This window comes from Corynebacterium lizhenjunii (assembly GCF_011038655.2).
GTDB classification, from domain to species: Bacteria; Actinomycetota; Actinomycetes; order Mycobacteriales; family Mycobacteriaceae; genus Corynebacterium; species Corynebacterium lizhenjunii.
The window spans coordinates 287623-748995 of the sequence record NZ_CP064954.1 but is presented as its reverse complement, the minus strand read 5'-3'; the positions used below and the strand labels follow the sequence as shown (position 1 = coordinate 748995).

The window sequence follows — 461373 nt, the reverse complement described above, 5'->3', positions numbered from 1 at the left end:
CAAGACCTGGCGCGCTTCCCGGCGTATCTGCAGCAGCTAACCATGGAGTCTAACGGCAAGTCCGTCACGCACTCCGGCCAGCAGGTCTCCACGCAGACCGGGGAGATTTATTTTGGGGAGCCCGGCACCAACGGCCAGCACGCCTTCTTCCAGCTCTTACACCAGGGCACCCACCTGGTGCCCGCGGACTTCATTGGTTTTGCCAACCCGCGCCAGGATCTGGCCACCGCCAGCGGGGAGGGCTCCATGCATGATCTGCTCATGGGCAACTTCTTTGCCCAGACCAAGGTCTTGGCCTTTGGCAAGACTGCGGAAGAGATTGCCAATGAAGGCGTGGATCCCCAGCTGGTCAATCACAAGGTCATGCCGGGCAACCGCCCCACCACCACCTTGCTGGCCCCGGAGCTTTCCCCATATGCGCTGGGCGCGCTGATTGCCTTGTATGAGCACATCGTCTTTGTCCAGGGCGTGGTCTGGGACATCAACTCTTTCGATCAGTGGGGTGTGGAGCTGGGCAAGCAGCAGGCTAATGACCTAGCACCGGCGGTGTCTGGGGAGCAAGCAGTCAACTCTGGCGATACCTCAACGGACAGCCTGATTCGCTGGTACCGCACCCAGCGCGAAACGCCTGCATAATTCCAAGAGGTGCGTTATAATATGCACCTCATGAGCCCTCTCTCACGCCTCTTCCCTCTCTTCGCCATCTTGCTGGCGGCTGCAAATATGCGCACCGCCATCACGGGCTTGTCTCCCCTCCTGGCCCAAATCCAAACCGAATTGGGCATGAGTTCCACCATGGTGGGCCTCATTGGCACCGTGCCCACGGCCATGTTTGCCTTCGGCGCGTTTATACTGCCACGCATCCGCCAGCACTTAACGTTAAGCCAGCTGATGCTTGCCGCCCTGCTGCTCAGCGCCACCGGGCAGGCGTTGCGGGTGGTTTATCCTTCCCAATGGGTGCTACTGGCGGGGTCAGTGGCGGCACTGTGCGGTATCGGCGCACTCAATGCCGCCATGCCCCTGGCCGTGCGGGAGTACTTTCCGCAGCGGGTGCCGTCGGTAACCATGGCGTATCTGCTGGTGTGTCAGCTGGTGCTCACCGCCGCCCCGGTACTGGCGGTGCCCTTTGCCGCCCGGGCCGGCTGGCAGGTTGCCGTGGGCGCGTGGGCGGTCCTGGCCCTGGTGGCTGCCCTGGCCTGGGCACCGTTGCGCTCCCAACAGGCTGTGCTTGCCGATGCCCCCTCTTTCCGCCTGCCCGTCTGGCGGACCCCCGTGGGGTTGGGGCTAGCGTTCCTCTATGGCTCCAACTCCCTGGTGGCGTACACGGTGATGACGTTTTTGCCCAAGGTTTTTATTGAGGCCGGCCGCAGTGCGGAGTTCGGGGCCGGGATGCTGGGCATCTGGTCCGCAGTGGGGTTGCCGGTGGTATTGGCCGGCCCTTGGCTGGCGGGCCACCTGCCCCGACCTTTTCCCGTGGTGGTCACCGCAGGGGCGTTCTTTAGTGTTTCGCTGCTGGGGCTGGCCTTTGCCCCGCTGGCTGCGCCGGTGTTGTGGACGGTGCTGTCCGCGCTGGGGGCAATCGTGTTTTCCATGGCCACGGTGCTGGTCAACCTACGGGCGCGCACGGCACAGGGCGCTACGTCATTAACGTCGTTTGGCCAAGGGGTGGGATATACCATTGCTTGTGTAGGCCCCTTTGCTACTGGCGCGTTACGGCAGGTCTCGGGCTCTTTTGCCGCGCCTTTGGCGGTGCTCTCCGTCATCGGAGTGGTCACTGTGGTGGCAGGATTTTTTGCCACCCGGCCGGTGTATGTCGAAGACCAGCTTGCTAGGCGGGCTGGCACTGAGGGCACCACCAAATAATGCGCTCATAGTCTTCCCCCAAGCTGGCCTTAGCAATGGGGGTGCCGCAGCGCCTGCAGCGGGCGTTTTCGCGGCCGAAGACATAGGTGGTCTCCCCGGCGCGACGCACGCCAGTGCTCACCCGAACTGGGGCATTGCGGTTGGCCCACATGAGCCGCCGGGCAATATCGACTATGGCCGGGACATTGGTTTCCGCCACGGCCCGGCCGGGGTGCACCCCGGCGATGAAGCAGGTCTCTGCCCGGTATTCATTGCCTATGCCCGCCACGTTGCCCTGGTCCAATAATGCCACGCCGATGGCGCGCTGCGGTTGGGCCTCAATGCGGGCAATGGCCTCTTCCCGCAGCCCATTATGTTGCCACTGGGGATCCAGAATGTCGGGACCTAGGTGGCTAATACGCTGGGCATACTCACGCTGCGGGAAGACCTCCACCATGCCTAAGCGGTGCCCCACCACTTCTACCTCCCCCAGTCGCAGCACCACGCGCGCGGTGTGGGCGGGCTGGCGCCAGCGCTGCCCGGCGCGGTAAATGCCCCAGCGTCCATCCATCTTCAGGTGGGTATGCAGCACCAGCGGCGCGTGTTCGGGGTGGGCAAAGGACATAAAGAGGTGCTTTCCGTAGGGCCATACTCTGGTGCACCGCCAGCCTTGCACATTGACGGTGGCAAAGCGGGGTACCCGAATGGAGCACGCTGCCACCACCTGCTGTTCCATGAACTTAAGTTTCTGGGATAGCTGAAGGACGGAATCTCCCTCGGGCATGGCTCTCCTTACTCACTCCAGTATTCACTGCAGTATTCACGGCAGTATTCACTACGTTTTGAGAAACCCGCACTCCCTTTGGGGTAATCCCCAATCCGGCTGCGCGCAATTGCTTTGCCAACTCAGAGCCAAAGATTGGCTGGCCGTTGGCCTTTTCGATTACCAGCGGCGCCAAGCGGTCTGCGGTGACTGCCTGGCGCAGCCCGTCTACAATACCGGCGACTACTTCTTGCTGGTCAATTCCCGCCGGAAGCGCCGCAAAGAACGTGGTCAAGGTCTTGCCACCCCGGGTGAGGTGGGCCACGGGGAGTCCATCCATGAGCACCACCAGGGCGCCTGCGGCGCGGGAGGGGCGGGCGGCATCACCATCGCCTTCGGGCCACGGCAACGCCGCACCATAAGGGTTAGCGGGATCAGCCGCTGCCAACACATGAGTCTCGACGGTGGTAGCACCCGAGGGCCACCCGTGCACATCGGGGCTATCTGCCAGCCCCCGCAGGCGGTCGATAACCGCCGGGGTAGAAAACTGGGCTGCGCCTAGCCCCTCGATGACATAGCCGCGTATGGCCTTCCCGGACTCTTCAAACCCCGATAAGACTTTATACGCTAAGGCGAAGCCGCCCACCGTGTCTTCTGCGACCACGCTGCCGCGGGTAAGGACCCCGTAGCGCTCCAGCCATCTCTGCCCCAGAGTGACTGACCGCGAGGTGACATCGCCAGGCGCGACTGTAAGCCCCCAGCGCCCGGCCAGGTCCGGGGCCAGGCGCCCACTGCGCCCACGCCGCGAGCGCGTCGGCCGGCCAGTGGTGGCCAAGTGGGCGCGAATGGGGGCGAAAGAATCTGGACTGACCAGTCCCGCTTCCACCAGGCCCCACAGGGCCTCGCGCAGTTCCACACTGGTAGCAGCCACCCGGCCGGCCACCTCAGCAACTAAGAAGCTACCCCCACCGCGGAAGGCCTCCAGCAGCTGAGTTTGCACCACGGTTAGGCCCTCGGTATTCGCCTGGGGAGCCAGGTCCGGGGCATCCTCGGTGGGCAGCAACATGATCCAGGGATCATTAGCCGCCGCCTTTCCCGCGCCCACAATGAGCACCTCGCCATTAGCGGTGAGCTCATCCAACATCGTCGGATGGTAATTAGCCACGCGTGCTGGGAGCACTAGCGACTCCCACGCCGACGCCGGCAGGCGCACCCCAGCGAGCTGCTCTATCACCGCAAATACGCCATCAACCCCGGCAAGCTGCCCGCCCACCTGCTGCCACTGCGGCAAAAAGCGCCCGAACGTCGCGGCCGACACCGGTTCTGTGGCCGCCCTCGCCGCCGCCAAAGAACGGGAGCGAATAGTGCGCAGCACCTCCGCAGCCACGTACTCCTCCTCCGCCACACCTTGACGGTAGTGGCCCTGGACCAGCCCGTCTAGGCTGGCCAGGACGGTGTGTGCAGCCGAGGGGGACAGGCCGAGGGCATCGGCAAGCTCTGGCACCGTAAACGGACCGCGAGTTCGGGCCCACCGCGACACCAGCTGCGCCAAAGCGTCAGTAATGGTGGCCTGCTGCGCTGCAATGCCTGGCGGCACCGGCACGCCCAAGCCATCGCGCAACAACGGCGCGTCTAGAGCCTGCGCCAGGTGCTCCACCCCACCAATGCGCACCCGCATAATCCGCTTGCCCAGGCTCTCCACAGCGCTGAGCGGAACCTCTGCATGCTCGCCCAGCTGCGCCACCGGCACCGGGCCCACCACCCTTAACAAGTCAGCCACCTGCTCGGCGCTGCGGGCCCGCCGCTGGGGAGTCAGCCACTGCAACTGGGCGTGGACATCTGCGATGATGTCCGGATCCAACAGCTCCCGCAGCTCAACCGTGCCCAACAGCTTCGCCAGCAACGCCGGATCCAAAGCCAAGGCAGCAGCCCGCTTTTCCGCCAGCGGACTATCGCCTTCATACATAAACGCGCCGGTGTAATTGAACAGCAGCGAAGACGCAAAGGGTGAGGGCTGCTGCGTGGTTACCTCTGCAATGCGAATGCGGCGCTGCGCCAGATCGCGCATGGTCTCCTGCAGCGCGGGGAGATCGTAGACATCTTGCACACACTCCCGCACTGTTTCCAAAATGATGGGGAAAGACGGATACTTGCGCGCCACGTCTAGCAACTGCTCCGCGCGCTGGCGCTGCTGCCACAACGGCGCCCGCTTGCCTGGATTGTGCTGGGGCAGCAACAAGGCCCGCGCCGCGCACTCCCGGAAACGAGAAGCAAAGAGCGCAGAGTTACCCACCTGTTCTGTGACAATCTGCGCAATCTCGTCTGCGTCAAACAGAAAGAGGCCGGCGTCCGGGACGGACTCGCCCTCCGGAATGCGCAGCACAATGCCATCATCACCGGCCACCGCCTGCGGGTCCATGCCGGTGAGCGTGGCCACCCTGTGCCCCACTGCCAACGCCCACGCGGCATTGACCGGCCGGCCAAAGGGGGTGTGCAGCACTACCCGCCAATCCCCTAGCTCATCGGTAAATCGCTCTAGGAGCAGCGTCTTTTCATCCGGGACCAGGCCCGTGGCCTCCTGCTGCTCCTCTAAGTACGCCAGCAGATTACGGCGGGCGCGGGCGTCGAGCCCCTGCGGCACGCGCTGCGGCTGGGCGTGGGCTTCTCGGCGAAATGTCCCCAGCGCCTTTCCCAGTTCATAGGGCCGCCCGGGCTGATCCCCATTCCAAAACGGCAGCCGCCCCGTGTGCCCGGGCGCGGGGCTGACCAGCACCTGGTCCCGCGTGATGTCTTCAATTCGCCACGAAGAGGCCCCCAGGGTAAACACGTCCCCCACCCGGGATTCATAGACCATTTCCTCGTCTAGCTCACCTACCCGCCGTGGGGAGTCGGAGCCGCCAACCAGGAAGACCCCGAACATGCCGCGATCTGGGATAGTTCCGCCGTTAGTCACTGCGACGCGCTGCGCCCCCGGGCGGGCGGTCAACTGGCCAGACAACCGGTCAAAGACCACCCGTGGGCGCAATTCCGCAAAATCTGTGCTGGGGTACACCCCAGAGACTAAGTCAATGACGGCATCAAAGACCTCCCGCGCCAAGTCGCGGTAGGGCCACGCCCGGGTGACGGTGGCATACCACTGCTCCACGTCCAAAGTCTGCGCTACGGCCACCGCAGCAACGGTGTGCTGCGCCAACACATCCAGGGGGTTGGACGGTACCCGCAGTTGCTCAATCTGCCCGGCGCGCATGCGCTCCACCGTCACAGCGGTCTGCAGCAGGTCGGCGCGGTGCTTCGGGTAGAAAGACCCCTGGGAGACCGCCCCCACGGAGTGCCCGGCGCGGCCCACGCGCTGCAACCCGGAGGCCACCGCGGGCGGGGACTCTACCTGCACTACCAAGTCCACCGCCCCCATGTCAATGCCCAACTCCAAGGAGCTGGTGGCCACCACCGCACGCAAGGAGCCTTCCTTGAGCATCCTCTCCGTCAAGGCGCGCTCATCCTTAGACACCGAGCCGTGGTGGGCGCGGGCGATAAGCGCCGGGGCGGTTCCGGCCACATCAACTTGCTTCATCAGCTGCGCCGGGTCCCGGCGAGTGGTGGGAGAAAGAGCGTCCGGATCATGCTCTTGAGCATAGAGCTCATTGAGCCTGCTGGTCACACGCTCTGCCGTGCGCCGGGAGTTGACAAAGACCAGCGTAGAGGTGTGCGCCATGACTTCCGCATAGAGTTCCTGCTCGATGTGGGGCCAAATAGATTTGGCGGTGGGCAAGGCGGAGTCGCTGGCGGTGATGCCCGCCTGATCATCGATGGTGAGCTCCCCAATGGTCGAACCTGGCTCCGGCACGGGCAGGTCAGACATGTCCTCGACCGGCACGTGCACTCCTAGGTCCCAGTGTTTGTCTCCCGGGGGTGCGATGATCTCAACGGAGCGGGTGCCGCCCAGAAAATGCGCCACTGTTTCTACTGGGCGCACCGTGGCGGAAAGCCCGATGCGCTGGAACTCCCCGGCCACCTGCGTCAGGCGCTCCAGGGTCAACGCCAGGTGCACTCCCCGCTTGGTGCCGGCTACCGCATGAATCTCATCAATAATCACCGTATCGACCGTCTGCAATATGCCAGACGCTTTCGAGGTGAGCATAAGGTAGGCAGATTCCGGGGTGGTGATGAGCACATTCGGCGGGCGGCGCAGCTGACGGTTGCGCTCCGCCTGCGGGGTATCCCCAGAGCGCACGCCCACGCTAATGTTGGGCTCCTCCAACCCCAGGCGCTGCGCCACCCGGGCAATGCCCGCCAGCGGTGCGCGCAGATTATTCTCTACGTCTACTCCCAGGGCTTTTAGTGGGGAGATGTAGAGCACCTTCACGCCTGCCGATGCCCCCTGCCCCTGCGACTGGCCCTGTGTGTGCCCCTGTGCGCCAACGGGCAATGCCATTTGCCCCTCCCGCTCCACCAGGGCATTGAGTGCCCACAGGAAGGCCGCCAGGGTCTTGCCAGAGCCGGTGGGGGCTACCACCAGGGCGTGTTTGCCTGCGGAAATGGCCTCCCAGGCTTGTTGCTGCACCGGGGTGGGGGCGGCGAAGACATCTGCAAACCACCCCGCGACTTGGGGGCGGAATTTGCTCAAGATGTTTTCAGGCATGCCTTAGACTGTAGCGCGCAGGGTGGACATGGGAATGTACGCTAGTGGACATGACCCGCGAACTTTCTGACTCCCGCCTGACAAACCACATCGCCGAAGGCTGCGGCGAAATCCTCAAGGGGGTGCGCACCAGCGGATTGTTGCGTGGGCGGGCATTGGGCGACGCCGGGGATGTCCTGGCCCAGGAGTGGATCGCCCGCGTGCTGGCCCAGCACCGTCCTGAAGATGGCTTTTTGTCTGAGGAAGCCACGGATAACCCCGCGCGGCTAAAGAAGGACCGGGTGTGGATCGTCGATCCCCTCGATGGCACCAAGGAGTTCTCCACCGGCCGTCAAGACTGGGCCATTCACATCGCCTTGGTTATCAACGGCATCCCGGAACACGCTGCGGTAGGCATGCCGGACCTTGGCGTGACGTTTAAGTCTTCCGATGTCCGCGCGGTCACCGGCCCCTTGTCTAAGCGCTTTGTGGTGTCCCGCAATCGCCCGCCTGCGGTGGCGCAGTACATTGCCCAAGAGATGGGCTTTGAGACCAAGGGCATCGGCTCCGCAGGTGCAAAGGCCATGCACGTGTTGCTGGGTGACTTTGATGGTTACATTCACTCCGGGGGCCAGTACGAGTGGGATCAGGCCGCCCCTGTGGGCGTGGCGCGTGCTGCTGGTTTGCACTGCTCCCGCCTGGATGGCAGCCCCATTACCTTCAATAATGAGGACACCTTTGTCCCGGATCTGGTCATCTGCCGTCCGGAGATTAAAGACGAGGTCCTAGAGCATGCCGCCGCGTACGCCGCCGCCCATGGCGGCTACTAGAGCCGGTTTAGCCTAGACTGGTCACTTATGATTCCGACTCCGTATGAGGACCTGTTGCGCCGCGTCTTTGAGGAAGGTGCAGAGAAAACCGACCGTACTGGCACCGGCACCCGCTCCCTCTTCGGCGCGCAATTGCGCTACGATCTCTCGAAGTCTTTTCCCCTACTCACCACTAAGAAGGTCTACTTCCACGGTGTCATTGGGGAGCTACTGTGGTTCCTGCGTGGCGAGTCCAACGTGGCTTGGCTGCAAGAAAACAACGTCCGGATTTGGAACGAGTGGGCAGATGAGTCCGGGGAACTAGGCCCCGTCTACGGCGTGCAATGGCGTTCTTGGCCCACCCCGGATGGCCAGCACATTGATCAGATCCAGCGCGCCCTCGATACCCTGCGCGATAATCCTGATTCCCGTCGCAACCTGGTCTCTGCGTGGAATGTGGCAGAACTCGACCAGATGGCGTTGATGCCCTGCCACTTGCTCTTCCAGCTCTATGTCGCCGACGGAAAGCTGTCGTTGCAGGTCTACCAGCGCTCTGCAGACATGTTCCTGGGCGTGCCTTTCAACATCGCCTCTTATGCTGCCCTGGCCCACATGTTTGCCCAGCAAGCAGGCCTCGAGGTGGGCGAGCTGATTTGGACTGGCGGCGACTGCCACATCTACAACAATCACTTTGCCCAGGTAGAGCAGCAGCTAGCCCGCACCCCGCGGGAATACCCCCAGCTCAAACTGCATCCCGCTTCCTCGCTCTTTGACTACGACTTCGATAACTTTGAACTTATCGGGTACGACCCCCACCCGACTATCTCCGCGCAGGTCTCCGTCTAATGTTGGGGGCAATCTGGGCGCAGTCCCGCGACGGCATCATCGGCGATGGCACCTCCATGCCCTGGCACGTTCCAGAAGATCTCCAGTACTTCAAGAAGATGACCATGGGCGCGCCCGTCCTCATGGGCCGGCGCACTTGGGAGTCGCTCAACCCGCGCTTCCGTCCCCTGCCCGGTCGCGACAACCTTGTGCTCTCCCGCCAGGCCGCGGGCCCCTGGTCTGCTGGTGCCACCGTGGTGCGTGAGCTTTCCGATGCCCCCTCAACCAGCTGGGTCATCGGCGGCGGCCAGGTCTACGCCGCGGCACTGCCATACGTTGACCGGATCGAAGTCACCCTCATGGGCGCTGACATTGGCGGCGCCCTAGGAAGCGCCGCTGTCTACGCCCCCGCTATTCCCGCCGAGTTTTCTCTGATCCAGGAGTCGGACTGGCTCACCAGCTCCGAGGGCCACCTCACTTTACCCGGAATACCTCCCAGCGACTTGCCGTTGAAGTACAAGTTCCTCAGTTATGAAAGAAAGGAAGCCGCCTAAAATGAGCGTTGAAACTCCCCAGACTTCCGCCCACGTCACCATCTTTGCTGCGGACTGGTGCCCGTTTTGCAACAACCTGCGCAAGCGCCTCGACCGCACCGAAACGCCCTATGACCTGGTAGACGTGGAGGCCGAAGGCACCGAGGACATCAACGAGTGGATTGAATCTGTCAACGACGGCAACCGGATCGTGCCCACGGTTCTATATTCCGACGGCACCCACGCCACCAACCCGGAAGCCTCCGCCGTACGCGCCAAGCTGCGTGAACTCACTGGCGAGTCCGCCTAGCCCACCCGTTACCACTTGGTCCACCGGCCTGGTAACCTTGTACCCCGGCGGCCACGCCGCCCACGCCCCAGTAGCTCAGGGGATAGAGCACGGCTCTCCTAAAGCCGGTGTCGGAGGTTCGAATCCTCTCTGGGGCACTTTTCCTGCAGCTCACTGACGGGAGCTTTTGCCAGTCACGGGCTGTTTACCTTATAGCCGAAACAATCCCGCTATCCACCGAGACCGAATCCTCTTTCACACTCAAGTCTCAGATCGCGTAGGATCCAGGCATGACCACGCAGCGACCTTCATCCAACAGTGCCTTAGCGCTTATCACGCTCGAAGGCACCCGTTTTGATGGCGCAAAATTTCACGATGCCGCTTTCCAGACAAACCTCCACGACCCGTTCGTTCCTGCTGCTCGCAAACTCTCATCCCTAAACAAGCTGAGCGATGACTGGATGGGGAAAGGTAGTCGCCGCCCGCAGCCAAAAGCCCTTGTACAGGCCGGTCTGGTACTCACCACCATCAGCCAAGCCGGTTTGACACCTCCACCCGGAGTATTCCCCACAGAAGAAGGTGGCGTGCTGTTCGAATGGGCGTCCGGAACCTACGTGTTCTCCATCGAGGTGGAAGCTGATTCCAGCATCGTTGCCTACAGTCTGTACCCCGAACAGACCAACGGCGATTCCGACGAGGTTGATTCACCAGATCACCTCACCCCAATCATTAAAAACTGGGTGCCGGTAATCAATGGCTGACATCAGCTTAAGCGTCGGTGAGGTCGTCGTTGGGGGCGAACCTGGCGATTCTATGTACGAGCTCTTACTTAGACAGGTCACGCCCCACTGGTGGGTTAATTCCGACGGCTTGCCATCGTCCAAGGCGTTCGGCCCGAATAGTTTTGACAACGGCAAAGCCTCCTATTCCCGAGGAGCTAAAGTCACTGCACAGGAGGCGTTTGACTGGCATAACTCTCACGCGCATAGCCCATCTGTGGGTACCTGGGCCTGCACTGTCGATGAAATACGACAAGCGAACTTAAGGGCTATCGACGACAGCACCGTGATTACTGATACGCCGAAGGCGCCAGGTCATTGCTATGTCGATTTCCGAGGCCTCAAGAAAGCTGAAGAAAGAAACCGACGGGCAATCCTTCTTCGCTACGCACTAGCGCGTGGGATCGTGTACCCAGATACGCCTGTATTTCCAAACTCGAAGTAGGCTCGGCGGCTTTGTGAATCAGTCCTCGTAAGAAATCTCTTGCCCTCGTGCACTCATGGGCATCCTAATTGCAGATAGCCCATTCTCGCGAGTGGGGTTGCCCGCCTTGAATTCCTCCGAACACCAGCTAACTCCCGCGCTGCCGATTCCTAGCAGCCCTGTCCTAGCGTTGCAGCCACCAAACTAAAACATTACGGCCACCAAGCTAAAGCGTTACGGTCTCCAAACATAGTGACGCATTTTCTGCGCTTTAGACACTGCCCGCCCATACCGCAATGTCGTGTTTGTGGAGAAAACGCGTCACCTTTCAGCACTTGGGGGTGCAAAGCGTAGTCCCTATTCCCGTACCCATGCGCCGATAACGCCTGGGATTGCTGGTGGCAAGTCACCGATTAGGGCTCGTTTGTTGGCGTCTTGTTCAATCTTGGTTGTCACCGCTTTGACCCGACCCCGATTATTCGCCCCACCGCCGGCGCCTGCGCCCATCACCGGCATCACCGACCTACCACCTTGCGCAGCAGCCCCGGCTGGTGTGACACCCCCGCGGGCCATTGCGGCACCACCTGACCCGGCACCTGGGATACCACCGCCAACGCCTGGCACACCCCCACCGCCAATACCACCACCGCCACCGGCCCCGCCGAGACCACCAGCGGCTCCAATGCCACCAGCACCACCACCTGCGACTGGCACACCACCGGTCCGACCGGCGGCGTGGCGGCCAGTGTTTCCAGCAACCAGGCCTGGCATAGCACCACCCCAACCACCACCAAGAACCCCAGCACCAGCACCTGACGGGGTTGTGCCCGCTGCACCCATTTTCACCAAGCCACCACCGGGTACCGCTGCCCCAATGGGCGCACCACCCGGTACACCAGCACCAGCGCCTGCGCCATGGCCTGGACCGGATAGTGTCGCTGCTGTGGGACCAGTCAACGACTCCCCCACAGTAGCGGGCAACACGGAATTACCAAACATGCCCGCAACATCGCGGCCAAGGCCACGAACAAACTCTTCTACCCCAGTATCATGAGCCCCCATGCCAGCCACCGGGCGCAACAACCCGTCTGCCACCTCGAAAGATCCTGGGCCTAGTTGGCCTGCCATAGCAGCATCTACCATGGCCTTCGGGATAGATAGTGAATCAGTGCCGTAGCGCCCATCACTACCAGCAATCGCGTTCATACCAGCCTTAGCCAGGCCACCACCGGCAGCCATCTCAGGGCTAGCCAGATTACCGATCTGTGGCAGTGAGGCATCCACCATGAACTGCAACTGGCCCTGCAGGGAAGCAATTGCGGCGCGTTCTGCGACTTTTTGGGCTGCAAGGTCTGGGATTGCCCGGATCACGGCCTCTGCGGTAGCTGCGTGGAGTTTGGCCATAATCCCCAGTGAGTTCAACAAGGATGTGTGCGCCTGCATCAACAATGCGTTGGCAGCAAAATCCGTACCTGTGGCAGCGACTGTGCCTAAGGTTTCTACCGCACGGTCTACAGCTTCCCCGGAGTTATTACTCGCCAGCGCCCCAGCAATCGACTGTAATTGATCCACTGCCTCTGTAGCTGCGATATGCAGATCATTCCACCGGCTGCTGGACGCTACGACTGAGGCTAAGTCGATGGCGTTGATTTCGGCGGCCACCTGGCTAATGTCTAGCCCGGGCAGCATGACCACCGGCGGGACAAAGTGAAGGGTTTGGTAGTCTGCCGGGGGTTGGTCGACAAAGCGAACCTCCAGGAAATCCGGGTTAATCCCCACATGCAACATGTCCAGAGTCTTCGCCGCCAGCGAGTCCTGCCACGCAAACGCAGTAGCTTGATTCTTTAGTTGGCCGCCGATCCAGTCCAGCTGTCCCATGAACTTCCGCAACGTCTCCTGCGCAGACGCCGGATCCCCCTGCAAAAACCGACCATGAATCGCCCCCGCTTCACTGACACCCGGGATAGACGACAAAGCGGAGGACATGCCATTCGCACTTCTTGAGGAGACGCGGAAAAGTATCATTCGCAAATCCTGAAGGGCCTTGGATACCGTGGCGTGCGTATTCAGATTGATGTTAATCATTTGTAGCTCCATAAATTTCTCGTAGTATTTTGGTCGGTACCTCGCACAGCGTGACGCCGCTTGGGACTGACATACCGCTGACATACTCAACTGCGAAGAATCCACGCGGAGTTTCAACGCCCGACATACACACCCCTCGTAAGAGCGGGTCTTGTGAGACCAAAACGGCGCCACCTGGCAAGTCGGCGCTTGGTTCCTCAGCGATCACCAAGCCGCGGCCATCCAAAAGCTGCGACAGGCTATCCGGGTATGCGACAAGCGCTAAAGCCCCGCGCCCCTCGAGCTCTGGTAATTCAACGGGACAAGCATAAGGAAGATAGTGCTCCTGCTCTTCAGGGACAACCTTGAGTCCAAGTTCAGCGAATTGCTCCTGCGAAATGTCCTGACAAGGCTGAAACGGCGTATAGTCCGGCGCATTGGGGTCGAAGGGACCCGGTGCGGGCATTGCAAACCCGGCCGCGGTGGCATCGGCAGATTTGGCTTCGCTGGCCTGCTCCACAACAGGAACAGACTCCGGGCCTGGCGGGGATGGACGTGCGCACCCCGCCAGCGCGAAACAGCCTGTAGCGACCAAAGCAAAAGCAGTGATGAGGGACTGCGCCCGCATAATTGGCTCCTTTCAGTGTGTCTTTCTCTATTGGACTGCCGTAGAGGCGAAAAGGTTCCGGCGTCGGTTAAAAAAATTCCCGTCCACGGCCTGCGGCCTCCACCCCGGCAGGATCATTGCACAACACACGCCATCAACTCCGTTACTAATGTGACAATTGGGGCTAGTGTTGCAGTACCGGTTAACTTAAAGGAGTTCTTGCATGTCTACCCCACCCGCAGGCGGGCTCAGCCGCCGAAGCTTCCTCACCGCCACCGCGCTGGGTGCTGCCACGCTGGCCACAAGCGCAACCTTGGCGCCGAAGGCACACGCATACACCGGTGCTCCTGGCCCCGTGCTAGGCACCGTCATCGACTACTCGGCAGGAGTGCCCAGCGCTGCGGCAATCAAGGCAGCCGGCCACCTGGGCGCAGTTCGCTACGTGTCCCAACGTCGGCCGGACGCGCAGTGGATGAAAGGCAAACCAGTCACGCTGGCAGAAACCCGCGCCCAGGCAGCGGCGGGACTGGCCACGGCATCGGTCTACCAATTTGGCCGCGCGTCTACTGCAGACTGGCTCCAAGGAGCAGCAGGCGCCGCCACGCACGCCCCACAGGCCATCGCCTTGCACAAGGCCGCCGGCGGGCCCACCGGAAGGCCCATCTACATCGCTATTGATGACAACCCCACCCGCGCACAGTACGACAGCCTCATTCGCCCCTATCTACTAGCCTTTAGTGCGGCCCTGCGCGCCGCAGGCTACAGCACCGGTATCTATGGCAACTACAACGTCATCGAGTGGGCCAGCCGCGAGGGCATCGGCAGTTTCTACTGGATGCACGACTGGGGCTCCAATGGCAAAATCCACCCGCGCACCACCATCCACCAGCTGCCGCAAAACCGGCAAGCCACCATCGATGGAGTCGTTGTGGACATCAATAATGTTTATGCGCGCGACTGGGGCCAGTGGACACCCGGGCAGCGACCTGCACCCGCGCCTACCCCTGTAGACCCTGGCGCAGCGATTGCACCCCAGGACGTTCTGTCGCAGCTATCGTCACGCATGGGAGGTTCAAGCCTGACCCCGCAACAGCTACAAGGCGGGATCGACCTGCTCACCACTATTGGCAAGGCAGTTCGCTAGCCGTATTTCGCGCCGCCAGGAACTTCTCCGTGGCGGCCTTCAACGTTTTACCGTTAATCTCCTTGCGAACAAAAGACGTCAAGTCCTCCGCCGAGCCCGTAACCGCGGCCGCCGCCACAAAGTTCGGGCCAAAGGACACCGAGGAATGTAGGGTCCTATCATCGGACCACCCGAACTTGGTTCCCAGAACATTGTGCAACCGTGAAGTGCCAAAGTCCTGCTGGTAGCCGTCGGCAGCTAGCTCGTGAGCTTGGGACATGGCTACCAGCACCGGATGGGCGGGGTCGTCCTCCAATAGCGCCACAATAAAGCTGACCACGTCATAGGTAGAGGTCACCGAGTGCCCCCACTGCTCCCCCGCGCGGGTCGAGGCCAGCCGGTACTGCGCGGCAATAGCATCAATCGACTCCGGGTAGCGCTCAAACAAGTCACTGGCACTGACATCCGAAGAATCCGCCACCATAGACAGCGCCTCATATTTGTCGCTAATGCTCCCGTGCTCTACCACATAGGCAGCCAGGTAGAGCTTGATCAGGCTCAGCGCTGGGCGCGCATACTTGTCTCCGGGGCTACACATCCGCATGCCATCAGACAGCCGGATATAGGACATCTGGCGCGCAGAGGCATCGGGAAGAAAAGTGACTGCCCCTGACAGGCCTGCAGCGACGTCGGCCTGCGTGGGCGGTGCTTGGACGGTCAGGGTGGTGGAGGCCTGCGCGGCTGTGCGTGCGGCGGAGGCTGCGGCCGCGGCGGTATCGGCACGCAAGGCTTCTACTGCTGCCGATGCCTCCGTCGGTGCCGCCCCCACCGGCAAGTCCGGGGCGGGCGCCTGGGTGCACGAGCTTGCCGATACCGCCGTCACCGCCAGCAAGCACCCCACCACCGCGCACCCCAGCGGCCTAGACCAAGACCTAGACCAAGGCGCGGACATAGATGTCATTCTCACCGGAAACATGTTACCCACCGCACAGCACCAGCCGCCCCACAGGGGGAGAAACTGGGGCAGAAAACCAGAAGTACCCCGGTGCGCCTTGGTTCAGGAACACGGGGTACTAGCTGTTTCAAAGGTACTGGCTGGTCAAAGAGCGCTGAGTACCTAGAGGGGATTAGTGGTCAACCGGAGCTTCAACGCCAACACCGGTGAGCGAGCGCACTTCCATCTCAGCGGAGAGTTCTTCCAGGTTGTCCGGCTTGGTAACCAGGGGAACAATCCAACCAACCAGGAAGGCCAGCGGAATGGAGACGATACCCGGGGAGGACAGCGGGAACAGAGCCCAGTCTGCGTTGGGGAACATCGAGGTTTCCGTGCCAGAGACAGCCGGGGAGAAGAAGATGAGCACCAGGCAGGAGATGACGCCGGTGTACATGGAGGCCACGGCACCTGCGGTGTTGAAGCGGCGCCAGTACAGGGAGTACAAGATGGTGGGCAGGTTTGCCGATGCCGCGATAGCGAAGGCCAGGGAAACCAGGAAGGCCACGTTTTGGGTCATGGCGAGGATGCCCAGGATGATGGCGACGATACCGAGGATCACCACGGTGATCTGGGAGACGCGGACCTGCTCGGCCTCGGTGGACTCACCGTTGCGGATAACGGAGTGGTAGACGTCGTGGGCAATGGAGGCGGAGGCGGTAATGGCCAGGCCAGCGACCACGGCCAGCACGGTAGCGAAAGCCACAGCGGAGATAACTGCCATGAAGACGGAACCACCCAGCTCCAGTGCCAGCAGCGGTGCGGCAGCGTTTGCACCACCCGGGGCAGCAAGGATGCGGTCCGGGCCCACCAGGGCAGCAGCACCGAAGCCCAGGATGAGGGTCATCAGGTAGAAGGAACCAATGATAACGATGGCCCAGGTCACGGAGCGGCGAGCCTCAGTTGCGGTAGGCACGGTGTAGAAGCGCATGAGCACGTGCGGCAGACCACCGACGCCCAGCACCAGGGCAATACCCAGGGAGATGAAGTCAATCTTGGTGGTGAGGTTCTTGCCGTACTTCAGGCCCGGCTCCATGATCTGGGTTGCCTCGTAGCCCTTAGTCTGGATGTAGTCCGAGGTAGCGTGCATGTCCACTGCGGTGTCAAACAGCGCATTGAAGCCGCCCTTGAGGTGGACGAAGACCAGCAGGCACATAATTACCACACCGGTGACCAGGAGCACGGCCTTGATCATCTGGACGTAGGTGGTGCCCTTCATGCCGCCGACCAGCACGTAGACGATCATCAACACGCCCACAACGCCGACCACCACGGCCTGCCAGAAGAAGTCGTGGATGTCCAACAGAACGGACACTAGGGAGCCAGCGCCAGCCATCTGAGCAACCAGGTAGAACAGGGAGACAAACAGGGTGGCGATGGCTGCAGCCACGCGCACCGGCTTTTGCCGCAAGCGGAAAGACAACACGTCAGCCATGGTGAAGCGGCCTACGTTACGCAGTGGCTCAGCAACGAGCATCAGGGCTACCAGCCAGGCGACGAAGAAGCCCACGGAGTACAGGAAGCCGTCATAGCCGGTCAAAGCCACGGCGCCAACGATGCCCAGGAAGGACGCAGCCGAGAGGTAGTCACCGGAGATAGCCAAGCCATTTTGACGGCCAGAGAAGCTTCCGCCGCCGGTGTAGAAATCAGATGCTTCCTTGGTGGACTTGCCGGCGCGCAGCACGACCGCCATGGTGACGACAAGGAAGACGATGAAGACGGCAATGTTGAGGATCGGGTTGCCAGCGGTGGCTTCCGGGGCCTCTTGAGCCAAATAGAGAGGTGCAGTGTTATTCATGGCTTATCCCTCCAGCTCTGCACGGATAGCGGCCGCACGCGGCTCGATGTTCTTGTTGGCGTACTTCACGTAGATCCACGTGATGATGAAGGTGGTAGCGAACTGGGCGATACCGAAGAGGAAGCCCACATTCCAGCCACCGAAGAGCTCCTTGGCCATAAAGTCAGGAGCAAAAACAGCGGCGAGGACGTAGATCACGTACCACGTAAAGAAGGCCACGGTCATGGGGAAGGTGAAGTTACGGTAGGCACCGCGCAGTTCTCCGAACTGCGCGCTGTCCCGCATGGCAATAAACTCTTCCGCCGTGGGCTCACGGCGAGGGTTTGCCTGGCCGGCACCTACTGGTGTTGCAGACATCGATACTCCTTTTAAGTCAAGCAGGCCTCCACCTTGAGGTAGGGGTCACAATTTTTGCTTGTTGTGTAAGTTACATGCCCATCTATGCAAGGCTGTAGCTAGCGCAGGGAAATGTGCCTTAACAAGACTTCACTACCCCCATTGCCGCTTTTAACATTGACTTTCACAACTTGCCACACTACCCCCGTCTTGCATCTAAGCATTGTTTGCTAAGTTTGTTAACACTGCTGTGGCACGACTCTCACGGGAAATTCCCAGGTTTTTCCAACCCCTCGGCTTCGCAGACTTAGCCCGCCGCCACTCCCCCGGCCGCACAACAAGAACCCCCACAGCCCAATTCTGACCACCGCACCCGAAAACCCAGCAGCCCAACTCAGACTGCCGGGTACCCCACTTTCTTGTCCAGGCACAAAGCACCCGGTGAATTCACGGCCAGAAGCTATGCGTCCGCGCCCGGGAACTCCCGCGGATCCGCAAACATGCGCCCAACCCCCTCCTGCTGGCCCCCAACGCGCTCAATTGCATCCAGGGCAGCAATCTGCTCCGCGGACAGCTCCACCTGCGCGGCACGGAAATTTTCTTCCAGCCGCTCGCGTTGCGCGGACTTCGGGATAACTGAGATGCCCTGCCCAATCAGGTAAGCCAGCGTCACCTGCCCCGTACTTGCCCCGTGCGCGGCGGCAATCTCTTGCACCACTGGATGCTCCAATAAAGCCCCACGCGCCAAAGGCGACCAGGCTTCAGTGACAATGCCGTGCGTGCGGTGATACTCCCGCAACTGTGGCTGACTAAAACCGACATGAAGCTCCACTTGGTTCAGCACGGGGATTATCCCCGACTCCGCAATCAGAGTATCGAGAACTTCTTCATAGAAATTGGCCACGCCAATGGAGGCAATTTGGCCCATGCCCTGCAAGCGGGCAATCGCGTCAAAGGTCTCTACAAACTTGCCCCCCTGGGGCCATGGCCAGTGAATCAGGTAAAGGTCCAGATAGTCCAAACCCAGCTTGTCCATGGACTCCTGGAAGGCCTGCGGCGCGAGTTCCGCACCGTGATGATCATGCCACACCTTGGAGGTAACAAAGAGCTCATCGCGCGTCACATCGCCTGCTGCAATCGCGTCGCGCAGTGCCTTGCCCACAGCCTCTTCATTCTTATAAAGGGTGGCTGTATCAAATTTGCGGTAGCCAATCTCTATGGCTTCACGGATCACTCGCTCGCACTCTTGCCCCCGCAGCTTGTAGGTCCCCAAACCCAGCAGCGGCATTTCGCGGTCATCATTAAACAAGACGGTTGGAACACTCATGGTCTCTATTGTGCCCTAAACCAGCCTCCGGCGGGGCCACAGCACCTCTGCGGTACCCCGGTTCCACACGCGAAAACCGACCAGGGCATACGAAACCAGGGCATACGATCCCAGGACATACGAAAACAGCCCGCAATAGCACAAGGTGTGCCAGCGGGCTGTGGGTATACGGGATTAGGCCGCGCGGATCAGGTCAATAATAAAGACCAGGGTGCGCCCAGACAGCGGATGTCCGCCGCCCACAGGACCATAAGCTTTCTCCGGCGGAATAGTGAGCTGGCGGCGCCCACCTTCCTTCATTCCCGGGATGCCCTCCTGCCAGCCGGCAATCAGGCCAGTGAGCGGAAACTCGATGGACTGACCACGGTCCCAGGAGGAGTCAAACTCCTGGTTCGTTTCATAGTCGGCGCCAACGTAGTGCACCTCAACGACGCCCCCCGGTTGTGCCTCAGCACCATCACCAACCACAATATCTTCGATGACAACGTCGGTTGGGGCCGGGCCAGTCTGTGCTTCAATAAGCGGCTTTTCCATGGGGTAATTCTCCTTGAGCTATAGCGAAGTAGCTGAGCAAGTACACAGCGGTCGTACACATCGGCTGCACCACGCAGCGCGAAACAAACGCCCGCAGCGCGCAACAAACAACCGCACTGCTTGCCCAGTATAGGGGATCACAGTGCGGTTGCAGGTATTGCGCAGAATCCAGCGCTAGTGCGCAGAGTCGCGCGCTGGAGGCTTTACACTCCCGGGTGACTAGCGCTCAGAGCGCGGGGTGACCTTGCGCAGGGTCTCACCAGTGTAGATCTGGCGCGGGCGGTTGATCTTGGTGTTGAGCTCCAGCTGCTCGCGGTACTGAGCAATCCAACCCGGCAGGCGGCCGATGGCGAAGAGTACGGTGAAGAAGTCCGTGGGGAAGCCCATGGCACGGTAGATCAGGCCGGTGTAGAAGTCCACGTTCGGGTAGAGCTTGCGGGAGACGAAGTAGTCGTCGTTGAGCGCGATCTGCTCTAGCTCCATGGCCAGATCCAGCATCGGGTCACCACCCAGGTGCTCCAGAATCTCGTGGGCAGTTTCCTTGACAATGGCGGCACGCGGGTCGTAGTTCTTGTACACGCGGTGGCCAAAGCCCATCAGGCGGACGCCCTTTTCCTTGTTCTTCACGCGGTTCATGAAGTCGGTAGCGTCGCCGCCATTGTTGGCCTGAATGTCTTCCAGCATCTCCAACACGGCCTGGTTTGCGCCGCCGTGCAGCGGGCCGGATAGCGCGTTAATACCACCGGCAACGGCAACAAACATGTTGGCCTGTGCAGAGCCGATCATGCGCACGGTGGAGGTGGAGCAGTTCTGCTCGTGGTCAGCGTGCAGAATCAGCAGCTTGTCCAGAGCCTTAGCCACCACCGGGTCCACGTTGTACTCTTCAGTCGGGTAGCCGAACATCATGCGCAGGAAGTTCTCGCGAGCATTCAGCTTGTTGTCCGGGTACATGTAGGGCTTGCCCTGGGATGCGCGGTAGGCGTAGGCAGCCAACATGGGCACCTTAGCCAGCAGGCGCACGGTGGCCTTGTCCAGCTGCTTTTCGTCCAGCGGATCCAGTTGGTCCTGGTAGTAGGTGGACAAAATGTTAACGGAGGAAGCTAGCACGGCCATCGGGTGCGCGTCGCGCGGGAAGATGGAGAACTGTGCCTTGAAGTCCTCGTCCAGCAGGGTGTGGTGGCGGATCTCATCGTTGAAGGCGATCAGCTCTTCTTGAGTGGGGAGCTTGCCCTTGATAAGTAGGTAGGAAACCTCATTGAAGGTGGCGTTTTCCGCCAGGTCCGCGATGTCGTAGCCGCGGTGACGCAGGATGCCTTCCTCACCGTTGATGAAAGTGATCTTGGACTCGGTGGAGCCGGTAGCGGCGTAACCCGGGTCGAAGGTGACCAGTCCAGTGTCGTTGCGCAGCTTGCCGATGTCGAAACCAGAGTCACCTTCAGTGGACTGCTTGATATCCATTTCGTACTCGCCACCCGGGTAGTGCAGTACGACCTTGTTTGCTTCAGAAGCCACGTGAGGGTCCTTTCTTAAACTACGTGTTACCAGCGCGTATCCTCTTAACAGTACGCGCATCAGGTATTCCACTAATCCACAATACCAAAGAATGTGATACCTAATACATCCGCCTGGACCGGTGAACTTCTCCCCTTTTTCTACTAACTGACCGAAATTAGGAGGAGCATGCTCTATGATGTGCCCATGACTACTGCTGACTTTACCCTTCCCTCCGAGCTTTTGCCTGCCGATGGCCGCTTTGGCTGCGGCCCTTCCAAGGTTCGCCCCTCCCAGATTGAGGCCATCAGCGCCCACGCCGCAGACATCATCGGCACCTCCCACCGCCAGCCCGCCGTCAAGGATGTGGTGGGACGCGTTCGCGAGGGCCTGTCCTCCCTGTTCTCCCTCCCGGAAGGCTACGAGATTGTCCTTTCCCTAGGCGGCGCCACCGCCTTTTGGGACGCAGCCACTTTCGGGCTTATTCAGCAGCGTTCTTCACACCTGAGCTTTGGCGAGTTCTCCTCCAAGTTCGCTAAGGCCTCGGCGCAGGCCCCGTGGCTGGAAGCCCCCCACATCACCGAAGCCCCCGTGGGCACCGCCCCGTCCAGCTCGCAGCTCAACCTCGAGGGCGCGGACGTTGTGGCCTGGGCACATAATGAGACGTCGACTGGCGCGATGACCCAGATCTCTCGCCCGACAGCTGGAGATAGCGATGCCCTGGTGGTCATCGACGCGACCTCCGGGGCCGGCGGGCTTCCGGTGGACATCACCGAAACCGACGTCTACTATTTCTCCCCGCAGAAGTGCTTTGCCTCCGACGGTGGCCTATGGCTTGCCGCAATGTCCCCGGCGGCACTGGAGCGTATTGAGAAGATTTCCGCCTCAGACCGCTTCATCCCCGCGTTCCTGGATCTGCAGACCGCAGTGGATAACTCCCGCAAGAACCAGACCTACAACACCCCGGCGGTAGCCACCTTGCTCATGCTGGCGGACCAGGTGGAATGGATGAACCACAACGGTGGACTCACCGGCATGGTGGAGCGCACCAGCGCCAACGCGCAGGCCCTGTATTCTTGGGCAGATTCCCACGAACACGCTACCGCTTTTGTCAGCGATCCGGCCGCCCGTTCCCTGGTGGTTGGCACCATTGACTTTGCAGATGGGGTGGACGCAAGTGGCATCGCCAAGCTCCTGCGCTCCCAGGGCATTGTGGACATTGAGCCTTATCGCAAGCTGGGCCGCAACCAATTGCGCATTGGCATGTTCCCGGCCATTGATACCGCGGACATCACCACGCTTACCCGCGCCATTGATTACGCGATCGATTTTCTTGGCAATTAGCTAGTCCGCTGGGCGCGGCAGCCGCCCATTTGTCCCACAGGGTGCGTTAAGGTTGGAGGCCAGACCTATTCTTTCCGGCTAGGCACCGCTTCAGAAGAAGGAGGCTTCCCGCCCATGCGCGAACTTTTCGTGGTTGCCCACGAGTCCACTCCCACCTCCCTGGTGCTGCGCACCGATGAGGGGGAGGAATTCTTTGTGGACCTTGAGGCCCTAGAGGGTCCCGTTCGCTCGTTGCTGCTTCCCTCCGCTGCCGCGCCTACAGGTCCTGCAGACTCCGCAGGACCTGCTGCTCCTGCCGCCCCTGCAGGCACAACAGGGTCTGCCGATGCCCCCACCGAACCTGCCGATTCCCCCTCCCGCCCCCTGCGCGTGGCGGGTTCCGCCCCTGCGCGTCGCCCGGTATCCGACGCCCTGAGCATGCGCCCGGCAGAAATCCAGCAACGCATCCGTGCGGGTGCTTCCATAGCTGAGTTAGCAGAAGAAATGAACGTTGCGCACTCGCGCGTGGAACCGTTTGCACACCCCGTGCTGATGGAACGAGCCCGGATTGCCGAATTAGCCAAGCAGGCCCACCCCGTCCGCGAGGATGGCCCAGCCAAGCTCACCATTTTTGAGGTGCTGGCTACCGCTTTTGCCGCCCGCGGGCATTCACTTTCAGAAGCCACCTGGGACGCCTACCGGGCGAAGGGGGAACCATGGACTGTGCGCGTGACCTGGAAGGCAGGTTTGAGCGAGAACGAGGCCGAATGGACGCTGAAGCAATCTCGCGGTTCCGCTGATACCCTCGAGGCCCGCAACTCCGTTGCCGCAGACCTGACCGATCCGGACTTTGTCCAACCCGTGCGCTCTTTGACCTCCGTGGGGCGTGGCGCGCGCCGCGTGGAGGCCATTGATTCCCGTGATGACTTCTACGCGGCAGACTCCACCGCTGCAGAGACTGTGGACGAGGCGGCTACGGATGCCCCGGCCTTCCATGATCTTGATTCCCGTCGGCGCGACCGGAATAAGGCCAAAGGCAGGGATGCCTTAACGGATTTGACTGCCCCCACTACCCCGCCGGCGTCTGCGAAAGACTCCACTGCGAGCGAGGTTGTTGAGCCTGCAAGCAGCAGCGACGCAAGCAACAGCGCTGCAAGCAGCAGTGCCGCAAGCAGCAGCACTGCTGGCAAGGGAGCTGAAGACACGGAGTCGGGGGATGCAGAAGAGTTTTTCCAAAACCCCGATCCGCAGCCGCAGCCGTCGAAGCGGCGGCGCCGGGCCACCACCCCGAACTGGGAGGACGTATTGCTAGGCGTGCGTGGTAATACCAAACGCCCCCGCAATTAGTGTTTGTGACTATCATCGTCAGCAGCAACCAATCCCAGGAGTAGAAAACGCCTATGTCCATCTCACGCGCCGTGCTCACGCTCTGGTACGTCAACTGCTCTGATCCTGCCGCAGTTCTGCGCACGGAGCCCAAGGCGGACCGCGGTTTCGGGCGCAAGTACTTAAGCCAGCTCAACCCCGCTTTGCCGGTAACCCCCATTGGGCAATTTCCACTGAATCGCTCGGTGTCGGTGGATGTCGCGGAATTCTACATTGGCGGCTACCGTGACGTGACGGTGGTGCAAACCATCATCATGGAAGAAGCGCTCACGCTCTCCCAACTCTCCCCGCTGTTGCTGCGCGCGATAGACGCCACGGATATCTATGCCTTTGCCACTAATGAGGACGAAGGCTACGCCGGTTTTGCCCACTGGCATAGCTACGAACTCAAACGCTCGTTGTGCTGCACTGCGACTGCGTTTTTGGAAGACATTGGGCTCCCGGAGCCCTTCGAGGGTGAATATTGGGCCGGTGAGCACTCCCCGGAAAACTCCGGGGGAATCACTTTGCCCTTTGTTCCGCAACAGCTCATGGAACACGCCCAGAACTCCTGGTTGGGAGTAGAAATTGGCCCCAATGGCCCTGATCTGGACGTGGTGGGATATGCCGTAGACGGCCGTCCAGAGCCCAAGGTTGACCCCACCCCTTCCTCCCCAGTGTCTAAGGCCGCTGCAGGGGCTGCAGCCACTGCGGGATCTGCAGCCGCTGCGGGATTTGCGTCCACTGCGGCGAAGGTGGAAGGCGACATGGAAAACTCCACCCCAGAGGATGAGGACGCAGCTGGCTACGACGATTACGCGGCCGAGCTCAGCCCGGTGGCCACCGCCCCGGCACAACGCCTGCGTGGCGAAGACGCCGAGCCCTCCTTGGGCGAGGCCGCAATCGACGTCGCCCAGCGCGCTGGGCACCTCGGCGCGCGAGTGGGCAAGCGCGTAGCCCTACAGGTCAAGCAGGCTGCGCTGTCGCTCATAAAACGCAATCGCCGCTGAGGTAGCAACATTTAACGAATCCGTCCCCGGGGCCATCGGGATTCGGGCGCGCTCATGCGTTGCCCGCATGGCGTGTTCTGTAAGCCCCGGCCCCTCTGCTCCCACCAGGAGGGCCACCTTAGGCGCACCTGCCAGGGCCTGGGCAATGTGCACAGCCTCAGGGTGAGGGGTAAGGGAGACGAGCTTGAAGTCGGCATCGGCAAGCTGTGCCAAACTGCGCTGCCAGGTGGTAAACCCACCGGCAAGCCGAGCCCATGGCAACCGCAACACATGGCCCATGGACACCCGCACGCTGCGCCGATAAAGGGGATCCGCCACCCCGGAACCCAAGAGCACTCCGTCGACATCCATGCCCGCGGCGTTGCGAAAAATCGCCCCGATATTTTCATGGTCCCCCACCCCTTCCATGACCACCAAGGTGCGCGCCTGGGAGATGACACCCTCCACGCTCCACGGCTCAACCCGGTCAGCAGTGGCCACAAGGCCGCGGTGCATATCAAAGCCCGCCACCTGCGCCAGGGTCTCGCGGGAGACCTCATAGACGGCAATGCCCTCTTGCGCGGCACGCTGAGCGAAGGGTGCTAGTTTATGCGCAAAGCCCACCAGACAGCGCACTGGGTAGGGCGAGTCCAGCAGGCGTTCAACGCACAGGGGGCCCTCGGCAAACACCAGCCCGCGGCCTGCCTTATCCGCAGACTTTAAATCACGGATGTCATCCAAGCGGGGATCGGCGGGGTCGGTGATGCTAACGGCAGCGGGTGCGGGCGTTTGGAAGGACATGGTGTCCTAGCTTAGCTAGCCGCCCAGGGCTGCGGTGATGGGGTCCATGCCAAAGTAGACCACAAACAGACCGGCAATGACCCACATCAGCCAATGCACTTCCTTGCCCTTGCCGGAAAACGCTGCGCACAGGGCAAAGGCGATGAAGCCAACGCCGATACCGTTGGCGATGGAATAGGTAAACGGCATAACCACAATGGTCAGAAATGCCGGGATGGCTACCTCGAGCTTGGTCCAGTCGATTTCTGTGATTTGGGAGGCCATCATCACGCCCACGATGACCAGCACGGGAGCGGCGGCCTCAATCGGCACGATTTCATAGAGCGGGGTGAGGAACATGGCCAGCAGGAACAGCACGCCGGTGGTGATGTTGGCCAGGCCGGTGCGGGCGCCATCGCCCACGCCTGCGGAAGAGTCAGCAAAGACCGTATTGGAAGACACCGAGCCCAAGCCGCCGGCCACAGCACCGAAGCCCTCCACCACGAGGGCCTTCTTCATGTCCGGTAATACACCGTCCTCGTCGACCAGGTTCGCCTGCTTACCCAGGCCGGTCATGGTGCCCATGGCGTCGAAGAAGTTGGTCAGCAGCAAAGTGAAGATCAGCAGCACGGTGGCCACTACCCCCAGCTTGGTAAAGGCACCAAGCAGGCTCACGTCACCGACGATGGAAAGATCCGGGATTCCGCCCAGCGAGTCTGGGGAGCCCGGCGTGGCCATACCCCAATCCTCAGAACCCGTGAAAGCCTGGACGATGATCGCGATGATGGTGGTCACCACAATACCCAGGAACATTCCGCCGGGGATATTGCGGATCACGCAGAAGGCACAGATAAGCAGCCCCAGCACGAAGATAAGTGCCGGCCAGGTCGCAATGGAGCCGTTGATGCCCAACCCCACCGGGACCGTGGTCATGGCGGCGTCCGGAACGCGGGTGACAAAGCCACCATCGACGAAACCAATGATTGCCAGGAACATGCCAATGCCCACGCCCATGGCGGCCTTCATTGAGCGCGGAATGGCGTGGAATACTGCAGTGCGAAAGCCCGTGATGGCCAGCGCCACGATGATGAGACCCTCGATGACCACCAGGCCCATGGCCTCCGGCCAGGTCAGCCCATTGGTGGCAACCATGGTTACGGCCACAAACGTGTTCATGCCCAGACCGGCGGCCATAGCGAATGGGTAGCGGGCGATAGCACCAAAGGCTATGGTCATGATGCCCGCGATGAGGGCGGTGGCGGCCGCGACTTGGGGGATGCCAAGGACGCGGCCTTCAGCGTCCGGAGAGGTACCCAGGATGAGCGGGTTGAGCAGGATGATGTAGGCCATCGCGAAGAAGGACACCACGCCGGCGCGGACTTCCGTGCCGATGCTTGAGCCGCGCTCGGAGATATGGAAATAGCGGTCGAGAGTAGTTTTCATACGACGCTTAAACCCCTTGCCAGGTTTGAGAAATTGAGTTTTACCGGCATAGATTCCCGCAAAGTGGGCGAAAACGCAAAACCATCCGCTGGGGTGGGTGGCTAGAAGACCAGTTTTTCGTCATCGAAGACGGGTTTGGCCGCCTCTTCGCTGCGTCTGGCGGTGATTCCGGAGTGTGCACCGCAGCCATACGTGGCGTGCACCACGCGTCCGTCTGCGGAGTATTCATTGGCACATACCCCAAAGTTGGTCATCATCGGGAGCAAGAAAGCGCACGTGCGGCACTGCAGCGGCGAGGCCGTGGCCATCTCTGCCCGCGGCCCATAGTCCCCATTCATCCAGCGTTGCCGGGCGGACCGCATGGCGGCCTCGGTCAGGTTGCCGGAGTCATCCACACGCTCATCATCCGGCTCAAGGGGCATGAGGTCGCCGGGACCTAAATCTCCCGGTTGGACGCGCTCTGCATAGGGAACCCATTCCGGAGCTTGCAGCGCGTTTCCCCCGGGCACTAGCGCGACCTCATTGACAGTGACATCGCTGCTACCTGCAGCGCACGCTAATACTGCTTGCCATTCCCAGCCCGAATAGCCCGGCACGTAGGCTTCGAACCTGTGCGTGACCACATTCTTAGATATTCCCGCTACCCCCACATGCGCGCCGATGCCGCCCTCCCCCAGCTCTTCGAGGGCCTCCCGGGCCGTTGCTACCGCTTGGGCACCAAGGAGGACCTTTGGGGCGCTGATACGGGAGGCGTTGACGGTTTGCTTGCGACGTGAGTTCCTCTGTTTCGACACAACTACATACTATGTACCAACTCGGGCACAATAGACCACATGGGTATGCTTTCGTCCTTCCACCGTCCCCTGCTGCCACATTTCTTGCCCGCTGTAGCTGCGGCTGTGGCCCCTGCGTTGATCCTCGCCGCCTGCAGCGCTGACGCACCAGACGCTGCACAGTCTGCCTCGCCATCTGTGGAGCGCTTGACGGTGCGGGTGCACCAGCGCCTGGACTTTGATCCCGCTTCTTTTACCCAAGGTCTAGAGGCCACCACCGACGGCCAGCTGTGGGTGGGTACCGGCCAGCGCGGCCAGTCGCGCCTGTACCGCATGGACCCGGCCACCGGGGCGGAGCTAGCGTCGGTGGACCTGGACCAACGCTACTTTGGAGAAGGCATTACCCAATACGAGGACTCTATCTGGCAGCTGACCTGGCAGGCGGGCACAGCGTTGCGCTATGACCGCGACAGCCTGGAACTTACCGGGCAGGCTTCCTACCCTGGCGAGGGCTGGGGATTATGCGCCACCGATACAAGCCTTTACATGTCCGATGGCACCTCCCAGCTCCGCCGCCTCAACCCGGATACTTTCGCCGAAGAGCAACGCGTAAGCGTTACTCTTGAAGGCCGCGAGGTAGACCAACTCAATGAGCTGGAGTGCGTGGATGGGCAGGTCTACGCCAATGTGTGGTTTAGCACGGACATCCTGCGCATTGATCCCACCACGGGCCGGGTCACGGCCGTCATCGACGCCAGCGCGGTGCCCAATAATGCCGCTAAGGATCCGAATAACGTGCTCAACGGCATTGCCCATATCCCCGGCACCGATCACTTCTATCTCACCGGCAAGCGCTGGCCGGATCTCTACCGGGTGAGCTTTGAGCCGGAGGCGGAGTAGGATACATCCCCATGGCAACGCGCAAAGAGGCACAACGCAAGTCCCTGCTCCAGCTGCTGGCACTGGTCATCGCCGTCGTGGTCATCATCGTCGGCGCAGTACTGGTCCAGAATTGGTTAAACTCCCGCCCGGGCAAGGACCCTGCGGAGGTCTCTATCACCGCGCAGGTGGGCGATGAGTCCCTAGAGGTCTTTCCTTATTTAAGTTGCGAACCGGGAACGCAGTGCCCGGAGGGGACCGTGCCCCACTTGGAGGTGGGCGCCGATCAGACGTTGGTGCTGGAGTTGCCGGAAGACATTGCCCGCCATCAGTGGAAACTGTTGACTATTTATGATGACCCGGCTGCCAATGATGAGCAGCTCCACGGTGCGGGTGAGACCACCCGGGTAGAAATTCCCGGTTCCGTGGCGGCGATTGAGGCCTCCAGCGGCAAGCCTGCCCGTCTTGCGGTGGTGGAGGTGTCCACGGTGCTCATTGGCACCGATGCCGACGGCGAGGAAACCCCCAAGGCCACCGTGTGGTCGCTGTCCACTTTGGCCGAGTTTGCCGATGCCCCCTAAAGCACAGCCTCCCAGGGCTGCTGTCCCCCTAGAGGACCCCCTGGAGGACACAGTGTGCTTTTATGAATCGAGGTCCCGGGCGATGGCGCGCAGAATTTCGGCCACTTTGCGTCCGGTCTTGCGCTCTGGGTAGTGCCCATTGGCCAGCTGGGGCTGGATATGGGATTCGAGGACGGTCATTACATCTGCAATCATGCTGCCGAGTTCTTCCGGCTTGCGTGAAGGCGTGCGGCGGCGCGGAGTGTCCAACACCTTAACCCGCAGTGCCTGCGGGCCACGGCGTCCGGCAGCGAAGTCAAATTCGATACGCTGGCCTTGGACCAGTTCCTCCACGCCCTCGGGAAGTACGGAACGGCCGACGTAGACGTCCTCGTCGCCCGGGTTCGAGACAAAGCCGTAGCCCTTGTCCGCGTCATACCACTTCACCTTGCCAATTGGCACGGAGCTCACCACTTTCTTTACTCATAGGGGAATACACATCTTAACCCCGTCGCTAGCGCGAAATTCCCTACCATAGCGCACACACCCAACCCGCACGCATGTGACATACATAACAGTAACGCCAAACCCCGTCACGATAGCGCCTCTAACAGGGGTTTTGCCCTCGCATTCCTGCGGCACCACAGCCCAAAGTAGCCAACTAGAGCCCAAGGCGTGACTATTTCGTTATAAACCGGTAGCGTGTCCCGCAAGCGCTACTTCAGTAGTACCGGTGTGCCTAACCAGACTTGGGCACTACTTTGCTGGCGACAGCCGCCCGCTAACCCGAACCCAACCGTGCTGTTGCCAGGTTGAGCAAAGTAACCGGTACAAACATCTGAGGCAGCACCTGCACACCCTGTGCATACGACCATCAGCGGGAGACGAGAGGAACTTTCACGTATGGGACGCCACCGCGCTAAGAAGGCCACCACTGCACACAAGCTGGCTGCTACTACCGTTGCTTTTGGCACCGCCGCCACCCTGCTGGCCCCACAGGCTTCTGCTGCACCGGATTCTGACTGGGACCGCCTGGCTCAGTGCGAGTCCGGCGGCAACTGGGCCATCAACACCGGCAATGGCTATCACGGCGGCCTGCAGTTCTCCGCGTCTACCTGGCGCGCCTACGGCGGCGGACAGTACGCCCCCACCGCTAACCTGGCTACCCGCGAGCAGCAGATTGCTGTCGCAGAGCGCACCCTGGCCGCACAGGGCTGGGGCGCTTGGCCGGCGTGTTCTGCTCGCCTGGGCCTGAACTCCGCACCGACCCAGCGCAACGCTCCGGCAGCGGCTGTACCCGCCGCCGCTCCGCAGGCTGTGCAGGCTGCAGCATCTTCTGAGTCCGAAGAGCTAGCAGTTGACGCCATCTTCAACCTCCTCACGGAGACCGCTGCCAAGTACGGCGTGCAGATCCCGGCATCCATCCACGCCGCATACAAGGCTAACCGCCACGACTTCAACGCTTTCTACTCCGCTAACCGCGGCACCATCGACGCCATCGTTCGCTTGGCTGAGCGTTAATACCCTCACGAACGGCTTCCGCCCACGTGTCGGAAGCCGTTCGGCCTGAGCAACTCAGTGGCGCCACGGGTGCTACGAGTGCCCCGTTCCCGGCAAAACGTGGCCCGATCCTACAAGAAATCGGCGCAACGTTGCCGGGAACGGGGCACTTATGCATAGCCAGGGCCTCCCCTGCTTGCACAACGCAATGAGCACCCCGAAAAACGCAACAAGCACCCCGAAGGGTGCTTGTACGCTCCAAGGGGTGCCTGCAGTGCGGGCGTTCCTTAGCGGTTAACGCGCGTGTAGGGGTGAACGTAGTTCAGCTTCTCTGCGGGAAGCGGGAGAACCAGGTCATCCCCGTATGGGCTAGACGCGCCGGCGAACGGCGCGGTGATTTCGGTAATTGCGTGCTCGCGGGCGTCGTTCTTCGGCCAAGCCGGGGACACGTGGCCCTTCTTCTCTACTTTCGACATGACTCTTATTGTGCCAAACCCGGCGGAAAAATGTAACTCACTTCGGTTTAAACTGGTTTGTCATCATGAGCACAGCATCAAAGAGCACTCCCGCGGCCGCCGATTTCCGGGACTGGCTGGAAAAACGCAGCGATGCGGAGCTTTGCACTATTTTGCAGCATCGCCCTGATGTGGTGATGCCGCTACCCCCGAGCTTTGCCCCATTAGCCACGCGGCTGACCCTACGCGCATCCGTCACGGCAGCACTTGCCACCTGCACGGCGGGCCAGCTGCTGGTGTTGGAACACCTGGCTCAGGCTGGTGCTGAGCTTTCGCCCGTTAAGCCCGACGTTGTGCCCCACGAACTCCGGGCGCATCTGCCAGGCTTGCAGGCGCGCGCCTTAGTCTATGGCACTGCGCACTTGGCTATCCCCACCGGAGTGATGGCCGCCTTGCCCGCAGACTGGTCGCTGATGGAGCAAACGCCCGTTCCTGCCGCCACGATAGAGGACCTTCCCGCAGATCAGCGCCGTGTGCTCAACACTTTGGCCCAAACCGGCCTGGGTACTACCCGCGACGCCGCACCAGATGCTGATCCCACCCGGCCTATCCCCCAGCTCCTCGCTGCCGGTCTGATCCAGCGTGTGGACTCTTCTACCGTGCGATTGCCGCGTGCCACCCGCCTGGCACTGCGCGGTACCCCTGTGGAGCCGGTGCCCACGGAGGCATCGGGACGCATTGTGTTAAGCAGCACTGGGGACCTTCCCGCAGGGCCTCCCACCGCCACAGCTGACCAAGCCGCCAACGAGCAGGCCGCTGCCGCAGGCTTGGACGTGGTGCGCCTGATGGGCCGCCTGTTAGATCTCCTGGGCCGCCGGCCCGTGCCCTTGCTCAAGGATAAAACGGTGGGCGTGCGCCACCTAGCCCAGCTCAATAAAGAGTTGGATACCCAGCACGCCGCTAGGCTGATCACGTTGGCTCACCACGCGCGCTTGGTGGCCCGGGGCGAGCCCGCTGGCGGTCCGGAGGGAAACTTCCTGGCGCCCACGGAGGCTGCTAGCGAGTTTGCCGATGCCCCCTTAGCCCACCGCCTTGAGCACCTGGTGCAGGCCTGGCTGAGCTCACCGTGGGCCGCGTGGGAGTCGTCCCGGGGGCTGGATCCAGAGACCAGGCACGAGTATGTGCCGCGGCACCGGGAGCACATTTTGCGCGTCTACCAACACGCCCGGCAGCCCCTGAGCGACAAGGAGTTCGCTGCGGACCTACGCTACCTCTTTCCGCTTTTTGCCACGCATACCCAGCCAGAAACCATCGCGGCACTGCGAGAGGAAGCCGAATGGCTGGGGGTCATTGCCGCCGGTCGCTGGGTTTGGCAGCGTCCGGTGCCCAACGCGGTGGACACGTTTATCATGCAAGCCGATATGACGGTGATAACCCCGGGCCCGCTTGAGACCCCAGTGTTGCACACCCTGGAGCAGCTGGCGGATCTGGAATCTCCGGGCCTGGCCAGCGTCTACCGAGTCAGCGCTGCTTCCCTGCGCCGCGGCATGGACACGGGGCTGACCCCGGAGGCCATCGCTAGCTTCTTTGCCCGGCACGCCTACGGGGAGGTGCCGCAGGCGGTGTCTTTCCTCATTGAAGATGTCGCGCGCAGCCACGGCATGCTGCGCGCCGGCACTGCCCTGTGCTACGTGCGCTGCGAGGATACCGCGCTGTTGGCTCACGCTGTTGCCGCCGTCGAGGAGCTGCGTCTGCTGGCGCCCACCGTGGCAATTGCCGAGTCCCCTCTGGGAGGAATCCTGGAGAGACTTCGCGCCGCAGGCTTTGCCCCTGCCGCCGAGGATGCCACGGGGGCATCCATTGACGTCCGCCCGGCCCCGGCGGTGCTGCCCACACCCCGCCCGGCTCCGGCACGTCCGCAGCTTGCCGATGCCACCGCCATCCGCCGCGCCGTGGCCACCTTGCGGGGTTCCGGGGCATCGGCAAGCACAAGCGAAGGAAATACCCCAGCAGGCCCGGACGTTGACCTCATCGCAGCAGCAGTGCGCAGCAAACGGCCCATCATTATCGGCTATGCAGATAAGAACGGCCGGGACCGGCAGCTACAGGTCACGCCATTGAGCATGGCTGGCGGGCAAGTGGATGCCATTGATGGCGCGCAGCAACCGGTACGTTTTCCGGTCCATCGCATCACCTCCGTGCATCTGGCCTAAAAAGAACAGCTACATGCGCGGCCACATGGGCAGCTACTGGAATAAGGAAGCAAGGTTTTGAACGGTCCACTCATCGTCCAATCAGATAAGACAGTTTTATTAGAGGTTGACCACCCACAAGCTGGGGCAGCCCGCGCGGCGCTGGCTCCTTTTGCAGAGCTGGAGCGGGCCCCGGAGCACATCCATACCTACCGCATTACCCCTTTGGCGCTGTGGAATGCCCGCGCCGCCGGTTTTGATGCGGAGCAGGTAGTAGACGTTTTGGAGAGGTATTCGCGGTTTCCGGTGCCGCAAGCGCTGCTCATTGACGTTGCGGAGACCATGTCGCGATACGGGCGGGTGCGCATCCATGCCCATCCGGCCCACGGGTTGATTCTGGAGTCGGCGGAAATTCCCATCATTGAAGAACTCACCCGCCATAAGCAGGTGCGGGAGATGCTGGGGGCGCGCATAGACGAGCACAGCGTGGCGATTCCCCCGTCGGAGCGCGGCCGGCTCAAGCAACAGCTGCTTAAGGTCGGCTGGCCGGCGGAGGACTTGGCTGGCTACGTCGATGGCGAGTCGCACCCCATTGCGCTGAGCGAGGCCGCGGGCCCGTGGCAGCTGCGCGACTATCAGGCCTACGCGGCGGAGTCCTTCTGGGCCGGGGGCTCCGGCGTGGTGGTTTTGCCGTGTGGTGCTGGCAAGACCATTGTGGGGGCTGCGGCCATGGCTAAGGCGCAATCCACGACGCTCATCTTGGTCACCAACACCGTGGCCGGGCGCCAGTGGCGCGACGAGCTGCTGCGGCGGACCACGCTAACCCCCTCCGAAATTGGGGAGTACTCAGGCGAGAAGAAAGAAATCAAGCCCGTCACCATAGCTACCTACCAGGTGGTTACCCGCAAAACTAAGGGCGAATACCGGGCGCTAGAGCTGTTTGATTCCCGCGACTGGGGCCTGATTATTTACGACGAGGTCCACCTGTTGCCAGCCCCCGTGTTTCGCATGACCTCAGACTTACAGTCTCGGCGCCGCTTAGGGCTCACGGCAACATTGGTGCGCGAAGATGGGTTGGAGGGAGACGTATTCTCGCTGATTGGCCCCAAGCGCTATGACGCGCCTTGGAAGGAGCTGGAGGCCGCCGGATATATTGCCACCGCAGATTGCGTTGAGGTGCGCGTGGACTTTGCTGCGGAGGAGCGACTGCTCTACGCCACGGCAACAGCCCGGGATCGCTTCCGTATTGCCTCGACGGCGGCGGCCAAGCTGGATGTGGTGCGCAAGCTATTGGAGCGCCATGATGGCCAGCAGGCGCTAATTATTGGCGGGTATTTGGAGCAGCTGCATGACATTGGGCGTCTGCTAGACGCCCCAGTCATTGATGGCACCACGCCTACGGGCCGAAGGGAGAAGCTCTTCCAGGCTTTCCGCGAAGGCGAGCTGCGCTACCTGGTGGTCTCTAAGGTGGCCAATTTTTCCATTGATCTTCCCCAGGCCGCACTGGCCATCCAGATTTCCGGTACTTTTGGTTCCCGCCAGGAAGAGGCCCAGCGTTTGGGCCGGCTGCTGCGCCCTAAAACTGACGGTCGTGCCGCCCACTTCTATTCGGTAGTCACGCGCGATAGCGTCGATGCCGAATACGCCGTCCACCGCCAGCGCTTCCTCGCGGAGCAAGGCTACGCCTATCGCCTGCTAGACGCAGTAGACTTATAGCAATTATGAAGATTTTCAAGTTCGACGTTGATGAGTCCTTTGCCAAGGCCAATAACGAGTTGTTGCGCGACGCAAGGCGCCTGCTGTATTCGGGCCTGCTCCTAGGTGCCGTGCTGGTGGCTTCCGGCGTGGCGGTCTACTTTCTTGTCGATGCCGCCTGGGGCCTCACCCTAGCCTTGGGCCTGGGGTTGTTCGGTGTGGTGGTGGCCGTCGTGGGAGTGTTGTCCGCCCGCAAGGTGGGCACAGCGCAGCACCTCTATGACACCTACCCTCTAGCCCCGGCGGTGATAGCCGAGGTCAATGAGCGCGACATGGTGCTCATGGCTTTGGTCAATACCAATGTTGATCCCTCCCTCCCGCCGCGCTGGGGTGCCGCTTTGCGCACGGTCTCAAACATCCCGGGCTTGCCTAAGCGGGCTGTGGGGACCAAGATCCCAGTGGCAGCTGTCTCTGGCCACCGCTCCACCGGGGATCAAGCCCACTGGCAACAAATTAGCCCCATGCCAATTGCCTGGGGCACTCCTGACCAGGAGGTAGTCAAGATTGCACGCACCTCCATTCCGGAAGAGCAATGGCATCGCTTGGACCGTGCCCGGAAACGGCTAAGCGACGTCAAGAACACTAAGTACGATTTGTTGGTGCTCTAAATGACTGTTAACCGCCTTCGTCCCTTTGGGGAGACCATCTTCACCACTATGTCTGCACTGGCCGCGAAGCATGAGGCCATCAATTTGGGCCAGGGTTTCCCGGACACCGACGGCCCAGCCCGGATGTTGGAGATTGCTCGCGCCGAAATCGCTGCCGGCAATAATCAATACGCTCCTCTGCGCGGCCAGCAGGTCCTTCTCGATGCCATTACTTCCACCTTCGGTGTCCCCGAATCCCATGTCTTGGTCACCGTCGGCGCCACGGAGGCAATCACCGCCACCGTTTTGGGGTTAGTGGAACCCGGCAAGGAAGTCATTGTCCTCGAGCCCTACTATGATGCCTACGCAGCTGCCATCGCGCTTGCCGATGCCACCCGGGTCCCCGTCCCCCTGCAGCCTTGCGGTGCCAGCTGGGATCTTGACGTGGAAGCAATCGCAGCGGCTATTACTGAGCGCACCGCGATGATCATTATCAACTCCCCACACAACCCCACCGGGGCGGTATTCTCCCGTCCAGCTTTGGAGGAGCTTGCCCGGTTGTGCGAGAAGCACAACCTGCTGGTGCTGGCCGATGAAGTCTACGAAAACCTCGTCTTCAACGGCGCCGAACACACGCGTTTCTACAGCCTTCCGGGCATGTCCAAGCGCACAGTGTGGGTCAATTCCGCGGCAAAGTCCTACAATTGCACCGGCTGGAAGACCGGCTGGGCAATTGCCGCCCCCGAACTCCTCGACGGCATTATCAAAGCCAAGCAGTTCATGACCTTTGTGGGCTTTAGCCCCGTACAGCCTGCCGTAGCGCACGCCCTTCTTCACGAGGACGCCTGGGTACAAGACATGGTGGCCGGTTTGAAGGAATGCCACGACATTCTTGTCAGCGGCCTCCGCTACGCTGGGTTCCCCGTCCACGAAACCAAGGGAACCTATTACGTCGTTGCCGATGTCGAGCACACCGGCATGGATGGCATCGAGTTTTGCACTCAACTGCCCGCCACCCGTGGAGTAGCCGCAATTCCCCTAGCAGCCTTCTGTGATCAGCCCGAGCCGTGGAAGTACAAGGTCCGCTTCGCCTTCTGCAAGCGCCCCGAAGTCATCCACGCTGCCGTCGAACGTTTGCTCAATTAGCCCGCTTGCCCGACCGCGGGGCCGACTTCGCCATCGACCACAGGGACTTCAACCATACTGGTACAGCATCACTGAGCGCGGACCCACCCTGCGCCACGCATTTCTCCCCTCTGCACCGCCGTCTTGGTTCATAATCCTCGCGCGACCGGCGACTGCGAAAGCATCGCCTAGGGTGTTCTGCGTTGGTGGGTTGGTGGCCTACACGGTGGAAGTGTTGCGGGAACCAAACATAGTGACCCATTTTCTCCGCAAACACGACTTCGCGGCATGGGCGGGGGGCGTGTTTGCGCAGAAAGTGCAGCACGCTAGGGCACATTACCGCAATTGAAGTACAACACCCGGGGTGGGTGTGTTGCCAGTATTGGGATCTCTTGGTGTGTGATGCTGCGTGGTTACCTGCGCAAGCACCTGTGTGCGGTTCAGGCCGCGTCGTTGTGGTGTGGTGTCGGTGTTGGGGTGTCGGTGGTGTTGTGTTGTGGGAAAACGCTGTGCGGCCCGGTCCACGTGGTCCCCCTGTGTTGGGGGTGTGGGCCGGGCCGGTTGGGTTTTATTTTGTTGTTTGTGTGTTTGTAGTGTCGGCGGTAACTTACTCTCCCACACCCTCCCGGGTGCAGTACCATCAGCGCGGGCAGGCTTAGCTTCCGGGTTCGGAATGGGTCCGGGCGTTTCCCTGCCGCTATCAACCACCGACACATCTGCGGGGCACACCCACAGTGGGTGTGTTGCGGTGTTGTGTCAGATACTGCATAGTGGACGCGCACACAGGTGTGTGTTTGTTTGTTTGTGCTTGGTAGGACCATCCAACACTTTTGTGGTGTTGGGTGTGTTTGTTTTGGTCTATTAGTACCAGTAGCCTTCACATCTTGCGATGCTTCCAGGTCTGGCCTATCAACCCCATCGTCTTTAGGGGACCTCAAATGAAACCTCATCTTAAAACAGGCTTCCCGCTTAGATGCTTTCAGCGGTTATCCCTTCCGTACGTAGCCAACCAGCGGTGCTCCTGGCGGAACAACTGGCACACTAGAGGTACGTCCGTCCCGGTCCTCTCGTACTAGGGACAGCCTTCTTCAAGTTTCAACGCGCGCGGCGGATAGAGACCGAACTGTCTCACGACGTTCTGAACCCAGCTCGCGTGCCGCTTTAATGGGCGAACAGCCCAACCCTTGGGACCTACTCCAGCCCCAGGATGCGACGAGCCGACATCGAGGTGCCAAACCATCCCGTCGATATGAACTCTTGGGGAAGATCAGCCTGTTATCCCCGGGGTACCTTTTATCCGTTGAGCGACACCACATCCACAAGTAGGTGCCGGATCACTAGTCCCGACTTTCGTCCCTGCTCGAGCTGTCACTCTCACAGTCAAGCTCCCTTGTGCACTTACACTCACCACCTGATTGCCAACCAGGCTGAGGGAACCTTTGGGCGCCTCCGTTACATTTTGGGAGGCAACCGCCCCAGTTAAACTACCCACCAGGCACTGTCCCCAACCCAGATCATGGGCCAAGGTTAAGGTGCTCAATCCGATCAGAGTGGTATTTCAACAACGACTCCACCACCACTAGCGTGATAGCTTCACAGTCTCCCACCTATCCTACACAAACCGAACCAAACACCAATACCAAGCTATAGTGAAGGTCCCGGGGTCTTTTCGTCCTGCCGCGCGTAACGAGCATCTTTACTCGTAGTGCAATTTCACCGGGCCTGTGGTTGAGACAGCAGGGAAGTCGTTACGCCATTCGTGCAGGTCGGAACTTACCCGACAAGGAATTTCGCTACCTTAGGATGGTTATAGTTACCACCGCCGTTTACTGGGGCTTAAATTCTCAGCTTCGACACCACAAGGGTATCTAACCGGTCCTCTTAACCTTCCAGCACCGGGCAGGCGTCAGTCCATATACATCAACTTCACGTCTTCGCATGGACCTGTGTTTTTGATAAACAGTCGCTTCCCTCTATTCTCTGCGACCACACCACGCTTAACACCGCAAAGGGTGCTCACACGGTGCGGTCCCCCTTCTCCCGAAGTTACGGGGGCATTTTGCCGAGTTCCTTAACCACAGTTCACCCGAACGCCTTAGTATTTTCAACCTGACTACCTGTGTCGGTTTAGGGTACGGGCCATACATCCACATCGCTAGAGGCTTTTCTCGACAGCACGGGATCACCAACTTCACCCAACAAGGGCTACGCATCACGTCTTACCAACAAACGGTGGTACGGATTTACCTACACCACCCGGCTACACGCTTACACCAACAATCCACTAAGCGGCATGGCTACCCCACTGTGTCACCCCATCGCTTGAACCACACATCAGGCCCCACGACGCACACACCCAACCCGGCCAAAGACCAGAAAGAATGTGTTTGTGGTGGTTAGTATCAGTGCTTTATCATGGGCGCGGACATACGGGTACCAGAATATCAACTGGTTGTCCATCGACTACGCCTGTCGGCCTCGCCTTAGGTCCCGACTCACCCTGGGAAGACGAACTTGACCCAGGAACCCTTAGTCATCCGGCGGGAAGGATTCTCACCTTCCAATTCGTTACTCATGCCTGCATTCTCACTCGCACACACTCCACGCCGCCTTACGGTAACGCTTCACCACGTGCACGACGCTCCCCTACCCAACACACACCGAAAGGTGTGTCTTGCCGCGGCTTCGGCGGTGTGCTTGAGCCCCACTACATTGTCGGCGCGAAACCACTCGACCAGTGAGCTATTACGCACTCTTTCAAGGATGGCTGCTTCTAAGCCAACCTCCTGGCTGTCTTCGCGATCCCACATCCTTTTCCACTTAGCACACCCTTAGGGGCCTTAACCGGCGATCTGGGCTGTTTCCCTCTCGACTATGAAGCTTATCCCCCACAGTCTCACTGCCGTACACCACATTGCTGGCATTCGGAGTTTGGCTGACATTGCTAAGATTGTAGTCCCGCTCAACCAACCAGTAGCTCTACCTCCAACAAGCTAATACGACGCTGCACCTAAATGCATTTCGGGGAGAACCAGCTATCACGGAGTTTGATTGGCCTTTCACCCCTACCCACAGCTCATCCCCGCAGTTTTCAACCTACGTGGGTTCGCGCCTCCACAACCTCTTACAGCTGCTTCACACTGGCCATGGGTAGATCACCCCGCTTCGGGTCCAGGACATGCCACTAAACAAATCACCCTCATTAGGATTCGGTTTCCCTACGGCTACCCCACACGGGTTAACCTCGCGACATGCCGCTGACTCGCAGGCTCATTCTTCAAAAGGCACGCCATCACACACTTTCAGGTGCTCTGACGGATTGTAAGCACATGGTTTCAGGAACTATTTCACTCCCCTCCCGGGGTACTTTTCACCATTCCCTCACGGTACTATCCACTATCGGTCACACTGAGTATTTAGGCTTACCGGGTGGTCCCGGCAGATTCACAGCAGATTCCACGAGCCCGCTGCTACTCGGGGACACCAACAACCAACCACACACCATCTTCAGCTACAGGACTCTCACCTTCTCCGGTAGGCCATCCCAGACCACTTCACCTAACAACATGCGCATTGGCACGACAGTGGTAGCTGCCGCACATCAGGCCCCACAACACCGCACACACAACCCCTACCAAGTATCACATGCACACGGTTTAGCCTCATCCACGTTCGTTCGCCACTACTAGCAGAATCATTATTATTTTCTCTTCCTACGGGTACTAAGATGTTTCACTTCCCCGCGTTGCCCCCACAACAGCTATGAATTCACTGAAGGGTCACTACCCATAACGGCAGCCAGGTTTCCCCATTCGGACATCCTCGGATCAACGCTTAATTGACAACTCCCCGAGGCTTAACGCAGCCTTACACGTCCTTCATCGGCTCAGCATGCCAAGGCATCCACCATGCGCCCTTAATAACGAACACACAAACCACGTACCCGGGCCAAGCCCGGCTACGAGGCGTGAACTACACAAAACACAAAAAGAACAAAGAAATCACACACGCAACAACACCACCCACAAGCAGCATTGTCACGGATGCTCGCGTCCACTATACAGTTCTCACACAACACCCCACACCACCACGCAACACCACCACACGGTGGCACCACGCAACCAGCATGGGTTATGAGCAACACAATGATGCCCCAGACACCCAACAATGCACCAACATACCCACAAACACATTCTTGCCTGCCCACCACGACGACCACCACAACAAAAAAGTGTCATCAACTGGTGTGTCTCCACTCCGACTAAAAAACGTTGGCAGCATGACACTCGCACACTCAACCAACCGTCGCGCTCCTACAGAGCGCGACGTACAAATGATGTGGGATGTAACTACACCCCAACACTAAAAGCTCCTTAGAAAGGAGGTGATCCAGCCGCACCTTCCGGTACGGCTACCTTGTTACGACTTCGTCCCAATCGCCGATCCCACCTTCGACAGCTCCCTAACGAGTTTGAGCCACTGGCTTCGGGTGTTACCAACTTTCATGACGTGACGGGCGGTGTGTACAAGGCCCGGGAACGTATTCACCGCAGCATTGCTGATCTGCGATTACTAGCGACTCCAACTTCATGGGGTCGAGTTGCAGACCCCAATCCGAACTAAGACCAGCTTTAAGCGATTAGCTCCACCTCACAGTATCGCAACGCATTGTACCGGCCATTGTAGCACGTGTGAAGCCCTGGACATAAGGGGCATGATGATTTGACGTCATCCCCACCTTCCTCCGAGTTAACCCCGGCAGTCTCTCATGAGTCCCCACCACAACGTGCTGGCAACATAAGACAAGGGTTGCGCTCGTTGCGGGACTTAACCCAACATCTCACGACACGAGCTGACGACAACCATGCACCACCTGTATACAGACCACAAGGGAAAACACATCTCTGTGCCGATCCTGCATATGTCAAGCCCAGGTAAGGTTCTTCGCGTTGCATCGAATTAATCCACATGCTCCGCCGCTTGTGCGGGCCCCCGTCAATTCCTTTGAGTTTTAGCCTTGCGGCCGTACTCCCCAGGCGGGGCGCTTAATGCGTTAGCTACGGCACGAGAAACGTGGAAGTCCCTCACACCTAGCGCCCACCGTTTACGGCATGGACTACCAGGGTATCTAATCCTGTTCGCTACCCATGCTTTCGCTCCTCAGCGTCAGTTACTGCCCAGAGACCTGCCTTCGCCATCGGTGTTCCTCCTGATATCTGCGCATTTCACCGCTACACCAGGAATTCCAGTCTCCCCTACAGCACTCAAGTCAGCCCGTATCGCCTGCACGCCCGGAGTTAAGCCCCGGAATTTCACAGACGACGCGACAAACCACCTACGAGCTCTTTACGCCCAGTAATTCCGGACAACGCTCGCACCCTACGTATTACCGCGGCTGCTGGCACGTAGTTAGCCGGTGCTTCTTATACAGGTACCGTCACATACGCTTCGTCCCTGTCGAAAGGAGTTTACAACCCGAAGGCCGTCATCCCCCACGCGGCGTCGCTGCATCAGGCTTCCGCCCATTGTGCAATATTCCCCACTGCTGCCTCCCGTAGGAGTCTGGGCCGTATCTCAGTCCCAATGTGGCCGTACACCCTCTCAGGCCGGCTACCCGTCGACGCCTTGGTAGGCCATTACCCCACCAACAAGCTGATAGGCCGCGAGCTCATCCCTAACCGAAAAAACTTTCCACCACACACACTAAAGCATGGTCCTATCCGGTATTAGACCCAGTTTCCCAAGCTTATCCCGAAGTTAGGGGCAGATCACCCACGTGTTACTCACCCGTTCGCCACTCGAGTACCCCCCGCAAGCGGGAGGCCTTTCCGTTCGACTTGCATGTGTTAAGCACGCCGCCAGCGTTCGTCCTGAGCCAGGATCAAACTCTCCACAAAAAAGGCACCAGCACCCAAACAAAAAAGAGTGCCGGACCAGGGCGTGAAAAGCCCAAAACCTAGACAAAAAAGACAAACCAAACCACCACCACAAACAGCAGCAGCGGACTGGCAAATCCAAAAAATTACTACATAAAGAAAAAATCACCCGAACCACCCAACAACCGACGAGGAAGCCCAGACGGTCCGGTTACCACCATGACAACAAACGCCACCACAGCAAAAATGCGACTCTTTAACAGTATGCACCAAACCAAAAATTATCAGTTCTATTACAGTGACACCCCACATTCGGAACAGGGCACCACCCGGCACACACCAACCAACCACACCCACCAAACAGGCGCAGCCAGCACAACACACTTCCACCACAATGACCGCCACAGCAGACAAACAAAAATAAAAGTACATTGGCACACTATTGAGTTCTCAAACAACATCCCCACCCACATCCACACACCAGAAACACTCTAGCAAGCTTCAAAGGAGGAACATCAGCAACTGTTTTCTTACCGCCACACCGCAATCAACCAGACCCAACCAAAGGGGCTGTAAGCGGGGCGCTGTCGGTCGCGCTGACTTGAACTAATCTACACACACCCCACCACCAACACAAATCCCCAGCCCACACCCCATATCCACCCCACACCAACCACCACCCAAACAACCCCAACCACCAACAAACCCCCAACCCACAGCGGCATCGGCAAGCAACTGCAAAATTGGGGGGTCAGAGGTGTGGAATGGCTAGTGGTAGCAAGCCAGGGGGCCTTGGGGCCCCTCAATGACGGTGATGGGGGTGTTAAAGATTGGAGAGAGGACCTCATCACGCATGACCTCAAGGGCGGGTCCGAACTGGACAATCTGGCCGTCCTTGCAAGCGCAGATGTAGTCCGCATAGCGCGCTGCGAAGTTGATGTCATGCAAAACGATGATGATGGTGCGGCCAAGGTCTCGCGCTGCGGCCTGCAAGTGCTTCATCATGTCCACCGAATGAGCGATGTCAAGGTTGTTGAGGGGCTCGTCAAGCAGCACATAGTCCGTCTCCTGGCACAGGACCATCGCCACGTAGGCGCGTTGACGCTGGCCTCCAGAGAGTTCGTCTAGGTAGCGATGCTGCAAAGCATCCAGGTGGAAAAACTCAATGTACTTGGTGATGATGGCTTCGTCTTCTCTGGTCAGCCGCCCCTGGCTGTAGGGGAAGCGCCCGAACCCCACCAGCTGGCGCACCGTCAGCTTGGTCACGAAGTGGTTTTCCTGGCGCAGGATAGACAAGACCTTAGCCAAGTCCTTCGACTTCGTGGCATGCACATCAAACCCGGCCACCTCGATGGCACCTTCGTCCATATCGAGCAGGCGGCCAATCATGGTGAGCATAGTGGACTTGCCCGCACCATTAGGGCCAATCAGGGCCGTAATGCCCCCTGCGGGAATCTCCAGATTAAGGGGACCGATGTGGGTCTCCTCAGAGTAGTTCTTGACAACGTTGCGGAGCTGAATCACAGCCGCCCCTTTCGCAGAATGACGAACAGGAACACCGAGCCGCCAACCAGCTCGATAATGATGGAGACCACACCCTGGGCGTAGAACACGTGCTGCATAATGAAGTACGCGGACGTCAACACGAAGAACGCGACGCCGATCGCCATGGGGAAGATATACCGATGGTCGTAGGTATCGGTGAACTGATAAGCCAGGGTGGCCACCAGGAAGCCCAGGAAGGTCATCGGCCCCACCAGCGAGGTGGTAGTAGCCATCAGCAGTGAGACCAAGATCAGGGTGTAGATAGCGTGGAACTTGTGGTTAACGCCCAAATTCTTCGAGACGTCCGCACCCAAGGACAACACGTTAAGGCGGCGCGAGTTGGCAAAAAGCAACGCCGTGACTATCAGCACCAGGGGGATGGCTATGGGATAGTACTCAGTCTCTGCGTTATTAACCGAGCCAAAAAGACGCGCCGTGAGCACATCAAATTCCGACGGAGTAAGAACGCGACGCATAAACGCCGACAACGAACCCAGTCCCCCGCCAATGACCACGCCCACCAACAGCATGGCATGCATATTGTTGCGATTATTAGTCAGCAGCCAGCTGTAGAGCAGCAGCGACAGCGCAATCATCACGCCCATTTGCATGAGGAAGGTCCCCACGTTGCGGGTCTGCGTCAGCGTACTTGCCCCAAAGAAGAACACGGTCGCCGTGTTGATAGTGACGTAAAGGGACTCGAAACCCATAATCGACGGGGTAAGGATGCGATTATTGGTCACCGTATGGAAGGACACCGTTGCCATGGCCTGGCACACCGCCACGATGACCATGGCTACGACCGCGTCCGCGCGGCGCTGGGCAATGAGCCAAAACTTCTCCGTACCAAAAGGCATAGGGTTGCCGTATGCTAGCAGGCCAAAAGCAGACAGCACGCCCAACACCCACACGGATGTCAAAATGATCCAGTATTTCTTATCGACCACGGGTAGACCTCACGATCATCACCACAAAGACCACTGCGCCGATGACGCCGAGGATCAGCGAAACAGGCATTTCAAAGGGTGCAATAATAATGCGCCCCACCAGGTCACACGCTGCCACAATGCCCACGCCGAGCAAACACACCCAGGGTAGGTTAGAGCGAAGGTCATCCCCGCGGACCATCGAGACCACGTTGGGGACAATGAGCCCCAAAAAGGGCAGGGACCCCACCACTACGGTGACCACACCCGTTGCGATGGCAATGAGCCCGGTTCCGATCAGCAGCAGCCGGTTGTAGTTTAGGCCCAAGTTGGTAGCAGCCTCCTCCCCTAGCCCCACCACAGTGAGGCGGTCTGCAAAGAGGAACACCACAATCAAAACCACCAATACCAGCCACAGCACTTCATACTGCCCCGTGTAGACACTGGTAAAAGAACCCATGAACCAAATGCCCAATTGCTGGAGCATATTGGTGGTCAGGGCAAAGAAGCTGGAGACTGCAGAGACTACGGCACCGAGCATGATGCCAATAATCGGCACGATTAGTGAAGACCGCAGTGTCACCCGGCGCAAGAAGAGGAAAAACACCATTGTGCCCACGAAGGAAAAGAGCACCGCACCAATCATGCGTTCCAAAATGGTGGAGGCAGGAAAGAGGACCATGGTGGTCAACAGGCCCAGCCCTGCCCACTCGGTGGTGCCGGTGGTTGAGGGTTCAACGAAGCGATTTTGCGTCAACAACTGCATGACCAGGCCACTCATGGCCATTGCCGCACCGGCAAGCACCAAGGCGATGGTGCGCGGCACGCGGGTGGTCATAAACATCTCCCGGCCGTCTTCGCTGCCCAAGATGTCATACTGTCCAGTGGCCAAAGACGCCAGCAGTAGCGCAGCGACAACGGCAATTCCAATGGCCAGCTTAGCGTCCCAAAGTTTGGGGCGAGTGGAGGTTTGCATAAGAATGTAGCCTTATCACGACAGAAACCGGAAAGGCGCGACCAGCCAAATCAGGCTAGCTTTCGCAACCCTTCCGGTTGTGGAGACTAGCGCGGATTACTTCGCAGATTCAAAAGCATCCGCAATAGCGTTGAGAACCTCGGTGTAGGTGATGATGTTCTCATTGGTGTAGGTGTCTTCCGGCGCAGCGACAACGTTGCCTTGTTTAACGGCGGTGACGTTTTGCAGCGCGGCATTGTCCTTGATCAGGGCTTCACCGTGCAGGACGCCGTCCTTGGCACCGATGGCCCCATCGCGATCCATGATGAAGATCCAATCCGGGTTGGACTGGGCGATGGCCTCCACAGAGATGTCGTCACCCTCGTGGTTGTTGGTGCCACCAGCGACCTCCAGGGAAGGCTTCCAGCCCAGCATGTCGAAGAAGGGACCAAAGAAGCGGCCCTTACCCGGTGCGATGTAGCCAATCTCGCCACCAGAGGTGTTGACGGCCATGATGGTCTTGGACGGATCATAGGCGGCCTTCGCGCGCTCCAGAGCCTTGTTGAAGTCATCCACCAGCGCCTGGGCGTCATCCTCATGGTTGAAGATGGTGCCCAGTGCCAGGGTCTGGCGAATCAGCTCAGAGGGCAGGTCCTCACCATCGCGCGGCTCGAAATCAAGCACGGGGATGTCCTTACCCACCAGAGTCTGCATGTCCTCCTGGTAGCGCTCGAAACGCTGACCATTGATGACGATGTCCGGGTCCGCTGCCACCAGGGCCTCCAGGTCCGGCTCCTTGTGGGTGCCCAGGTTGGCCTCTACGGTGTCCTCATTGATCTTGTCCCGCAGCGTCTTCGGCACCAGCGGAACGGGAGCGGCAACGATGTTCACGCCCCACTGGGAGAGAATTTCGAAGGAACGGTTGTCGGTGACTGCCACGCGCTCAAACGGTGCATTGAGGGTGTGGGTGCCGTAGTTGTCCTCGACGGTGAGGGCAACAACCTCTGCGGTAGTGGTTGCTACAGCGGAGGAAGCGGCATCGGTAGCCGACGTAGCGGCATCCTCAGCCTGGGAGCAAGAGGTCAGCACGAGGGAGGCAGCAGCCAAGGCGGCCACGGAGCCAGCTACCTTACGGCCAGCGGTACGGCGCAAAATCATATTCTCAGTGTCCTTAGAGGTTAGGAGAGCTTCGACTTACCTAGCCCACCCTAACCTAGGTTAGGCCATCCACACAAACCCGCTAGTAAATACACCCTAAGCCACCTTCCAGAGCCCTCCAGTGCCCTACTGCAGGCGCGGATCTAGGCCATATTGCTTGCCGATGCCCAGGTGGCCCCGCGAAGTGTCCGCCTCATAGTCCGCATGGAACTGGCCCCGCTCCTGCAGCAAAGGCACCACCTGGTCCACAAAGATGTCTATATCTTCTTCGTACAAACTTGGGCTGACCCAAAAGCCGTCGCAGGCACCAAACTCGAACCACTCCTGCATATGGTCCGCCACTACTTCCGCCGGGCCGATGGGCGAGGGATGGAAGTCAATAATGCCATGGTAGAGAATGTCGCGCACCGTCCAGCCCTCCTGTGCCAGTTCGAGTGCTCGCTGCGAACGCGGATCAGAGGGATTGGCCCGCAGGTTCCGCCCCTCCAAGGTGCTATCCAGGTCCTGCTCGCTCAGCGTTGTACCCAACATCATGCCCAGGTAGCTAACCCGTTGACGAATGTGCGGCTCCACGAAGAAGCCCCGACGGTCCAGCGCTTGGCGCACCGTGGGCGCAACCGTCGGCATAAGCCCGGCGATGAACTTGATTTCATCTGGGTCGCGCCCCGCCTCTGCGGCAGCGTTGCGCAGGCGATCCCGCTGGGCCTTTGCATCCTCCTTTGTGAAGGCAGCACCAATAACCACATTCGCATGACGTGCCGCGACCTCTACTCCATTAGGAGATCCACCGGCTTGAAAAATCACCGGTTGCCCCTGCTTCGAAGGTGGAATGGGCAGCGGGCCCCGCGAAGCAACATGCTGACCGCGCAAGTTGATGGGCCGCACTTTGTTCAAGTCTGCAAACACCCCAGTTTCTCGCTGCGGCGGCCAAGCATCTTCCTCCCAGGAACCCCACAAGGCCTGGGTAATCTGCACAAACTCATGCAGCCGCTGGTAACGCTGCGCAGAATCCGCCACTTCCTGGCCAAAGTTCGCCGCTCCCATCGGATCAGAACCCGTCACCGCGTTCCACCCAATGCGTCCCCCAGACATCATGTCCAGGGTCTTGAGCTGGCGCGCCAGGTTATAGGGCTCATTCCAGGACGTCGACGCCGTAGTCGCCATGCCAATGTGGGTAGTCTCCCGGGCAATCGCCGCCATGGTGATGAGTGGATCGAGGGTCATTTGCGGGGCATCGGCAGGGTGTTTCTGGGTCTGATTGGGTGAGTCCGGGAAGAACAGGAACTGGAATTTTCCGCGCTCAGCCTTCTGCGCATAGCGCACGTGCGCGTCCAGCTTGGCGTAGTTTTCTACGTCAACGCTAGGGTGGCGCCATGCTGTCACCTGCGCGCCATAGCCGTTGCCCAGCTGCATGCCGATGAGCATCTTGCGGTTATCAGTGGTGGTCATGATTATCCTTTCAGTAACGTGTGATTGGTCAGGAGCGGCTAATTAGCGGGCGAACATGTGCCCGGCCACAAAGTGCAGTGGCGCCGCGAGCTCATCGCGGCGGTGGTCGAGAACCTCAAAGAGTGCAATGGTGTGGTCTCCAGCGGCAATTTCCTCATAGAGGCGCACCCTGAACTGCGCTGCCGCCCCTGGAAGCACCTGCGCCTGGCCGTCCCAGCCTTGCATGCCGATGCCCTCAAAACGCTGCCCCGCAGGCCTGCGCAACGCTTCAGCGTCCGCCAGGTTATCCGCGCTAAGCACGCTAATGGCCAGCTCCTGCGCCTCCCGCAGCACCGGCCAGGTGGTGGAGGTGTGCGCGAAACTAACCTGCACCAGCGGCGGATCTAGCGACACCGATCCAAATGAGTTGGCCAGCATTCCCACCGTCTTCGGCGCGGGTGTCCCGCCAGCCTTGCCCCCAAGCTCTGCCGCTATGAGCACTACCCCAGTTGGGAAGGCCCCCAGGCTGCGCCGCAGCTCGATCGGATCCATCGTCTTCTCCTTGTAGCTAGTTGTCATGGTTGCGCCTTTCAGCTATGATTTTTCTCAAATGTGGAGACGTTCTCCGCTTAACATCAAGCCACTATACGGAGAAGCTCTCCGGTTAGCAAATTTTAAGGACCCGCATGGACAACCAGGTAAAACACCCCCGGCGCGACGCCCAAGCCAACCGCGAGCGCATCCTTGACGTCGCCCGCTCCCAATTCGAGGCCCATGGCCTAGCGGCCTCCATGGACAAGATCGCCAAGGAGGCCGGCGTGGGCCCCGGCACCCTCTACCGCCACTTCCCCAACCGCGAGGCCCTCTTCGGTGCCATCCTCGAGGGGTGCGCCCCCAACGTAGCCACCGAAGGCAACGCTCTAGCCCAGTCTGCCGATGCCGCCGCAGCCCTCACCCAATGGCTGCTCATCATCGCCCAATGGTCCACCAGCTTCGAAGGCGCCACTACCCCCATGCTTGAGGCCATTACCACCAACACCGGCCCCCTAGCCGCAACGTGCTCGGATCTCCTCACCACCCTGGAGGTCCTGCTCCACAACGCCCAGCAAGCCGGCGTTGCCCGCCCTGAGGTCAGCGCCCGCGACCTTTACGCCGCCACCCTGGGGCTGGCTTGGGCTGCCGACGCCGACTCCCCCATCGAAACCCTCATCGACCTACTGAGCACCGGTTGGCGCCAAAGCTAAGGCAAGGAAAGTGGAGTCTGCTTGAGTCAATGGCAGAATTGTCGAAGGGTCTATGACTGCTAACCCAGTAGTCAAGATGGATGCGAGAGGCTTGAGGCGTGTTGAATGATATGGACGTGTATGAGTGGCTGGATTCAAGGGTTGATTCTTCGGTAAGTAGGGAGTCTGCCGAGAGTGATTTGGCTGCTGGCGAGGTGGATCGCGCTGTGTACTGCCTGGCTGATGAGGCTTTTGCTGCTGACGCTTTGACGTTGCCAATGCTTGAGACTCTTTTGAAGGAGTACCCGGATGGTTGGATGGCGGAGGTGTTTTCCTACATGAGAGACACCATTGAACTAGCGCAAAGTACCGTTTAGCTGGGAAGGTGGTTGTGGTGTATCAGACGTATTGGGAAGTACCCTAAAGCAATGGCGATAACATTCGATGAGGCTGTAGAGATTGCGCGTGCGGCCGCTGCGCCACATCACCTGATTCCTGACTTCATTCAGCATGGCGAAGGGGCGTACTGCTTCGAAACGGATAGGCATTTGGACCCGATGATTATCGGGCCCGGCAGCATGCTGATCGTCTTTGAGAGTGATGGTTCTGTGATCGGTGGCAGTAGCGCTCCTACGTACACTCCCCGCGAGTGTGAAGTTCTGGCTATTGATGGCAGGGTGTTACGGACTTTCGAGCAGGTTAGGGCTGCGCGTTTGACTCATGAAGCCGAGCAGGCCGCTTTGGAAGCTGAGAGTGATGGCGAGGAATTAGAGGACCCGGTTCCGGTTCCGGCGACGGGGCCATAGCGTACGTGCTGGAGGGGTGGCGGGATCCGCCCCGCAAGGGGTTCGCGCCCGTCCCCGATAAACACTCCGAGGATTCCCGCATAGGGCATACATGGGATAGCAAGCACGCAGGATCCCCCCCAAAAAATTCCCGAAATCTGGAGCAACCAGCAAATCGCTAATGCCGTGGTGGAGACCCTGGAAACCCCACCTACACACACGCCACGCTAACGGCAATCTGGGCGTGGCCCCGTAACCGGGACCGGAACCGGGTCCCCTAATTCCTCATACTCAGCTTCCAAAGCGGCCTGCCTAGCCTCTTCCTTTTCCCAATCGGCACGCACCGTGCCGATTGCGGGTATTTGGTCGGGGTAGTCTGCATAGGTGGTAGGGGTGTTTCTGGCTAGGTGGTCGGGTCATGATCTGTGTGGCGGTGTCGTCAATTCTGTGGCACCGTGACACGTTTTCATGACTAAGGAGGCCATGTTCATGGCTGAATTCAAAGAGATCATGGCGATGCGGTTGGAAGGCAAAAGCTACGATGCGATTGCTTCTGCCTTGGGGTGCTCCAATCGCGATATTGCTCGCGTGATCGATGTCATCAACGCCTATGACATCACTGCTGAGGCGTTTGCGGGATTGTCCCCGGAGTTCTTTGACGAGCATTTTCCGGATGGACGCAGGGCGAGGAAAGCAGCGTATGTCCAGCCGGATTATAAGGCTCTTGCGGATAAGCTGGCGAAGAACAAGCATCTGACCAGGTTCATGCTGTGGGAGAAGTATTACTCCTTGCCAGCCGAGCCAGGGATGGTGAAATACCAGTACGCCCAGTTTTGTAATGGGTTGGCAGCCTACATCAAAACCCACGGACTCACCGAGGTCATTGACCATGAACCCGGTGAGGAGCTGTATGTGGATTGGGCTGGCGATAAAGTCGCTATCGAAGATCCTGCGACGGGCAAGACGGCGTTTCGTGCATCAATTTTCGTGGCTGTCTGCCCGTATTCAGGAATGTTGTTTGCGAAGGCAGCCAGGAACGAAAAGATGGACAACTGGATCGACTGCCATGTCGCCACATTGGACTATCTTGGTGCTCTACCAGCAATTATTGTTCCTGACAACGCGTCGACAGCAACTTATCGGCCGAAGAAAAACTCTTCCTATCGGGCGATCACGGATCGCTATGCTGACTTCGCTGCGTACTACGACATTCTCATTGTGCCGACCAGGCCTGGAAAGCCACGCGATAAGGCTGCCGTTGAACGCGCAGTACAAACCGTGTACTCGCTGGTCCTGGGCTATTTCGATCAGCAAAGATTCTACAGTCTCGAAGAGCTCAACGAAGCGATCGCTGAACGTATTGACGACATTAATGAGGTCCGCCAGCGCAGCGATGGGCTAACCCGGCGAGAGCTTTTTGATGCTGACGAACGCCCACTGATGCGCGCTCTGCCTCAGGATCGGTTCACTGAAGTGTTGTGGCGCAGCCTAAAAGTAGACCGGTCCTGGCACGTCACCTGTGACTATCAGTACTACTCAGTGCCATTTACCCTGGTGGGCAAAACGGTACGAGCACGTCTGACCCACTCAACGGTTAGTATCTTCTACCTCGATCAGCTAGTGGCTGAGCATCCTCGGTTGCACGGATTTCGCTATCGGTACTCCTCCGACCCGACACACAGCCCCGATGGACATTCAACGTCGAAAGCCTACACCCGTGACGAGTTGCTCTCTTGGGCCTCATCCTACGGAACTGCGACGATAGCGGTAATCAAAAAGGTCCTCGACCGCTACGCCACAGCCGTACCGAAGGGGATGAAACAAGCCAGCCTAATCCTGGCATCGCTGGGTAAGCGCCACAATGGCACCACCCTGGAACCGGCATGCCAGTACATCCTGGACCACGAGCTAGCTCCAGCTCGATCAGTAATACAGCGCGTGCAATCCAGCATCAACCACAATCGTCCTGCCACCAAAGCACCGCAGACGCAACACAGTCCAGGGCCAATCGACATCACAGGATTGGAATCAGAGGTCTTCATCCGCTCAGCAGAGCACTTCACTAACAGAAAGGATGCCTAAACCATGGATCACCTGGATGACACCACCTGGGCACGACTGCGCGCCCTACGGCTATCGACCTTCGCCGAGGTTTACTTCGAGCTCATCGCCAACGACGACTACGCCAATGCGCTACCTGAAGATATCTTCATCGCAGCCACCGATATCCTCGCCCAGCGTCGAACCGAGCGTAACATCGCCAAAGCCATCGCACAGGCAAAGTTTCGGTACCCAGATGCCACCCTCGCTGAAATCATCAGCCCCGAACAACGAGGCATCAATACCCGAGCGCTAGAACGCATCGCGAGGACCAATTGGCGAGAAGACCCTACCAACTTGCACCTGCTGGCACCTGCAGGAACTGGGAAAACCTACATTGCCTGCGCCCTAGGAGTTGCAGCGTGCCAAGCAGGGTACTCGGTGTTGTACTACCGCCTTGACCAGCTGGTGTCCACGTTGGCGGCCTTCTTGCCCAACGAGGAATCATACGAAACGGTGATGAGAAAACTCGTGAATGTCGATGTCCTGATTATCGACGACTTTCTCACCCTTGGAATAGACTCCCGTGGTCAAGACGACCTAACCAAAATCCTAATTGAAAGAGACGGCCGACTCCCGACCATCATTTCATCACAATCGAGTGCAGGCTACTGGCTCAAAGCCCTGCCCAACCGAGTCGGAGCAGACTCACTCGTCAGCAGGATCAGCAGCGGGCGCCATATAGAAATTGGCGACTTTGACATGCGCAAGCATCTTGCAACCATCCGCGACAACACGAACACCTAACCCCAAACGCCAGCCCGGCTATGCAACGCCGGGCTGGCAGCCCTACCAACAACCCGGAATACCACCCCGACCACCTTCCCGGAACACCCCTACCAAATACGCGCACTTGGCAGCACCGCGTCTCTATCACGAATAACATTGCCAGCAAGGTCCAGGAGTACATAGTCATCTTCCGGGATATACGGGCACGAACCGCTGTGAGTCACTGCATCCTCACCAGTCTCTTCAACAATTCGGGCAACGTTAATCGCACCAGTCCCGCACCTTTCGGGAGGAAGCCGCCAGGTAAACTCAAACATCCGCATATGCCCAGGCGTGAGCGGACCATACTTTACAAACGGTTCTAGCGCGGTCCCCTCAGGGGGATATTTCTCCGCAACCTTTACCACTTGCTCAAATGTTAGAACCATTGTTTCAGCTCACCGCCAACAACATCAGGAACTCCATCCACTGGGTCACAGTCATCCACTCTCACCGCAGCTGCGAGGGAACCGGACTTAATCCGTGAATTTTTACTGGCCCCAAGATGGGATCATCCAAGTCCTCATCCTCAGCCAGATCTTCCTCGCGCGCCTCCTCCTCTGCCAACGCAACACGTACTTCTTCACGTGTCTGCACCAAAGAACCATCAAGCCGCCGAACTTCATAATCGTCGGGAAGATATACCGGAGCCACACTCCCTACAATGACGCTCCCACCGTCTTCGACAACGATGACGCTACTGTCTCCGAGCGTCATCAGGGAGGGCTTGTCCCGCGTGAAAAACCAAATGCGTCATCACCACACCACACGTAATCTTCCAAGCCTCCCTTAGTAGCCGCATACCTTTGGGCAATCGTCACTGCCTCGGCCATGGTTACTGCCATTGATCCAAGTCACCTCCACGAACAGCTCAACCCTCAAAAACAACAAAACCCCAGCTAAACCGTAGTCTAACTGGGGCCATTCAGTGGAGCCGCCGGGAATTGAACCCGGGTCCTTCGTCACCTCGCCAGGGCTTCTCCGTGCGCAGTCTGCGCCAGATCTCTGCTCGGCCCTCCGGCGCGGGCAAACACGTTCCGGATGATGGGCCCAGTTGCTCTAGAAGTCCCCTGCCGGCGGAACAACACGCCAGCAAAGCAAGTTCCTTAGTCGATGCCAGGAACCGGGCCAGGAACTAAACCCGGGCTGACAGACTCGCGTCGCTGAAATTAGGCAGCGAGGGCAAAGTCACGCTGAGAGTTCTTCTCTGCGTTTATTGGTTGCTACGACGCTTACGGTGGTCTCTAGCCTGCACCGGCACGCTTCCCCTGGCTCAATGTACGAAGTCGAAACCATGTCGACCCCTCACATTGCAGTAGAGCGGGTTGTGCGCTCTCTACAGTAGGGCCAACCCTAGCGCACCCACCCCGCCCCTCGCAACCCCCTCACTGTCTGTGACCTAGCCTGCCGACGCCTCCTGTCCCACTCTTTCCGCCAACCAGTCACGTAGCACCACCGCGTGGTTAATCTCCCGATCAGCTGCGGCAAACAGCAGCGTCACGGGGCCATCGGCAGCCAGGGTGCGCAAGCGCTCCACGTCGGGGTCATCATAGTTTTCTGCCAGCTCCGCTCGGTAGCGGCTAGCGAACTCCTCAAAGCGCTGCGGGTCATGGTCCCACCACTTGCGCAGCTGGGTGCTGGGGGCTACGCCCTTGAGCCAGTCCTGGGCGTCTAAGTCTTCCTTAGCAATTCCGCGCGGCCACAGCCGGTCCACCACAACCGTGTGGCCCTGGGCGGTGGCCTCTCCCTTGACTACGTCGTGGACTTTAAGGGCTTCGATCATGCGTTGATTCCCTTGATGCGCCGGCCTAGCTCGCGGGTGATTTCCCGGTCCTGGTCCCGGCGCTTGATGGACTCCCGCTTGTCATAGTCTTGCTTACCCTGCGCCAGACCGACCTCACACTTGGCCCGGCCGTCTTTGAGATAGACCCGAAGCGGGATCAGCGTCTTATTGCCGTCGCGCACCTGACCCATCAGCTTGTCAATCTCCCGGCGGTGCGCCAACAGTTTGCGCGTGCGCTTAGGAGAATGATTAGTCCAGGAGCCATTAGAGTACTCCGGGATGTGCAGGTTACGAATGTAGAGTTCCCCATCATCGATGGTGGCGAAGGAGTCCACCAGGGAGATCTTGCCCTCACGCAAAGACTTAATCTCTGTGCCCACCAGGACCATTCCGCACTCGAGAGTGTCCAGGATTTTGTAGTCATGGCGGGCACGCCGGTTAGTTGCCAGCGTCGAGTTGTTATCGACCTGCGCCTGCTTTTTCTTCTTCGCCATAATTCTGCCCAGCATAGTGCCCGAATGCCCTAGCTCACAACCCCAACCGGGCAGGGCTCGACCCCAGCCAAGCAGGACCTCGGCGGGGCTCGGCGGGCCCCGCCTAACGGACCCAACACACCCCGCCTATCCGACCCGGCTAGGCCTTGACGTATCCGGCCACCCCCACCAGGGCCGCCGCCACTGCCCCTGCCACGGAGCCACCTGCCACCCAGGGCAGGGCGTGCCACACGGTGGCATCGGCAAGCGGAACCAACAGACCGGAAGCATAAAGATCCTGCAGAGCCGGGTCGATAAGGAAGTGCTTGGCCGCCGCCACGGCACCGGCGGCCACAGCTACACCCGCCAGAACCGCCAGGGCTGCCTCCGCCACAAAGGGCGCGGCGCTAAACCATCGGCTCGCGCCCACCATGCGCATGATGGACAAATCGGTCGCGCGGTGGAATGCAGAAATCTGCACCAGATTGGCAATCAGAAACAGTGCCGCCACGGCCTGCAGAGCGGCGATGCCGAAGGCCACAGTGCGGGCTGCGTCCAAGTTGCGGGAGGCGGCGCGAGCCTCGGCGGCTTGGTCGCTAACGGTGGCTACACCGGGGGCATCGGCAAGCGCGGTAACAGCGGAAGCATCGGTAGGATCGGCCAGGCGCACCTGGAAGGCGGCGGGCAGGGCGTCCTCGGGAGTATCAGCAACTAGGTCGGGATCCTGGTCCTGGAAGAGCTCCACAAAGCGGGCGTAAGACTGCGCACGGTTGCGGAAGGTCACCTCCACCACCGCCGGGTCCTGCTCCAGGCGGGCGCGCAACTGGGCGCACAACCGCCCGCTGCAGTCGGCGTCCTCTGCAGAAATCTGCTCCTCCAACTGCACCAGCACTACTGCCTCATCCAAGTACGCCTGCTTAGCGGCGGTGGCCATCTGGGTAACCAACGCCCCCAACAGCACAAATGCCGCGGCGATAGCAGAGGTAATCACCAACGCCAAGGTCATGGTCAGATTGCGGCGCAGCCCGGAGGCCGTCGCCTTCGCGATATACACACCACGCATTAGACCGCCTCCCCATAGACGCCACGGGCCTCATCACGCACCAACACCCCGGCGCGCAATTCCAGCACCCGCTGGCGCATGTCGTTGACTGCCCGGGCGTTATGGGTGGACATCAGCACCGTGGTGCCGGTGCGTTGGATGCGTTCGAGAACGGCGATTACGTCCGCGGCGCTGCCCGGGTCCAGGTTGCCGGTGGGCTCGTCCGCCAGTACCACCGGGGGACGGTTGACAAAGGCGCGGGCTACGGCCACCCGCTGCTGCTCCCCGCCGGAGAGCTCCTGCGGGAAGCGGTGGGCTTTGGTCTCCAGGCCCACCAATTCGAGAGCTTCCGGGACCGCTTGGCGGACCCGGGAGCGCGGGGCCCCGATGACTTCCAGAGCGAAGGCCACGTTGTCATACACGCTTAGCCGCGGCAGCAGGCGAAAATCCTGGAAAACGTAGCCAATGTGGCGGCGCAGCCGGTTAACCCGGGAGCCGCGCAGCCGGTTGACGTGTAGGTCTTCGAGATAGATGTCGCCACTGTCCACGGTGGTTTCGCAAACCAAGAGTTTGAGAATGGACGTCTTGCCAGACCCGCTGGGGCCAATGAGGAAGGCAAACTCTCCGGGATCAATGTGGAAACTCACCTGGTCCAGTGCGGGGCGGGCGCTGCCGGGGTAAAGTTTGCTGACATTCTCAAACGTGATCACATCCGAAACTCTAGCAACTCTAGACCCCGGGATCCTGCAGGCACGGCGGTGGGCCTGTTAGGCTTAATGGTCCATAAGTGATGCCAGACACGTTGCCCGGGTTGCCGTGCGGCGTGCCGCTGGTAGCACCCCGTCCCTGATCAGACTGTCCGCACAGTAAGAGCAATAGAAGAGGAAAGCCCCCGTATATGTCCACCTCCACGGAGAACTCGACGGAGAACCCGGCAAAGAAAACCGCCAAGAACTCGCCAAAGAACCTCACCACAGAATCAACCGCAGGTACCAGTACCCAGGACTCCCCACACACCCCGCCGGGTGGATTCTTGGGCACCATCGAAAAGATTGGCAACAAGCTCCCCAACCCTTTCTGGCTGTTTGTGATCCTGGCCGGCCTGGTGGCTGTGACCTCCTGGATTGGCGCGCACATAGGTATGACGGCAACAGATCCCCAAAGTGGGGAGACCATCGCCGTGGAAAACCTCCTCACCGCCGAGGGCCTGTCCAAGATGGTCACGGAGGCCGTCGCTAACTTCACCTCCTTCCCGCCCTTGGGCGTCATCCTGGCCGTCATGCTGGGTGTGGCCGTGGCCGAGCAATCTGGGTTGCTTTCAGCCCTGGTGCGCGCGATGGTGGCCAAGGTCAGCCCCAAGATGCTCACCTTCGTCGTAGCCCTGACCGGCGTGACCGGTTCCGTGGCCTCCGACGCCATCTACGTCATTTTGATTCCGCTGGGAGCCATGGCTTTCCACGCGGTGGGCCGCTCCCCGATTGTAGGCGCCATGGTGGCCTTTGCGGCATCGTCGGCCGGTTTTAACGCCTCACTGATCCTCAACATCACCGATCTGCTGCTGGGCGGGATTTCCACCTCGGCTGCCCAGATTGTCGATGAAGCCTACGAGGTCTCCCCTCTGGCCAACATCTTCTTCGTCATCCCGTCGGCAGTGGTGCTTTCCCTCATCATCACGGTGGTCACGGAGTTCTTCATCGTCCGCAAGGCCCGCGAGCTGGTGGACCACGATGACCTGGACACCAGCGAGCTGGATTTCAGCGCCCACGCCCCTGCCCAGTCTGCCGATGCCCAGTCTGCTGATGGCCAGTCTGCCGATGCCCCCGCCGCCGAAGGCCAAGACGCCCTCTCCCTGGCACCAGCTGAGGCCCGCGGGCTGATGTGGTCTGGAGTGGCACTGCTGGTCTTCCTGGCAGCGTTCTTTGCACTGATCTTCATTCCGGGTTCGCCGTTTGCCAGCCCAGATGGGGAGTTTATGAACTCGCCCCTCATCCGCTCCATCGCAATCCCAATCTCCTTGGCTTTCTTCCTGGTCGGCGCGGTGTACGGCCTGGTGGTGGGCACCATCAAGGAAGCCGGCGACTTCCCAGAATTTATGGCCAAGGGCCTGCAAACGCTAGTACCGATGATTGTGCTGTTCTTTATGGTGGCGCAATTCCTGGCCTGGTTCAGCTGGTCTAACCTGGGCGTGTGGACGGCCATCAAGGGTTCAGAATTGCTCCAGGCCTGGGACCTGCCGCCGGTACTCATGTTCGCCGGTTTGGTGCTCATGGTGGCACTGCTGAACCTGTTTATCACCTCCGGTTCCGCGCAGTGGGCGCTGATGGCGCCGGTGGTCGTGCCGATGTTGATGTACGTTAACGTCTCCCCGGAAGTAGCCCAGATGCTCTTCCGTATTGGTGATAGCCCCACCAACATCATCACCCCGATGTCGCCCTACTTCGCCCTGGCGTTGACCTTCCTGCAGCGCTACTACAAGCGCGCTGGCGTGGGCACACTGATGTCGCTGGCCCTGCCCTACTCGATTGCCATGCTGGTGGGCTGGTTCATCTTCTTCGTCATCTGGTACCTCATCGGTATTCCGCTGGGACCGGGTTCCCCGATGACCTACCCGGCCTAACGCCTCTGCCCGGCCAGCACAATGAGCCCCGCCCAGGTTGGCCGAGCCTAGCTAGCCTGGCCTAGCTAGACTGGCCGCTCGGGGCGGCATCGGCAGACTGCTGCGCCATGCGCCAGCGGATACCAGCCTCCAAAAAGGCATCAATGTCACCATCAAGGACCTTCGCCGGATCCCCTACTTCGAGGTTCGTGCGCAGGTCCTTGACCATTTGATAAGGGTGCAGCACGTAGTTGCGCATCTGGTTTCCCCAGGAGGCGTTGCCGCCAGCGCCCAGGGCATCCATTTCCGCACGCTCCTCCTGGCGCTTGCGCTCCAATAGCTTAGCCTGGAGCACCCGCATGGCAGAGGCCTTGTTTTGAATCTGGGATTTCTCATTTTGGCAGGTCACCACAATCCCGGTGGGAAGGTGAGTCAGCCGCACGGCCGAGTCCGTGGTGTTGACCGACTGCCCGCCCGGCCCAGAAGAACGGTAGACGTCCACGCGCACATCCGAGTCGGCAACCTCAATGGAGTCGGTCTGCTCCACCACCGGCAACACCTCCACTTCCGCGAAGGAGGTTTGGCGCCGGGCCTGATTATCAAAGGGCGAAATACGCACCAGGCGGTGCGCGCCCTGTTCCACAGAAAGCTGGCCGTACATATACTCCCCGTGCACCACAAATGTCGCGGACTTAATTCCGGCCTCTTCTGCATAGGAGATGTCGTAAACATCTACCTTGTGGTCGTTCTTATCTGCCCAGCGGGTGTACATGCGCATGAGCATCTCCGCCCAATCCGCTGCATCCACCCCACCTGCGCCGGAGCGAATGTTAATCACAGCCTCACGTTGGTCATATTCCCCAGAGAGCATGGTGGTCACCTCCAGGGACTCAATGGCCCCGCGCAGGTCTGTCAGCTCCTCATCAGCCAGCGCCGTGTCGCCTTCTTCCTCCGCCAACTCATACATCACGGGCATGTCCTCTAAGCGCCCGCGCAAGTTCTCCAGCTTGCGTAGTTTGGCCTGCGCTGCCGACAACTGGGTAGTAATAGCCTGCGCATGGGCTGGATCATCCCACAAGGTGGGGTCCCCTGCGGTAGCTTCTAGCTCGCGCACGGTGGCCGCTAAAGCCTGCGGGTCCATGACCTTTTCTATGGAGTCCAACGTAGCATGGAGCTGGTCGAGCAGAGTAGAAGTTTCAGGGCGCATAGCGAGACAGTCTAGCCACCTAATTCGCACTTCCCTACTTTAAGGGCCACAATTGGAGCCATGACTACACAGCCCTCTTTATCAGAGATGACTGCCGCTTTAACAAAGACCTTCATCGTCGCCCATGCCGATGATACTGATGCGCACCTGGCCCAAGCCCTGGTCTATAACGCCGGCCGCTGGGCCTGGCGCCTGCGGGAGCAGGGGCTAAGCGTGGAGAAGAAGTCTTCGGTCTCCGATGTGGTCACGGATGCCGACCGCGCAGCTGAGCAATTTGTGGCCGATGTGCTCGCGGCGGTGCGCCCGGAAGACGGGATCGTGGGCGAAGAAGGCACAGCCCGGAAGTCCAGCTCGGGTCGCGTGTGGCACATTGACCCCGTTGATGGCACCTACAATTTTGCCTCGGGTTGCGATTATTGGTGCTGCGCCCTGTCGCTTTCCGATACCTCCGGGGTCCTCCTCGGTGCCGTCCACCGGCCCGCCATGGGCTATACCTGGTGCGGAGGGAAAGACTTGCCCACCACCCGCGATGGCCAGGAGGTGAGCATGCAATCCGGGACCAGCGCCCAGCTATCCTTGGCCACATACTTGCACCCCACCAGTGTTGCGGATGCCAACATTGCGGGTGCTTGGCAACGGGTAGCTTCCCGCTTTGCCACCGTGCGCATGTTAGGGGCGGGCTCCATTGACTTGGCCAGCGTTGCCGACGGCACCTGGGGTGCATGGATGCAACACAGCGTTGCGGAGTGGGATTGGCTGCCTGGCAAGGCGCTAATTGAAGCAAACGGCGGGGTTGCGCGTAGGGTAACGGCAGGCGGCGTGGAATGGTCCCTTGCTGGAAACGCCGCTGTAGTAGAAGAAATGGAGGAGGCCCTGCGTGGGTAAGCACAAAGAAGACCTCGGAGTAGCGCTGGAGTTAGCCGGTCTAGCAGACCAGCTGACCATGTCCCGCTTTGAGGCTGCAGACCTCAACGTCAAGGAAAAACCGGACATGACCCCGGTCTCAGATGCGGATTTAGCCTGCGAGAAGCTCCTGCGCGCCGAGCTAGCTAAGGCCCGCCCGCAGGATCAGATCCTGGGCGAGGAATTTGGCGGTGAGCTTTCCCTGCAGGGCCGCCAGTGGGTCATCGACCCCATTGACGGCACCAAGAACTTCGTCCGCGGCGTGCCGGTATGGGCCACCCTCATTGCCCTCCTCGAGGACGGCAAGCCCATCGTGTGCGTGATTTCTGCCCCCGCGCTGCGCCGCCGCTGGTTTGCCTGCGAGGGCTCCGGTGCCTTCCGCGTTTTTGGTGGGGAACGCCGCCGCCTGCGGGTTTCTGCAGTCTCCCAGCTTGCCGATGCCTCCGTGGCCATCAGCTCCCTGTCCGGCTGGGCGGAAGCCGGTGTGCGCGAGCAGCTCATTGCTCTTACAGACTCCGCCTGGCGCCTGCGCGGCTATGGTGACTTCTGGAACTACTGCTTGCTGGCTGAAGGCGCAGTAGACGTCGCCGTCGAACCTGAGGTCTCCCTGTGGGACCTCGCTGCTCCGTGCCTGCTGGTCCAAGAGGCCGGCGGTACCTTTACTAACCGGGCCGGTGAGCCGGGCCCCCACGGCGGTTCCGCCATTGCCACCAATGGTGCGTTGCACGCGAGCGTGCTCGAGCACCTTAAGTCCACCTCCTAGACCACCCCAGAGGGCGAACGCGGCAGGCTCGGGCTAGGGTGCCCCACCTGCGGGAGGGAAAAATGCTGCGGCCGCTGGTACCTGGGCACCAGCGGCATCGGCAGACTAGGAAGGGAGCAGTTAGGGCTGCAGGCGGAAACCTGCCCCCACCCCACCACGACGGTTCAAATCAGCCACGATGGAATCCATGGTGGTTGCCGTCGAAGGCACATGCAGGGCACCCTGCCAGGGGGTACGGCAGGAAATCGGGCCCACGCCGCCGGAAATAGCGCCAATGACGGCACCATTCTTCATCAGCGGCGCACCAGAGTCACCCATCATGGCGCAGACCTGGTTGAACTGCTTTTCAGAACCCTGGGTGTAAACCATGCCGCAGGTGGTGCCAGTAGCCACACCGTGCTTGCAGGCAACATCACCCGGGCGGGCGGTACCGCCCACGGCGTGCGCGGTAACCCCGTTGTAGGAGTTGCTGATCTCTGCCTTGTCGTTGAACTGAATAACGGCATAATCCAGGTAGGCGTTCTTATCCACCACGGTGCCCGTGGGGCCAACCTGCCAAGAGTCAGCAGAAAGTACCTGCTCGCCTGGCTCGGCGCAGTGGCCAGCAGTCAGTCCGACCTTATTGCCAGCATTATCATAGCCAGCCGCAGTCAGCGTGCACATGGAGTTTTGCCCCACATAGATCGGGGTACCCGGACCATACAGGGAGTTGCCGCGGCCCAATGCCTGATTGGATTCCTCCGGAATCCGCGGGGCATCAAAGTAGGATCCCGGCACCCGGTGCAGCACAAAATCTGCCATGGGCTTGCCCGCAGCAATCTTGGAGAACAGATCATTTTTGAACACGTAGTTCGGGTCTGCAACCTGCGGCTTGAAGTCCGGCTGCGTGGCCCGCTCCAGCTGGGCCAGACCCAACGGTTCCGGGTTGGTCAGCGGTTGGCCGGGGTGGCCCTGCTGGCCCGGTGCGGTCTGGTAGTCCGCCTGGGCAGCAGCCGGGGTGGCGGAGTTGGCCGGGGTGACGGAGTTGGCGGGGGCCGCTGGCTGTGCGGGAGTTATCGGCTCAGCAATTATGCCGGTGGCCTGAGCCACGCGGTGCGCGGCAGCGCCCAGAGCCTGGTCGATACCTTCGGTGACCGCCTGGTCCACCGGAGCAGTGGCCACGCCGAGCTTGGCCAAGTCTGCCCGCACCCCATTTAAAAACCCCGCGGAATCAATGACTGGCGCTGGGAGCTCATCAGCGCCTGCGGCCGGAGCCGCAAAAAGAAACGCACCTGCGAAGGCCGAACCCACTAAGACCTTCTTTAGGCGCGACATACGAAGCATATGTTGCCCTCTTTCACACTTCTTAATAGAAAAACCGGATAGGAACCCGTCTATCATCGCACGTTAGCCACCGTTTATAGGCATTACTTTGGCAATCGTGTCCAAGCCGTTATCTTTTGTCCAGACTCCGGGTACCCCCGTTGGCTGGCAACAGGCCTCTAGCGCCTGCGGGCGCTAGACTTATGCCGCTGTTATCCCTACTTTTTGGTTGTGAGGCCCTTTCGCGATGAGCACCGTAGCGGCTTACCTATCCGCCCAACCCATCTTGCTGGTCTGTCTCATCTTCGGCGCCGGCATGGCGCTGGGAAGTATCCGGGTGCGTTCCATCAGCATGGGGGCTGCCGCCGTCCTCTTCCTGGGCATAGCGGTCTCCGCCTGGGCTGCCGCCCTGGGGGTTGATGCCACCTTGCCGCCCCTGCTGGGCACTTTGGGCTTAGTACTTTTTGCCTTCGGTATTGGCAACAACTCTGGCGTGACCTTTTTCCAGTCACTACGCACCGCCACATGGCCAGTGCTTTCCATGCTGGGGGTGTTTGCGCTGGCCGCCGCAGCCGCGTGGGCGCTGGGGACTTGGGCCTTCGGGCTAGACATTGCCGTTATTGCCGGTACCTTTGCGGGTGCAGTAACCAATACTCCCGCTTTGGCTGCGGCTGCCGATGCCACCGGCCAGGCCGGCCCTGCCACCGTTGGCTATGCGGTGGCCTACCTTTTCGGGGTCATCGGCATGCTAGTGGCAACCACCTGGGTGCTGCGCAGCGCCGGTGAGGATGACGACACCACGGCCGAGGTGACCACGGTGCATATCCAGGTCACCCGTGCCGAAGGCATTTCCATTGCGCAACTGTTGAGTCTGGGCGATAGTGAAGTCCAAGTCACGCGGCTGCGGCGCGTAGGGCACAACGAGATTGTTATTCCGAAGTATCTGGACCACCTGGAGCCTGGGGATGTTATCACCGTGGTGGGTTCGCCAGAATATCTTAACCTCATTACGCGCACAGCCGGGCGGGAGTCCCCACAAATTTTGAGCGATGACCGGCATGAACTGGACTTTCGGCGCATTACGGTCTCTGAGCACGCGTTGGCGGGCATGACGGTAGCGCAGCTGAATAATGAGTTGTCCACGCGCTGGGGCGCGCGGATCTCGCGTATTCGCCGCGCGGACGAAGACCAGGTGGCCATGCCGGATTTGATGGTCGAGCTTGGCGATAGGGTCCGCGTGGTGGGCCCAGCGGCTGCCTTTGAGGAGATCTCGACCTACTTGGGGGACTCCGCCAAGGGGCTAACGGATATCAATCCCATCGGTCTGGGCCTGGGCCTGGCTCTGGGCTACTTCCTGGGCCATGTGCCAGTTCCCCTACCCGGCGGCAGCTCCTTTACTTTGGGTGCCGCCGCAGGCGTGCTGCTGGTAGCACTGGTCATGGGCCGGCTGGGCCGCGTGGGCTCGTTGATAACGGCCCTGCCGCATTCCGCTAATACTGTGCTGGCGGAGTTCGGCCTGCTGCTTTTCCTCGCCCAGGCCGGGACCAATGCCGGTGGCCAGATCGCCGGGGCGTTTACCGGCGGGGCCTGGGTGAAGATTCTGCTGCTGGGCGCAATTGTGACCACCATCGTGGCCGTTGGGGTTGCCGTGACCATGCGGCGTGCGCTGCGCATGGGTGCCACCAAAACCGCCGGGGTGCTCGCCGGCGCCCAGACCCAACCGGCCGTGTTGGCCTTCGCCAACACCCGCACCAATTCCGATCCGCGCGTGAGCCTGGGCTATGCCATGGTCTACCCCGCTGCCATGATTGCCAAAATCCTCATCACGCATGCCATAACCCTCCTGGGGTAGACCGGGCATACTCCTTTTTTACTCTTGAGTTTTCTCTCGAGCGCCCTTCGGCTACACTTGTACCTTGAGTAGATACAAGTAGGGAGTTGCATGGACACCAAGTTCGCCCAAGCCATCCACATGCTGGTCTTTATCGCAGAGACCGACCGCGTCGCCAGTTCACAGGCACTAGCTAGCAGCATTGGGACAAATGCCAGCCACACCCGCAAACTGGCTGGCTTACTCAAGCAAGCCAGACTCATCGACAGCCAACAAGGAAAAGCAGGGTTTATCCTGCTCAAACCCACCACCGCCATCACCTTGGCAGACATCTACTCAGCCGTTTACCCCGACAAGCAGCTCTTTGCTGCACACACCGACCCAAACCCCGAGTGTCCGGTGGGAAAGCACATCGGCCAGGTCCTCGCCCCCACCTTCACCCGCATAGAACAAGACTTAGAGCAAGCTTTGGGAAGCCGAACCCTCCGGGACTTCATTGCTGAGCTTTACGATGCCGCCCGCGGCTAACCACCAGGGCCAGGCCCCGCTGGCCACTACTCACCGTCCCCTCCATCGAAAGGACATATCCATGAAATCTGCACAATTACTTGCATACGACAAGAAGAACATCGAGCTGACACTGCGCGAGGCACCCCAGCCGGTTGCAGGTCCTGGCCAGGCTCTGGTGCGCGTGCACGCCGCTGGAGTCAATCCACTGGACAACATGATTTCTCGCGGCGAAGTCAAACTCATCACCCCATATTCACTCCCCCTTATCGCCGGTAATGAGGTAGTAGGCACCATCGAGGAACTACATTCCCCGTCTGCCCAATTCGAGGTTGGTGAGCGCGTATTTGCCCGCCTACCACTAGATAGCATTGGTGCCTTCGCTGAGTACATCGCAGTCGACCTCGACGCATTAGCCAAGGTTCCGGCCCGCTACAGCGACATCGAAGCCGCAGCCATACCGCTTACGGCACTAACTGCCGTACAGTCCCTAGCGCTAATGGCACCTGCTGCCGGGGAAACGATTTTTATCTCCGGCGGCAGTGGCGGTCTAGGAGCTATGGCGATCCCGCTAGCTAAAGCCCAGGGGCTTAATGTCATCACCAATGGCTCTGCCAGCAACCGGGAGCGCGTATTGGCCCTTGGAGCTGATCGCTACCTTGATTACCGCACCGAGGATTACGCCGAGCTATTGCACGGCGTGGACTATGTCCTAGACAGCCTGGGCGGTGAGGAAACAGTGCGCCAGATGGGCATCCTAAAGCCCGGTGGTCACATGGTGTCTCTACGTGCTTTGCCAAATGGTGCCTTTGCCAAGCGCATGGGCCTTTCCAAGTTCAAACAACTCCTCTTCAGCCTAGCCGGTAGGAAGCTAGACCGCTTAGCCGCCCGCCACAACGTCAGGTACGACTTCCTCTTTGTTGAGTCCAACGGTGCCCAACTCCAGCACGCTGCCGACCTACTGGTTAAGGACGGCATCACCCCCGCCATCGACGCCGTCTTTAGCCTCGACGAGGTAAACCAGGCCCTCGACAAGGTGGCCAATGGCCGCTCCAAAGGCAAGACCGTCTTGACCATTGCAAAGGAACTCTAAGTCCATGTCCTATATCGCACTACCGAATTCTTTTGTCACCGTCGACGGTCAGCGCATTGCCTACCGGGAACTAGGCGCCGAACATGCCGGCCCACCTTTAGTCATGCTTACCCACTTGGCCGCCACCTTGGACCAATGGGACCCCAAACTCATGGACCTGCTCGCTGCTACCCACCACGTGATCGTCATCGACCTGCCTGGCGTTGGAGCCAGCGAAGGATCCGTGGGGGCGACCATCCCCCTCATGGCCCGCCAAGCGATCACCATCATCCGCAAGCTTGGCCACACAAAAATCAACCTACTAGGGCTATCCATGGGTGGAATGGTCGCCCAGGAGATCGTGCGCGCCGACCCCGCCTTGGTACACCGACTGATCCTGGCGGGCACGGGACCCCGGGGCGGGCACGGTCTTGACCAGGTCACTCGTAAAACCTTCACGTTCATGGCCAAAGCAGCCCTGCACCGAGTAGACCCCAAGCGTTTTATCTTCTACAACCATGACCCCGCTGGTGGTCGCGCGGCAAAGGCGGTACTAGACCGCATGGCTCAGCGTGACCCCGCCCATGCTGACCGCCCGATGCGGGTATCACAGTTCATCACCCAACTTCGCGCTATCAAGCGCTGGTCACAACAACCCCAAGACAACCTCAGTCACATTTCTCACCCAACCCTGATCGTCAACGGTGACAATGACCTCCAGGTTCCGACAGAAAACTCCCACCGGATGCACGAGCTGATACCCGGTAGCATCCTGGTCATTTACCCAGACTCTGGACATGGGTCCATCTTCCAAAACGCTGAGCAGTTTGCCGCCGAGGCACACAAGTTCTTGGCCTCTTAACCCCGATCTACCGGTCTACCGGCCGAATAACTCTCGGGGCCTTGGGGCCTTGAGACCGGACACCGCGACGGGTGGTAACGCACAGAACCCGGTTCTTTCCTAGGAGAGAACCGGGTTCTGTTGGAAGTTGGTAGCGGGGGCAGGATTCGAACCTACGACCTCTGGGTTATGAGCCCAGCGAGCTACCGAGCTGCTCCACCCCGCGTCGAGATGACTTCCATCATCCTACGCTTCACAAGCCCTTGCGGCCTTGCTGGCGACTCGTATAACTATACATAGCGCGACAACTGAAGCAAAATCGCCAGGTCAGCAACATTAGTCGCCAACGAGAAAGGCCCTGCCCGGTGGGCAGGGCCGGATCGCAAGCCGGGGTGAGGCCCGCCTAGTTATTTAGGCGCTGGTATTCGGCAACGGCCTTGTCCAAGGCATCGAGCGCGCGACCGTACTCCTCATGGGAACCATCGCGGGCATCTTCCAGACCCTTGAGTGCATCATTGATGGCGCTAATCGCCTGGCCCGCATCAGTTGACGCCGGAGCGGAGGCAGGACGGGAATCCCGGGCGGCATCGGCAGGCTTGGCGTCATCCTTGGAGTCGGCGGACGCAGCGGCATCAGCAGACTGAGAGTCTGCCTTGGCACCATCGCCAGAAACTTCCTCAATATCCTGGGCTGCCTTCGGGTCAATGCCCACCTGCTCCAAAGCCTCCGAGATGGTTGGGGCATAGCCGATGGAGCCCTTGTAGGACACCAGCACGCGCAGCATCTTCGGGAACGCAGACTCCTGGCCCTTGCGCTTGGAGTAAATCGGCTCCAAGTAGAGAATCTCCCCGCCGCCTACCGGCAGCGCCAACAAATTGCCGTTTTGCAGCAAGTTGGTGGACTCCCAAAGAGAGCGGTCGCGAGCGACCTGGTCAGAAGACATCATGGCATCCTGCGCCTGCTTCGGGCCCAGGGTCTGGGTGTTGGTTGGAAGCACGCGGACGGTCATCTGGCCATAGGTCTCCGGATCAGAAGAGACCGACATGTGAGCGGAAAGATACTCGCGCTTGAGACCACGGAAGGTGGAAATCAGCTGGAAGGAAGGCTCCCCCGTCTCCGGGTCCGCAGCCATGACGTAGTACGGCGGCTGGTTGAGGGCCTGCGAGCCCTCCCTGGCGTTGGGGTCCTCCGGGACGGACCAGAAGGCGTCATTGTTAAAGAACACGCCCGGGTCATCGACATGATAGCGAGCCAGCATGTCGCGCTGGACCTTGAACATGTCCTCCGGGTAGCGCAGGTGACTGTGCAGTTCCTCAGAAATCTCAGAGCGTGGCTTGACCACGTCCGGGAACACGCCCTGCCATGCCTTGAGCACCGGGTCTTGCGTATCGAACTCGTAGAGGGTCACAGTGCCGTCGTAGGCGTCCACCGTCGCCTTCACGGAATTGCGGATGTAGCCCACGCGGTCATTGAACAGGCGCTGGTTGGTGCCATCTGGGTTCAGCGCGTCCTGGGTGGTCTCCCGCAAGAGGGCCTGCTGCGCATAAGGCAGGGCAGACAACGTGGTGTAGCCATCCACGATCCACTTGATGCGGCCATCGATTACCGCCGGGTAGGTCTTGGAGTCCGTGGTCAGCCACGGGGCCACCTGCTCCACGCGCTCGCGCGGGTCGCGGTCGTAGAGGATCTTCGATTCCGATCCCACGCGATCCGACAGCAGGAAGTTCATCTCCCGGTACTTCAGGGCGTAGGCAGCGCGATCCACATAGTTGCCAATGGACACGCCGCCCTCACCGTCATAGGTGTAGGTGGACTGGTCGGTGTCGTACTCCACCGGGCGGTCCCCGGTCTTGCCCACAATGGCGTAGTCGCGGCCATCGGTCGAAGAGGCGATCACCGGACCATAATAAGTGCGCGGCTGCTCCACCTTGATGCCCAGGGACTCCTCGGCATCTTGGGTCTCGCCTTCACCTTCGGTCTTGCCGGCCTGGGTCTGCAGATCGGAGACCGTAAAGACCGGGTAGCCACCGCGGGTGGAACCTGCGTCACGGGCAACCTCATCGACCTTATTGGCCTCTGCCGCAATAAACCCGTTGCCGTGGGTGTAGACCGTGTGGCGGTTAATCCAGTCACGCTGGTTCTCACTGAGGGCATTCGGGTCCAGCTCACGGGCGGCCACCACGAAGTCGCGGGTCTCCCCGTCGATTTCGTAGCGGTCCATGGCCAGCGTGTCCGGGAAGCCATAGAAGTTACGCAGCTGCTGCATCTGCGTGAAGGTCTCCCCCAGAATGTCCGGGTCCAGCAGGCGCAGGTTGGAAATCGTGGCAACATCGGCTGCCACATCGGCGTCCTTTGCGCCTCCGGCACCCCAGTTCTCTACGAAGGTGACCTTGTCATCACTGAGACCATAGGCGTAGCGGGTGGCGTCAATGTTGCGCGCAATGGATTCCGCTTCCTTTGCCTGCCGGTTGGGGTTGACGGAGAACTGCTCCATCAGCAACGGCCATGCCGTACCGATAACGATGGAAGACACCAACATCATCACCACGGCCAAGCCGGGGATACGCAGGTCCTTAACCACAACCGCCATGAAGAAGGCAATGGCCACCACCACGCCAATGACCATAAGGATAATCTTGGCAGGCAAGTAGGCGTTGAGATCCGTGTAGGAAGCACCCGTGAAGATGGAGTTCTGCTTGTAGAGCAGCTCATAGCGCTCCAGCCAATAGCCAGCTACCTGCAGCAACATCCACAGGCCACCGGTGATCGCCAGCTGCATGCGAGCGGCTGGGGTTACTGTCCCCCGCACCCCGGCCGCACGCGAACCAATACGAATCCCGCCCAGCATGTAGTGCCCGGCCAGCGCCAGCAAGAACGCCAACATCACCAATAGCGACAAGGTGGAGACCAGTAGCTTGAACACGGGCAGCTGGAACGCGTAAAAGCCCAGGTCCTGCCCAAATTGGGCGTCCTGGACGCCGAATTCCTGGGAGTTAATAAACAGCAAGAAAGCCCGCCAGTTTACCTGCATCAAGAAACCGGTGGCCAAGCCCACCAGCAGCGGCACGAAGGCCAGGAAGGAGCGCACCGACCTTTCAATCGCGCTGCGGTAGGCGTGAATGGGCGAGTCTAGGGCGCCCATGTCCAGCTCCTCTGGGCGGCCGCGCCACACAAAGAATGCGGCAGCCCAGGTGATAAGCCCACCCAGCAGCGCCCCGATGAGGAAGATAACTATGCGGGCCACGATGACGGTGGTAAATACCCCGCGATAGTCAATTGCACCGAACCACTTCCAGTCCGTATAAAAGCCCACGGCCATGGGGCCGAGGAAAAGCAGAACCGCAATGAGGGTAACGGCCCAGCTCAGTGCCCGCGGGGGGCGTTTCAAAGGGGCAGCGGGTTGGGGATATCCTGTGGCCAACGCCAGCTCCAATCGTTGCTCGTGATGTGATGGACTAATCCGATATAGACTTCCCGCTGACAGGAAGTACCACTCTTTGTAACGCATGAGGAGGCCCATGAGTTCCCCAGCCTTTACCCAGCCTGCTTTAAACCGCGCTATGCGCGAGGCTGTGGAGTTTGTCCACGCCGAAGGGTGGGATGCCGCCCCTACCCTTTTTGCGCTGGTGCCCACAGAGCTGCTGCTGGATTCCCTCCCGGACCCAGAGGCTGTGTCTGCCGATGCCCCCTTGTCCCTCGTGGTGCAAGACAATCTTCCTGAGCACCTGGAGCCCGGTTCTGAGGAGCTGGCGGACTATGTGGCCCGCCTCGCCTGGCCGCCGCAGGTAGCCGGGGTCATCTTGGCCCAAGAAATCCTGTTCCGGGATACCTCCGCTACTGGTCCGGAGGCCCAGCAGCCCCGCCCGGCACGGCTCTTTAGCGGCGTATTGCGCCCAGAGGACGTGGAGCAGACTTTGCTGCAGTTGCGGCCCACAGAGGCTGAACTGGAGGCCCGCGGCCCCTTTGCTCAGGATGATATTGAATTGCGCGGCGGCCCTGGCGTGGCGCCGGGGGTGCTGGCAGCACTGCGCTATGGCCTTGAGCAGGATCCGGACCAGCTGGTTTAAACTGGGAGCAGTTGCGCAACGTCGTTCACATTGCGGTACAAGAGCGCCATAAAAAGTTTGCTATCAAGTTTTTCAGGAGGCCCCGTGCGCCGTCATGCCCATCGCTTCAAAACTGCCCGCCACGGTGTGGCACTAGCTACCGTTGCTGTGGCCACAGTTGGTCTGGTTGCTTGCGGGAGTGACGAGTCTGCGCCCGAGTCTGCCGATACCGCCTCTTCCGCGCCTGTGACCACCACCTCCACCGTGGCAGCCACACAGACCTCTACTACTGAGGCCACCACGAGTGCGAGCGCAGAAAGCTCCGCGAGTGCTACGTCTAGCGAAAGCGAGCCGGCAGCGGCGGGGACATCGGCAGAGACGTCTGAGGGGGCATCGGCGCAGGCAAGCAGCAGCGAAGCACCCGGGGAGTTCATGGCGGAGTCCGTGGCAGATGCCTACGAAATCTTCAGCCCACTGGCCCCGCGTAGTTTGTTTGAGAAGTTCAGCTCCTGCGATTCTGCCGGGCTGAAGGGCTCCTACAACTGCTCCGGGCACAAGGTGGGCCAGTTCCAGTTCTTCGACTCTGAGTCCAAAGCCGCCCAGTCCACGCAGGTGCTAGAAGAACTAAGCTCTTCCCGGCTGCTCTACAACGACGGTGACCGCCTGGTGGGCTGGTCTACCTTGGGCACCACTGCCGTTTTGACCGTGGTGGATAACACCGAGGGTTTGGTGATGCAGCAGATGATCTCTACGGACCAAGAAGACCCGAAGGCGAAGATTACCGAGCTGGAGCTGCTGCCCTAGCAGCGCTTCCCGGCCTGGCGGGAGTGCGCAGGCCTGGAAGGGAGTTGCCGGGCTGGCGGAAGTCTAGGCTGAGCAGTTTAGGCTGAGCCGCAGGTGCGTACCTCTTCGCCTTTGGCAAAGGACTCGATGGCCGTGACGGCATCATCCAGCGTATCCACTGCGGCAACCACCATGTTGCCCGTGTCGCGGCTGAGCACCTCCGCGCAATTGTCGCTGGGGCTCAAAAAGAGCTCCGTACCGGCATCGCGAGCAGCGCGCGCCTTGTGGACAATGCCGCCGATGGGCCCCACAGTGCCGTCCGGATCGATGGTACCGGTGCCCGCCACCACGTGGCCGCCAGTAAGGTCCCCCGGCGTGAGCTTATCAATCACAGCCAGGGTAAACATCATGCCCGCAGAAGGTCCGCCGACGTCTTGGAGGTTATAGCTAACCTCAATGTCATCCACCGGGTGGGCCGCCATATAGACCCCCAGCAACGCTTTTCCGGGGTCGTGTTCGTTTTCACCAAGGGTGGGGCGCACGGTGATCTCTTTGCCGTCGCGCTCGAGCAGCAGCTCCACCTGGTCCCCCGGCGCGAGGGCCGCTATGAGTTCTTGAGCTTGCCCCGGCTTGGCCACGCGCTTGCCATCTACTTGCAGCAACACATCGTCTGGGCGGATATGCCCCTGGGCTGGGGAGTCCTTGATGACGTCAGCGATAACTGTCTTGACCGGAAGGTGCAGCCAGTCCATGGCGGCCACTGTTGCGGCTGACTCTGACTGTGAAAAAGCCGCCTTGTTGGCCTCTTCGATTTCTTCTCGGGTCGCGCCTTTAGGGAAGATCTGCTCCGCAGGGACAATGGTGTCATCCGTAGTCAGCCAGCGGCCGATAAGCTGCGGCAAGGTCATATTGGTGCGCACGGAGACCGTCGTCATGCGCAATTGACCAGCCGGGGTGTCAACCTCCGGGGCGCGCACGTCAACCACTGGGATGCCCTCTACCTCTCCCAAGGTGTCCACCGTGGGGCCAGGGCCTTCTGCGGCATAGGGCACCGTCAAAGGGACATCGGCAAGCGGAATGTGGTCTACAGACAGCGCCGCGGTGAGTAAGAGCAGTGGTAGCGCTCCCCAAGCCAGGGTGCGCGTGCGACGGTGGCGGGCTGTATTCACGGTTGCCTAGCCTACCCGTGATCGCTTTCAGCGTTGCACTTGGCGCCTAAACAGGGTGGTTGGGCTGGCGTGAGCCCAGGTACATTGGTTAAGCATGAGCAACGGATTCGGATTTAACTTTCCCAACAATGATGATGACGGCGAGGACCGCCGCAATAACAACCCCTTTGGAGCCTTTGGCTTTGGGCCTTTTGGGGCGTTTAACATTGGCGGGCCCGCCGGGGGATCCGGTGCATCCGGGTCTGGGTCCGGGCAAGGCGGCCCTGGCGGCTTAGGCGATATCCTCAATCAATTCGGACAAATGCTCTCCGGCATGGGCTCTTCCATGAACTCGCCGGAAAACGCAGGGCCGGTGAACTTTGACCTGGCTAAGCGCATAGCCATGCAGCAGCTGGGCAACGCCGGGGCTGTCAGCCCTGCGGACCGCAACGCGGTACAAGAGGCAACGCGTCTGGCGGAGCTGTGGTTGGATGACGCTACCTCGTTGCCCGCAGCTTCTACCGAGGTTCAGGCGTGGAATGCGGCTGACTGGCTAGAGGCCACGCTGCCCCAGTGGCAGCGACTGGTCACCCCCGTGGCTCAACATTTGAACGAGGCCCAGTTGGACTCGTTGCCGGAAGAGGCCCGGGAGATGATGGGCCCGATGTCGTCGATGATGCAACAGTTCTCCGGGATGAACACCGGCATGCAGGTAGGCGGCGCCCTTGCCCGCCTGGCACAGCAGGCACTTACCGGCGCCGACTTTGGCCTTCCAGTCTCCCCTGCTGGTACCACCGCGCTGCTGCCGCACAACATCACCGCCATAGCCAAAGACTTAGACGTTCCTGCACAAGAAGTGCTGGTTTATGTGGCTGCGCGGGAGGCGGCCCGGCAGCGGTTGTTTAGCCAGGTGCCGTGGCTGGTAGAGCGGATTGTCTCCTCCGTGGAGGAATACGCCCTGGGCGTGAGCATTGATACCTCCCATATTGAGGAAGCCGCCCGGGAGCTAGACCTACAGTCTGGAGATCCAGCAGCTATCCAGGAAGCGTTGAATAAGCTGCAGGGGATGGATTTGACCCCCCGCATTTCTTCTAATAATGCTGCCGCCACCGCTCGCCTAGAAACTCTGCTAGCCCTGGTGGAAGGGTGGGTGGACGTGGTGGTCTACAACGCACTATCGCAGCGCCTACCGTCCACTACCACGATGGCCGCTGCCTGGGCGCGGCGCACCGCCTCCGGTGGTTCCGCCGAGCACGCCCTAGCCCAAGTGGTTAGCGTAGAAATCTCCGCTCCGCAGGTTGGCCAAGCTGCCGAACTGTGGCGCCGCTCCACCAACGCGGTGGGTGCCACCCGCCGCGATAGCGTCTGGGAGCACCCGGACTTCCTGCCCACTGCTGAGCACCTAGATAATCCGGCCGCCTTCATTGACAGCCTTCTTGATGATGCCCCCACGGATGACTTCGAGGAGGAGTTTGCCAAGCTCGAGCAGATGCTGCTCCAGCAAGACGGCACCAGCAAGGAACAGGACCAGGCTCAGACTGCCGACGATAGCCGGGACGAAGACGACGAAGACCCAGACCCCAACGATAAGCAGGACTAACCACTTGCCCGCTGCAGCAAGTCTCTCCGGCCGCAGCAAGTCTCCCTGCCCTCCGGGATGATAACGCAGGCCAAGCTGCAGCGGGTAGCCCCACTGGGGCTAAAAAAGGAGTGACAACGCGCCTGTCTTGTGCTGAAATAGGAGCAACCGGCGGTATCGCGGCCCCGGATTGCCGGGGCTGGCCGCTTTAGTCACACTTCTTCGGGGGAGGCCACGCATGGAAGAGTTCTATACCCAAGCACCAGGGGTCGGGTTTTACCCGCGCGACTTCCACGCACTCCAATGTGGTGTGGATGCTACCCGGGCGGGCATCATTGAAATCACCCCTGCCCCGCTGGTGGCGCAGATTCTGCAGGGCTTGGTGGGTCCTCTGCGCGCCGAGGAGTTTAGCCACGCGCTGGAATCCGCCGGGTTGAGCAAAGCCGCAGCTGACAGTTTATTTGAAGAGCTCGTCCGCTTCGGGGTGTGGGTCCCCGTGACCCCCAGAGATCACATCTTCCTCGTGGGCTCCAGCCCATTGGCGTCTCTATTGGCCGGGGCATTGCGCGCAGATGACTTTCTCGTGCACCAGCCGCGCAGAGGCACGCAACTCCAGCCCTTTTTAGCTCTGGCGCGCAAGCAGATTCCTGTGGTGGTGGTGGATCAATGGAGCGAGGTAGAAGAACTATCCACCTTGCTGCACCGCACCACGCACACCTGGCTGCCGGTCGCCGCCTTCGACACCCGGGTGCTGCTGGGCCCGGCGCACATCAACGGACAAGGCCCTTGCCCATTGTGTTTTGGTCTCTACCGCACCGAATTAGACCCCCTGTGGGCCCAGGTCACCAACCAGATAAGCCCTGTCCCGGAGCCAGACATAGTCGTGGGAGCAGCCGCGATTGCCCATACCGTGGTCGCGGTGCGCTCCCTGGTGGGTCGGCCCTCACTTCCCGGTGCCTTACCGGTGCTGTGGAGTCCGGGGCGCACCGATGACGTTGACGTTCACGGGCGCACTCAGCAGCACTTCTTCGACCCCCACCCGCGCTGCCCTGCGTGCTTTAATGCTGACACTGCCGATGCCCCCGGCAACCTAACGCCCCTGTGACTCGCCCCTGCCAGTGGCATGCTCGCTGAACTGCGCCAGGACCTGCAGGACTTCCGCACCGTAGTTGGCTAGTTTGACCTCGCCAATGCCGCTGATGGATAGCAGCTCCGCTTGGTCTTGGGGCAGCTGCTCTGCAATGGCCATGAGAGTGGCATCAGTAAAGATGATGTACGGCGGGACCTGGTCATGGCGGGCGCGCTCAGACCGCCACACGCGTAGTGCGGAAAAAATGTCCTCGCTCATCCCGCCATCGCACTCCTCGTGCCTGCCCAAGGATCGTTGCCGGGGAGTTTCCAAGGGCAGGCGGCATACCCGGCAGCGCCGCGCCCGCTGCATGCGCGCTCCTGCCGCCGCCGGGGCCACGTCTGGAACTATGCCGTCCAAGAAGCGGGTGCGTTTGCGGCTGGGGTGAGAATCCGGGTTCTTTGCCAGGGTCCATGAGCAATAGAGGTGCTCCCGGGCGCGGGTTACTCCCACGTAGAACAGGCGGCGTTCTTCTTCAATCTGCTCATCCTCACCAGAGCGGATGGCGTGAGAAATCGGCACCGAACCCTCCTGCAGGCCCACCAAGAACACCGCGTCCCATTCCAAGCCCTTGGCCGCGTGCATGGAAGCCAGCGTGACGCCATCGACCGTGGGCGGCTGCTTATTGGCCTGGCGCAGCGCCAGTTCTGCGCACACCCCGGGGAGATCGATCCCCGGGATATCTGCCACAATCTGCTCCACCAGGCCAAGCAAGGCCTTGAGCGACTGCCAGCGCTCGCGCGCTTGCGCACCATCCGGTTCCTCGGAGCTTAGCCCCAAAGGCACAAAGGCGGCACGTGCGATGGCCACCGGGTCTTCTGGAAGATCAGTACGCCGGGAGGCTTTGACCAGCTCGCTCACGCCCTGGCGGATCTCCGTGCGCTCAAAGAAACCTTCCCCACCGCGAACTTGGTAAACCACCCCGGCGTTACTTAGGGCCTCTTCAAACGCCACCGACTGCGCATTCGTGCGGTACAAAATGGCTATCTCTGCAGCTCGCACGCCCTGGGACAACAGTTTCTGAATCTGCTCGGCCACTGCCTGGGCTTCCGCCGGTTCACTGTCATATGCCTGGTATTGCGGCTCGGGTCCTTTCTCCCGCATACCCACCAGCTCCAGGCGGGTCCCGGCTGCGCGGCCTACAGCTTGGGAAATGACCTCATTAGCCAACGCCGTAATCTGCGGGGTCGAGCGGTAGTCGCGCTGGAGTTTGACCACCGTGGCCTGAGGATACGTCCGGCTAAAGTCCAGCAGAAAGTCCGGGCTAGCACCAGTAAAGGAATAAATGGTCTGGTTGGCGTCCCCAACCACCGTCAAATCATCGCGCTGCCCCAACCACGCACTAAGCACTCGCTGCTGCAGCGGGGTAACGTCCTGGTACTCGTCTACCACAAACGTCCGGTACTGCGCCCGGAACTGGTCTGCGACACCCGCAGAGTTTTCAATAGCGCCAGCAACATGGATGAGCACGTCTGAAAAGTCCAGCAACATCCCTTCCGGCTGTGACTTCATCTCCTCATAGTGCCGGTAAGCCCGGGCCACCTTGGCCGGATCCGCCGGGGCCTTGCGCCCCCGCTTCTCCACTGCCTCCGGGTAGCCATCTGGTGAAAGGAGGTAGGACTTGGCCCAGTCAATCTCTGCCAGCACATCGCGCACCATGTCCGTAGAGTTATCCAAACCTGCCGAGCGCACCGCCCGCCCCACCAGCGGAAACCGCCTGGTCTCCAGCCGCCACGGCAAATCCCCCACCACCTGGGGCCAAAAGAACTTCAGCTGCCGCAGCGCCGCAGAGTGGAACGTTCGCGCCTGTACACCGCCGATGCCCATATGGTGCAAGCGATCCCGCATCTCCCCCGCTGCCCTGTTGGTATACGTCACCGCCAGTACCCGCTGCGGGCTGACCAAGCCTTGGTCCACCAGATTGGCAATCCGGTAGGTAATCGTTCGCGTCTTACCCGTGCCCGCCCCCGCAAGAATGCACACCGGCCCCCGCGGGGCCTGAGCCGCTGCCCGCTGGTCCGCATCCAACATGCTCAAATCAAGCGTCATTACTCAACCACTCCATAATCATCCTGTACGCAATAGACCCTGGTGCCGCCAGCGGCAAGTGACGGACTTCTTCCCTGCTAGCCCAGCGCACCTGCGCCAGCTCCCCATCGCACTCGCCTACCGCCTCCACATCTTGCGTGGTAGCCCACATGCCCAGCATCAGCGAGCCACTAGAGGGCCACGGCTGCGAACCCCAGTAGCGCACAGAGTCCACCCGGCGCCCAGTTTCCTCCCACACCTCACGGGCAAAGGCCTGCTCTAGGGTTTCCCCCACATCGACGTACCCGGCCGGCAAGGAGTAGTAATCAGGGCGCAAGCTATGCCGCCCCAGCAAAATGTGCTCACCATGGGTGACCACCCCAATCACAGCCGGATCCAAACGCGGAAAAATCTCCCGCCCATTGCTAGCGCGGCCCACGATATTTCCCTGGCTATACTCCAAAGCCTCACCCGTTTCGGGATGAAAGCGCGAAAGCCTGCGATTGCGCAGCAACCCCACTGCGCGGGCAGCCAACCGGTCACCGGCAATGGTGGGAGACGAGGAGGCATCGACAAACTCGCCTGGGGCCTGCGCCACCTCCACAGCCCAGCGCCCTGGAGCCACCTTGACCCGCAGCCCCGTCCCCTGGGCGGGCGCGGTGGCACGCCAGGCAGGCTGGCCAGCGGCATCCACCTGTACCCGGCCGGATTCAGTGACTGCCAAAAACACTAGTCATCATCCTCATCGTCATCCCGGCGGCGCTTATCCATGGCCTCAGACACCGGCGGCAAATCATGCTTGATATACAGCAAACGATCCCCCGGCTTCAGCGCGGCGGCATCCACCGTATCTACCCGGTGGACCTCATTGTTGCGGAGCACCGCCAGCACAATATCGGCCAAGTGACGCGGGTTGGAGCCCACCTCAAACTCGCGCACGGGGCGCTCAGCAACCGAAAAGCCCTCGTTCGGGGAGAGCAAGTCCTCCATCATTTCCACCACATTCGGCGTCACCGTAGCCAAGCCCAGCATGCGGCCTGCGGTCTCCGCCGAGGTCACCACGTTGTCCGCACCCGACTGCAGCAACAAATGGCGGTTTTCAGACTCGCGCACTGACGCCACCACGTTAGCCTTCGGCGCCAGCTCACGCACCGACAGCGTGCACAGCACCGCGGTGTCATCCGTCGAAGGCGTGACCACAATGGACCCGGCGTGCTGCACCCCGGCAATTTTGAGCACATCTTGCTTAGTGCCGGAGCCATAGATGGTGACCAAGCCGTGATGCTCCGCATTCGCCAATGCCGAGCGGTTATTATCAATGACCACAATCTGGTTGGCCGGAATCCCATCCGCCAGCAACGCAGCCACAGCACCTGCGCCCTTGGTGCCATAGCCAATGACTACGGTGTGGTTCTTCAAGTTCTTCCTCCAACGCTGAATTTCAACAGTCTTCCGGGTCTTTTCCGTCAGCACAGACAGTGCCGTGCCCACCAACAACACCAGGAAGATCAGACGGGCCGGGGTCACTACGATCAAGTTGACAAAGCGAGCCTCTGGGGTAACCGGCACAATGTCGCCATAGCCCACCGTAGTCAGAGAGACCGAGGCATAATACGCGGCATCGAGCAGCGACAGATCCTCCGAGTAGCCCTCCCGGTCGAAGTAAACCACCAAGGTAACGCCCACCAGCAGCATAAACGCCCAGAACAACCGCGTGAACAACGCCTTCCACGGGCTGGCCCCGTGATAGCGCGGGACCGTGATGACATCGAGCAAACCGTGGTCTGGCAGTGTGCCCAGATCTACGTTTGACTTGATGTGGCGCGCCAGGCGCGTGCTCATACGCTGTGCTTTGCTCACCGGCACGTCGCACACCTTCCTTCGATCGACTAGCCGACAATCCGACCTTTGAGTTTGTCCACTGGCTGCGGTGCGCGCACTGCCGCCTAGTGACGGAGCACATTACCTTAGTCCGCCAGCGGCACTTGCGCCACCAGTGCGGCCAATTCTGCACCATCTGGCAGGTGCTCCGGCTCATAAGTCTCATTACTCATCACATAGTGGAAAGCCGCGCGCACCCGTGGTGGCTGCCCCTCCGGGTGAAGGCGCTGTTGTACCCGCTTCCAGGCCTGGGCGTAGACCGCTAATTGGATCTGCGCTGCAGCCAGATCCTTCGGTGCAGGCTTCCGGCCGGTCTTCCAGTCCACCACCAGCCAGCTGCCATCCGCTTCCTCGAATACCGCGTCCATGCGTCCACGCACCACCACTCCACCGAGGGTGATCTCGAAGGGAGTCTCTACCGCATGCGGGGTGCGCTGCGCCCACGGCGAATCCAGGAAGCGGGCCTTCAACTCCTCCAGCGTGGCCTCTGGGAGAGGCTCGCCGCTGCCGGGAAGCTCATCTTCACCCAACAGTGCCGCGGCGCCAAAGCGCTGCTCCAACCATGCATGGAATGCTGTGCCGCGCTTGGCGTAGGCATTGGGCTTGAACGGCACCGGTCGACGTTGCCGGCGGGCAAACTCCACGGCGTCCGTGCGCAACGCAACCATGTCCGATGCCGTGAGCTCCCGGGGAAGCTCCACGTCCACCTGCGGGGCCTGCAAAGCCGCGTATTCCTCAATGAGCGCGGTGGCCTCTTGTTCCCACTGGGAGAAAACCTCTCCCGCGCGCAGTGGCGGCAGCTGAGACAAGGCTGTCTGGACTTGGGCAGCACCTGCCTGCGCGTCCGGGCGCTGCGGCAGCGCTGGGAAGGTGCCCACGCCGCCCCCAATAAAGACAGCGTCTTCCTCTACCGGCTCTTCGGGGACCTCCCAGTGCACCACGGCATCCGGGTATTTCGCGCGTAAGTGCTCCAAGTAGAAATAGGGCCCCTTCTTGTTCTTGCCGCGGCCTCGATTGGTGCCAGATCCGGTGATGGTTAGCGTGGTTTCTGTACGAGTAATGGCCACATAGAACAGGCGCGCCGCTTCCTCGGCCTCAGCCTGGGCATCGGCTGCCAGGAACTCCTTGCACGCCTTATCAAACTCGCCCCTGTGGGTGGCATCCCCGGCATCAATCACATCATCGTCGCCGGGGACCTTGTCCACATTGGTTAAGAAGGTATTCGCCTGCGCCTTATACGTGGAGGAATCTGCACGCACCACGCACACATGCTCAAACTCCAAGCCCTTGGCCTTATGCACCGTCATAATCTGTACGCGATCCGCGCGGGCGGGAACCTCGCCCATCTTCAAACCGCGCTCTTGCTCCCGGGCTAGCTCCACAAAGTCCACAAACGCACCCAGGTTGTGCCCGGGGAAGTTGGCAACTTCTTCTGCAAAGCGGTCCAGGTGCGCCGTGCCAGCACCATCACCGCGGGCGAGGACCTCTGTGCGCACCATAAACTGCGCCTCAATGTCTGCAAAAACGTCTTCGATGGATTTACCCAACGAGTAGGTGCGCAGGTGGCGCAAACGCGCGGCCAAGGACTCAATCCGCTTCAAGCCCTCCGGGCTATAGCGTTCCTTTTCAGCCAGGTCTGCCACAGCGTCCCCCAACCCCGGAACCTGATCCGGGCCTTCGAGAGTTACCGCTGCTAGTTGCTCCCGCAGATGCTCCACCGGGTCCTTACCCGGCTCCCACGCCACGCGCTGTGCCTGCGCCCCGGCCAGATTCTTCGCGCGCGCCAACAAGGCCTTTAAATCTGCTACCCCCAGCCCCACCAGAGGACCGGCCAGCACGCGCAGCGCTGCGGCGGGTTCTTGCGGGCGCACTAGCAGCGTGGCCAGGGCAATCAAGTCTTGGACTTCCGGTTGCCACAGCAAACCGTCAAGCCCCGCAATCTCATTAGGCACCCCGTAGTGAGTCAACGCAGCAGCAAATTCACGTGCATGCGCATTAGTGCGCACCAACACGGCGGCGGAAAACTTCAGCGCACGGCCCTCTGCCTGCGCCGTGGCTTCTTCTTTAAGGTAGAGCTCGCGCAGGTGCTGCGCTACGAACGCAGATTCCTGTGCCCCGGTAGCAAAATACCCTAACTGAATGTCGCCGGCCGGAGCATCCTTGCGCGGTTTCAATTCCTCCACCGGACGGTTTGCCTCACCAAAGACATCAGTAGCCACGGCATTAGCCATCTTCAGCACCCGCTCCGGGTTGCGCCACGAGGTAGTTAGCTGCTTCTTCGGAGCAGGCCCAGCCGCCGTGGGAAAATCCTCCACAAACGCCGCGAGGTTTTCTACCGTTGCCCCACGCCAGCCATAGATGGCCTGCATGGGATCCCCCACCGCAGTAACGGATAATTCTGGATAGTGCTGCTTGCCAAAGAGCTCTCGCAGCAAAACCCTCTGGGCATGCGAGGTGTCTTGATACTCGTCCAACAACACTGCGCGGTAGCGTGCCCGCTGCTGGCGGCCGACCACCGGATGCTGGGAAGCCACCTGGGCCGCTGCCGCCATTTGCTCCCCGAAGGTGGTTACCCGCAGCTGCTTCTTGTATTCCTTAAAGGCCGCCACTAGCGGCAGATACTGCACGCGCAGCCGCTGGGTGTAGAGGTACTTTTCTAAGTCCTTGGAGTACTCCCCTTTCGTCCGGGGGGATTTCTCCAGATTAGCTACCTCCATGCGGAAGTCCCGCTCATGCTCCACGACGTCTTGCGGATTACTCAGGACAGAATCCAAGGAATCTGACAGGCTCAGCAGACGCTGGACCACCGTGTCCACCGTCTCCTTAGCAATAAGCTCGCCTTCCCATTGGCTCACCACCTCATGCGCCAGCGCGTAATGCTCCGCGGCAGTAATCACCCGCGAATCTGGCTCAACGGGAACTAGGAGGCCGTACTCCCGCACCAATTCTCCCGCGTAGGAGTCATACGTCATCACCTTGACCGAAATGTTCTCCAACGACCGGGCAGCCGGGGAGTCGGGATCTAAAACCCCGCTGTCGCGCAAGGCGTAGAGCTGCGAGCGGATGCGTTGTTCAAGCTGCCGGGCCGCCTTGCGGGTAAACGTCAGGCCCAAGACTTCCTCCGGGCGCACTTGGCCATTGGCCACCAGGTACACCACCCGGGAGGCCATGGTCTCCGTCTTGCCTGCACCGGCGCCTGCCACCACCAGCGTAGGCTCTAGCCCACCGCTAATCACCCGTGCCTGTTCGCAGGTAGGTGGGAACGGCTTGCCCAGCGCCTGGGCCAAGGCCTCCGGGCTCAATTCGCCAGGAGTAGCCGGTTGCTGTGAGTGATTAAGAGACATCGGTAGTCATCCTTCCCTCGGGGCGAACGGGGCACACGGTAGAAATCCGGCAGCGCTGACAATCAGGATTCTCCCGCGCGGTAATATGCGCGGCTTGCAGTTCATGCACCAAACCCGGCAACTGCCCCGCAAACTCCGCAAGTTCGTCCTCCGGCCACGGGGCTTGCTCTCCCTGGGCAATACCCTGGCGGTCTGCTGCTGGGTAAACCATTACCGCTGAGCCAAACTCCTCCCCCGTCTGTCCAGCAGGGGCAGTAATCACCCGGGCGCTATCAGCACCAACCCGCAGCTTGCCGCCGCGCACCGCCAATTGATAGGCGGCCATCTGGGGGTTTTCTTGCACGCTTTGGGCACTGGGAACACTAGCGCCTGTTTTAAGGTCCACCACCACTAAGGCACCGTTCTCAGAGCCGCGCTCCCGCTCCAAGCGGTCAATATAGCCAAAGACCTTCACGCCAGGGGCCACCGTAACGTCCACCGGCACCTCCACGCCCACCAGCTCATAGACACCGCGGGTGGCCGCCACCCACTGCCGGGTACGTTCCACAAGGTTATCCCACTGCGACAGCTCATAATCGCGCTTCCACGCGGGGACGTCTAGCAGCTCCTTCATGGTGTGGCGGCTTAATTCTTCTGCCAACTCCGGGTCGACGCCGCGGCCCAGTGCTTCTAGGTATGCGTGGGCCACAGTACCGCGCACGGCTGCCAAGGGAGTGGCTTCTTCGGAGTCAATATCCCCCAGCACCGCCTGCAAGGGGCACTTGAGCAGCTTTTCTACCTTAGAGGGCGACACGCTGGGTAAACGCACGGTGCCCGGCTCTGCGGGGTCGGCCACGGGGACATCGGCAGACTCAGCAGAAGCTTCCGCCCCGGCCTCACCACCCGTGCTGACCGTCAGCGCCCACCACTGCGCGGGGTGGGCACCCGGCACCCCGGCCTGGGCCAAACGTGCCAGCTGGCGGGCCGCCTGCTCGCGCTGAACGCCATCGGCACTAACATCACTGACCACCCGGCGCAGCTGTGCAACAAACGCGGGAACCGACAGCACGGACACCTGCAGGGGGTCCAACTCACCTTCGTGATTGAGCCGCTGCGCAGAAATCACCGCTGGAACGTCAAGGCCAAGTTCGCGCGCCCAGGCGCTGCGGCGCAAGGCGGCAGCAGCCTCCCGGCGCGCCAGCGTTGCGGGCAGATCCACACCCCGGCCACAGAACTCCGCAATGAAGCGGGAGGGTTCATAGACTTCCTCCGCCTGAGGCGCATCCACAGCCACGATGTGAAGCCGGTTGCGGTGTCGGGTGGTAGCTACGTGGAACAGGCGGCGTTCCTCCGCCAGGCGATCGCTTAGGTGTGAGACGTGAGTGTCCGGATCAATACTGCGGTCTAGCAGATCAATGAGGTCTTCTTGGCCAAAGAGCGAGCCGGTCTCCCCCAAGGATGGCCAGCTGCCTTCCTGGGCGCCGGTGAGAATGACCGTGTCCCACTCCCGGCCCACCGCTCCGTGCGCGGAGATGATTTCTACCGCTTCCGGGGCTACTACCCGCCGGTCACGCACACCAGTGGGCAGGTCTTGGGAGAGGATTTCTTCTATGAAGGCCTCCATGGGCAATTGGGGGTAGCGCTCCGCGAAGTCACCGGCGGCGTCGAAGAGTGCCATGACGGCGTCCAAATCTCGGTCAGCCTGGGAACCGGTGGCGCCCCCGCGCAAGGCGGCAGCCTGCAGGCGCTCCGCTAGCCCGGTTGCTGACCACACTGCCCACAGGACTTCTTCCACGCTGCCGTCGCGTACCGCCCTCCCGGCATCCAGTACAGTGCGCACCCGTTCCAAAATGGCAAGCTCGCGGCCTGTGAGCAGCGTGCCAAAGTCTGGCAGTGGCCCATCCAGGACCTCACGCAGCGTATCCATACCGCGTTGTTGGGGTTGCCAGCGGCGCAGCCCGCGAATCAAGCGGCGCAGCGTTACCGGGTCTGCCCCACCAATGGGGCCGGTAATCAATTCCTCCAGCTCCGCTGTGCTGAGCTCGTGATAAAGCGCATGGATGGCCTGCAGCAGGGAAGCTACCAGGCGTTGTTCCCCCAGCACCACGTCTGTGGGTTGAATGTGCACCGGGACTCCTGCCGCCAGCAGTGCCCGCCGTGCTGCGCTAATATCCCCGCCGCCGCGGACCACCACGGCTATCTGCGACCACGGCACGCCATCTTCCAGGTGACGCCGCCGCACGCTATCTGCCACCACATCCTGGGCCGTGCGCGCGGAATCTACAATGCTCACGCACGCCGGGGCCGGGGTGCGCCGCGGGGTGGTCAGCTCTACGGTCTGCACGCCAGGAAGTTGTTCAGCAAAGCTGGTGAGGAAGCGCGAGTTCGCACCCCGGAACGCGAACACCGCCTGGTCCGGATCTCCGCCAATTATGGTTAGTTCCGCCGTCTCCGACAGCCGGGCAATCAACTCCCCCGCGTTGGGGTCTAGCAATTGGGCGTCATCTACCACCACCGTATGCCAGGGGCTGTTCTGCGTCATTTCCGGATGGTCACGCACCACCGAGACAATTTCTGCAGCCGATAAGGAGCGCCGCCCCGACAGCGACATCACCTGCTCATACTCCCGCATGAACTGCCCGGCGGCTTCCCACATAGTCTGCCGATGCCGGGCACCCAAGCTCTCCAGGTCTTCCGGGCCCAGCCCCCGTTCCCCAGCGCGCAGCAAGAAATCACGCAACTGCCGGGCAAATCCAACCAATTCGAGTGCGGGGCGCACCGGCTCCGGCCAATAGGCACCGCCTGCTTCCGCATGGGCGGCCAACAGCTGGCGAATAACCACATCCTGTTCCGCGCCCGTAATTAGCCGCAACCCTTCATCCACATGCGCGCGCACCAGGCTAAAAGCCAGCGAGTGCACAGAGCGCACCATGGTGGTCTGCGCGGCATAATCGTCTAGTCGGCCGCTGAGTTCCCGACGCAATTGCGCGCCGGACTCTTTGGAAGCCGCCACCACCAAAATTCCGGAAGGGTCCGCCCCGGAGCGCAGCTTGTCCAGCACGGTATCGACCAAGAAACTCGATACCCCGCTGCCAGCCGCGCCGGTTACCACCCAGCGTCCCGTGCGCGGTAAGTCCTGCTCCCATTGCCGCGGCTGCTCCAGGGCCTGCGGGGCTACCAGGCGCACCTGCGGGGTGGGTGGCAAAATCACGCCGCTGCGTACCGCACCATGCGGGTCATAGGGGCCTGAGCGGGCAGAAGGTGACATAGGGGCTCTCCTTAATTCCGACCTTTAAGTCCGGTATTCCTATCCGGTCTTAACGTCCAATCTCATTGTTGCTCTAGTGTGCCAGCCACCCTGGACACAAGCATATCCTCTACCCGCGCAATATCCGAACGCACGTTCGCCTTGGCTGCCGGGTGCAAGTCATTGACATGCCTGCGATAAGCCACCGCCCGCAACAACAGCTGATCAAAATCCGTCAAGTACCCAAAGCGATCACAAATACCCGGATCTACCAGCTCGTTAATCAACCCGTCCACCACCACCAGCGCGGCACTATACCCGCGCGGACGCGCCGCCGCAGTAGGCACCATGTCTACAATCGTGGGCGGGTTCACACCGTCATAAATAGTGCAGGCCAGCAAGTCCGCGTGCCCCACTACCAGCGGATTATCCGGGTCCAACGGCGAATAGCACTCTCCGGTCTCTTCCCAGGCTGCCCTCTCCGCCGCGGCAAAAACATCATCCCGGCCGGACAGAATATCCACGCCAGCCAGCTGCGCCAAACCTTCTTCTACCCGCAAGGCCAGCTGCGCGGTTTCATCCACCCGGCGCGACAGGCTCCCCGGCACAAACGTGGTGGCCTTCCATCCGGCCACCGTATGCCTGCCGTTGGTCGCTACCACCGGGCGGGCTACGCGCGCCCCCACCACGTGCAGCTTCTCGCGTACCTTAGCCGACCAGCTGGCATAACTTGCCGCCGGGGAGTAGACCACCCCACCAATAAGCCAGCCATGGTCCCAGGCATAGCCCACATGTTGCGCCGGGGTAGCGCCCGTGGGCGCTGCCCGAAATGCATGTAAAACTATCTCATCTGGTTGCGCCATGGGCACTCCTTCCTGCTACGCGCGAACTCCTAGCGCGGATTATGGGGGTCAGTACTGTCTGGACGTGGATACGGCCACGGGTTCGGCTTACAGGTCAGGTCATTATCCGGATAAACTTCCTCCGGATCCTTGGCATAGAGCTCTGCATTGTTCATGCTCAGCGTCTGCTGCATCATCACCGGCGCCAGCGCCCCCTGCGCCCCGCACGGTTGGTGTGCGGCGTACCCAATGGCGTGCCCAAACTCGTGATTAATCAGGTACTGCCGGTAACGCCCCAAATCACCCTCAAAGGGCTGCGCGCCCCGCACCCAGCGGGCCTCATTGACCACCACCGTCGATGGCCCCGTGATAGTCGTATGGCAAGAAGTCTCCGTCTCTAACTGCGCGCCGCACAGCTCGACCGTGGTTCCCAGGGAGGTCAGACGGATAATCGTATCTGGTTTATCGCCCACCGCCACGTGCTCAAAGCGAAAGGCCGGATCATTAGTCCACCCGCGCGGGTCCATCAGGGTGGCATCCACCATGGTGGCAAAGGCGTCATCCCCACCATAAGCCCGGGTATCTACCCCGTTTTCTACCTCGATGGCGTAGCGCACTGTTCGTTGGGTTACGCCTGCCGGAACATCAGCGCCAGCTTTGCCTGCCGATGCCCCCGCTACCCCAACTTCCCGGTACGTTCCTTCGCCGCGCTCCGCAATGGGGCCACCGGGCGGCAGGGCATCCTTAGCCAGCGCCACAGCCTCCATGCTGGCCGGATCTGGGCCCACCGGTAAGTCGGGATGGGCACCATCAGCACCGTGGGCACCGGGGTGGGACGAGGGGGAATCAGCAAGCTCCTGCTCCGAGTGCTGCCCCTGGGACTGGCCAGCCTGGGACGCACCTGCATCCCCTCCGCGAGCAATATCCACGCAGACCCAGACAGTAATAACCACCATGACGGGGATGGCAATTACCCGCCACCACCCATAACGGTGAGCAAAACGGACTATTGCCTGGCTCAGGCCCCCAGTTCCCGGGGTGGTGGAGGGATCGGTGCTCATGTGCAGTTAGTTTAGGCGTCTCTAGGCGCCAGCGAAACCAACGGTACGGGCCTTAGCTGGGCCCACGGCCACATACACCACCCGGTCGGTGCGAATCAGATACTTCTGCCCCTTGTCATCTTCCAATTCCAAGGTGGTGCCTTGGTCTACAGCGGCGTTAATGGTGCGGGTCAGTTCCTCCTGAGTTCCCGTAGCACGCAAGGTGAGCTCCCGGGCAGTGTCAGCGAAACCGATGCGAATATCCATGTGTTCTCAATGGCCTTTCTGCTAGCACACCTGCTAGCGCTTAATCGAGCTGTAACAGCAAACGAGCACCCTGTGCTCAGCGTGCCCCTCATTGTAGGCACGTCCGGCCCGCCCCGGCTACCGCCCAGCCCACAGCGGGGCTAAGCCCGGCTGACCAACGTTCGCCATCGGTCCCGGCCGGGGGTTAGTATCTAGGGGTGACGCAAAATAACCAGCAGCCCACGTTCGCCGCTTTGGGTGTCGCCGCCGAGATTGTCGACGCCCTACGCGAGCGCGACATTGTCCACACCTTTTCCATCCAGGAGCTCACCCTCCCCATTGCTCTGGCGGGTCACGACCTGATTGGCCAAGCCCGCACCGGTATGGGAAAGACTTATGGATTCGGCGTGCCGCTGCTGGACCGCATTTTTGATGATGCCGACGTAGCCGAACTCGACGGCACCCCGCGCGCCCTGGTGATAGTTCCCACCCGCGAGCTGGCCGTGCAGGTGAGCAAGGATTTGGACCTAGCCGCGCGCTACCTGCCGGTGCGGGTGGCTACTTTGTGCGGTGGGCACGATATGGCGCGACAAATCTCCCAGCTCCACCAGGGCGTGGACGTGGTGGTGGGCACGCCGGGGCGTCTGATAGATCTCCACCGCCAGCGCGAATTGAACTTAGAAAATGTCGCGGTACTAGTCCTGGACGAAGCCGATGAGATGTTGGATTTGGGCTTTTTGCCGGACATTGAAAAACTCCTCAAGGCCATCGAGGCCTCCCCGCACCAAACCATGCTGTTTTCAGCCACCATGCCGGGGCCCATTGTGGCGCTGGCCCGGAATTTTATGGACAAACCGGTGCATGTGCGCGCAGAAGAGGTGGATGCAGCCCCCACGCACGAGGCCATCAAGAAGGTCACCTTCCAGGCCCACCGTCTGGATAAGGAGGCCATCCTTTCCCGCGCCTTGCAGGCCCCGAACCGGGGTAAGACCATTATCTTTGCCCGCACCAAGCGCTCTGCGGCCATGTTGGCCCAAGACTTGGCGCAGCGGGGTTTCCGGGTGGGGGCCGTCCACGGGGATTTGGATCAAGCCGACCGGGAGAAGTCTCTGGATGCCTTCCGCAGCGGTGTCGTTGACCTACTGGTGGCAACGGACGTTGCCGCGCGCGGGATTGACATTGACGATGTCACGCACGTGTTCAACTACCAGGTTCCCGATGATCCCCAGACGTTTATCCACCGCATTGGGCGCACCGGGCGCGCCGGACATAGTGGAACGGCGGTGACGCTGGTGGGCTATGATGAGCTGCCCAAATGGCAGATTATCAATGATGAGCACGGTCTGGACCTGCCCGTGCCGCCCCAGTGGTTTAGCACCAGCCCTGAGCTTGCCGCTGCCCTCGACTTCCCTGCCGATGCCCCCGAGACCGTCGGCCCGCCCACCGCTGCCATCGGGGCTAAACCTGCCCGCGGCTCTGGGTCCCGCTCGCGCGGCGGACAAGCTCAGCACAGTGTGCCGCGACGTCCAGCGCCGCGGCGTGCAGGCACCCGTTCCGGCTCCAATTCCCGGGGCCGGCGCCGGTGAGCCGGGCCCCAATTTTGGCCACCGGCCGCAAGCACTGGCTAGCAGTGGGCGCGGTGAGCGTGGTGTGCGCCGTAGCAGTTGGCGGCGCGGTACTCACCGCCAATATCCACGCTGCGGACTTAGTCCAGGAACACCTTCCCACCAGTGATGAGGTCCAGGTGCTTGCACAAGCCCCAAACGCCTTGACCCCCACGCTTTCCCTGCCTAACCAACCGCTCCCCGGCGTGGTGCGCCCCGTGGTGGCTCACGGCTTGCTCATCACCTCCGATGGCGACACCGTGAGTGCTATACACCCCGACGGCACCCGCGCCTGGCACTACGAGCGTTCCGATGCCCCCTTGTGCTCCCTGGGCGTTGCCTGGGGCCGGGTGGTGGCAACGTATCGCACCGGGGTGGGCTGTGGTGATGTTGTGGCTATTGATGCCCAAACGGGCCAGTACGCCCACACGCGCAGTGCCATTAATTCCGCCGAAGTCAGTGCGATTAGCTCAAATGATCGTATAGGCACCGTCTCTGCTGAGCGTGCAGAGCTGTGGCGCTCCGATCTGGTGCGTACCGTCGAATACGGCTTTGTGGAGGCGAAACAAGAGCCTAATAAACAGCCCCATGAGGACTGTGTGCTGGGCTCAGCGCTGACTCGAAAGGAGACCTTCGCGATTACGGAAACCTGCGACGGCGACGACCAAACCACGTGGCTGCGACTGCTCGATGCCACCCCGGAGGACTCCCGTGCCCCTGAAGTCGATGCCGATGTAGAGATTTCTAGCCCCGGCGTGCGCCTAGTGGCGATTGGCCAGGAAGCCGCTGCTGTCTACGTCCCTGGCCCCCAACCACAAATCCGTTCCTTCAGCAAAACAGGCGCAGAACTTGCAGCCTCCAATGTGCCGGCCTCTCCTGCCGCTGAGCACCCGGCCAGCCCCTTTGTTCCCGCCACTGCAGATCTGCCACACCACATGACGTGGTTCGACGGGGAGCGCCTGCACTTGCTCTCCCCCACCCGCCTATCTGTCGAGCGCACCATTGAGCAAGCCATTGGCACCGGCGTAGCCGTAGGCGAGCGCCTGCTAGCTCCCACCCGCGACGGCATTGCCGTCATCGACTGGTCCACCGGCGATATTGAGCGCACCATCCCCGTGGATCGCCAGGGCTACACCGGCCCGGTTTATCTGGCCATGGCCGGCACCAGTATTGTCGAAGCCCGCGGCAACGAACTGGTGGTCTTAAGTGCTAGCTAGCCTCCATAGTGCGCTGCGGCCCACTGCGTGGATGCCGGAACAAACATCAGCAAAAACAGCGCTACCAGGGCGCTGGCCAGTGTGGCAACCCCGAGTGCTACGGCACCCGCCGACATCATCTGGAATGAGCATGCAGCCAGGATAAACTCCATCAGCACGATGGCCCCGCGGCCCCAGCGCTTGCCCTTGAGCATGGCAAACGTGCCAGCAATAACGAATCCAAAGCAGATGAACAGGAACACCGCCGTGCCGGTGCCCACTCGCGCGGGTGCGCTGCCTTCGTAGACCATGGAGTCATTGCTCGCGTGGGTAATGTCGCGGTAGATAAGGAAGCAGCCAAACCCGATGACCGCTAGCGATTGCACTATGGCAATGACTGCCGCTAGTCGCACCGGGGCCGGCGCGGAGGCCGCAGAACCCAACTTCGGTTCGCTTACCCCGGCAGGGGAAACTTGTCCAGACTTGTTTTTCACACCGTTAGCTTAGTGCTCCCCCAGGCCCTTGCCCAGACCAGGCGCGGAGAGTATCCAGCAGAGTATCCAGCGGGGGCAAGAGCAGACAACTGCAGATTTGACGTTACCGCCCTCACCCTACTCAATGACCGATTTCTAAACCCGCTGGTAGAAGAATTTTAGGGTACCCTTATCCAGAATTGTCACCCGGAAACACCGCCCACAACAGCCGCCGGTTCCAGTGAAGTTACTCACATTTTACCCCCGAACCCTAGCCAAGGGCCTCTAAACGTGGGAACATTCTCAGGTATCCCCCATTGAGCTAGTCCGCTAGCTCTTTACACAGAGGTCCTCGCCCGCGGCACCGCCGCAGGCTAGTACCTCGCGGTCCCTAGCACGGTGGCGGCGACGCAGCTGGATTCCCCTCCAGGCTCCACTGCCCGCCAGCCGGCAGCCCGCACCTATCTATAACCCAGGCCCACTGGCCCCACGCCAGTGCGCCACAGTCACGTGCTGTCACGATTTGTTAGGAGAGTTAACTTATGGATTGGCGTCATAAGGCAGTATGCCGCGATGAAGACCCCGAGCTATTCTTCCCGGTTGGCAATTCCGGCCCTGCGCTCACGCAGATTGCTAAGGCCAAGCTGGTCTGCAACCGTTGCCCGGTGGCAACCGCTTGCCTGAACTGGGCTCTTGAATCCGGCCAGGACGCCGGCGTGTGGGGCGGTTTGTCTGAGGAAGAGCGCCGCGCACTCAAGCGTCGCCGCAACCGCGGCCGTGGCCGCGCTCGCGTTACCGTATAATTCCTCCCAATTTCCCACCGGCGCAGTTCACGCACTACAGTGGGTAGGACCTTATCCACTGACCATCAAGCAAGGAGGCCGCTCATGTCGAAGCGTGGTCGTAAGCGCAAGGACCGCCGTAAGAAGGGTGCAAACCACGGCAAGCGTCCTAACGCTTAATTAGCAGCACTGCAGGGCCCGATCTTCAACTGGTCGGGCCCTGCCTTTGCCTTGCCGCCATCACAATTTGCTGCGCTTTATTGCCAGGAGTATGGTGGCAACCACTGGGGCATTAGCTCAATTGGTAGAGCGTCTGCTCCGCAAGCAGAAGGTCAGGAGTTCGATTCTCCTATGCTCCACAAATCCTCCCCTCCAGCGCCCCGCCTTGCTGGGCCTTGCGCGCCTCCCCGGGGGACATCCCCGCACCCTCACGCATAACCCGCGCTATCCAATCCACCCTTGACGCCACGTCCATGTGCCACATGGATGTACCCGTGACCTGCTTTAACTTACCTTCAGGAAAATTTTTTCCCGATTCTACTGCGAAATCCCCAGTCAGGATATATCGTAAGTACTCACAATGTCACTATCCTCACCTCCACTCAAGGAGTTCCCATGAAGCCCCACTCTCCCCGCTGGCTCTCCCTCATCTGCACCGCACTGCTATTTAGCTCCTTTACACAGCCTGCCACCGCGCAAGAACTTGCCGATGCCCCACCTCCCGATACCACCCCTTCCACCCCCGAGTCCCCTTCCTCCACCGAGACACCCTCCGGCACCATCGAAGGCCCCTTTGCCGAATGGGGCATGCGTACCCCAAACGGCGCAGAAAACTACGAGTAATTGGACCGGGGAGCCACGTTAGGATTCATCATGTTTTCACTTCGATCCTCGCTCACCATCGGCACAAGCTTTGGAGCATTGTTTTGCCTGTACGGTTGCATCGATCTGTCCGGATGGGACGAAATGGCCCACTTGTCCTCCGCGGGCGATGCTGCGATCTCATTGAGCGAAGACGGCACCATCGTCATGCACGTCATCGCCTGCAAAGCCCCACTGGAAAGAATTAAAGTATTCACCCGTGGTGACTACCCAGAAGCCCCATACAAAGAAGAATTCATCCGGCTCGACAGCCCACAGTACGGCTACATTGAAGTTCCGCTGGCCTACCCCACCAACAATGACCCAGACGTCATCAACACCATTATGAATGAGCCAGACCGCATGTTCTGGGCTTATCCATACGCCTACCATGATGGGACGGAAAAATATCCTCCCCATTTTCCGGAGCTAGACGGAGTGACGCTGCACATGTTGGAATCGTATCCTCGCGGTACCGTCCTCTACCAAACCATCAACCTCGAGCAAACTAGAGAAGAAGAAAGAGCCGGCACGAACTCCCTACGACTGGTGCCCACCACTGTGGAGAACTTCAAACACATCCCAAGTCACCACCGTGAGCCCGATTGCGTTGCGAACTAAGGATGTCCCATGCCTCGAATCCGAAACCTCACCGCTATCAGCACCTTGCTCCTCGCCTTGGGTCCGACCTCCGGGTGCATAGACCTTTCCGGCTGGGACGAAATGGCTAATTTATCCTCCGCAGGGGATACCGCAATCTCGCTCAGCGAAGACGGCACCATCGTCATGCATGTCATCGCCTGCAAAGCCCCTCTACAAGAGATCAACGTATCCATTCGCGGGGACTACCCAGAAGCCCCACGCAAAAAAGAGACCGTTCGGCTCGACAGCCCACAGTACGGCTACATCGAAGTACCCCTGACCTACCCCACCAGCAATGACCCGGACGTCATCAACACCATCATGAACGAACCAGACCGCCCGTTCTGGATCGAGCCATACATCTACGATGATGGTACGCAGAAATATCCCCCGCATTTCCCGTCAATCAGCGGAGTAACGCTGCGGGGATTACGCTCCCATCCACCCGGCACTATTCTCCACCAGACCTGGGACGAGCACTTAACGGACGAGGATTTCGTGAACGGGAAGGATCCTCTGCTCTGGAACTCCACCACCTCCGAAGAATTCAAGCATATCCCAAGTCACCACCGTGAGCCCGATTGCGTCGCCGACTAAGGAACACACCATGCCTCGAATCCGAAACCTCGCCACCATCAGCGCCGTGCTCCTCGCCATGGGGCTGACCTCCGGGTGCATTGACCTCTCCGGTTGGGACGAAATGGCCAATCTGTCCTCCGCTGGTGAAGCTGCAATTTCACTCAGCGAAGACGGCATAATCACCATCCACGTCATGGCCTGCTACGCACCGCTGCAGGAGGTCAGTGTATCCATTCTCGGTGACTATCCCGAAGCAGCACACAAACAAGAATCTGTCCGCCTAGACACCCCACAGTACGGCTACATCGAGGTACCCCTGACCTACCCCACCGGCAATGACCCAGACGTCATCAACACCATCATGAACGAACCAGACCGCATGTTCTGGGTATATCCCTATATCCATGATGACGGCACGGAGAAATACCCGCCAGGTTTCGCATCCATCGACGGGGTGACCCTTCAAAAACTAGAGTCTTATCCTCGCGGAACCGTTCTCTATCAGTCCTATAACGCCGGTCTGAGCCTGAAAGAACTAAACGAGGGAGCGAGCGTCCTACTTTGGAACACCACCACAGTAGAAGACTTCAAACATGTCCCCAATCCTGCCCATCGCGGCCCTGACTGCGTCGCCGACTAAGGAGAACCCCATGAAAAAAATACGACTAACACTAGCCGCGGGCGCAGCCGCCCTCACTGTGGCCATAGCTACCGGTTGTGGCGCCTTGCCCATGCTCGGCGCCTCGCTATACACAGGCATGGCGGGCGATATAGCCATGTCACTAGATGATGACGGCAACATGCGCGTCCACATCATCGCATGCGATATGGAAATTGAAGCACTCGAATTAAGCATTCCATGGATTAACCACGAAGGCCCCGAACCCGTCCAGATCCTGCCCATAGACCCACCACAAACAGGCTACTTCACCGTGTCCTTACCGTACCCTTCTCATCACGAACCACCAGTCATCGACCCCGTGATGGAAGACCCCTGGATGGGAATCTACGTCACCCCCATCACCAACCCAGAGGGACCGAACAGCCGCCATAAGGTTCCTTGGGTTTCCGGGGTCTCCCTCGCCGCTTACCAACACCACGCCCCTGGCAAGCTCTACTACAACCCGGTGCCCTACCCTGAAGACCCCGGCAGGCCGCCGCAGTTGGAGCTGCGGGAACTAACGGTGGAGGAGTTCAAGCACATGGAGTCAGAATTCCGTCCGGCAAACTGCACGGGCGACTAGACCGAGGCACCAGCAAGCACGGCATCGGCAAGCTCAAAGCCCTGACCCAGCCCACCTACTGGCGCCACTGAATTTCGGTGCGGGTAATCTGCACGCTGATACGCTGGCGCAACTCCTGCGGGGCCTGCGACTTGCCGCAACACGTGCGCACCATAGCGCGGACAACCTCTTCTGATTCCAACCGCCGCTGGCACTCATCGCACTGCGCAATGTGCTCGCGAATTTCCAGGGCGCGGGCGTAGCTGGTGCGCTGGTCCAGGAGCTCACAAAACAATGCCTGGACTTCTGGGGAGGTACACGCACCGCAGTTTTTTCCGTGGGCAGTTTCCATCTACTTCTCCTCCACATCCGGGTTCATGTCAGGGTGGTCCAACCCTATGCCTTGTTCTTTAGCCACGTCCTTCAACGCCTTGCGGAGGAGTTTTCTTCCCCGGTGCAACCGGCTCATCACGGTGCCCAGGGGCGTGCCCATGATCTCTGCAATCTCCTTGTAGGCCAAACCCACCACGTCGGAGTAGTAGACCACCATGCGGTAGTCCTCTGGAAGATCATTCATGGCCTCCGAAATCGCCCCGTCCGGCATGCCGCGCAGGGCTTCTACCTCCGCAGATGCCAAACCCGTGGAATCATGGCCCGCCGTGGTGTAGAGCTGGGAATCCGTCAGCTCATCCGCGGAAGACTCGAAGGGGCGCCGCTTTGCCTTGCGATAAGAGTTGATGTACGTGTTGGTCATAATCCGGTACATCCACGCCTTGAGGTTGGTGCCCTGGGTGAAGGAATCAAAGGAATTAAATGCCTTCAGGTAGGTCTCCTGCACCAGGTCCTCCGCGTCCTGGGGGTTGCGCGTCATGCGCAGCGCCCCGCCGTAGAGCTGGTCCAGCAGGGGCATGGCTTGGGCCGCAAAGTCCGGGGTGGACTGCGCAGATGGCAAAGTGTCAGCGGAAGTACCTGCGGAAGTGTCGATAGCCACGAACGGGTGCTCCTCCTTATGTGTGCGTTATTAGCTACTCATTTCCTGCCGCGGCGCCGGGAGCAGAACTCCGGCCGGCCAGCGGCAGACGTTGCTTCTACTCTACCGGCCCCGCGCGCACGGAGTCGGTGCCGGGTTTGCGGCGAAGGCGGGCGCTGGCTAGCAATGGCCTAGACTCGCTGTCATGGCGAAGAAATCCCCGCGCGCTGCTACCCCAGCGCTCAAAATCCTGGAGCAGGCCGGCATTGCCCACACCGTCCACACCTTTGCCTCCGGGCAGGATAATTTTGGTCAGCACGCAGTCGCCGCCCTGGGCGTGGAGCCCGAGCGCGTGTTTAAGACCCTGGTCATCGACTTGACCGCCGGTAAAGGCCCGCGCCGCGCCCTGGCGGTGTGCGTGGTGCCCATGACGCACCAGCTCAGTCTGAAGAAGGCCGCCGCCGCGCACGGCGTGGCTAAGGTGTGCATGGCAGAGTCTGCCGATGCCGCCAAATCCTCCGGCTATGTCCCCGGCGGCATCTCCCCGCTCGGCCACAAGCAGCCCCTGCCCACCGTGTGGGATGAGTCCGCTTTGCTGTGCGACAGCGTGTTTTTCTCCGGCGGCAAGCGCGGGCTGGATATTGAGATGGACCCGCAGTTGCTCCCGCAGGTCCTCGAGGTGACCTTCGCGGACGTGGTGGCGGACTAGGCCCACAGGCCAGGCGTCGTGAGCTGGGGCGCCGCAAACTACACAGTATGCGCTGGGAGCCGTATTAAGGCTGGGGTGCAATGAGCTCCGGGAAATCATTGCGCACATTCCCCACGGCTGTATCGGCCAGCCGCGCCTGGAGGGTATCTACCCCGCTGGGATCAAGGAGGTCCTCCCCCGCAAGCCAGGGGCGCAGCTCCTCCGGACGCAAAAACTTGGGCAGGCGTCCGTGCAGCCACTCCATGGCCGGCGTGGCAGCGGTGGTGACCATGGTGGCAGAGAGTATGTCCTGGCCCGTAGACCACAGTCCGGCGGCCCACAGGAGCCCACCGGTGCTATCGGTGACGTAGTGCGGCTTCTTGCCGCTGCCGTCATCGTGCCATTCGTAGTAGCCGTCCAGGGGGATAATGCACCGGTTGCGCGCATAGGCCTGCCGGAAGGAGGGCTTGGTGGCTACGGTTTCTGCTCGCGCGTTAAACAGCGGTGGGCCGTCCAGATCTTTCTTCCAGTGCGGGATCAACCCCCACCGCGCCGGCTCCACGGTGGCCTGCCCAGCATTGAGCCGCACAATGGCAATGGTGGTAGTCGGCGCGATGTTATACCGTGCCGGAGGCAGACCTGCCGGGGCCACCACTGTGTGCACGCCCTCCCACTGCCCCACTGCTTCGAGCAGGGGGATGGTGCCGAGGACGGCGGCAACATGGGAAGCGCCGGGGACGGCAGCATCGGGAGTACCGGGGACATAAGCGGCATCGGCGGCATCGGCGGCATCGGCGGCACTGCCAGGCTCAGGCTGGGTACTAAAAAGAACGAATCTTCCGCACATCCCTTCATTATGCCGCGCTATCTCTATGATGGTACCCATGTCGCATTTCTGGCCAGCACCTGTAGCCCACGCCCCGCTGTTCCACCAATTGTTGGTACCGGGGTCGAAGTCGATTACCAACCGCGCGCTGATTTTGGCCGCGTTGGCAGATGGCCCCTCGGTGCTGCGGGCTCCGCTGGTTTCGCGCGATACGGACTTGATGGCGCAGGCGCTGCGCACCATGGGTGTGGGGGTGGAGGCCCGTGACGGGGACCTCCACGTCACCCCCGGGCCGCTGCACGGCGGGCGCATTGATTGCGGGCTAGCGGGAACCGTCATGCGCTTCCTGCCGCCGTTGGCTGCACTGGCTTCTGGCGAGGTGTTTGTCGACGGGGACCCGCAAGCACGGTCGCGGCCCATGGGCACCATTTTGCAGGCACTACGCGACCTCGGCGTGGAGGTCGAAGGCGATAGCCTACCGTTTACCTTGCGCTCCGCAGACGTCCCGGCGGGAGGGCAGGTGACTATCGATGCCTCCGCGTCCTCCCAGTTTGTCTCCGGCCTACTGCTTTCCGGCGCGCGCTACCGCGAGGGCATTACGGTGCGCCACGAAGGCGGGACGCTGCCGTCGCTGCCGCACATTGAAATGACGTGTGACATGCTGCGCCAAGCCGGGGTGCGTGTCCACCAAGAACACCACACGTGGACCGTAGCACCAGGCCCGATTGCGGGGCGCACCTGGGCAATCGAGCCGGATCTGTCCAATGCCACCCCGTTCCTGGCCGCCGCAGCGGTAGCCGGGGGTTCGGTGACCATCAAAGACTGGCCGGCGCAGACCACGCAGCCGGGCGATGCCATCCGGCAGATCCTCATTGACATGGGGGTTACCGTCACCCAAGAGCCGGGCTTTGTTAAGGCTGCGCACCCGCGCGGTGGGAGTTTGCATGGCATCGACAAGGATATGAGCGCGATTGGGGAGCTCACCCCCACCGTGGCTGCCCTGTGCGCACTGGCCGATACCCCCTCGCGCCTGCACGGCATAGCCCACCTGCGCGGACATGAGACCGACCGGCTAGCTGCACTGGCCACCGAGATTAATAATCTGGGCGGCAACGTGGTGGAGCTCGACGACGGCCTCGAGATTCATCCCGCCCGCCTCCACGGCGGACAGTGGCGCTCCTATGCAGACCACCGCATGGCCACCGCCGGGGCCATTATTGGGCTGCGGGTGCCAGGCGTGGTAGTAGAGGACATCACCACCACGGCTAAGACCCTGCCGGGTTTTGAGCGCATGTGGGCACGCATGCTGGGAGGTGCCGCCGATGCCGCTGGTGGCACCGGTACCGCCGAGGCTGCCGATGCCGCCACCAACGCTGGCCAACCGGAGGACGGCCGCAATGGCTAGCTACCGCGCGCGCTCGGCCCAACAATGGGATGAGTCCGATGTCCGGGTGCGGCCCGGAAAGCGCTCCCGCCCGCGCACCAAGGACCGGCCACAACACCGGGATGCGAAATTCGGCATGGTGATCACTAAAGACCGTGGCCGCTGGGGCGTAGCCCTCGACGATGGCCCCGTAGTCGTTGCCATGCGCGCCCGTGAGCTCGGCCGCACCGCCATCGAGGTGGGCGACCGCGTAGGCGTGGTGGGCGATACCTCCGGCAGGCCGGACACCCTCACGCGGATAGTCAAACTGGCCGAACGCACCTCTGTTCTGCGCCGCACCGCCGATGACACGGACCCCTACGAGCGCATAGTAGTGGCCAACGCGGACCAGCTGCTGATTGTTTCTGCCGTAGCCGATCCTCCGCCGCGCGCCGGATTTGTCGAGCGCGCGCTCATCGCCGCCTTCGTGGGCAACCTCCACCCCATCGTGTGCCTGACCAAGACTGATTTGGGGAACCCGAGCACGTTCGCTGCGGAGTTCGCGGACCTGGATGTCACCGTGGTGGAGGCCGGGGTGGACGATAGTCTGGACGCGGTCCGTGCAGTGATAAACGGCCAGATTACCGCGCTCATCGGCCACTCCGGGGTGGGAAAGTCCACGCTGGTCAACCGCCTGGTGCCGGATGCGCACCGGGAGACCGGGGCGGTGTCTGCCATTGGTAAAGGCCGGCACACCTCCACCCAGTCAGTGGCGCTGCAGCTTCCCGATGCCGCCGGGTGGCTCATCGACACCCCCGGCATCCGCTCCTTCGGCTTGGCCCACGTGGATCCCGATACCGTCATTGGGGTCTTCGAGGACTTAGCCTCCGCCACGCAGGAATGCCCACGGGGCTGCACCCACGCCGGTCCGCCCGCGGACCCCGAATGCGGGCTGGACAACGTGGAGCCGGGCACCGCCACGGCACGCCGCGCGCACGCGGTGCGTGGCCTGCTCGCGGCCCTGCGCACCAACGTGGATTGGGAGAATTAGAACCTAGGGAGAATTAGAACGGCAGCTTGAAGTTCTTCAACAAGCCCTGCACCCCAGGACCGTTGAGCAGGAAGGCAGCCAGCACGGTCAGACCCGCAGTGGTCAACAAACCGTAGAGAATGTTCGCGGTAGCCTGGTTCATCTGCGAAGAGGTGTTGTGGGAATCCGTGGACGCGAAGTCCTTGTCCTTAGCCGAGTTATAGGTCTTGGACTGCGCGCAGGCCTTCAAGGCTTTCTTGTACTTCGGGGACAGCTTGTACACGGCCTCCACACCGGCAATGATGGCCTGGGCATTCTCCTTCACCTTGGCATCATCAGAGAACACATCCGAGTCTGCGAGCGACTTCTCAAAGTCCAACTGCACCAAATCCGCTTCGTGCTTCTCGAGTGCTTCATTGGCGTCCTTGATCTTGATCTTCAACGGCAGTGGATCGTGCTCCTTGACTTTCTCAGGCTTGTAAGCCTTGTCGCGGGTTTCTTTCTCACTATCAGTGAGCTCCACCGTGCACTGAGTCGAAGACAGCGAGGTCTCCAAGGCCTGAGCCGGGGCCACCACTGCGGAAGAGACAACTGCCACGCACACAACAGAGGCCACAAACTTAGAACGGTACATGCGGGTCCTTTCTTTAAAACATCCTCACTAACCCTAGCAAGGACACCGCCCGACAGCTACCCCCTTCACACCCATCGGCCCACCCTACCCCGGCACACGGGTGGGGTGCAGGGGGCATCGGCAAGCTAGAGCAATTCCACCAGAAACGGCAACTCATGCGGGGCGTAGTAGGCCATGAAGTTATCCAGGGCGTCACCTACCTGCAGCTCGGCATCCTCATCGCCTAAATCGGCGGCATCGATAGACTCGATAGCCTTGGCCGTCGCAGCCTCTGACTCCTCAATATCGACGTGAATGCACGCCAGCGCTTCCACCCCAAACTGCGCGGGCTCGAGGGCCACCACGGCCTCCCCCAGCTCCGGGCGCGGAGTCACCTGTTGCGCAGGCAAATCCACCGAGACAACTACGCGCCGGTGCGGGAAGGTGTCTTCATCACCAATAGCCAGCAGGCGCAAGGAGCTGGCGGCCGCCTCCTGGAACGCGGAGTAGGCCATCTCCTCCTCATCGCCTTGCGTATAGAACTCCTTGAGCGCCGGAGTCAGCGCAAAGCCCCAACCACTGCGCGCGGAAAGCGCCCCGGTCTCCTGCAACTCCACCAACATGCCAAAGGTAGCCGGAATGTAGACGCGCTCCTTGGCGGCCATTAGAACTCACCCTCAATGTCGAACACGGCCTGGACCTCCACCGAGGTGCGATCGAAGACCGTGTAGAGCATTCCCACCAGACCATTGTCCACCGCGCCGCGGACATTTTCGATGTTATCGTCTACCATCACACAGTCATTCATGGGCAAATCCAGCGCATCTGCGGCCGCCTGAAATGCCGCGCGCTGCGGCTTTTCGGCGCCAACTTCTCCGGAGAGCACCACAGCATCCACCACACCGCGGTATTCCCACTCGCGGATGTGCTCCGCGCCTGCCCCACCCGGATCATTAGACAAAATCGCCGTAGCTACGCCATTAGCCTTTATAGCTCCCAGCAACGCCGTCCAGCGCTTGACGTCCTCTTCCGCCCCGTCGAGCACACCTGCGTAATCAACGATCAATCCCCGCATGGGAAGTCCTTTCTCCTTTATCCTATTGCTTGGCCCTAGCGCTCGTTCGGCCCAAATTTGGCCCTAGCAATGTGGCACTAGCGCTGATAACTACACGGCAGTATAACCAATTAGTCCTCCCCCGCGCGCCCTCCCCTGACAGCTCGCACACAGCCAACTACCAGAATGCCTGCTTGTTGGCCAGGTTTGCGCACTGGCGGCGAACGTGTGACATAATGGCGGCAACGCTTTCGCGGATTCCTCCCCCACTTATCTGCGCGCGCCCCAAGGCCTGGCTGTGCTGCCGTGCTTGCCGCCAAGGCCCGTTGCGGTTGTGCGCGCTTGGGAGGAGCACATGTTGCTTGACGATGCCACCCCTACCGCCTCTGTACAGGCCACCGTGCTGTCTGCGGTGGGGGCTGCCCCAGAAGCAGCCGCAGCACCGTCCACGGTAGAGGCTGCTGCAGGGACTACGATCCCACCAAGGGTGCACACCGCTAGGGTCTCCACAGCCAGCCTGTATACACCTATCCCCGGTTATGCGCACCTGAAAGTACTGCGCCCGCCAGACCCCGTGCGCTATGAGCGCACCGATGGCGAACTCACCGAAGCCCTCCACACCGAGCTGCTAGACCCCATCAACTTCGTCCTCGAAGTGGCCGCCGGACGCAGGCCGGTACACCATCTGCGCTCCCCGCGCTTCCACCTTTCAGTCTCCCTCCATTTGGGCGCGTGGCGGCGCAACCGGGGCACCACAGCGGTCTGGCGCTTTGAGCTCATCAGCCTGCACGCCCAGCTCAGCGGAGAATTTCACGGCAGTGCCGTCATTGGACCGCACCACCACGCCTTCACCGGTCTCTACCGCAATGGCGTGGTGCGCAGCTTCCGGCTGCTTTGAGCAGCTTGCGGGCCCGGCCCACACACTTCAGTGGACCCAGGGGTGGTAGAGGATAAGCCCCTGCTTGGTCAGGCTACGCGGAGGGGTTGTCGGGGGCGGGGTCAGCGGAATCGGCTACGGAAGAGGCGGCATCGGCAGACGCGGCCTGTTGCGCGGCAAACTGCTTGCGCAACATAAACAGCTGGCGCACGGTCTCTTCCTTCACGGCATCATTCATGGCATGGAACATGTCGCCGCCTTCCTTCTGGTACTCCACCAGCGGATCGCGCTGCGCCATTGCACGCAGGCCAATACCCTCCTTGAGGTAGTCCATCTCATAGAGGTGCTCGCGCCACTTCTGGTCAATGACCGGCAAAATGATCATGCGCTCAGTGTTGCGCATCTGCGAATCTCCGCCGATGGCGGCCACGGCGTCCTCGAGCTCACTGTACTGATTCTGAGCGTCTTCCACCAGCGCGGTGCGCAGCTGATCCGCGGTGAGCTCCCCGGCGGAACCGTAGTCGCTGCCCTGGACCAGGGACTCGTGCGACATGGACGGACCATAAAGGGCTTCCAGGGCATTCCACAACTCGTCCAAGTTCCAATCCTCCACATAACCGGTGGCGGTTGCCCCGGCCACGTATGCAGAGATGGTCTCATCAATCATGTCGCGGATGTTGTCTTTGATGTCGCCCTTGTCCAGGATGCGGTAGCGCTCCCGGTAGACCACCTTGCGCTGCTCGTTGAGCACCTCGTCGTACTTGAGCACGTTCTTGCGCATTTCAAAGTTTTGGTTCTCCACCTGCGCCTGGGCAGTCTTGATGGAATTGGAGACCATCTTGGAGTCAATCGGCACGTCATCCGGCACGTTGAGGCGGTTCATCATGTTTTCCATGGACTGGCCCACGAAACGCACCATCAGTTCGTCGCGCATGGACAGGTAGAAGCGGGTCTCACCCGGATCGCCCTGGCGGCCGGAGCGACCGCGCAACTGGTTGTCAATACGGCGCGACTCGTGGCGCTCCGTACCCAACACGTACAGGCCGCCTGCCTCGCGCACCTGGTCGCCCAGGCGCTTGGAGCGCTCCTTTTCATCCTCAATCTCGGCGTCCCACGCCTCCTGGTAACGCTCTTCATCCTCGAAGGGGTCCAGCCCGCGCTCACGCAGCTTTTCATCCAGAATGACTTCCGGGTTGCCGCCCAGCACAATGTCCGTACCGCGGCCAGCCATGTTGGTAGCCACCGTCACGGTGCCCGGACGTCCGGCGCGGGCCACAATCTGGCCTTCTTCCTCATGGTGCTTCGCGTTGAGCACAGAGTGCTTGATGCCCCGCTTAGTCAACAACTGCGACAAGTACTCAGAACGCTCCACAGAAGTCGTACCCACCAGCACCGGCTGGCCGGTCTCTACATGCTCTGCAATATCATCAACCACCGCAGCAAACTTGGCTTCCTGCGTCTTATAAATGCGGTCCGGGTGGTCCTGGCGCTGGTTCGGCCGGTTGGTGGGAATGGGCACCACGTCCAGGCCGTAGATGGAGTGCAGCTCCGCGGCCTCGGTCTCCGCCGTACCGGTCATGCCGGAAATCTTGTCATAGAGACGGAAGTAGTTTTGCAGGGTTACCGTGGCCAGAGTCTGGTTCTCGTTTTTGATCTCCACGTTCTCTTTAGCCTCGATGGCCTGGTGCATGCCCTCGTTATAGCGGCGCCCGGCCAGCACGCGGCCGGTGAAGCCATCCACAATCATGACCTCGCCGTTGCGGACAATGTAGTCCTTATCGCGCTCGAAGAGCTCCTTGGCCTTGAGCGAGTTATTCAGGTAGGACACCAGCTGCGAGTGCTCTGGGGCATACAAGTTATCAATGCCCAACTGGTCCTCGACGTATTCCACGCCCTCTTCCAGCACGCCCACGGTGCGCTTCTTGTGGTCTACTTCGTAGTGGATACCCTCGCGCATGCGCGGAGCCAGCTGCGCGAAGACGCTATAGAACTGGGAGTTGCTATCCGTGGGGCCAGAGATAATCAGCGGCGTGCGGGCCTCGTCAATAAGGATGGAGTCCACCTCATCGACAATGCAGAAGTTGTGACCGCGCTGCACAATGTCCCCAATGGAGCGCACCATATTATCGCGCAGGTAGTCAAAACCCAGCTCATTATTGGTGCCGTAGGTGATGTCGCACGCATAAGCCTCCCGGCGTTCTGCCGGGCGCATCTCTGACAAAATCACGCCCACGCTAAGACCCAGCGCGCGGTGGACACGGCCCATCATCTCCGCGTCACGCTTAGCCAGGTAGTCATTCACCGTCACCACGTGCACGCCCTTGCCCTCCAAGGCGTTGAGGTAGGCGGGCAACAGCGAGGTCAAAGTCTTGCCCTCACCGGTGCGCATCTCCGCGACGTTGCCAAAGTGCAAGGCAGCGCCGCCCATAATCTGCACCTTGTAGTGCTTCTGGTCCAGCACACGCCAAGCGGCCTCACGCACAGTTGCAAACGCGTCATACAAAATATCGTCCAACTCCGCACCTTCGGCTAACTGACGCTTGAACTCATCAGTCTTGGCCCGCAGATCTTCATCAGAAAGCGCAGCGTATTGCTCCTCCAGCGCAATAATGTCATCAGCCATCTTGCCCAGACGCTTGACGGTGCGTCCTTCACCTGCGCGCAGCAGCTTGGAGAGTCCAAACACGTAAATGTTCCTTCTTGTCGCGGCTAAATTATCAACTCCGGGCGATTATACGCGCCCGCCCTTCAGCTTCCCTATAGCTGGTGGTTTAAGTTCCTTCTCAGCTTCACGCCGAGCTTCACGCCGAGCCAAGCTTCACGCCACCCCAAGCTTCGCGCGACACAGCACTTCCCTCAGTACACAATGCGTGGCTCACTACAAGACCGCCCTGACACAAAGCCGCCACCGCCTTCCCAACATAGCGTTGGGGGCGGTGGCGGGAGAAGAATCCACCTGGTGGGGTCGCGCTACTGCGCGTCCTCGCTCAGGGAGATAATGCCGTAGTCATACGCGTGACGGCGGTAGACCACGGATGGGCGGCCAGTGGCCTCATCAATAAAGAGGTAGAAGTCATGCCCCACCAGCTCCATCTCACTCAAGGCCTCATCCACCGTCATCGGAATAGCGGCGTGGACCTTGGTGCGCACCACCTGGCCCGGGCGCTGCTCCTCAATGGTCTCTGCGTAAGGATCAACGTAGCGGTCCTCCTTGGCAGCGGCGGCGGCAGCCTCCTGCTCAGCCACGAGCTCTGCGGCCAGTTCCCCGGTGCCCTTCTGCGCACGGTGCCCAGACTTGACGTTTTCCCGGCGGACCTTGACCTTGCGCAGGGAGCGCTCCATCTTGGCCAGGGCGGTTTCCAGTGCAGCGTAGAAGGAATCTTCCTTAGCTTCCGCGCGGGCCAGGTGACCCTTTCCGGTGGCGGTAATCTGGATGCGCTCTGCCTGAGCGTCGCGGCGTGGGTTGGGCTCATGCTTGAGCTCAACATGGAAGAAGGTCAAGGTGGGGTCAAGACGCTCAATTTTTGCTAGCTTGCTCTTGACCCGTTGTGCGAAGTGCTCCGGGACCTCGACGTTACGGCCGGTGATGGTCACCTGTGCATTGGATTCGACCGGTTGGTTGGTCATTGACTTCCTCCCTTATAGACTGAGGACAAACATATCTGACACTGCTGAACAACATCGCAGTTGAACAACATCGCAGTGTGACATCCACCAGTGTAGCAGTGGTTATAACGTATTGACCGCTGTTACGGCTTCCTACCCCCACCCTCTAGGCATCGGCCAGAGTAATCCCAGCTCGCACCAATCCCCCCGCTCCGCGCAAACACCGGGCAGAAGCCGCCAGCGTAGCCCCGGAAGTAACCACGTCATCCACCAACACCAGCTGACGGCCCCGCCACGGCTCTAAAGATTGTGCACCGCCGCGCAGCCGCACCGCTCCGCGCATATTGAACCAGCGCTGTTCCGCCCCCAGCTCCGATTGGTCCGCGACCCCGTGCTGCAGCTCCAGCAACGCGGCCACCTCCACTTGCTCCAATAAAGCCGCCGCGTGTTGGCACCAATGCAGCACCGGGTCCCCGCCGCGCTGGCGCGCCGAGCGCCGCCGCGTGGGCGCCGGAACCAACACCAGGTGATAAGGCAATTCCCCGCGCGCCTGCAGGTAACTCACCGCCGCGGCCAACACCGCACCTATATGCGCGCGCACGGGCAGGTTGTTGTATTCCTTCATGGCAATGACCAGACTGCGGCGCACGGCATCATAAGGCCCCAGCCCCCACACCGGCATGCCGATGTCCCGGCTGCGGCGCGCAATCGGCTGCGGCACCGCACGCAATCGCTCTTGGCACCGCGCGCACAGCACCTGCCCCGGCGCGCGGCAGCCCGCGCAGGATACCGGCAGCAGCAGCTCTCCCGCGCCGCGCAGTAGGTTTGCCCAATCCACCATGCTTGCCGATACCCCCTCCTCGGTTCTAATTTGCCACTATAGGTGCGGATCGCATGCCCTGCAGACCGGGGACCTCCCGCCAAAACGACGAGGTGGCATCGGTAGAAGACAGCTGGAGGGTGGCGTGGGCATCGGTGGCAAAGATTGTGGACTGGTTGGCCGCAATCGAGACCACGGGCGCCGTGATATTTCCAGAGGGCAAGGTGGTCAGCGAGGATCCATCCTGCTCCACGCGCCACACCGGCGAATCCGGGCTTGAGGTGCCCACCACCAAGGAGCCGTCCGGCTGCCAGTCCAGGGACAAGGCCATGCCGCCTAACTCGCTAGCAATCTCGCGCACGCTGACTACGCGGCGACTGCCGTTGTCCTCCCGCACGTTGACGCCGGTGTAGATTTTGCCGTCGATGATCATGGCTACGCGCGCGCCGTCGACAGATAGCCGCAGAACAGAAATCTCTCCGGAGAGATTCTCCAAAGCACTGGTATCCACTTCGGTCTCCACCACCTGCCCGGACGTTGCCGAGCGCACGTAGCGATTGACCTTTTGCCCGTCAACCACGGTCCACACGGCTTCCCCACCGCGTTCAAAGGTGGGCCGGGAAAGCGTCTTGGCCTCTATGGCCTGGACTGGGGTACCGCTGAGATCTCCCAAATACAGCCGGGAGCGCTCCCCCGTGCTACGCACCGCGGCGACCTTGTCTACGGCGGAAATCTCTGCGGACTCCACGTTGCCGCCATCGCCCAGGGGGCCGGAAATCGGCTCCACATGGGTGCCCGTGACCCGCAGAACATTGCCCTTGTTCAGGGCAAAGAGGCCCGGAACAGTATTGGTCGATGCCCGGGGGTTGTAATCCGCGAAATCATCCGGGGTCATCTCCTCTAACTCCGGAAGCAGCGGGGAACCATCCGCAATGGCCTCATAAGGCGCGGGCACCCCCGCAGTGGTCAAGGTCCACACCAACTGCGCGGCAAAGCGCATGCGGTCTTCCTCGTTCATCCCGGCCAGTCCATTGAAGCGATACGCGCCATCTTCGACACCCGCAAAGACTGCCCCGGGGGGAAGCACCGTGCGAATGGCAGGCTCTAGCGAAGGGGCGGGGCCCTCCATCAACAAGGTAATCAATTCGGTATCTAGGGTGTCCTTGCCTGCAAAGACCCAACGGCGGTCTGCAATCAGCGCCTGGCCTGAACCCGCATAGAAGTACAGGTTTTCCGGCTGGTACTGGTTACGCAACTCATTGCGTTCGATGACCACCCCTGCGGGCAAGTCCTTAATGCGCCACTGGCCATCAACCTTAGCCAGCTCGATGCTCGCCTCATAGCCGCCGTTCTGGGTGATGTAACTGCCACCTTCTTCCAGCGTGCCAATGACGTTGCCGCGCACCTCCAAGGTGCGGGCATCCCCGGAACTAGCGGAGCCTCGCGTGGTCAAATCAATGGCATCCACCAAAAGAATCTCTGCCTCTGGGTCCCATTCCCGTGCAGCCTCCGGTGTCAAGAAAGCCCGCGCGGCAGCATAATCCCCGCTGGGCAACGCCGATGCCCTGTAGAAATCCCGCACCAATAAGTCGGGCTCTTGCCCATCTTGCGGTCCCACCATCGGCTGGACCTGCGGGGCAGGGTCATAGCTGCGCAACACCTGGGGCGAGGTATTAGACGGCAACGTCGAACACCCCGCCGCCACAACTGCAGGCAAAGCCAACAACGCCACGATCCGGCGCAGCCGCCGGGAAGAATACTTAGGCATGGTCGTCGTCTCCTATCTGTGCGCGCCGGTGCTGGCTTTGCTCCCGCAAGGAATCCGGACGGCGCATAGCCCCCGGCTCCTCCGGGAGCACCTGCGGGGAGGAACCCGCCGGGCTGGCCGCAAAGGTATCGGGAGTGGGGGCATCGGCAAGCTGGGCATCGGCAAGCTGGGTGGCGTCCCCATGGGGCAATTCCAGAGCAATCGGGTCCGCAGCAATGTCTGCCAGGGGCTCACGCGGGAGGATAAAGCGGAAGCGGGAGCCGACGCCGAAGACACCGGTGGCATCCAGGGTGCCACCGTGGAGCACGGCATCCTCGCGGGCAATGGCCAAGCCCAAGCCGGTACCGCCGGAGTGGCGCACGCGGGAGGCATCGGCACGCCAAAAACGGTTAAAGACCAGCTCCTCCTGCCCATCCTTAAGACCCACGCCATGATCGGTCACGGCGATGCCCACGGCGTCGGCAGTCTGGGCGACCTCCACATCCACCGGCTTGCCCTCACTGTGATCAATGGCGTTCGCGATCAAGTTGCGCAAGACGCGCTCGATGCGCCGGGAATCCCCCTCCACCATCACCGGCTGCTCCGGCAGATGGAAACGAACCTCCACACCCAACTCCTCCGCCAGATGCTGGGTCTGCTCCCAAGCGGCATCCACACAGCTACGCACATCCAGACTCACCGCAGAAAGATCCGCCACGCCAGCATCATGGCGCGAAATCTCCAACAAGTCCGCCAACAGCTCCTCAAAGCGGTCCAGCTCGCGCACCATCAGCTCCGTGGCGCGGCGAGTATGCGGCTCCAAGGAATCCGGATCCGCAGCAATCAAATCCGCAGCCATGCGCACCGTGGTCAGCGGAGTGCGCAACTCATGCGACACATCAGAGGTAAATTGGCGCTGCAAATTACCGTACTCCTCCAGCTGGGTAATCTGCTTGGAGAGCTTTTCGGCCATGTCATTGAAGGACGCGGCCAGCCGGCCCATCTCGTCTTCACCATCAACCACCATGCGCTCGCGCAAATGGCCCGCAGCCAAACGCTGAGCAATACGCGATGCCGAACGGATAGGGGCCGTCACCTGCTGGGTAGCCAACCACGCAATACCCACCAGCAGCACCACCACCACCACGCCAGCGGCAGAAAGCAACCCACGCATAAGCGCCATGGTGGCTTCCTCGGCCTCCATCGACAACACCAGGTAAACCTGCACGCCCGGAATATCCGCATTCGTAGGCGTACCCATAACCAAGGCGTTATACGCCCCGCCCGAAGGCTGCTCAATGGTGGCGAATTGATAAGAAATCTGGTCCTGGCTAACCAGCTGGCGCAAATTATCCGGAATGCGATAGCCCTCCGGGGAGGTAGTCACCGTCCCATCCGCGTTCTCCACCGCCAACACCGGCTCAAACGCTGCGTGGGAGTCCCCCTCCGCCGAAAGCTGCGTCAGCGACGCACGGGCCGAGTTCAGCCGCACCTGCAGCGAATTAGCAGAACCCGTCGCAGAAATCTGCTGCTCCACCGTCAAACGCGCGCGATCAATCTCCTGCTCCGCCGCGTTGAGCTTCTGGTCCACCAACTGCTGGGTGAGCACCGAGACCAACACATAGGCCAAAATGATCATCACCACGGAGGAGGCGGCCAAAATCATCCCAATAAACCGCAGCTGCAAAGACGTGCGCCACGCCTCCGTAAACTGCACCCGCAGCTGCCTAATGCGCTCCGAAATGAGCTACTCCCCTGCCTCGATCTTGCCGGTCTTATAGCCCACGCCACGCACGGTCAGCACAATCTGCGGGTCCTCCGGATCATGTTCAATCTTGGCGCGCAGACGCTGCACGTGGACATTAACCAAGCGGGTATCCGACGCGTGGCGGTAGCCCCACACAGACTCCAACAGCTCCTCACGGGTATGGACCTGGCCGGGCCGGCGCGCCATCTCCAGCAGCAGATCAAACTCCAGCGGAGTCAGGGAAATCTCCTCCCCGCCCACGCGGGTGACCGTGTGCTCCGGGACATCGATAAGCAAATCGCCTACCTCCAGGACTTCCTGGGCCGCGGCATCCGTGCGGCGCAGGCGGGCACGAATACGCGCCACCAGCTCCTTAGGCTTGAAGGGCTTGGTGATGTAATCATCCGCCCCCGACTCCAACCCCAACACCACATCCACGGTGTCCGTCTTTGCGGTGAGCATGACGATGGGCACCGCCGAATCGCGGCGAATAGCGCGGCAAATGTCCACACCATTCATGCCCGGCAGCATCAAGTCCAGCAGCACCAGGTCCGGCTGGTGAGCCTCAAACTCCGGCACCGCCTGGGCACCATCAGTGACTGGGATGGGCTCCATGCCCTCCGCTTCCAGGACAATGGTCAGCATCTCCGAGATCGCTGGATCATCGTCCACTACTAGAATCTTCGGGGCCATTGCCCTGCTCCTTCCACGGGTTCTTTCCTCCGGCTCCTCAGGCGCCGGTACTGTGAGCACCGGATACCTTGGGCGGCCTGAATTTTGGGCGCCAGTGCTTTCGGTGCCGGTACTTTGAGTGCCGGTACTTTGAGTGCCGGTACTTTGGGTGCCTGCTACCGAAGCACCAGTTCCCTAAGACTGCGCCGCGTGCGGCGGCGCAGTCCTTTGCGCCACTAGTGCCACTACATCACGGGTAATCCTATCCACATCCGCGGACACTATCCACTGGCCGCCCCACTCGCGTGCGGCCAAGCGCCGGTAGGCCGCAGCGGTATCAGCCTGCAAGGAGGCGTTCTTTTCGTACTCGTCCTTCTTACGCGTAGCATCTTCGACCGCACGCTGGCTGGCGCGTTGGCCAGCCAGATCCACGGCGGTGTCCAAGAAGATCTGCAGGTCCGGCCGGGGCAGGCCCAGAGTAGAAAACTCCAGGTCCGCTACCCAATCACAAACGGAATCATCCCCCAGCCGCGCTGCGGAATACGCCGCATTAGAGGCCACATAGCGGTCACAGAGCAGCACCTCCTCGTCCGCAAAGCACAGCTCCTCGCGCGCCCCAAAGCGGTCGAGTGCAAACAGCGTGGCCATGCCGTGGACAGAGTCAATGAGGTCCCCCATCTTTCCAAACAGCGCCGCCTGCGCCAGCTGGGCATGAACCGAATCTGCATAACGCGGGAAAGCCAACACCCGCACCGGCACATCCAATTCCGCCCGTAACCGCCCCACCAGCGTGTTTTTGCCGGCGCCGTCTATGCCCTCAACCGCAATAATCACGTCGAACTCCTTAGCTCAGCGCCTCGATGTAGGCATCGACATCATGGTCTTCTTCCACCCGTTGCAAAATCTCCGCGGCCTGCTCATTGAGTTCCTCATCCCCTGAACCCGCCAGGTCCCGAATGAATGGATACGCCCGGACAATGTCGCTGGCGCTAAACGGTGCTCCCGCCCACAGTGCCGCGATGGTGGCGGCAGCCAACGCGTTTTCTTCTTCCGCCTCAGAAGCCTGCCCGCTCACGGCTGCCACAATGACGTCACGGACGGTCTCTACCACGTCTTCGTCTTCCAGGCTGAGCAACTCATCTAAAAAATCGCCGTTGACCTCAGAGCCGAACACTTCCCGGTCCCACGTTGTCATGCCTTGTACTCCTTGATGCTTGTAGGGATGCCATGTTTGTGAAGCATGGTAGTGTTGTTACCAACTTGTTACCACAGCTGCAGTTTCGGAAGGAAACCCCGGTGAAAGCAGATACGCGTCGTGTGCTTATCTTCATCGCCGTTGGCGTGCTCGTTGCATGTGCCGTTGGCACTGGGGTGTGGCGCCTGGGCACGCCGGGTTCTTCCACTTCTGATAGTGCCACGAATCAAGCTCATGGCGTAGTTGTCACCCACACCACCTCCCGGCCGGCCTCCGTTGGTGACTTCGTGCGCCCCACCGAGGACACAGACTCCCCCAAGTCCGGACGCACGGTGGCTCTGGCAAGCGATGATCCTTTCTTGCCTCCCAACGCGGCGTTCAATACCACCAAGGCGGACTCCCAGCCCACCACGTTCTACCGCCCACCCAACATCTCCGGCTCGCGCGAGGATGCCGTGTCTGCCGATGCCCCCGCAACCGCCGCCAACGCCCCTACCGCTGCTGCCGGCCCCGCCAATACCCCCGGCTCCCCGCAAGCACCACAAGCACCGCAGCGCCCAGGGCAGACCGGTCCTCGACCAGAATCACCTACTCCAGGCCAACCCGAACGTCCTGCCCCCGGCACTAAGACTTCTGCTGAGACTCCCCCGGACACCACGCGCCCCCAGCGCCCAGACGCCACCACCGAACCCGATACCAGCTCCGCGTCGACTCCCGGAAGCACCCAAGGTTCCTCAACCGGTCCTACCACGGAGGAACCTTCAACCACAGGACCGAGTACCACCTCCGAACCCACGGTCCCAGCCGAGCCAACCGAAGAGGAAAGCGACACTCCACTCCTGGAATCCGACGGCTCCCAAGACGACCAAGAATCCACCACCTCTACGCTGGCCACCACCATCGAGCCAGACCCCACTGAGCCCGAACCCGCCCCCTGACGTTCCCACATCGACTACACCCCGCCGCCTGCCGGCCCAGGTCCGGCTTGCCAAGACTGGTTGCCTAGCGGCCCATGCGTGCCCCGTCTCCACGGCCCGGGTGCCAACATCCTGGCTGCCATCGCTACCGCCGGCTGCCGACACCCCGACTGCCACCGCTACCGCCTGTCGTCTACGCGTGGCCCACTTCCGCGACCTGACACCGACAGCGCGACTCCCCTCGCTACCGCCTGCCGCCTACACGTGACCCGCATGCTGCCCGCCAACTCTCACCGCCGGGCGGCCCCACGCGGTCCGTTTCCGCGACCCGGGCGCCGACATCCTGACCGCAATCCCGTTTATGCGCCACAATCGAGCTACCCCCGTGTGGGTGCCCCCATTACCATCGGTAGATCGTCCCAAAGTTTACCCTCATTGCACACTCGAGTGGACAATTTTCCGATAACCCTTGCGAACGCCACGCAATAGTGTTTATTCTCGGTGGCATGAACTTCGAGACACTACTTGCGGGCCAAGGCCCCGTCATCGACGCACTAGCTGGTTTCGCCGGCCACAGCGTCGAAGACCTCACCGCAAATGGGCTGTGCCCGTTTGTCGCACGCAAGTACGTCACGCTGTATAACACCTACTACGGACAGACCTCGTTTACCGGCTTGCAATACAAAGCCCTAACCGCTGCCCGCACCCAAGGCCATTCCGCTGAAGCCTTAGACTTCATCGAGTCCAAAACCAAGCGAGTTGCCGACAAACTCGGCAAATGGAAACTGCGCGTCAAACTGTGCAAGACGCCTGCCGCACAGATTGAGGCCGTTGCGCGAGAGCAGTTAAAGAAACTTGCCAAGCCGCGTGAGGTTAAAGAAGGCGTAAGCCTTACCCATCACGCTAATGGGCTGGCCACGCTCAAAGCCACGGGCAAGTCTGTGGACATTATGGATGTCCACGCTGTGGTTGACCCTCAAGATCAAGTAGAAAGCTTCCTGGCAGCCTTCAGGGGCGGGGGCGCTGGCAAACAACGCTACATCCCGATCATCCCTATCTACCTGGATCAGATTTGTGAGTTCGTCGACCGGATGCACAACCCCGGCCGCTACCCCACCGATGCCGATATCCGCGTCCGCGCCTCCAACGGCGCCATCCTCACCGGTAAAGACCTCCTGGAACGACTGTGCCTGGACTACGGGTTTATCGCAGCGCTATCGCGTGAGCATGGTCCTCTGGATTTGTACCGTTATTCGCGTAGCGCTAACTCTAAGCAACGCTTATTGCTACTTGCCGAGGGTGCGGAATGCTCCTGGATAGACTGTCACTTGCCGTTTGATAAGTGCCAGATTCACCACATCCACCCTTGGAACCGGGGTGGCCAGACCAACATGTCAAACCTCACCCCATTGTGTCCGCACCATAACGGTGCCAATGAAGACCACCCGCCAGACGGTATCCCGATAGCCCGGGGTCGGATGGTACGCATGGGTACCGGGGTTGGGTGGCAAGCACCCGGTGGCGCACCACCAATACAAACCCGGCCCGCGCCCACACCACCATCAGCCACACCCACCACCTACCCACCCACCAACTCCCCACCGGAAGGCTAGCCGCCAGCAGACCAGCCAGAAGGGATGCGGCGGCATCGGAAAGCACACAGCCCCAACCGCGACGACAAAAAGCGCGCGGAAGGGGCTAGACGTGCGTGCATAGGCCCTTTCGGGCGCGGTAACGACGTCGCTGCGCGGCGGAGAGTCGGGGCCCAGAGCTCAGCGAGGAGGGGCCGGTTCCCGCCGTGGAAGCGGGGCTACGCGTAGGCCAGGAAAAATTGGGCGCCGCTGGGGGTGCTGAGGTGCGGGGCGGGGGTATCGGCGGGAATCCAGGCGGCATCGCCAGGGTTGAGGCGCAGCTGGCCAATCTGAAGCTCGCCGGAAGTGCACAGCGCAATCGCTGGGCCAGTAGCGAGCAGATCGCCTTGGGCCCCGGGGCTGCACTCGTAGCGGGTGACGTTGAACTCCTCCACCGGAACCTGGTATTCCCACGCTTCGACGCCGGCGGGGGTACCGGCAGTCTGCTGAGCGTGGACCTGCGGCTGCGCCAGCGCGCCGAAGGACAGGACCTTCACCAACTCGGGGACATCCACGTTCTTCGACGTCAGGCCACCGCGCAACACATTGTCCGAATTCGCCATGACCTCCACGCCCAGGCCCCGCACGTAAGCATGGAGCTGGCCGGCGGCCAAGAAAACGGCCTCGCCAGGCTGCAACTGCACATGGTTGAGCAGCAACGCCCCCAGCACGCCAATGTCCCCCGGGTACTGCTGGTGAATCTCCAGCACGGTATCCATCACCTGCGACATCCAGCCGCTGGGCACACGCGGTGCTGCGTCCACCACGGAGGAGATAAGCTCCCGGCGGGCAGCGGCCGGAATGGTAATCCAAGTAGTAAACAACGCCTGCAGGCTGGCTTCCTCATCATCGGTGCTGACCATCCCAAGGTAGCGGTCCAGCTCCGGGGAGCCCAATGCCGCAAAAAGCTCCAAGGTCTGCGCAAGCGGCCGGAAGCCCGCCATCGCGTAGAAAGGCGTCAGCGCAACGATCAACTCCGGCTTATGGGAAGCGTCCTTGTAATTGCGGGAGGCGGCATCCAAGTCAATTCCCAGGGAGTTTTCGCGCGCGAAGCCCTCCCGGGCCTGTTCCATGGAAGGGTGGGCCTGTAAAGAGAGGACCTCATCGGCTGCCAAGAGCTTGAGCAAAAACGGCAAACCAGTCTCCGCGTGCGGGCCCAGCTGCTGCGGGTGCTGCTGCAGGTAGGCATCCAGGCCCATGCTTGCGCCGTGGGCATCGCGCTGGCCACCCAACTGCGAAGGCGCCGCCGGGTGGGCGCCATACCACAGCTCTGCCACCGGTTGGCTGGACTCCGGCTGACCCAGCAGCTGTGGGATCAGGCTGCGCGACCCCCAAGAGTAATGGCGCACGGCAGGGACAAGCTGGTCCATGACAGGGAACTCCTTCATAAAATATGTGCATAAAATATGTGTCAGGTGGGGCGGATAACCTAGGCGGCATCCGGTGCAGTATCCGGGGAAGCATCCAGCGCTGCAGCGGCAAAAGCGCGCGTAATCAACTGCAAGGGGTGGGCGGTGTCACTAGCGGCCGACAGGATTAGAGTCTGGCCATCGTCTCCTGGGGCTTGCTCCTGGGCAACAGCCCCAGCCCAGACAATCACCTTTGGGCTAGCCCTAAACACGGTCCACCCAAAGTCAGCGTCCGGCCCGGAGCCGGGGCCATCCAGGAAGGGATCATAGAAAGGATCCGGCTGCGCCTGCGGGTAGCGCGCGCGAATCTGCGGCACATCCTCCGGCTCTACTACTCCAGCGCCCAGGCCGGCGCGGGCAAAAAGCGCCGCGGCGACCTCGGCCAGCGGGGCGCCGGTATGAAAGACCAGGCAGTCCTCCGCAAAGTCGCGCAACTGCCGGGCCGGATTGACGCTAACGTCACGGTCCGGGCCCAGGGCCTCGACCTCCGCATCCAGTTCCGAGGCAAGACCCGCCAGGTACGCTTGCGTCACCGCCGCAGGCTGGGAGGCAGCTGAGCAAATAGCCTCCAAGGCGCTGATATAGCGCGCAGGGGAACCCGCCGTAGCGGTTGGCAGGGCCCCGATGATGGTGGCACACGAGGTGGCATCGGCAAGCAGGGGCCCAACGCCGGGCACCACGGCCACGCATTGCGCACCGCGCCTAGCTGCCGTCAGCAGAGCCTGGCTGGTCTGGTCGCACTCAGCGCGCTCGCCCAGCACCACCACAACATCCAAGGCACCAACGAAAGTCGGCAGCTCATCTGCAACCACCAGCGGCACAGCGGCAAACGTGCGCGCCACAAACTGTGCGCACACCCGCGCCACATGGTCCGTGGGCAACACCACGATGGCGCGCGGCGTAGAGCCATAGAGCGCCGCCTCCAACGCCGGGACGGCAGCGGCCACGGCCCGCACCTGCGCGCCTTCATGCGCGACATCAAAAAAGCGGACCATCTCCGCGTCGTAGTGCTGCTGCCCAGACCAGTAGTCGGGCTCAGAATCGGTGCTCATGTTCAACCACCCTATACTGATCCGCTATGAATTATCCTGTGACTTTGGTAGGAGGTGGCCCAGGAGCCTGGGACCTCATCACCGTGCGTGGCCTGCGCGCCTTGGAGGCCGCGGACGTGATTTTGGCTGACCACCTGGGCCCCGCCGCGCAGCTGGAGCAGTTCCTGGACACCAGCGACAAGCTGGTCATTGACGTCTCTAAGCTGCCCTACACCGCGTCGATTTCGCAGGAAAAGATCAACGCGCTGCTCATCGAGCACGCGCGCGCCGGCCGGCGGGTGGTGCGGCTCAAAGGCGGCGATCCGTTCGTCTTTGGTCGCGGCTTTGAGGAGGTCCAGGCGTTGGCGGCTGCGGGAGTGGCGTGCACGGTGGTGCCGGGGGTGACCTCCGCGGTGGCGGTGCCGGGGTTGGCGGGCACTCCGATTACTCAGCGCGGGATGGTGCACGCCTTCACGGTGGTCTCCGGGCATCTGCCGCCGGGGCATCCGCGCAGTCTGGTGGATTGGTCGGCGCTGGCGGCCAGCGGGGCGACACTGAGTGTGATTATGGGGGTAAAAAACGCCGGCGCGATTGCGCAGGCGCTCATCGACGGCGGGTTGGCTGCGGAGACCCCGGTGGCTCTTATTCAAGAAGGAACCCTGCGCGGCGAGCGGCGCCTGCGCACCACGTTGGGGCGCTTGGGCGCAGACATCGCGGCGCAGGGTATTGCCCCGCCGGCGGTCTATGTTATTGGCCAGGTGGCGGGCTTGCAGGAGGGCTAGCTGGAGCGGTATGCCAGCTCGGGCGAGTTTGCCGATGCCCCCTGTGCCAGCTCTGCGTCCTCCTCCAGCTCGGCTTCCGCCGGGGTGGTCTTTGCGTTGTGGGCGACGTCGCCGGCAGCCTGCTCGTTCGCTGCGGCGGCATCGGCAGCTTGGTCAGCAGCCAGGGCGCGGCGGTAGCGGCGCACGCCAGTGATGGTGGCGGTGACACCGATGATGGCGATAATCAACTGGGCCCAGGCGGGGACATCGATAATCTTGGGCAGGTTGAGCACCACGATGGCAGTGCCCACCAGGCCGCCCAAGGCAACCGGGTTGACGCGGGAAACCAGCCAGGCTGCCACCGGGGCCGCCAACACGCCGCCGACAAGCAGCGCACCCACCGCAGCAGCGTGGGCAACGAGCTCTTCCCACAGGCCCACCACAAATCCCGCGGTGGCGCCGAAGGTCACCAGGAACTCCGCGGTGTTGACCGTACCGACAATGCGGCGCGGCTGCTCGCGCCCTACCGCCATCAGGGTGGAGGTAGACACCGGGCCCCAGCCGCCGCCACCGGAGGCATCGACAAATCCGCCCACTAGGCCCAGGCCCACCAGGAATCCCCGGGAGTGGTGTTTAGTGGATACAGCGCGGCGGGTACGGCCGCGGGAGAAGCGCCACACCAGGCTCACGCCGATGACTGTGAGGATGGCCGAGGTCCACGGGGTAGCGGCCTCCAGCGAGATGCTCGAGAGCAGCAGCGCACCCGCGCAGGCCGCAATACCGCCTGGCACGCCCAAAGCGAGCACGGTAGGCCAGTGCACGTTGCCAAAGCGCCAGTGAGATATGCCGGAGGCGAAGGTCGTACCCAGCTCAGCGGTGTGGACCACCGCAGAAGCTTGGGCGGGGCCCAAACCGGCCAGCAGCAAAATAGTCGTTGAGGTAACACCAAAGCCCATGCCGATGCCGCCATCGACCAATTGGGCCGCAAACCCGGCCAGGGCAATAAGAATAAGTGCACGCATTAGACACCAACTTTCGAATAAGCTCGGACCCGGCGCGCAATCAGCGGCGCCAGAGCCTCTTGAAGGGGTTGCAGGTCCTCCCCCACTGCGTCCAGGAGCAGGCCCTGGGTAACAAACAGCGGGAGGATTTCCAGGTGGGGATACACCTCGCGTTGCCGGGCGATAGCATTCACCCCACCGCGAGTAGCGAAGGCCACCGAGGTGGATTGACCGGTGATGTCCGCTAGGCGAACAGCCAGCCGCTCGACCTCGGTGTTCGGCATTCGATCAGTTGAGCCCACTGCATAGACCACCAGATGAGCCCGCGGGTCAGTGACTCTTTCTGCAAGCACCTGTGCCATATCCGGGCCAGTGCCCAGCCCGCGAGTTACCCGCAGGTTCAACCCGGAAGCCTCGGAGGCAGCTGCAACCTGGGCAGGAACGTCCCAGCGGGCGTGGAAACCTTGGGTAAACAGCAACGGCACCACCAGCACCTCGCTTTCCTGGGGGTAGTCCACGGCGATGGCGCGGGCGGCATCGGCAAGCGAAGGTGAACACAGCTCCAGGTGGGCTGGCACGGTGGGCAGCCCGGTCAGGGAGGCCACGGCATCGGCCAGGCGGTCAATGCCAGGCGCCGCACCCGGGTGGCGCGAGCCATGGGAGAGCAAAATAAGCACAGTCATCTCAGTTACCTCCCGGGGTGTGGCCGCGGCGGCGCAGAGAATCCGCCAGCGCCTGGGCCGACGACGGGGCCGGTGCCGCCGGAGCGGGGGCAGCATTTTGGCCGTGGAAGAGCACCGAAAACACCCGCAAGCACTCGCGGCAATTCCAGGCGAAGTCGCCCTCCGTGTCCGGAAACAGCGCGGTCGAGGCGCAATAGGGGCAATGAGTGGGGTGATTGCGATTGGGATTGGGTTCGCGGCGAAATTCCATTACTGCAACAACTCCTCGTCGGCGCGCACGGCCCACTGCTGGAAGGACTCGCCCGGCTGGCGGTCTTGCTGGAAGTTGCCCACCACGCGGATGACGTAGTCGCTGACCTCAGAGGCGAGAACCTTGTGGCCGCGCAGCTTGCGGCCGAAAGCTTCCTCACCCAAGCCCAGCGCACCGCCCAGGTGGACCTGGAAACCCTCCACGCGGTTGCCGTCGGCGTCGGTGACCGTCTGGCCCTTGAAGCCGATGTCGGAGACCTGCGAGCGGGCGCACGCGTTGGGGCAGCCGTTAAGGGAGATAGAGATGGGCACGTCGAGGTCGCCGAGGGCTTCTTCGACGTCATCGACCAACTCGATGGCACGGGACTTGGTGGTGGCGTGGGCCAGCTTGCAAAATTCCAGGCCGGTACAGGAGATGATGCCGCGGCGGAACTCCGAAGGGTTCGCATACAGCCCAGTGCGCTCGAGCGCAGCTTGCAGCGGGGCGACATCGGCTTCCTCCACGTCCAGGAAGAGCAATTCCTTCATGGGCGTGGTTCGGATGCGCTGGATGCCAAAGTCCTGGGCTACCTGGGCGATCTCAATGAGTTGTTCACCCGTGGCGTGGCCCACCGTGGGCTTAACGCCCACGTAGAAGCGGCCGTCTTGCTGCTCGTGGACACCAACGTGGTCACGATTGCCCAGATGTGGTTGGACAGGGGCGTTGCGAACTAACGGGGCATCGAGGTACTCGTCTTCAAGGACCTGCAAGAACTTTTCTGCACCCCACTCGGCCACCAGGAACTTCAGGCGGGCGCGGTTGCGCAGCCGACGGTAGCCGTAATCGCGGAAGATTTGCACCACGCCGTACCAGACTTCCGCCACGCGCTCCAGGGGAACAAAGACACCCAAGGAACGCGCCAGCATGGGGTTAGTGGACAACCCGCCGCCTACAAAGCAGTCAAAACCCGCGCCCAACTCCGGGTGGGTGGTGCCCACAAAGGACACATCCTGGATTTCGTGGGTCACGTCCTGGCGGACGTTGCCAGAAATCGCGGACTTAAACTTGCGGGGAAGATTATGGATATCCTCGCGCGGCAGGTAGTCGCGCACAATTTCCTCGATGGCCGGGGTGGCGTCGATAATCTCATCCTTGGCCACACCCGCCACCGGCGAGCCCAGAATAACGCGCGGCACGTCACCGCAGCCCATCATGGTATCCAGGCCCACCGCGTTGAGCTTTTCCCAAATAGTGGGCACGTCTTCGATGCGAATCCAGTGCAGCTGGATATTTTGCCGGTCCGTGAAGTCCGCGGTAGAGCGAGCATAGTCGCGAGAGATTTCGCCCACCACGCGCAGCTGCTCCGGGGTGGCGCGGCCGCCGTCGAAGCGCACGCGCATCATGAAGTACTCATCCTGCAGCTCCGGGTTAGACAGCTGCGCGGTGAGCTCCCCGCCCAGGTTCTGCTTGCGCTGGGTGTAGAGGCCGAGCCACTTAAAGCGCGGCGCCAGATCCTCCGGCGGGATGGAAGAAAAGCCCTGCTTCGAATAGATATCAATGACTCGTTGACGGGCGGAGAGTCCGCCGTCTTGCTGCTTGATCTCCTCGTCGGCATTCAACGGCGTAGTGCCGTCGACTTTCCATTGGCCTTCAGGCTTCTTGGCGCGAGGAGTACGGCTAGCACGGGTGGTGGTCGCAGTCATGGGGGTGGCGCTTCCTTTGCTGGTTAATCGTTGCTGGGTAATCGTTGCTGGGTAATGGATGCTGGTTAATCGTTGCCTGTTGTTCCATCACGCTAGCCATACCGCTAAGTTCATACAATCTAGACCGCTCTGTCTTTAAAATTCATACCCCACTACCTGGCACTTTGCAGCGAATGAAAATAGTGGACTTGCCGGGCCAGTCAAAAATGAGTTGAATGAAGGGCTGATATACCAACCTCCCCCAACGGAAAAGAGAGCTTGTATGACTTCCCCTTTGCGCGTCGCCGTCATCGGCGCAGGTCCAGCTGGCATTTACGCCTCCGACATCCTGGTAAAGAAGCTGGGCGGCAACGTCGCAATTGACCTAATTGAGCAGATGCCCGCCCCCTTCGGCCTCATCCGCTACGGCGTAGCCCCGGACCACCCGCGCATCAAGGGCATTATCAACTCCCTGCACCGCGTGCTTGAAACCCCGCAGATCCGCCTGCTGTCCAACATCCACATCGGCCGCGACCTGACCGTGGAGCAGCTCCAGGAGCACTACGACGCCATCATCTTCGCCACCGGTGCCGTGGGCGACCGCACCATGGACATCCCCGGCGCAGATCTAGAAGGCGTTCACGGCGCCGGCGAGTTTGTGGGCTTCTACGACGGCAACCCCCGCTTCGAGCGCAACTGGGATCTCTCCGCCCGCGAGGTCGCCGTGGTGGGCGTGGGCAACGTGGGCCTAGACGTCGCTCGCATTCTGGCCAAGACCGGCGACGAACTCAAGGTCACCGAAATCCCGGATAATGTCTACGAGTCTCTGGCCAAGAGCCAAGCCGAAACCGTGCGCGTCTTCGGCCGCCGCGGCCCCGCCCAAGCCAAGTTCACCCCGCTGGAGCTCAAGGAGCTGGACCACTCTGACACCATCAACGTGGTGGTTGACCCGGAGGACATCGACTACGACGAGGCCTCCTTGGAAGCCCGCGCCGCCTCCAAGTCCCAAGACCAGGTCTGCCAGATTCTGGAGCAGTACGCCATCCGCGAGCCCAAGGACGCCCCGCACACTCTGCAAATCCATCTCTTCGAGCAGCCAGTGGAGATTCTGGGCGAAAACGGCAAGGTCACGGGCATCAAGACGGAGCGCACGGAGCTGACCGGCGACGGCAGTGTTCGCGGCACTGGCAAGTTCACCGAGTGGCCCGTCCAGGCCGTCTACCTTGCGGTGGGCTACCGTTCCGATGCCGTCGAGGGCGTGCCCTTCAACGCCGCCAAGGACGTTATCAACAACGACGGCGGCCACGTTGTCGGCCTGGATGGCGAGATTGTTCCGGGCCTCTACGCCACGGGCTGGATTAAGCGAGGCCCCGTGGGCCTGATTGGCAACACCAAGTCGGATGCGACGGAGACCATCGGCATGCTGGTGGAGGACTACGAGGCTGGCAAGCTGACCCACTCCACCGATGCGGACATCACTGAGTTGTTGGAGGCCAAAGGCCACGAGTACCTGACCTGGGAGAGCTGGAAGAACCTCGATGCCGCTGAGCGCGCCCTAGGCGAGGCCGAGGGCCGTGAGCGCAAGAAGTACGTTGAATGGGAGGAAATGGTCACCCACTCCCGCGGCCAGGCCTAAACCAACCAGGCTCCAATCAACCAGGCCCAGTCTGCCGATGCCCCCTCCCCCACCCGCTAGCGCCTTTCTTCGTGGCCCATCCAGCCCCGCCGCCGCTGGGCTAGGGCACCGCTAGCGCAAACCCCACAGGCAGCCTAGGCACCGCCGAGGCTAAGCGTCGCTAGTGCGAAGGCACGAGCCGGAGCTAAGCTGCGACGCGGCTAGACGTCGCCGAGGCTAGGCCCGGATGATCCCCAGAATCTCGGCGACGAGTTCGTCCACCTCGGCCTTGGTGGGGGCCTCGACGTTGAGACGCAACAGCGGCTCTGTATTGGAAGCCCGCACGTTAAACCAGGCCTTGGTTCCCGCGAGCTGTACAGTGACACCGTCGAGTTCGTCCACAGACTCGGTGCGCTGGGCAAAGGCGTCGAGCACCGCCTGGGTGGTGGCTTGCTGGTCAGCAACGGTGGAGTTGATTTCCCCGGATGCCTCATAGCGGGAGTACTGGGCCATCAGTTTGCTCAGCGGCTGGTCAGACTCACCCAGCGCGGCCAAGACGTGCATGGCAGCCAACATGCCGGAATCTGCATTCCAGAATTCCTGGAAGTAGTAGTGAGCGGAGTGCTCGCCACCGAAGACAGCGTTTTCTGCAGCCATCTGCGCCTTGATAAAGGAGTGGCCCACGCGGGTGCGCACCGGCTTGCCACCGTTTTCTGCAATCAACTCCGGAACCGTTTTGGAGGTAATCAAGTTGTGGATGACGGTCGCACCCGGGAACTTCTCCAGGTAACGCTGCGCCACCAGTGCACAAATGGCGGAAGGCGAAACCGGCTGGCCCAGCTCATCTACCACAAAGCAGCGGTCCGCGTCCCCGTCAAACGCCAGGCCAATATCAGCCCCTTGCTCCACGGTGAACTTCTGCAAGTCCACCAGGTTCTTCGGGTCCAGCGGGTTGGCCTCATGGTTGGGGAAGGTGCCATCGAGCTCGAAGTACAGCTCCCGCACATCGAAGGGCAACCCCGCAAAGACGGCGGGGACGGTGTGGCCACCCATGCCATTGGCGGCATCGACAGACACAGTCAGCGGGCGCGAGTCCTCCAGCAGCACCAAGGAACGCAAGAACTTGGCGTAATCTTCCAGCACGTCGCGCTGGGCAACACTGCCCTGCGCGCCATCCCACTCCGGCACGCCCGCGACCAGCATGTCTTTAATGGCGTCCAGGCCCGTGGCCTGACCTACCGGCACCGCCCCCGCGCGACACAGCTTGATGCCGTTGTACTTCGCCGGATTGTGAGAAGCGGTAAACATGGCGCCTGCGCACCCCAGCTGGCCGGCGGCAAAATAGAGCTCATCGGTAGAAGCCAGGCCCACCATAATCACGTCCAGGCCCTGCGAGTTCACGCCTTCTGCAAAGGCCTGCGACAACTCCGGCGAAGACGGGCGCATGTCGTAGCCTACGGCCACGGTGGACTCGCCTTCGCCGCGCAGAATGTGCGCAAACGCGGCGCCGGTATCCCGCACAAACGCCGCGTCAATATCTTCGCCAACTACACCACGAACGTCATAGGCCTTAATTACAGCATCCAGCTGTTCACGAGTACGCATGGCTATTAAGCCTAGCAAGGTCGCAGCCGCGTCTAATCTTGCGGATCCTCGCCATGAGCGCTTGCCTCATCTGGCACCACCGACAGGTGGGAACGCCGCGCCGCCCGCACGTCGGCCACCCGCCGCATACGAAACACCGGGTGGTTAGAGTTCTGCGGGTCCGCCCCATCGAAGGTGGGGCTGTATTCGATGGGATCCCCGTCAGCGCCCAGATTCTCCGTCACGCGCTCCCCTGCGCCCACCAGCTCGGCCAGGCCCAGCAGGTCATCGTCATCTTCGTCGAGTTCAATGTGATCCACGCGCACCATCTCCCAGCCGTGCGGAGCGGTAATCCGCGACGAGTGATGTTCACACAAGTCCCAGCTATGCGGGTCCTTCTCCTGTGCCAAGGGGCCGACCACTGCGGTTTGTTCCGCATACGCGTAGGTCAGCGTGGCTACAGCCGGGCGGCGGCAGCCGGGGCGGGAGCATTGCCGTTGATCAGTCACGCTGCTAGAGTCTAGCCCTTCTGTCCTGGCCCGCGGGTCAAGTACTTCGCGCGGCGCGGCGTGGTGTAGCCCCGCCGGGCGCGTCCCGGTCTTAAGATTGCATGCATGACTCACATCCGCCCCGCCCGCAATCGCCACGGCCGGGGCGCGCGCGGTCCCCTAGTGGCACCGCAGACTCCCCGTTACCGCTCCCGGGCGCAGCTTTTTGATGCCGCCGTCCTCGAAGCCTACGCCCCCATCCACAATGCTTTCATCAACGAGCTCGCTGGCTTAGACGTGGCCGTAGATACCGTCCCGCGCATGCGTCTGCGCGCAGATATGACTGTGCTTCCCGATGAAATCGTGGCCGACGGACCCGTCCCCCTCGGCCGCCTGCTGCCCGCCGGCGTGGACGCCCAGGGACAGCCCACCCGCGCCCGCATGGTGCTCTTTCGCATGCCTATTGAGCAGCGCTGCGTGACCCACACTGAGCGCGCCGAGCTCATCAGCACCGTGTTAATTGCCCTGGTTGCGGTCTACCTCAACGTTGAGCCCCAAACGATAGACTCCCGCTTTGACTGGTAGACAAGGACCGCGCCTAGACTTTCACCTACTCCGCAGGGCCGTCAGCTTTCGAGTTCCTCGCACGGCTTTCAGGATTGAATAGCTCAACCATCCGCGGCTGGAAAAACATTGCCCCATAACCCGCGACGAATAAGACCGTTCCAACTACCGCAGGAACGGCAATTCCAGCCACTGCAAATGCCACAGAAATCACAAGGATTGCCCAGCATATCCACCTTAAATCGCGCTGCTGATTGAGCGCGAGTGTTGATGATGCACGAATAGAGTCTGCGGTAGCGCGCGCAACTTCTGCATTAGCCCGAGTGACGTCATTGGCTGCATCAACCGCATCTTGAGCCATCCGGATTATATCCCTCGAAATGCCGGGAACTGAGCGCTCGTATCGCTCCATTTCCCGCGCAGACGGGATCGGACCCGAATGCATCTCTGCAGATATTTGACGCAGCTCGCCGAGGAACTGACGAGCCTCGTCTGTATCCATCAACTCTCCTTCAATTGCCCAGTCGGGCCTTAGGTTAGCTGATTGATCGCCTTCCTCATCTCGTGTCCCACTTGCCCCCAGGCTTCGTTGAGAATCTGCTCCGGGCGTACTATTTCCGCCTCGTAGATTACCCTTCCCCGAGTGGAACGGGCGATTACTTTCCGCTTCTTTTGAGCGATCGGATGCTTCAAAGTCATCAGACATCACGCTTTCCTTTAAATACTCCAGATGTCCCAATGGCACGAAGGCCATATCTGAAGCTTCATCCTACCCGCTTCCCGCGGTGCCTGAGGGCGAAGTCCTCCCAAACGATAGACTCCCGCTTTGACTGGTAGGCAGGTTTAGCCGATTTGACGCTTGAGGCGGCGGCGCTCACGGTCGGAAAGACCGCCCCAGATCCCGAAGCGCTCATCATGCTCCAGGGCATACTCCAGGCACTCATCACGCACGGCGCAGGCCTGGCAAATTCGCTTCGCTTCGCGGGTAGAGCCGCCTTTTTCCGGGAAAAAGGCCTCCGGATCGGTCTGCGCACAGAGTGCCTGATCTTGCCACTCTTGCTCTACTGCCCCAAAGAGCTCATCCAGGGACAAGGCCGCGGAACCCCCGCCACGGAGATTGGCGTTATTAGCCATGTCGTCCACGCCTGTTGTCCTTTCTCCGTAGTTACACTTGACTCGCGGGGCCGCGCCCCGTCTTACACACAAGAGATTTAACCGGCGCTACTAAATATCGTCAAGCTCCAGGCGGATCTTTTTTAGCCGCAACCCACAATTGCCTGCTCGTTTTTCACACCAGTCACATCTGCACCGATAAAACCGCCCAGGGGGTAAACGACGGGGGTACTAGATATAGTGGTGCCGCGGTGAGCAGTTCACAAGGAGGGAGCGTGGCGGCATCGGCAAGCTAGGCGTCGGAGCTAAAACGAATGCCAGCGTCCGGGATGTTGACCCCAGGGAAGACGCGCATGCCGGACTGCAGCTCACAACGCGCGCCGATGGTCGCACCCTCGCCCACCACACAGTTCTCAATGTGGGCGTTGGCACCGATGTGCGCGCCAGAGGCAATGATGGAGTTGCTAATCACCGCGCCCGGCTCGATGGTCACACCATCAAAAATGACCGTGCCATCAATGCGGCAGCCAGCACCAATCTCCGTGCCGCGGCCCACCGATGTGCCAGAAAGCAGCAGCACTCCGCCAGCAACGCCAGCCGAAGGATCCACAATGGACTCCCCCGTGCGGCCAGTGAGCAACGGCGAGGGCGCAATCCCGCGCACAATATCCGAAGAGCCGCGCACAAAGTCCTCCGGCCGGCCCATGTCGCGCCAATACGAGTTATCCACATGGCCAAAAATGCGCGCGCCATCCTCCAGCAGACGCGGGAAGGTCTCGCGCTCCACAGACACCACCCGGTTTTCTGGAATAGTGGCGATGACCTCGCGCTTAAACACATAGCAACCGGCGTTGATCTGATTGGTGGGCGGGTCCTCGACCTTCTCCAAGAAAGCGCTGACACGGCCATCGCCGTCGGTGGGCACACAACCAAAAGCCCGCGGGTCCGCCACATTCAGCAAGTGCATGGTCACGTCGGCGTCCTTGGCTGCGTGGGCGTCCAAAATGCCGCCCAGGTCCATGCCGGAGAGCACATCGCCGTTAAAGACCATGGCGGTGTCGAAGCGCAGCTTGTCATAGACGTTGCGGATCCCGCCGCCGGTGCCCAGCGCGGTTTCTTCCACCACGTACTCGATCTCCAGGCCCAGGTCTGCGCCGTCGCCAAAGTACTCCTCAAAGACCTCTGCCTTGAAAGACGTAGACAGCACCACGTGGGTGATGCCAGCGGCTTGAATGCGGGCCAGCAGATGCTGCAGGAACGGCGCATTAGCCGTAGGCAGCATGGGCTTAGGTGTGCCGATGGTCAGCGGCCGCAGCCGAGTGCCGCGACCACCGACGAGGATAACGGCATCAGCCTGACGCTGGTCCTGGCGGGCAGAGACAACCATAAACCTGACATTCCTTTATCTGTAGCCGGTTGCGAACGTGAAAATCTTAGCCCCTTTGCGCCCGCCACACGGTGACGTACGCGCGCGCGTGCAGCCCAATTTTTAGCAGACCCCGCAGCGGTGCCTGCCACCAGTGCGGGTGCCGGTCCGCCTGGAAGCGGTACGCAGAGTCATGGTGTGCCCGCAACATCGCGCCCGCGTGTGCCCGGGTGGAATGGCCCTTGGCGTGCGTGATCACGGCCTGCGGGCAAAAGCGGTTGCGCCACCCGGCGCGGGTGAGCCTATCGCCCAGGTCGACGTCTTCCATGTACATGAAATAGCGCTCATCAAAACCGCCAATACCCCGAAAAGCCTCCCACCGCAGCAACACGCAAGACCCCGACAACCAACCGGTGTCGCGCTGGCGGGAAAGGTCTTGATCATTGCGGTAGGCCCGCGACCATGGGTTTGCAGGCCAGATGCCGCCGAGCAGAGCATGGCCGATGCCCGTTCCCAGCGTGGGCACCGCCCGCGCCGAAGGGTATGCGCTGCCGTCAGGTTCCACAATCTGCGGGCCCACCGCCCCGGCTTGCGGGTTCTCCTGCGCGCAGGCGATGAGCTGGTCCAGGCTGCCCGGACTGAACTCCACGTCGGGATTTACTATGAGGAGGTAGTCCCCGCGCACTTCGCCAGCCTGTACCCGCTCCCAAAGCCGGGCCGCCCCGGCATTCATCCCACCGCCGTAGCCCAGGTTGCCGCCGGTGTCTAGAAACTCCACGTCCGGGTAGCGGGCGGCGGCAGCCTGCGGAACGCCGTCGCGGGATCCATTATCCGCCAGCACCACATAGCTACCAGTGGCACAAGCGGCAGGCAGCGTGCCCAAGAAGCGCTCTAAGTACTCGCCGGGCGAATACGTCACGGTCACCACACCGAGCGGCAGGTTTGTCGGTGGGGTCGGTTCCGTCGCGGCAGCAGGGTTATTCACAGGGGCCATAGCCTACACAGCGTACACAGCAGCACTCCTCCAGACGGGCATCCCTGGCCGCGCCGCTGCGAGGCGGTGCGCGTCATGGGCGCACCCGTCATGGGCACGCCCGTCATGCGCACGCCCCGTCATGGGCACGCCCGTCATGCGCGCGCCCCGTCCGCGCGCGGCATCAACGTGTGTGCCTGCTAATGTGCATGCCCTTAATGTGTGCGCCTTTATGTTGCCCCATGGCTGCATTAAAGTGAATACATCTATCTGGAAGGAAGCAGACACCGTGCCCAACTCCCCACACCAGCGCCGTCCGCGCACCTCGGAGCCCGCAGCTGAGCAGGATTTTCCGCGCACCCGCCGCGTGCGGGACATCCAACCGGCCCCAACAAAGGCCAGGTCCCTGCGACAGTCTGGCCCGACGCCGCTGAAGGTGGCCCTGGCGGTCGCCTCCATCTTGGTGCTGTTGGTCTCTGGTACGGGCTACGCGTTCGTCGGCAGGCTTGGCGGGGAGCTGGGCTCTGTGGACAACCTCACGCTGGGCACGGGTGGGGCTGACAAGGGCGAGTCTGCCGATGGCGCCCTGGACATCCTCCTCGTCGGCTCCGACTCCCGCACGGACGCCCAGGGCAACACTCTCTCGCGCGAGGAGCTAGACGCCCTGCACGCCGGCGTGGACGACGGGGAGCACAACACGGACACCATCATGGTTATCCGCATTCCCAACGATGGCTCCCGCGCCAGCGCCGTGTCCATCCCGCGCGATACCTACGTCCATGACTCTGAGCACGGGAACATGAAAATCAACGGGGTCTTCTCCGCGCATGAGACCGCAAAAATTACCCAGCTCACGGAGGAAAACGAGGCGGCCGTCGCCCGCGGCGAGTCCCCGGTGCACACGGACAAAGACATCGCTGAGGCCGGCACTGCCGCCGGGCGCGCGGCCCTGCTCAACCAGGTGCGCGAGCTGTCCGGGGTGGACATTGACCACTACGCCGAGGTGGGCTTGCTGGGCTTTGTGTTGCTTACCGATGCCGTCGGGGGCGTCAACGTCTGCCTCAATGAGGCCGTGGATGATGAGATGTCCGGCGCCCGCTTCCCAGCCGGCGAGCAAACTCTCAACGGCGCCCAGGGCCTGGCCTTTGTCCGCCAACGCTACGGGCTGCCGCGCGGGGACTTGGACCGCATTGTTCGCCAGCAGTCCTACATGGCTTCCCTGGTGGCACAGGTACTCAACTCCGGCACGCTAACCAACCCCTCCAAGCTGTCGAAAATTTCCCGCGCCATTGAGCGCTCCGTGGTTTTTGACTCGGATTGGGACATCATGAGCATCGCCCAGCAGCTCTCCGGCCTGGCCGGCGGCAACGTCACCTTCAACACCATCCCGGTGACCTCCATTGATGGGGTGGGCGATTATGGCGAGTCCATCGTCACCATCGACCCCGAGGAGGTCCACCGCTTCTTCGAGGATCTGGCCAAGTCCCAGGAGCAGGTCGACGAAGAGCATGTCGGCGAAGGGCAGTCCGCCCCTGCCGGTTCCGCCCCGGAGCTTGACGGGGTGACTCTGCACGTGCTCAACGCGGGCGATACCCCGGGCCTGGCGGCGGGCATCGGCGCGTGGCTCACTGCCCAGGGCTACACCGTGGACCGCACCGCCAATGCCGAGGCTGGCGTGTACGCACAGTCGCAGGTGGTGGCGGCATCGGCAGACAATGCTCAGGCCCAGGCCCTGGCTGAGGCCTTGGGCGGGCTGCCCGTCACCGCCAACCCGAGCCTGGAGGAGGGCACCATCATCGTCGTGGCTGCCGCTGACTACGCAGGTCCCGCCGACCAAGACTCCGCCGACGCCGCCGAGTCTGCCGATGCCCCCGTGGGCACCCCAGGCGGTGACTTCGGCGCCGCAGAAGTCTCCCCTGAAATCGACGCCGGCGGCGACAGCCCGCGCTGCGTGAACTAGCCGCCGGACGTGTGGGCCGCGGGGTGCGCGTGACCCCGCCGCCGAACATGAGCGCCGCGCTGTGTGAGCATCCCGCTGGACGTGTGGGCCGCGGGGTGCGCGTGACCCTGCCAGGCGGCGGGTGCGCTGAGCCGCAAGGCGCAATCGATAACGTCGCTATGATGGGCGGGCATGGATATGCTTCGCCACTTGCTTGCTGCTGACTCCGCCTGCCCGCGTCTGACGGTGTATTCCGAGGGCTCGGGCGCGCGGATGGATTTTTCTGCGCAAACCATGGAGAACTGGGTGGCGAAGATTGCCAATTTCTTCGAAGAGGAACTGGACTTAACCGCCGGGGACCGCATTGCGATTGCACTGGAGCCGGGGTGGCCGGGCGCGATGGTTGCTTTGGGCGCGATTGCCACAGGCATCGAATGGCAGCTGTGCGGGGTGGATTCCCTCCCTACGGGCGCGCAAGCACTGTTTGTCGCGGCGGCGGATATTCCAGCCGTGCGCGACTACCCGGCAGACTTGGTGGCCGTGACTGATGATCCTTTTGGCCGCGGCGTAGTAGAAACCGGCGGCGAGCTTGAGGCAGGGGTGGTGGACTTTGGGCCCACCGTGCGCTTCTATGGGGACCACTATGCGGGCCAGACTCCCCAACTGACGCAGGTGCTGGAGCAGTGGCCGGGTGTGCCGCCCACGAGCGATCGGCTGTTATCCACAGGTTGGAGCGACAACGCTTCCTTTGCAGCGGCGGTGCTTGCACCCCTGGCTGGTGGGGGCTCGGCGGTAGTGGTCAGCGGGCTGGCCAGCAGCGAACGCCTGGATGACATCGCGGCCAACGAGAAAGTCACCGCCCGCGCCTGACCGCCCCGCACGGCAGGTTGCCGGGCGCGGGGGCAGAGGCTGCCGACAGAACTAGGCGGAAAGCTCAAAGAGTGCCTGGCCCAGGAGCAGTGCGGCAGCGCTGAGCGCGACAGTGGTAACAATCCGGTTGAGGATAATCGTATTGACGTAAGGGTTGAGGCGTCTGGCAATGAGCAACCCCACAACCACCAGCGGCAAATAAGCTGCCGCAGCGGTGAGCTGCAGCGCAGTCACGTGGCCGCTGCTGACCAAAATGCTCAAGGAAACCACGCAGCCGACTACGAACGTCGCGGACATCGTCCCGCGGATGGTGGCAGGCGGCAGACGTTTGAGGATGAGCGCCATCGGCGGGCCGCCAATCGACGTCGCAGTGCCCAGAAACCCGGAGGCCACCCCAGCAATCACGGTGTTGGCGGGGGTGCGGCGTGGGGACCAGCCCAGGCCAGAAAGCGACATGGCTATGAGCACCGCGCATGCGATAACCACCTGTAGCCCCGGCTCGGAAAGGTGCGCCAGCGCCCAGGCGGCGGCAAGCGATCCCGGGATGCGCGCCACGGTGGAAATGCCCACCACCGGCCAGTCCACTCCGGCCCGGCCGGTGCGTGCCAGCGTGGACGTCAAGGTGGTGGTGGCGATAATAAACGCCAGGCACAAAATGACCGTGGGCAATAGCTCGGGCTTAACCAGGGCGATAATCGGGGTGGCGATGGTACCTAGGCCAAACCCGATGGTCCCTTGCACCGTTGCGCCGCAGAGAATCAATAAGCCGATGAGGATATAGGTGAGCACCCGCATAGCCTAACAAGGCACCCACCACGGCACGCCTGCGCGGCTGGGCGCGGGGGCTAAGCGGTCTGCGCGGCGGGCCGCAGGGCATCGGCAAAGCGAAGCGGGGCGGGCGCTAAGCGGTCTGCGCGGCTGGCCGCAGGGGCATCGGAAAGCAAAGCGGGACGGGGGCTAAGCGGTCTGCGCGGCCGACGGTAGAGACTTCGAAAGGTTGCGGGAGCAGGAACTACGAATGGTGATTCGCCAAATGCAGATCTGTGACGTAGGCTACCTGATTAACTAATCGCCATTCGTATTCAGGAAAGGTTCCACCATGACCGATATTCACATTGTCTCTGCGGCTCGTTTGCCCATCGGTAAGTTCGGCGGCTCGCTGTCGCACCTGAGCCTGGAGGAGCTGGGCACCACCGCCGCCGCAGCAGCCATCGAGCGCTCCGGTATCCCCGCCGAAGACATCGACTCCTCCGTCGCCGCCAACGTCATCCCCGTGCACCCCAGCGACCTCTACATCTCCCGCAAAGTGGCCATGGGCGTGGGCATGAAGCACTCCTCCATTGCGTTTAACGTCAACCGCCTCTGCGGCTCCGGCATCCAGGCCATTGTCTCCGCCACCCAGCAGCTCCAAGCCGGCGATGCCACCATCGCCCTGGCCACCGGCGTCGAGTCCATGTCCCAGGCCCCCTACTCCGTCGAAGGCGCCCGCTTTGGCAAGCGCATGGGCGAAGGCAAGCTCTACGACTGGCTCACAGGCACCCTGGCGTGCCCCTTCGGCACCGGCCACATGGGCATTACCGCCGAAAACGTTGCCGCCGACCACGGCATTGACCGCCAGCGCCAAGACGAGTTCTCCGCCACCTCCCAGCAGCGCGCAGCCGCAGCCGCCGCAGCGGGCGTCCACGTGGAAGAAATCGTGCCGGTAGAAACCAAGCGTGGCACCTTCGCCCACGACGAGCACGTCCGCGAGACCGACGCCGCCGCCCTAAGCGAACTTAAGCCCGTCTTCCAGCGCGACGGCACCGTCACCGCCGGCAATTCTTCCGGCATCAACGACGGCGCCGCCGCAGTCGTGCTGACCACCGCCGCACAAGTCGCCGAGCGCGGCCTAGACTCCCTGGGCCGCGTGGTCAGCTGGGGTATCGCCGGCGTGGACCCCACCCGCATGGGAATCGGCCCCATCGAAGCAGTGCCCAAGGCACTGGCCGCAGCCGGGCTCAGCCTGGACGACATCGACCGCATCGAATCCAATGAGGCCTTCGCCGCCCAAGCCCTGGCCGTCCAAGACGCCCTGGGGTTTGACCCGGCCATCACCAACGTCGACGGCGGCGCCATCGCCCACGGCCACCCGGTGGGCGCCACCGGCATCATCTTGACCACCAAGCTGCTCTACGCCCTGCGCCGGGAGAACCTGCGCTACGGCCTGGTCACCATGTGTATCGGCGGCGGCCAGGGCATTGCCCTGATTGTGGAAAACACTCACGCCAAGGAGGCCTAACATGACCATCACCAACGTCGCCGTCATCGGGGCAGGGTCGATGGGGGCGGGCATTGCGGCGCTGGCGGCATCGGCAGGCTTAGATGTCATCCTCTTCGATGTCACCCGCGCCGGCGCCCAACGCGGCATAGACTTGCAGGTCAAGCGCAAGGGCTTCTACCACCCCAGCCACGTGGCTAACATCCGCGCCGCCTCCACGGAAGACGACCTGGAGCTCCTGGCGGACCGCGACTGGGTGGTCGAGGCCATCTTCGAGGACCTCGATGCCAAGCACACCCTGTATGCCAAGGTTGCGCCGCACTTGGCCCCACACGCCATTTTGAGCTCCAATACCTCTACCCTGCCGCTGGCGCGCCTGCGCGAGGGCGTGGCCGCGCCGGAGCGTTTTGCCATCACGCACTTCTTCAACCCGCCCAAGGTCATGCGCCTGGTGGAACTGGTGGCCCCGCACGCCCCCACCGAGCGCGCCCTGCGCGAGTGCCTGGAGCAAACCCTGGGCAAGGTGGCGCTGGCCTGCCGCGACACCCCCGGCTTTATTGCCAACCGCGTTGGCTGCTACTGGATGGCCGCAGGGGTGGCCGCCGCGCGCCGCCACCAGGTCAGCATTGAGCTTGCCGATGCCGCCGCCTCCCGCCCCTTCGGCATCCCCCGCACCGGTGTCTTCGGCTTACTGGATTACATCGGACTGCAGCTCGTTGAGCACGTGTGGGGCAGCTTGGAGGCGGCACTGCCCGAAGGCGACCGCCTTTTTGAGGTCCCGCTGGGTGGCGATGAGTTCATCGCCGGGCTAGTTTCGCGCGGCCTGACCGGACGTACCGGTGAGGGCGGTTTCTACCGCGGCCGGGACGAGACCGTGACGCAGGACTATTCGTATCGCCCGCGAGAGAACGTCTCTGTGCCGCAGGATGCCCGCGAGCTGATGGACTCCGACACCCCCGAAGGCCGCTTTGCCCGGGAGCTGTTTTTGTCCACCCTGCGCTATTGCTGCGAGGTCACCGAGGAGATCGCGGACCATGTGGGCCTTATCGACGCCGGTCTGCGCCTGGGCTTCGGCTGGAAGAAGGGCATTTTTGAGCTTGCCGATACCCTGGGCCGCCCCTGGTTGCTCTCCGCCTACGCTTCCACCGCTGAGGGAGCCCCCGCTTTGTTGGAGGCTGCCGATGACGGCTTCTACCCCCGCCCCGGCTATGCGGTAGACCACCGCGGCCAGCCCGTAGAAATTGCCCGGCCCGCCGGGGCGGTGACGCTGGCGGGACTGCTCGACGCCGGCGCAGAAACCCTGCTAGAGACCGACTCCGGCGCACTGCACGCAGTCGACGTCGATGGGGTACGCGTGGGCATTATCGACTTGCACACTCCACTAAATTCCCTGCCCACCCCGGCGTTGGCCTTCATGCGCCAGGTACTGGATGCGGTGAGGGACGGGGGCATCGGCAAGCTAGAAGCCCTGGTGATAGGCAACGACGAAGCTCGCGCCTTTTGTGCCGGGGCGCACCTGCCCACCATTGCTGCGGCGGCGCGTTCCGGCGATGCAGACGCTGTCCACCAGCTGATCCACGATGGTTCTGCGACGCTGCGCGCTGTGCGCCGCGCCCCAGTTCCGGTAGTCGGTGCCGTGCGGGGCGCGGCATTGGGCGGCGGCTGCGAACTTGCGCTCAGCTGCGATCGGCTCGTAGTGCACGCCGATGCCGCACTCGGCTTCCCCGAGCGCCACGTGGGCCTCTTCCCTGGCTGGACCGGAACAGTGTCCTACCTGGAACGAGTACTGTCTGCAGGCGGAAGCCACCAAGATGCCTTCGATGTCATTGCTGGCGCCTCACCCGCAGCCAATGCTTTCCACGCCCGCGATCTCCACCTGCTGCGCGCAGAAGATGAGATCTGCTTTTCCACGGATCATGTTCTAGGCACAGCGTTGTCTGTCGCGGCGGAGCTGGCTCGTGCTGGATACACCGCCCCTGCCGATCCGGTTCTTCCCTTGCACAGCGGTCCCGCACTGGACGCCGCCTGGCCAGTCGATGGCGCCACCGCCACCGATGCCGCCATCGTGGCCCAGCTAGCCCGCGTCTACACCGCGGCCGATGACGATCCCGCACAGCTCGACTTTGACCAGCTCTGCGAGCGCGAGGTGGACCTGGACGTGCCCACGCTGCTCATCCCCGCTTGCGTCGAGCGCGCCGAGCACATGGCCGCCACCCGCCGCCCCCTGGGCAACTAACCCCTCCAAGCGCTGCGCCGCTTCCTCCGCCCCGGTTCCCACCTGGTTCCGGGGCGCTTCTCTGTCTGCCCCCTCCCCACTCACCGCCGTCCCGCAGTGTTGCGCTGCTGTGTCGCTACGCTGCTGCGTTCGTGCCGCCTGGTCACCCTGCCCGCACGTCTAGCCCCTCCGGCTGCCTGTTTTCGGCTGCCGTGGGGCTGGGGTGTTGCGCTGCGCTTGCGGCGCTGCCTGCCGCGTTGCGCTGCGCCGGACTTGAGCACTGCGCTGTGCTGCTTGCCGCGTCGCGCTTGCCGCGCTGCCGGCGCTGCGGGCGCGGGGTTAGTTGGTGGGGCTGGTCGGCACCGGGACACCACCACCAGGTGACTGCCAAGCCACCTGCCCACCAACCCTTACCATCCGGCCGCGGTGGATGGGCACTCCTCCCGGAGGGTGGTCTTCATTGGCACCATTATGATGCGGGCATAACACCGTCAGATTCCTGATGTTGGTTTCCCCACCGTCAGCCCACGACGTAATGTGGTGAATCTGGCACTTATCAAACGGCACGTGACAGTCCAACCACGCACACTCCGGGCTCTCCGCGGCAAGCAGGAGGCGCTGCTTGTCGGTAGCAAAGCGCTCCATACGGTAGACATCCACCGGACCGTGCACCCGGCTTAGGATTGCTACAAACCCGTGCTTGAGCAAGATGCGCTCAGCTAGTTCTTTACCGGTCATCCGTGCCCCGTTGTTCGCCCGAACAATAATGTCGCCCGCAGACCCCACACCGCCTGCGTTAGCACCGCTAGTGTTGGCATTGCCTTCGTTGGCGCTGCTTGCGCTGGCACTGGTGCGGGTGTTGCCCGTGGGGTTGGCGCCTGCAGGGTCTGCACCGGCGGGGTTGGCTGCGCTGGCACCGGCAGCTTGATCACCGGTACCGGTGTGGTTGCAGTCGTTAACGGCGAGCAGTTTGGCGAAGGTGTCTAGCTGCAGGGTGATCATGGGGATGTAGTTCAACCGCCCGGCTCCACCTTCACCGCGTACTAGGTTAAGGAAGCTTTCTGCCGGGGCGGATTGGTCGATGGCATCGTAGACATCGGTCAGGTCCACATCGCGTGCGGTAATGGACATGGTGGCTGTGCCGTTGGCGTAGCGGCGTATAGAGACTTTTTCTACTGGGGTGTCATCTTTTGGGTTCCATTCCCGGCGTAGTTTACGCGCCACAGTCGTGAATTGGCCTGCGGGTGTGGCGCATAGGTGTTGGCGCATCCTCCATTGTTGGGTGGTCTTAGTCTTGGTGACTTCGCGTTCTATTTCTTGCATGGCGATAAGCCCGTGTCCGTGGCGCTGTGCCCCTTTAACAGCACTCCTTTGCCGCCGGGAAGGCTGGCCGGGCCCGCAGTACAGCCGGTAGAGGCGCGCCAGGAACTCTGCGGTATCTGGTGCAACGCCTAAGCCCACCAGGTCTGTGGTGGTGGCATGCTCTAGCTGTGGCAGTGCGTCGATGACGCTGCCTAGCAGGGCGGCGATGTTGATCTCTTTCATGGCTTTGACGCTAAGGCGATAGCGCAACCCTGCGCAAGGGGAATTTTGGGAAAACCCGAAATCTGTGGATAACTTGTCCCCACCCGTGGCAGAAATGGGGAGTTATCCACAGGCCGACTGCACATGCGGTTGCCGCCGCGTGAGATGTCAGAGTATTATGTCGCGCGCACGCGGGAAAGGGCTGCGTGTCGAGTCATGAGAAGCAAGAGCGGAGCGTGGCGCAGGTCGGACTGCGGCGCGCACTCGGGAAGAGTCCGCAAAATAGCTTGTGCGGCCAGGAGTGGACTGCGGCTCACAGACCGAAAAAGGGAGCGCCCGATTGGGGGGCGACGGCATCACACGGCAGAATGCTGCGGGGGTGCGGGAGAAGCGTCAGCGGACTGTTGGGCGACACAGAAGAGCACGCACGGGCCACAGCGAGACAGTGACCAGTGCGTGCGGGAAGCCCGCCGGGGGCTGGGGCGGGCGGGAGGAGGCATCGGAAAGCTACTTGTAAGCGCTAAAACCGGTGAGTTTCTTGCCGATGATCAAGGACTGGACGGTATCGGTGCCTTCGTAGGTGTGCATGGCCTCGACATCCGCGAAGTGGCGCGCGATGTCGTTTTCCAGCAAAATACCCACGCCGCCAAGCATGTCGCGGCAATCGGAGGCAATGCGGCGGGCAGCGCGCGTGTTGTGCAGCTTGGCCATGGAGGCTTGCTCGGGCGCCATGGTGCCATCGGCCTCACGCTGGGAGACTTCGCGGCAGATGAGCATCATCTGCGCCAGCTCCAGGGACATGTTGGACAGGCGCTGCTGGATAATCTGCGTGCGCGCCAGCTCGCGGCCAAACTGCTCGCGCTCCAATACGTAGTCGCGCGCCTTTTCAAAACACGCTACCGCCGAACCCAACGCCATCCACGCCACCCCCACGCGCGTGGCGGTAAGAACGCGGGCTACGTCTTTGAAACTTTGCGCACCCGGCAGCTGGTTTTCTACCGGCACGCGGCAGTCCTGCAGCTTAATGTGGGTCTGGTGAATGGAACGCAACGACAGCTTGCCGGTGATGACTTCTGCGGAATACCCCGGGGTGTCTTGCGGCACGATGAACCCGGAGACCTCCCCGTTTTCCAGGCGCGCGAAGACCTGCGTCATGCCGCCGGTGGCGCCGTTGCCGATCCACTTCTTTTCCCCGTTGAGCACAAAGTGGTCGCCATCGCGCACCGCGGTGGTTTCCAGGCCGATGGAGTCAGAGCCATGCGCGGGCTCCGTCAGCGCAAACGCGCCCAGCAGCTCGCAGGATGCCAGCGGCTCCAGGTAGGTCTTCTTGTGTTCTTCGCTGCCCAGCATGGCGATGCTGCGCAGGGCCAGCCCGGCCTGGACGGCAATGACGGTGCCCATGGAGGCATCGGCACGCGTGACCTCCATGAGCACCAGGCCCGCGCCGATGGGGCTGAGCTGCTCGTGGCCGGGCACGGCCACGCCGTCCGTCATCAGGTCGCGCTGGCCCAGCTCGCGCACGATGTCCAGGGGGTAGTGGGCGTTTTGCCAGTGCTCGTTGATGTCCCCGACGCATTCGGCGCCGAACTTGGCGGCGCGGGCCCAGGCGGCGGCATCGGCGGCAGAGATGCCATCAAAAACACCCAAAAAGTCCGTGGTAGGGGCAAAAAGATTGTGCGACATGAGTTCCTCCGTGTAAAAATACGAATAGGTATTAGTTTGACATTGTGACCGCACTCTCATCCGCTGTCAAGCCGTTCACCACCCCACACGCAAAAATCCTTTAGAAAGGCACCCCCATTGGCTAACCAGAAGCGCCGCGACCAGATCGCGAACGCCGCCCTGATCCTCTTCGACGCCCGCGGCTACCACGCCACCAGCATGGAGGACATCGCCAAGGCCGTGGGCATGCGCGCCTCCAGCCTGTACAACCATTTCCGCTCTAAGCAGGAGTTACTGGCGGAGGTGGCGATTAATGCCATGGAGGAGCTGCTGCGCTTTAACGCCACCGCGATTGCCGGGATTGACAATCCGGTGGATAAGCTCGCCGCCGCCATGCGCTCGCATGTGATTTTCCACACAACCCATGCGCGGGCGGCGCGCGTTATCAACACCGAGATTGGCTCCCTGGAGGAGCCCCACCATTCCGTGGTTATCGAGCTGCGCCGCGACTACGTCTCCCGCTGGATGAAGATTGTCCACGACGGCATGGCCACCGGCGTATTCCAGGCCAACGACGTCAAGATTTCCTGCTGGGCGCTCATTGACATGGGCATCGGCGTGTCCAAGTGGTACGCCGACGACGGCCAGTACTCCCCCGAGGAGCTCGGCAACATGTATGCCGGCTTTGCCCTGCAGCAATTGCTTGCCGATGCCCCCGCAGAGGCCAGCTAGATGTCTTCTGCTTCGTTGTGCGTAGTGGGTTCCATTAACGCAGATCTCATGGTTTCGGTGGCTCGCCACCCGCAGCCAGGCGAGACTGTGCTGGGCAGTGGTGGCGCGGTGCTCGCTGGAGGTAAGGGCGCCAATCAGGCGGTGGCCGCGGCCCTGCAAGGTGCGCACGTGACGTTTGTGGGCGCGGTTGGTGATGACGCCTACGCCGCTGCGGCCTTGGAGCACTTGAAAGCCACCGGGGTGGACCTGCAGGCGGTTGCCCGCCGCGCTGATACTTCCACTGGTTTGGCTGTCATTACGGTGGCTGCTGATGGCGAGAACTCCATTGTGGTAGTCCCCGGCGCGAATGCCGCGGTGGATGCGGAGTATGTGAGCTCACAGGCGGCCACGATTGAGGCCGCCGATATTGTTTTGCTTCAGGGCGAGATTCCGGCTGATGGTTTTCGCCGCGCCGTGGAGATTGCCCGCGCCGCAGGCGCACGCGTGGTGGTTAATCTGGCGCCGGTGATTCCGGTTGATCGCACTGCGCTCCTGGCTGCGGATCCGCTGCTAGCCAATGAGCATGAGGCTGGCCTTATCCTGGAGCAATTGGGTCACCCGCCCGACCCCGAGGCCACGCCACAACAGCTTGCCCAGGCACTACTTGATGCCGGTTGTGCCTCTGTGCTGCTTACCTTGGGCGCCCAGGGTGCTGTGCTTGCCGATGCCGCCGGGCTTACTCCCATCCCGACGCGGGTTGCTGCCGTGGATACTACCGGCGCTGGCGATGCCTTTGCCGGTGCCTTTGTCGCCAGCCTCCTCGCTGAGCCCTTCACTGACCCCTTCGCTGAAGCCGAACAGGAACCCGGCGATGGCCCACCCCTCGCTGGCCCGGCTGTTCATCATCGCGATCGTCACCGCGATGGTGCAGACATGGTGGCCGCAGCCCACCACGCGGCTCGCGTCGCTGCCTACGCTACGCTATCTCCCGGTGCGCAACCGTCCTACCCGCGCGCAGGCGATGAATTGCCTGAGCTTGAGGACTAGCTGTCCAGACTAAAGACCCCTAACGGCTTACCCGCTCCCCGGCCCGGCCATGCCGAAGGCCCCGCCTCCTCAGCTCAAGGAAGCGGGGCCTGCTGCTCAGGTGCACGCGGCGTTTAGGCGTGCACGCGGTGCATCAGGGTTTCGTCATCGGTACCGGGGGCGTTGCCTAGCTCGCCGGTGGTGTTGTCATCGCTGCGGGCAAGTAGCACGGCGGAGAGGCCAAGGCCGCCCCAGACGACCACGATGAACAGGACCAGTAGAAAGAGTGCACTGGTGGACATGGTGTTTCTCCTTAGGGTGTGGGGGACGGTTTAGCGCTGGGTAGCGCCCTGACCCAGGGGGTTGGGCTCACCGGCGGGGCGGCCGCGTACGGGGACGCCGTAGTCGGAGGTTGCTAGGCCGTCCAGGTGCTGGTTGCCGCGGAACTTCAGGGAGGCGAAGACGAAGGAGGCGACCAGGATGATGGCTACCGCCGCCCAGCCGTAGAGGCCGATTTGGGCTTGGGAGTAGCCCTCATAGGGCTCACCGATCAGGGTGATGATCTCGCTGACCAGGAAGTAAATGAGCAGCGCCGGGGTGGCCACGAAGGTCAGGAAAGTCCACACGGTGCCCACGCGCAGGCCGGAGACAGCGTTGATGTGCTGGGCCATTTCGCGGCGGCGGCCGGTGACCCAGCCAACGGCAATCACGGCGCACACGGCACCGAAGACAATGCCGATGTTGTTGGTGAACTTGTCCATGATGTCCAGGGTGACAAGGCCGGAAGTGGTGGAAAACAGCAGGCAGGACACCACGGCCATCACGGAGCCGGCCATGATGGCGGCCTTCTTGCGCGGCAGATCAAACTTGTCGGCCACGGCGGAGATGACCACTTCCAAAATGGAAATCAGAGAGGTCAGGCCGGCCAGGAACAAGGAGCCGAAGAAGAGCACGCCGAACAGCCCGCCCAAGGGCATGAGGTTAATGATGGTGGGGAAGGCGATGAATGCCAGGCCAATGCCGCCGGAGGCGACCTCATCCACAGCCACGCCTTGTTGTGCGGCCATGTAGCCCAGGGTGGCAAAGACGCCAATACCGGCCAGCACCTCAAAGGAGGAGTTAGCAAACGCGGTGACCAGACCGGTGTTGGTCAGGTTGGTGCGCGGCTTGAGGTAGGAGGCGTAGGTGATCATGATGCCGAAGCCGATGGACAGGGAGAAGAAGATTTGCCCGTAAGCAGCGATCCATACCGAGGGGTTGGACAGCACGGACCAGTCCGGGGTAAACAGGGCGTTGAGGCCGTCCACGGCGCCGTCCAGGAAGAGCGCGCGCACCACCAGGATGATGAACATCACCGTCAGCACCGGCAGGAACAGCGAGGTCAGCTTGCCGATGCCCTTGTTAATATCCGTCGCCAGCGTCACAATCGCGATGACCCACACGCCCACCATGACCAGCAGGATGGGCCAGACGAAGTTGGCGGAGTAGGTCGCGTCGGTGTCTGCCTGCAGGAAGTCGCCCATGAAGTAGTCGGCGGGGCTATCACCCCAGGCCTGGTTGATGGACTTGACCGTGTAGATGGCCGCCCAGGCGATAATTGCCGCGTAGTAGATGGCGATGAAGAAGTTCACGCCCGCCTTGAACCAGCCAATGGATTCCAAGGAGGGGGACACGCGCCTAAAGGCCAGCGGGGTGGAGCCGCGGAAGCGGTGGCCAACTGCCAAATCGAACCACAGCAGCGGGATACCAGCGGTCAGCAGCGCCACGATGTAGGGCACCAGGAAGGCGCCGCCGCCGTTTTCGTATGCCACATACGGAAAGCGCCAAATGTTGCCCAGGCCGACGGCGGAGCCGATGGCCGCCATAAGAAAGACAAAGCGCGTATTGAACGTATCCCGGTTTGACCGGGTCGTTTTAGTAGTCGCCATAGGAGTACACCTTTGTGTTAGTAGAGAGCTGACAGCGCCGGAGGCTGGTCCGGCGCTGTGTTAGACAAGCATCATAATCTACCTAGCGCCCAATAGGTAGTTTTCTGCGTCACTCCTCTGCCTACGGCAACCCCGTCGGGCAGCGCGCCGCGCGGGCTGTCCCGCAGCGCGCAAAATTTTGTCCGCGCGCCGCGCGGGCTGTCACGCAGCGCGCAAAATTTTGTCCGCGTGCCGCGTAGGCTGTCGCGCAGCGCGCAAAACTTCGTCCGCGCGCCGCGTAGGCTACCGCGCAGCGCGCAGAATGTCACGCACTATTTCGGCCACGTGCTGCGCGCGCGTGCCGGTGCCTTGCTCGATCTGGGTGCGGCAGGAAAAGCCGTCGGCGATGACCGCCTTGTCCGCCGCAGCGGCGGCGCGCACCTTGGGGAAGAGTTCGCGCTCACCTAAGGCCAGCGACATCTCCGCGTGGCCTTTTTCAAAGCCCCAGTTGCCGGCCAGGCCGCAGCACCCGGTGGCAATCTGCTCCTCATCCACGCCCAGCGCGGCCAGCAGTTGCGTCGAATGCGCCGGGTCTCCCAGGGATTTTTCGTGGCAGTGCACCTGGGTCAGCGCAGAGACATCCCCGGGCACTATCTCCCCGCGCTCTACCAGCTGCGCAATCCGCGGCGCGATAAATTCCGCGAAGGACACGGTCGCCTGGGCCAGGCGTTCCAGGTCGGGATTGGCGGAAAGTTCAGTGGCCTCGGAGCGCAGCATCACGGTGCATGAAGGCTCCACGCCAATGACGGGCAGCCCGCGGTCCAGGTAGGGCGCCATCACCTTCGCGGTGCGCTCAAGCACCTTCTGCGTCATGTCCAGCTGCCCGGTGGAGTGCCAGGTCAGTCCGCAGCAGACAAACTCCTGTGGGATTTCCACCCGGTAGCCCAGGGCCTCGAGCACCTCTACCGCCGCAGTGGCAGGCGAGGTGCCCAGCGAGGAATTAAAGGAGTCCGGCCACAACACCACCGTGCCAGCTTCCGTGCTTGCCGATGCCCCCTCCCCCGCAACGTTTGCCCGCCGCGCGTGCCACTTGCGCAGAGAGGTGTGCGCAAAACGGATCAGCGGCCGCCCGGTATCCAACCCGCCGGCTTTGGCAATCAGCGTGGACAGCCCCGGTGCGGACATGGCCTTATCAATCACCGTGGGAAGCAGCGGGATCTTATGCGCAATGTAGCCCAGCAGTGGCAGCCAACCCATCACATAGTGTGCCCCTGGGCGCAGCTTGCCGCGGTAGTGCTTGTGCAAGAACTCTGACTTATAGGTGGCCATGTCCACGTTCACTGGGCACTCAGAGGCACAAGCTTTACAGGACAGGCACAAATCCAGGGCGCTAGCGACCTCTTTTGATTCAAAGCCTTCCGGGATGGACTCTCCACGGAACATTTCGCTAAGTAGCCGGGCGCGCCCGCGGGTGGAATGGACTTCATCGCCGGTGATCTGGAAAGACGGGCACATGGATCCGGCCTCGGAGCGGCAGGCAGAAACGCCGACACACCGGTTAATGGCATTGACCATCGAGCCCTTATCGTGGCTAAAGGAGTGCACGGGGGTGAGCTCAAAGGTGCGTTGGCCGGGGGCCATGCGCAGGCCTTGGGTGGGGGCATCGGCAAGCACCAGCACACCTGGATTGAAGAAATAATCCGGGTCGAATAGCTCTTTGAACTGCTGGAACAAACCCAACATGGCTGGGGAATACATGCGGTTAAGCAAGGCAGAGCGGGCGCGTCCATCGCCGTGTTCACCGGATAGTGAACCGCCGTGGGCGCTAACCAGCTGCGCGGCATGGTCCATGAAAGACTCGAACTGCGCTATGCCCTCCGGGGTGCCAAAGTCAAAGGAGATGCGCACGTGCACGCAGCCCTCGCCGAAGTGGCCGAAGGGAATCCCGCGCAGGCCGTAGTCATCCATCAGCGCGTAAAGCCCGCGCAGGTAGTCAGCCAGGTTTTCCGGCGGCACGGCGGAGTCCTCCCAATTGGGCCAGGCCTCTCCCCCATCCGGCAGGCGGGTAACCACCCCGGCGGCGGACTCGCGGATGCGCCACAGCTCGCGCATATCGGCCGAGCCATCGACCACCACGTAATCAATGGTCTCCACGCTGCGCGCCACCTGCTGGGCGGCAGCAATGGCCTCTGCGGCGGTTTCACCTCCAGTCTCGCAGTAAAGCCAACCGCCCGCGGCCAGGCCCTTACGGTTGCCCGGAAGGTTCGCGCCCGCATTTTCCTGGCCCACCTTGGAGCGCAGGGCGCCTAGCAGGTCCCCGCCCATGCCCTCGATGGTGGCAACCCCCGGCAGGCGCAGGCGGGCTGCGGCTGCGGCTGCATCGAAGACGGTGTCAAAGGCCAGCACCGCCAAGGCCTTGACCTTGGGCACCGGCACTAGCTTGACGGTCAGGCGGGTGATAATGCCGATGGTGCCCTCGGATCCCGCCACCGCCTTCGCGGTATCAAACCCGTGGCGCTGCAGCAGGTAGTGCAGCCCATATCCGGAGACCTGGCGCGGGAAGCGCCCGAGTTCGGATTCGATCAGCTCCGCGTTATCTGCCACCAAGTCTCGTAATGCCTGGTCGAGCTGCGGGTCGGAGGCGCCGCCGCGGCTGAAGGTGACTTCGCGGCCATCGGCAAGCATGATCGTGACATCTACCAGGTTCTCCGCTGCGGTGCCATAGGCCACGGAGTGTGAACCGCAGGCGTTGTTGGCCACCATTCCGCCAATGGTGCAGCGCGAGTGCGTCGACGGGTCAGGGCCGTAGGTCAGTCCGTGAGGCGCCACGGCGTCGCGCAACGCGTCGCAGACCACCCCGGGCTCCACCGTGGCGGTGCGGGCCTCGACGTCAATGTCAAGAATCCGATTGAAGTAGCGGGAAGTATCAATAATCAACCCGTGGCCAATGGCATTTCCCGCCACCGAGGTGCCGCCGCCGCGGCCCACCACCGCCCACCCGCGCTCCCGGGCCACCGCCAGGGCCGCGCGAATGTCATCTACCGTGCGGGGTTCGGTGACGGCAGCGGGGATGCGGCGGAAGATGGAGGCATCAGAAGAGTAGGCCGCCCGGGAGGCCATGTCCGTGCGCAGGCCCGCCTGGGTCATGCGCTGGTAGACGCGGGAATCCAGGCGGTTAAATTTAATTGTGTTGGTCATACAGGCTCCACTCGCAATGACAACTTTGGGTAACATGTTACTCCACTCGTCGGTGGCTTTGACCAATGCACAACCAGTGCGCGGCTGCGGTCTACCGCTAAGGTTGAAAGAATGACTTCCCGCCGCGTTGTGCCCGACATTGCTCCGCGTGAGCTCACCATGGCCACCCAGGTGATGAACCACGTCCGGGACCGCATCCACTCCGGGGATATGCGCCCCGATACCTGGTATAGCGTCTACCAACTTTCTGAGGAGCTGGGCATTTCCCGCTCGCCGGTGCGCGATGGCCTGCTGCGCCTGGAAGAAGCCGGCATCATTGAGTTCGTCCGCAACCGGGGCTTTCGCGTAGTCGAGCCCAACCCTTCCGATGTCGCCGACATCTTCAGCATCCGCCTCTCCCTGGAGCCTGCCGCGGCCGCGCGCGCTGCAACCCACGCGGGGCCGGGGGACATCGGCAAGCTCCGCGAACTCCTGGCACACATGGCCGCCGCCATTGAGCGCCAGGATGAGGCTACCTTCTTCGACTGGGACCAACAGCTTCACGATGCCCTTGCAAGCCTCGGCCACTCCCACCGCAGCCGCGCCATTTTGGCCACCTTGCGCACCCATACTCGTCTGCTGACTGATTCCACTGTGCGCAAATACCGCTCTCTGGAGCAGGTGTACTCCGAGCACCTGCCAATTGTTGATGCCATCGCCACCCACGATGCCCCCGCGGCCGCCGCCGCCATGCGCGCTCATGTCAGTGCCACCGGGCGTTTGCTTTTAGCCCAGAACCTGCGCAAAGCCCACCCCGAATGGGACGCCCCCGAGCTGGACCGGCGCGTCGATGAAATCTGGGAGCGGCACACCGCACACCTATAGGGCTCCCGCGGGATCTCCCCGACGCAAACCGGAGCGTGACGCATTTTCAGCGCAAACACGACATCGCCGTCTAGGCGGAGAGGGCCCACCGCGGAGAAAACGCGTCACTGTTGCCCCACCTTAGAGACAAAGCACTACTTGTCCTTCCGGAACAAGATTCTCAACCCCTTTCCCTGTAGTTCTGGATGGGCCTCCATCCTCTTCGCCAAGCCAACTCCGTAGCCAGTAGCCATGCTTGCGACAACCAGGATTCCAATTATCCATGAGCTCATTGTTCACTCCTTAGCAGTGGGTAGACACCCACACCCAAAACGCCCCTTCACCGAGCGCAGCAAGAAAAGCAATTCCCGGGTTTACCAACGCGAGGGACAACACCCTGCCCCAGGCAAAGGCATGCCCTGTACCCACGAGTCCGACCAAATAGGGGCATACCTGCTCCTTAGATACCCGGTTTTCCATGGATAATTCGAAAGCTGCTATTTGCTCCGGACTTGCCCCTTCAAGAACCGACAGAAGAGCCTCAGCATTCTCCTCGGCTGTCATCTCCCGAATCGATCCATCCGGGTAGGTAGCACTCACCACTCCTGTGTCATTATCCATCGTGACAACGAATTCCCCATACCCTTCAACTGAAAGAGTTTGAGTAGTGGTCCCGCGCAGCTCTCCGCCCAAGTAGGCCGGAGTTTCAGGGCGCGGCAGTTCTACCGAGGCAGTATCCGCCTGAGCGTGCGACTGACGTGTAGTGGCCGTGGCTGACGTCTGAATAGAGGTGATAGGAGCAGCAATAACTACTGCTACTACACCCTTTGAGGGTTTATACATGTTCCGTCGCTTCCGGGTTTCTTCCACCCTCAGGAACTGAACGGGTGCCACAAGTTACAGCGACTCAAGAACTGTAACCTGCATAGATTTCATTACTCAAACTGAAGACTTCCCCTGTTGACTCCAACCTATCGCAGTGAACGCGGAGCGTAATTGAGGATGAAAGCGCACACCGCACAGAGGGTGGCGCAAGTGAAAGTGGCGGGCGCAAGCCAGGCCTTGACGCCGGTGACTATCGCACCGTTGAGAGTGATGACACCAAGGGCCTGGGTAGCCACGATGGCCACGCCACCAATAAGGAAGAGCGCCAAGAAGATGAAGAAGAGGACCTGGATGAAGGTGAAGAGTGCTTTCATGGGGTATCGCTTTCAGAGTTGGTCCCGGTGTCGAGGTCGATATCGGGGTCGACGTTGAATTCGAGTTGGGTTCGCGCCTGCGGTGGTGCCGGGGCTGGGCTCGCACCGGCGATAGCGCCGAGCCGGGCTAGGACGGGATGTAAACCGGTAGCCAGCCCATGCCCAGGATCCAGGCCAGGGCAATCATTGGCAGGACAAAGTAGAGGATGAGCGGGACGAACATCTTGGGTGGGTCCGCCTCAGCCATGGCGGCGGAGAGGTAGATGGGTGCGCCCACTGGCGGGGAGGCGCCCTCGGTGGAGGTGCACAGAAGGATGACCACGATGGCCAGGGTGGGATCCAAACCCACTGCAGTCAGGGCCGCAACCGCCGGGGCACCGATGGCTGCGGCGGTAGCCGTCGAGGACAACGGGGTGGCCACCAGGACGGCCAGGATGCCAACGGCCAGAAGCATCACGGCCTTACCCAGGCTCAAGGAGTCCAGTAAGCCGGAGAGCTGCTCGCCCACTCCCAGGTCCTCCATGATTTTCGCCGCAGCCAGGGCGGCGAAAAGGGAGATACCCACCGTGGCGAACTGGTTGGCGTCTTTCTTCAGCTGGGCGCGGAAGTGTGCGTTGTTTTGGCGGATACGGTGCGCACCCTCAATCAACGCAATCAGTGTGATCAGGATGGGCACCCACACGATGATCGAAATGGCCTTCACACCGTCTGCGCCGATGGCGGATTCCTTAGCCAGGTAGGTAGCCACGGGGCCAATGGTCAGCAGCACCGGGATGACAATGCCCATGAAGATGGATGGCGAGCGCCAGCCCTCCTTCATCGCCTGAGCAAAGGATTTGAGGTCATCGCGCGGGGTGGCTTGGATGCCGTCTTTGCGAGTCCACCAAAACACCACCACCAGGCGATAGAGGACGGCATAGGCACCGCCGCAGGCCAGGGCCACGTACACACTGGAGGCCGATGCCCCCGCCGCCGCCGGCATGGCCAAGATGATGAACATGGTGGAATTCGGCGGCAGGGCCACCCCCAGGCCAGAGTTGCCGGCCACCAGGGTGGCGGCGCGCTCAGAGGACCAGCCGGCTTTCTTCATCCACGGGATGGTCACCGACCCCACGGTGGCGGAGTTGCCGGCGGTGGAACCTGCGATGAGGCCAATCATGGCCGAGCCCAGAGTGGACACGTACGCCGCACCGCCGCGCAGGCGCCCAAAGATGGAGTTGAGAATTTCAATGAGCCTGTCAATAAGCCCCGTGGACTGCACCACAATACCCATGAACACGAATGCCATACCGGCGAAGGTGACCTCCGATTGCGCAGCGTCTACCAGCGCCGACCACAGCATGGTGGGTGCCTGCGTTCCGCCCAGCAACGCGGTGGCAATGAGTGCAGCAACCAGTGATTCTGAAATATCCCGCTTAGCCACGGTATTGAGAACCACCGTTACCGCAATAAAGACGGCTAGTGCAGCAATGCCCACTGTGCCCCTCCTTAAAGCGCGATTGTCGAGTGATGCCAGTCACCGTAGCATGTTACATGCTGCGCCCGGAAAGGCGCAGGCAGGCGGGCCATCCGTGTCCGCTGCCAGCATCGCGCGGCCGCCAAGGCCACCAATCGGTGCCCCGTCCACGCGGCACCGCCCGGGCCGGATGCCGGCTACAGGCGTGGCCGCGACGCTAGGCGCGGTCGTTGACGCCCAGGATCAACAACTCCGCTGCCACCAGCGGGTCTTTCAGGTCCAACTCCAGCAGACCCTCGAGCAGCGCAATGCGCTTGCGCACGGTATGACGGTGGGTGGACAGATTCTCGGCGGTACGCGAGACATGGCCGCCGCAGCGCAGGTAGGCCTCCAGGGTCTCGGCAAGCTGGGTGCCCTCTTCGGCGTCGCGGCGGCGAATCTTGCCCCAGGTCTCCCGGGCGCGGTGGCGCAGCAGGTCTTGAACCTGGGCGTCTTTAAGCCAGCCCAGCGTGCGCGACTCCGGCCCGGCCATCGCCCCGGGCTGTAGACCAAACGCAATAGCCTCCAGCTCGTGCACCACGCCCAGACTCAGCTCACCCCACGGCATAGGGATGCCCACCACTATGCGCTGGTTACCTCGAATACCGTGCAGCAAGTCCGCAATGTTCTTCATCGTCCGGCTGCCCCGAAACAGCAGCAAACTGCTCCCCTCCTCCAAACCCAAGGCAAACAGCAGCCTGCCGTTGTCTGCGAGGCGGGCATCGAGGGCATCGACAAACCGCTTATGCGCCCGGGCCGAGTCCGCCTTGACCAAAATGGGCCGCACCCTGCCCTGCGAGTCCGCCGCCGTGGCCAAGATGCGCGTCATGGGATTCTCGGCTTGGCCGATGCCCAGTTGGATAGCCATCGCCATCGAGTTCAGCTCCCCCTGGGTTCGGCGTAGCTCCTGAGGACGTTTGACTATCAGCTCCGCCAGGCCCGCAGCTTGGCGCAACAGGGCGCGCTCGTTGGCAGTGAAAATCCGCGTGCCCGCCACCACTAGACCAAAGGAATGCTCGCCGTGCTCAGCAAGTTTGTGGGCGATAATACTCCACTGCCCCACGCGTCTCGCCGCGGCAAAGGAGTGCGCGCGCAGCTCATCAATTACCGGCTCCAAGTCCAGGTGCGGCAGCCCGGCGCGCATATGCTGCGCCGCCGCCCGCCCATCCAAATCCACCAGGCACACGTGCGCGTCTAAAACCTGGGCAGTACGGGTGACCAGGGCGGAAAGGCCGGCTGAGGCGGCATCGTTAAGCGCTCCTTGAGCCTTAATGAACCCGGCCATCTCCTGCTCCCGCAGGCGCGCCACCTCCTCATGGACCGCAGCCAGCACGGAGATAAACGGCACCTGCAGCGGGATGGCGAACAGGGAGACGTCGTGCTTACGCGCCGCCGCCACCAGCTCCGCGGGCACTTCCGGGAAGGCCAGACCCACACCGAAACCGATCCCCGTCAGCCCGGCCGCCGCCATGCGCTCCACATAGGGCCCCAGCGCCTGGGGGCGGGACTCAAAAGCAATTCCGGTGAGCAAAATGACGGCGTCGCGGCCCACAAAGCGGCGCGGATCCTCCAGCTCACAGGGGTGCACCACGCAAAAATCCCGGCCGGAGTCATGCAGCACCTCCAGTCCCAGGGCCTCCACGCCGGCCAGCCAGCGCAGCGAGAGGTACGGAACCTCGCTGCTAGCAAATGCGCGAATCATTGCTGCTTTTCTGTCCACCGCCAACCTCCCGGCAATATCCACGTTGGATATTTTGTCGCTCATCTTTCGCCAACTTGGCAGTGTCCAACGGTACACGATACAAGCCACAATGACGTGCAACACATTCACTGAACCGTCGGGTGGCCACCCCACCCCGGATAGAAAGGACCCCGCATGCAGGACCTCCCCCACCGGCTTCCCCAGGAGCGCAAGGTTGTCACTGCCATCCCCGGACCCCGCAGCCAGGAGCTAGACGCCGCCCGCGAAACCGAGCTGGCCCGCGCGCTAGTTCCGGGGCTGCCGGCCTACATCACCGACGGCGACGGCGGCGTCTTGGTCGATGTCGACGGCAACTCCTTCATCGATTTTGCTTCCGGCATTGCCGTGACCTCCGTGGGCGCCTCCAACGCCCGGGTGTCTGCCGCCATTGCCGATGCCGCCTCCCACCTCACCCACACCTGCTTCCTCAACGCCCCTTACCAGGGATTTATTGACATCTCCCGCAAACTCAACCAGCTCACCCCCGGCACGCACGCGAAGAAGACCGCCCTGTTTTCCACCGGTGCGGAGGCCATTGAAAACGCCGTGAAGATCGCCCGGCGCTACACCGGAAAGAACCGCGTAGTGGTCTTTGATGGCGCCTTCCACGGGCGGACCAATCTGACCATGACCATGACGGCCAAGAACAAGCCCTATAAGGCCGGCTTTGGCACCCTGGCGGCAGACATCTACCGCGTGCCGGGCTCCTACCCGCTGCGCGATGGCCTAGACGGCAAGCAGGCGGCGGCAAAGACCCTTCGCTACATCGAGCAGACCGTGGGCGTAGACGAGTTGGCCGCCGTGGTAATCGAGCCCATCCAAGGCGAGGGCGGCTTTGTGGAGCCGGCCAAGGGCTTCCTGCCCGCACTGCAGGAATGGTGCCTGGATAACCAGGTGGTCTTCGTGGTCGATGAAATCCAGGCCGGCATCTGCCGCACCGGCGCGTGGTTCGCTTCGGAGGACGAGGGCATTATCCCCGACCTGATTACCACCGCCAAGGGCGTAGGAGGCGGCATGCCGCTATCCGCAGTCACTGGCCGGGCAGAGATCATGGACGCCCCCACCCCCGGCTCCCTAGGCGGCACCTACGCCGGCAACCCGGTGGCCTGCGCCGCCGCCCTGGCTGCGCTGGAAGAGATGGAAGAACACGACCTAGCAGGCCGGGCGCGCGAGATTGAGGCCATCATCCGCGAAGTCCTGGAGCCACTCACGGAGCTGGGCTCCGTGGCGGAAGTGCGCGGGCGCGGGGCCATGATTGGGATCGAATTCATCGACGCCAACGGCGCCCCCAACGCCGACCTCACCGCCAAAGTGGCCAAGACCTGCCGCGACGCCGGCGTCCTCGTGCTGACCTGCGGCCTGGATGGCAACGTCATCCGTCTACTGCCGCCGCTGGTCATCAACGAGTCCACCCTCCGCGACGGCCTCGACGTCCTGGCTTCCGCCATCCGCAACGCCTAGCGCCCGCCCGCGTGCCGCCGCGCCCGCGGAACTACCACCAACCCAACTTTTCACACAAGGAGACACCATGTCTGACAAGCACATCTACGACTGCATCATCCTCGGCACCGGCTACGGCGGACTCGGAATGGGCGCCCAGCTGACCAAGGACGGCGCGGACAACTTCCTCATCCTGGAAGCCGCCGACGAGGTGGGCGGCGTCTGGCGCGACAACACCTACCCGGGTGCTGCCTGCGATACCCAGGCCCTCATCTACTGCTACTCCTACTTCCTCAACCTGGGTGTCTCCCGCATGTTCGCCGGCCAGGACGAAATGCTGGGCTACCTCAAGGCCCTGGCAGAAGAGTTCGGCCTCTACGAGCACATCAAGTTCGGCCACCGTATCACCCGTTCCCAGTGGAATGAGAACCTCAAGGTCTGGGAAATCGAAGCAGGCGGCGAGGTCTACCTGGGCCGCGTCTTCGTGGGTGCTTGGGGCCAGCTGTCCAAGCCCAAGTTCCCCAACTTCCCCGGCCGCGAGGACTTTGCCGGGGTACAGTTCCACTCCGCGCAATGGGACCATTCGGTAGACCTGACGGGTAAGAAGGTTGCGACCATCGGCAATGCGGCATCGGCAGTGCAGTTGGTGCCAGAAGTGGCCAAGGTAGCGGACAAACTCGCGGTCTTTCAGCGCTCTGCCAACTACATCCTGCCGCGCAACCAGATCATCTTCACCGAGGAAGAGCTGCGCGAATTCCACGATAACCCGGACTCCTACCGCAAGATTCGCCAGGAAATCCACCAAGTGCGCGAGGAGGGCTTCGACCGCACCCGCAAGGGCACCGATGCCGCCCAAGAAGGCGTGGAGCAAGCCATGGAGCACCTGCGCTCCCAGGTCAACGACCCGGAGCTGGTGCGCCAGCTGACCCCCAACTTTGCCTTCGGCTGCAAGCGTATTCTGCGCTCGGATGAGTTCTACCCCACCTTCAACCGCGACAATGTGGAGCTGGTCACCACCGGTATTGAGGACATCACCCCGCGCGGCATCCGCACCATCGACGGTGTAGAGCACGAGTTTGACGTCATCATCTACGCCACCGGCTTCTACTCCCAGGAGTTCCAGGGCGACCTGCCGGTGATTGGCCGCGGCGGCACTGACCTGCGGCAGCGCTGGGGCAACTCCCCGGAGGCCTACCTGGGTATGAGCGTGGACGGCTTCCCCAACTTCTTCATGCTCTACGGGCCCAACACCAACCTCAACCACCACTCGGTGGTGGCCATGCTCGAGGCCCAGGATAAGTACATCTCCCAGGCTGTGACGTACCTGCGGGAGCACCCACAGGCCGCGCTGGACGTCAAGTCGGACGTGCTGGCCAGCTTCAATGAGCGCATCCAGAAGGAGCTGGAGGCCTCGGCGTTCTCCGCGGATTGTTCTTCGTGGTACAAGAACGAGGATGGCCGCGTGATTAACAACTGGTCCGGCAATGTGGCGGAGTACTACGAGCTCACGGACTCCTTGCAGCTCGAGGACTACCAGCTCGCCTAACCCCCAGGAGGTCCCATGTTTGTGTTGCGCGACGAGTATTCCGGCCGCCCCGTGGCTGCTGATGCATGGAAGGCGCTGGAGCCTTTCCGCGCGGCAGGCGCGAAGTCTTTCCACCACTTTCCTATCGAGCAGGTGCGGGCCAACTATGTGGCCTCCGCGCAGGCCAACCCCCTGCATGAGGAGGTCGAGCCCGCCACGGCCGACTGGCCAGTGGGCCCGTTCCAGGTGCGTGTCTACGACCCGCGGCAGGGCCCTGAGCTTGCCGATGCCACCCCCGTCATCCTCTTCATGCATGGTGGCGGTTGGCTGATGGGCAACCTGGAGACCCACAACAGTCTGTGCCGCCGGTTGGCGGTGCTGACGGGGCTGCCGGTGGTGGCGGTGGATTATCGCCTAGCTCCTGAACACCCCTACCCCGCGGCGATTGATGATTGCCGGGCCGCCTACCGATGGCTATCTGATCCTTGCGCGCCGCACGGGTTGACGGCCAGTTCGATTGCGGTGGTGGGTGACTCCGCCGGCGGGCAGTTGGCCGCGGTGTTGGCTAATGAGTTCACCGCTATCCATGCCGCTGACCCAGAGGCCGTGGCGCCGCTGAGCTGCCAGGCGTTGTTGTATCCCATCGTTGACTGCTCGCGGGCGCGCACCGAAGGGGGTGCGTCGTATCAGCGCTTGGAGCGCGGCTTCCCGCTGTCGGCTGACACCATGCGCTGGTTCATCGACACCTTCGTCACGGAGGAGTCCCAGCGCGAGGCCGCGGATCTTTCCCCGCTGCTGCATGAGTTGCCCGCTGGTTTGCCGCCCAGCCTGGTGCTGACGGTAGACAATGACCCCCTTGCCGACGAGGGCTCCGAGTACGCCGCCAAACTGGCCCAAGCCGGCGTGGATGTCACCTACCGGCACCTGGTGGGTTACCACCACGGGCTGTTTACCTCCGCCGCCATCATTGACCGGGGTCGGGCTGAAATCGCGGCGGTCGCCCGCTTCATCGCCGCCGCCGCCGCTGCGCCAAGCCCTGCCGCGTCTGAGAGCACCGCCAGCTCCCCCACCGCCGCCGCTGCTGCGCCAAGCCCTGCCGCGCACGATGGCACCGGCACTGACCCCACCGCCTAGGGATGTACTGAAAGGACAGGTACACACCATGTTGAAACGATCATTTGGCATCGCCATGGCCTTCATCGGCGTACTGGCCGGCGCCTCCTTCGCCTCTGGGCGTGAGGCACTACAGTACTTTGTGGCCTTCGGCAACTGGGGCATCGTGGGCGCGGTGTGTACCGCGCTGGCCATGATGGTCTCCGGCGTCACCATCTTGCAGATGGGCTCCTACCATCGGGCGAAGGAACACACCTCCGTCTTTGACGCGGTCTCCACCCCGCTGGTGTCCAAACTGCTCGACATCAGCACGCTAACCTGTCTTTTCTGTATCGGCTTTGCGATGTTCGCCGGGGCGGGCACTAACCTGAACCAACAGTGGGGTTGGCCCATCTGGGTTGGCGCCACCATCATGTTGGTGCTCACTCTCCTCACTGGCCTGTTGGATGTAGACAAGGTCACCATCGCTATCGGGGCCATTACGCCGTTCATCATTATCTTGCTGACCATCGGCACGCTCTACACGGTCTTTACCGCCACCCCGGACTGGACGCACCTTAACCAGCAGGCTCAGCAAATCCCCACCACCTTGCCCAACTGGTGGGTGGCAGCCATCAACGATGTCGGACTCAACGTCATCGTGGTGGTCTCGATGACCATTGTCATCGGGGGCAACTTCCTGGATACAAAGGAGGTCGGGTACGGCGGCATCATCGGCGGACTATGCTTCCTGTTCCTCCTGGCCATCCTGGTGGGCGGGCTCTACATCTCCGTGGGCCCCATCACGGAGGCCGACATGCCAACCCTGGAGATGATTTCCCAGATTCACCCCTGGCTGGGCACCGCCATGACCATCGCAATTTACGGCATGATTTATAACACCGCCATCGGCATGTTTTATGCCTTCGCTAAGCGCCTGACCAGCAAGCACCCGCAGAATTTCTATAAGGTGTACTGCATCTCCGTTCTCATTGGTTTTGTGCTCTCTTTCATCGGCTTTAGCAACCTCATCGGCTGGGTCTACCCCATCTTGGGCTACATGGGCATCGCCATCATGTTCATCATCGGCTACGCCTGGGTGAAGAACCGCAAGGACTTGGTCTCCGAGTCGGAGCTGCGCCGCCGCGCCCGCTTTCTGCTCAGGAAGCGTTTTGAAAACGACAATCACCTTTCCCAGGAAGAGATGGACGAACTCGTCGCCATCGCCCGCAATTCCTCCATCCCGGAATCGGACTTCATCGCAGAAATCATGTCAGAGGTCGATTACTCCGGTGAACTCCCTGTCCACCGCCAGGTTACCGATGGCAAACTCCACGCCCTGATCACCGGCAAGCCGCTGCGCCGCTAGCCTCTTCCCTGCTCCCGGGCCAGCAACCCTAAGCCCGCAAACCCGAATCCCTGTCTCTCTAGCGAGTCGGTCCCCACCGGCTCGCTTGCCCATTCTCATCCGGCCCCCTCTCTTCCCGCGCCGGCTCCGTTGCCGCTGACCTCCCCTCTTCCTCGCTGGGACCTGCGCGCACGTCTGGCCCCTTCCGCGCGCTTTGTGTCGTCGCGGTTGGGGCTGTGTGCTTTCCGATGCCGCCGCATCCCTTCTGGCTGGTCTTCTGGCGGCTAGCTTTCCGGTGGTGGTGTTGCCTGGTGGTGGGCTTGCGGTGGCGGCGTTGCCTGGTGGTGAGCCTCCGGTGGGTAGGTGGTGGGTGTGGCTGATGGCGGTGTGGGCGCGGGCCGGGTTTGTATTGGTGGGGCGCCACCGGGTGCTTGCCATCCGACCCCGGTACCCATGCGCACTATCCGACCCCGGGTTATTGGGATGCCGTCTGGTGGGTGGTCTTCGTTGGCACCGTTATGGTGCGGACACAATGGGGTCAGGTTTGACATGTTGGTCTGGCCACCCTGGTTCCAGGGCTGGATGTGGTGGATCTGGCACTTATCAAACGGCAAGTGGCAGCCTATCCAGGAGCATTCCGCACCCTCGGCAAGTAGCAATAAGCGTTGCTTAGAGTTAGCGCTACGCGAATAGCGGTACAAGTCCAACGGGCCGTGTTCACGGGAGAGGGCTGCGATAAACCCGTAGTCCAGGCACAACCGCTCCAACAAGTCCTTACCGGTGAGGATCGCGCCGTTGGAGGCGCGGACGCGGATATCGGCATCGGTGGGATACCGGCCGGGGTTGTGCATCCGGTCGACGAACTCACAGATCTGATCCAGGTAGATCGGGATGATTGGGATGTAGCGTTGTTTGCCAGCGCCCCCGCCCCTGAAGGCTGCCAGGAAGCTTTCTACTTGGTCTTTGGGGTCAACCACGGCGTGGACGTCCATGATGTCGACAGACTTGCCCGTAGCTTTCAGCGTGGCCAGCCCATTAGCGTGGTGGGTGAGTTTTACGCCTTCTTTAACCTCACGTGGCTTGGCTAGTTTCTTCAACTGCTCTCGGGCAACGGCCTCGATTTGTGCGGCAGGCGTTTTGCAGAGTTTGACGCGTAGTTTCCATTTGGCGAGCTTGTCGGCAACTCGCTTGGTTTTGGTCTCGATCAGGTCGAGGGCGAAGATGCTGTGTCCTTGGGTGCGGGCGGCGGTAAGGGCTTTGTATTGCAGGCCGGTGTAGGTGGTATCCCCGTAGTAGGTGGTGTGGAGGGTGATGGTTTTGGCTGCTGCTAGTGGGCACCAGCCTTGGGCGACGAGGCTTTCTACGGTCTCACCGGCTAGCTCGGCGAGACCGTCAATAAAGGCGCCAGGCGCTGTGGGCCCTGGTCCTATTAGCGTCGTCTCGAGGTTCATGGCATCGACACTAAACCGGCCGGTATTGCCTGCGCAAGGGTCAATTTTCACATTGTCTAATGGAGTGTGCAATGAGGGTAAACTTTGGGCGGATCTACCATGGCGGCGGGGGCACCCACACGGGGGTGGCGCAACCCAGACGGGGGTAGCCTGGTCGCGGCACACAAGCGGGATTGTGGTCGGGATGTCGGCGGCAGGGCATGGGCACAGGCCACGCGTAGGCGCCGGAAGGTGGAGCATGAGGAACAACGCAGGGTCCCGTCCAGCTCGCGGAGAAGTGGGGGCGAAAAGTTTTAAACCCCTGCGAAATCTGCGGCGGTGGGCTAGGGTTCAAACAAACACAGAGAGGCTGCCGCCATGACCACCTTCGCCGTGACCGGACCCCCGGCTTTCCTAGTCGCCACCGGCGTAGTCGTTGCCCTGATCGCCGTGCCGATGAGCTTTGCCGCGGTCAGAATTCGAGGCAGCTCCGCCAAGAAGGTAGTCGTCCTGTGCGCCGCGGGGTTTGCCTGGAGCTTCATACCTGCGCTGGTGTTCTTCGGCTGGCTTGCACCTCCAGCCGCAGCGTACTCTTTGTCCGGAAATCCACCTACGCTCTTTGAGGATCCGGAGCTTCGCTTTTTGCTCGTCGCCCTCCCGGTCTGGGTGTTTATCGTGTGGAAGTACATCGAAAACGCGCTGGAGCTCATACTCTTTACGCTGCTGTTGACGTGCGGGCTTGCATCGGCAGGCTTCATCACCACGGCAGGAAACGGACCACAGGACCCCCTCCAACAGGTACTTTTTGGGCTCGCCGCTGTCTCGTGGTGCGTTCCGGTCTCGTGCCTGCCACCGGTGCTTACGTGGTGGACCCGCGATGTGTTCCGCGCCGTGCGCAACCCGGACTCCAGACAGACCACGCGGAACCCGATAAACGCTCCTGCCGCCAGCGAAGCCGCGTGCAACCAGGCCGCGCACGCCCCGATGAATCCCGCGAAAAGGAGTTAAACACCATGCTCTACTTCCCCTTTACATACATCGGCTACTTTGCGGTGCCCATTCTCTTCGTGGCCTTGGCAACCTGGGCGCTGGTGCGTCATGCTGCCCGGCGCGGCGGAACCACAGCGGTCCGGTCTGCGATAGCGGTGGGCGCTGCGGGGCTTCCGTGTGGACTGGTCCCCGCGGTGACGTGGGTTTTGTGGCCGGCAAGCACAATTCCGGATGGCTTTGACACTGCCGAATTGCAACAAGACGCAGAAAGCGTTGAGCGGAGGCTGCTGGCTTGTATTGGCGGCATCATCGTGTTGTGCGCGGTGGTGATCTGGTTCTCCGTCGCCAACTTTCTGCAGCTTTGTCTCTTTGTCTTGTGGCTGAGCTTCGGCATTTCTCAACTAGCTTTGTTTATCGCCTCCGGCGGTCTCACCGGAGCCTTGCTGCCACCGCCCATCGTTGGCATGTGGTATTTCCTCATCCCATTCCTGTGTGCGCTTCCCGTGTGTCTAGTGTTATGGCTGGTCAAAGTAGCCTTCCGGGTCGTGCTGCCCCGCTTGCGCGCACCGGAAGAAACCGCCCGGACCCGCCGGTAGCATCCGCGGAGCCACATAGAAAAGTTTTAAACCTCTGCGAAATTGGCGGCAGTCCGCTAGGGTGGCAACAAGCACAGAAAGGCTGCTTCCATGACTATCCTCCCCCTATCCATGTTCCTCGGCTTCCTTGGAGTGCCATTCTTCACCGCGGTTGCGGTGTCAGCGGCGATTGTGTTCGGTGCAACGCGAGATCCCGCCACCCCAAACCGAGCGGCACCAAGCGGCGCAGCACCAGACAGTCCGGCGCCAGGCTATCCGTCACCAGGCCATGCAGCACCAAGCGGCGCAGCACCAGACAGTCCCCCACCAGGCCGCACGGCACGGGGTGGTGCCACGGGAGCATCGGCAAGCAAGGCATCGGCAGGCAAGGCTGCGGTGGCGGTGTGTGCCGCGGCGCTGGGGTGCGGGGTGGTCCCCCTGCTGTTGTGGCTTGCCTGGCCGGCGTCGGGGGAGTTCATCGCAGCCTGGCGCATCTGCGGCTTTATTGTCACCGCAGTCGGGCTCACAGCCGTGGCCATGTGGCGCTACGTGACAAACGCCGCGCAGCTCACGCTGTTCGTCTTCTGGCTTGGCTTCGCAGCGACGGCTGCGTTCCTAGTTGTCACCGCGGATGCGTGGCGGGATGCCCCGGTGCCGCTGTCTACCATCGGGGTCTTCTTTTTCATTGCGGCGCTGTTTTATGTGTTTCCCCTGGCCCTGTTCATATGGTTGGTGCGCTCGACCCACCGGGAAGCCGCGGCCCATTCCAGCACCATCGACGGGAGCTAAGCATCATGACCACTTTCCCCTTCTTCGTGTACGCCAGCTATGTGGTGGTGATTGCGCTCTATGTCGGTTGTATCGCCTGCGCTGCGGTGCGCCGCGCGGTCCGGCGGGAAGGCGCCGCGGTAATCAAGCCCGCGCTCGCGGTGTGCGCGGTGGCGTTCGTGTGCGGCTTGGTCCCCATGCTGGCCTGGCATTCGTTCATACCAACCCTGACCAAGGATAACTACGAGGAACTCATTGGCACCGTCCAGCGGCTCCATTGGGCCAACAACATCACCATCGCCCTGCTGTGTGCCGTGCTGGTGTGGCGCTTCGCCAGCGGATTTCTGCGGCTGATTCTCTTCGTCCTCTCCGTGAGCCTGGGCATTTACGCAGCGTATGTGGCTATTTATATCGAAGGGTTCCAGGAGGCCCTGCTGCCACCGTTTATAGTCGGCGCCGGGATTTACGCCTGCGCGTTTCTCTGCGCGGCTCCGGTGTGCGTGGCGGCGTGGTTCCTGCGCCGTGACAACCGGGCGGTGGCCGCCCAATGGTACGCGTCCAGGCGGCAGGGCCCACCCGGGCCTTTAAACTAGCCCGCACCGCCCTCCCGGGCCATTAAGCTAGCGGCCATTAAGCTAAAGGGCCATGGCCTCCCCCATCAGCAGTATCCTCAGCCATCTCACCAACGGCACCCGCGTACCGGATGAACTCGCCGCGCGCCTCGATGCCGCAGATGCCGCCGCCCTGCGCGCCCTGGAGCACACCATCGCCTCCCACCGCACGTGGCGGGTGATGTCCACCAAGTTGCTCGATGTCTCCCAGATGCTCAACGCAGGCCGCGATTCCGGGGAGGTTTGCGACGCGATTGTGCGCCACGCCCGTGCCATTATCGGTACGGATGTGGGCTACATCAGCCTCAATGATGCAGACTCCGGCTTTACTAATGTCTTGACCACCACTGGGGTGCAGACTAAGGAGTTTCGGGAGATCCGTATGCCCATCGGTTCCGGGGTGTTGGGCATAGTCGCTGCCACCAACCGTCCGGCTTGGACTTATGACCATGCGCAGGACCCGGACGTCACGCACGTCGATTATGTAGACGCCGCGGTGCGTGCGGAGGGCATCCGCGCCATTTTGGGCGCCCCCATTCGTATTGGTGGCACCACTATTGGCGCGCTGCTGGTGGGTGACCGCCACCCGCGCCATTATTCGCGCGAGGAAATCGCCGCACTGGAGCTGCTGGGCGCAATGGCGGGGGTGGCCCTGGAGACCGCCCAGGTTATTGAGACCCAAGGCGAGTCCGTTGCCCAGTTGACTCGCTCCCAGGTGGCGCTAAGCCGGCACATCCAGGACCTTGAGTGGCTCAATAGGGTGGATGCCCAATTGTTGCAGGTCCTAACCGGCAGCGCTGGCTTTGAGCAGCTGGCTGCCGTGCTCACCGAGGTCTTGGAGGCCGAGGTTGTGCTTTGGCTTGCCGATGCCCCCTCCCCCTCACCCTGGGCGCAGCTCATCGCTACTGCCTGCCGCACGCGCACGTTTACCACCGCTGCCCACGACGACGTCCGGGATAGCGGCGACGGCGATAGCCACCCGGCCAGGGCCGACGGCGAGGATAGCGGCCGCGACGGTTCCTCCGCTACAGGCGGGGCCGCCAGGTGCGTGTTACCGGTGGAGTTCAATAGCAGGCTGTTGGGGTGTATCTGCGTGGGCCGGGAGGTCACGCAAATGCAGGCGCGCATCCTCACCCATGCATCCTCGGCTTTTAGCGCCATTGCGTTATTTCATGAGGCGTTGGTGGATGCCACCGCTCGCAAGGTTGATGACTTGGTTTATTCGGTGGTGCTGGGTAATGCCGGCAAGGAGGAGGCCACGCGCTTGCGTCAGCTCACCGGGATAGACATCACCCGGCCGCAGGGGTTGTATTTCTTGGCCATTGCAGGTGATGCCTTGGCTAAGAACACGGCTAAGGCTCCGGCTAAGACCCCGGCTAAGGCTCCGGTGAACGTCCCGGCACCTGCCGTGGGGCTCTCACCCCGCACCGTCGAAGACAAGCTGCGTGGAGCTACCGCGATAACCCGGCATGACCAACACCTATGCGTGCTCTTTGCTCCTGACGGTGACCTCGATTCCGCAGTGGCACCGCTGTTGCAGGCCAGTGCAGGTACGGCAGTCGCGGCAGTAGAAGTTGGTGCGTCTAGAACCATTCCCCAGGCTCACGATGCCGCCTTGGCTTACCTAGATTCCGCCCTCGCCCTGGGGTTACGCGGACAGCTGGTCACGGAAGCCACGTTGGGCTCGGTGGGGCTCATCCTGGGGGCGGACCCGCACGCGTTAGAGATGCTGCGCACCCACACCATTGGCCGGCTGCTGGACTACGATGCCACCCACCACACCGCCTTGGCTCAGACCGCCTACCATTACCTGCTGCACGGTCACAGTGTGGCTGAGACTGCTAAGGCCGTGTTTGTCCACGTCAACACGGTGCGCCAGCGTTTGGAGCGCATAGATAACCTCCTGGGCAGCGATTGGGCCACCGGTCCACGCAGCTTGGATATTTACCTGGCCCTGCGCCTAGCCATGCTGGAGCGCAGCACACGCGCATAGCCGTACACGCTCATGGCCAGGCGCGCTCATGGCCGGGCGCGTTCATGGCCGGGCACGTTCATGGCCGGGCACGTTCATGGCCGGGCACGCTTATGGCCGTGCGCACTCACGACTTTGCGCGCTCATGGCCGTGCGCACACTTGCGGCTGCATATTATGGAGAAATCCACATAGCATTCCTCTTCCGCACCAGGCGGTGTAGCGGTAATCTACCTCACACCACGGTTCAATACCGTTACTTAATCGCTACTCAAGGAGGAACCTTGTCTGACTCCATCACCATCCAGGGCGCTGTGCTGGAGCGCTCGGACGCGCAGCGCCCCTACGCGCAATCCCAGCCGATAAGCATCAGCGAACTAGAGCTCAGCGCCCCCGGTGAGGGCGAAGTCCTGGTCAAAATCACTGCCGCGGGCGTGTGCCACTCGGATCTCTCCGTGGTCAACAACAACCGTCCGCGGCCGCTGCCCATGCTGCTGGGCCACGAGTCCGCCGGCGTGGTCGAAGCCGTGGGGCCCGGCGTGTCCAACGTCAAGGTGGGCGACCACGTGGTGATGACCTTCCTGCCTCGCTGCGGCGAATGCGCCGGCTGCAAGACCGACGGCAAGATGCCCTGCGAGGTCGGATCCAAGTCCAACGGCGAAGGCACCCTCATCCGCGGCACCCGCCACCTGACACGCGCGGGCGAGACCGTCCAGCACCACCTGGGCGTATCCGGCTTCGCCACCCACGCCGTGGTCTCAGAGTTGTCCGTGGTGCCCATCGGCGCGGATGTGCCCGCAGACATCGCCGCAATCTTTGGCTGCGCCATTCTCACCGGCGGCGGCGCGGTGCTCAATGAGGTTGACCCGCAGCCGGGCGATAGTATCGCCGTCGTGGGCCTGGGCGGGGTGGGCATGTCCGCCATCATCACCGCCGCGGCCCTGGGCGTGGAGGAGATCGTGGGCATCGACATGCAGGCCGATAAGTGCGCCAAGGCCCTCGAACTCGGCGCTACCGCCGCCATGACCCCTGCCGAGGCCGAAGAATCCGGCCGCCGTTTTACCGCCGTCATCGAAGCCGCCGGCCACCCCAAGGCACTAGAGACCGCCTACAAGATCACCGCCCCCGGCGGCCTAACCGTAACCGTGGGCCTGCCCGCCCCCGGATCCACCATCAGCATCGATCCGCTAGTGATGACCGCGGAAGCCCGCCGCGTCCACGGCTGCTACCTGGGCTCTTCCGTGCCCGCCAAGGACATCCCCCGCTACGAGGAACTCTGGCGCGCGGGCAAGCTCAACGCCGAAGGACTCATCTCCTCCCACATCACGCTAGATGAGATCAACCAGGCCATGGACAACCTCGCAGAAGGCACCGCCCTGCGCCAAATCATCGAGTTCAAGTAGGTGACATGTCTGACAGCAACCATCTGCAACCTGGAGCGGAAGAGGGCATCGGCAAGGTAGCACCCCACTGGAAAGCCGGACCCTTCGACATCCGCCTGCCCTTTGTGCACTACCGCATGGAATGGCCAGACTTTGGCCAAGGCCTGTTCATGTGCGTGGTGGACCTGGGCGCTATCCCCCTGATGACGGAGGCCCTGGGCATGCCTTATGAGGTAGCCCTGGCCGTGGTCATGCTCAATGGTCTACTGTATTTGACCCACCACCTGCTGGGCGACCCGGTGGTTCCCGGGTGGATTACCCCCGCCATTCCGCTGCTGACGGTCTACGTGCAGACCTTCCCCGAAGGCCCGGAGCGCGTCTGGGCGCTGATTAGTTTCCAGCTGCTGCTGGGCATCTTCTCACTGACCCTGGGCGTGACCGGGTGGGCGTCGAAAGTGGTGCGGCTAATACCGTCGAGTCTGCGCGCCGGAATTGTGCTGGGCGCAGGCGTGGCCGCGATTGTCTCCGTGTTCAAAGAAGGCGGCCGCTTCCACTCCTTCCCCATCACCATCACTATTTGCGTGGCGGTGGCGTTCTACCTGATGTACTCGCGCAGCTTTGCCAACCTGCGGCAGAAGGCAGCCGGGTGGCGCTTTGTGGCCTCGCTGGGCATTTTGCCGGCGATTTTCGTGGCGGTCTTTGTCGCGCCGCTGGCCGGCGAGGCCCCCTGGCCGGACATCGAGTGGGGCTTTTCCCGCCCAGACTTTGCCACCCTGTGGTCGGACTACACCATCTTTGGTCTAGGCCTGCCCCCGGCGCACATGTTCCTCACCGCCATCCCCACCGTGGTCGCGGCCTACATTGTGGTCTTTGGCGATGTCCTCCAAGCCAATGCCGTGCTCAAAGAAGCCGACCACGTGCGTACCGATGAAGCCGTGGTCTACAGCCCGTCGCGCGCCCACCTGCTCTTTGGCGGGCGCAACATGCTCATGTCCATCATCGGCCCCGACGTGGCCATGTGCGGCCCACTGTGGGCGGCCATGCACGTGGTGATTGTGGAGCGCTACAAGCAAGGCCAGCGCGCCATGCGCTCCATCTTCGGCGGCGCCGGCTCCTTCCGCTGGGGCACCAACACCGGCCTGCTCCTCCTTCCCATCACTTCCTTCGTCGCCCCCATCCTGCCGGTGGGGCTGGCCTTGACCCTGATTATCCAAGGCTTTGTGTCCGTGCGCGTGGGCGTGATGGAGGCCAAGAACCAAAAGGATCTGGGCATCGCCGGCGTAACCGCGGGCGTCTTGGCCACCCAGGGCGCTGCGTGGGGTTTTGCGGCGGGCATAATCATGGTGCTGGTTATCTACGGCCGCGACATGTTCAAAGACGAACGCGACGGCACCATCCGCTCCTTCGATGAAATCGACCCCTCCGAGGGCTTCGCCGACGCCCAAGCCGACTTCACCGAACTGGCCGAGCTCAACCACGTCGACGACGAGGGTGGCCGGCGCGAGGGTGGCCGACGCGAAGGCTAGCCTGCGGGGGCTCGGATTTGCCTTTAGCTTGCCGATGCCCCCGCCAGCGCGGCCCTGCCCGCCCGCGAGCTCTCTTAGTGCTGTAGTTGTTGCGTATCTCTTGCTTAGCCGTATAGAGTGGGTAGCGATAGATCCCCGGTCAGGCCTCTTACCCTTTACGGGTAATGCACAAATGACCGGGGCCTTTCATTTCGTGGAGGCAATTTCTCCCAACACCCTTGTTGGGTAATGTAACTGGCTAGTACTTATCCTCTCACTTCCACGGCAAGGGGTAGCAACGGTGGCTCGCCTGAATCTGAAAGCAATTGAAGAACGCATCAAGCCCCTGGCTGGGCGCGAAGCCTACGATAAGCAGTTCATTTTTGATCTTTTGCTGGCTTATGGCCGTTCCAAGAGCAGTATCACGCGCCTGCGTACTGGCTCGTTGAATGTGGCGGAGCATCCTGAGACCGAGGTTGCTCAGAAGAACATCGTATACTTCCGCTATACCCAGGGGGATCTGCTGGCGGAGCTGGAGGAGCTGCGACTCTCTCCCTTGGTCACTAAGTTCACCCCGCGCTTTGTCATTGTCAGCGATTATGTGCAGCTGATTGCCTATGACACCAAGACGGCAGAAAACCGCACCTTTAACCTGCGTGAGATTGATCAGCACTTCACGTTCTTCCTGCCCTGGGCCGGCATGGAAAAAGCCCAGTACACCGCAGAGTCCCACGCTGATGTGAAGGCCGCAGAGAAGATGGGCAAGCTCTTCGATGAGCTCGCCAGCGCCAACCCCGGTTTGTTGGATAACCCAGACAACCGCCACGGCCTCAACGTCTTCTTCACTCGCCTGCTGTTTTGCTACTTTGCTGAAGACACCGGCATTTTCACCCAGAACCAGTTCACCAATGCTGTCGGCTCTCACACCTTAGAGGATGGTTCGGATACAGCCGAGTTCATCCGTGACCTGTTCGCCGCGTTGGACGAGGCAGACCCGGCCCGCAAGCCTGCACACCTCGCCGACTTCCCTTATGTCAATGGTCGCCTCTTCCGCACGGATTCTGCACTGACGGTGCCACGCTTTTCTGCCAAGGCCCGCGAGATGCTCATTGAGCTGGGCCGCCAGATTTGGCTAGATATTAACCCCGATATTTTCGGCTCGATGTTCCAGGCGATTGTCACCCCCGGCAAGCGCTCCAACCTGGGCCAGCACTACACCTCGGTGCCGAATATCTTGAAGACCATCGAGCCACTGTTCTTGGATGGCCTACGCGAGGAGTTCGAGAACGCCTACGACAACCCCAAGAAGCTAGAGGCCTTGTTGGTTCGTATTGGGCGTATCAAGGTCTTCGATCCTGCCTGCGGCTCGGGTAACTTCCTGGTTATTGCCTATAAGGAACTGCGACGCCTGGAGCACTCCATCTTGCAGCGCCAGGCAGAGCTCGAAGGCACCGTCAAGCTTTTTGATAAGTCGCGCATTAATATCGAGAACTTCTTTGGCATTGAGATTGATGACTTCGCCGTGGAGGTCGCCATCCTCTCGCTGTGGATTGCCAAGCACCAGATGAACCAGGAGCTGAAGAAGCTCTTCGGAGTAGAGATCCCGCTAATTCCCCTGAAGGAAACCGGCCACATCCACGCCGGCAACGCCACCCGCATCGACTGGAACGACGTCTGCCCCAACAACGGTACCGATGAAATCTATCTGATTGGCAACCCACCGTACGTCGGATCCAGCATGCAAACCGCGGAGCAAAAAGAGGACTTCGTCCACGTTTTTAACGCCACGAAGTACCCCAAGAAGCTGGACTACATTGCACTGTGGTTCATCAAAGGCGCGGATTACATCACTGATAGTGCGGCTGAGCTTGCCTTTGTGAGCACCAACTCGATTACCCAAGGTGAGCAGGTTGGAATGCTGTGGCCTTCTATTTTTGCCCACGGTGTACACATTCACTTCGCTCATACCTCCTTCAAATGGGAGAACAACGCCAAGGGCGCTGCCGGCGTGACCGTGGTGGTTGTAGGCTTGAGCACCTCTACTAACACAGAGCGCTTCATCTTCAACGAGGACCTCAAGAACGCGGTAAACCATATCAATGGATACCTGACTGATGCCCCCGATGTCTTTATTGCAAGTCCATCCAAACCACTGGCGAAACAGCTGCCCCCGATGACATACGGCTCTAAGTCGACGGATGGTGGCGGGCTCTCATTCGATGTACACGAAAAAGAGCAATTTGTCACCTCCTGGCCGGACGGCGCTCCGTTCATTAAGAAGTACATGGGAGCTCAGGAGTTCATCAAAGGTATAGATCGCTTCTGTCTCTGGATCACCGACGAAAGTGTAGCGGATGCGAAGCAGGTCAAAGGCATCGTACAGCGTCTCAAGATCGTGGAAAGAATGCGCTTGGAAAGCAAGAAATTGGCAACCCAAGAACGTGCTAGAACCCCTTACCGTTTCGCTGAAGCGCGATACAAGCCCACCGATTCCATTATCGTTCCCAGTGTTTCTTCTGAGCGGCGTGAGTACATCCCGATGGGTTTCCTTGGGCCCGATACTGTCATCTCCAATCTGGCTTTTGCGGTTTATGATGCTGAGCCGTGGCTGTTTGGCCTGTTGACCTCGCGGATGCACATGGTGTGGACTCGCGCCGTGGCTGGACAGCTTGGAACTTCACTGCGTTATTCCAACACTATCGTTTACAACAACTTCCCCGTGCGCGAACTCACGGACACTGAGAAGCAGGAGCTCACCCAGAAGGCCCTGCGCATTTTGGACGTGCGCGAATATCACTGTGAGAAGACCCCGGCGCAGCTCTATGACCCGGACCTTATGCCGGATAACCTGCGGGAGGCCCACTGGGGCGTCGACAAGTTCGTAGATTCCCTCTATTCCGACCGTGGGTTCGAAACCGATGAGGACAGGTTGTCCACCCTGTTTGCTATGTATGAACGTATGACCGCTGCAGAAGATGCGGCACAGCCGAAGAAGCGCACACGAAAGAAGAAAAGCTAATGGGCAAGCACCGCCGCGAGAACATCGTCAACGTTGAATACGCACAAGCAGGCACCTCCGTCAGCACAGATGGCCTGGGCATGCGTGAGATGCAGCGTCGTGTCTACGAGCGCAGGGACTCCCAGTACCTGCTGATTAAGGCCCCGCCGGCGTCTGGTAAATCCCGCGCGCTGATGTTCGTCGGCCTGGATAAGCTCTACAACCAGGGGCTCAAGAAAGTCATCGTGGCCGTCCCGGAGCGCTCCATCGGGGGCTCTTTCGGCAACACCGAACTGGTCAAGCACGGCTTCTTTGCGAACTGGGAGGTAGACCCACGCAATAACCTCTGCCAACCCGGCAGCAGCGCCAGCAAGGTCGAAGCGTTCGTCCGCTTCATACGCAGCACCGACCCCATCCTGGTGTGCACTCACGCCACGCTGCGCTACGCCTTCGACAAACTATCGCCGGCGGACTTCGACGACACTGTGCTGGCCATTGACGAGTTCCACCACGTCTCCGCAGACCTGGACAATAACCGCCTGGGCTCCCTGCTCCGGGACGTGATGAACGGGTCTACCGCGCACATCATCGCCATGACCGGCTCCTACTTCCGCGGCGATGCGGTTCCCGTCCTTTTGCCTGGTGATGAGGCAAAGTTCACCCCGGTGACCTTCAACTATTACGACCAGCTCAACGGCTACGAGCACCTGAAGTCCCTGGGCATTGGGCATCACTTCTACCAAGGTCGCTACACCGACAGCGTGGCCGAAGTGTTGGACCTGGATAAAAAGACCATTCTGCACATCCCGAACGTCAACTCAGGCGAATCCACCAAAGACAAGCTGGAGGAAGTGGGGCTGATCCTGGATGTGATCGGTGAGAACATCGGCGTGGAGGAAGGCACCGGCGTTATCCTGATGCGCCGCCACGATAACGGACAGATCCTGCGTGTAGCGGACCTGGTGGACGATACCGACCAGAAGGCACGTGCCCACACCCTGGCGTACCTGACGGACGTTGCCTCTAAGAACCGGGACGCCATCGACATCATCATTGCACTCGGAATGGCTAAGGAAGGCTTTGACTGGCCCTTTGCCGAACACGCGCTAACCGTGGGCTACCGGGCGTCGCTGACTGAGGTTATCCAGATCATCGGGCGCGTCACCCGCGATAGCGAGGGTAAAACCCACGCACAGTTCACCAACCTGCTCGCGGAGCCAGACGCGGCACAAAGCGAAGTGACGGTCTCCGTGAACAACATGCTCAAAGCCATCACCGCTTCCCTGCTGATGGAGCAGGTCCTGGCACAAAACTTCAACTTCTCCGCCAAGCGCAGCGATGACGATAAGTCGGAACCCGGCGAGCTGAAGATCAAGGGACTCAAAGAACCCTCCACAGACCGCGTGAAGCAAATTGTGGCCTCGGATCTAAACGACTTGAAAGCCAGGATTCTGCAAGACGACACCTTCGCCCGCGCAGCCGTAGGCAGCGTGGACCCCGAAACCACCAACAAGGTCCTGATTCCGAAAATCATCCGCGAACAGTACCCAGAGCTCACCGACACCGAAGTAGAAGAAGTACGCCAGCGCGTGGTGGTGGACTCCGTGATTAAGACCGGTGAGGTGCGAGAGGTGGGCGATAAGCGCTTTATTCAGATGGCCCACCAGTTTGTCAATATCGACGAGCTCAACATCAACCTCATCGACAAAATCAACCCCTTCCAGAAGGCTTTTGAGATTTTGTCGAAGTCCGTCACCCCCACCGTGCTGCAGCTGATTGAGGACACCATCCACGCCACCCGTGTGGATATGTCACTGGAAGAAGCAATGCAGCTCTACCCCCGCGTGCAGGCCTGGGTGAAAACCCATAATCGCGAACCCAACCGCCGCTCCGAGGATGCGGACGAAAAGAAGCTCGCCGAGGCGTTACTGGTCGTGCGCAAAGCAGTTGCCGACCGTAAGGCAGAGCAGGCCGCCCAGAACCGCACCGAACAAGGAGAAGCCTGATGTCCCACGATCCATTGATGGATCAGCTCGATCAGCTCATGGCCGCGGACACCGATGGCCTGCTGGACATGCCCGAAGAGCCGCGCCCGGTCACCGAGCTTGATCGCCTAGTGCGTGCCTTTGGGGAAATCAACAACTTCTATGCTGAGCACGGCCACGAGCCTAGTCCCGATACCCTCTCCATCGCCGAGCGCAAACTAGGCGCACGGTTGACCGGTATCCGTGCCAGCGAGCAAAAAATTGCTGAGCTTCTTGAGCATGATGTCCATGGCCTACTCCAGCAACAGCCAGCGCCCCAGAGCCTGGATGAGCTAATGGCCTCCGATAGCCTGGGCCTTGTTGACGACCCCACCGGGCTGCTGGACACCTCCACCCTGCCCACGCGCAAGAGCCCCGAAGAGGATGGCGGCGAGCGTGCAGTGCGCGTCAAGGCCAAAGACTTCGAGGCCTATGCACAGCATTTCTCAGCGAAGCACGCGGGGCTTGCCGATGGCTCCTGGGCACTGACCAAATTCACCGGCGAGAGCAGCATCCGCGAAGGGCGCTTCTTCGTCATCAATGGCGTGATGTGCTTCGTTGCCGACGTGAAAGAACCCCAGATTTCGCGGGGCGAAACCAAGCCGCGCTTGCGCGTGGTCTTTGAAAATGGCACAGAATCCGCCATGTACAGGGAGTCGCTGTCCAACCGGCTGTACGAGACCGGCGGCCAGGCGCTGACCCGCACCACCATGAGCGGCGATGAAATTGGCGACGCTGACGAAGAAACCGGATACCTCTACATCCTCAAGTCCCTCTCGGAGCACCCGGATATTCGCTCTCTGGACAACCTCTACAAAATTGGGTTCACCCGCGGCACGGTTGATGCGCGTATTGCTGGCGCAGAAAAGAGCCCCACCTACCTCATGGCTCCCGTGGAGGTGGTGGCCAGCTATAAGGCCTACAACCTGCGGCCTTCTGCCTTGGAACACCTGCTCCACCGGGTTTTCGCCGCCGCGCGCCTGGACGCCACTGTGGTCAACCGCGCCGGCGGAAGCGTGAGCGCCACCGAGTGGTTTGTGGTTCCCCTGCCCATCATTGATAAAGCCATCGAGCTGATCCTGTCCGGCGAGATCGTGGACTACGTCTACAACCCCAGCGTGGGAGACCTAGTGAGGCGCTAGCTGCGTATTAGTAGGCATCTGAAAAGGTCACGCCCGAACGCCCAGTTAGCTCGCCTCGGGCCTTTGGACCACATCACCACCGGTTTGTCCTCCACGCAGATCATCAGTGCAGTGCCCTGCTTGACGGCTCGAAGGCAGCTTGCAAAACTCACGCTACGGGGATAGGATATGCCCCAACGCCCCTGGCCGTTGACCCTCCACATATCAGGAGTGCTGCCGATGACCGGGGCTTTAATCATAGGACCACTGTTGGTCTTTCCTTTTCGACATGGTGGGCCGAGCATGACAGCCATCAAGACAGCGCAGGCGCTCAATTTCTTCCTGCAGCGGGACGCGCGCGACGCCCACAGTGTTGATGGAAATAGCTGCCGCAAGCTCATCGCGCTGCTGTGGGCTGCGGACCGCTTGAGCTTACGCAGTTTCGGCCACTCAATGACAGAAGACCAATACGTGGCACTCCCCTCCGGCCCGGTTGCCAGCGGAGTCCGCGCTCTAATGGAAGCCTGTGAGCACGGGTCAAGTACTGCACCCGAAGGTTGTTCGGAGGCAGACGTCCGGTGGTGGCGGGAACACTTCGAGGCCCGTGGTGGTGTGCTCAAGTGCATCGCGGAGGTGGGCAGTGACTACCTCTCCCAGGCGGACGTCCTCATACTCGAAATGGCCTACGCCAAATTCCGGGGCATCGAAACCTCTGAGGTCAGCGAAATCAGCCGCATGTACCCGGAGTGGACGCGGAAGTTCATACCGGGTTCACTGGCGGAAGCACGCGGCATCGAATTGGCTGACTTCTTCGCCAACCCGGAGGATGGTGCGGACCCCTACTTCCAGGTGGAACAGGACACGCTGGAAGCGGCAAGCTACTTTTTCAACGAGCGCAGGGCGCTGCTTGCATCGTTAGGCCTGCAACACTGAGGAACGGCACACGCCTAGCTGCCCAGGGCATCGACAGACACGGCCAGGAAGACCATGGCCGCACCCAGGGCGGTGGTGTAGACAGCGTCGAAGCGGCGGGAGCGCACGGCAAGGATGCCCACGCGGGAGGAGTCGCAGCTCAGCCGCACAACGGCCAGCCACAGCATGGCGGCGCCCAGGACGAAGGTGGCCCGCCGCCAGTGCTCCAGGACGGCAAAGAGGCCAGACAACGCTACGGCGGCAAAAACACCGGAAATCATCGTCCACTGCAGCCAGGCAGGCAGGCGGGAAGGGGCGTTTCCCCGGTCGTGGGGGTTGTCCAGGCCGGGGGTCGCCTTGGGCGCCTGGGGGCGCAACGGCAGATTCATCAGTTAGGCGCAGTGGTTAGGCGGATTTCTCGGCAGCGAGCTTCTCAGCGCGTTCGACAATGTTGTGCACCAAGAAAGCGCGCGTCAGCGGACCCACGCCGCCGGGGTTCGGGGAGACATAACCGGCCACGTCCCAGACCTCCGGGGCAACATCGCCGGCCAGTTTGCCGTCTACACGCGATACGCCCACATCCAGGACAGCGGCTCCGGGCTTGACCATGTCCGCGGTGAGCATGTGCGCCTTGCCCGCGGCAGCGATGATCACGTCAGCAGCACGCGTCTCTGCCGCCAAGTCTTTAGTGCCGGTGTGGCACAAGGTCACGGTGGCGTTCTCGCTGCGGCGGGTGAGCATCAGGCCAATCGGCCGGCCCACGGTCACGCCGCGGCCAATGACCACCACCTTGGCGCCGTCAAGCTCCACGCCGAAACGACGCAGCAAAGAAATACAACCATTGGGTGTGCACGGCAGCGGGGCGTCCTCGTTGAGCACCAGCTTGCCCAGGTTGACCGGGTGCAGGCCATCGGCGTCCTTGTCCGGGTCAATCTTTTCTAGAATCTTGTTCTCATCCAAGTGCTTGGGCAGGGGCAGCTGCACAATGTAGCCCGTGCAGGCGGGATCATTATTCAGCTCCTCAATGACGGCCTCCAGCTCCTGCTGCGTAATATCCCCCGGGAGGTCGCGCCGGATAGAGTTGATACCCAACTGCTCGCAGTCGCGGTGCTTCATCTTCACATAAGAATGAGAACCCGGATCATCGCCCACCAGCACGGTTGCCAGCCCGGGGGTTATGCCTTGTTCTTTGAGGGCGGCCACGCGCTGGGCCAGGTCAGCGAAAATCTCATCGCGGTGCAATTGTCCGTCTAGTTTGGTAGCACTCATGCCCACCATCCTAGACCACCTTCCAAAGCGCACCTTCCTAAGAGCTAGGCCCTAGACTGTGGACCATGAGCCAGCTGCACATCGTCTTTGATAATCCGGTCATCCCCACCAATACTGGCAACGCCATTCGCACCGCCGCGGTCATGGGCGCCACGTTGCACCTGATTGAGCCGCTGGGCTTTAATTTTGATGATAAGCACCTCAAGCGCGCAGGTCTGGACTACCATGACCTGGCGGATCTGCGCATCCACCCCAATTTTGAGGCCTGCATGGCGGCCCTGCCGGACTCCCGGGTCTTTGCTTTTACTACCCAGGCCAAGCGCTGGTTTACCGATGTCGCCTACCGCGACGGCGATGTCCTCCTCTTTGGCACCGAACCCACCGGCTTGCCCGATGCCCACCGCACCCACCCCCGCATCACCAGCGAGGTCCGCATCCCGATGGTGCCCGCGCGGCGTTCCATGAATCTGTCCAACGCCGCGTCTACCGCGGCCTTTGAGGCGTGGCGCCAGCTGGGCTTCGACGGCGCTGTCTAAACCGGCGCCGTCTAGGGCTGCGCGATCTCGGGTTGGGTGGGCATGCCGGGCAGCCGGCGCTGGCGCAGGCGGGTGAGTAAAGCGGTGGCATCGGCAGGCGTGAGGTTCGCACCGGCCATGCGCACCGGGCCACCCACCAGATCAAAGCGCACGGTGGCAATGCCCAGCAGCTGGCTGAGCGGCCCGGCCTTATACGTCAGCTCTTGAATGTGGGAGGTCTCCACCACCATCACGCGGCGCGACAGCCTTCCCTTATGCACGATGGCCACGCCATTGTGCAACGTGACGGCCTGCTGGCGCAGGTCCACCGGGGAGACCAGCCACGCCTTCGACGGCGAGGTATACGTGGGCTGGGTGTGCCCCTCCGGGCGAGCATACTGCTCAATCTCTGCTGCCGAAAGCGCCGAGACCACCCGGAACAGCTCCATCGCCTGCTCGCGAGTACCCACCGGCAGAATCCGCGTAGTACCAGAAGCCTTGCCCGCGGCGGAACCATAACCCGCAACGGAGACATGCACCTGGTACCAGCCAAAAGCCCGCCACAACAACGGCTGCGCCACCCGCACGCCGTGAATCCGGTCCAAACGGATAGTCTGCCGGCGCCGGTCCGCCAGGCCATAGTGCAAGTTCAGTACCGTATTGCCCGCGGACTCATCGCAGACCAGCGTGAACTTCCAGGAAGAATCCACCAAATTCCACAGCGAAGGCACAATACCCACCACCATCGGCAACAGCACGGCCGCCGAAAGCGGAGTAAACCACGCCACCCCAGCCGCCACCAGCAGCACCAACGCCATTGGTCGCAGAGCCTCGGCCAGCAGTGTGCGTTGGATAGGCACCTGCTCAATCAGCGCAGGCGCCTGGTCGGCAGCGGCAGCAGGGTCACCGGCAGGCAGAGGGGCATCGGCAAGCAAGGGGGCACTGGCAGACACGGCAGGACCAGCGCCACGCACATGGCCCATAATCTCCTGACGCAGCGCCTCGGCCTCCTGCTTGCGCAGGTACGCAATCTGAATCACAGAAGAATTACCGCCGGCCGTCTCCACGCGCACCACCGCCAGGCCAAAAATACGCGCAATCACATCCTCCACCACATCCACAGCCTGGATGCGGTCATAGCGCGCACTGCGCAGCGCCGTGGTCAACAACCCGTGGCGCAACGAAATCTCCTCGCCATCCACCCGGTAGCCCATCCGGCGCCACCACACCCCCGAGACCAGCCACAACGCCGCACACAGCGCCGCAAAACCACCCAGACCAATCAACGTGCCGCGCAGCAGCGCACCCCAGTGGCCCTCGCTGAGGAAATGCGCAATATCGTTAAAGCCCTGCGCACCAATGTTGAGCAGCCCAATAGTCAGCACCGCCAAAATCGCCGACCAAAAACGCAGCAACGGCGTCAGCCTGTGCACCGGGCGAAAGCCCTGCTCAGCCAAAGAATCCATCACAGTCCGCTCATCCTCTCGCGTGCCTGGACCGCCAGGCGCTCCCGCAGCGCGTCCGCCTCCTGCGTCGGCAAGCCCCTGACCTTGGCATCCGTGCCTGCCGATGCCGTGTGCAACTCCACCGTCTTCATCCCCAACGCGCGCTCAATGGGCCCCGCAGTGACGTCAACGAATTGGATACGGCCATACGGCACCACCGTGAACGTGTGCCAGAGTTTGCCTTTGGTAATCAGCAGCTCGTCCTCAGTTTCCAGCCAGCCCATGTTCTTAACCTGTGCCGGAATGAGCCAGACCAGCCACACCAGCATGGCCACGCATACCCCGGCGGCCCAGTACAGCCACGAGTCCCAAAAGAAACCGCCCGCCGCCGCGGCCAAGGCCAACACCGCCCAGAAGGGCAGGTTGCTCAAGTAGCGCGCGGTGGTCAGCTTGGGCGACACCGGGTTCATGTACTCCGGCACGGGGGTATGCGGCTGGTGTGAAGTCATGCTGGCCACAGTAACAAACCCCGGTTGTGGGGCTGATGGGCGGCCGTGCGGCTAGCACCCGTACAGACCGGACGCGCGGATGTGGGGGCTCGTGGTCAGCCGTGCGGCTAGCACCCGTGCATGCCGGATGCGCGGATGTGTCGGTGTCTATTCTTCACGGGGCATTGGGTTTATGCAACACTTAGGGGCATGTGCCCAAAAAGAAAACCGACAAAACCGCTTTTTAACCGGGTCCGGGTACTCCGGGCGGAGCGGGACCTCTCGCGCGCCGAGCTTGCCAGTGCCATCGGGGTCAACCCCCAAACCATCGGCGCCCTCGAACGCGGAGACCACTCCCCCAGCCTGGACCTCGCGTTCAATATCTGCGAAGTCTTTGACCTGCCCGTAGAAGCCGTGTTCTCCCGCAACGAGTTCACCCCCATGTCCACCGAAATCTACCGCCCCACCTCCGAAGGAGAACGCCGTGCCTAAATCCACCCGCACCCACACCGACCTCGCCCACACTGGCCGCACCCGTACCAACCCGGGCTCCACGTCCGCCCGCACTCGCAACCTCTACATCTCGCTGGCTGCGCTTGTCCCCGCGCTGGCTGGCGTGGTGGCGATGCCATTGTCCTATCTGGTGGCCGTGCCGTTGTGGGCAATCGGCATTGTCACCGCGGGCGTATTTTTGGCCCGGCTCCAGGGGGCAATCGGCAAGCTGAACCTCGATCCGGCCCAGGCGGACGAATACCAGCGCGCCCGCATTGACCGCGCCCGCTCCAATTCCTGGCGTTTCGCATTCTTCGCCCTGCTGGGGTTAATGCTGGTCGCATTGTGCCTGCCCCTCCTCGACCTCGCCCCCGGCCAGGTCCCGTGGCCAGAAATCGTCCGCGCCCTGGGCATGCTGGCCGGCGTGTTGGCCCTCGGCACTTCCCAAACCTTGCTGGGCACCATCACCCTGGCCATGGATACCGATGAGCTTGCCGATGCCACCGACCCCACCACCTAACCCCCGTCCCCGCCTGCCAAATCTCGCGGCCTGGCGCTTCGCGCATTGCTCCCCATCCCCTACCTCCCGGCGCCTACGCGTGACCCGTTTCCACGACCGGGCCCTAGCACGCGGCCCCGTTTCCGCGGCTTGGCACCGACACCCCGACTGCCCTCACTACCGGCCGGCGCCTACGCGTGACCCGTTTCCACGACCCGGCGCCAATATCTCGACCACCATCGCTACCGCCTGCCGTCTACGCGTGGCCTGTGCCCATGCCCTGCCGCCGACATCCCGACCACAATCCCGCTTGTGCGCCGCGATTGGCCTACCCCCAATCTGGGTTGCTCCACCCCCATCCGGGTACACCCGTCGCCATGGTAGATCCGCCCAAAGTTTACCCTCATTGCACACTCCATTAGACACCTCACTAGTTAACCCTTGCGCAGGCAATACCGGCCGGTTTAGTGTCGATGCCATGAACCTCGAGACGACGCTAATAGGACCAGGGCCCACAGCGCCTGGCGCCTTTATTGACGGTCTCGCCGAGCTAGCCGGTGAGACCGTAGAAAGCCTCGTCGCCCAAGGCTGGTGCCCACTAGCAGCAGCCAAAACCATCACCCTCCACACCACCTACTACGGACCCACCACCTACACTGGCCTGCAATACAAAGCCATCACCGCCGCCCGCACCCAAGGACACAGCATCTTCGCCCTCGACCTCATCGAGACCAAAACCAGGCGAGTTGCCGACAAACTCGGCAAATGGAAACTACGCGTCAAACTCTGCAAGACGCCTGCCGCTGAGATCGAGGCCGTTGCGCGTGAGCAGCTAAAAGAACTAGCCAAGCCGCGTGAAGTTAAAGAAGGCGTAAGCCTTACCCATCACGCTAATGGGCTAGCCACGCTCAAAGCCACGGGCAAGTCTGTGGACATCATGGACGTCCACGCCGTGGTTGACCCTCAAGACCAAGTAGAAAGCTTCCTGGCAGCCTTCAGGGGCGGGGGCGCTGGCAAACAACGCTACATCCCAATCATCCCCATCTACATTGATCAGATTTGTGAGTTCGTCGACCGGATGCACAACCCCGGGCGGTATCCCACCGATGCCGATATCCGCGTCCGCGCCTCCAACGGCGCCATTTTGACCGGCAAGGACTTGTTGGAGCGGTTGTGTCTGGACTACGGGTTTATCGCAGCCCTCTCCCGTGAGCATGGTCCTCTGGATTTGTACCGTTATTCGCGGACCGCTAACTCTAAGCAACGCTTATTGCTACTCGCCGAGGGAGCAGAATGTTCCTGGATAGGCTGCCACTTGCCGTTTGATAAGTGCCAGATTCACCACATCCACCCCTGGAACCAGGGTGGCCAGACCAACATGTCGAATCTGACCCCATTGTGTCCGCACCATAACGGTGCTAACGAAGACCACCCGCCAGATGGCATCCCGATAGCCCGGGGTCGGATGGTGCGCATGGGTACCGGGGTTGGGTGGCAAGCACCCGGTGGCGCCCCACCAATACAAACCCGGCCCATAGCGGCACCGCCATCAGCCACACCCACCACCTCCCCACCACCCGCCCACCACCAGACAACACCACCACCGGAAGCCTACGGACAGGCAACACCGCCACCGGAAAGCTAACCGCTGGCCAACTGACCAGTTCGAAGCCTTCCGGCCAGGTGGCTGATCAGCCCGAAGGACTGCTGATGGTAGGGAGCGGGAGGCATCGGAAAGCACACAGCCCCAACCGCGACGACAAAAAGCGCGCGGAAGGGGCCAGACGTGCGTGCATCCAATTCCTGATGCAACAAGCACTAATGCCATGGGCGAAGATGAGCAGGCTTGGAGCTGGGCAAGTGCATTCCCGACGCAGAAAGCCGGGCTGGGCAAGTGCATTCCCGACGCAGAAAGCCGGGCTGGGTGAGTTAGCGAAGCCGGGCTGGGTGAGCTAGCGGAAGTCCCGGGAACCGCGGGAGAAACACTCGCCGATGTTGAGCGGCTCTAGTTTGTCCGCAGCGATGGTCACCGCGCCGGATGCGTTTTGCACGATACCCCGAATGAGCAAGACCTTCGCCGTGCGTGCCACTAGCCGATCCCGGGACCACAACCCTGGAGTGACCATGACGTTAATCAGCCCCGTCTCATCCTCCAGGCCAAAGAAGGTCACGCCGCCCGCTGTCTGTGGGCGCTGGCGGTGAGTAACGATACCCGCCGTCCACACCCGCGAGCCATCTTCCGCCGCAGGCAACTGTGCCGCGGTAAGCACGCCGCGTTGGTGGAGGTGGGTGCGCAGGTGTTGCATCGGCTGGCTATCGGGCGTCACTCCGGTAGCCGCAATATCGGTCGCCAGAAGCTCAAAGGCGGACATACCCGGCAGCGCGGGTGGAGTAATCGCGGAGACCCCTGGCAGCATGTCGGCACGTTCAGTGGCGGCCACGCCGGCCTGCCACAAGGCCTGACGGCGGTCCACGCCCAGGCAATCGAGGGCGCCGGCAGCGGCCAGGGCCTCGACGTGCTCGACGGATAAGTCCGCGCGGCGCGACAGGTCCGCAATCCCGGCAAACGGCGCACCAGGGTCGGCAGCGTTGGGCGAAGCGGCGCGGGCGGGACTGGCGGCAGCGTTGGGCGAAGCGGCGCGGGCGGGACTGGCGGCAGCGTTGGGCGAAGCGGCGCGGGCGGACTCGATGCGGGCGGCAGCCTTGCCGCCCAAGCCCTTGATCAGGTTCAGGCCCAGGCGAATAGCGAAGCTGCCATCAGTGGCGCGCACCACGCGAGCCTGTGAGCCGGAGTCATTCACACTTACCGGCAGAATCTTAATGCCGTGCCGGCGGGCGTCTTGAATCAGCGACTGCGGGGAGTAAAAGCCCATCGGCTGCGCCCGCAACAGGCCCACGCAAAACTGCGCGGGATAGTAGTACTTCATCCACGCAGAAAAATACACCAGCGACGCAAAAGACTGCGCGTGAGATTCCGGGAAGCCATACGCGGCGAAGGCCACGATTTTTTGCCACAGCCGGTCCGCGGTGGCGCCTTCAATGCCGTTGGTTTCCCGCAGCCCGTCGTAGAAACGCTGGCGCAGCGCGGCCATGCGCGCGGGGGAACGCTTGGAGCCCATGGCTCGGCGCAGGTCATCGGCTTCGGCGCCGGAGAACCCGGCGGCATCGACGGCAATTTGCATCAATTGCTCTTGAAACAGCGGAATACCCAAGGTCTTGCCCAGGGATTTCTCCAGCACCGGGTGGTCGTACTCCACCGGTTCCAGGCCGTCGCGGCGGCGCAGATAGGGGTGCACTGAACCGCCCTGAATGGGCCCGGGGCGAATCAGCGCCACCTCCACCACCAGGTCAAAGAACTTTTGCGGTTTCAGCCGCGGCAAGGTAGACAGCTGCGCGCGGGATTCCACCTGGAACACTCCCACGGCATCGGCACGGCTGAGCATGGCGTAGACCTGCGGGTCCGTCAGGTCCAGTTCCCACAGGTTGATGGTGCGCCCGGTGGTCTCTTCCACCAGGTCCAGCATGTGGTGCAGCGCCTCCAGCATGCCTAGCCCCAGCAGGTCGAACTTCACCAGCCCGGCGGCGGCGCAGTCGTCTTTGTCCCATTGCAGCACGGAGCGGCCTTCCATGCGCGCCCATTCGGTGGGCACGACATCGGCAAGCGGACGGTCGCACAGCACCATACCTCCGGAGTGAATGCCCAGGTGACGCGGCTGCCCCAGCAGTTGCTGCGCCAGGGATTCCACATCGGCGGGCGGAGTGTGGATGCCTTTGGCCCAGGCGTCGGCGGTGCCTTGCGGGTAGCCCAGCGCCCGGGCGGCGTCGCGCACCGCACCTTTGCGCCGGTAGCTAATCACGTTCGCTACCTGGGCGGCGCGCTCGCGCCCGTGCTGGCGGTAGACGTATTGAATCACTTCCTCGCGGCGTCCGGACTCAATATCAATGTCAATATCGGGCGGGCCGTCGCGGTCCGGGGACAGGAAACGCTCAAAGAGCAGCCCCGCAGACACCGGCTCCGCATTCGTGATGCCCAGGCTGAAGCACACCACGGAGTTCGCCGCCGAGCCGCGCCCTTGGCACAAGATGTTGTGGCTGCGGCAAAAGTCCACCAGGTCCGCCACGATGAGGAAGTAGCCCGGGAACCCTAGCTTGCCGATGACCCCCAGCTCATGGCCTATCTGCCGCCGCGCCTGTGTCCAGATTTCCTCAGGTCTGCTGGCATAGCGGTGGGCTGCGCGTTGCCAGGTCAGGTGCTCGAGCCAGGTTTGTTCGCTGTGCCCATCCGGTACGGTGAAGTCTGGCAGGCGCGGGGCAAGTGCGGACCAGGTGAAGGTGCATTCGCGGGCTAGATCTACTGTGGCTGCGATGAGGTCCTCGCGGCCGGGAAAGAGTTGAAGCATCTGCTGCCCGGAGCGCAGCCAGCCAGCCCCCATCGGGTGCAGGTGTGGGGCTGCTGCGGCTAGGTTGTCGCGGCGGGCCAGGGCGCGCTTGGCTGCGGCCAGGCGGGCTTGGCTGCGGGTTGCCGCCGCGGGGCAGGCGGTGGCGATAGCGCGCAGGCCGGAGAGCTTGTCCAGCTCAGCATGGTGGTCGGCGTCCTCTGGGGTTTGGGTGGACTCGTATTCGAGTACCAAGCAGTCTATTTTTATTCTCTCGATAAAGGTGTCGATCTTCTCTACCCACTGCCAGCCCAGCAGGTACACGCATTCTTCCCCCAAAGCCGTGAGCACGTCTGGCAGTGGCGGGTAGCTCACGCGACCTTTTTCACCCGCGTCCATGCGGGCGCGCGCCACCAGGCGGCTGAGCCTGCGGTAGCCCTCCGGCGAGCGCGCCAGCACCGTCAGTACACCTTCGTTAAGACTCAACTCCACGCCGTAGAGCGCGGGCAGTTGTGCACGCGCGGAGGCTTCCACGAACTTCATCAGCCCATAAAAGCCATCACGGTCCACCACCGCTAGCGCACAAAGACCCAGCTCCACGGCGCGATCTACCAATTCCTCCGGCTCACAAGCGCCATCAAGGAAGGAATAAGCAGACACCGCGTGCAGCTCGGCAAAAGGCACCGCCCCCTGGCCAACACCCACCGGCGCGGCACCAGCAGAGCTGGCGGCGGTAGAGGGGGCATCGGCAAGATGGTCCACCGGAACCGGGACCGGGCCGGGACGGCCGGAAAGAATGCGCTCCACACGGGACCACGGCAGGGCCTCGCCACCATTAAACCGCACCAGAAACCTCCTCACTTGACGCCACCACCCTAACACAGGGTAGAATTTCTGTTCTATCCGGGCTGTTCGCCGGCTTGACACACAAGTAGACAAAGCTGTTCAACCGTTGCTAGGTTGGGCAACTGTTAAAAACTGACCAATACCCCAATTAACGCAGAAAGAGAGTGCCACCCATGCACATCCGCCGCACCCTGGCCACTGCCGTCGCAGCCCTGGCCGCCACCACCCTGGTGGCCTGCTCCAGCTCTGACTCCTCCACCGAGGCAGGCTCCGCAGAATCCTCCAGCCCCATCCGTATCGGCACCACCGACTCCAACCTGGAAGAGTGGGCCATCTTCGAAGAGCTAGCAGAAGAAGCTGGCTACAACATCAAGATCCAAAACTTCGGCGACTACGCCACCCCCAACCAGGCACTGGCCGAAGACCAGCTGGACACCAACAAGTACCAGCACCTGAAGTACTTGGCCGAGTACAACAAGGGCAACAACACCAAGCTGGTGCCGCTGGCGTCCACCGAAATCTACCCGTTGGCCATCTTCTGGAAGGATCACAGCGACCTCAAGGGCATCGAGGGCCAGACCGTGGTGATCCCGAACGACTCCACCAACCAGGGCCGCGCCCTGCTAGTGCTCAAGCAGGCTGGCCTGGTCGAGTTCAAGGATTCCAACATCTTGACCCCCACCCCGGCAGACCTGGATGAGGCCAAGTCCAAGGTCACCGTCACCCCAGTCGATGCCGCCCAGACCCCCACCGGCTACAACGAGGGCCGCCCGGCAATTATCAACAACTCCTTCTGGGGCGACGCCAACGTGACCATCGAAGACGCCCTGTTCTACGATGACCCGAACAACGAGGAAGCCGAGCCCTACATCAACGTCTGGGCTGTGCGCGCCGACAGCGTCGATGACAAGGCCCTCAACGACCTGGCCAAGCTGTGGAAGGACCCGAAGGTTACGGCCGCCGTGCTGGAGTCCTCTGGCAACTCCGCCATCGCCGTGGACCGCCCGCGTGAGGAGCTGCAGGAGATCCTCGAGCGCCTGGAGAAGCAATCCTCCTAACCTCCGTTCCCGGAAGGGAAGCCTTCCGCATGGAACCGCCCGGACCGCGTGCCACCGGTCCGGGCTTTCGACTCTCCACATGGCGCCCGCGCGTCCGGCCGCGGTCCGCCACCGCCCACCCCGCAACAAGTAAGGAACCCTGCCCGTGACACACTCCCAGGGCACGCGAATCCAATTTCGCAACCTCTCCAAGGTCTTTAACAACAACAAGACTGAGACCTTGGCTCTCGATGACATCACCTTCGACATCGAGCCCGGTGAGATTGTTGGCATAATCGGCTACTCCGGTGCCGGCAAGTCCACCCTGGTGCGCATGATTAACGCACTGGATACGCCAACGTCCGGCGAGGTCCTCCTCGATGGCACCAACATCGTAGGCCTGCCGGAAGCTAAGCTGCGCGGCATCCGCCGCAACATCGGCATGATTTTCCAGCAGTTCAACCTCATGTCCTCACGCACTGCCGCCGGCAACGTGGCCTACCCGCTGCAGCTAGCTGGCGTACCCAAGGCGGAGCGCACCCGCCGCGTCCAAGAACTGCTGGACTTCGTGGGCCTGGGAGACAAGGGCAGCAACTACCCTGAGCAGCTCTCTGGCGGCCAGAAGCAGCGCGTGGGTATCGCGCGCGCCCTGGCCACCAACCCTTCCCTGCTGCTTGCCGATGAAGCCACCTCCGCCCTGGACCCCACCACCACCCAAGAGGTGCTGGACTTGCTGCGCAAGGTCAACAGGGAGCTGGGCATTACCATCGTGGTCATTACCCATGAGATGGAAGTGGTGCGCTCCATCGCGGATACCGTGGTGGTGATGGAAAACGGCCGGGTAGTCGAAAAGGGCTCCGTCTTTGAGGTCTTCTCCAACCCGCAGACCGACACGGCCGCAAAGTTCGTGGCCACCTCGCTGCGCAACACCCCGGACGTCGTAGAGGCTGATGATCTGCTGGCCCACGAAGGCCGCCTGTTTACCATCAACCTCACCGAGCACTCCGGCTTCTTTACCGCCGCGAGCCAACTGCAGGCCGATGGCGGATCCATCGCCATTGTCCACGGCGGCGTGACCACCTTGCAGCAGCGCTCCTTTGGCAAAGTCACCGTCCGCCTAGGCGGGCCGGCCGAGGCCATCGACCGTTTCTACACCACCTTGCAGGCCACCACCGACATTGAGGAGATCCAGCGATGACCGTAACCCACCTCGCAGAAGCCAACTGGGATCGCCTGGGCCCCACCCTGGGCGAAGCCATCGTCGACACCCTCATCATGGTCTCCGTGACCATGCTGGTCGCCGGCATCTTGGGCCTGGGCCTGGGTGTGCTGCTCTACACCACCCGCCCGGGCGGAATCCTGCAGAACAAGTTCATCTACTTGTTCATCAACCTGGCGGTCAACTTCGTCCGCCCCATCCCCTTCATTATCCTGCTCGCCTTCGTCCAGCCGCTGACCATGGCGGTCATGGGCGGCTCCATCGGCCGTAACCCCGCCACCTTCGTCATGATCATCGCCGCGACCTTCGCCGTGGCCCGCATTGTGGAACAAAACCTGGTGGCCATCGACCCGGGCGTCATTGAGGCCGCCCGCTCCATGGGCGCAAGTCCCTGGAAGATCATCACCTCCGTCATCGTGCCGGAGGCCCTCGGCCCGCTGGTGCTGGGCTACACCTTCCTCTTCATCGGCGTGGTGGACATGTCCGCCATGGCCGGCTATGTGGGCGGCGGCGGCCTGGGTGACTTCGCCATCGTCTACGGTTACCGCTCCTTCGAGTGGGAAGTCACCGTGGTGGCTACCCTCATCATCATCGTCCTGGTGCAGGCCGCCCAGTTCTTCGGCAACTGGCTCTCCGCCAAAATCATGCGCCGCTAGTCTGCCCGCTAATCTGCCGATGCCCCCTCCGGCACCCTCACCACCGCCCGGTCCCGCAGCGCCAGCCGAGCCCGCGGCGCCGCCCGGTCACGCAGCGCCAGCCGAGCCCGCGCCACCGGCGGCCAGGCGCCGCGCCCCAAAGCCAGCTAGGTGCCCAGCACCAGCACCGGCTCAGTGCGCGGCACCCACGCGCGGGCTGTCTTCGGCTCATCCCCGCACGAGGACACCACCCCGGCGACCTCCCGCTGCTCCAACGCCACATCCCAGGCCCGCCCGTCTGGGTGGGTGACCCGCACGGGGCTGGTGGATGAGGGGGCATCGGCAAGCTCAAGTGCCCCATAAGCCAGCTCCTCCCCCGCCTGGAGCAACAGCTGCGCCACCGCCAGCTCCGCCACCTGACAACGCGGCGACAACAGGCCAGAACCACGGTTGGCTGGCACAAAGAACTTCCCCTCAATCGCCCGAGCCAACAGCTGCGCACCGGCCTGCGCAGTGAGTCGGCCGAAGGAATACCCCCACGGCATCAGCAACACCGAAGGCGCAAAACGGTGCCCCTTAGTGTGCGACGTCTCCCACACCAACGACGCCGGAAACTGCCGGTCCAACTCCGCAGCCAAAGGACGGCCCTTGACCGCGCAGCACTGATCCCGCTTCGCGTGCGTGCACACCAGCATCAACGGCGCATCAATGACCCCACCCCCGTTGCGGCCAGGCCCAGTCAAATCCAGGTCCAGAATCTGCTCCGGGCCAGTCAGCAGCACCATCTCCATCACCGCTTCGCGCGCCCACACCAGGTAACAGCGGTGCATCTTGCCCACCTGGCGGCCCGCGCGCCCCGGGCGGCGAATTAGCTGCAGCCCCGCCACCCCCTTGAGCTTGGCGCGCAGCTTCCCGGTCAGTTCCGCCCCGAAGGTCTCCCCGTCGAGCACGTCGCGCGACCAGCCGCCGGGCCACTCAAACAGCACATAGACAGACTCTTGCTTGGCGGTGCCGGCCAGGGGCTCGGCCAGGTAGGATGAGCACACGTTCATGCTCGGCAATTGTACAAGCCTGCATAATTGGCCATTTCTGCACTAACGCTTATAGGTTGGAGGTTATGTTTTCTGCTTTCTCTGGCCGTCGGAAGCGCCAGCATTGCGTTCTTGCCTGCGCCCCCGCCCCCGCAGCCTGCGCAGTAGCTGCCGCCGGGTGCGCACTGGTGCTCGGTGCCTGCAGCGCCCCCGCCCCGGCGCCGTCCACGCAGACCGCAGCCCTGCGCACCGCGCCTGCCGCCGGACTAACCCCGCTGGGCGATGCCAACACGGAGCTCAAAACCCAACGCCCCGCCGCCCCTTCGCAACTGGTGGTCGCCGACGTGCGCACCGGCAAGCATGAAACCTTCGAGCGCGTGGTCTTTGACCTGGTGGGCACCGGGGAGCCCGGCTGGTTCATCGACTTCACCGACACCCCCACCCAACAGGGGTCCGGCAAGACTATCCAGGTCTCTGGCACCAGCGTGCTCAACGTCAATATCGACGGCACCGTCTTGCCCTTTGAGCTCAACGTCCCCGACCCGCGCCTGGGCACCGTGTCCGGCCAGGGCGGCTTTGTGACCGAGGTGGTTCCGGCGGGAACCTTCGAGGGGCGCTCGCAATTCTTTATCGGCCTCAAGGGACCGCACGCCTACTCCGTGCAGGTGCTCAAAGAGCCCACGCGGCTGGTCATCGACATCCTGGCCTAGGCGTGCCCGGCCCAGGCTTCGGCGCGGGGTGCACAGCCAGCCAGCTTCGGCAGCGTTCCGCCTAGCTGCTTCGGCGCGGGGTGCACAGCCAGCCAGCTTCGGCAGCGTTCCGCCTAGCTGGGGCGGCACCACGCCCGGCTTCGGCGCGGGCTAAAAGTAGGCCGCCTCTACCCGCCAAGCACCTTGGCTCCACTGCAGCAACCACGCCCGCTGCACGGCTTCGCCTTCACGCTGGCCCACCAGTTGCAGCCGCGCCACCCGCCCCGTGCTGCTGTGCGCGTCCCACCACGGCGCATCCACCGGCCAGGGCCCGGCCCACCCGGCGACATAGTAGTTCTGCGCACCCCACCGGGCGGCGTGCGGCGCGGCGGAGAGCAGGGCCTCGGCGGTAACGATGATGGGCTGGCCGGCGGCATCGACAAGCTGCATGCGGGCAGCCGGGTGCCCCACCCCGCCGCCCAGGCGCGCCGGCAGCGGGGCCGGAATGCGCCCGGGCCAACTGCCCTGCGGTGCCGGGTCCCGGGCCTCACCAAAGGGGGTCAGCTCGACGCGCTCTGCGACCCCGCGCCCGCCGCCCGCCCGGGGCTGCACCACCTTGTCGATGCCCAGCTGGGACTGCACCCGCGCCACCGCCCGGCGCATCTGCTCATCGCTAGCCCCAGCCGCCCACAGCTGCCCCGGCCCCGGGGCCGCGACCTCCGCCGGGGCAAGCTCTAGACCGACGATGCCCCCGCCGCCACCCTGCGTCAACCATCCATCCAGCTGCCAGCGCACGCGGTCTGCGGTGGCGGCTTCCTCCAGGGCCTGCGTGGTGCGCCACATCCGCTCCAGGTGCTGGCCAGTGGAAAGTTCCGCGCGCACGCGCAAGCGCACGCACACCAGTCCCGCAGCGGCCAGGCGGGCGTGAAGCTGCGCGGCAAGCTGGCGGGCGGCGAAGGCGGCGGCATCCACGCGCTCGATGGGCTCTTCGGGCTGGATGCTCACGCTCAGCTGCGCCGGAACCTCAGCGGGGGCCACCCGGCGGTCAGGCACCGCACTGGCGATACCCCACGCCCGCGCCCCGGCGCGCCCAAAGCGCGTGGCGACCTGCGCGGAAGGCAACGCGGCCAACTCGCCTAGCGTGCGCAACCCCAGCTTGTGCAGCTGCTCCACTAGGTCGGCGTCGCAGCCCAGCGCCACTTCGGCCGCCAAACTGGACACCGGTTGGGTGGCCAAGAACTCCCGCGATTGGCCGGGCGCCACCACCTTTCCGGCGCGTGCGGCAAGCAGTGCGGTGGGCAGCTCGTCGGCCGCCCCGGCTTGTGTGTCCAGCCCGGCGCGGGCGACAGCATCGAGAAGCATCTCCAGCACCGCGTCCTCGCCTCCGTGAAAGCGCGCCGCGGCAGTAATGTCTACCACCGCCATGCCGGGGCGCAGGACTTCCATGGAGGCGGTGACGTCATCGATGGACTCCACAATCTGGCTAAACACGGCCCCATCGCGCTGTGGGTTGGCGTCGAACACCTGCAGCTGCGGGCACAGCGCCTGGGCTTGACGCAGCCGCATGCCGCGACGCGCCCCAGCGGCCCGTGCCGCCGCATTGCACACGGCTATCCGGTGGCGGGAGACCACCGCCCCGGGAACGCTGAGCTGCGCTCCGGCGGCTTGCAGCGGCCAGTCCGGAAACCACAGCGCGGCGATCCGCATCCCCGCGCCCGCGCCGGTCTTCTCGGTCGCGCTCCGCTGCCGGCCACCCCTCGCGCCCGCGCTGGACGCCTTGCCCGCCGGCGCGGCTGCGGCAACATTCACGCCAGCTCCAGAGTCCGCGCCCGGCCGCATGTAACTACCCCGCGGCGGGTGGTACCGGCCGCACGCGCGCGCACCTCAACATCCAGGCCGGTGATTCGACCGCGCCCCCTGCCGATACCCCGATACGTCGTCACCTCCGCCTGCAACTCCACTGCTGGCCCCGGCAACCGCGGGCCCACCGCGAGCAACGCAGCACGCCCCGCCCGCACTTTGGCGGCAATCGGCCGCGCTTGGGTGGGACTGAGTTTGACCTGGGGGCCGTGGTGGATGACGAGGTCGCAGCCTTCGGCAAGCGTGCAACTGACCTGCCAGGGCTGCTCCCCCGGTTCGGGCACAGCGATGAGCCTGCCGGGTTCACCTTCTTCTACCACCCGCGCTAAGGACAGCTCTGGCCAGCCCACCACGGCCACATAGCCGCCCGCACTGGTTACCTGCGTGGCCAGCTCCACGGCTAGCGCCGGACAGTCATTGAGGCTGCTTACTCGCTGCCGCGCTAGTCCGCCGCCCGGCAGGATGCCCGCCAAGTCCCCGGGGACCACCAGCAGCTTGCCCGCGACACCCGCACCCACAGCACCAGCGCCCGCAGCGCCCGCGGCACCGGCAACGACCCCGGCGGAATCTGCAAGGCCCTGAGCGGCATCGAGCGCGGCATTAGGGGCAGTGGCCGCACCCAGATCCACCACGGCGGCGCTGCCCATCTGCGCCATCTGTGCGCGCAGCTGCGCGATGCGCGCCAACTTATCAGCACCCAGACTTCGAACGCTCATTTGATCCACCGGTCCATTATGAACCCCGAATCGAACACTTTCAAACACCCCTGCTCAGAGGTGCAAAACCGCCGCTATTTAACGAAGCACTGTTCTAATCCAAGTCGCGGTCCGCTGCCCAACGCGTGAGCTGGTAGCGGTTAGACTGCTGCGTCTTGCGCAAGATATTCGACGCATGCGTCTCCACCGTCTTAATCGAGATAAACAGCTCTTGCCCGATCTCCCGGTAGGTGTAGCCGCGCGCCAACAGTCGCAGCACTTCTAGTTCGCGCGGCGTGAGGGCATCCACCACCTCATCGTGCAGCGGCTCCGGCTCGCCAGCAGGTTCCGGGGCAGGCGCCCCCGAGGCGAAGGCGTCGAGCACGAACCCGGCCAGCCGTGGGGAGAAGTACGCGTCGCCGCCGTTGACGCGGCGGATGGCCTCGGCAAGCTCAGCGCCATCGATATTCTTGGTCACGTAGCCCCGGGCCCCGGCGCGGATGAGGGCAATAACGTCCTCGGCGGCATCAGACACGCTCAGCACCAGGTATGCCGGGCCGGTCGCGCCGCGCAGCACCGCCAGCCCGCCGCCGTCTGGCATGTGCACGTCCAGCAGCACCACATCGGGGCTCAGCCTGCCGATACCCTCCCGGGCCACCGCCACACTTCCTGCCTCCCCCACCACTTCAATGTCAGCTGCTGCGGCCAGCTCGCTGCGCACCCCGGCGCGGAAGACGGAGTGGTCATCGACCAAAAAGACTCTCACCATGGCTATAACGCTACCGTGACCTCAACCTCGGTCCCCTCCCCGGGGGCGGAGCGCACCCGGGCCCGCCCGCCCACGGACTCCATGCGTGCTTGGATGGAGTCCTTCAGCCCATGCCTGTCCGCCGGCACGGCCTGCGGGTCGAAGCCCACGCCGCGGTCGCGCACAAAGATGGACAGCTGCCCGCCCAGGTTCTCCGCATAGACGTCCAAGGTCTCTACTCCCGCGTGTTTGCCGGCGTTGACCATGGCCTCGCGCGCGGCTTGGACGGTGAGTTTGGTGGCATCGCTTAGCGCCGCGTCCTCGCCCACGCGCACGGGGCTAATCCGCACGCCAAATAGGTCCTCGACCTCCCCGCACGCAGCCTCCAGGGCAGAAAAGACGCTGGTGGGCCCAGAGGTGGTGGGCCCAGAGGTGGTGGGCCCATGGCTGCCACGTCCGGCGCTGGCAGGCCCGGCGACTGCGGGGGCATCGAAAAGCCACCCGCGCAACTCGCGTTCCTGGGCGCGCGCCAGGCGCACCACTTCCCCGGGGTCTTGGGCACGCTTTTGAATCAGCGCCAGGGTCTGCAGCACGGAGTCATGCAGGCGCGCGGCAATCTCTGCCCTTTCTTCCGATGCCGCCTTCCCCGCCTGCTCCTGCGCCAGCGAGCGCCACAGCTTGAGCAGCAGCGGCACCACCAGAGCACCTAATCCCACCACGGTCAGCGCCACCGCCAGCAGCGCCGGGCCAAAGTCCTGGCCGCCATTCCAGCGCAAGACGCTCAGCACCACGCCCGCGAGCACCAGCAGGCTTCCCAGGGTGATGCTCAACCCGCTCATGGCTGAGTCCAGGCCCCGGTCGTAGGCCAGCCAGGCTATCAGCGCGCCGAGGACCACCACCGCCACCGGTACCAGCACCGGCAGGCTCAGCCCGCTCATGGCCACCGTGCCCGCCAGCCCGGCCAGCACCCCTAGCACTGCCAGGCCGACATGTGCCCCGTGGGGCATCTCCCACCGCGAGCGCGGGGCCGGGCCCTGGGCCACCGGGATGAACATCCACAGCGCCGCGTAGAGCACCGCCCCGAATCCAGAGAACAAGCTCAGCACAATAAAGGTCCCGCGCACCACCAGCACGTCTACGCCCAAGTGCTGGGCCACGCCCCCGGCTACCCCGGCGATAACCCGCCCGGTCTGGGGGCGCACCATCTTCGGATAGGGCCGTGCTTTCTCCGGCGTCCTGTACGGGCCCAGTGCTGCTTTATCCATGCATTCCATAGTGGCACGCCCGCCCCCGCACGCAGATCGGGGATTACCCTGATCTGTGAAAATCAGGGCGTTCCCCTATAGCTTTTGCCCAGGCACGCGCCAATACTAAAAGTCATGAGCAACTCTTCTCCGCACGAATCTGCGCCCCAAGAACCCGGCGGGTCCGCGCCGCAAGACCCTGCCGCAGCTGATACCTTCGGCGCCACTCTGCGCGCCATGTGGGCCACCCGCCCGCCGCGCATCCCGTCTTCCCAGGGCTCCTCTGCCCGCCTGGCCGGGGTGTGCGAGGGCATTGGCGCGCGCTACCGCGTGGACCCCACGTTCATTCGCATCATCTTCGTTGTCACCACGCTGATGATGGGAACCGGTGTCGCCGCCTACCTGCTGGCCTGGATGTGTATGCCGCGCTACGGCAAGGCCTCCGCGCCCATCGACGATCTTCTGGGACGCCGCGATGGCCCCGAGAACGAGGCAGGCTTGGCCATCGGTCTGATCTTCTTCTTCCTGGCCGTTGCCGGGATGGGCCCCCTGATTGGCGAAGGCTTTAGCCTCAGCCCCCTGCTGGCCACCGCCCTGTGGCTGGGCGGGTGGTACCTGCTGCACCAGCGCCAGCCGCACCCGCCCGCAGGCTTGCTGGCCGCCCCTGCCCAGTCTGCTCAGTCTGCTCAGTCTGCCGATGCCCCCAGCAACTCCGATGACCTCGACTTCTCAGCCTTTACCCCCGTGCCTGGCTATCCCTTCCCGCCGGGGCGTCAGGCCCCGCCGCAGTGGGATCCGCTAGGGGTCGCCCCAGACCTGTGGGACCTGCCGGACACTGGCGGCGTAGATAGCGCCGCCAGTGACAAGCTCGATGGCGCCGCCAGTGGCAAAGCCGGCAGCACGGCTGGGGCTGGGCCGGGGGCATCGGCAAGCAAAGCACGGGGCAAGAAGTCCGGCTCGCGGGCGTCCGGAATCATTGCCATTGCCCTCACCGTCATTGCGCTGACGGTTTTTGTTGGGGTCGCCGGCCCGGAAAACAAGGGCATTGGCGAAATAGTGGAAGCACCTGAGAATGCCGCAGCCTTGCGCAGCGAATACGCCCTGAACACGGGCAGCATTGAGCTCGACCTGTCCAAGTTGAACAACGCTGAGGAGCTGCGCGCGCTGGCCGCCCAACGCGGCACACCCGGCCAGCCGGTGGCGATAGACATCAGCGTGAACGTGGGCTCGGTGGAGCTGACCTTGCCGCGCGAGCTGCCCTACCGGCTGGAGTGCACCACGCGGATCGGTAGCCGCAACTGCGGCGAAGGCGGCAGCATCACCTCTAGCGCAGCCGAACCGCTGCTAGACATTAACGTGCGCACCAAAATTGGCTCCATCGAGGTGAAGCGTCCCTAAACAGACTTCCTCAACAGTCCCCCTAAATAGGGCCCCGCGCCACCCCCGCAGACTGCAGTAATGGTGAGAAGTTGCTAAGACTCCCCCGTCAGGGCTGGGCCCAGCGGCGGGGGTGAAGTAACCTGCATCCATTGCCATTAAACAAACAATTGCATCTATAAGGATTTCTAGTCTATGTCGAAGAAGACCATTGCGGTTGCCGCCGGACTCGGCGTGCTGGCCCTCGCCGGTGCTGGCGGGGTGTTCGCCCTCACGCACAACAGCTCCGAGGCCATCCTCACTGCCGCGGACATCACCCACGTTGCCCCCGCGGACTTGTCCACGGAAATCTCCGCCTCCGGCACCGTGGCTGGCCAGCGCGAAGTAGCGCTGAGCACCACCCTGACCGGGCCCGTGCAGTCCCTGGATGCCAAAGTCGGCGACCGCGTGGAGGCCCAGCAACTGCTGGCGACTATCGACACCACCGCTACCCAGCGCGAGCTCGACACCCAGCGCGCCACCCAAGCAGTGGAGCAACAGCAGGCGTACAACAACATTGAATCCGCCCAGCTGCAACTGTCCCAGCTGCAAGACAGCGTGGCCGGCGGGCTGAACCCGGAAATCAACTCCGCCAAGGCGGCCGTGGACCAGGCGCGCAGTGCCTACGATGACGCCGTCCACCAGCGCGACGACGGCCCGGACTCCCCCGAGGTCGCCCAAGCCCGCACCGCAGTCAAAGAAGCCCGCTCCGCGCTGAGCACCGCGCACAACAGTGCCATCCAGGCCAGCTTGACGGCGCTGAGCCAAAACGCCTCCCCGGAGGCAGATGGGCCTTCCGTGGTGGGTTCGCTGATCAACTTGACCGAGGCCGATGACAAGGTCGTTGACGCCCGCCGCCACCTCACCGAGGCCGAAGAATCCCTGGCCCGCCAACTCGAAGCCCACGACGCCGAGGCCGCCCGCCACGCCCGCGCCGCCGCCACCGCCTACCGCGGGGTCTCCGAAGCCGAACTAGGCCTGCAAGCCGCTGAGATGGCCGTGCAGCACCAGATCGACACCCGCTCCCAGGCCGTTGACCACGCCCTCAAGGGTGCTGCCTCTGCCGGGGCCAGTGCGGAGATCGCCACCAAGTCCCTGCAACTTCAGCTTTCCGATGCCGCCGTGCGCACCCCCTTGGCTGGCGTCGTCACCGCCGTCAATGCCACCACCGGCCAGCCAGCCCAAGGCGCCTTGCTGACCGTGACCGATGACTCCGTCTTGCGCGTGCGCGTCAAGGTCAAGGAGGCAGACATCTCCGACATCAGCATCGGCGACAAAGTCACCTTCACCTCGCCCAGCGCCCCGGGAAAGACCTTCCGCGGCAAAGTCACCTTCATCTCGCCTACCAGCGAGGCCGCCAAGTCCGAGGCCGCAGGCAGCGAGTCCGGTTCTGCCCGCAACTCTGCGGAGTTCCCGGTAGAAATCCAGGTGGAAGGCTCCCGCGAGGGCCTGCGTCTGGGCTCTACCGCCAAGGTCAAGATCATTACTGATGAGCGCACAGGCGTTCTGAGCGTCCCCCTGTCCGCCGTTATACATGAGGGCGAGAAATCCTATGTGCTGCGCGTACGCGACGGCGTGGTCGAGCGCCAAGAAGTTACCGTGGGCACGGAGTCTTCGCTCAACGCGGCCATCGACAAGGGCCTGAGCAAGGGCGACGCCATCATCTCCCAGGCGGAGACCCACCTAGACCTCGTCGGCCAGCCGGTGCAGGTCCTCGGCGACGGCGGTGCGGCCGGCGGCGGCAGCGACGGGGACGCTGCCGCCGCAACTGGCGCCACAGCCAAGAACGCTGTTACCAAGGACGCTGGAACCACTGGCGAGGGTGGGGCAGCCGGGGCATCGGCAAGCAAGGGCCAAGCCTAATGCTCATTGACATGCGCGGCATAGTCCGCCGCTTCAACGAGGGCAAAGACAGCGAAATTACCGTACTGCCGGGGTGCGACCTGAGCGTCGAAGCCGGGGAGTTTGTCTCCATCGTGGGGCAATCCGGGTCCGGTAAATCGACCCTGATGAACATTATCGGGCTGCTGGACCACCCCACCGCCGGCAGCTACCACCTCGACGGCGTGGACGTGCTCAGCATTTCCGACAACGCGCTGGCCACCTTCCGCGCCCAAAAAATTGGCTTCGTGTTCCAGAACTTCAACCTCATCGGGCGCATGTCTGCGCTGTCCAATGTGGAAATGCCCATGGGCTACGCCGGGGTCTCCAAAAGGCAACGCACCACCCGCGCCAAAGAACTCCTGGAGATGGTGGACATGACCGACCGCATGCACCACGCCCCCAATGAACTCTCCGGCGGCCAGAAACAGCGCGTGGCCATCGCGCGCGCCCTGGCCAATGACCCAGACATCCTTTTAGCCGACGAGCCCACCGGCGCACTGGACTCCCACACCGGGCGCATGGTCATGGACCTGTTCCACCAGCTCAACCGAGAACTGGGCAAGACCATCATCTTTATTACCCACAACCCCGAGCTGGCGGCAGAAACCAGCCGGACCGTAACCATGATCGACGGGAGGCTGCAATGAGCGTAAGCGAATCCGTCCTCATTGCCCTGCGCAGCCTGCGGGCCAACAAGATGCGCTCCGCGCTGACCCTGCTGGGCGTTATCATCGGCATCGCCGCCGTGATCGCCATCTTGACCCTGGGCGCAGCACTCAAAACGCAGTTCACCAACGACCTGGATAAGTTCGGCGCCAATAACTTCACCGTCGCTGTGGAGGAGCGCCCCGAACCCGGCGAACCAGACATCTCCACCGACGCCAACCCCTTCGGCGGCGGCGAAGGCGCCCCAGCAGACGCCTACCTCACCGAAGACATGCTGGCCAGCATCCGCAGCGCCATGGGGGAAGAAATCTCCTCGCTGATCGTGGGCGAATACGCCACCTACCCCGGCACCCTGTCCGTCGATGACACCACCGACACCGAAGGCAGCATCCAGCCCACCAACCCGGACTACATCACGTCCTCCCAGTACCGCATCGAGGCCGGACGCTCCTTGAGCGAAGAAGACATTGCTTCTGCCCGCACCGTGGCGGTCATCTCCAACGAGCTGGCCACCGCGCTTTACGGTGCGGACTTTGCCAGTGCCATCGGCCAATCCCTGGACTTTGAAAGCAGCGACGGCAAGCTGCTGAGCCTCAACGTGGTGGGCGTGTACTCACCGCCGGATACCTCCGCGCTGTTTGGCGGCGCCCCCAACAACTACGCCCTGGTGCCTTACCCCCTAGAGGCCGACATCTCCGAACGCCCACTTGCCGGGGAGGCGTTTAGCAACATCAGCGTGCGCGCCGCCGCAGGCCAGGACAAAGAGGCCGTGGGCCACCACCTGCAGCAAGTCGTCGACGCGCTCTACGCCAACGATGAGGACTACCGCGCCAAGGTCTCCGACTTCAGCGAGGACCTGGCCAGCTTCAACAAAATGGTGACCGTGATGAGTATGGTCATCGCGGCCATTGGCGGCATCTCGCTGCTAGTCGGCGGCATTGGCGTGATGAACATTATGCTCATCACCGTCACTGAACGCACCCGCGAAATTGGCGTGCGCAAAGCCCTGGGCGCGCGCCGGCGTGACATCCGCGTCCAGTTCGTCATCGAGGCGATTATCGTCTGTCTGATTGGCGGGCTCATTGGCGTTGTGCTGGGGTCTATCGCCGGCATGGTGGGCGCCAACCTCATGGGCGCCTTCGTCTTCCCGCCACTCTCCGCCGTGCTGGTATCGCTGCTGTTCTCCCTGGCCATTGGCCTGTTCTTCGGCTTCTACCCCGCCAACCGCGCGGCCAAGCTGGATCCCATCGAAGCCCTGCGCCACGAATAGGCCGGCCCGCGCGCGGGCCCTGGTCGGCCCGAGGGGGTGCGCGGGCCCGCTGGCCTGCCACCGCACCCCCTATGCCACGCCTGAGCGGGCCCGCTGGTCCGCCTCTCGGTGCCCGGTGTCAGATTCTCGGCCGCTCGACCGTATTAATGGTGAGAGCGAAGGAGACACAATGGACAGACGCATTGCAGCGCGCCGCGCGGTCGATACCTATTCCGACACGCTGCTGCGCTTATGCATGACATATCTGCGCAACCCCCACGACGCCGAGGACATCACCCAAGAAGTCCTGCTCAAACTGCTCACGCACGGCCCCTTTGACAGCCCGGAGCATGAGAAAGCATGGGTGTTGCGCGTAGCCATCAACGCCTGCAGGGACGTACTGCGCAGTGCCGCGCACCGTCTACGCGCCGACACTCAGCCTGCCGATGCCCTGCTTGCCGATGCCCTCCCCGCCACCGGCTCCAGCCCTTACGCGAGAGCTTACGGCGGGCCCTACCCCGAGCCGGGGGCTAGCGCCGGCTCCGGCTCTTACGGCGAGTCCTACTCCGAGCCGGGAGCGAGCGCCGGGCCCGTTACCGAAGCGGTGGCGCAACTGCCCCACGCCCAACGGCTGGCTGTGTACTTGTACTACTACGAAGGCTATGACGCCGCAGAAATCGCCGAGCTCACCGGGGCATCGCGCGACGCCGTCTACCAGCACCTGCACCGCGCCCGGCGGGCATTGAAGAACACCCTCACCCAGAATGGAGCACGCCCATGAACACCGACTTTGACACCCGCTTTCGCGAAGATTTGCGCGCCGAGCTCGATTCCCAGCACGTGCCCCTGCCGCAGCGGCAGGCGCTGGTGGAGCGGCTGGTGGCGGCATCGGCAGACACGGCCAGGCCAAGCACAGGCGACGCCGACACGGCGGGGCTGAGTACAGCACGAGGCAGTGCGGCCGGGCCGGGGGCGGCATCGGCAAGCACGGGCCGGGGACGGCGCCACGTCGCGGCTGCCATCGCGGCGGCAATGCTCGCAGGCGGCGGGCTCAGCGCCGTGGCCGCCGGCAACCTCAACCTGGACCTGGTGCAGGACCTGTTTGGAACGGCGGCGGATACGGAGATTGTGGAGCGCATCGGCAGGCCGATTGGTGCTGTGGCCGAGGACCAGGGCGTGCGCGTGCGCGCGGAGCAAGTGCTTGGCGATGCCCACAATATCGCCGTGGTCTATAGCATCGAGCGCACTGATGGCCGCCCGCTAGACCTGCCGCCTACCGCCGGTGGCCTGCTGGGAGCGGGGTTTGCGGACGCCACGATCTCGGCCCGCGGCGGCACGCCGGCGAGCTACGCGGGCAGCTCCTATTTCTTTGATGCGGACCCCACTGAGCCATCTATCCAATACGTGGAGAAGCTCATGCTCAGCGGCGATGAGCTCATTGGCAAAAATCTCCACGTCACGCTCAAAGATTTGCAAGCCCTCCCGGGCCAAGACGCCGCGCCGGATGCCCACCCGCAGACAATTGCCCCCGGCAAGTGGACACTCAACTTCGCGCTGAACTACGAAGATGCCTCGCGTCCGTTTAACCCGGCTGGGAATGTCGCGGCGATGTCGCTGTCGCCGATTGCCCTCAACGTCGAGGTGCAGGGCGTGCCGGAGGGGCACAGCGTGGACGAGTACTTAAACAGCCTTGGCCCCGCGCGCGTGCATCTGGGCGGCGAGACGGTTACGGCGGCTTCTCCTGCTGCCGCCTGCGATGAGCACGTTTGCCACCTCAGCTTCCCGATGCCTCAGCTGCTCAACCCCGCCCACGCCACCAGCATCGAGCTGGGCGGGCAGGTTTTCCGCGACTAGCCGCCGCGCGCAGGGTACGGCCGCGGACGCCCGGCTTCGGGCGCGCGCCTCAGGCGCCCTGGCTTCGGGCGTGCGCCTGAGGTACCCGGAGGGGCTTACTCCCACTCGATGGTTCCCGGCGGCTTGGATGTCACGTCCAAGACCACCCGGTTGACGTCCTTGACTTCGTTGGTGATGCGCGTGGAGATCTTCTCCAGCACCTCATACGGGATGCGGGTCCAGTCGGCGGTCATGGCGTCCTCAGAAGACACCGGACGCAGCACAATCGGGTGGCCGTAGGTGCGGCCATCGCCCTGCACGCCCACAGAGCGCACGTCTGCCAGCAGCACCACCGGGCACTGCCAAATCTCTGCATCCAAACCGGCGTTGGTCAGCTCCGTGCGGGCAATCAGATCGGCTTCGCGCAGGATCTCCAGCCGCTCCGCGGTGACCTCACCGATAATGCGGATGCCCAGGCCCGGGCCCGGGAAAGGCTGGCGCGCCACGATCTCCTCCGGCAGCCCCAGCTCCCGGCCGACCGCGCGGACCTCATCCTTAAACAGCAAGCGCAGCGGCTCTACCAGCTCAAACTCCACGTCATCCGGCAAACCGCCAACGTTGTGGTGGGACTTGATATTCGCGGTGCCATCGCCGCCTCCGGACTCCACCACATCCGGGTACAAGGTGCCCTGGACCAAAAACGCGGTGTCCTCGCCATCCAAGGCCTGATCCACGGCGCGCTCAAAAGAGCGGATGAACTCCGCACCAATCGCCTTACGCTTGGCCTCCGGGTCCGTGACCCCAGCCAACTTGGACAAGAAAGCCTCACGCTCATCGGCCGTAATCAGCTTCGCGCCAGTCGAGGCCACGAAGTCCTTCTCCACCTGCTCGCGCTCGCCCGCGCGCAACAGCCCATGATCCACGAAGACGCACGTCAGGCGATCCCCAATCGCGCGCTGCACCAGCGCGGCCGCCACGGCGGAATCCACACCACCGGACAGGCCACAAATGGCGCGGCCGTCTTCCCCGATCTGCTCGCGCACCTGCGCAATCAACTGCTCCGCGATGTTATCTGCGGTCCAGTTCTGTTCCAGGCCAGCGACCTCGGTGAGGAAGCGCGTGAGCACCTCCTGGCCGTGCGGCGAATGCAGCACCTCCGGGTGGTACTGCACACCCGCCATACGCTTGGACAGACACTCAAACGCCGCCACCGGCGCGCCAGCCGAGGTAGCGGTAACCTCAAAGCCCTCCGGGGCCTGCGCCACGGCATCCCCGTGGGACATCCATACCTTATGGGTTTCCTCCAGGCCGGCGTGCAACACACCGCCAGTGACCTGTAGGTCCGTGCGGCCGTACTCGCGCTCTCCAGTGGAGGCCACCGTGCCCCCCAACGCGTGGTTCATAGCCTGGAAGCCGTAGCAAATGCCGAAGACCGGAATCCCCAGCTCCAGTAGCTCCGGTTTCAACGCCGGGGCACCGTCCTCATACACAGACGATGGCCCGCCGGAAAGAATTAGCGCAACCGGCTGCTTAGCCTTAATCTCTTCAACTGACGCGGAATTTGGCACGACCTCGGAGTAGATATTGGCCTCACGCACGCGCCGCGCAATCAGCTGCGCATACTGAGCACCAAAATCCACCACCAGGACGGGGCGAGGATTAGATGTAGTCACGCGCTACAGTCTAGCCCACCCCGCACAGCGCGCAGTCTTAAGCGCGCACCGCCAGGCCAACCTTCTGGAAGGACTTCAAATCGGTGTAGCCACACTTGGCCATCGCCCGGCGCAGGCCACCCACCAAATTCAACTCGCCAAAAGGCTGATTGGAGGGACCGTGGAGGACAACGGCGAGGGAGGGAGCGGGGGAATCGGCAAGCGGGGCGAAATTGGGGGCATCGACAGACTCAATGATACCACGCGGGAAACGGGGGTGACCTGCGGTAGACGGCCAGTACCAGCCCTTACCACCAGCTTCCGCCGCGCGCCCCAGCACAGAGCCGAGGACCACGCCATCGGCACCGCACGCAATGGCCTTGGCAATGTCCCCGGAGGTCTCCACGCCGCCATCTGCCAGCACGTGCACATAACGCCCGCCGGTCTCATCCAGATAGTCGCGACGCGCAGCTGCCACATCCGCAATAGTGGTGGCCATGGGCACATCAATCCCCACGGTCTCCGCGTTGGTATTGACCCCAGAGCCCACGATGATGCCGGCCGCACCCGCACGCATCAAGTGCAGCGCCGTAGTGTAATCCGCCACGCCACCAGCAATGACCGGGATGTCCAGCGAACCTATGAACTCCTTGAGGTTTAGCGGTTCCCCACCCGTTTGGACGTGCTCCGCCGAAATCAGGGTGCCCTGGATGAACAAAATCTCCGCACCGGCCTTGACCACCACCGGTGCGAGTTCACGGGCGCGCTGCGGGGAGACCCGCACCGCCACCGTCACACCAGAGTCACGGACCTGGGCAATGCGCTCCGCCAGCAACTCATGGTTAATCTCTGCTGCATGCAGCTCCTGCAGCGTGGACAAGTCCTGCGGGTTCTCGCTGACCTGCGCCAACGCGCCATCCAAGTCCGCGTGGCGGCCCAGTAGGCCTTCCGCGTTGAGCACACCCAGCCCACCTTGCTTACCCATCTCAATGGCGAACTCGGGCGTGGCCAGGGCATCAGTAGGGTGGGACACCAACGGAATATCGAAGGTGTAGGCGTCGATACTCCAGCTAGTATCTACGTCCTTCGACGTACGCGTCCGGCGGGTGGGGACCAAGGAAATCTGGTCCAAATCATAGGTGCGGCGGGCCTCGCGGCCCACGCCAATCTCTACATAGTCACGCATGTGGAGTCCTTCGCGGTTCTTAGCGGTAGTTCGGGGCTTCGACGATCTGCTGCAGGTGGTGCGGGTGGGATTCCTTCAAACCTGCTGCGGTGATCTGCACAAAGCGCTTGGTCTTAAGCTCCGCCAGGGTGGCCGAGCCGGTATAACCCATAGACGCCCGCAGGCCGCCGATAATCTGGTGGACAATGGCGTCAATGTCCCCACGGAAAGGCACGCGTCCCTCCACGCCTTCCGGCACCAGCTTGTCCTCGCTCTTGACGTCTGCCTGGAAGTAGCGGTCCTTGGAGTAGGAGCGCTTCTCCCCGGACAGGCCACGGCCCTGCATGGCCCCCATGGAGCCCATGCCGCGGTAACGCTTGTACTGTTTGCCCTGGACCACCACGATGTCCCCCGGGGCTTCCGTAGTACCTGCAAACATCGAGCCCAGCATGACCGTATCCGCGCCTGCGGCCAGGGCCTTGGCAACATCGCCGGAGTACTGCATGCCGCCGTCGCCGATAATCGGCACACCCGCCGGGCCGGCCACAGCAGCGGCCTCCATAATTGCGGTGATTTGCGGCGCACCCACGCCGGCCACCACGCGGGTAGTACAGATGGAGCCCGGGCCAATGCCCACCTTGATGCCGTCCGCACCGGCCTCAATCATGGCCTTTGCGGCCTCACGCGTGGCCAGGTTGCCGCCAATAACATCGACCTTGCTGCCAAAGTCTTGCTGCACGCGGGCCACCATCTCCAGCACGCGGTTGTTGTGGGCGTGAGCCGAGTCCACCACCAGGACATCCACCCCAGCGTCTACCAAAGCACCGGCGCGCTGGTAGGACTCCTCGCCCGTACCAATTCCGGCAGCTACCAGCAGACGGCCGGAGCCGTCCTTGGATGCATTCGGGAACTGCTCGGTCTTGACAAAATCCTTGACCGTAATCAGTCCCACCAGCTTATTCGCGCCATCGACAATGGGCAGCTTTTCTACCTTGTTAGTCGACAACAGAGACAGCGCCTGCTCCTTGGACACGCCCTCCTTGGCCACTACCAGCGGCATGGGCGTCATAATGTCGGAGACCTTGCGATCAAAGTCCGGTTCGAAACGCATATCGCGGTTGGTGCAAATGCCCAGCAGGGTGCCTTCGGAGTCCACGACCGGCAGGCCGGAAATGCGGTAGCGTGCGCACAGCTCATCTACCTCCGCAATGGTCATGTCCGGCGAGGCCGTAATCGGGTCCGTGACCATGCCAGACTCAGAGCGCTTGACAATTTCGACCTGCTCCGCCTGGCTTTCAATGGACAAGTTGCGGTGGAGCACGCCGATGCCGCCCTGGCGGGCCATCGCAATAGCCATCCGGGCTTCCGTGACGGTGTCCATGGCGGCAGACGCCAGCGGCACCCCCAGGCGGATGTTGCGAGTGAACTGCGCGGTGGTATCTACCTCGGAGGGCACGATGTTGGACTCTGCTGGCAGCAGCAGTACATCATCAAAAGTCAGGCCGTACAGGGCAACCTTGTTTGGGTCATCTCCACCAGTAGATACATGCGAATTTGTCATTGCGTCTCCTTAGCTAAACCGCGGCTCTTCGGCTGGATAATGTAGCTAACAACTGTAGTCTTTTTACCCCCTATTAGGGAATTGATTATCCCCAACTATCCCCCTAGGCTCGGGAGGGTGAACTTTTTCGCTAACATGCCGCGCGATCCTTTCGCCGATGACCCCAATGACCCGGCATCCTTCTTGGAAGACGATGAGCAGATGGCGCCGCTCACCCCGGAAGAGCGCGTGGCTATCAGCAACGACTTGCGCCTAGTGCAGGAATTTGCCCGTGTACTGCGGCCCCGCGGCGTAGAGGGGGTGTTCTTCATTTGCGAGGACTGCACTGAGGAGCATTACTACGAGTGGGAAATCATGGCGGCAAATATGCGCGCTACCCTCAACGATGAGCTAGCCCCCGTCCATGAGCCGGGCGCACGGCCCGACCCTTCGCGTTACGTGACCTGGGATTACGCCATGGGTTACCTGGACGGAGTGTCTCAGCGCTAGCCACCAGCCTCGCCGCCACAGGCTGCGCCAACACACCGTACGTCAGCGGCCACCGGGCGGCCCTTAGCCGCCGGACCCACCGGCGCAGGCCGCGCCGACACAGGTTTGGACTAGTACCCCGGCACGCCGGCAGGGGTGGGCTGGGCGGACACGGGGGACTCCTCAGCGCCGAGCTGGTGCGGGTCTGTTCCCTGCGCGACACCTGAGGGCTGCGCGGGCACCGGCTCAGAAGCCGGAGCGCTGCTGGGGGCTGGCGCAGGCGGGGCGGTGACCGTGACAGTCACATACTCGGTGGCATAAGCCGTGGTGGTCTCCGTGACCGGGGCGGGCTCCTCCGCGCGCTCTGCTGGTGGCTGGTCGGGGCGCTCCGTCACCGTCTTGGTGGGTGCGGGAGACTTTTCCAGCTCCTCCAACTGCGAAAGCGCGTGTCGCTCCTGGCGCGAAGCAGCCTCCACCCGGGCACGCAGCTGGTTAATCAACTCCCGGGCACCCTCGAAGTCCCCGGAAGCAGCCTTGTTTTCCGCCTGCTCCAACGTGGCAGCCAGCTCCACCACCGAAGATGCATCCTCCGAACCAAACAGGGCGGTGTGCGCGCCATACAGCGCGGAGCCCGGCTGCGCGTTGTATACCGCAGCACCAGAACCGGCCACCACCAACGTCGCGGCCGCAGCACCAATCAGCCCCGAGGCCCACGGGTGAGCTCCCCGACGGCGCGCACGGCGCTCCGGCAACGAAATCACTGCGGCCTCGTCCTGCGCACCCTCAATCTGCGGGGCGGCCGGCATGGGGGCGTCTACCTCTTCCTTCAGCGATAACAGCAGACCGGCCAGCGGGTCCTGGCCTTGAGTGGTATCCGTGCCCTGGGAAAGTGCGTCGAGAAAGTCATCATCTGCAACCAGCGGCGCAAGCTGTTTGGTGATGTCCGCGGTATCTTCGCGTTTGTTGCTCATCCGCGCTCTCCTTCAAATTCAAAACCTAGTCATGGTGGGGGTCACAACGCCTTGCGCAATTGATTCAACGCACGATGCTGCGCGACGCGTACCGCGCCCGGCGTTGAACCCACAATCTCCGCAGTCTCCTCAGCACTCAGCCCAACGAAAACCCGCAGGATAATGATGTCACGCGCCTTATCACTTAATGTATCGAGCAGCGCACGCACCTTGTTACTGCCGTCCAGCGCCAAAGCGTTCTCCTCCGGCGTGTTCTCCCCCACAACATCCGGCAACTCCTCCGTGGGAATGGAATGGTCCCGCCCAAAACTGCGATGTGCGTCGGTGACCTTGTTAAACGCAATGCCGTAGACAAACGCCATAAACGGTCGGCCCTTGTCCTCATATCTATCAATAGACGTAGCCACCGCCAAGCAAATCTCCTGGGTCACATCCTCCGCCGTGGGGTGGCGCCCACCCCCAATTCGCGCGCGGCAATACCGCAGGACCTGCGGGTAAATGATCTGGATTATCTCTTGCAGCGCCCGCCGGCTGCCGCTCGCAGCCAATGGCACCAAGCCATCAAGGTCGGTCTCGCTCACGGATAATTAATCCTTTACACGTCGTTGCTTCGGCACACAGCCAATCACTGGGAAACATTGTGTCACATTCCCGCGTCCAATGGTGCACTTGCCAAACTCTTCGGCATGCCCATGGCAGACCCGCAACCGTGCCGCGGCCGGCTAGCGGGGCTAGGGCTGTGCGGCCGGGGTTAGGACTGTGCAGCCGGAGCTAGGGTTGTGCAGCCGGGGTTAGGGCTGCGCGGGCGGGGCGTCGAGGTAGCGGGCCAGATACTGCGCTGTCAGAGAATGGGCGGGCTGCTGCTGCACCAGCTGGGCTGGGGTGCCTTCGGCCACCACCGTACCGCCAGCACTGCCGGCGCCAGGGCCGAGGTCAATGACGTAATCCACATGCGCAATCACCGCCAGATTATGCTCCACCACAATGACGGTATTGCCCTGGTCCACCAGTACGTCTAGTAGCTCGAGCAAAACGGTAACGTCGGCGGGGTGAAGACCCGTAGAGGGCTCATCGAGGACCAAAATATCTGCCGTAGATTTCTTATCGTGCAGGTGAGCGGCCAGCTTCAGTCGCTGCTGTTCCCCGCCGGACAAAGTGGTCAGCGGTTGGCCAAGAGTCACATAGCCCAGGCCCACCTGCACCAAGGTGCGGCAAATCTTAGCCGCAGGCCCAATGCGATTATCCGCGCAGAACTCCGCCGCACGCGCCGCGGGCAAATCCAGCACATCCGCAATGGACAACCCGCCCAGGCGGTAGTCGAGCACACCCTGGGCAAACCGGCGGCCCTCGCACACATCGCACGGCACGTCCACCCCAGACATCACTCCCAAGTCCACATAGACCACGCCCGCGCCGTTGCACGCCGGGCAGGCACCCTCGGAGTTGGCGCTAAACAACGCCGCGGAGACCCCATTGGCCTTCGCAAAAGCCTTGCGCAGCGAGTCCAACGCCCCGGTATACGTGGCCGGATTCGACCGACGCGAGCCCTTGACCGCGCCCTGGTCCACGCGCAGCACCCGCGCCGGATCCTCAATTAACTCCGGCAGGTGCGCCAGCAGCGACGTCTTTCCTGAACCAGCCACACCCGTTACCGCCGTAAGCACCCCCACTGGGATTTCCAGATCCACGTCGCGCAGGTTATTCGATGCCGCCCCCACAATCTGCAGTTGCCCGCGCGGCGAGCGCACAGAAGACTTGAGCTGCGCAGCATCTGCCAAATGCCGGCCCGTGACCGTATCCGCGCCGCGCAGCTGCTCCACGGTGCCAGCAAAGACCACTTCCCCACCCAGCGACCCCGCCGCCGGTCCCATATCCACCACATAATCTGCAATGGCAATCGTCTGCGGCTTGTGCTCGACCACCAGCACCGTGTTGCCCTTATCGCGCAGCGCCAGCAGCAGTCGGTTCACCCGGTCGATATCGTGGGGGTGGAGCCCCGAGGTGGGCTCGTCAAACACATACGTCACATCCGTAAGCGCCGATCCCATGTGCCGCACCATCCGGGTGCGCTGAGCCTCACCTCCCGATAAGCTGCCCGCCGGGCGCGACAGCGTCAGATAGCCCAACCCCAAGTCGATGGCCGCATCCAGGGCGGCGGTGAGGGAGGAAACTAGGGGAGCTACCGGGGCATCGGCAATCTCGCTTGCCCACGCACGCACCTGCGGCAACTCCAGCTCACACACCTCAGCCAAGGACAAACCATTCAGGAAAGAGTTGCGCACGTGCTCCGCCAAGCGAGTTCCCCCGCACGCCGGGCACGGCACAAAGCGCACCGCCCGCTGGACGAACTCGCGCACGTGCTTCTTCAAGGATTCCGGGTCCTTGCTCAGCATGGATTGGCGCATGCGCGGCACCACGCCCAGGTAGCTCATATTCACCCCCGCTACCTTCACCTTGACATCATCCAGGTAGTACAGCGCGTGCTTTTGCTCCGGAGTAAACTGCGCCACCGGCACATCTGCGGGGTAGAGCCCCGATTGCGCGTACGCCTTCCAGGACCACGAATCCACCTTGTGTCCGGGCAACAAAATGGCGCCCTCGTTGAGCGAAAGCGACTCATCCACCACCGCGGACAAATCAATGTCATTCGCGCGGCCCAGCCCCTCGCACTCCGGACACATGCCCCCGGTACGCTCGAAACGCACTACTTCTGTGGCCTTGCCATTGACAGACATCCCACCCTGGCTGGAGACCGAAGGCACGTTAAAGGAGTAGGCTGCCGGGCCACCTGCCGCCGGTTGCGCCGCGCGGGAGTACAGGATGCGCAATAGCCCGACGATGTCCGTTGCGGTACCGAACGTCGAGCGTGCATTCGCTGCCATGGGTTCTTGCCCCACGATGATTGCCGCAGTCAGTCCACCCAAATAGTCCACGTCCGGACGGGCCAAGGAGGGCATGAAGCCCTGGACAAAGCCCGGGTAAGTTTCATTAACCAGCCGCTGGGATTCCGCGGCAATGGTGTCGAAGACTAGGGAGGACTTACCGGAGCCGGAAACTCCCGTAAAGACCGTCAGGGCGTGCTTGGGGATGTCGATGGTGACGTCGCGCAGGTTGTTGGAGCGCGCGCCACGCACGCAGATGCAGTGGGGGAAATTCACCCAGCCAACAGTAACGAAAACGCCCACCCCTGGCGAACCCGGGATGGGCGTTGGATACAGCGCAGCGAAATTAGTGCTGGTGCCCGTGGCCTGCGGCCGCAGGTTCTTCCTCCGCTGGCTTTTCCACCACAGAAGCCTCGGTGGTCAGAACCATGCGGGCCACGGAGGTGGCGTTGACCACGGCGGAGTGGGTGACCTTGACCGGGTCAATGATGCCGGAGTCAATCAGGTTGCCGTACTCCAAGGTGGCGGCGTTGAAGCCCTCACCGTTGGGTAGATCGCGCACGCGCGCAACCACCACGGCGCCGTCCAGGCCAGCGTTTTGGGCAATCCAATACGCCGGGCGGGTCAGGGCGCGGGAGACGGACAGGACGCCGATCTTGGCCTCGCCCTCGAAATCCTCGGCGAACTTCTCCAGCTCAGCGGCGATCTGCACCAGCACGGAACCGCCGCCGGCAATAACGCCTTCTTCCACCGCCGCGCGGGCGGCATTGATGGCGTCCTCGACGCGCAGCTTGCGCTCGTTGACCTCGGTCTCCGTCGCGGCACCCACGCGGATGACCGCCACGCCGCCGGAGAGCTTGGCCAGGCGCTCCTCCAGCTTCTCGCGGTCCCAGGTGGAGTCCGTGCGCTCGATGTCGCGGCGCAGCTGGCCGCGGCGCTCCTCTACGGCTTCTGCCGTGCCGCCGCCATCAACGATGACGGTCTCTTCCTTCGTCACCGTCACGCGGCGAGCGGTGCCCAGCACTTCCAGGCCAGACTCGGAGAGGTTGATCCCCACCTCCGGGTCCACCACGGTAGCGCCGGTAACAACCGCCAGGTCATCCATGAAGCCTTTGCGGCGCTCGCCAAAGTACGGGGCCTTCACGGCCGCGACCTTGAGGATCTTGCGGATGGAATTAACCACCAACGCCTGCAGTGGCTCACCCTCGATGTCCTCAGCAACAATGAGCGTGGGCTTATTGGACTCCGCAATCTTTTCCAGCAGTGGCAGGAAGTCCGGCAGGGAGGAAATCTTGTTGCGTACCAGCAGAATCTGGGCATCATCCAGTACTGCGTGGTAGGTCTCCTCTTCCGTGGCGAAGTACGGGGAGAGGTAGCCCTTGTCAAAGGAGATGCCCTCAGTAACGTCCACAGCAGAGTCCATGGTCTGGGACTCTTCCACTGTGACCACGCCGTCCTTGCCCACCTTGTCCATGGCGCCAGCGACCATGTCGCCAACCTCCGGATCGCGGGAGGACACCGTGGCTACCTGGGCAATATCGCGCGAGGACGCAACCGGAGTGGCGCGAGCCTTGAGCTCTTCTACCACCTTTTCAGCAGCCGCCGCAATGCCGCGGTTGAGCTCAACCGGGTTGGCTCCAGCGGCCACGTTGCGCAGGCCCTCGTACACCAAGGCCTGCGCCAGCAAGGTGGCGGTAGTGGTGCCATCACCGGCGATGTCGTTGGTCTTGACCGCCACGGACTTCACCAGCTGGGCGCCCAAGTTCTCAAAAGGATCCTCAAGGTCAATATCGCGGGCGATGGTCACGCCATCGTTGGTCACGGTCGGGCCACCGAAGGCCTTAGACAGCACCACGTTGCGCCCGCGCGGGCCCAGGGTGACCTTGACGGCATCGGCAAGCGTATCTACGCCGCGCTGGATGCCTTCCCGAGCCTCCTGGTCAAATGCAATGAGCTTTGCCATTAGGTTAATCGCCTACTTTGTTTACTTCTCGATGACTGCGAGCAGGTCACGCGCGGACAGCAGCAGGTACTCCTGGCCGTCGTACTTGAGCTCGGTGCCGCCGTACTTGGAGAAGACCACGACGTCGCCTTCCTTCACACCGACCGGGATGATCTGGCCCTTGTCATCGGTGCGGCCCGGGCCGACAGCCACCACGGTGGCCTCCTGCGGCTTTTCCTTAGCGGAGTCCGGGATGACCAGACCGGATGCGGTGGTGGTTTCTGCCTCAACGATCTGGACCAGGACCTTGTCTTCCAGCGGCTTAATCTGTGCCATTGTGTATTCCTCCGAGGTGATTCTCAACGTTATATACGGGTATATGTGCCGGTTGTATGCTCTGCTAACACCTCGCCGCCGAGTGCTTTGGGCCCTGCCCGTGGGTGCACCCCAAAAGGCACGGTCCCAAAGGCACCGCCCAAAGGGCCCAAAGGGCCCAAAGGGCTCAGCCCCAATCAGTACTGTCAGCGGCCGCTAGCACAGCCAGCACAGCCGTCGTCGCGGGTGAACAACTGTGAGTGACAACAACCTTCCTAGCACTCTACCCCCGCGACTGCTAACTCTCAACCACGCACGCCGTCCACCAAAGGCGTTTCCACTTCCAGCTGGGTGTCCGTGCCGCAGGCCAGGCCGGAGGGCAGGGCGCCTTCATGAATCAGCTGCGCCGCCACGGCCGCAATCATCACGCCATTGTCCGTGCACAGCTCCAGCGGCGGCACCCGCAGCTCCACCCCGGCAGCCGCGCAACGCTGCTGCGCCAGGGTACGTAGGCGCCGGTTGGCGGCCACTCCCCCGCCCAACAGCAGCGTGCGCGCCCCGGTGTCCTCACACGCCATCACCGCCTTGGCCGTGAGCACATCCGCCACTGCCTCCTGGAAAGAGGCACACACGTCCTCCACGGAAACCACCACGCCCTCGCGCTCGGCTTTCTCCACATAGCGCGCCACCGCGGTCTTGAGCCCGGAGAACGAAAAATCATAGCGCCGCTCCCCCCGCAGGTCCTCAGCCCGCGACAGTCCGCGCGGCAGCGCAATGGTGACTTGTCCGCGCGCCGCCAGCCGGTCAATCACCGGCCCGCCCGGGTACCCCAGCCCCAGCAGGCGGGCGACTTTGTCGTAGGCCTCCCCGGCGGCATCGTCAAGCGTGGTGCCCAGCTCGCGCATGGGCTTGCCCACGGCATCGACCTCCAGCAGCTGCGTGTGCCCACCAGAGACCAGCAGCGCCACCGCGTGCGGCAGCTTTTGGCCCTCCAGATTGGCCACCGCCACGTGCCCGCCCAGGTGGTTGACGCCGTAGAATGGTACCCCCCAGGCCGCCGCCAGCGCCTTGGCTGCCGATGCCCCCACCAGCAGCGCCCCCGCCAGGCCGGGGCCCACGGTGGCAGCCACTGCATCTGGCTTGCCGATTCCCGCCGCGTCCAGCGCCGCCCGCACCACCTGCGGCAAGGCCTCCAGGTGGGCCCGGGACGCAATTTCGGGAACCACGCCGCCAAAACGGGCGTGCTGCTCCATCGAGGAGGCCACCTCATTGGCAAGGATGTCCATGTAGCCATCGCTATCTAGGCGAACGATGCCCACCCCGGTTTCATCGCAGGAAGATTCCAGGCCCAAGATGATCATGGTGGTTTACTGCCTTTCGCTACTGCGCGGGCGGACCATAGTGTGCGCGTCCGCGCCGGAGGGTTGGTAATAGTTGCGGCGTATGCCGGTGTATATGAAACCGTAGGCCTCGTAGAGGCGCAGGGCCGGGTCGTTGCCCACGCGCACCTCCAAAAAGACCGGAGAATCAGTGCGGTCCGCGATGTGGCAAATGTTGTCCATCATCGCCCGGGCCACGCCGCGGCGCTGAGCCGCCGGGTCCACGCCGATGGTCAAGATTTCCCACTCGGGATCCGCCACCGGGCCGAGCATGGCCAGGCCCGCGTAGCCCACCAGCACTGAGTCGGCCGTGGGCGCGTTCTCGTTGGCGGCCACGGTTTCTGCGGCTGCGGTTTCTGTGGCTGCTGCGGCTGCTGCAACCGCGGGCGCGTCTTCGACGCCGAAGTAGAAAGTGTGGGGCCGGGCAAAGTCGGCCCGGAAGATCTCCTCGCTCCAGGGGGTCTCGCCGGCAAAAAGGACTTTTTCTAGCTCCGCGCAGCGCGCGGCGTCCGCAGGGGTTAGTTCACGCAACCGCATGGGCTAAGCCTCGGATGTGGCGGAGGGGACGGGGGCATCGCCAAGCTGCAGGTGCTCCAGCGGCGGCAAAGCAGCAGAACGCGGGGCGGGCTGGGGTGGGACGGCATCGGGACGCCGCAAATACAGCGGTACCAGCGGCTCCGGAGTGGCCTGCAGATCGCCAGCCACGGCCACCAGCCCGGCCGCACGCGGAGTAGCCCACTGGCGCGGCAGAGACTGCAACTGCTGCGGCAAACGCGGGGCGATGGCTTCCGGAAAGACCAGCTGCTGCGCGGTGGCCTCCAGCTCCTCCGGCTTATGCACCTGCGGGCCGGACGTGCGCGCGGTGCCACGGTAGGTGGCCCAGTAGACCTCCTTACGGCGGGCATCGGTGGCCACCAACAAGTCTGCGGGAGCAGGGGCCGTCGCGGCGACGCGGTGCGCAATGGCGTCCAAAGAACACACCCCAAAGACCGGAATGTTCAGGGCCACTCCCAGGGCCGATGCCGTGGCCATCCCCACCCGTAGCCCGGTAAATGGGCCCGGGCCGGTGCCCACCACCACAGCGTCCAGGTCAGCGTAAGTCCAACCAACCTGTGCCAAGAGGGCCTCCACCGTGGGCATCAACTGCTCGTTGTGCGCGCGGGTGTCTTCTACCACCCGGTCCCACGACTGGCCCGTGGCGGTATCCACCGCACCGGTGACCAAGTCTGTAGTTGCTGTATCCAGTGCCAGAATGCGCATTAAGCCGCCAGGAACCAGGTGCCGTTCTCGGCCTTGACAAAAGGCACAATTGCCGCAGCGTCCGTCACCGGCAGCGGCTGTCCCGACGGGCACAGATCCACCTGGTTGCGGTTGAGCTCCTCGGCGTAGTACTGCTGCTTGTCGTTGATGGCCAGCAGGTAGTTCTTGTCCTCGCCCACAGTGCCGTCAATGCCCAAGTCTGCGGCGCGCACCTGGAACAGCTTTTCAATGTCGTCCGGGGTCATGCCCGAGCAAATGGTAGAAAAGCCGCGCCACTGCTCCCCGTAGATGTCCATGATGGCCAGCCCGGCAGTGTTCATATTGGAGCTATCAATAGATTCCAGCGCGCTGCCCAGACCGCGGGCCACCGGGGCGGCGGGACGGGTTGCAGCCACTGCGGCCATAGCGAACAGGGCGACGGCGAAGACGCCAATGACGACGGTGGTGATGAATTGACCCAGTTTGGTCATAAGAAAATGCGCTCCTTAGCGGCTTGGAGGTTGCGGATTGCTAACCCGTCCATCCTAGCGTGCCAGCGAGCGTAGCGGGCTACACCAACAGCAGGGCCAGCACCTGGCAGACCACAATCTTGCCGATCATCGCGGTGGGATAGACAGTGGCATAGCCACGCTCCGCCAGCGGGGTGCCGGTTTGCGGGTTGAGGTAGGCCATGACCGCGGGGTTGGTGGTCATACCGGCCACCACGCCCATGGCCTCGTCGAACTTCAACCGGAACACACTCATGCACACCACGGCGATCCCCAAGGCGGAAATCAGCGTCAACCCCAAACCCAGCGCGATAAAGATCAGCGAGGAAGGATCCGACAGCGCCGCCCGGAAGCTACCGCCAGCCGAGGTGCCCACCCCAGCCAGAAACAGCGTCAGGCCAAGGGTGGACAGGGTTTGCTTGGCGTGGAACGGCAGCTGCCAGTTCACCGGGCCGGTGCGCCCCACCGCACCCAGAATCAACCCGGCGACAATCGGCCCGCCACCAAAGCCCAAAGACAAGGTGATTCCGCCCGGCAGCGGCAGCGGGATAGCGCCCAGTGCCAGGCCCAGCAACAGCCCCAAGGCCGCCGGGAACAAATCCACATTGCCCAACGCAGACTCCGAGTCCCCCAAAAAGCGGCGCACCTTATCCAGCTGCCCCGGTGCGGTAATCACGCGCACGCGGTCGGAGTAGTTCAGCACGGTATCCGGGGTGGGCACCACGTCGGAGTCACCCTTGCGCACGCGGGCGACCAAAAATCCGTGCTCGTGCGTGTGCAGGTCGCGCAGTCTGCGGCCAGCAACCTGCGGGTTAGACACGGCAATTCGCCGGTAGACCAGGCCGTCTTCTTCGTGCAGGTTCACGTCAATGGCTGTGCCCAGCACCGCCACGGCCTGGTCCACGGCCTCTTGCGTGCCGTTGATAATCAGCTCCATGCCCTCGCACAGCTGCATTTCCGGCACCGCCAGATGGTGCGAGTCCGGATTATTAACCAACCGGGTGGCCACAATGCGCTGCCCCGTAATGCGCGGCAGGTCCCCGGCGGTACCCGCGAAGTCCCGGTCCAGGCGCACGCCCTGCCAGCGCAAGGGGGAAGGGACCATGCCTTCGGCGGCGGCATCGGCAAGGTGGTCCACCCGCAGCCACGCCGCACCCACCGCTGCGACCACAATGGTGCCCAGCACACTGCCGGGGTAGGTCAGCGAGTAGCCCACCACCGGGGTGGTGTCCCCGCCCAAAGCCTGGACAATCGCGGCCATGCCCGGCGTGGAGCTGATGGAACCAGCCAGCGCGCCCGCACCCACCGCAGGGTCCAGCCCAAGAGCGCGCACCGCAGCCGCCGTAAGCCCCGCCAGCAGCACCAGCATGGCCACAATCAGCAAGGAAAGCTTCCAGCCGCGGCGGGCGAAGTCCCGAAAGAAAGACTGGCCAAAGTTGAGACCAATAACGTAGACAAACACCGCCAAGCCAAATTGGTACACCAGCGGCGGGATGGCAATGTCCGGGTTGGCCGTGGACAGCCCCAGGGCCACGAACATGGCGGCTGCGGCACCCAGGGATATTCCCCAGAATTTAATCTTTCCTACCGCCAGCCCCACCGCCATGATGAGGAAGAGCGTGAGCAAGGGCTGTTGGGCAAGAAAGTCCAGCATCTAATGCACCATGTTCCAACTAAAGACTCGGGTGTCATCTTCCGCCTCCCGGTTGATGGTGACGAAGAGATAACTCTGCGCAATCTGCTCCACCAGTCCGCCGCCCCATTCGGCGACAACCACTGCCTGGTCGAGCTCCGTGTCCAAGTCTAGGGCGTCAAGCTCCCCCAGCGGATCCGTGGACTGGTCTAGCAGACGGTAGGCATCAACGTGCACCAGGGCCGGCCCGCCCACCTGCGAACGGTGCTCGCGGGCAATCACGAAGGTGGGCGAGGTAACCCGCCCCTTGACCCCCATGCCGCGGGCTATGCCCTGGGTAAAGGTGGTTTTCCCGGCGCCCAGGGGGCCGTCCAGGATGACCACGTCTCCGGCTTCAAGGGCGGCCCCTAGCCGTGCGCCGAGCTCTTGGGCTTGTTCCGCCGTGGCGGCGACTTCAGTTCCCGCGTGCGGAAAATCACTACGCAAAGGTGATCCCTCCCTCATAGATGCGGCGGGTGCGCCCGGTGGGCCGGCACACCACCTCATAGTTGATCGTGCCCGCGGCGGTGGCTAGCTCCGTCGCGGACATACCGCCGGTGCCAAAGATGATGGCCTCCTCCCCTGGGGACACCTTGAAGGGGTTATCCTCCAGGTAGACCACAATTTGGTCCATACACACTCGGCCTACCTGCGGGTAGCGTTTGCCGCCGATACCCACCTCCAGCGCCCCCTGGAATGCCCGCGGTAGGCCGTCGGCGTAACCGACCGGGATATTAGCCAAGTAGCCGGGTTGCTGCGCCGTCCAGGTCAGGCCGTAGCACGTCCCCTCCCCGGCCGCGATGGGCTTGACGTCCGCGACGGTTGCCGCCCACGTCATGGCTGGGCGCAGCCCATGGTCTAGCCCCGCGATGGGCTCTAGACCATAAAGCCCCACCCCCACGCGCACCTGCTGGTGATGCAGGTCAGGGCGGCTAAGCGTGCCGGGGGTATTACACAGGTGATTAACGGGGCAGTCCAGGCCGGCGGCGCGAGCGGCGGCCAGTGCCTGGGCAAAGGCCTGCGCCTGGGCATCGGTATGGGGGTGGTTGGCTTCATCAGCACACGCCAGGTGCGACATCAGACCCAGCACCGTGATGTGCGGGGCCTGCCCCAGCAGCGCAAACACCTGCGCCCACTGCTGCGGGTCCACCCCGGCGCGGTGCATCCCGGTCTCCACCTTGATATAAACGCGCGCTGGAATCCCCGCCTCCACCAGCACCTGTGCGTGCCGCAGGCTGGGCACCGCCAGGTCGATTCCTGCCGCCAGCGGCTCTGCCAGGTCCTGTTCCGGGTCCCAAATCCAGGCCAGAATTGGCTTGCCGATGCCGCTATCGCGCAACGCCACTGCCTCCCCCACCGTGGCCACCCCGAAGGCGTCAGCACCGGCGCGTTCCATAGTGGCGGCCACCCGCACGGCCCCGTGGCCATAGGCGTCTGCTTTGACCACGGCCATCAGCGCCACATCCGGGCCCACGAGGTTTTTGAAGTAGCCCACGTTGTGGGCGATGGCATCTAAGTCAATGCGGGTTTTGAGCATAGGCACCATTGTGCCACCCGGCGCGCAGCCTATTCCACCGTGACGGACTTGGCCAGGTTGCGCGGCTGGTCGACGTCGTAGTTCTTAGCCTGCGCCACGTGGCAGGCAAAGATCTGCAGGGGCACCGTGGCCAGCAGTGGCTGCATCAGCGTCGGGGCCTGCGGGATGCGAATGATGTGGTTAGCGTAGGCGTCTACGGCGCTATCGCCTTCCTCCGCGATAACGATGGTGATGGCCCCGCGGGCGCGCACCTCCTGAATGTTGGAGACCACCTTGGAGTGCAGGGAGTCGCGCCCGCGCGGGGAGGGCACGATGACAAAGACCGGCTGGCCTTCTTCAATCAGAGCAATCGGGCCGTGCTTAAGCTCCCCGGCGGCAAAGCCCTCCGCGTGCAGGTAGGCGATCTCTTTGAGCTTCAGCGCACCTTCCAGCGCGACCGGGAAGCCCACGTGACGGCCCAGGAAGAGCACGGACTTGGCGTCCTTCATCGACTGCGCCAGCTCAGCTACCTGGTCCCCGCCGTCGATCACGGTCTGGATTTTCTCCGGCATGGCGCGCAGTTCCTGGAGCACGGACTGAACTTCATCAGCAAACATATTGCCGCGCAGCTGTGCCAGGTACAGCCCCAGCAGATAAGTGGCGGTAATTTGGGCCAAGAAAGCCTTAGTGGAGGCAACGGCGATTTCGGGCCCTGCGTGGGTATACAAGGCGGCATCGGACTCGCGCGGAATGGAGGAGCCCTGGGTATTGCAGATAGCAATGACCTTGGCCCCCTGCTGGCGGGCGTGGCGCACAGCCATGAGGGTATCCATGGTCTCGCCCGACTGCGACAGTGCTACCACCAGTGTCTTTTCTGTCACGATGGGGTCACGGTAGCGGAACTCGTGGGCCAGCTCCACCTCGGTGGGGATCCGGCACCAGTGCTCAATGGCATAGCGCGCCACGTGTCCGGCATAGGCCGCCGTACCACAGGCGATGACAATGATCTTGTCAATAGACTTCAGCACCGATTCCTCAATGTGGAGCTCATCTAGCGCTAGTTTATTCTGCTCATCAAACCGGCCCATAAGGGTATCGCGCACCGCCGCTGGCTGATCATGGATCTCCTTTTCCATAAAGGAGTTGAAGCCGTCTTTCTTCGCGGAGGCAGCATCCCAGTCGATGTGGAAGGACTTGCCCTCAGCGGCGGCGCCCTGGTAGTCGGTAATCTGCACCTCATCGGCGGTGATGGTGACCACCTGGTCATTGTCCATTTCCACCGCCGACTTGGTGTAGTCAATAAACCCAGACACGTCCGAACCCAGGAAGTTCTCCCCTTCGCCCAGGCCAATGACCAACGGCGAATCCCGGCGCGCGGCCACAATGCGGTCCGGCTGCTGGGCGTGGATGGCCAAAATCGTAAAGGCGCCGTCTAGTTGCTGGCAGGTCAGCTGCATAGCCCGGGTGAGGTCTTGGCCGGCTTCATTGTGGAAAACTTCTCCCAACAGGGTGGCGGCTACTTCAGTATCTGTCTCCGAGACGAAGTTGTAGCCCTTGGCTACCAGCTGGGATTTGAGCTCAGCAAAGTTTTCAATAATGCCGTTGTGCACCACGGCCAGCTGGCCGCCGTCAACAACATGTGGGTGGGAGTTAAGGTCCGAGGGTCCACCGTGAGTAGCCCAGCGCGTGTGGCCAATGCCCAGTACGGACTCCGGCAACGGGCGCGCAGAAATCTCTTCTTCCAGCGCCGCTACCTTGCCGGCTTTCTTCCGCCAGCCAATTTCTCCGTCGGCATACACCGCCACGCCAGCGGAGTCATAGCCGCGATATTCCAGGCGCCGCAAACCCTCCAGTATCACGTCGAGGGCAAAGTATTCACGGCCTTGGTTCGGGTGGCCAACATATCCTACGATTCCACACATAGACTCAGACCTTACCCCATATGGGTAACCCCATGTTTTGGCCAGGTGCCACACGCCGCGTGCGCTTTGCTCTATCCTAAAGAGCGTGTCTGCGAATTTGAATAAGCACCTAGCAACCCTGTCCAAGCGTGGCCCGCACCGCGTGCTGGTGGGCGATCTCAACTACGCCGGTATCCAAGGCAGAATCTACGCTCCTGCTGAGGGCAAGGGCGTGCCCGCTGTCGCTTTTGGCCATGACTGGCGCAAGCGGGTCAAGGACTACCACGGCACGCTGCGCCATCTGGCTAGCTGGGGCATTGTGGTTGCCGCCCCGGATACGGAGACTGGGTTTATTCCCAACCATCGCAACTTGGTTTCTGACATGGAGTCCGCTTTGCAGATTGCCGCTGGCGTCAAGCTTGGCCAGGGCAATGTCACGGTCTCGCCCGCCAAGTTAGGCATGGTGGGCCACGGCATGGGTGGCGGTGCGGCCGTGCTCGGCGCGGTGGACAATGACAAGGTCCGCGCGGTGGCGGGCCTTTACCCCGCCAAGGTAGCCCCTTCTGCTGAGGAGGCCGCAAAGTCCGTGACTGTTCCCGGTCTGTTTATTGGCTCTGAGCGTGACGATATTTTTAGCGCCGGCAACCCCTCTCGCATTGTGCGCAACTGGGGCGGCGACGTCGCTTTCCGCGAGCTAGCCAAGGGCACCCAGTCCGGCTTCAGCGAGGACACCTGGCACAAGCTGCTCATTGGCACTGGAGCTTTCCAGACTGGTCCCCGGGAGACCGCCCGCGCTTTGCTCACGGGCTTTTTGCTTCATGTGCTCGACGGGGAGAAGAAGTACGCAGACTTCGCCGCCGCAGATGCCTCCGGCAGGGGCGTCAAGTCGCCCGATGCCCAGGACATCCGCAAGAAGGCCCTATTGGCCTACGACGGCTAACCGCGCCGGAACACGGACTTGACCTGCCGCGACTGCCCCACTTGCTGGCGCGGGTGGCAGGCCGCCTGCTGGCCGTAGCCCTCCTTGCCAGGGCTTGCCGATGCCCCCTGCGGCCCCACCTGGCTCCTCCCCTGCTGCGCCCGAGCTTCGCGCGCAGCTTTTTCTATGTCAGCCTGTGCTTTGGCCAGGCTGTGTTCGAACTCAATGAGCCGGCTAGCCGTTCGCTGGCGAAATGAGCGGGCAAATTCTTCAAAATCCATTACCACTGACCTGCCTTCCGGGCTCGTTGACTAGATCCACTCGATGTAGCTGACCCACTTGCTGTGGGCGTGCACTCCACCGCCGGTGCGGGCCCAGACGCTGCCGGTACAGGTCCCGCAGCAGAGGCTGCCGGCCCCGGAGCGGAGGGTGCCGGGCCCGGAGCGGACCCCTGCATAGCAACCTTTTGTGCTGGCGGTGGTGGCTCCTTGACCTTGCCCAGTTCCTCCGGAGGAGTGATGACCCCATCAGCGGGATGCGGCGCCGGGCCAGATTCTGGCGCCGCCGGTGCTGGCGGCGCCGGGGGTTCCGGTGCGCCCGGCGGGGTCAAGTCTGGCAACTCCAGGTGGCTAAAGAAGTCCACCGCTGCCGCGATCAGAGCGCCGATGCCCACTATGGCCACCCCAATGCCTACCGCACCCAAGATACCGCTGCAGCTCACCGCTGGTTCGCAGGCTACCGACGTGTGCGGCGTTGACGGACAGGAATCTGGCTTTGGCGTCGGCGTGGGGGTGGCTTCAGCCGGTGGGCATTCCACGGGGTGGCACACCTTCGGCGTGGGCTGATTCGACTTTGGCTCAGGATGAGGTTCCGGCTTCGGTTCCGGCTGTGGATGTGGTTCCGGTTTGGGTTGTGGCTGTACAGCGTGCGGCTTGGTGCAAGGCTCGCTCGGCGTGTGCGAGTGCGAACAACCGCAGGTGGCGGGCTGCTCCGGACGCACAGGGGTCGGGTGCACCGGCACCGAACTTCCAGGCACCGAACTTCCAGGCACCGAACTTCCAGGCACCGAACTTCCAGGCGTGGAGCTTCCCGGTGACGGGTGCACCGGCGCTGGGTTCGCCGCTGCCGGGGACACAGGCACCTGGGACACTGGTGCCGGCGAGGCGGGTGCCTGGGGTGACTGCGGGGGCATCGGCAAGCTAGAGCTGGAGCCAGCAGGCGCGGTGGCCGGGGGCGGGCACGCAGGAGTCTCCGGTGCAGGGCACGCAGCGGCTGGCGCCGTTGTAGCCTCCGGGGCAGGCGCGGTACAGGTAGCAGTGCAATCCGGCTGTGCGGGCTTGGCCACATCCTTGGGCACCTCAGTCGAACAGGCCTGCTCGCAGCACGCCTCCAGGGCGGTGTAGCACTGCTCCAGGGAATCATCCCGGTCGCGGCAGGTGCTCGAAATGGCGCGGTTGGCGGCCTCAATCAGGCGATCGCCCGCCAACGCTATCGCCGGCACCAGCGCCATTGCCACCGGGTGCATGCGGTAGAGAAACTGGGTGAGCAACGACAACATCGGAATGATGGCGGCGATGATTTCCAAGATGGCGGAGTCAGAAACATGCACAATGTCATCAATGGACCGGGCACAGCACTCGGTGTCCTTCACCAGCTTCTCGCGCGCATCTGCGTCCTCATCGCTATGGTCCTGCAGGCGCCGCAGGTGATCCAGGAAAGCGCCTGCACCGATTTCCACAGCGACGCTGAATAAGAAGTCCTTGAACCCCCGCGGTGCGTGCTTACTGCGCTGCTTCCCCGCCGCCACCGTGGCGCCACGGACGAGCTCTGCAGTGTCAATCCCATCCGCATTAGCCACCATTTGCTGCAATAACGGGAAAGGCAGCGATGGGCCTGCATAGGCCCCCTTGGCTGCGGCCTGGAAATGGGCTACGGCCTGCGCATACTCGTGCAAGCGGCTGCTAACCACGGTGCTCATGGCCTGCCCCCGCCACCAATATGGTCGCCCCCAGCTAGGGTCTGCGCGGAGAACTCATCGCCTTGGGCTACCGCATCCAACTGCGCGATGGCAGCCTGGGCAGTATCGCGGGCATGGACAAAGCGCTGACTGCCCCGCGAATGCACACGCTCAAACGCTGCCTGCAAGCGCTGCGCATGGCCCGCAAAGCCCTTCCCAGCCGCCTGGGCGGGGAAAGCCGGACGCTGCGCCTGGTGCCCATCCAAGGCACCCTCAATCTCTTTGACCACGCCCTGCAACGCGGTGGTTGCCTGCGGGACATCTACAAATACATCAGCCACGGGTATCGAAGCCTCCTACGTGATAAATAAGCCACAGTGGTGTACTTCCTCCCCGAGCCCCCTGCCCGGGAAATGACTTACACCTGTATTGGACTGCGACTGACCACCAAAGGTTCCCTCGAAACCCGAAAAACTTTTTTACAGGCCCCAGGAGGGGCGCTGTCGGCAACGCAGCGGACTACACCGAAGCGACTACTGCGGCCAGGCGGCCAGCCACCTTGCGCGCGTGCTCCTCGCTCTTGGCCTCCACCATCACGCGGAACAACTCCTCCGTGCCGGAGGGCCGCAACAGCACCCGGCCGGAGTCTCCCAGTTCAGCTTCGGCCTCGGCAATTGCTGCCTTGAGCTCTGAGTCTGCCATGATTGCGCCCTTATCCCGCACGGGGACATTAATCAGCACCTGCGGCAGCACCGTCATTACGGAAGCCAGCTCCGCCAGGGACTTCCCCGTTTTAGCCATGCGCGCCATGATGGACAAGCCCGTTAGGGTGCCGTCGCCAGTGGTGCAATCATCCGGCAACACCACGTGCCCGGACTGCTCCCCACCCAGGGAGAAATCGCCCTTTGCCAGTTCTTCCAACACGTAGCGGTCCCCCACATTGGCCTCAATGACGGTAATCCCCTGCTCCTCCATAGCCAGCTTGAGGCCCAGGTTGGACATCACCGTGGCCACCAGGGTGTTATAGCGCAAGGCGTTATCTTCCTTCATCCCCACGGCCAGCAGGGCCATGATTTGGTCCCCGTCCACAACATTTCCCTGGGCGTCTACCGCCAGGCAGCGGTCAGCATCACCGTCGTGCGCCAACCCCAAGTGAGCGCCATGCTCCACCACTGCCTGCTGGGTTTGTTCAATATGGGTAGAACCGCAATCCTCATTGATATTGAAAGCATTAGGCTTGTTGTGGATGGCAATAACCTCAGCGCCCGCGGCCTCATAGGCCTGCGGTGCCACCTTGGAAGCGGCGCCATTGGCAGCATCCACCACCACCTTGATGCCGCTTAAATCCGCAGAGACGACCTCAGCCAGATGGGCAAGGTAGCGACCGCGGGCATCGGGAGCCTCTGAAATGATGCGGCCCAGCTTGGTGCCAGTAGGACCATCTTCTGCCAGGTGCTCCATGGCTTTTTGAATCTCATCCTCCACACTATCCGGCAGCTTCTTGCCGCCCGAGGAGAAGAACTTGATGCCATTGTCCGGCATGGGGTTATGCGAGGCGGAAATCATCACGCCCAACTCCGCACCATAATCATCCGTTAGGAAAGCAATCGCCGGGGTGGGCAGCACCCCTACGCGCAGCACGTCCACCCCACGCGAAGCCAAACCGGAAGCGATGGCGGCATCAAGCATCTCCCCAGAAACACGCGGGTCCCGGCCAATGATGGCCAAGGGCCGCCGCTCAAAAGACTCCCGATGCGCGGTTAGTACCTCCGCCGCAGCCTGGCCCAGCTTCAAAGCCAAGATTGGAGTTAGTTTCTTATTTGCCAGTCCACGCACGCCGTCGGTTCCAAAGAGTCTAGTCATGCTTAACCATCATACGCACCGCCCTGGACAGGAGTGACAACTTTTTCGTAAGCAAGTGAAACCAGCGTTCCAGGCTCCCTGCTCCTGGGCAGCAATTGCCCGGCCGACCGTGACGCGTTTTCTGCGCGATAACGACTTCGCTGTATAGGAGGCGGGGTACTAAAGCGCACAAATGTGCCACGGAGCAGTCCGCATTGTCCCCCATGGGACCAGTGGGGTAACGAGGACTAACGCGCAGAGACACCGAATAGGGTCTGTGCAGTTGCAATAGAAACACCCCACAGAAACCCAACCTGAAAACGGGCAACCGCCGCCCTCCCCTTACGGGAAGAAGCGGCGGTAAAACCTGTACAGCGCGAAGATTAACGCTTGGAGTACTGCGGGGCACGGCGTGCCTTGTGCAGACCAGCCTTCTTGCGCTCCACGGCACGGGCGTCACGGGTAAGCAGGCCGGCCTTCTTCAGGGCAGCGCGGTCACCCGGGTTGTAAATGTTGAGTGCGCGGGCGATGGCCAGACGCAAAGCACCTGCCTGACCGGTGGGGCCGCCACCGGAGACGGTGACCTTGATGTCGAACTGGCCTTCACGCTCAAGCAGGGTCAGCGGCAGCAAGATGTCCTGCTGGTGGAGCTTGTTCGGGAAGTAGTTGTCGAACTCGCGGCCGTTGATGGTGATGACACCGGTGCCAGCAACCATGCGCACGCGGGCGATGGCGCGCTTACGGCGACCAACGGTCTGAATCGGACCTTCGTGGATGGCCGGGGCGGCAACCTCGGTTTCCTCGGAGGCGGCAGGAGCAATGGCGTCACCGATGGTGTTGGTGAACTCCTCAGTAGCGGCAGCAGCTGCAGCGAGGTCGGCAGCGTCGGCTACGTTGTTGTCGATGTTCTGCTCGGTCATTACTGTGCCACCTGCTTAAACTCGAAGGTCTCCGGCTTCTGACCGGCGTATGGGTGCTCCTCGCCAGCAAAGACATGCAGCTTGCGAACGGAAGCGTTGGACAGCTTGTTGTGCGGCATCATGCCACGGACTGCCTCTTCAATAACGCGAACCGGGTTTGCGTCCAGGGACTGACCAAGGGTCATGGACTTCAGACCACCCGGGTAGCCGGAGTGGCGGTAACGCATTTCGCGCTCGCGCTTGTTGGAGGACACGTGGATCTTCTCAGCGTTGATGATGACAACGTGGTCACCGCAGTCAACGTTGGGTGCGAACTGGGGCTTGTGCTTGCCGCGCAGCAGGTCTGCCACGGTGGAAGCAAGCTTGCCCAGCACCACATCGGTAGCGTCGATGACGTACCACTTACGGGTGATGTCACCGCTCTTCGGGTGGAAAGTAGACAAGATGACTCCTTGAAAGTCTCTCAAAGGCTGCCGGCCAACGCTGTGCCCCTGTACGCTCGACCTACAGCGGCCGGTGGGGACCTGCAGGAAGCGCGCCCGAACCCGGGCAGACACACAGGCATGCAATCATACCCCATCCGCGCGCCTGCCCCAAACGCTTAGAGTTCGCCCGCATCCCGCAGCACCTCCTGCGCCGCCCACCACCCAGCCATGCCATGTACCCCTGCTCCTGGCGCTGTGCTTGCCGATGCCACATATATCCCCCTACCCAGCCGGTGCGGCCGCAGTGCCAACCCAGGTCGCAGCAGAGCCTGTAATCCCGTCATCGCCCCACCCGCAATGTCCCCACCCACCAGATTAGGGTTCCATGCTTCCAGCTGCGCCGGGCTCATCTCATGCCAGTCCGCAATGACGTCCCTAAATCCCGGGGCAAAGCGTTCAATCTGGTCGATGATAAGCTCCCACACCTGCCCCTGATATGCCTCCACAAATCCATGGGGCACGTGCGCATACGTCCACAGCACCCGCCCCCGCGTGGGGTCTGCAACATACTGCTGGGACACCATCACGAAGGGCCGGCGCGGCAGTCTTCCCCGCGCAGCTTCCCGCTCTGCATGCACCATTTCTTCCACGGTGCCACCAACATGCACCGTGCCCGCCTGCCCCACTCGCGCATCACGCCAGGGCACGGGTTCTTTCAACAGGAAATCGACCTTGAAGGCGGCAGTCCCATAGCGCCACCGGCCCAGGCGCCGCGTCGCAGCCTGCGGAATGTCCAGGCCTTTGAGGGCGCGCATCTGCCGTAGAGTCAGGTTGAGGACCAGGGCATCGGCACCAGGTAGCTCGCGCACATCCTCCACCAGACACCCCGTATGGATACGTCCGCCATGGGCCCGGATCACCCGCACCAAGGCATCACTAATTGCCTGCGTCCCACCCCGGGCAACCGGCCAGCCATAACTCATCCCCAGCGCCCCAAAGAGCACCCCAAACGCCCCAGTCAGCGGGCGCGCTGGCGAAGAAATGGAGTGCACCGCATTGCCCGCCAACAGCGCCCGGGCTTGCGGCGAAGAAAAGGCCCACTGCCCCAATGTGCTGGCAGGCAGCACCGCCGCAGGCGCAAAACGCAGTAATGCAGCAGGATGCTGCGGAACCCGCAGGACGGGGGCCAGCAGGTTAGCCAGGTGGGCATCGGCAGACTCAGCCACATGGCGGTGCAACCGACACCAGGCGCTAGCATCCTTGCCCAGCAGCTGCGCCGTGGCCCCCACAGAGCGCGAAAGCAGCGCAGCCTCGGTACCCTCCAGCGGGTGCGCCACCTGATAAGGCGCCCACGCCCACTCCAGGCCGTAGCACTCCAGCCCCAGCGCCCGAAACGCCGGGCTGGCAACCCCAAAAGGGTGGCAGGCCGCACCACGGTCCACCGTGCAGCCAGCAAAGATGTCATCCGTCGAGCTTGCCGCCCCACCTAGGCTTGCCGATGCCTCGTAGACCTCGACGTCCCAGCCCTCTACTGCCAACCTTGCGGCAGCGCTAAGACCATTAGGGCCAGACCCCACAATGACCGCGCGACGGGATACCATGATGCCTCCTTATTTCAGCTACCGAGCTTACAGCTGCAGCTCGTCCGCCCAACCACCGCAGTGACCTCCGGACGGACCTCCCGTTGCAAAATCCCAGAAGTTGTTAGAAATCACACATTGACATGATTGGCATCACACGATATTATTCGGACTAGTGACTGAACCCTTCCCCCAAGTGGCGTTTAGAAATACGCCCCAAGCACAAGGAGTTTTGGGGGAAATATCGGGTCCTGCATCGGAAGGAACTGGAGGTAATATCATGACTGCTCGTTCACTAGGAATGGCTTGCCTGCTTCTTACCCCAGCACTTCTAATGCTCAGTCAAGTCATTACCGCCGGCTGGATTACTTTAGCGCTATGGGCAATGGTGGGAGCGCTATGGGCAATGGTGGGAGTGTGCTACTTGACGAGCATTGTGGCTTTCACAAAAGTGGCAAGTCAGCAGAAAAACTAGCCCATGAAGTCATTCTTTTGAACAGCATTGGTCACGGCTTGCGTGTTAGTAGAGCCGATGACCAATGCTGCCGGACCTCGGCCCGAGATTCACAACTTTTCAGCCTGCCCGCACAAAGGAGTCCAGTGATGTCGCTGTGGCACAATCGCGACTATCGGCTGCTAATGTCCGGGCAAACTGTTAGCGTCATTGGCAATCAGATCACCACCTTTGCGCTCTTCCTGGCCGTACTCAACGTGACCAATTCTCCGACTACGGCCAGTTTCGTTTCCGGGCTCTTTGTGCTGAGCATGGTGGTCTTTGGTTTGCCCATCGGGCGCTTAGTGGACCGCTTTCCACGGCTGCTGATTCTGCGTGTTGCTGTGACCATCGGGCTCGTGGGTTCGCTGCTGTGCGTGTGGGCGGCCATATCTGACAGCGCTGGTGCTGGCCCAGCCACGGAATCCTTACCTGAGGGATCGCCGTACTCCGAGCCGCTGGCCGGCGGGTCACTGACTGGCACATCGCCGGTCCTTCTCTTTGCTTTAGGGGCACTGGTCCTTGGTGCGGTGAATTCCGCCTTCGGCACTGCGGAGCGTGCCTTCCTCAAGGAGATAGTGCCCCCTGATTTGTTGGCCAAGGCCATGGCCGTCAATCAGGGCCGCTATTCAATCGGCGTTATCGCAGGCCCTCCAATCGCGGGCCTGTTGCTTGCGCATTCCAACCACGCCCCGTTTTGGGCCGATGCAGCCAGCTTCGTCTGGGTGTTGGGGTGCCTCCTGCTCATCCGTCCCCAGCCCAAAACTCAGCTCGATACACCCGCGCAAACCCCGCCTTTGCGTCCCGCCTGGGAGTGGCTCAAAAGCCAAAAACAGCTCTTTGCGATCGGCTGGTATAGTCCCCTGCTCAACTTTTCCTTCGCAGGGATAACCACGTTGTCTCTACTGAGTTTGAAGTACGCGGACCTTAGCACGACTGCGCTGGGTACGTACCAAGCGGGTATCGGCATAGCAGGCTTAGTTGGCGCCATCGTGGCCGGCAAACTAGTGGAGAGTACACCTGCAGGCCCCATGCTGCTGACATCAATGGTCCTTTTCTCAGTTTCTCTTGGGGCCACCGTAATAAATCCTCTGTTGCCCTCCCCGGCAGGCCTGTGGTTAATCATTGCCGGAATGGTGTTAGCTGGCCTCTTTTTGCCCAAGGGCCTGACCCCCTTGGAGTGGACATGGGCTAACCCCGGTTGCTAGCCGGAGAGAGGTACTGTGTGACCATGCCCCGTAAGACGTATTCTGAGCAGTTCAAGCGCGATGCTGTCGCGGTCTACGAGAACTCTATGGAAGGCTCCTTCAATTCCATTGCTGCAGATCTTGGTATTAACCGAAATTCCCTAGCGAACTGGGTCGACAAGTACGGCACCGGCAAGCGCGCTCGTCGTAGCCGTGAGCAGGCCCGTGCCCGGCAGGTTGGTGATGCTGAACGGATCCGGCAGCTTGAAAAGAAGCTGGCCATCGTCGAAGAAGAACGCGATATCTTGCGCAGGGCCACCTTATATTTCGCCAAGGAGATGAACTCGTAATCCGCTTCAAGTTCATCGATGACCATACCCACCGGTATTCGGTAAAGCGGATGTGTCAGGTGCTCGACGTACACCGGTCGTCGTATTACGCATGGAAGAAGGCCAAGCCGAAGCGTCTGGCTCGCAGGAGTGCTGATGAAGCACTTGGCAGGCAAATCCGTGAGGTCTTTGATGAGGAAAAAGGCCTCTACGGAGCCAAACGAATTGCAGCTGAGCTCTCCGAGCGCGACGACAGTAGCCCAGTCAACCACAAGCGCGTGGCCCGGGTGATGAAGAAATTAGGCCTGTACGGGTTTAGTAAGAAGCGCCGTGTGAAAACCACGGTGTCCGCTTCTTCCCGCCGGGTATTCCCGGACCTGGTCAAAAGGCGTTTCCGTGCTGATGAGACTAATCGTTTGCTTGTTGGCGATATCACTTACCTGCCTATCCAAGGAGGAACAAATCTGTATCTCGCGACCGTCATCGACTGCTATTCACGCAGGCTGGTCGGGTTTTCTATTGCTGATCACATGCGTAGCGAGTTGGCCATCGATGCCCTGGAGGAAGCACTCAGGCAGCGCGGAAGCCTTGCTGGGGCGATCTTCCACAGTGACCACGGCAGTGTCTATACCTCGAAAGAGTTTCAACAAAGCTGCCGCGACCTGGGAGTTATCCAGTCCATGGGTGCGGTGGGAACGAGTGCCGATAATGCTCTAGCGGAGTCGTTTAACGCCACCCTCAAGCGTGAAGTACTGCGTAATCGACGATGCTTCGCCTCAGTCGACCAGGCCCGCAGGCAAGTCTTTGCCTGGTGCGTCAGATACAACACCAAGCGACGACACTCCTGGTGCAAATACATGTCCCCCATACAATTCGAAGCAGCTACATGCGCTATCCTAAATGCTGTAGCTTAACCCATAATTCCGTGTCCACAATCCAGGGGTCGCGCCCCAACTTCAACGCCCCCTGCAGTGGCTTCTTTATCCAGTCGGTACCTCACGAGTTCCAAGGGCGCTGCACCGCCATCTTGTCGACTTCTGCCATGGTGATGATGCCCATCGGTAACGCCCTCGCAGGTTTCCTGTACGAATCCGCGGGTCCCCTTACAACCGGGATCTTCTTTATATGCGTTCTGGCTGCCGCTAGCGCGGCCTTTACCAAGGTTGGCGACATTGCATCGGTGCGTCTTTAAGGCGGATTGAACAGTTAAATGCGCATGGAACGCGGCTCCGCCGGCTCAGACCCTCATCCTCAAACTACCCAACCATCTGCTGCAAAGCCCGCAAAACCCTAGCCACCACTGCCACCCCTCATCGAGGTAACAGGCTTTATGCGCTGGACTCGGGCAACTGCGCCACGGCCACATTGGCCTTGCGCGTGGCTAAGAGCACGCCAACCAGCAACACCACAACCACGGGGATACTGATCCACCCAATGATGGAGTCATCCACCACTAGGCAAGCAATCGCAGCGATGACCAGCACAATACCAATTCCCGTGAAGTAACCAGCCGCAGCTTTATGTCCGACCACCCAGGCCTCATCGCTAGCCATCATGGTGGTGGTACGAATGCCCGCGAAGGCGTTGCGCGGCAACTGCCCCTTGGCGGATTTTGCTCCCATCCACAGCAGCAATACCCCGCCAATTCCCCACGCAGCTGCCATTATGGCCGAATACACTGTCATGCGATCCTCCTAATGTCGTGGGTGTCAGTGAAAAAGTTTCCACACAGGCTACCCGACCTTCCCACGCGGCGTTCACGTTTTCGCGCAGCCCCCCCACACAGGGGTACCTGAAGGCTAGCAAGCCACCAAAATCAGCCCCGACCTCCCAGTACTGCGTGGAACCCGCAGCCCTAGCGGACTGCGATCCTGCGCCATGTGGATGGCCGGGGCTCGGTTAGCTAGATCAGCTCAGTGGATGACCTTGGTGCCTGGCCTGCTACGTGGTGGGGTTTCTGCTTCGCGAACTCCCCCAGTCCTATAGGAACTCCACCACGTGCAGGCTCAGACGACTCTGCGACTATCCCCAGCTAGCAGCTGCCCGCCGGTTAACGTCCGACATGCGATCATTGCTATCGGCAACAGTGCGGGAAATGGTAGCCAAGACGGTGTTGAGCTCTGCTGCGGCACGGTCCCATTTATCTTGGGCCTGCTGGTACGCGGCAGCCGACTCGCCCTCCCACGTAGCGGCCATGGGGGCGATGACGGACTTGAGGTCCCCCAACAGCCCATTGATCCGCCCGGAGGTGGAGTTAATATCCGCTGCAGCGGTAGAGATTGCGCCAAATTCATATTTGATGGCAGACATACGGTTTCCCTTTCTATGGAGATGAGTAGATAGGAGCGGCTAGACCGGCGGAGTTACAAAGCCAGCCCAGCGCCGCCGACGTTGCTGAATGCCTGGGCGTTTTCAGACTCCGTGGAGTCGAAGTTGCGGGCATTTGAACGAATGTTGTCACTGATGGAGGTCAGAGCCTCCCGCAGCTGCTGAGCTGCGGTGTTGTAGCGCTGCATCAGGTTGTCAAAGGAGACCTGTGCGCTGCCGGCCCAGGAGCCCCGAACGGTATCGACCACTCCCTGCAAGCGGGTGAGTTCCCCCTGGACTTCATTATTTGTGGAATCCACCCGACCAGCGGTGGAAACCATGACATCGGCTTCAGTCCTAAACAATGCGGACATCTGTGTCTTCCTTCCCAAGTACCGGCTAGCCAGCACTTGTCCTAGTGTGTGAATCCCGGCCGCAGGGTGCGACCGGGGTGTGGAGGTGGAAGTGATACTCCCCCGAATCCCCCGGTGTGCGGTGGAAAGCTGTATTGCGCTTTCTCACCTATATTTGACTGCGCCAACCGCCAAAAGGTTCCCTGCCGTTCCCAAGTTTTTTCTTCCGCCACATAGCCGCAGCTCACGCGTGTTTTTCCTCTGGGGTTGCGGGCGCGGGATGGGCATCGGAAATCTTGCTCAGCGAGTTCGTGGCTATGCGGCATGCCGCCTTGTGCGCCACCGTGGCCTGCGTGCGGCTGTGGCAGCCCACGGAGAGTTGATAGCCTTCTTCTACCCAGGTGCTCCACACCACGATGGAGTCATCGCCCGGCTTTTCCACGTAGCTCAGCCCCTCCCGCCCGTGCTCGGTGCGCAGGTCCTCAAGGCCCGATAGCGCGGCATCGGCGTCGACTTGTTGGCGAATCTCCGCCATAATCGCCGCCCCCGGCACTGCATAAATTGGATCCGCTGCCAGGAGAATGCGCAGGTTAGGGTCCTGTCCACTCAGTGTCACCAGGCCATCATCCACGCGCCAATGAAACCCTGCCGGCAGGTCCACGCGCATACCTTCGACCTCCACCGTTTCTGCCTCACCTGCGCCGCCATTGCGCCCCGGCAGACTCATCACGCTCGGCAGCTCGCTGGGCTTCGGCGCCGAGCTATGCGCTGCCGCTGAGCTGCTAGCCGCCGGTTGTGCTTCCAATTCTGGGGTGTGCCGGTTCCCCAATGCCACCAGCGCTAGTCCGCCGATGCCCACTACCGCCACCCCTGCCACCAGGTACAGCGTGCGTGCGCGCTGGGGCTCACCCCGGCCCGTGCCGCCACTCCGGCCAATACCACCGCGCCGACCAGTACCACCGCCACTGCGCCAGCCGCGCTTGCCAGCCTCGCGCCTGCGCGGTGAATGCGAAGGGGGCGGGGACGGTGACTGCGACCACGCGCCCTGCTCGGGCGAGGATGCAGTAGGGGATGTCGCAGGGGCGGCATCGGCGAGGGCGGCATCAGCAGAGGTGGCAGGCGCAACCTCCGTCGGGGGCTGCGGGTCATGCGCAGGTGAATCAAGGACCCGCACCCCACTCATACGCAGGTGCCGGGCAATAATACTCGCAGCCTCTTGCCCCACGGCGGTAGACGAGGGATCAACAATCACCTCCACGGTGGACTTAGGCCAGGCAGGACCGGCCAATTTAGCGGCCTGGTCCACGCAACCAGCCAACGCCCACCCCTCCACCACCCCGGTGCCGGGAAGGTCATAGCGAAAGATGGATTCCGTGGCCTCGTAAATGGTGGCTGTATCTAAGACGGTTAAGACAACATCAGCGTCTGGGTTAAGCATGGGATTCTCCTTCCTCGGGTACGGGATCTTCACCACAGTGGGCTATTTGGACTACCCCGTGGTCTTCGCCGCGCAGTACCAGCCGCCCGCGGCCGACGGGTTGCGGGGTGGGCTTGATGCCAAAGATGGGGCCTTCGTCTTTATCGGCGTCCAGGATGATGGCGCTGGGTTGCTGGTCACGCACCGCCGCCAAGAATCCCCCATACAGGGCGCGGCCCACGCCGCCAGATTTGCGGGTGACCACCACGTGCATGCCGATGTCCCGCGCGTGCGGCAGCAGCTCAATCAGCGGGTGCAGCAGGTTTTCCCCCAGCAGGTCGACATCATCGATGCATACATAAATATCTGGGCCCTCCCACCAGTCCCGGCGCGCCAGCTGCTCCGGGGTGACCTCCGCGCCGGGCAAGCGCTGGCGCAAGGTGGCTACGGTGTTGCGGATAGCTTCTTCCGCCGCGCTGGTTTGAGCGGCGTAGGCTGCCAGCATGTCCGTGGGGAGTGCACCCAAGTGCGCGCGGCGCAGATCCACTAGCACTATCCGCCCAGCGGCGCGGCCGCGGGCGCAGATTCCGTGCATGAGGCTACGCAGAGTCGTGGACTTGCCGGCCCCGCTGGAACCGATGCACACCACATGCGCCGAGGTGGCCGGGTCCCAGATGATTGGGGCCAAACGCGGCCCGCCCAGGGCGAAGGGGATTCCGGCGGCACCGCAAGCGGCATGGAGCTCACGCAGGTCCAACCGCGCGGGCAGCATACGCAGTGCTGGAGCTGCGGGAAGGTGCGCCCAGGTATCAGCCACATGCGCCAGGTCCTGGTTAGAACTGCGGGCAATCAGCATGGGCTCGCCCTGAGGGTTGATCCCCCGGCCAGGCAAGACAGGCAGCGCAGCCTGCGCGTGACGATCAATTAATGAGTCCATCGGCTCCCCCAACCGCAACTCCAGCCGGTGGCTCATCAAATCCCGGATAGCCGGGCGCATGGTGGTCCACCTCGCTGTAGAAACCACCACGTGGATGCCCACGGAAGGACCATCGGCTGCCAACTGGGTGATCTTTTCACCTAAGTCTTCATACTCCGCACCTGCTGTGCCCACGTGGTGCCAACCATCAACGACAAGGAAGATCTCGGCAGCAGGCGCGGCGGGGGCGGTGGCACCGGCGGTGGCATCGGCAAGCTGTTGGTGCACCTCGTCGATGATGCGGCGGGCTTTCTCAGCCTCATGGCGGTTGGCCACCGCCCGCACGTGCGGCAGGCGCCCGCAGGTAGCCAGCTGCCCGCCGCCAAAGTCCAAGACGTAGAACTGCACGCGCTGCGGGCTATAGCGCGCGCACAGGGATGTCAGCACCGTGCGCAACGCCGTGGACTTGCCAGACTGCGGGCCGCCGCACACCGCCAGGTGCCCGCCGCCGGTGGACAAATCCAGCTCAAGCGGGTCCTGACGCTGATGGTAGGGACGGTCCACCACGCCGATGGTGGCCAGCAAAGTCGCGCTGGTGGCTGCCCCCGGAGGGCCAGCGGCGGGAGCACCGTCGGTACCCGGAGCCGCGCTGGGGCCGGTACTGGGAGCACCCGGGGCGCCCGGAACAGCGCCGGGGCCGGTACTGGGAGCACCGGGGGCATTGGCGGCACCGGCGGCATCGGCGAAAGCGAGGGCAGGGCCCAGGACCTCGGGCAGCTCGATGACCGCCGGCAAGGGCGGCAGCCACATACGGTGCGCCGATTGGCCGCGGGCGGTGGCCTCGGCACGCGCGATATCCACCACGCTATCTAGCAGCGTGGTGCTGTGATCCAGCTCAGTAAGCTCTCCGGGCTCTGCGGCAGGAAGCGCCGCTGCGGGGGCGGTATCACCATCCCAGCCCACAAAAAGCTCCACCCGCGGAGTGGTCTGCGTCGCCTGGGCCGCCTGGATCCGGCGCGCCAGCGGGCCAGAAACATAGCTGGCCTGCATCCGCACCGGATCATCCGGGCCCGTCTTCAGATAGCCCGCGCCCGGCTTGGCAGGAAGCGAATAGGCGTCCGTTACGCCCAGGACCTGCCGGGATTCCGCAGCGGAAAAAGTCTTGAGGCCCACCCGGTAGGACAGGTGGGAATCCAAGCCCCGCAGGCGGCCTTCCTCTAGCCGCTGCGAAGCCAACAATAGGTGCACGTGCAAGGAGCGGCCCAGGCGCCCGACGGCCACGAAGAGATCCGCAAAGTCGGGGTGCTGGCCAAGGAGCTCTGAGAACTCATCGACCACAATCACCAACGCGGGCAGCGGACCGTGGGCGGCCACCGCTTGGGCGTCCGCATTGTAGTCCCCCACGTTGGCAAAATTGCCGGCGGCGCGCAGCAGTTCCTGGCGGCGGTTCATCTCCCCCGAAATGGCGGCAAACATGCGGTCTACCAGGAAAGACTCCTCCTCCAAATTGGTAATAACCGCGGCAGTGTGCGGCAGCGTCTCGCAGCCTAAGAAGGTGGCACCGCCCTTGAAGTCCACCAGCACCAAGTTCAGCTCATCCGGGCTGTGGGTTGCCGCCAGGGAGGTCACGAAGGTGCGCAGCATCTCCGACTTCCCCGAACCCGTAGCCCCAATGCACAACCCGTGCGGCCCGGCGCCACCGTGTGCCGATTCCTTAATGTCCAAGGTCACGGCCGCACCATGCTTGTCGATGCCAATCGGCACCGCCAGCCGCTGCGCCCCCGTGCGCCCCGGCCACAGCTGGGCCGCCAAATGCTCCAAGTCGCGGTAACCCAACAGCCGCAGCAAATCCCCATCCGCAGAATGGGCGGTGGTGGTACCTGCGGGCCTGCGGTATGACGCCAGCACCCGCGCGATAGAAGCGGCGACGGCTTCGGAGAGGGCATCGGCAAGCCCAAGCACCTCATCGCCTTGCTCTGTGAGCACCCGCAACTGCTCATCTACCAGCAAAAACAGGCCCTCCTGCTCCGCGCGCACGCCCAATGCCGTGGTGCGCAGGGCGGCAACATCAATGATGGTGGTCAGGGTGTCATCGTGGAAGAAATCCTCCAAACCCGTAGTGGTCACCGAGTCCACCAACAGCACATGGAAGCGGGCCGCACGCGGGTCTTGCGTATGGGGCAGCCACTTGAGCCAATCCCAGCCTTCCCCCAGCACCGACAAGCCCAGGGTCTCCGGCCCATGATGGCAGGCCAACTGCAGCACCAAAGCGCGCGCCATCTCCCGAGCCTTCGTGCCAGAAAGCGCCACAAAGCGAAACGCCTGCAGCTGCACCACCACCGGCATATCCGGCAGCTGACCCACCGCGTGCAGCAGCTGGCGCAAACTCACCGCACACACCGGGTCCACGTCCTCCGGCGCCAGGGTCTCCGGGACCTCAATGGGGGTGCACAAACTCACCGTCCCGGTACCAATGCGCACCTCCAGGGCATCTTCATCCTCCCCAGCACGCTCCCACAGACGGTCACTGCGCACAAAGGATCGCAGCTGATCCGGCGCGGGGTGGCAGTGAGTCTCATGCGCGCGCTGGGCCGCCGCGTGTTCCTGAGCTTTGACCCGCAGGTGCCGCAAGTGGCGCAAGTAGGTGCGGCGGCGCTCGTTAGGGTCTTCGGCGTTGGTGCCGGACTGGAACATCATGGCCACGGAGGCCAACATCATCAGCGGAAACATCAACATGCCGGGGTTGAGCTGCCGGCCCCCACCAGCGCGCACCATCAGCACCACCATCCCCAGCACCGCCAACACCATGACCGTCGGCAGTAACAAACGCACCAGTGGGACCGGTTGCGGCTTGAAGGCATCCGGCACCGGGTCCGCCGCCAAATGCCCGGTGGGCAGAGGCGGCGCCGGTTGGCGCGTGGCCTTGGTTACCGGTGCCACGACCCTCGTGCGGGTGCTGCGCCTGGTATCGACTACAGAACTCATAGGATTCCTCCCCCTGACGCCACCAACTGGCCGCGGTGCGCACCCCTGCGCCCCCGGCAGCTAGCGACTGCAGTGAACTAACGTGCCTGTCCGGGGTTAGGGTATGCGGGCTCTGGCCGGTACCTAGGTTCGGTTACCAGGCCGGTCTCCCGGGTGGGATTCCCCCTACTGTGGCCACCCCCGGTGGACAAGCATGCATTAAGTAAGCCACAATATGGCTTGTTGGGCAAGGGGGACGCCCACAAAACTTTTTCACATCCCCGGGGGAAATTCCTATGACCACTGCTTCTATACCTACAAACGGCGCAAAATCTCACGGCGCGCACGCAACGCCTTCAGCCCACGGCGCGCACTCACCGCGCCAACGCGCCGGACACCACGTCCATTCCGCCTATTCCGCGCAGTCCGTCCGCGTGACCATCCGCGCCCTGGCCGGCCACTTCCGCAAAGAACTCGACGTCTCACTACCGGTGGACTCCACCTTGGATGAGGTCCTCGACGAGGTCACCGACCTGATGAACGCTCCCTTCCTCTCCACTCCTTGGCGGGCCTGCACGGCGGCGGGACGCCCGCTTGACCACACCATCCCGTTGGGCACCACCGCGCTAGTGGATGGTTCCCTGGTCCTGCTGCGCCCACAATCCCCCGTGCCCGCGCCCGTGGTACGCGATGGTGCGGAGGCTTTAGCCGCTCACGATGCCGCCCGGGCCACCAACGGCCTGCCCACCGCCTGGTCCCTGGTTGGCTTGGGTTTGCTGGCAATGCTGACGACGGCGCTGCTGCTGCGGCTTAGCCCCCTGCCGGGCCATGCCTGCCTGGCTATTGCGCTGGCCTGCACCGGAGTAATTGGCCTCAGCCTGCTACTGTTTAGCCCCACGCGTGGGTCCACCAGCCTGGCAGCTGCCACGGTACTGGCCCTGGCGGGGGCGGCCGGGTGCGCCGTGGGGGCAGCAAACCTGGGGCTGTGCGCTGCGGCAGCCTGCGCGGCAGTGGTGGTGACGGGGCTGGGGGTGCTCAAGGTGGCATCGGCAAGGTTGCTCGGAGCTAGCGCCACCGCGGTGGTCCTGGCATTATGCGCCGCAGGGGGCTCCTTCCTGTCGGGGATTGCCGCGTCGGGTCCGCTGCCCGGGCCGCTGGAGGGGTTGGAGTACCTGCAGGCTTCGGGCATAGCGGGCGCGGCCATCGCCATCCTGGGCGCAACCCTGGTAGTCATGTGGGGCCCCAGCCTATGCACCCAAGCTGCGGGAATTAGGGTGCCACAGCTGCCATCGGCGGGCGAGAAAGTCACCGAAACCACCGCAGACCTGCTCCAACCAGACGCACCCGCCCGCGCCGAGCGCGCCCGGGGCCTCTACGAAGGCGCGCTGCTCAGCGCCAGTATGGCCCTGCTTCCCGCCTGCGTGGCCGTGGCACAAGTAGACAGCCATGCCGGATATGCCACCGCGCTGTGCGCTACCGCAGGTGGGGCCGTGATCCTGCACGCCGCCCGGCAGGCCACCGCGTTGAGCACCTGGGCGCTTATGGCGGGCGCTGGCAGCGCAGTGCTGGGCTTGGTGCTTATTGCGCTGCGTCACGAACACTGGATCTTCAGCGCCATCGCGGGCGTGGCCCTGCTTCTTGCACTCACCGCATGTCTATGGGCCCCGCGCGTAGCCCGGCTTGAGCCCACCACCGTGGTCTGGCTAGAGCGCGCGGAGGCCATGAGCATCGTGGCACTGACCCCACTGGCCCTGCACCTAGCCGGGGTATTCATGCTCATTCGCGGACTGGGCTAGGGGTGGGCGCTATGTTTCCCACGCACGTGTGCCGGTCCGCCGCGCTGTGGCTAAGCTGCATACTCGCGGCAGGCGGCGGCGCGGTGCTTAGCGCTGCCCCAGTCCCCGCGAACGCCCAACAACCCTCCACCGCCTGCGCCTTCCCACTCGACCACCCCGGCCCGCAGCCCACCGCGCAACAACGCGAATACCGCCAGCGATTGCACTCCCTGGCCACCGGCGCCGGGGTGCGGGTGGCCGTCATTGATACCGGAATTGCCCGCCATCCCCAGCTGCCGCGGCTAGAAGGCGAAGTAGACCTGGTGGCTCCCGATAATCCAGACCCCTTCTTCGACTGCGACCTGCATGGCACCGTGGTTGCCGGGATAATCGCGGGCCAAGAGGTGGGCATTGCCCCCGGGGTCACCCTGATTTCTATTCGCCAGTCCAGCGCCCATTACCGCCAGCGCCAGCCTGCTGCGGACTCCGCAACGGATACCGGTGCCGCGCCTGCGGGAACCGGCTCTCTGGCCAGCTTGGCAGAGGCCATCAACGCCGCCGTCGATGCTCACGCAGACATCATCTCCATCTCCGTGGTCTCCTGCCTCAGCCCCGCCGTGGCCGCCCGCCTGGATACCGCCGAGCTAGATGCCGCGCTTAACCGTGCCGAAGACTCCAACGCCGTGGTGGTCGCTGCCTCCGGCAACCTCGGCTCCGGTCCGGGGTCCTGCCAGGAGGATTCTGTGGCCTACCCCGCCACCCATCCACACGTGCTGAGTGTTTCTGCCGTGGAAGACGTGCGCGACCGCGCCGGCTACGCCTTACCAGGCCAGCTTTCTGCCCCTGGTACCGTGCCGGTAGCGCTGAGTCCCACAGGTGGGTGGGCGCACGGGAAATCCGCCGACTCCCTGGCTGCCGCCGAGGGCGCCACGCAGCCCTTTACCGGCACGTCTTTTGCCGCCCCGCACGTCACCGGCACCGTGGCGCTACTGCGCGAGGCCCACCCGCAGGCCACCGCGGCCCAAGTGCGGGACTTCGTGCGCAGGGCCGCGGAGCCCGGCCTGGGCTACCTCGACCCGTTAACCGTGCTTGCCGATGCCTCCCTCACCCCACCCTCGCACCCCTCACCACCCGTACACACCCCGGCACCGATTGTTCCAGCCCAAGCGCACAAACCTCCCGCTCCCGCGCGTTTGGGGTGGTTGTTGGCCGGGCTGGCGGGCCTATGCGCGGTGGCGATAATCGGCGCGGGCCTGCGCCGGGTAGCCCGCGACTAGCCTAACGCGGCGTCGCGGCTAAGCTCTGGGCCTTGGGGCAGCAAGCGCACCACGTCCCAGGAGGCCTGCGCCGGAGTCTCAATGCCCAGAGCCTCCCAGTCCGCCGCAGATCCCACCACATGCGCGGTCCCCGTAGCGGAGACCACCAGTCGCGCATGCTCCGTCTCCACGGCTACCCCACCAGCCGATAACCCGCCGAAGAACCCCGCCTGCCCAGCCAGAGGAATCACATCCGATTGGGCTTCGGCTACCCCCACCCGCGTGCCGGTCGCACATAGCCACCCCGCCCGCAGCGCCCGCACCTGTCGTTGCGGCAAAACAACAGTCGGTTCCACCTGCGGAAGCTGCGCTACCTCCGGCGGACTCACCTCCCGGCGAGTCGCCCCCATAGACAAAAGAATCTCCGCTTGCACGTCGCTCAGCGCGAACACGCCGTCTCGCGAGCGCGCCCACACCCCCGCACCGGTATCCCACACCTGCGGCAGCTCACTACCGGAGGAATACACCGGCTGCACTGGGATGGCGCGCAGCACCTCCACCGGCAGTTCGCGGCGTACCAGCGGCTCCCCGCCGTGTTCCAGGGCGCGCACAATCGCCTCCCCCAGGGCGCCGGAGGGCAGGGGGTGCCTTCCGGCGGCATCGACAAGCCACTGCTGCTCACCCTGCGTAGCCAGCAGGGCCTCATCGGCCGCCACATCCTGCAATGTCAAACCGGCATAAACTACCGTGCGCCCGGAAGCCTGCTCGCCGCCGCCGACCTGCGTGGGGAAGCGCGCGGGCTCCGCGCGCAGCGGCTCGTGACACACCGCCCACTCACCCGCGGGAGGGGTGGCGGCGAGGTAACCGGGGGCATCGGCAATCCCGGCAGGTCGGCCCAACTGCAGCTGGGCCGCCGCCTGCTCCCCCACCCTCACCGGCTGCTGCGAGGTACCAGTAATCAGCTGCGCGGAGACCACATTCGGCACCGGGTGGTAGGTCTGCTCCACGCGGGCGAGCACCTGCCCGCCAGGTGTAACCAGCACCGGCGCTTCTCCCGGCTGCGGGTTTGGCGATACCCACGCCATCAACCCGGCCCCCGCGACAGCCACCACGCTCACTCCCAGCGAGACCCACCCCGCGCGCTGCCGCCTGCCGAGGGGATCATGAATCATGCGGATGTCGCCGAGCACCAGGCCATGCTCGACGCGGCGCTTGAGGAACTTATGCCCGCTAATCTGGGCTTTTGTGGTAGGACGAACTCGTGCCATGTGCACTCCCCCCGAAGTCGTATTAGTGCTGTAATTGTGCTGGGCGCGCGTGGAATCAGCGCGATGCCAGCGATTCTAATCCATGGGGGGCCGGGAGAAAAGGGGAAAATTTTTGCCGAAAACCCCTTGCGCGGGTGGTCGCTGCGGTTTAGACTGTGCGGCATGAACGCGGGGGATTTCTTTACCATCCAGTCTCGGGGCATCCACTTAGTCGCCGAGTGCGTCGGCATGAGCGCCGAGGATTTCCTGGCCATGGGCGCTGACGGTACTACTGCCGCAGAGTTTGCCCATTTGGTGCAGGTTTACTTCGAGTCTGCCGATGCCCCTTCCTCCCGCAACCGTTCCTCCAAAGCCCAGGCCCGCAACCGTGCCGCGGCCAAAGCTCAGGCCCAGGCCAAAAGCCTTGCTACCGCCCAAGCCGCTGCCCGCGACTTTGCCACCACCCAAGGCCACAGCCTACGCACCCTCACCCGCATCGAAGAACACGTCAGCCGCGTAAGCAAAGACCGCCGCTGGGAACTACGCCTCCTACTGTGCTCACTGCCCTGGCAAGAACACGACACCGCCGCCGCAGACTTCCGCGGGCCTTCTAAACAATCCAACCCCGAGCGCGGAGTACGCATGACACGCCGGGCCAACGGCAACCACACCATGTCCATTACAGACACCCCACAAGCTGTAGCCGACATGTACGGAGTCCTCACCGCCCAAGCCGCCGCCGAAGCTCATGCCGCAGCGGAAGCCCAGGTTGCCGCCGAAGCCCAAGCCGCCACGGCACAAGAATCCCTCCCCGGCCTCAACGGTGACACCAGCTCCAAGCGCGATGGCACCACTGCCAGCCCCGACCAGCACGGCAGCCACAACGCCGCAGCGGGTCCCCACGGCGACACAGCCGCCGACCCGAACACCGCTGGTGGCCAGACCAACGCTGACCTTAACGGCAGCAACACCGCCGATCAGAACGACGGCAGCAACAACGCTAACCACCTTGACGCTGACCACCACGACGGTGGTGACGGTGGCGACAGCGGTCAGGTTGCGGGCAGGCCTTATCGGCCGAGTCCGGTGGACTTGGTTGATGCTGCCCACACCATCTTCTTCGGCACAGACGACAACGACGAATCCGTCCCGCATGCCGCAAGGCCCCAAGTACGCACCAACGTCATCATCCGCCTCGAAGACCTCGACAAAATCATCCACGGCCACGGCGAAGAAATCACCGTAGAACTCACCAACGGCGCACGCATGACCGGCGCCCAACTCGTAGCCCGCAAACTAGCCGAAATAGGACTTATCACCCTCGTCCACCCCTTTACTGGCCCAGTCAATCTCTACACGGCTCGCTCTGCCTCCTACAAACAACGCCTTATGGCATGGGCAGAACACCCCACCTGCGCCTGGCCCGGATGCAACAAACCTGCCGAAGAATCCCAAATCCACCACATCCGCCGCCACAAAGACAACGGACTAACAGAACCGTCTAATTTAGTGCCACTGTGCAAGTACCACAACGGCACCAACGATGATGACCCCACCAAACCCACAGGCAGAGGCATCATCGACCGCATCAACGGCCGCATTGTCTGGTTCCCACCCTGGGGCGGGCCACCGTGGTATATCCCCAGCCCCGCACACCCCGACCCACCACCACACCCACCGCACTCACCGAACCCGCCGGACCCGCCGCAACGGGAATAAACCGACCCCAATCGGCCAGTCCGGCATGCCCGGGACCACCACAGCGGAAGTAAACGAACCTGCTTAACCGGCCAGTCCGGCATGCCCGGGATCACCACAGCGGGAATAAGCCGACCCCAGCGGCTAGTCCCGCACGCACACGGCCACCTTGGCAATAGGAAAAAGCACACCAGCTAGCTGGTCAATTCCGCACGCCCAACTCCACTGACAGACCGGACTGTCTCAGCCCGTTAGTTCGGCAAGCGCTGACGCATTTTCTCCGCAAACACGACATTGTTGTATGGGCGTGGAGGGGCTTCCGCGCCGAAAATGCGCCACTATTTAGGTCGGTGTAATGGCATACGATGCCGAAACGCTTTGCCGACAGCACACAGACGGTTAGCGGTTTACGGGAGAGTTCGGCGATCACGGGTGAGGTGGGCCCGGGCTGCTAAGTCTTCCGGGGCGGGGTAATCCACCTGGACCAAGGACAACCCGCAAGCCGGGGCGACGGGGATTGCGGAGCTGCGGGTGGATTGGCCCAGCAAAGTGCCAACAAAGTCGAGGTCCCGGCGTCCCTCCCCCACCGCAAGACAACAACCTACGAGGGAGCGGACCATGGACCAGCAGAAGGCATCGGCGGTCACGTGGGCTTCCAACACGTGGGGCTCGGTGGGGGTGGAGGCATCAACCCACTGGAAACTCTCTACGTCGCGGATGGTGGTGGCGTTAGGCTTCGCCTTGCAGAAAGCCGCGAAATCGTGAAGTCCAACCAAGATATTGGCGGCCTCTTGCATGGCGTGGATGTCCACTGGTTTGGGCCAGGCCGCGGTATCGCGCACGCGGGTTGGCAACACACCGGCCGGATCAGTGGACACACGGTAAACATAGTGGCGGCGCAACGCCGAGAAACGGGCATCGAAACCATCCGGCGCCCATTCACAGCGAGAGACACGAATATCAGGCGGCAAGAGTCGAGCCAAGCGGCGGACAAGATTGCCGGGTTCACCGGCGATGGAACGTTGGTCCAAACTCGCAACAGGGACGTCGAAATGGGCGACCTGCCCGGCGGCATGAACACCGGCATCGGTGCGCCCTGCTACCGTCAACTCCACCGGCACCCGGAGAATCAGTGAAAGCTTGTCCTCCAGTACCCCCTGGACTGTGCGCAATTCCTCACCCCCCTGTGGCTTCTGCCGGGCCCACCCATGAAAGTCCGTGCCGTCATAGGCGAGGTCGATGCGCAATCGCCAGACGCCTGCGCCTGCGGTGCAAACGGAACGACTCGCCCCGGATGCGGGGCCGGAGGCACGACTCGCTGCGGGTTCGGGAGAGGTTGGGCGGAGGCTAGCAGCGGGATCGAGGGGGGTTGGGCTGGCGCTAGCAGCGTCGGTGGCTTGCTCCCCGCGGATGGGTGCGCTGGGTTTGGAGGCGTGGGGGGTGGAGGGGGCATCGGCAAGCTTGGGTGCATAGTGCATGGTGCCTCGATGCTACCGCAGGCCGGGGCAGACATAGCAAAAGCCGCACCGAACGCGGGGCGTAGGGTGCGGCTTAGCGACAGAGACTACTTCTCTTCGGTGGTCTCCTCAGCGGCAGCCTCGGTGGCTTCCTCGGCCGGAGCCTCAGTGGTCTCCTCAGCCGGGGTTTCCTCCTCGGCGGCAGCCTCCTCAGCCTCAGCGGACTTGGAAGCAGCGGCGCGGGTAGCGCGGGTAGCCTCAGCGGAAACGGTCTCCTCCAGCACCAGAGAAATCTGGGACATCGGGGCGTTGTCGCCGCGACGGTTCTCCAGCTTGATGGTGCGGGTGTAGCCGCCATCGCGGTTGGCGAACTGCGGACCCAGATCCTCGAAGAGGTGGGCAACGACATCCTTGTGCGGGATGAGCTTCAGCACCTGGCGGCGATCGGCCAGAGTGCCGGACTTTGCCTTGGTGATGATCTTCTCAGCATAAGGACGAAGCATCTTCGCCTTCGCGTCGGTGGTCTTGATAGCGCCGTGCTCGAACAGGCTAGCTGCCAGGTTGCTCAGCAGGTGAGCCTGCTGTGCAGCGGAGCCGCCGAGGCGGGCACCCTTCTTAGGGGTAGGCATGTTGTACTCCTCGTGTGCGGTTTAGTGTTAAGCGCGTTTGATGAATTCTTACTCAGAATCGTCCGCGGACGGATCCTTGAAGTCACCGGTCTCAGCGTCGTAACCCTCAAGCTGCGTCGGGTCAAAGTCTGCCGGGGTGTCCTTGAGAGCCAGACCCAGGCTATTGAGCTTGATCTTCACCTCATTGATCGACTTCTGGCCGAAGTTACGGATATCCAGCAGGTCCGTCTCGGTGCACTCTGCGAGCTCACCAACGGTGTGGATCTCCTGACGCTTCAGGCAGTTGTAGGAGCGAACGGAGAAGTTGAGGTCCTCAATGGGCAGGGAGTAAGCAGCGATGTACTCGCTCTCGCGCGGAGAGGGGCCAATCTCAATGCCCTCGGCGGCCGTGTTCAACTCGCGAGCCAGACCGAAGAGCTCCACCAAAGTGCCGCCTGCGGATGCCAGGGCATCACGAGCAGCGATGGAGTTCTTGGTCTCCACGTCGATGATCAGCTTGTCGAAGTCAGTGCGCTGCTCAACACGAGTAGCTTCCACCTTGTACGACACCTTCAGCACCGGGGAATAGATCTGGTCCACCGGGATGCGGCCAACCTCGCCGGAAGTCGGAGCGGCCGGAACGTAGCCGCGGCCGCGCTCCACTACCAGCTCCATGTCCAGGCGAGCGGACTCATTCAGCGTGGCGATGTGCAGGTCCGGGTTGTGGATCTCCACACCAGCCGGCGGCTGGATGTCACCAGCAGTGACCACACCAGCGCCTTCCTTGCTGAGGTACATGACCACCGGCTCGTCAGAGTCGGAGGACAGCACCAGACCCTTGATGTTCAAGGTGATCTCGGAGACGTCTTCCTTCACACCATTGATAGTGGTGAACTCATGGAGGACACCGTCAATCTTGATGGAAGTCACCGCTGCGCCCGGAATGGACGACAGCAGGGTGCGACGCAGCGAGTTACCGAGGGTGTAGCCAAAACCCGGCTCGAGCGGCTCGATAGTGAACTTGGAGCGAGCGGAGTCGATGACTTCCTCGGTGAGCTGAGGACGCTGGGAAATGAGCATTGAGTTTCTCCTTGTCGACGCCCACTATTTGACGTCGGTAGAGGGTGAATATGTGGGTTAGACGAAGAACGATTACTTCGAGTAAAGCTCGACGATGAGCTGCTCCTGCAGCGGGATGTCGATCTGAGCGCGCTCGGGCAGCTGGTGCACGAGGATGCGCAGGGTATCCGGAACAACCTGCAGCCAGGCCGGGATGACGGCATCGGCAAGGCGGTCCTGGGCTTCTTCGAACCATTCCATCTTCTGGGAACGCTCGCGGACATCAATGATGTCGTACTGCGTCACCTTGAAGGAAGGAACGTTGATCTTCTTGCCGTTAACGGTGAAGTGACCGTGGGAGACAAGCTGACGTGCCTGACGGCGGGTGTTGGCCAGGCCAGCACGGTAGACGACGTTGTCCAGGCGGGTCTCCAGCAGGATGACCAGGTTGTCACCGGTCTTGCCCGGCAGACGGTTAGCCTCTGCGTAGTAGCGACGGAACTGACGCTCCAGCACACCGTAGGTGTACTTTGCCTTCTGCTTCTCCTGGAGCTGCAGCAGGTACTCAGATTCCTTGATGCGGTTGCGGCCTGCCTGCCCCGGTGGGTACGGGCGGCGCTCGAACGCCATGTCGCCGCCGACCAGGTCGACGCGCAGACGGCGGGACTTACGGGTTGCTGGGCCAGTATAACGAGCCATGAGTTTTTACCTCTATCCTTTCTGTCTGCTTAGACCTTGCGGCGCTTGGTCGGACGGCAGCCGTTGTGCGGCTGGGGGGTGGCATCCGTGATCGAGGAAACCTCAAGACCTGCGGCCTGCAGGGAACGGATGGCGGTCTCGCGGCCGGAGCCCGGACCCTTGACGAATACGTCGACCTTCTTCATGCCGTGCTCCATGGCCTTGCGCGCAGCAGACTCGGCAGCCATCTGGGCTGCGAAAGGAGTGGACTTACGGGAACCCTTGAAGCCGACGTGGCCGGAGGATGCCCAAGAGATAACCGCACCGGACGGGTCCGTGATGGACACGATGGTGTTGTTGAAGGTGGACTTGATGTATGCGTGGCCAGCGGCCACGTTCTTCTTTACGACGCGACGGCCAGTACGACGTGCGCCGGAGCGAGTCTTCGGAGGCATGTGTTACTTCTTCTTTCCTGCGATCGTCTTCTTCGGGCCCTTACGGGTACGAGCGTTGGTCTTGGTGCGCTGACCACGAACCGGCAGGCCACGACGGTGGCGCAGGCCCTGGTAGCAACCAATCTCAATCTTGCGGCGGATGTCGGCCTGCACCTGACGGCGGAGGTCACCCTCCACCTTCCAGGTAGCTTCAATCACGTCACGCAGCGCCGCAACCTGATCATCAGTCAGGTTGTCGGTGCGCAGGTCCGGAGAAATGCCAGTCTTTTCCAGCAGTTCCTTAGCACGGGTAGGACCGATGCCGTAGATGTAGGTGAGAGCGATCTCCATGCGCTTGTTGCGCGGCAGATCCACACCAGCTAGACGTGCCATGTGGCGTGTCCTTTCGGGTTGTTACGGTGGTTTTCTCCCTATCCGTCCCGCACCAAGATAACGCTTTGCCCGGGCCGTGCCGGAACGTGGGTTATTTTTAGCAGTGCGGGCTCTGGCCACCGTGGCCGGAGGTGAGCGGGCAGGCCACGACAAGGTGGCCCACCTTGGGGTAAGGAGGCTTAAAAGTCAGTGTTTACTTGTAGCGGTAGACAATGCGTCCGCGGGTTAGGTCATAAGGAGACAGCTCCACCACCACGCGATCCTCTGGGAGGATGCGGATGTAGTGCTGACGCATCTTGCCCGAGATGTGTGCAAGAACCTTGTGCCCGTTGTCGAGTTCGACACGGAACATTGCGTTGGGCAAGGGTTCAATAATGCGACCCTCGACCTCGATTGCGCCTTCCTTAGCCATAACCTCTACTTTTCTAGGCCAGGACTCAAGCAGCCTGACCTGCATTTTTGGTATCTACTGCGCGGCGGGTAGGCACTGTACCTACACACCAGCGGTCAACTTTACGCCACCTGCCAGCAAAAACCAAATAATCCCCTGCGTTATGCAGGGGATTGGGCCTGTTGGCGCCGTAGCTTGCCGACGCCGCAGCCGGCAGGCACCGTAGCTTGCCGACGCCGCTGGCATGCACCGCAGCTGGCCGATGCCGCAGCTGGCCGATGCCGCTGGCACGCACCGCAGCTAGCCGGCGCTGCGGTGCCTAGTAGATAACCACCTTGTCGCCGATGTTGACGTCGTTCCAGTACTTTACGGCATCCTGCTGCGGCAAACGCACGCAGCCAGCGGAGTCATATGCTGGGTTGCCCTGGTGGAAGGCGTGGCCGTTGTTGGTGAAGTACATCGCGTATGGCATAGGTGCGTTGCCGAACTCGCGGGAGACCTCGTCCCGAACCTTGCGGTTGATGTAGAACGTGCCGCGTGGGGTCTCCTGCCCCGGCTTGCCCGGCGCCATCGAGGTCGCCACGTGGGTCACGTTGCCCCGGCCATCTTGCAGCCAGGTGCGCCGTCCTGCCAGGTCCACGCACACCTTCGCATCGGCCGGGCAGGCGCCGCGGTTGAAGGAGTTACGACGGCGCTCTTCCTCAGCCTGCCGGGCAGCAGCTTCGCTAGCGGCGCGTTCGCGAGCCACCTGCTCTGCACGCTCGCGCGCCTTACGCTCCTGCTCTGCCCGGATTTCCGCGTTCTTGCGTGCGATCAGGCCCGGGAAGACGGCCTCCAGCGCGCCATCGACGGCATCGCCCAAAGGCCCGCCCACCACGGGGTTATTGAGGTTATCAATCTGCCGGCGCAGCTCGTTGCGGTGCGCCCACGCCTGGTCCGGGTTTAAGCCCAGGAACTCGCCCGGCGTAGTTGCAGAAGACAATTGGGGCAGCTGCGGGACCTGCGGCATAGAGGAGCCGAGGGACTGCGCGGACGCAGCCGGGGTGGCAGCTAAGGAAATAGTGGCCGCCAGCGCCGTGGCGCACGCTGCGGACTTCAAGCCGAAGTTCTTCATAAGGGGCCAGTATAACCGCACTTCAGCTCCAAAAGGAAAGCAGACCCGCCGGGGCCGGCCACGCCACGGCAGGACGGCTACGGCGTGAAGCCCAGTAACGGCCGGGCAGCGACGGTGCCCGGCCCAGGCACGGCAGGACGGCTACGGCGTGAAGCCCAGTAACGGCCGGGCAGCGACGGTGCCCGGCCCAGGCACGGCAGGGCTGTCACGGTGCGCGAGACGGGGCATCGGCAAGCTAAGCAATGACAGGCCCTAGTAACGCGTCGTCAAAATGCGCGGGCCCTGCGCGGTGGCGGCGACGGTGTGCTCCCAGTGCGCCGCCCAGCTGCCATCGGTGGTAACGACGGTCCATTCATCAGCAAGGGTCACGTTATCGGCGGTACCCAGCGCCAGCATGGGTTCAATCGCCAGCACGGAGCCCTCCTGAATCAGCGGCCCCCGCCCCGCCCGACCCTCGTTGGCCAGGAAAGGCTCCTGGTGCATCTCCCGGCCAATGCCGTGGCCCCCGAAGCCGTCCACAATGTGCAGCTCCACGCCGAACTTGGACTCGGCATCATACGTCGCCATCTCCAGCGCGTGCGAGACATCCGTCAGGCGATTGCCCGGCACCATGGCCCGCAACCCCTGCTCCAGGACGTACTCCGTGGCCAAGTTCAGGGCCTGCGCCTTGGGCCCTAGCTTGCCGATGCCGAAGCTCCACGCCGAGTCCCCCACCCAACCGTCCAAGGTGGCACCACAGTCAACTGACACCAAATCCCCCTCCTCCAAGATGTTTGCCGCAGAGGGGATGCCGTGGACGATAACGTCATTGACGGAGGAGCAAATCGACCCCGGAAATCCTCCGTAGCCCTTGAAGGTCGGCACTGCGCCGGCGTCGCGGATGACCTGCTCCGCAATCGCGTCGAGGTCTAGCGTGCTCATGCCCGCCTTGGCTTCCGCCTTGACTGCCTGCAGGGCGCGGCCAACGATTTCGCCCGCCGCCTGCATAGCGTCGAGTTCGCCAGGGGTTTTGGCGGGGATTATCTTACGGCGGCGAGACATGCGGGGGCTCCTTGCGGGGTGCAGTGGATAAAAGGCGTAGACGGGGCAGTGAAGGGACCGGAAAACAGCGAGGGCGCGGGGAAGGTCGCGCTGCTCGCAGCAGCTCTATCCCCGCGCCCGGCGTGTGTGAGGGCTACTTGCCTAGGGCGGCGAGGGTGCGCTGGTTAATATCTTCCACGGTACCCTCTGCCTTGATGGAGATGATCTCCTCCCCGTAGTGCTGGATCAGCGGGAAGGTCTCCTCGCGGTAGACACCCAGGCGGGTACGGATGGTCTCCTCGTTGTCATCGGCGCGGCCGCGAGCGAGCATGCGCTCGACCACCACGTCCTCAGAGACTTCGTAGTTAATCACGCCGTCTAGCTGCTGGCCCTTGTCTGCCAAGAGCTGGGCCAGAATGTCGGCCTGCTCCACGGTGCGGGGAAACCCGTCCAGCAGGAAGCCTGCGGCGGCATCGTCCTGGTTGAGGCGGTCGGCGACCATGCGGGCAGTGACATCGGTAGGCACTAGCTTGCCTGCATCAATGTAGGACTTTGCCTCCACACCCAGCGGGGTGCCTTCGCCAATGTTGGCACGGAAGAGGTCCCCGGTAGAGATGTGCGGGACCCCCAGCTTCTCGCTGAGGATTGCTGCCTGGGTGCCCTTGCCGGCACCGGGAGGGCCAAGAAGTACGTAACGCATTACTTTAGAAGTCCTTCGTAGTTGGATTGGAGAAGCTGGGACTCAATCTGCTTAACCGTAGTCAAAGCAACCGAGACCATAATCAGGATAGCCGTACCGCCGAACGCGGAGGCGCCACTGGCAGAGGAGCTACCCACGCCTAGGTCCAGGAGGATGTTGGGCAAAATGGCGATCAGCGCCAGGTAGAGCGAGCCCACGAAGAGCAGGCGGTTCATCACAAAACCCAGATACTCTGCAGTCGGCCGGCCCGGGCGGATGCCCGGAATGAATCCACCATAGCGCTTCATGTTGTCCGCCTGCTCCGCCGGGTCATACTGCACGGAAACGTAGAAATAGGCGAAGAAGATGGTCAGCACGAAGTAGAGCACAATGTACTGCCAGGAGCTCGGCGCCTGCAGGTGCACAATCACGTTTCGCATCCACCAGTTATCCGGGGTTTCTGCGGAACCAGAGTTGACAATCTGCGTAATCAGCACCGGCATGTAAATCAGCGAGGACGCAAAGATAACCGGGATAACGCCCGCCTGGTTGACCTTCAACGGCAGGTAGGTGGAGGACCCGCCATACTGGCGGCGGCCTACCATGCGCTTGGCGTACTGAACCGGGACGCGACGCTGGCCTTGCTCGATGAAGGTAATACCCACCACCAGCACCACCAGACCGGCCAGGATCATGGCAAAGACCAAGCCGCCATTGTTCTGGAAGATGTTCACGCCGTCAGTAGGCAGACGGGTGGCAATACCAGCAAAAATCAGCAAGGACATGCCGTTGCCAATGCCCTTTTCCGTAATCAGCTCGCCCATCCACATCACCAACATGGCGCCGGAGGTCATGGTGATCACCAAAACGATCAGGGTAAACAGATTGCGGTTCGGGTCCAGTACTTCCACGCCCTGACCCAGCAGCTGCTGACGGTCCGCCAGCGCCACAATGCCCGAGGACTGCAACAGCGCCAGCGCCAAAGTCAGATAACGCGTGTACTGCGTCATCTTTGCCTGCCCCGACTGGCCTTCCTTCTTCAGCTGCTCAAACCGCGGGATAACCACCGTCAGCAGCTGCACAATAATCGAGGCCGTAATGTAAGGCATGATGCCGATGGCGAAGATTGACAGCTGCAGCAGCGCTCCACCTGAGAACAGGTTGATCACCGAGTACAGGTTGCCCTGGTCTGCAGTTAGGGTGCGCAGACGGCCCGCGATGGACGCGTAATCAACACCCGGCGAAGGGATTTGGGCGCCGATACGATAAGCGATAATCATCACGATGGTGAAGACGATCTTCTTTCGCAGATCGGCGTCCTTAAAAGCCTGGATAATGGCGGACACTAAACAATCCTCCTGGCCTACCTGCACCCGCCAGGGCGCACGGAGGTGGTAACTCATTAGCCTCCAAGACAACGCGTTAAGCAATTTCTCAGAGACAGCTGAACATATATGACCTCACTACCCTACCAGCACCACCCCAATCAGCCACATTCCCCACCCCATCAGCCCTGGCAGCAGGAGCTTGCCGATGCCCCCGGCCCCGCCCGCAGGCAACCCCGCCCGGCGCACGGTGGGTGGCGGGGGCATCGGAAAGCAGGGTAAAGAAAGCACAAAGCACCCGCCAGCCTCACGCGGAGGCGACGGGTGCGAAGTGAGTGAGGGCTACTTGGTAGCGGTAGCGGAACCGCCAGCAGCCTCAATCTTCTCCACAGCGGACTTGGAGAACTTGTCGGCGGTGACGTTCAGCTTGACGCTGATCTCACCGTTGCCCAGAACCTTGACCGGCTGGTTCTTGCGAACCAGGCCTGCGGCTACCAGGTCAGCGACGGTGACGTCGCCGCCCTGTGCAAATGCCTTCTCCAGGTCAGAGACGTTGACTACCTGGAAGACGACGTGGTTCGGGTTCTTGAAGCCCTTGAGCTTCGGCAGACGCATGTGGATCGGCATCTGGCCACCCTCGAAAGCGGCCGAAACCTGCTTGCGAGCCTTGGTGCCCTTGGTACCGCGACCTGCGGTCTTACCCTTGGATGCCTCACCGCGGCCAACGCGGGTCTTCGGCTTGTTGGAACCTGCGGCGGGGCGCAGGTCGTGGAGCTTGATGATGTCAGCCATGGTTTACTCCCCTGCCACTTCTTCAACGGTGACCAGGTGACGCACCTTGTGAATCATGCCGCGGATGATCGGGGTGTCCTGCTTAACAACAGTGTGACCGATCTTCTTGAGGCCCAGGGCCTCAATGTTGGCGCGGTGGTTCGGCTTGGTGCCCACAAGGCCCTTTACCTGAGTAATCTTCAGAGCCATTGTTTATGCCTCCTGACCTGCGCGCTTGCGCAGCATACGGGCCGGGGTAACCTCTTCGACGGTCTTGCCGCGGCGGGCAGCGACCTCTTCGGGGCGAACCAGCTGCTTGAGGCCGTCCACGGTAGCGCGGACGACGTTGAGAGCATTGTCAGAACCCAGGGACTTAGCCAGGATGTCCTGCACGCCAGCGCATTCCAGCACCGGACGGGCAGCGCCACCAGCAATCACACCGGTACCGGGAGCAGCGGGCTTCATCATCACGATGCCAGCTGCGTCGCGGCCTTCGACCGGGTGGGTGATGGTGCCGGCAATCATCGGGACGCGGAAGAAGTTCTTGCGAGCCTCTTCGGAGCCCTTCTGGATGGCGGCGGGAACTTCCTTGGCCTTGCCATAGCCGATGCCGACCATGCCCTGGCCGTCGCCCACCACAACCAAAGCGGTAAACGACATGTTGCGGCCACCCTTAACGGTCTTGGAGACACGGTTGATGGTGACTACGCGCTCGATGTACTTGTCGCGCTCAGCGTCCTGCTGGTTGCGACGATCGTTGCGACGATCATTCTTGCGACCGTTGTTACGGTCCTTGTTGTCGGCGGAGCGTCCGCCGACACGCTGTTCACGGTCCGACATTAGGCGTTCCTTCCGTTGATGTTTCCGTTTGCAGTCATTAGAACTTCAGACCACCTTCGCGGGCAGCCTCAGCCAGTGCAGCGACACGGCCGTGGTACTTGTAGCCAGCGCGGTCAAAGACAACGCGCTCAATACCAGCGGCCTTGGCGCGCTGTGCTACCAGCTCGCCAACCTTAGCGGCCTTAGCCTTCTTGTCGCCTTCGATGCCACGCACGTCTGCTTCCATGGAAGAAGCGGAGACCAGGGTGTGGCCAGCCAGGTCATCGATAACCTGGACATGCATGTGGCGCGAGGAACGGTGAACAACCAAACGCGGTGCCTCAGCGGTGCCGCGCAGGGTCTTACGGATGCGGAAGTGGCGGCGGGCGCGTGCTTCACGACGACGCGTGGAGATGTCCTTGCCGACCGGGGTGCGCTTGGAATTCTCAGTGTTTGCCATTGCTTACTTACCCGTCTTTCCGACCTTGCGACGGATCTGCTCGCCTTCGTAGCGAATGCCCTTGCCTTTGTAAGGATCATCCTTACGCAGACGGCGAATGTACGCGGCGATCTGACCGACTTGTTGCTTGTCAATACCAGAAACGGACAGCTTGGTAGCGCCGTCTACTGCGAAGGTAATTCCCTCCGGAGCCTCCATGAGGATCGGGTGGGAGTAACCCAGGGCGAACTCCAGGTCCTTGCCCTTCTGCTGCACGCGGTAGCCCACACCGAAGATTTCCATCTTGATGGTGTAGCCCTCGGTCACGCCGACGACGGCGTTGTTGAGCAGAGAGCGGGACAGGCCGTGCAGGGCACGGTTCTTGCGGTGGTCGTCCGGACGGACGGCCTTGAGCTCGTTGTCCTCCAGAACAGCGGTAATGGGCTCCGGCAGAGCCACATTCAGCGTGCCCTTCGGGCCCTTGATGTCTACGGACTGGCCGTTGATGGAAATGTCAACGCCAGAAGGGACGGTGATGGGTGCGAGACCTACTCGTGACATGTGTCAATCCTCCCTTACCAGATGTAGGCGAGAACTTCTCCGCCTACACCCTTCTCCTGAGCCTCACGGTCGGTGAGCAGACCCTGGGACGTGGAGATGATGGCCACGCCCAGGCCGCCCAGGACCTTTGGCAAGTTGGTGGACTTAGCGTACACACGCAGACCCGGCTTGGACACGCGGCGCAGACCGGACAGGGAGCGCTCACGGTTGTTGTACTTCAGCTCGAGGGTAAGCTCGCGGCCTTCAACGGTGTAGTTTGCAATGTAGCCTTCCTTCTTCAGGATCTCGGCAATGTTCACCTTGATCTTGGAGGTCGGCATCGACACGGTGTCGTGGTGCGCGTGGTTTGCATTGCGCACGCGCGACAGCATGTCGGCGATAGGATCAGTCATGGTCATGGTTAAGTGACCGTTTACCTTTCTCGCTGCGGTTCCCGTGCCGGTTGTTCCGGTCGCTCGGCTGGCGTGCGGGCGTCTATGCGGCGCACACACGTGGCGCTAAAGCTCCACTCGCCTGAGCACCACCAAAGCGTTGTCCGTGTGATTTTGGGCCACTTCGCGCCCCAGGCGGTCAATACCGTTGGTGCTCGCTGCCCTTTGATGCATACACGGTCCGCAAACTGGCGGTGGGCCTACAACAAAGTAGATGTGAAATTCTTACCTGGCTTGTACCCGCCGTTTCCAGCAGGCACGAGTCCAAACGGCGACTTTACACCCCACCAGCTGCTTTGACAAGTCCTCCCGCCTGGCCCTGCCCCGCCGGCGCATCCCGTATTAGACTCGGGCGCCATGCACTCTTCCAGCGATGCCCCCCAGCTTGCCGATGCCCCTCAGCTTGCCGATGCCCCCTCCTCCTCTGCTGACCCCATGCTCAGCGCACACCAGTGGCTGGCCGAGGCCGCACAACTGCTGGATTTGCCGCCCGAGGCCGCCCGCGAATTAACACGGGAGCTGCTCGACCTCACGCGGAAAGTCGCCCATAATCGCTCGCGCCCAGCCGCACCGCTGACGGCCTTCTTGGTCGGCCTGGCCTCCAACGACTTAAGCCAGGCACGGGCGCACATCGCTACATTGTCTGCGAGGTTGTCCTAGTGGCGGGCAGGGTCAATTCCACCTATGCAGTAACTAAGATCCGGAGGGGCTCCCACGGACAGCTTGTAGCGGATACGCGCGCGGATGTAGTGGCTGGTGAGGAACCTTTGGAGATCCGGGTCGGCGGCCAGACGCTAACTACCACCATGCGCACTCCGGGCCATGACATTGAGCTGGCTCACGGATTCTTGCATTCCGAAGGCCACATTGTCTCTAGCAGCGATGTGCTTGAGGCCCGCTACTGCGCGGGTTCGGTGACCAGCGGCCCGTCTGGCATGGCCGAAAACACCTACAACTTGCTCGATGTCGAGCTACGCGACCCCCACGCGCTCAACCTGACCGACCTGCGGCTAACCCTAACCAGCTCCGCGTGCGGGGTGTGCGGCACGGCGTCAATTGAGCAACTGCACAAGCGCACCCGCTACCCGCTGCCGGACGTCCCGGTGGATCCGGAGCTTATCGCCCAGTTGCCTGCTTCCTTACGGGAACACCAGAAACAATTCCGCAAAACCGGCGGCATCCACGCTGCGGGTGCCTTTGACTTTGCGGGCAACCCGGTGGTGGTGCGCGAGGACGTCGGCCGGCACAACGCTGCGGACAAGGTCATTGGCCACCTGCTGCTTCAGAACCGCCTTCCTGCCAAGGACCTGATTCTGGTGCTCAGCTCCCGGGCCAGCTTTGAGTTGGTGCAAAAGGCGGCCATGGCAGGCATCGGCACGCTAGTAGCGGTATCGGCAGCAAGCTCGCTGGCGGTAGAGACCGCACGCCAAACGGGCCTCACCCTTATCGGCTTTGCCCGGGGCGATACCTTCAATCTGTACTCCGGGCGCCTGGCAGACTAGTCCCGGTACTCCTCTGGGCCAGAGTTCAGCCAGGCGTAAAGGCTGCCGATCAGCAGCCCGCCGCCTACGAAGTTGCCCACCCACACTATGGACCAGTTCAGAGCAATGTGGGCGAAGTCGAAGACCGCGGGCAGCTCCGCGGCACCGAAGATGGCCAAGGTCATCAGGCAGAAGTTGGCAATGACGTGCTCCAAGCCCAGTCCCACAAAAGCGGCGATGATGGGCAGGATAACCACGAACTTACTCACGATGTCCTTGGCAAACATCGCGCCAACAATCGCCATGTTGACCACGAAGTTCGCCAGCATGGCCTCTACGAACATGCCCGCCGGGTCCTTGCCCAGCTTTCCCTCGGAGAGGGTGACCAGCAAGTGATCAATGGGTATGCCTCCCAGTTTTGCGGACATGCCCATGCCCGCGGCGAAGATAACGGCGCCCACCAAATTAAAGAACGTAGTGACCACGACCAGCCAAATGGCTTTGCCCCAGCTGATCTGTTTGGTGGTCGCACCATAGGCCATGAACATCATGTTTCCGGTGGCCAGGTCCGCGCCCAGGATGACGATCGCGAACAAGCCGAGGCCGAAGAGCATGGCGAAGGTGACGCTACCCAAGCCGGGCGCCAATTGTTCCACGGCTTGGCCCACCGCCCCGGCAAAAGCAGTGCCGATGGCGAGGTAGACGCCACCCAGGGTGGAGCGGGCAGCAAAACGAGCCGGTGATTTTTCTAGCAGCGCGACCTTCTTGGCGGTACCCGCTGCTGCGGATTCGTTTAGTGACATGTGTTTCCTCAGGAGTGCTGAATCTTTTCCGGTTGAGTATAGGCTTTTTGCCGGTTGGGCATAAGAAAACCCCGGCCTGTCAGGGTCTAGCGCACTGGCTAGCCTGAAGGCCGGGGTTACAGCAACACGGGGTTACCTTGATTTACTTGAAGGGGAAGCCGAGCTCCTTGAGCAGGCGGCGGCCTTCTTCATCGTTGGTGGCGGTGGTGACCACGGTGATGTCCATACCGCGCGGGCGGTCGATCTTATCGATGTCGATCTCGTAGAACATGGACTGCTCGGACAGGCCGAAGGTGTAGTTACCACGGCCGTCGAACTGCTGGTCAGACAGACCACGGAAGTCACGAATACGCGGCAGAGCGATGGTCAGCAGGCGGTCCAGGAACTCCCACATGCGGTCGCCACGCAGGGTGACACGAGCACCGATGGGCATGCCCTCACGCAGCTTGAAGTTTGCGATGGACTTGCGGGCGCGACGCACCTGCGGCTTCTGGCCGGTGATGGCGGTCAGGTCTTCCAGAGCGCCATTGATCACCTTAGAGTCGCGGGCAGCGTCGCCCACACCCATGTTGACGACAACCTTGACCACGCCAGGGATCTGCATGACGTTGTCGTACTTGAACTCCTCATTGAGGGTGTTCTTGATTTCCTCGCGGTAGCGGGTCTTCAGACGCGGAGTGTAGTTCTCGCTCATGATTAGATGTCCTTCCCGTTGCTACGTGCGATGCGGACCTTCTTGCCGTTCTCATCGAAACGGTAGCCAACGCGAGTTGGGTTACCCTCGGAGTCGATCAGCGCCACGTTGGACACGTGGATCGGAGCTTCCTGGGTGACAATTCCGCCGGACTCTGCGCCGCGCTCAGCAGCGGAGTTGGCGACGTGCTTCTTGATGCGGTTGACGCCCTCTACCAGGACGCGCTCACGCTTCGGGTAGGCCTCGATGACCTTGCCCTGTGCACCCTTGTCGGGGCCGGAGATAACGACGACCATGTCGCCCTTGTGGATCTTCATAAGAGTTAGATCACCTCCGGTGCGAGAGAAACAATCTTCATGAACTTCTTGTCACGCAGCTCGCGAGCAACCGGGCCGAAGATACGGGTACCGCGCGGCTCGGAGTCATTCTTCAGGATGACGGCAGCGTTCTCATCGAAACGGATGTAGGAGCCGTCCGGACGACGGGTCTCCTTCTTTGCGCGGACGATGACGGCCTTAACCACGTCACCTTCCTTCACGTTGCCACCGGGGACAGCGTCCTTGACAGTGGCGACGATGACGTCACCGATGCCAGCGAAACGTCGCACAGAACCACCGAGAACGCGGATGCACAGAATCTCACGTGCACCAGAGTTGTCGGCGACGCGCAGACGCGATTCTTGCTGAATCACTATGGGTCTCCTTGACCTGGATTTATGTGCGCCAAGATTTCCGTCCTTGACACACGCGGTCTATGTACATGTAGCGCTACAGCACAACAACGAACTAGTCGAGGGGTCTCGGGTTAGCGGTTCGGAAACGCACCGTCTAAACCGACCGGCCATAGGCAACCCCCACATTCAACCACATACCACGCTCGGGCTCCAAACCGGTGGTCACACCGGCCACAAACTGCGAGCCACGCTCAGCCAGTCCAGAAATCTCCGTCAGACTAGAGATCCCGGCCAGTCGCGTCGTGTCTCCCATCGGTAGTGTCGGCCCGCTGCTTCCACTTCTGAGTAGCCAATAAGATGTTCGCCGCTACTACACCAAACACCGTAACAATCGGCCCCGCATCCAGCAGAATGCGCAGCGGAACGCTACCAACATCGGGGAACGCTAATCCAGCAATACATAGCAGCACTCCGAGCAACAACACCACGGATAAGAGGGCTTTTACGTACTTCATGTTCACCTACTGGGACCAACATCCGCCTGTCGCAAATACCTTGATGCCCCGGCCCCACGAATTACACACTCCCACCAGTCCCGATGCGATCACCATCATCGACGCAATCGAACCCGCTATCAGGGGTCCGGCTCCAGTATACGATGTAATCAAAGCGGCCAGGCCAGCCACACCCGATCCGGCAGCATATGCGTTTTGCAGCGCCGTAGCCGCACAACTATCCAGGAGAACGGCGGGGGGCGCCGCCTGAAACCCGTTCCGTCCACCACACGCCGCTCGGAACGCTATCGATGCCTGCTCGTGTAGTTCCGCTTTTTCGGTGAGACCTACCAGTTCCGATGCGGTTCCCTGAATTTGCCACCCCTCCACCATTAGTACCGCAGCATACTCTTCAAGCAGTTCCTCTTCAACCATCGGATCCCGACTCGCACCCGAATAATCGAAGATGTCATGACCGAGATGCACATACCTCTCTAACGCCTCAAAAGTTGCCTCAGTCTCCCAAGCCGATAAGTCTTCGATGCCAATGGCAGTCCCTCGATTTTTGTCAGCGGGCCCCGCGCCCGCAGGCACCGCCAATGGACCCAAAATAAAGACCGTCGCCGATACAACAATTGTCATTAAACATTTACGAAACGTCAAAATAGCACCTAGCCCTCCGCCTAGTCTTCCAGTCACATAAATCCAACCCATTAGTGGTGAATACATATGAGCTTAGTCGCAAATTGACATCAATGCAATCATGGACACGTTCAGACGATTCTGGCCGCATAAGCAACATCCGCCCCACCTCCCGGGTCACGGGACGTTTTCCGGCGCTCGCGCCCTTCAACTTTTCACCCCCAGCCGAAAAGCTCAAGCAGGCGTGGACTACTGCTATAGAATCGTCTCAAACTGATATTTCGGTCGCGGAAAGGGGTTCCATGCGCGCCTTCAATGAGCTTCCCAAGACTTCAGCTAGGTTCTTGGCTGCTGCGATTGTGCTAGCAGCTTGCGCCCTAGACCAGCTACTGATGTCCTTCGTGTTCCTCGCCTTCGGACATACGCTGGCGTTCGAGACTATCCGCACGATTCCACTAATGACAGGCGTTGCGTTGGGGGCACTGGCGGTGGTGCCCATGGAAAACGCCCGCGTGGCGGTGCGGGTCGTGGCGTGGATAGCGCTGGGCGCACTATTCGCCACGGCCCTCTACTTCGCCACGCAGGCGCTGTTCTATTAGGCTCGGGGCCTCTATCCAGCGGAAGGGGCGGGGGAATCGGAAGGGGTGGGGGAATCGGCAAGCTTGGGCTCCACAGCCAGCAACTCCTGGCCTAAAGTCACCTCTGCCCCACCGGCCGCGGACAGCAGCACCGGGCCGGTCTTCTTGGAGTTGGACACCACCACCGGGGTGGTCACCGGGTAGCCGGCGGCCTTGATGGCCGCTATATCGAACTCGCAGAGCAGATCCCCGGCCTTGACCTCATCACCCTTGGAGACGTGGGAAGTGAAGTGCTCACCCTTGAGGTTGACGGTGTCAAACCCAATATGCATGAGAATGTCCACCGGCTGCCCGGCAGCATCACGCCCGCGCACGGCATAGGCGTGCTTGGAGGGGAAGGTTACAGTCACAGTGCCGTCGATGGGGGCAACCAGTCGGCCCTCAGTAGGCTCGATAGCTGCACCGGAACCCAGTTTGCCGGCAGCAAACATGGGGTCGGAGGCATCGGCAAGCTCAAGCACCTGGCCAGCTAGCGGGGAGGCAATGCGCACGGCATCTGCCGAGGCCGCAACCGGAGCCGAATCCGCTACGCCAGCCGAGCCCGCGCCCGCGCCCGCTGCCCCGATAGCATCCGGCTCGATGCTGCCCTGCTTGGCCACCAGGTAACGGCCATAGCCATAGGCACCCAGGAAGGACACGGCCAGGGCGATGGCAGCGCTGATGAGGAATTGCGGGATGTCGGTCGGGCGCATGGATACAAAGCCAATCACACCGGCAGCACCCAGCGCGGTGGCCTTGACATCCAAGATGGCAATGAGCGTAGACGCAATCGCCGCCGCCCCCATGCCGATGTAGAACGGCCAACGCAGGCGCAGGTTCACACCAAAAATGGCGGGCTCGGTAATGCCGAACAGCGCCGAGGTGCCCGAAGCGCCCGCCAGGCCCTTGAGCTTGTCAGACTTAGCCAGGAAGTACACCGCCAGTGCCGCGCCACCCTGGGCGATATTGGCCATAGAGGCGGTGGCAAAGATGAAGGAGCCGCCCTCGTTCCACAACAGCGTCTCAATCGGTGGGAAGGACTGGTGCAGGCCGGTAATGACAATTGGGGAGTAGACCAGGCCGAAGAGGAACCCGCCCACTGGACCAGCGAACTCGTAAAGGTTGGCCAGGCCCAGGCCCAGCATGTCGCCGGCGGTGCGCAGGACCGGGCCGATAGCAATGAAGGTGACAAAGCCGGTAATCAGCAACGTCAGCAGCGGGGTGAGCATGAAGTCCACCGTGCCCTTGAGGTGCTTGTGGAAGAACTTCTCCACCGTGGCCAAAATCCAGGAGATGACCAGCGTGGGCAGGATGGAACCCTGGTAACCTGCTTGGGCCACGTCCAGGCCGAAGATGTGCCAATAGGGCATCTCCCCGGCCTCAATTGCCTGGGCGACGTCATAGCCGTTGACCAGCGAGGGCATGACCATCGCCATGGCCATACCCGCACCCAGGAACTCATTGCCGCCAAAGCGTTTGGTGGCGGTAAAGCCGACCAGCACCGGCAGGAACGCAAACGGCGCCGAGGCCAGTAGGTTAATCAGCTGCGCCAAATCCGCGATGCCCGGGTACATCTCCACCACGGACTGCGGGCCGAAGAGCCCCTGGGCGGTGAGCACGTTATTCAGGGCCATCAACAAACCGCCGCCGACCAGGATGGGGATGAGCGGCACAAAAATGTCCGCCAGGACCTTGACCGCGCGGGAGAACCAGTTGCCGGAATTGGCGGCAATGTCCTTGAGTTCCTCCGTGGAGACGGCGACGTCCTTGGAGATGAGTGCCGTCATTTCTTTGTAGACGACGTTGACGTCGCCCGGACCGACGATGACCTGGAACATCCCGCCGGCCTCAAAAATGCCCTTGAGGTCCGGGTCATTTTCTAGGGCCTCGGTGTCTACGGCCTTGGTGTCCTTGAGCACCATGCGCAGGCGGGTGGCGCAGTGCGCGAGGGCGACGATATTATCCTCGCCGCCCAGCGCTTGGAGCGTACGGGCGGCCACTTCTTTGTGTTGCATAAAGGGTCTCCCCTGTCTCGGGGCCTCACCGGTGTGGCGTCAATACCCAGGAGTTACTGGACCGCCGGGCAGTGAGGCAGATTAAATTGTCTCCTTCCAATTACAGCGATCACGGGCGCGGAATACAAGGTGCGGATGATGTGAGATTACTTACGGTTATGTCTATTCGGACAGCTTTCGCCAGTAAAGCTCCTGCCCGTTTGGGGCGAAAACGGGCACGGAGAACGCAGCAGCACCGTCGCCGGTGAAGACTTCGACGGCGCAAGAATCAGCAATCAAGCGCGCTGAACCTGGCCGTGTGGGAGCCTGCCGTACCTCTTGCTCACCGCCAGGCCCGAAACGCACCACGCTTGCCGATGCCCCCTCTACCTCCACCCGGGCACACTCCCGGGCATCGGCACCAGTACCGGCGAAAAGGCCATAAACCACGGGTGCCTGGCCTTCTGCGGTGCGGAAGGTGACCTCCCCAGGGACGCTGGGCCATACTGGGGCCTGGGATAACGTGGCATCGGCAAGCTCAAGCACTCGGGGCAGAGTTAAAGTATGCACCCACCCCTCCGCGGACAGCGTGGGCGTGTCATCCTGGCCGGGCAGGCCCATCCAGCCGACCATGAGCGCCTGGCCCTCGCCATAACTAATCAGCTGCGGCGCATAGAAAGCGTGCCCAAAATCGAGGGGCCGGTAGCCGCGCACCACCTCAAACTCCAGGCCCCGCAGGCGACCGACCAGATAACCACACTCATCGCGGCCCGGGAACTGCGGGCAGATTACCAGCACGTCCAGGTCCTCCCCCGTCGCCGTGTCACGCATACGCAACAGATTCGGGCACTCCCACATGTAGCCGCCAGGAACATCCTCAGCTGCCTCGCCGGAGACATACTCAGCTGCGACGCCAGAAAAGCGAAGTTCGCCCCCGAACTCCCAGTTCTGCAAATCCGCCGAGTAGTAGACCACCACGGCTCCGGTTTCATCCTCGCGTTGAGCGCCCAGGACCATGCGCCAACCCCCGGTTGGGTCTTGCGTGAGCATCGGATCCCGGAAGTGGCCCGTATAGCCCGGAGCGTGGTTGGGGATCAGCGGGTTGGCTGCGTCCCGAATGTAGAAACCACCCTCCGGGCCCAGATTGTCCACGCGCACCCGATTCTGCGACGGAATCCGACGGCCGTCCTGCTTGAGGTTTCCAGTGTAGAACAACCAAATGTTATCGCCGTCGCTTACCGCACCGCCAGAGTAACATCCGTGCAGGTCATACGGCCGGTCCGGATAAAGTGCGTCCGGGAAATGCCGGGGGCGGCCCGGCTGAGTCAAATCCACCACCACGTGTCCCCAACCGGTGCGCTTCGGTGCATGGGGGAAGCCAGGATCATGCTGGTAGAACAGGTGCAAATCGGTGCCGTCGAGGAACATCCCATTCGGGTCATTGAGTCGGCCAGACGGCGGGGAAACATGGAAACGCGGGCGGTAGCTCATGGAAGACGATGCTACCGGTTGCCAGGGGCGCGGGGTTCCCTCCCGGAGCGGGTGGGCCGGGCGGTGGCCGGGCGGGTGGGCCGGGCGGTGGCCGGACTGGTGGAGCCTGACCCATTTTCTCCGCAAAGTTGCCTCCCCGCCATACCGCGATGTCGTGTTTGCGCAGAAAATGAGTCAGTAAAGGCTAGAAGACGCGGACGTTGGCGGGATAGGGGCATCGGCAAGCAAAGCACGAACGCAAAAGTCCCCCGGGGATTGAACCCAGGGGGACTTGTTCGCGGAGGGCCGCGTTAAAGCAGCCACAGATGCAAGTGCGCTAGCTTACTTGGCCTTCTCCACGATTTCGACGAGACGGAAGTGCTTGTCCTTGGACAGCGGACGGGTCTCGGCGATCAGGACGCGGTCGCCAATGCCGGCAATCTCATCCTCGTCATGCGCCTTCACCTTGGAGTTGGAGCGCATGATCTTGCCGTACAGAGCGTGCTGCTTGCGGTCTTCGAGCTCGACAACGATGGTCTTGTTCATCTTGTCGGAAACCACGTAGCCGATGCGAGTCTTGCGCGCACCGCGCTCCTTCTTTACTTCGTTCACGTTTGCCTCACTCATGATTAAGCCTCAGCTCCCGGAACAACGGACAGGCCCAGCTCGCGCTCGCGGAGAACGGTGTAGATGCGGGCGATGTCGCGCTTAACAGTGCCGATGCGCCGGTTGTTGGTCAGCTGGCCGGTAGCCTTCTGGAAGCGAAGGTTGAACAGCTCTTCCTTCGCATCCTTCAGGCGGGTCTCCAGCTCAGCATTGTCGAGCTCGCGGAACTCGTGTGCGGGGGTACCGGTAGCCATTAGAACTGGTCCTCCTTCTTGATGATGCGGACCTTGCAAGGCAGCTTCTGGCCTGCGCGGCGCAGAGCTTCCAGTGCAGCGGCCTCGTTCGGGTAGGACATCTCGAAGAGGATGCGGCCCGGCTTGACGTTAGCCACCCACTTCTCGACAGGACCCTTACCGGAACCCATACGCACGCCGAGCGGCTTCTGGGTCAGCGGACGGTCCGGGAAGATGTTGATCCACACCTTGCCACCACGCTTGACGTGGCGGTTGATGGCAATACGTGCAGACTCAATCTGACGGTTGGTGATGTACGCGGGCTCCAGAGCCTGGATAGCGTAATCACCGAAGTTGATGCGGTTACCGCCCTTGGACACACCCGTACGAGTCGGGCGGTGCTGGCGACGGTACTTAACGCGCTTAGGAATCAGCATGGATTAGCCCTCCTGGTTCTGCTGTGCGCGCTGACGGCGCTGGCCACCACGGCGCGGACGACCGTTGCGGTCACCGCGGCCACGGCCGGCTGCCGGAGCGTTCAGTTCGGATTCACGCACGCCACCGATGACGTCGCCCTTGTAGATCCACACCTTGATGCCAATGCGGCCGAAGGTGGTGTGGGCCTCTGCGGTGCCGTAATCGATCTCTGCGCGCAGGGTGTGCAGCGGAACGCGACCCTCGTGGTAGCGCTCGGTGCGGGACATCTCGGCGCCGCCCAGACGACCGGACAGGAGCACCTTGATGCCCTTGACCTGCGGCTGACGCATAGCGGACTGGATGGCCTTGCGCATAGCGCGACGGAAGGCAACGCGGTTGACCAGCTGCTCAGCGATGGACTGTGCAACCAGGGTGGCGTTGGCGTCGACCTGCTTGACCTCGAGGATGTTGAGGGCGACCATCTTGCCGGTCAGCTTTTCCAGCTCGCGGCGAATACGGTCAGCCTCAGCGCCGCGACGGCCAATCACAATGCCCGGACGGGCGGTGTGAATGTCCACGCGAACGCGGTCGCGGGTGCGCTCGATAACCACGTCGGCGATACCGGCGCGGTCCAGGCCCTTCTCCAGGAACTGGCGGATCTTGATGTCCTCAGCAACGTAGGTTGCGTAGTCCTTGTCGGCGAACCAGTGGGTCTTCCACTCAGTGGAGATGCCCAGACGGAGGCCGTGAGGATGGATTTTCTGGCCCATTACTTGGCACCTTCCTTCTGGCTTTCGACAACCACGGTGATGTGGCTGGTGCGCTTACGAATCATGAATGCGCGTCCCTGTGCGCGGGGCTGGAAGCGGCGCATGGTCGGGCCCTCGTTGGCGTATGCCTCGGAGATGACCAGGGTGCGCGGGTCCAGGCCGAAGTTGTTCTCAGCGTTGGCGGCAGCGGAAGCTACGACCTTAGCCACCGGGGTTGCGGCGCCCTGCGGAGCGTACTTCAGGATTGCAAGTGCCTCTGCTACGGACTTACCGCGAACCAGGTCGATGACGCGGCGTGCCTTCATCGGAGTTACGCGGACGTAGCGGGCCGTTGCGGATGCGGAGGTGATGGTGTCACTCATCGCTTATCGACGTCCCTTCTTGTCGTCCTTGACGTGACCCTTGAAGGTCTTGGTTGGTGCGAACTCGCCCAGCTTGTGGCCGACCATGGAGTCATCGACGAACACCGGCACGTGCTTGCGACCGTCGTGGACGGCGAAGGTGTGACCGATGAAGTCGGGCAGAATGGTCGAACGGCGGGACCAGGTCTTGATAACCTGCTTGGTTCCGGCCTCGTTCTGAGCATCCACCTTGTTGAGGAGGTGCTCATCGACGAACGGGCCCTTCTTAAGGCTGCGTGGCATTGTTTACCTCCTCTTAGCGCTTCTTGTTCGGGCGACGACGGCGCACGATCATGTTGTTGGAGTAACGGTTCGGGTTGCGGGTGCGACCTTCCTTCTTGCCCCATGGGGACACTGGGTGGCGACCACCCGAGGTCTTACCTTCACCACCACCGTGCGGGTGGTCAACCGGGTTCATCACGACACCGCGGACGGTCGGGCGGACGCCCTTCCAGCGCATACGGCCGGCCTTGCCCCAGCGGATGTTCATTTGGTCAGCGTTGCCGACCTCACCCACGGTAGCGCGGCAGCGGATGTCTACGCGGCGGATTTCAGAGGAGGGCATACGCAGAATGGCGTACTTGCCTTCCTTACCCAGCAGCTGGATGGAGGCACCAGCGGAGCGGGCCAGCTTTGCACCAGCGCCCGGCTTGAGCTCAACGGCGTGGATGGTGGTACCGGTCGGGATGTTGCGCAGCGGCAGGTTGTTGCCCACCTTGATATCTGCGTTGGCGCCGGCCTCGACCATCTGGCCCTGCTTCAGGCCCTTGGGGGCGATGATGTAGCGCTTCTCGCCATCTACGTAGTGCAGCAGGGCGATGTTGGCGGTACGGTTCGGGTCGTACTCGATGTGTGCGACCTTGGCCGGGATGCCGTCCTTGTCGTGGCGACGGAAGTCGATCAGACGGTAACGGCGCTTGTGGCCACCACCGATGTGGCGGGTGGTGATGCGGCCGTAGTTGTTGCGGCCACCGGTCTTAGAAAGCGGACGCAGCAGAGACTTTTCCGGGGTCGAGCGAGTGATCTCCTCGAACATGGAAACGGAGCTCTGGCGGCGACCCGGGGTTGTCGGCTTGTACTTACGAATAGCCATAGTTGTTCCTTACCTCGACTCTCTCTTTAGGCGTTAGCGCCGAAGATGTCGATAGCGTCGCTGCCTTCACGAAGCGTCACGTAGGCGCGCTTGGTGGACTTGCGCTGGCCGAAACCGGTGCGGGTGCGCTTGCGCTTGCCCTGACGGTTTACGGTGTTCACGGAGTCGACCTTTACGCCAAAGATCTGCTCGACGGCATCCTTGATCTGGGTCTTGTTGGAGTCCGTGGCCACATAGAACGTGTAGGTGTTTTGTTCCATGAGACCGTAGGACTTCTCAGAGACCACCGGAGCGATGATGATGTCGCGCGGGTTAGCGGTCTTAGCCATTAGTTCTCCTCCTTGTCCGCACCGGTGGCGCGGGAGATGAAGGTGTGCAGAGCCTCAACGGAGAACACAACGTCGTCGGAGTTGAGGACGTCGTAGGTGTTGAGCTGACCGGCGTCCAGGATGTGAACGTTGGGCAGGTTGTTGGCGCTGCGGCGAGCGTTGATGTCCTCGCGGCCAATCACCAGCAGCACGTTCTTGCGCTCGGTGATGCGCTCGATGAAAGCCTTAGCGGACTTGGTCGAGGGCGTCTGGCCCGGGACGAGCTCTTCGATTACGTGAATGCGCTCGTTACGTGCACGGTCAGACAGGGCACCGTAGAGGGCTGCCTTGATCATGCGCTTCGGGGTGCGCTGGGAGTAGTCGCGCGGAACCGGGCCGTGGGAGATGCCGCCGCCGGTGTAGTGCGGTGCACGGATGGAGCCCTGGCGTGCGCGGCCGGTGCCCTTCTGGCGGAAAGGCTTGCGGCCACCGCCGCGGACCTCGCCGCGGGTCTTGGTCTTGTGGGTGCCCTGACGTGCAGCTGCCAGCTGTGCGTTGACCACCTGGTGCATCAGTGCGATGGATGCCTCGGTGTCAAACAGCTCTGCAGGCAGGTCAACGGAGCCGTTGGTCTTGCCGTCAGCGGTCAGGACGTCTAGCTTGAGGTTGCTCATGCGTGTGCACCGCCCTTCACTGCGGTCTTGACGGTGACGAGTCCGCCGCGTGCACCCGGGATTGCACCCTTGATGAGCAGCAGGTTGGACTCGGCATCGATCTTCTGGATCTTCAGGTTCTGGGTGGTCACGCGGTCCTGGCCCATGCGGCCGGCCATTCGCTTACCCTTGAAGACGCGACCCGGGGTAGCAGCGCCGCCGATGCCGCCGACGCGGCGGTGAGCGGCCTGGTTACCGTGGGCAGCGCCCTGGCCTGCGAAGCCGTGGCGCTTCATAGCACCGGCGTAGCCGTGGCCCTTGGTGGTGCCGGTGACGTCGACGAAGGTGATGCCTTCGAAGATGTCTACCTTGACTTCCTGGCCTACCTCGTATGCGGAGGTGTCATCCATACGGATTTCAGCCACGTGACGGCGCGGGGTCACGCCGGCCTTCTGGAAGTGACCGGAGGCAGGCTTGTTGGCCTTGCGCGGGTCAATTTCGCCGAAGGCAATTTGGATGGCGCTGTAGCCATCGTTATCAACGGTGCGGATCTGGGTAACAACGCACGGCCCGGCTTCAACGACGGTCACCGGCACAACGCGGTTGTCCTCGTCGAAGACCTGGGTCATGCCGAGCTTGCGGCCCAGAATGCCCTTGATCTCGTTTTCACTCATTATTGGTTCTCCAAATTAGTAGTGGTGCCCTGAGTGGGGCACTTACTGGATGTTCACGTCGACGCTAGCCGGAAGATCGATACGCATGAGAGCGTCTACGGTCTTCGGAGTTGGGTCGAGAATGTCGATGAGGCGCTTGTGAGTGCGCATCTCGAAGTGCTCGCGAGAGTCCTTGTACTTGTGCGGAGAACGGATAACGGCGTACACGTTCTTTTCGGTTGGGAGCGGCACAGGGCCAACTACACGGGCACCGGTACGGGTTACCGTCTCGACGATCTTCTTTGCAGAAGCGTCGATAGCCTCGTGGTCATAGGCCTTCAGCCGGATGCGGATCTTTTGTCCCGCCACGCTTATCCTCTTCCTCGCTTCCCCACATTCACATTCCCGGCGTCTCCGGGGCGTGAAGCGGTGGGAAATTGCTTCTCGATTTCTCTATAACGTTGTCCAGAACCAGGTCTAGGCGCAACGCCAGTGGTTGATTGATTCCATGCTGACCATAAGATGCGAGCAGGCATTTAACCAGTCGCAGTGCTTATGCACGGGGTACAAGACCCGTGTTGTGCTCAGGAACAGGACGGTGTCCACGCATTACACGTGGCAGGTTATCCAATTCGCATACTGCCGCTGTTTATTTGCCATGCCCTTCTCTGGTCACATCTACCGGGGTTTGCCTCTACTCAAGCGCGGACCTTACCCGGAGGATGCACCTTCTTATCAGCCCCGGCACCAGGTGGCACCGTTCCCGATAGCGAAGATGTCATGTTCGCCCTACCAGCGCCGATACCGCCCTTCTGGAGCATTTAGCCCCTTCCAGATGGCATTGCCCTGTTAAAGCAACCCCTGTATTCAAGCATGTGCAGCATCAATTCGCAAGCCCTGCAGCTCAATGTGTCAAATCTCACACCTGGGAGTTTTCTGCCGCAACTACCTGCCACTTTGCTTGCCGATGCCCCCTCCCCTTCCGCTGGCACCACGCGATGATGTCCACCCGTGTCGGTACGGTGGGTTTCACACGCCGGGCCAAGCGGCACGGCAAACTTCAAAGTCTAACTTTCAACTATAGGAGCGCAAATGAGCACCCCCGAAAAGAACAACTCCGCCAAGAACAACAGCAACAACACGCAGTCCACCAAGGATGTTGCCACCAACAACACCTCTGTGGAAACCACTGTTGCTCCGGGCGGGGAGGTAGAAACCCGTCGCGTCAACAAGAACTTGGAAACCGAGTTCGGCACCACCACTATTGATGACACCGTCGTCTCCAAGATTGCCGGTATCGCCGCCCGCGAGGTCTCTGGTGTTGCTGCCCTCGGCGGTGGCGGCGCCCGCATGATCGGCACCATCCGCGAGACCCTGGGCGCCGATGAGGACGTACGCCAGGGCGTGTCCGTGGAGGTAACGGAGGGTGTGGCTTCTGTTTCCGTCGCCATTATCGCCGAGTACGGTGTGGCCATCCACCAGCTGGCAGAGGCTATCCGTCGCAACATCATCACCGCCGTCGAGCGCATGACCGGGCTGGAGGTTTCCAGCGTGGACGTGACGGTCCACGACGTGCGCCTGCCGCGCGAGGATGATGAGCAGGATGAGCAGAACAACACTGCCATCGCTTCTTCCTAATCGGTCCTAGCTCGTTCTAGTACATGACTACTTCTAACCCGCGGGATACCCCGCACTCCACTGCCCCACCTCAACGTGAGTCTTTGCGCCTTAGCCCCGAGACGGCGCACCTGGTGCGTGACGCCGTATTGTCCGTTCCTGGTGTGGCCGAGCTGCACGGTGGTTCCTTTGGCGAGGTGGCGTTGCTCTTCCCCGGGCAGCGGGTAACCGGTCTACGCCCAGTTTCTGCGCGTGATGACTCCCACCTGGAGGTTCACGTCACGGTCGCCTTCGATCCGACCGGCGGCTCTCAAGCCCCGAATCTGCAGGAGCTGGCCGCCGACGTACAACGCGCTGCGGCCCAGGCCTGCCCGGAGTTGGAGCGCGTGGATGTCATCATCGCGGACCTCAAGGAAACTTCATGAATTCATATAAGTACACGGCTATCGGCGCCATCGGTGGTCTGTTGGCGGCAATCGCCATCTTCTTTGGCTGGTGGCCGCTGTTTCTGTTGATGATTATTTTTGTCGGCGGCGGTGCACTCATCGGCGCCCACTACGACGGCAAACTCGATCTGGTCGATCTCTTCTATGGCTTGATCAACCGCCCACGCGGTTAGGAGGGCGTTAGTGACTACACCAACTATCCCCTCCGGTGCTCCCGCGGACGCTAAGTCTCCTGGTATCGCCCACACTGGCGCTCCCGCCGAGGCCAGGCCTTCCGGCACCACCCGGATTGGCTTGCGCGCGATGGAGCGCGTGGTCCACGATGCCATCGATCATGTCCCCGGCACTGTCCGCGTCCAGGGCACCCTGAAGAAACTGGGCGGCAAAGACTTTCCGCGCCTGGCCATTCAGATGGACCCGGATACGCAGATGGTGGCTATCGATACTGCCATAGCGGTGGCGTGGCCCAGCCCGGTCACGGAGGTCGCAGCCGCTGTGCGCAGTGCTATTGGACAGGCAGTTCAGGACTTCTGTGGTTACACCCCCACGCGCATCAACGTAGTGGTGGGGCACGCGGAGCCCAGTCAGCAGCGCGTAACTAGCGCGCAGATCGCGTATGCACAGCCGCTAACACCCCGCCAACCGGTAGCGCGCCCGCTGCAGGTACACGCGCCGTCGCTACTGTCAACGCCGGATAATGAATCTGTGCGCGAACCCGTAGTCGCGCAATCCACCGCAGTGCGCACCCCGCAGGTTCCGCAGCCGACTCAAACCCGTCCGTCGGAGACTCCGCGCGCGGTCGATGTGCGCGAGCCGGAGACCCCACAGGCTCTCAACGTTTGGGAGCCGGAAGCCCCGCGGCCGTTGAGCGTGCGTGAGCCTAAAGCTCCGCAAGCACTTAACGTTCGCGAGCCAGAAGCTCCGCAGTCCGTACCGTTGCGCGTCCCACAGGCGCCGAAACCATTGAAGGTCTCTACGCCTAAGGCCCCGCGGCCGGTGGAAGCCATCTGGGTGGATGTTCCCCGGCCTGCGCCGCTGCGCCAAATTGAGGTACGCCCGTATTCACGCCAACCACGTTCGGAGGCACGATGACTACCCCAGCAGACACGGTAGATAGCTTCCCGGCTGTGCAAGTTCCGGAAAGTGTTACTCCCGGGCAAGAGCCGGTTGCCAGCCCCAAGGTACGTTGGGCTGGACTGCTCACCGGTGTGGTATTCGTTGCACTGGCTGCAGTCCTGGGCCGCGAGTTATGGGCACTCAACACCGGCGCAACCTCCTGGGTGCGCCCAGTCCTCGACCTTGCCGCTGAGCCGGTCCTTGAAAGCTGGATGCTCTTTGCGCTCGCCGGAGTCATCGTCCTCGGCTTGTTAGCCATCTGGGCAGCAGTGGCACCGCGCAAGCGAACCCACCTGCGCCTGCAGTCGCCTGCCGGAATGGATATAAGCATGTGGACTCGGCGGGTAGATATTGCCCGCCGAGCCTCGGCGGTAGCGCGACGCGTGCCTGGTGTAACCGCCGCGCGTTCCCAAGCCTCTCGCTCTAAGTTGGCGCTGACCGTCAACGGTGACATTGATGATCCAGCACTGGCTGCACGCGTCAAGGAAGCCGTCACGCACGAACTGAGCGCATTGGCTCATGGGCTTGATGTCCAAGTCACTGTGCAGCGTTTGGAGGAGGTAGACATCAATGTCTAAACGTCTAGCAGGCATTCAACGAGTGCTCTTCTTCTTGGCGGGTGTAATCCTCATTGTTCTCGGCGCTTGGCCGTTGCTATTGCACTTTGAGGTCAGTTGGGCGCAGCAGCTCAGCGACCAGCTGCAAAATGCCATTGGACCGCTCGACCGCCAAGCGGTGGCGGATGCCGACACCCAGCCCTGGTGGCAATGGGCGGTGGGGATTGCCGCTGTCGTGCTGGCGGGGCTGGGCCTGTGGGCGATTGTCGCCAACTTGAAGGTCCGCCGCATCAACCGCGTGTCCTCCTCAGCATCCAGTGACGAAGGCGCAATTGCTCTGCAACTGGCCCCGCTCACTGCAACGGTGGCCAACCATATAGCAGCACAGCCGGGCATCAACTCAGCGAGTCGCCGCTTGGCCTATGACCGCGGCCGCCCCCAGCTGAGCTTTGAAATCGAGGCCTCCGCTGAGACCAGCTGGGAGCAGCTGCAGCTGCTCGTAGCCGAAACGGAAACCGATCTGCGCACGGCCTTCCCGCAGGTCGAGGTGGACACCGTCTACCGCGTGCATTACGCGCGCCCGGCGGCAAATCCCGCGGCAAGCTCGAAGGAGCTGCCAGCCACCGCACCCGCGAACTCACCTGCGGCGGGCCTCCCCGCAGCACCGGCAGTCACGCCCACGGTCTAGCCCGAGGTTCTGCCAGAGGCTTAGCTTGAGGCTTTGCCCGCGGTCTAGCCCGAGGTTTTGCCCAAGGCTTAGCCAGCGGGGGCATCGGCAAGCCATAGGCCTGTGACGGTGCCGATGGTGACCTGGCGGCCGCCGGGCTGGGCAAGTGCGAGCTCCTCGCCCAACGCGCCGCCGTGGAGCACGCGTTCCCAGCGCAACTCCTGGACGGACACCTCACGGCGGTGGACGGTAAAGACGCGCAGCGTGTGGCCACAAATGGCCACACGGTTGTCGTCGAGGCGGAGAACCCAGGCGACATCGCCAAGATGGGAACGCTTTAAACCCTGCAGACCCCGACGGACCACCTCCCCGTCGGGGTCAATGCGCGTGATGGAGTCGATGACCCCAAAACGGTGCTCAAAACCCTCGGTATCGGCCACCACCAGCGGACGACCGGGACCGGTGGGGCGCACGCGCGCATAGCGCCACACCACGGGTTGGCGGCCGGGAGTACGCACCACCACCCACTCGCCGTCGACGGTGATACGCGCCTGGCCGCAAGAAAAGAGGAAACGGGCGGTAGAGGGGGCATCGGCAAGCGGAAAATGCCCAGGTCGCACTGCGGCGCGCTGGTTGAGGGCGGCAACCAGCTGCTCGTCGCTGGAGCCCCAACTGATGCCCTCGTTAGCCAACTGGGCGAACAATGTGGGCAAACTAAGCTCCGGCTGGCCCTCCCATGCGCGCTGGACGGCAGCAAGAGTGGGCTCAATGCGGGTGGGATCCGGCAGGTGCCGGTGCAGTGAAGAACTGGCGCGAGGTTCCATGGGGCTTAAGCCTAACCCCGGCGCCCGGTTGGCGGCACCCCCGCATGATTTACAGCCGTGTCTATATTACTCATTGGCGCGGCGTTGCTGCTGGTCACAGATATTATTCATCGGGGCCAAAGCACCGCGCCCGCGTTGCGCGCCCTGGTACGGGGGAACTGCTTTGTGCGCCACTTAACAAAGGTATTAGATTTGTCTCCAAGCCCGGCCAATCGGCGTCGCGGCCATATGCGATTTTGGGTTGAGTGCCACCACCTCCGGTGCCACCAATCGCACTGTCAACTGCATACTATCCGCAACTCTATACTGCAGAACCTGCACGGAGACTACCGCTCATGTTCAAATACATCCTCAAGAAGACCGCGGGTTGGTTACTCGTCATCTTCTTGGCGACCAACATCGCCTACTTCCTGGCGGCCACATTCTTGGACCCCCGGTCCAACTTTGTTGGACGCCGCCCACCGATTTCTGATGACCAAATCCACAACCTGCTGGAGCCGTACAACCTCAGCCCAGAGACTCCCCTGATGGAGCGCTGGTGGACCTGGCTGACAAACATCCTCACCAAGTGGGATTGGGGCCGCTCCCCCGTGGGCGCGGTGGTCAATGAGGAAATCAGCTACCGCATTTGGGTCTCCGCCCAGCTGTTGCTGTTGGCAACTATCTTGTCCATCGTTATCGGTGTGGCGGTGGGTGTCTACACGGCATCGCGCCAGTACAAGCTGGGTGACCGCATCTGGCAGGGCATTTCCATCGTGGCCATGAACACTCACGTGGTGGTGGCCTCCATCGTCGTGGTGGCCGGCGCGTTGGCTATCAACGACGCCACGGGCAAGAAGATTTTTTACGTGGTGGGCGCGAACTCCCTGGGGGTGGAAGGTTTTTGGCCTAAGCTCATTGACTCCGCACAGCATCTGATTCTGCCCACTGTTTCTTTGGTGTTCATCTCCTACGCGGGCTACCACATGACGCAGCGCACCCTGCTGCTGGACAACCTCAACGCAGACTATGTGCGCACCGCGCGTGCCAAGGGCCTGACCCGCTCGCAAGCTATTCGCAAGCACGCCCTGCGCACCTCGATTATTCCGGTGGCCACCTCCGTGGCGTTTTCCATTCCCGGCATCTTTACCGGTGCGGTGATGACGGAGCGCATCTACGGCTGGAACGGTATGGGCCAATACTTCCTGCAAACCATTAGTAAGAATGACGTCAACGGCGCTGTGGCCGTGGCCGCCTTCGGTGCGGCCATGACCGCGGTGTCTGCCGTGCTGGCAGACCTGGTTGTCGTTGCTCTCGATCCACGAGTCCGGGTGAGTTAAATGACTACTCCACGCGATCCCAAGCAGCCAGCCCCCGAGGGGCTGGGCGAGTTCTCCACCAAGAGCGAAGTTGTCGCCACAGAGACACTGTCCGCCGCTGAGGCCGAGGTCCTGGCAGCGACCGCTGGCGACGACGTTGTGCGCGGTACCTCCCGCATGAAGCTTTACGTCCGCCGCTTCTTCCGCAATAAGCTGGCCACGCTGGGCTTTATCATTCTGTTGATGCTCATTGCCCTGGCGACCTTTGGCCGCTTCTTTACCGAGTGGAACTACTACGAGCCGGACTTCCTTAACCTGGCCTCCCCGCCGTCTTCTGAGCACTGGTTTGGTACCAATGACACTGGCAATGATCTTTTTGCACAGGTGGTGCATGGTCTTGGCCGCTCGCTGACCATTGCGATCATTGTCTCTGCTGCGACCTTGGTTATTTCTGCCATGGTTGGCGCAGGCGCCGCCCTGTGGGGTGGCGTGCCGGAGAAGGTCATCTTGACCATCATCCACTTCCTGCTGACCATCCCCACCTTCTTGCTCATTGCCCTGGTGGTTTCGGACTCCGGCGGTGACTGGCGCCTGCTGATTGTGGTGCTCATTGCCTTTGGCTGGATGTACCAGGCGCGTGTGATTTGGTCCCTGGCGCTGTCTGTGCGCGAGCAGGACTACGTCCGGGCCGCCACCTACATGGGTGTGCCCAAGGTGCGCACCGTGGTCCGCCACGTGATTCCGAACATTGGCTCGCTGCTCATTATCCAGTTCGTCTTTGGCATTGTTGGCACCGTGGGTTCCGAGACCGCCCTGTCCTTCCTGGGCTTGGGCGTGAAGCTTCCCGATGTCTCCCTGGGCACCCTCCTGCAGGGCGGCACCAACAACGTCCAGTCCGCGCCGTGGCAGTTCTACTTCCCGGCCGGCGCTTTGACCCTGCTCACCGTGTCCATGGCCTTCATTGGTGACGGCCTACGTGACGCACTCGACCCGAACTCCCAGTCCGGAGGCAAGGCATGACATCGCCCATTCTTTCCGTCAAAGATCTGCACGTTTCTTTCCCCTCTGAGGCAGGCTCCGTCTCCGCCGTGCGCGGCGTAGACTTCGACCTCTACCCGGGCCGCACCCTGGGCATTGTGGGCGAGTCTGGCTCTGGTAAGTCCGTGACTTCCATGTCCATCATGGGACTGCTACCGGACTACGCCAAGATCGCCGGCTCCATCAAATACGATGGCCGCGAACTATTGGGCCTGACCGACAAGCAGATGTCAGAGATCCGCGGCAATGGCATTGGCATGATTTTCCAGGATCCGCTCTCTGCGCTGACTCCGGTGTTTGACATTGGAACCCAGCTGGTGGAGGCCATCCAGGCTCACCAAAAGGTGGGCAAGCAGGCTGCCCTGAAGCAGGCTGCAGAACTGCTGGACTTGGTGGGTATCCCGGATCCGCACTTGCGGCTGAAGTCCTTCCCGCATGAATTCTCCGGCGGTATGCGCCAGCGCGTGGTCATCGCCATTGCTATTGCTAATAACCCACGCGTGTTGATTGCCGATGAGCCTACCACCGCCCTGGACGTGACCATCCAGGCCCAGATCCTGGACGTTATCCGCGTGGCTCAGAAAGAAACTGGCGCTGCAACCATCATGATTACCCACGATATGGGCGTGGTGGCTGAGACAGCCGATGACGTCATGGTCATGTACGCCGGCCGCCCGGTAGAGCGCGGCACGGTGGACACCATCTTCTCCTCCCCGCGCATGCCCTACACCGTGGGTCTGCTGGGTTCTACCCCTCGCCCGGACGTTAGCTCCGATGAGCCCCTGACCCCCATTGTGGGCAACCCGCCCATCCTGGTTGACCTCAAGCAGCGTTGCCAGTTCGCGCTGCGCTGCCCTGTGGTCCAGCCTGCCTGCAACGAGGCTGAGCCGCCGCTAATCCCGCTTGCCGATGACCCCGAGCACCTCAGCGCCTGCCTACGTGCGGGTGAAATTCGTAACAAGGAGATTGACGGCGAGCGCATGTTTAAGCCGCCGGCACTGTCTCCGGACGTCTTCGAGGGCGTGCCGCGCGAAGAGCGCGACATCACCCTGGAAGTTAAGGACCTACGCAAGGAGTTCCCGTTGATGAAGGGCGCGCTGATTAAGCGCCGCGTAGGCACCGTCAAGGCCATTGACGGGCTGACCTTCGACATTCGCGCCGGCGAGTGCATGGCCATTGTGGGCGAGTCCGGCTGCGGCAAGACCACTACCCTGCTGGAGATAATGGACCTCAACCCCGGCAATGGCGCGGTGGTGCTCAATGGCAAGGATGCCAACTCCATGTCTGCCGCGGAGCGCCGGGAGGCCCGCAAGGAAATGCAGATCGTCTTCCAGGACCCGATGAGCTCGCTTAACCCGCGCCTGACGGTGCGCGAGGTCATTGCAGAGCCACTGCACTCCCTGGGCTATGAGGGTGACATCGACGCCCGCGTCCAGGAGCTCATGGGCCTGGTGGGCTTGGACTCCTCCCAGCTGGACCGTTTCCCTGGCCACTTCTCCGGCGGCCAGCGCCAGCGCATTGGTTTGGCCCGAGCGCTGGCCACCAATCCCTCGGTGATTGTGCTGGACGAGCCGGTCTCCGCCCTGGACGTGTCCATCCAGGCCGGTGTGATTAACCTCCTGGAAGACCTCAAGCGGAAGCTGGGCTTGTCCTACCTCTTCGTTGCTCACGACCTCTCCGTGGTCCGCCACCTGTCCGACCGCGTGGCCGTGATGTACAAGGGCAAGTTTGTCGAGCACGGTGAGACTGACGCCATCTTCGACAACCCGCAGGCGGATTACACCAAGCGGCTGTTGGCTGCCATTCCGGTTCCTGACCCCCAGGTTGCACGCGAGCGCCGTGCTGCCCGCCACGCCGCGGCTGAGACTTCCCCTGCTAACGATTCAGCCCCGCAGGGTTCCGGCCCGCAGGCTTAGCTTGCCGATGCCCCTTTAACCGCCCGGTCCGTGCCCCACACGGTACCGGGCTTTTATGCATTATCCGCCCCTTTTATGCACAAAGCAGGGATTTATGCACGGTGCTATTCGGTGGATTTCACCCCCGCCAGCACCCCCTTAAAATTCAGGAAAGATCCTCCGCTACCGGCCACTACCTACCTACAACCAGTGCATAACACAATAACCCGACGGGTGGCTGGGATTAATGGGGCTGCCGCGTTGTGAGTTTGCCGGTCACAGTCTTATACTTAACAGCACGCATAGGCTGTGATACAGCTCGCAAGCGCTCGCGAACTGCCGTCTAGATGCGTCTCACAATTTCACAGGGAGGCCGTTTGCGCATTCTTGCCCCTCTTAGGGCCGAGGGTCAAGGAGGGCCACCCGCACCGCCACGGGGCACATTTCCCCGGCTCCTGGCATAGCTCTCACACCAAGGAGAATGTTTATGAAGAAGTTCGACCGTCTGCGCCTGGTCGGCGCTGCATCTGTAACCGCCGCTGCCCTTGTCCTGGCCGGCTGCTCCGGAGCCTCGGATTCTGGCTCCAGCAACGGCTCTGGTGACAAGGGCTCCGCCTCTTCTGCCCCGGCAGGCCTGGACATTGAGATCAAGCCGGCCGGTGACATTAACCCGAAGTCCCGTGATGAGATCCAGGATGGTGGTGAGCTGACCCTCGCTCTTGGTGAGCTGACCGAGCAGCAAAACCGCTTCCACGCCAACATGACCACGGACACCTCCGGCGTTTGGAACTGGTACAACCCGGAGCTGACCATGTCTACTGGTGAGGGCGAGTGGAGCCCGAACCCGGACTACCTCACCGACGCCAAGGAAGACATCGTCGATGGCAACACCGTGGTGACCTACACCATCAATGAGAAGGCCGTCTACAACGATGGCACCCCGATCGACTGGAAGTCCTTCGAAAACACCTGGAAGTTCAACAACGGCAAGGACTACGAGGTGGAGGTCAACTCCACCGACGGCTACGAGCAGATCAAGTCCGTGGAGCGTGGCAAGTCTGACAAGGAAGTCGTGGTCACCTTCGATGGTGCTTACCCATGGTGGCAGGGTCTGTTCAACTACCTGCTGCACCCGGCCATCGACTCCGCAGAGAAGTTTGATAACGAGTACCTGGGTAAGGTTCGCCCGGAGTGGGGTGCTGGCCCATTCAAGGTGGAGAGCTCCGACTTCAAGGCTGGCACCATCACCTTCGTTCCGAATGAGAAGTGGTGGGGAGATGCCCCGAAGCTGGACAAGGTCACCTTCCGTGCAATGGAGTCCCAGGCTGTGATCAACGCTTTCCAGGCAGGCGAGATTGATGCGGCGGGCGTTGCCTCCAAGAACAATCTGAAGATCGCCGCCGATATGGGCGACAAGATTGACATCCGCGCCTCCCTGCGCACCGCCAACGTCCTGTTCACCCTGAACTCCCGTGCGCCGCAGCTGAAAGACGTCAATGTCCGTCACGCCATCTTCGCCGGTATTGATCGCGCACAGCTGGCTACCATCCGCTACAACGGCCTGGGCTACGAAGAAGAGTTGCCGGGTTCCCTCACCCTGTACTCGATTCAGGAGGACTACCAGGACAACCTGAGTGACGTCCTGAAGTTCGACCCGGAGGAGTCCCGCAAGCTGCTCGAGGGCGCCGGCTACTCTGAGGGCGCTGACGGCTACTACGAAAAGGACGGCGAGCGCTTGACTCTGCGCTACGTCCTGGTTGGCGACGATGAGGTCTCCAAGTCCACTGCGGCCGCCATCCAGAAGATGCAGAAGGACATCGGCGTTGAAGTGAAGATTGAGGAGCGTCCGTCCTCCGAGTTCTCCAAGATCCTGGCTGAGAACGACTTCGACCTGTTCCTCTCCGGTATCTTCTCCTCCGATCCTTATGGTGTGGCCTACTTCGGTCAGACCTACCTGTCGGCCTAATGGTCAAAATGTGTTGTTTTTCGGCGTGTCGTCTTAATGGTCAGAATGTGTTGGTGGGGGTTAGTGGATGGTGCCTTTCCTGATTCCCATACTGTGGTTGTAGTCAGCGTCGATGGCGTTGTCGAGGAGTGCGGGCCGCCCGTCGTCGTGACCGTTGGCGGTTTGGCGCTCGTGGTGGGCAAGGATCGTGGCTTTGGCGGTTGCGTCCTTGCCCCAATTTTGTTCTCTGGCGATGTCTACGGGGTCGCGTGGGTGTTGTGTGTGGGTGTAGAGCCACCAGTCGCAGGCGATGCGTTGATGTTCATCTCTGAGGCCTCTGTGGGCGTGCAGGAGGCTTTTTATCGGGGAGTTGATGCCACCTTCTAGGCTGTTGGTGGTGCTTTTATAGGCGATGGTGCCCTGCTTTTCGGTCAGGTAGGTAAACAAGTGACCGGCCTTGGAAAGTCGCACCAGCTGCATGTAGGCGGCTCGGTGGGTGTAGTGGGTGTACCACCATCTTTTGTTGTGTCGCTTCGATTTCGGGATCTGCTCAAGCGGGGTGTCTTTGACGTAGCTTTTCTCATTGAGCTGCGTGTTGAAGGTTTGGCCGAACTTCTGCAGCTTTATCGTCCAGTCGGCGGCCTGGTCGAGATCGTCTATGTGCAGTAGCTCTAGGGATAGTCGGCGTAGTGCCTTGCCCATTGCTGATGTGGGATGAAGACCTGTAGCGGTTTGGATATTTCGTTTGACGTGGACGAGGCAGCGTTGGATTTTGGTCTCAGGCCAGGTGTTTCGGATGGCTTTTGCTGAGCCTTTATGGCCATCTGTCGTTGCAATCAGTGGCGGGGCAATAGTGTCGAGTAATCGGCCGTAGGCCCAGGAATCTTCGGTGTATCCCCAGAACCATGAGATGACATGGTCGCAGTCGGCTAGGACAAGCAGGCATTTTGTGTTGAAGTATGTCCCATCGATAAAGACCTGGTCATAGACCCGGTGGGGGTCTGCTGGCATTGGTGGTTGCACGTACCAGAAGGTGGCGAAGCGGCGTTGGAGTGTCGATACGCTCACGTTGTGTATCTTGGCCAGCGTGTTTAGTGAAATTCCGCTGGTGAGCCAGTCAACGAAGACTCTAAACCACATCGCTTGGCCGGCGTCGTCGTGGCAACGGGTAAAGGTGTGCCCGCACTCCTTGCAGCGCCAACGCTGGCGGCTACTCGTAGTCGTTCCATGCTTGATACTTCGCCCGGCGCACACCGGGCATGGGGGATGTTTAGTACTCATCCCCTCATCGTCTACGCCCCCATATCACACTTGGTCGGTGGCCTGTGGGATTTCAGTGCATTGACCGCTCATTTACCCCAGAACAGTAAATCATTCCTAATACCACCAGCACGGAGCACAGAAACAGACAAATTCACCAACACATTTTGACCATTAGCCCTACCTGTCGGATTCCACTCTGAACCACTCCGGTACCGGTACCCCGGAGTTCGACAAGAAGATCCGTGAGATGCAGAAGTTGCCCACCGCTGCAGAGCAGACTAAGCGCGCCAACGAGCTGGAGAAGGAAGCTTTCGCACTATACGGCCTGCTGCCTTACGCCAACGGTCCGGCTATGACCGGTGTGAAGAAGGGCCTGGCTAACTTCGGTCCCGCAGCCTTCGGTTCCATCCGCAAGGAAGACATCGGCTGGGAGAAGTAACCCTTCCCTCCCCTTCCGATGCCCTGTAGCGGCCACCGGCACGCTCTCCGACGCTATTGCCGCCGCTGCCGCTACCAACCGCAGTCCCGCTGCCCGTCATCCGCTCCAGGATGGCGGGCAGCGCCCGTTTTGGCCTCCACCGCCTCCACCCGTGCCCCGCCCGGACACGCCGTACAGCCAAACGCCCCGCACAAGCAAAACCAACCAAGGTAGGACCCCACCTGAGCGCTGTCCTGCCACCTGCTAGCAAAACTACCGACCGAGTTCGACATGTACAGCTTGACATGGAAAGCGACCAGGCATTTTGTGTGGCGTTTGCGCTTACCTGCGAGCAAGACAATCCCCCGAATTCTACAAGTTGTGCCCACCCTGCGCCTTGTCCACCGCGAGGAACCGGCTTCACAGTGGCGGTGGTTGCCGTAGGAGGCCTGCGGGCCGACCCCCGCCCGCGGCCTGAGCACTGGCCACCCCCAGCCAACAAATCTAGGCCCGCCGGGAGACCAGAAGGGCGCGATGCCGGCGGGCCCAGGCTTAACCACTCGCGGCCCAGGGCTTAACCCCGCGCGGGCCAGGGCAGATGTGCAACCCACCGAGATAACGGTGGCGGGATAAAACGGCGAAAGCCGCCCTCCCCAAAGGGAGAGCGGCAAGCGCTTAAGCGTTGAACGCTGAATTACTCAACGATCTTGGTAACGCGGCCAGCGCCAACGGTGCGGGAGCCCTCGCGGATAGCGAAGCGCAGACCCTCATCCATAGCGACCGGCTGGATCAGCTCTACGGACATCTCAACGTTGTCGCCCGGCATAACCATCTCGGTGCCCTCAGGCAGCTTGATGACGCCGGTAACGTCGGTGGTGCGGAAGTAGAACTGCGGACGGTAGTTGTCCATGAACGGGGTGTGGCGGCCGCCCTCTTCCTTCTTCAGGACGTAGACGGAACCCTCGAACTTGGTGTGCGGGGTGTAAGCGCCCGGCTTGATGCAGACCTGGCCGCGCTCAACCTCTTCACGCTTGGTACCACGCAGCAGCAGACCACAGTTGTCGCCAGCCTCGGTGTAGTCCATCATCTTGCGGAACATCTCGATACCGGTGACGGTGGTGGACATGGACTTTTCCTTGATACCGATGATCTCGATGTCCTCGTTCACGTTCAAGGAGCCACGCTCAACACGGCCGGTAACAACGGTACCGCGGCCGGTGATGGTGAAGATGTCCTCGATCGGCATCAGGAACGGCTTGTCCAGCTCGCGCTCCGGATCCGGGATGGAGTCATCGCAAGCCTGCATCAGCTCAACGATGGCGTCAACCCACTTCTGGTCGCCCTCGAGAGCCTTCAGAGCGGAGATGTGAACGATGGGGGCGTCCTCATCGTAATCCTGCTCAGCCAGCAGCTCGCGGATCTCCATCTCAACCAGCTCGACGATTTCCTCATCATCAACCATGTCGCACTTGTTCAGTGCAACCAGGATGTAAGGAACGCCCACCTGGCGGGCCAGCAGCACGTGCTCGCGGGTCTGCGGCATGGGGCCATCGGTTGCAGCAACAACCAGGATAGCGCCGTCCATCTGAGCAGCGCCGGTAATCATGTTCTTGATGTAGTCGGCGTGGCCCGGGGCGTCCACGTGTGCGTAGTGGCGCTTCGGGGTGGAGTACTCAACGTGGGAGATGTTAATGGTGATACCGCGCTCCTTCTCCTCAGGAGCCTTGTCGATCTGGTCGAATGCGAAAGCGGTGTTCTCATCCGGGTACTGATCAGCCAGAACCTTGGTGATGGCTGCGGTGGTGGTGGTCTTGCCGTGGTCGACGTGTCCGATGGTGCCGATGTTCACATGCGGCTTCGTACGCTCGAACTTCTCCTTTGCCACTGTTTGTCCTCCTGGACTCTATAACGGCTACGTATTTCGCAGCCTCGTGGTTTGTATTGCCATTGGCACCTCGGTGTCCGGTTGCCCGAACCCCCAAAGCGCTAATGACGCTTTCTTTACGTGCCAGTTACACGATCCTAGATTTCTGCCGCGGTTTTTTCAAACCGTCGCTGTAGGTGGTAACCCCGCGCAGGAAAGGCGGACGTTGACCCTCGACAAGGACTCGACAAGGAATTTCGGATCCTAGGAGGGTAACGGCCGGCTCAGGTCAGACCGTTTTGGTCTAGCCTCAGCGCGACCCCTACCCTCCGGTGCCCGGCGGCACAGTTCAAGCCACTGGCAGGGCTTGGCTGTTCTTGCCGATGCCGCCGAACACTCCGGGTGCGTTGTGCGCCAGGGTGCACCCCGGCGCTGCCACCCTTTTGGTGCTAGGTGCTGGGGAACTACTAGCTCTTGGCGCCGGTGCGCTCTTCGATGATCTGCTGCGACACGGAGGAAGGAACCTCTGCGTAGGAGTCGAAGATCATGGTGAAGTTTGCGCGGCCAGCGGTGGAGGAACGCAGGTCGCCGATGTAGCCGAACATCTCAGACAGCGGCACCTTGGCGCGAACAACCTTCGCACCGGAGCGGTCCTCCATGGCGTAGACCTGGCCACGGCGGGAGCTGATGTCACCGTTGACGGCACCCATGTACTCTTCCGGCGTCACAACCTCGACGGCCATGACCGGCTCGAGAAGAACCGGCTTTGCCTTGGCCACGGCCTCCTTGAGAACCTGGGAACCGGCAAGCTTGAAGGCCATTTCGGAGGAGTCGACGTCGTGGTAGGCGCCGTCTTCCAGCGTGGCCTTGATGTTGACCAGCGGGTAGCCGGCCAGGTAGCCGTACTGCATGGCGTCCTGGATACCAGCGTCCACGGACGGGATGTACTCCTTGGGCACGCGGCCGCCGGTGACAGCGTTGACGAACTTGTAGGTTGCGGACTCGCCCTCTTCCAGCTCTTCCGCGACCGGCTCGTAAGGTTCGATGGAGACGATGACCTTTGCGAACTGGCCAGAACCACCGGTCTGCTTCTTGTGGGTGTACTCGAGGGAGGACACGGCCTTGCGGATGGTCTCGCGGTAAGCAACCTGCGGGTTACCGATGTTGGCCTCCACCTTGAACTCGCGCTTCATGCGGTCCACCAGCACGTCGAGGTGCAGCTCGCCCATGCCACCGATAACGGTCTGGCCGGTTTCCTCATCCAGCTCGACGGTGAAGGTCGGGTCCTCGGCAGCCAGCTTCTGGATGGCGGTGCCCAGCTTCTCCTGGTCAGCCTTGGTCTTCGGCTCGATGGAGACCTTGATCACGGGCTCCGGGAAGTCCATGGACTCCAGGATGATCGGGTTGTCCTTGTCGCACAGGGTGTCACCGGTGGTGGTTTCCTTCAGGCCAATCACGGCGTAGATGTTGCCGGCATCTGCCTGCTCCACCGGGTTTTCCTTGTTGGCGTGCATCTGGAACAGCTTGCCGATGCGCTCCTTCTTACCCTTGGTGGAGTTGAGCACCTCGGTGCCCGGAACAACCTGGCCGGAGTACACGCGCACGAAGTTGAGTTGGCCGAAGAACGGGTGGGCAGCAATCTTGAAGGACAGTGCTGCGAACGGGGACTCCACGGAAGGCTTGCGGGTCAGCTGCTCTTCCTCGTTGCCCACAGCGTGGCCAACAACCTCGCCGATGTCCAGCGGGGTGGGCAGGTAGTCCACCACGGCGTCCAGCAGCGGCTGGACACCCTTGTTGCGATAGGCGGTACCACACAGCACCGGGTAGACCTCGGAGTTCACGGTCAGCTTGCGGATAGCTGCCTTGATCTCCTCGATGGTCAGCTCCTCGCCGCCGAAGTACTTCTCCATCAGCTCCTCGGAGGACTCAGCAACGGTCTCCAGCAGCTTCTCGCGGTACTCCTCGGCCTTCTCCTGCAGATCAGCCGGGATTTCCTCGATGGTGGGCTCAGCGCCGGTCTCGACCTTGCCGCGCCAGGTGATGGCTTTCATTTCCAGCAGGTCAACCACGCCGTCGAAGTCGTCCTCAGCGCCGATCGGCAGCTGCATAACCAGCGGCTTAGCATCCAGGCGGTCGATGATGGTCTGGACGGTGTAGTAGAAGTCGGCGCCCAGCTTGTCCATCTTGTTCACAAAGCAGATACGCGGGACGTCGTACTTGGCAGCCTGACGCCACACCTGCTCGGACTGCGGCTCCACGCCCTCCTTGCCGTCGAAGACGGCCACGGCGCCATCAAGAACACGCAGGGAGCGCTCCACCTCAACGGTGAAGTCCACGTGGCCCGGGGTGTCGATGATGTTGATCTGGTGGTTGTTCCAGAAACAGGTCACGGCAGCGGAGGTAATGGTGATGCCGCGTTCCTTCTCCTGCTCCATCCAGTCGGTGGTGGATGCGCCGTCGTGGGTCTCGCCCACCTTACGGTTGATGCCGGTGTAGAAGAGAATACGCTCGGTGGTGGTGGTCTTACCAGCATCGATGTGAGCCATGATGCCGATGTTGCGGACCTTGTTGAGGTCCTTAAGCACTTGTTGTGCCACGGTTTTATCCCATCTTCGTTTGGTTGCGGGCCAGCCCACGCCCACCCGGAGTTAAATCCCAGGAAGCCTGAAAGGCAGACCCTTCTGTAAATCTATGTGGCTACTAGCCAGTAGCACAATGGTCCGGTACGTCGATGGTGCGGCTATGCAGCCTGTAAGTTATCGAAGTCCGGACCACTGGGCATACACGCGGGGTATTACCAGCGGTAGTGGGCGAAGGCGCGGTTGGCCTCAGCCATCTTGTGGGTGTCCTCGCGACGCTTAACGGAAGCGCCCAAACCATTGGAAGCATCCAGGATCTCGTTGGCCAGACGCTCGATCATGGTGTTCTCGCGACGCTGGCGGGTGAAGGTAACCAACCAACGCAGGGCCAGGGTGTTGGCGCGAGCCGGACGCACCTCAACCGGCACCTGGTAGGTGGCGCCACCCACGCGGCGGGAGCGAACCTCCAGGTCCGGACGGATGTTGCCCAGGGCCTTTTCCAGGGTACCCACCGGGTCGGTGCCGGTCTTCTCGCGGCAAGCCTCCAGAGCGCCGTAGACAATACGCTCAGCGGTGGACTTCTTACCGTCCAGGAGGACCTTGTTAACGAGCATGGTGACCTGCTCGGAGTTGTAAACCGGGTCCTTGACTACTGGACGCTTCGGAGCAGCATTCTTACGCATTGTTTCTTACTGTCCCTTCTTCGCACCGTAACGGGAGCGAGCCTGCTTGCGGTCCTTAACACCCTGGGTGTCCAGAGCGCCACGGATGATCTTGTAGCGCACACCCGGAAGGTCCTTCACACGGCCGCCGCGCACCAGCACCATGGAGTGCTCCTGCAGGTTGTGGCCCTCACCCGGGATGTAGGCAGAAACCTCAATACCGGAGGTCAGGCGCACACGGGCTACCTTACGCAGTGCGGAGTTCGGCTTCTTCGGGGTGGTGGTGTACACGCGGGTGCACACGCCGCGGCGCTGCGGAGAACCCTTCAGCGCAGCGGTGGCTACCTTGCTGCGCTTATCATGACGGCCCTTACGGACCAGCTGCTGAATAGTTGGCATTAATCGGTCTTTCTAGACTTTCGGCACCCAGCCAAAACGCTCCCTTACATGCAAAAATAGACGCTCTTTTCCGGGGCGCTACCGCACGTCCAGGTCACTTATTAGCTGCTGCCAGTGAATAAGGATCAGACTCATCATCGTGCCCAAAGCACGACGAACCTGCTTAAGCTTAGCACCCTGGGCCCGCGCCAGCAAGTTGCACTGTAGCTTGCCGATGCCCCTTCCAGCGCCGCCTGTCACGCCAGGCTAGCGCCGCCGGTCACGCCAGGCTAGCGCTGCCAGTCGGGATAGCACTGCCAGTCACGCCGGGCTAGCGCTGCCAGTCGGGCTTGTTGTCATAGGCGAAGCGATAGTATTCGGTGTGTTCCAGTAGCCCGGCGGCTGCCTCATCGACAATCACCGTCGCCTGGGGGTGCAGTTGTAGCGCCGAGGCTGGACACACCGCGGCCACCGGGCCTTCCACTAGCGCGCGCACGGCGGACGCCTTGGATTCTCCGAAGGCTAGCAGCACCAGGTGGCGGGCTTCGCGGATGGTACCAATGCCCTGGGTCAGCACGTGGCGCGGCACCGCCGCGCTATCACCACCAAAAAAGCGCGAATTATCCCGCACCGTATCCGGGTGGAGGGTCTTCATGCGCGTGCGGCTAGCCAGGGAGGATCCGGGCTCGTTGAAGGCAATATGCCCGTCGGTCCCCACGCCCAGGATTTGGATGTCTACGCCCCCGGCGGCGGCGATGGCGGCATCGTAGGCTGCAGCGGCCTCACCGGGGTGGGGGGCGGTGCCATCGGGGGAGGCCACGGCGGCATCGTCAAGATCGACATGGGCGGTAAACTCGCGGCGGATGGTGCGGTAGTAGGACTGCTCGTGCTCACGCGGCAGGCCGACGTACTCATCCAGCAGGAACGCCCGGCACTGGGCAAAGCTCAAGCCCTGGTCACGGTGGCGTGCAATCAATTCGGCGTAGGTGCCCACCGGCGTAGACCCGGTGGCCAGGCCCAAGGTGGCGCCGCAGCGGACATAGCGCTCTACAATATCTGCGGCCACGACCGCGCAGTCGCGTTCGGTGGGACGAATAATGACTTCCATGTTTACTCCTTAACTTCCTATGAGCCCCGACGTTCCGGATCCCCAGCCTGCAGGTCAGACGGGGTACAATCCACGCCGCCCACCCAGGTGCGCAGCGGGTATAGATTGCTGTCGGTAGCCACGACGTCGGCACGCGCGCCCACGCGTAGTTCGCCGCGGTCGCGCAAACCCAGCAAACGGTGGCCACTGGTGGCGGCGCGGACGGCAGCGCCCAAGTCCCAGCCGGCGCGCACCTGGCGGCGTACCTGGTCGATGACCCGGGAGGTGCCTCCGGCAATGGCCCCAGGGCTGCCATCGGCGGTGCGCAGGCGGGCCACACCCTGGGCCACCACCACCTCTAAGGCGCCGAGCATATAGGCGCCGTCGGCCTGCCCGGCGGCCCCCATCGCATCGGAGACGAAGCTAACGGCATCTGGCCCGGCGGCATCGGCAACGAAGGCCACCAGCTCATCATCAAGGTGAACGCCGTCAGCTACCAGCTCCACGGTGGCACGCCCCGCCATGGCCGCGCGCAGCAACGCCGCCACCGGGCCTGGCGCGCGGTGATGCAACGGGGGCATCGCGTTGCACAGGTGCGTCGCGCTCACGCGCGCCCCGGCAGCCACTGCGTAATCAATAATCGCGGTGGTGGCCTGGGCGTCGGCATCCGTATGCCCCAGCGAAACCACCACGTCATTGGCCGCGCACAGGTCCACGAGCTCGCGGGCGTGCGCAGTCTCCGGGGCAAAAGTCACCGCGCGCAAGTGGCCGCCCGCGGCGGCAATCATCTCCCTAAACAGCCCCGGGTCCCCGTCCACGATGGCACTGGGGTCTTGCGCCCCGCAGCGCACCGCGGCAATGAAGGGCCCTTCCGCGTGAATGCCGGCACTCAAGCCCTCCTGGGCCAGCTGCGCCAGCAGCTCCAGGCGGGGCAAGAGCACCTCTGCGGGGGCGGAGACCGTCGATGTCAGCAACGTGGTGGTACCGTACGCGCGGTGGTGCAGCGCAGCCGCGCGGCAGCCCTCCAAGTCCGAGGTGGGAAAGGAATGCCCAGCACCGCCGTGGTTGTGCACGTCCGCCAGTCCCGGCAGCAGCAGCGGGCGCGGGCTTGCGGTGGCCTCCGGCTCAATGGAGACAATCCGGCCGGTGCCATCCCAGCTCAGGCGCTGGCTTTCTAGCACTCCGGCCGGGGTGAGTACGTCACCTATTACAGAGCCTGCGACGTTGCCTGTTACATTGCCTGTCGCATTACCTGCCTGCAAGTTTCCCACTGCCTATGCCTCCGGCTGCTTGTGGGCTGCAACTGGGGCAGCGACGGGAGCTAGGGCGGCGAACTGGCGGGTCACCCAGGCAACGTCGGTGATAGCGGTGCCGATAATGATGGCGTCTGCCCCCAGCTCAAAGCCCCGCTCCAGGTGCTGCGGGGTGTGGAAGCGGCCCTCGCCAATAAGGAAGGCCTCCGGCACCAGCGCACGCACCTGCTCCAGCAGCTCCAGGTCGGGGCCTTGAGTGGCGGCCCGGTCCGGGGTGTAGCCCGCCAGCGTGGTGGAGATAATGTCTACCCCGGCCGCATGGGCCTCAACGGCCTCTTGAGCGGTGGCGATGTCCGCCATGGCCAACGCGCCCGCGGCGTGAATGGCGTGCACCATATCGGCGGTGGACGCGCCGTCCGGGCGGGGACGGGCCGTTGCATCAAAGGCCACTACCTGCGCCCCGGCAGCCACAACTGCCTGCGCCGATGCCACCGTAGGCGTGATGTAGACGCCCGTGTCCCCCTCCTTAGTCAGGCCGATCACGGGCACCTGCACCGCCGCGGCCACCGCAGCAATATCTTCCACCCCACCGTAGCCGCCGCAGCGGATGGCAGCTGCGCCTCCCGATGCCGCCGCCTGCGCCAGGTGGGCAATGGTATGGGTGTCGCGCAGCGGGTGGCCCGCCGGGGCCTGCGCGGAGACAATCAGCCGGCCCCGGGTAGCGGCGGCAAATTCTGGGAGGGAGTACATGGGACAGCCTTTCAACAATCAGAGGTAAGCAGTGTTTTCAAGAGAGGGTTAACGCGCGGGTTGGCCGGAAGCGTGGTGCAGTTGGGAACGGAGCGCGGTTGGGAGCGGAGCGCAGCTGGGAGCGCGGTTGGGAGCGCGGCGCGTTCTACAGAACGGTGGCGGCGTAGTGCGCGGCGCCCACGATGGGGGCATCGGAACCAAGCCGGGCGGGCAGGACGGGGATGTTGCGCAGCGTATCCATCAAATCCGTACGCAGGCCGCGCTCTAAAGGATCGAGCACGGGGGTGCCCAGCGCGCCCACGCCACCGCCCACAATCACGGCGTCAACGTCGATGGCATTGATGAATCCGGCCAGGGTGCGCCCGGCGCAATACATGTTGTCATCAATCGCACGAAACGCCCACACATCGCCTTCGTGGTAGCGCTCCATGACCTCGCGCAAGTCCTCTACCGACGGGGCCTTTGCGCGGATTTTGTAATGCCACATCATCGAAGAGCCAGACGCCATGTTCTCTAGTTGCGCGGCCTTGCCGTCCGGGTTCGGGCCCCACAGTGTGCGCAGCTCACCGGCAGTGTGGTGCGGGGAGTCCACCAGCTGGCCGTCACGCACAATGGCCCCGCCCACGCCGGTGCCAAAGCTAACAAAGAGCACGTTGTTAAAGTCCTGGCCTGCACCGAAGACGGTCTCCCCCAAGGCCATCACGCGCACATCGTTGTGCACGGCCACCGGCAGCTGGAAGGCGGCTTTGACCTCAGCGGCCAGCTCGGTGCCCGCCCAGCCCCACATGGTCCTCCCGGCGCTGAGCACGGTTCCGGTGGCCGGGTCAATGACCCCCGGCGCGCCGATGCCGATAGCGGCAATCTCCCCACCGCGTTCGCCCTCAAGGTACTGCCCCACGAGCTCGACGATGACACTGGACACATTCTCCTCCGGCGTCGCCACCCGACGGTGGGTGAAAACCTCCGTGGGAGCACTGGAGTCAACTAAGCCGGCGGCAATCTTGGTACCGCCTACATCTATGCCTAAACGCAAGGTCATGGGCGTTATCCTTCTGTGGAATCGGTGGGCTGGACAGACGTGGTGTGAGGGTTGTGATGGGGGCTGTGATTAGGGTTGGGATTAGGGTTGGCATGCAGCGGGCTACCGGGGTCTTCCGGGACCGTACTCGCCCCAGCGGCAGCAGAGCCAACGCTGGCAGGGGCGGCGCCGGTGGCGGTTGGGGCGGTACCGGCAGTGGGGGCATCGGCAGAGGGGGCATCGGCAGACTCAGCTAGCGCAGCACGCTGGCGGGCAATTGCCGCGCGCATGGGAGCAAAGTGGGCATCAATGCTGGTCAGGTAGGCCTCCAGGTCCCCGGCGTCAAGGGCATCAACCATCTCGCGGTGGGCGGTGACGGTATTGACAATGTCATCCGGGGTGGCCATGCCCAGCATCTCCACGCCATGGACATGGATCTCCCACAGCGCCAGAATGAGGTCGCGGATGAAGTGATTGCGCAGGCCCGCACTCAACTCCTGATGAAAGCGGAGATCCTCCGGACCAAAGGACTGGCCTTGGGCAAAGCGCCGGGCCATATCGGTGACAATCTGGCGCAGGGCCGCGGTGGAGTGGGTAGAAAAGTGCTCCACCAGCTCCGGCGCGCATAGTTTATCCAGCGCAATGCGGGTTTGAACAATATCTTCGAGCCCCGCTATGCCGTCGGCGCGATTGAGCGTAAGCCGCAGCAGCATGCCGTCGACCAATGGCGCGAGCGACATGTTACCCACCACCGTGCCATAGCCATGGCGAATATCCACGATGTCCAGGGTGGCCAGCACGCGCATGGCCTCGCGCACCGAGGAACGCGAGACCCCCAGCAGCTCCGCAAAAGCCGGCTCCGTGGGCAGCGGCTGGCCCGGCCCCAGGCCGTTATCGCGGATATAGCCCTTGATGCCCTCCAAGACCGAAGGATTGGCCGAAGATTTGCGCTTCATGTTCGCGGGTTCAACCTCTTTTCGTAGCTCGTTGGCGTGCGTGCAGGTGTGTGCCTGCTGTCCTGTGCTCCTGCTGTCCCATGCGCTCCTGCGGCAGACGCCACGGGGACGCTCTTGCGGCAGGCGCCACGGGGACGACCCTGCCGCAGGGGGGGCGCGGGTGCACCGACGGGGGGAATTTTTACCCCTCTTGGTGTGAGTTTTCGGACTTTCTCTAGCCAAACCCTAGCATATGTCTGACGTCTGATGTATCTTTCTCTGTGAGATAACAAACTGCATAATGCGCGTGTGAGTTGCTCCACCGGGCTCTGGGGCCTAAGCCCCGGGCAGGAGGCCGCAACACAGCGCGCACACGCAGGCTCCCCTGTCATCGAAAGGACCCACCCATGGCCTCTACTGTCTCCCGCCGTTCCTTCCTGCGCATTGCCGGTGCCCTCGGCGCCGCCGCCGGACTCTCCGCCACCTTGGGCGCCTGCGCCCCACGCAATGAGTCCAGCAGCTCTGCTGACTCCAGCTCTGGCGGTTCCGCACAGGGCGCAGGTTCCGCCAAGGAAGACGGCACCATCGAAGCCGCCATCTCCTACGAGCTGGGCACCAACGGCTACGACCCAATGACCACCACCGCCGCCCTCACCCTGGCCGCCAACTGGCACACCATGGAGGGCCTGACCGAAATGGACCCCGCTACCGGCAAGTCCTACGCCGCACTGGCCACGGAGCTCCCCTCTGCGAACGGCACCACCGTGGACGTCAAGCTGCGCGACGGCGCCGTCTTCCACAACGGCGAGCCCGTCACCGCTGAAGACGTGGTCTTCTCCTTCGAGCGCGTGCTGGATGAGGCAAACAAGTCCCTCTACGCCGCCTTCATCCCGTTTATCAAGTCCGTCAAGGCCAAGGATGACACCACCGTCACCTTCGAGCTGGAGTACCCCACCGGCCTGTTCGCAGACCGCCTGTCCACCGTCAAGATTGTGCCCAAGGCCGCCGTTGAGGCAGACCCGAAGGCCTTCGACGCCCTGCCCGTGGGCACCGGCCCGTACAAGATGACCGACTCCGGCGCCGCCTCCAAGACCGTGAAGTTCGAGCGTTTCGAGGACTACACCGGCCCCAAGCCGGCCCGCGCCGCCGCCATGAACTGGCAGATCATCCCGGACCCGTCCACGCGTACCAACGCCTTCCAGTCCAAGACGGCGCAGGCCATCGACTCGGTGCCCTACCTGTCCATCGACCAACTCAAGGCCTCCGGCACCGTGGAATCCATCCAGGGCTTTGGCTTGCTGTTCGCCATGTTTAACAACGCCGACTCCAGCCCGTTTAGCAAGCTGGAAGCCCGCCAGGCATTCCTCTACGGCATTGACATGAACAAGGTCATCGAGACCGGCCTGCTGGGCCAGGCCGCCCCGGCCACCTCCTTCCTGCAGAAGGACCACCCGCAGTACCAGGAGGCCTCCACCGTCTACGCCTACGACCCGGAGAAGGCCCGCGAGCTGTTCAAGAAGGCCGGCGTGACCTCCTTCCGCCTGCTGTGCACGGACCACGACTGGGTAAAGAAGTGCACCCCGCTGATCCAGGAGTCCCTGTCCGCGCTGGGCGTCAAGGTCACCATGGAAGAAAAGAAGTCCGCGGAGGCCTACCAGACCATCGACCGCGCCGACGACTCCTATGACGTACTGGTGGCCCCGGGTGATCCGTCGGTATTCGGCAACGACCCGGACCTGCTGCTGCGCTGGTGGTACGGCAACGACACCTGGGTCGACTCCCGCATGCACTGGAAGGGCGCCGACGCCCAGAAGGAAATCTCTACCCTGCTCGACGAGGCCATCCGCGCTCAAAGCGACGCGGACCGCAAGAAGGCATGGGGCAAGACGTTTGACGTCATCTCTGAAAACGTCCCGCTCTACCCGCTCCTGCACCGCAAGTCCCCGTCCGCGTGGGATGAGTCCACCCTGGTTGACTTCAAGCCCATCGCCCTGACCGGCCTGAGCTTTATTGGCGTCGCCTCCACCAAGTAAGTAACCCCCGGGGCTCCTCCCCGGGGAACACCACCCCTTCACGCGCCCCGCACCCGTGCCGGGCGCGTGTACCTTTTTGCGACAGGACAGCTCACTTATGTCTAATCTCCTCCGCCTCATCGGCCGCCGCCTAGTGGCGCTGCCGCTGATGATTCTGGGCGTGACGTTCCTCGTGTTCTTCGTCATGTCTTTCTCCCCCGCAGACCCGGCGCGCCTAGCCCTGGGTGAGTCCGCCTCCCAGGAAGCCTTGGAGGCTTACCGGGAAGCTAACGGGCTCAATGATCCCCTCCTGGTGCGCTACTTCAACTTCCTGGTGGGCATGTTCCAGGGCGATTTGGGCACCACCACCGGTAATACGCCGGTCACTGACGTGGTCCGTCACGCCTTCCCCATCACCTTGCAGCTGACCTTCCTGGGGTTGGCCATCGCGGTGGTCATTTCCTTCGTGTTGGGCGTGCTGGCCGCGCTCTTCCGTGACCGCTGGTTGGACCAGGTTATTCGCGTGGTCTCCATCGCCGCCCTGGCAACTCCGTCTTTCTGGTTGGCTATTTTGCTTATCCAGTGGCTAGGCACCATCCCCGGTGGTTGGGGCGTGTTCCCCGCGTTGGTTACCCGCTGGGTGCCCTTTGCGGAAGACCCCGGCGTGTGGGCCAATAACATTGTGCTCCCGGCAGTAGCCCTGGCCGTGCCGGTGTCGGGCTCGCTCATCCGTGTGGTGCGCACCGCCATGGTGGAGGAGCTGGATAAGGACTACGTGCGCACCGCCATTGGCGCGGGCATCCCCAAGGCGGAGGTTATCTCCCGCAACGTGCTGCGCAACGCGCTGATCACGCCGATTACGGTGCTGGGCCTGCGCGTGGGCTACCTAATGGGCGGCGCGGTGGTCATCGAGATCATCTTCAACATCCAGGCTATGGGCCAGCTCATCCTGGACGGCGTGACCCGCAATGACGTCTTCTTGGTCCAAGGCGTGACCCTGACGGTGGCCATTGCGTTCATCTTCGTCAACATCATCGTGGACATGCTCTACATCCTCGTCAACCCGCGAATTAGGAGTATCTAATGCGCCGCAAACTCACCGAAAAACTTGAGGCCTCTGCGGGTGCCCGCTTCACCGGCTTGCGCAACCTGCCTGTGCTGTCCAAGATTGCCTTGGGCTTCCTGCTGTTGGTTACCCTAGCGGCCATCTTCGCCCCGCTGCTTACGGCTTATGATCCGCTGCAGACGGGCACCCCCGTGCAGCCGCCCAGTGGGGAGCACTTCTTTGGCACCGACGCCATTGGCCGCGACATCTTCTCCCGCGTGCTCTTCGGTGCGCGTTCTTCCCTGATTATCGGCATCTTCGCCACGGCGGGCGCGCTGTCGGTGGCTGTCATTTTGGGCTCCATCGCGGCGACGGCCAACAAGGTCGTCTCTGAGATCCTCATGCGCATCCTAGACATTGTGATGTCCTTTCCGGGCATCGCGCTGGCGGCCGTGTTCGTGGCCGTGTTTGGCACCAGCCTGCCGGTGTTGGTCTTTGCCATCGGCTTCCTCTACATCCCGCAGCTCTCCCGCATTGTGCGGGCGAATGTGCTGGCCCAGTTCGGCGAAGATTACGTGGCTGCCACTAAGGTCATGGGTGCGTCCGTGCCCCACATCCTGGCCAAGCACGTCGCGCGCAACTGCATTGCCCCCATCATGGTCTTTGCCACGGTGCTGGTTGCCGATGCCATCGTGCTGGAGGCTTCCCTATCCTTCATCAATGCAGGTGTCAAGGCCCCGGATCCGTCTTGGGGCAACATTCTTGCCGATGGCAAGCAACTGCTGCTGGGTGGCGCCTGGTGGCCCACCTTCTTCCCCGGCCTGATGATCCTGCTTACGGTGCTGGCCCTCAACATCTTGTCCGAGGGGCTTACCGATGCCCTCGCGTCCCCCACCATCAAAGCCAACCCCAACGTCGCAGAGGACGAGGCTGCGGTGGATTCACGCAACACCCTGGGCCAAACCAGCCGCGAGGAGGCGCTGGCTGCCCTGGAGGTCTCTTTGCGTGAGCTGCATGATGCCGAGGCCGCCGAGGACCGCCGCCTGACCTACACCCGCGACGAAGCCCCACTGATCGAAGTCAAAAACCTTTCCATCGCCTTCCCCGCCGCCCACGGTGATGTCAACATCGTGGACAACGTCAGCTTCACCGTGGCCCCGGGTGAAACCATGGGTCTGGTGGGCGAGTCCGGCTGCGGCAAGTCGCTCATTGCCATGGCAATCATGGGCCTGTTGCCGCCAACTGCCCGCATTACCGGAGAGATCCTCTTCGATGGTGCCAACGTTTTGGAGATGAAGCCAGAGCAGCACAACGCCCTGCGCGGCCACCAGATGGCCATGATCTACCAGGACGCCCTGAGTTCGCTTAACCCGTCCATGCTGATTCGCACCCAGCTCAACCAGCTCATCCGCCGCAACGGGCAGCGCAGCGCTGAGGAACTGATGGAACTCGTCGGCCTGGACCCTGTGCGCACCCTGAAGTCCTACCCGCATGAGCTCTCCGGCGGCCAGCGCCAGCGCGTGCTCATTGCCATGGCGCTGACCCGCAACCCGCGGCTGCTCATTGCCGATGAGCCCACCACCGCACTAGATGTGACCGTGCAGCACCAGATTGTGGCACTGCTCAATGAACTGCGCGAGAAGCTGGGCTTTTCCATGGTCTTCGTCTCCCATGACTTGGCCCTGGTGGCCAAGCTGGCCCACAAGATCACCGTCATGTACGCCGGCCAGGTAGTGGAACAAGGCCGCACTCGTGAGCTGCTGATGGACCCGCGCCACGAATACACCCGCGGCCTACTGGGTGCGGTGCTGTCCATCGAGTCGTCCGCCACCCGCCTCTACCAGGTGCCCGGCACGGTGCCCAGCCCGCGCGAGTTCCTGCCCGGGGACCGCTTTGCCCCGCGCTCCGACCACCCGGAACTGGGCCGGAATGAAAAGCCCACCCTGCGGCCAGCGGGTGATTCCACCACGCACTTCTTTGCCGCCACCGATGAGCTGCTCGCCGCCACGAGCCAAGCGCACACAAACCCGGCCACTGCCACCGCCCAGGCGCCAGCCAACCCGGCGACCAGCACCGAACCCCAGGAGGACTAGCCCATGCCCACCGCTAACCAGCAGCGCGCGCGGGACAACCGCCCCCAAACGGATACCCCACTGATTGAGCTGCGCAACATCAACGTCATCCACAAGACCCGCAGCGGCAAGCTGTTTCGCCCAGACACCGTCCACGCCAACAAAAACGTCAACTTCTCCCTCATGCGCGGGGAGGTCGTGGGCATTGTCGGCGAATCTGGCTGCGGCAAGTCCACCCTGGCCCGCGTGATGGTGGGCCTGCAAAAGCCCACCAGCGGCGAAGTTCTGTTCAAGGGCGTGCCGCTCAAACCCACCCGCCAGCGCAAGGAGCTCGGCCGCAGTGTCTCCGTGGTCTTCCAGGACCCGGCCACGGCACTGAACCCGCGCATGACGGTGCGCGAACAGCTCATGGACCCACTGCGTGTGCACCACATTGGGGACGAGGCCTCCCGCATTAAGCGCGTCAAGGTCCTGCTCTCCTTGGTGGGCTTGCCGCAGTCCGCCCTGGACGTGCTGCCTCGGCAGATCTCCGGCGGCCAACGCCAGCGCGTGGCCATCGCCCGCGCCCTGGCCTTGGAGCCAGATATGATTATCGCCGACGAGCCCACCTCCGCCCTCGACGTCTCCGTGCGCGCCCAGGTGCTCAACCTACTCACGGACTTACGCGAGGAACTCGGCCTGGGCTTGGTGTTTATCTCCCACGACATCAACACGGTGCGCTACGTCTCCGACCGGATGTGTGTGATGAACGCCGGAGAAATCCTCGAAGAGCAAGAAACCGAGTCGCTCTTTGCCAACCCCCAGCACGAATACACCCGCACGCTCCTGGCCGCCACTCCCTCCTTCCTGTAGAAAGAAAGACTCATGTCACCCATCGTTTCCGGCATTGTCCCTCCTATCGTTACCCCGCTGCACGCTGACGGCAGCGTGGACGTGGCCTCCCTGCACCGGCTCATTGACCACCTGCTGGCAGGTGGCGTCCATGGCCTGTTTGCCCTGGGTTCTTCCGGCGAGGTGGTCTTTCTTGACGATGCCGCCCGTGCCCAAGTCCTCCAGGAAATCGTCACCCACGTCGCCGGGCGCGTGCCCGTCTACGCCGGGGTGATTGACACCCAGGCCAACCGCGTGATCCAGCACGTGCGCGCCGCCGAGGCCGCCGGTGTGGATGCCATCGTGGTCACCGCTCCCTTCTACGCCATCTGTGGCCCGGAGGAGATCGAAAACAACTTCCGCGCCGTCGCTGCGGCCACGTCCCTGCCGATCATTGCCTACGACATCCCCGTGTGCGTGTTCAAGAAGCTTGATGCCGCCATGCTGGTGCGCCTGGGCAGCGAGGGTGTGCTCGCCGGGGTGAAGGACTCCTCCGGCGATGACGTCAATTTCCGCCGCCTTGCCGCCCTTAACGCCGCCGCCGGGCATCCACTGACGCTGCTCACCGGCCACGAAGTCGTGGTCGATGGCGCCTATCTCTCCGGCGCGGATGGCTGCGTGCCCGGCCTGGGCAATGTGGACCCCGCCGGCTATGTGCGCATGTGGGACGCCTACCAAGCTGGCGACTGGGCCGCCGTGCGCGCGGAGCAAGACCGCCTGGCGCAGCTTTTTGAGATCGTCTTTTCCGTCCAGGGCAAGGTCGGCGCCGCAGCCGGCATCGGCGCTTTCAAGACGGCCCTGGCCATGCTGGGCGTTATCGAGTCCAACACCGTCTCTACCCCCATGCGGCCCATCACCGACGAGCCCACCCTCGACTCCATCCGCTCCATCCTCACCACCGCGGGATTGTTGGCATGACGCACCTGGCTACCTACCGGGCAGGCGACCCATCCGCCCCGGCGGTAGTGCTCTCCCACGGGGTCTCCGACTCCGCCCTAACCTGGGTGGACCTGATCCCCGTGTTGGCCCAGGACTACTACGTCATCGCCGTCGATCACCTCGGCCACGGCCTATCCCCGCGCCTGGATGACACCTCCGCCCCCTTCGAGTCCGCACTCGCAGCCTTCCTGGAGGTTCTGGATAGCGTCCACGCGCAGCAGGGCCGGCCTGCCACGGTGCTGGGGCATTCCATGGGTGGGGCACTGGCGGCATCGGCAAGCATTGCTCGCCCGGAGCTGGTGCGCGCCTTGGTGCTAGAGGACCCAGCCTTCCTGGACGGTCCCGAAAAGCAGGGATTTATTGACCGCGCCCCGGCACAGCTCGACGCCATCCGCGACTGGGTAGCCGACCCTGCTGACGGCCTAGCGCGCAATGCCGCCGCCCGCCCCACCTGGACCGCCCAGGACCACACGGGGTGGATTACGGCAAAGGTCTGCCAGGATCCGGGCTTCATTGGCACCGGGATAGTCACCTTCGCGCAACCGTGGGAGGAACTCGTGGGCCAGCTGGACGTGCCCACTTTGCTACTCACGTCAGATACCCCCGACGTACTCATCACCCCCGCCAAGGTCGCGCAGATTGCTAACCCCCACGTGCATGTGGTCACCATCCCCGGCGCCACGCACGCCCTGCGCCGCGACCAGCCGGAGGCCTTCCAACGCACCGTCTTGCCCTTCCTGGAGACCCATGCTTGACCCCCAATTGCGCGCCGCCGTGGCCGCCACCCCGGAGCAAACCACCTGGGATCCGCCCCTGCTGCGCCGCCGGGGCGAGGAAGCCTTCTTCGCCCCCGATGCCCCCGGCACCCGCACCGTCAACGTCCCCGGCGCCTGCCCCGTGCTGGTGCAAGGGCCCGTGCTTGCCGATGCCCTCCTCCTCACCGTCCACGGCGGCGGCTTCGTCGCCGGCCGTGCCGCCTTTGACCAGGAGCGCAACCGCGAGTTGATTTCCGCCGCCCACGCACGCGGCTGGGAGCTCATCACCATCGGCGTGGACTATAGCCTAAGCCCCGAGGCCCCCTACCCCCGCGCCGCCGAAGAGCTCGCGGCATGCGTGGACTGGGCGCGCCGGACTTACCCGGGCCTGCCCCTGGTGCTCCTGGGGGATTCCGCCGGTGCCGGGCTCATCATCCACGCCCTCGACCGCAGCCCCCTCGCAGATGCCGCCGTGCTGCTAGAGCCAGTGGTCAGCCCCGCGTTGGACACCCCATCCTGGCGAACTTACGCGGACGGGCCGGTGTGGACCCGCCGCGCGGCGCAGGCCTCCTGGCAGGCCTACCTCACCGGCGTCGCCGCCTCCGATGCCAGCCCGACCGGGCCCGATGCCCCGGCTGCTGACCTGGCCCCAGCCAACGCGAGCGGCGCCAACCAAGCCCCGGGCGATGCAAACGGCGCCAACCAAGCCCCGGCCAACGCGAGCGGCGCCAACCAAGCCCCGGCCAACGCGAGCGGCGCCAGCCTTGCGCCGCGGGCCCCGCGGAATTTCCCGCCCACGCTCATCATCGCGGCCGCGCACGACCCTCTGCGCGACGAGGCATTCGCGCTGGCTGGCGAACTCACCGACACCGATGTTCCCACCGAACTGCTGTGCCTACCGGGCACCGCCCACGGCACGCTCAGTATCCCCGGCACCGACGTGTGGGCGCGCGTACGCGCGAGCATCCTCGACGCCATCGAGCGCGCCCAGGGCCCGACCCACCGGCCGCTGCCCGACTAGGCCGAGCGAGTCCCCGCCAAACCGCGCACCTGACGACGCAAACCGCCCTGGGAACATCGGGCCACTGTCTACTTGTATATATCGCGGGATAGTTTCATATACAGGTGGCCCCCAGGCGGTTGCGTTTTCCCAGGTCGCAGATCAGGGCCGAGGCTACTTGTATATGTCGCCGGATAGTTTCATATACAGGTAGCGCGTGGGACAGTTGAGGGCTAGTACACAGAGTCAATCCGACCCACCTTTGTTGGCAGCGACTCACTTCCCGCCCCACGGTCCTGCCCGACACCACCCCCTCGGCAACATGGGTAAGCATTCCAAGCGGAAGCGCCCAGGGCGCACGCCCGGTCGCGAGCAAAAGAAACTCGCCCCCAGCAACCCGGCAAAGGTAAAGCTGGCGAGCGAATTAACACGACTCGCGGCCGCGATAGTGGAGTTTGCAAAGGAACTCCTCTAGGGCCGTTAGGTCCGAGGCTCCTCAGTCAATTAGCAGTTGGCTGGGGAGCCTTTCATTTTCCAGCCTGGCCGCGACCGGCAACCAAACTGTTGATCGCAGTAAAGCAGGGCTCTGCGCCAGCGCAACGCCCAATTACCATGCCAGTGAATTAAGAGGACCCTTAGTTGCGTTCTTCGAGAGGCTTTCCAAGGGGACTGTCGACCTGACTATGCCCGATGCGGGGCCGGTCAAGCAGGGCCGGTCAAGCAGGGCCAGTCCAGGCCGTGAATTGAGCGGGGACGGCCCAGCGGGCAAAATACTCGGCCTCTTGGGCAGCCCACATATCAAAGTACGCTGCATAATCTGGGTCGCGGGCAAGCGCCCGGGCGCGGCGGACATCGGGATCTCCGTCAATGCGCAGGGTACATACCCCGCCCAATGCCTTGGCGGCAGCCAGGGAATCGCGGGTCAAGGCGCCCACGCCCTCGATGATCAGACACTCCACCCCGGCAAGGCTGACCCATTCGCCGGGCACGTCGCGCTGCCAATTCCAGCGCCGGTACCCCGGACGAACCGGGTTCAATACGTCGCGCGCCACCATCTGCGCACCAGCCAGCAAGCCGGACCAGCCAGGATAGAAGTCATCCAGATGCACCGCCGGCCACCCCAACCGGCGCCACAACCACTGGGCGGTGGTGGTCTTACCGCCGCCGGAGGGGCCATCGATAAGCACGGTGCGCCGTGGGCCCGGCAGCGCCACACACTCACGCAACACTGCGTCCAGCAGCGCTGAATCCAGCGGCACCGTACCGGCAAACCCAGCACCGACAAACTCACGACCGGAAGAAACAGCTCTAGCCGAAGCGGGAGTACTACCGCCAGGTCCCGGTCCTGCGCGCCCTAACCCCAAGCCCCGGCTCATAGTCCCAACCACCGCCAAGTTCCGGCAAGCACGGCCGCTACTACCGGCACAGCGGCAACGCAAGTGCCTAGGGCGAGGACGGCGGCATCGTGGGCACCCAGCTTCGACGGCCGCGCCCACGTGCGCTCCCGCCCGCCCGGCGGAGTCCGGCCAAAACCACGGGCCTCCATCGCGGTGGCCAGGTGTCCGCCGCGGCGCAGAGACAACACCAGCAACCCAAAGGACATGGTGGCTAGGCGGCGAATGCGGCCCTCATCGGCCACGCCGCGCGCCCGCCGGGCAAGTGCGAGGGCATCCCAGTCATCGCGCAATACCGACACGGTGCGCATCCCCGCAACCGCGCCCAGCACAAAGCGGGAGGGCAGGCGGGCGACTTGGGCCAGGGCATCGCCAAGCGCGGTAGCATCCATGCCGCGCGCCAGCATCAACACCGGCAAGGCCACCGCCAGTACGCGCAGCATAATCGCCACCGCCAACGAAACAGAGTTTTCCGTCACGGTAATTAACCCCAGTGAAAAATACTCCTGCCCACCAGGGCGACCATAGAGCAGCATCGACACGCCTGACAGGGGCGCCAACACCGCCAGTGGCCACGCAATGCGCCCCAGCTGTGGCCACGACACCCCGCACAAAGGCGCAAAAGCCACGGTCAGAACCACCAGCACCGCGGCGGAAACCCAGTCAATACTCATCAACACCGGGGTGGTCAGCACCACCATCAGCGCCAGGCGCGTCATAGGGTTAGCATTATTCAGCAGCGTAGTCATTAGCACTAACCTCCACGCGGTAGTCCCCTAAAGCCTGCACATACAGCGGATCATGACTCACCGCCGCGACCGTAATCCCGTCAGCCACCAGCCCGCGCAAAATACGCAATAACTCCACCAAGGTGGTGGGGTCCTGCCCAAAGGTGGGCTCGTCCAAGAGCAGCACCTCCGGGGCGGCAATCAGCGCCGTTGCCACAGACAGGCGGCGCTTCTCCCCGCCGGACAGCGTAAACGGGTTAGCCTCTGCCACATGGTCCAGGCGCAGGCGCTGCAACAACGCGTCCACGTCGCCCTCGCCGCGGCCCAGCACCCGCGGGGCAATGCCCAGTTCCTCACGCACCGTACGCGCCAAGAACTGGTGCTCCGGGTTTTGGAAGACGCTGCCTACCCGCCGCGCCAAATCCCGCGAGGACCAGGTATGAATCGGCCCAATGACGTCGCCGCGAATATGCTGCGCTACGCCAACCTCACCAGCGCGCGGGCGCAGCAGCCCACCCAGAGTCTGCAACAAGGTGGTCTTTCCCGCGCCATTGGCACCAGTAATCACTGTTGATGCCCCCGCAGCAATGTCCACCGTACGCTCCGGCCCAAACCGCGTCAGCAACTGGCGGGACCACAGGGCTGGATGGGGGCTGGGGGCATCGGCAAGCTCAGGTGCCAATAAGTCCTGCGGCAAACGGGGCTGGCGGCCACTGGCCAACTGGGCAAACGGACCAGACTCCACCAGGCGCCCCTGCTCCAAGCGGACCGCGTGCTCCAAAATGCCCTCAAAATAGTGCGGCTGGTGCTCAACTACCACCAACGTCGCCCCAGTAGAATCCGCGACCTGGCCCAAAGCCTGGGCCACCGCGCGCGCACCCGCGGGGTCCAGGTTAGCGGTGGGCTCATCAACAATTATCAGCCCCGCGCCCATGGCCACCACCCCGGCCAGCGCCAGGCGCTGCTTTTGCCCACCGGATAAACGCGTGGTGGGGTGGTCCAGCGGCAAATCCAGGCCCACCAGGTCCAGCGCGCGGCGCACACGCCGCCACGTCTCCTCGCGCGGGATGCCCATGTTCTCGCAGCCAAAAGCGACATCATCGCCCACTCGCGCGGCAATAACCTGGCTATCCGGGTCCTGCAGCACCAGGCCGACGGGAATATCCCGGCCTGGGGCGGCGCTGACCCCGGACTCTGTGAGCACAATGGCTCCCTGAGCGTGGCCCTCCTCGTCACCGCCCAACACGCCAGCCAGTGCAGCGACCAGGGTGGACTTGCCGGAACCGGAATCCCCACACACCCACAGTCGCTGCCCGGACGCAATGTCTAAATCCACGCCCTCAAGCGCCGGGCGGCTGCGCCCCGCATGCGTCCAGCCGAAACCGCGGACGCTCACCTCGACTGCCATCTAACTAGTGTGCGAGTGCTCGCGCCTCACGGCCCACGGCAAAGCGGTCCAGCGCCCCGGTGCGAGCCAGCGCCTGCACCACGATGTAGCCCACCAGTCCAGCCAGGATTGCGCCGGAAATAATCAGGCACACCAGGTAGATGACCAGGAACTCCGTGGACATGGCCAGGTTTCCGGAGGTAAACAGCTCCAGTACCCACGCGCCCACTCCCGCAGCCGCACCAGCTAGCAGGGAGACCTTCAGACCAAAGTGGCGATAAGCGAAGGCCAAGAAAATTAGCTCCGCGCCAATGCCCTGCGCCAGGCCGGAGTACAGCGTGCCGACGCCCCACTGCGAGCCCAAGGCCATCGAGACACATGCAGCCAGAGTCTCAACAAAAATTGCCGCTCCCGGCTTACGGATGACCAGCGCACCCACTACCCCGCCGATGAGCCAGCCACCGGTAGCCAAACCGCCCAAACCGGGGGTCAGTGCCTCCATCACCTTGAACCACGCGTAGCCGGCGAAGTTCCAAAACAGAAATAGCAGGCCGACTGCCACCGCCAGCACCGCCGCGATGACAATGTCCACCACGCGCCAAGACAGCGAGCGCGGGGGGTTCTTTGCCCCGGTGAGATCGCCAGAATGAGTCGTCATAATCTTTCCTTCCTATACGCCGGCATTACCCGGATCAGGTTCGACGGTTAGCGCCGCTGCGCCTCTCAGCCTCGCCCATGCGAAGCACCCGTGTTGATGTAACGTTTGGACATGGTAACAGGCAGGTCACCCGTCAGGTAACGGGCGGGGGTAGCCGCATTCCCCCATCCCCGTCCAAAACTCCTGCACAGAGCTTGCCGATGCCCTACACTGCCACCTATCGCCTCCCCTCACCGTGGCTTATGCGCCCCGAGGCGACCCTGTCAGCATTCCAACCCCCGGGAGTCTCCATGAAAGTGTTACTACCCCATCGCCGACACACGGCCGTGGCGCTAATAACCACACTGGCTGTCTTCGGCAGTGCTCTCTGGCCCGCTAGCGCGGCCTTAGCCACAGGCATCGGAGAAAACGATACCGCCCACATTGTCGATGTCGATGACCGCGAAAGCCTAGAAGATCTGCAGTTCTACACCGAGGACGAAGCCATCGAGGTCGATGGCGAAATCGGACTAACCCCTGCAGAAGTCAAACAACAACAAGCCCAGCTCGATCTCGTTGAGACCTTAGGCGAACCACAAGAGCAATTCATCGAAGGCGAAATGTGGAGCGATGCCATCGAACTTCCAGAAGGGGTATCCAAAGAAGAAGCAGACACCGCTGAAGTCCACATAGCCAACGAAGACAACCTCATCGACCCCGACAATCCCCTTCGCCAAACTGGTGCACCCTGCACCACCATCTGGCCAAAAATGATCCCAGTATGCGGTGAAATCCTCACCCAATACAACCGCCTTGGTGGCCTGACCAGTTGGCTGCTGTACCCCGTAGAACCGCAATACCAAAACCCAGACGGTCGGGGCCTACGACAAAAATTCGTCAACGGCTGGATCTACTGGTCACCTGAAACCGGTGCCCACGCAGTCGCACGCCACACAGCCGCAGTCTGGGCAGCAAACGGCTGGGAAGCCGGATGGATGGGATACCCCACCACCGGTGAGGTATCCCTCAATGGAAACACCAGCTTAGAAGGCGAACTCACCGGTTGGGTCCAACAATTCCAAGGCGGACGAATCTACCGTAGCCAAGCATTCAACGGCTTCCACGTCGCCAGCATCAACGGCCTAATCCTAGAAAAATGGCTAGAGATGGGCGGACCCGACAGCCCGCTAGGCTTCCCCGTAGCCAACGAAGCCAAAACCCCCGACGGACAAGGCAGATTCTCCGCATTCCAAGCGGGATCCATCTACTGGCACCCCACACACGGAGCACACCCCGTAGAAGGCGACATCTTGAAAAAATGGGGCGCAGCAGGCTACGAAACCGGACACTACGGCTACCCCATAGCCGACGCAATAGTACGCGAAGGCACCACCTACGCCGATCAACGCTTCCAAGGCGGAACAATAAGCGGTGAACTATTCATGCCCATCGACTCCTTCGCCACGCCATACATTTACTTCCCCACCGAAGCTGAAGCAGACGAGTTCTTCGGAAAAATTGAAGACCTCCTACGCAATGGAGGCTCATCCATGACAGTAGGGGCAGCCTTCCGACAGATGGGGAAACCCAGGAAATACGGACCCTGCACGATGTATCCCCACAATTTCCATAAGCGAACAGGGAGCGTACCGAGGGACAGAGTTGTAGTGATTGACGGAGAAATCAAACCTCGGGTGACCTTCAAGTTTGAAACCAAGTGCAGCGAACCTGTGGACTACATCAAACACACTCAGAAGATATTGATTCACCATAAGTCATACATCGGCGCTGGAACATTCGACACTCTATTCACAGAGAGTGACGACAGAAAGAAAACCGATTACTTCGAAACCAAAAAGTTCGAAGTGCAATGCCGGACGGATAAAAACAATTTATTCGCTGGCGCCGCGACTGGACAAATAATCAACAACGGGGAAAGGTTCTACGCGCGTGTATTCCCCCGGTTTGCGAGGTTCCCATGCGGGGTATAAGAAAAATTGTTACGCCTGAGAACCAGAAAGTGGGAGAGATCTTCGTCGGAAAGCCCTCTAAGCTCGTGGCCTATGTTCCTAACAATGTCCAGCACTGGGTATACCGCGAGGTCAGCCGGGCGTACCCAAAGCACATCCCAATGAGTCAATCCACACACACGGTATTCCTCGGAAGCTCGGAGCCCAATCACTTCACGGTCCCCTTGGAGTTAGGCGAAAAAATCTGGCTGGTAGACGCCCACCCTGACCCATGGTACGAGGTCGATTACAACCCGCGTAATTTTTGCGAATTCAACCGGCGCGACTTAGCCGAAGCGGAGTTGAGGTGGATGAATTTATGGGAGCCTGAAGAGGGCCCTCGCGCAAACTACCGTATCGAGTGCATTACGTTTGGATGGATTTCGCCCGACGTTCTTCGGCGCACCAACTGGCGTCCACCATGGGCGCCCATTGGACTACGCGACGAAGACCAGCCGTTCTATATTGACAGCGAGTCGGTCGAGTAGCCCGGCTAGCTTCTGTACCCTATAGGCAATTCCTGTAGCCTGTAAGGGAGTTGAACGGCGCCGAGTTCGAATACAGCGCGTAGGCCAGACACAAAGGAGGACGGCATGGCAAACATCTATGACGTGGGACAGCTAATTACCGAGCTGATCCCGAACGTAGACAAGATGAAGCTCTACAAGTTGTGCTTCTTCTCTCAAGGCTGGCACCTGGCATGGACCGGCAAGCCGTTGTTCCCTGAGAGTCTCCTCGCTTGGAGCAAGGGGCCTGTCCCCTCGCAACTACGTGACCGCACAGAACCGGTTGTAGAGGGATTGGCAGTGCCGCATGTTCCAGGCGGCCAGTCGGAAAACCTTTCCCGCTACGAACGCGACGTAATCCAAAACGTTGTTGAGTTCTACGGTCATTATTCATCGCCAGAACTCTCCGACCTTAGCCACGGGAAGTCCTGGGCTGAAGCACGGCGAGGTCTGCCGGACAGCGCACATTCCTTGGAAAAAATCAGCGTGACCACCATCCTTGAGGAATTTACCGACCAGATTCACTCAGATACGCCGACACCCACCGCTCCGCCCTTGAGTTTTGACTTGCCACCGCTGGACATGCTTCTTGAGTTGACCGCCGATGTTGAGAACGATTGGCACGACACTTTTGAATTACTAGCCACACGGTAACCATTGACTCGGGACGACCCATTTCAGGAGAAAACGGACGAAGAACGCCTTGCATTGCACCTCGTCCGTCTGGCATGCAAGTTGAACCAGCAATGCGGTCAACGGCGACGTGACGACGGGAGGTCACACGAATATTCCGGCTACACTGTCGATACTCCCGTATTGGAATCCGCAGTTTATTCACCCCTTCAAATAGTTTTTGGACAACCCCGCTATCCCTCCGTCTTCGACAGGGCAGCCGCATTAATAGTGAACGTCGCCAAAGACCATCCTTTTGGCGATGGCAATAAAAGAACCGCCCTTGCACTCGGATTGAGGTACCTACGGTTTTACTCACAGAGAGTTGTCCCTCCAACAGCTGAGCACGGCGCCAACTTAGTTGAGAGTGCTGTACTGAGCCAGCCTCGCGATTACGACTCGACTATCCGGTCCACCAGTCATACCTTGCAGCAATGGGCAGCTCCAGACCAAACTGCGCTGAAGCACCGACACATTCATTTGAAGTGACTTGCCTATTGAACAACGAACGCTTCAGGGTTGCACTATCCATCGGTTTTAAGGCACCCAAGATTGGCATGTTTCTGCACCAGCCGATACCCCGCCCGCTGCAGTTCCATCGCCGGGCCAGACTGAGCCGGCAAACAAATTTTCTCCATGCGGCTAGATTATGTCACGTCTGCGTGCGTTCTCCCTGTGGAATTCTTCAACAATTGTCTAATAGAGTGCACATTTTCGCAAAGTTATCCACAGATTTCGGGTTTTTCCAAAATTCCCCTTGCGCAGGGTTGCACAATCGCCTTAGCGTCAAAACCATGAACGAGATCAACATCGCCGCCCTGCTAGGCAGCGTCATCGACGCACTACCACAGCTAGAGCATGCCACCACCACAGACCTGGAGGGCTTAGGCGTTGCACCAGATACCGCAGAGTTCCTGGTGCGCCTCTACCGGCTGTACTACGGGCCCGGCCAGCCCTCCCGTAGGCAAAGGAGTGCTATCAAAGGCGCCCGCCGCCACGGACATGGGCTGATAGCCATGCAAGAAATAGAACGCGAAGTCACCAAGACTAAGACCACCCAACAATGGAGAATGCGCCAACACCTATGTGCCACACCTGCAGGCCAGTTCACGACTGTGGCGCGTAAACTACGCCGGGAGTGGAACCCAAAGGATGACACCCCGGTAGAAAAAGTCTCTATACGCCGCTACGCCAACGGCACAGCCACCATGTCGATTACTGCTCGCGATGTGGACCTTACAGATGTCTACGATGCCATCGATCAGGATGCCCCGGCAGAAAGCTTCCTTAACCTAGTACGCGGTGAAGGTGGGGCCGGGCGGTTGAACTACATCCCCATGATTACCCTGCAGCTCGATACCTTCGCCAAACTGCTCGCCGTTAACGAATGCAACCACACCGGTACCAACGGCACCGGTGCAGACCTCACGGGCAACACCCACACCAGTGCCAGCGCAGCCAACCCTGCCGGGGCAAACTCCGCCGATTCGGACATTATTGTTCGGGCGAACAACGGGGCGCGGATGACTGGGAAAGAACTAGCTGAGCGCATCTTGCTCAAGCACGGGTTCGTCGCAATCCTAAGCCGGGTGCATGGTCCGGTGGATGTCTACCGTATGGAACGCTTTGCCACCGACAAGCAGCGCCTCCTCCTTGCCGCGGAGAGCCCGGAGTGTGCGTGGTTGGATTGTCACGTGCCGTTTGATAAGTGCCAGATCCACCACATCACGTCGTGGGCAGATGGTGGGGAAACCAACATCAGGAATCTGACGGTGTTATGCCCACACCATAATGGTGCCAACGAAGACCACCCGCCAGGAGGAATACCCATCCACCGCGGCCGGATGGTAAGGGTTGGTGGGCAGGTTGCCTGGCAGTCACCCGGTGGTGGTGTCCCGGTGCCGACTAGCCCCACCAACTAACCCCCGCGCCCGCAGCGCAGGCAGCACAGCGAGTAGCGCGGCAAGCAGCGCAGCAAGCGCGACGCGCGAGGCAGCCCAGCACAACGAGTAGGGCAGCACGCAGCGCAGTGCTCAAGTCCGGCGCAGCGCGACGCGCCACCTGCGACGCAGTGCAGCACCCCAGCCCCACGGCAGCCGAAAACAGGCCACCGGAGGGGCCAGACGTGCGGGCGTGGTGGCAAGGTGGAAGCTGAGTGGGTCGAGGTCCGGGCATAGCAAAAGCCCCGGAGGGCTCGGGGCCTATCCGGGGCAATTTCCTGCGTTAGCGGTTATTTCTGGCGTCCACGCAACCAGCGGGAGAGCAACAACACTACCGCGCCGAGCAGAATGATGAATCCTACGCCGCGTCCGCCGGTCATAGGCATGTCGCCCTTGCGAACATCGGCAACCTGGACGATGGCATAGTTGCCGTTATCGGGAGCATCAACGAACACACCGGGGAAGTTCTGCTGATTCTGCAGAGTGAACTTCGGCTTTCCACCTTCGAATGCGACAGTCAGTGTCACCGGTGCAGGCAGGAGCTCAAAGCCCTGCGGGGCGTTAGTCTCCACCAGCTGGTACACACCGGCTTTGAGGTTGCTACCGGAGGTCACCACGTTGGCGTTGTCCGCCAGGGTGGTGTCCATGTCGGCAACCTTGGTGCCCTGCTGGTTGCCATCGGCACCCAGGTAGTAGAGCTCGAAGTCCCAACCCTGATCGCGGGCAATGGTGTTCCGGTCAGTGTCCACCTTGGCCACGCGGATCTCAGTCAGAGCCTCATCGCGTGGGGCATCCAGGCAAGCGGTGGACTCGACGGGCTTCGGGGCATTCGGCCAGTCAATCGACACCTTGTTCAACAGTCCCTTACCCACGCCCGTGGAAGACTCGCAGCGAATGTTCTCGTCCGACGTATTGGCAGGAGCATTCTTAATGGTGACACGGATGTCAAAGGTGCGCTCCCGGCCTGGGTCCAGGTTGATGCTAGCAACGTCACATCCCGCGGCACAGTTCCGCAGCAGCCGGACGGTGCCGTTCGGGTTCACCACGTGCATGGCTTCAATCTCGACACCACTTGCGGTGAACTCCGGCTTCTCAGCAACCCTAACGAGCTGGCGTTGACCAGTCTGCGGATTACGAACCGTGATGCGGTAGTTAGCGTAGCTGTAACCGGGGCGGCCCTCGATGGGGGTCACGGACTCAGCAGTCTTCTCCACCACCGGGTCCGAGAAAGTCTGCGGGACGGCGGCACACGCACTAGCCTGCAGGTTCTGGCCGTTAAAGGTCGCGGTGGCTTGGTTGAACAGACCTGTGCCTGCACCGTTACACTGCAGCTGGCTTACCGGCGCACCCGGCTGCGGGAGCGTAAAGGTCACCTTCACCTTGTACTCAGCGTTCTGGCCGGCACGCACGGTGCGCGCGGTGTCCAGAACGTAGTTGCCGTTAGTTGCCTGCGCAGTGGTGAACCCAGTCTGACCCGGCTTTTGCACCTGGACGGTGTAAGGCTGGCTCACTGCCTGGCTAAAGCGCGGAGTATCAACCACGCGCAAGGTCCGGTCGATGGCCTGCGGCTGATCATTGCGCACGCGCACCACGTAGTTAACCTCTGCCTTGTTGTCAGGCAGTTGGTTCACGGTGCCTTCGACAGCCTTTTCCACAGTCGGCTTGCCGGGCTTGAGCGGGGCGTCGATACACTCGTCGTCCGTCAGGGGCTCCGGCTTACCCGGCATAGATAGCTGGGCTTTGTTCAACAGGCCTCGGCCAGCGGTCCCTGCCTCACAGGTCGCGCCCGCAGCCGCGGTAGCGTCAAGCTTATTAATCAGCATGCGCACCTTATAGGTATGCGTCACACCGCCAGCGATATTCACCTGCGCATCCTGGCGAGTAATACGCCAGCCGCTACCTGCCTGCGTAGGCGGGTTGAGCACTCCAGCAATCGTCTGATTGTTGCTTGCACGCGCGGACTGCAGCTCGAAGCGCTCGATCCGTGCACCCGCTGGGAACTGCGGGGTGTCCAACAGGTTGGTGTAGGTGGTGGCCGGGCTACCGGCAGGGTTGGTGACTACCAGATCGTAGGAAACCCAAGCCTTGTCCTCATCACCCTGAACATCAGTCACTTGAGCGTTATTCTTAGCAAACTCCAGCTTGGGTGTGGACGGGAAGTCCGCACAAGCGTTAGCTTCAGCCTTCGGACGCGGGTCAGATTCTTGGTAGACCTTTGCGGTGTTGAAGGCGCCCTTGCCCGGTGTGCCTGCTTCGCACTTAGCATCGGCAGGATTTACCCCGCCTTGTTGCGGCTGGAACTTCACGCGGACGGTAAAGGTCTTGGTCTCGTTCGGAGCAATGGTCTCCTTGTAGGCAATCAAGTGGCCTGGCTCATCCGGGTTGACTGTGAAACCATCATCAGCCACCGGTAGGTCCACCTCGCGGCCGTTTTCTACCAGCTTGACCTCCGTAACCCCAGCCGAAGCCGGGAACTGCGGGGTGTCCTTCAGAGTAAACAGGCGCGTCGACGGCTGGCGGCCATCACGCGGGAGGTTCTTGACCTCCAGCGTGTAGTCCACGTACTTATCACCCTCAGCGGGCGCCTTGACCACAGATTTGGCTACTTGCAGGTCCGCAGGTCCAGTTGGCCCCGGCTGGTACCAGTTCACACCCACACGTGCGCTGCGGTAGCTGTTGTAGTGGCCGGAATGGTACATTTCCAAAGACCCATCAACCTGCTCTCCAGTGCGAGGTTCGCCCAGAGATGCAAAACTCACTACTGCCCGGCGCCAACCGCCGATATTCACACCAACCTGTGCCTGCGGCATTTGCTGCTTCACCACAGCGTGGGTGAGCGGCCTTCCGGCGCGAATCTGCTGCATACGGGCGTTATCGTAAAAGTTAAAGTTAATGCCCTTCTGACTGCCTTCATCGCGGACCATAACGCCATAGGGCGAGTTCGGGCTAGAGAAATAAATCGTCTCTGAGCTGTCACCCGGCTCTGCGGTCCACTGACCGTCTTCGGTGTTGATAATGCCCTCGATGAATAGTCGGATCGAAGGATCACCGGTCCGGTTGAAATCGGCGGTAATCGGGATTCGATGCCCTCCAGTAGCAAGGCCCCTGTAGAAGAAACTGTACACCGCAGCATCAGCGTCACCGCCGCCTACCAAGAATTCCTGCGCACGCCAATTATGCGGCGTGTTGCGATTAGGGCCCTCTTCTTTCCACGCGTACTGCACATTGGAACGCGAATACCATTTGCCCTGTTCACCCATCATGTAGATGAAACCGCGCTGGTCTGCCGAAGCCGGGAACCCCTCCTTTGGCGGCCCCAACACTGGCCTGTTTCCCGTGCGGTGCCCGGTGTCCGCATACTGGTCAAGGTACCAGTTGCGGTTTTGCACGGGATACGGAACGACGCCCAAATAGCTCTGCCGCTCGTTGGCTCCCTCGCGTTCGAAAGTGGGGTCCTCCAGCGGGCCGGTGTAGCGTCGCGTGTTAAGCTCGCCGCGCCAAGCAGGATTCTGGCGATTGGACGAATCTAAGTAAGGCCCAACAATGGTGCCGCCCGCCGGCTGTGCCTCTGAAATATCAGGGGCGGTTCCTCTAGTGACCTGCCGGATGCGGAACGGTCCGTAGTTGTAGTTGTTGGACTCCAGGATGTCGAAGGCAGAGCCATCGCCGTCATAGAGCTTCCAGGCGGCGTCCTTATCGGACTCAAAAGTGGTATAGACAACTTCAATGGTCTCCCCACCTTTGGCGGTGAAGAACTGGCCATCAACGGAGAGCAGATGGCGGCCGTCGTCGTCCACAGCGTAGCCGCCCAGCATGCGGAACTTGGTGCCTTGCACGACCACGTTCATCTTCTCATCGATGTAGACGTCAGAGTTCTCGCGCAGCAGGGTGATGGTGTTCAGCCGCTGTGGGTCCGCCAACTCAGCCACTTTGAAGGTGAGTCGGTTCTCGTACGCGCCGGTTTCCTCGTTGTAACGGATCTCCTCGTACTTGACGCTGTCCGGCTCGATGAGCGAAGCAACCTCGTCAGTCTCACCCTCTGCGACCTGGCCCGCAGCAGGCTCCCCAGCCTCGGCTTCCCTGGAAGCGGGAGCGGGCGCCACGACGGCATCGGCAGACCCGGTATCAGCAGGGGCATCGGCGGACTCGGCAGCGGGGTCATCGGCGGAAGCAGACTCGACCTCGGCAACAGCGGTGGCCAGGTCCTCGGCGTCCTGCGCCTGCACTACCGGCGTGGCCACCAGGGCAATCGCGGCCACGGCGGGCAATGCCACGCCTACGCGCATGCGGCGCATGGCCTTAGAGAAAGTGTTGAGCATTTATGCTTCCCTTTCGTTACGACGGCTGAGCAGGAACAAACCAAAAGCGATGAGTAGGACGGCCAGGCCCAGGATTCCGAACACGGAGGCACCCGTATTCGACAGCCCGGTGCGCTGGTTGGCCTTGGGCGGGGTGGTGCCGGGCGTGGACTGGCCCGGCGGGGTCTGCTGGGAGATGGGGGTGCCCGGCGCAGTCGGGGTGCCCGGCTGCTTGGGCGGGGTGGTGGACGGATTATTGGGGTCCGGCACCGGGATGGGGATGGGCTTCGGGTCCTGCGGCTCTTTGCACGGCATGCGCACGGTGGTCTGGTTGCTGGGCACGCCGGTCAGGCGCTCGCGGTCAAAAGCGGGGTACCCCGGGGGCGTGACGTAGGCCTTGTTGCGAATTTTGTCTTGTGTGGCCACCACGTCCACGATGAACTTCCAGGTCAGTTGCAGGTCTGGCTTGCCCAGTCGCTTAGGCGCCAGGGTGGCCAGGCCCTTATCCGTCAGGGTCAGGGTGACGGTGTTGTCTTGCACGCTTACGGTGTAGTCGTCTGCTTGCAAAGAGCTTTCCGATGCCCCCACCAGCACCTCCGTGGAGCCTTCCACGTAGCGTTGGGCGGCCTCCAGCGGGTCAGAGATGGACAGGCTGGTGATGTTGCCGTCGGCATCGGGGGCAGGAAGCGTGGTGGAGACACCGTATTCAATTGTTTGGCCTTGCGCCACGCAGGTGCGGTTGGCTTGCTTGGTGGCGGTGATGAGCTGGTCCTTGGCCTGAACGGTAACGTCGTAGTTCCAGGCGTCGCCGGTCTCGTTTGTGGCGGGCAGGGCGATGAGGAAGGGCGCTACCAAAGACAGGTTCTGGCGCTGGGCGGTGGCGTGATTTTCGGTTACCAGGTACAGGCCCAGGGGCAGGTCGGCGAAGGTGGCCACGCCATCGGCGCCGGTGGTGGCGATGTAGCGCTGGCCCAGGTGTTCACGCTGATCGCCGCCCTCGAAGAACTGGGTGGGCTTGAGGGCCTCGGCCTGCTGCCAGCCGTCGTTGGTGGTCAAGTCCACGTTATCGACGCGCTGGGCGAAGAACTCCACGCCCTGGATGGGCTCGCGGCTGCGCTGCGCGTCCGGGTTGGTGGGGTCGCCGTACTGGGTAACCGGGTCGCCGGCGTTTTTGTGCACGTGCAGTGTGGCGGACCGGGAGCCGTCCACCAGGGCCGGGTTGGCCGTGGCGGCTGCGGCATGGGTGGCGCTGGCCAGGCAGACCAGGGCCATGATAAGGAGCGCAGCAATGAGCTTGGGCGCTGCGGATACTTTAGTCATTGTGGTCCTGGCTCTCCTGAGTTTGGCCTTCTTCTTCTTGTTGGCGGCGCTTCTTCTTGACCCACCACTCCAGAACAATCCAGGCGGCGATGAGTGCGGCGAAGACCAACACCCACGTCATCCAGGATTGCCAGGGGGTGCGCACGGAGTCGAAGATTTGGCGGGATTCTTCCTCATCCATGGGCACGCGCTCCGCGTGGACTAGCAGGCGGTGCGAGTTCACGGCGTAGGGCGTACAAGTGATGAGGGTGAGCATGTCCTTGTCTGCGACTGGGCGCAGCGAGTCGGTCTCGTTGGGCAACACCACCTGGATGTCGCGGACCTCGTACTTCATCTTTTGGCCGTGGGCGTCGATGTAGACGGCGTCGCCGACCTTGACGTCGGTGAGGTTATCCCACAGCGTGGAGGTGGACAGCCCGGTGTGGCCCGTGAGCACCGTGTGCTTGCCCTCGCCGCCTACCGGCAGTGCGCTTCCGTAGAGGTGGCCGATTCCCTTCTTCAGCACCTCTTCCGTAGTGCCGTGGTAGATGGGGAGATCAGAGTTAATGGAAGGAATGGATACACGGCCCATGACCTCCGTGAGGTTCAGTTGGTTCAGGTATTCCTGATATTCCTCGTTATCTTCCGCAACGCGCGCTAGCCAGGGGTCGAGCATGGGGCCGTTTTGGTGGACATCATTCCACTCGTGTGCCCGGGCCACAGCCTCAGCGAGTTCTTCTTCACTAAACTCCGCCTGGCGCTGCGTGTAGGCCTCCACCTGGCCGGACTGGCGGTTGTTTTCAATCACCGTAGCTACCACCGGGTACAAGATGATGAGGAAGCCAATGATCGTCAAGATGACGGCCAGCTTGGATTGCTTCTTAGCCTTGCGCTGCTTTGCGGGGCGCTGTGGCTCCGGCGTAGGCCGGTCAACGACGTGAGTCATGGGGTGGGACCTCAGTGGGTTGCTGCAAAAGTTTACAAAGGATACGAGCCACACCAGGGCGGCGGCCCACATGTCGGTCGAAAGACAACTCCGGCCAGTGATCCAGGTATCTTGCCCGTGGGCTGGCACCGAGAGGACAGGAGGTACCTGCCTACGGGCAAGCCCCTGGGCCATGTGAGCACGCCGCCATGGTCTAGCCCGCTCCTCCCCCACCACCCCGCGGGGTGTGGTGCGTGGTGGTGAGGGTGCCGGTATCCGATCAACTCGGAATACGCGGGGCTAGGTTGTCGGCCTGATTTGCGCGACCTAGTTAGCGCGATTTGATTTGCGCGACTTAGTTAGCGCGACGCTGGGAGTAGATGGCGTAGCCACGGCCCAGAATCAGGACGGCGCCACCAGCCAGGATCAGGAACATGATGCCCTGGCCACCGGTCAGCGGCAGCTGGAAGCCAGCGTTGCGCCGAACGTCCTTAACCTCAACAGAGGTCAGGGCGATGTTGGCTTCCTGCTCGCCCTTGAGAACCTGGAAGCGAATCGGCTGAGCGTTCAATTCGTAGCCCGCAGGGGCCTTGGTTTCCACCAGGCAGTAGAAGCTGTCGCGTGCGTCCACGGCAGCGTTGTTCTGCCAGTCGTTCACGCGCAGCTGGTTGATCTCCACGCCCTCCTTGGCCTCAATGCCGGTACGCAGTGCGGTCTGGCCCAGCTCGGCGTTTGCATTACAGGTGTACAGATCGAAGATTGCACCAGTGAGCACGTCATCATTGGTGTTGGTCTTGGTGATGTCCACCTGGCCAAAGTAGGACTTCGGCCACTGGAACGGATTTTCCGGAGTCTCGGGCGGGGTAACCGGCGGAACTTCTTCCGGAGTCGGTTCCTGCGGAACGTCCGTCGGGGGCTCGGTCGGCGGGGTCTCCGGCGGGGTCGGCGGGGTCTCCGGCTGGTTCGGGTTCTCCGGCGGGGTTGGCGGAGTGGACTCGAACTGCTCGGTGTAGGTGTACTTGTTCTCCAGGGCGTCGTTTGCGCCCTCGCCAGCAGCATCCTTGACGGTGAAGGTCACCTGGGCTTCGATCTTCGCTGCGCCGGCACGGGAGGCGATGTCCAGTGCTTTCAGGCCGTTCTGGGTGAAGACAATCTTCAGGCCGTTCGCACCCTGATCCTGGACCACGTAGTGGAAGTTCTTCACGTAGCCCGCGATGTTAACGTCCTTGTACTCCAGACGCTCAGTCGGGTACTGGTCGTTGATCTGGAAGTACTTGCGGGCCGGAGCGGTGCGGGCACGCTGCTGAACGTCCTGCGCGATGGTGTAGGTGATCTCGTTGCCATTGACTCGGGTGGCCTGGTCATTGACGGTCTTGGTACCGAAGTCAGACTGCTTGCTGTTCTTCGGGTAGACATGGACGTCGCGCAACCAGCCGTTGCCGTCCGGGTTGGTCATCGGCAGTGCGACGTAGAACGGAGCGGTGGTGATGGAGTGGCCAGCCGGAGCTGCGGTCTCCGTCACGAGGTACAGGCCCACGTTCTGGGAAGCGAAGTTGGCGATGCCGCGATCATTGGTGGTCTGCTTCACGGCAGCACCGAGCTCCGGAGTGATGGCGTCTTCTGCACCCTTAGCCAACTTCTCAGCCGCGAGCCAGCCAGCCTGAGTCTTCAGATCCACGTTGGTCACACGCTGGATCTGGAACTCAGCACCTGGCAGTGCGTCGCCCAGGCCCTCGGTGCTTTCGCGCTGGGTACCGTCACCAGCCGCACCCGGGTTGTTGTTGGAGAACTTGTGGACAGTCAGGGATACCTCGCCATCCTTAGGCAGGGAATCCAAGGAGCCCACAGGCTGGGCTACGTTGGCGGCCGGTGCAGCAGGGGTGTCCTGTGCGAAAGCCACTGGAGCGAAGGCACCAGCGCCTCCGACGAGAACACCGCTGGCGACAGCCGCGGTCAGGCTTTTAGTGAAAATGTTCATTCGTACCTCATGGGAGAGTGAAATGGATGTAATGACTTACTCCCGCAGGAGCTCTAACCAGACTCTTAGGCAGATGCCAGGTTTCCAGTTATGTGCGCTAATAGTAGCACATGATTTTTCACTGAAAAATCTAAGACTGGCGCAGAAAATCGACCCCCCCCCCCCCGACGCTTTTCAACGAAATCCAATTTGACAAGCCCTTTTAACAATTGGCCCCACATCGACAAATATGAAATAAACCTGAGAATTAGATAAGTTCCAGGCCCGGGAGATGCGTCTTAAAATGAACTAAATTACCCAGGATTTTCTTAAACACCCTGGCAAAAAGGTTTATATACATTTCCCGTTAAACTAGACCTTTTATTATGTGACAAACACCTCACGGGGTATCCGGCCCCGCGCGTCCGCCGGCTTAGCGGCTACATGGGCCAGCAGGCCGGCCACGGGGTATCCGACCCCGCGCGTCCGCCGGCTTACTCCCCCTGGTCGCTCCCACTGCTGTCACAGACCGAAACGAGGCACCATAACCGCTCATTCGCCAATCCCACGCGAAAGGGCACCAAGGCCGCTCCCCCCGCCCATCAGCGGCGGCCGAAGCCAACGTAGCTGCCTACCTCAGACCCACGCCGCGGGCCGCTGACAGACGCCCAGAAAACGCGAAAGGCCCCGGACCCACACAGGGCCCGGGGCTCTAGCAACAGCTACTAGTAGCTGAAGTCCTCATCCAACGGGACAGAGGCGCCGGTGAACTCACCAAAGCCGTCGTCACCATAAATGGAGTCGCCGTAGGTCGGAATCGAGTACGCGGCGTTACGCGCGGCCTCGGTCGGCTTGACGGTGATGTTGCGGTAGCGCGAGATACCCGTACCAGCCGGGATCAGCTTACCGATAATCACGTTCTCCTTCAGACCAATGAGCTGATCGGAGCGCTTATTAATTGCGGCATCGGTAAGCACACGCGTGGTCTCCTGGAAGGAAGCAGCAGACAGCCAAGACTCCGTAGCCAGGGAGGCCTTGGTAATGCCCATAATCTCCGAACGCAGCTGAGCCGGATCCTGGCCCTCCGCGACGGCCTTGGCATTAACCTGCTTCGCCTCGGACAGATCCACCAAGGTGCCCGGCAGGAACTCCGTAGAGCCAGCCTCAATCACCGTGCCGCGACGCAGCATCTGGCGAATGATGATCTCGATGTGCTTATCGTGGATAGCCACACCCTGAGCGCGGTAGACCGCCTGAACCTCATCAATCAGGTGCTTTTCCACACCGCGGCGGCCCAGCACCTCCAGCACGTCGTGCGGGTCAGCAGCACCACGCATCAGGCGCTCACCGGTGGTGACGTGGTCACCATCGCGCAGCGAACGCTCAATCATGGCCTCCGGGTTGGACTCCATCGGGCGGCGCACCTGCGCCAAGCCCTGGCGCTTGGACAGCTTCTCGTAGACCACGTTGTCCGAACCATCGTCCGGAGTAATGGTCAGCGTCCAGAAGTTGCCCTCATCAGCCAGCGAAATCGTGCCGTCCACCGAGGCAATCGGCGCGCGGTTCTTCGGGTTACGGGCCTCAAACAGCTCCTGCACACGGGGCAGACCACCGGTAATGTCGCCACCGACACCACCCTGGTGGAAGGTACGCATGGTCAGCTGGGTACCCGGCTCGCCAATGGACTGGGCGGCCACAATACCCACGGCCTCGCCAATATCCACCAGCTGGCCGGAGGCCATGGACTTGCCGTAGCACTTCGCGCACACGCCCGCCGGAGTCTGGCAGGTCAGCACGGAGCGAACCTTGAGCTCGCCGATGCCCGCCGCCAACAGCTTGGCCGTCAGCTCCTCGTCCAGGTCCGCGCCGGCTGCCGCAATCACGGTGCCCTCGGCGTCCTTAACATCGGTAGCCACCACGCGGCCAGAAGCGGAGGTCTCCCACAGCTCGTGGATAGCGCCATCCTGGCCAATGGGCACGCGCACACCCTGGCGGGTGCCACAGTCCTCTTCGCGGACAATAACGTCCTGGGCCACGTCCACCAGACGGCGAGTCAGGTAGCCCGAGTCTGCGGTACGCAGCGCGGTATCGGCCAGGCCCTTACGGGAACCGTGCGAGTTGTTGAAGTACTCCAACACGGACAGGCCCTCACGGAAGGAGGTCTTAATCGGACGGGTGATGTACTCACCGTGCGAGTTCACCACCATGCCCTTCATGCCGGCCAGGGTCCAGATCTGGCGCATGTTACCGGCTGCACCCGACTTCACGATCATCGGAATCGGGTTGTCATCCGGGTACAGCTGCTCCACCGCATTACCGACCTCGTCAGTAGCGTTCTTCCACAGCTCCACCAGGCGGTCGTAGCGCTCACGCTCAGTCAGCGCGCCCTGCTCCCAGTACTTGCGCTCGATGCGGGTAGCTTCCTTCTCATAAGACTCCAGAATCTCCGTCTTATTCGGAAGCACCAGCACGTCATGCATGGTGATGGTCACGCCGGAACGGGTTGCCCAGTAGAAACCGGCATCCTTCATCTTGTCCAGCACCTGGGCCACGGTGATCATCGGATACTTCGCGGCCAGATCATTAATCACATCACCCAGCAGCACCTTGTTACCAGCACCGCCCTTGCGGACCATCACGCCCTCAAGGTACGGGTAGTTCCACGGCAGTAGCTCGTTGAACATGATGCGGCCCAAGGTGGTGTCCGCCAGCCACGGCTGGCCCTTCTCCCAACCATCCGGGAACTGCTCGGCCTCAATGTCCGCCGGCGGGCGCAGGTGGGAAATCCGCACCTTGATCGGCGCCTGCAGGCCCAGTACCCCACGGTCGTAGGCCATGATGGCCTCACCGTAAGAGGAGTAGATGCCGGTAGCGGGGGCATCGGCAGACGCGGCAGTGTAACGGCCCGCACCGCCAATTTCACCCTCAGCCTTATCCATGGTCAGGTAGTACAGGCCGGTAACCATGTCCAGACGCGGCATGGCCAGCGGCTTACCGGACGCCGGGGACAAAATGTTGTTGGAAGCCAGCATCAGCACGCGGGCCTCAGCCTGTGCCTCTGCCGAAAGCGGCAGGTGCACAGCCATCTGGTCACCGTCGAAGTCTGCGTTGAACGCCTCACACGCCAACGGGTGCAGCTGAATAGCCTTGCCCTCCACCAGCTTCGGCTCGAAGGCCTGGATACCCAGGCGGTGCAGGGTCGGTGCGCGGTTAAGCAGCACCGGGTGCTCAGAAATAGCCTCTTCGAGCACGTCCCACACCTCAGGGCTCTGGCGCTCCACCATGCGCTTAGCGGACTTGATGTTTTGCGCGTAGTCGTTTTCCACCAGGCGCTTCATCACAAAAGGCTTAAACAGCTCAAGGGCCATCAGCTTGGGCAGGCCACACTCATGCAGCTTGAGCTGCGGGCCCACAATAATCACCGAACGGCCCGAGTAGTCTACACGCTTACCCAGCAGGTTCTGGCGGAAACGGCCCTGCTTACCCTTGAGCAAGTCAGACAGCGACTTCAGCGGGCGGGTGCCCGGACCCGTGACCGGACGGCCACGGCGGCCGTTGTCGAACAGCGCGTCCACGGACTCCTGCAACATGCGCTTCTCATTATTAACGATGATCTCCGGGGCGCCCAGGTCGATCATGCGCTTGAGGCGATTGTTGCGGTTAATCACGCGACGGTAAAGGTCATTGAGGTCGGAGGTGGCAAAGCGACCACCGTCGAGCTGCACCATCGGGCGCAGCTCCGGCGGGATCACCGGAATGGCGTCGAGCACCATGCCTGCCGGATCATTACCGGAACGCAGGAAGGCGGCCACCACCTTCAAGCGCTTGAGTGCGCGGACCTTCTTCTGGCCCTTGCCGTTGTTGATGATCTCGCGCAGGTTCTCCGCCTCGGCCTCCAGGTCGAAGTTGCGGATCAGGGTCTGGATAGCCTCCGCGCCCATACCGCCCGTGAAGTAATCCTCGTAGCGGTCCACCAGCTCTTCATAGATGGTGTCATCAATGATCATCTGCTTCGGGGACAGCTTGAGGAAGGTGTTCCAGATTTCATCCAGACGGGCGATCTCGCGCTCGGCTTCCTCGCGTAGGCGCTGCATGTCCTTATCGGCAGCATTTTGCACCTTGCGGCGGGCAGCGGCGTCCGCGCCTGCAGCCTCCAACTCCGCCAGGTCCTCTTCCAGCTTGGCAGCGCGCTCTGCGATCTCGGAGTTGGCGTCATCTTCGACGTCCTTCTTCTCCAGCAGCATCTCTGCTTCCAGCGTGGACTGATCATTATGGCGGGCTTCCTCATCCACCGAGGTGATGATGTTGGCCGCGAAGTAAATGATGCGCTCCAGGTCCTTCGGCGCCAAGTCCAGCAGGTAGCCCAGTCGGGAAGGAACACCCTTGAAGTACCAAATGTGCGTCACCGGCGCAGCCAGCTCAATGTGGCCCATGCGCTCGCGGCGAACCTTGGACTTGGTCACCTCCACACCGCAGCGTTCACAGATGATGCCCTTGAAGCGCACACGCTTGTACTTACCGCACTGGCACTCCCAGTCGCGGGTAGGGCCGAAGATGCGCTCGCAGAACAGACCGTCCTTCTCCGGCTTGAGAGTACGGTAATTGATGGTCTCCGGCTTCTTCACCTCGCCCTTGGACCAACGGCGAATGTCGTCCGCGGTGGCCAGGCCAATCCGGAGCTCGTCAAAGAGATTTACGTCAAACACGTAACGTCTCCCTTTCATCCTCGCAGTGAGGAATTGATGGCTTAATAAGTTTCTTAGGCGATGTTGTCGGCGTCAGAACGCTCGTCACGGGACAAGTTAATGCCCAAAGACGGCCCGCCATCCATATCGTCATCATCCGAACCAGACAGTTCCATCGGCGTGCCATCAGTGGAGAGCACCTCCACGTTCAAGCACAGGGACTGCAGTTCCTTGAGCAACACCTTGAAGGACTCCGGAATACCCGGATCCGGGATGTTATCGCCCTTGACAATCGCCTCATAGACCTTCACGCGGCCCACCACGTCATCCGACTTGATGGTCAGCAGCTCCTGCAGGGTGTAGGCAGCACCATATGCCTGCATTGCCCACACCTCCATCTCACCAAAGCGCTGGCCACCGAACTGAGCCTTACCACCCAGCGGCTGCTGGGTAATCATGGAGTACGGGCCAGTGGAACGGGCGTGGATCTTTTCATCCACCAGGTGGTGCAGCTTGAGCATGTACATATAGCCCACAGAAATGGGGTACGCGTAAGGCTCACCAGAGCGGCCGTCGAAGAGCTGAGCCTTGCCGTCAGCATCCACCATCACATCACCATCACGGTTAGGACGCGAGGAGGCCAGCAGACGGGAAACCTCCTCATTGGTGGCACCATCGAACACTGGGGTGGCAGTCAGGGAGCCTGCCGGGACATCGTAAAGCTCCTCAGGCAAGGTCTTCAGCAACTCAGCATTAGCTGGATCCTCAACATCGACCTTCCAACCAGCATGAGCCAACCAGCCCAAGTGCACTTCCAGCACCTGGCCAATGTTCATACGACGCGGCACACCGTGGGTGTTCAAAATGACGTCCACCGGGGTACCATCCGCCATAAACGGCATATCCTCCGGCGGCAGGATCTTACCCACCACGCCCTTGTTACCGTGACGGCCGGCCAGCTTATCGCCGTCCTGGATCTTGCGCTTCTGGGCAACGTAGACGCGGATCATCTCATTAACACCCGGCGCCAACTCGTCATCCTCATCGCGCGCGAAGCGGGCCACGCCAATGACCTTGCCCACTTCACCGTGCGGGACCTTCATGGAGGTGTCGCGCACCTCGCGGGCCTTCTCACCAAAGATGGCGCGCAGCAGGCGCTCCTCCGGGGTCAGCTCTGTCTCACCCTTCGGGGTGACCTTACCCACCAGGATGTCTCCCGGGCGCACGTCCGCACCAATGCGGATAATGCCGCGATCATCCAAGTCGCGCAGCACGTCCTCGGAGACATTCGGGATTTCGCGGGTAATCTCCTCCGAGCCCAGCTTGGTATCGCGAGCATCAATCTCATGCTCCTCGATGTGGATGGAGGTCAAAATGTCCTCTTCCACAATGCGCTGGTTCAAAATGATGGCGTCCTCATAGTTGTGGCCTTCCCACGGCATGAATGCCACCAGCAAGTTGCGGCCGAGGGACATCTCACCATTGTGGGTACCGGGGCCATCGGCAAGCACTTGCCCAGCCTCCACGCGGTCACCCAGGTTGACCAACGGGGTCTGGTTGTAGTTAGTGCCCTGGTTGGTGCGCTCAAACTTGCGCAGCAAGAAGGTGTCCCGAATGCCCTCATCATCCATGATGGTGATCGCGTCCGCGGTAACGTTTTCCACCACACCAGCCTTGCGGGCGATGATCAGATCGCCGGCATCATAAGCCGCACGCTGCTCCATACCGGTGCCCACAAACGGGGCCTCGGAACGCACCAGCGGAACAGCCTGACGCTGCATGTTGGCACCCATCAGGGCACGGTTAGCGTCGTCATGCTCCAAGAACGGAATCATGGCAGTAGCCACGGAAACCATCTGGCGCGGGGAGACATCAACGTAGTCCACACCGGCGGCATCGGTCACGCCAATGTCGCCGCCAGCCAAACGGACCTCGATACGGGTTGCGGTAATGGTGCCGTCAGCCTCGCGCTCAACCTCAGCCTGCGCGATGGCGTAGCGGTCTTCCTCATCCGCCGTCAGGTACTCCACCTGGTCCGTGACCTTGCCGTCAATGACCTTGCGGTACGGGGTCTCAATGAAACCGAAGGCGTTCACGCGGGCATACGACGCCAGCGAGCCAATCAGACCAATGTTCGGACCCTCCGGGGTCTCAATCGGACACATGCGGCCGTAGTGAGACGGGTGCACGTCGCGGACCTCAATGCCTGCGCGCTCACGGGACAGACCACCCGGGCCTAGCGCAGACAGGCGACGCTTATGGGTCAAACCAGACAAGGAGTTGTTGTGGTCCATGAACTGCGAGAGCTGGGACGTACCGAAGAACTCGCGGATAGCCGCAGACACCGGACGCACGTTAATCAGCGACGTCGGAGTAATGGACTCCGCGTCCTGAGTGGTCATGCGCTCGCGCACCACGCGCTCCATGCGGGACAGACCCACACGGACCTGGTTTTGGATCAGCTCACCCACGGTGCGCAGACGACGGTTACCAAAGTGGTCAATGTCGTCGGTGTTGATGGGGATCATTTCCCCATTGGGGGCCTTCATCTCCCGCTCGCCGGCGTGCAGGCGCACCAGGTACTCCAGGGTGACGGCAATGTCTTCTTCCGTCAGAGTCATCAGACCATCGTGGTCACCGCCCAAGCCCAGCTTGCGGTTGACCTTGTAGCGGCCCACCTTGGCCAAGTCGTAGCGCTTGGCGCGGAAGAAGGAGTTCTCCAGCAAGGAGGTAGCCAGGTCGCGCGTGGGCTGCTCGCCCGGGCGCTGCTTGCGGTAAATCTCCAGTAGGGCCTCATCCGTGCCGGCCACACCGTCGGACTCCAGGGTGGACATCATCAGCTCAGAGAAGCCAAAGCGCTCGCGGATCTGCTCCTCAGACCAACCCAGGGCCTTGAGCAGCACCGTTACCGGCTGACGGCGCTTGCGGTCAATACGCACGCCCACCGTGTCGCGCTTATCCACGTCAAACTCCAGCCACGCGCCGCGCGAAGGAATCACCTTCACCGCGTGCAGCGGGCGCTCCGTGGACTTATCAATGGAGCGGTCAAAGTACACACCCGGGGAGCGCACCAGCTGGGAGACAACCACACGCTCGGTGCCGTTGACAATAAAGGTGCCCTTCTCAGTCATCATCGGGAAATCGCCGATGAACACCGTCTGGGTCTTAATCTCCTGGGTGTCATTGTTAATGAACTCAGCGGTCACATAGAGTGGCGCGGAGTAATTAATGTCTTTTTCTTTACACTCATCGACGGTGTACTTCGTCGGCTCAAAACGCGGTTCCGACAGCGACAGGGACATGTTGCCGGAGTAATCCTGGATGGGCGAAAGCTCCTCCAGGATGTCCTCCAGGCCGCTAGTCACGCGGGCATCAGCCCCGCGCAGTTCCTGCTGCTGCTCCCGCCACTGCTGCGTACCAATGAGCCAGGCAAAAGAATCAAGTTGAACGTCGAGGAGGCCCGGGACGGCGATGGGCTCGCTGATCTTCGCGAACGAGTATCGCTTCGGGCTTCCAGGTATAGTCTGGCGCGAGACTGCCAAGATGGGTCCTTCCAGCACCTCACGCGGAACCGGGGAACAGCCACTTTTTGCGACTGGCCCGAAACCGCTGGTAGAATTCGGTCTGCTGTGGAACCACGTAGAGACCACAAAATCACCTTGTCAAATGGGGTTTTGGCCAAGGTGTATAGACGGTGTACGGACGCGATTCCAGCGCAACAAACTAGCTTATTACAAAAGCCGCGAAAAGTCCAGGTACGATGGACCATTATGTTGCCCGTTCTGATCGGCGTGGGCGCCGCGTGCATCGCGGCCGGCATTGCCGCGCCAACCCCCCAGCCCGTCCTGCCACTCGATCTCGAGCACACTACTTATACCATCACAGACGCCCAGGCCCATACCCGCGTCCTGGACCGCCAGCTTGACGTCCCTGTCACCGCCCAGTGGCACTTAAGCTTCCAAGAGCCTGCCGATACCACCTCGGTCACCCTCCGCGTCGGCTCCAGCTTCATGCGTTCAAGCATGCAAGCAGAGGCCGACCGCCTGATTACCGCCAGTGTCTGGAGCTATCCCCTCGACCGTGTGGACGGCACCGCGCACGGGCCCGCGTCGCTGAGCCACACTCTGGCCACCCCTACCAGCAAGGTCGCCATAGACGGCCTGTGGTGGAAGTTCCCCGCCGACGCCCAAAAGACCTCCTACGATGTCTTCGACGAGACCATCCGGCGCACCGCTCCCGCCGTCTTCGAGGAGGAACTCGAGCTGGGTGGCCGCACCGTCTACCGCTACCACCAGGCCATCGAGCCCACCCCCATCGGCACCATGCAGCACTCCGCCACCCGCGACTTTTACGTGGACCAGGCCACCGGCCTGCTGGTGGACTTGGACGTGCAAATCCGCGATTTTGATGACTCCGGCGACATCCTCCGCTTCGCCGGCTCCCTTTCCGAGGAAGACACCGCCAATCTCCTGGCGCAGACCTCCCAGTTCCCCAGCACCGCGCCGTGGCGCTGGTGGCTGCTCGGCGCCGGTGTGCTGCTTTTCCTTCTTGGCCTGGCCATCCCCAAACATCCCAAGTCCTAGTCTGCCGATGCCCCCGCCGCCCAACGCCGGCACCCCACCCCGGCATCCGGTGCCCACACCCAGCGCGCCATCCCCGCCATCTGACGCTTGCACCGGGCCCACCATCCCTACCGACTGTCTCCCAGGCCCGACCGAACATGACGGTCGCCGGCCGGCCTACGCGTGGCCCGTTTCCGCGACCCGGCGCCGACACCCTGGCCGCCATCCCGATCACCTGGAGCCTACGCGTGACCCATTTCCGCGACCTGGCGCCGACACCCCGACCACAATCCCGCATGTGCGCCGTAAGTGCGCTACCCCCGTGTGGGTGCCCCCATTACCATCGGTAAATCGTCCCAAAGTTTACCCTCATTGCACACTCGAGTGGACAATTTTCCGATAACCCTTGCGAACCTCCCGCGAGAGTGCTTATTCTCGGTGGCATGAACTTCGAGACACTACTTGCGGGCCAAGGCCCCGTCATCGACGCCCTGGCCGGATTCGCCGGCCACAGCGTCGAAGACCTCACCGCAAATGGGCTGTGCCCGTTTGTCGCACGCAAGTACGTCACGCTGTACAACACCTACTACGGACAGACCTCGTTTACCGGCTTGCAATACAAAGCCCTAACCGCTGCCCGCAGCCAAGGCCATTCTGCTGAAGCCTTAGACTTCATCGAGTCCAAAACCAAGCGGGTTAGTGACAAGCTCGGCAAATGGAAACTGCGCGTCAAACTCTGCAAGACGCCTGCCGCACAAATCGAGGCCGTTGCCCGCGAGCAGTTGAAGAAACTAGCCAAGCCGCGCGAGGTTAAAGAAGGCGTAAGCCTTACCCATCACGCTAATGGGCTAGCCACGCTGAAAGCTACGGGCAAGTCTGTCGACATTATGGACGTCCACGCCGTGGTTGACCCTCAAGACCAAGTAGAAAGCTTCCTGGCAGCCTTCAGGGGCGGGGGTGCTGGCAAACAACGCTACATCCCAATCATCCCCATCTACATTGATCAGATTTGTGAGTTCGTCGACCGGATGCACAACCCCGGCCGCTATCCTACCGATGCCGATATCCGCGTCCGCGCCTCCAACGGCGCCATCCTCACCGGCAAAGACCTCCTGGAACGCCTGTGTCTGGACTATGGGTTTATCGCAGCGCTATCGCGTGAGCATGGTCCTCTGGATTTGTACCGTTATTCGCGTAGCGCTAACTCTAAGCAACGCTTATTGCTACTCGCCGAAGGTGCCGAATGCTCCTGGATAGGCTGTCACTTGCCGTTTGATAAGTGCCAGATCCACCACATCCACCCCTGGAACCAGGGTGGCCAGACCAACATGTCAAATCTGACCCCGTTGTGTCCGCATCATAACGGTGCCAATGAGGACCACCCGCCAGACGGCATACCAATAACCCGAGGCCGGATGGTACGCATGGGTACCGGGGTTGGGTGGCAAGCACCCGGTGGCGCCCCACCAATACAAACCCGGCCCACAGCGGCACCACCATCAGCCACACCCACCAACTCCCCGCCAGATGCCCACCACCAGGCAACGCCGCCACCGGAAGCCTACGGACAGGCAACGCCGCCACCGGAAAGCTGAAGGTAGGAAGCTGGCGGCATCGGAAAGCACACAGCCCCAACCGCGACGACGAAAAAGCGCGCGGAAGGGGCCAGACGTGCGAGCGCACCTGCACGGAGCCAAATCCGCACCAAAACACAGCGGCGGAGTGTCGCGGTGGCGCGCAGGGAGGCGTTGCGGAGCAAGGATTAGTCGGCGAGGGAGGGGTACTGCTCTGGGTCGATGGCGGCATTGTCGATAAGCCGCACCCCGCCGATATTCGCGGCAACCATCAAGCGGCCATCGCGGACTTCAACGTATTCCGGTTCGACACCGGCGGCCTCCAGGACAGCGCGTGCGGCATCTACACCCGCGTGGGCCCCGGCAGTCAAGGCGGCGGAAAGCGCGGTGGCTTGGGGGCGGGCATCGGGAGAAACGCGGGCATTACGCAAGCTCATGGCCACACCATCGGGCATACGCACAGTGGGCACGCCGAAGACCCGCACCGCCAGACCTAAATCCCGGCACGCCACATGGAGGGCCTTGAGCAGCTCGTAGTCCTTCTCCCCCACAAAGACACCCGTAGGCGAGACCAAGTTCACCACCCGCAGAATGTGCGTCAGGTCCGCGGTCAGGTCCGGCTCCAGTCCAGGCTCCGGGACCACGCGGGTACTACCAGCAACGCGCGGGACCACGAAGACCACGTCTGCGCCTTGCGGCGGGGTGTCCAGAGGGGCATCGACAGTGGCAACCACCACCGCGCCCGGTGTGCGCCCGGCAGCGTGGAGCATGCTCAAATGCCCCGCATGAATCCCGGCACCCAGGGGCACCACATGCACCGGCTTGCCCAACTTCCGGTACGCCGAAGAAATCATCCGCATGCGCTCAACGTCATGCACCACCTCAACGCTCATACTCACTCCTGCCATTCCATCCCTGTCCACCTAAAATCCGGCAACTTTCCACGCTCCGTGAGCAAGCGCACCACATCCGAATAGGCTTGTTGCTGGCCGATGTCCTCAATGTAGCGGTACGCCTCCCGGATCTCCCCCGGCAACACTTCCGGCAAAAGCGGAACGTCTACTCCTCTAATTTCTTGTACCACGTCCATCTCTGCCCATGCGGCCAGATACCAGGTGATATTGGAATAGGCGACGCGGGCGATAAGGGGGCCGCGAGTATCACCGGAAAGCTCGATGACATTGCCGCCGGAATCAGAAATCAGCACCTGCGCCACGGTCAGGCCGACCTCGTCGAGCGCCTCAACACCCCACGTGTCCGGCCGCAACTGCGCCGCCGAGGCCACCACCGCCCCACGCACCTCCACCGGGTCTAAGACCTGCGGCCCATGAGTGAGCGACGTATGGATCACGATGTCGCCCTTGGACACGTGCGGGGCTACCTCTTCTACCAGAGTTGGCAGTTCATCATGATCAGCCTGGAGGATAATGCACTCCGCCGAATCCAGGTCCTCTACCAACTCATGGCCGCTATTGAGCAGAACATACGCCAAAGCTGAACCACCGACAGTGGCTATGCGCACTACTTCTCCTTCTTTAGGTTGGCCATGAGCTCTGCGACGGAGACGCTGCCCTCCCGGTGGGAGTCGCTGCGGCGGCGACCGCCCTCGTCCCACTTGACGGCTTGGAAAGAGCCGGTATCGAAGCGCGGCGCAGCGGGGGCAGAGTCGCGTGCGGCGGGTGCGGCCCCGGGCGCGGGGTGAGCCGCAGCAGCTGGGTTAGTATCGGCCCCGGGCGCGGGGTGAACCGCAGCAGCTGGGTTAGCATCGGCCCCGGGCGCGGGGTGTACCGCAGCAGCCAGACTAGGTTCGGCCCCAGACGCAAAGTCAGGCGTGGAGTCTGACGTGGGTTCAGGCGCGGAGGCTGCAGACGGGGCTGCGGAAGGGGCTGCGGACGGGCCAGGGAAGGAGTCGGGCACGGGGGTATCGGCAGGCTCTGGAATGTAGTTCACCGGGGCGGGGTCTTGGGAGCCGATGCGCCCGGCGATGGCATCCGCAGACGGCGCGCCACTGGAGGTCTGGGTGAACTCCAGCTCCTCAATGCGCCGGGCCTGGGCGTAGAGCGCGGCGGGCTCGTAGGTGAAGTCGCGGCCGGAGAGATCTTCAAGCTGGGTGCGGATGGCGTCGAGTTCGCGCTTGATGTCGGCGAGGGCATCGGAAGGCTCCTGCTGCTGCTCAAAGTGCTCACGTTCAAGAGCAAATTGGCGGCGCTGCTCCTGAGCCTCGCGCCGGTAGCGGGTGGCGAGGAAGAGCCCCAGAACGGCGGCCCACAGCGCCGCCACGAGCGCCAACTTCATGGCGATTGCGGAGCCGGAAATGAGCATGATGATGCTGGCCACCATCGCCAGCACTACCAAGGCAACAAGGCCGCGATCGTTTCTCATGTTCACTAATGTACCGGAGGCACTTCGCACGCGCGCTCCAGGACCACACCGGCAATGGCCATGGCCACCCCGCCCAGCACGCTGCTCAGTGCGCCTGACTGCAGTCCTGCATACATGACGATGCCCCCGCTTGCCCCGCCAACCAGCGCCCCCGTCCAGGCAGAAGCCCGGCCGACCAGCATGAAGTTAGCGACAGTGATGGGGTTAAGTTGCGAGTTATCCAGCCCGATGCCGTGCTCACCGGCGCGCTTGACCCGCCAGGCCAGTACGGCGCACACCACCGTCATGGCCCACATAGTAAAGGAGACTGGTTCCGGTAGGCGCGAATAGAGCACCGGCATGACAATGTACGACGCGGCAAACATGAAGCCGAAGGCCGCGGCTAGGCCCAGGATGGGGGTGCGTTTCATGCTTCCTCCAGGGGGTCTGAGACCTCCACGGCATCATCCAGCTGTGCGGCCAGGGTTGCTATGGGCACGCCCGCCAGGGTGGCGTCCGGGTCGATGGCCAGCCACGGCACCAGGACGAAGGCCCGCTCATGGGCGTGCGGGTGGGGCACGGTGAGCACTGGGTCTTGCGAGCTATAGCCCTCAATGTCCACGATGTCGACGTCAAGGGTGCGCGGCCCCCAGCGGCGCTGGCGCACGCGCTCGGCAGCCTGCTCTAACGCCTGCGCGCGGTGCAACAACTCCAGCGGCGTAAGGTCCACGTCCACGATGAGCACCGCGTTGAGGAAATCCTCCTGGTCCTCCACTCCCCACGGCGCGGTGGTGTAAAAGGGCGAGACCGCAACCGTCTCAGCGGCAAAGTCATCCAACACCGTCTGCAGCAATGCGCGGCGGTTGCCCATGTTGGATCCGATGGAAAGTACGGCGCGCATCATCGCCTCGCCGTCACAGAGACGTCCGCAAAGGTGCGCGGGATGGGCGCCTGAGGCTTATGGACGGTGACCTCGATGGATTCCAGCAGGGGGAACGCCACGCGGGCGGCGGTGGCGATCTCTGCGGCGACCGTTTCGATCAGGTCGCGGGCTGGGCCCTCCACGATATTCGCGGCCACATCCGCCAACTCGGCGTAGTTGACGGTGGTGGCCAGGTCATCATCGACCGCGTCCGGCAGCTGGCAGACTATATCGACGATGAAGGGTTGGCCGGTGCGCTTTTCTTCCGCGAAAACGCCGTGGTAGCCGTAGCATTCAAGCCCGTTGAGTTCTATGCGCATGGTTCCTCCTTTGTAGTTCTCTGTGCAGCCGTGCTTGCCGATGCCGTGTTTGCGGGTGCCGCCGTAGCCCCCAGTGCCGAGGTTGTTCCGGGCACGGCACCGGCCCACGCGGCGGCGACATCTACCGCCGCGCGGGAGCTGGCAACGTCGTGCACGCGCACCGCCCACGCGCCATAATGCGCCGATAGCGCACTAATGGCCGCGGTCGCCGGGTCCGCCGGGTGGGTAGTCCCACTAGGCGAGGCCACGGCGGCAGGCGCCGGGGTGTCGGCCGAAGCCACGGGGGTGTGGGCCGGGGCATCGGCGGAGATGGCGGGAATGGCGGCATCGGCAGACACGGGGGCGCGCAGGGCGGTGACGAAGCGCTTGCGGGAGGCGCCAACGAGAATCGGCAGGTCGCTGAGGCTGGGCAGGGCGCGCAGCAGGGCCCAATTCTCCGCCGGGGTCTTGGCAAAGCCCAGGCCGGGGTCAACGATGATGTTGCTACGGTCCACCCCGGCGGCCTGGGCGCGGGCGGCCAAATCGGCCAGCGTAGCGCGTACATCCGCCACCACATCGCCGCCGTGATCGGCAGCACCTGCGGCGGACTCGAAGACGCTGGTGCGCCAGTGCATCAGGCACACAGGCAGCTGGGACTGCGCCATCACGGCGAACATGTCTGGGTCTGCCAGGCCGCCGGAAACATCGTTGATCAGACCGACCCCGGCTTCGACTGCCGCAGCCGCGGTGGCCGCGCGCATGGTGTCCACAGAGGTCGGGATGCCCTCAGCATGCAGCGCCGCGATGATGGGCACCACGCGCTGGATTTCCACCTCGGCGTCCACGCGGGCTGCGCCCGGGCGGGTGGACTCCCCGCCCACATCAATGATGTCCGCCCCCGCGGCCATCAGCCGGCGGGCGTGTTCCAGGGCGGCATCGGGGTCCAGCCAGCGGCCGCCATCGGAGAAAGAATCAGCAGTGACGTTGAGGATTCCCATGACGCGGGTGTGAGACAAAACGAGCTCCTTGGGAGGTGAGTTGGGCGGGCATCCGGCACACGCGGCGGGACTAGCCGCGGATGAGGCTGATGACCTCCGCGCGCGATGCCGCGTTGGTCTTGAACCCACCCCGTACGGCTGACGTGGTGGTGGTCGCGCCCGGCTTGCGGATACCCCGCATAGCCATACACAAGTGCTCGCACTCAATGACCACAATGACGGACTGGGCGTGGAGTTTTTCTACGAGGGCATCGGCAATCTGGGACGTCAGCCGCTCCTGGACCTGCGGCCGCTTGGCGTACATGTCTGCCAGGCGGGCCAGCTTCGACAGCCCCGTTACGTGGCCGTCCTTGCCGGGAATGTAGCCGATATGCGCCATGCCGTAGAACGGCACCAGGTGGTGTTCGCAGGTGGAGTAAATGGGAATGTCGCGCACCAGCACCAGCTCCTGGTGGTCCTCCGCGAAGGTCTTGGCTAGGACTTCCGTTGGGTCCGTGTGCAGGCCGGCGAAGACTTCCTTGTAGGCGCGCGCCACGCGGGCCGGGGTGTCTGCCAGTCCTTCGCGGTCCGGGTCCTCCCCCACCGCCAATAGCAATTCGCGCACGGCCGCTTCCGCGCGGGCTTGATCAAAAGTCATCAGATCTCCCTGTCTTCGGGGCGGGCGGGGGCGCCGCCGGTGGGGCGGGCGGAGTCAACGTCAGAAGCGCCGCCGCCAGCGGGGGCGGCCGGGCGGGCGTCAGCGTCGCCGGTGTCGTCGCTGGTGTTGTCGCCGGCGTGCTGGCCAAAGTTAAAGCCATACTCGCCTTCGACCTGTTGGCCAGCCAGGCGGCGTTCACGTGCGGCGCGGGTGGCGTCCAAAAGGGTCACACGCTTGGGCAGTTCTTCGCCACGGGCTTGGGCTTGTTCCACGGGGGTCAGCACGGGCTCGCGGCCGGCTTGGCGCGGGAAGCGCGCGTTATCAAAGACTGCGGTAGCAGCGCGCGGGACAATCCCGTCGAACACGCCCTCCAGGTCGGGCCGGCGCAGGGTCTCTTTCTCCAACAGCAGCTCAACCAGCGCATCGAGGTAGTCCCGGTATTCGGCCAGGATGGAGTAGGCCTCTTCGTGCGCGCGGTCGAGCAGGTAGCGCAGCTGCTCATCAATGCGCGCCGCCACGGCATCGGAGTAGTCGATGCTGCCACCCATGCCACCGTAGCCGAAGGGGTCGCCTTGCTCCTGGCCGTACTTGACGGTGCCCAGGTCGGGGCTAAAGCCGTATTCGGTGAGCATGGCGCGCGCAATTTTGGTGGCTTGCTCAATGTCTGACGATGCCCCCGTGGTCGGCGCCCCGAAGACTAGTTCCTCTGCGGCGCGCCCACCCATGGCAAAGACTATGCGGGCGAAGAGTTCTTCCCGCGTGTACATGCCTTTGTCGTCTTCTTGGGAGGTCATGGCGTGTCCGCCGGTGCGCCCACGCGCAAGGATGGTGACCTTGTAGACCCGCTCAATGTCTTTTAGGGCCCACGCGGCTAGGGTGTGGCCGCCTTCGTGGTAGGCGGTGACTTTCTTTTCATGCTCGGAGATGATCTTGGACTGCCGGCGCGGGCCGCCGACTACGCGGTCGGTGGCTTCTTCGAGGGCATCGGCAGTAATGACGTTGCCACCCACGCGGGCGGTGAGCAGCGCGGCCTCGTTGAGCACGTTGGCCAGGTCCGCGCCGGACATGCCGGCGGTGCGCTTGGCCAGTTCGCGCACATCCACGTGCTTGGCCAGCGGCTTGTTCTTGGAGTGAACTTCGAGGATCTTCTCGCGCCCGGCCAGGTCCGGGTTGGTCACGGGGATTTGGCGGTCGAAACGCCCGGGGCGCAGCAGTGCGGGGTCCAAGATGTCCGGCCGGTTGGTGGCGGCAATGAGAATAACGCCTTCGCGGTCGCCAAAGCCGTCCATTTCCACCAGCAGCTGGTTGAGGGTTTGTTCGCGCTCGTCGTGCCCGCCGCCGGTGCCGGAGCCGCGCTGGCGGCCCACGGCATCGATCTCATCGACAAAGATAATGCACGGCGATTGCGCCTTGGCTTGTTTGAACAGGTCGCGCACGCGGGAGGCACCCACGCCCACGAACATCTCCACAAAGTCGGAACCGGAGATGGAGAAGAACGGTACTCCGGCCTCCCCCGCCACGGCGCGTGCCAGCAGCGTTTTACCTGTACCGGGCGGGCCGTAGAGCAGCACGCCGCGCGGGATCTTGGCGCCTAGCTCGTGGTAGCGGCTGGGGTCTTCGAGGAACTCCTTGATTTCCATGAGTTCTTCTACGGCCTCGTCGGCGCCTGCGACGTCGGCAAAGGTGTTAGTGGGCATGTCCTTGGTCAGTTCTTTGGCCTTCGATGCCCCGATGCCAAACATGCCCCCTTGCTGCATGCGCGACATCATAAAGAACAGCAAGCCGAAGACGATCAACATCGGCAGGATGAAGCTGAGCATGGAGCCCAGGAAGGACTCCTGGGTGACCTTGGTCTGGTATTTCTCCGCCCCGGAGTCCTTGACCGCGGTAAAGACCTCCGCGGTGGCCCGGGCCGGGTACTTGGCCATGATTTCTTCTACGCCGTCGCGCTCTTCCACCGTGATTGGCTCGCGCAGCTTTAGACGGACGCGTTGTTCGCGGTCATCAATCTGGGCTTCTTCGACGTTGCCTTCGCTGAGTTGGCTCAGCGCCACGGAGGTCTCTACGGGGGTGTAGCTGCGGGCGTCGTTGTTAAAGAAGGTAAAGACGTAGAGCATCACCAGCGCCAGTGCGCCGATGGCGCCGTAGCGCACAATGTTGGAGTTCTTCATTACTAGTCTGCGTAAATCTCCGGCTTCAGGGTGCCCACGAAGGGTAGGTCGCGGTAATTTTCTGCGTAGTCGAGACCGTAGCCCACCACGAATTCGTGCGGAATATCAAAGCCAACTTCCAGCAGGTCAATGTCGGCTTTGACTACTTCCGGCTTGCGCAGCAGGGACACGACTTCCAGGCTGGCGGGCCGGCGGCCTTCTAGGTTGCGGATGAGCCAGCTCAGCGTCAGGCCGGAGTCAATGATGTCTTCGACAATGAGCACATGCTTGCCCTCAATGTCGCGGTCGAGGTCTTTGAGGATGCGCACCACGCCGGAGGAGGACGCGGCGTTGCCGTAGGAGGACACGGCCATAAATTCTTGTTGGGAGGGGATAGACAGCGCACGCGCGAAGTCAGAGAGGAAGAATACGGCACCCTTGAGCACGCAGACTAGGATGAGGTCCCCGCTGTCGCGGTAGCGCTCGGAGACGGCGTCTGCCATTTCTTGGATGCGGGCGGCTATCTGTTCTTCGCTGATGAGGACGGCTTCAACATCGCTGCCGTAGGGGTTGGCGGGAACGTTGAAGTCTTTAGAGTCATGCATGCCTGCTCCTTTAGTGTTGTGTTCGCAGTGCCAGTTTGCCACCAATGCGGGCTACTTCCAACCTTGCGCCCCCTGCCTGCCCGGCTACTGCCACGCCTCCTTGCCCGTGCCAGTGGGTGCACAGCTTGCCGATGCCCCCTATCGCCTCCCGCGATGGCTCTACCCCCTGGGTTTCCAGCCAGGCGATGATGGCGCGCCGCCGGTGGGGTTCGGCCATGGCGGCGAGTTGGGCGCAGTCGTTGGTGGCGGCAGTGGCCAAAGTGTCGTGGTCAGCGGCCATATCGGTGGCGGCCTGGGCCAGGGGGGCTACTGCGTCGCCTCCCAGGATTTCGCCGAGCAGCGGGATGACGTCGCGGCGGATGCGCACGCGGCGGAAGTTGGCGGCCTGGTTGTGGGGGTCGTGCCAGGGTCGTAGGCCCAATTCGGCGCAGGCGCCGAGGGTATCGGCGCGACGGGCGGAAAGCAGCGGGCGCAGCACGGTGCAGCCTTCGATGTGGGCGCGCGAGCCCATGCCGGTGGCGTGCCCGCGCAGGGCGGACAGCAACAGGGTTTCGGCTTGGTCCTCGGCGGTGTGTGCCACGAGTACGGGGATGCCTGCTGCGCCCAGGGCGCGGTAGCGGGCGGTGCGCGCGGTGGCTTCGCTATTGCCGGCGTCGATGGTAATGACGCGGGCGTCTATCCCCCACTGCTGGGCTTGGTTCGCGGCGGCTTCGGCCACCGCACGCGATCCGGGCTGGAGTTGATGGTCCACGCACAGCGCTATGGCGCGGGAGGTCTCGGCGGCCACGGCGGCGGTCAGGGCCAGGGAGTCTGGGCCCCCGGAGAGCCCAATGCCCACACGCGGATACTGGTCCAGGGCGTGTGCGAGCACCGGGCGTACCAGGGCGCGCAGGCGGGCGAAGTGCGGGCTGCGCCGCGGCCAGAAGGGTTGACCACTGCGCGCAGCTGTAGCTCCGCGCAGTGCATTCCCGCTGTGCATAGAATTCCCGCTACACATGGCGTTTCCCGTGCTCATAGCTATGGCCTATCGGTGACCAGCGCGCTGGCCAGGCGGTCTAGGGCTGCGCGCGCGAGCAGGATGTCGGAGTCGTTGCTCAAAAACGCGAAGGCATAAACCGTGCCGCTTTCGCCAACGGCGGTGCCCACCAGGGCGGAGGTATCGGTGAGCGTGCCGGTCTTGGCCCGCACCCAGCCGCGCCCGGGTAGCTGACCGTAGCGCGAATATAAGGTGCCCTCCCCACCGGCAACGGGCAGGTAGCCCAACACGGGGCGCGCGGCCGGATCGGCAACCGCCGCCGCGATCACGCGGGCTAGCACCGCTGGTGGGATGCGATTATCGGGCGAGAGCCCAGAGTTATCCTCCAGGTGCACGCCAGCGGTGTCGATACCGTGGCTGTTCAACACCGCCAGCGTTTCTGCCGCTGACCCGGCAAAGCTCGCCTCCGCGCCGCGCGCGGTGGCCAGCTCCCGGCCGATGGCCTCTGCCATGACGTTATCGGAGTGCTTCATCGCCTCCTGTGCGCGCTGCCACAACGGCGGCGACACGATGGTCGCGTCCGGGGCGGGCGCGCCGTCGCCTGCGCCCGCCTGCTCGCCGGCAGACGCGGCTGCCTCCGCCACGCCCAGGCGCGCGGCCAACTCCCGGGCCACATCGGCGGCCGGGGTATGGCTGCGCGGCACATCGCCGGTGGACTCCCCCAGGCGCCCACCGTGGATCATCGCCGGTTCGAGGGGCGCGACAAAGCCCTCGTCCACATTGTCCGGATCCCACCCTCTAGCCTGCGCTGGGCCACTCCAGGCGGAGGTGTCCACGTGCACGGCGGTCATTGTCTTTCCGGTGGCGGCTAGTTGCGCTGCAGCGCGGTCCAGTGCCTCCGGAGTCATCCACACATCACCGGCGGCGCGAACGACCACCACGCCATCGTCCCCGATGAAGATCGGGGTACGAATAACCGCATCTTGCGCCAGCTCCCACGTCGCGGCAGCCAAAGTGAGCACCTTGGTAGCCGACGCCGGCACTAAGGGGCGCCCACCGTCGCGCTCCCAGACCACCTGGCCAGTATGCGTATTAATCACCAGCCCCCCAAAGGTGCCCAGCTTGTCGGGCTGGAAGGCGGAGTCGAGGGGGGCATCGGCAAGCGCGGTATCGGCAGGCTCAGCGGGAGCCAGCAACGGCGGCGGGGTGGGCACCTCGAAGGCCGGGGCGCGGGAAACATCGCGCTGGGAGACCACCCCGGCAGTCGCGGTGGCAGCCACGGCACCACTAAGGAGGAGGGCGGTTGCCCACCACACGCGCTTGTTATTCATCGTGTCTACCCTAGCGGGTATGCTGTTGCGGGAAAGTCATTGCACCACTAACTGGAGGTAAGCGCTGTGAGCGTTGAAGTAACCATCGAGATTCCTAAGGGTTCGCGCAATAAGTACGAGGTGGACCATGAGACCGGCAAGGTCTACCTGGACCGCTACCTGTTTACCCCCATGGCCTACCCGGCTGACTACGGCTTTATTGACCACACCCTGGGTGAAGACGGCGACCCGCTCGATGCCCTGGTCATCCTGCCGGAGCCGGTTTTCCCGGGCGTGGTGGTCAAGGCCCGCATTGTGGGCGTGTTCAAGATGACGGATGAGGCCGGCGGGGATGACAAGCTGCTGTGCGTGGTCGATGACCCGCGCTGGGAGCGCTACCAGGACATCGAGGACGTGGAGCAGCACCTCAAGGACGAAATCGAGCACTTCTTTACCCGTTATAAGGACCTGGAGCCCAACAAGGAAGTCACCGGCTCTGGTTGGGGCAACAAGGCAGAAGCGGAGCAGATTCACGCCGACGCCGTCGCGCGCTACCAGTAAACGGGCGTCAGTAGCGCCCGCCGCCGGGGGTTGGGAGCGCTCTCTGCTGGGGGTTGAGAGCGCCCCGGACGATTGGGGCCGGGCAATTGGCCTCACAGGTGAAGCGCCAGGTCGGAGCTTATTCGCGGCGCACCCCCTGGCGCAGCACGCGGGAGCGCAGGGGCTCCGCGGCCAAGACTGCGCCGGCGGAGACCACCCAACCCACGGCCAAGATGCTCAGGGCGGTGGCAATGCGGTGGCCGAGGTCGATGTCCCCGGCATTGTCGAACATGACGGTAACCATCAGAGCACCAAAGGCAAAGCCAAACAGGCTCAAAGCGATGGCCGGGCCCATGACCTCCAAGGCGGACACCCGGGTAAGGAAGCCGCGCGGCAGACCCATCAGGCTCAGGCTGCGGTGCAGGTTGGCGTCCTCATAGACCGCACTGACCTGGCCCAGGAAGATAGACATCGCGGCCAGGATAAACCCAAAGGCCAGGGTCAGAAGCGCGCCGGTGGAAACGTCTGTGAAGATGATCAGCGTGGTTGCTTCCTCGCGCATGGCCAGGGTCAGGCCGTCCTCGCCCAGGGGTGCGGCCACCAGGTAGCCGGCCAGGAAACCAAAGAAGGCAATCGCGCCCACGCGCCGCCAGGCCACACGCGCATTCGCACCAATGCGCTGGCATGCCACCAGATGCGCGGTCCCGGGCAATAGCGCAGCCAGGTAGGCGCCGGCCTGCAGCAAGAAGGGTGCGACCAGGTTAATCAGCAGCACAAGTGTGGCCAGAATGCCCAGCATAAACAGCACCCCAATGGTTTCCCCAGTGATGCTGAACCCGCTCAGCACCACCCCGCCTACCGCCACCGCTGCAACGAAGGCTGCCAAGCGCCACCACCGCAGCGCCTTGGGCATTTCCCGGCGCGCCACCCCCAGGGGGCTGACTCGCACGCGCTGCATACCGGCAAAAGCTGCGGCCAGCGACAGTGCGAAGAGCACCCCGGCCACCGCGAGGTATCCCCACCAAGGCAAGAGGATTTCGCTTAAGCGAATGGGCCGGTCTTGGAAACTCAGGTGCGTAAACAGCGGGGCGGCTAGCGCACTGGCCGCGCATCCCAGCCCGATGCCCACTACCGACTGCACCGCAGTTTCTACTACGGCCAGGCGCACCACTTGCCGGGAGCTCAGCCCCAGCAGGCGCAAGGTGGCCAGGCGGCGCTCGCGCCCAGAGGCTCCCAGCACCGCAGACTGCGCGGTGAGGTTAAACACCGCCGGAACCAGGAACGCGCACGCAAAAACGGCCAGGTAAAGCCAAAAGTCCAGGACGCCACCGTAGCGCTCTAAGTATTCATGCAGCGCCGGGGAGGCGTCTTCGACGTGTTGGGCGCGCTGCCAGAACATCCAGGTCCCGCCGGCAACCAAAAAGGCAATCGCCGAGCACACTGCCATGCTCAATACCGCCAGGGCACTGACCACGCCGGTGCGCCCGCGCAGGGCTAACTCAAGCATTGCTTACTCTCCTCTCTAGCTCTCGGCGCCGCTGCGGCCCGGCTGGCGGCTATCGGCATGGATAAGGCCATCGCGGATTTCAACCCTGCGCCCCATCCACTCGGCCACCTTCGGATCATGGGTGACCATAATCAGGCTGGCCCCGGATTGGCGTACCACGCTGGTCAGCAGCTGCATGACTTCATGGCCGGTGGATTGGTCTAGGGCGCCGGTGGGTTCATCGGCAAACACCACGTCCGGGTCTGCGGCCAGCGCCCGGGCAATGGCCACGCGCTGGGCTTGGCCGCCAGAAATCTCCCCCGGGCGCCGCCCCGCCAATGGCCCCAGCCCCAGCTGGTCTAGCAGCTGCTGCGCCTTGCGGCGCGCCTTGGCCCGGCTGGTACCGCACAGCATGGCAGGCAGCGCCACGTTGTCCAGGTTGGTCAGCTCCGGCAGCAGCTGACCGTCTTGGAAGACAAACCCGAAGTGGTGCAGGCGGGTGCGGGAACGGGCGGCATCGGCAAGCGAAGAAAGCTCCAGGTCGCGGTAGCGCACAGTGCCATCGGTGGGGGTAAGCACCCCGGACATGCAATGCAGCAGAGTGGACTTGCCGGAGCCGGAGGGCCCCATCACAGCCACCAGCTCCCCCGGGGCAATGTCCAGGGTGATGCCCGCCAGCACGGGTCCGCCGCCAAAGTCTTTCGTGATGTCTTGAACGGAAAGTGTCATGGCTCCATTTCACCGCGCGGGCGCCCGGCGCGCTACAGCCCTGGCACTGATCTTTTCGGTAGTGCTGGCACTACCCTGGGTATTTTTGGGGTCGTGCAGGCACTACCCTGGGAGCCTATGTGGAAGCGCAAGCGCGATACGCGCAGTAATGAGGCCCGCCAGGCGGAGATTATTGCCCAGCTCACCGCCTCTCGGCGCGCGATTGCAGACGCCTATGAGGTCGAGCGGGCCCGCATTGAGCGAGATCTGCATGATGGCGCCCAGCAGTACCTGGTCGCAGCCAGCATCAAGTTGGGCGAGGCCCAGCTTACTGCCACGGGTCCTACCGCAGAGTTGATTGCCGCGGCGAAGGACAACATTGATGCTGGCCTGCGGGCCCTGCGCACCACGGTCCATGGCATCCACCCGCAGGTGCTGGCTGACCATGGGTTGGTGGCCGCGCTTGCCGATGCCGCCTTCCCCAACGTGCGCATCCACGCCCCGCACCCCTTGCCGCAGCTTTCCCCCAGCGTGCTGGCGGCGGGCTACTTCTTTGCCACGGAGGCGGTGACGAATGCGCTGAAATATGCTCCTGACGCGCCGGTTAGTGTGCTGGTGACTGCCGATGCCGCCCTCCACATCACCGTTGTCGATGAGGGCCCCGGCGGCGCGCATCTGATTCCCGGCCATGGGCTGGCGGGGATGGCGCAGCGCCTGGAGGCTTTCGGCGGGAGCGTGGAGGTCTCCTCCCCCAACGGTGGGCCTACGCGGGTGGCGGGTAGCATTCCTTTGTTGTTAGAACGCGGAGAAACGGCGGTGGTGCAGTGAGCAGTGGCGTAGTGGGCAGTGGCGTAGGGAGCAGTAGCGTAGTGGGCAGTGAACACACGGGATTGACGTTGGTTATAGCGGATGATTCTGCTTTGCTGCGCGAGGGCGTGGCTGGTTTGTTGGAGCGCCAAGGCCACCGGGTAATTGGCCAAGCTGCCACTGCCGAAGAGCTGGTAGAGGTGGTGCGGGCGTGCGCTGGGACTTCGGGGGCGGGCGGGGGTTCAGGGACCGGGCCCGGATTGCCGGACGTGGTGATTACCGATGTACGCATGCCCCCGGGCATGGCCGATGATGGCCTCAAAGCCGCCGTATCCCTGCGCGAGGAGTTCCCGCACTTGGCGGTGATGGTGCTATCACAATACGTGGCCCCGGCGTATGCGGTAGAACTGTTTGACACCACTACGGCTGGCACCGGCTACCTGCTCAAAGACCGCGTTAGCGAGGTGGTGGACTTTCTATCCAGCCTGCAAGTAGTGGCCCAGGGCGGCACGGTGGTAGACCCCACGGTGGCCCAAGCGTTGATGCGCTCGGGGCGCAGCGGCCTGGCGGAACTCACCCCACGCGAGCGCGAGGTCCTGGAGCTGATGTCTCGCGGGCAATCCAACAAAGAGATAGCGACCAACCTGGTGCTTTCCGGGGCTGCGGTGGCCAAGCATGTATCCAATATCTTTAGCAAACTCCGCTTGGACCCCAGCGAGGATAACCGACGCGTCAAGGCCATCCTGGAGTACCTATCGCGCTGAGACTGTCCTGGCTGGGCTGGCAGTACTGGCTGCGCTGGTTGCCCCGGCCGCGCCGCGCTAGGTTAGCTTCGCCGGGTAAGCTGCGCCGGGCTTGCTGCTCTAGGCTGGTGGCCATGCGAAACGTACAGCCCACAGAAGTTCCGGCCGGCGCCCAGCTTATCGACGTGCGCGAGCAGCACGAATGGGACGCCGAGCACGCCCCCGGCGCCACCCTCATTCCCATGAGCGAGCTGGCGCAGCGCGTTGGCGAAATTGACCCCGACCGCGACATCTACGTCATCTGCCACCTGGGTGGGCGCAGCCAGCGGGTGTGCGAATACCTTGAGGCCTCCCTGGGGTGGGAGACCATCAATGTGCTCGGCGGCATGGACGAGTGGGGAGCCCAGGGACTGCCTGTCGTACGCTAGCTTGCGGGGCGGGGCCGTTGCACGCCGTTTTCTTCCATCCCACTAGCCTCAGGCACGCCTGGCCAACGCGTCCCACCCCACACCCCGCGTACCCCAGCCGCACAAAACCGGCCCCGCAGGCCAGCAGCCTCCTGTACGATTACACCCAAAATCGTACAGGAGGTTTTGTATGCAGACTCCCTTGCAAGACGTGCGCGTGGTGTTTCTTGGCGGCATTGGCCCTGGGCCTTTCGCCGCCATGGTGCTTGCCGATATGGGCGCCCACGTCACCCGCATTATCCGCCCCGAAGGCGATAGCGACATCCCCCATGACATCCTCTACCGCGGCCAGGACACCCTGGTGGCGGATCTGAAGTCCCCGGAAGGCCGGGCGCAGGTGCTGGAGCTGCTAGAGCATGCCGATGCCCTCATCGAAGGCTTCCGTCCCGGCGTTGCGGAGCGTTTAGGGCTGGGGCCTGCCGATGCCCACGCCGCCAACCCCGCCCTGGCCTACTGTCGTATGACCGGCTGGGGCCAGGACGGCCCCCTGGCACACACGGCGGGCCATGACATCAACTACATTGCGGTCGCGGGGGCGTTGGAGCCCATTGCGGGTGCGGATGGCACCCCGGTGCCGCCGATTAATTTCATGGGCGACTTCGGCGGTGGCTCCATGTACCTGGTAGCGGGCCTGCTGGGCGGGTTGTTGCAGGCGCGCAGTACTGGGCGCGGTTGCGTAGTCGATGCCGCGATTGTCGATGGCACCGCGCACCTGACTGCGATGTTGCATTCTTTCCGCAACGCCGGCCAGTGGGGCCCGCGCGGGAGCAATCTGCTCGACGGCGGTGCGCCCTTCTACCGCGTCTACCAGACCGCCGATACCCGCTACATGGCCGTTGGCGCCATTGAGCCGCAATTCTATGCCCAGCTGCTTGAGCGCTTGGGGCTGACTGAAGAGCTCGGCGCCTACCCGCAGTACGCGCAGAAGCATTGGCCGGTTGTCCGCGCGGCGTTTGCCCGCGTGTTTGCCACCCGTACCCAGGAGCAGTGGGCGCGCCACTTCGCCGGCAGTGATGCCTGCGTAAGCGAAGTTGTGGCCCCCGCCGAGGTCCTGGACCACCCGCACCTGGCCGCCCGCGGGGTCTACCGTCTCGCAGACCCGAGCGTGCCCGGACACTATGAGCCAGCGCCTGCACCGCGGTTTATTCCCGCAGCGCAGGCTGATTAGTTCTTCCCCGCGAGCTCAAGCCCTGCTAGCCCAGTTCGGGCTAGCCCTTCTTTTGTGGGCGCAGGCCGGGGAAGTCATCCTCGGTGAACTCGCCGTGAACCGAGGGCACGTCCTGGCCGGCGGGGCGCAGCTCGCTTTCGCGGTTGCGCAACTCCACACGGCGGATCTTGCCGGAGACGGTCTTGGGGAAGCCCTCAGAGAACTCCAGTCGGCGAATACGCTTATAGGGCGCCAGGCGCTCGTTGCCAAAACGCAGGATGCTCTCTGCGGTTTCCGCTGAGGCCTCGTGGTCCGGCGCCACCACCACATATGCTTTGGGCACCGTCAAGCGGATCGGGTCTGGTGAGGGCACTACAGCCACCTCCAAAACCGCCGGGTGCTCAATCAAGACCGTCTCCAACTCAAAGGGCGAAAGGCGATAATCGGAGGACTTAAAGACCTCGTCCGCGCGGCCTACGTAGCTATACAGCCCCTCCTCGTTGCGGCTGAAGATGTCTCCCACATGGTAGTAGCCATCCCGGAACGCCTCCGCCGTCTTATCCGGGTCCCCGACATAGCCTGAAGTAATGCCCGCGCCGCCCTCCTTGAGCTTGACACACAGTTCGCCCAAGTCGCCTTCTTCGCCCGTGGCAGGGTCTACCAATTTGACCTCATAGCCCGGTACCGGCCGGCCAGTAATTCCCGGCTGCGATTCAATCCCCAGCGGCGTGCCCAGGATGACCGTGCTTTCCGTCTGACCAAAGATGTCACGCACATCAATGCCCCAGGCCTCCCGCACGGACTTCAAAATGAAGGTATCCAAGGGCTCACCGCCAGAGACCGCCGAGCGCGGCGGGTTGGTGTTCAGTTCTAGGCCCGCCCGGATCATCATCCGGTAGACCGTAGCCGGGGCCTGGAAGACCGTGACCCCTTCTTCCGCCATCACCTGGAGGGTCTTGGCGGCATCGAAACGCCGATAGTTGTAGATGAACACCGTGCCACCGGAGATGAACTCGGAGAAGAAGCAGGAGTACGCCCACGCCACCCAGCCCGGCGCGGAGATATTGAGGAAGATGTCTCCCTCCCGGCAGCCGGTCATGTACGTAGACGACAAATGCCCTACCGGGTAGGTGGTGTGGGTATGGCCCACCATCTTCGGCAGCGAGGTGGTCCCGGAGGTGAAGTAGATCAAGAAGAGCTCATCGGCCTTGGTCGGCTGGTCCGGGGTGAACTCATCGGCAGCCTCGTACGCGTGCGCAAAGCGCAGCACTGTGCGCTCGCCTACCTCCGGGGTGCCATCATCAACCAAAATCAGCGTGTAGTCTCCGGTGACCTCCGCGAAAGTGCCCGCGTGCTCACTGGCCACCACCACCCAGGGAATCTCTGCACGGTCGATACGGTCTTGGACCTCGTAGCGCCCCAGCATGGTGGTAGTTGGACACACCACTAGCCCTAGCTTCATGCAGCCAAGAATGGCCTCCCACAGCTCTACCCGATTATCGAGCATCAACATGACACGGTCGCCGCGCTGTGCACCCTGCTCGCGCAGCCAATTAGCCACCTGGTTAGACGCACGGCTGAGGTCACCATAAGTTCGCTCAGTCCGCGAGTCATCCTCTTCGCGAATGACCAAAGCGTTGCGCTGGCTTACCTCCGGATCTTTGGCCAGGTGGTCGAACCAGTCCAGCGCGAAATTGAAGTGTTCAAAACGCGGCCAGTCGAAGCCCTCATAGGCTTCGGCGTAGGTGCGTTCCGGGGCCAGTAAGAAGTCCCTGGCAGCGCGGTACTGCTCGGTTACTGAAGTCATGGTGTCTCCTGTAGCGGTAGTAGAACCTGCGGCGGGTGCGGCTGCTGCACACCAACGCCACCGGATTAGCGAATGCTAATTAGCCTGAAATGCTAGCGTGATACCCCTCACAGATCAAACAGGACACGACGTGCACCGCACCTTTCTATCCGCCTGCCTGCACATTCAGCTGAAAAATTTGCAACCGCCAAGGGGAATCTTTCCACGCCACCTCCCCGGCTCAAACACATGACACCGACGGACCGCGAATAAAGCTAATTACTATTCGCCTTCCTGAGCGCGCTTCAAGCCTGCCCCACGCGCACCCCAGAAGCACAAAACCACCCACAGGCACCACCACAAGCGCACCGAGCGCCCCCGAACACAACAAACGCCCCCTTAGCAGACTGCGAGCGCGTGGCTCGCGCAGCTAAGAGGGCGCAGAAAGCGGTGTGCGGCTAGTCCCCTATCTGGTCCCGACCGCGCTTAACGATGTTCTCGTCCGGCTCCCCCACCACGTCATAATCCTTGTTGGTGTATTCAAACTTGGACAAGACGTAGCGCATGGCGTTGATGCGGGCCCGCTTCTTATCGTTGGACTTAATGGTGATCCAGGGGGACTCGTCGGTATCCGTGTAGCGGAACTGCTCTTCCTTAGCACGGGTGTAGTCGTCCCACTTATCCAGCGAGGCCAAATCCATGGGCGAGAGCTTCCACTGGCGCACTGGATCAATCTGCCGGATAGCAAAGCGGGTGCGCTGCTCCTTGCGCGTCACAGAGAACCACAGCTTGGTCAGACTAATACCGGAGCCCAGGATCATGTTTTCCAGCATGGGGACCTCGCGCAGGAACTCCGCGTGCTGGGATTCCGTACAAAAGCCCATCACGCGCTCCACGCCGGAGCGGTTGTACCAGGAGCGGTCAAAGAACACAATCTCTCCACCGGCCGGGAAATGCTGAATATAGCGCTGGAAGTACCAGGAGGTGGACTCGCGCGGGGAGGGTTTTTCCAGTGCCACAGTACGCGCACCGCGCGGATTGAGATGCTCATTGAAACGCTTGATAGTACCGCCCTTACCGGCAGCGTCGCGCCCCTCAAAGAGAATGATGTGGCGCTGGCCGGTTTCCTTGGTCCAGTTCTGCCATTTCAGTAGCTCAATCTGCAGCGCACGCTTGGTGGCCTCATACTCATCGCGCGTCATACGCTCCGCATAAGGGTAATTTTCCCGCCACGTGTTGATGGGCGAGCCATCCGGCATAATCAGCGCCGGATCATCCTCATCCGTATCGTCAACGACGTAGCCCTCGGTTTTAGCCAGGTCAATTTCGGGAAGGTCATCTTCTTTAATATCAGCCATAACCCCATTTTAGCCCCCTGGCCAGCAAAGCCAGCCACCATAACCCCCGACCCTCCCCCACATGCAAAAGACCCCACCCGGAGGTGAGGTCTAGCAGCTTCTGAGCCGTTCAGACTAGTTGATCAGGCCGATCAGCTTGGAGATTGCGGAAGCAATAGAGGTGAACGGGGAGAACCAGTCAGCAATGCGGCCTAGGTCAGCAGCGAAGCCGGAAGAACCGGTAACGAAATTGCCCCAGCCAGCAGCTGCAGTGTTGTTATCCATTTTTACTCCTTAAAGTGGAAGATGTAGTGAGAAGTGTGAAGGTGCCTTTCGCCTTCACACCAGGGCCAGAGATAGCTTACTTCTTAGCAGCCTCTACGGTCTTCGGGAACCAGCCAGCAGCGGTGTCAGCACCCTTGTCAGCGAAGTCACCCTTAGAAGACAGGAAGTTAACGGCATTGTCGACGTTGGTGAAGGCGCTGACAACACCCTTGAACAGCTTAGCCCAGTTGTCCCAGGTGGTAGCAAAGTTGTCCAGGTGCATCTGGATGGTGGAGAGGTCCATACGTGAACTCCTTGAATAGGTCGAGCATAAAGCCCGAGGGGTTTGCGTGTTATGCAGACACCCTGCAGGGCGTCACAGACAACTATCATGCCATGCGCTCGCCAAAGATCAAGCCGGAAATCCGTCACACTCACAGCGAGCTCACAAACCGTCGCTAGCGTAGGCCGACTCACCGGAACCAGGCAGGGTTTTGCCAGAAACCCCTGGACCTGGCGGTTTTCGCGCTGGTCAGCGGCAACGCCGAGAAAATGGCAACAATTGTGTAACGGCCATGAAATACAGCGCGATGTTCACTGGTCACAGCAGCGAAAATGCTTGAAAAGTTTTTCTCCAGACGACACGCCAGTTACCCCATTCCGGGGGTATTGGAAGCCCGGCGGCAGCCCTTGCCCCCCCCTCAAGAGCCACATGAGTCGAACCAAACCCCAGAAATTAACAACTGTCGCAGCGGCAGTTTTCAAATCACCGGCGCCCGCCAGCATCGAGTTGAGCAGGAATCTAGGCGACATTCCCTGTCACCATCCACGGCCCGCAATCCAGGAAACCCGAAACGAATCAAGCCTTATAGACCATGCCTGCGCGCTCCAGCCGTTGCGACACGCCCCCAAACACGGCAAAAGCTCCCCTAGAGGCCTAAAAGGCACACTGGGGAGCTAGCAAGGCCCCGAAGGAGACGAGCAAGCCCGCTGGGGCCAAGAAGGAGCCTGAGTGCGGCCCTTGGGACTGCCACACGCGCGCATAAGGCGCGGTAGGGGCAGAGAAGGGCCTTTAAGGGGGCATCGGCAGACTAGAAGCCCATGCCACCCATCTCATCAGCACCAGGGGCAGCAGCTGCAGCCGGCTGCGGCTTATCAGCAACCACGGCCTCCGTGGTCAGGAACAGCGCAGCGATGGACGCCGCGTTCTGCAGCGCAGAGCGGGTGACCTTAACCGGATCATTAATACCCGCGGCCATCAGATCCACGTACTCGCCGGTAGCAGCGTTGAGGCCCTCGCCAGGAGCCAAAGAAGCGACCTTATCAGCCACCACGCCCGGCTCCAGGCCAGCATTGTGGGCAATCTGCTTCAGCGGAGCAGACAGCGCCTCGCGGACAATCTTGACGCCGGTGGCTTCGTCACCAGTGAGATCATTCAAAGCATCCAGCGCAGAGGCAGCCTGCAGCAGCGCCACACCGCCGCCGGCCACAATGCCCTCCTCCACAGCAGCCTTCGCGTTGCGCACAGCGTCCTCGATACGGTGCTTGCGCTCCTTGAGCTCAACCTCCGTCGCGGCACCCACCTTCAGCACGGCCACGCCGCCGGAAAGCTTAGCCAGGCGTTCCTGCAGCTTCTCACGGTCATATTCGGAATCCGAGCTCTCAATCTCCGCGCGAATCTGCTTGATGCGGCCGTCAATCTGCTCCTGGGCACCAGCACCCTGAACAATAGTGGTGTCATCCTTAGTCACCACAACCTTGCGAGCCTGGCCCAAGAACTCCAGCTCCGCAGTCTCCAGCGACAAGCCAACCTCTTCAGAGATAACCTGGCCGCCAGTCAGGATAGCCATATCCTGCAGCGTAGCCTTGCGGCGGTCACCGAAGCCCGGGGCCCTCACAGCCACAGACTTGAAGGTGCCGCGAATCTTGTTGACCACCAGAGTGGACAGGGCCTCGCCCTCAACGTCTTCTGCAATAATCAGCAGCGGCTTGCCGGTCTGCATGACCTTCTCCAGCACCGGCACCAAATCCTTGATGCTGGAAATCTTGGAGGAAACCAGCAAGATGTACGGATCCTCCAGGACAGCCTCCTGGCGCTCCATATCCGTAGCGAAGTAGCCGGAAATGTAGCCCTTATCAAAGCGCATACCCTCCGTGACCTCCAGGTCCACGCCGAAGGTATTGGACTCCTCTACCGTAATAACGGAATCCTTGTTCACAGAGCCGTTACCAACGGTGTACATGGCCTCTGCAATCTTGGCACCAATAGCCGGGTCCGCTGCAGAAATGCCAGCGGTGGTAGCGATCTGCTCCTGGGTCTCGACCTCCTTAGCCGAAGCCAGCAGAGCATCCACCACAGCCTTAGTTGCAGCCTCGATGCCGCGCTTGATGCCCATCGGGTTAGAACCAGCCGCCACATTGCGCAGGCCCTCACGGACCAGCGCCTGTGCTAGCACCGTTGCAGTGGTGGTACCGTCACCAGCGACATCATCGGTCTTCTTGGCAACTTCCTTGACCAGCTCTGCGCCAATCTTCTCGTACGGATCCTCCAGCTCAATCTCACGAGCAATGGACACACCATCATTAGTAATGGTGGGCGCACCCCAAGACTTCTCCAAGACCACGTTGCGGCCCTTCGGGCCCAGGGTGACCTTCACGGCATCGGCCAGAGTGTTCAGACCGCGCTCCAGGCCGCGACGCGCTTCCTCGTCAAAGGCAATAATCTTTGCCATGTCTTTTCAGTACTCCTTAAAGCGTAATGATTTGTCTGTAGACGACACTCAACGCCTATCCTTCGAAGACGCCCGCGACGGCACGGCTGGCGAGTGTGGGACCAACCTCAACTCCAAAGGAGGGAAATTTCTAGCACTGGGGGTTGCCGAGTGCTAGCGTCCATTCTGGCACTCCCCTGGGGTGAGTGCAAGATTGTTCGCTCTCGGCGTGGCGGGAGGGGTGCTGACGGACGTGGAGGAGCGAGTGGCTATGCGACTATGTCAAAGAAACGCGGCATAGCAGTTGAGGGGTAAGAGCCCACATTCCCAAACTCAGATAAGCTCTGCGAATCCGCTCGTTGACAAGCAACTTTATAGTCCCCGAATGGAAAGGACTTTGACAAATTCTTGCCCTCGAGCAACCCACTACTCTCACAACTACTAGACAGGCTCGAACACCCAACCCCAATCTTCTCGCGTACGTGGTACAGCAACCAGACTTCGAATTTGCAATTCGAGATAATCAGGTTCACGCCTTCCGCTTGCGCAAGCGAAATCGCTTGTTGTAGTTGACTTGGCCCACCACCCTTTGGGGGAAGATCCCACTGATCAACGTCAACTACGGCAAATACTGCCCGGAATGGGTCCTTGTCCCTGGTCCCCTTTCCACAATCTTTTAAGTCGTTATTACGCCGTTCCACACAGTGCTCCACCACGGCTCGTGGATTTGATTCCCACTGCTTCCGCCCAGGTTTAGGATCAACCACAATCTGCACGCGTTCGAGTTGCCGCTGGATCCCTTCAAAGTAGCGGGGCTCAGTCACTAAGCCCTCAGTGACGACCAAATATCTATCTTTGATCTCGCTCCGACTTTGCCGCAGCCTGCGAGCACGCGGTCCGGCAGCCCTAGCGCCTTTAGCCACGATTCACCTCCTCTCCGCCATCACCTTCAGCGAGTACCAGACCACGCAAAATCGAAGGCGAAACCCGCGGCAACGCCGCATAGCGCCCACTGAGATAGCGCCGCTCATAATTCGCTGCCTCGTGATTTGGGAAATCTGCAAGGCTAAACAAGTCAGAACTACCGTTGGGCTGCTTTTCGATAAACCAAATACAACCAGGGCGGATCCCAAGCTCCCGGGAATGCTCCAAAAAATTGGTGTTATGAGAGCTAAAGAGTAGCTGGGCTCCATGCGGATTAGTGGCCTCATCAGTAAAAGCTCGGATGAGCATTTCGACCAGCGACTGATGAAGGCTGGAATCCAGTTCGTCAGCTATCAGTACTGAACCAGCCCGTAGCGTTTTGAGCACAGTGGGCGCTATGGACAGCCAAGCCCGGGTTCCAGTGGACTCATCGCCAAGTGAAATCTTGCGGTCTTCTGCATCGCCTTCTCCTTCATGAAGGAATTGAAACGTGTGGACCAAAGTAGCCAAATCATCATCGGATACCTTGGCAATTTCCACTGCCCCCCGGTCACCCGATCCCGATGCCCCAGTAAGCGCAGCCGCAACGTTCTGCAAGCGCTCAAAGTCTTCGGGCGGGAGCCTACGATGCTCCAGTGTCACCTCACGAATTCCGGTGTCCGCAGCAATCAAGAGCTGAGAGACATCATCGAGATTCAAATCTCCTGACCGAATCAACGCTGCCAGCTGGCGCTCACGATGCCTTTGAGAGCTCTCTCCCACCGGGATAAACGCACACCCCTTGACCAGACCGCGAGCAATCCCACCCAAGACTGAATGCTCACTGCGCAGAGCGACGGACATCACCAGCTCAGTGTCCATCACCTTTCCCAGCTCTCTAACGGCCGATGCAGGCATAAAAGACTTATTCCAATCAATCACTTCGCCACGTAACCGGTCAAAGCACACAGTCCATCGAGAGCCCGGCACCCTACTTAACCACTCCCGGTGCATGCCGTCATAGCGCCATTCGAAGCCGTAGACATAACGCATTCCGTCCAAGACAAATTCAAACTCATATGTACTGGGGACAGTGCCGGATTCATTCCCCAACCGAAAAGGCCTATTTGGCTTCGGCGCGCCAGCGCCTATCGACTGCCAAGATGTGGCCGAAAGACGTATCACATGTAGCGCAAAATGCAGCGCGTCTAGCAGATTGCTCTTTCCCGCACCGTTCGGTCCCATAAGGACAGTAACCGGATGAATAACCGAGATCCAGCCCTTTTCGGGAGCTTTCGCCACATTATGCCCGCTCATCAGCGTCAATGTTTGCGCCTCAAGAATGCTGCGATGATTTGCTGCCGTAAAAGACAACAGGCTTAGACCCCGGTCATCCGAGTGCCAACGATTCTCATCAGGCTTCATTCACCAAACCCTACTAGAGAAACCAGCAATTTGGTTAAAATTTACGCAATACCCGAACTTAAGTCGCCACTGTCGGACATTCGGACAACGCCCGAAAAAAGAAACTCGCCCCCAGCGATCCGGCAAAGGTGAAGCTGGCGAGCGAGTTAACGCGGTTCGCGACCGCGATAGTGGAGTTTATAAAGGAACTCCTCTAGGGCCGCTAGGTCCGAGGCTCCTCAGTCAGTTTGCCCCTGGCTGGGGAGCCTTTCATTTTCCAGCCTGGTCGCGACCGGCAACCAAACTGTTGATCCCAGTATAACGTGGCTAGTAAAAATCGCAAGGTCTAAGAATGGGGCTGGAGACGAGACTTGAACTCGCAACCTACGCATTACAAGTGCGTTGCGCTACCAATTGCGCCACTCCAGCGCGGTGCCCACGGGCACAACCACCACATGCTACAACACCGTCACGCAGTTTTCCTACTTCCCAGCGCCCGGCTGCGCAAGCGTCAGCGCGCAGCAGGGCAAGCTCCGGCGCCGGGCTGCGCAGATGCCAGAGGGACGATAGGGGGCATCGGCAAGCTAAGGCAAGCTAGAGCACCCATGTGCGCGCACGGCCAGGCGATGGCTAGAGTTGCAGTCAGGCTGCGGGAGTCGCAGCGAGTGAGTTTGTTGGCATGAGAGCGTAGGCACAAGGGCGTGGAGAAAGTACCACCAGTGGGTTCTTGGAAAGATAAGTTGAGCGCGGTATTTGCGAGTTCGCGCCACCGGATTGCCACTATTGATACGGCCCGGGCCGCCCCGCCACCCTCCCCGCTGGCGCCGGTGGACTTGACGGACCCAGCGCAGGTCACCGGCGTGATGGAGATTGCGGCGCGCATTGGGGAGCTGCTGATTTGCGCGGGCACGTCCAATGCGGACGCGCGGGCACAGGTGTATTTGGCGGCGGCATCGTACGGTCTGCATTACTGCCACGTGGATATCATGATGAACACCATCACCATCCACACCAACGTGGGTACGGGCGCAGACCGCAGGCCACTGCACGTCTTTAGGGTGGCGCCGGGTATAGACGTGAACTTCTCTAAGCTCTCGGCCGTAGATAAGCTGATTCGCTCCATCCATTCCGGTTCTACTCCCCCGGCGTTGGCGGAGCGCATTTTGGATGAGATTGACCGCATGCCGCCGCCGCGTTCGGTGGGCCCGACCTTGGTGGGTTGGGGCGTTATGGGCGCGGGATTTTCGGTGATGCTGGGCGGCGGGGCGCTGACAGCGGTGGTCACCTTCCTCATCGCACTGACAGTGATGGGTGTGAATGCCTACCTGGCGCGGCTGCGGGTGCCCACGTTCTACCAGAACATTGTGGGCGGGGTGATTGCGGTGTTGCCGGCCGCGGCGTTATATAACGTGGCCGCGCACATGGGCGTAACTCTAATCCCTTCGCAGATTATTGGTTCAGGCATTATTGTGCTGGTGGCGGGCCTGACACTGGTGCAGTGTCTGGTGGACGGCATCACGCGCGCCCCGGTGACTTCTTCCGCGCGCTTCTTCGAGGCCATGATGGCTACAGGTGCCATTGTGGGCGGGGTGGGCATTGGCATTCAGCTTGCCGATGCCCTCGGAGTCCCCCTGCCTCCCCTGGAGACCACCGCCCCTCCCGTCTACCACCAGGTTCCGCTGCTGATTTTGACGGGATCCATTGGTTCGGCTGCGTTTGCTTATGCGGTCTATGCCACGTGGAAGGAAGTAATCATCTCCGGGCTGACAGCGGCTGCTGGCATGGTGTTTTATTACTTTGTGGTCATTCCCTTTGGGGTGGGTACGGTGATTGCCTGCGGCATTGCGGCTATTGCAGTGGGCTTGGCCGGCGGTTTGCTGGCCCGCAGGTACTACATTCCGCCACTGATCACCATGATTATTGGCTATACGCCCATGCTGCCGGGCGTGACGTTGTACCGCGGGATGTATGCCACTATTAACGAGCAAATCATCACCGGGTTTAGCAACCTGGCTACGGCATTGGCTATTGCCGGCGCGGTGGCGGCCGGGGTGGTCTTAGGCGAGCGCGGTGCACGCCGACTGCGCCGCCCGCAGCACTTCCGGCCGTACTCTGCCTTTAAGCGCTTGGGCCGGTTTTCCTTCCAACAGGCCCGCAACTTGGCCACACGGGCGCCACGGATTCCCCGCGTTCCGCTATCCCCGTTTGCCCCCAAGCTCACCCGGCCGGTGCCGCCACCGGTGCAAGGCCCACAGCCGGACCGGAACACCCCTGCGGCGGCGACCCCCACGGGGTCCTTTGCAGGTGCGGACGTGCGCTCCAAGCAGGACGAGGCCTACAAAGAGCAGCTGGAAGCATGGGATTCCACAGAGGTCTTGGAGGTGCTGGACCAGTTGGATCCCGTCACCGATACATGGGAGGCACTCTCGCTGCCGTTGGCGGAGGGCTCGTCCTCCCCAGATGATCCCGGAGTTAGCCCTAGGCAGGGATAATAGCGTAGAATTGGACGCTTGACGCTTCATATTTCCTAGTTCGAGCTTAAAGGAGCCCTCCGTGCCACCAAAGGTCACTGATATTCAGCCTAATGCGGATAATGCGCATGTCCTGGAGGAAGAGACCGCCCAGGCGGCGCGGCGAATTGTGGCCACATATGCGCAGGACTTCCTTGACGGCGTGACGCTGATGTCCATGCTGGGCGTGGAGCCTGCAGGCCTGGTACACAAGAAAGTTCTGGCGGAGCAAGAAGAGCTAGCGCCGAAGAAGTCTAGCAAGAAGGCCTCGAAGAAGGCTTCTAAGAAGGCCACTAAAAAGGCAACGAAGAAGGCCACCAAGAAAGCTACAAAGAAGTCTACGAAGGCCACCAAGAAGTCCACCAAGGCTACGAAGAAAGCCACTAAGAAGGCCTAAGGGGCGCCCCATGAGCGACAACAGCTTTGTGGTGGTGGCCAACCGGCTGCCGGTGGATACGCACACTGCCCCGGATGGCACCCGCACCTGGGCGCCTTCCCCGGGTGGATTGGTCAGTGCCCTGACTCCGGTGCTAGAAAAGCACCAGGGCTGTTGGGTGGGCTGGCCTGGGGTAGTGGGGGACGCCCCGGAGCCCTTCCGTACCGAAGGCGGCGTGTTGTTGCACCCCGTCAAGCTCACTCAGGCGGATTTTGAGGGCTTTTATGAAGGCTTTTCTAATGCAACGTTGTGGCCGCTGTACCACGATCTGATTGTCACTCCGATCTATAGCCGCGACTGGTGGCAGGCATACCGGGAAGTTAACCTGCGCTTTGCCAATGAGGTCGCCGCTGTTGCCGCCCCTGGGGCCACCGTGTGGGTGCAGGACTACCAGCTACAGCTACTGCCCGGTATCTTGCGCCAGCTGCGCCCCGACTTGACCATCGGGTTCTTTTTACACATCCCCTTCCCCTCCCCTGACTTGTTTGCTCAACTGCCGTGGCGCACCGAGTTGGTGCGGGGCTTGTTGGGCGCGGACATCATCGGTTTCCAGCTGGAGTCCAACGCCCGCAACTTCGCTGAACTTGCGCGCAGGCAGGGCCTGGAGGTTACTGGTAGTGTGCGCACACGGGGCATCGGCACGTGGGTCAGTGCGGGCGATGGCCGGCGCAGCGGCATAGGCGCATTCCCCATCTCCATTGCGGCCGCCGCGATGGCGGACCTCACACCCGCAGACCTGGGCGGGGCAGAGCGCCTACACGCAGAACTGGGCAAAGAGCGCACCGTGATTCTGGGCGTCGACCGGCTGGATTACACCAAGGGCATCCACCAGCGGCTGATCGCCTTTGAGGAACTGCTAGAAACCGGCGCGTTGGACCCGGATCAGGTGTGCCTGGTGCAGCTGGCCACGCCGTCGCGGGAGCGTTTGGAGCACTACCGCACCACGCGCTCGACGGTGGAAGAGGCGGTAGGAAGGATTAATGGGCGCTTTGGGCGTATAGGCCAACCAGTGGTGCATTACCAGCACACCAGCGTCAATAAGACCATCCTGCGCCGCTACTACCGAATGGCAGACGTCATGCTGGTCACCCCCTTTAAAGACGGCATGAACTTGGTGGCCAAGGAGTATGTTGCCTGCCACGGGGATAACTCCGGGGCGCTAGTACTCTCCGAGTTCGCCGGTGCCGCCGCCGAGCTGACCCAGGCCTATCAATGCAACCCCTTCGACATCGAGTCGATGAAGAAGGCGCTACGCGACGCCGTGGTGGGGCTCAAGCAACAACCAGACGTCTTGGCGCAACGCATGCGCGCCATGCACGAGCATGTGATGGCCCATGACGTGGATCTGTGGGCATCAACCTTCCTGGAGTGTTTGAGCACCGCCGGGGCAGACAGGCAGGCGCAATGACCGCGCGGGCGCGGGCGGGTGCTGTGGCCGGGCGTGCCAGGTTGGGCGCTGCGCCCCGGCGGACCCGGGCGGGCACTGCGCCCCGGCGGGCGCGGGTGGGCGGACTGGCTGGAGCCCTGGCGCTGGCACTGCCCTTGGCCGCATGCAGCAGCCCCGAAGTGGTGCAAGACCGCTCCTGGCAGGTGGTGGGGATCTATACCTCCCCGGACTCCCCTAGCACAATCCCAGATACAGTCAACCCGGCGCCTTCCCTCACGCTTGGCACCGCGGGGCTGGTGGGAACCACTGGCTGCGCGCAATTTCGCGGGCGCGCAGACTACACCCACGACGGCCAGCCAGCCGCGGTAGACACCGCAAACACGCTGCGCATTAGCAGCATTGACTTTGCTGCGCCTCGCGAAGACTGTGCGCATGAGTCCCTGTGGGCCCACAATCAGCTCGAACGCCTGCTGCGCGCAGACAACACCTTTGACCTGCGCATGGATAAAAACTCCGAATTAGTGCTGACTTTGCAAGACGAGCGGGTAGACTCGCCAGCAATTCGTTTTGTCTCTTTGTCCAAGTAGAAGGCTTTGTGCATGGATTCTTTAGTACAAACCCTGGCGCGCGCCCCTCACCTGGCAGTAGTCAGTGACTTCGATGGCACCTTGGCCGAGTTCGCCACGGACCCCTACTCCGTCAAGGCCCACCCCCAGTCCATGGCCGCGCTAACCTTGCTGGCGGGCCTGCCACATACCACCGCGGCGGTGCTTTCCGGGCGTCACCTCGACGGCCTGGAGCAGGTCTGCCCGCTGGCACACCCGGTGGTCTTTGGTGGCTCCCACGGGGCGGAGTCCTCCCAAGCCGTGCTGCCCTTGGACGCCGGCGCCCAGGCGCACCTGGACCACGTGGAGCGGGAGCTGGAGGCAATAGTCGCGCGTTTTCCCGGCACAGAAATAGAGGTCAAGCCCTTCCAGCGGGTGCTCCACGTCCTAGCATTGCACCGGGTAGACCCCGAGGCAGCGCAGGCCGCGTTGGCTGCCGCCATGCAGATCGAGGCCGGGTCCTACCCCAAGACCCTGGGCAAGATGGTGGTGGAGTTCTCCGCCGTCCACGCCACCAAGGGCACCTGGATTGAGCAATTCCGTGAGCGCGTGGGCGCAACCACCGTTGTCTTCCTTGGCGATGATGTCACCGATGAGCAAGGCTTTGCCGTCCTTGACCCTACTGCCGATGCCGCCATCAAAGTCGGCGACGGCCCCACTACTGCCGCACACCGTCTGGCCGATGTCGACGCAGTGGCCCAATTCCTCCACGACCTAGCCACCGCGCGCGCCGACTTCATAAGCCCGCGCGCCTAGCTCTTAAGCCCGCGCACCTAGCACTGTGCGGCCCCACCTAATGTGACCCGTTCCCGTGCCGACGCCAGCGGAACTAGGAGGCGGGGCAGCATAAGCGTCAGCGGGGTGGGCCCAGCGTGGTTCCCAACATAAACGTGGTCTCGAGTTGCTGGCTGGGCACGGGTGAACCAGTGGCAATGAATTGGCTCAGCATGCGGCCAGCAGCTACGCCCTTGTCCTTGTTGGGCTGCACCACGGTGCTCAACCCCCGCGCCAGGGCGGGGGCAATCCCATCGAAACCGGTCACGGACAGATCCCCCGGGACGTCCCAGCCGCGCTCCTGCGCCAGGGCCAGCACGCCCAAGGCCATAGAGTCCGTGGTGCATAACACTGCGGTGATGTCCGGGTGGGCATCGAGAAGCTGCGCCGCAGCCGCGCGGGCAGTCTCCGGAGTATTAAGGTGCCGGGTGATAATCGGGACCTCCCCAATACCCGCCGCACCAAAAACCTCCAACGCACCTTGGACGCGGGCACGCTGGACGTGGAGGGGGGCATCGGCAAGCTGGGGTACAGACACCGGGCCATCGCGGCGCTGGCGAAACAAGCGGATAGCCAGGATGCCAATGCGACGGTGCCCGGCGGCCACCAAGGCCTGGGCGGCGGGCTGGATGGCGAGGTGATCATCAATCCCCACAAAGGGCGCCCCGGTGTCCTTGGGCTGGTCGCACACCACCAGCGGAAGGTTGCGGGCGCGCGCGGCCTCCAAGTAAGGATCCCCCGCAGCCACGGAGTAGACCACAAAGCCATCCACGGCAGCGCCACCCACCATGTCGGCAATCTTGCCGGGGCGAGCGGCGGCATCAGGACCTGCAGGAATCAAGGTCAACGACGACTCTGTAGACTCCGCCATTCCGGCCAAGAAGTCCACGGAGGCCAAATCCTCGAAGGCATAAGACAGGTGCTCCGTCAGCAACACCCCCACCGTTCCGGCATGGCGGGTGCGCAGGTTTCGCGCGGTGGGGTCCGGGCCCGCGTAACCGAGCTCCTGGGCGGCGCGCAAAATGCGCTCCCGGGTGGCGGGTGCCAGCTGGTCCGGGCGGTTATAGGCGTTAGAGACTGTGGTGGCGGATACCCCTAATTCTGCAGCCAACCAGGCCAGGGTTTTGCGGTGCGGGCTGCGAGAAGACATGGATTCCACTGTACCGTTTTTCAATAGCTTTTCATTTGACATCGATTTCCAACAACAGGAAACTAGAGCGCATGACAAATTTGGCCCGGCTTGCCGCCGCAACCTTGTTGGCATTAACGCTTAGCTCGTGTTCCTCCAGCGGGCAGCCCGCAGCAAGCAGCGGGGCCGGGGGCGGCGCTGGCGAGGAGGGCATCAACATCGTGGCCTCCACGCCGATTTGGGCCCACATCGCGCAGGAAGTCGCGGACACCGTGGCCTCTGACACGCCGGTTACTGTCACCTCCGTTATCACCAACCCGGACGTAGACCCCCACCACTTCGAGCCCACCGCCGCAGATGTGGCGCGCGCGAACGACGCTGACATTGCCGTCGTCGGTGGCGGCGGCTATGACGCTTGGCTCTACCAGGCCATGAGCAACCAGGACGCCATCATCTCCGCACTGCCGCTGGTAGACCACGGCGGGCTGCGCAACCCAGACGCGGGCAACGCCGCGCAATCGCGGGTGGAAGTCATCGACGGCAATGAGCATGTCTGGTACGACATCGACGCCATCACGCTTGTGGCCAAAGACGTTGCCAGCGCCATCAATGCCCTAGACCCGGATGCAGGTGCATCTGCCGAAACGGTCGTGGCCAAAACCACCAGCGTGCGCGACCGCCTGGCCGCCCTGCCCGCGCGCACCTATGCCCAAACCGAGCCGATTGCAGATTACCTACTAGCCCCCGCCCCCTGGACAGACAAGACCCCGGAGAAGTACCGGGCCGTGACCTTGAGCGAAGGCGAACCGGCAGCTGCAGACCTGGCGCGCTTCCTCCAAGCCGTGCAGGCCAGGGACTTTGACCTGCTCATCTACAATCCGCAGACCCAAACCGACCTGACCCAGCGCATCCATGACGCCGCCGAGGCCGCCGGAATGCCCATCGTAGAAATTGGCGAGACCCCCGTGGGCGGGGAGAACTTCTTTGACTACTACGAGCAGGTGCTCGGTGCCCTGGAGAAGGCGGCGAGCCAGGCCGGGGCAGACCCGGCGAGCCAGGCCGGGGCAGACCCGGCGGGGCAGGCGGCATCGGCAGACTCAGCAAGAAAGCCCGGCGCGTAATGCTGCTAAGCTTTCGCGACGCCGCAGTAGACCCACTGTGGTCCGGGCTTAACCTGGACGTAGGCGCGGGTGAATTTGTGGCAGTGCTGGGGCCCAATGGTGTGGGCAAGTCCACGCTGTTGGGCACCATCTTGGGCACGCGGGCGCTAACGTCCGGGACGGTGAGCTGCCAGGCCCGGGTGGGGTTTATCCCCCAGCAACGCATGTTTCCGCCGGAGCTGCCCATGCGCGCCCGGGATTTGGTCTCCCTGGCCGTTGCTCCCGGTTTTCGGCGGCCCCCGCGCGGGCGGGTGGACCAGCTGCTGGCAGAGGTCGGGGCGACGGGCATTGCCGGCCGTCGCGTGGGCCAACTCTCCGGCGGGCAACAACAGCTGGTGCGCCAAGCGCAAGCCCTGGCGCACGACCCGCAGCTCTTGCTTGCCGATGAACCCCTGCTCTCCCTGGACCCCGCTCGCCAGGCCGCCACGGTGGACAAGCTGGACACCTGGCGCCGGGAAAGGGACTTGTCGGTTCTTTTTGTCACCCACGGCATTAACCCCGTGCTACACGTGGTGGACCGCGTGCTCTACCTGGCGCCGCACGGGCACATGCTGGGCCCGGTAGAGGAAGTCATGCGCTCAGAAGTGTTAAGCGAGCTCTACGGCTCCAAGGTCACAGTGCTCAACGTCGAGGGAAGGCTCATTGTTGTCTGACTATCTTGCCGATACCCGCTACCTCATCAGCGTCGACTTCGTCCAGCAGTCCCTGCTGGCGTGCGCGCTGTTGGGTATCCTCTCCGGGGTCATTACTACCCTAATTGTGCTGCGCCAGATGTCTTTTTCGGTGCACGCTACCTCAGAGTTGGCACTAATGGGCGCGGCCGCAGCGCTGCTCTTTGGATTCAACATCGGCTTTGGCGCGGTGGCGGGGGCGATTGTGGCGGCAATTGTGCTGGCAGTGCTGGGTTTCAAAGGCCAGCAGGATTCTGCCATTGGGGTGGTGATGAGCTTCGGCCTGGGCCTGTCGGTGCTCTTCTTGCACCTCTACCCCGGCAATTCTTCCACGGCCATGACGCTGCTCACGGGCCAGATTGTGGGGGTATCTGGGGCATCGGTGTGGCTGCTGGCGGCCACCACTGTCATCATCGTGGTCACCGTCTTTGTGCTGTGGCGCCCCATGCTATTTGCGTTCGCGGACCCGGTTATGGCCCAGGCCGCAGGCGTGCGGGTGCGCCTGCTCTCCGTAGTTTTTGCGGTACTGGTGGGTTTGGCTGCGGCGCAGTCGGTGCAGATTGTGGGCTCTCTGCTGGTGATGGCGCTGCTGATTACCCCCGGTGCCGCCGCGGTACAGATTACTTCCTCCCCTGTGCGCGCGGTGCTCTGGTCTACGTTGTTTGCGGAGGTCGCCGCCGTGGGTGGGCTGCTGGCTTCCCTGGCGCCGGGTTTGCCGGTATCAGTGTTTGTGACCACCATTTCCTTTGTGATTTATCTGGTCTGCCGCCTGGTGGGGTGGCTGCGCGGGCGCCGGGCGGTGCGCGATGATGTTGCCGCCCGGCGTACTCACCGCGAACACTTCCCAGAGGGCGAGGCCCACCACGCCACCAACTAGGCCCGGCTAGACTGTGAAGCCGTGAATGCCCGCGAAACCACCGTCGAACACCGTCGCCTGGAGCACCAAGGCCGCCAGCGCAAATACGTCTTGGTCACCCCGCAGGGTGCACCAGGCCCGCATGATTTGTTGATTTTCTTCCACGGCTCCCTGCAGTCCGGCAACGTCATCCGCCGCTTTACTGCAGGGACCTTTGACGCACTGGATGGGATGCAGGTGGCGTACCCCTACGGCGTGGAGCAGCACTTTAATGATGCCCGCGCCACCTTGCCGGTTGCCGCGCGCGAGCTGGGCATTGATGATGTCGGCTTTACCCGCGCCTTGATCCGCGAGCTAGCACCCCGGCGGGTGTTCCTGGCAGGCTTTTCTAATGGTGGGCAGATGGTGCTACGCTTGCTGTTTGATGCCCCTAGGCTTGCCGATGCCGCCGTTGTCTTCGCCTCCACCCTCGGTGCCGGTTCCAATCACGCGCCCACCAACCCCGATAGTGCTTTTCTCCCCACCCCGGTGCTGCTCATGCACGGCACCGCTGATCCTCTAGCCCCTTATGAAGGTGGCACGGCGGGCCTGGATGCGCAGCGCACCCGGGGCCCGGTACTCGGCGCCATGGAGACTGCTGCGCGGTTGGCTGAGCTCAATGGGGCTCATCCGGAGCCGGTGAGCGAGCAGATTTTTGGGGATACCACCCGCTTTCGGTGGGAGGGCCCTGCCCCCGTGGAGCTGCTGCGCGTTGCAGGCATGGGGCACCTTATCCCTTCGGGCAACGTGCTCGACGCCCGCCTGGGGCGCAATACCAACTCTTTTATCGCCGCGGACCTAGTGGCAGAGTTCTTCCGGCGTGTGCGCACGCCTTAACGCGCGGGCTAGGACTGCTGGCGGCGCTGGCGGGCGAACTCGGAAAGCACCGCCCCTGCTGCCACGGAAGCATTGAGGGATTCCACCCACGGCACCATGGGGATGGACATGATGACGTCGCAATTCTCCCGCACCAGGCGGGAAATGCCCTTGCCCTCAGAACCGATGACGATAACAACCGGCTCCGCGCCGCCACGGTAGGTGTCCAGGGTGTGTTCCCCGCCAGCATCAAGGCCCACCACCTGATAGCCGGCCTTCTGAAAGTCCTGCACAGTGCGGGTGAGGTTGGTTGCGCGCGCCACCGGCAGGCGCGCGGCCGTGCCCGCCGAGGTACGCCACGCCACCGCCGTGACGGAAGCCGAACGCCGCTCCGGGATAATTACCCCGTGGCCGCCAAAAGCCGCCACCGAGCGGATCACCGCACCCAAATTGCGCGGGTCCGTGATGTTATCCAGGATGACGAACAGGCCCGGCTCTGCGGAATCTCGCGCACGCTCCATCAACTGGTGCACATCGGCGTACTTATAGGGCGGTATCTGCAGCCCGATCCCCTGGTGCATTCCATTGCCCGTCATCCGGTCCATCTCATGCCGGGGGATTTCCAACACCGGAATGCTGCGGGTGTTGGCCATGGCCACGGCCTCTGACAGGCGCTCATCGTTACGCGTGCCCTGCACAATATAGAGCGAGGTGGCCGGGACCTTGGCGTGCAAGCACTCCACCACCGGGTTGCGCCCCACCACCATCTCTGCGGTTTCCTTGACGTGGCGGCCGGAATTGCGGCGCTCGCGCTCCAACTTGGCCTTGTGCTTGGCGTGGTAGATACGGTCCTCTGCCTTAGGCGTGGGGCCCTTGCCCTCCAAGCCCTTGCGACGCTGCCCACCACTGCCTTTGGTAGCGCCCTTCTTATTCGTCTTGCGCGCGCCCGCGCCGCCGCGGCCGTGAATTCGTGCCATTAGTGTTGTGTCTCCTCTAGTACCAAAAGCTCACCGGGGTTTTGACTCAAGTTGCTAGCGCACTGCCAACTAGCGTTGCTAGTTCACAGTGCAAGCTCACAGTGCAAGCTCACACTGCAAGCTCACACTGCTAACTCAAGGACCAGGTGGGGCCATCGGCAGTATCTGTAATAGTTATGCCAGCGGCAGCCAGACGGTCACGGACCTCATCCGCAGTAGCCCAATCCTTTGCCGCGCGGGCAGCCGTGCGCCGCTCCAGCTCCGCAGCCACCAGGACTTCCAGGGCGGACTCCGCCTGGCCGCTGCCAGTGTTCCCAGACCACTCTACGGGGTCGAAGCCCAACACCGAAGCCATGGCCCGCACACTAGCTGCCAGCTCGCGCGCCTGCTGCTCCTGGCCACTGGCCAGTGCCTTATTTCCCGCCCGCACTGTGGTGTGGATTTCCGCCAATGCCTTGGGCACCGCTATGTCATCATTCATCGCCTCTGCAAAGCCTTCAGTCCACTGCCCTAGCTCCACGTCTGCAAAGCGCGTAACAAAGTCCTCGATGCGCCGGTAGCCTGCCGCGGCCTCCTTCAGCGCCGCCTCCGAGTACTCCAGCACCGAACGATAATGTGCCGAACCCAGGTAGTAGCGCAGCTCCACCGGTCGCACCAGCTCCAACATATTCGCCACGGAGAGCACATTGCCCAAGGACTTGGACATCTTCTCCCCCGCCATGGTCACCCAGTGGTTGTGCATCCAATAATTGGCAAACTTATCGCCCGCCGCATGCGACTGGGCGATTTCATTTTCATGGTGCGGGAACTGCAAATCCAGGCCGCCGCAGTGAATATCAAAATTACCGCCCAGGTAGTAGGTGGACATCGCCGAACACTCCAAGTGCCAGCCCGGCCGGCCCGCACCCCACGGCGTAGGCCACGAGGGCTCCCCCGGCTTAGCGGCCTTCCACAATGCGAAGTCCTGCGGGGAGCGCTTGGCGCTATTATCAGACTCCCCCTGCTCCATATCCTCTAGACGGTTGCCGGACAGTGCCCCATAGTCAGAGCCTTCCGCTTGAGACCACGCAGCCACATCGAAGTAGACGGAGCCAGCAGAAGGGTAGGCAAAGCCGGCATCAATAAGCCGCTGCATATACTCCACCATCTGCGTGACAAACCCAGTTGCACGGGGCTCTACCGAAGGTGGCAGCACGCCCAGGGTGGCGTAAGCCCGACTAAACTCCCGCTCATAGGTGGAAACCCACTCCCACCACGGGCGGTTATTCTCTGCAGCCTTGGCCAGGATCTTGTCATCAATATCCGTCACGTTGCGCACAAACGCCACGTCGAATCCCTGCGCCAGCAACCAGCGGCGCACAATATCAAACGCCACCCCAGAGCGCAGGTGCCCAATGTGGGGCTGAGCCTGCGGAGTAGCCCCACACAAGTACATGGAAACCTTGCCGGGCTCAATGGGCTCAAAATCACGCTGCGAACGGGTGCTGGTATCAAAAATGCGTAGGGTACTCACCCCTGCCATTCTATGACACCACCCGGCTCAATCCCTACCCGCCAGCCGCGCCTTCTATCAAGCCGGGGCCATAAGCCAACGCCACCCACAAAGCGATCGCCGTAGCGAAGAAGGTTGCTGCCAGTGAAACAACCGCCATAGCCTTTGCGCGCTGCGGCTGCTTGACTAATACCCTGGCAAAGCCAAGCAGGCTTAGCGCGAGACCCGCGCATGCCACCACTGCCGTGATCGCCCACTCGAGCTGCACCCAATGATTGAGCTGGGCGGCCGCCACGATGGCAATTGCCAGGGCCGCCACAGCACAACACAGCCCCACCATGCGAATCCCTGTGGCCACCTTGGGCGCCTTGGACGTCTCAGACACCGGCAGATTATCCGTGGGAGCTGCCACTACCGCCCCTACCGCCCCTGCCGACTGGCGTTGCGCGGCCGCAGCCCGCTGCCGGTTAGCGCTGAACAAACTAAGCACACAACCGACGAGCAGGTAAGCGCCCATCAACGAATACAAGGCCGTCAGGCTACCAACATCTAGCCACCAGGAAGCCACGACGAACAAGTAGGAAACCATGAAGAAAACAAATAAGGCATAGTACGCAGGAAGCGGGTAGGCGCCCGCACGGGACTTCATGAGCCTCCGCTGTCCATACTCAATTGCCCGGTACACCGCCGCCCCCAGGGCAGCACCCAACAACAGCCACAGCACAATACTCACAGTGCCTCCTCCGACTCCTGAGGGGTATCGCTGCCAGCCGAGACTTGGGCCGAATCAGGACCACGCAGCGCTATTTCAGCCGCTGCACAAATAAGGCTCAGTACCCCGCCAGCCACAATGAAGCTGCCCAGCGTCCAGAGATTTAGCGGGACGTCATCATCAAGAAACGCCGCCCAAATCGCGTACTGAGACCCAAAGAAACCGAAGACAAGCAACGTGGTGTGTGCAACGGAGGGGCCCTGTCCGCCGCGTACGGCCACCGCGAGGGCACTCGCCACCGCCGCGCCCACGAACAGTGGCACCGCTGGTGTCACGCCGACCAGCAGGTAAATATACCCAATCCAATCCATGCCTCTCCCAAATCAGGTCACGCTATTGTGTGCTCATCCTAGACCACTTGGCGGCGGCGCGTGAGGGGTTTGGGAAAGTTTGGGCTAGGCCTTCCAGACCACGGCGGTGGCGATGGCCGCGCGACCTTCGGAACGGCCAGTAAAACCCAAGTGGTCGGTGGTAGTGGCGGAAATAGACACCGGTGCGGCCAGGACCTCGCTGAGCACCGCCTGGGCCTCCTCACGGCGCGGGCCCAGCTTGGGGCTTTGGCCCACCAACTGTGCCGCAGCATTTCCAATACTAAAACCATGAGACTCCAGCAACTGGCGGCACTCGCGCAGCAAACGCGCCCCGGAAACATTGTCATACTCCGCGCGGCCAACCCCCACAAAGGAACCCAGATCGCCTAGCTGGGCGGCGGATAAGAGGGCATCGACAAGCGCATGGCTGACCACGTCCCCATCAGAATGACCCTCGCAGCCGTCCACGCCCTCAAAGAGCAATCCGGCGATCCAGCAGGGCTTCCCCGGCTCAATCTGGTGGGCGTCCGTGGCAACACCGACGCGCGGAATAATGGGCTGGGACATGAGGACTCCTTGTGGTGCGGTACGGACTGTGGGCAAAGGGACTTCAAGACAGACTGCAGCTAGGACTTGGCCTCGACCTCAGCCGCAGACTCGGCCAGCAAGGCGCGGGCCAGGGTCAAATCGATGGGATTGGTAATTTTAAACGCCCGCGAATCCCCGCGGACCGCAGTCACAGTGTGGCCGTGCCATTCCACCAGGCTGGCATCATCAGTCGCCACAAAATCCGGGCGCTGCTGGTAGTAGTCCTGGTAGCACGCGTAGAGTAGCGCGGCATCGAATACCTGCGGCGTTTGCACCGCGCCCAACTGCGAGCGGTCTACAGTCTCCAACACAGTCGAGCCATGCAGGCGCTTAATAGTATCTGCAACCGGGAGCACAGGAACCACACCTATGGCACCAGCGTGGGCCTCCTGCAACAAACGCGCCACCAACTCCGGTGGGGTCAATGCCCGGGCCGCGTCATGGACCAGCACCAATCCGCGCTGATTGATGGTTTGCAAAGCCGCCCACACGGAATCCACCCGCTCCGCCCCGCCGTGAACAAAGCGGACCGGCGCCGGGGAACTGGCAGACGGGGAGGTGGAGGGGGCATCGACAAGCTGTGTGCGCGCCAAAGCCTCCATGTCAGGATGGACCACCACCACAATCTCATCCACCAGACCGCACGCGCACAACATGCCCACCGAGCGGGCCAGGAGGCTCACGCCCTCAAGCTCCACAAAAGCCTTAGGCACCGGCGCGCCCAGGCGAGTCCCCTGGCCCGCGGCAACCACAACGGCAGTTATTGGCGACGCTGGCATGGCGGGCTAGTCCTCGTCGTCGAAAGACAGGCCCTCTAGATCCACATCATCATCAATAGTGTCAGTCTCTACCGGCTTATCATCAACCAAACCGGCAGCACGATGGCGCTCAATAGTGGCATTGATGTCGGCCTCCAGCTTGTCCGCCTTAGCCTCATCCACCGGCTGAGCCAGCGCCAACTCCCCCACCAAAATTTGGCGGGCCTTGGCCAGCATGCGCTTTTCACCCGCCGAAAGTCCACGATCCTGATCACGGCGCCACAAATCGCGGACTACCTCCGCCACCTTATTAATGTCGGAAGAAGCCAGACGCTCCTGGTTCGCCTTGAAGCGGCGGGACCAGTTACCAGCCTCTTCCACGTCAGTCTCGCGCAAGACAGAGAAAACCTTTTCCAGGCCTTGCTTGCCCACGACGTCACGAACGCCTACATGCTCAGCATTCTTAGCAGGCACGCGGACGACCAGATCGGAGTGATTAATCTTGAGCACCAGGAAGTCCAGCAGCTCGCCGCCCATCTCACGCTGCTCCAGTGCGGTAATTTCCGCAGCGCCGTGGTGCGGGTACACAACTACCTCGCCGACCTTGAAATCCATCTACACTCCTAGCGTTCTTCCAGCTGGTTGAAGTCAATCGCGTCTGCCCACGCCGCAGGGCAACGGGCGGGAAACATCGCGCGGGTGCACCGCCGGGCGGACACGGCAACGATTGCGAAAGAAAGACCAAGCTAGCATTCTACCACGGGCCACCAGCGGCAAAGTTTACCCCCGGATGCCCCTTACGCCGGTGTGGCGTTGCACCCCCAACAGGGCGAAAACTGTGTACTTAACGCCGGAAGCGACTAGGCTACAAGTTTGATAAACGCCTGAACAGATAATTGGAGGACGCTCACAGTGAAGTCCCTGAAGTTTGCCGCACGCCGCGGTGCCATCATCTCCGTCACCGCATTGTCCGCGCTGGCCCTGGCTTCATGCTCTGCGGGGCAAATCACCCAGACCTCGGACAAGGTCGTTGCCGTAGACGGCGCCAACGCCACCACCGAGGACGAGCAGGTTGCCGTGCAGGATGTCACCATCTTGCTCGAGCCCGGCAGCGCTACTGCTGCTTTGAAGTTCAGCGCAATCAACAAGGGCTACTCCTCGGACCAGGTAACCCTGGAGGCCATCGACGTCGACGGCCAGCCCGTGGCCGTTGCAGGCGCCCCGGCTATCGGCCGCGACCAGTCCATCATCGGCAACTCTGCAGAAAACCTGCAGAACCTGCCCAAGCAGGATGGCCGCGCTTACCTAGCCACCACCCTGCGCAACGATGACTTTGCTTACTCTGGCACCCGCCCGGTCACCTTTACCTTCTCCAACGGCACCGTGCAGGTCGATGCCCCTGTCTCCGCCTCCCCGCTGAAGTCCGGCAAGTACAACCGCGACGCCCAGTCCACCGATGGCTACACCACCAAGGCCCCGGAGGCTCACTCCCACTAGGACAAACCTGGCCTTCACTGACGCCCCAGCTGGCAGAGATTCTGCTAGCGGGGGCGCCTTTTGCGTGAGCATAGCGAGGTGGCGTCTTGTGCGTGGGGTATGCGCGCGCCTTGTATCGGGTTCCTTGTATCGGGTGCCTTGTATTCGGTGCTCAGGCGGGGTGTTCGAACCGCGCGGGCACCATGTCCACCCCTGCCTTTATGGTTAGAGACATGGCTAAGAAACAACGTCCGCTGCACACCTGCACCGAGTGCGGCTATAGCTCGCCCAAATGGCTAGGCCGGTGTCCAGACTGTGGGGCGTGGGGCACGCTGCAAGAATCCGCGCCCGTGGTGGCAGAGAAGTCCGTCCAGGGGCTCACGCCCGCTACCCCGGCTACGCCGATTACCAATGTCCCCGCCGCGTCCACCCGCAGCATAGGCACCGGCATTAGCGAACTAGACCGTGTTCTAGGCAATGGCATAGTTCCCGGTTCCGTAGTACTCATGGCTGGGGAGCCAGGGGTGGGTAAATCCACGCTGTTACTCGAAGTGGCTTCCCAGTGGGCGCGCCAAGGCCGCACGGCTCTCTACGTCACTGCGGAGGAATCCGCCGGGCAGGTGCGCGCCCGGGCCGAACGCACCGGGGCGTTACATGAGACCCTGCTGTTAGTCGCCGAATCCAACCTGGACGTGGTCTTTGGGCACGTGGAGCAGGCTCGGCCATCGCTAATCATCGTGGACTCAGTACAAACCATGCACGCCCCCGGCGTCGAGGGCGTGGCCGGCGGGGTGGCGCAATCGCGCGCAGTGACCGCCGCGCTGACCACCCTAGCCAAAAGCACCGGCATCCCCATCCTCCTGGTGGGCCACGTGACCAAGGACGGCAACGTAGCCGGACCGCGGGTGCTAGAACACCTTGTGGACGTGGTACTGGGCTTTGAGGGCGATAAACAGTCCAGCCTGCGCATGCTGCGCGGCATCAAAAATCGCTTCGGCGCCACCGATGAGGTGGGCTGCTTTGAACAAACCGCCACCGGTATCCGCGAAGTCCCCGACCCCTCCGGGCTATTTCTTTCCCACCGCGGCACCACTCCCGATGGCTCTGCCGTGACGGTAGCCATGGACGGCGTGCGCCCCATCGTGGCGGAAGTCCAGGCCCTAACCGTTGAGCCCGTGGCCAAGAACCCCCGCCGGGTAGTCACCGGCCTGGATGCCGGGCGCGTGCCCATGGTGCTGGCAGTCCTCCAGGCCCGCGCAGGCCAGCGCACCAATGAAAAAGACGCCTACGTTGCCACCGTGGGCGGCATGCGGATCCAAGAAACTGCCACTGACTTAGCCGTAGCGCTAGCCACCTGGTCCTCCCTCCACGAACAACCCCTGCCGCCCCGGCTGGTGGTCATTGGGGAAGTCGGCCTGGCCGGCGAACTGCGCCGCGTCCCCGGCACCCAGCGCCGCCTCGCAGAAGCCGCGCGCCTGGGCTACCGCCACGCACTAGTGCCCACCGGCACCCAGGCCACGGATGTAAGCGGGATGCACGTCCAGGAAGTAGGCACGCTCGTCGAGGCGATCGCCGCCGTGGCCTCGCCACCCGCACGCCAACGCCAGCCCGGCTCACGCCAACCTAAATCAGATTAAACGTGTGCGGGGAAGAGTGGTTGGTGCCAATCACCGTGTGCAAGAAATACGCCCCCGGCTCCACCGGCTGCCGGGCATCGCACTGCTGCGGGGCCGAACCCGCACGCGACCACACCGCGTCAAAGACCACCGTCTGCCCCGCCGGGAACGTCTTCACCCCAGTTTGCTCCGGCAGATTGCAGTCAGTATCCGTCCACATCTTTGCGGCATCCTTGAGCATATAAACCTCAAAGCGCAGCTTCTGCTCCTCCAGGTCAATCTTGCAGTCCGCTGCCGTGGGGTTGCTCACCGTCATAATGAAGCGCGGCTGCTCCCCCGGCTGGTACGTCGGCTTGTCCGAGCCGGCCTCCACAATCAAGTCATCCAACACGCAGGTGTCCTTGCCTGGCTCGGGGGCACTGGCAAGCTCAGTGTCCGAAGCCTGGGCCGAAGCCGAGTCTGCCGATGTCGCCGAATCTGCCGATGTCTCCGTGGCCGCCGTCTGCTCCACCACGCTGCTGGCCGGGGCAGTAGTGCTCGGGGCGGAGCTCGTCTGCGCAGTGCTCGTCTGCGCAGTGTTTGCGGGCTCAGGCTCGGCGCCGCCACGCAGCAACGCCCAAGCGGAAATCAGGATAATGACCAGCAGCAAAATGGCCAGCAGGGCCGCCACGCGGCGGCGGGCATAAATCTGCGGCGGCAGCGGCTTACGCGGAGTGGACATGAACCCATCCTAAAGCGCTAGGCGCGCGGGGCCCTTAAGAAACGCCGCACAAAACCACCGGTTCCACATGGCCCGTATCCAGCAAATAGCGCAAACCGGCAATCCCCAAGGAGCCATCCGCCACTTTGTCCTCCAGGTGCGGAATACGCGCCATCAGCTGGCGGACGGTCTCAATAGTATTGCGGCGCTCAAAATCAGCCAGCGTGTCCTTGCCCTCCGCCTTCGCCGCCGAAACCGCCAGGGAGACCTTTTCTACAATCGCGCGCTGGAAACCAGAAGGGATCACGGCGTCCTCATCCAAGAACTGGGCTGTGGCCTTGATGGCGCCACAATGTTGATGGCCCATGACCACCAGCAGCGAACAGCCCAGATCATCAATAGCAAACTGGACCGAAGCCAAAATGGAGTCATCCACAATATGGCCAGCGTTGCGGATAATGAAGGCGTCCCCGAAGCCCAAATCAAAAACAAACTCCGCGGGAACCCGGGAATCCCCGCAAGAAAAGATAGCTACGCGTGGCGCCTGGCCGGTGCGCAGAGAATCACGGCGGGCGATGTCAGTATTGGGGTGTTCGGCTTTATCCGCGGCGTAGCGGCGATTGCCGTCCAGCAGTGTGTCCCACACCTGCTGCGGCGTGACGTGCTCAATGTCTGGTTCCACAAATTCAAAGTCTAAGCTACCTGCGATGGATACGCAGGCAATTGACACACAAAAAATTGTGGAGTGGTTCCGCGGTGCGCGCCGCGACTTGCCTTGGCGGCGGCCCGGAACAACCGCGTGGGGAGTCTTGGTTAGCGAAGTCATGAGCCAGCAAACCCCCGTCGCGCGGGTGGCCCCGGTGTGGGAGGAATGGATGCAGCGCTGGCCCACCCCCGCGGACTTCGCCACCGCCAGCAAAGCGGAAGTCTTGCGTGCCTGGGGCAAGCTGGGCTACCCGCGCCGCGCCCTGCGGCTATGGGAATGCGCCCAACAGCTTGCCGATGCCCCCATCCCCTCCACCATCGAAGAGCTCCAGGCCCTGCCCGGCATCGGCCAGTACACCGCCGCCGCGGTGGCGTGCTTCCACTACGGGCGCAACGTGCCGGTGGTTGATACCAACGTGCGCCGTGTCTATGCCCGCGCCCTAGACGGCGACTTTCTGGCGCCACCGCCGCGAGCACGCGAGCTTGTCCGTGCCGCCGAGCTGCTGCCAGCCAAAGACGGCCCACTATATTCCGTGGCAGTGATGGAACTGGGAGCCCTAGTGTGCACCGCGCGCTCGCCGCAATGCCAGCGCTGTCCCTTGCTGGACACGTGCGCCTGGCAGCTAGCCGGCTGCCCGGAGCCTGCTAGCCACGAGCTGGCTGCGGCAAAGATGCGGGTGCAGAAGTTCACCGGCACTGACCGACAGGTGCGCGGCCTCATCATGGACGTGCTCCGGCGTGCCGATACCCCCGTGTCCCGCAGCGCCATCGATGTCGTGTGGCCGGATGCTGCGCAGCGCTCCCGTGCGTTGGCCTCCCTGCTTGCCGATGGCCTCGCCGAACAAGACGCCCAGCAGCGCTTTCACCTGCCGGCTTAAGCATGCTCACTCCGGTTGGCGTGCTGCTGGTCGGTTAGCGCCAGCGTCCGAATAGAGCTAGCGCCTGGTTAGCGCCAGCGGCCACGCAGGTTCAGGCCGCCAGGGAGTTTGACCCACACCCCTCCGCGCGAGTTCAGCGTCACCGGCCCGATCTTCGTCGACGCCGAAGCTCCTGACTTAGAGAAGTTCAACCAGCTGTTCTTTCCCACCTTCTTGCGGGAGCGATAATAAATGCCCATGAGGGGAATCATAGCGTCTACGCTATGCCTATGTTTCAACTCTCACCAGTAAAACCACCAACGGCAGCAGTAGCACCAGTAGCACCAGCGGCAACATTAGCGGCATCGGCGGCATCGGCGGCAAAAGCCATCGCAGCGGTGCGAGCCACGGTAGCGGCAGCAAGATCCGCGGTGGCAGCGGCAACGCTAACGGCAGTGGCAGCGGCGGGATTGTGGGCGCTTACCCCCGCGCCCGTTGCAGCTGCCGAACCCGGCGAAGCTCCAAGTACCATCAGCGCACCGGTACCGGAGGCGCCTACAGCCACGGCCATACCGCATGCTCTCGAATTCAACTCCCGCGCGCAACTGGTGCACTACCCCACCACGCGCGCCGATGGTTCGCGGACGACCGCCACCGCCACGCTCTTTGAACCAACGGCGCCTTGGGCTGGGCCGGGCCCGCGGCCCACCATTGTGCTAGCCCCCGGCACCCGCGGCCAAGGCGACCAATGCGCCCCCTCCCGCGCTTACTTGGGGCTAGCCAGCGCAACACCAGGGTCACTCAATGTCAACTACGAGTACCAATTCCAACAGGCGGCAGCCGCGTTTGGCATTCGCGTCATTGTGCCGGACTACATCGGCCTGGGCACCCCCGGCCACCACACCTACGTGCACGCCGCCGAGCAGGCCTACGCCCTTATCGATGCCGCCCGTGCCGCCTTGACTCTCACCGGCGCCCCTGCCGATGCCCCCATCGGCTTTGCCGGCTACTCCCAGGGTGGCGGTGCTGCCGCCTCCGCCGCCGAGCGGGTTGCCGAATACGCCCCCGAGCTCAACATCAAAGGCACCTTCGCTGGCGCCCCGCCCGCTGACCTCTCCCAGGTTATGGTCGCTGTCGACGGTTCGCCCATCGCCCACGTTCTGGGATACGCCATCAATGGCTTCGGCGAACGCGACCCGCGCTTCCTGCAGCTCATCATGGATAACTTCAACGAACGCGGGCACGAGTTCGTCCGCAGCGCCGCCAACTCCTGCATTCCCGAATCCGTGCTCAACTGGGGCGGAGTCAACTCGCGCCAACTGACCCGCACCGGTGAATCTTTTGCCGAACTCTCCCACCGCATCCCCGAGATCGCCCGCGTCCTCGACGAACAACAGCTTGGCCGACGCCCCGTGAGCGCGCCCATCTACATCGCCCACTCCCCTCACGATGACCTCATTCCCTTCGCCCAAGCCCAACAACTCGCTGGCGCCTATTGCCAGCAAGGCGGCACAGTAGACTTCGTCATCGAAAACGGCCCCGGCCTTGGCTGGGGCACCGGCCATGCTCTACCGCTAATGACCACCCTGCCCAAAGGCTTGATCTACCTCGCGGACCGTTTTCACAACCGCCCCGCCCCCAGCAACTGCATCAACGGCTAACGAACAACGGCTAGGGTTCAACAGTTAAGGCGCAACGGCAAAAGGGGCCAGCTCTCTCGAGCTAGCCCCATTGTCTGCAACACTAGGCAATTCGGCAGCACCAGGCGGTGCAACGAACCTGAACCACAGCCGCCGTGGCCTTAGGCAGGCTGCGTAGCGCCTGCCGGCGGTGGGGTGTCATCCCCGCCCTCAGCCGGGGCGGGGGACTCGGGCAGGGCGTCGGGAACCAGGGCATCGGCAGACTCAGCAACCTCTTCGGTCTCGCGGACCTCAGCGTCGTCCTCCGTGAAGGTGCCCTCCGGCAGCGGCTTCGGCGAAGGGGTGAAGGTAAAGCGCGCAGCAGAATAATCCGCAGCCTCGCCGTCCCAACCCTCCACGTCAACAGTGACCAGGTCGCCTGCACCGAGTTCGCCGAAGAGGATCTTCTCCGAGAGCTGATCCTCAATCTCGCGCTGAATGGTGCGGCGCAGCGGACGCGCACCCAGGACCGGGTCAAAGCCCCGCTTAGCCAGCAGATCCTTAGCCAGCGGCGTCAGCTCGATGCCCATATCGCGCTCCGCCAACTGCTTCTCCACACGGCCAATGAGCAGCTCCACCATCTGCACAATCTGCTCCTGAGTCAGCTGGTGGAAGACCACAATCTCATCAATACGGTTGAGGAACTCCGGGCGGAAATGCTTCTTCAGCTCGTCGTGGACCTTGTTCTTCATGCGTGAATACTGCGCATCCGAGTCAGTTGCGGAAGAACCGCTAAAGCCCAAGCCCACCGCCTTGGAGATGTCCTGCGTTCCCAGGTTGGAGGTGAAGATCAACACGGTGTTCTTGAAGTCCACCACGCGGCCCTGACCATCGGTCAGGCGGCCATCTTCGAGCACCTGCAGCAAGGTGTTGTAGATCTCTTTGTGGGCCTTTTCGATCTCATCGAAGAGCACCACGGAGAACGGCTTGCGGCGGACCTTCTCCGTCAGCTGGCCGCCCTCCTCGTAGCCCACGTACCCCGGAGGGGCACCGAATAGGCGCGAGGCCGTGAAACGATCATGGAACTCGCCCATGTCGATCTGGATGAGGTCATCATCCGAACCGAACAGGAAGTTTGCCAGGGACTTCGACAGCTCCGTCTTACCCACACCGGACGGGCCGGCGAAGATGAAGGAACCGGATGGGCGGCGCGGGTCCTTCAGGCCCGCGCGGGTGCGGCGAATAGCGCGCGAAACCGCCTTGACGGCCTCGTCCTGACCGATGATTCGCTTGTGCAACTCGTCTTCCATGTGCAGCAGACGGGAGGATTCCTTCTCCGTCAGCTTCAGCACCGGGATGCCGGTCCAGTGGGCCAGGACCTCGGCGATTTGTTCCTCGCCGACCTCTGCGATGTCCTCCAGCTCACCGGAGCGCCACTGTTCTTCCTTCTCCGAGCGCTCCTCGAAGAGCTTGCGCTCCTGGTCGCGCAGGCCGGCCGCCTTTTCAAAGTCCTGCTCGTCGATGGCGGCTTCCTTGGCGCGGCGGACTTCCGCAATACGCTCGTCGACCTCCCGCAGGCCTTCTGGGGCGGTCATGCGCTTGATGCGCATGCGGGCACCGGCCTCATCCAGCAGGTCCACGGCCTTATCCGGCAGGAAGCGGTCATTGATGTAGCGGTCCGACAGCGACGCTGCCGCCTTGAGCGCCTCATCCGTGTAAGACACGCGGTGGTGGGCCTCGTACTTATCGCGCAGGCCCTTGAGGATCAAGATGGTGTCATCCAGTGAGGGCTCTTCCACCTTCACCGGCTGGAAACGGCGCTCTAGGGCGGCATCTTTTTCGATGTGCTTGCGGTACTCATCCAGCGTGGTGGCACCAATGGTCTGCAGCTCACCGCGGGCCAGTTTGGGCTTGAGCAGCGAGGCGGCGTCAATAGCGCCTTCTGCGGCACCAGCGCCAACTAGGGTGTGGATCTCGTCGATAAACAAGATGATGTCACCGCGCTGGTTAATCTCTTTGAGCACCTTCTTCAGGCGCTCTTCAAAGTCGCCACGGTAACGCGACCCAGCAATCAGCGAACCCAAATCCAGGGAGTACAGTTGCTTGTCCTTTAGGGTCTCCGGGACCTTGCCGTTGACGATGTCCAGGGCCAGGCCCTCCACAACCGCGGTCTTACCCACGCCTGGCTCACCGATAAGCACTGGGTTATTCTTGGTGCGCCGCGAGAGCACCTGCATAATGCGCTCTACCTCAGACTCGCGCCCCACCACGGGGTCGAGCTTGCCTTCCTTAGCGGCCTGGGTAAGGTTGCGGCCAAATTGGTCGAGTACCAGCGAGTTGGAGCGTTCCCCGCCACCGTTGGGTGCAGTGCGTCCACCACCCTGACCAGCCCCGGCGCCCACCGGCCGACCCTGGGCGCCCGCTTCGCCTTCATTCTGGTTGCCTTCATAACCCGACAGCAGCTGAATAACTTGCTGGCGCACGCGCGGCAGGTCCGCGCCCAGCTTGGTCAGCACCTGTGCGGCCACGCCGTCGCCTTCACGGATGAGACCCAGCAACAGGAACTCCGTGCCGATGTACTTATGTCCCATCTGCAGGCCTTCCCGCAAGGACAGCTCCAGCACTTTCTTAGCGCGCGGGGTAAACGGGATGTGCCCGGTGGGAGGCTGCGTGCCTTGGCCAATAATCTCCTCCACCTCGCGGCGCACGTCCTCTAGGGAAATCCCCATCGCCTCTAGCGCCTTGGCGGCCACACCTTCACCTTCGTGAATGAGCCCGAGCAAAATGTGCTCGGTGCCGATGTAGTTGTGGTTGAGCATGCGTGCTTCCTCCTGCGCCAGCACGATGACGCGGCGAGCACGGTCCGTAAACCTCTCAAACATTGCTACTTACCTCTTTCGCTAATTTTGACTCTGCCCACTCTAACGCGCCCAGTGGACTTCTCATTCGCACCCAGCCTCATTCTGCCCGCAAATCCCGCCCTTTGCCCAGCTCAAGGCACTGTACGCCGGTAGCGAACACCTTAGCTTGCCGATGCCCCTTTCCCTCACCCGCCGCGGTCCGCCCGCGCGCCGCGCAACGCAGTTCGCGCCCCCCTCCCCGCGTGCGCGCTCCTCGGTCCGACCTGCGCCACGCTCCGCTCTTGCTTCCTATGATTCGACACGCAGCCCCTCCTCGCGTGCGCGCGCCGATGTCTTATTGCCGGCCCGGGCTGCGTCAGCACCCCGTTTGCTCGTGCGGGGCTAGATTATGTCACGTCTGTGGCATTCTCCCTGTGGAATTCTTCGACAATTGTCTAATAGAGTGCACATTTTCGCCGAGTTATCCACAGATTTCGGGTTTTTCCAAAATTCCCCTTGCGCAGGGTTGCACAATCGCCTTAGCGTCAAAACCATGACAGAGATCAACATCGCCGCCCTGCTAGGCAGCGTCATCGACGCACTGCCACAGCTAGAGCATGCCACCACCACAGACCTGGAGGGCTTAGGCGTTGCACCAGATACCGCAGAGTTCCTGGTGCGCCTCTACCGGCTGTACTGCGGGCCCGGTCAGCCTAGCCGCAGGCAAAGGAGCGCTATTAAAGGCGCCCGCCGCCACGGACATGGGCTTATCGCCATGCAAGAAATAGAACGCGAAGTCACCAAGACCAAAACCACCCAACAATGGAGAATGCGCCAACACCTATGCGCTACACCCGCAGGCCAATTCACCACCATGGCACGCAAACTACGCCGGGAATGGAACCCAAAGGATGACACCCCGGTAGAAAAAGTCTCTATACGTCGCTACGCCAACGGCACAGCCACCATGTCCATTACCGCACGCGATGTGGACCTTACCGATGTCTACGATGCCATCGATCAGGATGCCCCGGCAGAAAGCTTCTTTAACCTGGTGCGTGGTGAAGGTGGTGCCGGGCGGTTGAACTACATCCCCATGATTACCCTGCAGCTGGATACCTTCGCCAAGCTGCTCGCCGTTAACGAATGCAACCACACCGGCACCACCGGCACCAGTGAACAACCTGCTGGCGCGGATTCGGACATTATTGTTCGGGCGAACAATGGGGCACGGATGACTGGGAAAGAACTAGCTGAGCGCATTTTGTTCAAGCATGGGTTTGTCGCGATCCTTAGCCGGGTGCAAGGTCCGGTGGATGTTTACCGTATGGAGCGCTTTGCTACCGACAAGCAGCGCCTCCTCCTTGCCGCGGAAAGCCCTGAGTGCTCCTGGTTGGACTGTCACGTGCCGTTTGATAAGTGCCAGATCCACCACATCACGTCGTGGGCTGATGGTGGGGAAACCAACATCAGGAACCTGACAGTGTTATGCCCGCACCATAATGGTGCCAACGAGGACCACCCGCCGGGAGGAGTACCCATCCACCGCGGCCGGATGGTAAGGGTTGGTGGGCAGGTTGCCTGGCAGTCGCCCGGTGGTGGTGTCCCGGTGCCGACTAGCCCCACCAACTAACCCCGCGCCCGCAGCGCAGCACCCCAGCCCCACGGCAGCCGAAAACAGGCCGCCGGAGGGGCTAGACGTGCGGGCTAAGTGTGGACGCGCTTGATCAGCGGGGTCAAGGCGCACGCGACGAGCGCCAGCACCCCCGCGAACATGAAGGCCCAGCTGGTGCCTTGGGCGGTAGCGGCGGCATCGTCCAAGCCTGCCTGCAGGCCGGCAGCCGTGCCGCGGGTGAGGAAAACCACCAGAAAGGCCGTGCCGGCAGCACCGGCTAGCTGCTGGAGAGTATTCATAATCGCGGAACCATGGCCATAGAGCTCGCCGGGCAGGGAGGACAGAGCGGTGGTCATGAGCGGGGTCATCATCAAGCCAATGCCCACGGCCAACAACACGTGCATGGCAATAACCTGCCAAACCTGAGAATCTGCCCCCAACGTGGAGAGCAGCCATACGGCGATGGTGAGCATGACCACGCCGGGAATCATCAACGGACGCGGACCAACTGAGTCAAACAGGCGGCCCACAAACGGCGACATCAGGCCCTGGGCCAGGCCACCAGGCATGACCACCATGCCGGTTACCGCCGCAGTCACCCCCAGCGACGTCTGCAAATAAATCGGCAGCACCGTCACCGTGCCCAGCAGCAGGCCGAAAGCGACCAACATCAGCGCGATGCTCAGCGAATAATTACGCACCCGGAAGGGACGCAAGTCCATCAGCGCACGGTCCTCCTGAGCCAGCTGAGTCTGGCGGCGCACAAAGACCACCAACGCCACCACGCCAGCCACGCCCACCACAGCAGGGACAAAGCTGGCGCCGGTCAAGATGGCATCGATAGAAGACAGCGCATACACCAGGCCACCAAAAGCCACCACGGAGAGCAACACAGAGACCACGTCCAGGGCAATCGCGCGAGTCTGACCCACGTTCGGCAGCTTCAACAGACCGAAGAGCATTATCAACGCCACTAGCGGCACCATGAACCAGAAGATGAAATGCCAGGTAAAGGAGTTGAGAATCAGCCCACCCACCGTGGGCCCCAATGCCGGGGCCACCGAGATGACAATAGAAATAATGCCCATCACGGAACCGCGGCGCTGCGACGGGACCAGGGACATGGTGACTGTCATCAACAGCGGAATCATCAAGGCCGTTCCCGCCGCCTGGATTACACGCCCGGCCAACAGCATGGCAAACACGGGCGCCAGCGCGGCCACCAGCGACCCGACCAGAAAGAGCCCAGTGCTGGCCAAGAACATGTGCCGGGTAGTCAGCCGCTCCAGCAAGAAACCGGTGGTGGGGATAACCACCGCCATGGTCAGCATGAACCCCGTGGTCAGCCACTGCGCCGACGTTGCCGGAATGCCAAAGTCCGCCATGACCGCGGGCAGGGCGACCGACAACGACGTCTCATTGAGAATCATGATCATCGCCGCCAGGACGAGCACGCTCAACGTGCGGACGGTTTCCGGCCCGATGGCAGGTTGCGACTCTGGCGGGGTTTCCGAGTTGCGCACAGTATTCCCTTCTACAAATAGGTATAGGCGCGCCTTGCAATCACGCGCGCAAGCAAATTCGCCTAACCCTACAGCGTGGGGAGGCACGCGCGTAATCCCAGCGGCGGGATTTGTGACCATCTCCACCGGCACCCGCGCGGTGTAACACCGGCCTAAACCTGGACGATAACGCACACGTCCCTACAATTCCTGCCGGGGACTACACTGTCTGTAGTTATCAGAAGAACAAGGAGTCCCCCGTGCCGCTTGATAAGCAAATCATGGCTGCAATAACCGCCTTTATTTCCAGCGTGACCAGCATGTTTGCTGGCCTGCTGCCCCCGTTGCCGGCCCTGGACAAGGTGCTGCCCGCGCAGCTTTCCTCCCAGCATGCGGCCCCCGCCTTCAACCCTCAGCAGCAGCTTATCGATGCCACCAATGCCTGGCGTACTGCCCGCGGCCTGCCAGCCCTGCAGTCTTCACCCTACCTCAACGACAAGGCGCAAGAGTGGGCTCGCGAGATCGGTAACCGGGGCCATATGGTCCACCGCGGCGCCGCTGCCGCGCCGATCGGCCCCTATTCTGAGGGCGGCCGGACGTTCTTCGTTGGCGAGAACCTGGCGTACTCCACCACGCACATTTCTTTCAACACCATCTTGCAGGACTGGGAGAACTCGCCCGCTCACCGTGCGAACCTACTAGACCCGAACGCCACCCACATTGGTGTGGGCGTGTACTATGCGCCGAATGGTTCGGTGTGGTTGGTGCAGAACTTCGGTATCCCCGCAGCTTAACGCCCGCACAGCAAAGCCCCCAGCCACAAGGTTGGGGGCTTTCGCGTGCCGCGGCTGGCACGCGTCGGCGGGCGTCCGGGCGGGCAGCCGGTTAACGCGCAGTCAGTCTGCGGCTGGCTCGCGCAAGTGGGCGGGCGCGGATAAGCGCGCGCAGTCAGCGTGCAGCGCGCAAGCGGGCGGCCGGGCGATTAGCGGGCGTCTGGCTTGACGATCGGGAAGAGCACCGTCTCCCGGATGCCCAGGCCGGTCAACGCCATGAGCAGGCGGTCGATGCCCATGCCAGCGCCACCAGTAGGCGGCATGCCCTGTTCCATGGCGGCGAGGAATTCCTCGTCAAGCACCATTGCTTCATCATCGCCGCCGGCGGCAAGGCGCGCTTGGTCCTCGAAGCGCTCGCGCTGGATCACCGGGTCCACCAGCTCCGAGTACCCGGTAGCCAGCTCAAAGCCGCGGACGTAGAGGTCCCACTTCTCCGTCACGCCCGGCAGCTCGCGGTGATCCCGGGTCAGCGGGGAGGTCTCTACGGGGAAATTCTTCACAAAGATGGGCCCCTCTAGCTGGTCTTCACACAGCAGCTCCCAGATTTCTTCCACCAGCTTGCCATGACCCCAGCCGCCGTCCTTGGGCACGTCCAAGCCGATGACCTTGGCCAAGGCCTTGAGCTCATCCACCGTCGAATCAATGGTGACTTCCGGCTGGCCGGGGACCTTCCGCGCCAGAGCCTCGTTGAGCGAAGGGTACATCTCAATTTCCGGCCAGGACTCCCCGCCGAGGTCGTACTCGGTGCCATCGGCAAGCGTGACCACGTGTGAACCAAAGACGGACAGTGCCACAGCCTGGATGGCCTCGCGGATGGTCCGGGCGATGGTGGTGTAGTCGCCCCAGGCATCGTAAATCTCCAGCATGGCAAATTCCGGCGAGTGCGATTTGTCGATACCCTCGTTGCGGAAGTTGCGGTTAATCTCAAAGACCTTGTCGATGCCGCCCACTACCGCGCGCTTCAAGAATAGTTCCGGCGCAATGCGCAAGTACAGGTCAATATCTAGTGCATTAGAGTGCGTGACAAAGGGCCGGGCTGCCGCGCCGCCGTGCAGCGTCTGCAGCATGGGGGTTTCAATCTCATTAAAGCCCTGGTCCTCCAAGTGGCGGCGCAGGGCGCGAATAACCTGGATGCGGGTCATTGCGTTCTTGCGGGCATCTTCACGCACAATCAGATCGTTATAGCGTTGGCGCACGCGGGTTTCCTCGTTCATCTCCGCGAAAGACACTGGCAGCGGGCGCAGCGCCTTCGACGCCATAGCCCACGAGCTAGCCATTACCGACAGCTCCCCGCGGCGCGAGGCAATGACCCGCCCAGTCACCGAGATGAAATCACCCAAGTCCACGTCGGCCTTCCAGGCTGCCAGGGCTTCCTCGCCAACCTCCGCCAGGGACAGCATGGCCTGAACCTGCGTGCCATCGCCATCTTGCAGCGTGGCAAAGCACAGCTTGCCGGTGTTGCGCATGAAGATAAGCCGCCCGGCAATCGAGACCACGTCCTGGGTCTCCTCGCCAGCTCGCAGGTGCGTCACGTCAGGCTCAGAGGCGTCTGCGGAATCGGACGCGCCTGCGGCGGCGCTGGAATCTGCGCCAGCATCGGCAGGCTGGGCGGGAGCAGCGGCATCGGCAGGCTGGGCGTCGGCGGAGGGGGCATCGGCAAGCACCACGTACTGAGCGCGCAACTGCGCCAGCGATAAGGTGCGCGCAACGCTCACGGGGTAGGCCTGCGTGCCATTGGCCAGCAGGCGCGCGCGCTTTTCGCGGCGAATACGCAGCTGCTCGGGGACGTCTTGTGCTTCAGTAATCTTGTGCTCGCTCACGGTGTAACAGAATAGCCGATAACGTGGCCAAATAAACACCCGGCGCCCGCGGCACAGGCGCGCGGACAGCACCCCCACCGTGGGATCCACTTCCCAAAAATCTATGCCCGTGGCATAATTTGGCGCACTGTGATGCGCCGCACCCGTATATTCAGGTGGCGCGTCACATCGCATTGACCGCCCCCGACCCTTGGCAGGAGCCTCATGAACTCTCTCGCGCTCGTGATCGTCGGCCTCGCGATGATGCTGACGGGCTACGCATTGTATTCGCGCTTCCTCGGCGCCAAAATCTACCGGCTTTCGGAGTCCTACCTGACCCCGGCCCACACCATGGAAGACGGCGTAGACTACGTCCCCACCAATAAGTACGTGCTGTGGGGCCACCACTTCACCTCCGTGGCGGGTGCCGCGCCCATTATCGGCCCGGCAGTGGCCGTGATTTGGGGCTGGGTGCCGGCGTTCCTGTGGGTCACGCTGGGCACGGTGTTCTTCGCCGGTATGCACGACCTGGGCGCGCTGTGGGCGTCGCAGCGCCACCGCGGACAGTCCATCGGCACGCTCTCCGGGCGCTACATTGGCGCGCGCGGGCGCAACCTGTTCCTGGTGGTTATCTTCCTGCTGCTGCTGATGGTCAACGCGGCCTTCGCGGTGGTGATTGCAAATCTGCTCATCTCCACGCCCACCGCAGTTATCCCCACCTGGGGCGCCATCGTGGTAGCAGTGCTGATTGGCCAAGCAATTTACCGCCTGAAGTGGAACCTGCCCATCGTCTCAGTGGTGGGCGTGACTGCCCTTTATGCGCTGATGATCATTGGCGACCGCGTCCCGCTGGCCCTGCCGGAGACTGTCCTGGGTATCCCGGACCGGGGCATCTGGATCATCATCCTGTTCGCCTACGCCTTTGCGGCCTCCATGCTGCCGGTGTGGGTGCTGTTGCAGCCGCGCGACTACATCAACGGCCTTCAGCTCTTTGTGGGTCTGCTGATTCTCTATGCTTCCTTCCTGATCACCCGGCCGGATGTCGCCGCCCCCGCTTTCAACGCGGACGTTCCCGACGGCACCCCGTCCATCTTCCCGCTGCTGTTTGTCACCATCGCCTGCGGAGCTATCTCTGGTTTCCACGGCATTGTGTCCTCCGGTACCTCCTCTAAGCAGCTGGACAAGGAAACTGACGCCCGCTTTGTCGGCTACTTCGGTTCCGTGGGCGAAGGCCTGCTGGCCCTGGGCACCATCGTTGCCACCACGTCCGGCTTCAAGACCCTGGCAAACTGGCAGGAAATCTACCACGAGTGGAACGCCGGCGGTGTGGGCGCGTTTGTTCAAGGCGGCGGCTCGCTGATCAACGAGGGCCTGGGCATCCCCACCTCCCTTTCCGCGACCATCCTGGCCACTATGGCGGTGCTCTTCGCCGCCACCACCATGGACTCCGGTGTACGCCTGCAGCGCCTGGTGGTCGAGGAGATGGCGGAGCTGCTGGGCTTCAAGCTCTCCGGCGTGGTGGCCACCATCATCGCCGTCGGTTGCGCTTTTGGCCTGACGTTCTCCACGGGCCTCGACGGTTCTGGCGGCATGCTGATCTGGCCGCTGTTCGGCACCACCAACCAGCTCATGGCCGGCCTGACCTTGTCTATCCTGGTGGTCATCCTCACCCACCTGCGCCGCCCCACGTGGCCGGTGCTAATCCCGCTGTGCGTCGTGACCGTGATGTCCCTGTGGGCGGCAGTGCTGCAGCTGCGTACCCTGTGGGCGGCACAGAACTGGCTGCTGCTGGTCATTGACGTCATTATCATCATCGCCGCCGTGTGGGTGATTGTGGAATCCTTCACCGCCATCGGCCGCGCCCGCCGCTCCCCGCAGGTCCAGTGGAGCGACAGCGACACCGATGCCCCCGCCCCAGTTCATGCTGGATAAGCTCGGCCTAATGGTCAAAGCCTTCGGGCGCGGCCTGGACGAGTACTACAAGGCTCCCTACCGCGCCACCTTCGCCCGGGCCCAACAGCAAGAAGACGACCTGTTTATGCTGCTGGTCTTCTCCGAAGCATTGGGCCTGGACAACCCCGCCACCTTCTACACCTTGGAGCTGCTGCCGCTCATCTACGAGGACGTCCACGCGTGGCACACGCGAATGGGCCTGGAGCGCTCCCCTCTGGACAACATCTCATGCTGCTAAACCCCACTCCCATCGTGTTCTTCGGCGGCAAGGGCGGCGTGGGCAAGACCACCCTGGCCAACGCTACCGCCTTCGCCCTGGCAGCCGCCGGGCGGGAGACCTTGCTGGTGTCTACAGATCCTGCCCACAATTTGGGTCACGTATGGGGCACTGAGCTTGCCGATGCCCCCACCCCCGTCCGCCCGCACCTGTCCCTGATGGAATTAGATCCCGCCCGAACCACAGAAGAGCACTTGGCGCGGGTGCGGCGCTCTATGGAAGACCTGATGCCCCGGCACCTGCGCGGGGAGGTGCACAAGCACATTGAGCTAGCTCGCCAGTCCCCAGGCACGCATGAGGCGGCGCTGCTGGAGCGGATGGCGCAGGTGCTGGGGGAACAGGCAAACTATGCGCACATCGTGTTTGACACCGCACCGTCGGGGCACACTGCGAGGTTGATGGCACTGCCGGAAATCATGGCTGCCTACACCGACGGCTTGCTAGCGCGGCGGGAAAAGGCAGACAAGTTTGGTGCTGCGCTGCGCGGCCTGTCCGGGCCGGACCCGGTAGAGGAACGCAACCGCAAAATTAGGGCCACGCTGCTGCAACGGCGGCGGCGCTTCGAGTTGCTGCGCAACGAGCTGAGCAACCCGCAGCGCACCACGTTTTACCTGGTAGCCACCGCAGAGCGCCTACCTGTGCTGGAGTCCGTCGAGTTTCACGGACAGTTAAGCGCCAGCGGCGTGCATGTGGGCGGGATTTTTCTTAACCGACGCGTCCCGGAGGGGGCGGACGCCTTTTTGAGCGGGCGGCGCGCCGCGGAGGAAGAGGCGATAGCTTTGCTGCGCGAGCGCCTGCCCGGGCTAGCGATGTGGAATGTGCCGTGGCTGCCCCACGATGCCGGCTCGCCGGAAGCTATCGCGGAAATCGCCGCTTATTTGTGATCGAAGGTGACCTCGGTGGGGTGCTCCACCGTGCGGGAAGCCGTGCAGTCCTTGTCGTGGCTAACTTCAATGAGCCGGCCCAGCATGCTCTGGGCTTGGCGGCCCTCCGGGGTATCTGGGAACTGGACGTCGAAGCTCACGCGCACAGCAGACAGGCGCGAGGCGCCGTCCTCATTGACGCGGTCGCCCTCCACGTGGACATTGAAGCGCTCCGGCTCGCTGCGGCGCGCAGTCACCACATCCACGTCCACCGCCGCACACCCCGCGACGCCAGCAAGCAGCAACTCCACGGGAGTAAGCAGCCCCTCCCCCTGTCCGTAGTCCACCTGCGCCCCGCTGGGCGAGGTCGCGCGGTAGTGCTTCAGGCCCACGCGTTCAACGTCGACGGCGTATTGCTTGACAATCTGTGCTGAATCCATCCCTACACTCTAACCGCGTCTTGAGCGGCCGCAACGGACCGCTGACCGTTAGGCCCAGAAAAGGGGGCACCATCCACTGACCCCCACCAACACATTCTGACCATTAGGCCACGCAACATGGGCATTGCGGATTGCCGGTGTCCGGTTAGAAGCAGTGTTGAATGCGGTGTTGAATGCGCAAGCATGGATTCAGGGCCGGAGGTGCGACGATGCAACCCTCACCTGGGTTGCCTAACAATTGTGGGCTGAAGTTGCACCCGTTGAAAACGGGAACAACCCCGGCCCGTATGGGGCGGGGTTGTGCCAGTTCAAGTAAATTACTTGAGCTCGACGGAAGCGCCAGCCTCTTCCAGCTTAGCCTTAGCAGCCTCAGCGTCGTCCTTGGAAGCACCCTCCAGGATAGCCTTCGGAGCACCCTCAACGAGCTCCTTAGCTTCCTTCAGGCCCAGGCCGGAGACGATCTCGCGGACAACCTTGATGACGCCGATCTTCTTAGCGCCAGCGTCGGTCAGCACGACGTCGAACTCGGTCTTCTCTTCCTCAGCAGCAGCGCCCGGAGCAGCAGCGCCCGGAGCAGCAACTGCAACCGGAGCAGCAGCCTCAACGTCGAAGACCTCTTCAAATTCCTTAACGAACTCGGAGAGCTCGATCAGGGTCATTTCCTTGAAAGCTTCAATGAGCTCGTCCTTGGTGAGCTTAGCCATGATTGGCATCCTTTCCTAGTGTGGGCCACGTAGCGCGACCCGGTGATGTGTTGTCTTGTGCGCCGAATGCGGCGACTTAAGCTTCGGCTTCCTTCTTCTCCTGCAGGGCCGCAGCGGTGCGGACCATCTTGGTTGCAGGAGCGTTGAACAGGGCCGCAGCCTTTGCCATAGAACCCTTCATAGCGCCAGCCAGCTTCGCGAGAGTGGTCTCGCGGTTGTCCAGCTCGGCGATGGCCTCAACCTGGGCAGCGGACAGAGCGTTGCCGTCCATGTAGCCGCCCTTGACGACGAATGCCTTGTTGTCATCAGCGAACTTCTTGATGACCTTGGCGGCATCCACAGCCTCGCCCTTGATGAACGCGAAAGCGGTCGGGCCAGTCAGCTGCTCGTCAAGACCCTCGATGCCAGCTTCAGCGGCAGCGATCTTGAAGAGGGTGTTCTTGGCGACGGAGTACTCAACATCGAAACCGAGGTTGTTACGCAGCTCCTGGAGCTGGGAAACAGTCAGGCCGCGGTACTCGGTCAGAACGATGGAATTAGCACCAGCGATCTTCTCCTTCAGTGCCGCGAGGTCTGCGGTGTTCTTCGGGTTTGCCATGGTAAGTCTTCGCCTCCTTTCGAAACATCTCTTGAGGTTTTCCGCCGGAGTCCTTCTACAAAAAGAACCCCGTGCAAGAGCACAGGGCGCAGTGGGTGATGAACAACCATCACAGCTTTTCGCAAAGTGTCTCCTGCGTGGGCCGCCCCTGGCGGGGACCTTCGATCCGGTGTGGATGACCTACGGTCTTCGGTGAACTTTGAATGCGGAAGCAATTCCGCTCAAACTTCGCTAGGAACTATACACACCCCTCGCCCGCCCCGCAAATCCCCGCCCCGACAGAACCAAGACCGGCCCTACACAGCAGCACAAAAGCCCAACACCCTGCCAAAAGACACCCCCCACAAAGAAACCCCCGGGCCCAGGCAGGAAAGCTGGGGCACCGGGGGCATCGGCAAGCTAGGCTTACTCAGCGTAACCCTTCACCACGGAAGGATCGACCGGGATGCCCGGGCCGGTGGTGGTGGTGATGGTAGCGCGCTTGACGTAGACACCCTTAGAAGAGGACGGCTTCAGGCGCAGGACCTCGTCGAAGAGAGCGCCGTAGTTCTCCGCCAGCTTCTCAGCGTCGAAGGAGGCCTTACCGATCAGGGCGTGCAGGTTAGCAGCCTTGTCCACGCGGAAGGAGATCTTGCCGCCCTTGACGTCAGACACAGCCTTGGTCACGTCCGGGGTGACGGTGCCGGTCTTCGGGTTCGGCATCAGACCACGCGGGCCCAGGACGCGGGCCACGCGTCCAACCTTAGCCATCTGGTCCGGGGTAGCGATGGCCACGTCGAAGTCAATCTTGCCGTCGTTGATAGCGGCGATGAGCTCCTCGGTGCCCACCACGTCGGCGCCAGCAGCCTTAGCCTCAGCTGCCTTGTCGCCCTCAGCGAAGACAGCCACGCGGACATCCTTACCAGTGCCGTGCGGCAGGGAAACGGTGCCGCGAACCAGCTGGTCAGCCTTGCGGGGGTCAACGCCCAGGCGGAAGACGACGTCCACGGTGGCGTCGAAGTTCTTGGAGGAGGTCTCCTTAGCCAGCTTGGCGGCCTCCAGCGGACGGTACAAGCGGGACTTGTCCACCTGCGCAGCTGCGGCCTTGAAAGCCTTGGACTTAGTGCTCATTTATACAATTCCTTTTCTTGGATTGGTGTGGTCTAGCACGGGCCGAAAGCTGGCCCTACCACGTGAAATTATGGGTTTTACTGCGGCATGTCTGCGGGTGCGCCGTCCACGGTGATGCCCATGGAACGTGCGGTACCAGCAATAATGCGGGCAGCGTTTTCGATGTCGCGAGCGTTGAGGTCCTCGAACTTGGTCTGGCCGATTTCCTTGCACTGCTCCCAGGTCACAGAGCCGACCTTGTTGGTGTGCGGCACGCCAGAGCCCTTCTGCAGGCCAGCGGCCTTGAGCAGCAGCTTAGCTGCCGGCGGGGTCTTCAGCTTGAAGTCGAAAGAGCGGTCCTCGTAGACGGTGATTTCCACCGGCACCACGTTGCCGCGCTGGGACTCAGTCGCTGCGTTGTAGGCCTTGCAGAACTCCATGATGTTCACACCGTGAGCACCCAGAGCCGGGCCCACCGGCGGAGCCGGGTTAGCAGCGCCTGCCTCGATCTGCAGCTTAATCAGGCCAGTGACCTTCTTCTTCGGAGCCATCGAATTACCTCAATTCCTGTGTTACCGGGCGCCCCGCCACGATGAATAACCGGGCCCCGTCCGGATGCCCGCCTTATACAGGCCACCGGGGATGAAACGTATCTGCTTGCACGCCCGCACGCCATGATGGCATGCAAAAAGCGCACGGCGTTCCATCTTAGTTCACCGTGCGCTGGCTACAAAATGCCCGTGCTGCGCTTGGCCGTGCCTTGCCTGCCCGTGCTGCGCTTGGCCGGGCCCTGCTTGGCCAAGCTTAGCTTGCCGATGCCCCGCTAGTTCACGCGCTCAATCTCGCTCGCGGTCAACTCCACCGGGGTCTCGCGGCCAAAGATGGACACCAGGCCTTGCATCTTGCCGGTCTCCGGGTCGATCTCAGAAATCGTAGCGGAGACAGACGCCAGCGGACCAGACAGGATGGTCACGGCCTCGCCCACCTGATAATCATGGGTAACCTTGGATGCGGCCTGCTGCTCCGGCATGGCGATAACCTGCTCGCCCTCTGCCTCGTTGGCCGCTGCCTCGCCTGCCTTGACCGGCGAGGACTGTGGCAACAGGAACTTTGCCACGTCGCGGTGCTTAACGGGGGTGGCATTGCCTTCGTTGCCCACAAACGAGGTCACGCCGGGGGTGTCGCGGACGACGGACCAGGCGGCATCGTTAAGCTCCATGCGGACCAGCACATAACCCGGCAGCAGCTTGCGCTTGACCAGCTTCTTCTTGCCGTCCTTGTTCTCCAGTACCTGCTCGATGGGCACCACCACGTCGAAGATGGAATCCTCCACCTCCAGGGTCTGGGCGCGCATATCCAGGTTGGTTTTGACCTTGTTTTCGTAGCCGGAGTAGCACTGGATGATGTACCACTGGCCGGGTTGCTTCTTCAGTTCACGGGTGAACTGGCGCAGGCGGGCCTTATACTCGCTGTCGGCTTCCTCCCCTTCCGGAGCGGCGACGGCCTCCACGGCCTGGGTCAACTCCGCCGATGCCCCCTCCGGAATCTCCGTGTTCAGGTCCGTGTTGATGGTCTCATTGGCCGGTGCCGGACTGTCTGCCGCTGCAGCAACGCCGGCGGCGGCGCGAGCTTCGGCGGCCTCGGCAGCAGCTGCGGACTCCGCCGTCTGGCTCTGCGCCTGCGCCAAGTCGTCCTCGAAGGAGGATACGTTCACTTCGTTGACGTCGAAGGGATCCGGCTGGGTGTTTTCTTCACTCATGTTTGCTCCTGGGGTGTGCCACGAAGCGGCGGGGCGCCGCTGGGTAATGAATAATCCCGCCGTCCGGGGCCGGACTAGCGGGATAACAAGATTATGGAACCACTCTACCTAAGGAGCGAGCACCGCTTCAACTCCCAGGCCGGTGAGCGTGTCTACGCTCCACACCAGCGCGGTCAGCACGATGAGGAAGGCGAAGGTCACCAGGGTGTACTGCACCATCTCCTTGCCGGTAGGCCAGACGACCTTCTTCATCTCGGAGACAACCTCGCCCGGGAAGGCGGCAACGCCGCCACCCGGCTTGTCCTCATCACGCGGCTCCGGGGCGCGCTTGGCCGTGTATGCGGCCGAGGAGGTGGTGGCCGTCCCCGCGAGCTGGCGCTTGCCAGTGGGGCGATGCTGCTGGTCCTCACTCACGGTGATTTCCTCCTGAAACAACTGGGTGTCGCCGTTGATGGCGACGCTTAACCTTGACTAGCCTAGCAAACGATGCGTGCCCGGGCGATTTAGCCATCGGCTCGAGCCCGGAAACCACCTGGACAACACGGGCGAAACAAAGAACCCGGCGGCTACCTTCTGCAAGGTGCTGCCGGGTTCAGCTGGCAGGGGCGACAGGACTCGAACCTGCAACCTACGGTTTTGGAGACCGTTGCGCTACCAATTGCGCCACGCCCCTAGGCGTTTTTACACCCTACCAGATACCTGGCAGGTTGGGACCGAGACAAAGCGTCTTCGCGGGCTATGCCCTGGCCCGAAGGCCTTCCCAGTAGCGATGGCGAGAATTGAACTCGCGACACAACGATTATGAGTCGTTTGCTCTACCACTGAGCTACACCGCCATGTCCACATCTAGGCTGCACCTAGACATGAATGGAGCCCCCTGACAGAATCGAACTGTCGACCTTTTCCTTACCATGGAAACGCTCTGCCGACTGAGCTAAGGGGGCGTATCCTCGCCGTTGAACTCAACTGTATTTCGTTGTGCTCTCCGTTGCGGACTTCAATAATTTAACCTGCTTGCCCACGCATGCACAAATCGCCAGGTCAACCCCGAAATTCCTCGCCCATTCTGCCGCAGATTTGCCCAGCCCCTTTCCCCACCTTCAGCTTGCCGATGCCCCACTCCAGCACCCAACCCCTCGACAACCCAGGGCGCGGTGCGCAGGGCGCAGCAGTGGCGCAGGACAGGTCGGGGCGCGGTGCGCAGTGACGCGGTGATGCGGTGATGCGGTGCGCGTTGATGCAGGGCGCGCTGACCCATTTTCGGCGCGGAAGGCCCCGGATCCTGCGAAAATTGCGGCCTTCCGCGCAGAAAATGCACCACATTAGCCCATTCGACCCCCAATAGGCGGGCGGGCCGCTGCTCGGCCCGACACAGCGAAACCCCGCAGCGCGATGCTGCGGGGTTTGTGGTTGTGCCAGGTAGAAGATTCGAACTTCTGAAGGCAATGCCGGCGGATTTACAGTCCGCTCCCTTTGGCCGCTCGGGCAACCTGGCGTGCACCTTGCGGTGCGGGAAGTTACTTTACTATACAGGGGCCACCGATGTGCAAATCTCCAGCTCAGAAATGCTTTCCACTTCGTGCATAAGAGGCCACTGCGCCACGCAGGACCGACTGCCGCGCCGTTTAGCCCACGCGGCGCACGGTGTACTCCGCCAAGTGGCGCAGGGCGGCCGTTGCGGCGTTTTGCGGCAACGTGTCCAGGGCGGACTCGACGGAGTCCAGATAGGACTGAACGGCGGCTAACGCTTGCGCACGCCCGGTGGAAGCGTGGAGGAGTTCCAGGGCGCGAGCCACGGCGGCATCGTCAGTCAAGGGGCCGGTAAGCAGGCCGCGCAGCTCGGCACCCACCGCAGAATCCTCCTGCAGGGCATAGAGTACAGGCAGGGTGAACACGCCTTCGCGCAGGTCAGTGCCGGGGGTCTTACCGGAGTCTTCGGAGGCAGAGAAGATGTCAATGATGTCATCGACAATCTGGAAAATCATGCCCACGTCGGCGCCAATCTTTTTCAGCGTCGCAGCGTGTTCTGCGCTGGCGCCGGAGTGGTAGGCCCCCAAATAGGCGGCGGAGGCGATCAGCACTGCGGTCTTTTCCCGAATAACGGCGGTGTAGTGCTCCACCGGGTTAGCCTCGCCTGCGCCAATGGTCTCACGCATCTGCCCGGTGACCAGTTCCTCAAAGGTCTCCGCAAAATGCTCCACCGTGTGAGTATCAAGCTGCGACATCAACCGGGAGGCGTGCGCCAGGAGGGCGTCGCCGGCCAAGATGGCCACGGAATTGGTCCAGCGCGAATTGGCAGACTCCACGCCCCGGCGCCGGTCAGCCTCATCCATCACGTCATCGTGATAGAGCGTGGCCACGTGTACCATTTCCACGGAGGTGGCTGCCTTAATCACCCGCGCTGAGCCGGGCTGCGTGCCGTACTCAGAGGCCAACAGCGCCATGATGGGGCGGAAACGTTTGCCACCGGCGGTGGTTAGATGCAATGCCTTTTCGCTAACAAAGCTCTCCCCGCGGTTGGTTTCGGCGCGCAGCATCTCCTCGACAGCGGCTACACCTTCGGCCACACGTGCAGTGAGCTGGGGATCCCCCAGATCCACGGTGTTGTCGCCGTTGCTCATGTTTTCCAAGGTCCTTTGTGGATCGTCAGACGTGCAGATATATCGCCTTCTAACCTAGTGCACGCGCGGGCTACAAACCTAGTTGAGTACCCTGTGAGCATGCCCCATGCCAATTCTGCTTCTGCCTTGCTTGCCGATGTCGCCGTCATTGGCGCCGGGCCCGCCGGTTCCGCCGCTGCTATTCATGCTGCCCGCGCGGGCTTTGACACGGTGTTAGTGGATGCCGCGAGTTTCCCGCGCGATAAGACGTGTGGTGATGGTCTAACTCCCCGCGCAATGGCCCAGTTGGACCGCCTGGGCATCACGGTGAACGCGAGGTACCGCAACCTGGGTTTGAAGTTGCATGGTTTCGGTGGTTCGGTTACCGCACCGTGGCCGCAGTCCTACCCGTGCACGGTGGGCACTGCCCTGCCGCGGGTGCAGTTTGATGCCCTGCTTGTCGATACCGCAACGTCCGCCGGTGCTTCCTTCCTCCAGGGCCATGCCACGGCGCCGCGCATTGAGCAAGGGCGGCTGCGTAGCTTCCACGTGGGTGAGCAGGAGGTGCGCGCGAAGTGGGTGATTGTCGCAGACGGGGTGCGCTCTACCTTTGGCAAGCAGCTGGGGCGGCAGTGGCACAAGGGCGAGGTCTATGGCATTGCGGCGCGCGCATACGCCACCTCCCCGCGCGCTGCTGAGCCGTGGATGCACTCCCATGTGGAGCTTAAAGACGACGCTGGTGTGCTCCAACCTGGTTATGGGTGGATCTTCCCACTGGGAGAGCAGCTAGGCCAGGTCAATATCGGCTTAGGTGCGCTATCCACGCAGGCACGTCCGGCGAAAATCAACACCAAGAAACTGCTGGAGACCTATGCCACGCAGCAGCGCGCCGAGTGGGGTTTGGGGGCGGTGGTAAAGGTGGCATCGGCAGCGTTGCCCATGGGCGGTGCGGTCTCCAGGGTGGCTGGGAAGAACTGGGTACTCATCGGGGACGCAGCGGCGTGCGTGAACCCGCTCAATGGGGAGGGCATCGACTATGGGTTAGAGACCGCCGCGCTGGCGGTGGAGCTGATCGGGTCCGCGCCCGGCGAGCTGGACACCGCGTGGCCACACACGCTGCGCGAGCATTATGGCCGGGCCTTTCTCCTGGCGCGTACCGCGGCCCGGTTGCTGACGTACCCGAAATTTCTGCCGGTGGCGGGGCCGGTGGCGCTGCGCGGGCCAGCCGGCAAGCTGCTCATGCCCGCGGCCGCCCGGCTGATGGGCAACCTGGTCACCGAGGAAGACCAGGATCTCCTGGCCCGCGCCTGGCGGCTAGCCGGTGCCGGGGTACACGCGGCCCGCCGCAATACCCCCTTGTGGTCCTAGGCTGCGCTCCCCGGCTTGACTGCCGAGTGCAGGGCCACGATTCCCAGGGTGAGGTTCTCCCAGGTGGCCCCCGCCCAGCCGGTGCGGTTGAGGGCCTGGGCAAGTTCGGCCTGGCCGGGCCACGCCCGAATGGAGTCCGCTAGGTAGACATAGGCTTCCGGGTTGGAGGAGACCGCGCGGGCAATCGGCGGCAACAAACGGGTCAGATACTCCTTATATATCCGGCCAAAGACCGGAATGATCGGGGTGGAAAACTCCGCGACTACCAGGCGCCCACCCGGCTTGGTCACCCGGGCCATCTCCCGCAGGCCCGCCTCGAAGTCGTGGAAGTTGCGTAGGCCGTAGGAGATGGTCACGGCATCAAAGGTGTTATCCGCAAAGGGCAGGCGCATGCCGTCGCCGGCGACTTTGGGCACGGCGCGGCCCTGCCCGGCAGCCAGCATGCCCCGGGAGAAATCGCAGGCCACGCACCAGGCCCCGGACTTGCTCAATTCCACAGTGGACACCGCGGTGCCGGCGGCAAGATCTAGCACCTTCTCCCCCGGCTGCAGCCCCAGCCGGTGGCGGGTGCGCTGGCGCCACCGCGCATCCTGCCCAAAAGACAGGATGGTGTTGGTCAGGTCGTACTTCTTGCCCACCGCGTCAAACATGCGCGCCACGTCCAGCGGCTGCTTGTCCAGGTCCGCTGCGGATGCAGAATAGTTCTTCTTAGCCACGCCTGCCTAGTGTAGGCCAACGGACCGACAAGATTTTCTGCCACCACCTGGTGGGAGCACAGGCACGCTAAACAAGGACCTGCCGGTAATAGCCCAACAGCTGCTCACACACCGCCTGCCAGGTCTTATCCGCGATGCTGGCCCGCGCATTGGCACACATGTGAGAGTGCACGCGCGGGGCCAGCACGCCAGACACGGCTGCGGGCAGGTCGCGGGCGAAGTTCTCTACGTCCAGCAGCTGGCCGTTGTAGCCGGGAGTGATGAGGTCTATGGGCCCACCCGCGCGCGGAGCGATGGCTGGCACACCGCAGGCTTGAGCCTCCTGGATGCTTTGGCAGAAGGTTTCAAACTCCCCGGGGTGGACGAAGACGTCCAGGCTGGCATAAGCCTGGGCCAGGGCGTGCCCGCCCAGGGCGCCGGTAAAGTGCGCATTTGGTAGCAACGACTGTAGTTCGCCCAAAAGCGGCCCCTCGCCGATAATCACCACTTGCAGGTCGTCTCGCCCCAGCAGTCCCGCAAGCCGGTGCAGGCCCTTTTCCGCGGCCAGGCGGCCCACAAACCCCACGATGCGCTTGGTGCCCGAGGGGTCCCACCGCGCGCGCAGCTGATGGCTGCGGTGGCGTGGGTGGAAACGCTGGGCGTCCACGCCGCGGCCCCAGTGGGCCACGTTGCCAATCCGGTGCCGTTGTAATTCGGCAATAGTCGCCGAGGAGGGCGCCAACGTCAACCGGCAGGAGTTATGCACCGCGCGCAGCCACCCCCACGCCGGTGCGGCAAGCCACGGTAGATGGTACTGGGTGGCAAAACCCGCCACGTCCGTTTGGTAGACAGCCACCGCCGGAATGCCGCGCCGCCGCGCCACCTGCGCCCCGGCCGCGCCCAGCACAAAAGGGCTGGCCAGGTGCACTACGTCTGGACAGAAGTCGGCTATCGAACTAGCGAGCACCCGGGTGGGCACCCCGACGGGCAGCGAATTGACCAGCGGCACCCGCACCGTAGGCACGCGATAGATGGGAAAGCCCAGGTAGTCTGCGATCTCCTCCTGGCCGGCGCGGGCCCCCGGAGCTACCACCATGGCCTGGTGCCCCGTGGCGTGGAGGTGCTCGAGTACCCGCAGCACCGAATTGCTCACGCCATTGACGTTGGGCAGGAAAGACTCAGCAACTATTGCGACGCGCATGGCTCCTCCCGCGCAGGCGCATGAGCCTGCCTGTGCCGCCGCAGCAACCACCATGCCCCTGCCGCGACCAGGGACGCCACCGCCCACACTGACAGCGCCGGAATTACCGCCAAGGTCCACTCCCGGCCCTCGACCTTGACCACGTCCGGGTTGGTGCGGTCATAACTGACCCACACCCGCTGGCCCTCGCCCAAGCCCGTGGGATAGAGCAGCCCGGTGGGCGGGGAATGGTATACCCCTTCATCATCGGGGAAGTCCACGGTGGTGCGCAGCAGCCCCACGTCGGTTACCGTGGCTAGGGCGCGCCCTGGGTTGGCGGCAATGGCGCGATCGTTGAGCACCGGACCCACCACCATCGCCGCTGAACCCAACACCGCCACGGCGTAGAGCAGCAAAATCAGCTGGTGTAGCCGCCGGTAGGGCACCCTAGCGGACACTGGTGCGCTCCCGCAGCTGCTGGTGCAGCTCGCGGCGGGTAGTCCGGGTCGTGCGGGCATCTACAACCACCATGCCCACCGAGTATTCCTTGAGCTCCGCGAGCACGTCCAACAACTCCTGGGCGCTTTCTACCCGGCGGTAGTCCACCCCAAACGCACCAACGAGCTGCTCTATGTCCACATCGTGCGGGGTGCCAAAACCGCGCTCAAAAGGCTCCCGCAGTCCGGGCGCGCCCACCTCTAGAGTTTCAAAAATCCCGCCGCCGTTGTCATTGGCCACCACCAAGGTCAGGTTCTCCGGCCGGGGGCTGTGCGGGCCAATAGCCAGCGCCGTCGCGTCGTGGATGAAGGTGACATCCCCCATGAGGGCTACGGTGCGGGGGGCACGGGGGGCATCGGCAAGCTCATGCTGGGTGGCCAAAGCCACGCCGATGGCTTGTGCAACGGTGCCATCAATGCCAGCGGCACCGCGCGGGGAATACACGGACACCCCGTCAAAGGGCAGGCCCACCAGGGAGGCGTCGCGCACCGGGTTAGAGGCGCCGAGCACCAGGGCATCCTCGACCGCCAGCGTGTCCGCCACCGCCGCGGCGGCGTGCAAACCGCTAAAGCCGAAGCGCGGATCCTCCAAGACCTCCCGAACGGCCTCGCCCGCCATCTGGGCAGCACCGGCGCAGACCTTCAGCCAGTCCTTGCTGGGCGCTCCCGTAGTGCGCACGGTGGTGCCCAGGCGGGCGTGCTGGCCGCGGGGATTTGTAAACTCCGGGGTGCGCGACAGGCAGATAAGGTCCACATCCGGGTCCGCCAGCAGCGCCAACACCTCGCGGTGCAGCGTGGGATGGCCCACCACAATCACCTGCTCCACGCGGGTATTGACCACGTAATTGTTTGCACTGACCTGGTCCTGGCGGAAGAAACTGGCCGCAGCCGGGTGCACGGGGTGATACGGTGCGGGCGCGGTGGGCTCAGCAATTGTGGGCACGTCCTCCAAGCCCGGCACTTCCCAGGCTTCATCGCCCGCCACCACCAGGGTGTTGCGGCTCAGGTCCACATCCACCGTCCCGTGGTCACTCCAGGCCGGGCCCGGCGCGCGCCGCAGCGTGCGCTCCGTGGGCACCGACGGCAGGTCGGCTGGCACCAGCGGGGCATCCAGCGCCACATTAACGTGGGCGGTGCGCTGGTGGCTCAGTAGCTTGCCGATGCCGCCGACCTCCCCCACCTGCGCCACCTGCAGCGTATCTGCAAACGTGCCAAAAATTCCCTGCTGCTGGATGGTCTGCGAGGCCCCAGTTCCCACTAGCCGGGCCGGGCGGTCAGCTGAGAGCACCAACAGCGGGGTATGGCTGTGGTGGGACTCCACCACAGCGGGCAGGGCATTGGCCACCGCGGTGCCGGAGGTCATTACCACCGCCACGTGGCGGCGCTGCACCCGTGCGATGCCCAATGCCAGGAAGGCCGCAGAGCGCTCATCCAAACGGGTGTGTACCCGCAAGTCTGCGCGCGCCAGCAACGCCAAGTTCAGCGGCGCGTTGCGCGATCCGGGGCAGATGACCACGTCCGTGCAGTGGCGGGCCACCTGCGCGGCCACGGCCTGGGCCAGCTCCAGTGCCTGCGTGGAATCTGCTGGGTTGGACTCTGCTGGGGTGGACTCTGCCGGGTTGGAATCTGCCGGGTTGGACTCTGCTGAGGTCGGTTCAGTCTGTGCAGCCATAGCTAATCAGCCTACTGTGAGGACGCGGTGGCGTCATTCTGTCGGGCGGACATCCCCATTGTTGTTATTGAGGTCATTGAAGAAGTTCTCCAGGCTCTCCCGCCCCCGGAAACCGCCCTGGCCAGAGTCGACCGTCGTGGTCTCCGTGGTGGTCACCGACGTGGTGCGCGTCTCCGTCACGGGTTCCGGAGTGGTGGTTTCGGTGACCGTTGCGGTCTCCGTAATGGTCTCCGGCGCGGGTGGTTCCTGCGATGCCGCCTGGGTGTACATATAGGCCAGCGCACCTAGAGCGCACAGCGCCAAGGCCAGCAGCCCGCCAAAGATTCCGGCCAGCGAACCTCCTGATCCGCCCCGGCGCGACCGCTGCTCCGGTGCCGGCTCCGGGTAGTTGGCTTGCGGCTGCGGGGCCGGCTGCGCTGCGGGTGCGGGTGCGGGGTAGGCCGCTGGGACGGCGTTCGCACCTTGATAAGAGCCCTGATACTGGCCCTGATTGGCGGGAGCGTCATAGCGGGTCTCCTCACCGGGGAATACCTGGCGCGGCCGGGCCTGGGGAGCGTCTTCTACCCGGGGGATCTGCTGCGTGTGCTCCTCGCGCTCGGCGTGGCGCGGGGTGCGATTGTCAGCACGGGTTTCGGCCCAGTTGTCAGCGCCGCTTTCGGCTCGGTTCTCCGCGGAGTGGCGCCCACCGCGGGACTGAGAATGTTCAGACATGCTCACCACTATGGCAGAAACTCCGCGCCGATGGCTACGCACCATAGCACCCGGTGCTACTCCCAGTAAGTGGTTCCCGGCAAACGTGCTCCAAAACCACGGTCTAAAACCCACGGCCTAGAGGAGCTGCCAACACTCCTGGAGGCGGGTAAACCACCAGTCCTTGCGGGCACCGGGGGCGGCCAGGGACTCTAAACGGGCGGGCTCCGGGGTGGTACGGGTTAGCGGCAGATGTCCCTCCACGATGTCACGTGGGGGGCAGACATCCTCCAGGAATAATGATCCCGTGGCCAGGCCGGCGGCGGGCGGGGTGACCACAATGTCCTCGTCATCAACATACCCGGGAAGCGCCGCCACCGCGTGCAGGCCCATGTCTATGCCCACTGCGGTGTCCAAGGCTGAGGCCACCGTGATGTCCAAGTGCTGTGCGTGAAGGTCTTGGGCCAGTGACAAGAGTCGGCGCACCCCGCCCAAGGGCGCGGGCTTGAGCACCGCCACGTCCGCAGCCCGCAGCTGCGCCACCCGGTAGGGGTCTTCCACGCGGCGAATGGACTCATCCGCAGCTACGCGCACAAAGAGCCCGGCGCGCATGAGCTGCTGGCGTACCTGGGCTAGCTCCTCAACCGTGGCGCAAGGCTGCTCGATATAGTCCAGCGGCATCAATGCCCGGGCGGCCTCCACGGCTTGGTCCACGTTCCAACCACCGTTGGCGTCCACACGCAGCACTGGTGCCCGGCCCGCCGCTGCGACTTCGGCGCGCACGGCCTCGACGCGGGCGATGTCATCTGCCAGGCACTGCCCAGGTTCTGCCACCTTGATCTTGAAGGTGCGACAACCCGGGTAGCGCGCCATCACCTCCGGCACCTGGGACGCCGGCACCGCCGGGATGGTGCCATTGACCTCAATGTGCTCCCGCTGCGGCGCAGGAAAGCCCTCCCACGCAGCCTCCACCCCGGCACGCAACCACTGCACGGCTTCGGCCGGGCCGTACTCCACAAAGGGGGCAAACTCGCCCCACCCGGCGGGGCCCTCAATAAGCAGAGCCTCCCGGGTGGTTACTCCGCGAAACTTCACCGCCAGCGGAAGGGAGACAACGTGGGCGCGGTCGAGGACATCGGCAAGTTCAGGCTTGGCAGGGTGAGGTTCCGCAGGGTGGGGATCGGCAGGGTGGGGATCGGCAGGGTGGGTAATGGGCATAAGCCTCAGCGTACCGGGCCAGGGCGCGGGGTGCGCGGGTGTACCTTACGCGGCGTGGGTGGTACCTTTAGGGAGAAAGGTTATAACAACCGCGGTTACCCTTCGCCCCTGCTCGACGCCGGGGAGCCCGCCCTACACGATGGACTCCGCCGGCGGTTCTCGCCGCGTACCTGGCCCGATGGCCAGCTGCGCAAACTCTGGAAGGAACCATTGTGTTATATCTCCTCATCGCCCTGGCGGCCATTGTGGCCGTGGTGTGGCTTATCTATAAAAAGGTCCACGCTGCGGCGGCAATCTTTGGCGTGGGTGTGGTCTTGCTCATGGCGGCCGCGCTGACCGGCCGGGCAGACATGCGCACCACGGACATCGACCCCACCGGTAACGCCTTCTATGACCAATTACTGGTAGTCGAAGCCCTATTCAAGGCCCGTTTTAGCGGAATTGGCATGGCCATCATGGTGCTATTCGGCTTCGTGTCTTACATGCGCCACATTGGTGCTGATGCCAAAACCGTGGTGGTCTTATCCGCTCCCCTGCAGCGCTTCCGCGGCTCATACTGGCTGGTGCCGGTGGGCTTTTTGATAGGCAACCTGCTGTCGCTGGTTATCCCTTCGGCCGCAGCACTATCCCTACTGCTGGTAGCCACGCTGCTGCCAGCACTGATTGCCGCGGGGCTAACCCCGCTGACCGTGGGCGCGATTGTGGTGACCTCCTCGACCATTGTGCCCACCCCGCTGGAAGCCGGGCTGATCCAAGGCGCAGACCTCACGGAAATGTCCGTGACCGAGTTTGTCTACGGATCCGTGGCGCACGCGACCGTGCCTGCCCTATTGATTACAGCGTTTGTGCACATGTGGTGGCAGCACCGCTGCGACAAGGCCGACGCTAAGCACTTTGCCGAAGAACATGCGGGACAAGTGGGCGCAACGGAAAGCGAATCCGACCGGCAAACCCGCCAGGCGCTGGAGCGCGCCGCTGGCCTGCCCGGCTTCTACGCCGTGCTGCCCCTGCTGCCGCTGCTGTTGATTGTGCTATCGGCCGTGCTCAACCGCCTGGACGTGATTCCCTTTGAGGCGGGCATTTTGCCGGTAACCGTGGTCTCCTTGTTCATCGCGATGATTATTGAAGGCCTGCGCCGCCGCAGCCTGACCGGTGCTGTGGATGACACCGCCACCTTCTTCAAGGGCATGGGTGAAGGCGCCGCAGGCGTGGTGGCCCTGTTGGTGGCCGCCGCTGTGCTGGTGGAAGGCATTACCCAGATGGGCGTCATCGACATGCTGATTAACGCCACGGAGGGCTCGACGGGGGCGGCTGCCATCATCGTGCTCATCTTCGTTGGCGCCACCGCCGCGATGGCCGCACTGACTGGCTCCGGTACCGCACCTTACTTCGCTTTCTCCGAGGTGGTCCCCGGCCTGGCGGCCGAGACCTCCATTCACGCCCCGCAGATGCTCACCGCCATCTGGGGCACGTCGAACCTGATGCGGCAGGTCTCCCCGGTCAATGCCGCAGTCCTCATCGTCTCCGGCGCCATCAAGGTCAACCCCATCCAGCTGGTCAAGCGCACCATCGTACCCATGGTGGCCGCAACGGTGCTCAACGTGGTCTTTTCCTTCCTGTTCATCGGCTAGGTTTGGCGTCCGCGAACTCTGTGGCTGGACACTCCGGCACGGTGGCTGGGCACGGGGGCTAGGCACAACGGCTAGGCACGGCAGCTGGGCACAACGGCTAGGCACCCCGCCAGGGCTCTGGCCGTGCGCTAGCCTAGGGCCCATGAACCAACAGCAGCCAGAGTCTTCCCAGACCCACAGCTACAGCACCGACAACCCCTTCAAGCCGCAATTGTGGGCCCCCGTTCCCGGTTTCGCGGACTTAACGGACATTACCTACCACCGCCTCAAGGGCACGACCCGCGCGGATGGCATTGTGCGCATTGCCTTCGACCGGCCGGAGGTGCGCAATGCCTTCCGCCCCCACACAGTAGATGAGCTCTACCGGGTGTTGGACCACGCGCGCCGGACCCCTGATGTGGGCACGGTGCTGCTCACCGGCAACGGCCCCAGCGCCAAAGACGGCGGCTGGGCATTTTGTTCCGGTGGGGACCAGCGCATTCGCGGGCGCTCCGGGTACCGCTATGCGGACGGCGAAACTGCCGATACCGTCGATACCGCCCGCGAAAAGGTCGAAGGCGGGCGCCTGCACATCCTCGAAGTCCAGCGGCTCATCCGCACGATGCCCAAGGTGGTCATCGCCGTGGTCAACGGCTGGGCCGCCGGCGGCGGGCACTCCCTGCACGTGGTGTGCGATATGACCATTGCCTCGCGCCAGGAAGCCCGCTTCAAGCAAACCGATGCCGATGTCGGATCCTTCGACGCCGGCTATGGCTCGGCCTACCTGGCCAAGATGGTGGGCCAAAAATATGCCCGGGAGATTTTTTTCTTAGGCCGGACCTATAGCGCCCAGCACATGTATGAGATGGGCGCGGTCAATGAAGTTGCAGACCACGCGGATATAGAAGATGCCGCAATCGCCATGGGCCGCGAGATCAACACCAAGTCCCCCACCGCGCAGCGGATGCTCAAATTCGCCTTCAACCTCACTGACGACGGCCTGATGGGCCAGCAAGTCTTTGCGGGGGAAGCCACCCGCCTGGCCTACATGACCGATGAGGCCGTAGAAGGCAAGGAGGCCTTCCTAGAAAAGCGCGACCCGAACTGGGACCAGTTCCCCTACTACTATTAGGTAGCCCCCTAAAAGTGACTACCGCCACCTCAACCTTAAACTGAGGCCTTGGACCCAAAAACCGCCCGAACGTAGACAGCCGGATTACTTCAACCCTAAAGTTGGCGAGCATGAACTTAACCAACTCGTTTGTCATGCTGGCCGCCCGCGTCATCCTGGGCGTTGTGCTCATCGCCCACGGCTGGCAGAAGGTCAGCGTGTGGGGCATCGCCGGCACCACCGAATCCTTCGCCAACATGGGCGTGCCCGCAGCCAGCATCGCCGCCCCGGCCGCCGCCGGTATTGAAATCATCGGCGGCATCCTCATCATCGTCGGCCTGGGCACCCGCATCGTCGGCGCTCTGGTGGCCGTGACCATGGTCTTTGCGGGCATCTTCGCTGGCCACTTCACCAACGGCATCTACGCCTCCAACGGTGGCTGGGAGCTCGTCGGCATCATCGCCACCGCCGCCCTGATGCTCGTTGCCGCTGGCCCCGGCATGCACTCCGTGGACCACTTCCTGCGCAAGAACCGCCAGCAGGCGTAAAATCACTGCGCGTGAGCCACTTCCTTGCCCCGCTACCCGTAAACCTCGCCCGCCCGGACAAGATTCTGGACGACCTGGAGGCCGCGATAGCGGGGCACGGCAGTTTTCTCCCCCTTCCCGCTGCCGATGCCGCCACATCCTCCCTGCTGCGCAGTCACATGCGCGTGGGCGAGGAGATTAGCGCAGACATCGCCCTGGTCGTGCCCACCTCCGGCAGCACCGGCACCCCGAAAGGCGCTCAGCTTACGCCGGCCAACCTGGTGGCCAGCGCGGATGCCACCCACCGCACCCTGGGCGGCCCCGGGCAGTGGCTGCTGGCCATGCCCGCCCACCACATCGCGGGAATCCAAGTCCTAGTGCGCTCGCTGGTGGCCGGGGTGGACCCCTGGTGCATGGACTTGCGTGGCGGCTTCGACGTCCCGGCGTTCGCGCGCGGGGCTGCGGAGCTGGCAGAGACCGGCGACCGCATGTACACCTCCTTGACCCCCATGCAGCTGGCCAAGGCCATGGACACGCTGCAGGGCATTGACGCCTTGCGTGAGTTTGACGCCATCCTGGTTGGCGGCGCCGCCACCCACCCGCAGCTGCTCGAGTCCGCGCGCAAATTGCGCATAAACCCCGTGACCACCTATGGCTCCTCGGAGACCGCGGGCGGCTGCGTCTACGACGGCTACCCGCTCCCCGGGGTCAAGGTCCGCGTGGATGACACCGGGCGCATCCACCTCGGTGGTCCCACCATCGCCCACGGCTACCGCAATGCCGATAGCTCCGCCTTTGTTGATGGCTGGTTTGCCACCGCCGATGCCGGACACCTCGCCCCCAGTGCCGACGCCCCGGCCACAGCCAACCCAGCCAACCCAGCCAACCCAGCCAACCCGGATGCGGCCAACCCAGCACCCGCGCGACTGACGGTGACCGGCAGGCTCGATAACATGATCAACTCCGGCGGCCTCAAATTGCACCCCGAGGCCCTAGAACAGCTCCTTCTGCACATCCCTGGTGTAGAGGCCGCGTGCGTAGTAGGCGTGCCGCACCCCCGTCTCGGCCAGATGATCGTCGCCGCTTATAGCGGCTGGGCGTCGCGCACGGACATCCTCGAAGCCCTCGATGACCTGCCCCGCTGGCAGATCCCGAAGGACCTGCGGCGCGTCGAATCCCTGCCGCTTACCGGTCCCGGGAAGGTAGACCGCCGCGCGGTCCAGGAGCTGCTGAGCAGGCCCTAAGCCGCGCGGATGCCCCGGCCCAGCGCCCAAGCCGCGCGGGTGCCCGGCCCAGCCCCAAGCCGCGCGGGGCTAAGCCGGCGCGACAGTCACGTCGTGAGCAGCCGCCTTGGCCAGGGAAATGACATCGCCGCGCACATCAATCTCCAGCAAGCCGGCGACATCGGCGCGGATGGTGAGCTCATCGCCAGGCTGCACACCGTGTTGGCCCAGGTAGCGCAGCAGATCGGAGTTCGTGTCGCACACCCGCAGCAGGGTTAGGGGCTGGCCCACGGGGGCATCGGCAAGCGTATCTGTGCCCAGGTCCGCGATACGACCGTGAGCATCCGGGATGGGATCGCCGTGCGGATCGCGATCCGGGTGGCCCAGCAGGGCGTCGAGCCGATCGATAAAGCGATCAGAACAGGCATGCTCCAAAATATCGGCGTCCTCATGCACCTCATCCCAGCTATAGCCCAGGTTGGTGACCAAGAAGGTCTCCAGCAGGCGATGCCGGCGCACAATCTCCATCGCCAGCTCGCGGCCGGCAGCCGTCAGCGACACCCCCGCGTAGCGCTCATGCTCCACCAAACCTTGGGCCGCCAGGCGCTTGATGGCTTCCGATGCCGTCGGCGGCTTCTGCCCCGTGCGCGCCACCAGGTCCTTGACCGTCACCGTCTCACCATGATGTTCCACCAGGTCCCACAAGGCCTTGAGGTATTCCTGGCTGCGTTCAGGCAAGTCATTGAGGTGCATGGGGGCAAGTGTAAATACCCCCTTGCCAACTTATCTAGCTAAGGGTAGATTAACTTGGGTTCAATGTATTGAACTTCCGTATTCTCTCTACCTTTTGGAGTTAGTCATGCTTAACCGAACTCGTCGGCTGTCCGTGGCCGCCTGCAGCGCCCTGGCCATCCTGGCCGGTGCCACGCTCAGCGCCTGCTCTTCCTCGGACTCTGCGGCCTCTGGGGATTCCTCCAACCTCAACATCGTGGCCACCACTGGCTACCTTGCCGATGCCGTCCGCAACGTCGCCCCAGATGCCACCGTCACCACCATCGTCGGCCCCGGTGGCGACCCGCACACCTACCAGCCCTCCACCCAGGACATCAACCAGCTGCGCGAAGCTGACCTGGTGCTGTGGACCGGTTTACACCTGGAGCACCAGATGGAAACCCAACTGGAGTCCCTAGGCGATAGCCAGCTGGCAGTCGGCGAGAAAATCGAGCACTCCCGCCTGCTGCCCTGGGAAGACGACGGCACTTTCGACCCCCATATTTGGAATAGCCCAGACATCTGGCGCGATGTGGTCACCGAGATTGGCCAAAAACTGGCGGAGATCGACCCGGATAATGCCGCGGACTACACCGCCGCCGCCAAGGACTACGGGGAGAAAATCACTGCCGCCAAGGAAAAGGCCGCCGCAGAGCTCAAGGACGCCAATCCGCGCGTGCTGATCTCCGGCCATGACGCCTTCAACTACTTCGGCCGCACCTTCGACTTCGAGATTCACGCGACGGACTTTGTCACCACCGACGCCGCCCTCTCGCCGACGGAAATCTCCAAGCTGGCAGACACCATCGCCACCAAGCGCGTTCCCGTCATCTTCCAGGACAACCAGGCCAACCCGCAGGCCATCCAAGCACTGAAGGAAGCCGTGCAGTCCCGCGGCTGGAATGTGGAAATCTCCGACGCTGAACTCTTTGCAGACACCCTGGGCGCCACCGCTCCCACCGACACCTACCTGGGAGTCTTCGAGTACAACGCGCACGCGATCGCGCAGGCGCTGAATGGATAACGCCACGCTGTTGCGCACAGAAGATCTCACCGTTGGCTATCAGCTACCGGTCGTGCGCGACGTGAACTTCACCCTGCAAGCAGGCAGCATCACCGGCGTGGTGGGCCCCAACGGCACCGGAAAATCCACGCTGCTCAAAGCCCTAGCCGGGGTGGCCCCTAGCCTGGGCGGCAGTTTCAGCCACGAAGGCGTGCTGGGCTATATGCCCCAACACGCGGAGCTGGACTGGACTTTTCCAGCCACCGTGGGCGATATTGCCCTGCACGGGCGCATCCCGCGCCTGCCCTGGTGGCGCTGGCCCGGCAAACAGGACCGGGACATCGCCCTCGCGGCCCTGAAGCGCACTGGGATGGACACGCTGCACAACCAGGACATCGGCAAGCTCAGCGGCGGCCAACGCCAACGAGTCCTGCTGGCGCGCACCCTGGCACTCGAGCCAGACGTGCTCCTGCTAGACGAGCCCTTCGCCGGTGTTGATGCAGCCAGCCAAGCCGCCATCGAGACCGTCCTGCGCGAACTCTGCGCGGAGGGACGCGGCATCATGGTAGTGCACCACACCCTCAGCGAGGTGCGCAAACTCTGCGACCACGCCCTACTGATCAGCCCCGGCGGCACCTGTGCTGCCGGCCCCATCGAGCAAGTCCTGAGCGAGGAGGCCATTGCGCAGGCCTATGGGTACGCCTCATGAACCCACTAGACCTTTTCACTGACTACACCTACGCACAGGCGTTATGCGGAACGGTGGTGGTGGGCTTGAGCGCCGGGGCAGTGGGCCCACTGCTCTTCCTGCGCCGCACCAGCCTGCTCACCGACGTAGTCGCCCACTCCAGCCTGCCGGGCATTGTCGCCGCCTTCCTGGTGGCCTCCTTGTTCACCAGCAATGGCCGCATTCCGCCGGTCCTGCTGCTGGGCGCCCTGGCCAGCGGCTTGCTGGCGGTGTGGCTGGTGCGCCTGCTACCGCGCCTGGCCCCCTTGCATCCCGATGCCGTCCTGGCCGCCACCTTGAGCAGCTTCTTCGCCCTCGGCATGGTGGGCCTGCAGTTTCTCTCCCGGCATCCCCTCCCCGGCCAGGCTGGACTCGCGGACTACCTGCTGGGCAATGCTTCCACCCTCACCCGGGCGGATGTAATCACCATCGCCGTAGTGGGCGGCGGCGCCGTGGGCTGTTTGCTCCTGGTGCACCACGCCCACGCGGTGACAGTCTCGGATACCGCATTCGCCCAAGCAACCGGCGTTCCCGTGCGCGTGGTCAACGCCATCGCCTACGCCGCGCTGGTGACCGTAACCGTGGTGGGCATTACCGTCGTGGGCGTGGTGCTTATGGTTGCCGCTTGCTGCGCTCCCGCAGCGGCCGCGCGCCAACTCACCCGCCGCCTGGTGCCATTCATTGTCACCTCCTCCCTGCTTGGCGGGGCCAGTGCCGCTGTGGGCTGCTATATCTCCATTGCCTGCGGGCCGCTTCCCACCGGCCCCATCATCATCCTGGTCCAGGCCGCCTGCGTGCTGGCCGCGTTGCTTCTGCGAAAGGTTCTGCCATGTTTAGCTCGTTAAGCCTGGCCGCGTGCGCCTGCCTGCTGGCCATTTGCACCGCGGTGGCCTGCGCCCTCCCCGGCACCTTCCTGGTGCTGCGTGGGGAGGCCATGCTCATCGACGGCATGGGCCACGCCGTCCTGCCCGGAATTGTGCTGGGCTACCTGGCCGCGGGCGACCTACACTCCCCCTGGCTCACAGTCACCGCCGCCACCGCCAGCATCCTGGTGGCGTGGGCCACCTACGCCCTACAGCGCCATCTGCCCAAAGATGCCGCACTGGGCATCATCTTCCCCACGCTCTTTGCCATAGGCGTGGTGCTCATTTCCACCGTGCTGACGCACTCCCCCCTCGATGTCCACGTGGTCCTGGTGGGCGATCTGAACCTGGTGGCCCTGTCTGACCCGGACTACATCTGGATCATGGGCGGGGTGGCCGTGCTCAACGCCGTGGTGCTGGGCCTATGGCTGCCGCGCCTGTCCGCCGCCGCCTTCAACGGCCACGCCCATGGCGTCTGGCAGTGGGGCTTTTTGGCCCTGGTTGCCCTGACCACCACCACCGCTTTCCACACCGCGGGCACCATGCTGGTCATCGCCCTCATGGTCCTGCCCCCGCTGACCGCCCGCCTGGTCTCCCGCCACGTGCTGCACATGTGGGTGTGGGCCGCCTTCTTTGGCGCCGCCGGGGCCCTGGCGGGGTTCTGGGTGGCCTACCACCTACGCGTGGCCAGCGCCGCGGGCATAGTGCTTGCCGATGCCACCATATTCCTCACCCTCCTCATCCTCTACCGCTGGCGCAACCGCGGCACCACCCCGGCCGGTGGGAAAGGGGTGCGGCAGAGGGGGAATCGGCAGACTAGGCAACTGCAGCAGGCCTAGCGGGCAGTGGCACAATAAAGCGCATGAATGCACACTATCCTGCCACCGCCACTGACTGGCTCCAGGGCGCACGCCCGCACACCTGGGCCAACGCCTTCGCACCCGTTATCGCTGGCACCGGCGCGGCAGCCAACCTGGGGGGATTCCACGCCGGGCGCGCCCTGCTCGCCCTCGTGGTGGCATGGGCGCTGATCGTGGGCGTGAACTACGCCAACGACTACTCGGACGGCATCCGCGGCACCGATGATGACCGCACCGGCCCACAACGCCTCACCGGCGGCGGCCTGGCCAAACCCACCCACGTCAAATACGCGGCCTTTGCCAGCTTCGGCGTCGCCGCCGTGGCCGGGGTGGCACTATCGCTGGCATCCGGCGCGTGGTGGTTCATCCTGCTGGGCGCCCTGTGCATAGCTGCAGCCTGGTTCTACACCGGCGGGCCAGTGCCCTACGGCTACCGGGGCTTAGGCGAGGTAGCCATCTTTATCTTCTTCGGGCTCGTGGCCGTGCTGGGAACGCAATACACCCAAGCCCTGGCGGTGTCGTGGACGGGTGTGGCGCTGGCGGTGGGCATTGGCGCGATGAGCGCCGCAGTCAACCTGGCCAATAACATCCGCGACCTGCCCACCGATGCTGGCGCAGGCAAGATCACCCTGGCGGTGCGCCTAGGCGATGGCCGCGCACGGGTACTGTTTTGCATTGCCGTTTTGCTGCCAGCCGTGCTTACCCTAGTCCTGGCGCTACGCAGCTGGCCGGCAGTTTTTGCCCTGGTGTATCTAGCGCTGGCGCTTCCGGCCGCACGCACAGTGGGCGGCGGGGCGCAAGGGCGCGCGCTCATTCCCGTCCTGGGGGCCACCGGCCGGGCCATGTTGTGCTGGGCCGTACTGGGAGGCGTAGCCGTGGCTGTGACTGGGATCTAGGGAGGCAGGTCCGAATGCAAGGAGTACTGACCGGCTTTGCCATTGTGCTGGCCGTCATTTTTATTGGTTGGCTGCTGGCGGTGCGCGGAGTCATTGGCTCCGACCGCGAGCGCCTGATGTTTAACAAGGTGGCCTTCTACGCCGCCACCCCAGCGCTACTGTTCGACTCCGTGGCTAACTCCGACCCGGGGACCATATTGACCCCTGTGACGCTGATAATCATTCTGGCCACGGCAGTCATTGCTGCCATCTACCTGGCGCTGTTTTGGCGCACGGGCCTGGCCAATGCCACCTCGGGCGCGGCTGCGTCCAGCTATTTTAACTCCGTCAACATTGGGCTGCCCGTATCCATTTATGTCTTGGGCGAGTCCACCTACGCCATTCCCATGATTTTCATCCAGATGGTGTTGTTCACTCCGCTAATCCTGGGCGCGCTGGGCGGCAAGTCCCTGCTAGGCGCCGTCAAAACCGGTTTGCTTAGCCCCATGGTAGTGGCCTCCATGCTGGGGTTTGTGGTCGCGTACCTGGGCGTGAACATCCCCGACCCGGTGGCCAAGCCCATCGCGCTTCTGGGCGGGGCGTCCATTCCGATGATTCTGATGAGCTTCGGCGCCAGCCTCAAGACCTCCGCAGTGCTTTCCGATGCCGCCGTCCGCCCCCAAGTCGCCACCGCCTCTGCCCTCAAACTAGTGGGCATGCCGGCTGTGGCTTTCCTCCTGGCGCGTTTATTTGGGTTGAGCCCGGATCATGTCTACGCGGCCACCATCCTGGCGGCCCTTCCTACCGCGCAGCAGGTCTACAACTACGCGGCGACATTCCAAAAGGGGCAAACCGTGGCGCGCGATACGGTGTTTATCACGACCTTTGCCGCGCTACCTGTCATGTTGGTTATTGCCGCCCTCTTCGGCCGTTAACGGCCGCTTGAATGGGTGCTAGGTTGCGCCCGACCATCCGACTTTGTCGGCTTTGCTGGCTTTGCCGGCTTTGGGCTGGCGGATCGAGCTGCGGCTAGCGGCCCGCAAGCTCAGCCTGCACCCACTGCTTGTGGGCCTTACGTTGCTGGGAATACAGCGCCAGGGACTCCGTGGCCTCCACCCGCCAGTTGGTAAACAGCAGCATGGACAGCGGCAGGGCCACAAATAGCGCCATCAGTGCGGAGGCCAGCAACATCACCGGCGCGCCAACTACCAACACAATGGCGTGGATAACTGCGGTGAGAACTAAGAAGAGAACCAGCCGGGCCGCACCATACTTGATCATGGCCCGGCGGGCCTTCGCCCGTAGAGCGGGATCTGGGGCGGGAGGTTGTGGAGTCTGAGCCGGAGTAGTCATCGCAACAATTCTACGCGGCGGTGACACTGTCGCTAAAATAGCTGCCATGGGTCGCCTCATCCTCCTTGTCCTCATCATTGCTGCCATCTACCTGGTGTATAAGGCCTTCGGCCCCCACACGTGGAATCGCAACGTGGACCAACGCCAGCAGCCCCCGGCCATCAAGGGCCCCGATGATGATGAAAACTTCCTCTGGGAGTTAGACAAGCAGCGCTTCAAGGAACGTCGCGCCCGCGAGCGCGAGGCAGAAAACCAACGCAAGCAGCACCCGAATCAAGAGTCCGGCCAGGATTCAGGTCCAGAACCCGGCTCAGAACCCGGCTCAGGGGCGGACACAGAAGACGACAACCCCCACCAAAGCTGACGGGCGACCCGTGGACGCCGCAGAGTCCGCTAGTTCAGGCCGGCGTAGGAGTGCAGGCCGGAGACCACTTGGTTAATAAAGAAGAGGTTGAAAATCATGGTAGCCATAGCCAAAACATTGATCCACGGGGCCGCCTTGCGCCAAGACGTGGTGTAACGCGCGTGCAAGTAGGCGGCGTAGAGGATCCAGGTGGCAAATGAGACAGTCTCCTTCGGGTCCCAACCCCACGGCCGGCCCCAGGCGGCTTCGGCCCAGATTGCGCCCAGGACAATACCCAGACCCAGCGTAGGCAGGGTAATGATTGCCGTGCGGTAAGCCAGCTGGTCTAGTTTCTTCGCCGTGGGCAGGGGCTTGGCTATCAGCCCGCCGATACCACTTTCCTCACCCCGCGGGTTAGCCCGGCGAATCAGGTACAGGATCGACAGCAAGCCGGAGAGCAGGCCGATGGACGCGCCCAGCGAAACCACGGTGACGTGCACCGGCAGCCAATAGGACTGCAGGGCGGGTACCACCGGGGCGGACTCGGCGTAAAGTTTGGTGCCGCCGTAGAACATCAGCAGGAGGATTGGCGTGAGCAGCCACGGCCACAGGGTGCGCCATTCCTTGCGCTGAAAAGCGATGGCAGCTGCAGCCATGGCGCCGGCAGTGACCGTGAGAACGTACTCGTAGAGGTTGCCCAGTGGGAAGCGGTGCACGGCCAACCCGCGCAGCACGATGGCTGCAAAGTGGATGATGATGCCTAACCAAATAAGTCCCTGGAGCATTCCCCCCAACTTGCGGGCGAAATCCTCGGCGGCTTGGTCCGCCTCGCCAGCACGGCGGGCATCGATGACAGTTTGCATGCGCCCGTAGTAATAGAGCGACATGAACAGAGCCACCACGTAGACCACCAGTGCGGTGCGGAAAGTCAGGTCCGAGAAATTGGAGAGGTTCTGGTCAACAGCCATGAATAGATACCCTACCCGCGCATTCGGGCCTACTCAAACTTTTGTCGGACGCTGCGCAGGCCAAAAGATGGACCATACGCACCACATCTATGAGCTTCATCCCGCCGTCCCCGTTGCCCCGCTCGCTAGCCTAAGCCTGCCGATGCCCCCACCCCTCAACGCCGCCCCTGGTACCGGTCGCCATATGCACCACATCCCGCTGCCTGCCGCCTGTGGCTCATGCACTGCTCCCCATCCCTCACCTCCCGCTGCCTGCCGCCTGTGGCTCATGCACTGCTCCCCATCCCCCACCTCCCGCCGCCTACGCGTGACCCGTCTCTTCGACCCGGGCGCCGACACCCCGACCGCCATCGCTACCGCCTGACGCCTACACGTGACCCGTCTCTACGACCCGGCGCCGACACCCCGACTGCCATCGCTACCGCCTTTCACCGATACCGCGACCATCAACCTGTTTGCGTGCCGCAAGTGCGCTACCCCCGTGTGGGTGCCCCCATTACCATGGTGGATCGTCCCAAAGTTTACCCTCATTGCACACTCCATTAGACACCTCACTAGTTAACCCTTGCGCAGGCAATACCGGCCGGTTTAGTGTCGATGCCATGAACCTCGAGACGACGCTAATAGGACCAGGACCCACCGCGCCTGGTGCTTTTATTGACGGTCTCGCCACACTTGGCGGTGAGACCGTAGAAAGCCTCGTCGCTAAAGGCTGGTGCCCACTAGCAGCAGCCAAAACCATCACCCTCTATACCACCTACTACGGACCCACCACCTTTACTGGCCTGCAATACAAAGCACTCACCGCCGCCCGCACCCAAGGCCACAGCATCTTCGCCCTCGACCTCATCGAGACCAAAACCAACCGCGTGGCTGACAAGCTCGCCAAATGGAAACTACGCGTCAAACTCTGCAAGACGCCCGCCGCACAAATCGAGGCCGTTGCGCGTGAGCAGTTGAAGAAACTGCTCAAGCCACGTGAGGTTAAAGAAGGCGTAAGCCTTACCCATCACGCTAATGGCCTGGCCACGCTGAAAGCCACAGGCAAGTCTGTCGACATCATGGACGTCCACGCCGTAGTTGATCCTCAAGATCAAGTAGAAAGCTTCCTGGCAGCCTTCAGGGGCGGGGGTGCTGGCAAACAACGCTACATCCCGATCATCCCCATCTACCTGGATCAGATCTGTGAGTTCGTCGACCGGATGCACAACCCGGGGCGCTATCCCACCGATGCCGATATCCGCGTCCGCGCCTCCAACGGCGCCATCCTCACCGGTAAAGACCTCCTCGAGCGGTTGTGTCTGGACTACGGGTTTATCGCAGCGCTATCGCGTGAGCATGGTCCTCTGGACTTGTACCGGTATTCGCGGACCGCTAACTCTAAGCAACGCTTATTGCTACTTGCCGAAGGTGCCGAATGCTCCTGGATAGGCTGCCACTTGCCGTTTGATAAGTGCCAGATCCACCACATCCACCCCTGGAACCACGGTGGCCAGACCAACATGTCAAACCTGACCCCATTGTGTCCGCACCATAACGGTGCCAATGAGGACCACCCACCAGATGGCATCCCGATAACCCGGGGCCGGATGGTACGCATGGGTACCGGGGTTGGGTGGCAAGCACCCGGTGGCACCCCACCAATACAAACCCGGCCCACAGCGGCACCACCATCAGCCACACCCACCAACTCCCCACCGCAAGCCCACCACCAGGCAACACCACCACCGGAAGCCCACCACCAGGCAACACCACCACCGGAAAGCTGAAGGTGGGAAGCTGGCGGCATCGGAAAGCACACAGCCCCAACCGCGACAACAAAAGCACGCGGAAGGGGCTAAAGGTGCGAGCACACCTGCGCGGGGCAAAAGGGGGCGGGCGGCTGACAGTGAGCAACGGGGAGGAGGCCTCGGCCGCAAGCCCCAATAGAGGAACATGGACTGGGAGGTTGGCGGCAGCGGAGGCGGCACGGGAGGGGAAAGCGAGCCGGTGGGGACCGACTCACTTGGAAAGCGGAGGTAAATCTGGCGGGTTTGGAAGTGGACTAGTCGACGAAAATGTCGTCCTGGTCCTCTTCCTCCTCCAAGGGGGGCAGATCCATGATCTGACGGTAGAGACGATCAAACTCCGCCTCCCAGCCGGCGCGGTCTGTGCGGACAAGGCCGCCCATCTCCACGCGAGTGCCGGAAGCGATGGGAACCAGGCGCACCCAGACGCGACGGCGCTTAATCAGCAGCGAGCCCACCAGTGCGGCCAACATGGTCAGCGCAGAAACGAGCAGCGGGGTCTGCATGGGGTCGTGGGAGATTTGATAGTTAGCAAACTCGGAGGCGCCCTCGAAGGTGACTTTGGTGCCATCGTCGAGCGTGACGGTCTCCCCTGCCACCATGTTCACCCGCTCCACCTTTTGCAGTTGACCGGAGTGGATCAGACCAGAGTCCAGGGAGAAGATGCTTTGGGTGCTGCCGGTGTCCAGTCCGGCGTCGCCACGGTAGATGTCGATAGCCAAGGCCGGGTCACGCATGGCCGGGAACCCAGAAACCAGCAGCTGGCCATTTTCACCTTCCCACTGGGCAGTGGGGGCAAATAGGCCCTGCAGCGCGATTTGGTGCTGGCGACGCTCGAACAAGTCCGGGTACATGCCCGCCGGAGGATCAAAACGCATTGCTCCAGACGACAGGAAGTTGACCAGATCCGTGGGCTGGAATTGCATGGTCTGGGTGCGCTTTTCCCCGTTGGGCCATTCCACCGTCACGGTGGGCGCAAAGCCATGGCCCTGCAAATACACGCGGTCGCTGTTTAAGCGCAGCGGGTGATTAACGGCCAGCTCATAGTCGGTCCATTCCGAGTGATCGCGGAAGATGTCCTCGCCCTCGGCGTAGGAGACATTGGACCTAAACATCTTCGCCTGCCCATTGGGCAGATACTCCGCGCTAAAGTCATGGGCCACAAAGCAGAAGGGGTTAAGCCCCGTGCCATCAAAGAGGTTGCCTGCGCGGAAGGAGTCGTAATTGGACGTGGAGGTATTACAAAACTCCGTGGACTGGTCCACTTCGGTGGCATCAGCGTACGAGCCTGATTGGGTGACCACAATGACCATCCCCTCATAGGAGAGCATGCGCCCGGCCGCAATGGTGACCAGCATGGCCACCAGGCCGATATGGAAAACCAGGTTGCACAGCTCGCGGCCGTAGCCGCGCTCCGCAGAAATTGAATACGCACCGGCGCGGTCATTGTCCGTCGCAGCGGTTTTCCAGGAACGCAACACACTGTGGGCCCGAGCTTGGACCTGGGCAAGATCCGCGGAGGTCTCCCCCACCGCATGGTGGGGGAGTTTGTCCAAGTAGCGCGGAGCGCGCGCTGGCGGCTTGCGCCACGCCCGATAATGGTCCCGAGAACGCGGCAAAATACACCCGATGAGTGAAATAGCCAGCAACACATAGATGGCCTGGAACCAGGCGGATTCGAAGACATCAAAAAGCTGCAGCTTGTCATAGATCTCCGCCACCGTGCCGTTGGACTCGATGTAGTCATTGACGTTGCCCTGGTTCAACGAACGTTGCGGGAGCAGCGATCCCGGGATGGCCGCCGCGGCCAATAAGAACAGCAGCGCGAGCGCGGTACGCATGCTCGTCAGCCACCGCCAGCCCCTTAGCAGGTACTTCACAACTATCCCTTCACCAAACGCATATCTCTATCCAACCGTTCCGCCGCCTTGCACGGCCTCAAACGGGACTAAATCAGGGTAACGCCAAACTCGACAGTCCACTGGCGAATGTAGCTAATGAAATGCCCCCACAGGCCGGTGACCAGGCACAGGCCCACAAGGATCATCAACACCCCACCCACGCGTTGAATGGTCTGCGAATGCCGCCGCATCCAGTCCACAGAGGCCACGGCCCGTGCCGAACCCAACGCCACCAGCACAAACGGCAACCCCAGGCCCAGGCAATAACCCAGGATTAGGACCGTGCCGCGCAGAGCCGTCATTCCTTCGGTACCGGCAGACACCGAGACGATCGCCGCCAAGGTCGGGCCCAGGCAGGGGGTCCAGCCCAAGGCAAAGACCCCGCCCAACAAGGGCGCTCCCAACCAAGTGCTCACCCGCTTCGGCGCCAGGCGAGTGTCTTTTTGCAGCACCGGAACCACGCCCATGAAGACCACGCCCATCAAAATGGTAACCACTCCGCCGATGCGCATGAGCGCCTCCGCGTTAAGGGTCAGCGCGGAAATTGCCCCAAAGACAGATACCGTGGCCAGCACAAAGACCACGCTAAAGCCCGCGACAAACAGCAGGGCCGCCCAAGCAACGCGATGGCGCCCGCCAGCAACCCGCACGCCGCGGGAGTCATATTCGACCTCCCCACCAACTACGGAAGCCAGGTAAGAAATGTATCCCGGCACAAGCGGGACCACGCACGGGCTGGCAAAAGAAACTAAGCCGGCGGCCGCAGCGGCCAGGATTCCCAGTAGCAGTGGACCACTGGCCGCTGCGTTGGCGAATGCATCACCCATGGCTAAGCGCCAGCCTCCAATTTATCTATTTCCGCAAGTAATTCTTGGTCCGTCACGGACTTCAAAAACACTACCGCCGGGCGGTGCTGGCGGTCCAAAATGATCGTGGTGGGCACCACCGAGGTAGGCACCCCACCCAACGCAGCCGCCGTTTTAAACGGTGGGTCATACACCGAGGGGTACGTAATGCCATTGTCTTCCAAAAAATCCCGCGCGATGTCCGGGTTGAAGTCCCGCACGTTAATACCCAGCAAAGTGCCGGTGCCGCGCGCCTGCAACTCCTCATGGACCCGCTGCAAATCATCCGATTCCGTACGGCACGGCGCACACCACTGGCCCCAGGAGTTGAGCACTACAATCTGATCCCGGAAGTCGCTGAGTTTAAGCACCTTAGTGTCGTCCTGCAGCGACTCCCCACTGAAGTCCCGCAGTGGCTTACGCTCTGCCTCCGGGTAGCGGATTACTTGCTGGCCGCCCGGGGAGATGAACTCAAAGGTCTCCCCCTGGGCTACTGCATTATCGGCATTTTCGCTGGTACACGCGCTCACGCCCGCTGCCAGCGATACCGCCAGCACCGCCGCGGCGCCCCTGCGCCGCGCTGCCCAAGACCATACCGCTACAGACCGCACCGCTTTAGACCACACTGCCTTAGACCGCACCGCTTTAGATAGCATGTGCAGGCGAAGAGTAGAAGATGTCTGTGATTTCCGCGTCCTGGAACACCAAGGACGTCACCGACGCCAAGTCACACTCCCGGTTCCACGGCGCGTGCGCCAAGCGCAAGCCCAGCACGGTGCGCTGAACCATCACGATGGGCAGCTGGTGGGAGACCACGATAGCCTCATGCCCCTCCGCCTCCAGGCGAGCGCGCTCCACGGCATTCATCATGCGGTCTGCCACCGTAGAAAACGGCTCCCCCCACGAAGGCTGCAGCGGATTGCGCAGCAGCGGCCAGCGGGTGGGGTTCCACAGCTGGGACCGCAGACCCTTGACCCGCAGCCCCTCAAAGCGGTTGCCGGACTCAATCACGGTCTTATCCGTGTCCACGTCCAGGCCCACAACCTTCGCAATCTCCGCCGCGGTCTCTTGCGTGCGCTGCAGCGGAGAAGCCACCAGGTAGGTCACATCGTGGCCCTCAAACGACCGCGCCGTGCGCGCTGCCTGTGAAAAGCCCCGGGAGGACAAGTGGTAGCCCGGGATCCGCCCGTAGAGAATCTTCTCCGGATTGTGTACCTCACCGTGGCGCACCAAATGCACGATGGTCGTAGACATATTAAGACTCCTTCCGCGCGGCAGCCGCAGCCTGAGCAGCCGGCACCAACGCGCGCTCGATTACCTCAAAATCATCGTCCGTTAGCGCATCAGAGACAAACCACGTCTCAAACGCAGACGGCGCCACGTACACCCCATGGTCTAGCAGCGCGTGGAAGAAGGGCGCAAAGCGGAAGTTCTCCCCCGCCTGCATATCGGCAAAATTATGCGCTGGCCCCGGCGCGAAGCGCACCGAGAACATCGACGACGCCCGCTGCATATGGTGTTCCACGCCTTGCCCAGCCAAGGCGGTCGAAATCAGATCGCACAAACGGTCCGCATGGGCAGCCAAGCGGGAGTAAACGGGGGCATCGGCAAGCTGAAGGGATGCCAAACCCGAAGCCATGGCCACGGGGTTACCAGACAGGGTGCCTGCCTGGTAGACGGGACCGGCAGGGGCCAGGTAATCCATGATGTCCGCGCGGCCGCCAAACGCCGCCGCCGGCAGCCCGCCGGAAATCACCTTGCCGAAGGTCACCAGGTCCCCCGCCACGCCATCAACGCCGTACCAACCCTGGTAGGAGGTGCGGAAACCCGTCATGACCTCATCCAAAATCAGCAGCGCACCGTCAGCGTGCGCAATATCCTTCAGCGCAGCATTGAAGCCCTCCTGCGGGGCGACTGTGCCCATGTTGCCCGCCGCGGCCTCGGCAATAATGCAGGCAATCTCCCCCGGGTTTTGGGCAAACGCCGCGCGCACCGCCTCCAGGTCGTTATAGGGCACCACAATGGTATCCGCCGCCGTGGCGCCCGTGACCCCCGGGGAATCCGGCAGCCCAAAGGTGGCCACGCCCGAGCCTGCCGATGCCAACAGCGCATCCACGTGCCCGTGGTAGCAGCCCTCGAACTTCAGCACCTTCGGCCGGCCCGTGAACCCGCGCGCCAGGCGCACCGCAGACATGGTGGCCTCCGTGCCGGAGTTGACCATGCGTACCTTCTCCACGGCCGTGCGCTTAATAATCTCTTCCGCCAGCAGGGCCTCGGCCTCCGTGGGCGCGCCGAAGCTCAAGCCATCCACCACGGCCTTGTGCACTGCCTCCACAATCTGCGGGTGGGCGTTGCCGTGCAACATCGGCCCATAGGAGCTGACCAAGTCCACGTACTCATTGCCGTCCACGTCCCACAGGCGCGAACCCTTGCCGCGAGCAATCACGCGGGCCTGGCCGCCGACCGAGCCATATGCACGCACCGGGGAGTTCACCCCGCCCGGGATGGAGCGCGCGCTGCGCTGGAACCACTGCTGCGATTGAGTGGTAATAGACGTATCAACTGAGGAGCTGGAAGTAGGCATGCTGACCATTGTATCCATTCCCGCCACATACGAAAGTCTGATTCTTGCGCCAAACCCTTCCCTTGGCGTGCTAGCGGGTGTTAGGCTAGGAGCCAGGGCCCGACGGGGGTTTGGCCCGGAACTCACTTTAAAGGGGGAATAACTCATGCACCGCATGGCAATTATATCTATCCTGTCCGTCTGTTCTATCGGTGTGACTAGCTTGGTTGCCTGTGCGCCGCCACCGCTCGCCACCCGCCAGACTCCCGTGGAGCCCGCCGCTTGGTCCGCCGCGCCGCGCCCCTTGCAGCCGCGCCCTGCCGTCTCCTCCACTGCGCCCAGCTCAACCGAGCCCTCTGCCCCAGCTAATCCAGTGCTTGCCGATGCCGATACCGCTCCTCCCGCCGAACCTGCCGGGGCTGCGGTACCCCTGCAGCCAGGCCCCGGGGCGCCACCTCCGCCCCCTGCCGCGCGCCCACCGGCGGGGCTGCCGCAGCTTCCCGTGCCACAGCTTCCCGGCCTGCCGCCACTGCCGCCGGTACCACCCCTCGGCCAAGTGCCGGAGCTTCCCGTGTGGCGCCCGCCGCAGGAGGTCTACAACATTCCGCTGCCCGCCCAGCCAGCAGTGCAATTGCCCGGCCCACTGCAGGCGGAGTTGAATAAGCACCTGCGTTAGCAATCTTTGGCACACTGGAGCGCATGAAGATTGCACTTTTAGGTACTGGACGCATGGGCACGGAGTTGGCCCTCCACCTTATAGAGCCCCACGAGGTCACGGTGTGGAACCGCACCCCCGAGCGCGCGCAGCCGCTGGTCGACCGGGGTGCACGCCAAGCCAAAAGCGCTGCTGAGGCCGTCGCGGATGCCGAGCTCATCATCACCTCCCTATTCGGTCCGGATGATGTCCGCGAGGTAGTCCTCACGCCGCAGCTGATCCCGGCCGGGGTGACCTGGATTGATACCACCACAGTCTCCCCCGCCGCCGCACGCGAGTTTGCCGATGCCGTCCCCTCCTACGTCCATGCCCCCGTGGTGGGTTCCTTGGGCCCAGCTCGCGCAGGCGAGCTGGGCGTGTATGTGGGAACCCCGGATGGGAAGCGACGGGAGGAGGCAATGGGCATCGTCAAGCCTTGGGCACACCCGGACAAATTGCTGGGCGTAGAGTCCGCAGCAGCGGCGGCCACCGGCAAACTATTGGCTAACCTGGCGCTTTCCGTTACGGCGGAGGGCGTAGCAGAGGCGCTGGCATTGGGCGAGGCCGAGGGATTTGATGCCGAGGCCGTGCTAGACATGCTTGGCATCACCGGACTGAATTTCATGGCGCAGATGAAGGGGCCGTTTATCCGCGGCGAGCGCAGTACGGAGCCGGGTGATTTCAGCGTCGATGCCCTATGCAAGGACTCCAAGCTGATGGTCGACACCGCTTCGCAACCGTTGCCGGCCGTGGAGGCCGCCATTGCCCGTTTCGAGCGCGAGCAAGCCGCCGGCCGTGGCAATACCGACTTCAGTTCCATTTTCGTCCACCGCGACCGGGCCTAGCGGCCGCCTGGGCCCGCCCCGGCGCGCGACATAACGCCGGGCCCGCCTCCCGCAAGCGAGTTAAGAGATGACTTCGCGCAGGACAGTGGCTAGTTGCGAGTTATCGCCAGTGTCCTGGCTGTGATAGCGCGCTGCGATAAACCGCGCACGATACTCAGCATCCTTCTCAGTGCGATGGATGTCCAATGAGTGCCCTGCATGTTCCACCAATGCCTTAAAGAACATCCACTGTGTGCGCGTGTTGCCTTCGCGGAAGCTATGAACTACGTTGAGCTCGCCCCACAACTCAGCCAGTTTAGGGACAAAGTCTTCGATGGCGAGCCCTCTGAAGAAATCGTCCCGCCTCAGCCCCGCGAAAAGCGCTTCAGCACGCTTGCGCAGTTCGGGGCCGGCCGGATAATACGCATGCCCGTCTTTGACCATGAACTGCCCGGTGGGCGCGGTACGTTCCTGGCCCGCCCACTCATATACATCCTGGAAGAGCATGTGGTGTATCGCCCTAAAGTGGGCATAATCGAAGTTCCCCTCCAGCGGCCGGGCACAAAACTCCATCATGCGGAAATAAACAACGGCCCGTTCACTATCGTGGAGCTCTTCCGAGTCGGTTATTCCAAAGAGATTCCTGAGCACCTGTGTCCCAGGTATGAAGTAGGTTTCCCACCCCCCCCACTCATGATCCTCTCCTAACCTTCCGGCTTAGGCCTGCAAGCGATGGCGATCGCTTCTTCGGCGGTCATTGTGCCTTCAGCGATTTTGCGCCCGAGGGCTTGAATTTCCGGTTCCGGAGCATCAAACCCCGCCATCAGCATGACCGCGTTGCAGGTAGCCACCATCTGGTCGATCTGTTCTGCGGATTTAACTCCCACAAGATTCGCCATGTCGCTCTCCTTCGTTGCTCGTGACTGCTTCGCTACAGCTTACCCTTTCTGGTTACATCCAGCCAGGGTGCTGTGTATTACTAGCACCAATACAATCTGTGCTACAGTGAGGAGTACAGAAGGAGGCGCCATGCTTTTGACTCTCTCGCCCGATTCGCCAGAACCGCTCTACGAACAGATTCGGCGCGGCATCACCGCACTCATTGCACAGGGGCACTTGCGCGACGGACAACGCCTGGACTCTGTGCGCCAGGTTGCCGCCGAATTCGGCATCAACCCCGCCACCGTCAAAAAGGCCTACGACCAACTTGTCCGCGATGGCCTGGTGGAGACCGCGGGCCGCTCCGGTTCGGTGGTCCGCCAGGGCACCCGCACCGCGCAACAACGCGAACAACTCCGCGCCGACCTCCAAGAACTAATCCAGCGCGCCCGCGCCCAGGGTTTCACCACCTCCGAAATCGCCAAACTCATCAAGGAACTATAATGCTTGCTGTCATCATGGTCGCCGCCGTCCTGCTCGCCGCCGGCGTGCTGGCCGCCCTCCCCGCCTTCCAGCCCGCCTCGCCCCTTGGCGTGCGCGTGCCCCGTGCCCATCTTGCCGATGCCTCCGCCCCCATCCGCACCTACCGCCTCACCGTGACGGGTTGCGGTATGGTGGCAGCACTGTTGGCCGCAGTTTTCCGGGAGCACCCCGCGGCGTTTCCCCTGTCTATTGCGCTGCCACTAGTAGGTGCAGCCGTGGCGTGGCAATGGCAACGCGCTCATCTGGCCCGATTAAAAGAAACGGGGCGCTGGTTTGAGGGCAAGGCCACTGCCATTGCCGGGCGAATCACCCCAGAGGATTTGCCGCGCGCTTCCTTCCCCTGGGGCTGGATGGCGTGTTCGGTGCTGGTCACGCTCGTTGCCGTCTACGTCGTGGCGGCGCAGTGGGAGCAGATTCCGGGTATCATTCCCACTCACTGGGGTCCAGGCATGCAGCCGGATGCATGGAGTGAGAAGTCCGTTGGCAGCGTGTTTATCCCGGCGTTCGTCAATCTTGGCCTCATCGTCGTCATGGCCGCAACGATCGCCCTAATGCGGGCCGTGCGGGTCCACCCGCGCACGGATCGCACCACCCGCGGCCAGTTGCGCAGCGCCGCCCAAATAGTGGCTTGCATTCGCGGGCTGGGCGTACTTGTCTTCCTGATGTCCACGGGCATAGCCGTCCTCCAGGTGGCCTCCCCACTACCGCGCTACGCGGAGCAAATGGGCTATGCGCTGGCGTTCATGCTGACCCTGACCTTCATCGGTGTCATCATTGCCCTCGTCGCCAGCCTGCGCGCGCCCGCCCGGCTGGAGCAGGACCTCGCCCACCAAAACTTTCCTGACAGTACCGCCGAGTCCCCCAACAATGACCACCACTACCGCCTGGGCTTGTTCTACTACAACCCCGCAGACCCGGCCATCGTGGTGGACCGCCGCGCAGGGGTGGGCATGGACTTCAACTACGCCCACTGGCAAGGCAAGGCCTTCGCCGCCGTGGTCCTGGCCATAGTGGTGGGCAGCCTCCTGGCCGCGTTCATCGTGTAGGTTCCATGTGCAGACAAGCGGATTAACGCGCTAATTAAAGATATTGCGCGATACCACTACCAATCCGCCCGGCAGCCCACTCCGGCCAGCAGAGCGCCCCAGACAAGCCATACATGCCCGGATGCTACACGGAGGTATCCCCAACTATTCCTGGCCCACCAGGCGGGCAGCGGTAGCGCGGGCGTGAGCGATGACCGCGGGCACGCCCACGCCACCGGCCCAGGCACCAGTGGCGCTGATGCCGGGGGTATCGGCAAGCAAAGCCTCCACCCTGGACACAATGTCCAGATGGCCTGGGGCATAGCAGGGGATGCCACCGAACCACCGCTGCGTGTAGATCTCCTCCACACCAGCCGCGCGGCCATCGAAGCCAGAGACCTTCTGCAAGTCATCGAGAGCGAAGTCCACCAAGTCATCCTCATCGGCGCGCACCAAGGCGTCATCGCCAAAGCGGCCGAAGGACGCGCGCACAATACAACCCGGGCGCTGCCCCAGGTGGGGCCACTTATTTGACGAAAGCGTGAAGGCCTTCGCACGCATATCGGGCTCATCCGCGGCGACCAGAATGCCCGTGGCCTCCGGCAGCGAAGCGCCCTGCGGGTCCGTGGCAGAGGCGAACCTAAAGCCCACCACCACCGAGCTAGCCAGCTTGACCTGCTTGAGTTCCGCAGCCGCCTGCGGGGCCACCTTGGACAGCAACCGCGCCGTGGTGGGCGCCGGGGTGGCAAAAAGCACCCGGTCGAAAGTGCCCAGTTCCGCTGGAGCACCATGCACCTGGAAGCCCGCGCCTTGGGCCTGCACCCCGGAGATAAACGTATCCAGATGAATCTGCGCGCCGGATTGCTCCGCCAGGGCCTCATACAGTTCGGCGTAGCCACCACGGAAGGTGGCAAAGACCGGCCCCGCAGCAGCTTGAGGGGCGGCGGTGCGTGCCTGCTCAAGTGCGGCGACCGCCCCGGACAGCGTCACCGGGCCCTGCGCGGCGAGCTGGTCTAACATCTGAGCCAGCTGCGGGATTGTCGCGCGCAAGCCTAGATCGTCAGCAGCGCAGGAATACACCCCACCCAGCAGGGCGGAGACCACGCGGTCTACCACATCACTACCAAACTGGGCGCGCACCAGTGCCCCCACGGAGGCGTCTTGGCCGGGGGTCCAGCCAAAGGGCTGCTCAGCGGCAATGCGCGCGTTGGTCTCCTCGGTGAAGAAGTCCTGTGGCCGGGCGGGAATGCCCATCACGCCGCCTTCTGGCAGCAAGTGCAGCGCACCATCGGAATAGACCCGCGGGCGCAGCCCCGAGGGGCGTACGAGACTACCTTGCAGTCCCAGCTCGCTGAAGAATTCGACGGCATCGGCACGCCGTGCGACAAAGGCCTCGGCGCCCATATCGGTGGGGCCAGCATCGAAGGCCACGGTGTGCAGCTTGCCGCCAATACGCCCTTCCGCCTCAAAGACATACACCTCATGGTCGCGCAGCTCATACGCTGCGGTCAGCCCGGCCAGGCCGGCACCGATAATGGCAATCTTCATTTAGCCCTCCTCATGAATAATGGCGACAGCGCGGGTGATGGCATCCGCGTCAGTGGTGGGCAGAACCCCGTGCCCCAAATTCCAAATGTGGCCCACACCAGCGGCGTCGACCTCCCCGCGGATGCGGCGCACGGCGGCCCGCACGGCGGAATCGCCGGCAAAAAGCAGGGCGGGGTCCAAGTTGCCCTGCAAGACTTTCGCCTGCACGCGCTGGGCGGCAGCGGCCATGGACACCCGGTAGTCCACGCCCATGGCCTCGGAACCGGCCTCGGACATCGCGCCGAGCAGCTCCCCGGTCCCCACGCCGAAGTGGATGCGCGGAATCACCCCGGCAACCGAGTCCAGAATCTGCGTGGAGTACGGCAAGACGAACTCCCGGTAGTCGGCCTCATTGAGGTAGCCCGCCCAAGAATCAAACAGCTGCATGGCATCAATCCCGGCCTCTACCTGCAGCTGGAGGAAATTAATGATGGTGGGTGTCAGGCGGCGCATGAGTGCGTGCCAGGTTTCGGGCGCAGAGTGCATCAGCGCCTTGGTGCGCTCATGGTTGCGAGACGGCCCGCCTTCTACCAGGTAGGAGGCCAGGGTAAACGGCGCGCCCACGAAGCCGATCAGCGCTTGGGCCTGCGTGAGCTCTGCGTTAATGATCTCAATGCCCTGGCGCACCTGCGGCACATCGGCGTCCAGGATGGGCAGCGCCTCCACATCAGCCACGGTGCGCACGGGGTGGTCCATGACTGGACCCCGCCCTGCCACAATGTCCACGCCCACGCCCGCGGCCTTGAGCGGGACCACAATGTCGCTGAACAAAATGGCGGCATCTACGTCATGGCGGCGCACCGGTTGCAAGGTAATTTCCGCCAACAGCTCCGGCATGAAGCAGGAGTCCAGCATGCCAATACCCTCACGTACCCGCTTGTACTCCGGCAAGGAGCGCCCCGCTTGGCGCATGAACCAGACTGGCGGGCGGGAGGGGGTGCCTCCCAGGGCTGCGGCCACCAGGGGCGCGTTGGGCTTAAGGTTTCGCATAAGAGTCCTTTTACTTATCCTGTGCTTGTGAGCGGAACATGGCCAACGTGGCCGCCAGGGTCAGCACGGGGATGGCCAGCAACACCAGCCCGCCCACGCCGAGAGCCACCGCGGCCACGTTGATGAAGCAGGCCAGGCCCACCAGTGCGCACAGCAGGTGGCGTGCCCAGCGCAGCCGGTGTAGGTGTGGGGCCAGCACGGCTATGCCGATGCCCCCGCCAAGGTTCGCCCAGGCCACAACGTTGCGGTTGGTCTGCAGGTAGCGGGCAAGTTCGTTTGCGGTGGCGTCGTGCGCGGTGGCGTCGCCCGCGCTGTGGCCCGGCCCGGCGGCGGGACCGAAGAACCCGGCCAGGCTGGAAAGCACCATGAGGACCGCCGCGGCCACGAATAGCCAGTAGGCCAACGACGGGCGGCGCCGCTGGGCCTGATTGGAAGCCTGGCCAGAAGCTTGGTGGGAAGGCCGGCGGGAAGCCTGATTGGAAGCCTGGTTGGAAGCCTGGTGGGAAGGCCGGTGAGGGTTAACCACGGTGCTTGCCCCGGCCGGAGGTGCGCCCGGACTTGGTGTCTGCCTGGTCTTTCGCAGAGCGCTTGTTGCCCTCGCCTTGCTTGTCGCGCTTGTCACCTTTGTCGCGCTTGTTGCGCTCGCGGGCGGCTTCTTTCCGGCGCTCCAGTTCGCGGCGCTGCTCCGCTTCAAGCTTGCGCAACTGCTCTAACTCGCCGGTGTAATTGAGGGTGTCTTCCTTCGAGGTGAAATACACCAGCATCGCGGCCGCGGAGCCGACCAGGATTTGGACGCTGCCGTCTAGAACGTAGAGCCAGTCGGGGGCATCGGCGCCAGCAGGGGCGACCAGAAACACCATCAACAGGCGGAAGGTGAAGTAGAGACTAAAGGCGAACCACAGCCGCCGGGCGGTACCGGAATGGCGCTGTGGGGTGCGCAAAAGAGCCAGCATCCAGGCCAGAAGGCCAATGATGAGCAGGGAGAACATGGTGGTACCCGCAATGGCCGCATAGGAGGCCAGGTCCATAAACGCCTGCGGGTATTCCGTGCCGCGCTCCGCCAATGACTTGCTCAGCTGCCCCACCATGATGTGCCGGTTAAACAGGCTGGTGGCCACCTGCAGCCCCTGGTGGACCACCTCACCACCCAGGACAAAGAGCCCAAGCCCCAGCAGGTAGTCAACTGCCTCGGGGCGCTGGGACTTGCGGGTTTGTGGTGCTGTGGAAGTCTTCTGGGGAGTATCAGACACTGCTACCGGCTCCTTCTAGCTTTCGCGCAAAGCGCGAGCAGCCTCGATGGCGTAGTAGGTAAAGATCTGGTCCGCACCCGCGCGCTTGATGGAGGCCAGGGATTCCAACATCACGGCATCCCCGTCTACCCAGCCGTTGGCACCGGCTGCCTTAATCATGGCGTATTCACCAGAAACCTGGTAGGCCGCTACTGGCACCGGGCTGGACTCGGCCAGAGTCTTCAGCACATCCAGGTAGGGCAGGGCGGGCTTGACCATGATGAAGTCCGCGCCTTCGGAAACATCCAGCTCCGCTTCCATCACCGACTCCCGCAGGTTGCGGGGATCCTGCTGGTACGTGCGGCGGTCGCCCTCTAGGGAGGAGCCCACGGCCTCGCGGAAAGGCCCAAAGAAAGCCGAGGCATACTTGGCGGAGTAGGCCATGATGGCGACATCGGCAAAGCCGGCATCATCCAGCGCGTCGCGGATAACGCCCACCTGGCCGTCCATCATGCCCGACGGGGAGACAATGTGCGCGCCAGCGCGGGCCTGCGCCACCGCCATCTGGGCGTATAGCGGCAAGGTGGCGTCATTATCCACCCGCCCCTGCCCGTCCAGCACGCCGCAGTGGCCGTGGTCTGTGAACTCGTCTAGGCAGGTATCCGCCATCAACAGCAGCTGATCGCCGAAGCGCTCCCGCAAGTGCGCCAAGGCGCGGTTGAGGATCCCCTCCGGGTCAATGGCTGCCGAACCCGTGGCGTCCTTGTCCTCCGGGCGCGGAACTCCAAAGATGTCAATGCACTTGATCCCCACAGCGATGGCTTCTTCTGCCAACTGCGTCAGGGATTCCAGCGTGTGTTGGTAGACCCCCGGCATGGAGGCAATCTCCCGGGGGGCCGCGAGGCCATCGGCAATAAACACCGGCAAGATCAGATCGCTGGCGTGCAGGCGGGTCTCGGCCACAAACTCCCGCAGGGCGGGGTTGGCGCGCAGGCGCCGGGGCCGGCGGGTGGGAAAGCTACTCACTTAAGCTGTGGTTCCTTTCTTGCGGGAGCGGCGCTTCTTTCGCGGGGCCGGCAGATTGCCAGCCGCACGCAGCGCTGCCACGTGGCTTGCCAGGGCATCGACCAAAGCGGGCACTTCTGCAACCTCCGGCACCACGTCTACGCGCAGGCCCATCTCCTCAGCAGCAGCCTTGGCCGATGGCCCAATGCACGCAATGATGGTGCGCGGGTGCGGCTTGCCGGCAATACCCACCAGGTTACGCACAGTGGACCCAGAGGTAAACGCCACGGCATCAAAGCCGCCGGACTTAATCAAGTCCCGAATCTCTGCCGAAGGCGGAGCAGCGCGCACGGTGCGGTACGCCACCACGTCATCAACTTCCCAGCCCAGGGCCTCTAGGCCGGTAACCAGGGCCTCGCCACCTAAGTCAGCGCGCGGCAGCAGCACCCGGCCCACGGCGTCAATGTCCTCCACATAGTTGGGGAACGCCGCCACCAGTCCTTCGGCATTTTGCTGGGTGCGCTCCGGCAACAGTTCGGGGACCATGCCGCGCTCGCGGATGGCATCAGCAGTCTTGGTGCCCACGGCAGCCAGCTGCACGCCAGCAAAATCGCGCGCATCCAGGCCGAGCTCAAAAATCTTCTCCCACACTGCCTTGACTGCATTAACAGAGGTGAAGATGATCCACTTGTAACGGCCCTCCACTATGCCCTTGATAGCACGGTCCATCTGCTGTGGATTCCGCGGCGGCTCCACCGAAATGGTGGGCACAGACTGCGGAATGGCGCCGTAACCAGCCAGGCGCGCGCTCATGGGCCCTGCCTGTTCCTTGGTGCGCGGCACCAGTACCCGCCAGCCGTAGAGCGGCCGGTTTTCCCACCAGGAATACTTGGTGCGGTCGTCGAAGCTGCGACCCAGAGTGACCACCAGGGAGCCCGGCAGCTCCGCACCGAGTTTGCCCAGCGTGGCCAGGGTGGCTTCGTGCGTGCGCTGCAAGCGGGTGGTGCCGTGCACCGTGACATAGGCCGCGGTATCTGCCGGCATACCCCGGCTGCCCAGCTCGCGGGCAATCACCGCCAAGTCCTCCGCCGTGGCTTGGAGCACCAAAGGCTGCGCGGCGGCGGCAAGGGTGTCCCAGCCTGCGGCATCATGAATGTCAGCCACATCGGCCTCGGTGTACGTCGAGCCCAGCGCCAACCCCGCAAACGAAGGCACCGTGGACGGCAAAGACATGCCCGGCACCACGTGAAACTCCAGGCCTGCCGCGGCCACTGCAGCAATTTCGGCCTTGATGGACTCCCGGTTTAAAGGATTGCCCGCCACCAGGCGGATGACATCCCCACCGTGGGCCAGCGCCTCTTGGCATTGCTTGACGATGCCCTCCAGGTCCTCCGCAGGCTCCGACAGCACCGCCGCAGTGGGTGCCGGTGGCCTAGGCGGCTTACGGCGAGCTCCGGCAGCCTTGGCGGCGGCGACAATTTCTGCATACTCGGCCTCGGCGGCATCGATAAGCTCCTGCGGGACCGGCAGAGCGGAGCCGACAATGTCACGCACCCCGCCCAGCACCTGGGGGTCCACGATGGCCAGGGCGTTATGAGCGAGCACCTCACGGGCCCGAATGGTCAGCAGATCAGGGTTGCCGGGGCCCGCACCTACAAAGACCACTTTCCCCAGCTGTTCTGGGGAGTCAGAGATGGAAGGGTTGCTCAATGGAAGGTTCTTTTCTAGCTTGATCGGGGCCGGTAACGTGCCACAACGCTAAAGCCTGAGTAGTACTCAGGCCTTAAATGGGGGCAAGGCGCTCACAAAGAACGCCGTATGGTAGTTCCACCTTAATTTAAATGGTCGCCAGATTGAAATTAGCCGGGGTGCCGGGCTCCCATCCGGCTGCGGTTTAGCCCAATAGCTGGTCTGCGCCCGCTGCGAGGAGCTCTTGGGCAACCTGCGCGCCCAGCTCACGGCCCTGGGTGAGGTCGCCGGTGGCTTCCGCGCGCAAACTAGCGCTGCCGTCGAGGGCAAAAATGCCCCCGTGCACCGTTAGCTGTTGCCCGTCCACCACCGAATACGCACCGACGGGTGCGGTGCAACCGGCCTCGAGGCGGGCGAGAACTTCGCGCTCCCCCGCCGCCGCGGCCATGGCCTGGGTATCGACGATGGCATCCAGTGCCGTATCCGCCGCAGTGCCCACCTTTGCCTCAATGGCCAACGCCCCCTGGGCAGGAGCCGGCACAAACGTGGCGGGAGCGAAAACCTCGGTCGCGCGCTGGGCGTAACCCGCGCGCACCAAGCCCGCATAAGCCAGCACCACGGCGTCTAGCTCCCCGGAGCTCACCTTGCCCATGCGGGTGTCAATGTTGCCCCGCAGCGGCCGAATATCCAGGTCCGGGCGCAGGCTGCGAAGCTGGCCGATGCGCCGCGGGGCCGAGGTCCCCACCCGTGCCCCTTGTGGCAGCTGCTCCAGGCTTAGCCCATCGCGGGCCACCAACGCCTCCCGGGGATCCTGGCGCTGGGGCACTACCAGCCGGAAGCGGGCATCGGCAGCAGTGGGCAGATCCTTGAAGGAATGCACCGCAATGTCGCACTCGCCAACATCCAGGGCATCGCGCAGCGCCTGGGTGAACACGCCCACCCCAATGCGCTCCACCGGGGCCATGTTGACATCCCCTGCAGTAGTCACAATGTGCAGCTCAGCCGGGTATCCAGCCTGGGCCAGCCAATCACGCACGTGACCAGCCTGAGTGGTGGCCAGCAAAGAACCGCGGGTGCCAATGCTAAACATATTCATCCTTAAACTGTAGGGCAGTGCCGGTGTAAAGCCGTGCCGGGAACTCAGCCCACCGTAGTGGGCAAATCAGTCGCGGGCAACGCCACGCCTTCCGCAATGGTGGAGTCCACCTCCAGGCCAAAGAGCTGCTGCAAAGCGGTCTCATGGCTCACGGTACCCGAGCTGGCAGCCAGTTCCTTGGCCCGCACGGTGGGCTCATGCAGGAGCTTATCCACCACCCGCCGCAAGGCGCGCTGGACGTCGGCACGCTGGGCATCGTCAAGCTCAGGGTGCTTCTGCTCCAAACGGGCGACCTCGCAGGCCACCAGATCCGCAGCATGCTGGCGCAGGGCACTAACGGCCGGAGCCACATCACGCACCCGCTGAGCAGAAGAATAAGCCTCCAGCTCAAAGGTGACAATCTGCTGCGCCTGGGCGTGCGGGGTATCGCCGCGATCCGCAGCGGTAATCTGCTCACTCAGGCGCTCGATATTGACCAGCTGCTTGCCGGGCAGGTGCGCGCAGTCATCATCAATATCGCGCGGCAGGGACAAATCAATGAGCATCAGCTCCGAGGTGGGCATATCCGCCGGCGTCAAGGTAAAACCCTGCGCCCCCGTGGCAGACACCGCCACATCCACGCTGCTCAGCACCGTAGCACGAGAAGCGAAATCCACTACCTCAGCCTGCACGCCAGCCTCCGCCGCGTGATCCGCCAAACGCTGCGCGCGCTCCCGGGTGCGATTAGCAATAACCAAACTAGCGCCAAGCCTGCCCGCGTGGGTGGCCGCCAAAGAAGCCATGGCCCCGGCGCCCAGAATCAGCACCCGCTGGCCCTCCAAACTGTGCGTGCCCAGCAACTCCAGCGCACGGTCAAAGGAGAAGGAGACCATCGAGGCGCCAGCTTCGTCAATATCAGTTTCCGCGTGCACCCGCTTGCCAGCGTGGAGAGCTGCCTGCGCCAGGGCATGCAAACGCGGACCCACCGTGCCCTGGTCCGCCGCGTGCTGATACGCCGCGCGCACCTGGCCAATAATCTGCTGCTCCCCTAGCACCATCGAATCCAGCCCAGAGGTGACATTCATCAGATGCTCCGCCGCGGCATCCGCATAGCGCACATAGAGGTAGCCGCGCAGCTCCTCCTCCGGGACCCCGGAGGACTCCTGCAGCACGCGCACCACGTCTTGGACTCCGGTATGGAAAGAATTAGTAACCGAATAGACTTCCAGGCGGTTGCACGTGGAGATAATCATGGCTTCCGACAAAGAGTCTGCCGCCACCAGCTTGCCGCACGCGTGGTTTTGGATGCCATGCTCCATGCTTAGCCGCTCCAGCAAAGACACCGGGGCGGACTGGTAGGACATCCCCACGACCAGCACGCTCATGTACGCTCCTTAGCTACCTGCACAACTTCCAACCGGGCCCGGCCGGAATCCAGCCTTCCAGTCTGCTTTCAACCCGATTCCAACCAACGGCTCCAACCAATGGCTCCAACCAACGGCTCCAACCAATGGTTGAGAAAAATCATCCAAAAGGTTACCCGTTATTCAGGCCCAGCCCCTACTAAGGGTTGACTAATCCCTAGCCGCCAGCTCTGCTGCCAGCTCAGCGTTATCGACCTCCCAGCAGGCAAATTCCTCTCCATCGATGACCACCACAGGCACCCGATCCCCGTACTCCAGGGCCAGTTCCGGGGTGGCATCCACATCCTGCAACACCAGCCGATGCCCGGCTTGTTCCACCACCGGCGCAATCTGGCGCGCCACCCGTTGGCAAGACCCACAGGACTGCCTCACCATCAACTCCACCATGTGTAGCGGCTGCCTCCTTGTGTGCTTCGGCCTGACAGAATTGCCAGCAAAGGGTTTACTATGGACGCAATAGTTCCAAGTAGTCCACCGTACCGCCAACGCGAGGGGAGCCACGTGTCCGCCACTCCTACGCCGCCACCCATGCCGGAGTCCCCCCAGGACTTCCTGGCCAACTGGACCGCCAGCCGCGGTAACCTGCGCAATTTTTTGGAAACCACCGCGTTTGCTCCGCTGGGCGAAGGCCCCCAGCGCGCTGCGGGCGAGGCCGCTGCTGCTGTGGCGGTCGAAGAACTCTTCGGAATCAACCTCGACGCGTATTCAGCAGGCGTGGAGTCCGTGGCGGGCTCTTTCGAGTCTGCAGGCGCCAACAAACTCAATCACCCGGACCCAGCCATCCCCCAAGACGTCGGCGCCGCGGCCTTCTTTGACGTGGACAACACCCTCATTCAGGGTTCCTCGCTGGTGTCCTTTGCTTTTGGCCTGGCCAAACGCCGCTACTTTACGTTTTCTGAAATCGTGCCCATTGCCTGGAAGCAGCTAAAGTTCCGGGTCTCTGGCAACGAAAACGCTGAGGACGTCGCCGCCGGGCGTGTGCAAGCACTGGAGTTCATCAAAGGCCGTAGCGTCGAAGAGATGGTAGCGCTGTGCGAGGAAATCGTGGATCAATCCATGGCCCACAAGGCCTATCCCGGCACCAAGCAGCTGGCGCAGATGCACATTGATGCTGGCCAGCAAGTCTGGTTGGTCACCGCCACCCCGGTGCAGCTGGCGCAGATCTTGGCTCGCCGCTTCGGCTTCACCGGCGCGCTAGGCACCGTCGCCGAAGTCAAAGATGGCAAGTTCACCGGCCGCCTGGTAGGTGACATCCTCCACGGTCCCGGCAAAAAGCACGCCGTGGCTGCCCTCGCCACCATGGAGCGCCTGGACCTATCCCGCTGTACCGCCTACTCAGACTCTGCCAATGATGTCCCCATGCTGTCCATGGTGGGCACAGCCGTGGCAATCAACCCCGATGCCCGCCTGCACCGTATTGCCCAGGAACGCGGCTGGCTCATCCGCGACTACCGCAGCGTACGCAAGGCCGTCAAGACCTACGGTCTGCCCGCGTTGGCCATGGCCGCTTTTTCCTTCGGCGGCTGGCGTCTGACCCGCAAGTAGGCCACCCACTTCAGTCTTGAGGGCCGGTCTTGGCCAACCCCGCCAAATGCAGCCAACCTCTGCCCTTCTATCGGATTTTCGGCCGGAACACCCGGACACCAGAGCCCGCCACCCCTCTACGGGGCTGCCGCCCTCGAACAGGCGAAAGACGCTCGAAGCTATTCTCCGGGCCCCTTGAACTAGCTATTCGGCCGCAGCTGAATCGTATTCGTCCTTGCTCGTTGAACTCCAGCGTGGACCCGTCTTAGGACGAATAACTACTCCAACCAAGCTCAGGAAGCCAAGAATTCCCATTCCCGTCGCAAACGGAGTTCGGCCAGAAAATTCGAGCCCAACTGCAGTAACCAAGAACAAAACAGCCAAAGTAAAAAACATCCATTGACCGCGCCGAAGTGATCTTCCATCTTCGAGAATTGACTCGGCAAGGGCGTTATTGACCGCAGCATTTGAATTCGTAGCGGCATTCGCTGCTTCAGCAGAATTCTCCGCCATCTGTACTATTCGATCTGCCAAGCCCTGTTGAATTCTTTCATAAGCCTGCAACTCGCCAGGCTCAGGCAAAGGAGCAATTCGAGTAACACTCAACAATTGACTGGTTACTCGGTCACTCACCTGGTCCAGAAACTCAGCTTCTACAACTTCATCTTGCGTTGAGAGTCCATCGCGTCCCGGAGAGCCTGTCCCGTTTGTCGCCAGGCTTTCTCCACGTTTTCCATCGGATCGTGTATCCGAGCTGCTCGGATAACCCGCCCGTCGCTGGAGCGGGCTATCACTCGACTGCGGCTTGTCTTCCTCGTGAGTGGAGTACTCATCAGTCATCCCTCCTCCTCCTGGTTCTAATGACTCGTAACGAGGGAAAATTGGACTTCAATCCTCCCACATTGTGCTATCACAGCCAATTATGCCACCGGAATTACTACCAGGCCGGGCAAATGCAGCCTACTGAGCCCTTATACGGCAAAAGCGCCCCGGAAAACCGGAGCGCGAGTGCCAGCGAAGATTTACTTGCCCAGCTTGCGACGCTGAACGCGGGTGCGACGCAGCATCTTGCGGTGCTTCTTCTTGGACATGCGCTTGCGGCGCTTCTTAATAACAGAACCCATAAGAGGTTTCCTCGCTTTCAACCGTAGTACGTACTAAACCTGCCAGTGCCCGGCGAACAGCCCGCAAAGGTGCACGTCTTTGCGTCTATCGCTTGCCCCGAAGGCCAAGCGCAAGTCACAGGCATGCTGACACGAATGCTCACAATCTTAACCCGGGCCCGCTCCCGCTACCAAAAAGAGGGTAAGCATAGACAAAAAACAGCGCGCCCCTGCCCTGTTATAAAACAGGAAAGGGTGCGCGCTGCATAAAGAACCGGCTAAAGTACTCCGGTTTAGGCCCCGTAGACGGAGGCCTCCAGGTACTCGTTGACGGCAGTCTCGTGGACGCGGAAGGAGCGACCCACTCGCACTGCCGGCATCTCGCCGGCGTGAACCAACCGGTAGACCGTCATCTTAGAGACGCGCATGATTTCCGCGACCTCGGCGATGGTCAGGAAGGTTCCCTTATCTTCATTAGCCATATTCTCTAACCCTTCAGCTCGTGGCGCGCTGCAAGGCTTCCCCTCCTGCAGGACGAACACGCACGTGCCTATAACAGCTTAACGTGAAACATGTGACTAATGCGACTCACGGGCTAAATTTTTTCCCAGCGGCCCCTCAGTTCCGCACCGTCACACTAGTTCACCGGCTATACCAGCCATTTCACACAAAACCCCGCTACCCTCACGCGGGGGTAACGGGATGACATGCATGTCATTCGCGCACGGCGCCCCCGGCCGCTAGCCCAGCTCTGCGGAACGCTGCGCGCACGCCTCGGCTGCCCGGTAAAACGCCCCGCGCAGACCGGACTCCTCCAGCTCACGAATAGCCGCAGCCGTAGTCCCGCCCGGGGACGTCACGTTTGCCCGCAGCCGACCCGGCTCCTGCCCAGTTTCCACCAGCATTTGCCCCGAACCGGCCACAGTCTGATTCACCAACTGCGTGGCCACATCCCGCGGCACTCCCAGCTGCACGCCCGCGTCCACCAACGCCTCGGCCACCAGGAACAGATACGCCGGCGCAGAACCAGACAGCGCCGTGGCGGCATCAATCTGGCCTTCTTCAATGACCACAGACTCCCCCACCAGATTGAGCAGATCCTGGACGCGCTCCAGGGCGGCATCGGCAAGCTGCGGCCCCGGCACCACCAGGCACATGCCGCGCCCGACCAGCATGGGAGTGTTAGGCATCACCCGCACCACGGGATTATCGCCCGCGGCCTTCTGCAGGGACTCCACCCGCACCCCGGCGGCCATGGACACCACGATGGCACTAGCTGGCAGAGCACTGGCGAACTCACTCACCACCTCGGTCACCGCATACGGCTTGACACACACGAACACCACGTCCGCATCCGCCACAGCCTCCCGGTTGTCCCCAGACGTTGCCACCCCATAGGTCTGGGCCATGTAATCGCGCCGCTCCTGCCGCCGGTTGGTCACCGTGATGTGCGCGCCGCCGTCCTTAACTAGGCCCGCAATCAGGGCCTCACCAATCTGTCCTCCACCAATGACTGTTACGTTAACCATGCCTGCCACCCTACCGCTTAGCTTGCCGATGCCGCCGCGATCACCACAGCCGGCCCACGCTCCGCGCGAACCGGCTGCTGGGTGTGCTCAGCGTTTATAGGATGAGCAGCGGGCCAAAGGTGAGGATTAGGCCCACAATGACTCCTAACACCAGGGTGGACTTGCCTGTACGCAGGGCATGAATAATGCCGCCTATAGCGCCCGTTACCGCCACCGCTAGCACGGCTACCACCACGCGGTTGAAGCTGCCCCAGAGGATCTCAAAGCCCTTGAACACCACCGCCCCCAGCACAATGCCCACCAGTGCCAGCAAAATAACGGAAACCGGGTTGATGCCGGAGTCCTCATCATCTTCTAGGTCTTCGATGTCCTCGACTGCCGCGACATCATCGCGCAGATCATCATCCGCGTGGGCAGGCTCAACGTCCGCAGCTGACCGGGGGGCCGGCTGCGCGGCGGGCTTGGAGGCTGCCAGGGCTTCCTGCTGCGCGGCAGGCTTGGAGGCTGCCAGGGCTTCCTGCTGCGCGGCAGGCGTGGAGGCCGCCTCAGAGACAGGTTGTGCGGCTGGCTGTGGCTCGTCTTTGACGCGTTCAATGATGGCGGTGTCGTCTGCAGAAGGGCTCGCGGCAGGCTTGGGCGCAGCCGACTTCGGGGCGCCGGCAGCGGCCTTCTGCTCAGCGTCCTTCACGGCGACGGCCTGCTTCTCAGCAGCGGCTGCCTTTTCGGCAGCCTGGCGGCGGCGAGCCTCTTCGGCTTTCTTTGCAAACTCGGCGCGCTTGGTTTCCTCAGCGGCCTTGATTTCGGCGGCGCGACGCTCCTCTGCGGTCTTTTCTGCAGGAGCGGGGATAACCGGGGCAGTCTCATCAATCCCCACACTGGAGTGCTTGGCCTCCGCAGGGGTGGCATCCACCTTGGCCAAGTTGCCGGTCAGCTCCGCAACGGAGACTCCGCCCTCTTCCAGGCTGCGGCGGCGCCGGCGGCGCGGAGCCTCCCCCTGAGTATCCGGCTGGTCTTTCTTATTGCGGGCCAGCAGTTCCGCAACGGTAAGTTGCTTCTCCTCAGCCATAGCTAGTTACCTTCCTCTTCCAGGCCTAAATCCAGGCCCTTGTCCAGTCGGCGCAAAATCACGCCCTCGCGCAATGCCCACGGGCAAATCTCAATCTGCTCCAATCCCAATGCTCGCATGGAGGCTTCCGCTACCAGCGCACCGGCCACAATCTGGTGCGAACGGGCCGAGCTCACACCCTCCAAATCCGCCCGGTCTGCCGCCGTCATGCGGGAAATGAAAGAAATCAGCTGCCGCAAACCTGGCGCGGTCAGCGTGCGCTTTACAAACGGGCCAGCAGAAGACGGCGCAGCACCGGTCAGGCGCGCCAGGGAGCGGAACGTCTTTGAGGTACCCACAGCAACCCGGGCGGGGCCAAGGGTGCGCATGGCCGAGGCGGCATCGGCAAGCTCTGCATCAATATAATCACGCAGAGCCGCCACATCTTTCTTATTAGGCGGGTCCGTCTCAAACCAGTTATGCGTCAGGCGGCCAGCACCCAGGTCCAAGGAGAACGCCAGGTCCGGTTCCTCATCCATGCCGGTGGACAGCTCCAGGGAGCCACCACCAATATCCAGGTTGGTAATTCGTCCCGCAGACCAACCATACCAGCGGCGCACCGCCAGGAAGGTCAGCCGGGCCTCATCTTTGCCGGAGAGAATCTGCAGGCGCACGCCGGTTTCGCGCTCGACCTCATCCAACACAAAGTCAGAATTAGGCGCCGAGCGCACCGCGGAGGTGGCAAAGGGAATGAACTCATCGCAGCCCAGCTTTGTGCCCAGCTCGGCTGCCTCACTCACGGCAGAAATAAGCTTTTTTAGGCCTTTTTCGTGGATGTTTCCCTCCGCGTCCAGCTGTTCTACCAGCCGCAGGGGGGTCTTCCAGTCGCTCATGGGAGTGGGCCGTCCACCCACGGTGGCGTCCACTGCCACCAGGTGGACAGTGTTGCTGCCCACGTCTAATACACCTAATCGCACATGTCTAGGGTAATAGGTCTACGGTGGTTTAGTGTGAATCGCCCAAAGTCTTCACCCGTCTACCTTGGCTTTCCGGCCACTTCACCTGCGGGAATATCCATTGCTGCGGGCCGGGAGCACGCCCCGGATTTCCCGCGGGAGTGGTTTGAATTTACGGATCCGCAGGACCCGGAACACGTCTTTTCCGTTGATATTACGTGGTTGGAGTCCTTCTACGCCTGCCAGTTTGGTACCGCATTGTGCCCAGGCATTGACTCCGCCAATCCAGACGTGGGTTGCTGCGGCCACGGCGCCTACATGGCGGATGAGACTGACCGCGAGCAGCTTTATGATGCCGTCCAGCGCATGCCCGCCCGCTTCTGGCAGCGCCGCGCAGAAGTTCTGGGGGACTTTGACCTTAGCCAACCGCTAAACGAAGAGGAACCGGACCCGACCCGGGCCCCGGAGCCGTGGCTGGTGTGGGATGAACTCGATGGAGAAGACGGCGAGGCCGAGCCAGCGCTGAAAACCGTAGTCCGCGAGGGCGCATGCGTCTTTGCCAACCGGGCGGGTTGGCCCACCGGCGCGGGCTGCGCGCTGCACCAATGGGCGGTGGCCGAAGGCGAGGAGCTGACCGTGGTCAAGCCGGAAGTGTGTTGGCAGCTGCCCATCCGCCGCTACGAAGATTATGAAGAGCGCCCGGATGGCCAGGAGATTCTACGCACCCAGATTGGCGAGTACGATCGCCGCGGCTGGGGTGGCGGCGGGGAGGACTTCGACTGGTATTGCTCTGCCGATGCCGCCTGCCACAACGCCGCGCAGCCCCTCTGGCGCTCCCAGCGCACCGAGCTCATTGCCCTCATGGGACAGCAATGCTACGAGATTCTGGCCTCCCACCTGCGCGCCCGGGAGGCCGCGGCGCGCGCGGGGGTGGCATGGCCGGTCCACCCGGCCTCTGCTCACCGCCACCAATCTGCCGATGCCCCCTAACCCCCAGCGTCCGCCCCTCCTCGCCGGTCGAGCCCCGCACCGCAGCTTTAAGGCTCGAACTTATAGCCCAAGCCGCGCACGGTGACCAGGTGGCGGGGTTGCGAGGGCTCGGCTTCGATTTTGGAGCGCAGGCGCTTGATGTGTACGTCAAGGGTCTTGGTATCGCCCACGTAGTCCGCACCCCACACGCGCTCGATAAGCTGGCTGCGAGTAAGCACCCGCCCGGCATTGCGCAGCAGGTATTCCAGCAGGTCAAATTCCTTCAGCGGCATGGACACCGGCTCCCCGTCCACCTGGACCAGGTGGCGCTCAACATCCAGGCGCACCCGCCCGCCTTCAAGGATCTGCTCCTGGGAGGCCTCTTCTTCCCCACCCCGGCGCAACACGGCGCGAATGCGCGCAATGAGCTCGCGGGAGGAATACGGCTTGGTCACATAGTCATCTGCGCCAAGCTCCAGGCCCACCACCTTATCTATCTCAGAGTCCCTGGCAGTGACCATGATGATGGGAACCTGGGAAGTCTGGCGCAAGCGTTGGCACACCTGCGTACCCGACATGCCCGGCAGCATGAGGTCCAGCAGCACAATGTCGATGTCACGGGCACCAAATTCGCTCAGCGCACTGGGACCATCGGGGGCGATGACGGTGTCAAAGCCTTCCTTGCCCAGCAGGAAGGCTAAGGGCTCAGCCAAGGATTCTTCGTCTTCGACAATGAGGATGGTGGTCATTGCGGCGGTGTCCTTTCGGCGGTGGGCGTGCGGGGGGCATCGGCAAGCACTGCCTGGTCGCGGGAGTGAACCGGCAGTTCAATTGTAAAGGTGGAGCCGGTGCCGGGGCGTGACCACAGCTTGATATTGCCACCGTGATTGGCCACCGCGTGCTTGACGATGGACAACCCCAAGCCCGTGCCGCCAGTCTGGCGCGAACGGGCCTTATCCACCCGGAAAAAGCGCTCAAATACGCGCTTTTGGTACTCCGGGGCAATGCCCACGCCACGGTCAGTAACCTGAATGAGCACCACGTCCTCGCCCACCACCTTTTGGCTAATGGACACCGGCGTGGCCTCCGGGGAGTAATTAATAGCGTTGGAGACCAGGTTGGATAGCGCGGTGACCAGCAAGGAGTGATCCCCTAGCACCTCCACACCAGTGGTCTCACCGGTTATAAGCTCAATGCCCGAAGAATCTGCGGCCAGCTGATTGCGAGCAATCGCCTCGGCCACCAGCTCATCTACCAGCAGCGGCTGCATGGATGGCAAGCGCTCGGCGCCTTGAAGCTTAGACAGGGCAATGAGTTCATTGACCATATCCGCGATGCGCTGGGCTTCCTTGCGCACGCGCTGGCCAAAGTAGCGCACGTGCTCGGGGTCTTCTGGGTCTTGGAGCAGGGCTTCTGCCAGCAGGCCGATGCCCCCCACCGGCGTCTTGAGCTCATGGGAGACGTTGGCCACGAAGTCGCGGCGGGCGGCTTCCATGCGCACAGACTCGGACTCGTCGGTGCCGCAGACGAGCACAAAGCGGTCATCGTTGAGAGTAAGCGGCTTGACCAAGGCTTGGACCTGCGTCACGCGCTGTCCGGTGCGGCGTTTGTGGATGGCCACATCCGCCCGGCGCTCTTCCTTGTCCACCTGCACCTGCTGGACCACCTCCCACACCTGGGCATTCAAGGTGCGATCATGGACCAGGGCCATGTCGTGGGCCGCGGGGTTGGACAAAATGACGTCGCCAGCGCGGTCAACAACTACCAGTCCCATCGGCGCGCCCTGGGCGCTTAAATGCAGCACTTGGCTGATGGTGGTGACTTGGTTGGCGTCCGTGTCCGGGGTGCGGGCACGTTGAAAGCGCCCCCACAGCTGTTGCAGCCGGGGGCGCACTATCCAACATGCCAACACACCCATCAGGAAGGTGAGGAGGTATGTCATGGCCTGCCTGCCGCCTGAGGGCTTACTTACCGCCCTGCGCGGCCACGGCGGCAGCGCCGGCAGCGGCAGCCTCCGGGTCCAGGTAGGTGCCGCCGGGGTTGGCCACGGCGCCATCCGCATTAATCTCGTAGACCAGCGGGATGCCGGTGGGGATATTTAGCGCCGCGATGTCCTCATCGGAGATATTGTCCAGGTGCTTGACCAGCGCACGCAGGGAGTTGCCGTGCGCGGCGACCAGGACGTTCTCGCCGTTCTTGACGCGCGGGAGGATCTCTTCTTCAAAGTAGGGAACCAGGCGCTCCACCACGTCCTTGAGGCACTCGGTGCGCGGCACGGTCTCTAGCTGGGCGTAGCGCGGGTCCCCGGCCTGGGAGTATTCGCTGCCGTCCTCCAGCTCCGGCGGCGGGGTGCCGTAGGAGCGGCGCCACTGCATGAACTGCTCCTCACCGTACTTATCCTTGGTCTCTGCCTTGTTTAGGCCCTGCAGCGCGCCGTAGTGGCGCTCATTCAAACGCCAGTCGCGCACCACGGGAATCCAGTGGCGGTCCGCGGCATTGAGCGCAATGTTGGCGGTACGGATGGCGCGGCGCAGCAAGGAGGTGTAAACCACGTTGGGCAGCAGACCTTCTTCAGCCAGCAGCTGGCCGCCGCGCTTGGCTTCCCCCTCCCCCTTTTCCGTGAGGTCCACATCGACCCAGCCGGTGAATTGGTTTGACTCGTTCCACTTGGACTGTCCATGACGCAAAAGAATTAGCTTGCCAGTACTCATGCCTTCCAGCATGCCACCTTTTGGCCACCGTGTCAGCCTTTCTCCGCCCATGTCACTCCCCCGCCGGTAGACCATTACACTGGCCACATGCACATTCTCCCCCTAGCGCCCCCGCACCTGCCCGATAATGTCCACCCTTCCACTGCCGTGCGCGCCCTCAACCAGGCCTTTAATGCCCATATGCGCCAGCTCAGCGGCGGCGATGACTTCGCGGTGCCCATCGCCCAGGACCTGAACAATCTGCGGCCCGTCCCTCAGCGCACCTTGATTGTGCTCGCCGCAGTGCAGGACCCGCAGGGCCACACCACGCTGCCCAGCCAGGAAGATGAGACGGACCTTGGCTTCCGGGGGTTTGCCACGCTGCGCCTGCCACACGTCGATAACACCGAGGTCGCCCATGCGTCCTTCACCTTTCCCGGCGGCTTCGATGGCCCTACGTTTAGCGCGCTGTGGGAGGAGGTCATCGCCCGGTGCCGGGCGGCCGAGCGCACGCGGTTGATTGTGGGCAGCGACTGTCCTGCTGGTGGGCTGGATACTGATCCTCTCTGCCGGGCCTTGCGTGGCCAGGGCATGCGCACCGCCGTGGAGGAAACGGCCTCTTTGCTGGACCTGGCGCTTAGCCCCCGCCCGCAGCTTCCCGCGGGGCTGACCCCAGTGTTCTTCGATGATGTGGAGGTGCCCGAGGAGCTAGTGGATTCTTTCTTAGAGATTATGACCATTAGTTCCCAGGATGTGCCCTCTGCCGCCCCCTCTGCCGAGCCATGGACCCGCCAACGGCTTGCCGATGCCGCCGCCCACCTCAGCGCTGCTCCCGGCACGCTGGTCAATGCGTGCTTGGTCGATGCCGCCGGTATTGCCGCCTTCTCCTATGCCCGGGTCCCTGGTCCGGAGGAGGCCGCCCGCGTTGCGGAGCAGGACTTGACCGTGGTTCACCGTCGTGCCCGCGGCCAAGGCCTCGGCATGACGGTCAAGGCTGCGCTCTATGATCACCTGCGCCAGCGCTTCCCGGACATTGCCCGGGTAAGCACCTTCAACGCCACCACCAACACCCAGATGCTGGCCATCAACCACAAGTTGGGCCTAGAGCCCAAGTTCACGTGGGCTAGTTGGGAAGGCGACGTGAACCAACAGCAGGCTTAAGTGCGCCGTCGCGCCGCACGCACCAGCGCTGGCCCCAAGGTCAAGACCACAGTGCCAAAGCCGGAGATTATAAACGCCGTGGCGGGACCAGTCAGACCCACCACCGGGGCGCCTATCACGTAACCAATCAGCATGGCGGAGTTGTTGATAGCCCCCATGGCCGATAGTGCCTTGGGCTTGATCTGTTCCGGAACCGCTCCGATAACCACCAAGCGCAAAGCTGCCACTTGGACCGAGTTGGCCACACCACCGACGAAGAAGCAGGCCATTGCAAGCACCACAGAGGGAAACACCCCGGGCAACCCCACGCTCAGGCCCAACACCACGCCACCGCCGACCAGGCAGCGCAGCGCGTTATCAGCATTTAGGCGCCCACCCAAGCGGGCGCCCACAATCCGGCCCACAATGAAGGCCTGAGACAAAATCGCGTACATCGCTCCGCTGAGCTCTAAGGTTTGAGTGGCGAAGAATACCTGAGCCACCCCGAAGATGGAGGTAAAGATAATGGCGGCCCAGATACTGGTCAACGCTTGACGTGAGCTAGGGGTGGTCAACAGCATTTTGGGAGCTTCGATGACTTTTTGTAAGAAGGTCATAGACGTAGGCGGCGCGCTACGCTCCACCAGGGCACCGCGGTCAGCACTGCGATAGACAAGTGCCAGCACTAGCAAGCAGATAACACTAGCAACTACCTCGAAGAGGAGCGCCACCCGAATGTTGGCCAGATCCAGCAGCAACCCGCCCATCACCGGGCCCAGAAACCGGCCAGCAAAACGGCCGGTATCCAGCAGGGAGAATACCTTGGCTTGCGCGCCTTCCGGCGCTTGGGCGTCGATAATAGTAAAGAACGCCGGTCCAGACAGCCCCGCCAGACACGTGTTGACCAAACCTCCCGCAATGAGCACCAATGGCGTTGGCAAGGCAGCCATCAGTGAGAGCACCACAATCTCTATGCATAACGTGACGAACGAAATGCGATATGCACTGTAACGATCAAAAAGCGGCGCAAGCAAAGGTGCAACAAAGACCTGCGCAGTCATTCCCGCGACCATGATCGCAGAAACAAACAGCTCGCCGCTGTCCAAGCTGGCAAAGTATAGGGCCACAGTCAGGCCGGTCATCGACCCGCAGAGGGCGCTCAAAAAGTAAGTGGCGGCCAGGGAATACACCGCAGCCATTCCCCGACCGCCGCCTTTACCAGGTTCTCTCACACGCACCCTCACATTGTTGCTCACTCCGCCCCACACTCACGACGGAAACCTACGAATAAATGAGGTAGGTCACTCTAGCAACAATGAAGTGGTTCATGCCTCGCGACACTCCGCTTCGCGGGCACGATCTATTTACTTGCCCCGCCAGCCGCCACGTAGCCGCCAGCGCTCGTAAACAGGCCTACGAAAGCGCAGGCAATGGCTACCCACAGCGGTAACGAAGTCAGCAGCAGCGCAAACGCCACCACATAAGCCAGGGCTGCAATGCTAAACCACCACGCCGCAGCCGCAGAGCTCCGCATAACCAAGGGGTGCTTCTTTCCAGAGCCACGTGCAGCAGGAACTGCGGTTGCACACACAACCGCAGCACACAGCATGATGGCCATACCAAACCACAGACTACCCATGCCTTCGCAGCATAGCCGCAGTGGCGGGGGCATCGGCAAGCTCAGGTGCAAGAAACTAGTAGCCGATGGCGCGGCGAGCGTGACAATCAGGAATCTCGATGCTCAGGGCATCGGCAAAGATAGCTTCAAGCTGCGTGGCAGCAGCGGCCCAACTGAACTGGCTAGCGTGCTCCACAGCGGCCTCACCCATAGCAATGCGGCGCTCATCATCATCCAACAGCTGCGCCAAGGCATCCGCCCAGGCCTCGGGCTCATGGGAGTGCACCAGCAGGCCGGTCTCGCCTGCATCAACCACCGTAGGCAAACCGCCCACCGCCGCGGCCACCACCGGAGTACCTGTGGCCTGGGCCTCCATGGCCACCAGACCAAAAGACTCGTTATAACTAGGAACCGCCACCACATCCGCCGCCCGGTAGACCGAGACCAACTCCTCCGGCGGGCGCGGCGACAGGAAGCGCACGACGCGCTCAACGCCCAACTCACGGGCCAAAAGCTGGTAAGTCTCCGGGGTGGCGTGGGCCCCCGAAGGCCCACCGCACATAATCACCCGCAGGTCGCGGTGCGGATCGCGGCGCATCAACTCCGCCGTAGCCCGAATCAACACCTCCGGGCCCTTGAATTTCTGCAGCCGGCCCACAAAGGCCACCACCTTGGTATGCAGCGGAATGCCCAGCTCACGCCGGGAGCGCTCCGTGTTGCGGTCAGTTCCCGGGGTAAACAGCTCCACATCCGCACCCGGGGAGACCACCACGATACGCTCCGCGGCGGCATCATAATGCTCCACCAAATCCCGTGTCTCCTGGACGGTATTGACCACCAACAGATCAGCATTATCCACAATCTGCTGCTCACAGATGCGGCGCGCCTCCGACTCTGGGGTATCGCCCTGGGTGCGGTGCGCATTTTTGACCGCCGCCAGCGTATGCGCGGTGTGGACCAAGGGGGCTTCCCACAAATCGCGCAGCAACCAACCCACCTGGCCAGAGAGCCAATAATGCGAATGAATCACGTCATAATCCAGGCCGAAACAGCGCGCAAAGTTGACTATGCCCCCGGTAAAAGCGGCCAGCTGGGTGGGCAGGTCTTCTTTATCCAGCCCCTCATAGGGCCCGGCCACGATATTGATCACCCGCAGGCCCTCTTCCACCGCAACGATTTCGCCCTGGGAAGGGCGGGTGGCGCGGGTGAAAATGTCTACTTCAACCCCGCGTCGCGCCAGATGGCGGGCGGTGTTGAGGACGTAGACGTTCATCCCCCCGGCATCACCAGACCCCGCCTGCTCCAAAGGCGAGGTGTGCATAGAGATCATCGCAATACGCATAAAGGCCTATTCTACGCGGGCGTGGCGGGCCCGCGTATACTTAGCGGAGCCCAAACCTACGCAAACGGAGGTTGCACCTATGTCCGCATATGAGTCCAAGGCTTGGCTTCAGTACTACGCGCCTTTTACCCCGCACACCCTGGAGTACGGGGAAACCACACTGCTGGATATTTACGACAACAACTTAGCCATCAATGCGGACAAACCCGCCACCTACTTCTTTGGCAAAACCCAAACCTATGCAGAATTAGACCGCCAGGTGCGCCGCGCTGCCGCAGGCCTGCGGGCCTTTGGCGTGCGGCCCGGGGACCGCGTGGCCATTGTGGCCCCCAACTGCCCCCAGCAGGTGGCCGCCTTTTATGCCGTGCTCAAGCTGGGCGCCACGGTGGTGTTACACAACCCGCTCTACACCGCCCACGAGCTGGAGTCCCTGTTCCAGGACCACGGCGCGCGGATTGCCATTGCGTGGGATAAGACGGCATCGACGCTGGAAAAGCTGCGGCCTACCACCCACCTGGAGACCGTGGTGTCCATCAATATGATTGATGCCATGCCGGCCGCGCAGCGTATGGCCCTCCGCTTGCCGTTCCTGAAGGCCAAGCGCGAGCAATTGTCTGCCGATGCCCCCAATACCGTGCCGTGGGATACCCTCATTGGTAATGCCATCGGCGGCAATGGTGCAGACATTGAAACCCCCACCGAGGTCACCAAGGACACCACTGCACTAATCCTGTACACCTCCGGTACCACGGGTACGCCGAAGGGCGCCGAGCTAACCCACGGCAACTTATTCTCCAATCTCCTGCAGGGCAAGCACTGGGTGCCCGAGTTGGGCGAGCGCCCCGAGCGCATGCTGGCCGCCTTGCCCTTCTTCCACGCCTATGGCCTGACCATGAACGCCACCCTGGCGCAATTCATTGGCGGCGAGCTAGTCCTCCTGCCCTCCCCGCAGGTGCCGCTGATTATGGACATCATGAAGAAGCACACCCCCACCTGGGTGCCGGGCGTACCCACGCTCTACGAAAAGATTGTCCAGGCCGCCGAGGAAAAGGGCGTAGAAATCAAGGGCGTGCGCGCGGCGTTCTCCGGCGCGTCCACCCTCCCGGTAGCCACCGTCGAAAAGTGGGAAGAATACACCGGCGGCCTGCTGGTGGAGGGCTACGGCTTGACCGAATGCTCCCCCATCATCGTGGGCAACCCCATGACCTCTGACCGGCGCCCCGGGTACGTGGGTATCCCCTTCCCCGATACCGAAGTGCGCATTGGCAACCCAGATAATCTGGATGAAACCATGCCGGACGGTCAGGAGGGCGAAGTCCTCGCCCGTGGCCCCCAGGTATTCAAGGGTTACTTCAACAACCCGGAAGCCACCGCTGCTGCCTTCCACAATGGTTGGTTCCGCACCGGGGACATGGGTGTGATGGAAGAAGACGGCTTTATCCGGTTGGTCTCGCGCATTAAGGAAATCATCATCACCGGTGGCTTTAACGTCTACCCCGGCGAGGTTGAGGAAGTACTCCTCACCCATCCTGATGTCGAAGATGTTGCCGTTGTGGGTCGGCCCCGCTCCGATGGCTCTGAAGACGTTGTGGCGTGTATTGACCTAGTCGACGGCGCCGCCCTGGACCCGGAGGGCCTCAAGGAATACTGCCGCGAGCGGCTAACCCGCTACAAAGTCCCGCGCACCTTCTACCACTTCGAGTCCCTTGCCAAGGACCAAATGGGCAAGATCCGCCGCCGCGACGTCCAAGCCGACCTCCTCGCCCGCCTCAACGAGGAGAATTAAGCCCTCCCCCGCCGCTGACCGCTACCTAAGCCCGCGCCGTACGTGCGGGCTTTCTGCTGCCCACCTGCCGCAGAAAAGCAATAAAGCGTCAAACCCGACTTGGCTCATTTTAGTGCGGAAGTCAGGCTTGGGTGATGGCGTTGAGGAGTTGTTGGACGTCAGGGGGCAGTGGTGTGGCGGCGTGGATGGTGGTGCCGTTGAGTTTGAGTTCGAAGGTTCGGTATTTTTTCAGGGTTCGTACCAGGCGTTTGATGCTTTTGCCTGTGGCCGTTTCCATCATCTGACTGATTGCTAGAGCGGCCATGACGATGTTGAGGTGGGCGTTTATAGAGTCTTCGGTTCGCGCGTAGATCGGGCGGGCTTTGAGATCGGACTTTGACATTCGGAACGATTTTTCAATGTTGAGCAGATGTCTGTAGGCGCGGAGCACCTCGGGTGCGGGCATCGATGTGAGCGTCGTTTCGTAGCCTTTAATCCCAGCTAAGGCCCTATGTTTGGTGGCCAGTTCGTAGTTGACCTTTTTATTTGGGGCTTTGAGATCGATGTATCGATTACGTTTGATCGCTACTTTGCCTTCTACTGCTCGGGCAGCCTTGGCTAGCTGCTCGTCGATGCCGCGCACTGTTCGTCGAGCCCGATCGTAGGAGTAGTGAAAGTGAGTAACAGAATCCGGCTTGCCTGTTGTGGCATGGCGTCGATCTGTGTAGGAAGGCTGGGACCATATTTGCCCGTGAGTGTAGTCCTGGCCAGGATGTTCCTGTTTCCACTGGGTGATCACCTCAGGCAGGGAGGGGACTTTGGTAGAAAGGATGTAATCTAGCCCCGCCTCAACGATAGCTGTCTTGTTCTCGGCTGAAAACATGCCCGCATCAGCAACAATCGTGACGCGGTCGAGATTGTACGCAGACTGAAAAGCCCGGATCATCGGTAACAACGTGTGCGTTTCGGCTTTGTTGCCTTCATAGGCCCCGATATGTAGTGGGAAGCCCGTGGCATCGGTTAGCAGGCCTACCAGGATTTGAGGTTCGACTCGGCGTTCTTTCGAAAAGCCGGATTTACGCAGGTCATCTGGAGTATCAGTTTCGAAATACAGCGTGGTCACGTCGTATAAGACGAAGCTTCCTGCACCGATACCAGCATGGCGAGCTAAGGCTTGAGACAAAATCTCACGAAATGACTCTGTAGCGTAGCTGGCTAAATGCCGTTTGATTGTGGCATAAGTGGCACTTACCACGCCAACTTCGGCCAAAGTCTCAATCGAATCCAGCTTGGAACCTGGCTGAATAATCCGCGCGCGAACTAGATTGGCAAAAACCTGGTCGCCACCAGTGGCAACATCAAATCCAAGCCGCTGGTAGCACGAGTCAATGCACTCTAAAAGGACACCAGCCTTTTGGGAACTCACCGGTAACGGATTGTCTTTCGACCCACTACCTGCAGGCGCATTCCTATCGTCAAGCCCTAAATCGAGGCAGAGTTGATCCCCATCAATCACGCGTTGAGCTTCAGCTTTCAACAACGCTAGCTCATAGTCATCGTGGGCAGAGCCGATATGCTTCATCGCCTTTTTACCTGCACGTTCTTCTAACACCACCTGCACAGCAGTAGCACCTGAGGCGGTGGTAACGGTACGAATATACGGGCTCACAAAAATCACATTACAACCAACCCCGCCCCCTACCCCCTTAGTGCGGAAAAACCCGACCCCGCAAGACCAAAACTGCAGGCCTACGTGTCAAGGGTTAATTTAATCACACCCTGATGAGCCAAGTCAGGCCACCGAAGAAAAGCAATAAAGCGTCAAATAAACTCGCGGGACCACTACCTGTAGTTTTAGGGGGATCAGGGCCGAAATTGAGCCAGTTTAGCCGGATTTCGAGGTAACGAAGCAAGAAAGATCGCCACCAGACTCTCAAGCCAAGCCATTAGCTCCTCACGCTGCCCAGTTCGGAACATATCGACGCGATCGAGGTCCGGCTTCTGGGTCATACAGTCGAATGAGATTTTCGTCGACTGTAGCCGAAAGCAACCGGGAGACTTGCGCAGCGTGGCTACTATCGAGTCCAAATCGTGCCCGAACTGACGCATTATTGACTGGCTGGGCCCGCAACAAGGACAAGCACGTATGCTGGTAAACCGCCTGCATACGTTCCCTCATGCTCATCATTGAATATGGGCGATATGCACTAAGCGAAACCACTGTTGAACCATTTACCCGAACAAGAGCTGGGGGGAAATGCTCCTCTTCCAGGGACTGCACAATCTTATCCCAGCCGCTGCCCCGCTGTTCGACGAAGTATGCACGACGGAGAGCCTCGCCCAAACGCTGATTTCGGGAATCCGAGACGGCGTCGATAAAGCGATCCGGATCCACCAGAGGTGTGCCAGGATTAGCCACCTCAATTCTGTCAGCAAAAACCGAGATGGTAACAAACTTCCCAGTGTCATTTAAGTCTTGGTGCAAAAGCGCATTTGCATATACTTCACGGAAGGCAATTGTAGGCAACGTAGGGACATCTATCCTGCGACCCGACCGACTATCGTAGCCTTCTCCACCTGGAGCGGTGGCAGATACCAATTCAATCACCCTTCCGAAACTAAGGGCGTATCCCTGGTCGAAGCGCTTCTCACGCTTAAATGTGTCGGTCGACTCGCCGCTATAAAGAAAAATACGCGGCTGATAGCTATTCAGACCATCGAAACTCGACAAATGCTGCGCGTACATGAGCGCCGACCACAGGGGTATACCCCAGCCATCCTCATGGGTATATGTCACCGCACCATCCCGCCGCATAGTCTCCACCAGAGCTTCACCTTCGAGGTGCAACAGTTCCTTTCGGTTCATCACGAACGCCTCCCGGCTGAGCAGTTCCAGAATGTCACTAGACTCCAGGTTAGAAGCCACCAATTCACTTTCCCTCGAGAACTGTTGCAACTTCAGCCAAAGTTGCCGCTCTGCCTGCGGGTTCTTAATGAGGTTCTTATTATAAGAATCAATTCGGATATAACGCTTATCTTCAAAGGTTAGCGGAGCCTCGCGTGCCGCTGGGACCCGCAAGATCACGACCCGTTTCCCGTCAATCTCCAGAGAGTCAAAGGTGAGATCTATCTTAGGGCTGATCTTTTCGGTCAGCCACGGCTTCAAGTCAGCATTCCCCTTTCCCTTGGCAGCTTCCCAATCGAAGGTTGTACCGACTATCTCTCCCGAATCACTAATCCCCCACAGCAAATATCCCGCGGGCTCCCCACTCAGGCAGGCCGAATTTCCCAAGGCGCTGACGTATTCCGCAATCCGCGCGCCCTCCCTCAGGCCGTCCTCCTTGAACTCAAGCCAGGGTTGCTCCCTACCCACATTAATCAGCCTGCGTACCCGTGACTCAAGCTCTGCACGTTGTCGTCGTGAACTGCTCATCTTCGGCCCTTTCTTCCCCAAGGAGTTACGGTTGATTTAACCAGCGGTGCAATAAAGCGTCAAATAAACTTGTAAGCCTTTCAGCTGCAGGTTTCGGAGAATTCAGGCCGAAATCGACCCATTTTGACCAATTTTCGGAGCAATGAATCAATAAAACTCGCATCCATCCCGCCGCCAACTCGGGCAATCCTGCTACGGCGTCACTGAAGGCTACTCCACCGCCGCGACACCGCACGCCACCTCACCACCCAAGCCGAAATTAGTAGACCCACAAACGCAGAAAAGCAAGAAAGCGTCAAATAAACTCGCAGTCTCTCTACCTGCACATTTCCGAGAATTAATCCCAAAGCCAGCCCATTTTGGCCAGCTTCGGGCGCAATGAGTCAATAAAACCTGACTTGGCTCATGGGCATATGGTTGATTTAACCCTTAACGCGTAGACCTGCCGTTTTAGGCTTAGACCAGAGGAGATTTCCGCACTAAGGGGGTCATGCAAAGACCAGCCCGCCCGCCCGGGGTAATGGAACGCGGGAGGAGGCGGGGGCATCGGCAGACTAGGCTACGCGAGCGTAGGTAGACTACTGGCATCGGCGCGGCGGATGGTCGCACGTGTCCAGATCCTTATAAGATATTGCAAACTATACGCACGATGGAAGGAAAGACCCATGTCAGCATATGAATCCAAGGCCTGGCTGCAACACTACGGCGAATGGACCCCGCACCACCTGGACTACGGGGACACCACGCTGGTGGACGTCTACCGCGACAACCTGGACAAGCACAGCGAAAGGGCAGCGACCTGGTTCTTTGGGCGTTCGCAAACCTACGCGGAGCTCGACGTGCAGGTGCGCGCCGCGGCGGCGGGACTGAAGGCTTTTGGCATCCGCCCTGGAGACAAGGTAGCTATCGTGCTGCCCAACTGCCCACAACACCTGGCAGCGTTCTACGCGGTGCAACTGCTGGGAGCAACCGTGGTGGAGCACAACCCTCTCTACACTGCGCATGAGTTTGAGGGTCTCTTCGCCGACCATGGCGCCCGTGTGGCTATTGCCTGGGATAAGACCGCGGCAACGCTGGAGCAGCTGCGCGCCACCACGCCGCTGGAGACGATTATCTCCGTGAACATGATCGAGGCCATGCCGCGCACCAAGCAGTTGCTGCTGCGCCTGCCGCTGCCGCCGGTGACCGCCAAGCGCGAGCAGCTTTCTGTGAGTGCCCCGAATACAGTGCCGTGGTCTGCGTTGATTGGCGCGGCCATTGGCGGTACGGGCAAGGAGTTGGAGTATCCGGAGGTATCCCGAGAGGACATCGCGCTGATTCTTTACACCTCCGGCACCACGGGTGCCCCCAAGGGCGCAATGTTGTCCCACGGCAATTTGGTCTCCAACCTCATCCAGGGCAAGGCCTGGGTGCCAGGCCTGGGCGATAAGCCGGAGCGCTTCCTGGCCGCACTTCCCATATTCCACGCCTATGGCCTGACCATGCTGGCCACGCTGGGCGTCTACGTGGGCGCGGAGCTGGTCATGCTGCCCGCGCCGCAGGTGCCGCTGATTATGGATGTGATGAAGAAACACACCCCCACCTGGGTGCCGGGGGTGCCCACGCTCTACGAGAAGATTATTGCCGCTGCGCAGGAGCAGGGCGTGGCCATCGAGGGCATTCGCAATTCTTTCTCCGGCGCGGCCACTTTGCCGGTGCGCACGGTGGAGCGTTGGGAGGAACTCAGCGGCGGCCAGTTGGTGGAGGGCTACGGCCTGACGGAGACTTCCCCGGTCCTGGCTGGCAATCCCATGAATGGCCAGCGCCGCCCGGGCTACATTGGGGTTCCGTTTAGTGATACGGAAATTCGCATCGCCAACCCGGATAATTTGGATGAGACCATGCCGGATGGCCAAGAGGGCGAGCTGCTGGTGCGCGGACCGCAGATCTTCCAGGGCTACCTGAACAACCCGGAGGCCACGGCCGCGGCTTTCCACAAGGATTGGTTCCGCACGGGCGACATGGGCGTGATGGAAGAAGATGGCTTCATTCGCCTGGTCTCGCGCATCAAGGAAATCATCATCACCGGCGGCTTCAACGTCTACCCAGCGGAGGTGGAGGAGACCATCATGGACCACCCGGATGTGGTGGATGTGGCGGTGGTGGGCCGCCCGCGCGCCGACGGCTCTGAGGACGTGGTGGCGTGCGTCATCCTGCGCGACGGTGCTGCTTTGGACCCGGAGGGCATGAAGAGCTTCGCCCGCGAGCGCCTGACCCGCTACAAGGTTCCGCGCACCTTCTACCACTTTGAGTCCCTGGCCAAGGATCAGCTGGGCAAGATTCGCCGCCGCGAGGTACAGGCTGACCTGCTCAAGCTGCTGGAGACCCGTTCCTAGGTTTCGCGTGGGCTTCAGCTTGCCGATGCCCCCCCCCCTGCCCGCACCGTGCGCTCGTGTTCCGCGCGGTGCGGGCGCGGGATTTTTCGGGTGCAGGGCGCCCACAACACGAAAAAGTTGAGTAAATCCTCACATTTTGGCCCGTCGTGCAGCTAACCTACTCCCAAGTAGGCTACGGTAGCGTAATTGCGTCTTCATTTGTTGCGCGTAGCAAAGCGCGGAACGAGGGAGCGCAGGACTTTCAGCACGGGGTGCACGCCCGCACCCCTCAAAAGACCGAGGAAGACCGAGGAACACATGTCTTTGACGCCACTGCAGTCCCTGCTCGACGCCCCGCAGCCGCCCGCCATCATCTTCGCTGGCCAAGGTTCGCCTTGGCAGGAGCAGCTTGCCGATGTCGCCGCAGCCCCCCACACTGCCGATGCCCTGCGCGCCACCCTACGCGCTGCCCGCACCGCCACCGGGCCGGTGGCTCGCCAGATCGCCTCCACGTGCCCGGGGGTCTTTGAGCGCCTGGAGGCCATCATCGGCGGCGACGCCACCGCCCGTCCCGAAGATGCCCTGCCGGCCTACTCCGTGCCCGGCATTGTGCTGGCCCAAATCGGCATCATCGAGCACTTCCGTGAGCTGGGTTTTGACCCGCAACAGCTCCCGGCCGCCGGCCACTCCCAAGGCTCACTGGGCGTACTCGCCCTGCGCGACCCGCAGGAGGCCCTGACCCTGGCCGTGCTCATGGGCACGGCCGCCGCCGTGGTCCATGGCGCTAGCGACACCCGCCCCCACATGCTGGCCGTGCGCGGGCTAGACACTGACTTTATTGCCGCCCACCTCGCAGGCGATGCCGCAGTGGCGGTGCGCAATGGCCGCCGCTCCTTCGCGCTTTCTGGCACCCCAGAGGATTTGGAGGCCACTCGCGCCCAGCTAGAGGCCGCGATCGCGGAACACAACGCCGCCCTCGAGGCACGCACCCACGGCGGCGACGAACTCCAGGCCAACTTCACCCCACTGCCAGTCGCCTTGCCCTTCCACCACCCCAGCCTGGCACCGGCGGCGCAGTTGACGCAGGAATGGGCGCGGGAGTGCGGCATCGGCAAGCACAGTTTGCCGGAGGACATCCTGGTAGAGCAGCATGACTGGCCCCAGGAACTGGCGGCGGTGGCAGAAGGCACCCGCTACCTGCTGGCCACTGAGGAAGCCCTGGCGCGGCTAAGCGCACCGCTGGTGCACGGCAGCGGCACGGCCGTGGTGCCGGTAGCCACCGCCGCCCAGCGCGACGGCCTGGCCACCCCGGGCAATGAACTGCCCGGCGCGGTGGACTACCGCGACTTTGCCCCGCGGCTGGTGCGTCTGCCCGGCGGCGGCACCTACACCCAAACCCGCCTATCGGACCTGACCGGTCTGTCGCCCATCATGCTCGGAGGCATGACGCCCACCTCAGCCGACGGCGAGATTGTGGCCGCAGCCGCCAACGCCGGCTACTGGACGGAGATGGCCGGCGGCGGCATGTACTCCGAGGAGGTCTTCGCCGCCCACCGCCAGGTCATGGAAAAACACCTGCGCCCGGGGCGCACCGCCCAGTTCAACACCATGTTCTTCGACCGCTTCCTATGGAACCTGCAGTTCGGGCAGGCGCGCATTGTGCCCAAGGCCCGCGCGGCCGGCGCGCCGTTTAATGGCGTGTGTATCTCCGCCGGTATCCCAGAAGTCGACGAGGCCACGGAGCTGCTCGCGCAACTCCACGCCGACGGCTTCCCCTACATCGCCTTCAAGCCCGGCACCGCGGCACAAATTCGGGCGGTGCTGCAAATTGCAGCGGCTAACCCAGATGACCACATCATTATCCAGGTCGAAGATGGCCACGCCGGTGGCCACCACTCCTGGGTCAACCTCGACGACATGCTGCTAGAGACCTACGCGCAGGTGCGCGACCACGCCAATGTGGTGCTGTGCGTTGGCGGCGGCATCTATTCCCCAGAGCGCGCCGCGACCTACCTGACCGGCCAGTGGTCACAGGATTACGGCCTGCCGGCCATGCCAGTCGATGGCGTATTCATTGGCACGGTGGCCATGGCCACCAAGGAAGCCAAGGCCACGGATTCCGTCAAGGAGCTGCTGGTATCCACCCCGGGTATTTCCCTGGAGGACAACGGCGGTTGGGTGGGCCGCGGGCAGGGCACCCAGGGCGTGGCGTCCTCCCAGTCGCACCTGCTGGCCGATATTCACGACATTGATAATTCCTTCGCCGCCGCCTCGCGCCTGATCACCTCCCTTGATATTGAGGATTACGCGACCCACCGCGAGGAGATCATTGCCGCGCTGAACAAGACAGCCAAGCCCTACTTTGGGGACGTCGAGACCATGACCTACGCGCAGTGGGTGGAGCGCTTTGTGGAATTGGCGTACCCCTTTGTGGACCCGACCTGGGATGACCGCTTCTTTGACCTGCTCCACCGCGTGGAGGCCCGCCTGCACAGCGCAGACCACGGGCAGATTGAGACCCTCTTCCCGGATATTGCAGGCGTTGCCGATGCCCCCGCAGCCGCCGCCACCCTGCTGGCGGCCTACCCGCAGGCCGCGCACACCACGGTCTCCCCGCGCGATGCCGCATGGTGGATCACCTTGCACTACAAGCACGTCAAGCCCATGCCGTGGGTGCCAGCCATTGATGGCGACCTCAAGGTGTGGTTTGGCAAGGACACGCTGTGGCAGGCCCAGGATGAGCGCTACACCGCAGACCAGGTGCGCATTATCCCCGGCCCCGTGGCCGTGGCGGGCATTACCCGCAAAAATGAGCCGGTAGCTGAGCTGCTGGGCCGCTTTGAGCAGGCCACCACCGATGCCCTGGCTGCCGATGGCGCCCAAGCCGAAGAGGTCTTCTCCCGTCTGCGGTCCGCGCGCACCGCAGAGGAATTCTTGCGCAACGCGCCGTCGCTGCTGTGGCATGGCCACCTGATGGCCAACCCGGCCTACGCCATGGATGAGGACGCCTTCGAGCTCAGCCAGGACGCCGAGGGCAACTGGAACATCGTCATCCACGCCGACTCCTACTGGGATGAGCTGCCGCAGGGCCAGCGCCCCTTCTATGTGGAGTCTGTGACGGTGCCGGTGGATTTGCCGGAGGATGTGGCCACAGGCGGCTCGCCGGTGGTCTCTGAGGAGCGCCTGCCGGCGGCAGTCTATGAGCTGCTCGAAGGCCTCGCCGGCGTGGGCTCCGTGGCCGAGCAGGGCGATGAGATCTCCCAGATGCCGGTCATTGATCCGGATTCTGTGAGCGAGTCCGCTCCCTTCGGCCAGGCCCACTACTCCTTTACCCTGCCGGCTTCGTTGCTGCACGCGCACACCAACGTCACCGGTGCGGCGCTGGAGAACACCGAGTCTGCCGGCCCGGTGCCGGTGGGCACCCCGGATGTGCTGGTGGGCCCGTGCTGGCCGGCTATCTACACCGCGCTGGGTTCGGGCTTGCTGGAAGATGGCTACCCCGTCA

Annotated in this window: 427 protein-coding genes, 8 tRNA genes, 3 rRNA genes, 1 other RNA gene and 1 pseudogene (2 of these 440 cut by a window edge); 175 read left to right on the top strand and 265 right to left on the bottom strand. The window is 62.3% G+C overall.

Annotation, left to right across the window (positions count from 1 at the left end; translation table 11 throughout):
• Together pgi and G7Y31_RS03505 are read left to right on the top strand one after the other, a co-directional pair.
• Positions 1-636: the 3' portion of a glucose-6-phosphate isomerase gene (gene pgi, locus G7Y31_RS03510; protein WP_165007920.1), read on the top strand. It extends 990 nt beyond the left edge of the window; only the last 636 of its 1626 coding nucleotides appear in the window; its start codon lies off the left edge, out of view; it ends in the stop codon at positions 634-636.
• 30 nt (positions 637-666) lie between these two features.
• Complete coding sequence (locus G7Y31_RS03505; RefSeq protein ID WP_244977431.1) at positions 667-1863, top strand: MFS transporter; 1197 nt, start codon at positions 667-669, stop codon at positions 1861-1863.
• Here the strand turns inward: G7Y31_RS03505 and G7Y31_RS03500 are convergent.
• Together G7Y31_RS03500 and G7Y31_RS03495 are read right to left on the bottom strand one after the other, a co-directional pair.
• Positions 1829-2626: an Fpg/Nei family DNA glycosylase gene (locus G7Y31_RS03500; RefSeq protein WP_165007922.1), complete on the bottom strand. Its 798-nt coding sequence runs from the start codon at positions 2624-2626 to the stop codon at positions 1829-1831. The genes G7Y31_RS03505 and G7Y31_RS03500 overlap by 35 nt on opposite strands.
• A complete protein-coding gene (locus G7Y31_RS03495; protein ID WP_165007924.1) occupies positions 2583-7244 on the bottom strand; it encodes an ATP-dependent helicase in 4662 nt (1553 codons plus the stop codon). The genes G7Y31_RS03500 and G7Y31_RS03495 overlap by 44 nt, the downstream gene beginning before the upstream one ends.
• A gap of 50 nt (positions 7245-7294) precedes the next feature.
• On the opposite strand from G7Y31_RS03495, the gene G7Y31_RS03490 reads away from it, so the two are divergent.
• The 6 genes from G7Y31_RS03490 to G7Y31_RS03465 all read left to right on the top strand — a co-directional run bounded on the left by G7Y31_RS03490 (position 7295) and on the right by G7Y31_RS03465 (position 10440).
• Positions 7295-8053, top strand: coding sequence for a 3'(2'),5'-bisphosphate nucleotidase CysQ (locus tag G7Y31_RS03490; protein WP_165007926.1), 759 nt, complete (start codon positions 7295-7297; stop codon positions 8051-8053).
• A 27-nt stretch (positions 8054-8080) separates the two neighbouring features.
• Entirely contained in the window at positions 8081-8878 is a 798-nt protein-coding gene (locus G7Y31_RS03485) for a thymidylate synthase (protein ID WP_165007928.1), read from the top strand.
• Positions 8878-9411 carry a dihydrofolate reductase gene (locus tag G7Y31_RS03480; RefSeq protein WP_165007930.1) on the top strand — a complete coding sequence of 178 codons (534 nt, stop codon included), beginning with the start codon at positions 8878-8880 and terminating at the stop codon, positions 9409-9411. Before G7Y31_RS03485 ends, G7Y31_RS03480 begins: the two co-directional genes overlap by 1 nt.
• Before the next feature lies 1 nt (position 9412).
• Positions 9413-9700: a mycoredoxin gene (locus tag G7Y31_RS03475; protein WP_165007932.1), complete on the top strand. Its 288-nt coding sequence runs from the start codon at positions 9413-9415 to the stop codon at positions 9698-9700.
• A 64-nt stretch (positions 9701-9764) separates the two neighbouring features.
• Positions 9765-9837: transfer RNA gene (locus tag G7Y31_RS03470), tRNA-Arg, on the top strand.
• Between the two features lie 132 nt (positions 9838-9969).
• The gene (locus G7Y31_RS03465) at positions 9970-10440 is read left to right on the top strand and encodes a hypothetical protein (protein ID WP_165007934.1); all 471 of its coding nucleotides are present in this window, start codon (positions 9970-9972) and stop codon (positions 10438-10440) included.
• Between the two features lie 799 nt (positions 10441-11239).
• Here G7Y31_RS03465 and G7Y31_RS03460 read toward each other — a convergent pair.
• Positions 11240-12967 (bottom strand): hypothetical protein, encoded by a 1728-nt coding sequence (locus G7Y31_RS03460; RefSeq protein ID WP_196823611.1) that lies wholly within the window; start codon positions 12965-12967, stop codon positions 11240-11242.
• On the bottom strand, positions 12960-13574 hold the full coding sequence (locus G7Y31_RS03455) for a DUF3558 domain-containing protein (RefSeq protein WP_165011206.1): 615 nt from the start codon (positions 13572-13574) through the stop codon (positions 12960-12962). Before G7Y31_RS03455 ends, G7Y31_RS03460 begins: the two co-directional genes overlap by 8 nt.
• A 202-nt stretch (positions 13575-13776) precedes the next feature.
• Between G7Y31_RS03455 and G7Y31_RS03450 the strand changes: the two genes are divergently transcribed.
• Positions 13777-14697: a DUF1906 domain-containing protein gene (locus tag G7Y31_RS03450; RefSeq protein WP_165011205.1), complete on the top strand. Its 921-nt coding sequence runs from the start codon at positions 13777-13779 to the stop codon at positions 14695-14697.
• On the opposite strand, the gene G7Y31_RS03445 is transcribed toward G7Y31_RS03450, so the two are convergent.
• The 6 genes from G7Y31_RS03445 to G7Y31_RS03420 all read right to left on the bottom strand — a co-directional run bounded on the left by G7Y31_RS03445 (position 14675) and on the right by G7Y31_RS03420 (position 21174).
• The gene (locus tag G7Y31_RS03445; protein ID WP_165011204.1) at positions 14675-15628 is read right to left on the bottom strand and encodes a hypothetical protein; all 954 of its coding nucleotides are present in this window, start codon (positions 15626-15628) and stop codon (positions 14675-14677) included. The genes G7Y31_RS03450 and G7Y31_RS03445 overlap by 23 nt on opposite strands.
• A gap of 175 nt (positions 15629-15803) precedes the next feature.
• Positions 15804-17465 (bottom strand): solute symporter family protein, encoded by a 1662-nt coding sequence (locus G7Y31_RS03440; RefSeq protein ID WP_165011203.1) that lies wholly within the window; start codon positions 17463-17465, stop codon positions 15804-15806.
• Positions 17466-17468: 3 nt separating this feature from the next.
• Complete coding sequence (locus G7Y31_RS03435) at positions 17469-17822, bottom strand: DUF485 domain-containing protein (protein ID WP_165011202.1); 354 nt, start codon at positions 17820-17822, stop codon at positions 17469-17471.
• A gap of 439 nt (positions 17823-18261) precedes the next feature.
• On the bottom strand, positions 18262-19128 hold the full coding sequence (locus G7Y31_RS03430) for an aldo/keto reductase (RefSeq protein ID WP_165011201.1): 867 nt from the start codon (positions 19126-19128) through the stop codon (positions 18262-18264).
• Between the two features lie 174 nt (positions 19129-19302).
• Positions 19303-19662: an FKBP-type peptidyl-prolyl cis-trans isomerase gene (locus G7Y31_RS03425; RefSeq protein ID WP_165011200.1), complete on the bottom strand. Its 360-nt coding sequence runs from the start codon at positions 19660-19662 to the stop codon at positions 19303-19305.
• A 219-nt stretch (positions 19663-19881) separates the two neighbouring features.
• Positions 19882-21174: a citrate synthase gene (locus G7Y31_RS03420; RefSeq protein WP_165011199.1), complete on the bottom strand. Its 1293-nt coding sequence runs from the start codon at positions 21172-21174 to the stop codon at positions 19882-19884.
• Positions 21175-21360: 186 nt separating this feature from the next.
• On the opposite strand from G7Y31_RS03420, the gene serC reads away from it, so the two are divergent.
• From serC to G7Y31_RS03405, 3 genes are all read left to right on the top strand, one after another.
• Positions 21361-22497 carry a phosphoserine transaminase gene (gene serC / locus G7Y31_RS03415; RefSeq protein ID WP_165011198.1) on the top strand — a complete coding sequence of 379 codons (1137 nt, stop codon included), beginning with the start codon at positions 21361-21363 and terminating at the stop codon, positions 22495-22497.
• Between the two features lie 114 nt (positions 22498-22611).
• A complete protein-coding gene (gene sepH / locus G7Y31_RS03410; RefSeq protein WP_165011197.1) occupies positions 22612-23823 on the top strand; it encodes a septation protein SepH in 1212 nt (403 codons plus the stop codon).
• Between the two features lie 53 nt (positions 23824-23876).
• Complete coding sequence (locus G7Y31_RS03405; RefSeq protein ID WP_165011196.1) at positions 23877-24851, top strand: DUF6928 family protein; 975 nt, start codon at positions 23877-23879, stop codon at positions 24849-24851.
• Here the strand turns inward: G7Y31_RS03405 and G7Y31_RS03400 are convergent.
• From G7Y31_RS03400 to G7Y31_RS03390, 3 genes are all read right to left on the bottom strand, one after another.
• Positions 24801-25631 (bottom strand): TrmH family RNA methyltransferase, encoded by an 831-nt coding sequence (locus tag G7Y31_RS03400; RefSeq protein ID WP_165011195.1) that lies wholly within the window; start codon positions 25629-25631, stop codon positions 24801-24803. The genes G7Y31_RS03405 and G7Y31_RS03400 overlap by 51 nt on opposite strands.
• A gap of 15 nt (positions 25632-25646) precedes the next feature.
• Positions 25647-27053 carry an NCS2 family permease gene (locus G7Y31_RS03395; RefSeq protein WP_165011194.1) on the bottom strand — a complete coding sequence of 469 codons (1407 nt, stop codon included), beginning with the start codon at positions 27051-27053 and terminating at the stop codon, positions 25647-25649.
• A gap of 101 nt (positions 27054-27154) precedes the next feature.
• Positions 27155-27796 (bottom strand): DUF3027 domain-containing protein, encoded by a 642-nt coding sequence (locus G7Y31_RS03390; protein WP_165011209.1) that lies wholly within the window; start codon positions 27794-27796, stop codon positions 27155-27157.
• Between the two features lie 90 nt (positions 27797-27886).
• Between G7Y31_RS03390 and G7Y31_RS03385 the strand changes: the two genes are divergently transcribed.
• Together G7Y31_RS03385 and G7Y31_RS03380 are read left to right on the top strand one after the other, a co-directional pair.
• A complete protein-coding gene (locus tag G7Y31_RS03385; protein ID WP_235923015.1) occupies positions 27887-28726 on the top strand; it encodes a glutaminyl-peptide cyclotransferase in 840 nt (279 codons plus the stop codon).
• 11 nt (positions 28727-28737) lie between these two features.
• Positions 28738-29286: a DUF2771 domain-containing protein gene (locus tag G7Y31_RS03380; RefSeq protein WP_165011193.1), complete on the top strand. Its 549-nt coding sequence runs from the start codon at positions 28738-28740 to the stop codon at positions 29284-29286.
• A 60-nt stretch (positions 29287-29346) separates the two neighbouring features.
• Here G7Y31_RS03380 and G7Y31_RS03375 read toward each other — a convergent pair whose 3' ends face one another.
• The gene (locus G7Y31_RS03375) at positions 29347-29727 is read right to left on the bottom strand and encodes a cold-shock protein (protein WP_165011207.1); all 381 of its coding nucleotides are present in this window, start codon (positions 29725-29727) and stop codon (positions 29347-29349) included.
• 441 nt (positions 29728-30168) lie between these two features.
• On the opposite strand from G7Y31_RS03375, the gene G7Y31_RS03370 reads away from it, so the two are divergent.
• On the top strand, positions 30169-30786 hold the full coding sequence (locus G7Y31_RS03370; protein ID WP_165011192.1) for a resuscitation-promoting factor Rpf1 domain-containing protein: 618 nt from the start codon (positions 30169-30171) through the stop codon (positions 30784-30786).
• Positions 30787-31052: 266 nt separating this feature from the next.
• Here the strand turns inward: G7Y31_RS03370 and G7Y31_RS03365 are convergent, their stop codons facing one another.
• The gene (locus G7Y31_RS03365; protein ID WP_165011191.1) at positions 31053-31241 is read right to left on the bottom strand and encodes a hypothetical protein; all 189 of its coding nucleotides are present in this window, start codon (positions 31239-31241) and stop codon (positions 31053-31055) included.
• A gap of 65 nt (positions 31242-31306) precedes the next feature.
• On the opposite strand from G7Y31_RS03365, the gene G7Y31_RS03360 reads away from it, so the two are divergent.
• The 4 genes from G7Y31_RS03360 to G7Y31_RS03345 are packed head-to-tail and all read left to right on the top strand — an operon-like array spanning position 31307 to position 36900.
• Entirely contained in the window at positions 31307-33433 is a 2127-nt protein-coding gene (locus G7Y31_RS03360; RefSeq protein WP_165011190.1) for a helicase-associated domain-containing protein, read from the top strand.
• 57 nt (positions 33434-33490) lie between these two features.
• Positions 33491-35128 carry a DNA repair helicase XPB gene (locus G7Y31_RS03355; protein WP_165011189.1) on the top strand — a complete coding sequence of 546 codons (1638 nt, stop codon included), beginning with the start codon at positions 33491-33493 and terminating at the stop codon, positions 35126-35128.
• A 5-nt stretch (positions 35129-35133) separates the two neighbouring features.
• Positions 35134-35775, top strand: coding sequence for a DUF3239 domain-containing protein (locus G7Y31_RS03350; protein WP_165011188.1), 642 nt, complete (start codon positions 35134-35136; stop codon positions 35773-35775).
• On the top strand, positions 35776-36900 hold the full coding sequence (locus G7Y31_RS03345; protein ID WP_165011187.1) for an aminotransferase class I/II-fold pyridoxal phosphate-dependent enzyme: 1125 nt from the start codon (positions 35776-35778) through the stop codon (positions 36898-36900).
• Positions 36901-37473: 573 nt separating this feature from the next.
• Here G7Y31_RS03345 and rrf read toward each other — a convergent pair.
• The 9 genes from rrf to G7Y31_RS03300 form a co-directional block, all read right to left on the bottom strand.
• A 5S ribosomal RNA gene (rrf, locus tag G7Y31_RS03340) occupies positions 37474-37591 on the bottom strand.
• A 130-nt stretch (positions 37592-37721) separates the two neighbouring features.
• A 23S ribosomal RNA gene (locus G7Y31_RS03335) occupies positions 37722-40809 on the bottom strand.
• 447 nt (positions 40810-41256) lie between these two features.
• Positions 41257-42776 (bottom strand): 16S ribosomal RNA (locus tag G7Y31_RS03330).
• Together the 16S, 23S and 5S rRNA genes form the textbook arrangement of a ribosomal RNA operon.
• Before the next feature lie 747 nt (positions 42777-43523).
• A complete protein-coding gene (locus G7Y31_RS03325) occupies positions 43524-44279 on the bottom strand; it encodes an iron ABC transporter ATP-binding protein (protein ID WP_165011236.1) in 756 nt (251 codons plus the stop codon).
• The gene (locus tag G7Y31_RS03320) at positions 44276-45247 is read right to left on the bottom strand and encodes an iron chelate uptake ABC transporter family permease subunit (protein WP_165011237.1); all 972 of its coding nucleotides are present in this window, start codon (positions 45245-45247) and stop codon (positions 44276-44278) included. The genes G7Y31_RS03325 and G7Y31_RS03320 overlap by 4 nt, the downstream gene beginning before the upstream one ends.
• On the bottom strand, positions 45237-46202 hold the full coding sequence (locus tag G7Y31_RS03315) for an ABC transporter permease (protein WP_165011238.1): 966 nt from the start codon (positions 46200-46202) through the stop codon (positions 45237-45239). Before G7Y31_RS03315 ends, G7Y31_RS03320 begins: the two co-directional genes overlap by 11 nt.
• Positions 46203-46298: 96 nt before the next feature.
• Positions 46299-47339: a siderophore ABC transporter substrate-binding protein gene (locus G7Y31_RS03310; RefSeq protein ID WP_165011239.1), complete on the bottom strand. Its 1041-nt coding sequence runs from the start codon at positions 47337-47339 to the stop codon at positions 46299-46301.
• Between the two features lie 126 nt (positions 47340-47465).
• On the bottom strand, positions 47466-48788 hold the full coding sequence (locus G7Y31_RS03305) for an NtaA/DmoA family FMN-dependent monooxygenase (RefSeq protein WP_165011240.1): 1323 nt from the start codon (positions 48786-48788) through the stop codon (positions 47466-47468).
• A gap of 42 nt (positions 48789-48830) precedes the next feature.
• Positions 48831-49346, bottom strand: coding sequence for a flavin reductase family protein (locus G7Y31_RS03300; protein ID WP_165011241.1), 516 nt, complete (start codon positions 49344-49346; stop codon positions 48831-48833).
• Positions 49347-49453: 107 nt separating this feature from the next.
• Between G7Y31_RS03300 and G7Y31_RS03295 the strand changes: the two genes are divergently transcribed.
• From G7Y31_RS03295 to G7Y31_RS03275, 5 genes are all read left to right on the top strand, one after another.
• The gene (locus tag G7Y31_RS03295; RefSeq protein ID WP_165011242.1) at positions 49454-50011 is read left to right on the top strand and encodes a TetR/AcrR family transcriptional regulator; all 558 of its coding nucleotides are present in this window, start codon (positions 49454-49456) and stop codon (positions 50009-50011) included.
• Positions 50012-50109: 98 nt separating this feature from the next.
• A complete protein-coding gene (locus G7Y31_RS03290; RefSeq protein WP_165011243.1) occupies positions 50110-50367 on the top strand; it encodes a hypothetical protein in 258 nt (85 codons plus the stop codon).
• Positions 50368-50418: 51 nt separating this feature from the next.
• Positions 50419-50796 carry a hypothetical protein gene (locus G7Y31_RS03285; RefSeq protein ID WP_165011244.1) on the top strand — a complete coding sequence of 126 codons (378 nt, stop codon included), beginning with the start codon at positions 50419-50421 and terminating at the stop codon, positions 50794-50796.
• A 468-nt stretch (positions 50797-51264) separates the two neighbouring features.
• Positions 51265-52857, top strand: coding sequence for an IS21 family transposase (gene istA, locus G7Y31_RS03280; RefSeq protein WP_165011245.1), 1593 nt, complete (start codon positions 51265-51267; stop codon positions 52855-52857).
• Positions 52858-52860: 3 nt separating this feature from the next.
• The gene (locus tag G7Y31_RS03275) at positions 52861-53622 is read left to right on the top strand and encodes an ATP-binding protein (protein WP_165011246.1); all 762 of its coding nucleotides are present in this window, start codon (positions 52861-52863) and stop codon (positions 53620-53622) included.
• Between the two features lie 471 nt (positions 53623-54093).
• Here G7Y31_RS03275 and G7Y31_RS03270 read toward each other — a convergent pair whose 3' ends face one another.
• From G7Y31_RS03270 to ftsE, 6 genes are all read right to left on the bottom strand, one after another.
• The gene (locus G7Y31_RS03270) at positions 54094-54360 is read right to left on the bottom strand and encodes a hypothetical protein (protein ID WP_165008611.1); all 267 of its coding nucleotides are present in this window, start codon (positions 54358-54360) and stop codon (positions 54094-54096) included.
• 209 nt (positions 54361-54569) lie between these two features.
• Positions 54570-54948, bottom strand: a transfer-messenger RNA (tmRNA) gene (ssrA, locus tag G7Y31_RS03265).
• Positions 54949-55042: 94 nt separating this feature from the next.
• Positions 55043-55426, bottom strand: a complete 384-nt coding sequence (locus tag G7Y31_RS03260; RefSeq protein WP_165008609.1) for a DUF488 domain-containing protein — start codon at positions 55424-55426, stop codon at positions 55043-55045.
• Complete coding sequence (smpB, locus tag G7Y31_RS03255) at positions 55423-55920, bottom strand: SsrA-binding protein SmpB (protein ID WP_165008607.1); 498 nt, start codon at positions 55918-55920, stop codon at positions 55423-55425. The genes G7Y31_RS03260 and smpB overlap by 4 nt, the downstream gene beginning before the upstream one ends.
• A gap of 139 nt (positions 55921-56059) precedes the next feature.
• Positions 56060-56962 carry a permease-like cell division protein FtsX gene (locus tag G7Y31_RS03250; RefSeq protein ID WP_165008605.1) on the bottom strand — a complete coding sequence of 301 codons (903 nt, stop codon included), beginning with the start codon at positions 56960-56962 and terminating at the stop codon, positions 56060-56062.
• Positions 56962-57651: a cell division ATP-binding protein FtsE gene (gene ftsE, locus G7Y31_RS03245; RefSeq protein ID WP_165008603.1), complete on the bottom strand. Its 690-nt coding sequence runs from the start codon at positions 57649-57651 to the stop codon at positions 56962-56964. Before ftsE ends, G7Y31_RS03250 begins: the two co-directional genes overlap by 1 nt.
• Positions 57652-57839: 188 nt before the next feature.
• Here ftsE and G7Y31_RS03240 point away from each other — a divergent pair, with 188 nt between their 5' ends.
• A complete protein-coding gene (locus G7Y31_RS03240; protein ID WP_165008602.1) occupies positions 57840-59558 on the top strand; it encodes an AbgT family transporter in 1719 nt (572 codons plus the stop codon).
• Between the two features lie 61 nt (positions 59559-59619).
• Here G7Y31_RS03240 and prfB read toward each other — a convergent pair whose 3' ends face one another.
• Complete coding sequence (gene prfB, locus G7Y31_RS03235; RefSeq protein WP_165008600.1) at positions 59620-60744, bottom strand: peptide chain release factor 2; 1125 nt, start codon at positions 60742-60744, stop codon at positions 59620-59622.
• Positions 60745-60804: 60 nt separating this feature from the next.
• On the opposite strand from prfB, the gene G7Y31_RS03230 reads away from it, so the two are divergent.
• The gene (locus G7Y31_RS03230) at positions 60805-61629 is read left to right on the top strand and encodes an inositol monophosphatase family protein (protein ID WP_165008598.1); all 825 of its coding nucleotides are present in this window, start codon (positions 60805-60807) and stop codon (positions 61627-61629) included.
• Entirely contained in the window at positions 61622-62410 is a 789-nt protein-coding gene (gene hisN, locus G7Y31_RS03225; protein ID WP_165008596.1) for a histidinol-phosphatase, read from the top strand. The genes G7Y31_RS03230 and hisN overlap by 8 nt, the downstream gene beginning before the upstream one ends.
• Before the next feature lie 120 nt (positions 62411-62530).
• Here hisN and G7Y31_RS03220 read toward each other — a convergent pair whose 3' ends face one another.
• Positions 62531-63733, bottom strand: a complete 1203-nt coding sequence (locus G7Y31_RS03220) for a S1 family peptidase (protein WP_165008594.1) — start codon at positions 63731-63733, stop codon at positions 62531-62533.
• 226 nt (positions 63734-63959) lie between these two features.
• Between G7Y31_RS03220 and G7Y31_RS03215 the strand changes: the two genes are divergently transcribed.
• The 4 genes from G7Y31_RS03215 (at position 63960) to G7Y31_RS03200 (ending at position 67984) form a co-directional block, all read left to right on the top strand.
• A complete protein-coding gene (locus G7Y31_RS03215; RefSeq protein ID WP_165008592.1) occupies positions 63960-65564 on the top strand; it encodes an aspartate:alanine exchanger family transporter in 1605 nt (534 codons plus the stop codon).
• A 90-nt stretch (positions 65565-65654) separates the two neighbouring features.
• Positions 65655-66071, top strand: coding sequence for an Rrf2 family transcriptional regulator (locus G7Y31_RS03210; RefSeq protein WP_165008590.1), 417 nt, complete (start codon positions 65655-65657; stop codon positions 66069-66071).
• A 61-nt stretch (positions 66072-66132) separates the two neighbouring features.
• On the top strand, positions 66133-67143 hold the full coding sequence (locus tag G7Y31_RS03205) for an NADP-dependent oxidoreductase (RefSeq protein ID WP_165008588.1): 1011 nt from the start codon (positions 66133-66135) through the stop codon (positions 67141-67143).
• 4 nt (positions 67144-67147) lie between these two features.
• Entirely contained in the window at positions 67148-67984 is an 837-nt protein-coding gene (locus G7Y31_RS03200) for an alpha/beta fold hydrolase (RefSeq protein ID WP_165008586.1), read from the top strand.
• Between the two features lie 128 nt (positions 67985-68112).
• Here the strand turns inward: G7Y31_RS03200 and G7Y31_RS03195 are convergent.
• Both G7Y31_RS03195 and G7Y31_RS03190 read right to left on the bottom strand, forming a co-directional pair.
• Positions 68113-68189, bottom strand: a tRNA-Met gene (locus G7Y31_RS03195).
• A gap of 177 nt (positions 68190-68366) precedes the next feature.
• Entirely contained in the window at positions 68367-71384 is a 3018-nt protein-coding gene (locus G7Y31_RS03190) for a UPF0182 family protein (protein WP_196823610.1), read from the bottom strand.
• Positions 71385-71481: 97 nt separating this feature from the next.
• On the opposite strand from G7Y31_RS03190, the gene G7Y31_RS03185 reads away from it, so the two are divergent.
• Both G7Y31_RS03185 and G7Y31_RS03180 read left to right on the top strand, forming a co-directional pair.
• Positions 71482-72030, top strand: a complete 549-nt coding sequence (locus tag G7Y31_RS03185) for a PPA1309 family protein (protein WP_165008582.1) — start codon at positions 71482-71484, stop codon at positions 72028-72030.
• 84 nt (positions 72031-72114) lie between these two features.
• Positions 72115-72813, top strand: a complete 699-nt coding sequence (locus tag G7Y31_RS03180) for a beta-N-acetylglucosaminidase (RefSeq protein ID WP_244977430.1) — start codon at positions 72115-72117, stop codon at positions 72811-72813.
• Positions 72814-72890: 77 nt separating this feature from the next.
• Here the strand turns inward: G7Y31_RS03180 and G7Y31_RS03175 are convergent, their stop codons facing one another.
• Complete coding sequence (locus G7Y31_RS03175) at positions 72891-73961, bottom strand: YlbL family protein (RefSeq protein ID WP_165008580.1); 1071 nt, start codon at positions 73959-73961, stop codon at positions 72891-72893.
• A 94-nt stretch (positions 73962-74055) separates the two neighbouring features.
• On the opposite strand from G7Y31_RS03175, the gene G7Y31_RS03170 reads away from it, so the two are divergent.
• Both G7Y31_RS03170 and G7Y31_RS03165 read left to right on the top strand, forming a co-directional pair.
• Positions 74056-75540 (top strand): zinc-dependent metalloprotease, encoded by a 1485-nt coding sequence (locus tag G7Y31_RS03170; RefSeq protein ID WP_165008578.1) that lies wholly within the window; start codon positions 74056-74058, stop codon positions 75538-75540.
• Positions 75541-75757: 217 nt separating this feature from the next.
• Complete coding sequence (locus G7Y31_RS03165) at positions 75758-76624, top strand: hypothetical protein (protein ID WP_165008576.1); 867 nt, start codon at positions 75758-75760, stop codon at positions 76622-76624.
• Here the strand turns inward: G7Y31_RS03165 and G7Y31_RS03160 are convergent.
• From G7Y31_RS03160 to G7Y31_RS03125, 8 genes are all read right to left on the bottom strand, one after another.
• Positions 76610-78697, bottom strand: coding sequence for an ATP-dependent DNA helicase UvrD2 (locus G7Y31_RS03160; RefSeq protein WP_165008574.1), 2088 nt, complete (start codon positions 78695-78697; stop codon positions 76610-76612). The genes G7Y31_RS03165 and G7Y31_RS03160 overlap by 15 nt on opposite strands.
• Positions 78687-79406: an NAD(+) diphosphatase gene (locus G7Y31_RS03155; protein WP_165008572.1), complete on the bottom strand. Its 720-nt coding sequence runs from the start codon at positions 79404-79406 to the stop codon at positions 78687-78689. Before G7Y31_RS03155 ends, G7Y31_RS03160 begins: the two co-directional genes overlap by 11 nt.
• A complete protein-coding gene (locus G7Y31_RS03150) occupies positions 79406-80518 on the bottom strand; it encodes a potassium channel family protein (protein ID WP_165008653.1) in 1113 nt (370 codons plus the stop codon). The genes G7Y31_RS03155 and G7Y31_RS03150 overlap by 1 nt, the downstream gene beginning before the upstream one ends.
• A gap of 125 nt (positions 80519-80643) precedes the next feature.
• Positions 80644-83901 carry a UvrD-helicase domain-containing protein gene (locus tag G7Y31_RS03145; RefSeq protein WP_165008570.1) on the bottom strand — a complete coding sequence of 1086 codons (3258 nt, stop codon included), beginning with the start codon at positions 83899-83901 and terminating at the stop codon, positions 80644-80646.
• Positions 83891-87148: an ATP-dependent DNA helicase gene (locus tag G7Y31_RS03140; protein WP_165008568.1), complete on the bottom strand. Its 3258-nt coding sequence runs from the start codon at positions 87146-87148 to the stop codon at positions 83891-83893. The genes G7Y31_RS03145 and G7Y31_RS03140 overlap by 11 nt, the downstream gene beginning before the upstream one ends.
• A gap of 62 nt (positions 87149-87210) precedes the next feature.
• The gene (locus tag G7Y31_RS03135; protein ID WP_165008566.1) at positions 87211-87990 is read right to left on the bottom strand and encodes a hypothetical protein; all 780 of its coding nucleotides are present in this window, start codon (positions 87988-87990) and stop codon (positions 87211-87213) included.
• Between the two features lie 29 nt (positions 87991-88019).
• Positions 88020-89030: a DUF3152 domain-containing protein gene (locus G7Y31_RS03130; RefSeq protein WP_165008564.1), complete on the bottom strand. Its 1011-nt coding sequence runs from the start codon at positions 89028-89030 to the stop codon at positions 88020-88022.
• A 21-nt stretch (positions 89031-89051) separates the two neighbouring features.
• Positions 89052-89276, bottom strand: a complete 225-nt coding sequence (locus tag G7Y31_RS03125; protein WP_165008562.1) for a DUF3107 domain-containing protein — start codon at positions 89274-89276, stop codon at positions 89052-89054.
• 197 nt (positions 89277-89473) lie between these two features.
• On the opposite strand from G7Y31_RS03125, the gene G7Y31_RS03120 reads away from it, so the two are divergent.
• The gene (locus tag G7Y31_RS03120; protein WP_165008559.1) at positions 89474-90841 is read left to right on the top strand and encodes a DEAD/DEAH box helicase; all 1368 of its coding nucleotides are present in this window, start codon (positions 89474-89476) and stop codon (positions 90839-90841) included.
• Positions 90838-92076, top strand: coding sequence for an Rv3212 family protein (locus tag G7Y31_RS03115; protein ID WP_165008557.1), 1239 nt, complete (start codon positions 90838-90840; stop codon positions 92074-92076). Before G7Y31_RS03120 ends, G7Y31_RS03115 begins: the two co-directional genes overlap by 4 nt.
• Here G7Y31_RS03115 and G7Y31_RS03110 read toward each other — a convergent pair.
• On the bottom strand, positions 92073-92549 hold the full coding sequence (locus G7Y31_RS03110; protein ID WP_165008555.1) for a hypothetical protein: 477 nt from the start codon (positions 92547-92549) through the stop codon (positions 92073-92075). The genes G7Y31_RS03115 and G7Y31_RS03110 overlap by 4 nt on opposite strands.
• Positions 92550-93070: 521 nt before the next feature.
• Here G7Y31_RS03110 and G7Y31_RS03105 point away from each other — a divergent pair.
• From G7Y31_RS03105 to G7Y31_RS03075, 8 genes are all read left to right on the top strand, one after another.
• Positions 93071-93331, top strand: coding sequence for a WhiB family transcriptional regulator (locus G7Y31_RS03105; RefSeq protein WP_165008553.1), 261 nt, complete (start codon positions 93071-93073; stop codon positions 93329-93331).
• Positions 93332-93415: 84 nt separating this feature from the next.
• Positions 93416-93490, top strand: coding sequence for a 50S ribosomal protein bL37 (locus G7Y31_RS12060; RefSeq protein WP_370513275.1), 75 nt, complete (start codon positions 93416-93418; stop codon positions 93488-93490).
• A gap of 106 nt (positions 93491-93596) precedes the next feature.
• Positions 93597-93669, top strand: a tRNA-Ala gene (locus G7Y31_RS03100).
• A 256-nt stretch (positions 93670-93925) separates the two neighbouring features.
• Complete coding sequence (locus G7Y31_RS03095) at positions 93926-94153, top strand: hypothetical protein (RefSeq protein WP_165008550.1); 228 nt, start codon at positions 93926-93928, stop codon at positions 94151-94153.
• 30 nt (positions 94154-94183) lie between these two features.
• Positions 94184-94792, top strand: coding sequence for a hypothetical protein (locus tag G7Y31_RS03090; RefSeq protein WP_196823609.1), 609 nt, complete (start codon positions 94184-94186; stop codon positions 94790-94792).
• A 9-nt stretch (positions 94793-94801) separates the two neighbouring features.
• Positions 94802-95410, top strand: a complete 609-nt coding sequence (locus G7Y31_RS03085; protein WP_165008546.1) for a hypothetical protein — start codon at positions 94802-94804, stop codon at positions 95408-95410.
• 10 nt (positions 95411-95420) lie between these two features.
• Complete coding sequence (locus G7Y31_RS03080) at positions 95421-96032, top strand: hypothetical protein (protein WP_165008545.1); 612 nt, start codon at positions 95421-95423, stop codon at positions 96030-96032.
• Positions 96033-96042: 10 nt separating this feature from the next.
• Positions 96043-96636, top strand: a complete 594-nt coding sequence (locus G7Y31_RS03075; RefSeq protein WP_165008543.1) for a hypothetical protein — start codon at positions 96043-96045, stop codon at positions 96634-96636.
• Positions 96637-96691: 55 nt separating this feature from the next.
• On the opposite strand, the gene rsrA is transcribed toward G7Y31_RS03075, so the two are convergent.
• Positions 96692-96967: a mycothiol system anti-sigma-R factor gene (gene rsrA / locus G7Y31_RS03070; RefSeq protein ID WP_165008541.1), complete on the bottom strand. Its 276-nt coding sequence runs from the start codon at positions 96965-96967 to the stop codon at positions 96692-96694.
• Positions 96968-97567, bottom strand: coding sequence for a sigma-70 family RNA polymerase sigma factor (locus G7Y31_RS03065; RefSeq protein WP_413227985.1), 600 nt, complete (start codon positions 97565-97567; stop codon positions 96968-96970). It lies immediately after the preceding gene.
• Positions 97568-97790: 223 nt separating this feature from the next.
• Here G7Y31_RS03065 and G7Y31_RS03060 point away from each other — a divergent pair, with 223 nt between their 5' ends.
• Positions 97791-98294, top strand: coding sequence for an aminoacyl-tRNA deacylase (locus G7Y31_RS03060; RefSeq protein ID WP_165008537.1), 504 nt, complete (start codon positions 97791-97793; stop codon positions 98292-98294).
• 64 nt (positions 98295-98358) lie between these two features.
• Here G7Y31_RS03060 and G7Y31_RS03055 read toward each other — a convergent pair whose 3' ends face one another.
• A complete protein-coding gene (locus G7Y31_RS03055; protein WP_244977429.1) occupies positions 98359-99159 on the bottom strand; it encodes an SOS response-associated peptidase in 801 nt (266 codons plus the stop codon).
• Here G7Y31_RS03055 and aroA point away from each other — a divergent pair.
• Entirely contained in the window at positions 99158-100504 is a 1347-nt protein-coding gene (gene aroA, locus G7Y31_RS03050; RefSeq protein WP_165008535.1) for a 3-phosphoshikimate 1-carboxyvinyltransferase, read from the top strand. The two genes, G7Y31_RS03055 and aroA, sit on opposite strands and share 2 nt — an antisense overlap.
• A complete protein-coding gene (gene rsgA / locus G7Y31_RS03045; RefSeq protein WP_165008532.1) occupies positions 100497-101513 on the top strand; it encodes a ribosome small subunit-dependent GTPase A in 1017 nt (338 codons plus the stop codon). Before aroA ends, rsgA begins: the two co-directional genes overlap by 8 nt.
• 13 nt (positions 101514-101526) lie before the next feature.
• On the opposite strand, the gene G7Y31_RS03040 is transcribed toward rsgA, so the two are convergent.
• The 3 genes from G7Y31_RS03040 to G7Y31_RS03030 form a co-directional block, all read right to left on the bottom strand.
• On the bottom strand, positions 101527-102126 hold the full coding sequence (locus G7Y31_RS03040; RefSeq protein WP_165008530.1) for a hypothetical protein: 600 nt from the start codon (positions 102124-102126) through the stop codon (positions 101527-101529).
• Between the two features lie 125 nt (positions 102127-102251).
• Positions 102252-102770, bottom strand: a complete 519-nt coding sequence (locus G7Y31_RS03035) for a DUF6912 family protein (protein ID WP_165008528.1) — start codon at positions 102768-102770, stop codon at positions 102252-102254.
• Complete coding sequence (locus G7Y31_RS03030; protein ID WP_165008526.1) at positions 102770-103180, bottom strand: HAD family hydrolase; 411 nt, start codon at positions 103178-103180, stop codon at positions 102770-102772. The genes G7Y31_RS03035 and G7Y31_RS03030 overlap by 1 nt, the downstream gene beginning before the upstream one ends.
• Before the next feature lie 334 nt (positions 103181-103514).
• On the opposite strand from G7Y31_RS03030, the gene G7Y31_RS03025 reads away from it, so the two are divergent.
• On the top strand, positions 103515-104057 hold the full coding sequence (locus G7Y31_RS03025) for a hypothetical protein (RefSeq protein ID WP_165008524.1): 543 nt from the start codon (positions 103515-103517) through the stop codon (positions 104055-104057).
• A gap of 73 nt (positions 104058-104130) precedes the next feature.
• Here G7Y31_RS03025 and secA read toward each other — a convergent pair whose 3' ends face one another.
• The 8 genes from secA to G7Y31_RS02985 form a co-directional block, all read right to left on the bottom strand.
• Positions 104131-106722, bottom strand: coding sequence for a preprotein translocase subunit SecA (gene secA / locus G7Y31_RS03020; protein WP_165008522.1), 2592 nt, complete (start codon positions 106720-106722; stop codon positions 104131-104133).
• Positions 106723-107006: 284 nt separating this feature from the next.
• Complete coding sequence (gene hpf, locus G7Y31_RS03015; protein WP_165008520.1) at positions 107007-107663, bottom strand: ribosome hibernation-promoting factor, HPF/YfiA family; 657 nt, start codon at positions 107661-107663, stop codon at positions 107007-107009.
• A gap of 145 nt (positions 107664-107808) precedes the next feature.
• A complete protein-coding gene (locus tag G7Y31_RS03010) occupies positions 107809-108483 on the bottom strand; it encodes a ComF family protein (RefSeq protein WP_165008518.1) in 675 nt (224 codons plus the stop codon).
• 25 nt (positions 108484-108508) lie between these two features.
• Positions 108509-110230: an MtrAB system accessory lipoprotein LpqB gene (lpqB, locus tag G7Y31_RS03005; RefSeq protein WP_165008516.1), complete on the bottom strand. Its 1722-nt coding sequence runs from the start codon at positions 110228-110230 to the stop codon at positions 108509-108511.
• Positions 110223-111932 carry an MtrAB system histidine kinase MtrB gene (gene mtrB, locus G7Y31_RS03000; RefSeq protein ID WP_280527303.1) on the bottom strand — a complete coding sequence of 570 codons (1710 nt, stop codon included), beginning with the start codon at positions 111930-111932 and terminating at the stop codon, positions 110223-110225. The genes lpqB and mtrB overlap by 8 nt, the downstream gene beginning before the upstream one ends.
• Before the next feature lie 24 nt (positions 111933-111956).
• On the bottom strand, positions 111957-112649 hold the full coding sequence (gene mtrA / locus G7Y31_RS02995) for an MtrAB system response regulator MtrA (RefSeq protein WP_165008513.1): 693 nt from the start codon (positions 112647-112649) through the stop codon (positions 111957-111959).
• A gap of 174 nt (positions 112650-112823) precedes the next feature.
• Complete coding sequence (locus G7Y31_RS02990; RefSeq protein ID WP_165008511.1) at positions 112824-113462, bottom strand: dTMP kinase; 639 nt, start codon at positions 113460-113462, stop codon at positions 112824-112826.
• A 10-nt stretch (positions 113463-113472) separates the two neighbouring features.
• Complete coding sequence (locus G7Y31_RS02985; protein ID WP_165008508.1) at positions 113473-113823, bottom strand: DUF4259 domain-containing protein; 351 nt, start codon at positions 113821-113823, stop codon at positions 113473-113475.
• A gap of 101 nt (positions 113824-113924) precedes the next feature.
• Between G7Y31_RS02985 and G7Y31_RS02980 the strand changes: the two genes are divergently transcribed.
• Positions 113925-114761 carry a hypothetical protein gene (locus G7Y31_RS02980; protein WP_165008506.1) on the top strand — a complete coding sequence of 279 codons (837 nt, stop codon included), beginning with the start codon at positions 113925-113927 and terminating at the stop codon, positions 114759-114761.
• A gap of 485 nt (positions 114762-115246) precedes the next feature.
• Positions 115247-116353 (top strand): HNH endonuclease signature motif containing protein, encoded by a 1107-nt coding sequence (locus tag G7Y31_RS02975; RefSeq protein ID WP_165008504.1) that lies wholly within the window; start codon positions 115247-115249, stop codon positions 116351-116353.
• Between the two features lie 197 nt (positions 116354-116550).
• Here the strand turns inward: G7Y31_RS02975 and manA are convergent, their stop codons facing one another.
• Both manA and G7Y31_RS02965 read right to left on the bottom strand, forming a co-directional pair.
• Positions 116551-117741 carry a mannose-6-phosphate isomerase, class I gene (gene manA, locus G7Y31_RS02970; protein WP_165008647.1) on the bottom strand — a complete coding sequence of 397 codons (1191 nt, stop codon included), beginning with the start codon at positions 117739-117741 and terminating at the stop codon, positions 116551-116553.
• Positions 117742-117800: 59 nt separating this feature from the next.
• The gene (locus G7Y31_RS02965; RefSeq protein ID WP_165008502.1) at positions 117801-118832 is read right to left on the bottom strand and encodes a hypothetical protein; all 1032 of its coding nucleotides are present in this window, start codon (positions 118830-118832) and stop codon (positions 117801-117803) included.
• Positions 118833-118858: 26 nt separating this feature from the next.
• Between G7Y31_RS02965 and cobA the strand changes: the two genes are divergently transcribed.
• Complete coding sequence (gene cobA / locus G7Y31_RS02960; protein ID WP_165008500.1) at positions 118859-119593, top strand: uroporphyrinogen-III C-methyltransferase; 735 nt, start codon at positions 118859-118861, stop codon at positions 119591-119593.
• Here cobA and G7Y31_RS02955 read toward each other — a convergent pair.
• The 4 genes from G7Y31_RS02955 to G7Y31_RS02940 are packed head-to-tail and all read right to left on the bottom strand — an operon-like array spanning position 119590 to position 123188.
• On the bottom strand, positions 119590-120594 hold the full coding sequence (locus tag G7Y31_RS02955) for a sulfite exporter TauE/SafE family protein (protein WP_165008498.1): 1005 nt from the start codon (positions 120592-120594) through the stop codon (positions 119590-119592). The two genes, cobA and G7Y31_RS02955, sit on opposite strands and share 4 nt — an antisense overlap.
• Complete coding sequence (locus G7Y31_RS02950) at positions 120594-121256, bottom strand: sirohydrochlorin chelatase (protein WP_165008495.1); 663 nt, start codon at positions 121254-121256, stop codon at positions 120594-120596. Before G7Y31_RS02950 ends, G7Y31_RS02955 begins: the two co-directional genes overlap by 1 nt.
• 1 nt (position 121257) lies before the next feature.
• On the bottom strand, positions 121258-121506 hold the full coding sequence (locus G7Y31_RS02945; RefSeq protein ID WP_165008492.1) for a hypothetical protein: 249 nt from the start codon (positions 121504-121506) through the stop codon (positions 121258-121260).
• A complete protein-coding gene (locus G7Y31_RS02940; RefSeq protein WP_165008490.1) occupies positions 121506-123188 on the bottom strand; it encodes a nitrite/sulfite reductase in 1683 nt (560 codons plus the stop codon). Before G7Y31_RS02940 ends, G7Y31_RS02945 begins: the two co-directional genes overlap by 1 nt.
• A gap of 262 nt (positions 123189-123450) precedes the next feature.
• Here G7Y31_RS02940 and G7Y31_RS02935 point away from each other — a divergent pair, with 262 nt between their 5' ends.
• The gene (locus tag G7Y31_RS02935) at positions 123451-124803 is read left to right on the top strand and encodes an FAD-dependent oxidoreductase (protein ID WP_165008488.1); all 1353 of its coding nucleotides are present in this window, start codon (positions 123451-123453) and stop codon (positions 124801-124803) included.
• Between the two features lie 216 nt (positions 124804-125019).
• Here G7Y31_RS02935 and G7Y31_RS02930 read toward each other — a convergent pair whose 3' ends face one another.
• The gene (locus G7Y31_RS02930; RefSeq protein WP_165008486.1) at positions 125020-126387 is read right to left on the bottom strand and encodes a phosphomannomutase/phosphoglucomutase; all 1368 of its coding nucleotides are present in this window, start codon (positions 126385-126387) and stop codon (positions 125020-125022) included.
• 32 nt (positions 126388-126419) lie between these two features.
• Entirely contained in the window at positions 126420-126875 is a 456-nt protein-coding gene (locus G7Y31_RS02925; RefSeq protein WP_165008484.1) for a DUF3499 domain-containing protein, read from the bottom strand.
• Positions 126876-126980: 105 nt separating this feature from the next.
• Between G7Y31_RS02925 and G7Y31_RS02920 the strand changes: the two genes are divergently transcribed.
• The gene (locus G7Y31_RS02920; RefSeq protein ID WP_165008482.1) at positions 126981-127439 is read left to right on the top strand and encodes a metallopeptidase family protein; all 459 of its coding nucleotides are present in this window, start codon (positions 126981-126983) and stop codon (positions 127437-127439) included.
• Positions 127440-127464: 25 nt separating this feature from the next.
• On the opposite strand, the gene G7Y31_RS02915 is transcribed toward G7Y31_RS02920, so the two are convergent.
• The 4 genes from G7Y31_RS02915 to G7Y31_RS02900 all read right to left on the bottom strand — a co-directional run bounded on the left by G7Y31_RS02915 (position 127465) and on the right by G7Y31_RS02900 (position 130882).
• Positions 127465-128124, bottom strand: coding sequence for a syntaxin family protein (locus G7Y31_RS02915; RefSeq protein WP_165008480.1), 660 nt, complete (start codon positions 128122-128124; stop codon positions 127465-127467).
• Between the two features lie 137 nt (positions 128125-128261).
• On the bottom strand, positions 128262-128561 hold the full coding sequence (locus tag G7Y31_RS02910) for a WhiB family transcriptional regulator (protein ID WP_165008478.1): 300 nt from the start codon (positions 128559-128561) through the stop codon (positions 128262-128264).
• Between the two features lie 262 nt (positions 128562-128823).
• Complete coding sequence (gene manB / locus G7Y31_RS02905; protein WP_165008476.1) at positions 128824-129918, bottom strand: mannose-1-phosphate guanylyltransferase; 1095 nt, start codon at positions 129916-129918, stop codon at positions 128824-128826.
• A gap of 46 nt (positions 129919-129964) precedes the next feature.
• Positions 129965-130882 carry a glycosyltransferase family 2 protein gene (locus tag G7Y31_RS02900; RefSeq protein WP_235923156.1) on the bottom strand — a complete coding sequence of 306 codons (918 nt, stop codon included), beginning with the start codon at positions 130880-130882 and terminating at the stop codon, positions 129965-129967.
• A gap of 364 nt (positions 130883-131246) precedes the next feature.
• Here G7Y31_RS02900 and G7Y31_RS02895 point away from each other — a divergent pair, with 364 nt between their 5' ends.
• Complete coding sequence (locus tag G7Y31_RS02895) at positions 131247-132830, top strand: LCP family protein (RefSeq protein ID WP_244977459.1); 1584 nt, start codon at positions 131247-131249, stop codon at positions 132828-132830.
• A gap of 171 nt (positions 132831-133001) precedes the next feature.
• Positions 133002-133679: a TIGR03089 family protein gene (locus G7Y31_RS02890; RefSeq protein WP_165008472.1), complete on the top strand. Its 678-nt coding sequence runs from the start codon at positions 133002-133004 to the stop codon at positions 133677-133679.
• 51 nt (positions 133680-133730) lie between these two features.
• Here the strand turns inward: G7Y31_RS02890 and G7Y31_RS02885 are convergent, their stop codons facing one another.
• On the bottom strand, positions 133731-134468 hold the full coding sequence (locus G7Y31_RS02885) for a sulfite exporter TauE/SafE family protein (protein ID WP_413227984.1): 738 nt from the start codon (positions 134466-134468) through the stop codon (positions 133731-133733).
• Positions 134469-134778: 310 nt separating this feature from the next.
• On the opposite strand from G7Y31_RS02885, the gene G7Y31_RS02880 reads away from it, so the two are divergent.
• Both G7Y31_RS02880 and G7Y31_RS02875 read left to right on the top strand, forming a co-directional pair.
• Positions 134779-135957 (top strand): acetyl-CoA C-acyltransferase, encoded by a 1179-nt coding sequence (locus tag G7Y31_RS02880; protein WP_165008468.1) that lies wholly within the window; start codon positions 134779-134781, stop codon positions 135955-135957.
• Between the two features lies 1 nt (position 135958).
• Entirely contained in the window at positions 135959-138172 is a 2214-nt protein-coding gene (locus tag G7Y31_RS02875) for a 3-hydroxyacyl-CoA dehydrogenase/enoyl-CoA hydratase family protein (protein ID WP_165008466.1), read from the top strand.
• A 318-nt stretch (positions 138173-138490) separates the two neighbouring features.
• Here G7Y31_RS02875 and G7Y31_RS02870 read toward each other — a convergent pair whose 3' ends face one another.
• The gene (locus tag G7Y31_RS02870) at positions 138491-139696 is read right to left on the bottom strand and encodes an HNH endonuclease signature motif containing protein (RefSeq protein ID WP_244977428.1); all 1206 of its coding nucleotides are present in this window, start codon (positions 139694-139696) and stop codon (positions 138491-138493) included.
• Positions 139697-140182: 486 nt separating this feature from the next.
• Complete coding sequence (locus G7Y31_RS02865) at positions 140183-141358, bottom strand: acyl-CoA dehydrogenase family protein (protein ID WP_165008464.1); 1176 nt, start codon at positions 141356-141358, stop codon at positions 140183-140185.
• Positions 141359-141475: 117 nt separating this feature from the next.
• Here G7Y31_RS02865 and G7Y31_RS02860 point away from each other — a divergent pair, with 117 nt between their 5' ends.
• Together G7Y31_RS02860 and G7Y31_RS02855 are read left to right on the top strand one after the other, a co-directional pair.
• Positions 141476-142069 (top strand): TetR/AcrR family transcriptional regulator, encoded by a 594-nt coding sequence (locus G7Y31_RS02860; protein ID WP_165008462.1) that lies wholly within the window; start codon positions 141476-141478, stop codon positions 142067-142069.
• The gene (locus G7Y31_RS02855; RefSeq protein ID WP_165008461.1) at positions 142070-143095 is read left to right on the top strand and encodes a ribokinase; all 1026 of its coding nucleotides are present in this window, start codon (positions 142070-142072) and stop codon (positions 143093-143095) included.
• Between the two features lie 113 nt (positions 143096-143208).
• Here the strand turns inward: G7Y31_RS02855 and metS are convergent, their stop codons facing one another.
• The 3 genes from metS to G7Y31_RS02840 form a co-directional block, all read right to left on the bottom strand.
• Positions 143209-143376, bottom strand: a complete 168-nt coding sequence (metS, locus tag G7Y31_RS02850) for a methionine/alanine import NSS transporter subunit MetS (RefSeq protein WP_165008459.1) — start codon at positions 143374-143376, stop codon at positions 143209-143211.
• A gap of 30 nt (positions 143377-143406) precedes the next feature.
• A complete protein-coding gene (locus G7Y31_RS02845) occupies positions 143407-145002 on the bottom strand; it encodes a sodium-dependent transporter (RefSeq protein ID WP_165008457.1) in 1596 nt (531 codons plus the stop codon).
• 282 nt (positions 145003-145284) lie between these two features.
• Positions 145285-148179: an FAD-binding and (Fe-S)-binding domain-containing protein gene (locus G7Y31_RS02840; protein ID WP_165008455.1), complete on the bottom strand. Its 2895-nt coding sequence runs from the start codon at positions 148177-148179 to the stop codon at positions 145285-145287.
• A gap of 111 nt (positions 148180-148290) precedes the next feature.
• Here G7Y31_RS02840 and G7Y31_RS02835 point away from each other — a divergent pair, with 111 nt between their 5' ends.
• A complete protein-coding gene (locus tag G7Y31_RS02835) occupies positions 148291-149043 on the top strand; it encodes a GntR family transcriptional regulator (protein ID WP_165008453.1) in 753 nt (250 codons plus the stop codon).
• Positions 149044-149325: 282 nt separating this feature from the next.
• On the opposite strand, the gene G7Y31_RS02830 is transcribed toward G7Y31_RS02835, so the two are convergent.
• From G7Y31_RS02830 to G7Y31_RS02815, 4 genes are all read right to left on the bottom strand, one after another.
• Positions 149326-149865 carry a hypothetical protein gene (locus G7Y31_RS02830; RefSeq protein ID WP_165008451.1) on the bottom strand — a complete coding sequence of 180 codons (540 nt, stop codon included), beginning with the start codon at positions 149863-149865 and terminating at the stop codon, positions 149326-149328.
• A 128-nt stretch (positions 149866-149993) separates the two neighbouring features.
• Complete coding sequence (locus tag G7Y31_RS02825) at positions 149994-150221, bottom strand: hypothetical protein (RefSeq protein WP_165008449.1); 228 nt, start codon at positions 150219-150221, stop codon at positions 149994-149996.
• A gap of 127 nt (positions 150222-150348) precedes the next feature.
• Positions 150349-151698, bottom strand: coding sequence for a TRAP transporter large permease subunit (locus G7Y31_RS02820; RefSeq protein ID WP_165008447.1), 1350 nt, complete (start codon positions 151696-151698; stop codon positions 150349-150351).
• Positions 151699-151894: 196 nt separating this feature from the next.
• A complete protein-coding gene (locus G7Y31_RS02815) occupies positions 151895-153481 on the bottom strand; it encodes a PucR family transcriptional regulator (protein ID WP_244977427.1) in 1587 nt (528 codons plus the stop codon).
• Positions 153482-153592: 111 nt separating this feature from the next.
• Here G7Y31_RS02815 and G7Y31_RS02810 point away from each other — a divergent pair, with 111 nt between their 5' ends.
• The 4 genes from G7Y31_RS02810 (at position 153593) to G7Y31_RS02795 (ending at position 158883) form a co-directional block, all read left to right on the top strand.
• The gene (locus G7Y31_RS02810) at positions 153593-154918 is read left to right on the top strand and encodes an aspartate aminotransferase family protein (RefSeq protein ID WP_165008445.1); all 1326 of its coding nucleotides are present in this window, start codon (positions 153593-153595) and stop codon (positions 154916-154918) included.
• 67 nt (positions 154919-154985) lie between these two features.
• Positions 154986-156443, top strand: a complete 1458-nt coding sequence (locus G7Y31_RS02805; RefSeq protein WP_165008442.1) for a flavin-containing monooxygenase — start codon at positions 154986-154988, stop codon at positions 156441-156443.
• Positions 156444-156458: 15 nt separating this feature from the next.
• Positions 156459-157556 (top strand): alpha/beta hydrolase, encoded by a 1098-nt coding sequence (locus tag G7Y31_RS02800; RefSeq protein WP_165008440.1) that lies wholly within the window; start codon positions 156459-156461, stop codon positions 157554-157556.
• A 28-nt stretch (positions 157557-157584) separates the two neighbouring features.
• Positions 157585-158883, top strand: coding sequence for a YkvI family membrane protein (locus G7Y31_RS02795; RefSeq protein ID WP_165008438.1), 1299 nt, complete (start codon positions 157585-157587; stop codon positions 158881-158883).
• Between the two features lie 263 nt (positions 158884-159146).
• Here the strand turns inward: G7Y31_RS02795 and G7Y31_RS02790 are convergent, their stop codons facing one another.
• Positions 159147-160313, bottom strand: a complete 1167-nt coding sequence (locus tag G7Y31_RS02790; RefSeq protein WP_165008436.1) for an HNH endonuclease signature motif containing protein — start codon at positions 160311-160313, stop codon at positions 159147-159149.
• Positions 160314-160670: 357 nt separating this feature from the next.
• On the opposite strand from G7Y31_RS02790, the gene G7Y31_RS02785 reads away from it, so the two are divergent.
• The 11 genes from G7Y31_RS02785 (at position 160671) to G7Y31_RS02735 (ending at position 175170) form a co-directional block, all read left to right on the top strand.
• The gene (locus G7Y31_RS02785; protein ID WP_165008434.1) at positions 160671-161300 is read left to right on the top strand and encodes a hypothetical protein; all 630 of its coding nucleotides are present in this window, start codon (positions 160671-160673) and stop codon (positions 161298-161300) included.
• Positions 161301-161305: 5 nt separating this feature from the next.
• On the top strand, positions 161306-161878 hold the full coding sequence (locus G7Y31_RS02780) for a hypothetical protein (RefSeq protein ID WP_165008432.1): 573 nt from the start codon (positions 161306-161308) through the stop codon (positions 161876-161878).
• A gap of 90 nt (positions 161879-161968) precedes the next feature.
• A complete protein-coding gene (locus tag G7Y31_RS02775; protein WP_165008430.1) occupies positions 161969-162646 on the top strand; it encodes a hypothetical protein in 678 nt (225 codons plus the stop codon).
• Between the two features lie 5 nt (positions 162647-162651).
• Entirely contained in the window at positions 162652-163218 is a 567-nt protein-coding gene (locus G7Y31_RS02770) for a hypothetical protein (protein WP_165008428.1), read from the top strand.
• A gap of 52 nt (positions 163219-163270) precedes the next feature.
• The gene (locus tag G7Y31_RS02765) at positions 163271-165229 is read left to right on the top strand and encodes a helix-turn-helix domain-containing protein (protein WP_165008426.1); all 1959 of its coding nucleotides are present in this window, start codon (positions 163271-163273) and stop codon (positions 165227-165229) included.
• Between the two features lie 262 nt (positions 165230-165491).
• Positions 165492-166610 (top strand): alcohol dehydrogenase catalytic domain-containing protein, encoded by a 1119-nt coding sequence (locus G7Y31_RS02760; protein ID WP_165008424.1) that lies wholly within the window; start codon positions 165492-165494, stop codon positions 166608-166610.
• Between the two features lie 5 nt (positions 166611-166615).
• On the top strand, positions 166616-168115 hold the full coding sequence (locus G7Y31_RS02755; protein WP_165008422.1) for a permease family protein: 1500 nt from the start codon (positions 166616-166618) through the stop codon (positions 168113-168115).
• A gap of 280 nt (positions 168116-168395) precedes the next feature.
• The gene (locus tag G7Y31_RS02750) at positions 168396-171113 is read left to right on the top strand and encodes a class I SAM-dependent DNA methyltransferase (RefSeq protein WP_165008420.1); all 2718 of its coding nucleotides are present in this window, start codon (positions 168396-168398) and stop codon (positions 171111-171113) included.
• Entirely contained in the window at positions 171113-173098 is a 1986-nt protein-coding gene (locus G7Y31_RS02745; protein WP_165008418.1) for a DEAD/DEAH box helicase, read from the top strand. Before G7Y31_RS02750 ends, G7Y31_RS02745 begins: the two co-directional genes overlap by 1 nt.
• A complete protein-coding gene (locus tag G7Y31_RS02740) occupies positions 173098-174258 on the top strand; it encodes a GIY-YIG nuclease family protein (protein ID WP_165008416.1) in 1161 nt (386 codons plus the stop codon). The genes G7Y31_RS02745 and G7Y31_RS02740 overlap by 1 nt, the downstream gene beginning before the upstream one ends.
• A 282-nt stretch (positions 174259-174540) precedes the next feature.
• Positions 174541-175170: a Panacea domain-containing protein gene (locus tag G7Y31_RS02735; protein WP_165008414.1), complete on the top strand. Its 630-nt coding sequence runs from the start codon at positions 174541-174543 to the stop codon at positions 175168-175170.
• A 14-nt stretch (positions 175171-175184) separates the two neighbouring features.
• On the opposite strand, the gene G7Y31_RS02730 is transcribed toward G7Y31_RS02735, so the two are convergent.
• Positions 175185-175538, bottom strand: coding sequence for a DUF3017 domain-containing protein (locus G7Y31_RS02730; RefSeq protein WP_165008412.1), 354 nt, complete (start codon positions 175536-175538; stop codon positions 175185-175187).
• 16 nt (positions 175539-175554) lie between these two features.
• Positions 175555-176418: a bifunctional methylenetetrahydrofolate dehydrogenase/methenyltetrahydrofolate cyclohydrolase gene (locus G7Y31_RS02725; RefSeq protein WP_165008410.1), complete on the bottom strand. Its 864-nt coding sequence runs from the start codon at positions 176416-176418 to the stop codon at positions 175555-175557.
• A 65-nt stretch (positions 176419-176483) separates the two neighbouring features.
• Between G7Y31_RS02725 and G7Y31_RS02720 the strand changes: the two genes are divergently transcribed.
• Positions 176484-176954, top strand: coding sequence for a tRNA (cytidine(34)-2'-O)-methyltransferase (locus tag G7Y31_RS02720; RefSeq protein ID WP_165008408.1), 471 nt, complete (start codon positions 176484-176486; stop codon positions 176952-176954).
• An 11-nt stretch (positions 176955-176965) separates the two neighbouring features.
• Here the strand turns inward: G7Y31_RS02720 and G7Y31_RS02715 are convergent, their stop codons facing one another.
• Together G7Y31_RS02715 and G7Y31_RS02710 are read right to left on the bottom strand one after the other, a co-directional pair.
• Positions 176966-178399, bottom strand: coding sequence for a PH domain-containing protein (locus G7Y31_RS02715; protein WP_165008639.1), 1434 nt, complete (start codon positions 178397-178399; stop codon positions 176966-176968).
• Complete coding sequence (locus G7Y31_RS02710) at positions 178399-178848, bottom strand: PH domain-containing protein (protein ID WP_165008630.1); 450 nt, start codon at positions 178846-178848, stop codon at positions 178399-178401. The genes G7Y31_RS02715 and G7Y31_RS02710 overlap by 1 nt, the downstream gene beginning before the upstream one ends.
• A gap of 228 nt (positions 178849-179076) precedes the next feature.
• Here G7Y31_RS02710 and G7Y31_RS02705 point away from each other — a divergent pair, with 228 nt between their 5' ends.
• From G7Y31_RS02705 to G7Y31_RS02695, 3 genes are all read left to right on the top strand, one after another.
• A complete protein-coding gene (locus G7Y31_RS02705) occupies positions 179077-179358 on the top strand; it encodes a helix-turn-helix transcriptional regulator (protein ID WP_165008406.1) in 282 nt (93 codons plus the stop codon).
• Positions 179351-179878, top strand: a complete 528-nt coding sequence (locus G7Y31_RS02700; RefSeq protein ID WP_165008404.1) for a hypothetical protein — start codon at positions 179351-179353, stop codon at positions 179876-179878. The genes G7Y31_RS02705 and G7Y31_RS02700 overlap by 8 nt, the downstream gene beginning before the upstream one ends.
• A gap of 457 nt (positions 179879-180335) precedes the next feature.
• Entirely contained in the window at positions 180336-181502 is a 1167-nt protein-coding gene (locus G7Y31_RS02695; protein WP_165008402.1) for an HNH endonuclease signature motif containing protein, read from the top strand.
• A 307-nt stretch (positions 181503-181809) separates the two neighbouring features.
• Here G7Y31_RS02695 and G7Y31_RS02690 read toward each other — a convergent pair whose 3' ends face one another.
• On the bottom strand, positions 181810-185079 hold the full coding sequence (locus tag G7Y31_RS02690; RefSeq protein ID WP_165008400.1) for an error-prone DNA polymerase: 3270 nt from the start codon (positions 185077-185079) through the stop codon (positions 181810-181812).
• A gap of 173 nt (positions 185080-185252) precedes the next feature.
• Between G7Y31_RS02690 and G7Y31_RS02685 the strand changes: the two genes are divergently transcribed.
• The 3 genes from G7Y31_RS02685 (at position 185253) to G7Y31_RS02675 (ending at position 187991) form a co-directional block, all read left to right on the top strand.
• On the top strand, positions 185253-186137 hold the full coding sequence (locus tag G7Y31_RS02685; RefSeq protein ID WP_165008389.1) for a MetQ/NlpA family ABC transporter substrate-binding protein: 885 nt from the start codon (positions 185253-185255) through the stop codon (positions 186135-186137).
• 145 nt (positions 186138-186282) lie between these two features.
• A complete protein-coding gene (locus G7Y31_RS02680) occupies positions 186283-187314 on the top strand; it encodes a methionine ABC transporter ATP-binding protein (protein WP_235922916.1) in 1032 nt (343 codons plus the stop codon).
• Positions 187311-187991: a methionine ABC transporter permease gene (locus G7Y31_RS02675; protein WP_165008387.1), complete on the top strand. Its 681-nt coding sequence runs from the start codon at positions 187311-187313 to the stop codon at positions 187989-187991. Before G7Y31_RS02680 ends, G7Y31_RS02675 begins: the two co-directional genes overlap by 4 nt.
• A 146-nt stretch (positions 187992-188137) precedes the next feature.
• Here the strand turns inward: G7Y31_RS02675 and G7Y31_RS02670 are convergent, their stop codons facing one another.
• Entirely contained in the window at positions 188138-189022 is an 885-nt protein-coding gene (locus tag G7Y31_RS02670; protein WP_165008386.1) for a ferredoxin family protein, read from the bottom strand.
• 65 nt (positions 189023-189087) lie between these two features.
• Here G7Y31_RS02670 and G7Y31_RS02665 point away from each other — a divergent pair, with 65 nt between their 5' ends.
• The gene (locus G7Y31_RS02665; protein ID WP_244977426.1) at positions 189088-189711 is read left to right on the top strand and encodes an AMIN-like domain-containing (lipo)protein; all 624 of its coding nucleotides are present in this window, start codon (positions 189088-189090) and stop codon (positions 189709-189711) included.
• Positions 189712-189861: 150 nt separating this feature from the next.
• On the opposite strand, the gene G7Y31_RS02660 is transcribed toward G7Y31_RS02665, so the two are convergent.
• The 4 genes from G7Y31_RS02660 to G7Y31_RS02645 all read right to left on the bottom strand — a co-directional run bounded on the left by G7Y31_RS02660 (position 189862) and on the right by G7Y31_RS02645 (position 194258).
• Positions 189862-191397, bottom strand: coding sequence for a DNA polymerase Y family protein (locus G7Y31_RS02660; RefSeq protein WP_165008617.1), 1536 nt, complete (start codon positions 191395-191397; stop codon positions 189862-189864).
• Positions 191398-191495: 98 nt separating this feature from the next.
• Positions 191496-192266 carry a hypothetical protein gene (locus G7Y31_RS02655; RefSeq protein ID WP_165008384.1) on the bottom strand — a complete coding sequence of 257 codons (771 nt, stop codon included), beginning with the start codon at positions 192264-192266 and terminating at the stop codon, positions 191496-191498.
• A 94-nt stretch (positions 192267-192360) separates the two neighbouring features.
• Positions 192361-193014, bottom strand: a complete 654-nt coding sequence (locus tag G7Y31_RS02650; protein ID WP_165008382.1) for a LuxR C-terminal-related transcriptional regulator — start codon at positions 193012-193014, stop codon at positions 192361-192363.
• A 2-nt stretch (positions 193015-193016) separates the two neighbouring features.
• Positions 193017-194258, bottom strand: coding sequence for an ATP-binding protein (locus G7Y31_RS02645; protein ID WP_280527297.1), 1242 nt, complete (start codon positions 194256-194258; stop codon positions 193017-193019).
• A 114-nt stretch (positions 194259-194372) separates the two neighbouring features.
• Here G7Y31_RS02645 and G7Y31_RS02640 point away from each other — a divergent pair, with 114 nt between their 5' ends.
• The 6 genes from G7Y31_RS02640 to G7Y31_RS02615 all read left to right on the top strand — a co-directional run bounded on the left by G7Y31_RS02640 (position 194373) and on the right by G7Y31_RS02615 (position 201306).
• Entirely contained in the window at positions 194373-195635 is a 1263-nt protein-coding gene (locus tag G7Y31_RS02640; protein ID WP_165008380.1) for a PspC domain-containing protein, read from the top strand.
• A gap of 174 nt (positions 195636-195809) precedes the next feature.
• Positions 195810-197516, top strand: coding sequence for an efflux RND transporter periplasmic adaptor subunit (locus G7Y31_RS02635; RefSeq protein WP_196823607.1), 1707 nt, complete (start codon positions 195810-195812; stop codon positions 197514-197516).
• A complete protein-coding gene (locus tag G7Y31_RS02630) occupies positions 197516-198184 on the top strand; it encodes an ABC transporter ATP-binding protein (protein ID WP_165008378.1) in 669 nt (222 codons plus the stop codon). The genes G7Y31_RS02635 and G7Y31_RS02630 overlap by 1 nt, the downstream gene beginning before the upstream one ends.
• A complete protein-coding gene (locus G7Y31_RS02625) occupies positions 198181-199473 on the top strand; it encodes an ABC transporter permease (protein WP_165008377.1) in 1293 nt (430 codons plus the stop codon). The genes G7Y31_RS02630 and G7Y31_RS02625 overlap by 4 nt, the downstream gene beginning before the upstream one ends.
• Positions 199474-199642: 169 nt before the next feature.
• Positions 199643-200233, top strand: a complete 591-nt coding sequence (locus G7Y31_RS02620) for an RNA polymerase sigma factor (protein WP_165008375.1) — start codon at positions 199643-199645, stop codon at positions 200231-200233.
• On the top strand, positions 200230-201306 hold the full coding sequence (locus tag G7Y31_RS02615) for a DUF4179 domain-containing protein (protein WP_165008373.1): 1077 nt from the start codon (positions 200230-200232) through the stop codon (positions 201304-201306). The genes G7Y31_RS02620 and G7Y31_RS02615 overlap by 4 nt, the downstream gene beginning before the upstream one ends.
• Before the next feature lie 95 nt (positions 201307-201401).
• On the opposite strand, the gene guaA is transcribed toward G7Y31_RS02615, so the two are convergent.
• Genes guaA through guaB form a run of 3 tightly spaced genes read right to left on the bottom strand, consistent with a single transcriptional unit; the run spans position 201402 to position 205663 of the window.
• Positions 201402-202958 (bottom strand): glutamine-hydrolyzing GMP synthase, encoded by a 1557-nt coding sequence (gene guaA / locus G7Y31_RS02610; protein ID WP_196823606.1) that lies wholly within the window; start codon positions 202956-202958, stop codon positions 201402-201404.
• Positions 202959-202995: 37 nt separating this feature from the next.
• Positions 202996-204123 (bottom strand): GuaB3 family IMP dehydrogenase-related protein, encoded by a 1128-nt coding sequence (locus G7Y31_RS02605; protein ID WP_165008371.1) that lies wholly within the window; start codon positions 204121-204123, stop codon positions 202996-202998.
• Between the two features lie 19 nt (positions 204124-204142).
• Entirely contained in the window at positions 204143-205663 is a 1521-nt protein-coding gene (guaB, locus tag G7Y31_RS02600; RefSeq protein ID WP_165008369.1) for an IMP dehydrogenase, read from the bottom strand.
• A 117-nt stretch (positions 205664-205780) separates the two neighbouring features.
• On the opposite strand from guaB, the gene G7Y31_RS02595 reads away from it, so the two are divergent.
• The gene (locus tag G7Y31_RS02595) at positions 205781-206152 is read left to right on the top strand and encodes a DUF5319 domain-containing protein (RefSeq protein ID WP_165008367.1); all 372 of its coding nucleotides are present in this window, start codon (positions 205781-205783) and stop codon (positions 206150-206152) included.
• Positions 206153-206262: 110 nt separating this feature from the next.
• Here G7Y31_RS02595 and G7Y31_RS02590 read toward each other — a convergent pair whose 3' ends face one another.
• From G7Y31_RS02590 to glmS, 13 genes are all read right to left on the bottom strand, one after another.
• Positions 206263-207102, bottom strand: coding sequence for a hypothetical protein (locus tag G7Y31_RS02590; RefSeq protein ID WP_165008365.1), 840 nt, complete (start codon positions 207100-207102; stop codon positions 206263-206265).
• Between the two features lie 41 nt (positions 207103-207143).
• The gene (locus G7Y31_RS02585) at positions 207144-207683 is read right to left on the bottom strand and encodes a sigma-70 family RNA polymerase sigma factor (RefSeq protein WP_165008363.1); all 540 of its coding nucleotides are present in this window, start codon (positions 207681-207683) and stop codon (positions 207144-207146) included.
• A gap of 210 nt (positions 207684-207893) precedes the next feature.
• Positions 207894-210260, bottom strand: a complete 2367-nt coding sequence (locus G7Y31_RS02580; protein WP_165008361.1) for an ATP-binding cassette domain-containing protein — start codon at positions 210258-210260, stop codon at positions 207894-207896.
• Positions 210261-210330: 70 nt separating this feature from the next.
• Positions 210331-211947, bottom strand: a complete 1617-nt coding sequence (gene groL / locus G7Y31_RS02575) for a chaperonin GroEL (protein ID WP_165008359.1) — start codon at positions 211945-211947, stop codon at positions 210331-210333.
• Between the two features lie 21 nt (positions 211948-211968).
• Positions 211969-212262, bottom strand: a complete 294-nt coding sequence (gene groES / locus G7Y31_RS02570) for a co-chaperone GroES (RefSeq protein ID WP_165008357.1) — start codon at positions 212260-212262, stop codon at positions 211969-211971.
• Between the two features lie 284 nt (positions 212263-212546).
• Entirely contained in the window at positions 212547-213602 is a 1056-nt protein-coding gene (gene tsaD / locus G7Y31_RS02565) for a tRNA (adenosine(37)-N6)-threonylcarbamoyltransferase complex transferase subunit TsaD (RefSeq protein WP_165008355.1), read from the bottom strand.
• 6 nt (positions 213603-213608) lie between these two features.
• Positions 213609-214157 (bottom strand): GNAT family N-acetyltransferase, encoded by a 549-nt coding sequence (locus G7Y31_RS02560; protein ID WP_165008353.1) that lies wholly within the window; start codon positions 214155-214157, stop codon positions 213609-213611.
• A 3-nt stretch (positions 214158-214160) separates the two neighbouring features.
• On the bottom strand, positions 214161-214880 hold the full coding sequence (gene tsaB, locus G7Y31_RS02555; protein ID WP_165008351.1) for a tRNA (adenosine(37)-N6)-threonylcarbamoyltransferase complex dimerization subunit type 1 TsaB: 720 nt from the start codon (positions 214878-214880) through the stop codon (positions 214161-214163).
• Complete coding sequence (locus G7Y31_RS02550) at positions 214880-215350, bottom strand: hypothetical protein (protein WP_165008349.1); 471 nt, start codon at positions 215348-215350, stop codon at positions 214880-214882. Before G7Y31_RS02550 ends, tsaB begins: the two co-directional genes overlap by 1 nt.
• 79 nt (positions 215351-215429) lie before the next feature.
• Complete coding sequence (locus G7Y31_RS02545) at positions 215430-217022, bottom strand: aspartate:alanine exchanger family transporter (RefSeq protein ID WP_165008347.1); 1593 nt, start codon at positions 217020-217022, stop codon at positions 215430-215432.
• Entirely contained in the window at positions 217023-217487 is a 465-nt protein-coding gene (gene tsaE / locus G7Y31_RS02540; RefSeq protein WP_165008345.1) for a tRNA (adenosine(37)-N6)-threonylcarbamoyltransferase complex ATPase subunit type 1 TsaE, read from the bottom strand. It lies immediately after the preceding gene.
• Complete coding sequence (alr, locus tag G7Y31_RS02535) at positions 217480-218583, bottom strand: alanine racemase (protein WP_165008343.1); 1104 nt, start codon at positions 218581-218583, stop codon at positions 217480-217482. Before alr ends, tsaE begins: the two co-directional genes overlap by 8 nt.
• 23 nt (positions 218584-218606) lie before the next feature.
• Positions 218607-220478, bottom strand: coding sequence for a glutamine--fructose-6-phosphate transaminase (isomerizing) (gene glmS, locus G7Y31_RS02530; RefSeq protein ID WP_165008341.1), 1872 nt, complete (start codon positions 220476-220478; stop codon positions 218607-218609).
• Positions 220479-220563: 85 nt separating this feature from the next.
• Between glmS and G7Y31_RS02525 the strand changes: the two genes are divergently transcribed.
• Positions 220564-221397: a poly(ethylene terephthalate) hydrolase family protein gene (locus tag G7Y31_RS02525; RefSeq protein ID WP_165008338.1), complete on the top strand. Its 834-nt coding sequence runs from the start codon at positions 220564-220566 to the stop codon at positions 221395-221397.
• On the opposite strand, the gene G7Y31_RS02520 is transcribed toward G7Y31_RS02525, so the two are convergent.
• Complete coding sequence (locus G7Y31_RS02520) at positions 221394-221657, bottom strand: hypothetical protein (RefSeq protein WP_165008336.1); 264 nt, start codon at positions 221655-221657, stop codon at positions 221394-221396. The genes G7Y31_RS02525 and G7Y31_RS02520 overlap by 4 nt on opposite strands.
• Before the next feature lie 63 nt (positions 221658-221720).
• Here G7Y31_RS02520 and G7Y31_RS02515 point away from each other — a divergent pair, with 63 nt between their 5' ends.
• The 3 genes from G7Y31_RS02515 to G7Y31_RS02505 all read left to right on the top strand — a co-directional run bounded on the left by G7Y31_RS02515 (position 221721) and on the right by G7Y31_RS02505 (position 223129).
• Positions 221721-222221, top strand: a complete 501-nt coding sequence (locus G7Y31_RS02515; RefSeq protein ID WP_196823605.1) for a hypothetical protein — start codon at positions 221721-221723, stop codon at positions 222219-222221.
• Between the two features lie 234 nt (positions 222222-222455).
• Entirely contained in the window at positions 222456-222779 is a 324-nt protein-coding gene (locus tag G7Y31_RS02510) for a hypothetical protein (RefSeq protein WP_196823604.1), read from the top strand.
• 200 nt (positions 222780-222979) lie between these two features.
• A complete protein-coding gene (locus tag G7Y31_RS02505) occupies positions 222980-223129 on the top strand; it encodes a hypothetical protein (RefSeq protein WP_165008332.1) in 150 nt (49 codons plus the stop codon).
• 221 nt (positions 223130-223350) lie between these two features.
• Here the strand turns inward: G7Y31_RS02505 and G7Y31_RS02500 are convergent, their stop codons facing one another.
• The 5 genes from G7Y31_RS02500 to G7Y31_RS02480 all read right to left on the bottom strand — a co-directional run bounded on the left by G7Y31_RS02500 (position 223351) and on the right by G7Y31_RS02480 (position 228121).
• Entirely contained in the window at positions 223351-223674 is a 324-nt protein-coding gene (locus G7Y31_RS02500) for a hypothetical protein (RefSeq protein WP_165008330.1), read from the bottom strand.
• 178 nt (positions 223675-223852) lie between these two features.
• Positions 223853-225196 (bottom strand): phosphoglucosamine mutase, encoded by a 1344-nt coding sequence (gene glmM, locus G7Y31_RS02495; RefSeq protein WP_165008328.1) that lies wholly within the window; start codon positions 225194-225196, stop codon positions 223853-223855.
• A 362-nt stretch (positions 225197-225558) separates the two neighbouring features.
• Complete coding sequence (gene rpsI / locus G7Y31_RS02490) at positions 225559-226095, bottom strand: 30S ribosomal protein S9 (RefSeq protein ID WP_165008326.1); 537 nt, start codon at positions 226093-226095, stop codon at positions 225559-225561.
• The gene (gene rplM / locus G7Y31_RS02485; RefSeq protein ID WP_165008324.1) at positions 226095-226538 is read right to left on the bottom strand and encodes a 50S ribosomal protein L13; all 444 of its coding nucleotides are present in this window, start codon (positions 226536-226538) and stop codon (positions 226095-226097) included. The genes rpsI and rplM overlap by 1 nt, the downstream gene beginning before the upstream one ends.
• Before the next feature lie 158 nt (positions 226539-226696).
• Positions 226697-228121, bottom strand: a complete 1425-nt coding sequence (locus tag G7Y31_RS02480) for a phytoene desaturase family protein (RefSeq protein WP_165008322.1) — start codon at positions 228119-228121, stop codon at positions 226697-226699.
• A gap of 154 nt (positions 228122-228275) precedes the next feature.
• On the opposite strand from G7Y31_RS02480, the gene G7Y31_RS02475 reads away from it, so the two are divergent.
• The 3 genes from G7Y31_RS02475 to G7Y31_RS02465 all read left to right on the top strand — a co-directional run bounded on the left by G7Y31_RS02475 (position 228276) and on the right by G7Y31_RS02465 (position 231023).
• Positions 228276-228575, top strand: a complete 300-nt coding sequence (locus G7Y31_RS02475) for a hypothetical protein (RefSeq protein WP_165008320.1) — start codon at positions 228276-228278, stop codon at positions 228573-228575.
• Positions 228576-228703: 128 nt separating this feature from the next.
• A complete protein-coding gene (locus G7Y31_RS02470; RefSeq protein ID WP_165008318.1) occupies positions 228704-229801 on the top strand; it encodes an MFS transporter in 1098 nt (365 codons plus the stop codon).
• 23 nt (positions 229802-229824) lie between these two features.
• Positions 229825-231023 (top strand): IS3 family transposase gene (locus G7Y31_RS02465; RefSeq protein WP_196823603.1). Its coding sequence is split into 2 segments (ribosomal slippage): positions 229825-230110 and positions 230110-231023, totalling 1200 coding nucleotides; the frame shifts between segments, so codons are not numbered across the junction.
• Between the two features lie 414 nt (positions 231024-231437).
• On the opposite strand, the gene G7Y31_RS02460 is transcribed toward G7Y31_RS02465, so the two are convergent.
• From G7Y31_RS02460 to eccCa, 5 genes are all read right to left on the bottom strand, one after another.
• Entirely contained in the window at positions 231438-231794 is a 357-nt protein-coding gene (locus G7Y31_RS02460; RefSeq protein ID WP_165010735.1) for an SdpI family protein, read from the bottom strand.
• Between the two features lie 337 nt (positions 231795-232131).
• A complete protein-coding gene (locus G7Y31_RS02455; RefSeq protein ID WP_165010733.1) occupies positions 232132-232419 on the bottom strand; it encodes a WXG100 family type VII secretion target in 288 nt (95 codons plus the stop codon).
• Between the two features lie 53 nt (positions 232420-232472).
• Complete coding sequence (locus G7Y31_RS02450) at positions 232473-232790, bottom strand: WXG100 family type VII secretion target (protein ID WP_165010731.1); 318 nt, start codon at positions 232788-232790, stop codon at positions 232473-232475.
• A gap of 223 nt (positions 232791-233013) precedes the next feature.
• Positions 233014-234207: a type VII secretion-associated protein gene (locus tag G7Y31_RS02445; RefSeq protein ID WP_165010729.1), complete on the bottom strand. Its 1194-nt coding sequence runs from the start codon at positions 234205-234207 to the stop codon at positions 233014-233016.
• On the bottom strand, positions 234200-238087 hold the full coding sequence (gene eccCa, locus G7Y31_RS02440) for a type VII secretion protein EccCa (protein ID WP_165010726.1): 3888 nt from the start codon (positions 238085-238087) through the stop codon (positions 234200-234202). Before eccCa ends, G7Y31_RS02445 begins: the two co-directional genes overlap by 8 nt.
• Positions 238088-238362: 275 nt before the next feature.
• On the opposite strand from eccCa, the gene eccD reads away from it, so the two are divergent.
• Both eccD and G7Y31_RS02430 read left to right on the top strand, forming a co-directional pair.
• Entirely contained in the window at positions 238363-239862 is a 1500-nt protein-coding gene (gene eccD / locus G7Y31_RS02435; protein ID WP_165010724.1) for a type VII secretion integral membrane protein EccD, read from the top strand.
• 11 nt (positions 239863-239873) lie between these two features.
• Positions 239874-241118, top strand: a complete 1245-nt coding sequence (locus G7Y31_RS02430; protein WP_165010722.1) for a S8 family serine peptidase — start codon at positions 239874-239876, stop codon at positions 241116-241118.
• Here the strand turns inward: G7Y31_RS02430 and eccB are convergent.
• Positions 241115-242365, bottom strand: a complete 1251-nt coding sequence (gene eccB, locus G7Y31_RS02425) for a type VII secretion protein EccB (RefSeq protein WP_165010720.1) — start codon at positions 242363-242365, stop codon at positions 241115-241117. The genes G7Y31_RS02430 and eccB overlap by 4 nt on opposite strands.
• A 162-nt stretch (positions 242366-242527) precedes the next feature.
• Here eccB and G7Y31_RS02420 point away from each other — a divergent pair, with 162 nt between their 5' ends.
• Positions 242528-244063, top strand: coding sequence for an HNH endonuclease signature motif containing protein (locus G7Y31_RS02420; protein WP_244977425.1), 1536 nt, complete (start codon positions 242528-242530; stop codon positions 244061-244063).
• 386 nt (positions 244064-244449) lie between these two features.
• Here G7Y31_RS02420 and truA read toward each other — a convergent pair whose 3' ends face one another.
• The 18 genes from truA to rpsH all read right to left on the bottom strand — a co-directional run bounded on the left by truA (position 244450) and on the right by rpsH (position 256188).
• Positions 244450-245289 (bottom strand): tRNA pseudouridine(38-40) synthase TruA, encoded by an 840-nt coding sequence (gene truA / locus G7Y31_RS02415; RefSeq protein ID WP_244977457.1) that lies wholly within the window; start codon positions 245287-245289, stop codon positions 244450-244452.
• 317 nt (positions 245290-245606) lie between these two features.
• Positions 245607-246128 carry a 50S ribosomal protein L17 gene (gene rplQ, locus G7Y31_RS02410; RefSeq protein ID WP_165010716.1) on the bottom strand — a complete coding sequence of 174 codons (522 nt, stop codon included), beginning with the start codon at positions 246126-246128 and terminating at the stop codon, positions 245607-245609.
• Positions 246129-246176: 48 nt separating this feature from the next.
• Positions 246177-247187 (bottom strand): DNA-directed RNA polymerase subunit alpha, encoded by a 1011-nt coding sequence (locus G7Y31_RS02405; RefSeq protein WP_165010714.1) that lies wholly within the window; start codon positions 247185-247187, stop codon positions 246177-246179.
• A gap of 72 nt (positions 247188-247259) precedes the next feature.
• Complete coding sequence (gene rpsD, locus G7Y31_RS02400) at positions 247260-247865, bottom strand: 30S ribosomal protein S4 (protein ID WP_165010711.1); 606 nt, start codon at positions 247863-247865, stop codon at positions 247260-247262.
• Between the two features lie 29 nt (positions 247866-247894).
• Complete coding sequence (gene rpsK, locus G7Y31_RS02395; RefSeq protein WP_165010709.1) at positions 247895-248299, bottom strand: 30S ribosomal protein S11; 405 nt, start codon at positions 248297-248299, stop codon at positions 247895-247897.
• A gap of 3 nt (positions 248300-248302) precedes the next feature.
• Entirely contained in the window at positions 248303-248671 is a 369-nt protein-coding gene (gene rpsM, locus G7Y31_RS02390) for a 30S ribosomal protein S13 (protein ID WP_165010707.1), read from the bottom strand.
• 193 nt (positions 248672-248864) lie between these two features.
• Entirely contained in the window at positions 248865-249083 is a 219-nt protein-coding gene (infA, locus tag G7Y31_RS02385) for a translation initiation factor IF-1 (protein WP_004566852.1), read from the bottom strand.
• 298 nt (positions 249084-249381) lie between these two features.
• Positions 249382-250176: a L,D-transpeptidase gene (locus G7Y31_RS02380; RefSeq protein ID WP_165010705.1), complete on the bottom strand. Its 795-nt coding sequence runs from the start codon at positions 250174-250176 to the stop codon at positions 249382-249384.
• A 252-nt stretch (positions 250177-250428) separates the two neighbouring features.
• Positions 250429-251217: a type I methionyl aminopeptidase gene (gene map, locus G7Y31_RS02375; RefSeq protein WP_165010702.1), complete on the bottom strand. Its 789-nt coding sequence runs from the start codon at positions 251215-251217 to the stop codon at positions 250429-250431.
• 133 nt (positions 251218-251350) lie between these two features.
• Positions 251351-251896: an adenylate kinase gene (locus G7Y31_RS02370; protein ID WP_165010700.1), complete on the bottom strand. Its 546-nt coding sequence runs from the start codon at positions 251894-251896 to the stop codon at positions 251351-251353.
• On the bottom strand, positions 251896-253221 hold the full coding sequence (gene secY, locus G7Y31_RS02365; protein ID WP_165010741.1) for a preprotein translocase subunit SecY: 1326 nt from the start codon (positions 253219-253221) through the stop codon (positions 251896-251898). The genes G7Y31_RS02370 and secY overlap by 1 nt, the downstream gene beginning before the upstream one ends.
• Positions 253222-253338: 117 nt before the next feature.
• Entirely contained in the window at positions 253339-253467 is a 129-nt protein-coding gene (locus tag G7Y31_RS11985; protein ID WP_280527296.1) for a hypothetical protein, read from the bottom strand.
• A gap of 75 nt (positions 253468-253542) precedes the next feature.
• Positions 253543-253992, bottom strand: coding sequence for a 50S ribosomal protein L15 (gene rplO, locus G7Y31_RS02360; protein WP_165010698.1), 450 nt, complete (start codon positions 253990-253992; stop codon positions 253543-253545).
• A gap of 3 nt (positions 253993-253995) precedes the next feature.
• Positions 253996-254181: a 50S ribosomal protein L30 gene (gene rpmD / locus G7Y31_RS02355; RefSeq protein ID WP_165010696.1), complete on the bottom strand. Its 186-nt coding sequence runs from the start codon at positions 254179-254181 to the stop codon at positions 253996-253998.
• Positions 254182-254184: 3 nt separating this feature from the next.
• Positions 254185-254811, bottom strand: coding sequence for a 30S ribosomal protein S5 (gene rpsE / locus G7Y31_RS02350; RefSeq protein ID WP_165010694.1), 627 nt, complete (start codon positions 254809-254811; stop codon positions 254185-254187).
• A gap of 37 nt (positions 254812-254848) precedes the next feature.
• Positions 254849-255250: a 50S ribosomal protein L18 gene (rplR, locus tag G7Y31_RS02345; protein WP_165010692.1), complete on the bottom strand. Its 402-nt coding sequence runs from the start codon at positions 255248-255250 to the stop codon at positions 254849-254851.
• A 3-nt stretch (positions 255251-255253) separates the two neighbouring features.
• On the bottom strand, positions 255254-255790 hold the full coding sequence (rplF, locus tag G7Y31_RS02340; RefSeq protein WP_165010690.1) for a 50S ribosomal protein L6: 537 nt from the start codon (positions 255788-255790) through the stop codon (positions 255254-255256).
• Between the two features lie 14 nt (positions 255791-255804).
• Positions 255805-256188 carry a 30S ribosomal protein S8 gene (gene rpsH / locus G7Y31_RS02335; protein ID WP_165010688.1) on the bottom strand — a complete coding sequence of 128 codons (384 nt, stop codon included), beginning with the start codon at positions 256186-256188 and terminating at the stop codon, positions 255805-255807.
• Between the two features lie 390 nt (positions 256189-256578).
• On the opposite strand from rpsH, the gene G7Y31_RS02330 reads away from it, so the two are divergent.
• The gene (locus G7Y31_RS02330) at positions 256579-256881 is read left to right on the top strand and encodes a DUF6457 domain-containing protein (protein ID WP_425321649.1); all 303 of its coding nucleotides are present in this window, start codon (positions 256579-256581) and stop codon (positions 256879-256881) included.
• On the top strand, positions 256881-257723 hold the full coding sequence (gene fdhD / locus G7Y31_RS02325; protein WP_165010687.1) for a formate dehydrogenase accessory sulfurtransferase FdhD: 843 nt from the start codon (positions 256881-256883) through the stop codon (positions 257721-257723). Before G7Y31_RS02330 ends, fdhD begins: the two co-directional genes overlap by 1 nt.
• On the opposite strand, the gene G7Y31_RS02320 is transcribed toward fdhD, so the two are convergent.
• The 6 genes from G7Y31_RS02320 to G7Y31_RS02295 form a co-directional block, all read right to left on the bottom strand.
• Positions 257720-258505 carry a formate/nitrite transporter family protein gene (locus tag G7Y31_RS02320; protein WP_165010685.1) on the bottom strand — a complete coding sequence of 262 codons (786 nt, stop codon included), beginning with the start codon at positions 258503-258505 and terminating at the stop codon, positions 257720-257722. The two genes, fdhD and G7Y31_RS02320, sit on opposite strands and share 4 nt — an antisense overlap.
• A gap of 142 nt (positions 258506-258647) precedes the next feature.
• On the bottom strand, positions 258648-259199 hold the full coding sequence (gene rplE / locus G7Y31_RS02315) for a 50S ribosomal protein L5 (protein ID WP_165010683.1): 552 nt from the start codon (positions 259197-259199) through the stop codon (positions 258648-258650).
• A gap of 2 nt (positions 259200-259201) precedes the next feature.
• Complete coding sequence (rplX, locus tag G7Y31_RS02310; protein WP_165010681.1) at positions 259202-259516, bottom strand: 50S ribosomal protein L24; 315 nt, start codon at positions 259514-259516, stop codon at positions 259202-259204.
• Positions 259517-259521: 5 nt separating this feature from the next.
• Entirely contained in the window at positions 259522-259890 is a 369-nt protein-coding gene (gene rplN / locus G7Y31_RS02305; protein ID WP_165010679.1) for a 50S ribosomal protein L14, read from the bottom strand.
• 260 nt (positions 259891-260150) lie between these two features.
• On the bottom strand, positions 260151-260387 hold the full coding sequence (locus G7Y31_RS02300; RefSeq protein WP_165010677.1) for a hypothetical protein: 237 nt from the start codon (positions 260385-260387) through the stop codon (positions 260151-260153).
• Positions 260388-260393: 6 nt separating this feature from the next.
• A complete protein-coding gene (locus G7Y31_RS02295) occupies positions 260394-261029 on the bottom strand; it encodes a hypothetical protein (protein WP_165010675.1) in 636 nt (211 codons plus the stop codon).
• A 281-nt stretch (positions 261030-261310) separates the two neighbouring features.
• On the opposite strand from G7Y31_RS02295, the gene G7Y31_RS02290 reads away from it, so the two are divergent.
• Positions 261311-261607: a hypothetical protein gene (locus G7Y31_RS02290; RefSeq protein WP_165010673.1), complete on the top strand. Its 297-nt coding sequence runs from the start codon at positions 261311-261313 to the stop codon at positions 261605-261607.
• 11 nt (positions 261608-261618) lie between these two features.
• Here the strand turns inward: G7Y31_RS02290 and G7Y31_RS02285 are convergent, their stop codons facing one another.
• The 13 genes from G7Y31_RS02285 to rpsJ form a co-directional block, all read right to left on the bottom strand.
• A complete protein-coding gene (locus G7Y31_RS02285) occupies positions 261619-263640 on the bottom strand; it encodes a sucrose-specific PTS transporter subunit IIBC (protein WP_165010670.1) in 2022 nt (673 codons plus the stop codon).
• A gap of 162 nt (positions 263641-263802) precedes the next feature.
• Positions 263803-265110 (bottom strand): glycoside hydrolase family 32 protein, encoded by a 1308-nt coding sequence (locus G7Y31_RS02280; RefSeq protein WP_165010667.1) that lies wholly within the window; start codon positions 265108-265110, stop codon positions 263803-263805.
• A gap of 321 nt (positions 265111-265431) precedes the next feature.
• On the bottom strand, positions 265432-265716 hold the full coding sequence (gene rpsQ, locus G7Y31_RS02275; RefSeq protein WP_165010665.1) for a 30S ribosomal protein S17: 285 nt from the start codon (positions 265714-265716) through the stop codon (positions 265432-265434).
• Between the two features lie 2 nt (positions 265717-265718).
• On the bottom strand, positions 265719-265949 hold the full coding sequence (gene rpmC / locus G7Y31_RS02270; RefSeq protein ID WP_005527735.1) for a 50S ribosomal protein L29: 231 nt from the start codon (positions 265947-265949) through the stop codon (positions 265719-265721).
• Positions 265949-266365 carry a 50S ribosomal protein L16 gene (gene rplP / locus G7Y31_RS02265; protein WP_165010663.1) on the bottom strand — a complete coding sequence of 139 codons (417 nt, stop codon included), beginning with the start codon at positions 266363-266365 and terminating at the stop codon, positions 265949-265951. Before rplP ends, rpmC begins: the two co-directional genes overlap by 1 nt.
• 3 nt (positions 266366-266368) lie before the next feature.
• Positions 266369-267115: a 30S ribosomal protein S3 gene (rpsC, locus tag G7Y31_RS02260; protein ID WP_165010661.1), complete on the bottom strand. Its 747-nt coding sequence runs from the start codon at positions 267113-267115 to the stop codon at positions 266369-266371.
• On the bottom strand, positions 267115-267477 hold the full coding sequence (gene rplV, locus G7Y31_RS02255) for a 50S ribosomal protein L22 (RefSeq protein ID WP_165010659.1): 363 nt from the start codon (positions 267475-267477) through the stop codon (positions 267115-267117). Before rplV ends, rpsC begins: the two co-directional genes overlap by 1 nt.
• 3 nt (positions 267478-267480) lie before the next feature.
• Positions 267481-267759 carry a 30S ribosomal protein S19 gene (rpsS, locus tag G7Y31_RS02250; protein WP_040084843.1) on the bottom strand — a complete coding sequence of 93 codons (279 nt, stop codon included), beginning with the start codon at positions 267757-267759 and terminating at the stop codon, positions 267481-267483.
• Between the two features lie 13 nt (positions 267760-267772).
• The gene (gene rplB / locus G7Y31_RS02245) at positions 267773-268609 is read right to left on the bottom strand and encodes a 50S ribosomal protein L2 (RefSeq protein ID WP_165010657.1); all 837 of its coding nucleotides are present in this window, start codon (positions 268607-268609) and stop codon (positions 267773-267775) included.
• Positions 268610-268635: 26 nt separating this feature from the next.
• The gene (gene rplW / locus G7Y31_RS02240) at positions 268636-268938 is read right to left on the bottom strand and encodes a 50S ribosomal protein L23 (RefSeq protein WP_165010654.1); all 303 of its coding nucleotides are present in this window, start codon (positions 268936-268938) and stop codon (positions 268636-268638) included.
• The gene (rplD, locus tag G7Y31_RS02235) at positions 268938-269591 is read right to left on the bottom strand and encodes a 50S ribosomal protein L4 (RefSeq protein ID WP_165010652.1); all 654 of its coding nucleotides are present in this window, start codon (positions 269589-269591) and stop codon (positions 268938-268940) included. The genes rplW and rplD overlap by 1 nt, the downstream gene beginning before the upstream one ends.
• Positions 269588-270244, bottom strand: a complete 657-nt coding sequence (rplC, locus tag G7Y31_RS02230; protein ID WP_165010650.1) for a 50S ribosomal protein L3 — start codon at positions 270242-270244, stop codon at positions 269588-269590. Before rplC ends, rplD begins: the two co-directional genes overlap by 4 nt.
• Before the next feature lie 42 nt (positions 270245-270286).
• Positions 270287-270592, bottom strand: coding sequence for a 30S ribosomal protein S10 (gene rpsJ / locus G7Y31_RS02225; protein WP_003848085.1), 306 nt, complete (start codon positions 270590-270592; stop codon positions 270287-270289).
• A 723-nt stretch (positions 270593-271315) separates the two neighbouring features.
• On the opposite strand from rpsJ, the gene G7Y31_RS02220 reads away from it, so the two are divergent.
• Genes G7Y31_RS02220 through G7Y31_RS02195 form a run of 6 tightly spaced genes read left to right on the top strand, consistent with a single transcriptional unit; the run spans position 271316 to position 274647 of the window.
• On the top strand, positions 271316-271861 hold the full coding sequence (locus G7Y31_RS02220; protein WP_165010648.1) for an Asp23/Gls24 family envelope stress response protein: 546 nt from the start codon (positions 271316-271318) through the stop codon (positions 271859-271861).
• Between the two features lie 23 nt (positions 271862-271884).
• On the top strand, positions 271885-272265 hold the full coding sequence (locus G7Y31_RS02215; RefSeq protein ID WP_244977424.1) for a hypothetical protein: 381 nt from the start codon (positions 271885-271887) through the stop codon (positions 272263-272265).
• Positions 272262-272459: a DUF2273 domain-containing protein gene (locus tag G7Y31_RS02210; protein WP_165010646.1), complete on the top strand. Its 198-nt coding sequence runs from the start codon at positions 272262-272264 to the stop codon at positions 272457-272459. Before G7Y31_RS02215 ends, G7Y31_RS02210 begins: the two co-directional genes overlap by 4 nt.
• Before the next feature lie 10 nt (positions 272460-272469).
• Entirely contained in the window at positions 272470-273378 is a 909-nt protein-coding gene (locus G7Y31_RS02205; RefSeq protein WP_165010643.1) for an Asp23/Gls24 family envelope stress response protein, read from the top strand.
• Positions 273375-273980 carry a DUF6286 domain-containing protein gene (locus G7Y31_RS02200; RefSeq protein WP_165010641.1) on the top strand — a complete coding sequence of 202 codons (606 nt, stop codon included), beginning with the start codon at positions 273375-273377 and terminating at the stop codon, positions 273978-273980. Before G7Y31_RS02205 ends, G7Y31_RS02200 begins: the two co-directional genes overlap by 4 nt.
• On the top strand, positions 273973-274647 hold the full coding sequence (locus G7Y31_RS02195) for an Asp23/Gls24 family envelope stress response protein (RefSeq protein ID WP_165010639.1): 675 nt from the start codon (positions 273973-273975) through the stop codon (positions 274645-274647). Before G7Y31_RS02200 ends, G7Y31_RS02195 begins: the two co-directional genes overlap by 8 nt.
• A gap of 68 nt (positions 274648-274715) precedes the next feature.
• Here G7Y31_RS02195 and G7Y31_RS02190 read toward each other — a convergent pair whose 3' ends face one another.
• Positions 274716-275450, bottom strand: coding sequence for a hypothetical protein (locus G7Y31_RS02190; protein WP_165010636.1), 735 nt, complete (start codon positions 275448-275450; stop codon positions 274716-274718).
• 335 nt (positions 275451-275785) lie between these two features.
• On the opposite strand from G7Y31_RS02190, the gene G7Y31_RS02185 reads away from it, so the two are divergent.
• The 4 genes from G7Y31_RS02185 (at position 275786) to G7Y31_RS02170 (ending at position 281647) form a co-directional block, all read left to right on the top strand.
• Complete coding sequence (locus G7Y31_RS02185) at positions 275786-276769, top strand: ABC transporter permease (protein ID WP_165010634.1); 984 nt, start codon at positions 275786-275788, stop codon at positions 276767-276769.
• A complete protein-coding gene (locus tag G7Y31_RS02180) occupies positions 276770-277768 on the top strand; it encodes an ABC transporter permease (protein WP_165010632.1) in 999 nt (332 codons plus the stop codon).
• Positions 277765-279702 (top strand): ABC transporter ATP-binding protein, encoded by a 1938-nt coding sequence (locus G7Y31_RS02175; RefSeq protein ID WP_196823601.1) that lies wholly within the window; start codon positions 277765-277767, stop codon positions 279700-279702. Before G7Y31_RS02180 ends, G7Y31_RS02175 begins: the two co-directional genes overlap by 4 nt.
• Before the next feature lie 466 nt (positions 279703-280168).
• The gene (locus G7Y31_RS02170; protein WP_196823600.1) at positions 280169-281647 is read left to right on the top strand and encodes an ABC transporter family substrate-binding protein; all 1479 of its coding nucleotides are present in this window, start codon (positions 280169-280171) and stop codon (positions 281645-281647) included.
• Positions 281648-281707: 60 nt separating this feature from the next.
• Here G7Y31_RS02170 and G7Y31_RS02165 read toward each other — a convergent pair whose 3' ends face one another.
• Entirely contained in the window at positions 281708-282907 is a 1200-nt protein-coding gene (locus G7Y31_RS02165) for an IS1249 family transposase (RefSeq protein WP_196823578.1), read from the bottom strand.
• Positions 282908-283067: 160 nt separating this feature from the next.
• Here G7Y31_RS02165 and G7Y31_RS02160 point away from each other — a divergent pair.
• A pseudogene (locus G7Y31_RS02160) lies at positions 283068-283328 on the top strand (ABC transporter family substrate-binding protein); the annotation flags it as partial.
• Positions 283329-284001: 673 nt separating this feature from the next.
• On the opposite strand, the gene tuf reads toward G7Y31_RS02160, so the two are convergent.
• The 9 genes from tuf to G7Y31_RS02115 all read right to left on the bottom strand — a co-directional run bounded on the left by tuf (position 284002) and on the right by G7Y31_RS02115 (position 293854).
• Positions 284002-285192 carry an elongation factor Tu gene (gene tuf / locus G7Y31_RS02155; protein ID WP_165008659.1) on the bottom strand — a complete coding sequence of 397 codons (1191 nt, stop codon included), beginning with the start codon at positions 285190-285192 and terminating at the stop codon, positions 284002-284004.
• A gap of 446 nt (positions 285193-285638) precedes the next feature.
• Positions 285639-287768 (bottom strand): elongation factor G, encoded by a 2130-nt coding sequence (gene fusA, locus G7Y31_RS02150; protein ID WP_165008661.1) that lies wholly within the window; start codon positions 287766-287768, stop codon positions 285639-285641.
• Positions 287769-287965: 197 nt separating this feature from the next.
• Entirely contained in the window at positions 287966-288433 is a 468-nt protein-coding gene (gene rpsG / locus G7Y31_RS02145; RefSeq protein WP_165008663.1) for a 30S ribosomal protein S7, read from the bottom strand.
• A gap of 6 nt (positions 288434-288439) precedes the next feature.
• On the bottom strand, positions 288440-288811 hold the full coding sequence (rpsL, locus tag G7Y31_RS02140) for a 30S ribosomal protein S12 (protein WP_046646811.1): 372 nt from the start codon (positions 288809-288811) through the stop codon (positions 288440-288442).
• A gap of 310 nt (positions 288812-289121) precedes the next feature.
• Positions 289122-289898, bottom strand: a complete 777-nt coding sequence (nagB, locus tag G7Y31_RS02135; protein ID WP_165008665.1) for a glucosamine-6-phosphate deaminase — start codon at positions 289896-289898, stop codon at positions 289122-289124.
• 17 nt (positions 289899-289915) lie between these two features.
• Complete coding sequence (locus G7Y31_RS02130; protein WP_425321659.1) at positions 289916-291139, bottom strand: N-acetylglucosamine-6-phosphate deacetylase; 1224 nt, start codon at positions 291137-291139, stop codon at positions 289916-289918.
• A gap of 12 nt (positions 291140-291151) precedes the next feature.
• The gene (locus tag G7Y31_RS02125) at positions 291152-291880 is read right to left on the bottom strand and encodes a putative N-acetylmannosamine-6-phosphate 2-epimerase (protein ID WP_165008667.1); all 729 of its coding nucleotides are present in this window, start codon (positions 291878-291880) and stop codon (positions 291152-291154) included.
• 145 nt (positions 291881-292025) lie between these two features.
• Positions 292026-292919: an ROK family protein gene (locus G7Y31_RS02120; protein WP_165008669.1), complete on the bottom strand. Its 894-nt coding sequence runs from the start codon at positions 292917-292919 to the stop codon at positions 292026-292028.
• 5 nt (positions 292920-292924) lie between these two features.
• On the bottom strand, positions 292925-293854 hold the full coding sequence (locus tag G7Y31_RS02115; protein WP_196823598.1) for a FadR/GntR family transcriptional regulator: 930 nt from the start codon (positions 293852-293854) through the stop codon (positions 292925-292927).
• A 386-nt stretch (positions 293855-294240) separates the two neighbouring features.
• On the opposite strand from G7Y31_RS02115, the gene G7Y31_RS02110 reads away from it, so the two are divergent.
• From G7Y31_RS02110 to G7Y31_RS02080, 7 genes are all read left to right on the top strand, one after another.
• Complete coding sequence (locus G7Y31_RS02110; protein ID WP_165008670.1) at positions 294241-295866, top strand: ABC transporter substrate-binding protein; 1626 nt, start codon at positions 294241-294243, stop codon at positions 295864-295866.
• A 97-nt stretch (positions 295867-295963) separates the two neighbouring features.
• A complete protein-coding gene (locus G7Y31_RS02105; protein ID WP_165008672.1) occupies positions 295964-296929 on the top strand; it encodes an ABC transporter permease in 966 nt (321 codons plus the stop codon).
• Entirely contained in the window at positions 296929-298983 is a 2055-nt protein-coding gene (locus G7Y31_RS02100) for a dipeptide/oligopeptide/nickel ABC transporter permease/ATP-binding protein (RefSeq protein ID WP_165008674.1), read from the top strand. Before G7Y31_RS02105 ends, G7Y31_RS02100 begins: the two co-directional genes overlap by 1 nt.
• Before the next feature lie 3 nt (positions 298984-298986).
• Positions 298987-299814, top strand: a complete 828-nt coding sequence (locus G7Y31_RS02095) for an ABC transporter ATP-binding protein (RefSeq protein ID WP_165008676.1) — start codon at positions 298987-298989, stop codon at positions 299812-299814.
• A gap of 12 nt (positions 299815-299826) precedes the next feature.
• A complete protein-coding gene (locus tag G7Y31_RS02090) occupies positions 299827-300750 on the top strand; it encodes a dihydrodipicolinate synthase family protein (RefSeq protein ID WP_165008678.1) in 924 nt (307 codons plus the stop codon).
• Complete coding sequence (locus G7Y31_RS02085; RefSeq protein ID WP_165008680.1) at positions 300747-301526, top strand: alpha/beta fold hydrolase; 780 nt, start codon at positions 300747-300749, stop codon at positions 301524-301526. Before G7Y31_RS02090 ends, G7Y31_RS02085 begins: the two co-directional genes overlap by 4 nt.
• Positions 301519-302547 carry an alpha/beta hydrolase fold domain-containing protein gene (locus G7Y31_RS02080; protein WP_165008682.1) on the top strand — a complete coding sequence of 343 codons (1029 nt, stop codon included), beginning with the start codon at positions 301519-301521 and terminating at the stop codon, positions 302545-302547. Before G7Y31_RS02085 ends, G7Y31_RS02080 begins: the two co-directional genes overlap by 8 nt.
• 695 nt (positions 302548-303242) lie before the next feature.
• On the opposite strand, the gene G7Y31_RS02075 is transcribed toward G7Y31_RS02080, so the two are convergent.
• The 4 genes from G7Y31_RS02075 to G7Y31_RS02060 all read right to left on the bottom strand — a co-directional run bounded on the left by G7Y31_RS02075 (position 303243) and on the right by G7Y31_RS02060 (position 306693).
• The gene (locus tag G7Y31_RS02075; RefSeq protein WP_244977422.1) at positions 303243-303785 is read right to left on the bottom strand and encodes a nucleoside/nucleotide kinase family protein; all 543 of its coding nucleotides are present in this window, start codon (positions 303783-303785) and stop codon (positions 303243-303245) included.
• 113 nt (positions 303786-303898) lie between these two features.
• A complete protein-coding gene (locus G7Y31_RS02070; protein WP_165008686.1) occupies positions 303899-304669 on the bottom strand; it encodes an energy-coupling factor transporter transmembrane component T family protein in 771 nt (256 codons plus the stop codon).
• Positions 304650-306056 carry an ABC transporter ATP-binding protein gene (locus G7Y31_RS02065; RefSeq protein WP_165008688.1) on the bottom strand — a complete coding sequence of 469 codons (1407 nt, stop codon included), beginning with the start codon at positions 306054-306056 and terminating at the stop codon, positions 304650-304652. The genes G7Y31_RS02070 and G7Y31_RS02065 overlap by 20 nt, the downstream gene beginning before the upstream one ends.
• A gap of 4 nt (positions 306057-306060) precedes the next feature.
• Complete coding sequence (locus tag G7Y31_RS02060) at positions 306061-306693, bottom strand: ECF transporter S component (RefSeq protein ID WP_165008690.1); 633 nt, start codon at positions 306691-306693, stop codon at positions 306061-306063.
• A gap of 290 nt (positions 306694-306983) precedes the next feature.
• On the opposite strand from G7Y31_RS02060, the gene G7Y31_RS02055 reads away from it, so the two are divergent.
• From G7Y31_RS02055 to G7Y31_RS02040, 4 genes are all read left to right on the top strand, one after another.
• Positions 306984-308663, top strand: coding sequence for an LGFP repeat-containing protein (locus G7Y31_RS02055; protein WP_165008692.1), 1680 nt, complete (start codon positions 306984-306986; stop codon positions 308661-308663).
• A gap of 611 nt (positions 308664-309274) precedes the next feature.
• On the top strand, positions 309275-309841 hold the full coding sequence (locus G7Y31_RS02050; protein WP_165008694.1) for a Panacea domain-containing protein: 567 nt from the start codon (positions 309275-309277) through the stop codon (positions 309839-309841).
• Between the two features lie 3 nt (positions 309842-309844).
• Positions 309845-310348 (top strand): type II toxin-antitoxin system death-on-curing family toxin, encoded by a 504-nt coding sequence (locus G7Y31_RS12055; protein WP_196823597.1) that lies wholly within the window; start codon positions 309845-309847, stop codon positions 310346-310348.
• Positions 310349-310653: 305 nt separating this feature from the next.
• Positions 310654-311781 (top strand): HNH endonuclease signature motif containing protein, encoded by a 1128-nt coding sequence (locus G7Y31_RS02040; RefSeq protein ID WP_165008696.1) that lies wholly within the window; start codon positions 310654-310656, stop codon positions 311779-311781.
• A 308-nt stretch (positions 311782-312089) separates the two neighbouring features.
• On the opposite strand, the gene G7Y31_RS02035 is transcribed toward G7Y31_RS02040, so the two are convergent.
• The 6 genes from G7Y31_RS02035 to rpoB form a co-directional block, all read right to left on the bottom strand.
• Positions 312090-316118, bottom strand: a complete 4029-nt coding sequence (locus tag G7Y31_RS02035; protein ID WP_165008698.1) for a SpaA isopeptide-forming pilin-related protein — start codon at positions 316116-316118, stop codon at positions 312090-312092.
• Positions 316119-317417 (bottom strand): SpaH/EbpB family LPXTG-anchored major pilin, encoded by a 1299-nt coding sequence (locus G7Y31_RS02030; protein WP_165008700.1) that lies wholly within the window; start codon positions 317415-317417, stop codon positions 316119-316121.
• On the bottom strand, positions 317410-318342 hold the full coding sequence (locus G7Y31_RS02025; RefSeq protein ID WP_165008702.1) for a class C sortase: 933 nt from the start codon (positions 318340-318342) through the stop codon (positions 317410-317412). Before G7Y31_RS02025 ends, G7Y31_RS02030 begins: the two co-directional genes overlap by 8 nt.
• Positions 318343-318676: 334 nt before the next feature.
• A complete protein-coding gene (locus tag G7Y31_RS02020) occupies positions 318677-320299 on the bottom strand; it encodes a SpaH/EbpB family LPXTG-anchored major pilin (RefSeq protein ID WP_165008704.1) in 1623 nt (540 codons plus the stop codon).
• Positions 320300-321003: 704 nt separating this feature from the next.
• Positions 321004-324984 (bottom strand): DNA-directed RNA polymerase subunit beta', encoded by a 3981-nt coding sequence (locus G7Y31_RS02015; protein WP_165008706.1) that lies wholly within the window; start codon positions 324982-324984, stop codon positions 321004-321006.
• Positions 324985-325037: 53 nt separating this feature from the next.
• Positions 325038-328523 carry a DNA-directed RNA polymerase subunit beta gene (gene rpoB / locus G7Y31_RS02010; RefSeq protein ID WP_165008708.1) on the bottom strand — a complete coding sequence of 1162 codons (3486 nt, stop codon included), beginning with the start codon at positions 328521-328523 and terminating at the stop codon, positions 325038-325040.
• A gap of 210 nt (positions 328524-328733) precedes the next feature.
• Here rpoB and pgfA point away from each other — a divergent pair, with 210 nt between their 5' ends.
• Positions 328734-329546 carry a cell envelope lipid trafficking protein PgfA gene (pgfA, locus tag G7Y31_RS02005; protein WP_165008710.1) on the top strand — a complete coding sequence of 271 codons (813 nt, stop codon included), beginning with the start codon at positions 328734-328736 and terminating at the stop codon, positions 329544-329546.
• A 422-nt stretch (positions 329547-329968) separates the two neighbouring features.
• Positions 329969-331120, top strand: coding sequence for an HNH endonuclease signature motif containing protein (locus G7Y31_RS02000; protein WP_165008712.1), 1152 nt, complete (start codon positions 329969-329971; stop codon positions 331118-331120).
• Positions 331121-331287: 167 nt separating this feature from the next.
• On the opposite strand, the gene G7Y31_RS01995 is transcribed toward G7Y31_RS02000, so the two are convergent.
• The 12 genes from G7Y31_RS01995 to dacB all read right to left on the bottom strand — a co-directional run bounded on the left by G7Y31_RS01995 (position 331288) and on the right by dacB (position 341378).
• On the bottom strand, positions 331288-331992 hold the full coding sequence (locus G7Y31_RS01995) for a pantoate--beta-alanine ligase (RefSeq protein WP_165008714.1): 705 nt from the start codon (positions 331990-331992) through the stop codon (positions 331288-331290).
• A gap of 2 nt (positions 331993-331994) precedes the next feature.
• Entirely contained in the window at positions 331995-332621 is a 627-nt protein-coding gene (locus tag G7Y31_RS01990; protein ID WP_165008716.1) for a Rossmann-fold NAD(P)-binding domain-containing protein, read from the bottom strand.
• A complete protein-coding gene (locus G7Y31_RS01985; protein ID WP_165008718.1) occupies positions 332621-333481 on the bottom strand; it encodes a DUF6779 domain-containing protein in 861 nt (286 codons plus the stop codon). Before G7Y31_RS01985 ends, G7Y31_RS01990 begins: the two co-directional genes overlap by 1 nt.
• Positions 333482-333486: 5 nt before the next feature.
• A complete protein-coding gene (locus G7Y31_RS01980; protein ID WP_165008720.1) occupies positions 333487-333891 on the bottom strand; it encodes a DUF3180 domain-containing protein in 405 nt (134 codons plus the stop codon).
• Complete coding sequence (gene folK, locus G7Y31_RS01975; protein ID WP_165008722.1) at positions 333888-334361, bottom strand: 2-amino-4-hydroxy-6-hydroxymethyldihydropteridine diphosphokinase; 474 nt, start codon at positions 334359-334361, stop codon at positions 333888-333890. Before folK ends, G7Y31_RS01980 begins: the two co-directional genes overlap by 4 nt.
• Positions 334361-334702, bottom strand: a complete 342-nt coding sequence (gene folB, locus G7Y31_RS01970) for a dihydroneopterin aldolase (RefSeq protein WP_165008724.1) — start codon at positions 334700-334702, stop codon at positions 334361-334363. Before folB ends, folK begins: the two co-directional genes overlap by 1 nt.
• Entirely contained in the window at positions 334693-335679 is a 987-nt protein-coding gene (gene folP / locus G7Y31_RS01965; RefSeq protein WP_165008947.1) for a dihydropteroate synthase, read from the bottom strand. The genes folB and folP overlap by 10 nt, the downstream gene beginning before the upstream one ends.
• 70 nt (positions 335680-335749) lie before the next feature.
• Positions 335750-336316, bottom strand: coding sequence for a GTP cyclohydrolase I FolE (folE, locus tag G7Y31_RS01960; RefSeq protein WP_165008726.1), 567 nt, complete (start codon positions 336314-336316; stop codon positions 335750-335752).
• Positions 336316-338487 (bottom strand): ATP-dependent zinc metalloprotease FtsH, encoded by a 2172-nt coding sequence (gene ftsH / locus G7Y31_RS01955; RefSeq protein WP_165008728.1) that lies wholly within the window; start codon positions 338485-338487, stop codon positions 336316-336318. The genes folE and ftsH overlap by 1 nt, the downstream gene beginning before the upstream one ends.
• A 2-nt stretch (positions 338488-338489) precedes the next feature.
• Complete coding sequence (gene hpt, locus G7Y31_RS01950; protein WP_165008730.1) at positions 338490-339071, bottom strand: hypoxanthine phosphoribosyltransferase; 582 nt, start codon at positions 339069-339071, stop codon at positions 338490-338492.
• A 10-nt stretch (positions 339072-339081) separates the two neighbouring features.
• Positions 339082-340050 (bottom strand): tRNA lysidine(34) synthetase TilS, encoded by a 969-nt coding sequence (tilS, locus tag G7Y31_RS01945; RefSeq protein ID WP_165008732.1) that lies wholly within the window; start codon positions 340048-340050, stop codon positions 339082-339084.
• A 38-nt stretch (positions 340051-340088) separates the two neighbouring features.
• Positions 340089-341378 (bottom strand): D-alanyl-D-alanine carboxypeptidase/D-alanyl-D-alanine endopeptidase, encoded by a 1290-nt coding sequence (gene dacB / locus G7Y31_RS01940; RefSeq protein ID WP_165008734.1) that lies wholly within the window; start codon positions 341376-341378, stop codon positions 340089-340091.
• A gap of 66 nt (positions 341379-341444) precedes the next feature.
• Between dacB and G7Y31_RS01935 the strand changes: the two genes are divergently transcribed.
• Positions 341445-341918, top strand: coding sequence for an inorganic diphosphatase (locus G7Y31_RS01935; RefSeq protein WP_165008736.1), 474 nt, complete (start codon positions 341445-341447; stop codon positions 341916-341918).
• 118 nt (positions 341919-342036) lie between these two features.
• On the opposite strand, the gene G7Y31_RS01930 is transcribed toward G7Y31_RS01935, so the two are convergent.
• Both G7Y31_RS01930 and G7Y31_RS01925 read right to left on the bottom strand, forming a co-directional pair.
• Positions 342037-343404 carry an FtsX-like permease family protein gene (locus tag G7Y31_RS01930; RefSeq protein ID WP_165008738.1) on the bottom strand — a complete coding sequence of 456 codons (1368 nt, stop codon included), beginning with the start codon at positions 343402-343404 and terminating at the stop codon, positions 342037-342039.
• Positions 343405-343419: 15 nt separating this feature from the next.
• On the bottom strand, positions 343420-344112 hold the full coding sequence (locus tag G7Y31_RS01925) for an ABC transporter ATP-binding protein (protein WP_165008740.1): 693 nt from the start codon (positions 344110-344112) through the stop codon (positions 343420-343422).
• Positions 344113-344229: 117 nt separating this feature from the next.
• Here G7Y31_RS01925 and G7Y31_RS01920 point away from each other — a divergent pair, with 117 nt between their 5' ends.
• From G7Y31_RS01920 to G7Y31_RS01905, 4 genes are all read left to right on the top strand, one after another.
• A complete protein-coding gene (locus G7Y31_RS01920) occupies positions 344230-344919 on the top strand; it encodes a sensor histidine kinase (protein ID WP_165008742.1) in 690 nt (229 codons plus the stop codon).
• Between the two features lie 62 nt (positions 344920-344981).
• Positions 344982-345662, top strand: coding sequence for a response regulator transcription factor (locus G7Y31_RS01915; RefSeq protein WP_165008949.1), 681 nt, complete (start codon positions 344982-344984; stop codon positions 345660-345662).
• Between the two features lie 113 nt (positions 345663-345775).
• Positions 345776-346069 carry a rhodanese-like domain-containing protein gene (locus G7Y31_RS01910; RefSeq protein ID WP_165008744.1) on the top strand — a complete coding sequence of 98 codons (294 nt, stop codon included), beginning with the start codon at positions 345776-345778 and terminating at the stop codon, positions 346067-346069.
• A gap of 169 nt (positions 346070-346238) precedes the next feature.
• A complete protein-coding gene (locus G7Y31_RS01905) occupies positions 346239-347276 on the top strand; it encodes a CaiB/BaiF CoA transferase family protein (RefSeq protein ID WP_165008746.1) in 1038 nt (345 codons plus the stop codon).
• Positions 347277-347316: 40 nt separating this feature from the next.
• Here G7Y31_RS01905 and G7Y31_RS01900 read toward each other — a convergent pair whose 3' ends face one another.
• The 5 genes from G7Y31_RS01900 to groL (G7Y31_RS01880) all read right to left on the bottom strand — a co-directional run bounded on the left by G7Y31_RS01900 (position 347317) and on the right by groL (G7Y31_RS01880) (position 353374).
• Positions 347317-349062, bottom strand: a complete 1746-nt coding sequence (locus G7Y31_RS01900; RefSeq protein WP_165008748.1) for an AMP-binding protein — start codon at positions 349060-349062, stop codon at positions 347317-347319.
• Positions 349063-349499: 437 nt separating this feature from the next.
• Entirely contained in the window at positions 349500-350399 is a 900-nt protein-coding gene (ppk2, locus tag G7Y31_RS01895; protein WP_165008750.1) for a polyphosphate kinase 2, read from the bottom strand.
• 114 nt (positions 350400-350513) lie between these two features.
• The gene (locus G7Y31_RS01890) at positions 350514-350663 is read right to left on the bottom strand and encodes a hypothetical protein (RefSeq protein WP_165008752.1); all 150 of its coding nucleotides are present in this window, start codon (positions 350661-350663) and stop codon (positions 350514-350516) included.
• Between the two features lie 76 nt (positions 350664-350739).
• The gene (locus G7Y31_RS01885) at positions 350740-350946 is read right to left on the bottom strand and encodes a hypothetical protein (protein ID WP_165008754.1); all 207 of its coding nucleotides are present in this window, start codon (positions 350944-350946) and stop codon (positions 350740-350742) included.
• 787 nt (positions 350947-351733) lie between these two features.
• On the bottom strand, positions 351734-353374 hold the full coding sequence (gene groL / locus G7Y31_RS01880) for a chaperonin GroEL (protein ID WP_165008756.1): 1641 nt from the start codon (positions 353372-353374) through the stop codon (positions 351734-351736).
• Here groL (G7Y31_RS01880) and G7Y31_RS01875 point away from each other — a divergent pair.
• Positions 353373-353531, top strand: a complete 159-nt coding sequence (locus G7Y31_RS01875) for a hypothetical protein (RefSeq protein ID WP_165008758.1) — start codon at positions 353373-353375, stop codon at positions 353529-353531. The two genes, groL (G7Y31_RS01880) and G7Y31_RS01875, sit on opposite strands and share 2 nt — an antisense overlap.
• A gap of 91 nt (positions 353532-353622) precedes the next feature.
• On the opposite strand, the gene G7Y31_RS12050 is transcribed toward G7Y31_RS01875, so the two are convergent.
• The 3 genes from G7Y31_RS12050 to G7Y31_RS01860 all read right to left on the bottom strand — a co-directional run bounded on the left by G7Y31_RS12050 (position 353623) and on the right by G7Y31_RS01860 (position 356089).
• Entirely contained in the window at positions 353623-354276 is a 654-nt protein-coding gene (locus G7Y31_RS12050; RefSeq protein ID WP_425321648.1) for an RloB family protein, read from the bottom strand.
• Positions 354269-355681 carry an AAA family ATPase gene (locus G7Y31_RS01865; protein WP_165008762.1) on the bottom strand — a complete coding sequence of 471 codons (1413 nt, stop codon included), beginning with the start codon at positions 355679-355681 and terminating at the stop codon, positions 354269-354271. The genes G7Y31_RS12050 and G7Y31_RS01865 overlap by 8 nt, the downstream gene beginning before the upstream one ends.
• Positions 355682-356013: 332 nt before the next feature.
• Positions 356014-356089: transfer RNA gene (locus tag G7Y31_RS01860), tRNA-Thr, on the bottom strand.
• Positions 356090-356379: 290 nt separating this feature from the next.
• Here G7Y31_RS01860 and thrE point away from each other — a divergent pair.
• The 5 genes from thrE to otsB all read left to right on the top strand — a co-directional run bounded on the left by thrE (position 356380) and on the right by otsB (position 361354).
• Complete coding sequence (gene thrE, locus G7Y31_RS01855; protein WP_244977456.1) at positions 356380-358152, top strand: threonine/serine exporter ThrE; 1773 nt, start codon at positions 356380-356382, stop codon at positions 358150-358152.
• A gap of 61 nt (positions 358153-358213) precedes the next feature.
• The gene (locus tag G7Y31_RS01850; RefSeq protein WP_165008764.1) at positions 358214-358567 is read left to right on the top strand and encodes a hypothetical protein; all 354 of its coding nucleotides are present in this window, start codon (positions 358214-358216) and stop codon (positions 358565-358567) included.
• Positions 358568-358577: 10 nt separating this feature from the next.
• Positions 358578-360014 (top strand): alpha,alpha-trehalose-phosphate synthase (UDP-forming), encoded by a 1437-nt coding sequence (locus tag G7Y31_RS01845; RefSeq protein ID WP_165008766.1) that lies wholly within the window; start codon positions 358578-358580, stop codon positions 360012-360014.
• A complete protein-coding gene (locus G7Y31_RS01840; RefSeq protein ID WP_165008768.1) occupies positions 360011-360580 on the top strand; it encodes an META domain-containing protein in 570 nt (189 codons plus the stop codon). The genes G7Y31_RS01845 and G7Y31_RS01840 overlap by 4 nt, the downstream gene beginning before the upstream one ends.
• Positions 360581-360592: 12 nt before the next feature.
• Positions 360593-361354, top strand: coding sequence for a trehalose-phosphatase (otsB, locus tag G7Y31_RS01835; protein ID WP_165008778.1), 762 nt, complete (start codon positions 360593-360595; stop codon positions 361352-361354).
• A gap of 97 nt (positions 361355-361451) precedes the next feature.
• Here otsB and G7Y31_RS01830 read toward each other — a convergent pair whose 3' ends face one another.
• Positions 361452-362522 carry a LacI family DNA-binding transcriptional regulator gene (locus G7Y31_RS01830; RefSeq protein ID WP_165008780.1) on the bottom strand — a complete coding sequence of 357 codons (1071 nt, stop codon included), beginning with the start codon at positions 362520-362522 and terminating at the stop codon, positions 361452-361454.
• A 71-nt stretch (positions 362523-362593) separates the two neighbouring features.
• Between G7Y31_RS01830 and G7Y31_RS01825 the strand changes: the two genes are divergently transcribed.
• From G7Y31_RS01825 to G7Y31_RS01810, 4 genes are read left to right on the top strand one after another with little or no spacing between them, the layout of a single operon-like run.
• Positions 362594-363622: a metal ABC transporter solute-binding protein, Zn/Mn family gene (locus G7Y31_RS01825; RefSeq protein ID WP_165008782.1), complete on the top strand. Its 1029-nt coding sequence runs from the start codon at positions 362594-362596 to the stop codon at positions 363620-363622.
• Entirely contained in the window at positions 363622-364314 is a 693-nt protein-coding gene (locus tag G7Y31_RS01820; protein ID WP_165008784.1) for a metal ABC transporter ATP-binding protein, read from the top strand. The genes G7Y31_RS01825 and G7Y31_RS01820 overlap by 1 nt, the downstream gene beginning before the upstream one ends.
• Positions 364307-365209 carry a metal ABC transporter permease gene (locus G7Y31_RS01815; protein ID WP_165008786.1) on the top strand — a complete coding sequence of 301 codons (903 nt, stop codon included), beginning with the start codon at positions 364307-364309 and terminating at the stop codon, positions 365207-365209. The genes G7Y31_RS01820 and G7Y31_RS01815 overlap by 8 nt, the downstream gene beginning before the upstream one ends.
• Positions 365210-365230: 21 nt before the next feature.
• Complete coding sequence (locus tag G7Y31_RS01810; RefSeq protein ID WP_165008788.1) at positions 365231-366064, top strand: CE1 family esterase; 834 nt, start codon at positions 365231-365233, stop codon at positions 366062-366064.
• Positions 366065-366072: 8 nt separating this feature from the next.
• Here the strand turns inward: G7Y31_RS01810 and rlmB are convergent, their stop codons facing one another.
• From rlmB to G7Y31_RS01775, 7 genes are all read right to left on the bottom strand, one after another.
• Positions 366073-367020, bottom strand: coding sequence for a 23S rRNA (guanosine(2251)-2'-O)-methyltransferase RlmB (gene rlmB / locus G7Y31_RS01805; RefSeq protein ID WP_165008790.1), 948 nt, complete (start codon positions 367018-367020; stop codon positions 366073-366075).
• A gap of 130 nt (positions 367021-367150) precedes the next feature.
• Positions 367151-368533: a cysteine--tRNA ligase gene (gene cysS, locus G7Y31_RS01800; protein ID WP_425321647.1), complete on the bottom strand. Its 1383-nt coding sequence runs from the start codon at positions 368531-368533 to the stop codon at positions 367151-367153.
• Positions 368534-368567: 34 nt separating this feature from the next.
• Positions 368568-369245: a hypothetical protein gene (locus tag G7Y31_RS01795; protein ID WP_165008795.1), complete on the bottom strand. Its 678-nt coding sequence runs from the start codon at positions 369243-369245 to the stop codon at positions 368568-368570.
• Positions 369242-369595: a hypothetical protein gene (locus G7Y31_RS01790; RefSeq protein ID WP_165008797.1), complete on the bottom strand. Its 354-nt coding sequence runs from the start codon at positions 369593-369595 to the stop codon at positions 369242-369244. Before G7Y31_RS01790 ends, G7Y31_RS01795 begins: the two co-directional genes overlap by 4 nt.
• Before the next feature lie 84 nt (positions 369596-369679).
• Entirely contained in the window at positions 369680-370162 is a 483-nt protein-coding gene (gene ispF, locus G7Y31_RS01785) for a 2-C-methyl-D-erythritol 2,4-cyclodiphosphate synthase (RefSeq protein WP_165008799.1), read from the bottom strand.
• Between the two features lie 59 nt (positions 370163-370221).
• Positions 370222-370962 (bottom strand): 2-C-methyl-D-erythritol 4-phosphate cytidylyltransferase, encoded by a 741-nt coding sequence (gene ispD / locus G7Y31_RS01780; protein WP_165008801.1) that lies wholly within the window; start codon positions 370960-370962, stop codon positions 370222-370224.
• Between the two features lie 6 nt (positions 370963-370968).
• Complete coding sequence (locus G7Y31_RS01775) at positions 370969-371556, bottom strand: CarD family transcriptional regulator (protein WP_165008803.1); 588 nt, start codon at positions 371554-371556, stop codon at positions 370969-370971.
• Between the two features lie 297 nt (positions 371557-371853).
• Between G7Y31_RS01775 and G7Y31_RS01770 the strand changes: the two genes are divergently transcribed.
• Entirely contained in the window at positions 371854-372438 is a 585-nt protein-coding gene (locus tag G7Y31_RS01770) for a hypothetical protein (protein ID WP_165008805.1), read from the top strand.
• 212 nt (positions 372439-372650) lie between these two features.
• Complete coding sequence (radA, locus tag G7Y31_RS01765; protein WP_165008807.1) at positions 372651-374054, top strand: DNA repair protein RadA; 1404 nt, start codon at positions 372651-372653, stop codon at positions 374052-374054.
• On the opposite strand, the gene G7Y31_RS01760 is transcribed toward radA, so the two are convergent.
• Positions 374041-374754 (bottom strand): hypothetical protein, encoded by a 714-nt coding sequence (locus G7Y31_RS01760; protein WP_165008809.1) that lies wholly within the window; start codon positions 374752-374754, stop codon positions 374041-374043. The two genes, radA and G7Y31_RS01760, sit on opposite strands and share 14 nt — an antisense overlap.
• 34 nt (positions 374755-374788) lie before the next feature.
• On the bottom strand, positions 374789-375415 hold the full coding sequence (locus tag G7Y31_RS01755; protein ID WP_235922922.1) for a carbonic anhydrase: 627 nt from the start codon (positions 375413-375415) through the stop codon (positions 374789-374791).
• Between the two features lie 25 nt (positions 375416-375440).
• Between G7Y31_RS01755 and G7Y31_RS01750 the strand changes: the two genes are divergently transcribed.
• Positions 375441-376316: an A/G-specific adenine glycosylase gene (locus tag G7Y31_RS01750; protein WP_165008813.1), complete on the top strand. Its 876-nt coding sequence runs from the start codon at positions 375441-375443 to the stop codon at positions 376314-376316.
• A gap of 68 nt (positions 376317-376384) precedes the next feature.
• Here the strand turns inward: G7Y31_RS01750 and G7Y31_RS01745 are convergent, their stop codons facing one another.
• A complete protein-coding gene (locus G7Y31_RS01745) occupies positions 376385-376555 on the bottom strand; it encodes a DUF4236 domain-containing protein (RefSeq protein WP_165008953.1) in 171 nt (56 codons plus the stop codon).
• 35 nt (positions 376556-376590) lie between these two features.
• A complete protein-coding gene (locus G7Y31_RS11905) occupies positions 376591-376866 on the bottom strand; it encodes a hypothetical protein (RefSeq protein WP_244977421.1) in 276 nt (91 codons plus the stop codon).
• A gap of 37 nt (positions 376867-376903) precedes the next feature.
• Here G7Y31_RS11905 and G7Y31_RS01740 point away from each other — a divergent pair, with 37 nt between their 5' ends.
• Complete coding sequence (locus G7Y31_RS01740; protein WP_244977420.1) at positions 376904-377956, top strand: lipase family protein; 1053 nt, start codon at positions 376904-376906, stop codon at positions 377954-377956.
• A 140-nt stretch (positions 377957-378096) separates the two neighbouring features.
• Here the strand turns inward: G7Y31_RS01740 and G7Y31_RS01735 are convergent, their stop codons facing one another.
• Entirely contained in the window at positions 378097-380796 is a 2700-nt protein-coding gene (locus tag G7Y31_RS01735; protein ID WP_165008815.1) for an ATP-dependent Clp protease ATP-binding subunit, read from the bottom strand.
• 511 nt (positions 380797-381307) lie between these two features.
• Between G7Y31_RS01735 and G7Y31_RS01730 the strand changes: the two genes are divergently transcribed.
• Positions 381308-382387 (top strand): HNH endonuclease signature motif containing protein, encoded by a 1080-nt coding sequence (locus tag G7Y31_RS01730; RefSeq protein ID WP_165008817.1) that lies wholly within the window; start codon positions 381308-381310, stop codon positions 382385-382387.
• A 74-nt stretch (positions 382388-382461) separates the two neighbouring features.
• Here the strand turns inward: G7Y31_RS01730 and G7Y31_RS01725 are convergent, their stop codons facing one another.
• Positions 382462-383892, bottom strand: coding sequence for an MDR family MFS transporter (locus G7Y31_RS01725; RefSeq protein ID WP_425321646.1), 1431 nt, complete (start codon positions 383890-383892; stop codon positions 382462-382464).
• Positions 383893-384131: 239 nt separating this feature from the next.
• Here G7Y31_RS01725 and G7Y31_RS01720 point away from each other — a divergent pair, with 239 nt between their 5' ends.
• Positions 384132-384665, top strand: a complete 534-nt coding sequence (locus G7Y31_RS01720) for a CAP domain-containing protein (RefSeq protein WP_165008819.1) — start codon at positions 384132-384134, stop codon at positions 384663-384665.
• Between the two features lie 188 nt (positions 384666-384853).
• On the opposite strand, the gene lysS is transcribed toward G7Y31_RS01720, so the two are convergent.
• Positions 384854-386524: a lysine--tRNA ligase gene (gene lysS, locus G7Y31_RS01715; RefSeq protein WP_165008821.1), complete on the bottom strand. Its 1671-nt coding sequence runs from the start codon at positions 386522-386524 to the stop codon at positions 384854-384856.
• 204 nt (positions 386525-386728) lie between these two features.
• On the opposite strand from lysS, the gene G7Y31_RS01710 reads away from it, so the two are divergent.
• Genes G7Y31_RS01710 through G7Y31_RS01700 form a run of 3 tightly spaced genes read left to right on the top strand, consistent with a single transcriptional unit; the run spans position 386729 to position 389617 of the window.
• Positions 386729-388435 carry a carbon starvation CstA family protein gene (locus G7Y31_RS01710; RefSeq protein WP_165008823.1) on the top strand — a complete coding sequence of 569 codons (1707 nt, stop codon included), beginning with the start codon at positions 386729-386731 and terminating at the stop codon, positions 388433-388435.
• The gene (locus G7Y31_RS01705) at positions 388425-388694 is read left to right on the top strand and encodes a cory-CC-star protein (RefSeq protein WP_165008957.1); all 270 of its coding nucleotides are present in this window, start codon (positions 388425-388427) and stop codon (positions 388692-388694) included. Before G7Y31_RS01710 ends, G7Y31_RS01705 begins: the two co-directional genes overlap by 11 nt.
• Complete coding sequence (locus G7Y31_RS01700) at positions 388685-389617, top strand: ArsA family ATPase (RefSeq protein ID WP_165008825.1); 933 nt, start codon at positions 388685-388687, stop codon at positions 389615-389617. The genes G7Y31_RS01705 and G7Y31_RS01700 overlap by 10 nt, the downstream gene beginning before the upstream one ends.
• On the opposite strand, the gene G7Y31_RS01695 is transcribed toward G7Y31_RS01700, so the two are convergent.
• The 12 genes from G7Y31_RS01695 to G7Y31_RS01640 form a co-directional block, all read right to left on the bottom strand.
• Positions 389608-390036 (bottom strand): OsmC family protein, encoded by a 429-nt coding sequence (locus G7Y31_RS01695; RefSeq protein ID WP_165008827.1) that lies wholly within the window; start codon positions 390034-390036, stop codon positions 389608-389610. The genes G7Y31_RS01700 and G7Y31_RS01695 overlap by 10 nt on opposite strands.
• A 317-nt stretch (positions 390037-390353) precedes the next feature.
• A complete protein-coding gene (gene rplL / locus G7Y31_RS01690; RefSeq protein ID WP_165008829.1) occupies positions 390354-390740 on the bottom strand; it encodes a 50S ribosomal protein L7/L12 in 387 nt (128 codons plus the stop codon).
• Positions 390741-390816: 76 nt separating this feature from the next.
• On the bottom strand, positions 390817-391338 hold the full coding sequence (rplJ, locus tag G7Y31_RS01685) for a 50S ribosomal protein L10 (protein ID WP_165008831.1): 522 nt from the start codon (positions 391336-391338) through the stop codon (positions 390817-390819).
• A gap of 405 nt (positions 391339-391743) precedes the next feature.
• Positions 391744-392448, bottom strand: a complete 705-nt coding sequence (gene rplA, locus G7Y31_RS01680; RefSeq protein WP_165008833.1) for a 50S ribosomal protein L1 — start codon at positions 392446-392448, stop codon at positions 391744-391746.
• 77 nt (positions 392449-392525) lie between these two features.
• A complete protein-coding gene (gene rplK / locus G7Y31_RS01675; RefSeq protein ID WP_165008835.1) occupies positions 392526-392978 on the bottom strand; it encodes a 50S ribosomal protein L11 in 453 nt (150 codons plus the stop codon).
• Positions 392979-393250: 272 nt separating this feature from the next.
• Positions 393251-394186, bottom strand: a complete 936-nt coding sequence (gene nusG / locus G7Y31_RS01670) for a transcription termination/antitermination protein NusG (RefSeq protein WP_165008837.1) — start codon at positions 394184-394186, stop codon at positions 393251-393253.
• Between the two features lie 108 nt (positions 394187-394294).
• Complete coding sequence (secE, locus tag G7Y31_RS01665) at positions 394295-394600, bottom strand: preprotein translocase subunit SecE (RefSeq protein ID WP_165008839.1); 306 nt, start codon at positions 394598-394600, stop codon at positions 394295-394297.
• A gap of 183 nt (positions 394601-394783) precedes the next feature.
• A tRNA-Trp gene (locus G7Y31_RS01660) sits at positions 394784-394859 on the bottom strand.
• Between the two features lie 91 nt (positions 394860-394950).
• A tRNA-Met gene (locus G7Y31_RS01655) sits at positions 394951-395022 on the bottom strand.
• A 32-nt stretch (positions 395023-395054) separates the two neighbouring features.
• A tRNA-Thr gene (locus G7Y31_RS01650) sits at positions 395055-395130 on the bottom strand.
• Positions 395131-395599: 469 nt separating this feature from the next.
• A tRNA-Tyr gene (locus G7Y31_RS01645) sits at positions 395600-395681 on the bottom strand.
• 130 nt (positions 395682-395811) lie between these two features.
• Complete coding sequence (locus tag G7Y31_RS01640) at positions 395812-396807, bottom strand: polyprenyl synthetase family protein (RefSeq protein ID WP_165008841.1); 996 nt, start codon at positions 396805-396807, stop codon at positions 395812-395814.
• A gap of 99 nt (positions 396808-396906) precedes the next feature.
• Between G7Y31_RS01640 and G7Y31_RS01635 the strand changes: the two genes are divergently transcribed.
• Complete coding sequence (locus G7Y31_RS01635) at positions 396907-398154, top strand: geranylgeranyl reductase family protein (RefSeq protein ID WP_165008843.1); 1248 nt, start codon at positions 396907-396909, stop codon at positions 398152-398154.
• Here G7Y31_RS01635 and G7Y31_RS01630 read toward each other — a convergent pair.
• The 6 genes from G7Y31_RS01630 to G7Y31_RS01605 all read right to left on the bottom strand — a co-directional run bounded on the left by G7Y31_RS01630 (position 398151) and on the right by G7Y31_RS01605 (position 404106).
• Positions 398151-398870 (bottom strand): demethylmenaquinone methyltransferase, encoded by a 720-nt coding sequence (locus tag G7Y31_RS01630; RefSeq protein ID WP_268896602.1) that lies wholly within the window; start codon positions 398868-398870, stop codon positions 398151-398153. The genes G7Y31_RS01635 and G7Y31_RS01630 overlap by 4 nt on opposite strands.
• Before the next feature lie 67 nt (positions 398871-398937).
• Positions 398938-400050: a glycosyltransferase family 4 protein gene (locus tag G7Y31_RS01625; protein WP_165008845.1), complete on the bottom strand. Its 1113-nt coding sequence runs from the start codon at positions 400048-400050 to the stop codon at positions 398938-398940.
• The gene (locus G7Y31_RS01620) at positions 400035-400487 is read right to left on the bottom strand and encodes a DUF3592 domain-containing protein (RefSeq protein ID WP_413227955.1); all 453 of its coding nucleotides are present in this window, start codon (positions 400485-400487) and stop codon (positions 400035-400037) included. The genes G7Y31_RS01625 and G7Y31_RS01620 overlap by 16 nt, the downstream gene beginning before the upstream one ends.
• A complete protein-coding gene (gene menD / locus G7Y31_RS01615; protein WP_165008848.1) occupies positions 400477-402198 on the bottom strand; it encodes a 2-succinyl-5-enolpyruvyl-6-hydroxy-3-cyclohexene-1-carboxylic-acid synthase in 1722 nt (573 codons plus the stop codon). Before menD ends, G7Y31_RS01620 begins: the two co-directional genes overlap by 11 nt.
• Positions 402199-402231: 33 nt before the next feature.
• Complete coding sequence (locus tag G7Y31_RS01610; RefSeq protein WP_165008850.1) at positions 402232-402909, bottom strand: hypothetical protein; 678 nt, start codon at positions 402907-402909, stop codon at positions 402232-402234.
• Positions 402910-403026: 117 nt separating this feature from the next.
• The gene (locus tag G7Y31_RS01605) at positions 403027-404106 is read right to left on the bottom strand and encodes an o-succinylbenzoate synthase (protein WP_165008852.1); all 1080 of its coding nucleotides are present in this window, start codon (positions 404104-404106) and stop codon (positions 403027-403029) included.
• Positions 404107-404318: 212 nt separating this feature from the next.
• On the opposite strand from G7Y31_RS01605, the gene dcuC reads away from it, so the two are divergent.
• The 4 genes from dcuC to menE all read left to right on the top strand — a co-directional run bounded on the left by dcuC (position 404319) and on the right by menE (position 408598).
• Positions 404319-405737: a C4-dicarboxylate transporter DcuC gene (gene dcuC, locus G7Y31_RS01600; protein WP_165008854.1), complete on the top strand. Its 1419-nt coding sequence runs from the start codon at positions 404319-404321 to the stop codon at positions 405735-405737.
• Positions 405738-405879: 142 nt separating this feature from the next.
• Entirely contained in the window at positions 405880-406848 is a 969-nt protein-coding gene (locus tag G7Y31_RS01595) for a 1,4-dihydroxy-2-naphthoyl-CoA synthase (RefSeq protein WP_165008856.1), read from the top strand.
• A 110-nt stretch (positions 406849-406958) separates the two neighbouring features.
• Positions 406959-407375, top strand: coding sequence for a DoxX family protein (locus G7Y31_RS01590; RefSeq protein WP_165008858.1), 417 nt, complete (start codon positions 406959-406961; stop codon positions 407373-407375).
• Between the two features lie 11 nt (positions 407376-407386).
• Positions 407387-408598 carry an o-succinylbenzoate--CoA ligase gene (gene menE / locus G7Y31_RS01585; protein ID WP_165008860.1) on the top strand — a complete coding sequence of 404 codons (1212 nt, stop codon included), beginning with the start codon at positions 407387-407389 and terminating at the stop codon, positions 408596-408598.
• A gap of 69 nt (positions 408599-408667) precedes the next feature.
• On the opposite strand, the gene G7Y31_RS01580 is transcribed toward menE, so the two are convergent.
• On the bottom strand, positions 408668-409330 hold the full coding sequence (locus G7Y31_RS01580; protein ID WP_165008862.1) for a metal-dependent transcriptional regulator: 663 nt from the start codon (positions 409328-409330) through the stop codon (positions 408668-408670).
• A gap of 106 nt (positions 409331-409436) precedes the next feature.
• On the opposite strand from G7Y31_RS01580, the gene G7Y31_RS01575 reads away from it, so the two are divergent.
• The 6 genes from G7Y31_RS01575 to G7Y31_RS01550 are packed head-to-tail and all read left to right on the top strand — an operon-like array spanning position 409437 to position 414611.
• Positions 409437-410372, top strand: a complete 936-nt coding sequence (locus G7Y31_RS01575; RefSeq protein WP_165008864.1) for a metal ABC transporter substrate-binding protein — start codon at positions 409437-409439, stop codon at positions 410370-410372.
• On the top strand, positions 410365-411060 hold the full coding sequence (locus tag G7Y31_RS01570) for a metal ABC transporter ATP-binding protein (protein ID WP_244977419.1): 696 nt from the start codon (positions 410365-410367) through the stop codon (positions 411058-411060). The genes G7Y31_RS01575 and G7Y31_RS01570 overlap by 8 nt, the downstream gene beginning before the upstream one ends.
• A complete protein-coding gene (locus G7Y31_RS01565) occupies positions 411057-411923 on the top strand; it encodes a metal ABC transporter permease (protein ID WP_165008866.1) in 867 nt (288 codons plus the stop codon). Before G7Y31_RS01570 ends, G7Y31_RS01565 begins: the two co-directional genes overlap by 4 nt.
• On the top strand, positions 411908-412780 hold the full coding sequence (locus G7Y31_RS01560; RefSeq protein ID WP_165008868.1) for a metal ABC transporter permease: 873 nt from the start codon (positions 411908-411910) through the stop codon (positions 412778-412780). Before G7Y31_RS01565 ends, G7Y31_RS01560 begins: the two co-directional genes overlap by 16 nt.
• Before the next feature lie 23 nt (positions 412781-412803).
• Complete coding sequence (locus G7Y31_RS01555) at positions 412804-413697, top strand: 1,4-dihydroxy-2-naphthoate polyprenyltransferase (protein ID WP_165008871.1); 894 nt, start codon at positions 412804-412806, stop codon at positions 413695-413697.
• A gap of 14 nt (positions 413698-413711) precedes the next feature.
• A complete protein-coding gene (locus tag G7Y31_RS01550) occupies positions 413712-414611 on the top strand; it encodes an AEC family transporter (protein WP_165008873.1) in 900 nt (299 codons plus the stop codon).
• Between the two features lie 94 nt (positions 414612-414705).
• Here G7Y31_RS01550 and G7Y31_RS01545 read toward each other — a convergent pair whose 3' ends face one another.
• A complete protein-coding gene (locus tag G7Y31_RS01545) occupies positions 414706-415029 on the bottom strand; it encodes a DUF4229 domain-containing protein (protein WP_165008875.1) in 324 nt (107 codons plus the stop codon).
• 46 nt (positions 415030-415075) lie between these two features.
• Between G7Y31_RS01545 and G7Y31_RS01540 the strand changes: the two genes are divergently transcribed.
• Entirely contained in the window at positions 415076-415393 is a 318-nt protein-coding gene (locus G7Y31_RS01540) for a hypothetical protein (protein ID WP_244977418.1), read from the top strand.
• 29 nt (positions 415394-415422) lie between these two features.
• Here the strand turns inward: G7Y31_RS01540 and ccsB are convergent, their stop codons facing one another.
• Complete coding sequence (gene ccsB / locus G7Y31_RS01535) at positions 415423-416340, bottom strand: c-type cytochrome biogenesis protein CcsB (RefSeq protein WP_165008877.1); 918 nt, start codon at positions 416338-416340, stop codon at positions 415423-415425.
• Positions 416341-416942: 602 nt separating this feature from the next.
• On the opposite strand from ccsB, the gene G7Y31_RS01530 reads away from it, so the two are divergent.
• Positions 416943-418109, top strand: a complete 1167-nt coding sequence (locus G7Y31_RS01530; RefSeq protein ID WP_165008879.1) for an HNH endonuclease signature motif containing protein — start codon at positions 416943-416945, stop codon at positions 418107-418109.
• A gap of 275 nt (positions 418110-418384) precedes the next feature.
• Here the strand turns inward: G7Y31_RS01530 and G7Y31_RS01525 are convergent, their stop codons facing one another.
• From G7Y31_RS01525 to hemL, 5 genes are all read right to left on the bottom strand, one after another.
• Positions 418385-419968, bottom strand: a complete 1584-nt coding sequence (locus tag G7Y31_RS01525; protein WP_196823596.1) for a cytochrome c biogenesis protein ResB — start codon at positions 419966-419968, stop codon at positions 418385-418387.
• A gap of 107 nt (positions 419969-420075) precedes the next feature.
• A complete protein-coding gene (locus G7Y31_RS01520) occupies positions 420076-420855 on the bottom strand; it encodes a cytochrome c biogenesis CcdA family protein (RefSeq protein ID WP_165008883.1) in 780 nt (259 codons plus the stop codon).
• 2 nt (positions 420856-420857) lie between these two features.
• The gene (locus tag G7Y31_RS01515) at positions 420858-421529 is read right to left on the bottom strand and encodes a TlpA disulfide reductase family protein (RefSeq protein ID WP_165008885.1); all 672 of its coding nucleotides are present in this window, start codon (positions 421527-421529) and stop codon (positions 420858-420860) included.
• Entirely contained in the window at positions 421519-422127 is a 609-nt protein-coding gene (locus G7Y31_RS01510) for a histidine phosphatase family protein (protein ID WP_165008887.1), read from the bottom strand. Before G7Y31_RS01510 ends, G7Y31_RS01515 begins: the two co-directional genes overlap by 11 nt.
• A 1-nt stretch (position 422128) precedes the next feature.
• Positions 422129-423466 (bottom strand): glutamate-1-semialdehyde 2,1-aminomutase, encoded by a 1338-nt coding sequence (gene hemL / locus G7Y31_RS01505; protein ID WP_165008889.1) that lies wholly within the window; start codon positions 423464-423466, stop codon positions 422129-422131.
• Positions 423467-423650: 184 nt separating this feature from the next.
• Here hemL and G7Y31_RS01500 point away from each other — a divergent pair, with 184 nt between their 5' ends.
• Entirely contained in the window at positions 423651-424112 is a 462-nt protein-coding gene (locus G7Y31_RS01500; protein ID WP_196823595.1) for a hypothetical protein, read from the top strand.
• Between the two features lie 23 nt (positions 424113-424135).
• Entirely contained in the window at positions 424136-424975 is an 840-nt protein-coding gene (locus G7Y31_RS01495) for an NAD(P)-dependent oxidoreductase (protein ID WP_165008893.1), read from the top strand.
• A 60-nt stretch (positions 424976-425035) separates the two neighbouring features.
• Here G7Y31_RS01495 and G7Y31_RS01490 read toward each other — a convergent pair whose 3' ends face one another.
• Together G7Y31_RS01490 and G7Y31_RS01485 are read right to left on the bottom strand one after the other, a co-directional pair.
• A complete protein-coding gene (locus G7Y31_RS01490) occupies positions 425036-425530 on the bottom strand; it encodes a Fic/DOC family protein (protein ID WP_196823594.1) in 495 nt (164 codons plus the stop codon).
• Positions 425531-425658: 128 nt separating this feature from the next.
• Positions 425659-425853 carry an antitoxin VbhA family protein gene (locus G7Y31_RS01485; RefSeq protein ID WP_165008895.1) on the bottom strand — a complete coding sequence of 65 codons (195 nt, stop codon included), beginning with the start codon at positions 425851-425853 and terminating at the stop codon, positions 425659-425661.
• 130 nt (positions 425854-425983) lie between these two features.
• Between G7Y31_RS01485 and G7Y31_RS01480 the strand changes: the two genes are divergently transcribed.
• Both G7Y31_RS01480 and G7Y31_RS01475 read left to right on the top strand, forming a co-directional pair.
• The gene (locus G7Y31_RS01480; RefSeq protein WP_165008897.1) at positions 425984-426337 is read left to right on the top strand and encodes a GntR family transcriptional regulator; all 354 of its coding nucleotides are present in this window, start codon (positions 425984-425986) and stop codon (positions 426335-426337) included.
• A complete protein-coding gene (locus G7Y31_RS01475; protein WP_165008899.1) occupies positions 426337-427422 on the top strand; it encodes a DUF1648 domain-containing protein in 1086 nt (361 codons plus the stop codon). The genes G7Y31_RS01480 and G7Y31_RS01475 overlap by 1 nt, the downstream gene beginning before the upstream one ends.
• A 144-nt stretch (positions 427423-427566) precedes the next feature.
• On the opposite strand, the gene G7Y31_RS01470 is transcribed toward G7Y31_RS01475, so the two are convergent.
• The 9 genes from G7Y31_RS01470 to G7Y31_RS01430 form a co-directional block, all read right to left on the bottom strand.
• Positions 427567-428949: a protoporphyrinogen oxidase gene (locus G7Y31_RS01470; RefSeq protein WP_165008901.1), complete on the bottom strand. Its 1383-nt coding sequence runs from the start codon at positions 428947-428949 to the stop codon at positions 427567-427569.
• Positions 428950-429978 (bottom strand): uroporphyrinogen decarboxylase, encoded by a 1029-nt coding sequence (hemE, locus tag G7Y31_RS01465; protein WP_165008903.1) that lies wholly within the window; start codon positions 429976-429978, stop codon positions 428950-428952.
• 10 nt (positions 429979-429988) lie between these two features.
• A complete protein-coding gene (locus G7Y31_RS01460; protein ID WP_165008905.1) occupies positions 429989-430504 on the bottom strand; it encodes a hypothetical protein in 516 nt (171 codons plus the stop codon).
• Entirely contained in the window at positions 430497-431228 is a 732-nt protein-coding gene (locus G7Y31_RS01455; RefSeq protein WP_165008907.1) for a hypothetical protein, read from the bottom strand. The genes G7Y31_RS01460 and G7Y31_RS01455 overlap by 8 nt, the downstream gene beginning before the upstream one ends.
• A gap of 15 nt (positions 431229-431243) precedes the next feature.
• On the bottom strand, positions 431244-432233 hold the full coding sequence (gene hemB, locus G7Y31_RS01450) for a porphobilinogen synthase (protein ID WP_165008909.1): 990 nt from the start codon (positions 432231-432233) through the stop codon (positions 431244-431246).
• A complete protein-coding gene (locus G7Y31_RS01445; protein ID WP_196823593.1) occupies positions 432234-433922 on the bottom strand; it encodes a uroporphyrinogen-III synthase in 1689 nt (562 codons plus the stop codon).
• Between the two features lie 184 nt (positions 433923-434106).
• Positions 434107-434991: a hydroxymethylbilane synthase gene (gene hemC / locus G7Y31_RS01440; protein WP_165008968.1), complete on the bottom strand. Its 885-nt coding sequence runs from the start codon at positions 434989-434991 to the stop codon at positions 434107-434109.
• Between the two features lie 50 nt (positions 434992-435041).
• A complete protein-coding gene (locus G7Y31_RS01435; protein ID WP_165008911.1) occupies positions 435042-436361 on the bottom strand; it encodes a glutamyl-tRNA reductase in 1320 nt (439 codons plus the stop codon).
• Between the two features lie 189 nt (positions 436362-436550).
• Positions 436551-436787, bottom strand: a complete 237-nt coding sequence (locus G7Y31_RS01430) for a glutaredoxin family protein (RefSeq protein WP_165008913.1) — start codon at positions 436785-436787, stop codon at positions 436551-436553.
• A 141-nt stretch (positions 436788-436928) separates the two neighbouring features.
• Here G7Y31_RS01430 and G7Y31_RS01425 point away from each other — a divergent pair, with 141 nt between their 5' ends.
• Positions 436929-437945, top strand: coding sequence for an HAD-IB family hydrolase (locus G7Y31_RS01425; RefSeq protein WP_196823592.1), 1017 nt, complete (start codon positions 436929-436931; stop codon positions 437943-437945).
• A 183-nt stretch (positions 437946-438128) separates the two neighbouring features.
• On the opposite strand, the gene G7Y31_RS01420 is transcribed toward G7Y31_RS01425, so the two are convergent.
• The 6 genes from G7Y31_RS01420 to G7Y31_RS01395 all read right to left on the bottom strand — a co-directional run bounded on the left by G7Y31_RS01420 (position 438129) and on the right by G7Y31_RS01395 (position 442578).
• Positions 438129-438764, bottom strand: a complete 636-nt coding sequence (locus tag G7Y31_RS01420; RefSeq protein WP_165008917.1) for a DUF2335 domain-containing protein — start codon at positions 438762-438764, stop codon at positions 438129-438131.
• A gap of 182 nt (positions 438765-438946) precedes the next feature.
• Positions 438947-439048, bottom strand: coding sequence for a 30S ribosomal protein bS22 (locus tag G7Y31_RS01415; protein WP_003855542.1), 102 nt, complete (start codon positions 439046-439048; stop codon positions 438947-438949).
• 272 nt (positions 439049-439320) lie between these two features.
• Positions 439321-439509, bottom strand: coding sequence for a helix-turn-helix domain-containing protein (locus tag G7Y31_RS01410; protein ID WP_165008919.1), 189 nt, complete (start codon positions 439507-439509; stop codon positions 439321-439323).
• 258 nt (positions 439510-439767) lie between these two features.
• The gene (gene proC, locus G7Y31_RS01405) at positions 439768-440556 is read right to left on the bottom strand and encodes a pyrroline-5-carboxylate reductase (RefSeq protein WP_165008921.1); all 789 of its coding nucleotides are present in this window, start codon (positions 440554-440556) and stop codon (positions 439768-439770) included.
• Positions 440557-440650: 94 nt separating this feature from the next.
• Positions 440651-441622 carry a hypothetical protein gene (locus G7Y31_RS01400; RefSeq protein ID WP_165008923.1) on the bottom strand — a complete coding sequence of 324 codons (972 nt, stop codon included), beginning with the start codon at positions 441620-441622 and terminating at the stop codon, positions 440651-440653.
• 2 nt (positions 441623-441624) lie between these two features.
• Positions 441625-442578: a Ppx/GppA family phosphatase gene (locus G7Y31_RS01395; protein WP_165008925.1), complete on the bottom strand. Its 954-nt coding sequence runs from the start codon at positions 442576-442578 to the stop codon at positions 441625-441627.
• A 33-nt stretch (positions 442579-442611) separates the two neighbouring features.
• On the opposite strand from G7Y31_RS01395, the gene G7Y31_RS01390 reads away from it, so the two are divergent.
• Positions 442612-443547, top strand: coding sequence for a DUF3109 family protein (locus tag G7Y31_RS01390; protein ID WP_196823591.1), 936 nt, complete (start codon positions 442612-442614; stop codon positions 443545-443547).
• A 47-nt stretch (positions 443548-443594) separates the two neighbouring features.
• Here G7Y31_RS01390 and G7Y31_RS01385 read toward each other — a convergent pair whose 3' ends face one another.
• The 3 genes from G7Y31_RS01385 to G7Y31_RS01375 are packed head-to-tail and all read right to left on the bottom strand — an operon-like array spanning position 443595 to position 446237.
• Complete coding sequence (locus G7Y31_RS01385) at positions 443595-444275, bottom strand: response regulator transcription factor (RefSeq protein WP_165008929.1); 681 nt, start codon at positions 444273-444275, stop codon at positions 443595-443597.
• Positions 444272-445468, bottom strand: coding sequence for a sensor histidine kinase (locus G7Y31_RS01380; protein WP_165008931.1), 1197 nt, complete (start codon positions 445466-445468; stop codon positions 444272-444274). The genes G7Y31_RS01385 and G7Y31_RS01380 overlap by 4 nt, the downstream gene beginning before the upstream one ends.
• 22 nt (positions 445469-445490) lie before the next feature.
• Positions 445491-446237: a phosphoglyceromutase gene (locus G7Y31_RS01375; RefSeq protein WP_165008933.1), complete on the bottom strand. Its 747-nt coding sequence runs from the start codon at positions 446235-446237 to the stop codon at positions 445491-445493.
• Between the two features lie 87 nt (positions 446238-446324).
• Between G7Y31_RS01375 and G7Y31_RS01370 the strand changes: the two genes are divergently transcribed.
• Complete coding sequence (locus tag G7Y31_RS01370; RefSeq protein WP_165008935.1) at positions 446325-447377, top strand: GNAT family N-acetyltransferase; 1053 nt, start codon at positions 446325-446327, stop codon at positions 447375-447377.
• On the opposite strand, the gene G7Y31_RS01365 is transcribed toward G7Y31_RS01370, so the two are convergent.
• The 3 genes from G7Y31_RS01365 to mshA form a co-directional block, all read right to left on the bottom strand.
• On the bottom strand, positions 447374-448555 hold the full coding sequence (locus G7Y31_RS01365; protein WP_165008936.1) for an MFS transporter: 1182 nt from the start codon (positions 448553-448555) through the stop codon (positions 447374-447376). The two genes, G7Y31_RS01370 and G7Y31_RS01365, sit on opposite strands and share 4 nt — an antisense overlap.
• A 161-nt stretch (positions 448556-448716) precedes the next feature.
• A complete protein-coding gene (locus G7Y31_RS01360; RefSeq protein WP_165008938.1) occupies positions 448717-448995 on the bottom strand; it encodes a hypothetical protein in 279 nt (92 codons plus the stop codon).
• Between the two features lie 55 nt (positions 448996-449050).
• Entirely contained in the window at positions 449051-450316 is a 1266-nt protein-coding gene (mshA, locus tag G7Y31_RS01355; protein WP_165008940.1) for a D-inositol-3-phosphate glycosyltransferase, read from the bottom strand.
• On the opposite strand from mshA, the gene G7Y31_RS01350 reads away from it, so the two are divergent.
• A complete protein-coding gene (locus G7Y31_RS01350; protein ID WP_268896603.1) occupies positions 450288-452102 on the top strand; it encodes a long-chain-fatty-acid--CoA ligase in 1815 nt (604 codons plus the stop codon). The genes mshA and G7Y31_RS01350 overlap by 29 nt on opposite strands.
• A 121-nt stretch (positions 452103-452223) precedes the next feature.
• Here the strand turns inward: G7Y31_RS01350 and G7Y31_RS01345 are convergent, their stop codons facing one another.
• Both G7Y31_RS01345 and G7Y31_RS01340 read right to left on the bottom strand, forming a co-directional pair.
• Positions 452224-453750, bottom strand: a complete 1527-nt coding sequence (locus G7Y31_RS01345) for an IS1634 family transposase (RefSeq protein ID WP_425321658.1) — start codon at positions 453748-453750, stop codon at positions 452224-452226.
• A 285-nt stretch (positions 453751-454035) separates the two neighbouring features.
• Entirely contained in the window at positions 454036-455514 is a 1479-nt protein-coding gene (locus tag G7Y31_RS01340; RefSeq protein WP_165011231.1) for an RNA-binding domain-containing protein, read from the bottom strand.
• 665 nt (positions 455515-456179) lie between these two features.
• Between G7Y31_RS01340 and G7Y31_RS01335 the strand changes: the two genes are divergently transcribed.
• Together G7Y31_RS01335 and G7Y31_RS01330 are read left to right on the top strand one after the other, a co-directional pair.
• The gene (locus G7Y31_RS01335; protein ID WP_165011230.1) at positions 456180-457889 is read left to right on the top strand and encodes a long-chain-fatty-acid--CoA ligase; all 1710 of its coding nucleotides are present in this window, start codon (positions 456180-456182) and stop codon (positions 457887-457889) included.
• A gap of 297 nt (positions 457890-458186) precedes the next feature.
• Positions 458187-461373, top strand: partial view of a type I polyketide synthase gene (locus G7Y31_RS01330; protein ID WP_165011229.1) — the start only. It continues 6023 nt past the right edge of the window; 3187 of the gene's 9210 nt are visible here — the first part of the coding sequence; its start codon is at positions 458187-458189; its stop codon lies off the right edge, out of view.

What these genes read in the sequence shown, in the direction of transcription:
- G7Y31_RS03505 (WP_244977431.1), top strand. Translation starts at nt 667, where the DNA reads ATGAGCCCTCTCTCACGCCTCTTCCCTCTCTTCGCCATCTTGCTGGCG.
- G7Y31_RS03500 (WP_165007922.1), bottom strand. Translation starts at nt 2,626, where the DNA reads ATGCCCGAGGGAGATTCCGTCCTTCAGCTATCCCAGAAACTTAAGTTC.
- G7Y31_RS03495 (WP_165007924.1), bottom strand. Translation starts at nt 7,244, where the DNA reads ATGCCTGAAAACATCTTGAGCAAATTCCGCCCCCAAGTCGCGGGGTGG.
- G7Y31_RS03490 (WP_165007926.1), top strand. Translation starts at nt 7,295, where the DNA reads ATGACCCGCGAACTTTCTGACTCCCGCCTGACAAACCACATCGCCGAA.
- G7Y31_RS03485 (WP_165007928.1), top strand. Translation starts at nt 8,081, where the DNA reads ATGATTCCGACTCCGTATGAGGACCTGTTGCGCCGCGTCTTTGAGGAA.
- G7Y31_RS03480 (WP_165007930.1), top strand. Translation starts at nt 8,878, where the DNA reads ATGTTGGGGGCAATCTGGGCGCAGTCCCGCGACGGCATCATCGGCGAT.
- G7Y31_RS03475 (WP_165007932.1), top strand. Translation starts at nt 9,413, where the DNA reads ATGAGCGTTGAAACTCCCCAGACTTCCGCCCACGTCACCATCTTTGCT.
- G7Y31_RS03465 (WP_165007934.1), top strand. Translation starts at nt 9,970, where the DNA reads ATGACCACGCAGCGACCTTCATCCAACAGTGCCTTAGCGCTTATCACG.
- G7Y31_RS03460 (WP_196823611.1), bottom strand. Translation starts at nt 12,967, where the DNA reads ATGATTAACATCAATCTGAATACGCACGCCACGGTATCCAAGGCCCTT.
- G7Y31_RS03455 (WP_165011206.1), bottom strand. Translation starts at nt 13,574, where the DNA reads ATGCGGGCGCAGTCCCTCATCACTGCTTTTGCTTTGGTCGCTACAGGC.
- G7Y31_RS03450 (WP_165011205.1), top strand. Translation starts at nt 13,777, where the DNA reads ATGTCTACCCCACCCGCAGGCGGGCTCAGCCGCCGAAGCTTCCTCACC.
- G7Y31_RS03445 (WP_165011204.1), bottom strand. Translation starts at nt 15,628, where the DNA reads ATGTCCGCGCCTTGGTCTAGGTCTTGGTCTAGGCCGCTGGGGTGCGCG.
- G7Y31_RS03440 (WP_165011203.1), bottom strand. Translation starts at nt 17,465, where the DNA reads ATGAATAACACTGCACCTCTCTATTTGGCTCAAGAGGCCCCGGAAGCC.
- G7Y31_RS03435 (WP_165011202.1), bottom strand. Translation starts at nt 17,822, where the DNA reads ATGTCTGCAACACCAGTAGGTGCCGGCCAGGCAAACCCTCGCCGTGAG.
- G7Y31_RS03430 (WP_165011201.1), bottom strand. Translation starts at nt 19,128, where the DNA reads ATGAGTGTTCCAACCGTCTTGTTTAATGATGACCGCGAAATGCCGCTG.
- G7Y31_RS03425 (WP_165011200.1), bottom strand. Translation starts at nt 19,662, where the DNA reads ATGGAAAAGCCGCTTATTGAAGCACAGACTGGCCCGGCCCCAACCGAC.
- serC (WP_165011198.1), top strand. Translation starts at nt 21,361, where the DNA reads ATGACTACTGCTGACTTTACCCTTCCCTCCGAGCTTTTGCCTGCCGAT.
- sepH (WP_165011197.1), top strand. Translation starts at nt 22,612, where the DNA reads ATGCGCGAACTTTTCGTGGTTGCCCACGAGTCCACTCCCACCTCCCTG.
- G7Y31_RS03405 (WP_165011196.1), top strand. Translation starts at nt 23,877, where the DNA reads ATGTCCATCTCACGCGCCGTGCTCACGCTCTGGTACGTCAACTGCTCT.
- G7Y31_RS03400 (WP_165011195.1), bottom strand. Translation starts at nt 25,631, where the DNA reads ATGTCCTTCCAAACGCCCGCACCCGCTGCCGTTAGCATCACCGACCCC.
- G7Y31_RS03395 (WP_165011194.1), bottom strand. Translation starts at nt 27,053, where the DNA reads ATGAAAACTACTCTCGACCGCTATTTCCATATCTCCGAGCGCGGCTCA.
- G7Y31_RS03385 (WP_235923015.1), top strand. Translation starts at nt 27,887, where the DNA reads ATGGGTATGCTTTCGTCCTTCCACCGTCCCCTGCTGCCACATTTCTTG.
- G7Y31_RS03380 (WP_165011193.1), top strand. Translation starts at nt 28,738, where the DNA reads ATGGCAACGCGCAAAGAGGCACAACGCAAGTCCCTGCTCCAGCTGCTG.
- G7Y31_RS03370 (WP_165011192.1), top strand. Translation starts at nt 30,169, where the DNA reads ATGGGACGCCACCGCGCTAAGAAGGCCACCACTGCACACAAGCTGGCT.
- G7Y31_RS03365 (WP_165011191.1), bottom strand. Translation starts at nt 31,241, where the DNA reads ATGTCGAAAGTAGAGAAGAAGGGCCACGTGTCCCCGGCTTGGCCGAAG.
- G7Y31_RS03360 (WP_165011190.1), top strand. Translation starts at nt 31,307, where the DNA reads ATGAGCACAGCATCAAAGAGCACTCCCGCGGCCGCCGATTTCCGGGAC.
- G7Y31_RS03350 (WP_165011188.1), top strand. Translation starts at nt 35,134, where the DNA reads ATGAAGATTTTCAAGTTCGACGTTGATGAGTCCTTTGCCAAGGCCAAT.
- G7Y31_RS03345 (WP_165011187.1), top strand. Translation starts at nt 35,776, where the DNA reads ATGACTGTTAACCGCCTTCGTCCCTTTGGGGAGACCATCTTCACCACT.
- G7Y31_RS03315 (WP_165011238.1), bottom strand. Translation starts at nt 46,202, where the DNA reads ATGCAAACCTCCACTCGCCCCAAACTTTGGGACGCTAAGCTGGCCATT.
- G7Y31_RS03310 (WP_165011239.1), bottom strand. Translation starts at nt 47,339, where the DNA reads ATGATTTTGCGCCGTACCGCTGGCCGTAAGGTAGCTGGCTCCGTGGCC.
- G7Y31_RS03305 (WP_165011240.1), bottom strand. Translation starts at nt 48,788, where the DNA reads ATGACCACCACTGATAACCGCAAGATGCTCATCGGCATGCAGCTGGGC.
- G7Y31_RS03300 (WP_165011241.1), bottom strand. Translation starts at nt 49,346, where the DNA reads ATGACAACTAGCTACAAGGAGAAGACGATGGATCCGATCGAGCTGCGG.
- G7Y31_RS03295 (WP_165011242.1), top strand. Translation starts at nt 49,454, where the DNA reads ATGGACAACCAGGTAAAACACCCCCGGCGCGACGCCCAAGCCAACCGC.
- G7Y31_RS03285 (WP_165011244.1), top strand. Translation starts at nt 50,419, where the DNA reads ATGGCGATAACATTCGATGAGGCTGTAGAGATTGCGCGTGCGGCCGCT.
- istA (WP_165011245.1), top strand. Translation starts at nt 51,265, where the DNA reads ATGGCTGAATTCAAAGAGATCATGGCGATGCGGTTGGAAGGCAAAAGC.
- G7Y31_RS03275 (WP_165011246.1), top strand. Translation starts at nt 52,861, where the DNA reads ATGGATCACCTGGATGACACCACCTGGGCACGACTGCGCGCCCTACGG.
- G7Y31_RS03270 (WP_165008611.1), bottom strand. Translation starts at nt 54,360, where the DNA reads ATGACGCTCGGAGACAGTAGCGTCATCGTTGTCGAAGACGGTGGGAGC.
- G7Y31_RS03260 (WP_165008609.1), bottom strand. Translation starts at nt 55,426, where the DNA reads ATGATCGAAGCCCTTAAAGTCCACGACGTAGTCAAGGGAGAGGCCACC.
- smpB (WP_165008607.1), bottom strand. Translation starts at nt 55,920, where the DNA reads ATGGCGAAGAAGAAAAAGCAGGCGCAGGTCGATAACAACTCGACGCTG.
- G7Y31_RS03250 (WP_165008605.1), bottom strand. Translation starts at nt 56,962, where the DNA reads ATGCGTGGTGTGTATATCGCGAAGGCGACGGCCTCCGGGCTGCGCCGC.
- G7Y31_RS03240 (WP_165008602.1), top strand. Translation starts at nt 57,840, where the DNA reads ATGTCCACCTCCACGGAGAACTCGACGGAGAACCCGGCAAAGAAAACC.
- prfB (WP_165008600.1), bottom strand. Translation starts at nt 60,744, where the DNA reads ATGCGCCCTGAAACTTCTACTCTGCTCGACCAGCTCCATGCTACGTTG.
- G7Y31_RS03230 (WP_165008598.1), top strand. Translation starts at nt 60,805, where the DNA reads ATGACTACACAGCCCTCTTTATCAGAGATGACTGCCGCTTTAACAAAG.
- G7Y31_RS03220 (WP_165008594.1), bottom strand. Translation starts at nt 63,733, where the DNA reads ATGCTTCGTATGTCGCGCCTAAAGAAGGTCTTAGTGGGTTCGGCCTTC.
- G7Y31_RS03215 (WP_165008592.1), top strand. Translation starts at nt 63,960, where the DNA reads ATGAGCACCGTAGCGGCTTACCTATCCGCCCAACCCATCTTGCTGGTC.
- G7Y31_RS03210 (WP_165008590.1), top strand. Translation starts at nt 65,655, where the DNA reads ATGGACACCAAGTTCGCCCAAGCCATCCACATGCTGGTCTTTATCGCA.
- G7Y31_RS03205 (WP_165008588.1), top strand. Translation starts at nt 66,133, where the DNA reads ATGAAATCTGCACAATTACTTGCATACGACAAGAAGAACATCGAGCTG.
- G7Y31_RS03200 (WP_165008586.1), top strand. Translation starts at nt 67,148, where the DNA reads ATGTCCTATATCGCACTACCGAATTCTTTTGTCACCGTCGACGGTCAG.
- G7Y31_RS03185 (WP_165008582.1), top strand. Translation starts at nt 71,482, where the DNA reads ATGAGTTCCCCAGCCTTTACCCAGCCTGCTTTAAACCGCGCTATGCGC.
- G7Y31_RS03170 (WP_165008578.1), top strand. Translation starts at nt 74,056, where the DNA reads ATGAGCAACGGATTCGGATTTAACTTTCCCAACAATGATGATGACGGC.
- G7Y31_RS03165 (WP_165008576.1), top strand. Translation starts at nt 75,758, where the DNA reads ATGGAAGAGTTCTATACCCAAGCACCAGGGGTCGGGTTTTACCCGCGC.
- G7Y31_RS03160 (WP_165008574.1), bottom strand. Translation starts at nt 78,697, where the DNA reads ATGACGCTTGATTTGAGCATGTTGGATGCGGACCAGCGGGCAGCGGCT.
- G7Y31_RS03150 (WP_165008653.1), bottom strand. Translation starts at nt 80,518, where the DNA reads ATGAGCACGCGCCTGGCGCGCCACATCAAGTCAAACGTAGATCTGGGC.
- G7Y31_RS03145 (WP_165008570.1), bottom strand. Translation starts at nt 83,901, where the DNA reads ATGTCTCTTAATCACTCACAGCAACCGGCTACTCCTGGCGAATTGAGC.
- G7Y31_RS03140 (WP_165008568.1), bottom strand. Translation starts at nt 87,148, where the DNA reads ATGTCACCTTCTGCCCGCTCAGGCCCCTATGACCCGCATGGTGCGGTA.
- G7Y31_RS03135 (WP_165008566.1), bottom strand. Translation starts at nt 87,990, where the DNA reads ATGGCGCAACCAGATGAGATAGTTTTACATGCATTTCGGGCAGCGCCC.
- G7Y31_RS03130 (WP_165008564.1), bottom strand. Translation starts at nt 89,030, where the DNA reads ATGAGCACCGATCCCTCCACCACCCCGGGAACTGGGGGCCTGAGCCAG.
- G7Y31_RS03125 (WP_165008562.1), bottom strand. Translation starts at nt 89,276, where the DNA reads ATGGATATTCGCATCGGTTTCGCTGACACTGCCCGGGAGCTCACCTTG.
- G7Y31_RS03105 (WP_165008553.1), top strand. Translation starts at nt 93,071, where the DNA reads ATGGATTGGCGTCATAAGGCAGTATGCCGCGATGAAGACCCCGAGCTA.
- G7Y31_RS03095 (WP_165008550.1), top strand. Translation starts at nt 93,926, where the DNA reads ATGAAGCCCCACTCTCCCCGCTGGCTCTCCCTCATCTGCACCGCACTG.
- G7Y31_RS03090 (WP_196823609.1), top strand. Translation starts at nt 94,184, where the DNA reads ATGTTTTCACTTCGATCCTCGCTCACCATCGGCACAAGCTTTGGAGCA.
- G7Y31_RS03085 (WP_165008546.1), top strand. Translation starts at nt 94,802, where the DNA reads ATGCCTCGAATCCGAAACCTCACCGCTATCAGCACCTTGCTCCTCGCC.
- G7Y31_RS03080 (WP_165008545.1), top strand. Translation starts at nt 95,421, where the DNA reads ATGCCTCGAATCCGAAACCTCGCCACCATCAGCGCCGTGCTCCTCGCC.
- G7Y31_RS03075 (WP_165008543.1), top strand. Translation starts at nt 96,043, where the DNA reads ATGAAAAAAATACGACTAACACTAGCCGCGGGCGCAGCCGCCCTCACT.
- rsrA (WP_165008541.1), bottom strand. Translation starts at nt 96,967, where the DNA reads ATGGAAACTGCCCACGGAAAAAACTGCGGTGCGTGTACCTCCCCAGAA.
- G7Y31_RS03060 (WP_165008537.1), top strand. Translation starts at nt 97,791, where the DNA reads ATGGCGAAGAAATCCCCGCGCGCTGCTACCCCAGCGCTCAAAATCCTG.
- aroA (WP_165008535.1), top strand. Translation starts at nt 99,158, where the DNA reads ATGTCGCATTTCTGGCCAGCACCTGTAGCCCACGCCCCGCTGTTCCAC.
- G7Y31_RS03055 (WP_244977429.1), bottom strand. Translation starts at nt 99,159, where the DNA reads ATGGGTACCATCATAGAGATAGCGCGGCATAATGAAGGGATGTGCGGA.
- rsgA (WP_165008532.1), top strand. Translation starts at nt 100,497, where the DNA reads ATGGCTAGCTACCGCGCGCGCTCGGCCCAACAATGGGATGAGTCCGAT.
- G7Y31_RS03040 (WP_165008530.1), bottom strand. Translation starts at nt 102,126, where the DNA reads ATGTACCGTTCTAAGTTTGTGGCCTCTGTTGTGTGCGTGGCAGTTGTC.
- G7Y31_RS03035 (WP_165008528.1), bottom strand. Translation starts at nt 102,770, where the DNA reads ATGGCCGCCAAGGAGCGCGTCTACATTCCGGCTACCTTTGGCATGTTG.
- G7Y31_RS03030 (WP_165008526.1), bottom strand. Translation starts at nt 103,180, where the DNA reads ATGCGGGGATTGATCGTTGATTACGCAGGTGTGCTCGACGGGGCGGAA.
- G7Y31_RS03025 (WP_165008524.1), top strand. Translation starts at nt 103,515, where the DNA reads ATGTTGCTTGACGATGCCACCCCTACCGCCTCTGTACAGGCCACCGTG.
- hpf (WP_165008520.1), bottom strand. Translation starts at nt 107,663, where the DNA reads ATGACCAACCAACCGGTCGAATCCAATGCACAGGTGACCATCACCGGC.
- G7Y31_RS03010 (WP_165008518.1), bottom strand. Translation starts at nt 108,483, where the DNA reads ATGGTGGATTGGGCAAACCTACTGCGCGGCGCGGGAGAGCTGCTGCTG.
- lpqB (WP_165008516.1), bottom strand. Translation starts at nt 110,230, where the DNA reads ATGCCTAAGTATTCTTCCCGGCGGCTGCGCCGGATCGTGGCGTTGTTG.
- mtrA (WP_165008513.1), bottom strand. Translation starts at nt 112,649, where the DNA reads ATGGCCCCGAAGATTCTAGTAGTGGACGATGATCCAGCGATCTCGGAG.
- G7Y31_RS02985 (WP_165008508.1), bottom strand. Translation starts at nt 113,823, where the DNA reads ATGACAACGTGGGACCGGGAAGTGTTCGGCTCTGAGGTCAACGGCGAT.
- G7Y31_RS02975 (WP_165008504.1), top strand. Translation starts at nt 115,247, where the DNA reads ATGAACTTCGAGACACTACTTGCGGGCCAAGGCCCCGTCATCGACGCA.
- manA (WP_165008647.1), bottom strand. Translation starts at nt 117,741, where the DNA reads ATGGACCAGCTTGTCCCTGCCGTGCGCCATTACTCTTGGGGGTCGCGC.
- G7Y31_RS02965 (WP_165008502.1), bottom strand. Translation starts at nt 118,832, where the DNA reads ATGAGCACCGATTCTGAGCCCGACTACTGGTCTGGGCAGCAGCACTAC.
- cobA (WP_165008500.1), top strand. Translation starts at nt 118,859, where the DNA reads ATGAATTATCCTGTGACTTTGGTAGGAGGTGGCCCAGGAGCCTGGGAC.
- G7Y31_RS02955 (WP_165008498.1), bottom strand. Translation starts at nt 120,594, where the DNA reads ATGCGTGCACTTATTCTTATTGCCCTGGCCGGGTTTGCGGCCCAATTG.
- G7Y31_RS02950 (WP_165008495.1), bottom strand. Translation starts at nt 121,256, where the DNA reads ATGACTGTGCTTATTTTGCTCTCCCATGGCTCGCGCCACCCGGGTGCG.
- G7Y31_RS02945 (WP_165008492.1), bottom strand. Translation starts at nt 121,506, where the DNA reads ATGGAATTTCGCCGCGAACCCAATCCCAATCGCAATCACCCCACTCAT.
- G7Y31_RS02940 (WP_165008490.1), bottom strand. Translation starts at nt 123,188, where the DNA reads ATGACTGCGACCACCACCCGTGCTAGCCGTACTCCTCGCGCCAAGAAG.
- G7Y31_RS02935 (WP_165008488.1), top strand. Translation starts at nt 123,451, where the DNA reads ATGACTTCCCCTTTGCGCGTCGCCGTCATCGGCGCAGGTCCAGCTGGC.
- G7Y31_RS02930 (WP_165008486.1), bottom strand. Translation starts at nt 126,387, where the DNA reads ATGCGTACTCGTGAACAGCTGGATGCTGTAATTAAGGCCTATGACGTT.
- G7Y31_RS02920 (WP_165008482.1), top strand. Translation starts at nt 126,981, where the DNA reads ATGACTCACATCCGCCCCGCCCGCAATCGCCACGGCCGGGGCGCGCGC.
- G7Y31_RS02915 (WP_165008480.1), bottom strand. Translation starts at nt 128,124, where the DNA reads ATGTCTGATGACTTTGAAGCATCCGATCGCTCAAAAGAAGCGGAAAGT.
- manB (WP_165008476.1), bottom strand. Translation starts at nt 129,918, where the DNA reads ATGGTTGTCTCTGCCCGCCAGGACCAGCGTCAGGCTGATGCCGTTATC.
- G7Y31_RS02890 (WP_165008472.1), top strand. Translation starts at nt 133,002, where the DNA reads ATGGATATGCTTCGCCACTTGCTTGCTGCTGACTCCGCCTGCCCGCGT.
- G7Y31_RS02880 (WP_165008468.1), top strand. Translation starts at nt 134,779, where the DNA reads ATGACCGATATTCACATTGTCTCTGCGGCTCGTTTGCCCATCGGTAAG.
- G7Y31_RS02875 (WP_165008466.1), top strand. Translation starts at nt 135,959, where the DNA reads ATGACCATCACCAACGTCGCCGTCATCGGGGCAGGGTCGATGGGGGCG.
- G7Y31_RS02870 (WP_244977428.1), bottom strand. Translation starts at nt 139,696, where the DNA reads ATGAAAGAGATCAACATCGCCGCCCTGCTAGGCAGCGTCATCGACGCA.
- G7Y31_RS02865 (WP_165008464.1), bottom strand. Translation starts at nt 141,358, where the DNA reads ATGTCGCACAATCTTTTTGCCCCTACCACGGACTTTTTGGGTGTTTTT.
- G7Y31_RS02855 (WP_165008461.1), top strand. Translation starts at nt 142,070, where the DNA reads ATGTCTTCTGCTTCGTTGTGCGTAGTGGGTTCCATTAACGCAGATCTC.
- metS (WP_165008459.1), bottom strand. Translation starts at nt 143,376, where the DNA reads ATGTCCACCAGTGCACTCTTTCTACTGGTCCTGTTCATCGTGGTCGTC.
- G7Y31_RS02845 (WP_165008457.1), bottom strand. Translation starts at nt 145,002, where the DNA reads ATGGCGACTACTAAAACGACCCGGTCAAACCGGGATACGTTCAATACG.
- G7Y31_RS02840 (WP_165008455.1), bottom strand. Translation starts at nt 148,179, where the DNA reads ATGACCAACACAATTAAATTTAACCGCCTGGATTCCCGCGTCTACCAG.
- G7Y31_RS02835 (WP_165008453.1), top strand. Translation starts at nt 148,291, where the DNA reads ATGACTTCCCGCCGCGTTGTGCCCGACATTGCTCCGCGTGAGCTCACC.
- G7Y31_RS02830 (WP_165008451.1), bottom strand. Translation starts at nt 149,865, where the DNA reads ATGTATAAACCCTCAAAGGGTGTAGTAGCAGTAGTTATTGCTGCTCCT.
- G7Y31_RS02825 (WP_165008449.1), bottom strand. Translation starts at nt 150,221, where the DNA reads ATGAAAGCACTCTTCACCTTCATCCAGGTCCTCTTCTTCATCTTCTTG.
- G7Y31_RS02815 (WP_244977427.1), bottom strand. Translation starts at nt 153,481, where the DNA reads ATGAGCGACAAAATATCCAACGTGGATATTGCCGGGAGGTTGGCGGTG.
- G7Y31_RS02810 (WP_165008445.1), top strand. Translation starts at nt 153,593, where the DNA reads ATGCAGGACCTCCCCCACCGGCTTCCCCAGGAGCGCAAGGTTGTCACT.
- G7Y31_RS02805 (WP_165008442.1), top strand. Translation starts at nt 154,986, where the DNA reads ATGTCTGACAAGCACATCTACGACTGCATCATCCTCGGCACCGGCTAC.
- G7Y31_RS02800 (WP_165008440.1), top strand. Translation starts at nt 156,459, where the DNA reads ATGTTTGTGTTGCGCGACGAGTATTCCGGCCGCCCCGTGGCTGCTGAT.
- G7Y31_RS02795 (WP_165008438.1), top strand. Translation starts at nt 157,585, where the DNA reads ATGTTGAAACGATCATTTGGCATCGCCATGGCCTTCATCGGCGTACTG.
- G7Y31_RS02790 (WP_165008436.1), bottom strand. Translation starts at nt 160,313, where the DNA reads ATGAACCTCGAGACGACGCTAATAGGACCAGGGCCCACAGCGCCTGGC.
- G7Y31_RS02785 (WP_165008434.1), top strand. Translation starts at nt 160,671, where the DNA reads ATGACCACCTTCGCCGTGACCGGACCCCCGGCTTTCCTAGTCGCCACC.
- G7Y31_RS02780 (WP_165008432.1), top strand. Translation starts at nt 161,306, where the DNA reads ATGCTCTACTTCCCCTTTACATACATCGGCTACTTTGCGGTGCCCATT.
- G7Y31_RS02775 (WP_165008430.1), top strand. Translation starts at nt 161,969, where the DNA reads ATGACTATCCTCCCCCTATCCATGTTCCTCGGCTTCCTTGGAGTGCCA.
- G7Y31_RS02770 (WP_165008428.1), top strand. Translation starts at nt 162,652, where the DNA reads ATGACCACTTTCCCCTTCTTCGTGTACGCCAGCTATGTGGTGGTGATT.
- G7Y31_RS02765 (WP_165008426.1), top strand. Translation starts at nt 163,271, where the DNA reads ATGGCCTCCCCCATCAGCAGTATCCTCAGCCATCTCACCAACGGCACC.
- G7Y31_RS02755 (WP_165008422.1), top strand. Translation starts at nt 166,616, where the DNA reads ATGTCTGACAGCAACCATCTGCAACCTGGAGCGGAAGAGGGCATCGGC.
- G7Y31_RS02745 (WP_165008418.1), top strand. Translation starts at nt 171,113, where the DNA reads ATGGGCAAGCACCGCCGCGAGAACATCGTCAACGTTGAATACGCACAA.
- G7Y31_RS02740 (WP_165008416.1), top strand. Translation starts at nt 173,098, where the DNA reads ATGTCCCACGATCCATTGATGGATCAGCTCGATCAGCTCATGGCCGCG.
- G7Y31_RS02735 (WP_165008414.1), top strand. Translation starts at nt 174,541, where the DNA reads ATGACAGCCATCAAGACAGCGCAGGCGCTCAATTTCTTCCTGCAGCGG.
- G7Y31_RS02730 (WP_165008412.1), bottom strand. Translation starts at nt 175,538, where the DNA reads ATGAATCTGCCGTTGCGCCCCCAGGCGCCCAAGGCGACCCCCGGCCTG.
- G7Y31_RS02725 (WP_165008410.1), bottom strand. Translation starts at nt 176,418, where the DNA reads ATGAGTGCTACCAAACTAGACGGACAATTGCACCGCGATGAGATTTTC.
- G7Y31_RS02720 (WP_165008408.1), top strand. Translation starts at nt 176,484, where the DNA reads ATGAGCCAGCTGCACATCGTCTTTGATAATCCGGTCATCCCCACCAAT.
- G7Y31_RS02715 (WP_165008639.1), bottom strand. Translation starts at nt 178,399, where the DNA reads ATGGATTCTTTGGCTGAGCAGGGCTTTCGCCCGGTGCACAGGCTGACG.
- G7Y31_RS02710 (WP_165008630.1), bottom strand. Translation starts at nt 178,848, where the DNA reads ATGAACCCGGTGTCGCCCAAGCTGACCACCGCGCGCTACTTGAGCAAC.
- G7Y31_RS02705 (WP_165008406.1), top strand. Translation starts at nt 179,077, where the DNA reads ATGTGCCCAAAAAGAAAACCGACAAAACCGCTTTTTAACCGGGTCCGG.
- G7Y31_RS02695 (WP_165008402.1), top strand. Translation starts at nt 180,336, where the DNA reads ATGAACCTCGAGACGACGCTAATAGGACCAGGGCCCACAGCGCCTGGC.
- G7Y31_RS02685 (WP_165008389.1), top strand. Translation starts at nt 185,253, where the DNA reads ATGCACATCCGCCGCACCCTGGCCACTGCCGTCGCAGCCCTGGCCGCC.
- G7Y31_RS02675 (WP_165008387.1), top strand. Translation starts at nt 187,311, where the DNA reads ATGACCGTAACCCACCTCGCAGAAGCCAACTGGGATCGCCTGGGCCCC.
- G7Y31_RS02670 (WP_165008386.1), bottom strand. Translation starts at nt 189,022, where the DNA reads ATGAACGTGTGCTCATCCTACCTGGCCGAGCCCCTGGCCGGCACCGCC.
- G7Y31_RS02665 (WP_244977426.1), top strand. Translation starts at nt 189,088, where the DNA reads ATGTTTTCTGCTTTCTCTGGCCGTCGGAAGCGCCAGCATTGCGTTCTT.
- G7Y31_RS02660 (WP_165008617.1), bottom strand. Translation starts at nt 191,397, where the DNA reads ATGCGGATCGCCGCGCTGTGGTTTCCGGACTGGCCGCTGCAAGCCGCC.
- G7Y31_RS02655 (WP_165008384.1), bottom strand. Translation starts at nt 192,266, where the DNA reads ATGAGCGTTCGAAGTCTGGGTGCTGATAAGTTGGCGCGCATCGCGCAG.
- G7Y31_RS02650 (WP_165008382.1), bottom strand. Translation starts at nt 193,014, where the DNA reads ATGGTGAGAGTCTTTTTGGTCGATGACCACTCCGTCTTCCGCGCCGGG.
- G7Y31_RS02645 (WP_280527297.1), bottom strand. Translation starts at nt 194,258, where the DNA reads ATGGATAAAGCAGCACTGGGCCCGTACAGGACGCCGGAGAAAGCACGG.
- G7Y31_RS02640 (WP_165008380.1), top strand. Translation starts at nt 194,373, where the DNA reads ATGAGCAACTCTTCTCCGCACGAATCTGCGCCCCAAGAACCCGGCGGG.
- G7Y31_RS02635 (WP_196823607.1), top strand. Translation starts at nt 195,810, where the DNA reads ATGTCGAAGAAGACCATTGCGGTTGCCGCCGGACTCGGCGTGCTGGCC.
- G7Y31_RS02630 (WP_165008378.1), top strand. Translation starts at nt 197,516, where the DNA reads ATGCTCATTGACATGCGCGGCATAGTCCGCCGCTTCAACGAGGGCAAA.
- G7Y31_RS02625 (WP_165008377.1), top strand. Translation starts at nt 198,181, where the DNA reads ATGAGCGTAAGCGAATCCGTCCTCATTGCCCTGCGCAGCCTGCGGGCC.
- G7Y31_RS02620 (WP_165008375.1), top strand. Translation starts at nt 199,643, where the DNA reads ATGGACAGACGCATTGCAGCGCGCCGCGCGGTCGATACCTATTCCGAC.
- G7Y31_RS02615 (WP_165008373.1), top strand. Translation starts at nt 200,230, where the DNA reads ATGAACACCGACTTTGACACCCGCTTTCGCGAAGATTTGCGCGCCGAG.
- G7Y31_RS02605 (WP_165008371.1), bottom strand. Translation starts at nt 204,123, where the DNA reads ATGCGTGACTATGTAGAGATTGGCGTGGGCCGCGAGGCCCGCCGCACC.
- guaB (WP_165008369.1), bottom strand. Translation starts at nt 205,663, where the DNA reads ATGACAAATTCGCATGTATCTACTGGTGGAGATGACCCAAACAAGGTT.
- G7Y31_RS02590 (WP_165008365.1), bottom strand. Translation starts at nt 207,102, where the DNA reads ATGAGCAACAAACGCGAAGATACCGCGGACATCACCAAACAGCTTGCG.
- groL (WP_165008359.1), bottom strand. Translation starts at nt 211,947, where the DNA reads ATGGCAAAGCTCATTGCATTTGACCAGGAGGCTCGGGAAGGCATCCAG.
- groES (WP_165008357.1), bottom strand. Translation starts at nt 212,262, where the DNA reads ATGGCACAGATTAAGCCGCTGGAAGACAAGGTCCTGGTCCAGATCGTT.
- tsaD (WP_165008355.1), bottom strand. Translation starts at nt 213,602, where the DNA reads ATGATCATCTTGGGCCTGGAATCTTCCTGCGATGAAACCGGGGTGGGC.
- G7Y31_RS02560 (WP_165008353.1), bottom strand. Translation starts at nt 214,157, where the DNA reads ATGCGGTTGCGTGAACTAACCCCTGCGGACGCCGCGCGCTGCGCGGAG.
- tsaB (WP_165008351.1), bottom strand. Translation starts at nt 214,880, where the DNA reads ATGCGCATTCTGGCACTGGATACAGCAACTACAGACTTGGTCACCGGT.
- G7Y31_RS02550 (WP_165008349.1), bottom strand. Translation starts at nt 215,350, where the DNA reads ATGACCAAACTGGGTCAATTCATCACCACCGTCGTCATTGGCGTCTTC.
- G7Y31_RS02545 (WP_165008347.1), bottom strand. Translation starts at nt 217,022, where the DNA reads ATGCTGGACTTTCTTGCCCAACAGCCCTTGCTCACGCTCTTCCTCATC.
- glmS (WP_165008341.1), bottom strand. Translation starts at nt 220,478, where the DNA reads ATGTGTGGAATCGTAGGATATGTTGGCCACCCGAACCAAGGCCGTGAA.
- G7Y31_RS02520 (WP_165008336.1), bottom strand. Translation starts at nt 221,657, where the DNA reads ATGGATTTTGAAGAATTTGCCCGCTCATTTCGCCAGCGAACGGCTAGC.
- G7Y31_RS02505 (WP_165008332.1), top strand. Translation starts at nt 222,980, where the DNA reads ATGCACAATGTCATCAATGGACCGGGCACAGCACTCGGTGTCCTTCAC.
- glmM (WP_165008328.1), bottom strand. Translation starts at nt 225,196, where the DNA reads ATGACTAGACTCTTTGGAACCGACGGCGTGCGTGGACTGGCAAATAAG.
- rpsI (WP_165008326.1), bottom strand. Translation starts at nt 226,095, where the DNA reads ATGACCGAGCAGAACATCGACAACAACGTAGCCGACGCTGCCGACCTC.
- G7Y31_RS02480 (WP_165008322.1), bottom strand. Translation starts at nt 228,121, where the DNA reads ATGGTATCCCGTCGCGCGGTCATTGTGGGGTCTGGCCCTAATGGTCTT.
- G7Y31_RS02470 (WP_165008318.1), top strand. Translation starts at nt 228,704, where the DNA reads ATGTCGCTGTGGCACAATCGCGACTATCGGCTGCTAATGTCCGGGCAA.
- G7Y31_RS02460 (WP_165010735.1), bottom strand. Translation starts at nt 231,794, where the DNA reads ATGACAGTGTATTCGGCCATAATGGCAGCTGCGTGGGGAATTGGCGGG.
- G7Y31_RS02455 (WP_165010733.1), bottom strand. Translation starts at nt 232,419, where the DNA reads ATGTCTGCCATCAAATATGAATTTGGCGCAATCTCTACCGCTGCAGCG.
- G7Y31_RS02450 (WP_165010731.1), bottom strand. Translation starts at nt 232,790, where the DNA reads ATGTCCGCATTGTTTAGGACTGAAGCCGATGTCATGGTTTCCACCGCT.
- G7Y31_RS02445 (WP_165010729.1), bottom strand. Translation starts at nt 234,207, where the DNA reads ATGCTTAACCCAGACGCTGATGTTGTCTTAACCGTCTTAGATACAGCC.
- eccCa (WP_165010726.1), bottom strand. Translation starts at nt 238,087, where the DNA reads ATGAGTTCTGTAGTCGATACCAGGCGCAGCACCCGCACGAGGGTCGTG.
- eccD (WP_165010724.1), top strand. Translation starts at nt 238,363, where the DNA reads ATGACCACTGCTTCTATACCTACAAACGGCGCAAAATCTCACGGCGCG.
- G7Y31_RS02430 (WP_165010722.1), top strand. Translation starts at nt 239,874, where the DNA reads ATGTTTCCCACGCACGTGTGCCGGTCCGCCGCGCTGTGGCTAAGCTGC.
- eccB (WP_165010720.1), bottom strand. Translation starts at nt 242,365, where the DNA reads ATGGCACGAGTTCGTCCTACCACAAAAGCCCAGATTAGCGGGCATAAG.
- G7Y31_RS02420 (WP_244977425.1), top strand. Translation starts at nt 242,528, where the DNA reads ATGAACGCGGGGGATTTCTTTACCATCCAGTCTCGGGGCATCCACTTA.
- rplQ (WP_165010716.1), bottom strand. Translation starts at nt 246,128, where the DNA reads ATGCCTACCCCTAAGAAGGGTGCCCGCCTCGGCGGCTCCGCTGCACAG.
- G7Y31_RS02405 (WP_165010714.1), bottom strand. Translation starts at nt 247,187, where the DNA reads ATGCTCATTTCCCAGCGTCCTCAGCTCACCGAGGAAGTCATCGACTCC.
- rpsD (WP_165010711.1), bottom strand. Translation starts at nt 247,865, where the DNA reads ATGGCTCGTTATACTGGCCCAGCAACCCGTAAGTCCCGCCGTCTGCGC.
- rpsK (WP_165010709.1), bottom strand. Translation starts at nt 248,299, where the DNA reads ATGCCTCCGAAGACTCGCTCCGGCGCACGTCGTACTGGCCGTCGCGTC.
- rpsM (WP_165010707.1), bottom strand. Translation starts at nt 248,671, where the DNA reads ATGGCACGTCTAGCTGGTGTGGATCTGCCGCGCAACAAGCGCATGGAG.
- infA (WP_004566852.1), bottom strand. Translation starts at nt 249,083, where the DNA reads ATGGCTAAGGAAGGCGCAATCGAGGTCGAGGGTCGCATTATTGAACCC.
- G7Y31_RS02380 (WP_165010705.1), bottom strand. Translation starts at nt 250,176, where the DNA reads ATGAAGAACTTCGGCTTGAAGTCCGCAGCGTGCGCCACGGCGCTGGCG.
- map (WP_165010702.1), bottom strand. Translation starts at nt 251,217, where the DNA reads ATGTCTCGCCGCCGTAAGATAATCCCCGCCAAAACCCCTGGCGAACTC.
- G7Y31_RS02370 (WP_165010700.1), bottom strand. Translation starts at nt 251,896, where the DNA reads ATGCGTTACGTACTTCTTGGCCCTCCCGGTGCCGGCAAGGGCACCCAG.
- G7Y31_RS11985 (WP_280527296.1), bottom strand. Translation starts at nt 253,467, where the DNA reads ATGCCCCCGCCACCCACCGTGCGCCGGGCGGGGTTGCCTGCGGGCGGG.
- rplO (WP_165010698.1), bottom strand. Translation starts at nt 253,992, where the DNA reads ATGGCTGACATCATCAAGCTCCACGACCTGCGCCCCGCCGCAGGTTCC.
- rpmD (WP_165010696.1), bottom strand. Translation starts at nt 254,181, where the DNA reads ATGGCTCTGAAGATTACTCAGGTAAAGGGCCTTGTGGGCACCAAGCCG.
- rpsE (WP_165010694.1), bottom strand. Translation starts at nt 254,811, where the DNA reads ATGTCGGACCGTGAACAGCGTGTCGGCGGACGCTCCGCCGACAACAAG.
- rplR (WP_165010692.1), bottom strand. Translation starts at nt 255,250, where the DNA reads ATGGCAAACACTGAGAATTCCAAGCGCACCCCGGTCGGCAAGGACATC.
- rplF (WP_165010690.1), bottom strand. Translation starts at nt 255,790, where the DNA reads ATGTCACGAGTAGGTCTCGCACCCATCACCGTCCCTTCTGGCGTTGAC.
- rpsH (WP_165010688.1), bottom strand. Translation starts at nt 256,188, where the DNA reads ATGACCATGACTGATCCTATCGCCGACATGCTGTCGCGCGTGCGCAAT.
- G7Y31_RS02330 (WP_425321649.1), top strand. Translation starts at nt 256,579, where the DNA reads ATGCACTCTTCCAGCGATGCCCCCCAGCTTGCCGATGCCCCTCAGCTT.
- G7Y31_RS02320 (WP_165010685.1), bottom strand. Translation starts at nt 258,505, where the DNA reads ATGTCACTAAACGAATCCGCAGCAGCGGGTACCGCCAAGAAGGTCGCG.
- rplE (WP_165010683.1), bottom strand. Translation starts at nt 259,199, where the DNA reads ATGAGCGAGAACTACACTCCGCGTCTGAAGACCCGCTACCGCGAGGAA.
- rplX (WP_165010681.1), bottom strand. Translation starts at nt 259,516, where the DNA reads ATGAAGATCCACAAGGGCGACATGGTCGTCGTTATCTCCGGCCCCGAC.
- G7Y31_RS02300 (WP_165010677.1), bottom strand. Translation starts at nt 260,387, where the DNA reads ATGAAGTACGTAAAAGCCCTCTTATCCGTGGTGTTGTTGCTCGGAGTG.
- G7Y31_RS02290 (WP_165010673.1), top strand. Translation starts at nt 261,311, where the DNA reads ATGCGCGCCTTCAATGAGCTTCCCAAGACTTCAGCTAGGTTCTTGGCT.
- G7Y31_RS02285 (WP_165010670.1), bottom strand. Translation starts at nt 263,640, where the DNA reads ATGCAACACAAAGAAGTGGCCGCCCGTACGCTCCAAGCGCTGGGCGGC.
- G7Y31_RS02280 (WP_165010667.1), bottom strand. Translation starts at nt 265,110, where the DNA reads ATGAGCTACCGCCCGCGTTTCCATGTTTCCCCGCCGTCTGGCCGACTC.
- rpsQ (WP_165010665.1), bottom strand. Translation starts at nt 265,716, where the DNA reads ATGAGTGAGGCAAACGTGAACGAAGTAAAGAAGGAGCGCGGTGCGCGC.
- rpmC (WP_005527735.1), bottom strand. Translation starts at nt 265,949, where the DNA reads ATGGCTACCGGTACCCCCGCACACGAGTTCCGCGAGCTCGACAATGCT.
- rplP (WP_165010663.1), bottom strand. Translation starts at nt 266,365, where the DNA reads ATGCTGATTCCTAAGCGCGTTAAGTACCGTCGCCAGCACCGCCCGACT.
- rpsC (WP_165010661.1), bottom strand. Translation starts at nt 267,115, where the DNA reads ATGGGCCAGAAAATCCATCCTCACGGCCTCCGTCTGGGCATCTCCACT.
- rplV (WP_165010659.1), bottom strand. Translation starts at nt 267,477, where the DNA reads ATGAGTGACACCATCACCTCCGCATCCGCAACGGCCCGCTACGTCCGC.
- rpsS (WP_040084843.1), bottom strand. Translation starts at nt 267,759, where the DNA reads ATGCCACGCAGCCTTAAGAAGGGCCCGTTCGTCGATGAGCACCTCCTC.
- rplB (WP_165010657.1), bottom strand. Translation starts at nt 268,609, where the DNA reads ATGGCTATTCGTAAGTACAAGCCGACAACCCCGGGTCGCCGCCAGAGC.
- rplW (WP_165010654.1), bottom strand. Translation starts at nt 268,938, where the DNA reads ATGGCTAAGACCGCTAACCCGCGCGACATCATCATCGCTCCGGTGGTC.
- rplD (WP_165010652.1), bottom strand. Translation starts at nt 269,591, where the DNA reads ATGAGCAACCTCAAGCTAGACGTCCTGACCGCTGACGGCAAGACCAAC.
- rplC (WP_165010650.1), bottom strand. Translation starts at nt 270,244, where the DNA reads ATGAGTGAAAACGAGATCAAGGGCATTCTGGGCCGCAAGCTCGGCATG.
- G7Y31_RS02220 (WP_165010648.1), top strand. Translation starts at nt 271,316, where the DNA reads ATGAGCACCCCCGAAAAGAACAACTCCGCCAAGAACAACAGCAACAAC.
- G7Y31_RS02215 (WP_244977424.1), top strand. Translation starts at nt 271,885, where the DNA reads ATGACTACTTCTAACCCGCGGGATACCCCGCACTCCACTGCCCCACCT.
- G7Y31_RS02210 (WP_165010646.1), top strand. Translation starts at nt 272,262, where the DNA reads ATGAATTCATATAAGTACACGGCTATCGGCGCCATCGGTGGTCTGTTG.
- G7Y31_RS02200 (WP_165010641.1), top strand. Translation starts at nt 273,375, where the DNA reads ATGACTACCCCAGCAGACACGGTAGATAGCTTCCCGGCTGTGCAAGTT.
- G7Y31_RS02195 (WP_165010639.1), top strand. Translation starts at nt 273,973, where the DNA reads ATGTCTAAACGTCTAGCAGGCATTCAACGAGTGCTCTTCTTCTTGGCG.
- G7Y31_RS02190 (WP_165010636.1), bottom strand. Translation starts at nt 275,450, where the DNA reads ATGGAACCTCGCGCCAGTTCTTCACTGCACCGGCACCTGCCGGATCCC.
- G7Y31_RS02185 (WP_165010634.1), top strand. Translation starts at nt 275,786, where the DNA reads ATGTTCAAATACATCCTCAAGAAGACCGCGGGTTGGTTACTCGTCATC.
- G7Y31_RS02180 (WP_165010632.1), top strand. Translation starts at nt 276,770, where the DNA reads ATGACTACTCCACGCGATCCCAAGCAGCCAGCCCCCGAGGGGCTGGGC.
- G7Y31_RS02175 (WP_196823601.1), top strand. Translation starts at nt 277,765, where the DNA reads ATGACATCGCCCATTCTTTCCGTCAAAGATCTGCACGTTTCTTTCCCC.
- G7Y31_RS02170 (WP_196823600.1), top strand. Translation starts at nt 280,169, where the DNA reads ATGAAGAAGTTCGACCGTCTGCGCCTGGTCGGCGCTGCATCTGTAACC.
- G7Y31_RS02165 (WP_196823578.1), bottom strand. Translation starts at nt 282,907, where the DNA reads ATGAGTACTAAACATCCCCCATGCCCGGTGTGCGCCGGGCGAAGTATC.
- rpsG (WP_165008663.1), bottom strand. Translation starts at nt 288,433, where the DNA reads ATGCGTAAGAATGCTGCTCCGAAGCGTCCAGTAGTCAAGGACCCGGTT.
- rpsL (WP_046646811.1), bottom strand. Translation starts at nt 288,811, where the DNA reads ATGCCAACTATTCAGCAGCTGGTCCGTAAGGGCCGTCATGATAAGCGC.
- nagB (WP_165008665.1), bottom strand. Translation starts at nt 289,898, where the DNA reads ATGGAAGTCATTATTCGTCCCACCGAACGCGACTGCGCGGTCGTGGCC.
- G7Y31_RS02125 (WP_165008667.1), bottom strand. Translation starts at nt 291,880, where the DNA reads ATGTACTCCCTCCCAGAATTTGCCGCCGCTACCCGGGGCCGGCTGATT.
- G7Y31_RS02120 (WP_165008669.1), bottom strand. Translation starts at nt 292,919, where the DNA reads ATGACCTTGCGTTTAGGCATAGATGTAGGCGGTACCAAGATTGCCGCC.
- G7Y31_RS02115 (WP_196823598.1), bottom strand. Translation starts at nt 293,854, where the DNA reads ATGAAGCGCAAATCTTCGGCCAATCCTTCGGTCTTGGAGGGCATCAAG.
- G7Y31_RS02110 (WP_165008670.1), top strand. Translation starts at nt 294,241, where the DNA reads ATGGCCTCTACTGTCTCCCGCCGTTCCTTCCTGCGCATTGCCGGTGCC.
- G7Y31_RS02105 (WP_165008672.1), top strand. Translation starts at nt 295,964, where the DNA reads ATGTCTAATCTCCTCCGCCTCATCGGCCGCCGCCTAGTGGCGCTGCCG.
- G7Y31_RS02100 (WP_165008674.1), top strand. Translation starts at nt 296,929, where the DNA reads ATGCGCCGCAAACTCACCGAAAAACTTGAGGCCTCTGCGGGTGCCCGC.
- G7Y31_RS02095 (WP_165008676.1), top strand. Translation starts at nt 298,987, where the DNA reads ATGCCCACCGCTAACCAGCAGCGCGCGCGGGACAACCGCCCCCAAACG.
- G7Y31_RS02090 (WP_165008678.1), top strand. Translation starts at nt 299,827, where the DNA reads ATGTCACCCATCGTTTCCGGCATTGTCCCTCCTATCGTTACCCCGCTG.
- G7Y31_RS02085 (WP_165008680.1), top strand. Translation starts at nt 300,747, where the DNA reads ATGACGCACCTGGCTACCTACCGGGCAGGCGACCCATCCGCCCCGGCG.
- G7Y31_RS02080 (WP_165008682.1), top strand. Translation starts at nt 301,519, where the DNA reads ATGCTTGACCCCCAATTGCGCGCCGCCGTGGCCGCCACCCCGGAGCAA.
- G7Y31_RS02070 (WP_165008686.1), bottom strand. Translation starts at nt 304,669, where the DNA reads ATGACTACGCTGCTGAATAATGCTAACCCTATGACGCGCCTGGCGCTG.
- G7Y31_RS02065 (WP_165008688.1), bottom strand. Translation starts at nt 306,056, where the DNA reads ATGGCAGTCGAGGTGAGCGTCCGCGGTTTCGGCTGGACGCATGCGGGG.
- G7Y31_RS02060 (WP_165008690.1), bottom strand. Translation starts at nt 306,693, where the DNA reads ATGACGACTCATTCTGGCGATCTCACCGGGGCAAAGAACCCCCCGCGC.
- G7Y31_RS02055 (WP_165008692.1), top strand. Translation starts at nt 306,984, where the DNA reads ATGAAAGTGTTACTACCCCATCGCCGACACACGGCCGTGGCGCTAATA.
- G7Y31_RS02050 (WP_165008694.1), top strand. Translation starts at nt 309,275, where the DNA reads ATGGCAAACATCTATGACGTGGGACAGCTAATTACCGAGCTGATCCCG.
- G7Y31_RS02040 (WP_165008696.1), top strand. Translation starts at nt 310,654, where the DNA reads ATGAACGAGATCAACATCGCCGCCCTGCTAGGCAGCGTCATCGACGCA.
- G7Y31_RS02035 (WP_165008698.1), bottom strand. Translation starts at nt 316,118, where the DNA reads ATGCTCAACACTTTCTCTAAGGCCATGCGCCGCATGCGCGTAGGCGTG.
- G7Y31_RS02030 (WP_165008700.1), bottom strand. Translation starts at nt 317,417, where the DNA reads ATGACTAAAGTATCCGCAGCGCCCAAGCTCATTGCTGCGCTCCTTATC.
- G7Y31_RS02025 (WP_165008702.1), bottom strand. Translation starts at nt 318,342, where the DNA reads ATGACTCACGTCGTTGACCGGCCTACGCCGGAGCCACAGCGCCCCGCA.
- G7Y31_RS02020 (WP_165008704.1), bottom strand. Translation starts at nt 320,299, where the DNA reads ATGAACATTTTCACTAAAAGCCTGACCGCGGCTGTCGCCAGCGGTGTT.
- pgfA (WP_165008710.1), top strand. Translation starts at nt 328,734, where the DNA reads ATGTTGCCCGTTCTGATCGGCGTGGGCGCCGCGTGCATCGCGGCCGGC.
- G7Y31_RS02000 (WP_165008712.1), top strand. Translation starts at nt 329,969, where the DNA reads ATGAACTTCGAGACACTACTTGCGGGCCAAGGCCCCGTCATCGACGCC.
- G7Y31_RS01995 (WP_165008714.1), bottom strand. Translation starts at nt 331,992, where the DNA reads ATGAGCGTTGAGGTGGTGCATGACGTTGAGCGCATGCGGATGATTTCT.
- G7Y31_RS01985 (WP_165008718.1), bottom strand. Translation starts at nt 333,481, where the DNA reads ATGAGAAACGATCGCGGCCTTGTTGCCTTGGTAGTGCTGGCGATGGTG.
- G7Y31_RS01980 (WP_165008720.1), bottom strand. Translation starts at nt 333,891, where the DNA reads ATGAAACGCACCCCCATCCTGGGCCTAGCCGCGGCCTTCGGCTTCATG.
- folK (WP_165008722.1), bottom strand. Translation starts at nt 334,361, where the DNA reads ATGCGCGCCGTACTTTCCATCGGATCCAACATGGGCAACCGCCGCGCA.
- folB (WP_165008724.1), bottom strand. Translation starts at nt 334,702, where the DNA reads ATGCGCATAGAACTCAACGGGCTTGAATGCTACGGCTACCACGGCGTT.
- folP (WP_165008947.1), bottom strand. Translation starts at nt 335,679, where the DNA reads ATGGGAATCCTCAACGTCACTGCTGATTCTTTCTCCGATGGCGGCCGC.
- folE (WP_165008726.1), bottom strand. Translation starts at nt 336,316, where the DNA reads ATGACTTTTGATCAAGCCCGCGCGGAAGCGGCCGTGCGCGAATTGCTA.
- ftsH (WP_165008728.1), bottom strand. Translation starts at nt 338,487, where the DNA reads ATGAAGAACTCCAACATTGTGCGCTACGGCGCCATCGGCGCACTGGCG.
- hpt (WP_165008730.1), bottom strand. Translation starts at nt 339,071, where the DNA reads ATGCATGACTCTAAAGACTTCAACGTTCCCGCCAACCCCTACGGCAGC.
- tilS (WP_165008732.1), bottom strand. Translation starts at nt 340,050, where the DNA reads ATGCACAGCGGGAATGCACTGCGCGGAGCTACAGCTGCGCGCAGTGGT.
- dacB (WP_165008734.1), bottom strand. Translation starts at nt 341,378, where the DNA reads ATGAATAACAAGCGCGTGTGGTGGGCAACCGCCCTCCTCCTTAGTGGT.
- G7Y31_RS01930 (WP_165008738.1), bottom strand. Translation starts at nt 343,404, where the DNA reads ATGCTTGAGTTAGCCCTGCGCGGGCGCACCGGCGTGGTCAGTGCCCTG.
- G7Y31_RS01925 (WP_165008740.1), bottom strand. Translation starts at nt 344,112, where the DNA reads ATGACACTTTCCGTTCAAGACATCACGAAAGACTTTGGCGGCGGACCC.
- G7Y31_RS01920 (WP_165008742.1), top strand. Translation starts at nt 344,230, where the DNA reads ATGTGGAAGCGCAAGCGCGATACGCGCAGTAATGAGGCCCGCCAGGCG.
- G7Y31_RS01910 (WP_165008744.1), top strand. Translation starts at nt 345,776, where the DNA reads ATGCGAAACGTACAGCCCACAGAAGTTCCGGCCGGCGCCCAGCTTATC.
- G7Y31_RS01905 (WP_165008746.1), top strand. Translation starts at nt 346,239, where the DNA reads ATGCAGACTCCCTTGCAAGACGTGCGCGTGGTGTTTCTTGGCGGCATT.
- G7Y31_RS01900 (WP_165008748.1), bottom strand. Translation starts at nt 349,062, where the DNA reads ATGACTTCAGTAACCGAGCAGTACCGCGCTGCCAGGGACTTCTTACTG.
- ppk2 (WP_165008750.1), bottom strand. Translation starts at nt 350,399, where the DNA reads ATGGCTGATATTAAAGAAGATGACCTTCCCGAAATTGACCTGGCTAAA.
- G7Y31_RS01890 (WP_165008752.1), bottom strand. Translation starts at nt 350,663, where the DNA reads ATGGATAACAACACTGCAGCTGCTGGCTGGGGCAATTTCGTTACCGGT.
- G7Y31_RS01885 (WP_165008754.1), bottom strand. Translation starts at nt 350,946, where the DNA reads ATGGACCTCTCCACCATCCAGATGCACCTGGACAACTTTGCTACCACC.
- G7Y31_RS01875 (WP_165008758.1), top strand. Translation starts at nt 353,373, where the DNA reads ATGTCTTTTCAGTACTCCTTAAAGCGTAATGATTTGTCTGTAGACGAC.
- groL (WP_165008756.1), bottom strand. Translation starts at nt 353,374, where the DNA reads ATGGCAAAGATTATTGCCTTTGACGAGGAAGCGCGTCGCGGCCTGGAG.
- G7Y31_RS01865 (WP_165008762.1), bottom strand. Translation starts at nt 355,681, where the DNA reads ATGAAGCCTGATGAGAATCGTTGGCACTCGGATGACCGGGGTCTAAGC.
- G7Y31_RS01845 (WP_165008766.1), top strand. Translation starts at nt 358,578, where the DNA reads ATGAGCGACAACAGCTTTGTGGTGGTGGCCAACCGGCTGCCGGTGGAT.
- G7Y31_RS01840 (WP_165008768.1), top strand. Translation starts at nt 360,011, where the DNA reads ATGACCGCGCGGGCGCGGGCGGGTGCTGTGGCCGGGCGTGCCAGGTTG.
- otsB (WP_165008778.1), top strand. Translation starts at nt 360,593, where the DNA reads ATGGATTCTTTAGTACAAACCCTGGCGCGCGCCCCTCACCTGGCAGTA.
- G7Y31_RS01830 (WP_165008780.1), bottom strand. Translation starts at nt 362,522, where the DNA reads ATGTCTTCTCGCAGCCCGCACCGCAAAACCCTGGCCTGGTTGGCTGCA.
- G7Y31_RS01825 (WP_165008782.1), top strand. Translation starts at nt 362,594, where the DNA reads ATGACAAATTTGGCCCGGCTTGCCGCCGCAACCTTGTTGGCATTAACG.
- G7Y31_RS01820 (WP_165008784.1), top strand. Translation starts at nt 363,622, where the DNA reads ATGCTGCTAAGCTTTCGCGACGCCGCAGTAGACCCACTGTGGTCCGGG.
- rlmB (WP_165008790.1), bottom strand. Translation starts at nt 367,020, where the DNA reads ATGGCACGAATTCACGGCCGCGGCGGCGCGGGCGCGCGCAAGACGAAT.
- G7Y31_RS01790 (WP_165008797.1), bottom strand. Translation starts at nt 369,595, where the DNA reads ATGGATTGGATTGGGTATATTTACCTGCTGGTCGGCGTGACACCAGCG.
- ispF (WP_165008799.1), bottom strand. Translation starts at nt 370,162, where the DNA reads ATGTCCCAGCCCATTATTCCGCGCGTCGGTGTTGCCACGGACGCCCAC.
- ispD (WP_165008801.1), bottom strand. Translation starts at nt 370,962, where the DNA reads ATGCCAGCGTCGCCAATAACTGCCGTTGTGGTTGCCGCGGGCCAGGGG.
- G7Y31_RS01775 (WP_165008803.1), bottom strand. Translation starts at nt 371,556, where the DNA reads ATGGATTTCAAGGTCGGCGAGGTAGTTGTGTACCCGCACCACGGCGCT.
- radA (WP_165008807.1), top strand. Translation starts at nt 372,651, where the DNA reads ATGGCTAAGAAACAACGTCCGCTGCACACCTGCACCGAGTGCGGCTAT.
- G7Y31_RS01760 (WP_165008809.1), bottom strand. Translation starts at nt 374,754, where the DNA reads ATGTCCACTCCGCGTAAGCCGCTGCCGCCGCAGATTTATGCCCGCCGC.
- G7Y31_RS01750 (WP_165008813.1), top strand. Translation starts at nt 375,441, where the DNA reads ATGGATACGCAGGCAATTGACACACAAAAAATTGTGGAGTGGTTCCGC.
- G7Y31_RS01745 (WP_165008953.1), bottom strand. Translation starts at nt 376,555, where the DNA reads ATGGGCATTTATTATCGCTCCCGCAAGAAGGTGGGAAAGAACAGCTGG.
- G7Y31_RS11905 (WP_244977421.1), bottom strand. Translation starts at nt 376,866, where the DNA reads ATGGCCGTGGCTGTAGGCGCCTCCGGTACCGGTGCGCTGATGGTACTT.
- G7Y31_RS01735 (WP_165008815.1), bottom strand. Translation starts at nt 380,796, where the DNA reads ATGTTTGAGAGGTTTACGGACCGTGCTCGCCGCGTCATCGTGCTGGCG.
- G7Y31_RS01730 (WP_165008817.1), top strand. Translation starts at nt 381,308, where the DNA reads ATGACAGAGATCAACATCGCCGCCCTGCTAGGCAGCGTCATCGACGCA.
- G7Y31_RS01710 (WP_165008823.1), top strand. Translation starts at nt 386,729, where the DNA reads ATGAACTCTCTCGCGCTCGTGATCGTCGGCCTCGCGATGATGCTGACG.
- G7Y31_RS01705 (WP_165008957.1), top strand. Translation starts at nt 388,425, where the DNA reads ATGCTGGATAAGCTCGGCCTAATGGTCAAAGCCTTCGGGCGCGGCCTG.
- G7Y31_RS01700 (WP_165008825.1), top strand. Translation starts at nt 388,685, where the DNA reads ATGCTGCTAAACCCCACTCCCATCGTGTTCTTCGGCGGCAAGGGCGGC.
- G7Y31_RS01695 (WP_165008827.1), bottom strand. Translation starts at nt 390,036, where the DNA reads ATGGATTCAGCACAGATTGTCAAGCAATACGCCGTCGACGTTGAACGC.
- rplL (WP_165008829.1), bottom strand. Translation starts at nt 390,740, where the DNA reads ATGGCTAAGCTCACCAAGGACGAGCTCATTGAAGCTTTCAAGGAAATG.
- rplJ (WP_165008831.1), bottom strand. Translation starts at nt 391,338, where the DNA reads ATGGCAAACCCGAAGAACACCGCAGACCTCGCGGCACTGAAGGAGAAG.
- rplA (WP_165008833.1), bottom strand. Translation starts at nt 392,448, where the DNA reads ATGAGCACTAAGTCCAAGGCTTTCAAGGCCGCAGCTGCGCAGGTGGAC.
- rplK (WP_165008835.1), bottom strand. Translation starts at nt 392,978, where the DNA reads ATGGCTCCGAAGAAGAAGGTCACTGGCCTGATTAAGCTGCAGATCGAG.
- nusG (WP_165008837.1), bottom strand. Translation starts at nt 394,186, where the DNA reads ATGAGTGAAGAAAACACCCAGCCGGATCCCTTCGACGTCAACGAAGTG.
- G7Y31_RS01640 (WP_165008841.1), bottom strand. Translation starts at nt 396,807, where the DNA reads ATGAGCAACGGCGACAACACCGTGGATCTGGGGGATCCCCAGCTCACT.
- G7Y31_RS01635 (WP_165008843.1), top strand. Translation starts at nt 396,907, where the DNA reads ATGCCCCATGCCAATTCTGCTTCTGCCTTGCTTGCCGATGTCGCCGTC.
- G7Y31_RS01625 (WP_165008845.1), bottom strand. Translation starts at nt 400,050, where the DNA reads ATGCGCGTCGCAATAGTTGCTGAGTCTTTCCTGCCCAACGTCAATGGC.
- menD (WP_165008848.1), bottom strand. Translation starts at nt 402,198, where the DNA reads ATGGCTGCACAGACTGAACCGACCTCAGCAGAGTCCAACCCGGCAGAT.
- G7Y31_RS01610 (WP_165008850.1), bottom strand. Translation starts at nt 402,909, where the DNA reads ATGTCTGAACATTCTCAGTCCCGCGGTGGGCGCCACTCCGCGGAGAAC.
- G7Y31_RS01605 (WP_165008852.1), bottom strand. Translation starts at nt 404,106, where the DNA reads ATGCCCATTACCCACCCTGCCGATCCCCACCCTGCCGATCCCCACCCT.
- G7Y31_RS01595 (WP_165008856.1), top strand. Translation starts at nt 405,880, where the DNA reads ATGAACCAACAGCAGCCAGAGTCTTCCCAGACCCACAGCTACAGCACC.
- G7Y31_RS01590 (WP_165008858.1), top strand. Translation starts at nt 406,959, where the DNA reads ATGAACTTAACCAACTCGTTTGTCATGCTGGCCGCCCGCGTCATCCTG.
- G7Y31_RS01580 (WP_165008862.1), bottom strand. Translation starts at nt 409,330, where the DNA reads ATGCACCTCAATGACTTGCCTGAACGCAGCCAGGAATACCTCAAGGCC.
- G7Y31_RS01575 (WP_165008864.1), top strand. Translation starts at nt 409,437, where the DNA reads ATGCTTAACCGAACTCGTCGGCTGTCCGTGGCCGCCTGCAGCGCCCTG.
- G7Y31_RS01570 (WP_244977419.1), top strand. Translation starts at nt 410,365, where the DNA reads ATGGATAACGCCACGCTGTTGCGCACAGAAGATCTCACCGTTGGCTAT.
- G7Y31_RS01565 (WP_165008866.1), top strand. Translation starts at nt 411,057, where the DNA reads ATGAACCCACTAGACCTTTTCACTGACTACACCTACGCACAGGCGTTA.
- G7Y31_RS01560 (WP_165008868.1), top strand. Translation starts at nt 411,908, where the DNA reads ATGTTTAGCTCGTTAAGCCTGGCCGCGTGCGCCTGCCTGCTGGCCATT.
- G7Y31_RS01555 (WP_165008871.1), top strand. Translation starts at nt 412,804, where the DNA reads ATGAATGCACACTATCCTGCCACCGCCACTGACTGGCTCCAGGGCGCA.
- G7Y31_RS01550 (WP_165008873.1), top strand. Translation starts at nt 413,712, where the DNA reads ATGCAAGGAGTACTGACCGGCTTTGCCATTGTGCTGGCCGTCATTTTT.
- G7Y31_RS01545 (WP_165008875.1), bottom strand. Translation starts at nt 415,029, where the DNA reads ATGACTACTCCGGCTCAGACTCCACAACCTCCCGCCCCAGATCCCGCT.
- G7Y31_RS01540 (WP_244977418.1), top strand. Translation starts at nt 415,076, where the DNA reads ATGGGTCGCCTCATCCTCCTTGTCCTCATCATTGCTGCCATCTACCTG.
- ccsB (WP_165008877.1), bottom strand. Translation starts at nt 416,340, where the DNA reads ATGGCTGTTGACCAGAACCTCTCCAATTTCTCGGACCTGACTTTCCGC.
- G7Y31_RS01530 (WP_165008879.1), top strand. Translation starts at nt 416,943, where the DNA reads ATGAACCTCGAGACGACGCTAATAGGACCAGGACCCACCGCGCCTGGT.
- G7Y31_RS01525 (WP_196823596.1), bottom strand. Translation starts at nt 419,968, where the DNA reads ATGCGTACCGCGCTCGCGCTGCTGTTCTTATTGGCCGCGGCGGCCATC.
- G7Y31_RS01520 (WP_165008883.1), bottom strand. Translation starts at nt 420,855, where the DNA reads ATGGGTGATGCATTCGCCAACGCAGCGGCCAGTGGTCCACTGCTACTG.
- G7Y31_RS01515 (WP_165008885.1), bottom strand. Translation starts at nt 421,529, where the DNA reads ATGCTATCTAAAGCGGTGCGGTCTAAGGCAGTGTGGTCTAAAGCGGTG.
- G7Y31_RS01510 (WP_165008887.1), bottom strand. Translation starts at nt 422,127, where the DNA reads ATGTCTACGACCATCGTGCATTTGGTGCGCCACGGTGAGGTACACAAT.
- hemL (WP_165008889.1), bottom strand. Translation starts at nt 423,466, where the DNA reads ATGGTCAGCATGCCTACTTCCAGCTCCTCAGTTGATACGTCTATTACC.
- G7Y31_RS01495 (WP_165008893.1), top strand. Translation starts at nt 424,136, where the DNA reads ATGAAGATTGCACTTTTAGGTACTGGACGCATGGGCACGGAGTTGGCC.
- G7Y31_RS01490 (WP_196823594.1), bottom strand. Translation starts at nt 425,530, where the DNA reads ATGATGGAGTTTTGTGCCCGGCCGCTGGAGGGGAACTTCGATTATGCC.
- G7Y31_RS01485 (WP_165008895.1), bottom strand. Translation starts at nt 425,853, where the DNA reads ATGGCGAATCTTGTGGGAGTTAAATCCGCAGAACAGATCGACCAGATG.
- G7Y31_RS01480 (WP_165008897.1), top strand. Translation starts at nt 425,984, where the DNA reads ATGCTTTTGACTCTCTCGCCCGATTCGCCAGAACCGCTCTACGAACAG.
- G7Y31_RS01475 (WP_165008899.1), top strand. Translation starts at nt 426,337, where the DNA reads ATGCTTGCTGTCATCATGGTCGCCGCCGTCCTGCTCGCCGCCGGCGTG.
- G7Y31_RS01470 (WP_165008901.1), bottom strand. Translation starts at nt 428,949, where the DNA reads ATGAAGATTGCCATTATCGGTGCCGGCCTGGCCGGGCTGACCGCAGCG.
- hemE (WP_165008903.1), bottom strand. Translation starts at nt 429,978, where the DNA reads ATGCGAAACCTTAAGCCCAACGCGCCCCTGGTGGCCGCAGCCCTGGGA.
- hemC (WP_165008968.1), bottom strand. Translation starts at nt 434,991, where the DNA reads ATGTTTAGCATTGGCACCCGCGGTTCTTTGCTGGCCACCACTCAGGCT.
- G7Y31_RS01435 (WP_165008911.1), bottom strand. Translation starts at nt 436,361, where the DNA reads ATGAGCGTGCTGGTCGTGGGGATGTCCTACCAGTCCGCCCCGGTGTCT.
- G7Y31_RS01430 (WP_165008913.1), bottom strand. Translation starts at nt 436,787, where the DNA reads ATGGTGGAGTTGATGGTGAGGCAGTCCTGTGGGTCTTGCCAACGGGTG.
- G7Y31_RS01425 (WP_196823592.1), top strand. Translation starts at nt 436,929, where the DNA reads ATGCCGGAGTCCCCCCAGGACTTCCTGGCCAACTGGACCGCCAGCCGC.
- G7Y31_RS01420 (WP_165008917.1), bottom strand. Translation starts at nt 438,764, where the DNA reads ATGACTGATGAGTACTCCACTCACGAGGAAGACAAGCCGCAGTCGAGT.
- G7Y31_RS01415 (WP_003855542.1), bottom strand. Translation starts at nt 439,048, where the DNA reads ATGGGTTCTGTTATTAAGAAGCGCCGCAAGCGCATGTCCAAGAAGAAG.
- G7Y31_RS01410 (WP_165008919.1), bottom strand. Translation starts at nt 439,509, where the DNA reads ATGGCTAATGAAGATAAGGGAACCTTCCTGACCATCGCCGAGGTCGCG.
- proC (WP_165008921.1), bottom strand. Translation starts at nt 440,556, where the DNA reads ATGGTTAACGTAACAGTCATTGGTGGAGGACAGATTGGTGAGGCCCTG.
- G7Y31_RS01400 (WP_165008923.1), bottom strand. Translation starts at nt 441,622, where the DNA reads ATGGCTGAGGAGAAGCAACTTACCGTTGCGGAACTGCTGGCCCGCAAT.
- G7Y31_RS01385 (WP_165008929.1), bottom strand. Translation starts at nt 444,275, where the DNA reads ATGACCACCATCCTCATTGTCGAAGACGAAGAATCCTTGGCTGAGCCC.
- G7Y31_RS01380 (WP_165008931.1), bottom strand. Translation starts at nt 445,468, where the DNA reads ATGACATACCTCCTCACCTTCCTGATGGGTGTGTTGGCATGTTGGATA.
- G7Y31_RS01375 (WP_165008933.1), bottom strand. Translation starts at nt 446,237, where the DNA reads ATGAGTACTGGCAAGCTAATTCTTTTGCGTCATGGACAGTCCAAGTGG.
- G7Y31_RS01370 (WP_165008935.1), top strand. Translation starts at nt 446,325, where the DNA reads ATGCACATTCTCCCCCTAGCGCCCCCGCACCTGCCCGATAATGTCCAC.
- G7Y31_RS01365 (WP_165008936.1), bottom strand. Translation starts at nt 448,555, where the DNA reads ATGGCTGCGGTGTATTCCCTGGCCGCCACTTACTTTTTGAGCGCCCTC.
- G7Y31_RS01360 (WP_165008938.1), bottom strand. Translation starts at nt 448,995, where the DNA reads ATGGGTAGTCTGTGGTTTGGTATGGCCATCATGCTGTGTGCTGCGGTT.
- mshA (WP_165008940.1), bottom strand. Translation starts at nt 450,316, where the DNA reads ATGCGTATTGCGATGATCTCTATGCACACCTCGCCTTTGGAGCAGGCG.
- G7Y31_RS01340 (WP_165011231.1), bottom strand. Translation starts at nt 455,514, where the DNA reads ATGAGCAGTTCACGACGACAACGTGCAGAGCTTGAGTCACGGGTACGC.
- G7Y31_RS01335 (WP_165011230.1), top strand. Translation starts at nt 456,180, where the DNA reads ATGTCAGCATATGAATCCAAGGCCTGGCTGCAACACTACGGCGAATGG.